445 protein-coding genes, 1 tRNA gene and 6 pseudogenes (1 of these 452 only partly in view) are annotated in these 454,274 nt (G+C 60.9%); 220 read left to right on the plus strand and 232 right to left on the minus strand.

Features of this window, described 5'->3' with window-relative positions:
• Together AB8A33_RS19290 and AB8A33_RS19295 are read left to right on the plus strand one after the other, a co-directional pair.
• Positions 1-223 carry the 3' portion of an ABC transporter permease gene (locus AB8A33_RS19290; protein ID WP_439094192.1) on the plus strand. It extends 608 nt beyond the left edge of the window, so 223 of the gene's 831 nt are visible here — the last part of the coding sequence; its start codon lies beyond the left edge, outside the window; it ends in the stop codon at positions 221-223.
• Entirely contained in the window at positions 220-1,854 is a 1,635-nt protein-coding gene (locus AB8A33_RS19295) for an ABC transporter ATP-binding protein (RefSeq protein ID WP_439094193.1), read from the plus strand. The genes AB8A33_RS19290 and AB8A33_RS19295 overlap by 4 nt, the downstream gene beginning before the upstream one ends.
• Here the strand turns inward: AB8A33_RS19295 and AB8A33_RS19300 are convergent.
• Positions 1,851-3,155, minus strand: a complete 1,305-nt coding sequence (locus AB8A33_RS19300; RefSeq protein WP_439095982.1) for an NAD(P)/FAD-dependent oxidoreductase — start codon at positions 3,153-3,155, stop codon at positions 1,851-1,853. The genes AB8A33_RS19295 and AB8A33_RS19300 overlap by 4 nt on opposite strands.
• A gap of 123 nt (positions 3,156-3,278) precedes the next feature.
• Between AB8A33_RS19300 and AB8A33_RS19305 the strand changes: the two genes are divergently transcribed.
• On the plus strand, positions 3,279-4,136 hold the full coding sequence (locus AB8A33_RS19305; protein WP_439094194.1) for a VOC family protein: 858 nt from the start codon (positions 3,279-3,281) through the stop codon (positions 4,134-4,136).
• Positions 4,137-4,290: 154 nt separating this feature from the next.
• Here AB8A33_RS19305 and AB8A33_RS19310 read toward each other — a convergent pair whose 3' ends face one another.
• The 5 genes from AB8A33_RS19310 to AB8A33_RS19330 all read right to left on the minus strand — a co-directional run bounded on the left by AB8A33_RS19310 (position 4,291) and on the right by AB8A33_RS19330 (position 9,206).
• Entirely contained in the window at positions 4,291-5,670 is a 1,380-nt protein-coding gene (locus tag AB8A33_RS19310) for a M20 family metallopeptidase (protein ID WP_439094195.1), read from the minus strand.
• Position 5,671: 1 nt separating this feature from the next.
• Entirely contained in the window at positions 5,672-7,015 is a 1,344-nt protein-coding gene (locus tag AB8A33_RS19315; protein ID WP_439094196.1) for an aspartate aminotransferase family protein, read from the minus strand.
• 41 nt (positions 7,016-7,056) lie between these two features.
• Positions 7,057-8,055, minus strand: a complete 999-nt coding sequence (locus AB8A33_RS19320; protein WP_439094197.1) for a phosphotransferase — start codon at positions 8,053-8,055, stop codon at positions 7,057-7,059.
• Positions 8,056-8,401: 346 nt separating this feature from the next.
• Positions 8,402-8,638 carry a DUF6719 family protein gene (locus AB8A33_RS19325; protein ID WP_439094198.1) on the minus strand — a complete coding sequence of 79 codons (237 nt, stop codon included), beginning with the start codon at positions 8,636-8,638 and terminating at the stop codon, positions 8,402-8,404.
• Between the two features lie 307 nt (positions 8,639-8,945).
• Positions 8,946-9,206, minus strand: coding sequence for a hypothetical protein (locus tag AB8A33_RS19330; RefSeq protein ID WP_141137206.1), 261 nt, complete (start codon positions 9,204-9,206; stop codon positions 8,946-8,948).
• Between the two features lie 257 nt (positions 9,207-9,463).
• Here AB8A33_RS19330 and AB8A33_RS19335 point away from each other — a divergent pair, with 257 nt between their 5' ends.
• Positions 9,464-9,925: a hypothetical protein gene (locus AB8A33_RS19335; protein ID WP_439094199.1), complete on the plus strand. Its 462-nt coding sequence runs from the start codon at positions 9,464-9,466 to the stop codon at positions 9,923-9,925.
• A 39-nt stretch (positions 9,926-9,964) separates the two neighbouring features.
• On the opposite strand, the gene AB8A33_RS19340 is transcribed toward AB8A33_RS19335, so the two are convergent.
• The 3 genes from AB8A33_RS19340 to AB8A33_RS19350 form a co-directional block, all read right to left on the minus strand.
• Positions 9,965-11,284 (minus strand): UDP-glucose dehydrogenase family protein, encoded by a 1,320-nt coding sequence (locus AB8A33_RS19340; protein WP_439094200.1) that lies wholly within the window; start codon positions 11,282-11,284, stop codon positions 9,965-9,967.
• Positions 11,285-11,355: 71 nt separating this feature from the next.
• Entirely contained in the window at positions 11,356-12,147 is a 792-nt protein-coding gene (locus AB8A33_RS19345) for an FkbM family methyltransferase (protein WP_439094201.1), read from the minus strand.
• 126 nt (positions 12,148-12,273) lie between these two features.
• Entirely contained in the window at positions 12,274-13,041 is a 768-nt protein-coding gene (locus AB8A33_RS19350) for a sugar transferase (protein WP_439094202.1), read from the minus strand.
• Positions 13,042-13,573: 532 nt separating this feature from the next.
• Between AB8A33_RS19350 and AB8A33_RS19355 the strand changes: the two genes are divergently transcribed.
• From AB8A33_RS19355 to AB8A33_RS19400, 10 genes are all read left to right on the plus strand, one after another.
• Positions 13,574-13,765 carry a hypothetical protein gene (locus AB8A33_RS19355; protein WP_439094203.1) on the plus strand — a complete coding sequence of 64 codons (192 nt, stop codon included), beginning with the start codon at positions 13,574-13,576 and terminating at the stop codon, positions 13,763-13,765.
• 94 nt (positions 13,766-13,859) lie between these two features.
• A complete protein-coding gene (locus AB8A33_RS19360) occupies positions 13,860-14,588 on the plus strand; it encodes a metallophosphoesterase (protein ID WP_439095983.1) in 729 nt (242 codons plus the stop codon).
• Between the two features lie 110 nt (positions 14,589-14,698).
• Positions 14,699-15,319, plus strand: coding sequence for a polysaccharide biosynthesis/export family protein (locus AB8A33_RS19365; protein ID WP_439094204.1), 621 nt, complete (start codon positions 14,699-14,701; stop codon positions 15,317-15,319).
• Positions 15,320-15,627: 308 nt separating this feature from the next.
• Complete coding sequence (locus AB8A33_RS19370; protein ID WP_439094205.1) at positions 15,628-17,052, plus strand: outer membrane beta-barrel protein; 1,425 nt, start codon at positions 15,628-15,630, stop codon at positions 17,050-17,052.
• Complete coding sequence (locus AB8A33_RS19375) at positions 17,033-19,345, plus strand: GumC family protein (RefSeq protein ID WP_439094206.1); 2,313 nt, start codon at positions 17,033-17,035, stop codon at positions 19,343-19,345. The genes AB8A33_RS19370 and AB8A33_RS19375 overlap by 20 nt, the downstream gene beginning before the upstream one ends.
• A complete protein-coding gene (locus tag AB8A33_RS19380) occupies positions 19,342-20,763 on the plus strand; it encodes a VpsF family polysaccharide biosynthesis protein (protein ID WP_439094207.1) in 1,422 nt (473 codons plus the stop codon). The genes AB8A33_RS19375 and AB8A33_RS19380 overlap by 4 nt, the downstream gene beginning before the upstream one ends.
• A complete protein-coding gene (locus AB8A33_RS19385; RefSeq protein WP_439094208.1) occupies positions 20,760-21,842 on the plus strand; it encodes a glycosyltransferase family 4 protein in 1,083 nt (360 codons plus the stop codon). Before AB8A33_RS19380 ends, AB8A33_RS19385 begins: the two co-directional genes overlap by 4 nt.
• Before the next feature lie 67 nt (positions 21,843-21,909).
• Positions 21,910-23,016: an acyltransferase family protein gene (locus AB8A33_RS19390; protein ID WP_439094209.1), complete on the plus strand. Its 1,107-nt coding sequence runs from the start codon at positions 21,910-21,912 to the stop codon at positions 23,014-23,016.
• A 76-nt stretch (positions 23,017-23,092) separates the two neighbouring features.
• Positions 23,093-24,073 carry an acyltransferase family protein gene (locus AB8A33_RS19395; RefSeq protein ID WP_439094210.1) on the plus strand — a complete coding sequence of 327 codons (981 nt, stop codon included), beginning with the start codon at positions 23,093-23,095 and terminating at the stop codon, positions 24,071-24,073.
• Positions 24,074-24,075: 2 nt separating this feature from the next.
• The gene (locus AB8A33_RS19400) at positions 24,076-25,515 is read left to right on the plus strand and encodes an oligosaccharide flippase family protein (protein ID WP_439094211.1); all 1,440 of its coding nucleotides are present in this window, start codon (positions 24,076-24,078) and stop codon (positions 25,513-25,515) included.
• 13 nt (positions 25,516-25,528) lie between these two features.
• Here the strand turns inward: AB8A33_RS19400 and AB8A33_RS19405 are convergent, their stop codons facing one another.
• Positions 25,529-26,572 carry an endo-1,4-beta-xylanase gene (locus AB8A33_RS19405; RefSeq protein WP_439094212.1) on the minus strand — a complete coding sequence of 348 codons (1,044 nt, stop codon included), beginning with the start codon at positions 26,570-26,572 and terminating at the stop codon, positions 25,529-25,531.
• Positions 26,573-26,837: 265 nt separating this feature from the next.
• Here AB8A33_RS19405 and AB8A33_RS19410 point away from each other — a divergent pair, with 265 nt between their 5' ends.
• From AB8A33_RS19410 to AB8A33_RS19430, 5 genes are read left to right on the plus strand one after another with little or no spacing between them, the layout of a single operon-like run.
• Entirely contained in the window at positions 26,838-27,632 is a 795-nt protein-coding gene (locus AB8A33_RS19410; RefSeq protein ID WP_439094213.1) for a WecB/TagA/CpsF family glycosyltransferase, read from the plus strand.
• Positions 27,629-28,909: a glycosyltransferase gene (locus tag AB8A33_RS19415; RefSeq protein WP_439094214.1), complete on the plus strand. Its 1,281-nt coding sequence runs from the start codon at positions 27,629-27,631 to the stop codon at positions 28,907-28,909. The genes AB8A33_RS19410 and AB8A33_RS19415 overlap by 4 nt, the downstream gene beginning before the upstream one ends.
• Positions 28,910-28,917: 8 nt before the next feature.
• A complete protein-coding gene (locus AB8A33_RS19420; RefSeq protein ID WP_439094215.1) occupies positions 28,918-30,108 on the plus strand; it encodes a glycosyltransferase family 4 protein in 1,191 nt (396 codons plus the stop codon).
• Positions 30,105-30,512 carry a hypothetical protein gene (locus tag AB8A33_RS19425; protein ID WP_207780024.1) on the plus strand — a complete coding sequence of 136 codons (408 nt, stop codon included), beginning with the start codon at positions 30,105-30,107 and terminating at the stop codon, positions 30,510-30,512. The genes AB8A33_RS19420 and AB8A33_RS19425 overlap by 4 nt, the downstream gene beginning before the upstream one ends.
• 19 nt (positions 30,513-30,531) lie before the next feature.
• The gene (locus tag AB8A33_RS19430; RefSeq protein WP_439094216.1) at positions 30,532-30,927 is read left to right on the plus strand and encodes a hypothetical protein; all 396 of its coding nucleotides are present in this window, start codon (positions 30,532-30,534) and stop codon (positions 30,925-30,927) included.
• Positions 30,928-30,941: 14 nt separating this feature from the next.
• Here the strand turns inward: AB8A33_RS19430 and AB8A33_RS19435 are convergent, their stop codons facing one another.
• Positions 30,942-31,148, minus strand: a complete 207-nt coding sequence (locus AB8A33_RS19435; protein ID WP_439094217.1) for a hypothetical protein — start codon at positions 31,146-31,148, stop codon at positions 30,942-30,944.
• Between the two features lie 26 nt (positions 31,149-31,174).
• Between AB8A33_RS19435 and AB8A33_RS19440 the strand changes: the two genes are divergently transcribed.
• The 8 genes from AB8A33_RS19440 to AB8A33_RS19475 all read left to right on the plus strand — a co-directional run bounded on the left by AB8A33_RS19440 (position 31,175) and on the right by AB8A33_RS19475 (position 39,837).
• Positions 31,175-32,335 (plus strand): acyl-CoA dehydrogenase family protein, encoded by a 1,161-nt coding sequence (locus AB8A33_RS19440; RefSeq protein WP_439094218.1) that lies wholly within the window; start codon positions 31,175-31,177, stop codon positions 32,333-32,335.
• A 365-nt stretch (positions 32,336-32,700) separates the two neighbouring features.
• Entirely contained in the window at positions 32,701-33,708 is a 1,008-nt protein-coding gene (locus AB8A33_RS19445; protein WP_439094219.1) for an ABC transporter substrate-binding protein, read from the plus strand.
• Between the two features lies 1 nt (position 33,709).
• Positions 33,710-34,525, plus strand: coding sequence for an ABC transporter ATP-binding protein (locus AB8A33_RS19450; RefSeq protein ID WP_439094220.1), 816 nt, complete (start codon positions 33,710-33,712; stop codon positions 34,523-34,525).
• Positions 34,518-35,342 (plus strand): ABC transporter permease, encoded by an 825-nt coding sequence (locus tag AB8A33_RS19455; RefSeq protein ID WP_439094221.1) that lies wholly within the window; start codon positions 34,518-34,520, stop codon positions 35,340-35,342. The genes AB8A33_RS19450 and AB8A33_RS19455 overlap by 8 nt, the downstream gene beginning before the upstream one ends.
• A gap of 248 nt (positions 35,343-35,590) precedes the next feature.
• Positions 35,591-36,562, plus strand: a complete 972-nt coding sequence (locus AB8A33_RS19460; protein WP_439094222.1) for a sulfonate ABC transporter substrate-binding protein — start codon at positions 35,591-35,593, stop codon at positions 36,560-36,562.
• Positions 36,559-37,719: an FMNH2-dependent alkanesulfonate monooxygenase gene (gene ssuD / locus AB8A33_RS19465; protein ID WP_439094223.1), complete on the plus strand. Its 1,161-nt coding sequence runs from the start codon at positions 36,559-36,561 to the stop codon at positions 37,717-37,719. The genes AB8A33_RS19460 and ssuD overlap by 4 nt, the downstream gene beginning before the upstream one ends.
• A 58-nt stretch (positions 37,720-37,777) precedes the next feature.
• On the plus strand, positions 37,778-39,169 hold the full coding sequence (locus AB8A33_RS19470) for an LLM class flavin-dependent oxidoreductase (RefSeq protein WP_439094224.1): 1,392 nt from the start codon (positions 37,778-37,780) through the stop codon (positions 39,167-39,169).
• 65 nt (positions 39,170-39,234) lie between these two features.
• Entirely contained in the window at positions 39,235-39,837 is a 603-nt protein-coding gene (locus tag AB8A33_RS19475) for an RBBP9/YdeN family alpha/beta hydrolase (protein ID WP_439094225.1), read from the plus strand.
• A 28-nt stretch (positions 39,838-39,865) separates the two neighbouring features.
• Here the strand turns inward: AB8A33_RS19475 and AB8A33_RS19480 are convergent, their stop codons facing one another.
• Genes AB8A33_RS19480 through AB8A33_RS19495 form a run of 4 tightly spaced genes read right to left on the minus strand, consistent with a single transcriptional unit; the run spans position 39,866 to position 45,088 of the window.
• On the minus strand, positions 39,866-41,635 hold the full coding sequence (locus AB8A33_RS19480; protein ID WP_439094226.1) for a dipeptide ABC transporter ATP-binding protein: 1,770 nt from the start codon (positions 41,633-41,635) through the stop codon (positions 39,866-39,868).
• A complete protein-coding gene (locus tag AB8A33_RS19485; RefSeq protein WP_439094227.1) occupies positions 41,632-42,546 on the minus strand; it encodes an ABC transporter permease in 915 nt (304 codons plus the stop codon). Before AB8A33_RS19485 ends, AB8A33_RS19480 begins: the two co-directional genes overlap by 4 nt.
• Complete coding sequence (locus AB8A33_RS19490; protein ID WP_439094228.1) at positions 42,543-43,460, minus strand: ABC transporter permease; 918 nt, start codon at positions 43,458-43,460, stop codon at positions 42,543-42,545. Before AB8A33_RS19490 ends, AB8A33_RS19485 begins: the two co-directional genes overlap by 4 nt.
• 8 nt (positions 43,461-43,468) lie before the next feature.
• Entirely contained in the window at positions 43,469-45,088 is a 1,620-nt protein-coding gene (locus tag AB8A33_RS19495; RefSeq protein ID WP_439094229.1) for an ABC transporter substrate-binding protein, read from the minus strand.
• Between the two features lie 296 nt (positions 45,089-45,384).
• Here AB8A33_RS19495 and AB8A33_RS19500 point away from each other — a divergent pair, with 296 nt between their 5' ends.
• Positions 45,385-46,722 (plus strand): LLM class flavin-dependent oxidoreductase, encoded by a 1,338-nt coding sequence (locus AB8A33_RS19500; protein ID WP_439094230.1) that lies wholly within the window; start codon positions 45,385-45,387, stop codon positions 46,720-46,722.
• A 64-nt stretch (positions 46,723-46,786) separates the two neighbouring features.
• Here AB8A33_RS19500 and AB8A33_RS19505 read toward each other — a convergent pair whose 3' ends face one another.
• Positions 46,787-47,629: a CmcJ/NvfI family oxidoreductase gene (locus tag AB8A33_RS19505; protein ID WP_439094231.1), complete on the minus strand. Its 843-nt coding sequence runs from the start codon at positions 47,627-47,629 to the stop codon at positions 46,787-46,789.
• Positions 47,630-47,997: 368 nt separating this feature from the next.
• Between AB8A33_RS19505 and AB8A33_RS19510 the strand changes: the two genes are divergently transcribed.
• The gene (locus AB8A33_RS19510) at positions 47,998-48,201 is read left to right on the plus strand and encodes a hypothetical protein (protein ID WP_439094232.1); all 204 of its coding nucleotides are present in this window, start codon (positions 47,998-48,000) and stop codon (positions 48,199-48,201) included.
• A gap of 140 nt (positions 48,202-48,341) precedes the next feature.
• Here the strand turns inward: AB8A33_RS19510 and AB8A33_RS19515 are convergent, their stop codons facing one another.
• Complete coding sequence (locus AB8A33_RS19515) at positions 48,342-49,415, minus strand: LLM class flavin-dependent oxidoreductase (protein ID WP_439094233.1); 1,074 nt, start codon at positions 49,413-49,415, stop codon at positions 48,342-48,344.
• A 449-nt stretch (positions 49,416-49,864) separates the two neighbouring features.
• Between AB8A33_RS19515 and AB8A33_RS19520 the strand changes: the two genes are divergently transcribed.
• The 5 genes from AB8A33_RS19520 (at position 49,865) to AB8A33_RS19540 (ending at position 54,547) form a co-directional block, all read left to right on the plus strand.
• Positions 49,865-50,653 (plus strand): ABC transporter permease subunit, encoded by a 789-nt coding sequence (locus AB8A33_RS19520; RefSeq protein ID WP_439095984.1) that lies wholly within the window; start codon positions 49,865-49,867, stop codon positions 50,651-50,653.
• Positions 50,650-51,363, plus strand: coding sequence for an ABC transporter ATP-binding protein (locus AB8A33_RS19525; protein WP_439094234.1), 714 nt, complete (start codon positions 50,650-50,652; stop codon positions 51,361-51,363). The genes AB8A33_RS19520 and AB8A33_RS19525 overlap by 4 nt, the downstream gene beginning before the upstream one ends.
• Positions 51,364-51,387: 24 nt before the next feature.
• A complete protein-coding gene (locus AB8A33_RS19530) occupies positions 51,388-52,398 on the plus strand; it encodes an NrtA/SsuA/CpmA family ABC transporter substrate-binding protein (RefSeq protein WP_439094235.1) in 1,011 nt (336 codons plus the stop codon).
• 50 nt (positions 52,399-52,448) lie between these two features.
• Positions 52,449-53,669: an acyl-CoA dehydrogenase gene (locus AB8A33_RS19535; RefSeq protein ID WP_439094236.1), complete on the plus strand. Its 1,221-nt coding sequence runs from the start codon at positions 52,449-52,451 to the stop codon at positions 53,667-53,669.
• Between the two features lie 68 nt (positions 53,670-53,737).
• Complete coding sequence (locus AB8A33_RS19540) at positions 53,738-54,547, plus strand: MetQ/NlpA family ABC transporter substrate-binding protein (protein ID WP_439094237.1); 810 nt, start codon at positions 53,738-53,740, stop codon at positions 54,545-54,547.
• A gap of 111 nt (positions 54,548-54,658) precedes the next feature.
• Here the strand turns inward: AB8A33_RS19540 and epsC are convergent, their stop codons facing one another.
• Positions 54,659-55,603 carry a serine O-acetyltransferase EpsC gene (epsC, locus tag AB8A33_RS19545; protein WP_439094238.1) on the minus strand — a complete coding sequence of 315 codons (945 nt, stop codon included), beginning with the start codon at positions 55,601-55,603 and terminating at the stop codon, positions 54,659-54,661.
• A gap of 557 nt (positions 55,604-56,160) precedes the next feature.
• On the opposite strand from epsC, the gene AB8A33_RS19550 reads away from it, so the two are divergent.
• From AB8A33_RS19550 to AB8A33_RS19565, 4 genes are all read left to right on the plus strand, one after another.
• Positions 56,161-56,376 (plus strand): hypothetical protein, encoded by a 216-nt coding sequence (locus AB8A33_RS19550; RefSeq protein ID WP_439094239.1) that lies wholly within the window; start codon positions 56,161-56,163, stop codon positions 56,374-56,376.
• A gap of 192 nt (positions 56,377-56,568) precedes the next feature.
• Complete coding sequence (locus AB8A33_RS19555; protein WP_086937164.1) at positions 56,569-56,721, plus strand: hypothetical protein; 153 nt, start codon at positions 56,569-56,571, stop codon at positions 56,719-56,721.
• A 58-nt stretch (positions 56,722-56,779) separates the two neighbouring features.
• Positions 56,780-57,850: an LLM class flavin-dependent oxidoreductase gene (locus AB8A33_RS19560; protein ID WP_439094240.1), complete on the plus strand. Its 1,071-nt coding sequence runs from the start codon at positions 56,780-56,782 to the stop codon at positions 57,848-57,850.
• A 658-nt stretch (positions 57,851-58,508) separates the two neighbouring features.
• The gene (locus tag AB8A33_RS19565) at positions 58,509-60,101 is read left to right on the plus strand and encodes a CYTH and CHAD domain-containing protein (protein ID WP_439094241.1); all 1,593 of its coding nucleotides are present in this window, start codon (positions 58,509-58,511) and stop codon (positions 60,099-60,101) included.
• Between the two features lie 50 nt (positions 60,102-60,151).
• On the opposite strand, the gene AB8A33_RS19570 is transcribed toward AB8A33_RS19565, so the two are convergent.
• Positions 60,152-60,325: a hypothetical protein gene (locus AB8A33_RS19570; protein WP_439094242.1), complete on the minus strand. Its 174-nt coding sequence runs from the start codon at positions 60,323-60,325 to the stop codon at positions 60,152-60,154.
• 422 nt (positions 60,326-60,747) lie between these two features.
• On the opposite strand from AB8A33_RS19570, the gene AB8A33_RS19575 reads away from it, so the two are divergent.
• From AB8A33_RS19575 to AB8A33_RS19600, 6 genes are all read left to right on the plus strand, one after another.
• Positions 60,748-61,179 (plus strand): hypothetical protein, encoded by a 432-nt coding sequence (locus tag AB8A33_RS19575; protein ID WP_439094243.1) that lies wholly within the window; start codon positions 60,748-60,750, stop codon positions 61,177-61,179.
• Positions 61,180-61,516: 337 nt separating this feature from the next.
• Positions 61,517-63,787 carry a formate C-acetyltransferase gene (gene pflB / locus AB8A33_RS19580; RefSeq protein ID WP_439094244.1) on the plus strand — a complete coding sequence of 757 codons (2,271 nt, stop codon included), beginning with the start codon at positions 61,517-61,519 and terminating at the stop codon, positions 63,785-63,787.
• 12 nt (positions 63,788-63,799) lie between these two features.
• Positions 63,800-64,627, plus strand: coding sequence for a pyruvate formate-lyase-activating protein (gene pflA, locus AB8A33_RS19585; protein ID WP_439094245.1), 828 nt, complete (start codon positions 63,800-63,802; stop codon positions 64,625-64,627).
• Positions 64,628-64,707: 80 nt separating this feature from the next.
• Positions 64,708-66,267, plus strand: coding sequence for an aspartate:alanine exchanger family transporter (locus AB8A33_RS19590; RefSeq protein ID WP_439094246.1), 1,560 nt, complete (start codon positions 64,708-64,710; stop codon positions 66,265-66,267).
• On the plus strand, positions 66,251-67,171 hold the full coding sequence (locus tag AB8A33_RS19595) for a formate/nitrite transporter family protein (protein WP_439094247.1): 921 nt from the start codon (positions 66,251-66,253) through the stop codon (positions 67,169-67,171). Before AB8A33_RS19590 ends, AB8A33_RS19595 begins: the two co-directional genes overlap by 17 nt.
• A gap of 36 nt (positions 67,172-67,207) precedes the next feature.
• Complete coding sequence (locus tag AB8A33_RS19600) at positions 67,208-68,101, plus strand: DUF4344 domain-containing metallopeptidase (RefSeq protein WP_439094248.1); 894 nt, start codon at positions 67,208-67,210, stop codon at positions 68,099-68,101.
• Between the two features lie 492 nt (positions 68,102-68,593).
• On the opposite strand, the gene AB8A33_RS19605 is transcribed toward AB8A33_RS19600, so the two are convergent.
• The 9 genes from AB8A33_RS19605 to AB8A33_RS19645 all read right to left on the minus strand — a co-directional run bounded on the left by AB8A33_RS19605 (position 68,594) and on the right by AB8A33_RS19645 (position 76,996).
• Positions 68,594-69,064 carry a hypothetical protein gene (locus tag AB8A33_RS19605; RefSeq protein WP_439094249.1) on the minus strand — a complete coding sequence of 157 codons (471 nt, stop codon included), beginning with the start codon at positions 69,062-69,064 and terminating at the stop codon, positions 68,594-68,596.
• Positions 69,048-69,971 carry a DUF2950 domain-containing protein gene (locus AB8A33_RS19610; protein ID WP_439094250.1) on the minus strand — a complete coding sequence of 308 codons (924 nt, stop codon included), beginning with the start codon at positions 69,969-69,971 and terminating at the stop codon, positions 69,048-69,050. The genes AB8A33_RS19605 and AB8A33_RS19610 overlap by 17 nt, the downstream gene beginning before the upstream one ends.
• Positions 69,968-71,605 (minus strand): DUF3300 domain-containing protein, encoded by a 1,638-nt coding sequence (locus tag AB8A33_RS19615; RefSeq protein ID WP_439094251.1) that lies wholly within the window; start codon positions 71,603-71,605, stop codon positions 69,968-69,970. The genes AB8A33_RS19610 and AB8A33_RS19615 overlap by 4 nt, the downstream gene beginning before the upstream one ends.
• 115 nt (positions 71,606-71,720) lie before the next feature.
• Complete coding sequence (locus AB8A33_RS19620) at positions 71,721-73,622, minus strand: ATP-binding protein (protein ID WP_439094252.1); 1,902 nt, start codon at positions 73,620-73,622, stop codon at positions 71,721-71,723.
• Between the two features lie 96 nt (positions 73,623-73,718).
• Positions 73,719-73,958: a hypothetical protein gene (locus tag AB8A33_RS19625; protein WP_439095986.1), complete on the minus strand. Its 240-nt coding sequence runs from the start codon at positions 73,956-73,958 to the stop codon at positions 73,719-73,721.
• 38 nt (positions 73,959-73,996) lie between these two features.
• Positions 73,997-74,800 carry a DUF2092 domain-containing protein gene (locus AB8A33_RS19630; RefSeq protein WP_439094253.1) on the minus strand — a complete coding sequence of 268 codons (804 nt, stop codon included), beginning with the start codon at positions 74,798-74,800 and terminating at the stop codon, positions 73,997-73,999.
• A 96-nt stretch (positions 74,801-74,896) separates the two neighbouring features.
• Positions 74,897-75,316, minus strand: coding sequence for a hypothetical protein (locus tag AB8A33_RS19635; protein WP_439094254.1), 420 nt, complete (start codon positions 75,314-75,316; stop codon positions 74,897-74,899).
• A gap of 11 nt (positions 75,317-75,327) precedes the next feature.
• Positions 75,328-76,560, minus strand: coding sequence for an HlyD family secretion protein (locus AB8A33_RS19640; RefSeq protein ID WP_439094255.1), 1,233 nt, complete (start codon positions 76,558-76,560; stop codon positions 75,328-75,330).
• Entirely contained in the window at positions 76,553-76,996 is a 444-nt protein-coding gene (locus tag AB8A33_RS19645; RefSeq protein WP_439094256.1) for a hypothetical protein, read from the minus strand. The genes AB8A33_RS19640 and AB8A33_RS19645 overlap by 8 nt, the downstream gene beginning before the upstream one ends.
• A 158-nt stretch (positions 76,997-77,154) precedes the next feature.
• On the opposite strand from AB8A33_RS19645, the gene AB8A33_RS19650 reads away from it, so the two are divergent.
• Entirely contained in the window at positions 77,155-77,610 is a 456-nt protein-coding gene (locus AB8A33_RS19650; RefSeq protein WP_439094257.1) for a hypothetical protein, read from the plus strand.
• Between the two features lie 37 nt (positions 77,611-77,647).
• The gene (gene ppk2 / locus AB8A33_RS19655; protein WP_439094258.1) at positions 77,648-78,448 is read left to right on the plus strand and encodes a polyphosphate kinase 2; all 801 of its coding nucleotides are present in this window, start codon (positions 77,648-77,650) and stop codon (positions 78,446-78,448) included.
• A gap of 42 nt (positions 78,449-78,490) precedes the next feature.
• On the opposite strand, the gene AB8A33_RS19660 is transcribed toward ppk2, so the two are convergent.
• The 3 genes from AB8A33_RS19660 to AB8A33_RS19670 form a co-directional block, all read right to left on the minus strand.
• Positions 78,491-78,934, minus strand: coding sequence for a hypothetical protein (locus tag AB8A33_RS19660; RefSeq protein WP_439094259.1), 444 nt, complete (start codon positions 78,932-78,934; stop codon positions 78,491-78,493).
• 231 nt (positions 78,935-79,165) lie between these two features.
• Positions 79,166-80,830 (minus strand): SulP family inorganic anion transporter, encoded by a 1,665-nt coding sequence (locus AB8A33_RS19665; protein ID WP_439094260.1) that lies wholly within the window; start codon positions 80,828-80,830, stop codon positions 79,166-79,168.
• Between the two features lie 21 nt (positions 80,831-80,851).
• Positions 80,852-81,532 (minus strand): YoaK family protein, encoded by a 681-nt coding sequence (locus AB8A33_RS19670; RefSeq protein ID WP_439094261.1) that lies wholly within the window; start codon positions 81,530-81,532, stop codon positions 80,852-80,854.
• Positions 81,533-81,651: 119 nt separating this feature from the next.
• On the opposite strand from AB8A33_RS19670, the gene AB8A33_RS19675 reads away from it, so the two are divergent.
• Together AB8A33_RS19675 and AB8A33_RS19680 are read left to right on the plus strand one after the other, a co-directional pair.
• Complete coding sequence (locus AB8A33_RS19675) at positions 81,652-82,536, plus strand: alpha/beta hydrolase family protein (protein ID WP_439094262.1); 885 nt, start codon at positions 81,652-81,654, stop codon at positions 82,534-82,536.
• 22 nt (positions 82,537-82,558) lie between these two features.
• Positions 82,559-83,176, plus strand: a complete 618-nt coding sequence (locus AB8A33_RS19680; protein ID WP_439094263.1) for an invasion associated locus B family protein — start codon at positions 82,559-82,561, stop codon at positions 83,174-83,176.
• A 41-nt stretch (positions 83,177-83,217) separates the two neighbouring features.
• Here AB8A33_RS19680 and AB8A33_RS19685 read toward each other — a convergent pair whose 3' ends face one another.
• The gene (locus AB8A33_RS19685) at positions 83,218-83,829 is read right to left on the minus strand and encodes a response regulator transcription factor (RefSeq protein WP_439094264.1); all 612 of its coding nucleotides are present in this window, start codon (positions 83,827-83,829) and stop codon (positions 83,218-83,220) included.
• A gap of 355 nt (positions 83,830-84,184) precedes the next feature.
• Between AB8A33_RS19685 and AB8A33_RS19690 the strand changes: the two genes are divergently transcribed.
• On the plus strand, positions 84,185-84,868 hold the full coding sequence (locus tag AB8A33_RS19690) for a helix-turn-helix domain-containing protein (protein ID WP_439094265.1): 684 nt from the start codon (positions 84,185-84,187) through the stop codon (positions 84,866-84,868).
• Here the strand turns inward: AB8A33_RS19690 and AB8A33_RS19695 are convergent.
• Genes AB8A33_RS19695 through AB8A33_RS19705 form a run of 3 tightly spaced genes read right to left on the minus strand, consistent with a single transcriptional unit; the run spans position 84,846 to position 88,711 of the window.
• Positions 84,846-85,304, minus strand: a complete 459-nt coding sequence (locus AB8A33_RS19695; protein WP_439094266.1) for a potassium channel family protein — start codon at positions 85,302-85,304, stop codon at positions 84,846-84,848. The two genes, AB8A33_RS19690 and AB8A33_RS19695, sit on opposite strands and share 23 nt — an antisense overlap.
• A gap of 29 nt (positions 85,305-85,333) precedes the next feature.
• Positions 85,334-86,194, minus strand: coding sequence for an alpha/beta fold hydrolase (locus tag AB8A33_RS19700; RefSeq protein WP_439094267.1), 861 nt, complete (start codon positions 86,192-86,194; stop codon positions 85,334-85,336).
• Between the two features lie 9 nt (positions 86,195-86,203).
• Positions 86,204-88,711: an alpha/beta hydrolase gene (locus tag AB8A33_RS19705; protein ID WP_439094268.1), complete on the minus strand. Its 2,508-nt coding sequence runs from the start codon at positions 88,709-88,711 to the stop codon at positions 86,204-86,206.
• A gap of 131 nt (positions 88,712-88,842) precedes the next feature.
• Here AB8A33_RS19705 and AB8A33_RS19710 point away from each other — a divergent pair, with 131 nt between their 5' ends.
• From AB8A33_RS19710 to AB8A33_RS19730, 5 genes are all read left to right on the plus strand, one after another.
• Positions 88,843-89,769 (plus strand): alpha/beta fold hydrolase, encoded by a 927-nt coding sequence (locus tag AB8A33_RS19710; RefSeq protein WP_439094269.1) that lies wholly within the window; start codon positions 88,843-88,845, stop codon positions 89,767-89,769.
• Positions 89,766-90,380 carry a hypothetical protein gene (locus AB8A33_RS19715; protein ID WP_439094270.1) on the plus strand — a complete coding sequence of 205 codons (615 nt, stop codon included), beginning with the start codon at positions 89,766-89,768 and terminating at the stop codon, positions 90,378-90,380. Before AB8A33_RS19710 ends, AB8A33_RS19715 begins: the two co-directional genes overlap by 4 nt.
• A gap of 85 nt (positions 90,381-90,465) precedes the next feature.
• Complete coding sequence (locus AB8A33_RS19720) at positions 90,466-91,113, plus strand: CoA transferase subunit A (RefSeq protein WP_439094271.1); 648 nt, start codon at positions 90,466-90,468, stop codon at positions 91,111-91,113.
• Positions 91,114-91,116: 3 nt separating this feature from the next.
• On the plus strand, positions 91,117-91,767 hold the full coding sequence (locus AB8A33_RS19725; protein ID WP_439094272.1) for a 3-oxoacid CoA-transferase subunit B: 651 nt from the start codon (positions 91,117-91,119) through the stop codon (positions 91,765-91,767).
• Between the two features lie 22 nt (positions 91,768-91,789).
• The gene (locus tag AB8A33_RS19730) at positions 91,790-92,248 is read left to right on the plus strand and encodes a MaoC family dehydratase (protein WP_315840251.1); all 459 of its coding nucleotides are present in this window, start codon (positions 91,790-91,792) and stop codon (positions 92,246-92,248) included.
• A 15-nt stretch (positions 92,249-92,263) separates the two neighbouring features.
• Here AB8A33_RS19730 and fabI read toward each other — a convergent pair whose 3' ends face one another.
• From fabI to AB8A33_RS19755, 5 genes are all read right to left on the minus strand, one after another.
• Positions 92,264-93,055 (minus strand): enoyl-ACP reductase FabI, encoded by a 792-nt coding sequence (gene fabI / locus AB8A33_RS19735; RefSeq protein ID WP_439094273.1) that lies wholly within the window; start codon positions 93,053-93,055, stop codon positions 92,264-92,266.
• Entirely contained in the window at positions 93,052-94,266 is a 1,215-nt protein-coding gene (locus tag AB8A33_RS19740; protein WP_439094274.1) for an acetate/propionate family kinase, read from the minus strand. The genes fabI and AB8A33_RS19740 overlap by 4 nt, the downstream gene beginning before the upstream one ends.
• A gap of 5 nt (positions 94,267-94,271) precedes the next feature.
• On the minus strand, positions 94,272-95,234 hold the full coding sequence (locus tag AB8A33_RS19745; protein WP_439094275.1) for a phosphate acetyltransferase: 963 nt from the start codon (positions 95,232-95,234) through the stop codon (positions 94,272-94,274).
• 35 nt (positions 95,235-95,269) lie between these two features.
• Entirely contained in the window at positions 95,270-97,492 is a 2,223-nt protein-coding gene (locus tag AB8A33_RS19750) for a DUF3141 domain-containing protein (RefSeq protein ID WP_439094276.1), read from the minus strand.
• 64 nt (positions 97,493-97,556) lie between these two features.
• Positions 97,557-98,654 carry an AI-2E family transporter gene (locus AB8A33_RS19755; protein ID WP_439094277.1) on the minus strand — a complete coding sequence of 366 codons (1,098 nt, stop codon included), beginning with the start codon at positions 98,652-98,654 and terminating at the stop codon, positions 97,557-97,559.
• Between the two features lie 139 nt (positions 98,655-98,793).
• On the opposite strand from AB8A33_RS19755, the gene AB8A33_RS19760 reads away from it, so the two are divergent.
• From AB8A33_RS19760 to AB8A33_RS19790, 7 genes are all read left to right on the plus strand, one after another.
• Complete coding sequence (locus AB8A33_RS19760) at positions 98,794-99,315, plus strand: GNAT family N-acetyltransferase (protein ID WP_439094278.1); 522 nt, start codon at positions 98,794-98,796, stop codon at positions 99,313-99,315.
• 79 nt (positions 99,316-99,394) lie between these two features.
• Positions 99,395-99,652, plus strand: coding sequence for a cysteine rich repeat-containing protein (locus AB8A33_RS19765; protein ID WP_439094279.1), 258 nt, complete (start codon positions 99,395-99,397; stop codon positions 99,650-99,652).
• A 276-nt stretch (positions 99,653-99,928) separates the two neighbouring features.
• Positions 99,929-101,029: a calcium/proton exchanger gene (gene cax, locus AB8A33_RS19770; RefSeq protein WP_439094280.1), complete on the plus strand. Its 1,101-nt coding sequence runs from the start codon at positions 99,929-99,931 to the stop codon at positions 101,027-101,029.
• A 235-nt stretch (positions 101,030-101,264) separates the two neighbouring features.
• Positions 101,265-102,119: a metal-dependent phosphohydrolase gene (locus AB8A33_RS19775; protein WP_439094281.1), complete on the plus strand. Its 855-nt coding sequence runs from the start codon at positions 101,265-101,267 to the stop codon at positions 102,117-102,119.
• Positions 102,120-103,333: 1,214 nt separating this feature from the next.
• Positions 103,334-103,756: a hypothetical protein gene (locus tag AB8A33_RS19780; RefSeq protein WP_439094282.1), complete on the plus strand. Its 423-nt coding sequence runs from the start codon at positions 103,334-103,336 to the stop codon at positions 103,754-103,756.
• Entirely contained in the window at positions 103,756-104,205 is a 450-nt protein-coding gene (locus tag AB8A33_RS19785) for a hypothetical protein (RefSeq protein WP_439094283.1), read from the plus strand. Before AB8A33_RS19780 ends, AB8A33_RS19785 begins: the two co-directional genes overlap by 1 nt.
• Before the next feature lie 70 nt (positions 104,206-104,275).
• Positions 104,276-104,620: a hypothetical protein gene (locus AB8A33_RS19790; RefSeq protein WP_439079679.1), complete on the plus strand. Its 345-nt coding sequence runs from the start codon at positions 104,276-104,278 to the stop codon at positions 104,618-104,620.
• A 114-nt stretch (positions 104,621-104,734) separates the two neighbouring features.
• On the opposite strand, the gene AB8A33_RS19795 is transcribed toward AB8A33_RS19790, so the two are convergent.
• Positions 104,735-105,028: an HdeA/HdeB family chaperone gene (locus tag AB8A33_RS19795; protein WP_439094284.1), complete on the minus strand. Its 294-nt coding sequence runs from the start codon at positions 105,026-105,028 to the stop codon at positions 104,735-104,737.
• 25 nt (positions 105,029-105,053) lie between these two features.
• The gene (locus AB8A33_RS19800) at positions 105,054-105,344 is read right to left on the minus strand and encodes an HdeA/HdeB family chaperone (protein ID WP_439094285.1); all 291 of its coding nucleotides are present in this window, start codon (positions 105,342-105,344) and stop codon (positions 105,054-105,056) included.
• 657 nt (positions 105,345-106,001) lie between these two features.
• On the opposite strand from AB8A33_RS19800, the gene AB8A33_RS19805 reads away from it, so the two are divergent.
• Both AB8A33_RS19805 and AB8A33_RS19810 read left to right on the plus strand, forming a co-directional pair.
• Entirely contained in the window at positions 106,002-106,268 is a 267-nt protein-coding gene (locus AB8A33_RS19805) for a hypothetical protein (protein WP_439094286.1), read from the plus strand.
• Positions 106,269-106,529: 261 nt separating this feature from the next.
• Positions 106,530-107,279: an outer membrane protein gene (locus AB8A33_RS19810; RefSeq protein ID WP_439095987.1), complete on the plus strand. Its 750-nt coding sequence runs from the start codon at positions 106,530-106,532 to the stop codon at positions 107,277-107,279.
• Between the two features lie 191 nt (positions 107,280-107,470).
• On the opposite strand, the gene AB8A33_RS19815 is transcribed toward AB8A33_RS19810, so the two are convergent.
• The gene (locus AB8A33_RS19815) at positions 107,471-108,793 is read right to left on the minus strand and encodes a TAXI family TRAP transporter solute-binding subunit (RefSeq protein ID WP_439094287.1); all 1,323 of its coding nucleotides are present in this window, start codon (positions 108,791-108,793) and stop codon (positions 107,471-107,473) included.
• A 386-nt stretch (positions 108,794-109,179) separates the two neighbouring features.
• Between AB8A33_RS19815 and AB8A33_RS19820 the strand changes: the two genes are divergently transcribed.
• Positions 109,180-109,371 carry a hypothetical protein gene (locus AB8A33_RS19820; protein ID WP_439094288.1) on the plus strand — a complete coding sequence of 64 codons (192 nt, stop codon included), beginning with the start codon at positions 109,180-109,182 and terminating at the stop codon, positions 109,369-109,371.
• 356 nt (positions 109,372-109,727) lie between these two features.
• Here AB8A33_RS19820 and AB8A33_RS19825 read toward each other — a convergent pair whose 3' ends face one another.
• Positions 109,728-109,982, minus strand: coding sequence for a hypothetical protein (locus tag AB8A33_RS19825; protein ID WP_439079673.1), 255 nt, complete (start codon positions 109,980-109,982; stop codon positions 109,728-109,730).
• Positions 109,983-110,385: 403 nt separating this feature from the next.
• Here AB8A33_RS19825 and AB8A33_RS19830 point away from each other — a divergent pair.
• The 3 genes and pseudogenes from AB8A33_RS19830 to AB8A33_RS19840 all read left to right on the plus strand — a co-directional run.
• Positions 110,386-110,481, plus strand: a pseudogene (locus AB8A33_RS19830) (IS5/IS1182 family transposase); the annotation flags it as partial.
• A 752-nt stretch (positions 110,482-111,233) separates the two neighbouring features.
• Complete coding sequence (locus AB8A33_RS19835) at positions 111,234-112,928, plus strand: arylsulfatase (RefSeq protein ID WP_439094289.1); 1,695 nt, start codon at positions 111,234-111,236, stop codon at positions 112,926-112,928.
• 27 nt (positions 112,929-112,955) lie between these two features.
• Positions 112,956-113,273, plus strand: coding sequence for a hypothetical protein (locus tag AB8A33_RS19840; protein ID WP_439094290.1), 318 nt, complete (start codon positions 112,956-112,958; stop codon positions 113,271-113,273).
• Between the two features lie 41 nt (positions 113,274-113,314).
• Here AB8A33_RS19840 and AB8A33_RS19845 read toward each other — a convergent pair whose 3' ends face one another.
• The 5 genes from AB8A33_RS19845 to AB8A33_RS19865 all read right to left on the minus strand — a co-directional run bounded on the left by AB8A33_RS19845 (position 113,315) and on the right by AB8A33_RS19865 (position 116,276).
• On the minus strand, positions 113,315-113,647 hold the full coding sequence (locus AB8A33_RS19845) for a CHAP domain-containing protein (RefSeq protein WP_439094291.1): 333 nt from the start codon (positions 113,645-113,647) through the stop codon (positions 113,315-113,317).
• Positions 113,648-113,741: 94 nt separating this feature from the next.
• Complete coding sequence (locus AB8A33_RS19850; RefSeq protein WP_439094292.1) at positions 113,742-113,996, minus strand: hypothetical protein; 255 nt, start codon at positions 113,994-113,996, stop codon at positions 113,742-113,744.
• On the minus strand, positions 113,993-114,610 hold the full coding sequence (locus tag AB8A33_RS19855) for a hypothetical protein (protein ID WP_439094293.1): 618 nt from the start codon (positions 114,608-114,610) through the stop codon (positions 113,993-113,995). The genes AB8A33_RS19850 and AB8A33_RS19855 overlap by 4 nt, the downstream gene beginning before the upstream one ends.
• Positions 114,611-114,689: 79 nt before the next feature.
• On the minus strand, positions 114,690-116,072 hold the full coding sequence (locus AB8A33_RS19860) for a helix-turn-helix domain-containing protein (protein WP_439094294.1): 1,383 nt from the start codon (positions 116,070-116,072) through the stop codon (positions 114,690-114,692).
• Positions 116,073-116,096: 24 nt separating this feature from the next.
• Positions 116,097-116,276: a hypothetical protein gene (locus AB8A33_RS19865; protein ID WP_439094295.1), complete on the minus strand. Its 180-nt coding sequence runs from the start codon at positions 116,274-116,276 to the stop codon at positions 116,097-116,099.
• Positions 116,277-116,368: 92 nt separating this feature from the next.
• On the opposite strand from AB8A33_RS19865, the gene AB8A33_RS19870 reads away from it, so the two are divergent.
• From AB8A33_RS19870 to AB8A33_RS19885, 4 genes are all read left to right on the plus strand, one after another.
• Positions 116,369-116,683: a hypothetical protein gene (locus AB8A33_RS19870; protein WP_439094296.1), complete on the plus strand. Its 315-nt coding sequence runs from the start codon at positions 116,369-116,371 to the stop codon at positions 116,681-116,683.
• A gap of 336 nt (positions 116,684-117,019) precedes the next feature.
• Positions 117,020-117,652 (plus strand): S24 family peptidase, encoded by a 633-nt coding sequence (locus AB8A33_RS19875; protein ID WP_439094297.1) that lies wholly within the window; start codon positions 117,020-117,022, stop codon positions 117,650-117,652.
• Between the two features lie 538 nt (positions 117,653-118,190).
• Positions 118,191-118,907 (plus strand): hypothetical protein, encoded by a 717-nt coding sequence (locus AB8A33_RS19880; RefSeq protein ID WP_439094298.1) that lies wholly within the window; start codon positions 118,191-118,193, stop codon positions 118,905-118,907.
• Between the two features lies 1 nt (position 118,908).
• Complete coding sequence (locus AB8A33_RS19885) at positions 118,909-119,127, plus strand: hypothetical protein (RefSeq protein ID WP_439094299.1); 219 nt, start codon at positions 118,909-118,911, stop codon at positions 119,125-119,127.
• Positions 119,128-119,227: 100 nt separating this feature from the next.
• Here AB8A33_RS19885 and AB8A33_RS19890 read toward each other — a convergent pair whose 3' ends face one another.
• The 4 genes from AB8A33_RS19890 to AB8A33_RS19905 all read right to left on the minus strand — a co-directional run bounded on the left by AB8A33_RS19890 (position 119,228) and on the right by AB8A33_RS19905 (position 121,820).
• The gene (locus tag AB8A33_RS19890) at positions 119,228-119,929 is read right to left on the minus strand and encodes a hypothetical protein (RefSeq protein WP_439094300.1); all 702 of its coding nucleotides are present in this window, start codon (positions 119,927-119,929) and stop codon (positions 119,228-119,230) included.
• A gap of 44 nt (positions 119,930-119,973) precedes the next feature.
• Positions 119,974-120,249 carry a hypothetical protein gene (locus AB8A33_RS19895; protein WP_439094301.1) on the minus strand — a complete coding sequence of 92 codons (276 nt, stop codon included), beginning with the start codon at positions 120,247-120,249 and terminating at the stop codon, positions 119,974-119,976.
• A 262-nt stretch (positions 120,250-120,511) separates the two neighbouring features.
• A complete protein-coding gene (locus AB8A33_RS19900) occupies positions 120,512-120,943 on the minus strand; it encodes a hypothetical protein (protein ID WP_439094302.1) in 432 nt (143 codons plus the stop codon).
• 298 nt (positions 120,944-121,241) lie between these two features.
• Positions 121,242-121,820 (minus strand): hypothetical protein, encoded by a 579-nt coding sequence (locus AB8A33_RS19905; RefSeq protein WP_439094303.1) that lies wholly within the window; start codon positions 121,818-121,820, stop codon positions 121,242-121,244.
• A 665-nt stretch (positions 121,821-122,485) separates the two neighbouring features.
• Here AB8A33_RS19905 and AB8A33_RS19910 point away from each other — a divergent pair.
• Together AB8A33_RS19910 and AB8A33_RS19915 are read left to right on the plus strand one after the other, a co-directional pair.
• A complete protein-coding gene (locus AB8A33_RS19910) occupies positions 122,486-123,349 on the plus strand; it encodes a CBASS oligonucleotide cyclase (protein WP_439094304.1) in 864 nt (287 codons plus the stop codon).
• On the plus strand, positions 123,342-123,980 hold the full coding sequence (locus AB8A33_RS19915; protein WP_439094305.1) for an SLATT domain-containing protein: 639 nt from the start codon (positions 123,342-123,344) through the stop codon (positions 123,978-123,980). Before AB8A33_RS19910 ends, AB8A33_RS19915 begins: the two co-directional genes overlap by 8 nt.
• A gap of 439 nt (positions 123,981-124,419) precedes the next feature.
• Here AB8A33_RS19915 and AB8A33_RS19920 read toward each other — a convergent pair whose 3' ends face one another.
• Complete coding sequence (locus tag AB8A33_RS19920; RefSeq protein ID WP_439094306.1) at positions 124,420-124,653, minus strand: hypothetical protein; 234 nt, start codon at positions 124,651-124,653, stop codon at positions 124,420-124,422.
• Between the two features lie 3 nt (positions 124,654-124,656).
• On the minus strand, positions 124,657-124,938 hold the full coding sequence (locus AB8A33_RS19925; RefSeq protein WP_439094307.1) for a hypothetical protein: 282 nt from the start codon (positions 124,936-124,938) through the stop codon (positions 124,657-124,659).
• 226 nt (positions 124,939-125,164) lie between these two features.
• On the opposite strand from AB8A33_RS19925, the gene AB8A33_RS19930 reads away from it, so the two are divergent.
• Positions 125,165-125,422 (plus strand): BrnT family toxin, encoded by a 258-nt coding sequence (locus AB8A33_RS19930; RefSeq protein ID WP_439094308.1) that lies wholly within the window; start codon positions 125,165-125,167, stop codon positions 125,420-125,422.
• Positions 125,412-125,759 carry a BrnA antitoxin family protein gene (locus AB8A33_RS19935; RefSeq protein WP_439094309.1) on the plus strand — a complete coding sequence of 116 codons (348 nt, stop codon included), beginning with the start codon at positions 125,412-125,414 and terminating at the stop codon, positions 125,757-125,759. The genes AB8A33_RS19930 and AB8A33_RS19935 overlap by 11 nt, the downstream gene beginning before the upstream one ends.
• 146 nt (positions 125,760-125,905) lie before the next feature.
• Here the strand turns inward: AB8A33_RS19935 and AB8A33_RS19940 are convergent, their stop codons facing one another.
• Both AB8A33_RS19940 and AB8A33_RS19945 read right to left on the minus strand, forming a co-directional pair.
• Positions 125,906-127,120 carry a helix-turn-helix domain-containing protein gene (locus tag AB8A33_RS19940; RefSeq protein WP_439094310.1) on the minus strand — a complete coding sequence of 405 codons (1,215 nt, stop codon included), beginning with the start codon at positions 127,118-127,120 and terminating at the stop codon, positions 125,906-125,908.
• Positions 127,121-127,810 carry a hypothetical protein gene (locus tag AB8A33_RS19945; protein WP_439094311.1) on the minus strand — a complete coding sequence of 230 codons (690 nt, stop codon included), beginning with the start codon at positions 127,808-127,810 and terminating at the stop codon, positions 127,121-127,123.
• Positions 127,811-128,021: 211 nt separating this feature from the next.
• Between AB8A33_RS19945 and AB8A33_RS19950 the strand changes: the two genes are divergently transcribed.
• Together AB8A33_RS19950 and AB8A33_RS19955 are read left to right on the plus strand one after the other, a co-directional pair.
• A complete protein-coding gene (locus tag AB8A33_RS19950) occupies positions 128,022-128,342 on the plus strand; it encodes a PadR family transcriptional regulator (protein WP_439094312.1) in 321 nt (106 codons plus the stop codon).
• Positions 128,330-128,812 carry a hypothetical protein gene (locus AB8A33_RS19955; RefSeq protein WP_439094313.1) on the plus strand — a complete coding sequence of 161 codons (483 nt, stop codon included), beginning with the start codon at positions 128,330-128,332 and terminating at the stop codon, positions 128,810-128,812. Before AB8A33_RS19950 ends, AB8A33_RS19955 begins: the two co-directional genes overlap by 13 nt.
• Before the next feature lie 74 nt (positions 128,813-128,886).
• Here the strand turns inward: AB8A33_RS19955 and AB8A33_RS19960 are convergent, their stop codons facing one another.
• The 3 genes from AB8A33_RS19960 to AB8A33_RS19970 all read right to left on the minus strand — a co-directional run bounded on the left by AB8A33_RS19960 (position 128,887) and on the right by AB8A33_RS19970 (position 133,100).
• Positions 128,887-130,218, minus strand: a complete 1,332-nt coding sequence (locus AB8A33_RS19960) for a molecular chaperone (protein WP_439094314.1) — start codon at positions 130,216-130,218, stop codon at positions 128,887-128,889.
• A 330-nt stretch (positions 130,219-130,548) separates the two neighbouring features.
• Complete coding sequence (locus AB8A33_RS19965; RefSeq protein WP_439094315.1) at positions 130,549-132,234, minus strand: DUF262 domain-containing protein; 1,686 nt, start codon at positions 132,232-132,234, stop codon at positions 130,549-130,551.
• Positions 132,231-133,100: a type II restriction endonuclease gene (locus AB8A33_RS19970; protein WP_439094316.1), complete on the minus strand. Its 870-nt coding sequence runs from the start codon at positions 133,098-133,100 to the stop codon at positions 132,231-132,233. Before AB8A33_RS19970 ends, AB8A33_RS19965 begins: the two co-directional genes overlap by 4 nt.
• A 103-nt stretch (positions 133,101-133,203) precedes the next feature.
• Between AB8A33_RS19970 and AB8A33_RS19975 the strand changes: the two genes are divergently transcribed.
• The 8 genes from AB8A33_RS19975 to AB8A33_RS20010 all read left to right on the plus strand — a co-directional run bounded on the left by AB8A33_RS19975 (position 133,204) and on the right by AB8A33_RS20010 (position 140,315).
• Positions 133,204-134,433, plus strand: a complete 1,230-nt coding sequence (locus tag AB8A33_RS19975) for a DNA cytosine methyltransferase (RefSeq protein ID WP_439094317.1) — start codon at positions 133,204-133,206, stop codon at positions 134,431-134,433.
• A gap of 156 nt (positions 134,434-134,589) precedes the next feature.
• On the plus strand, positions 134,590-135,726 hold the full coding sequence (locus AB8A33_RS19980) for a DGQHR domain-containing protein (protein WP_439094318.1): 1,137 nt from the start codon (positions 134,590-134,592) through the stop codon (positions 135,724-135,726).
• Positions 135,723-136,061, plus strand: a complete 339-nt coding sequence (locus tag AB8A33_RS19985) for a GIY-YIG nuclease family protein (protein ID WP_439094319.1) — start codon at positions 135,723-135,725, stop codon at positions 136,059-136,061. Before AB8A33_RS19980 ends, AB8A33_RS19985 begins: the two co-directional genes overlap by 4 nt.
• Before the next feature lie 111 nt (positions 136,062-136,172).
• Complete coding sequence (locus AB8A33_RS19990; RefSeq protein ID WP_439094320.1) at positions 136,173-136,844, plus strand: recombinase family protein; 672 nt, start codon at positions 136,173-136,175, stop codon at positions 136,842-136,844.
• Positions 136,845-136,855: 11 nt separating this feature from the next.
• Entirely contained in the window at positions 136,856-136,978 is a 123-nt protein-coding gene (locus tag AB8A33_RS19995; protein WP_283804896.1) for a hypothetical protein, read from the plus strand.
• A 242-nt stretch (positions 136,979-137,220) separates the two neighbouring features.
• The gene (locus AB8A33_RS20000) at positions 137,221-137,985 is read left to right on the plus strand and encodes a hypothetical protein (RefSeq protein ID WP_439094321.1); all 765 of its coding nucleotides are present in this window, start codon (positions 137,221-137,223) and stop codon (positions 137,983-137,985) included.
• A 453-nt stretch (positions 137,986-138,438) separates the two neighbouring features.
• Positions 138,439-139,380, plus strand: coding sequence for a hypothetical protein (locus AB8A33_RS20005; protein WP_439094322.1), 942 nt, complete (start codon positions 138,439-138,441; stop codon positions 139,378-139,380).
• 323 nt (positions 139,381-139,703) lie between these two features.
• Positions 139,704-140,315 carry a hypothetical protein gene (locus AB8A33_RS20010; protein WP_439094323.1) on the plus strand — a complete coding sequence of 204 codons (612 nt, stop codon included), beginning with the start codon at positions 139,704-139,706 and terminating at the stop codon, positions 140,313-140,315.
• Positions 140,316-141,484: 1,169 nt separating this feature from the next.
• Here the strand turns inward: AB8A33_RS20010 and AB8A33_RS20015 are convergent.
• The 7 genes and pseudogenes from AB8A33_RS20015 to AB8A33_RS20045 form a co-directional block, all read right to left on the minus strand.
• Positions 141,485-141,628: pseudogene (locus tag AB8A33_RS20015) on the minus strand (IS5/IS1182 family transposase); the annotation flags it as partial.
• Positions 141,629-141,642: 14 nt separating this feature from the next.
• Positions 141,643-141,753: pseudogene (locus tag AB8A33_RS20020) on the minus strand (IS5/IS1182 family transposase); the annotation flags it as partial.
• 58 nt (positions 141,754-141,811) lie between these two features.
• Positions 141,812-142,069, minus strand: coding sequence for a DUF7336 domain-containing protein (locus tag AB8A33_RS20025; RefSeq protein WP_439094324.1), 258 nt, complete (start codon positions 142,067-142,069; stop codon positions 141,812-141,814).
• Positions 142,070-143,180: 1,111 nt separating this feature from the next.
• Complete coding sequence (locus AB8A33_RS20030; protein WP_439094325.1) at positions 143,181-144,599, minus strand: hypothetical protein; 1,419 nt, start codon at positions 144,597-144,599, stop codon at positions 143,181-143,183.
• 395 nt (positions 144,600-144,994) lie between these two features.
• The gene (locus tag AB8A33_RS20035; RefSeq protein ID WP_439094326.1) at positions 144,995-146,836 is read right to left on the minus strand and encodes a DUF6538 domain-containing protein; all 1,842 of its coding nucleotides are present in this window, start codon (positions 146,834-146,836) and stop codon (positions 144,995-144,997) included.
• 88 nt (positions 146,837-146,924) lie between these two features.
• A tRNA-Glu gene (locus AB8A33_RS20040) sits at positions 146,925-146,999 on the minus strand.
• Positions 147,000-147,108: 109 nt separating this feature from the next.
• Positions 147,109-147,450 (minus strand): hypothetical protein, encoded by a 342-nt coding sequence (locus tag AB8A33_RS20045; protein WP_439094327.1) that lies wholly within the window; start codon positions 147,448-147,450, stop codon positions 147,109-147,111.
• Positions 147,451-147,517: 67 nt separating this feature from the next.
• Between AB8A33_RS20045 and AB8A33_RS20050 the strand changes: the two genes are divergently transcribed.
• Complete coding sequence (locus AB8A33_RS20050; protein ID WP_439094328.1) at positions 147,518-148,528, plus strand: RluA family pseudouridine synthase; 1,011 nt, start codon at positions 147,518-147,520, stop codon at positions 148,526-148,528.
• Between the two features lie 213 nt (positions 148,529-148,741).
• On the plus strand, positions 148,742-149,641 hold the full coding sequence (gene rpoH, locus AB8A33_RS20055) for an RNA polymerase sigma factor RpoH (protein ID WP_439094329.1): 900 nt from the start codon (positions 148,742-148,744) through the stop codon (positions 149,639-149,641).
• 67 nt (positions 149,642-149,708) lie between these two features.
• On the opposite strand, the gene AB8A33_RS20060 is transcribed toward rpoH, so the two are convergent.
• From AB8A33_RS20060 to AB8A33_RS20090, 7 genes are all read right to left on the minus strand, one after another.
• Entirely contained in the window at positions 149,709-151,358 is a 1,650-nt protein-coding gene (locus AB8A33_RS20060; protein ID WP_439094330.1) for a CHASE domain-containing protein, read from the minus strand.
• Positions 151,359-151,619: 261 nt separating this feature from the next.
• Complete coding sequence (ureG, locus tag AB8A33_RS20065; RefSeq protein ID WP_439094331.1) at positions 151,620-152,249, minus strand: urease accessory protein UreG; 630 nt, start codon at positions 152,247-152,249, stop codon at positions 151,620-151,622.
• Between the two features lie 36 nt (positions 152,250-152,285).
• Positions 152,286-153,032, minus strand: a complete 747-nt coding sequence (locus tag AB8A33_RS20070) for an urease accessory protein UreF (protein ID WP_439095988.1) — start codon at positions 153,030-153,032, stop codon at positions 152,286-152,288.
• Complete coding sequence (ureE, locus tag AB8A33_RS20075) at positions 153,013-153,711, minus strand: urease accessory protein UreE (RefSeq protein WP_439094332.1); 699 nt, start codon at positions 153,709-153,711, stop codon at positions 153,013-153,015. The genes AB8A33_RS20070 and ureE overlap by 20 nt, the downstream gene beginning before the upstream one ends.
• Before the next feature lie 96 nt (positions 153,712-153,807).
• Positions 153,808-154,107, minus strand: coding sequence for a putative quinol monooxygenase (locus AB8A33_RS20080; RefSeq protein WP_068733944.1), 300 nt, complete (start codon positions 154,105-154,107; stop codon positions 153,808-153,810).
• Between the two features lie 290 nt (positions 154,108-154,397).
• Positions 154,398-156,110 (minus strand): urease subunit alpha, encoded by a 1,713-nt coding sequence (ureC, locus tag AB8A33_RS20085; protein WP_439094333.1) that lies wholly within the window; start codon positions 156,108-156,110, stop codon positions 154,398-154,400.
• A complete protein-coding gene (locus AB8A33_RS20090) occupies positions 156,101-156,535 on the minus strand; it encodes an endonuclease domain-containing protein (protein WP_439094334.1) in 435 nt (144 codons plus the stop codon). The genes ureC and AB8A33_RS20090 overlap by 10 nt, the downstream gene beginning before the upstream one ends.
• 214 nt (positions 156,536-156,749) lie before the next feature.
• Between AB8A33_RS20090 and AB8A33_RS20095 the strand changes: the two genes are divergently transcribed.
• A complete protein-coding gene (locus AB8A33_RS20095; RefSeq protein WP_439094335.1) occupies positions 156,750-157,079 on the plus strand; it encodes a hypothetical protein in 330 nt (109 codons plus the stop codon).
• 4 nt (positions 157,080-157,083) lie between these two features.
• Here the strand turns inward: AB8A33_RS20095 and AB8A33_RS20100 are convergent, their stop codons facing one another.
• From AB8A33_RS20100 to urtA, 8 genes are all read right to left on the minus strand, one after another.
• Positions 157,084-157,389, minus strand: coding sequence for an urease subunit beta (locus AB8A33_RS20100; RefSeq protein WP_120288704.1), 306 nt, complete (start codon positions 157,387-157,389; stop codon positions 157,084-157,086).
• 8 nt (positions 157,390-157,397) lie between these two features.
• Complete coding sequence (locus tag AB8A33_RS20105) at positions 157,398-157,700, minus strand: urease subunit gamma (protein WP_068733936.1); 303 nt, start codon at positions 157,698-157,700, stop codon at positions 157,398-157,400.
• Positions 157,701-157,718: 18 nt separating this feature from the next.
• Positions 157,719-158,555, minus strand: coding sequence for an urease accessory protein UreD (locus AB8A33_RS20110; protein ID WP_439094336.1), 837 nt, complete (start codon positions 158,553-158,555; stop codon positions 157,719-157,721).
• 25 nt (positions 158,556-158,580) lie between these two features.
• Entirely contained in the window at positions 158,581-159,276 is a 696-nt protein-coding gene (gene urtE / locus AB8A33_RS20115; protein ID WP_068733931.1) for an urea ABC transporter ATP-binding subunit UrtE, read from the minus strand.
• 142 nt (positions 159,277-159,418) lie between these two features.
• Complete coding sequence (gene urtD, locus AB8A33_RS20120) at positions 159,419-160,267, minus strand: urea ABC transporter ATP-binding protein UrtD (protein WP_439094337.1); 849 nt, start codon at positions 160,265-160,267, stop codon at positions 159,419-159,421.
• A complete protein-coding gene (gene urtC / locus AB8A33_RS20125; RefSeq protein WP_439094338.1) occupies positions 160,267-161,439 on the minus strand; it encodes an urea ABC transporter permease subunit UrtC in 1,173 nt (390 codons plus the stop codon). Before urtC ends, urtD begins: the two co-directional genes overlap by 1 nt.
• Positions 161,440-161,647: 208 nt before the next feature.
• Positions 161,648-163,258: an urea ABC transporter permease subunit UrtB gene (gene urtB / locus AB8A33_RS20130; RefSeq protein ID WP_439094339.1), complete on the minus strand. Its 1,611-nt coding sequence runs from the start codon at positions 163,256-163,258 to the stop codon at positions 161,648-161,650.
• A 145-nt stretch (positions 163,259-163,403) separates the two neighbouring features.
• Positions 163,404-164,726, minus strand: coding sequence for an urea ABC transporter substrate-binding protein (gene urtA, locus AB8A33_RS20135; protein WP_439094340.1), 1,323 nt, complete (start codon positions 164,724-164,726; stop codon positions 163,404-163,406).
• Between the two features lie 490 nt (positions 164,727-165,216).
• Here urtA and AB8A33_RS20140 point away from each other — a divergent pair, with 490 nt between their 5' ends.
• The 3 genes from AB8A33_RS20140 to AB8A33_RS20150 all read left to right on the plus strand — a co-directional run bounded on the left by AB8A33_RS20140 (position 165,217) and on the right by AB8A33_RS20150 (position 167,555).
• Positions 165,217-166,734, plus strand: coding sequence for a DEAD/DEAH box helicase (locus tag AB8A33_RS20140; protein WP_439094341.1), 1,518 nt, complete (start codon positions 165,217-165,219; stop codon positions 166,732-166,734).
• Positions 166,735-166,758: 24 nt separating this feature from the next.
• On the plus strand, positions 166,759-167,037 hold the full coding sequence (gene infA / locus AB8A33_RS20145; protein ID WP_068733922.1) for a translation initiation factor IF-1: 279 nt from the start codon (positions 166,759-166,761) through the stop codon (positions 167,035-167,037).
• 305 nt (positions 167,038-167,342) lie between these two features.
• A complete protein-coding gene (locus AB8A33_RS20150; protein WP_011474122.1) occupies positions 167,343-167,555 on the plus strand; it encodes a cold-shock protein in 213 nt (70 codons plus the stop codon).
• Between the two features lie 152 nt (positions 167,556-167,707).
• Here the strand turns inward: AB8A33_RS20150 and AB8A33_RS20155 are convergent, their stop codons facing one another.
• The 4 genes from AB8A33_RS20155 to AB8A33_RS20170 form a co-directional block, all read right to left on the minus strand.
• The gene (locus AB8A33_RS20155) at positions 167,708-168,301 is read right to left on the minus strand and encodes a TadE/TadG family type IV pilus assembly protein (RefSeq protein ID WP_439094342.1); all 594 of its coding nucleotides are present in this window, start codon (positions 168,299-168,301) and stop codon (positions 167,708-167,710) included.
• Between the two features lie 17 nt (positions 168,302-168,318).
• The gene (locus AB8A33_RS20160; RefSeq protein WP_439094343.1) at positions 168,319-168,861 is read right to left on the minus strand and encodes a TadE/TadG family type IV pilus assembly protein; all 543 of its coding nucleotides are present in this window, start codon (positions 168,859-168,861) and stop codon (positions 168,319-168,321) included.
• A gap of 178 nt (positions 168,862-169,039) precedes the next feature.
• A complete protein-coding gene (locus AB8A33_RS20165) occupies positions 169,040-169,546 on the minus strand; it encodes a pilus assembly protein N-terminal domain-containing protein (RefSeq protein WP_439094344.1) in 507 nt (168 codons plus the stop codon).
• Between the two features lie 1,052 nt (positions 169,547-170,598).
• The gene (locus tag AB8A33_RS20170; protein ID WP_439094345.1) at positions 170,599-171,426 is read right to left on the minus strand and encodes a sterol desaturase family protein; all 828 of its coding nucleotides are present in this window, start codon (positions 171,424-171,426) and stop codon (positions 170,599-170,601) included.
• 285 nt (positions 171,427-171,711) lie between these two features.
• Here AB8A33_RS20170 and AB8A33_RS20175 point away from each other — a divergent pair, with 285 nt between their 5' ends.
• From AB8A33_RS20175 to AB8A33_RS20215, 9 genes are all read left to right on the plus strand, one after another.
• Positions 171,712-171,876 (plus strand): Flp family type IVb pilin, encoded by a 165-nt coding sequence (locus tag AB8A33_RS20175; protein WP_439094346.1) that lies wholly within the window; start codon positions 171,712-171,714, stop codon positions 171,874-171,876.
• Positions 171,877-172,179: 303 nt separating this feature from the next.
• Positions 172,180-172,704, plus strand: a complete 525-nt coding sequence (locus AB8A33_RS20180) for an A24 family peptidase (protein ID WP_439094347.1) — start codon at positions 172,180-172,182, stop codon at positions 172,702-172,704.
• Positions 172,705-172,824: 120 nt separating this feature from the next.
• Complete coding sequence (cpaB, locus tag AB8A33_RS20185; protein WP_439094348.1) at positions 172,825-173,610, plus strand: Flp pilus assembly protein CpaB; 786 nt, start codon at positions 172,825-172,827, stop codon at positions 173,608-173,610.
• Between the two features lie 17 nt (positions 173,611-173,627).
• On the plus strand, positions 173,628-175,082 hold the full coding sequence (locus tag AB8A33_RS20190; protein ID WP_439094349.1) for a type II and III secretion system protein family protein: 1,455 nt from the start codon (positions 173,628-173,630) through the stop codon (positions 175,080-175,082).
• Between the two features lie 17 nt (positions 175,083-175,099).
• Positions 175,100-175,840 carry a CpaD family pilus assembly protein gene (locus AB8A33_RS20195; protein ID WP_439094350.1) on the plus strand — a complete coding sequence of 247 codons (741 nt, stop codon included), beginning with the start codon at positions 175,100-175,102 and terminating at the stop codon, positions 175,838-175,840.
• On the plus strand, positions 175,837-177,105 hold the full coding sequence (locus AB8A33_RS20200; RefSeq protein WP_439094351.1) for an AAA family ATPase: 1,269 nt from the start codon (positions 175,837-175,839) through the stop codon (positions 177,103-177,105). Before AB8A33_RS20195 ends, AB8A33_RS20200 begins: the two co-directional genes overlap by 4 nt.
• Before the next feature lie 21 nt (positions 177,106-177,126).
• Positions 177,127-178,581: a CpaF family protein gene (locus AB8A33_RS20205; RefSeq protein WP_439094352.1), complete on the plus strand. Its 1,455-nt coding sequence runs from the start codon at positions 177,127-177,129 to the stop codon at positions 178,579-178,581.
• Positions 178,582-178,591: 10 nt separating this feature from the next.
• The gene (locus tag AB8A33_RS20210; RefSeq protein WP_439094353.1) at positions 178,592-179,566 is read left to right on the plus strand and encodes a type II secretion system F family protein; all 975 of its coding nucleotides are present in this window, start codon (positions 178,592-178,594) and stop codon (positions 179,564-179,566) included.
• A gap of 10 nt (positions 179,567-179,576) precedes the next feature.
• Positions 179,577-180,551, plus strand: coding sequence for a type II secretion system F family protein (locus tag AB8A33_RS20215; RefSeq protein ID WP_439094354.1), 975 nt, complete (start codon positions 179,577-179,579; stop codon positions 180,549-180,551).
• Positions 180,552-180,605: 54 nt separating this feature from the next.
• Here the strand turns inward: AB8A33_RS20215 and AB8A33_RS20220 are convergent, their stop codons facing one another.
• Positions 180,606-181,409: a tetratricopeptide repeat protein gene (locus AB8A33_RS20220; RefSeq protein ID WP_439094355.1), complete on the minus strand. Its 804-nt coding sequence runs from the start codon at positions 181,407-181,409 to the stop codon at positions 180,606-180,608.
• A gap of 172 nt (positions 181,410-181,581) precedes the next feature.
• Here AB8A33_RS20220 and AB8A33_RS20225 point away from each other — a divergent pair, with 172 nt between their 5' ends.
• Positions 181,582-182,961, plus strand: coding sequence for a leucyl aminopeptidase family protein (locus AB8A33_RS20225; RefSeq protein WP_439094356.1), 1,380 nt, complete (start codon positions 181,582-181,584; stop codon positions 182,959-182,961).
• Positions 182,954-183,805: a C40 family peptidase gene (locus AB8A33_RS20230; RefSeq protein ID WP_439094357.1), complete on the plus strand. Its 852-nt coding sequence runs from the start codon at positions 182,954-182,956 to the stop codon at positions 183,803-183,805. Before AB8A33_RS20225 ends, AB8A33_RS20230 begins: the two co-directional genes overlap by 8 nt.
• On the opposite strand, the gene AB8A33_RS20235 is transcribed toward AB8A33_RS20230, so the two are convergent.
• The 7 genes from AB8A33_RS20235 to AB8A33_RS20265 form a co-directional block, all read right to left on the minus strand.
• A complete protein-coding gene (locus AB8A33_RS20235; protein WP_439094358.1) occupies positions 183,789-184,445 on the minus strand; it encodes an NUDIX domain-containing protein in 657 nt (218 codons plus the stop codon). The genes AB8A33_RS20230 and AB8A33_RS20235 overlap by 17 nt on opposite strands.
• A 6-nt stretch (positions 184,446-184,451) precedes the next feature.
• Positions 184,452-186,089 carry an ABC transporter ATP-binding protein gene (locus tag AB8A33_RS20240; RefSeq protein WP_439094359.1) on the minus strand — a complete coding sequence of 546 codons (1,638 nt, stop codon included), beginning with the start codon at positions 186,087-186,089 and terminating at the stop codon, positions 184,452-184,454.
• Between the two features lie 9 nt (positions 186,090-186,098).
• Positions 186,099-187,277: an ABC transporter permease gene (locus AB8A33_RS20245; RefSeq protein ID WP_439094360.1), complete on the minus strand. Its 1,179-nt coding sequence runs from the start codon at positions 187,275-187,277 to the stop codon at positions 186,099-186,101.
• Positions 187,277-188,383, minus strand: coding sequence for a microcin C ABC transporter permease YejB (locus AB8A33_RS20250; RefSeq protein ID WP_439094361.1), 1,107 nt, complete (start codon positions 188,381-188,383; stop codon positions 187,277-187,279). Before AB8A33_RS20250 ends, AB8A33_RS20245 begins: the two co-directional genes overlap by 1 nt.
• A gap of 1 nt (position 188,384) precedes the next feature.
• Positions 188,385-190,241, minus strand: coding sequence for an extracellular solute-binding protein (locus tag AB8A33_RS20255; RefSeq protein WP_439094362.1), 1,857 nt, complete (start codon positions 190,239-190,241; stop codon positions 188,385-188,387).
• A 14-nt stretch (positions 190,242-190,255) separates the two neighbouring features.
• On the minus strand, positions 190,256-192,157 hold the full coding sequence (locus tag AB8A33_RS20260) for an extracellular solute-binding protein (RefSeq protein WP_439094363.1): 1,902 nt from the start codon (positions 192,155-192,157) through the stop codon (positions 190,256-190,258).
• Positions 192,158-192,391: 234 nt separating this feature from the next.
• On the minus strand, positions 192,392-192,940 hold the full coding sequence (locus AB8A33_RS20265) for a c-type cytochrome (protein WP_068736206.1): 549 nt from the start codon (positions 192,938-192,940) through the stop codon (positions 192,392-192,394).
• Positions 192,941-193,148: 208 nt separating this feature from the next.
• Between AB8A33_RS20265 and AB8A33_RS20270 the strand changes: the two genes are divergently transcribed.
• Together AB8A33_RS20270 and AB8A33_RS20275 are read left to right on the plus strand one after the other, a co-directional pair.
• Complete coding sequence (locus tag AB8A33_RS20270; protein ID WP_439094364.1) at positions 193,149-193,889, plus strand: 3-deoxy-manno-octulosonate cytidylyltransferase; 741 nt, start codon at positions 193,149-193,151, stop codon at positions 193,887-193,889.
• A 45-nt stretch (positions 193,890-193,934) separates the two neighbouring features.
• Positions 193,935-194,783, plus strand: coding sequence for a prephenate dehydratase (locus AB8A33_RS20275; protein WP_439095990.1), 849 nt, complete (start codon positions 193,935-193,937; stop codon positions 194,781-194,783).
• A gap of 10 nt (positions 194,784-194,793) precedes the next feature.
• Here AB8A33_RS20275 and AB8A33_RS20280 read toward each other — a convergent pair whose 3' ends face one another.
• The 3 genes from AB8A33_RS20280 to AB8A33_RS20290 all read right to left on the minus strand — a co-directional run bounded on the left by AB8A33_RS20280 (position 194,794) and on the right by AB8A33_RS20290 (position 196,785).
• On the minus strand, positions 194,794-195,204 hold the full coding sequence (locus tag AB8A33_RS20280) for a YciI family protein (protein ID WP_439094365.1): 411 nt from the start codon (positions 195,202-195,204) through the stop codon (positions 194,794-194,796).
• A 78-nt stretch (positions 195,205-195,282) separates the two neighbouring features.
• Positions 195,283-195,726, minus strand: a complete 444-nt coding sequence (locus AB8A33_RS20285; RefSeq protein WP_439094366.1) for a VOC family protein — start codon at positions 195,724-195,726, stop codon at positions 195,283-195,285.
• Between the two features lie 42 nt (positions 195,727-195,768).
• The gene (locus AB8A33_RS20290; protein WP_439094367.1) at positions 195,769-196,785 is read right to left on the minus strand and encodes an LLM class flavin-dependent oxidoreductase; all 1,017 of its coding nucleotides are present in this window, start codon (positions 196,783-196,785) and stop codon (positions 195,769-195,771) included.
• A 427-nt stretch (positions 196,786-197,212) separates the two neighbouring features.
• Between AB8A33_RS20290 and metF the strand changes: the two genes are divergently transcribed.
• The 3 genes from metF to AB8A33_RS20305 all read left to right on the plus strand — a co-directional run bounded on the left by metF (position 197,213) and on the right by AB8A33_RS20305 (position 202,468).
• Positions 197,213-198,112: a methylenetetrahydrofolate reductase [NAD(P)H] gene (gene metF, locus AB8A33_RS20295; protein WP_439095992.1), complete on the plus strand. Its 900-nt coding sequence runs from the start codon at positions 197,213-197,215 to the stop codon at positions 198,110-198,112.
• 4 nt (positions 198,113-198,116) lie between these two features.
• Positions 198,117-201,956, plus strand: coding sequence for a methionine synthase (metH, locus tag AB8A33_RS20300; RefSeq protein ID WP_439094368.1), 3,840 nt, complete (start codon positions 198,117-198,119; stop codon positions 201,954-201,956).
• Positions 201,957-202,216: 260 nt separating this feature from the next.
• Positions 202,217-202,468 (plus strand): hypothetical protein, encoded by a 252-nt coding sequence (locus AB8A33_RS20305; RefSeq protein WP_439094369.1) that lies wholly within the window; start codon positions 202,217-202,219, stop codon positions 202,466-202,468.
• A gap of 87 nt (positions 202,469-202,555) precedes the next feature.
• Here the strand turns inward: AB8A33_RS20305 and glpK are convergent, their stop codons facing one another.
• From glpK to AB8A33_RS20345, 8 genes are all read right to left on the minus strand, one after another.
• The gene (glpK, locus tag AB8A33_RS20310; RefSeq protein ID WP_439094370.1) at positions 202,556-204,055 is read right to left on the minus strand and encodes a glycerol kinase GlpK; all 1,500 of its coding nucleotides are present in this window, start codon (positions 204,053-204,055) and stop codon (positions 202,556-202,558) included.
• A 91-nt stretch (positions 204,056-204,146) separates the two neighbouring features.
• Positions 204,147-205,349: an FAD-dependent monooxygenase gene (locus AB8A33_RS20315; protein ID WP_439094372.1), complete on the minus strand. Its 1,203-nt coding sequence runs from the start codon at positions 205,347-205,349 to the stop codon at positions 204,147-204,149.
• 297 nt (positions 205,350-205,646) lie between these two features.
• The gene (locus tag AB8A33_RS20320; RefSeq protein WP_439094373.1) at positions 205,647-206,459 is read right to left on the minus strand and encodes an SDR family NAD(P)-dependent oxidoreductase; all 813 of its coding nucleotides are present in this window, start codon (positions 206,457-206,459) and stop codon (positions 205,647-205,649) included.
• 135 nt (positions 206,460-206,594) lie between these two features.
• Positions 206,595-207,737, minus strand: a complete 1,143-nt coding sequence (locus tag AB8A33_RS20325; RefSeq protein WP_439094375.1) for an acyl-CoA dehydrogenase family protein — start codon at positions 207,735-207,737, stop codon at positions 206,595-206,597.
• A gap of 110 nt (positions 207,738-207,847) precedes the next feature.
• Positions 207,848-209,035, minus strand: coding sequence for a pimeloyl-CoA dehydrogenase large subunit (gene pimC / locus AB8A33_RS20330; protein WP_116663737.1), 1,188 nt, complete (start codon positions 209,033-209,035; stop codon positions 207,848-207,850).
• Between the two features lie 25 nt (positions 209,036-209,060).
• Positions 209,061-210,248 (minus strand): acetyl-CoA C-acyltransferase, encoded by a 1,188-nt coding sequence (locus AB8A33_RS20335; RefSeq protein WP_439094377.1) that lies wholly within the window; start codon positions 210,246-210,248, stop codon positions 209,061-209,063.
• The gene (gene pimA, locus AB8A33_RS20340; RefSeq protein WP_439094379.1) at positions 210,245-211,933 is read right to left on the minus strand and encodes a dicarboxylate--CoA ligase PimA; all 1,689 of its coding nucleotides are present in this window, start codon (positions 211,931-211,933) and stop codon (positions 210,245-210,247) included. The genes AB8A33_RS20335 and pimA overlap by 4 nt, the downstream gene beginning before the upstream one ends.
• Positions 211,934-212,126: 193 nt before the next feature.
• Positions 212,127-214,211 (minus strand): 3-hydroxyacyl-CoA dehydrogenase NAD-binding domain-containing protein, encoded by a 2,085-nt coding sequence (locus AB8A33_RS20345; RefSeq protein ID WP_439094380.1) that lies wholly within the window; start codon positions 214,209-214,211, stop codon positions 212,127-212,129.
• A 161-nt stretch (positions 214,212-214,372) separates the two neighbouring features.
• On the opposite strand from AB8A33_RS20345, the gene AB8A33_RS20350 reads away from it, so the two are divergent.
• The 7 genes from AB8A33_RS20350 to AB8A33_RS20380 all read left to right on the plus strand — a co-directional run bounded on the left by AB8A33_RS20350 (position 214,373) and on the right by AB8A33_RS20380 (position 221,453).
• Positions 214,373-215,239, plus strand: coding sequence for an IclR family transcriptional regulator (locus AB8A33_RS20350; protein WP_439094381.1), 867 nt, complete (start codon positions 214,373-214,375; stop codon positions 215,237-215,239).
• A gap of 63 nt (positions 215,240-215,302) precedes the next feature.
• Positions 215,303-216,115, plus strand: coding sequence for an ABC transporter ATP-binding protein (locus AB8A33_RS20355; RefSeq protein ID WP_439094383.1), 813 nt, complete (start codon positions 215,303-215,305; stop codon positions 216,113-216,115).
• On the plus strand, positions 216,112-216,825 hold the full coding sequence (locus AB8A33_RS20360; protein WP_439094385.1) for an ABC transporter ATP-binding protein: 714 nt from the start codon (positions 216,112-216,114) through the stop codon (positions 216,823-216,825). The genes AB8A33_RS20355 and AB8A33_RS20360 overlap by 4 nt, the downstream gene beginning before the upstream one ends.
• Before the next feature lie 10 nt (positions 216,826-216,835).
• A complete protein-coding gene (locus tag AB8A33_RS20365; protein ID WP_439094386.1) occupies positions 216,836-217,714 on the plus strand; it encodes a branched-chain amino acid ABC transporter permease in 879 nt (292 codons plus the stop codon).
• Positions 217,715-217,716: 2 nt separating this feature from the next.
• On the plus strand, positions 217,717-218,745 hold the full coding sequence (locus tag AB8A33_RS20370) for a branched-chain amino acid ABC transporter permease (protein ID WP_439094387.1): 1,029 nt from the start codon (positions 217,717-217,719) through the stop codon (positions 218,743-218,745).
• Between the two features lie 6 nt (positions 218,746-218,751).
• Positions 218,752-219,981: an ABC transporter substrate-binding protein gene (locus AB8A33_RS20375; RefSeq protein WP_439094389.1), complete on the plus strand. Its 1,230-nt coding sequence runs from the start codon at positions 218,752-218,754 to the stop codon at positions 219,979-219,981.
• Between the two features lie 266 nt (positions 219,982-220,247).
• Entirely contained in the window at positions 220,248-221,453 is a 1,206-nt protein-coding gene (locus AB8A33_RS20380; protein ID WP_439095993.1) for an ABC transporter substrate-binding protein, read from the plus strand.
• A gap of 59 nt (positions 221,454-221,512) precedes the next feature.
• On the opposite strand, the gene AB8A33_RS20385 is transcribed toward AB8A33_RS20380, so the two are convergent.
• The 4 genes from AB8A33_RS20385 to AB8A33_RS20400 all read right to left on the minus strand — a co-directional run bounded on the left by AB8A33_RS20385 (position 221,513) and on the right by AB8A33_RS20400 (position 225,256).
• Positions 221,513-221,974 carry a hypothetical protein gene (locus tag AB8A33_RS20385; protein WP_439094390.1) on the minus strand — a complete coding sequence of 154 codons (462 nt, stop codon included), beginning with the start codon at positions 221,972-221,974 and terminating at the stop codon, positions 221,513-221,515.
• Between the two features lie 138 nt (positions 221,975-222,112).
• Positions 222,113-222,430, minus strand: a complete 318-nt coding sequence (locus AB8A33_RS20390; protein ID WP_439094391.1) for a hypothetical protein — start codon at positions 222,428-222,430, stop codon at positions 222,113-222,115.
• Positions 222,431-223,050: 620 nt separating this feature from the next.
• A complete protein-coding gene (locus AB8A33_RS20395; protein ID WP_439094392.1) occupies positions 223,051-224,112 on the minus strand; it encodes a class I SAM-dependent methyltransferase in 1,062 nt (353 codons plus the stop codon).
• 505 nt (positions 224,113-224,617) lie between these two features.
• Positions 224,618-225,256: an IS5 family transposase gene (locus AB8A33_RS20400; protein ID WP_439094394.1), complete on the minus strand. Its 639-nt coding sequence runs from the start codon at positions 225,254-225,256 to the stop codon at positions 224,618-224,620.
• Positions 225,257-225,536: 280 nt separating this feature from the next.
• Here AB8A33_RS20400 and AB8A33_RS20405 point away from each other — a divergent pair, with 280 nt between their 5' ends.
• Both AB8A33_RS20405 and AB8A33_RS20410 read left to right on the plus strand, forming a co-directional pair.
• On the plus strand, positions 225,537-226,196 hold the full coding sequence (locus AB8A33_RS20405; protein ID WP_439094395.1) for a hypothetical protein: 660 nt from the start codon (positions 225,537-225,539) through the stop codon (positions 226,194-226,196).
• A 201-nt stretch (positions 226,197-226,397) separates the two neighbouring features.
• A complete protein-coding gene (locus AB8A33_RS20410; protein ID WP_439094397.1) occupies positions 226,398-227,297 on the plus strand; it encodes an alpha/beta hydrolase in 900 nt (299 codons plus the stop codon).
• A 286-nt stretch (positions 227,298-227,583) separates the two neighbouring features.
• Here AB8A33_RS20410 and AB8A33_RS20415 read toward each other — a convergent pair whose 3' ends face one another.
• A complete protein-coding gene (locus AB8A33_RS20415) occupies positions 227,584-228,165 on the minus strand; it encodes a TetR/AcrR family transcriptional regulator (RefSeq protein ID WP_439094399.1) in 582 nt (193 codons plus the stop codon).
• 261 nt (positions 228,166-228,426) lie between these two features.
• Here AB8A33_RS20415 and AB8A33_RS20420 point away from each other — a divergent pair, with 261 nt between their 5' ends.
• Positions 228,427-229,407, plus strand: coding sequence for an alpha/beta fold hydrolase (locus tag AB8A33_RS20420; RefSeq protein ID WP_439094401.1), 981 nt, complete (start codon positions 228,427-228,429; stop codon positions 229,405-229,407).
• 154 nt (positions 229,408-229,561) lie between these two features.
• On the opposite strand, the gene AB8A33_RS20425 is transcribed toward AB8A33_RS20420, so the two are convergent.
• The 4 genes from AB8A33_RS20425 to AB8A33_RS20440 form a co-directional block, all read right to left on the minus strand.
• Positions 229,562-230,089, minus strand: a complete 528-nt coding sequence (locus AB8A33_RS20425) for a hypothetical protein (RefSeq protein ID WP_439094403.1) — start codon at positions 230,087-230,089, stop codon at positions 229,562-229,564.
• Positions 230,090-230,214: 125 nt separating this feature from the next.
• Positions 230,215-230,709 (minus strand): DUF302 domain-containing protein, encoded by a 495-nt coding sequence (locus AB8A33_RS20430; RefSeq protein WP_439094404.1) that lies wholly within the window; start codon positions 230,707-230,709, stop codon positions 230,215-230,217.
• Between the two features lie 79 nt (positions 230,710-230,788).
• Positions 230,789-231,646 (minus strand): alpha/beta fold hydrolase, encoded by an 858-nt coding sequence (locus tag AB8A33_RS20435; RefSeq protein ID WP_439094406.1) that lies wholly within the window; start codon positions 231,644-231,646, stop codon positions 230,789-230,791.
• 85 nt (positions 231,647-231,731) lie between these two features.
• Positions 231,732-232,502, minus strand: coding sequence for an alpha/beta hydrolase (locus tag AB8A33_RS20440; protein WP_439095995.1), 771 nt, complete (start codon positions 232,500-232,502; stop codon positions 231,732-231,734).
• 212 nt (positions 232,503-232,714) lie between these two features.
• Here AB8A33_RS20440 and AB8A33_RS20445 point away from each other — a divergent pair, with 212 nt between their 5' ends.
• Complete coding sequence (locus tag AB8A33_RS20445) at positions 232,715-233,680, plus strand: cupin domain-containing protein (protein ID WP_439094408.1); 966 nt, start codon at positions 232,715-232,717, stop codon at positions 233,678-233,680.
• A gap of 144 nt (positions 233,681-233,824) precedes the next feature.
• Here AB8A33_RS20445 and AB8A33_RS20450 read toward each other — a convergent pair.
• A pseudogene (locus AB8A33_RS20450) lies at positions 233,825-234,088 on the minus strand (IS30 family transposase); the annotation flags it as partial.
• A gap of 374 nt (positions 234,089-234,462) precedes the next feature.
• Positions 234,463-238,428, minus strand: a complete 3,966-nt coding sequence (locus AB8A33_RS20455; RefSeq protein ID WP_439094410.1) for a BTAD domain-containing putative transcriptional regulator — start codon at positions 238,426-238,428, stop codon at positions 234,463-234,465.
• Positions 238,429-238,924: 496 nt separating this feature from the next.
• Between AB8A33_RS20455 and AB8A33_RS20460 the strand changes: the two genes are divergently transcribed.
• Together AB8A33_RS20460 and AB8A33_RS20465 are read left to right on the plus strand one after the other, a co-directional pair.
• Positions 238,925-239,716, plus strand: coding sequence for a helix-turn-helix transcriptional regulator (locus AB8A33_RS20460; RefSeq protein ID WP_439094411.1), 792 nt, complete (start codon positions 238,925-238,927; stop codon positions 239,714-239,716).
• Between the two features lie 579 nt (positions 239,717-240,295).
• The gene (locus tag AB8A33_RS20465) at positions 240,296-243,694 is read left to right on the plus strand and encodes an autotransporter outer membrane beta-barrel domain-containing protein (protein WP_439094413.1); all 3,399 of its coding nucleotides are present in this window, start codon (positions 240,296-240,298) and stop codon (positions 243,692-243,694) included.
• Between the two features lie 64 nt (positions 243,695-243,758).
• Here the strand turns inward: AB8A33_RS20465 and AB8A33_RS20470 are convergent, their stop codons facing one another.
• Together AB8A33_RS20470 and AB8A33_RS20475 are read right to left on the minus strand one after the other, a co-directional pair.
• Positions 243,759-243,971: a hypothetical protein gene (locus AB8A33_RS20470; protein ID WP_439094414.1), complete on the minus strand. Its 213-nt coding sequence runs from the start codon at positions 243,969-243,971 to the stop codon at positions 243,759-243,761.
• Positions 243,972-244,037: 66 nt separating this feature from the next.
• Complete coding sequence (locus AB8A33_RS20475) at positions 244,038-244,301, minus strand: hypothetical protein (RefSeq protein ID WP_439094416.1); 264 nt, start codon at positions 244,299-244,301, stop codon at positions 244,038-244,040.
• Between the two features lie 203 nt (positions 244,302-244,504).
• Here AB8A33_RS20475 and AB8A33_RS20480 point away from each other — a divergent pair, with 203 nt between their 5' ends.
• Both AB8A33_RS20480 and AB8A33_RS20485 read left to right on the plus strand, forming a co-directional pair.
• The gene (locus AB8A33_RS20480; protein ID WP_439094417.1) at positions 244,505-244,843 is read left to right on the plus strand and encodes a hypothetical protein; all 339 of its coding nucleotides are present in this window, start codon (positions 244,505-244,507) and stop codon (positions 244,841-244,843) included.
• The gene (locus tag AB8A33_RS20485; RefSeq protein ID WP_439094419.1) at positions 244,840-245,049 is read left to right on the plus strand and encodes a hypothetical protein; all 210 of its coding nucleotides are present in this window, start codon (positions 244,840-244,842) and stop codon (positions 245,047-245,049) included. Before AB8A33_RS20480 ends, AB8A33_RS20485 begins: the two co-directional genes overlap by 4 nt.
• A 28-nt stretch (positions 245,050-245,077) precedes the next feature.
• On the opposite strand, the gene AB8A33_RS20490 is transcribed toward AB8A33_RS20485, so the two are convergent.
• From AB8A33_RS20490 to AB8A33_RS20500, 3 genes are all read right to left on the minus strand, one after another.
• Positions 245,078-245,266: a TenA/THI-4 family protein gene (locus tag AB8A33_RS20490; RefSeq protein ID WP_439094421.1), complete on the minus strand. Its 189-nt coding sequence runs from the start codon at positions 245,264-245,266 to the stop codon at positions 245,078-245,080.
• A 46-nt stretch (positions 245,267-245,312) separates the two neighbouring features.
• Positions 245,313-246,581, minus strand: coding sequence for a glycoside hydrolase family 130 protein (locus tag AB8A33_RS20495; protein WP_439094423.1), 1,269 nt, complete (start codon positions 246,579-246,581; stop codon positions 245,313-245,315).
• Between the two features lie 69 nt (positions 246,582-246,650).
• Positions 246,651-248,927: a glycosyltransferase family 4 protein gene (locus AB8A33_RS20500; RefSeq protein ID WP_439094425.1), complete on the minus strand. Its 2,277-nt coding sequence runs from the start codon at positions 248,925-248,927 to the stop codon at positions 246,651-246,653.
• A gap of 285 nt (positions 248,928-249,212) precedes the next feature.
• Here AB8A33_RS20500 and AB8A33_RS20505 point away from each other — a divergent pair, with 285 nt between their 5' ends.
• Together AB8A33_RS20505 and AB8A33_RS20510 are read left to right on the plus strand one after the other, a co-directional pair.
• On the plus strand, positions 249,213-249,341 hold the full coding sequence (locus AB8A33_RS20505) for a hypothetical protein (RefSeq protein WP_439094427.1): 129 nt from the start codon (positions 249,213-249,215) through the stop codon (positions 249,339-249,341).
• Positions 249,342-249,778: 437 nt separating this feature from the next.
• Entirely contained in the window at positions 249,779-249,961 is a 183-nt protein-coding gene (locus AB8A33_RS20510) for a hypothetical protein (RefSeq protein ID WP_439094429.1), read from the plus strand.
• Between the two features lie 403 nt (positions 249,962-250,364).
• Here the strand turns inward: AB8A33_RS20510 and AB8A33_RS20515 are convergent, their stop codons facing one another.
• Positions 250,365-251,519: a sensor histidine kinase gene (locus AB8A33_RS20515; protein ID WP_439094431.1), complete on the minus strand. Its 1,155-nt coding sequence runs from the start codon at positions 251,517-251,519 to the stop codon at positions 250,365-250,367.
• 217 nt (positions 251,520-251,736) lie between these two features.
• On the opposite strand from AB8A33_RS20515, the gene AB8A33_RS20520 reads away from it, so the two are divergent.
• A complete protein-coding gene (locus tag AB8A33_RS20520; RefSeq protein WP_439094433.1) occupies positions 251,737-251,901 on the plus strand; it encodes a hypothetical protein in 165 nt (54 codons plus the stop codon).
• Positions 251,902-251,992: 91 nt separating this feature from the next.
• On the opposite strand, the gene AB8A33_RS20525 is transcribed toward AB8A33_RS20520, so the two are convergent.
• A complete protein-coding gene (locus tag AB8A33_RS20525; RefSeq protein WP_439073929.1) occupies positions 251,993-252,178 on the minus strand; it encodes a hypothetical protein in 186 nt (61 codons plus the stop codon).
• 269 nt (positions 252,179-252,447) lie between these two features.
• Between AB8A33_RS20525 and AB8A33_RS20530 the strand changes: the two genes are divergently transcribed.
• From AB8A33_RS20530 to AB8A33_RS20565, 8 genes are all read left to right on the plus strand, one after another.
• Complete coding sequence (locus AB8A33_RS20530; RefSeq protein ID WP_244528344.1) at positions 252,448-253,248, plus strand: FadR/GntR family transcriptional regulator; 801 nt, start codon at positions 252,448-252,450, stop codon at positions 253,246-253,248.
• A complete protein-coding gene (locus AB8A33_RS20535; RefSeq protein WP_231077871.1) occupies positions 253,238-253,735 on the plus strand; it encodes a 2,4'-dihydroxyacetophenone dioxygenase family protein in 498 nt (165 codons plus the stop codon). Before AB8A33_RS20530 ends, AB8A33_RS20535 begins: the two co-directional genes overlap by 11 nt.
• Entirely contained in the window at positions 253,735-254,511 is a 777-nt protein-coding gene (locus AB8A33_RS20540; RefSeq protein WP_439094435.1) for an SDR family NAD(P)-dependent oxidoreductase, read from the plus strand. The genes AB8A33_RS20535 and AB8A33_RS20540 overlap by 1 nt, the downstream gene beginning before the upstream one ends.
• A gap of 116 nt (positions 254,512-254,627) precedes the next feature.
• Positions 254,628-255,449: an ABC transporter permease gene (locus tag AB8A33_RS20545; protein WP_439094436.1), complete on the plus strand. Its 822-nt coding sequence runs from the start codon at positions 254,628-254,630 to the stop codon at positions 255,447-255,449.
• Positions 255,446-256,252 (plus strand): ABC transporter permease, encoded by an 807-nt coding sequence (locus tag AB8A33_RS20550; protein WP_120288669.1) that lies wholly within the window; start codon positions 255,446-255,448, stop codon positions 256,250-256,252. The genes AB8A33_RS20545 and AB8A33_RS20550 overlap by 4 nt, the downstream gene beginning before the upstream one ends.
• Positions 256,249-257,007 (plus strand): ABC transporter ATP-binding protein, encoded by a 759-nt coding sequence (locus AB8A33_RS20555; protein ID WP_092138834.1) that lies wholly within the window; start codon positions 256,249-256,251, stop codon positions 257,005-257,007. Before AB8A33_RS20550 ends, AB8A33_RS20555 begins: the two co-directional genes overlap by 4 nt.
• Complete coding sequence (locus AB8A33_RS20560; protein WP_092138836.1) at positions 257,004-257,336, plus strand: hypothetical protein; 333 nt, start codon at positions 257,004-257,006, stop codon at positions 257,334-257,336. The genes AB8A33_RS20555 and AB8A33_RS20560 overlap by 4 nt, the downstream gene beginning before the upstream one ends.
• Before the next feature lie 2 nt (positions 257,337-257,338).
• A complete protein-coding gene (locus AB8A33_RS20565; RefSeq protein WP_439086222.1) occupies positions 257,339-258,394 on the plus strand; it encodes an ABC transporter substrate-binding protein in 1,056 nt (351 codons plus the stop codon).
• A gap of 67 nt (positions 258,395-258,461) precedes the next feature.
• Here the strand turns inward: AB8A33_RS20565 and AB8A33_RS20570 are convergent, their stop codons facing one another.
• From AB8A33_RS20570 to AB8A33_RS20585, 4 genes are all read right to left on the minus strand, one after another.
• Complete coding sequence (locus tag AB8A33_RS20570; protein ID WP_439094438.1) at positions 258,462-259,442, minus strand: MBL fold metallo-hydrolase; 981 nt, start codon at positions 259,440-259,442, stop codon at positions 258,462-258,464.
• A gap of 76 nt (positions 259,443-259,518) precedes the next feature.
• Positions 259,519-260,724 carry an NAD(P)/FAD-dependent oxidoreductase gene (locus tag AB8A33_RS20575; protein ID WP_439094440.1) on the minus strand — a complete coding sequence of 402 codons (1,206 nt, stop codon included), beginning with the start codon at positions 260,722-260,724 and terminating at the stop codon, positions 259,519-259,521.
• 55 nt (positions 260,725-260,779) lie between these two features.
• Entirely contained in the window at positions 260,780-261,610 is an 831-nt protein-coding gene (locus AB8A33_RS20580; protein WP_439094442.1) for an alpha/beta fold hydrolase, read from the minus strand.
• A 257-nt stretch (positions 261,611-261,867) separates the two neighbouring features.
• Positions 261,868-262,812: a helix-turn-helix transcriptional regulator gene (locus AB8A33_RS20585; protein WP_439094444.1), complete on the minus strand. Its 945-nt coding sequence runs from the start codon at positions 262,810-262,812 to the stop codon at positions 261,868-261,870.
• Positions 262,813-263,212: 400 nt separating this feature from the next.
• Here AB8A33_RS20585 and AB8A33_RS20590 point away from each other — a divergent pair, with 400 nt between their 5' ends.
• Positions 263,213-263,446, plus strand: a complete 234-nt coding sequence (locus AB8A33_RS20590) for a hypothetical protein (RefSeq protein ID WP_439094446.1) — start codon at positions 263,213-263,215, stop codon at positions 263,444-263,446.
• Here the strand turns inward: AB8A33_RS20590 and AB8A33_RS20595 are convergent.
• The gene (locus AB8A33_RS20595; RefSeq protein WP_439094447.1) at positions 263,439-264,485 is read right to left on the minus strand and encodes a hypothetical protein; all 1,047 of its coding nucleotides are present in this window, start codon (positions 264,483-264,485) and stop codon (positions 263,439-263,441) included. The two genes, AB8A33_RS20590 and AB8A33_RS20595, sit on opposite strands and share 8 nt — an antisense overlap.
• Positions 264,486-264,635: 150 nt before the next feature.
• Between AB8A33_RS20595 and AB8A33_RS20600 the strand changes: the two genes are divergently transcribed.
• The 3 genes from AB8A33_RS20600 to AB8A33_RS20610 all read left to right on the plus strand — a co-directional run bounded on the left by AB8A33_RS20600 (position 264,636) and on the right by AB8A33_RS20610 (position 265,993).
• Positions 264,636-265,073 carry a hypothetical protein gene (locus tag AB8A33_RS20600; RefSeq protein ID WP_439094449.1) on the plus strand — a complete coding sequence of 146 codons (438 nt, stop codon included), beginning with the start codon at positions 264,636-264,638 and terminating at the stop codon, positions 265,071-265,073.
• A gap of 390 nt (positions 265,074-265,463) precedes the next feature.
• Positions 265,464-265,682, plus strand: a complete 219-nt coding sequence (locus AB8A33_RS20605; RefSeq protein WP_068731389.1) for a hypothetical protein — start codon at positions 265,464-265,466, stop codon at positions 265,680-265,682.
• Between the two features lie 122 nt (positions 265,683-265,804).
• Positions 265,805-265,993 (plus strand): hypothetical protein, encoded by a 189-nt coding sequence (locus tag AB8A33_RS20610; RefSeq protein ID WP_439094450.1) that lies wholly within the window; start codon positions 265,805-265,807, stop codon positions 265,991-265,993.
• A gap of 143 nt (positions 265,994-266,136) precedes the next feature.
• Here the strand turns inward: AB8A33_RS20610 and AB8A33_RS20615 are convergent, their stop codons facing one another.
• A complete protein-coding gene (locus AB8A33_RS20615) occupies positions 266,137-267,111 on the minus strand; it encodes a VOC family protein (protein WP_439094452.1) in 975 nt (324 codons plus the stop codon).
• Positions 267,112-267,319: 208 nt separating this feature from the next.
• Between AB8A33_RS20615 and AB8A33_RS20620 the strand changes: the two genes are divergently transcribed.
• Positions 267,320-269,182 (plus strand): tannase/feruloyl esterase family alpha/beta hydrolase, encoded by a 1,863-nt coding sequence (locus AB8A33_RS20620; RefSeq protein ID WP_439094454.1) that lies wholly within the window; start codon positions 267,320-267,322, stop codon positions 269,180-269,182.
• A 322-nt stretch (positions 269,183-269,504) separates the two neighbouring features.
• Positions 269,505-271,700, plus strand: coding sequence for a TonB-dependent siderophore receptor (locus AB8A33_RS20625; RefSeq protein WP_439094456.1), 2,196 nt, complete (start codon positions 269,505-269,507; stop codon positions 271,698-271,700).
• A gap of 268 nt (positions 271,701-271,968) precedes the next feature.
• Here AB8A33_RS20625 and AB8A33_RS20630 read toward each other — a convergent pair whose 3' ends face one another.
• Both AB8A33_RS20630 and AB8A33_RS20635 read right to left on the minus strand, forming a co-directional pair.
• Positions 271,969-273,558 (minus strand): hypothetical protein, encoded by a 1,590-nt coding sequence (locus AB8A33_RS20630; RefSeq protein ID WP_439094458.1) that lies wholly within the window; start codon positions 273,556-273,558, stop codon positions 271,969-271,971.
• Between the two features lie 53 nt (positions 273,559-273,611).
• On the minus strand, positions 273,612-274,904 hold the full coding sequence (locus AB8A33_RS20635) for an adenylosuccinate synthase (protein WP_089261652.1): 1,293 nt from the start codon (positions 274,902-274,904) through the stop codon (positions 273,612-273,614).
• 475 nt (positions 274,905-275,379) lie between these two features.
• Here AB8A33_RS20635 and AB8A33_RS20640 point away from each other — a divergent pair, with 475 nt between their 5' ends.
• From AB8A33_RS20640 to AB8A33_RS20655, 4 genes are all read left to right on the plus strand, one after another.
• On the plus strand, positions 275,380-275,901 hold the full coding sequence (locus tag AB8A33_RS20640) for a FecR domain-containing protein (protein ID WP_439094460.1): 522 nt from the start codon (positions 275,380-275,382) through the stop codon (positions 275,899-275,901).
• Positions 275,902-275,954: 53 nt separating this feature from the next.
• Positions 275,955-277,844, plus strand: a complete 1,890-nt coding sequence (locus AB8A33_RS20645) for a CHASE2 domain-containing protein (protein WP_439094462.1) — start codon at positions 275,955-275,957, stop codon at positions 277,842-277,844.
• Between the two features lie 199 nt (positions 277,845-278,043).
• On the plus strand, positions 278,044-279,408 hold the full coding sequence (locus AB8A33_RS20650; protein WP_439094463.1) for an HWE histidine kinase domain-containing protein: 1,365 nt from the start codon (positions 278,044-278,046) through the stop codon (positions 279,406-279,408).
• Positions 279,408-279,800 carry a response regulator gene (locus AB8A33_RS20655; protein ID WP_320447070.1) on the plus strand — a complete coding sequence of 131 codons (393 nt, stop codon included), beginning with the start codon at positions 279,408-279,410 and terminating at the stop codon, positions 279,798-279,800. The genes AB8A33_RS20650 and AB8A33_RS20655 overlap by 1 nt, the downstream gene beginning before the upstream one ends.
• An 8-nt stretch (positions 279,801-279,808) precedes the next feature.
• On the opposite strand, the gene AB8A33_RS20660 is transcribed toward AB8A33_RS20655, so the two are convergent.
• Both AB8A33_RS20660 and AB8A33_RS20665 read right to left on the minus strand, forming a co-directional pair.
• Positions 279,809-280,000 carry a hypothetical protein gene (locus AB8A33_RS20660; protein WP_439094465.1) on the minus strand — a complete coding sequence of 64 codons (192 nt, stop codon included), beginning with the start codon at positions 279,998-280,000 and terminating at the stop codon, positions 279,809-279,811.
• Between the two features lie 164 nt (positions 280,001-280,164).
• Positions 280,165-280,374 carry a cold-shock protein gene (locus tag AB8A33_RS20665; protein ID WP_092138872.1) on the minus strand — a complete coding sequence of 70 codons (210 nt, stop codon included), beginning with the start codon at positions 280,372-280,374 and terminating at the stop codon, positions 280,165-280,167.
• A gap of 222 nt (positions 280,375-280,596) precedes the next feature.
• On the opposite strand from AB8A33_RS20665, the gene AB8A33_RS20670 reads away from it, so the two are divergent.
• Together AB8A33_RS20670 and AB8A33_RS20675 are read left to right on the plus strand one after the other, a co-directional pair.
• Positions 280,597-281,298 carry a class I SAM-dependent methyltransferase gene (locus tag AB8A33_RS20670; RefSeq protein ID WP_439094467.1) on the plus strand — a complete coding sequence of 234 codons (702 nt, stop codon included), beginning with the start codon at positions 280,597-280,599 and terminating at the stop codon, positions 281,296-281,298.
• Positions 281,299-281,327: 29 nt separating this feature from the next.
• Entirely contained in the window at positions 281,328-281,729 is a 402-nt protein-coding gene (locus AB8A33_RS20675) for a hypothetical protein (protein WP_439094468.1), read from the plus strand.
• Between the two features lie 12 nt (positions 281,730-281,741).
• Here the strand turns inward: AB8A33_RS20675 and AB8A33_RS20680 are convergent, their stop codons facing one another.
• Positions 281,742-282,653, minus strand: coding sequence for a PhzF family phenazine biosynthesis protein (locus tag AB8A33_RS20680; RefSeq protein WP_439094470.1), 912 nt, complete (start codon positions 282,651-282,653; stop codon positions 281,742-281,744).
• Between the two features lie 264 nt (positions 282,654-282,917).
• Between AB8A33_RS20680 and AB8A33_RS20685 the strand changes: the two genes are divergently transcribed.
• Both AB8A33_RS20685 and AB8A33_RS20690 read left to right on the plus strand, forming a co-directional pair.
• Positions 282,918-283,703 carry an alpha/beta fold hydrolase gene (locus AB8A33_RS20685; RefSeq protein ID WP_439094471.1) on the plus strand — a complete coding sequence of 262 codons (786 nt, stop codon included), beginning with the start codon at positions 282,918-282,920 and terminating at the stop codon, positions 283,701-283,703.
• A 108-nt stretch (positions 283,704-283,811) separates the two neighbouring features.
• Positions 283,812-285,059: a cupin domain-containing protein gene (locus AB8A33_RS20690; protein WP_439094473.1), complete on the plus strand. Its 1,248-nt coding sequence runs from the start codon at positions 283,812-283,814 to the stop codon at positions 285,057-285,059.
• Between the two features lie 49 nt (positions 285,060-285,108).
• On the opposite strand, the gene AB8A33_RS20695 is transcribed toward AB8A33_RS20690, so the two are convergent.
• Both AB8A33_RS20695 and AB8A33_RS20700 read right to left on the minus strand, forming a co-directional pair.
• Positions 285,109-286,668 (minus strand): serine hydrolase domain-containing protein, encoded by a 1,560-nt coding sequence (locus tag AB8A33_RS20695; RefSeq protein WP_439094474.1) that lies wholly within the window; start codon positions 286,666-286,668, stop codon positions 285,109-285,111.
• Between the two features lie 110 nt (positions 286,669-286,778).
• The gene (locus AB8A33_RS20700) at positions 286,779-287,900 is read right to left on the minus strand and encodes an HPP family protein (protein ID WP_439094476.1); all 1,122 of its coding nucleotides are present in this window, start codon (positions 287,898-287,900) and stop codon (positions 286,779-286,781) included.
• Positions 287,901-288,104: 204 nt separating this feature from the next.
• Here AB8A33_RS20700 and AB8A33_RS20705 point away from each other — a divergent pair, with 204 nt between their 5' ends.
• The 3 genes from AB8A33_RS20705 to AB8A33_RS20715 all read left to right on the plus strand — a co-directional run bounded on the left by AB8A33_RS20705 (position 288,105) and on the right by AB8A33_RS20715 (position 289,568).
• Positions 288,105-288,629: a carboxymuconolactone decarboxylase family protein gene (locus AB8A33_RS20705; RefSeq protein ID WP_439094477.1), complete on the plus strand. Its 525-nt coding sequence runs from the start codon at positions 288,105-288,107 to the stop codon at positions 288,627-288,629.
• A 42-nt stretch (positions 288,630-288,671) separates the two neighbouring features.
• Positions 288,672-289,145 carry a Cys-tRNA(Pro) deacylase gene (ybaK, locus tag AB8A33_RS20710; protein WP_439094479.1) on the plus strand — a complete coding sequence of 158 codons (474 nt, stop codon included), beginning with the start codon at positions 288,672-288,674 and terminating at the stop codon, positions 289,143-289,145.
• A gap of 123 nt (positions 289,146-289,268) precedes the next feature.
• Positions 289,269-289,568 carry a DUF3551 domain-containing protein gene (locus AB8A33_RS20715; RefSeq protein WP_439094481.1) on the plus strand — a complete coding sequence of 100 codons (300 nt, stop codon included), beginning with the start codon at positions 289,269-289,271 and terminating at the stop codon, positions 289,566-289,568.
• A 106-nt stretch (positions 289,569-289,674) separates the two neighbouring features.
• Here AB8A33_RS20715 and AB8A33_RS20720 read toward each other — a convergent pair whose 3' ends face one another.
• From AB8A33_RS20720 to AB8A33_RS20735, 4 genes are all read right to left on the minus strand, one after another.
• Positions 289,675-289,860, minus strand: coding sequence for a hypothetical protein (locus AB8A33_RS20720; protein WP_439094483.1), 186 nt, complete (start codon positions 289,858-289,860; stop codon positions 289,675-289,677).
• The gene (locus tag AB8A33_RS20725; protein WP_439095996.1) at positions 289,857-291,002 is read right to left on the minus strand and encodes a PepSY-associated TM helix domain-containing protein; all 1,146 of its coding nucleotides are present in this window, start codon (positions 291,000-291,002) and stop codon (positions 289,857-289,859) included. The genes AB8A33_RS20720 and AB8A33_RS20725 overlap by 4 nt, the downstream gene beginning before the upstream one ends.
• A 153-nt stretch (positions 291,003-291,155) precedes the next feature.
• Positions 291,156-293,480, minus strand: coding sequence for a TonB-dependent siderophore receptor (locus tag AB8A33_RS20730; RefSeq protein WP_439094485.1), 2,325 nt, complete (start codon positions 293,478-293,480; stop codon positions 291,156-291,158).
• A gap of 218 nt (positions 293,481-293,698) precedes the next feature.
• The gene (locus AB8A33_RS20735) at positions 293,699-295,408 is read right to left on the minus strand and encodes a methyl-accepting chemotaxis protein (RefSeq protein ID WP_439094487.1); all 1,710 of its coding nucleotides are present in this window, start codon (positions 295,406-295,408) and stop codon (positions 293,699-293,701) included.
• A gap of 365 nt (positions 295,409-295,773) precedes the next feature.
• On the opposite strand from AB8A33_RS20735, the gene AB8A33_RS20740 reads away from it, so the two are divergent.
• Together AB8A33_RS20740 and AB8A33_RS20745 are read left to right on the plus strand one after the other, a co-directional pair.
• Positions 295,774-296,688: a DMT family transporter gene (locus AB8A33_RS20740; protein WP_089263581.1), complete on the plus strand. Its 915-nt coding sequence runs from the start codon at positions 295,774-295,776 to the stop codon at positions 296,686-296,688.
• Positions 296,689-296,736: 48 nt separating this feature from the next.
• Positions 296,737-297,540 carry a sugar phosphate isomerase/epimerase family protein gene (locus tag AB8A33_RS20745; RefSeq protein WP_439094488.1) on the plus strand — a complete coding sequence of 268 codons (804 nt, stop codon included), beginning with the start codon at positions 296,737-296,739 and terminating at the stop codon, positions 297,538-297,540.
• Between the two features lie 62 nt (positions 297,541-297,602).
• On the opposite strand, the gene AB8A33_RS20750 is transcribed toward AB8A33_RS20745, so the two are convergent.
• On the minus strand, positions 297,603-297,896 hold the full coding sequence (locus AB8A33_RS20750) for an antibiotic biosynthesis monooxygenase (RefSeq protein WP_089263582.1): 294 nt from the start codon (positions 297,894-297,896) through the stop codon (positions 297,603-297,605).
• Positions 297,897-298,049: 153 nt separating this feature from the next.
• A complete protein-coding gene (gene mbfA, locus AB8A33_RS20755) occupies positions 298,050-299,021 on the minus strand; it encodes an iron exporter MbfA (protein WP_439094490.1) in 972 nt (323 codons plus the stop codon).
• A 372-nt stretch (positions 299,022-299,393) separates the two neighbouring features.
• Here mbfA and AB8A33_RS20760 point away from each other — a divergent pair, with 372 nt between their 5' ends.
• Both AB8A33_RS20760 and AB8A33_RS20765 read left to right on the plus strand, forming a co-directional pair.
• Positions 299,394-300,380: a Bug family tripartite tricarboxylate transporter substrate binding protein gene (locus AB8A33_RS20760; protein ID WP_439094492.1), complete on the plus strand. Its 987-nt coding sequence runs from the start codon at positions 299,394-299,396 to the stop codon at positions 300,378-300,380.
• Between the two features lie 212 nt (positions 300,381-300,592).
• A complete protein-coding gene (locus AB8A33_RS20765; RefSeq protein WP_439094494.1) occupies positions 300,593-301,948 on the plus strand; it encodes an esterase-like activity of phytase family protein in 1,356 nt (451 codons plus the stop codon).
• Positions 301,949-302,063: 115 nt separating this feature from the next.
• Here AB8A33_RS20765 and AB8A33_RS20770 read toward each other — a convergent pair whose 3' ends face one another.
• The 12 genes from AB8A33_RS20770 to AB8A33_RS20825 form a co-directional block, all read right to left on the minus strand.
• Complete coding sequence (locus AB8A33_RS20770; RefSeq protein WP_439094496.1) at positions 302,064-303,749, minus strand: methyl-accepting chemotaxis protein; 1,686 nt, start codon at positions 303,747-303,749, stop codon at positions 302,064-302,066.
• Positions 303,750-303,928: 179 nt separating this feature from the next.
• Entirely contained in the window at positions 303,929-305,617 is a 1,689-nt protein-coding gene (locus tag AB8A33_RS20775) for a cache domain-containing protein (RefSeq protein WP_439094498.1), read from the minus strand.
• Positions 305,618-305,910: 293 nt separating this feature from the next.
• Positions 305,911-307,590, minus strand: coding sequence for a methyl-accepting chemotaxis protein (locus tag AB8A33_RS20780; protein WP_439094500.1), 1,680 nt, complete (start codon positions 307,588-307,590; stop codon positions 305,911-305,913).
• Positions 307,591-307,788: 198 nt separating this feature from the next.
• On the minus strand, positions 307,789-309,378 hold the full coding sequence (serA, locus tag AB8A33_RS20785; protein WP_439094502.1) for a phosphoglycerate dehydrogenase: 1,590 nt from the start codon (positions 309,376-309,378) through the stop codon (positions 307,789-307,791).
• 7 nt (positions 309,379-309,385) lie between these two features.
• Positions 309,386-310,162, minus strand: a complete 777-nt coding sequence (locus AB8A33_RS20790) for an enhanced serine sensitivity protein SseB C-terminal domain-containing protein (RefSeq protein WP_439094504.1) — start codon at positions 310,160-310,162, stop codon at positions 309,386-309,388.
• Positions 310,163-310,255: 93 nt separating this feature from the next.
• The gene (locus AB8A33_RS20795) at positions 310,256-311,428 is read right to left on the minus strand and encodes a phosphoserine transaminase (protein WP_439094506.1); all 1,173 of its coding nucleotides are present in this window, start codon (positions 311,426-311,428) and stop codon (positions 310,256-310,258) included.
• Positions 311,429-311,644: 216 nt separating this feature from the next.
• Positions 311,645-312,049 (minus strand): GNAT family N-acetyltransferase, encoded by a 405-nt coding sequence (locus tag AB8A33_RS20800; protein WP_439095997.1) that lies wholly within the window; start codon positions 312,047-312,049, stop codon positions 311,645-311,647.
• Between the two features lie 56 nt (positions 312,050-312,105).
• Entirely contained in the window at positions 312,106-312,687 is a 582-nt protein-coding gene (locus AB8A33_RS20805; protein WP_439094508.1) for a glutathione S-transferase family protein, read from the minus strand.
• A gap of 72 nt (positions 312,688-312,759) precedes the next feature.
• On the minus strand, positions 312,760-313,596 hold the full coding sequence (locus AB8A33_RS20810; protein ID WP_439094510.1) for an outer membrane protein: 837 nt from the start codon (positions 313,594-313,596) through the stop codon (positions 312,760-312,762).
• A gap of 153 nt (positions 313,597-313,749) precedes the next feature.
• On the minus strand, positions 313,750-314,622 hold the full coding sequence (locus AB8A33_RS20815) for an outer membrane protein (RefSeq protein WP_439094512.1): 873 nt from the start codon (positions 314,620-314,622) through the stop codon (positions 313,750-313,752).
• Positions 314,623-315,097: 475 nt separating this feature from the next.
• On the minus strand, positions 315,098-316,444 hold the full coding sequence (gene glmM, locus AB8A33_RS20820; protein WP_439094514.1) for a phosphoglucosamine mutase: 1,347 nt from the start codon (positions 316,442-316,444) through the stop codon (positions 315,098-315,100).
• Between the two features lie 246 nt (positions 316,445-316,690).
• Complete coding sequence (locus AB8A33_RS20825) at positions 316,691-316,888, minus strand: hypothetical protein (protein WP_439094516.1); 198 nt, start codon at positions 316,886-316,888, stop codon at positions 316,691-316,693.
• Positions 316,889-317,011: 123 nt separating this feature from the next.
• On the opposite strand from AB8A33_RS20825, the gene AB8A33_RS20830 reads away from it, so the two are divergent.
• A complete protein-coding gene (locus AB8A33_RS20830; RefSeq protein ID WP_439094518.1) occupies positions 317,012-318,151 on the plus strand; it encodes an alpha-hydroxy acid oxidase in 1,140 nt (379 codons plus the stop codon).
• Between the two features lie 7 nt (positions 318,152-318,158).
• On the opposite strand, the gene AB8A33_RS20835 is transcribed toward AB8A33_RS20830, so the two are convergent.
• The 10 genes from AB8A33_RS20835 to AB8A33_RS20880 form a co-directional block, all read right to left on the minus strand.
• Positions 318,159-318,959, minus strand: a complete 801-nt coding sequence (locus AB8A33_RS20835; protein WP_439094520.1) for an alpha/beta hydrolase — start codon at positions 318,957-318,959, stop codon at positions 318,159-318,161.
• Positions 318,960-318,984: 25 nt separating this feature from the next.
• A complete protein-coding gene (locus tag AB8A33_RS20840; RefSeq protein WP_315840871.1) occupies positions 318,985-319,614 on the minus strand; it encodes a hypothetical protein in 630 nt (209 codons plus the stop codon).
• 72 nt (positions 319,615-319,686) lie between these two features.
• Positions 319,687-320,532: a shikimate dehydrogenase gene (locus AB8A33_RS20845; protein ID WP_439094522.1), complete on the minus strand. Its 846-nt coding sequence runs from the start codon at positions 320,530-320,532 to the stop codon at positions 319,687-319,689.
• 141 nt (positions 320,533-320,673) lie between these two features.
• Positions 320,674-322,419, minus strand: coding sequence for a SulP family inorganic anion transporter (locus AB8A33_RS20850; protein ID WP_439094524.1), 1,746 nt, complete (start codon positions 322,417-322,419; stop codon positions 320,674-320,676).
• A 55-nt stretch (positions 322,420-322,474) separates the two neighbouring features.
• Entirely contained in the window at positions 322,475-322,762 is a 288-nt protein-coding gene (locus tag AB8A33_RS20855) for a helix-turn-helix domain-containing protein (protein ID WP_439094526.1), read from the minus strand.
• Positions 322,763-322,869: 107 nt separating this feature from the next.
• Positions 322,870-323,376: a hypothetical protein gene (locus AB8A33_RS20860; RefSeq protein ID WP_439094527.1), complete on the minus strand. Its 507-nt coding sequence runs from the start codon at positions 323,374-323,376 to the stop codon at positions 322,870-322,872.
• A gap of 11 nt (positions 323,377-323,387) precedes the next feature.
• Positions 323,388-325,451: an elongation factor G gene (locus tag AB8A33_RS20865; RefSeq protein WP_439094528.1), complete on the minus strand. Its 2,064-nt coding sequence runs from the start codon at positions 325,449-325,451 to the stop codon at positions 323,388-323,390.
• Between the two features lie 196 nt (positions 325,452-325,647).
• The gene (locus AB8A33_RS20870) at positions 325,648-326,118 is read right to left on the minus strand and encodes a DUF992 domain-containing protein (protein ID WP_439094529.1); all 471 of its coding nucleotides are present in this window, start codon (positions 326,116-326,118) and stop codon (positions 325,648-325,650) included.
• A 201-nt stretch (positions 326,119-326,319) separates the two neighbouring features.
• Entirely contained in the window at positions 326,320-326,847 is a 528-nt protein-coding gene (locus AB8A33_RS20875; protein ID WP_439094530.1) for a DUF992 domain-containing protein, read from the minus strand.
• A gap of 119 nt (positions 326,848-326,966) precedes the next feature.
• Positions 326,967-328,169: a pyridoxal phosphate-dependent aminotransferase gene (locus AB8A33_RS20880; protein ID WP_068731379.1), complete on the minus strand. Its 1,203-nt coding sequence runs from the start codon at positions 328,167-328,169 to the stop codon at positions 326,967-326,969.
• Positions 328,170-328,386: 217 nt separating this feature from the next.
• On the opposite strand from AB8A33_RS20880, the gene AB8A33_RS20885 reads away from it, so the two are divergent.
• The 4 genes from AB8A33_RS20885 to AB8A33_RS20900 all read left to right on the plus strand — a co-directional run bounded on the left by AB8A33_RS20885 (position 328,387) and on the right by AB8A33_RS20900 (position 332,032).
• Positions 328,387-329,637: a glycosyltransferase family 87 protein gene (locus tag AB8A33_RS20885; RefSeq protein ID WP_439094531.1), complete on the plus strand. Its 1,251-nt coding sequence runs from the start codon at positions 328,387-328,389 to the stop codon at positions 329,635-329,637.
• Positions 329,638-329,818: 181 nt separating this feature from the next.
• Positions 329,819-330,472 (plus strand): glutathione S-transferase family protein, encoded by a 654-nt coding sequence (locus AB8A33_RS20890; protein ID WP_439094532.1) that lies wholly within the window; start codon positions 329,819-329,821, stop codon positions 330,470-330,472.
• A gap of 140 nt (positions 330,473-330,612) precedes the next feature.
• Positions 330,613-330,786 carry a hypothetical protein gene (locus AB8A33_RS20895; protein ID WP_175367576.1) on the plus strand — a complete coding sequence of 58 codons (174 nt, stop codon included), beginning with the start codon at positions 330,613-330,615 and terminating at the stop codon, positions 330,784-330,786.
• 82 nt (positions 330,787-330,868) lie between these two features.
• Positions 330,869-332,032 carry a PQQ-dependent sugar dehydrogenase gene (locus AB8A33_RS20900; RefSeq protein ID WP_439094533.1) on the plus strand — a complete coding sequence of 388 codons (1,164 nt, stop codon included), beginning with the start codon at positions 330,869-330,871 and terminating at the stop codon, positions 332,030-332,032.
• Positions 332,033-332,184: 152 nt separating this feature from the next.
• Here the strand turns inward: AB8A33_RS20900 and AB8A33_RS20905 are convergent, their stop codons facing one another.
• Entirely contained in the window at positions 332,185-332,538 is a 354-nt protein-coding gene (locus tag AB8A33_RS20905) for a DMT family protein (protein ID WP_439094534.1), read from the minus strand.
• A 244-nt stretch (positions 332,539-332,782) separates the two neighbouring features.
• On the opposite strand from AB8A33_RS20905, the pseudogene AB8A33_RS20910 reads away from it, so the two are divergent.
• The 3 genes and pseudogenes from AB8A33_RS20910 to AB8A33_RS20920 all read left to right on the plus strand — a co-directional run.
• Positions 332,783-333,343 (plus strand): annotated as a pseudogene (locus AB8A33_RS20910) (PAS-domain containing protein); the annotation flags it as partial.
• Positions 333,344-333,549: 206 nt separating this feature from the next.
• The gene (locus tag AB8A33_RS20915) at positions 333,550-334,404 is read left to right on the plus strand and encodes a lysophospholipid acyltransferase family protein (protein WP_439094535.1); all 855 of its coding nucleotides are present in this window, start codon (positions 333,550-333,552) and stop codon (positions 334,402-334,404) included.
• A gap of 96 nt (positions 334,405-334,500) precedes the next feature.
• Positions 334,501-335,442 carry an aldo/keto reductase gene (locus AB8A33_RS20920; protein ID WP_439094536.1) on the plus strand — a complete coding sequence of 314 codons (942 nt, stop codon included), beginning with the start codon at positions 334,501-334,503 and terminating at the stop codon, positions 335,440-335,442.
• 193 nt (positions 335,443-335,635) lie between these two features.
• On the opposite strand, the gene AB8A33_RS20925 is transcribed toward AB8A33_RS20920, so the two are convergent.
• Together AB8A33_RS20925 and AB8A33_RS20930 are read right to left on the minus strand one after the other, a co-directional pair.
• A complete protein-coding gene (locus AB8A33_RS20925) occupies positions 335,636-336,865 on the minus strand; it encodes a DUF1501 domain-containing protein (protein WP_439094537.1) in 1,230 nt (409 codons plus the stop codon).
• The gene (locus AB8A33_RS20930) at positions 336,862-338,370 is read right to left on the minus strand and encodes a DUF1800 domain-containing protein (RefSeq protein ID WP_439094538.1); all 1,509 of its coding nucleotides are present in this window, start codon (positions 338,368-338,370) and stop codon (positions 336,862-336,864) included. Before AB8A33_RS20930 ends, AB8A33_RS20925 begins: the two co-directional genes overlap by 4 nt.
• 122 nt (positions 338,371-338,492) lie before the next feature.
• Here AB8A33_RS20930 and AB8A33_RS20935 point away from each other — a divergent pair, with 122 nt between their 5' ends.
• The 3 genes from AB8A33_RS20935 to AB8A33_RS20945 all read left to right on the plus strand — a co-directional run bounded on the left by AB8A33_RS20935 (position 338,493) and on the right by AB8A33_RS20945 (position 339,894).
• A complete protein-coding gene (locus AB8A33_RS20935; RefSeq protein WP_439094539.1) occupies positions 338,493-338,699 on the plus strand; it encodes a cysteine-rich CWC family protein in 207 nt (68 codons plus the stop codon).
• A gap of 152 nt (positions 338,700-338,851) precedes the next feature.
• Entirely contained in the window at positions 338,852-339,424 is a 573-nt protein-coding gene (locus tag AB8A33_RS20940; protein WP_439094540.1) for a hypothetical protein, read from the plus strand.
• Positions 339,421-339,894, plus strand: coding sequence for a hypothetical protein (locus AB8A33_RS20945; protein WP_439094541.1), 474 nt, complete (start codon positions 339,421-339,423; stop codon positions 339,892-339,894). Before AB8A33_RS20940 ends, AB8A33_RS20945 begins: the two co-directional genes overlap by 4 nt.
• Positions 339,895-340,003: 109 nt before the next feature.
• On the opposite strand, the gene AB8A33_RS20950 is transcribed toward AB8A33_RS20945, so the two are convergent.
• From AB8A33_RS20950 to AB8A33_RS20965, 4 genes are all read right to left on the minus strand, one after another.
• The gene (locus AB8A33_RS20950; RefSeq protein ID WP_439094542.1) at positions 340,004-341,476 is read right to left on the minus strand and encodes a sensor domain-containing diguanylate cyclase; all 1,473 of its coding nucleotides are present in this window, start codon (positions 341,474-341,476) and stop codon (positions 340,004-340,006) included.
• A 172-nt stretch (positions 341,477-341,648) separates the two neighbouring features.
• On the minus strand, positions 341,649-342,344 hold the full coding sequence (locus AB8A33_RS20955; protein ID WP_439094543.1) for a glutathione S-transferase family protein: 696 nt from the start codon (positions 342,342-342,344) through the stop codon (positions 341,649-341,651).
• A gap of 22 nt (positions 342,345-342,366) precedes the next feature.
• Positions 342,367-343,077, minus strand: a complete 711-nt coding sequence (locus AB8A33_RS20960; protein ID WP_439094544.1) for a glutathione binding-like protein — start codon at positions 343,075-343,077, stop codon at positions 342,367-342,369.
• Positions 343,078-343,280: 203 nt separating this feature from the next.
• The gene (locus AB8A33_RS20965; RefSeq protein WP_439094545.1) at positions 343,281-344,057 is read right to left on the minus strand and encodes a DUF4394 domain-containing protein; all 777 of its coding nucleotides are present in this window, start codon (positions 344,055-344,057) and stop codon (positions 343,281-343,283) included.
• A gap of 151 nt (positions 344,058-344,208) precedes the next feature.
• Between AB8A33_RS20965 and AB8A33_RS20970 the strand changes: the two genes are divergently transcribed.
• Positions 344,209-344,787: a sigma-70 family RNA polymerase sigma factor gene (locus AB8A33_RS20970; protein WP_439094546.1), complete on the plus strand. Its 579-nt coding sequence runs from the start codon at positions 344,209-344,211 to the stop codon at positions 344,785-344,787.
• Entirely contained in the window at positions 344,784-345,548 is a 765-nt protein-coding gene (locus AB8A33_RS20975) for an anti-sigma factor (RefSeq protein WP_439094547.1), read from the plus strand. The genes AB8A33_RS20970 and AB8A33_RS20975 overlap by 4 nt, the downstream gene beginning before the upstream one ends.
• A 90-nt stretch (positions 345,549-345,638) precedes the next feature.
• Here AB8A33_RS20975 and AB8A33_RS20980 read toward each other — a convergent pair whose 3' ends face one another.
• Positions 345,639-346,829, minus strand: coding sequence for a hypothetical protein (locus AB8A33_RS20980; RefSeq protein WP_439094548.1), 1,191 nt, complete (start codon positions 346,827-346,829; stop codon positions 345,639-345,641).
• Entirely contained in the window at positions 346,790-347,116 is a 327-nt protein-coding gene (locus AB8A33_RS20985; protein WP_439094549.1) for a hypothetical protein, read from the minus strand. The genes AB8A33_RS20980 and AB8A33_RS20985 overlap by 40 nt, the downstream gene beginning before the upstream one ends.
• A 190-nt stretch (positions 347,117-347,306) precedes the next feature.
• Here AB8A33_RS20985 and AB8A33_RS20990 point away from each other — a divergent pair, with 190 nt between their 5' ends.
• From AB8A33_RS20990 to uvrB, 3 genes are all read left to right on the plus strand, one after another.
• Positions 347,307-348,371 (plus strand): hypothetical protein, encoded by a 1,065-nt coding sequence (locus AB8A33_RS20990; protein WP_439094550.1) that lies wholly within the window; start codon positions 347,307-347,309, stop codon positions 348,369-348,371.
• Positions 348,372-348,479: 108 nt separating this feature from the next.
• Complete coding sequence (locus AB8A33_RS20995; RefSeq protein ID WP_439094551.1) at positions 348,480-348,872, plus strand: EF-hand domain-containing protein; 393 nt, start codon at positions 348,480-348,482, stop codon at positions 348,870-348,872.
• 40 nt (positions 348,873-348,912) lie between these two features.
• Entirely contained in the window at positions 348,913-351,942 is a 3,030-nt protein-coding gene (uvrB, locus tag AB8A33_RS21000; protein WP_439094552.1) for an excinuclease ABC subunit UvrB, read from the plus strand.
• A 103-nt stretch (positions 351,943-352,045) separates the two neighbouring features.
• On the opposite strand, the gene AB8A33_RS21005 is transcribed toward uvrB, so the two are convergent.
• Positions 352,046-353,419 carry a hypothetical protein gene (locus AB8A33_RS21005; RefSeq protein WP_439094553.1) on the minus strand — a complete coding sequence of 458 codons (1,374 nt, stop codon included), beginning with the start codon at positions 353,417-353,419 and terminating at the stop codon, positions 352,046-352,048.
• Positions 353,420-353,977: 558 nt separating this feature from the next.
• A complete protein-coding gene (locus tag AB8A33_RS21010) occupies positions 353,978-354,787 on the minus strand; it encodes a transporter substrate-binding domain-containing protein (RefSeq protein ID WP_439094554.1) in 810 nt (269 codons plus the stop codon).
• 213 nt (positions 354,788-355,000) lie between these two features.
• Between AB8A33_RS21010 and AB8A33_RS21015 the strand changes: the two genes are divergently transcribed.
• Entirely contained in the window at positions 355,001-355,705 is a 705-nt protein-coding gene (locus AB8A33_RS21015; RefSeq protein WP_439094555.1) for a GrlR family regulatory protein, read from the plus strand.
• 108 nt (positions 355,706-355,813) lie between these two features.
• Here the strand turns inward: AB8A33_RS21015 and AB8A33_RS21020 are convergent, their stop codons facing one another.
• Complete coding sequence (locus tag AB8A33_RS21020) at positions 355,814-356,836, minus strand: S1C family serine protease (RefSeq protein WP_439094556.1); 1,023 nt, start codon at positions 356,834-356,836, stop codon at positions 355,814-355,816.
• Between the two features lie 198 nt (positions 356,837-357,034).
• Here AB8A33_RS21020 and AB8A33_RS21025 point away from each other — a divergent pair, with 198 nt between their 5' ends.
• A complete protein-coding gene (locus tag AB8A33_RS21025) occupies positions 357,035-358,354 on the plus strand; it encodes a dicarboxylate/amino acid:cation symporter (protein ID WP_092141565.1) in 1,320 nt (439 codons plus the stop codon).
• A gap of 9 nt (positions 358,355-358,363) precedes the next feature.
• Here AB8A33_RS21025 and AB8A33_RS21030 read toward each other — a convergent pair whose 3' ends face one another.
• Both AB8A33_RS21030 and AB8A33_RS21035 read right to left on the minus strand, forming a co-directional pair.
• On the minus strand, positions 358,364-358,678 hold the full coding sequence (locus tag AB8A33_RS21030; protein ID WP_439094557.1) for a (2Fe-2S) ferredoxin domain-containing protein: 315 nt from the start codon (positions 358,676-358,678) through the stop codon (positions 358,364-358,366).
• A gap of 34 nt (positions 358,679-358,712) precedes the next feature.
• Positions 358,713-358,892 carry a hypothetical protein gene (locus AB8A33_RS21035; RefSeq protein ID WP_089261775.1) on the minus strand — a complete coding sequence of 60 codons (180 nt, stop codon included), beginning with the start codon at positions 358,890-358,892 and terminating at the stop codon, positions 358,713-358,715.
• Between the two features lie 144 nt (positions 358,893-359,036).
• Between AB8A33_RS21035 and AB8A33_RS21040 the strand changes: the two genes are divergently transcribed.
• From AB8A33_RS21040 to AB8A33_RS21055, 4 genes are all read left to right on the plus strand, one after another.
• Positions 359,037-359,312, plus strand: a complete 276-nt coding sequence (locus tag AB8A33_RS21040; RefSeq protein WP_309947258.1) for a hypothetical protein — start codon at positions 359,037-359,039, stop codon at positions 359,310-359,312.
• Between the two features lie 194 nt (positions 359,313-359,506).
• On the plus strand, positions 359,507-359,938 hold the full coding sequence (locus AB8A33_RS21045; RefSeq protein WP_371421185.1) for a nuclear transport factor 2 family protein: 432 nt from the start codon (positions 359,507-359,509) through the stop codon (positions 359,936-359,938).
• A gap of 311 nt (positions 359,939-360,249) precedes the next feature.
• Positions 360,250-360,957 (plus strand): hypothetical protein, encoded by a 708-nt coding sequence (locus tag AB8A33_RS21050; protein ID WP_439094558.1) that lies wholly within the window; start codon positions 360,250-360,252, stop codon positions 360,955-360,957.
• Positions 360,958-361,128: 171 nt separating this feature from the next.
• On the plus strand, positions 361,129-361,572 hold the full coding sequence (locus AB8A33_RS21055) for a hypothetical protein (RefSeq protein WP_439094559.1): 444 nt from the start codon (positions 361,129-361,131) through the stop codon (positions 361,570-361,572).
• A gap of 355 nt (positions 361,573-361,927) precedes the next feature.
• Here AB8A33_RS21055 and AB8A33_RS21060 read toward each other — a convergent pair whose 3' ends face one another.
• The 3 genes from AB8A33_RS21060 to AB8A33_RS21070 all read right to left on the minus strand — a co-directional run bounded on the left by AB8A33_RS21060 (position 361,928) and on the right by AB8A33_RS21070 (position 363,147).
• Positions 361,928-362,071, minus strand: coding sequence for a hypothetical protein (locus AB8A33_RS21060; protein ID WP_172980332.1), 144 nt, complete (start codon positions 362,069-362,071; stop codon positions 361,928-361,930).
• A 125-nt stretch (positions 362,072-362,196) separates the two neighbouring features.
• A complete protein-coding gene (locus tag AB8A33_RS21065; RefSeq protein WP_320447013.1) occupies positions 362,197-362,679 on the minus strand; it encodes a MaoC family dehydratase in 483 nt (160 codons plus the stop codon).
• Between the two features lie 9 nt (positions 362,680-362,688).
• On the minus strand, positions 362,689-363,147 hold the full coding sequence (locus tag AB8A33_RS21070; protein ID WP_439094560.1) for a MaoC family dehydratase: 459 nt from the start codon (positions 363,145-363,147) through the stop codon (positions 362,689-362,691).
• A gap of 178 nt (positions 363,148-363,325) precedes the next feature.
• Here AB8A33_RS21070 and AB8A33_RS21075 point away from each other — a divergent pair, with 178 nt between their 5' ends.
• Entirely contained in the window at positions 363,326-363,649 is a 324-nt protein-coding gene (locus tag AB8A33_RS21075; RefSeq protein WP_439094561.1) for a DUF4282 domain-containing protein, read from the plus strand.
• Positions 363,650-363,721: 72 nt separating this feature from the next.
• Here AB8A33_RS21075 and ychF read toward each other — a convergent pair whose 3' ends face one another.
• From ychF to AB8A33_RS21095, 4 genes are all read right to left on the minus strand, one after another.
• The gene (gene ychF / locus AB8A33_RS21080) at positions 363,722-364,819 is read right to left on the minus strand and encodes a redox-regulated ATPase YchF (protein ID WP_231077932.1); all 1,098 of its coding nucleotides are present in this window, start codon (positions 364,817-364,819) and stop codon (positions 363,722-363,724) included.
• Positions 364,820-364,828: 9 nt separating this feature from the next.
• Positions 364,829-365,452, minus strand: coding sequence for an aminoacyl-tRNA hydrolase (pth, locus tag AB8A33_RS21085; protein WP_439094562.1), 624 nt, complete (start codon positions 365,450-365,452; stop codon positions 364,829-364,831).
• A 21-nt stretch (positions 365,453-365,473) separates the two neighbouring features.
• Positions 365,474-366,187 (minus strand): 50S ribosomal protein L25/general stress protein Ctc, encoded by a 714-nt coding sequence (locus AB8A33_RS21090; RefSeq protein WP_439094563.1) that lies wholly within the window; start codon positions 366,185-366,187, stop codon positions 365,474-365,476.
• 241 nt (positions 366,188-366,428) lie between these two features.
• Positions 366,429-366,680 carry an accessory factor UbiK family protein gene (locus AB8A33_RS21095; protein ID WP_089261793.1) on the minus strand — a complete coding sequence of 84 codons (252 nt, stop codon included), beginning with the start codon at positions 366,678-366,680 and terminating at the stop codon, positions 366,429-366,431.
• 198 nt (positions 366,681-366,878) lie between these two features.
• Between AB8A33_RS21095 and lgt the strand changes: the two genes are divergently transcribed.
• From lgt to AB8A33_RS21120, 5 genes are all read left to right on the plus strand, one after another.
• A complete protein-coding gene (lgt, locus tag AB8A33_RS21100; RefSeq protein ID WP_439094564.1) occupies positions 366,879-367,730 on the plus strand; it encodes a prolipoprotein diacylglyceryl transferase in 852 nt (283 codons plus the stop codon).
• A 1-nt stretch (position 367,731) separates the two neighbouring features.
• The gene (locus AB8A33_RS21105; RefSeq protein WP_439094565.1) at positions 367,732-368,856 is read left to right on the plus strand and encodes a class I SAM-dependent methyltransferase; all 1,125 of its coding nucleotides are present in this window, start codon (positions 367,732-367,734) and stop codon (positions 368,854-368,856) included.
• Positions 368,853-369,617, plus strand: a complete 765-nt coding sequence (gene pgeF / locus AB8A33_RS21110; RefSeq protein WP_439094566.1) for a peptidoglycan editing factor PgeF — start codon at positions 368,853-368,855, stop codon at positions 369,615-369,617. Before AB8A33_RS21105 ends, pgeF begins: the two co-directional genes overlap by 4 nt.
• Positions 369,618-369,815: 198 nt before the next feature.
• Positions 369,816-370,424, plus strand: a complete 609-nt coding sequence (locus AB8A33_RS21115) for a hypothetical protein (RefSeq protein ID WP_439094567.1) — start codon at positions 369,816-369,818, stop codon at positions 370,422-370,424.
• A 165-nt stretch (positions 370,425-370,589) separates the two neighbouring features.
• Complete coding sequence (locus AB8A33_RS21120; protein WP_439094568.1) at positions 370,590-371,543, plus strand: ribose-phosphate pyrophosphokinase; 954 nt, start codon at positions 370,590-370,592, stop codon at positions 371,541-371,543.
• An 11-nt stretch (positions 371,544-371,554) separates the two neighbouring features.
• On the opposite strand, the gene AB8A33_RS21125 is transcribed toward AB8A33_RS21120, so the two are convergent.
• Entirely contained in the window at positions 371,555-372,067 is a 513-nt protein-coding gene (locus tag AB8A33_RS21125) for a 6,7-dimethyl-8-ribityllumazine synthase (RefSeq protein ID WP_439094569.1), read from the minus strand.
• A 422-nt stretch (positions 372,068-372,489) separates the two neighbouring features.
• Here AB8A33_RS21125 and AB8A33_RS21130 point away from each other — a divergent pair, with 422 nt between their 5' ends.
• The 3 genes from AB8A33_RS21130 to proC all read left to right on the plus strand — a co-directional run bounded on the left by AB8A33_RS21130 (position 372,490) and on the right by proC (position 374,322).
• Entirely contained in the window at positions 372,490-372,990 is a 501-nt protein-coding gene (locus AB8A33_RS21130) for a YbjN domain-containing protein (protein ID WP_089261805.1), read from the plus strand.
• A complete protein-coding gene (locus tag AB8A33_RS21135; protein WP_439094570.1) occupies positions 372,987-373,418 on the plus strand; it encodes a GNAT family N-acetyltransferase in 432 nt (143 codons plus the stop codon). Before AB8A33_RS21130 ends, AB8A33_RS21135 begins: the two co-directional genes overlap by 4 nt.
• Positions 373,419-373,488: 70 nt before the next feature.
• Positions 373,489-374,322, plus strand: coding sequence for a pyrroline-5-carboxylate reductase (gene proC, locus AB8A33_RS21140; protein WP_439094571.1), 834 nt, complete (start codon positions 373,489-373,491; stop codon positions 374,320-374,322).
• On the opposite strand, the gene AB8A33_RS21145 is transcribed toward proC, so the two are convergent.
• Genes AB8A33_RS21145 through AB8A33_RS21155 form a run of 3 tightly spaced genes read right to left on the minus strand, consistent with a single transcriptional unit; the run spans position 374,323 to position 377,017 of the window.
• On the minus strand, positions 374,323-375,711 hold the full coding sequence (locus AB8A33_RS21145; RefSeq protein ID WP_320447006.1) for an ATP-binding protein: 1,389 nt from the start codon (positions 375,709-375,711) through the stop codon (positions 374,323-374,325).
• A gap of 17 nt (positions 375,712-375,728) precedes the next feature.
• Positions 375,729-376,454 carry a response regulator gene (locus tag AB8A33_RS21150; RefSeq protein WP_439094572.1) on the minus strand — a complete coding sequence of 242 codons (726 nt, stop codon included), beginning with the start codon at positions 376,452-376,454 and terminating at the stop codon, positions 375,729-375,731.
• Positions 376,451-377,017, minus strand: coding sequence for a MarR family winged helix-turn-helix transcriptional regulator (locus AB8A33_RS21155; protein ID WP_439094573.1), 567 nt, complete (start codon positions 377,015-377,017; stop codon positions 376,451-376,453). The genes AB8A33_RS21150 and AB8A33_RS21155 overlap by 4 nt, the downstream gene beginning before the upstream one ends.
• Positions 377,018-377,251: 234 nt before the next feature.
• On the opposite strand from AB8A33_RS21155, the gene AB8A33_RS21160 reads away from it, so the two are divergent.
• Positions 377,252-378,364 (plus strand): branched-chain amino acid aminotransferase, encoded by a 1,113-nt coding sequence (locus tag AB8A33_RS21160; RefSeq protein WP_439094574.1) that lies wholly within the window; start codon positions 377,252-377,254, stop codon positions 378,362-378,364.
• Between the two features lie 60 nt (positions 378,365-378,424).
• Here the strand turns inward: AB8A33_RS21160 and AB8A33_RS21165 are convergent, their stop codons facing one another.
• The 6 genes from AB8A33_RS21165 to uvrC form a co-directional block, all read right to left on the minus strand.
• Complete coding sequence (locus AB8A33_RS21165; RefSeq protein WP_439094575.1) at positions 378,425-379,822, minus strand: MATE family efflux transporter; 1,398 nt, start codon at positions 379,820-379,822, stop codon at positions 378,425-378,427.
• 145 nt (positions 379,823-379,967) lie between these two features.
• Positions 379,968-381,041: a 50S ribosomal protein L3 N(5)-glutamine methyltransferase gene (prmB, locus tag AB8A33_RS21170; protein WP_439094576.1), complete on the minus strand. Its 1,074-nt coding sequence runs from the start codon at positions 381,039-381,041 to the stop codon at positions 379,968-379,970.
• Positions 381,041-381,511: a molybdenum cofactor biosynthesis protein MoaE gene (locus AB8A33_RS21175; RefSeq protein ID WP_439094577.1), complete on the minus strand. Its 471-nt coding sequence runs from the start codon at positions 381,509-381,511 to the stop codon at positions 381,041-381,043. Before AB8A33_RS21175 ends, prmB begins: the two co-directional genes overlap by 1 nt.
• Before the next feature lie 25 nt (positions 381,512-381,536).
• Positions 381,537-381,788, minus strand: coding sequence for a molybdopterin converting factor subunit 1 (moaD, locus tag AB8A33_RS21180; protein ID WP_068731149.1), 252 nt, complete (start codon positions 381,786-381,788; stop codon positions 381,537-381,539).
• Positions 381,785-382,396: a CDP-diacylglycerol--glycerol-3-phosphate 3-phosphatidyltransferase gene (gene pgsA, locus AB8A33_RS21185; protein ID WP_439094578.1), complete on the minus strand. Its 612-nt coding sequence runs from the start codon at positions 382,394-382,396 to the stop codon at positions 381,785-381,787. The genes moaD and pgsA overlap by 4 nt, the downstream gene beginning before the upstream one ends.
• Before the next feature lie 122 nt (positions 382,397-382,518).
• The gene (gene uvrC, locus AB8A33_RS21190) at positions 382,519-384,612 is read right to left on the minus strand and encodes an excinuclease ABC subunit UvrC (RefSeq protein ID WP_439094579.1); all 2,094 of its coding nucleotides are present in this window, start codon (positions 384,610-384,612) and stop codon (positions 382,519-382,521) included.
• A gap of 317 nt (positions 384,613-384,929) precedes the next feature.
• Between uvrC and AB8A33_RS21195 the strand changes: the two genes are divergently transcribed.
• Positions 384,930-385,550 carry an outer membrane protein gene (locus tag AB8A33_RS21195; protein WP_439094580.1) on the plus strand — a complete coding sequence of 207 codons (621 nt, stop codon included), beginning with the start codon at positions 384,930-384,932 and terminating at the stop codon, positions 385,548-385,550.
• A 136-nt stretch (positions 385,551-385,686) separates the two neighbouring features.
• Here the strand turns inward: AB8A33_RS21195 and AB8A33_RS21200 are convergent, their stop codons facing one another.
• From AB8A33_RS21200 to AB8A33_RS21215, 4 genes are all read right to left on the minus strand, one after another.
• Positions 385,687-385,902 (minus strand): cold-shock protein, encoded by a 216-nt coding sequence (locus AB8A33_RS21200; RefSeq protein ID WP_068731145.1) that lies wholly within the window; start codon positions 385,900-385,902, stop codon positions 385,687-385,689.
• Between the two features lie 252 nt (positions 385,903-386,154).
• Complete coding sequence (locus tag AB8A33_RS21205) at positions 386,155-387,015, minus strand: 23S rRNA (adenine(2030)-N(6))-methyltransferase RlmJ (RefSeq protein WP_439094581.1); 861 nt, start codon at positions 387,013-387,015, stop codon at positions 386,155-386,157.
• A 32-nt stretch (positions 387,016-387,047) separates the two neighbouring features.
• Positions 387,048-387,749, minus strand: coding sequence for a ribonuclease T2 family protein (locus tag AB8A33_RS21210; protein ID WP_439094582.1), 702 nt, complete (start codon positions 387,747-387,749; stop codon positions 387,048-387,050).
• Between the two features lie 86 nt (positions 387,750-387,835).
• Positions 387,836-388,306: a hypothetical protein gene (locus AB8A33_RS21215; RefSeq protein ID WP_439094583.1), complete on the minus strand. Its 471-nt coding sequence runs from the start codon at positions 388,304-388,306 to the stop codon at positions 387,836-387,838.
• 167 nt (positions 388,307-388,473) lie between these two features.
• Here AB8A33_RS21215 and AB8A33_RS21220 point away from each other — a divergent pair, with 167 nt between their 5' ends.
• From AB8A33_RS21220 to AB8A33_RS21230, 3 genes are all read left to right on the plus strand, one after another.
• Positions 388,474-388,767: a hypothetical protein gene (locus tag AB8A33_RS21220; protein ID WP_439094584.1), complete on the plus strand. Its 294-nt coding sequence runs from the start codon at positions 388,474-388,476 to the stop codon at positions 388,765-388,767.
• 101 nt (positions 388,768-388,868) lie between these two features.
• Complete coding sequence (locus AB8A33_RS21225; protein WP_439095999.1) at positions 388,869-389,360, plus strand: DUF3617 domain-containing protein; 492 nt, start codon at positions 388,869-388,871, stop codon at positions 389,358-389,360.
• A gap of 115 nt (positions 389,361-389,475) precedes the next feature.
• A complete protein-coding gene (locus AB8A33_RS21230; RefSeq protein WP_439094585.1) occupies positions 389,476-390,267 on the plus strand; it encodes a thioesterase family protein in 792 nt (263 codons plus the stop codon).
• 3 nt (positions 390,268-390,270) lie between these two features.
• Here AB8A33_RS21230 and AB8A33_RS21235 read toward each other — a convergent pair whose 3' ends face one another.
• On the minus strand, positions 390,271-390,474 hold the full coding sequence (locus tag AB8A33_RS21235; RefSeq protein WP_068731140.1) for a tautomerase family protein: 204 nt from the start codon (positions 390,472-390,474) through the stop codon (positions 390,271-390,273).
• A 39-nt stretch (positions 390,475-390,513) separates the two neighbouring features.
• Positions 390,514-392,019 carry a histidine--tRNA ligase gene (gene hisS / locus AB8A33_RS21240; protein WP_439094586.1) on the minus strand — a complete coding sequence of 502 codons (1,506 nt, stop codon included), beginning with the start codon at positions 392,017-392,019 and terminating at the stop codon, positions 390,514-390,516.
• Positions 392,020-392,204: 185 nt separating this feature from the next.
• Here hisS and AB8A33_RS21245 point away from each other — a divergent pair, with 185 nt between their 5' ends.
• The 4 genes from AB8A33_RS21245 (at position 392,205) to AB8A33_RS21260 (ending at position 396,424) form a co-directional block, all read left to right on the plus strand.
• Positions 392,205-392,798, plus strand: a complete 594-nt coding sequence (locus AB8A33_RS21245) for a phage holin family protein (protein WP_439094587.1) — start codon at positions 392,205-392,207, stop codon at positions 392,796-392,798.
• Positions 392,798-393,925 carry a YihY/virulence factor BrkB family protein gene (locus tag AB8A33_RS21250; protein WP_439094588.1) on the plus strand — a complete coding sequence of 376 codons (1,128 nt, stop codon included), beginning with the start codon at positions 392,798-392,800 and terminating at the stop codon, positions 393,923-393,925. Before AB8A33_RS21245 ends, AB8A33_RS21250 begins: the two co-directional genes overlap by 1 nt.
• A 153-nt stretch (positions 393,926-394,078) precedes the next feature.
• Complete coding sequence (locus AB8A33_RS21255; protein ID WP_439094589.1) at positions 394,079-395,554, plus strand: EAL domain-containing protein; 1,476 nt, start codon at positions 394,079-394,081, stop codon at positions 395,552-395,554.
• 15 nt (positions 395,555-395,569) lie between these two features.
• Positions 395,570-396,424 carry a TIGR01459 family HAD-type hydrolase gene (locus AB8A33_RS21260; protein ID WP_439094590.1) on the plus strand — a complete coding sequence of 285 codons (855 nt, stop codon included), beginning with the start codon at positions 395,570-395,572 and terminating at the stop codon, positions 396,422-396,424.
• A 1,057-nt stretch (positions 396,425-397,481) separates the two neighbouring features.
• On the opposite strand, the gene AB8A33_RS21265 is transcribed toward AB8A33_RS21260, so the two are convergent.
• Positions 397,482-397,877: a response regulator gene (locus AB8A33_RS21265; RefSeq protein ID WP_089263591.1), complete on the minus strand. Its 396-nt coding sequence runs from the start codon at positions 397,875-397,877 to the stop codon at positions 397,482-397,484.
• A 260-nt stretch (positions 397,878-398,137) separates the two neighbouring features.
• On the opposite strand from AB8A33_RS21265, the gene AB8A33_RS21270 reads away from it, so the two are divergent.
• The 8 genes from AB8A33_RS21270 (at position 398,138) to AB8A33_RS21305 (ending at position 407,970) form a co-directional block, all read left to right on the plus strand.
• Complete coding sequence (locus AB8A33_RS21270; RefSeq protein ID WP_439094591.1) at positions 398,138-399,109, plus strand: bifunctional riboflavin kinase/FAD synthetase; 972 nt, start codon at positions 398,138-398,140, stop codon at positions 399,107-399,109.
• A gap of 20 nt (positions 399,110-399,129) precedes the next feature.
• Positions 399,130-399,666, plus strand: coding sequence for a sugar O-acetyltransferase (locus tag AB8A33_RS21275; RefSeq protein ID WP_439094592.1), 537 nt, complete (start codon positions 399,130-399,132; stop codon positions 399,664-399,666).
• Positions 399,667-399,863: 197 nt separating this feature from the next.
• On the plus strand, positions 399,864-402,860 hold the full coding sequence (gene ileS, locus AB8A33_RS21280) for an isoleucine--tRNA ligase (protein WP_439094593.1): 2,997 nt from the start codon (positions 399,864-399,866) through the stop codon (positions 402,858-402,860).
• Positions 402,857-403,354 (plus strand): signal peptidase II, encoded by a 498-nt coding sequence (gene lspA / locus AB8A33_RS21285; RefSeq protein WP_439094594.1) that lies wholly within the window; start codon positions 402,857-402,859, stop codon positions 403,352-403,354. Before ileS ends, lspA begins: the two co-directional genes overlap by 4 nt.
• Before the next feature lie 99 nt (positions 403,355-403,453).
• Positions 403,454-404,167: a hypothetical protein gene (locus AB8A33_RS21290; protein WP_439094595.1), complete on the plus strand. Its 714-nt coding sequence runs from the start codon at positions 403,454-403,456 to the stop codon at positions 404,165-404,167.
• Positions 404,168-404,296: 129 nt separating this feature from the next.
• Positions 404,297-405,694 carry a M16 family metallopeptidase gene (locus AB8A33_RS21295; protein WP_439094596.1) on the plus strand — a complete coding sequence of 466 codons (1,398 nt, stop codon included), beginning with the start codon at positions 404,297-404,299 and terminating at the stop codon, positions 405,692-405,694.
• A gap of 29 nt (positions 405,695-405,723) precedes the next feature.
• Positions 405,724-407,058, plus strand: coding sequence for a M16 family metallopeptidase (locus tag AB8A33_RS21300; RefSeq protein WP_439096000.1), 1,335 nt, complete (start codon positions 405,724-405,726; stop codon positions 407,056-407,058).
• A gap of 9 nt (positions 407,059-407,067) precedes the next feature.
• Complete coding sequence (locus AB8A33_RS21305) at positions 407,068-407,970, plus strand: ketopantoate reductase family protein (protein WP_439094597.1); 903 nt, start codon at positions 407,068-407,070, stop codon at positions 407,968-407,970.
• Here AB8A33_RS21305 and AB8A33_RS21310 read toward each other — a convergent pair.
• Positions 407,967-408,650 carry an ROK family protein gene (locus tag AB8A33_RS21310; protein ID WP_439094598.1) on the minus strand — a complete coding sequence of 228 codons (684 nt, stop codon included), beginning with the start codon at positions 408,648-408,650 and terminating at the stop codon, positions 407,967-407,969. The two genes, AB8A33_RS21305 and AB8A33_RS21310, sit on opposite strands and share 4 nt — an antisense overlap.
• Before the next feature lie 155 nt (positions 408,651-408,805).
• On the opposite strand from AB8A33_RS21310, the gene arfB reads away from it, so the two are divergent.
• From arfB to mutL, 3 genes are all read left to right on the plus strand, one after another.
• On the plus strand, positions 408,806-409,222 hold the full coding sequence (gene arfB, locus AB8A33_RS21315) for an alternative ribosome rescue aminoacyl-tRNA hydrolase ArfB (RefSeq protein WP_439096001.1): 417 nt from the start codon (positions 408,806-408,808) through the stop codon (positions 409,220-409,222).
• Positions 409,223-409,270: 48 nt separating this feature from the next.
• Positions 409,271-409,666 (plus strand): VOC family protein, encoded by a 396-nt coding sequence (locus AB8A33_RS21320; protein ID WP_439094599.1) that lies wholly within the window; start codon positions 409,271-409,273, stop codon positions 409,664-409,666.
• 169 nt (positions 409,667-409,835) lie between these two features.
• Entirely contained in the window at positions 409,836-411,656 is a 1,821-nt protein-coding gene (mutL, locus tag AB8A33_RS21325) for a DNA mismatch repair endonuclease MutL (protein WP_439094600.1), read from the plus strand.
• 172 nt (positions 411,657-411,828) lie between these two features.
• Here mutL and AB8A33_RS21330 read toward each other — a convergent pair whose 3' ends face one another.
• The 3 genes from AB8A33_RS21330 to AB8A33_RS21340 all read right to left on the minus strand — a co-directional run bounded on the left by AB8A33_RS21330 (position 411,829) and on the right by AB8A33_RS21340 (position 415,372).
• Positions 411,829-412,218: a VOC family protein gene (locus AB8A33_RS21330; RefSeq protein ID WP_439094601.1), complete on the minus strand. Its 390-nt coding sequence runs from the start codon at positions 412,216-412,218 to the stop codon at positions 411,829-411,831.
• Positions 412,219-412,241: 23 nt separating this feature from the next.
• Positions 412,242-412,796 carry a 16S rRNA (guanine(966)-N(2))-methyltransferase RsmD gene (gene rsmD, locus AB8A33_RS21335; RefSeq protein WP_439094602.1) on the minus strand — a complete coding sequence of 185 codons (555 nt, stop codon included), beginning with the start codon at positions 412,794-412,796 and terminating at the stop codon, positions 412,242-412,244.
• A gap of 209 nt (positions 412,797-413,005) precedes the next feature.
• Positions 413,006-415,372, minus strand: a complete 2,367-nt coding sequence (locus AB8A33_RS21340; protein ID WP_439094603.1) for a pseudouridine synthase — start codon at positions 415,370-415,372, stop codon at positions 413,006-413,008.
• A 160-nt stretch (positions 415,373-415,532) separates the two neighbouring features.
• Here AB8A33_RS21340 and AB8A33_RS21345 point away from each other — a divergent pair, with 160 nt between their 5' ends.
• Positions 415,533-415,979 carry a nucleoside deaminase gene (locus AB8A33_RS21345; RefSeq protein ID WP_175500269.1) on the plus strand — a complete coding sequence of 149 codons (447 nt, stop codon included), beginning with the start codon at positions 415,533-415,535 and terminating at the stop codon, positions 415,977-415,979.
• Here AB8A33_RS21345 and AB8A33_RS21350 read toward each other — a convergent pair.
• From AB8A33_RS21350 to AB8A33_RS21375, 6 genes are all read right to left on the minus strand, one after another.
• Complete coding sequence (locus AB8A33_RS21350; RefSeq protein ID WP_439094604.1) at positions 415,950-416,204, minus strand: DUF6894 family protein; 255 nt, start codon at positions 416,202-416,204, stop codon at positions 415,950-415,952. The genes AB8A33_RS21345 and AB8A33_RS21350 overlap by 30 nt on opposite strands.
• 68 nt (positions 416,205-416,272) lie before the next feature.
• On the minus strand, positions 416,273-417,556 hold the full coding sequence (gene purD / locus AB8A33_RS21355; RefSeq protein WP_439094605.1) for a phosphoribosylamine--glycine ligase: 1,284 nt from the start codon (positions 417,554-417,556) through the stop codon (positions 416,273-416,275).
• A 104-nt stretch (positions 417,557-417,660) separates the two neighbouring features.
• A complete protein-coding gene (locus tag AB8A33_RS21360; RefSeq protein ID WP_439094606.1) occupies positions 417,661-418,164 on the minus strand; it encodes a DUF6622 family protein in 504 nt (167 codons plus the stop codon).
• A gap of 35 nt (positions 418,165-418,199) precedes the next feature.
• Positions 418,200-418,502: a winged helix-turn-helix domain-containing protein gene (locus AB8A33_RS21365; RefSeq protein WP_439094607.1), complete on the minus strand. Its 303-nt coding sequence runs from the start codon at positions 418,500-418,502 to the stop codon at positions 418,200-418,202.
• A 1-nt stretch (position 418,503) separates the two neighbouring features.
• On the minus strand, positions 418,504-419,055 hold the full coding sequence (locus AB8A33_RS21370) for a hypothetical protein (protein WP_439094608.1): 552 nt from the start codon (positions 419,053-419,055) through the stop codon (positions 418,504-418,506).
• Between the two features lie 4 nt (positions 419,056-419,059).
• Entirely contained in the window at positions 419,060-420,046 is a 987-nt protein-coding gene (locus AB8A33_RS21375; RefSeq protein WP_439094609.1) for an alpha/beta hydrolase, read from the minus strand.
• 122 nt (positions 420,047-420,168) lie between these two features.
• Here AB8A33_RS21375 and xseA point away from each other — a divergent pair, with 122 nt between their 5' ends.
• Both xseA and AB8A33_RS21385 read left to right on the plus strand, forming a co-directional pair.
• Positions 420,169-421,770, plus strand: coding sequence for an exodeoxyribonuclease VII large subunit (xseA, locus tag AB8A33_RS21380; protein WP_439094610.1), 1,602 nt, complete (start codon positions 420,169-420,171; stop codon positions 421,768-421,770).
• A 121-nt stretch (positions 421,771-421,891) separates the two neighbouring features.
• Positions 421,892-422,119 carry a DUF2093 domain-containing protein gene (locus AB8A33_RS21385; protein WP_092141595.1) on the plus strand — a complete coding sequence of 76 codons (228 nt, stop codon included), beginning with the start codon at positions 421,892-421,894 and terminating at the stop codon, positions 422,117-422,119.
• Positions 422,120-422,167: 48 nt separating this feature from the next.
• Here AB8A33_RS21385 and lpxK read toward each other — a convergent pair whose 3' ends face one another.
• From lpxK to AB8A33_RS21415, 6 genes are all read right to left on the minus strand, one after another.
• Positions 422,168-423,178 carry a tetraacyldisaccharide 4'-kinase gene (gene lpxK / locus AB8A33_RS21390; RefSeq protein ID WP_439094611.1) on the minus strand — a complete coding sequence of 337 codons (1,011 nt, stop codon included), beginning with the start codon at positions 423,176-423,178 and terminating at the stop codon, positions 422,168-422,170.
• Positions 423,171-424,475 carry a 3-deoxy-D-manno-octulosonic acid transferase gene (locus AB8A33_RS21395; RefSeq protein WP_439094612.1) on the minus strand — a complete coding sequence of 435 codons (1,305 nt, stop codon included), beginning with the start codon at positions 424,473-424,475 and terminating at the stop codon, positions 423,171-423,173. The genes lpxK and AB8A33_RS21395 overlap by 8 nt, the downstream gene beginning before the upstream one ends.
• A complete protein-coding gene (locus AB8A33_RS21400; RefSeq protein WP_439094613.1) occupies positions 424,468-425,181 on the minus strand; it encodes a lysophospholipid acyltransferase family protein in 714 nt (237 codons plus the stop codon). Before AB8A33_RS21400 ends, AB8A33_RS21395 begins: the two co-directional genes overlap by 8 nt.
• Entirely contained in the window at positions 425,178-425,423 is a 246-nt protein-coding gene (locus AB8A33_RS21405; protein ID WP_439094614.1) for a DUF4170 domain-containing protein, read from the minus strand. The genes AB8A33_RS21400 and AB8A33_RS21405 overlap by 4 nt, the downstream gene beginning before the upstream one ends.
• A gap of 61 nt (positions 425,424-425,484) precedes the next feature.
• A complete protein-coding gene (locus AB8A33_RS21410; protein WP_315840786.1) occupies positions 425,485-426,294 on the minus strand; it encodes a 3'(2'),5'-bisphosphate nucleotidase CysQ in 810 nt (269 codons plus the stop codon).
• The gene (locus AB8A33_RS21415) at positions 426,281-427,681 is read right to left on the minus strand and encodes a TldD/PmbA family protein (RefSeq protein WP_439094615.1); all 1,401 of its coding nucleotides are present in this window, start codon (positions 427,679-427,681) and stop codon (positions 426,281-426,283) included. The genes AB8A33_RS21410 and AB8A33_RS21415 overlap by 14 nt, the downstream gene beginning before the upstream one ends.
• 285 nt (positions 427,682-427,966) lie before the next feature.
• On the opposite strand from AB8A33_RS21415, the gene AB8A33_RS21420 reads away from it, so the two are divergent.
• The gene (locus AB8A33_RS21420) at positions 427,967-428,491 is read left to right on the plus strand and encodes a DUF6101 family protein (protein WP_439094616.1); all 525 of its coding nucleotides are present in this window, start codon (positions 427,967-427,969) and stop codon (positions 428,489-428,491) included.
• Between the two features lie 54 nt (positions 428,492-428,545).
• Here AB8A33_RS21420 and AB8A33_RS21425 read toward each other — a convergent pair whose 3' ends face one another.
• The 9 genes from AB8A33_RS21425 to AB8A33_RS21465 form a co-directional block, all read right to left on the minus strand.
• Positions 428,546-430,072, minus strand: coding sequence for a tetratricopeptide repeat protein (locus tag AB8A33_RS21425; protein ID WP_439094617.1), 1,527 nt, complete (start codon positions 430,070-430,072; stop codon positions 428,546-428,548).
• A complete protein-coding gene (locus AB8A33_RS21430; protein ID WP_439094618.1) occupies positions 429,970-430,479 on the minus strand; it encodes an SGNH/GDSL hydrolase family protein in 510 nt (169 codons plus the stop codon). Before AB8A33_RS21430 ends, AB8A33_RS21425 begins: the two co-directional genes overlap by 103 nt.
• 375 nt (positions 430,480-430,854) lie before the next feature.
• Complete coding sequence (locus tag AB8A33_RS21435) at positions 430,855-432,291, minus strand: FAD-binding oxidoreductase (RefSeq protein ID WP_439094619.1); 1,437 nt, start codon at positions 432,289-432,291, stop codon at positions 430,855-430,857.
• 20 nt (positions 432,292-432,311) lie between these two features.
• Positions 432,312-433,307 (minus strand): Bug family tripartite tricarboxylate transporter substrate binding protein, encoded by a 996-nt coding sequence (locus AB8A33_RS21440; protein WP_439094620.1) that lies wholly within the window; start codon positions 433,305-433,307, stop codon positions 432,312-432,314.
• A 115-nt stretch (positions 433,308-433,422) separates the two neighbouring features.
• Entirely contained in the window at positions 433,423-434,019 is a 597-nt protein-coding gene (locus AB8A33_RS21445; protein WP_439094621.1) for a thiamine pyrophosphate-dependent enzyme, read from the minus strand.
• Positions 434,007-434,549, minus strand: coding sequence for a thiamine pyrophosphate-binding protein (locus AB8A33_RS21450; RefSeq protein ID WP_439094622.1), 543 nt, complete (start codon positions 434,547-434,549; stop codon positions 434,007-434,009). The genes AB8A33_RS21445 and AB8A33_RS21450 overlap by 13 nt, the downstream gene beginning before the upstream one ends.
• A 147-nt stretch (positions 434,550-434,696) precedes the next feature.
• Positions 434,697-435,635 (minus strand): LysR substrate-binding domain-containing protein, encoded by a 939-nt coding sequence (locus AB8A33_RS21455; protein ID WP_439094623.1) that lies wholly within the window; start codon positions 435,633-435,635, stop codon positions 434,697-434,699.
• A gap of 33 nt (positions 435,636-435,668) precedes the next feature.
• Positions 435,669-436,601, minus strand: a complete 933-nt coding sequence (gene ubiA, locus AB8A33_RS21460) for a 4-hydroxybenzoate octaprenyltransferase (protein WP_439094624.1) — start codon at positions 436,599-436,601, stop codon at positions 435,669-435,671.
• Positions 436,602-436,626: 25 nt separating this feature from the next.
• Positions 436,627-437,331 carry a hypothetical protein gene (locus AB8A33_RS21465; RefSeq protein WP_439096002.1) on the minus strand — a complete coding sequence of 235 codons (705 nt, stop codon included), beginning with the start codon at positions 437,329-437,331 and terminating at the stop codon, positions 436,627-436,629.
• A 205-nt stretch (positions 437,332-437,536) separates the two neighbouring features.
• Between AB8A33_RS21465 and AB8A33_RS21470 the strand changes: the two genes are divergently transcribed.
• The 5 genes from AB8A33_RS21470 to AB8A33_RS21490 all read left to right on the plus strand — a co-directional run bounded on the left by AB8A33_RS21470 (position 437,537) and on the right by AB8A33_RS21490 (position 442,534).
• Entirely contained in the window at positions 437,537-438,301 is a 765-nt protein-coding gene (locus AB8A33_RS21470; protein WP_439094625.1) for a 16S rRNA (uracil(1498)-N(3))-methyltransferase, read from the plus strand.
• A gap of 113 nt (positions 438,302-438,414) precedes the next feature.
• Positions 438,415-439,581 (plus strand): ATP phosphoribosyltransferase regulatory subunit, encoded by a 1,167-nt coding sequence (locus AB8A33_RS21475; protein ID WP_439094626.1) that lies wholly within the window; start codon positions 438,415-438,417, stop codon positions 439,579-439,581.
• On the plus strand, positions 439,578-440,555 hold the full coding sequence (gene hisG / locus AB8A33_RS21480) for an ATP phosphoribosyltransferase (protein ID WP_439094627.1): 978 nt from the start codon (positions 439,578-439,580) through the stop codon (positions 440,553-440,555). The genes AB8A33_RS21475 and hisG overlap by 4 nt, the downstream gene beginning before the upstream one ends.
• 90 nt (positions 440,556-440,645) lie before the next feature.
• Complete coding sequence (locus tag AB8A33_RS21485; RefSeq protein ID WP_315840774.1) at positions 440,646-441,692, plus strand: glycosyltransferase family 2 protein; 1,047 nt, start codon at positions 440,646-440,648, stop codon at positions 441,690-441,692.
• Complete coding sequence (locus AB8A33_RS21490; RefSeq protein ID WP_439094628.1) at positions 441,689-442,534, plus strand: ChbG/HpnK family deacetylase; 846 nt, start codon at positions 441,689-441,691, stop codon at positions 442,532-442,534. The genes AB8A33_RS21485 and AB8A33_RS21490 overlap by 4 nt, the downstream gene beginning before the upstream one ends.
• Here the strand turns inward: AB8A33_RS21490 and AB8A33_RS21495 are convergent.
• Both AB8A33_RS21495 and AB8A33_RS21500 read right to left on the minus strand, forming a co-directional pair.
• Positions 442,531-443,499, minus strand: coding sequence for a tripartite tricarboxylate transporter substrate-binding protein (locus tag AB8A33_RS21495; protein WP_439094629.1), 969 nt, complete (start codon positions 443,497-443,499; stop codon positions 442,531-442,533). The two genes, AB8A33_RS21490 and AB8A33_RS21495, sit on opposite strands and share 4 nt — an antisense overlap.
• 75 nt (positions 443,500-443,574) lie before the next feature.
• Positions 443,575-444,648: a tartrate dehydrogenase gene (locus AB8A33_RS21500; RefSeq protein WP_439094630.1), complete on the minus strand. Its 1,074-nt coding sequence runs from the start codon at positions 444,646-444,648 to the stop codon at positions 443,575-443,577.
• 139 nt (positions 444,649-444,787) lie between these two features.
• On the opposite strand from AB8A33_RS21500, the gene AB8A33_RS21505 reads away from it, so the two are divergent.
• Together AB8A33_RS21505 and AB8A33_RS21510 are read left to right on the plus strand one after the other, a co-directional pair.
• Positions 444,788-445,693 carry a LysR family transcriptional regulator gene (locus AB8A33_RS21505; RefSeq protein ID WP_439094631.1) on the plus strand — a complete coding sequence of 302 codons (906 nt, stop codon included), beginning with the start codon at positions 444,788-444,790 and terminating at the stop codon, positions 445,691-445,693.
• A 136-nt stretch (positions 445,694-445,829) separates the two neighbouring features.
• Positions 445,830-446,633, plus strand: coding sequence for a DUF2076 domain-containing protein (locus tag AB8A33_RS21510; protein WP_439094632.1), 804 nt, complete (start codon positions 445,830-445,832; stop codon positions 446,631-446,633).
• 68 nt (positions 446,634-446,701) lie between these two features.
• Here the strand turns inward: AB8A33_RS21510 and AB8A33_RS21515 are convergent, their stop codons facing one another.
• Positions 446,702-447,493, minus strand: coding sequence for a L,D-transpeptidase (locus tag AB8A33_RS21515; protein WP_439094633.1), 792 nt, complete (start codon positions 447,491-447,493; stop codon positions 446,702-446,704).
• 296 nt (positions 447,494-447,789) lie between these two features.
• On the opposite strand from AB8A33_RS21515, the gene AB8A33_RS21520 reads away from it, so the two are divergent.
• Positions 447,790-448,563, plus strand: coding sequence for a protein phosphatase CheZ (locus AB8A33_RS21520; RefSeq protein ID WP_439062889.1), 774 nt, complete (start codon positions 447,790-447,792; stop codon positions 448,561-448,563).
• Between the two features lie 32 nt (positions 448,564-448,595).
• Here the strand turns inward: AB8A33_RS21520 and AB8A33_RS21525 are convergent.
• Positions 448,596-449,805 (minus strand): annotated as a pseudogene (locus tag AB8A33_RS21525) (MFS transporter).
• Positions 449,806-449,867: 62 nt separating this feature from the next.
• Positions 449,868-450,395 carry a hypothetical protein gene (locus tag AB8A33_RS21530; RefSeq protein WP_439094634.1) on the minus strand — a complete coding sequence of 176 codons (528 nt, stop codon included), beginning with the start codon at positions 450,393-450,395 and terminating at the stop codon, positions 449,868-449,870.
• Positions 450,396-450,706: 311 nt separating this feature from the next.
• Between AB8A33_RS21530 and AB8A33_RS21535 the strand changes: the two genes are divergently transcribed.
• From AB8A33_RS21535 to AB8A33_RS21545, 3 genes are all read left to right on the plus strand, one after another.
• Entirely contained in the window at positions 450,707-451,003 is a 297-nt protein-coding gene (locus AB8A33_RS21535) for a co-chaperone GroES (RefSeq protein WP_089261928.1), read from the plus strand.
• A gap of 140 nt (positions 451,004-451,143) precedes the next feature.
• The gene (gene groL, locus AB8A33_RS21540) at positions 451,144-452,799 is read left to right on the plus strand and encodes a chaperonin GroEL (RefSeq protein WP_439094635.1); all 1,656 of its coding nucleotides are present in this window, start codon (positions 451,144-451,146) and stop codon (positions 452,797-452,799) included.
• A gap of 202 nt (positions 452,800-453,001) precedes the next feature.
• Positions 453,002-454,210: a hypothetical protein gene (locus tag AB8A33_RS21545; RefSeq protein ID WP_439094636.1), complete on the plus strand. Its 1,209-nt coding sequence runs from the start codon at positions 453,002-453,004 to the stop codon at positions 454,208-454,210.
• The last annotated feature ends 64 nt before the right edge of the window (positions 454,211-454,274 follow it).

Raw genomic sequence — 454,274 nt, forward strand, 5'->3', positions numbered from 1 at the left:
GGCCGTCTCGATCCTGCTGGAAAGCGCGCTGGCTTTCCTGCGGCTGTCCGATCCCAATGTCGCGTCATGGGGCAATCTGATCGGCCTCGGCCGCGACGTGCTGCGCGTACAGTGGTACGTCTCCGCGATCCCCGGCATCGCCATCCTGCTCACCGTGCTCGCGGTGTCGCTGGTTGGCCAGGGCCTCAATGACGCGCTCAATCCGAGACTGAAGAGCCGATGAGCGCCGTGGACAATCCGATCCTCACCGTCGACGGCCTCCGCGTAAAGCTGCCGAAAGGCGCCGACCGCTCGCACGCGCTGAACGGCGTCTCAATGGCGATCGCTGCTAACGAAATCGTCTGCGTGGTCGGCGAGAGCGGCTCCGGCAAGTCTGTCATGGCCAATGCCATCATGCGGCTATTGCCCGGCGAAGTCGCCATCGATGGCGGCCGTGTGCTGTTCGAGGGCAAGGACCTCGCCAGCGCCAGCAATACCGAGATGCGCAAGGTGCGCGGCGCCGGGATCGCGATGATCTTCCAGGAGCCGATGACGGCACTTAATCCGCTGCGCACCATCGGCGACCAGATCGGCGAGATGTTCGAGATCCATACCGAGCTCTCGAAGGCCGACATCAAGGCACGCGTGCTGGCTTTGCTGCAGGATGTGCACATTCCCGATCCCGCGCAAGCCGCGCGTGCCTATCCGCACGAACTCTCCGGCGGCCAGCGCCAGCGCGCGATGATCGCCATGGCGCTGGCGCTCGATCCGCGTCTGCTGATCGCCGACGAGCCGACCACCGCGCTCGACGTCACCACGCAGGCGCAGATCCTCAAGCTGATCAAGGAACTGCAGAGCCGCAGGAACACCGCGGTGCTGTTCATCACTCACGATTTCGGCGTGGTTGCAGAGATTGCCGACAGGGTCGTGGTGATGCAGCACGGCAATGTGGTCGAACAGGGCGCGGTGAAGGACGTGCTGACCAATCCGCAGCATCCCTATACGCAGCAACTGATTGCCGCGGTGCCACCGCTGACGGCGCCGCCGCCACGCAGCCTGTCCGACGACATCATCCTGACGCTCGACAACGTCTCGAAGACCTATCGCAACGGCGGCTTTCTCGGACGCGGCGTGCGCGTGACCCATGCGGTGAAGTCCGTCTCCCTGAAACTGCCGCGTGGTGCGACGCTGGGCATTGTCGGCGAGTCAGGTTCGGGCAAATCGACACTGGCCCGCTGTATCATCAGGCTGATCGATCCCGATGGAGGATCCATCGTGCTGGAAGGCAAGGACTGGGCGAAGCTCTCCCGTGACGAGGTCCGCCGCGAGACCAGACATATCCAGATGGTGTTTCAGGACCCGTTCGCCTCGCTGAACCCGCGCCGCAAGGCCGGCGATCTCGTGGCGCAAGGTCCCATCGTCCATGGCATGCCACGCGCCGAGGCGATGGCGCAAGCGAAGGAACTGTTCAGGCTGGTAGGCCTAGATCCCTCGGCCATCGATCGTTTCCCGCACGAATTTTCCGGCGGCCAGCGCCAGCGCATCGGCCTTGCGCGTGCACTGGCGTTGAAGCCGGACGTGCTGGTGGCGGATGAAGCTGTCTCCGCGCTCGACGTCTCCGTGCAGGCGCAGGTGCTGAAGATGCTGCACGAGTTGCGCGAGCGGCTCGGGCTCTCCATCGTCTTCATCACGCATGATCTGCGCGTTGCCGCGCAAATCTGCGATCTCGTGGCCGTGATGAAGGACGGCGAAGTCGTCGAGCACGGGCTGGCCGGCGAGGTGTTCGGTAATCCGCAGCACGCCTATACGCAGGCGCTGCTGGCCTCGATCCCCGGCGGCGATTTTGCGCGGAGCAGAACGCCGGTGACGGCTTAAGCCATCTCCTTCGCATCGCGCCGCCGATAGACCAGCAGCATGAAGGGGGCGAGCAGGCGCATCAGCCCGTGCGCTGCGATCGGGACCGGTTCGGAAAACGGCAGCGCCAGCTCGCTCTCTGGCACGCCGCGCACCACCTTCGAGAATTCATCGCCGAGCGCCACCGACAGCGCGACGCCGCGGCCGTTGCAGCCGGTCCAGCCATAGGCATTGGGCCCGAGTCTGTGCATACGCGGCAGGAAATCCGTGGTCATGCCGACATAACCGTTCCAGACATAGTCGAACTGGACATCGCCGATCTGCGGCCACAGCCGTTTCAACCGCTCGGCGACCATGACTTTCAGCCGCTCCGTCTTGTCGCCGAGCCCGACCACATTGCCGCCGGTGACCAGACGATTGCGCGCGTCGTAACGCGCGAAATACAGCTCGCCATGGGTATCGGACATGGACTGACGACCGGGGATGATGGTCTTGCGTGCCTCGTCCGACAGCGGCTGTGTCGCCATCTGCCATGACAGCACCGGCATCACTTCACTCGCGATGCCGGGCGAGAGTTGTTTGGAGAACTCCCCGGTATAGGCATTGGTGGCAACGATCAGGCTGCGCGCGCTGACCTGCCCGTTCTTCGTCTTGACGATCCAGCGATCGCCCTTGCGCTCATAACTCTCTACCGGCGAGCGCGCATAGATGCGACCGCGCTGCTCCAGCACCACGCGCGCAAGACCGCGCGCCAGTGCCAGCGGATTGATATGGCCGCCGGTCTTGTTCCAGAAGCCGCCGAACCACGCATCCGATCCGAGCAGCCCGCGCATCTGCTCGCGCGACAGCAACTCCACCGGCGCGCCGTGTTTGGACCATTGCCGCACGCGGCGCTCGGCGATCTTGATGCGGCCCGGCGAATGCACCGGCTGGATCCAGCCGTTCTGCTCGGCCTCGGCCTGGATCTGATAGCGGCGCGTGAGATCGAACAGGATCGAGGCGCTGTCACGGATCAGACCGACGAGACGTTCGCCGGCCGCGCCATAACGCTTAATGATATCTTCGGGATCAGGCCGCGACAGCGTCGGGATCACCTGACCGTTGTTGCGCCCCGACGCGCCCCAGCCCGGCTCCATCGCCTCGACAACCGCAACATCCACGCCAGCCTCGCGCAGATGTAGCGCCGTTGAGAGCCCCGTGAAACCGCCACCGATCACGACCACATCAGCTTCGACAGGACCTTTCAGCTCGGGCAGGTCTGGCCCCGGAGGCGTGACGCCGGCCCAGAGCGACTTCGGCCAGGGCACATTTGCGGTATCCATCATCACGCCTTTCTGCAGCATCAATCATGCCTTGCGCCGCGCAACCGAACATAACCGTTCTCTTGCGGCACCCCTGTATTCTGCATAGTTTACGCGCCTGATCCATTGCAAGGTAATGAGCACGTGACGCTGAAAAACATCGTTGGAATCGACCACGCCGTGGTCGTCGTCAAGGACCTCGACGCTGCCGCCGCGAACTGGAAGTCGCTCGGCTTTACGGTGTCGCCGCGCGGCACCCACAGCGCCAAGATGGGCTCCGGCAATTACACCATGATGCTCGGCCCGGATTATGTGGAGCTGCTCGGCGTACTCAACGAGACCGAGCACAATGCGCCGACGCGGGCGTTTCTCGCCAGGCGCGGCGACGGCATCGAGCGCATCGCCTTCACCACCACCGACGCGACCGTCGGCGCCGAGGAAATCCGCGCACGCGGCTACACGCCGATCGGCCCGACCGATTTCGAACGTCCGGTGACGATGCCGGACGGCACGCTGAGCGCGGCGAAATTCGCCACCTATCAGTGGCCTTATGAGGAAGCCCCCGGCGGCCTCCGCATCTTCGCCTGCCAGCACAAGACCCGCGAGACCGTGTGGATTCCCGAGCTGCAGGTGCATGCCAACACGGCCAAGCGCCTGAAGAAGGTGTTCATCGTCACGCCGGAGCCGGAGAAGGACGCTCAGCATATGGCGAAGCTGATCGACGGCGCGGTGAAGACAGAGACCGACGGTGCCGTGACCGTGCCATCGGGCGGTGACCGCGCGGACTTCGTGTTCGTCACCAAGGACGTGCTTGCGAAACACTTCCCTGGCACATCGCTCGCCGGCATTCCCGACCGCGGCGGCATTTCGCTGGTGTTCGGCGTGGCGGACATTGCAGCAGCCGAGAAAGCTGTGGGTTCAGCCGGCGGCCGCAGCGACGTCGGCGTCGTCGTGCCGCCGAGCAAGGGCAACGGCGTGCTGCTGACGTTTGTGAAGGATTGATCTCCACTCGTCATTCCGGGGCGCGAGCGCCACTTAGCGGTCGCGAACCCGGAATCTCGTAGTGCTAAGTCACCTATAGCACCAAGCCATATCGGGATTCCGGGTTCGCGTTCGGAAGACCGAACGCGCCCCGGAATGACAGTGAGGGTGGCTACTACGCCTTCCCCTTCTCACCCAGATCCCAGAACAGCCCCGCCATGATGTTCAGCGCTTCTTCCGTCACCGGCAGGAGAATGTGTTCATCGGGTGCGTGCTGCGAGCAGCCGGGATAGGAATGCGGCACCCACACGGTGGGAAGCCCCAGAATATCCGTGAACACGTCATTCGGCAGCGAGCCGCCGAAATTCGGCAGCAGCGCCGGCGCGCTACCCGTGGTCTTGCGAACGGATTCGACGGCCCAGCCCACCCATGGATTGTCGATATCGGTGCGCGAAGCCGAGAAATATTGCGACTGGCTCACCTTGATATCAGCGAAGCCGTTTTCAGCGAGATGCTTCTGAATGGCGGGTACGACATTCTCGATATCGGTGCCGACGACGAAGCGCAGCTGCAGCACCGCGCTTGCCTTGCCGGGAATGGCATTGGCGGGATTGTTGATATTGCCGGCATTGATCGCCAGCACTTCCAGCGTGTTCCAGGCATAGAGCCGTTCCGCCGGCGACAATCCGTCTTCGCCCCAGTTCTCGGACAAAGCGGGTTCATCGGCGGATGGCGCGACGATCACATCCGCCAGCGCCGCGCGCACCTGATTGGAAATGCGCGGCGGCTTCAGTGCATCGAGCAGGATACGGCCGTTCCTGTCGACCAGCGTCGCGATCGCCGACGCGAGGATCGTCGCTGAATTCGCGAGTAGCCCACCCCAATTGCCAGAATGATGCGCGCCGTCACGCAGTTCGATATCGAGATGGATGCGGCGGCCGCCACGGCAGCCGAGAAAAATCGTCGGCCGCTCGGCCGAGAGACGGGGGCCGTCGGAGGCGAGAAACAGGTCGGCCTTCAGCTCGTCGCGATGCGCATCACAGATTGTCGGAAGATCGGGCGAGCCGATCTCTTCCCCCATCTCGATGATGAACTTCACATTAAAACCAAGCTTGCCGCCACGCGCCTCATGCACCGCGCGGAGAGCCGCGATGTTGATCGCGTGCTGCCCTTTGTTGTCAGCGGTGCCGCGGCCATAGACGCGCTGGCCAACCGTCGTGCAGCACCATGGATCGAGACCGTCGCGCCACTCGCCTTCCATACCGCCGACCACATCGCCGTGGCCATACATCAGCACGGTCGGCAGATCCGCGCTCTCGCGATAGTCGGCGAACAGACACGGTCCCTTGCCGCTCGGTGACCGGACCAGCTTGGTCTTGAAGCCGAGCGCCGTGAAGGTCGGCGTCAATTCCTGTTCGAGATAGGCGCGCAGATCATCGGCGCGCTTGTCGCTTTGGCTCTCGGTCTTATAGCCCACCATACGATCGAGCGTGGCAAGGAAGTCACCCGAGGTGAATTGCGCGTTGACCCGCGCGATGGCATCCGCCCGCGTCATATCAGAGCGACGCCATCACAGCTTCGGCCTCGGTGAGGAGGCGATCTGCGTTCGCTTCGGTAAACACCAGCGGCGGGCGGACCTTGAGCACGTTCGCATGAGGGCCGGTGGCCGAGATGAGCACGCGGCGCGCGCGGAGACCATTGACCACAGCCGACGCGGCGGCGGCATCCGGCTCCTTGGTGCTGCGATCCTTCACGAGTTCAACGCCCACATAGAGGCCCGAACCACGGACGTCGCCGATCTGCTCATATTTCTTTGCCAGCGCATGGAAGCCGTCCCGCAGGATCTTGCCGACACGGAGCGAATTCTCGACGAGCTTCTCGTCGCGAATGACATTCAGCACAGCCTGTGCGGCCGCCATCGCGACGGTGTTGCCGCCGAACGTATTGAAATAGCGGTTATCGCGGCCGAATTTCTCGACGATCTCCGGCAGCATCACGGCAGCAGCAACGGGGTAGCCGTTGCCCATCGGCTTGCCCATGGTGATGATATCCGGCGTGACGCCGTGACGCTGATAACCCCAGAGCTTTTCACCGCTGCGGCCGAAGCCGGACTGCACTTCATCGGCGATGAACACGCCGCCGGCCTTGTGCACGACATCGAGCACCGGCTTCAGCACGTCGGTCGGGTGCGAGAAGATGCCATCTGACGAGAACATCGAATCCGCGATGAAGGCAGCAACGCCGGCACCGCGGCGCTGCAGGTCGACGATCTGCTCGGAAACCTTCTCGGCCATCCATGCGCCGATCTTCTCAGGCGCAATGCGATAGGAATCCGGCGCGGGGACGCGGCGCACGAAGGTGCCGAGCGGCGAATACGGCCCGAGCGACGGCGAGAAGCCGGCGGTCAGCTCCGAATTGCCGTGATAGGCCTCCTCGGTGATGATGATGCCCTGATTGCCGGTGTGATGCTTGGCCATGCGGACAGCGAGATCATTGGCTTCCGAGCCGGTGCAGGTGAACATCGCATGGCGCTTCGGCCCATCGAACGTGCCGAGCAGGTCCTCGGCGTAATCGAGAATGCCCTTCTGGATGTAACGCGTATGGGTGCAGATGGTCTGCGCCTGCTGCGTGATCGCATCGACGACGCGCGGATGGCAGTGGCCGACCGACACCACATTATTATAGGCGTCGAGATACTCGTTGCCCTCTGAATCATAGAGCAGCACGCCCTTGGCGCGCGCGACCTCGACGGGGTCGCTGTAAAACAGACGATAGGCCGGGCCGAGCAGATCGCTGCGTCGCGCGACGAGCTTGCGGCTCTCTTCGGTGAGGCCGGTTGCCGTGGCGGGGTCGAAGCCGTTGACCATCTTGCCGCGCGGGGCGCTGGTGACTGCGGTCATGTTCTTGTTTCCTCTGGAAGCAGGGTCGGATGTGGCGAAGATTATCTGGCGAAGTCGATCAACTGATCGGAGATCTCGTCCATCGAGCGGGCGATGAACCAGTCCATCTGCACCCAGGTCTGCTCATTGTTGCGCAGGACATAGGCGGCGACGGACGGCACCCGGTTGGCCATGGCCGTGGACAGCAGCAGGCGCGTCGCCAAACGGGAGAAGATCAGATGCGGAATGAGGCTGAGTTCTTCCGCGGTCAGATCGGCGATGGAGAGATAGCCTTTGAGGAGATCGCGACCATCGGCAAAGACATCGCCGTTCATCGCGACGGGGAGCTGGTTGAGCATCGCCGTCGAGGCATCGATGGCGATCGCCGTGCGCACCGTATCGCCAAAATCGATGATGCCGCTGACGAAACCCGGCAGCGACGCATCGACGACAATGTTGGAGCGGGTGAAATCATTGTGCAGCACCTGCATTCGGCACTGTTTGAGCCGGGTTTCGATGGCGGCGAAGCGCTCCAGTGCAGCCTCGACCTTGTGGCGCTGTGCGGCATCGGTGATTTCCGCCAGCAGATCGCGCAGCGTCAGCAGGTTCTTCACGTCCCATGCGACAACCCGGGAATCCGACGGATGGCTGAAATCGGCCAGTGCGAGGCGGAGTCGCGCCAGCAGCTTGCCGATTTCCGCCCGACCGGAGGCCGTGGATGGCACCTCGCTCAAAGGCTGGCCTTCGAGATAGGACATCATCCGCACCTGCCGGCGCTGGCCGGCGCGGTCGAGATAGTTGAAATGCCGCTCGCCCTTGTCGTTCAGAATGACGCGCGGCACCGGCAGATCGGGCGCACGCGCCGCGACGTGATCAAGCACCTGCACCTGCAGATCAATCTCGGGAATATCTTCGATGGGGTTCGCAACCTTCAGGATAAAGCGCGGCCCGCTTGTCGGCGCGATCCGGAACGTATCGTCCTTCTCGGTGGCAAAGCGTGTCGGCCGGCCTTCGATGCCAAAACGCTCGCGGGCGAGGTCGACGGCCTCATCATCCGTCATATTTATATACGATGCCGCGAGTCCGCCCTGCATTGCACCCGGACGCGCGGAAGGCTCAAATGTCACCTGAACTGATCCATCTCGATTCGGAACCCGGCATATCACAGCCGGTACGCGCGACCATAGCAACGCTGTTCCCGCTTGTCAGGGCGTCCGCGCGGATGTGGGCATTTTCGACGAATTAAGCCCGTATTTTCTGCCTTTGCTGCCCATTTGGGCACGGATTCCGCAGAAGCCACTTCGCATACGCGCCGCATCGATCCGTGCGACGCCATCTACGCCTATGGCGCTGGCTGGCCGGCGATACAGCGGACAACGGCGTAAGCGCCGTTGGGCGTGGCCTTGGCTATTTGCCCTTGACGGCACCAGGCCGCACATCGCTGATCGGCACACAGCTCTTCTTGCGACGCTGGTTGTTGGGCGCACCTTGCACCTTCAGCACCTTGCCCGTCGAACACGAACCGTTGTCGACGAACACGGTCGCATACGGATCCATCATCAGAGGTTCGAAGGAGAGAAATTTCTGCGCGAAACACGGCTGGGCGACGGCCGTCAGGAACAGTCCAAGTAGAATAGTACGCACGACGATTATCTCACATAGATGACGAGACCGCCGATTATCACCAGGGCCGCGATCGCAAGAATATGGGCGCATGCAATCGAAACCGCTTCGACGGCGGAACCGACCTTTTGCCTGAGCTTCGACTCCTTGAATCGGAGCATAGGCATGCGAGACGCCACTTGCGCCTTGAAACGAGAGTCAGTCAATGAGCAGTCCCCAAATGCCGGCGCAAGATGTGTCCCACTTTGCCAGCAAGCAAAGACTTGCGGTCAAATGAGGCGACAGTGAGTCAGGGCAACAGCCGACAATGATCGCCGGGATTCGCCGGTCAGTTGGATTCCATGATCCATGCCCTGCCCGCTTGCGCGACGGACGGCGCCACGTCGCGGCCGCAGAACTCCGCAGCGCGCTCGAATTGCTCCTGAATTTCCGATGTTACCACCCCATTGGCGGCATCGAGTTCCCGCAGCGAGATGGTCGATGTAAAGGTTCCGGCAAAACAGCTGCAGAACTTTTTGGAATCGCTCGAAGGTTTGTTCGGCCGCTTGCGAAAGTGGTTCGAACAGCTTGTTTCCAGATTGTTCGCCATCTGATCGATTTCGTTCGCATAGATCGGCGACGCGATCACGGTGGCAAGCGCCAGTATAAATGTAGTTTGTCTCATAGTGCGATCATAACCTCGGTACTCCAGCAACGCATCGTCACTCTCGCGTCATCCTCAGGTTCCACGGGAGAAAGCTCGTGCTCACGCGCCTGTGTTCGGTATTCCGACATTCTGGCTTGAATTGTTGCAATTGTGACGGTTGAACGAATGAGCCGCATTGGCGATGTTCGCAAATGGGGCGGATGCCGAAAGTGATTGTGATTCTGGCGATCTGCGGTCTGAGCGCCGCATTATTCGCTTATTCAATCGGTTCTCTGCTACTCGACGATCTCGGCATTTCCAGCAGACATGTCAGGTCGATAACGCTACACTGTCCGGGATTGATTGCGCTGTTGCTTGCGCTCGAATTCCTGAGCACCAACTGGACCACGCCGTTGCAGGATAGCGGCATGCCCCATAGGGACGCCTTCATGGACAAGATCGCTCCGCATAAAGTCACGAAGGCCGATATCGTCTTCTCAGTCGGCCGCGGCCTCGTGATGGCCGCAGCCATCATCGGCGCCACATATTTCCTTGGAAGCTGGTATCTCGGCGGCAGCGACCTGGAATCGATCTATCAGACTGAAAGCTATAACGACACCTCCACGACACCGCGAAGCGAACATGCGACTGCGCCCGGTACGACGGAGGAAGCGACACAGTAAGACACTGCGCGCCTCCCCGTATCTGCGCAGATGCGCGAGCTAGTAAGCCACTGCTTGCGGCCGCCCGATGCCGCTATAAAGAAAGCCGTTCCGCGTCACTTCATCCGGCGAATAGATGTTGCGGAGATCGATGATCACCGGACAGGCCATGATGGCCGCCATCTCCTTGAGATCGAGCGCGCGGAACTGCTCCCATTCGGTGACGATGACCATGGCATGGCAGCCGCGGGCGCATTCATATGGCCCCTCACAAAAGGTGACGTTTTCAAACACCTTCTTCGCCTGCTCCATGCCCACGGGATCGTAGACCCGCACCTCTGCGCCCATATCCTGTAATGCCGTGATCAGCGGGATCGATGGCGCGTCGCGCATGTCATCGGTGTTGGGCTTGAAGGTCACGCCGAGAATGGCGATGGACTTGCCGCGCAGATTGCCGCCGAAGGCGTGGGCGACCTTGCGCGCCATGGCGCGCTTGCGCTGGTCGTTGACGGCGACCACGGTCTCAACGATGCGCAGCGGCGCTTCGTAATCCTGTCCCGTCTTGATCAGTGCCAGCGTGTCCTTCGGAAAACACGAGCCGCCATAGCCCGGTCCAGCGTGCAGGAATTTCAGGCCGATCCGGTTGTCGAGGCCGATGCCCCGCGCGACTTCCTGCACATTGGCACCGACTTTTTCCGCGAGATCGGCGATCTCGTTGATGAAGGCGACCTTGGTCGCCAGGAACGAGTTAGCGGCGTATTTGGTCAGTTCGGCCGTGCGGCGATCCGTATACATGATCGGCGACGAGTTGAGATGCAGCGGCCGGTAGACTTCCGCCATGACGTCCTTGGCACGCTGGTCGCTGGAACCGATGACGATACGGTCGGGATGTTTGAAGTCTCTGATAGCAGCGCCTTCGCGCAGGAACTCCGGATTCGAGACCACGGCGAATTCGGCGTCCGGGTTCTCCTCGCGAATGATGCGCTCGACCTCGTCGCCGGAACCGACCGGCACCGTCGACTTGTTGACCACCACGGTGAACTTCTTGATGGCCTTCGCGATCTCGCGCGCCGCTGCATAGACATAGGACAGGTCCGCATGGCCGTCACCGCGCCGCGATGGCGTGCCGACGGCGATGAACACCACCTCGGCCGCACCGACAGCAGATGCGACGTCGGTAACGAATTTCAGCCGCCCCTGCTTGGCATTGCTCGCGACCAGCGCATCGAGACCGGGCTCATGGATCGGAATCTCACCGTTGTTCAGCGCATCGATCTTTCCCTGATCCGTATCGACGCAGGTGACGTGATGGCCGAAGTCCGAAAAGCACGCCCCCGACACGAGCCCCACATAGCCAGCGCCAATCATGGCAATTCGCATTGCATGTCCTGTCTTGTAAACAGTCCGCGGTCAGAACGACCCGGACATCCCCCGAGAATTCCGCATGCGCCTCAGCTGTTGAGGATCAACTCGCCGTCGAGATGCTGCGGAAAGAAAAAGAAGTTGTTGACGTAAGCTTGCCCGGGTTTGCGGCCACCATTGGGCAGCAGCGCATCGCTGTCCTGCATTTCCCCGGCGTTGAAATGATCGATGGAGATCACCTCGTCGTCCTGGAGGAAGAAGCCGCGATACGATTTATCGCGAAAGAAATCGAACACCGAGCGGGTCGCCTCGGCGCGGTGGCGATCCTCTGCCTCGACAAGGAAGACTGGCTGGCACCGGTCGATCAGGCCGACGGCCCCCTGCAAGACACTCAATTCGTGCCCCTCGACGTCCACCTTCACGAAGGACACGTCCTCGCGTACGACACCATCGAGACGCGCCAATGGAACATGCGTCGTGATCAGTTGCTTCACCGACGGCTCATATTGCTGTTCGAGCGATGCCCGCCCGTAAACAAGACCATCCTCGCCTTGCGGTGTGTAGAGCTCGGCATCGCCTTCATGATCCGAAAGAGCCACTTCATGAATGCGGACATTAGACGCCGAGGTACGCCGCAGCAGATCGGCCATCTCATGCGACGGCTCGAACGCATGGACCTGACCGGACAGCCGCGCCAGCTGCTGGGTGTAGAGACCGCAATTGGCGCCGACATCCACCGTGACAGCACCCTGCGGCACGATCTTGTCGAGATAGGCCAGTTCACGCTCCGCCGATTTGGGACGCTTCATGAAGCGCCAGCGCAGATACATCGACGGGAAGGCATCTTTCAGGAGCTGCTTGGTCCGTTGCGTCGCAGTCATGGCTGTCACCCTTCGTTCGAGGCTGGTTTCAAGGCAAAACAATTCCGGGCGCCGGACGGGGGTCCGCCAGCGCAATGTCTGCAATGTGTGGTGTGATCGATGCCGCCGCTCAATCAGTCGTGGGCATCAGAAGGCATTACCGGAGAGGAATTCGCGCCGGACGGTCTGCACGATGATCATGATGTCCATACGCATCGACCATTTCTCGATATATTCGAGGTCGTAATCGATGCGCGAGATCGCCCGTGGCGCCTCCACGGTGCTGCCGCGGCAGCCGCTCACCTGGGCTAGGCCGGTGATGCCGGGCCGTGCGCTGTGACGCGTAAAGTAATACGGCACGAGATCTTCGTAGAGCACGTTGGCGGCCAGCATGCCCGGTACATGGGGCCGCGGCCCAACCAGAGACATATCGCCCTTGAGCACGTTGATAAGTTGCGGAATTTCGTCAAGGCTGGTCTTGCGCAGCAGCTTGCCGATCCGCGTCACCCGGGCGTCGCCTTCGACCGTCTGCTGAATGCCGCGCTTGTCGCCGGCATCAGTGCGCATCGAGCGGAACTTGTAGATCTTGAAGAACCGGTTGCGGTAGCCGTAGCGATACTGGGTGAAGAACACCGGCCCCGGCGAGGTCGCCTTGATGATGATTGCGATGGTGATCAGCAGCGGCGCAAGAAACAGCAGGGCCGAGCCTGCGGCCGCAATGTCGAACAATCGCTTGGCAATCGACTCCGACGGCTCACACCGGGCAACCCGGTTCGTCCGGCGGCTGCGATAGGCGCTGTTGCGATAGGACCCGTGGCCGGCAAACTCGACCGGCCGCACTGAAATGAACTGCCGCTCCTTCCAGAGCGGCGTCACCTTGTTGCGATCAAAACCAACTGAAACTGTAGAGGCCATGCTCTCGCTCCCTGCTGGAACTTTGGTGCGCGATAATCAAACAGAAACATGCCTATGTGGCAGGCATGCGAATTCAGAACCCTTCCCTTCGACGAACATTCGCAATTGCGAAACCATCTTCGTCGATCAGCAAGAACCTTCATCCCTGAAGATTTCTTAACTGTGCGAACGAATTAGGGCGGCAAAACGGTATTGGCGTGTAACATTACGCAGTCGCAATATTGATATAATTGTGCGGCGCGCAAAATTCTTTGTGCACGGAAGCGCTTAGATCGTTTTGTACGTCTATTGCGCTGCATCTCGCTCACAGCAGCCATGCAAAATAATTACACGGCGCAGATCGATGAATTGCATCGCGTCGCTGCGAGATCGGGTGCATGATCTCCGCAATTAACAAATCGCCACCAAGCGGCAATCGATTCGAGCTTGATTTTTCACTCGATACTAAAGCGCGCCCATTATGTTGCGCACTGAGACTGCTCACTCCGCCAGATATTTCGGCATCGCCATGGTCGCTCGACGAACACCTCAGATGACTACAGGGGACATTTCATTTCCCCCGCGTGCGATCGCCGTGGATAAGGCGGCGATCTCCAACCCTGTGGATATTTCTGCCAGCGATGTGCGTAACGCATCTGGCCGCAAACTGCGAAACAGACTTCTTCTTATCAACGCGGCCGTCTGGGTCGTTGTGATCGTCGCCGTTCGCATCATTTTCTTCTGAGCTCATCGCTATCCCCAAAGCTTTATGAGTCCCAAGGCGTTGCGCGACCGATTGAAATTGACCGCGACGGTTCCCTGATCGTAGCTTGCGCGAAATGCCGCGCTCCCTCTCCAGGTCAGTTTCGAACAAGGCGGCGCTGCCGCCCGATACGCGTATCTATGCCATCGGTGACATTCACGGACGCGCCGACCTGCTGCAGGAAACCATCGCGCGTATCGATGAGGACATTCAGCGTCGCCCGATCGCCTATGCGGCGGAGGTCTATATCGGCGATTACATTGATCGTGGCGCGGATTCGAAAGGCGTGATTGATTTGCTGGCAGTCCGCATGGTTCACAACCATGCAATCTGCCTACGTGGCAATCACGAAGCCATCATGGAAGACTTCCTAGAGGATGCCAGCGTGCTTGAGCACTGGCGCCAACTGGGCGGACTTCAGACTCTCGCGTCTTATGGCGTTTCACCATCGCGCACGGCAACGGCGAGCGACGTGCAGAACGCCTTTCACGCCGCATTCCCTCCGGCGCATGACGCTTTCTTGCGTTGCCTACGGAACAATATCAGATGCGGCGACTTTCTGTTCGTTCATGCGGGCATTCGCCCGAATGTGCCGCTGTCGTCTCAAGATCCGCATGATCTGATGTGGATCAGGGACGAGTTTCTGGATTCGAAGCGCGATCATGGCGTCTATGTGGTGCACGGACACACGCCGGTTCCCCATGCGGATATTAGAGATAACCGTGTGAATATTGACACAGGTGCGTGGCGCAGCGGCATCCTCACGTGCATCGCCATCGAAGGCACAGAGATTCTGGTTCTCTAAGAAGACATTAGTACGCAATCTGCGCACTCTCTGAGTGCGCCACATTCTTTCGCCGCTTTTTGCCGGACACTCTCGCGCAATTGTCGTCTGCATCAATTGTCATCGAATTGATGCAGATGATCACAATTGTATTGTGTTGGGGGTCTAACATGTTGCGAACGAACCGATGCGCCGGCATTTTGATAGTACCGGTGCTTTCATTCTTTCTTGCTAGCGTCGCTCCGTCGATCGCGCTCGCGCAGGACCAGCGGGTTTCTGCAGCCTCACCGTCAGGCACCTATCTTCTTGGGCCGACTGATCGCGTTCGTCTGAAGGTTTATGGCGAAGCTGATATCACTGGCGAATATGAGGTCGACAGCAACGGGTTTGTATCGATTCCACTTGCGGGCCACGTGAAGGCCGCTGGCCTGACCACACGGCAACTGGAAAAGGGCATCGCGTCCGCGCTCGCCAAGGGAATCGTGCGAGACCCACGTGTAAATGTGGAAATCGCGCTGTATCGCCCCTTCTATATCCTCGGCGAAGTGAAGAAGAGCGGCGAATATCCTTATCGCATGGGTCTCACCGTGATGGATGCGGTCGCGACCGCGGGTGGATTCACCTATCGCGCCAATGAGAACAAAGTATATTTGCGGCGGTCAGGCGCAACGGTCGAAGAGATCTATGCTCTCGATTCACCCGTGCTGATATTTCCCGGCGACAATGTTCGTGTCCCGGAACGATACTTCTGAACTCATCATTTTGATTTTGTCTGATGTGTAGTGACCGACGCGCGCCTTCATGTCGCGCGTCGCCATAGTCTCGACTTTTTGCAATGCGTATTCTTGTGCAGTGCGACGAACTTTACTTCGTACTTCGCATTGTGGGCAGCAAAGAGAAACACGTTTCATCAGACGAGTGTTGAGTGCGCTGGTGGGGGCGCGACATTCATCACGGACTTGCTGAGTTTGTAAGCTCCGGGATGAATTTCTAAGCGGCAATCAAGTCTCGACGACAATTCGATAGCGGAGGAATGCAAATCCTTCGCAAGGGATGAGTGATGAAATGTACGTTTGCATCAGCAGGATCGGATGCGATCAGCGAAGGATCGGAAGGGCTGCGGCCGATTCCCGTCACGCGCCGCGCTCTCCGTATCGCGCCCTGGCCGGTCACGGCGATTCTGCTCGGTATTGCATCACCCGCCAATGCCCAGGCTATCCCGGCAACCAGCGACGAACTCGCGCCGCCCTGGAATTCGCAACGCATCTTCGAACCGACCGCGCTGCCCGATCTGGTCGACCGGGATAATCGCGAAGAAGTAGCGCCCGAGGATATGCCAGTGAAAAAACGACAGCAACCTGGCTATGAACCCGTCGGCATCCGCCAGGGATCCTGGATGTTCAATCCGTCGCTGATGACGGGCGCGCTCTATGACAGCAATGTGTTTGCCTCGAACACCCAGAAGCGCGGCGACGTCGCGGCGGTGATCGAACCGAGCCTGCGTGCCCACACGCTGTGGGAACGACACGGCATCGACATCAAGCTCAATTCACGAACCACGGCCTATAATGAAAACTCGAGTCTCGACCAGACCGATGTGAGCCTGAAGGGCGCCGGCTGGATCGATATCGCCAACGATATGGTCGTACTGGGCAGTTTCCAGATCGCGCATCTCAACGAGGGTGTCGGCTCGCTGAGCTCGCCCTCCAATGCCGTGACGCCGACTCCTTATAATTTGATGTCTGGCGACCTGACCGTCCGCAAGGAGTTCAACCGGCTGGCGACATCGATCGGCGCACGCGTCGACTCCTACGATTACGGCACGGCACGTGCGCAGGATGGCAGTCTGATCGACCAGAGCAGCCGCGACGGCCAGATCTATGCGCTTCATGGGCGTGTCGATTATGCATTCTCGCCTGTGCTCGGCTGGTTCGGCGGCGTCGAAGGCAACCAGCGCAACATCCGCGGCGTGCCCGGCCAGACGCTGGACTCCACCGGCTATCGCGCTTTGTCCGGCTTGACCGTCGGTTTCGGCAATCTGCTCCGCGGCGAATTTGGCGGCGGCTATGTCGAGCAGCGCTTCGACAATCCTCTGATCGGCACCGTCGACGGGCCATCCTATCGCGCCAAGCTCACATGGAGCCCGACGCGATTGATGGACATCCACGTCAAGGCCGAACAGCTGGTCACGCAGACATCCGATACCAGCTCGACCGGCGTGCTGGCCAATGCCGTGCAGGTCGGCGTCGACTACGAACTGCGTCGCAACATCATCCTGTCGCTGGCAGGCGCCTATGAGATCGATCGCTTCTTCGGCCAGGCGCGCAAGGATCGCGTGACCACGACCAATGCCAGCGTGAAGTATCTGATGAACCGCTTCAGCGCGATCTCGGCCTATCACCGCTACACATCGCGCGACAGCGATATACCCACCTTCAGTTACGACAAACATCAGGTAGGGCTCAATGTTACAGCGCAATTTTGACCAGCCTTATCCGGCGGCACCGGAACCGGTTCCGACCGCCGTTGCCGGTTGGCAGGCGCCGACCGTCGACCTGCGGGAAATGGCGCGCATCCTGCGCCGGCGCTGGCGCGCGGTCGTGCTGCCCGCCGCCGTACTGGCCGGGATCGCCCTGGCCTATGTGGTGACAGCCACTACACTCTATACTGCGAACTCCACCGTACTGGTCGATCCCCGGCGCGCCAATGTGGTCGAAACCAATCAGTCGGTGCTGACCAATTTCGGCACAGACGATGCGACCATCGAGAGCCAGACGCTGCTGATCCAGTCGCTCACGATCCTGCAGCGCGTGGTCGACAAGTTGAAGCTGACGCAGGATCTCGAGTTCATGCCGAAGCCCGGCCTGCTCGATCCGATCCGCAATCTGTTCCGCAGCAGCAGCCCGGTCGATGGCGTGAGCCCCGAAGACGCCGCGCGTGCATACTCTATATATCTGCTCCAGCGCCGCATGAAGGTGACACGACAAGGCACGACATTCCTGGTCGATATCGCCGTCAGCTCGGAATCGCCGCAGAAAGCCGCGACCATCGCCAATGCGGTGGCTGACGCCTATTTCGAGGAACAGGTCCGCGCCAAATTCGACGCGACGCGCATCGCAGCCAAATGGCTCGGCGGCCAGATCGATGCGTTGAAGAACCGCGTCGTCACCTCCGAACAGGCCGTCGCGGACTATCGTTCCGCCAATAACCTCGCGGTCTCGCAGGGCGTGACGGTCAACGACCAGCAGATCACCGATCTCAACAGCAAGCTGATTGCTGCCCGGGTGCAGACCGCCGAGGCGCGTGCCAAGTTCGATCAGGTGCAGCAATTGGCGAAAACCGGCGGCGATGCCGGCGGGCTCAATGCCGCCGTCTCCTCGGAGATGGTGACCAAGCTGCGCGCGCAATATGCCGATATCGCCAAGAACGAAGCCGACCTGACCAGCAAATATGGTCCGCGGCATCCGCAGGTCGCCAATGTGCGGGCGCAGCTCAAGGACACGCAGCGGCTGATCAACGAGGAAATCGGGCGAATCGTGCAGGGCACGGCGCATGATTATGACGTTGCGAAATCGCGCGAGGCGTCGCTACAGGACAGTTTCGACAAGCTGCAGGGCGTCTCCAGCACGTCCGGTCAGGCCGTGGTCCGGTTGCATGAGCTGCAGCGCGAGGCCGAGGCCAATCGCACGCTCTATGAGTCATATCTGGCGCGCTCGAAGGAGACGACGGCGCAGGAAAGCCTGGAGATGCCGGACTCCCGCATCGTCAGCTTTGCCAGCATCCCGCTCAAGCCCTCCGCGCCGAAGACGATGCTTATTCTCGGCTTTGCCATACTGCTCGGCCTCGGCGGAGGCACGGTGCTGGCATTCCTGACCGACTATCTCGACGGGCGTATCAAGACCCTCGAACAGGCCGAAGAGATTTCGGGCGTTCCTGCGCTGGCCGCTCTACCCTCGATCAGCAGTCGCGAACTCGCCGGGCGTGCCAAACGCGGCCGCACCGAACTCGGAAATTACGATCCGCGCACCATGCGACTGCTGCCGGCTGCATTGCAGCCACCACTGATGCGCTATGCCATCGAGGAGCCCGGCACATTCTTCGCCGAAGCGATTCGTGCCGTGCGTCTGGCGATCCAGCGTGCGCGCAAGATCGACACGGTCAAGGTCGTGCTGGTGACGTCGGGCCTCGAAAGTGAAGGCAAGACAACCTTCGCCGGCAATCTCGCTTTGTCCTTCGCCACGCTCGGCATCAAGACGCTACTAATCGACGGCGATCTGCGCAATCCCGGCCTGACCCGCGCCGTCAGCCCCAATGCCGATGCCGGCCTCCTGCAGGTGGCAACCGGCGAAGTGACGCTGGAGCGCGCCATCCTGCTCGATCGCAGCACCGGCCTCTCGATCCTGCCCTCGCCTGCCATCAAGGACGTCGATGCCATCACCGAGCTGATGTTCTCCGAGCAGATCGTCGACATCCTCGAGCGCCTGAAGTCGCATTATGAACTGATCATCATCGACTCGCCGCCGCTGATTCCGCTGGTCGACGGCCGCGCGCTGGCCGAACTCGCCGACCGCATCCTGCTGGCCATGGCCTGGAATCAGACACCGCGCGAAGTCGTCGCCCACACGATGGAGCTGCTGGCTCCGGTGCATGATCGCATTCTCGGCACCGTGCTGACCCAGGTCGATCTCAGCAAGATCCGCTTCTATGACTATTATCGCAGCTCGGCCTATCTGAAGCCCTATGGCGTCGCCGCCGCCAGTGCGGGGGCTGCGCGTTGACATTGACCCGGACCGCGCCGCTCAGGCTGCACCGCAACGGCGCCCATGCCGCGGCGGGCTCGCGTGCACGCGTTCCGCAACGACGTCAGATCGTCAATACGGCCCAGCTCATCAATTTCATGATCATGTGCGTCCTGCTGGGCACCGTCGTCGCGATCTTCACGCTATCCGGCGGCGTTCTGACCAATCTCAAGATTCACTATCTGACACCCGGCGGCAATTTTCTCGAGAAGCTCCACCCCGGCACCTATGCGACATTCATCGCGACGCTCTTGCTGCTGATGCGCGACGGTGATCCGATCGGCGAGATCAACCGCGCCTTCACGGACGCCAAGCTTTTGCTGGTGCACCTGTTCTGCTGGTTTGTCCTGTTGATCCAGATGTTCGTGCTGGAACGCCCGTTCACGGTCATCATCGACACGTTCCTGCTGCCGGTCCTGCTGTGCCTGCTGATCTGGCGGCTGACACCGGCGCAGCGGCGGCCGCTGGTCTGGGCCATCCATGCGACACTGCTGCTCAACATCCTGATTGGCTATTACGAATATTTTTCCGGCCATCGCATCATTCCGCTGACGCTCGGCAGCGTGCTGGTGGTCGGTGAATGGCGCTCGGCTGCGCTCCTCGGCCATCCGCTGACGGCTTCGGGCATCGTCGGCGCCTATATCATGGCGCTGGTGCTGCGACCGGCCATCTGCCCGCCGATCATGATCCGCGTGCCATTGATCGCCTTCAGTCTGGGCTCGCTGATGGCCTTCGGCGGCCGTACCGCACTGATGACCGTATTGTTCGTGCTGGCTTGCCTCGGTCTGCTTGAGACGATCCGGCTGATCCGCGGCAAGCGCGTGCCGCTGCTGTTCGCTGTCGGCGCAATCTGCTTTCTTTTTGCGGCGGCAGGCGTCGTGTTTGCTGCACTCTATCTCGGCATCTTCGACAAGATGCTGCTGCGCTTCTCGTCGGACAAAGGCAGCGCCCTGGCGCGCTTTGCGACCTTCGACATGCTCAATCATTTCCAGTGGAGCGAACTGATCCTCGGACCCAATCCGGTTCGCGTGAACGCGCTGCAGTCGCAGCTCGGTTTGAATTATGGCATCGAGAATTTCTGGGTGTCCTGCATCGTGCAATTCGGCCTGGTCCACACCATCCTGATCACGCTCGGCCTGACCTGCTTCTTCATCGAACTACTGCGCCGGTCGGACCGCTCAGCCTTCGCCATCTTGCTGCTGATCCTGATGATTGCGGCAAGTTCGGTGAGCTTCTCGTCGAAGAACATCCAGCTCGCGCAGCTCGTTCTACTTATCGCGCTGCTGTTGCCGCGCGAACGCGCGCCGGCCGTGGCGACACCCCGCCATGTCCATCAGCGACCGCCGATGGCGGCCCCGCATGTCCGCGCCGTCCCCCGGGATCAGGAGTTTGCATGACCATCTATGTCGATCATACCCATCTCGGACGCCATGTGACCGGGCTCGAACGGATCACACTGGAGCTGTTCTCGGAACAGGCGCTGGCGCCGCTCGATGTCGTGCCCATCACATCGCGTGGCACCGGCCAGATGGTGGCGACGCAGACTTTCGGTCTACCGATGCGCCTGGCGTCTCCCTCATCGTTCCTGCTGTGCCCCGGCTTTCCGCCAAGCCCGCTGCTGCGGATGTTTTCATCACGCGTGCTGCCCTATATGCACGACGACTTCCTGCTGACGCGACAGGCCGATCTCAATGCCCGCGCGCGACTCTATATGGCGACGCCTTTCAAGATCGCGCTCAAGAACTATCCGCGCTTCCTGACAAATTCGCGCGACACCCAGCGCAAGCTCGCCGAGCATTGTCGCCCGGACGCCGAGATCACGCTGTATCGCCCGCCGGTGCGCAACGTATTCAAGCTGGAATCCGCCGAGCGCGCCGAGCGCGAGCCCGAGACGTCGCCGCTGCGCGTCGTGGCGCTCGGCACCGTGGAGCCACGCAAGAACTTCATCGCCGCGGCCAATATCGTCCGTGAATTGCGCCAGCACGGCTTTCCCGGCGCCACCCTCGACATCGTTGGTCGCAAAGGCTGGGGCGATGACTGGAAGACACTGGAACGCATGTCCTGCGTGACCTTGCACGGCTATCAGTCATCCGAGAACGTGACGCGCATTCTCAATGAAGCCGATATTTTCCTTTGCACCTCGCATGACGAAGGCCTCGGCCTTCCGCTGCTCGAAGCCCAATATGCCGGCCTGCCGATCGTGGCGCCGAATGCGCCCGTCTTCCATGAAGTACTGGGCACATCCGGTATCTTCATCGATCCGTCGGACCACGGCACCGCAGCGTCACAGATCGGCGGGGCCATCGCGGCTTCGCAGTGGCGCAGGCAGTATGTTGCGGCAGCTACCGAGAACCTCGCGCGCTGGAACGCGCTGGCAGCGAGCGACCACGACATCGTCATCGACCTGATCACCGAACTCGCCGGCCGGCAGTTGGCCGGCCGTCGTTCGGCGGCGAAGCCCAACGTCGCGCATTAGGATCGTGACGCCGGCGTCCATGCCGGATCGGGGCCACGCTTGCTCCGTTCAACAGAGGACACTCTTCTTGCAGGATATCGACACCAGCACACGGCATCTGGACGGGCTGCGCATTGTTGCGGCCAGCGCCGTCGTGATCCTGCATTATTCCGATTACATCAAGGACCTGCCAATTGGCCGCTTCATGGTGGACCACACCTGGCACTTCAATCTGTTCGTCGACCTGTTCTTCGTCATCTCCGGCTTCGTCATTGCCAGCCAGTATCTGGCGAAAGTTGGCTCACCCGCCGCGGTCGGCCGCTTCCTGTGGCGGCGCCTCGCGCGGATCTATCCGCTGCATCTGGCAACGCTGGCTTTCTATATCGTGATCGCACTGGCGCTTCATGCCGGCATCGCCAAGACCGACAACCCGGCACGCTATCCATTCTCCGATCTGCCAGCGCAGTTCCTGCTGCTGCACGCCATCGATGGCGACCGGCTGACCTTTAATTTTCCGAGCTGGTCGCTGTCGGCAGAGTTCTTCTGCTATGTGCTGTTTCCGCTGATGGTGCTGACGATCGCTCGGAGCAGGACGGTGATTGTGGCCCTCGTCGTGCTGCCGCTGCTGGCCAACAGCATCTATGCCGTTGCCATGGGCACCGAGCCCTGGCCGGACTGGATCAACAAGGGGGGTGCCTTCCGTGCCCTACCCGCCTTCAATCTCGGCATCGCCTGCTGGCTGTTTCGCGACCGGATTGCGCGGCTTCCGGCGATACCGGGCCTCCTGACCACGGCCCTCATCCTGTTCCTGATCTTCGGCGCGCAGCTTCCGATCATGGCAGCCCTGGCTGTGATCTATTTCATCGCCGCGCTCGCCATCCATCACGACCTCTCCGGCCAGAGCACCCTGTTCTCGCGCCTTGGCTTTGAGCGCTGGTCGTCGCTGACCTATTCCTCCTACATGCTGCATATTCCGGTCGCGACCGTCGTCCTCACTCTGGCCGCGCGTTTCCTTGCCCCCGTCATTCCCGGCGGCAAGCTCGCTCTGGTGCCGCTGGCCATCGCCGTTCTTGCCGCCGCGAGTATTCTGTCCCTGCGCTATTTCGAGACGCCCATGCGGCGCGCTCTCAATGAGGCTTATGATCGCCATTTCAGCACGCGAATTGCCGCGGCGACGGTGCCAAGACAGACGTGACCTGATGGTGGATGCAACACAGACAATGTCCGGGACGGCGCGGCCGCTGACTCAAACGAGGACGGCCAGCCGGGATGTGGCGATCGACAGCATGCGCGGCCTCGCCATTCTAATGGTGATCGGCATCCATTCGCTGCAGCAACCGCTCGATGCATCGTGGAAGACCATGCTCGATGCGGCGCTGCGCCCCTGTGTGCCGATCTTCCTGTTCGCATCCGGCTATCTGACCGCACTGTCGGGCCGTGTCCCGCTCGGCAAGCGCGTCATCGCCGCATTGATCCCCTACGCAATTGCTTTCGCTGCGGCCTATCTCTACATGGCGCTGCAGAATCCGGCGATGGATCACCGCCCGACGACAACGGCTGCCCGCTTCGTGCTCGCTTACGTGTTCGTGTATTATTATGTCTTCGTCTATCTCGGCTGTTCGCTCATGCTCTGGCTGACCCTGTGGTTCGCCCATCGTGTGCCTGCGCAAGTCAACGAGCGGCTGCACATTACTCTGATGTCTACGCTCGTCTTCGGCCTGATCATCAGCAGCTATCTCGATCCCCTGCTGATCCAGCGCGGGCTGTCCGAAGGGCTGGTCGAGGAAATCCGCATGCGCGATATCCCGTTCTGGTTCAGCTTCGTGGCGCTGGGGATGCTCGTTGGCGGATCTTCGGTGAGGCCGGTCCTTCGCCAGATGCGCCTGACACTGACCGCCGCGGCGCTGCTGGCATATGTGATCTATGCGGCAGCGAGACTACTCAAGATCGGCGACGCCGCGGATTATGATTCGATGGCGTTCTTCGGCTATGCCGCAGCGCTCTGCGTCCTATTGCTCGCACTCAGCATCCGTGCGCCGGTCCTGGCCACGCTCGGGTCCGGCAGCTACTTCATCTATCTCTGGCATATTTTCATTGTCATGGCCCTGCGCGATCATGGCGGACTGCGCCAGTTCGGCCCGGTTGCGGGGACATTTCTGATGTATGCGATCACCGCCACCTTGAGTGTTGTCGCACTGCTCGCCGTGCAGCGATGGGCGCCGCCGCGCACAGCCCGTTGGCTGGGAGCCTGACCATGCTGCTGAAGCGCACGATTCTTTATCTTCCCGCCCAGATCGTCGGACCGATGTTCCAGCTTGTCGCGATGATCGTGTGGACCCATGTGGTCAACGAGCATACGCTGGGTGTGATCACGCTGATCACGGCGACGCACGAGTTACTGCAGATCGCATTCCTCGCCTGGTGGTCGCAATATGCACTGCGTTTCTTTGGTCGCTATCAGGACGGCGAACAGGCCGAACGATTCTATCGCACCGAGAATGTCGTCATTCTTGTTTCACTGGTGCTGCAGAGCGCCGCCGTGATCGGTGTGCTCTATACGGTGATCGCGACTGACACCAACCCTGCGCTGCTCGGCGCCACCGTCGCTTATGTCATCAGTCGTTCTCTCAATCTCTATATCGCCGAACGCGCCCGGGTCCGGCATCACATCGGCGTCTACTCGATCCAGCAGATCGTCGGGCCTTCGATCGGCTTCATTCTCGGCCTGATACTCATCAAGCTGATCGGCCCGTCGCCGGAATGGCCGCTGCTGGGCTATGCCGCTGCGCAGCTCTTTGCCGCTTTGGTCGTTCTGCCCCATATCGGTTACAGCCGTTGCCTGTGGCCGATCGATCGTGAGATCATTCGCCATGCGGTGAGCTACGGCATTCCGCTGATCATCGGCGGTGCGCTGGGCTGGGTCGGCCTCAATGCCTCGCGCTTCATCGTCAATGACATGCTCGGCGTCGCCGCCGCCGGTCTCTTTGCCGTTGGTTACGGTCTGGGCCAGCGCGCCGCGGCAGTGGCTGCGATGCTGGTGACGGCCGCGGCTTTCCCGCTGGCGGTCAAGAGCATGGAGCAAGGCGGCAGCAAGGCTGCAATGCGCCAGCTCGCCGACAACAGCGCGCTACTCATCGGCATTCTGGCGCCGAGCATTGCAGGCATCTTCCTGCTACGGGCCGAGATCGTGCACCTGCTGATCGCCACACCGTTCCAGCAGGTGACGCTGGCGATTCTGCCTCTTTCGGCCCTGGCCGGTTCGATCCGCAACGTCCGCGCCCATTTCGGTGATCAGGTGTTTCTCCTGCACAGCAAGACCCAGCTCATGATCGTCGTCTCAAGCATCGACGCACTTGTGACGATTGTGGCGAGCTTCATCTGTATCCACTATTGGGGACTCGTCGGCGCGGCCGGCGCAACAGTGCTGTCCGCCATTGCCGCAGCGCTGGTCAGTTTCGTCATCGGCTTTTCGAAATTCGGCCTAACGCTGCCCTGGGCGCATCTCGCCCGCATCATTCTCGCAACCGGGGCCATGGCGGCGTTGCTGACGCAACTACCGGAAGCGCCGAACCATGTCCTGCTGGCGGCACATGTCGCCGCAGGCGCGGCGATCTATGTGTTGGTCCTTGCCATCCTTTATGGGCCGACATTGCTTCGAATGCTGCGCCGGCAGCCGCAACTTTCGGAGCTCTAATGTCGTGAAATCGTCACGACCGTTTGGCGGTCTCCAGTGCACGGGCCATTGCGTACCACAGCGGCTTTTTCTGCATGTTCTCATCAAACGGCAGTGGTCGGGGCAGTCGTTCAGCGAGAGGATTCTTCTTTCTCGCGGCGTCTGTATAGAATGAATAGTGATCGGACAGCTGCCATGCGATCACGGCCTTGACCGCCGGAACCTGCAGCACCGTTTCAAGGAATTTCCCGCCGGTCTCCGCGATCATCTTGTCGCGCGTGGCCACATCATCCGGGAATGTGTCGTCACGGACATCGAATTCCGTAATGTAGATGTCGACCTTGCGTTCGGCGAGCGCGTGGACGAATTCCAGGAATCGCTGGGGATCATGTGGATAGCGCGGCTGCAAGTGGCCCTGCAGGCCGACCACGTCGAGCCGGACGCCGGCGTGCTGCAACTCGTCGATGAGACGCAACAATCCGGCGCGCACCGCGAGACCGACATCGTCATCGCGTTCCGCCTGTGCCTCATTGAGCACAAGTTTGGTCTTCTTATCCACGACAGCACCGGCCCGCGCGAAGGCGCGCCTGACATAATCGGTGCCAAAGGCATCGTACCATGGGCCGAGGCGATAGCCACCGGGTGCCTTGTGACCGGGCCAGAACGGCTCATTCACGACGTCCCATGACTGCAATTGGCCGGCATAACGTCCCGCGACTTCATCGATATAACTATCGAAGAAGGCCTGCCGCTCCGCATTGCTCATGGACTTGATCCATTGCGGAACCCATTCGTTCCAGATCAGACAATGACCGCGCATCGGAATGCGATTGCTCGCACAAAATTGTAGCAATCGATCGGCGCTCTCGAATCGCTTCGGGCCGGCCATCGGAGCAAGCGTGCCCATTTTGAGAGCGATGTCCGTCGTTATAATTTTCGTCTGTGTTGTGTAAAGCTCACGATATCCGACATCCTTGTCGATCACCGGCCCCGCAGCAGCGCCGAACATCAAACCATTTTTCGCCGCAATTGTACCAAGGCTCTGCGTTTGCGTCGCGCCGAGTGCATGCTGTTGCATAGCGACTGTCGCGCCGGCGATGACTGCGAGCGACTTTCTCCTTGAACATTCGAACATATCCACTCTCCATCGATTCAAAATCGTGACTGCTATCTTTTCGATATTGCGCGACAGCATCGCCATCGTTGCGTCGCAATAGTTCGTTTTGATGTCCATCACGTCGAGGGGATGATTTTCGACTCACTTTTCTTCGCTGCATCTGTAGCAAGCAAGTTGTGCACTTCGTTCAAGCGTAACTCGGCCACATTGTCATCAGGGGAGCGACATGTTGCAGACGCCGGCGCCACAGGCCCGAAATCTCACCGTTGACGGTGTCACCGTCAATATTTCGTCACTCGACGAAGCCGTTTCATCGATCGTGGAAGCGGCCGAACGCGGCGATAACTTCAGTGTATGCACGCTCAATCTCGATCATGTCGTCCATCTGCAGAATAAGCCCGAGTTTCGCGCGGCCTATCGCCGCGCTCGCTTCGTGACTGCGGATGGCTTTCCGATCGTCGTGCTCAGCCATCTGCTTGGCAGGCCTATTTCACGAACAACCGGCGCTGATCTTGCCGCTCCCTTGTGCGAAGCTGCAGGCAGGAAGGGACTTCCCATCTTTCTGTTCGGTTCCGACAGGCCAACGCTAGACAAGACTGTAGCCGAATTGCGCAAACGATATCAGGGCTTGCAGATCGTCGGCACGTTCGCGCCTGGTCGCAACTTCGACGCTTTTTCGGCGGAGGCCGATACAGCGATTGCACAGATCCGCGCATCCGGTGCAAAGCTCTGCTTCCTCGCACTCGGCGCGCCGCGACAGGAAGTGTTTGCGTCACGCTGTATCGATGAGCTGGACGGCACGGGCTGCCTGTGTTTCGGCGCGGCGTTGGACTTCATCGCAGGTACGCAGATTCGTGCACCGATGTTCACTCAGCGTACCGGTCTCGAATGGGCCTGGCGCATGTTGCGGGATCCGCGTCGCCTTGCGCCCCGTTACGCACGCTGCGCGGCCGCCGTGCCACGTTTGATCGCCGGCACGCTTCCACAAATCCTGAATGCCCGCATGAGGAAAGCCGCATGACCTCGACACTGACTCTGGGGCTTCGCGCCCGGAACGCCGCACCGGCCAAGCAACGCTATCAGATCTGTCTCATCCACCCGTTCGATCCGCGCGGCCAGAAGGTGGGTGGGCTCGAAACCTATCTCCGCGACTTCATCACGTTCCATCCCACCGACACAGACATCCTGTTCGTTGGCGTGGATTCGATCGGCGACCTCAAGCTCGGCGAAGTGCGACGTCTGACTTTCCGCGGGCGCGACTTCGACTTTCTCCCGATCCTGCACTATTCCGACCAGCAGGCCCGAGAGGCCGCGCGCACCATCCGCTCGTCGCTGACCGGCCAGTTCTTCATGGCCTTGCTGCGCTATTTCGGCCCGGTCTCGCGGCTGATCCGGGAACGCGGCTGCACAGTCGATCTTCGCCGTGTTGAATTCTCCTGGCTGCCGACGCTGCTGCGCCGCCCCTTCATCCAGATGCTGCATGGCGAGGGCGCCCCGAAGCTGCAAATGGATTCGCTCCTGAAGAAATATTCGTTCGTGCATAATATCGGCGAGCGTTTCGCGGTCACGACCAGCGCAAAATTTCTGTGCGTGAACCCGTTCATCACCGAGCGGCTGCAAAAGACCTATCCCGGCCAGAGTGGCAAGATCGATACGCTATGGACCTGGGTCAACACCGACATCTTCAAGCCACAGCCGTTTCCGGCGATGACCGAGCCGTTCCGAATCATCTTCGCGGGGCGCCTTGACGAGTTCAAGGATCCGCCGTTGATGTTCAGCACCATCGCCCGCCTGCGCGAGCGGCTGCAGGGTCATCTCGAATTCCATTATATAGGGACCAGCGATCCGCATCGCTTTGCCGAATTCGCTGCTATCGAAGACATTACGATCCGGCACGGCTTCAAGGACGCTGTCGGCATGGCCGCAACACTGGCCAATGCCCATGCAGGCATCCTGACGTCGGAATTCGAGGGCATGCCACGCTGCGTGCTCGAGACGCTTGCGGTCGGCCGCCCGGTCGTCGCCGTGCACCTGCCGCAGCTGGAATCGGTGATCCATGATGGCGAGAGCGGCTACCTGATTTCCCGCAGCTCATCCCGCGACGAGATGATCGAGAGCTTGGCCCAACGTTTTCTCGATACCCGCGATGCGATCGGCACCGGCGAGATCAATCCGGCGCAGGTTGCCAGCGCGATCGATAATTTCACACCAGCGACACAGCTGGCGCGCGTCTTTACCTATCACCAGGACATCCAGAATGCGCGCAACATGACGATGACGCCCTCCGCGGCACACTGAGGTTATTTGTGAATATCCTGTTGCTATCGAGCGAATATGCTCCCGCACGCGGCGGGATAGGCACCTACGCCCACGAGATCGCATTGGCCGCAACGCAGCTCGGCGCGCGGGTGACGCTGGTCGCTCCCGATTACGCACAGGATATGTCAGCCGACGATCGCGCCATGCCCTTTGCAATCCACCGCTTCAGCGGCGGATTGCATTCGGCGCGCGATCTGCCCGCCAAGATCATGCTGGCGCGCAGCCGCATCGGTACGGCTCCGTTCGATGTGGTGCATGCCGCCGACTGGCCCTTCTTCATTCCGGTCGCACTCGCACGCGGCCGCACGCCGGCCCGAATGCTGATGACGGTGCACGGTACAGAGATCAATGAGACACAGACGCCGCTGAAGCGACTGGCGATCCGCTTCAGTGGCGTGTTCGGGCCACGCACCGAGGTCGCTGCCAACAGCAACTTTACACGCGAGCTGTTCCGCAAAAGATTCACGATCGACGAACGCCGCATCCATGCCATTCGCCTCGGCGTCTCCGGTTTCTGGTCCGGACGGCGCAGCGATCGCGCTGCCACACGCGCGATCTATGACATTGCGCCAGACCGGATCGTCATGGTCACTGTGGCACGGCTCACGCGGCGCAAGGGACATCACCTCACGCTCGCCGCCCTCGCGCAGCTTCCTGACGAATTACGTCAGCGCATCACCTGGCTGGTCATCGGTCCCCAGGGAGAGGCTGACTATGTCGATGAGCTTCGCGGCATGATCACGGCGTCGGACTGCGACATCAGGCTGCTCGGCGCGCTATCGAATGAAGAAATTCGCGACATCTACGGTGCGGCGGACTTCTTTTGCCTGACCGGTGTGCCGGATTCGTCCGGCCGCGTCGAAGGCTTTGGTCTCGTCTATCTCGAGGCCGGCGCCACGGGCCTGCCGAGCGTCGCGAGCAACATCGGTGGTGTGCCCGATGCGGTGTTGGCCGGCCAGTCTGGCCTTCTGGTCGCTCCGCGCGTCGACATGATCACCCATGTGATCCGGCAATTGGCCGAAGACGATGAGTTGCGGGCGCGCCTCGGCGCTGGCGCCGCCGCACATGCGCGAGATCTGTCCTGGGAACGCTGTGCCGCAGAAACCTATGGTTTGAAGCGGCCATCACCGTCGGAGGATGCCTTGCAGACCGGATCGGAGCTGAGGGCATCGGCATGAAACAGCTCGCTGCCATCATCACACTGCTTGTGCTCACCGCAGGTGCTGCGCAGGCCGACAATTGCAACAAGAGCCGGGAGTATCTGCTCGGCGGTCTTGCAGGCGATCTCACCATGCCGCCCCAGGCCTATGAAGGCCTGTTCAGGGTCTGCACCGCGACGGCGACGATGCCGAACGTCAAAGATGCCTACATCCTGAAGGATGGTGGCATCGCGGTGATTCCGAAACAGGACACGGTGGCCGCCACCGCCGCGACGCTGTCGCGATTCTGCGACGCCAACCCCAGAGCCACGCTACGCTTCATCTCCGCCAAGGAGCTCGTGCTAACGAAATCGACATCGGGCATTGTGCAGATGTCGTCTGGCTCCGCGACATCGTGCAAGAAGATCAAGGGTCTCACCTGAACCAGAGGGGAATGCCGCCATGCTGAAGCGCATCTTTCGCTCCTCGTCCGAGACATTCCGGACACGCTCCCCGGAACGCGATCGCATCACCGATGAACGGCTGGTTCTTGCCATTGCGGCGACCATCGACTCCGGCCTGCGCAGTGCAGAATACGAGCATGACGGCCTGAAGCGTCGGCTGGAAGAAGTCATCTCCATCGCGGCAATTGTCGGCGGTAACGAGATCGAGGACGTCAACAGCCAGTCGGACCCGCGGGCGGAACTTCTGCAAAAATCAGACGACGAGATCCGCATCGGCGAAGCACGACTGCGGACGCTCGAAAACAATATCGAGCATTTCAAATCGCTGAAGCGAGACTTGAGACGGCGTTTCCCGGGCATCAATCTCGATGCCGCCGAGCCGGCGCCGAAATAGCGGTTTTCCACCGATCAAAGCTGATCAAGATTCGGCCAATCAGCACGCCATGCGCGGGCCAGTGACGCCACGACACTCTTCAGGGTGATCGATGCCTCGTAGCCGAGTTCGATACGATCGGGCATACTGATCGTATAAATGCTATCCCTCACCTCGTCGCTGGCCGCCACCCATACCGTGATCGGCCGCGCATGACTGAATCCCGCCCAAGGCTTCGCCAAGGGGATCGACCGGAGTATCTGCATCCATGACTGACCGCGCCGACGCCATTGCCGCCAGGATCGAGACCTTCATCCGCGCCGAAGTCATCCCCTATGAAAAGGATCCGCGGACAGGTGCTCACGGCCCGAGCGACGAACTGGTGCAGGAGCTGCGCGACAAGGCCCGCAAGGCCGGCGTTTTGACCCCGCATATTCTTGCGGATGGATCGCATCTGACGCAGCGCGAAACGGCAAAAGCCCTGATCAAGTCCGGTCTTTCGCCGCTGGGCCCGCTTGCCTGCAACACGATGGCGCCCGATGAGGGCAATATGTACCTGCTCGGCAAGGTCGGTACTGCCGAACAGAAGACGCGCTTTCTCGAACCGCTGGTGTCGGGCAAAGCACGCTCGGCATTCTTCATGACCGAGCCGGCAGGCGAAGGCGGCGCAGGCTCCGATCCGTCGATGATGCAGACCACCTGCAGGCTCGATGGCAATCATTGGGTGATCAACGGGCAGAAGAAGTTCATCACCGGTGCGGAAGGCGCCAAGGTCGGCATCGTCATGGCGAAGTCCGAGGACGGCGCCTGCATGTTCCTCGTCGATCTGCCCGATCCTGCGATCCGCACCCTGCGCGTGCTGGATACGATCGACAACTCGATGCCCGGTGGCCATGCAGAGATCGAGATCGATAACCTGCGTGTGCCTGCAGACCAGATGCTTGGCGCGTCAGGCGATGGTTTCAAATACGCGCAAATCCGCCTCAGCCCGGCGCGCCTGTCGCATTGCATGCGTTGGCTGGGTCTTGCGATCCGCGCCAACGAGATCGCGACCGACTATGCCTGTCGTCGCCATGCATTCGGAAAGGCCCTGATCGATCACGAAGGCGTCGGCTTCATGCTGGCGGAAAACCTGATCGATCTTAAACAGTCGGAACTGATGATCGATTGGTGCGCAGGCGTGCTCGACACCGGCTCGCTCGGCACGGCGGAAAGTTCGATGGCCAAGGTCGCCGTGTCGGAAGCGCTGATGCGGATCGCCGACCGCTGCGTGCAAGTGATGGGCGGCACGGGCGTGTCCGGCGAAACCATCGTCGAGCAGGCCTTCCGCGAGATCCGCGCGTTCCGTATCTATGACGGCCCGACCGAAGTCCACAAATGGTCGCTCGCCAAGAAGATCAAGCGCGACTGGAAGACCGATCAGCAATGACGCGCACGGCGAAAGCCGTTGCTGTTTGATCGAGTGCTGCGACCATTCAGGGATGGCGTCAGGAGGTCGATGGCCATCCCGAGGCGGCGCGCGGGCGCCGAAATTGCCAGACGTCTCGCTTGAGACAGCCCTCCCAATCAGCAACCCCGCCCTGAAACTGCTGACCGACAGGTCAATGACGTTCTCTCGTACAAGCAATTCCGAGAAAAACTCTCCTACATTCACCGCCGTGCCAGCAGGCTTCTTCCGAACATGATGGCGATGCATCTGCGTGCTGGACCATTTTGCCGATTTCCTGAAGTGTAATGCGAATTGTTGAAACCGCGACACTTGGCTCGCACAAGCCGGCATTGAAGAAACACACCATGAAGACAGCGAAACTTCTGCACGTCGGCGCGCTCGCATTGGGCTTTGTCGCGGCGACTATGCAAGGCGTTCGGGCTGAAACAGCCCAACTCCGCATCGCGCAGCAGTTTGGCATCGCCTATCTCCCGCTCATCGTCGCCAGCGAACGAGGCTTGATCGAGGACGAAGCCAAGGCGCTTGGCATCACGCCGCCGAAGATCGAATGGCTACGGCTCTCGGGCGCAGCATCGATGAATGAAGCGCTGATTTCCGGCGGGCTGGATTTCGCGACCGCTGGCATCACACCGATGATCCTGACCTGGGACAAGACGCGGACTACCGCCAAGATCATAGGCGTCGCCGCCTTGGGATCGATGGCCAATATCCTGACCACCAACAACCCGAACATCAAGACACTCGCTGACTTCACCGAGAAGGACCGCATAGCGCTGCCGTCAGTTAAGGTCGGCTTCCAGCCGATCGTGCTGCAGATGGCCGCGGACAAGGCGTTCGGAAAATACGACAAGCTCGACGAACTCACCGTCAGCATGCCGCATCCGGACGCAACGGCGCAGATCCTGTCGGGACGTTCCGAGATCACCGCGCACTTCACCTCGCCACCATTCTCGCAACAGCAACTCGCCAGCGGAAAAGTGCACGAGGTGCTGAACAGCTACGACGTGCTCGGCGGCCCGCACACTTTCAACGTGGTCTATGCCACCACCAAATTCGTCAATGACAATCCGAAGACGATCCAGGCCTTCGTGCGCGGCCTCGACCGCGCCAATGACTGGATCAAAGCCAATCCGAAAGAAGCCACCGCGCTTTACATCAAGGCGGAAAACTCGAAGCTTGCGCCGGATTTCGTCGAGAGCATCATCCGCGACAAGAACATCAACTTCACGACAATTCCAGAAGGCGCGCAGAAATTCGCCGACTTCGAAGCCAAGGTCGGCCTCATCAAACAGGCCCCGGCGTCGTGGCGGGATCTGTTCTGGTCCGGCCTCGGGGAAAAGCCGGGAAGCTGACGTGAACGTCGCGCCGCGATCGGCTGACTTCGTCGGCGACGCCGTAACGGCGCCGCTGCTGGCGCTCGACCATGTCAGCATCAGCTATCCCACCCGCGACGGCATCCTCACCGCCGTCGAGGATGTCAGCTTCACACTGTCGGCCGGCGAGCGGCTGTTGCTGCTCGGCCCGTCCGGCTGCGGCAAGTCCACGCTGCTGCGTACGGTGGGCGGTTTCCTGAAGCCGAGCAGCGGCGAGATCCAGCTACACGGACGGCGCATCGACGCGCCCGGCCCTGACCGCATGACGGTGTTTCAGGAATTCGACCAGTTGCTGCCGTGGCGCACGGTGCTCGGCAATGTTCGCTACGCGCTGCAACGCGGCAAGTCGCTGCCGCGCCCGCAGGCGGAAGAGGCGGCGCGCCACTGGCTCAGCCGCGTCGGGCTGAAGAATTTCGTCGACGCCTATCCGCATACGCTGTCCGGCGGCATGAAGCAGCGCGTCGCCATCGCCCGTGCCTTCGCGCTCGAGCCGGCATTGCTGCTGATGGACGAGCCGTTTGCGGCACTGGATGCGCTGACGCGCCGGCAAATGCAGGACGAACTGCTGAAGCTGTGCGAGGAGACCGGCAGCACGACCCTGTTCGTCACCCATGGCATCGACGAGGCAATCCGCGTCGGCACCCGCATCCTCGCACTAACGCCGCATCCCGGCCGGCTGGCCGCGACATTCGACGTGCCGCCCGACACCCGCATCCGCGGCACCGCGCGCTTCGCCGAGCTGGAACGACAGATCCAGCAGAGCGTTTTCGCCGATCCGGAAACCGAACATGTCTGATATCGCTGCGCCGAAACTGGTGCGCGCGCCCGCTTTGCGGCGCGTGTTCGATGGTACGCCGTGGCACCGTGCCGTGATCCTGCTGGGCTTCGCGCTGATCTGGGAGCTTTATGCGCGCTGGCTCGACAATGCGCTCCTGCTGCCGACCATGGGCGCGACTTTGTCGGCGCTGTGGGCGGCGATCGTCTCCGGTGAACTGCCGGATCGTACGCTGACGTCGCTGCGGGTCCTGATCACCGGCTATGCGCTGGGCGTCGCCGTCGCCGCGATCCTCACCACCCTCGCCGCGCTGTCACGTTGGGGCAACGAGGCGCTCGGCCTGCTCACGTCGATGTTCAATCCGCTTCCCGCCATCGCGCTGCTGCCGGTTGCGCTACTGTGGTTCGGCATCGGCACGCCGAGCCTGATCTTCGTCATCGTCCATTCGGTGCTATGGCCGGTGGCGCTGGCCTGCTACGGGGGCTTCCTCGCTGTGCCGCCGACGCTGCGGATGGCTGGCCGCAATCTCGGCCTGTCCGGCGGCCGCTTTGTCGTGGAGATTCTGGTGCCCGCGGCGTTTCCGCAAATCCTGTCGGGCCTGCGGATCGGCTGGGCCTTTGCCTGGCGGACGCTGATCGCGGCCGAACTGGTGTTCGGCGTCAGTGCCCGTTCTGGCGGCCTCGGCTGGTTCATCTACACCAGCCGTGCGCAGCTGGAGACGGCTAGCGTGTTCGCGGGACTGCTGACGGTGATCCTGATCGGCCTCGTCGTCGAAGGGGTCATCTTTCGCACATTGACGCGGATCACGGTGCAGCGCTGGGGCCAGGAGCAGGCGTGATCGTCCGGACTATGCTTGGCAGTCAGATCCGTAGCAGGCGGCTCAGGATCACGTCCGTGGAACTATGCGATTGACCAATTGAAAAGTCAGATCCGCATCCGAGGCACAACGTTCTCCATATGGCGGCATTGTGCAGAGCGATCAACCCATGATCGTCCTGGTTTTTGGAATTCCCCAGATCGCCTGCTTGGGACTCTAATGCGTCATCAGTGATGGTGCCTTTCACGCCCCAATGCAGGACAACGACAATGCATGCCAGACGAATGATCTTGAAAGTCGCCATCGCCATGGGTCTCGGCGTGGCTATCGTCTCCGCTCCCACGCTGATCGGTTCCGGATCAGCACACGCGCAGGAGAAGACCGTCCGGATTGGCTTCCAGAAATACGGCAAGCTGGTTCTGCTGAAGAGCAAAGGCAGCCTTGAGCCACGCCTGAAGGCACTTGGCTGGAACATCAAGTGGACGGAGTTTTCGGCAGGCCCCGCGCTGCTGGAAGCGATCAATGTCGGTGCGCTCGATTTCGGCAACACCGGCGAGGCGCCACCGATCTTCGCGCAAGCCGCTGGCGCACCGATCCGCTATGTCGCCTACGAGCCGCCAGCGCCCAAGGGCGAAGCAATCCTGGTGCCGAAAGGCAGTCCGATCAAATCGGTCGCCGAGCTGAAGGGCAAGAAGGTCGCGCTCAACAAGGGCTCCAACGTTCACTATCTGCTCGTCAAGGCGCTGGAGAAAGCGAACATCAAGTATTCCGACATCACACCGGTGTTCCTGGCGCCGGCCGACGCGCGGGCGGCGTTCGAGCGCGGAGCCGTGGATGCCTGGGTGATCTGGGACCCGTTCCAGGCGGCCGCTGAAGCCGCGATCGAGGCGACGGTTCTCGCCGACGGCACCGATACCGTGTCGAACTACCAGTTCTATCTGTCATCGCAGAAATTCCTGGAATCCGATCCCAAGGTGGTCGATGCGATTCTCGAAGGCCTGCGGGAAGTCGACGACTGGGCCAAGACAGACATCAAGGCCGTGGCCGAGCAGTTGAGCCCGTCGGTCGGCCTGCCGATTCCTGTCCTGGAGGTCGCGCTCAAGCGGCAGGCCTACGGGATCAAGCCGATTGATCGCAAGGTCATCACCGAGCAGCAGCAACTGGCCGATACGTTTCTCGCGCTCGGACTGATCCCGAAAGCCATTGCCGTAGCCGACGCCGCGGGGACACCCGCACCATGATCGCTGTCGATGACGCTCTCAAGATTCTCTGGTTCCTGCCGACCAGCGGCGATGGCCACTATCTCGGAACCACGGCCGGTGCGCGCGAGGTCGATTTCGACTATCTGCGGCAGATCGCGCGTGCCGCGGACAAGCTCGGCTATTACGGAGCCCTGCTCCCGACCGGCCGCAATTGCGAGGACTCCTGGGTCATCGCATCGGCCATCGCGCCGTGGACGGAACGATTGCGCTATCTCGTCGCCGTGCGACCCGGACTGCAGTCGCCCACAGTAGCAGCGCGCATGACTGCCACGCTGGATCGCCTGACCAACGGACGGTTGCTCATCAACATCGTGACGGGCGGCGATGCCGTCGAGAACAAGGGCGATGGCGTCTTCCTCGATCACGACGAACGCTATGAAGTCACCCGTGAGTTTCTGAATGTTTACGCGCGGGAGCTCGCCGGCGAAGCCGTTACTGTCGCCGGCAAGCACATCACGGTCGAAGACGGCCGTATCCTCTACCCGCCGATCCAGACGCCTCATCCGCCGTTCTATTTTGGCGGCTCGTCGGATGCCGGCATCGATGTCGCCGTCGATACCGTCGACAAATACCTGACCTGGGGCGAGCCCCCGGCGCAGGTCGCGGAAAAGATCGCACGCGTGCGCGGGATCGCCGAGCAGCGCGGCCGCAAGATCACGTTCGGCATTCGGCTGCATGTCATCGTCCGCCATACCAACGAGGCGGCATGGAAGGCGGCCGACGAACTGATCGAGCATCTCACCGACGACACGATCGCATCCGCGCAGCAAATTCTCGGGCGAATGGATTCTGTCGGCCAGCAGCGCATGTCCCAATTGCACGGCGGACGGCGCGACCGGCTCGAGGTCAGCCCGAATCTGTGGGCCGGCGTCGGCTTGGTGCGTGGCGGTGCCGGCACGGCGCTCGTTGGCGATCCCGCCACCGTCGCCGCACGCATCCGCGAATATCAGGACCTCGGCATCGATACGTTCATCCTGTCCGGCTATCCGCATCTCGAAGAAGCCTATCGGTTTGCCGAACTGGTATTCCCTTTGTTGTCGCTGCAACGGACCGACAATGTCCGGCAGTTCCGCGCCAATACCGGGCCGTTCGGAGAGCCAATCGCCGATCATCGCCGGACGACCGCAAAAGCCTGATGCGTCGCCGGTCTTGCCCCCGCGGCGCAACGACGCCGCGGCATCTGGAGGACACAACGTGACCAAGCAGATTCGCCTCAACGCATTCGCCATGAACTGCGTGGCGCACCAGTCGCCCGGCCTGTGGACGCATCCCGACGACCGCTCAAGTGACTATAACCGCCTGCCCTACTGGCTCGATCTGGCCAAAACTCTGGAGCGCGGGCGTTTCGACGGACTCTTCCTTGCAGATGTGCTCGGCGTCTACGACGTGTTCGGCGGCAATCCGGACGCGGCATTGCGCAATGCCGCGCAGGTGCCGGTCAACGACCCCCTACTGCTGGTATCGGCGATGGCCGCAGTCACCCAGAATCTCGGTTTCGGCGTGACCTGTACGCTGTCTTACGAGCCGCCCTATCCATTCGCGCGCCGGATGTCGACCCTCGATCACCTCACCGATGGCCGTATCGGCTGGAACATCGTCACCGGCTATCTCGACAGCGCCGCCAAGGGCATGGGCAAGGCCAGCCAGAACGCCCATGACGACCGCTACAACGTGGCCGAAGAATATATGGAGGTCGTCTACAAGCTGTGGGAAGGCAGCTGGGAAGACGACGCCGTGCAGCGCGACAAGGCGCGCGGCATTTTCACCGAGCCGTCGCGTGTTCACCGCGTCCAGCATTATGGCGAGAACTACACGCTCGACGCCATCCATCTCTCCGAGCCGTCACCGCAACGAACGCCGGTGCTGTATCAGGCCGGAACGTCGCTGCGCGGAAAGCTGTTCGCCGCGCAACACGCCGAATGCGTGTTCATGTCCGGTCCGTCCGCAAAAGTGATCGCGCCGCGCGTCGCTGCGATCCGCGCGTTGACGGCAGAGACCGGGCGCGATCCGTCGGAAATCCTGATGTTCAGCATGATGACGGTGATCCTCGGCCGCACCGAGGAGGAAGCCGCCGCGAAACATGCGGAGTATCGTCGCTACATCAACCATGAGGGCGCCCTGACGCTGATGTCCGGCTGGACTGGCGTCGATTTCTCGACCTATGACCTCGACCAGAAGGTGCAGCACGTCCACAACGAGGCCGGCCGCACGGCGATGGACAATATCACCCGCGCCGATCCCGATCGCACCTGGACGGTACGCGAAGTCGCCGAGCATGTCGGCATCGGCGGTATCGGGCCAATCGTGGTCGGAACGCCAGAGCAGGTGGCGGACGCTATCGAGGACTGGGTCGCGCAGACCGACGTCGATGGCCTGAACCTCGCCTTCACGATCTCGCCGGGAAGCTTCGAGGACATCGTCGATCTCCTGGTTCCGGAACTGACCCGGCGCGGCATCTACAAGAGTGCCTACGCGTCCGGCACGCTTCGCGAAAAACTGTTCGGCGCCGGCCGCGCACGGCTGCAGTCGCCGCATCCAGCCTCCTCGTTCCGCCCCGCGCTGCCATCCGCTATCGCCGCGGAGTAACGATCCGAACGACGCGACGTCGGCCTTCCGCCCGGGTTGGCACCAAACAGCAGAGGGATCGACGCATGCGAGGCGCTCTGATCATCCCGGGCCTTCACGGATCACCGGACGGCCACTGGCAGACTCTGTTGCAGAGCCATACGCCGTTTGCGCGCCGCGTCGAGCAGGACGACTGGGACGCACCTGTGCTCGATCGCTGGGTGGAGCGACTCCTGTCGAGCGCGGATGCCAATCCCGGCGCGATCGCAGTCGCCCACAGCCTCGGCTGTATCCTCATTGCCCACGCAGCACTGCGGGTGCCGGACATCAAAATCGGCGGCGCACTTCTGGTCGCACCGGCTGATGTGGAAACGAACACCGACGCATTCCCGCAACTGCGCAACTTTGCACCGATGCCGACGACATCCCTGCCGTTTCCGAGCATCGTCGTCGCCAGCAGCAACGATCCCTTCATGTCGCTGCAGCGGGCGCGCATGCTGGCCGAGAGCTGGGGCTCGGACTTCGTCAACATGGGCGATGCCGGCCACATCAATATCGCGTCGGGCTATGGCGCGTGGCCGGCCGCGCATCACCTGGTCGACGCACTGGCAGCGAAAGCCGAGACGGCACAGCGCCCACCACGGCCATTCCGAAACCGCACGACCGGCAAACGGCTGCCGGCGTCGTAGAGTGTTTCAAGCCGTCTTATCGTTCCCTTCAAACCGATCGTGCCGTCGAAAGGCCAGCCGTCGCCGCATTGGCAGACGAACGCACGAAGGCACTCTCGATGGCGGGGATCGATGACAACAAGGCCCTGGTGTAGTCATCGGCCGGGTTGGAAAACACCTGATCGACCGGTCCGGATTCGACGATCCGCCCGCGGTGAAACACCAGCACACGATCGGCGATATGCTGGACGACGCCGAGATCGTGCGAGATAAAAAGCAGCGCCGTGCCGAGGCGCGCCTGCAGTTCGCTCAGCAGGTCCAGCACCTGCGCCTGGATCGAAACATCCAGCGCCGACACCGGTTCGTCGCAGACGATGATGTCCGGCTCCGCCGCCAGCGCACGTGCAATGGAGACACGCTGCCGCTGGCCGCCGGACAAAGAGCGCGGATAGCGCCTGAGATGACCGGCGTTCAGACCGACCTGCTCAAGCAGCGCGACGATGCGGTCGCGCTTTGTGCGCGCATCGCCGGTCAGGTTTTCGGCAATTAGATCGGCAACCCGGTAACGCGGATCGAAACTGCTGAGCGCATCCTGCGAGATATATTGCAGCCTTGCGCGCAACGCGCGCCGCTCTGATTCCGTGATGCCGGACCACGGCCGTCCAAGCAGACGCACCTCGCCCTCATCCGGCGCGAGCAGTCCGAGCACGATCTTGGCGCATGTCGACTTGCCCGAACCGGACTCGCCGACAATACCGACCACCTCGCCGGCCTTTACAGCAAAGCTGACCTGGTCCAGCGCCGGAAGCAGTGGCTCGCGGCCCGCCGTCCGCCGCTGGGCATAACGCTTGGAAATGCCGTCCACCTGCAGCACCACCGCATCATCCGATGGCTTGCGAAGCGGAAGCGGCTCGCGGACGATGATAGACCCGTTAGCGCTGCCGCCTTCGGCGCCGGCGACATCAAATCGCGCAGACGCGAGCAGGTGTCCCTTTGAATCTGCAGAGGGGATCGCCGCGAGAAGCTGCCTCGTATAGGGATGGCGCGGACGGCGCAAGACATCCGCCGTGGCGCCGCTGTCCACGATGCGGCCATCGCGCATCACGATCACTCGATCGGCGATACCGGCCACGACTGCGAGATCGTGGCTGATCAGCAGCAGCCCGGCGCCTTCCCGCACGCGCTCGGCCAATACGGCCAGCACCTGCGCCTGGACGGTGACGTCCAGCGATGTGGTCGGCTCGTCCGCGATAATGAGATCCGGGTCGGCCGCAATGGCCGAGGCGATCAGCGCGCGCTGGCGGAAACCGCCCGAGAGCTGGTGCGCATATTGCGTAGCCCGATGTTCGGGATCGGGAATACCGACCTTGCGCAGCACATCACTGACGCGCGCGGCAACCGTATGCTGCCCACGTACCGTACGGTGCGCGGAGAGCACCTCGCCGACTTCCTGGCCGATGGTGCGTAGCGGATCCAGCGACACCAGCGCGTCCTGCATGACGAGACCGGTGACCGTGCCGCGCAGCCTGCGCCAGTCGGTTTCGCGAAATTTCAGCGCATTGCGGCCCTTGATCTGGAAACGGTCGGCGTCGATCTCGGCCCCGTCACCAGACAGGTTCAGCAGACTGCGCGCGGTAATGCTTTTGCCCGATCCGGACTCGCCGACCAAGGCCACGCATTCGCCGCGGCGGATCGTCAGGTCGAAATTACGGACGATCGGCGCGCCACCATTGGCGCCGGAAAAGCCGATCGAGAGGCCCTCGATATCGATCAGCAAATCATCGGGTTGTGGAACGACCAGATATGGCTTGTCGGTCATGCTAGCCGTCCTTCAAACCGTTTCTGGATGGCATTGCCGACCAGCGTGAAGGCGATCACCGTCAGTGTGATGGCGAGGCCGGGAAACACGCCGGGCCACCACGCCACGCGCAGCACATCGCGACTCTCCGCCAGCATCACGCCCCATTCCGGTGTCGGCGGCTGCGGGCCGAGGCCCAGAAAGCTGAGGCCGGACACCGCGAGGATCGTGTTGCCGATATAGACTGTCGCGATCACCGGCACCGCGACGAGCACATTCGGCAGCACATGGCGAATGAAGATCTGCCAGCGGCTGAGGCCGTAGACGACGGCATGCGTCACATAATCGGCATCGCGCACCAGCTGCGTTTGGGCACGAATGACGCGACCGAACTTCGGGATGCCGGCAATGCCGACCGCAATGGCGATGTTGAGCATACCCTGCCCCAGAAACGTGACCACCAGCATCGCCAGCAGCACGCCGGGGAATGACGACAGCACGTCGAACACGCGCGACGTCGCCTCGTCGAGGAAACGGTTGCGCTGTCCGGCGAGAATGCCAAGCACGATGCCGAAGGCCAGACTGATCGCCATGCCGCCGAGCCCGATCAACAATGAATAGCGCGTGCCGTAGATGGTCCGCGCAAACACGTCGCGGCCGAGCCGGTCGGTGCCGAACAGATGCTCCCAGCTCGGCGGCTTCAGCCCCAGCGCATAATCGCCGATCAGCGGATTGAACTGGGTGAAGGCGCGAGGGAATGCCGCGGCCAGAAGCAGCACGAACAGAAACGCCAGAGAGATCGCAAGGCCCGGCGACAGCAATCGCGGCGCGATCACGGCCGCCGTCGTCACCGGCTCCACCGCACCGGGCGGGTTAACCTGTGAGTCAAGCGCGATGGACAGGTCCGCGAGCGGACGCGTTTGAATGTTCATTGCGCTCTCAGCCTCGGATCGATCAGCAGATACAGGATGTCGAGCACGGTCGACGCGGCGACATGGATGAACGCCGCCAGCAGCACCACGGCCAGCACCACCGGCACGTCATGGGTCAGTACGGCGCCGAGCGTCACGGTGCCGAGACCGGGACGCCCGAAGACTTTCTCCGTGATCACGGCGCCGCCGAGCAGCCCGCCGATCAGCCAGCCACCCAGCGTCACCGCCGGCAGCAAGGCATGCCGCAGCACATGGCGCGCGCGGATCACGAGCTCGCCAACGCCCCGCGAACGCACCGTGGTGACGAAGGGCTGATCGAGCGTCTTCTCCATCGCCTCGCGGAGCACCTGCGCAAGAAGGCCCGCCGTCGGCAATGCCAGTGTCAAGGACGGCAGCACGATCGATTTCCATCCGCTCGCCCCGGACACCGGAAACCAGCGCAGCGTAAACGAGAACGCCATCAGCAGCAGAATGCCGAGCCAGAACACCGGCGTCGATGCGAATACCAGTTCCAGAAAGGATGCGATCTGGCGCGAGATGCGCCCACGTCCTGCGGTCAGCAGCGCGAGCGCGACCGCGATCACGATGGCCAGAAGTCCGCCGAGCAGCGCCAGCTGCACGGTCGGCATTAGTTGCGACCCCACCACCTCGGTGACGGGCTGACGCAGCACATAGGACGTGCCGAAATCGCCCTGCAGGATGCGCAGAAGAAAATCCAGGTACTGCGCGGGCAGACTGCGGTCGAGCCCCCACTCCGCCGCAATCGCCTCGCGCAGCCCTGGATATTCCAGATCGCCCGCCAGGATATCCTGGATGCGTCCGGGCAAAGCGTGCAGCGCGAGGAAGGACGCCGTCACACTTGCCCAGGCCACCACGAGACTGGTGAGCAATCTGGAAATGATACGAGACCACATGATCTCGTCTACTTCGCCAGCCAGAAGTCATAGGCGCTCGATGGCGAGTCCAGACCCGCCTCGAAGCTCAACCCGTTGACGTTGTTCTTCGCCGCCAGGAACCAGCTCGGAGCGAACATCGGCACGATGAAGGCCTGATCGACGCCGAGCTTCTGGATTTCATCGGTGAGGGCACGCTTCTTCGCCACATCGGTCGAGCGCAGTGCTTCATCAATCAGACCCGTGATCTGCGGATCCGGATTGGCGATGTTGGAGTACAGAAAGCCCTTGGAGCCGAGCATGTCCCACAATTCCCGCGCGGGATCCGATGGATTGTCGGTGTTCGGATAGATCGTCCAGGTGCCATTGGCGTTGTTCTTGGCATATTCGCCGGCGGTGATGATGCGCAGGTTGAGATCGAATCCGATATTCTTGCGCAACGCGGCCTGGATGCCCTGGATCAGCACCTCGCGATTGTCGCGGACGTAAGGCTGCGGATAGCCGACGTCGATCTTCAGGCGCACGCCGTTCTTGGTGCGGAAGCCTTCCGCGTCGCGGCCGGTCCAGCCGGCTTCGTCAAGCAGCTTGTTGGCGCCCGCGATATTATTGCCCCATGCACCGGCCAGCGCCTTGTTATAGGCCGGATTGGCCGGACCGATGATGGACCACGCACGCGGTACGGTACCGAGATAGACCTGCTTGACCAGCGGCTCGAGATCGAATCCGTCACGCAGCGCACGCCGGACCCGCACGTCGTCCGCAGGCGGAATCGTGTAGTTGATGTTGAATGTGAACGACGTGCTGGCACCGGACGGGCCCGTCAGCAATTTGAACTCGGCCTGATCCGCGAACAGCGCGACGTCGGTCGGCTGCACGCCTTCGATCAGATCGACCTGCCCCGACGTCAACGCACCGGCCCGAACTGCAGCTTCCGGCAGGAAGCGCAGCGTCATGCGATCGAGAAAGGCCGGCCCGGTATGTGCCGCATAACCCGGGCCCCACTTGTAACCCTTGTTGCGGACGAACACCGCCGACTGGCCGCGGCTGTAGCGCTCGAACACGAAAGGTCCGCTGCCAGCCAGCAGTGGCCCACCGCCGCAGAGGTCGCCCTTGGCGAGAGCATTCGGCGAGATGATGCCCAGCTTGACGTTGGACGTGGACTCCAGGAACGTCGAATCCGGCTGCGTCAGGATGAGTTTGACGACATAGGGCGACACCACCTCGGCGCGATCGAAATACTGCAGCAGCGCCACAGCATTGGTGGCATTTTCCGGCTTCTTGACGAAATCGTAATTCGCCTTCACCGCCGCCGCGTCGAATTTCTCGCCGTCGTGAAAGACGACGTCCTCGCGCAGCTTGTATGTATATTCCTTGCCGTCCGACGAGATCGACCACTCAGTCGCCAGCCATGGCGCGAAAGTGCCATCGATCTTCTTGCCGACCAGCGAGTCGATATAGTTGCGCGCCACGAAAAACGCGGCCTGCTGCGATGAGCGATGCGGATCGAAGCAGCTCGGCTCGGTCGCAACGCCCCATGTGATGGCGCCGCCGGAAACCGGCTTACCCTCCTGCGCTTGCGCAAGCTGCCCGCCGAGCACGACCGACGCAATGGCGATCGACGCACGTGCCGAAATACTAATCTTCCTCATTGGGGACCGTCCGTTGGTGTTTTTCACTACCAACCGCAGCAGCAACGTCTCGCATTTTCTGAAGTGATCAATGACATGGAGTTGCCACTTCATCTGAGCGCTGCAACGCGGTAGCAATTTGTAGCGCGATCTAAATCTGCAATCCGCGCAAAGACAATGCACTTCACGCGATCTCACCGTCGCGACACCAAGTTTGAAAGATCATTCGCGATGCGATGCGATCAGTGGGCGAATGTCATACGCGCGAGCCCGAAGACAACTGGATCGCTCTCCGCCTCGCCCATCAGGAATGCTCCATGAGTGAACGCAAACTGCATCTCAACGTGAACCTGCTTCATTCCGGCGTCTATGCATCGGCATGGCGGTTACCCGACAGCGATCCCGGCGCATTCTACGACGTGCAGCATTATGTGAATGTCGCGAAGATCGCCGAACGCGGAAAGTTCGACGCGATCTTTCTCGCCGACACACCGGCCATCACCGACCGCATCGACCTGCGGCCGTTTCAATCCATGGAGCCGACCATCGTTCTGGCTAGCGTGGCTGCCGCGACCACGCATATCGGCCTGATCGCCACCGCATCCACGACCTATAACGAGCCGTATAATATCGCGCGGCGCTTCGCGACGCTCGACCATGCGAGCGGTGGCCGCGTCGGCTGGAATGCGGTGACCACGGCGGACGCGTCTGCGAGCCGCAATTTCGGTCTGTCGAACGTGCTCGAACACGGCTTGCGCTATGAACGCGCGAAGGAATTCGCCGAGGTCGTGCACGCGCTGTGGGACAGCTGGGAAGACGATGCCTTTGTCGGCGACAAGGCGACGGCGCGCTTCGTCGATACGTCGAAGGTTCACGCCATCGATCATCGCGGCACGCATTACACCGTTGCCGGTGCGTTGACCGTGCCGCGCTCGCCACAGGGCCGGCCAATCACCGTGCAAGCTGGCGGTTCAAGCGATGGCCGCGACCTCGCCGCGGCGCAGGCTGATGCGGTATTCACGCTGTCGCAATCGATCGAGGATGGCGTCGCCTATGCGCGCGATCTGCGGGCGCGCGCAGCCGCCTATGGCCGCCCGTCGGATTCCATCGTGATCCTGCCGGGCCTCGCGACCATCATCGGCAGCACCGAGGCCGAGGCGCAGCGACGACAGGACGAGCTGTGGGACCTGGTGCCGATCCAGTACAGCCTGTCACGACTCGCAGGAACATTGCATGTCTCGCCCGACATCCTCGAACTCGACAAGCCGCTGCCGGAGATTCCACTGCCCGCCAATGCCAACCAGACGATGTTTAAGGGTACTGTCGCCATAGCCCGCAAGGATAATCTGACGGTGCGGCAATTGCTCAAGGCGCTGGGTGGCGGCGTCGGCCATCGCATCATCGTCGGAACGCCCGAGGCGATCGCGGACGATATCGAGGCCTGGTTCAGGGCCGGTGCCGCCGATGGCTTCAACCTGATGCCTGACGTCTTGCCGACCGGGCTCGCCGTGTTCGTCGACGAAGTCGTCCCGCTGCTGCAAAAGCGCGGCATCTTCCGCCGCGACTACGAGGGTACAACGCTGCGCGATCACTTCGGACTCGAACGCCCACCCAGCCGCTATGCAAAGCGGGCCCCCACGGCCGTCACGGCGTGATGTCGCCATAGATGCCTGCTCCCGTCGCGATCGACGGGAGCGGTCATGGTCGCGCTAACCCGCCCTAGAGCGCGTGGAACACCAGCGCGCGCAGCTCGATGCTCTCGCGGGGCGGCGCATCCGCAGGCGCGGTCGGATCGGCAAAGGCCGTATGCGGAGCGAAACGTGCGACACCGTCTTTGGTCGAATCATAGCACTTCAGCAGCAATATCTCGTCAGGCGTCATATCCGGTACGTAGTACCAGCGATGCTGCGGATTGAATTTCACCGCGTAGGTCTCACCGACCCGGTGCTGATAGACCAGATCCGATCCGACGAGTTCGTCGAAGCGAACGGTCCGCGCATCGGCGACCGCCAGCGGTGAATCCTTCAACGGGCCACGAATCGGACGCCACAGATTGATGATCTGCACCCGACCCTTGAGCAATTCTTCTGCGTCCTCCGGGATCAGATCACGGACACGTTGCGGACCCGATTTATCCGTGTGATCGACATGCACCCGGGCGACAGGCTGGCGCGGGCCGTCGCCGCGGTCATTAACGCCGTCGACGCGCTTGCGCACCGTATGATCGAAGATGAAGACGCGGTTCGCGCCGGTGATGTCTTTCAGCAGTTTCTCGGCTTCGGGATAGTAGACGGCCTTGACGTTCTCGTCGTCGTAGAAATCGGAGACCGCGCTGTGCTGGTGCGCCACCGCAAAGCCGTGTTCATCGAGCGACCACTGATCGATGCTCGGCCGCACATCATGGATCGCAACCGCATGCGGCTCCGGCTCCGCGGTGGAACGCGGCTCCCCGACGGGAGGATCGAATGTATAGGTGCGAGGGCGGCCATTGATCGGCGCCAGGTAGTTCAGATCCGCCGTGACGAATGCACCGGCCGTGATCTTCTCGTTGAGCAGTCCCATGATGGTTCTCCCGATTGACATGGGCTCATCACACATTTCATGCGGCCCATTTGGTTCAATCTGATCCCGGAGGCCCGCCGCGCCAATGGGGCGTTTCAAATAAGAACGTCATTTCCCGACAGCGTGAAAACGGATGATGCGATTTCAGCATCGGTATCGATTGAAGATGTTTAGTGTTGTGATCACGACCATCGTGAACAACGTTCGGCGTCGGTGCTTCTGCGCACGCGGAACATGGCGCGCATCCGCAAGCATTTACGCCTCGTGACCGACGCTCCGAAAGAAGGATTCGAAGCCGTTCGGCCCAACTTTGGAATTCCCAAGCGCGCTGTGTGGAGCGTTAATGGGCGCCTTCAGGAGTCGAATTGATGCCACATCCGCCACTTCTCGCCGTTGCCATCGCAGGCGCTCTCGCGCTTGCGACGGCCGTCGAGACCTATCACGCTGCCCATCAGCCCAAAGCTGACATGTCCCGGAATGTTGCAGTCACAGTGACGCCAGCCCAGCAACTCGATCGCGCGCTGCAGGCACTCCGCCTCGATGCTGCCCGGGACAACGCGTCAGCCATGTAGACAGGAGAAAGGACCAAGGCATGTATCTCGGAAAGATGATCGCTTTGGTACTGGGACACGCGACGTTCCTCAGCCTGTTCGTGTGGTGGTTTCGCTAAGCGGGACTCACGCCCTCCGGCAAGACCACCTGCGATAGCAACCTAACCGCGCGAGGCCTTCAACAAAGCTGCCTCCCCCTTCACCCTTGGAAAGATGTGCTCGGCGAAACGCTGTATCTCGCTTTCCAACGGCTGGAATTGCAGCATGAACAACTCTATCCCGGCAGCATGGAACTCGCGGATGCGGGCGGCGACCGTATCGTAGCTTCCCACCAGACCGGCAGCGGTGCCGCCATTGGTGCCCACCCGCGGCGACTTCTGCATCGTCTGCATCATCACAACCTTGGGATCGGTGTTGGCACGCTGAATGGCTTTCATCGGCGCGTCCTGCGCGGCGAGCGCCAGCAGACGCTGATGTGCCTGCTCGGCCTCTGCGTCTGTCTCGCGCGCGATCACGAAGGCCGACAGACCGAAACGCAACGGCGCGCCGGCCCGCGGTCGTGCCGCGACATTGGCGATCAGTGCCGCGACATCGGCCAATGGCTGGCCGTTGATGAACCAGACATCGCCGTGGGCCGCGATCAGATCGCGCGCTGGCTCCGACTCGCCGCCGACATAGATTACAGGCCGCGCGCGGTACAGATCCTTCGGCCGCAACGCATAGTCCCGGACATCGAAATTTTCGCCCTTATGCGTCAGCCGTTCCCCGCTCGACAGTCGCGTAACGATCGAGATCCATTCCTTGCCATAGGCATAGCGATCGTCATGCTCGGCAAAGCCGATACCGGCCTTCTCCAGCTCGGGCTTGTTCCAGGCATTGACCAGATTGAGCGCAAAGCGGCCGCGGCTGATATTCTCGATCTGCAGCGCCATCTTGGCGAGTACAACCGGATGGAAGAGATAGGGCTTGATCGCCGCGATGATTTCGATCCGGCTGGTCAGCGCGGCCAATGCCGCTGCAGAACTCCAGGTCTCGAGTTGATCGAGATCTTCCTGATGCGGATTGATGGTGTGCTGCGCGATCAGGGTGGAATCGTAGCCCAGTGCCTCGGCCTGCAGGACCAACGCCTTGTTGCGCTCCCACGACGCATCATACGGCTCTTCGGGATCCTGATGCGCCGCCCGTGGCCCATGCACCGGTGCCCAGACGCCAAATCGAAGAGGATTCGTGCTCATTGTCTGCCTCATATTCACGTCGCTCTCGCTATAAGACGATCCGCACACGACAGTGCAAGCACCGCCATGCGCTCATGACATCGGCGGCAAAATAGCGCGGATCGAACGAGAAACTTTTTCTTCGCATGACTTGCAGCACACAAGAAAATTCCACCGCGCTTCGAGCCGATTGAATTTCAAGGCAACACGCAGCTTCATTTTCCAAAAACAAGCGCTGCAAAAGATCGTTCGCCTCCCAATCGCGTCGCGCGGATATCAAACTGATCTAATATCGCACGGAGAATGGTTTCGCCGAAGAAACTGAAGACGCTGCGCTTTTCGTTGCTCTATCATCGCCACTGAATTTCAGAACTGCAGCAATGGATGGCAGGGTGAGCAACGTCGACTTCGTCATTCAACAGGAGTATCGCGCGCCCGCAACGCCGACACCCGCGCGCCACGCTTCCGCCATTGCCAAACCCGGCCTGAAGCCAAATCTGATCGTCCTGTCCTGGATCGCGCCCGTTATTCTCATCGTCGTTTGGGAGGCATTGGCGCAGGCTGGTTGGCTGTCACCACAAGTGCTTCCTGCACCCTCGAAGGTGCTGCGCACGGCGTGGAAGCTGACTTTATCCGGCTCGCTGCTGAACGACCTTGGCGTCAGCCTGCTGCGTGCGGCCGCGGGCTTTGCAATCGGCGGCAGCATCGGCTTCATCCTCGGCACGCTGGTGGGCTTCTCGCGCATCGCCGAAGCATTGATCGATCGTGGCGTGCAGATGATCCGCGCGATCCCGTTCCTCGCCCTCGTACCACTCGTCATCGTCTGGTTCGGCGTCGGTGAAGGACAGAAGATCTTTCTGGTCTCGCTCGGCGTCGCCTTTCCGATCTATATCAACACCACGCTCGGCATTCGCCAGATCGATCCGAAGCTGGTCGAGCTCGGCCGCGTGCAAGGATTGTCCACGCTGCAATTGATCCGGCGCATCATCCTGCCCGGCGCGCTGCCATCGATCCTCACCGGTGTCCGCTATTCGCTGGCGACGGCATGGCTGGCGCTTGTGGTGGCCGAAACCGTCGGCGCGCAATCGGGCCTCGGGTTCCTCGCCATGGACGCCCGCGAATTCCTGCGCACCGACGTCATCGTGCTGACCATCGTGATCTATGCGCTGATCGGCGTTGCCGCCGATTCCATCGCCCGACTGCTCGAACGCAGGCTGCTCGCCTGGCATCCGAACTATGGCAAGGGCACGCGATCATGAGCCCGACATCCGTGACATCAAGCGAAACCGCGGTAACCGTGAGCAGTCTGACGCGCGCCTATGGCCCGCGGGTGGTGATCGACAGGCTGGATCTCCGCATCGGACGCGGCGAATTCGTCGCACTTCTCGGCGAAAGCGGCTGTGGCAAGACAACCTTGCTGCGCGCCCTCGCCGGCCTCGATCCGATCCAAGGCGGACATATCGATGCGCCTGGGCGACCTGCCGTGGTGTTTCAGGAACATCGCCTGCTGCCCTGGGACACGCTCTGGCAGAATGTCTCGCTCGGCCTTCCCGGCGCGGATCCGCGCAAGCGTGCCGCCGCTGCCCTGGTTGAGGTCGGACTCGGCGACCGGCTGGACGACTGGCCGCGTAATCTGTCTGGCGGACAGGCGCAGCGCGTCGCCCTCGCCCGCGCACTGGTGCAGGAGCCCCGGCTGCTGTTGCTCGACGAACCCTTCGCGGCACTGGACGCGCTGACGCGAATTCGCATGCATGTGCTGGTCAAGGAGCTTGTCGCCCGCCACCAGCCCGGCGTCCTTCTCGTTACACATGACGTCGATGAGGCAATTGCTCTGGCCGACCGAATTCTGGTGATGCGCAACGGCGTGATCGCGTCCGAGCATCGCGCCAGTACTCATGGCGAGCCGGCTGCATCCCGCGATCAACTGCTTCGCGAACTCGGCGTCGCCACCAATCTCCAGGTCGCCTGATTCCACCTCACAGGAAGTTTTCTCATGTCAAAACCGTTCTTCACATCGTCACGCCGGGATTTTCTCAGTCTCGCGATGGCTGGGGTCAGCGCCTATGCCGGCATTCATTTCGCCAGCCCTGACGACGCCATCGCGCAAAACACCGGGCGAAAGACCGACAAGGTCCGTCTCACCTGGGGCTATCACGGCCTCACGCTGATCGCCAAAGAACGCGGCGAGTTCGAGAAGGCACTCGCCAAAGACGATATCAAGGTGGAATGGCTCGGCCCGTTCCCGAACCACGCGCCGACCTTGCAGGCCGTGACCGGCGACAGTGCTGATTTCGGCTTTGGCGGCAGCACCACGCCTGCGCTGGCAGCCATCATCGCCGGCTCGCCGCTCGTCTTCACCCAATTCGTGCTCTACGAGCCGCGCACGACGGCGATCATCGCCAAGGATGATTCCGGCCTCAACAAGGTCGAGGACCTTGTCGGCAAATCGGTCGCGGTCAACCGGTCGGGGCTTGGCGAGTTCCTGCTCATCGCAGCGCTCGAGAAGCATAAGGTCGACCGCTCTAAGGTGAAATTCGTCTATCTCAATCCGCCGGACGCCGCGCCGGCGCTCGCATCCGGCAAGGTGGATGCCTGGTCGATGTGGTCGCCGGGCGTCGATATCGCGCGGCTGGACTACAAGGCTCACGACGTTTTCCTTGAGGGACGCGACCTGCCGTTCCAGATCGACTTCTCCTCTTACGTGACGTCACGCAAGTTCGCGAAGGACAATCCGGCCATCGTGCGGGCGCTCAACGCGGCCTACGAGAAGGAAGCGCAGTGGGTCAACAAGAACACCACCGAGGCCGAACATCTCATCCAGAAGGTTGCGAAGTACGACGACCGAATTCGCGACCAGTTCATTGAACGCAAGCGCAACTACACGCTCATTCCGGTTTCCGACAAGAAATTCGTCGGAGAGCTGCAAACCGCCGCGAACTGGCTGACCGAGCGAAAGGTCCTGCCCGAGTCCGTCACCGTCTCGGATCATCTGGCCAGTCTTTAAGCGTCAATCCCCGTTCGATCCTCCCACCGGAATCGCCGAGAAGGAATCCCATGAACAAGCCCGCACCGCACCACGCGTTCGACGTGTCGCAGCCGATCCAGATCGGCTCGTCCAGTCTGCAGCAGCTGCTTGATCACATCGCGCAGGGCGAGGCAGAGCGCGAGCACGACCGTGTTCTGCCTTACGACATCATCGAGTTGATCCGTCGATCGCGGATCGGCGCGCTCCGCATTCCCAAGGCCGAGAGCGGCGGCGGCAGTACGGTGCGTGAACTGCTCGCTGCGGTCATCAAGCTGGCGGAGGCCGACGCCAATGTCGCGCATATCCTGCGCAATCACTATAGCGTGGTCGAGCGCCTGCTGGCCTCGCCGCCAAGCGCGCAGAACCGCAAGTGGCGCGACGACGTCGCGGCCGGCGCCATCATTGGCCTCGCCACCACGGAGCTTGGCAGTTCGCAGGTGGGAGACATTGCTCCCGCGACCACTGTCACGCCGGATGGCGATGGCTACCGCCTTAACGGCACCAAATATTACAGCACCGGCACGCTCTATGCGGACTACGTGCTGGTGCGCGTCGCTGATGGCAACCAAGCGCTCGCGACGACGATCATTCCGGTCAAACGCGAAGGCATCGAGCTGGTCGATGACTGGGACGGTTCGGGCCAGCGCCTGACCGGAAGCGGCACCACGCATTTCCGCAACGTCCGGGTCGAAGCAGCCGAACTGATCTTCGATCAGCCGAATATCGGTTATGGGGCCGCCTATCAGAACACGTTCGCGCAACTCTACCTGACTGCCATCAATGCCGGCATCGCCGCCGCTGTCCTGCGTGATGCCAGCGACCTGGTCAGGCGGCGCGCGCGTAGCTTCTATTACGCGCCCACTCTTCGTCCGCGCGAGGACCCTATCCTGCAGCAGACTGTTGGCCAGATCGCAAGCAACGCGTTCGCGGCAGAAGCCACCGTGCTGGCCGCGGCCGACGCGCTCGACGTATCGAGCAATGCTCCAAATCGCGAAGACACCAGGCCGGCGCTGGATGCCGCCCTCGCATCCTCCAAGGCCAAGATCGTGGTCGACGAACTGGCCATCCGCAGTGGCAGCCTGCTGTTCGATGCCGGCGGCGCATCGGCGACCAAGAAGTCCGACAACCTCGACCGCCACTGGCGCAATGCGCGAACGCTGTCGTCGCACAACCCGGTGACCTACAAGGCACAGGCGATCGGCGCATACGAGGTCAACGGCACGCCGTTGCCGGCCAAGGGCTTCTTCTAGGCAATCCCGAACGCTGCGGGATCGCAGCGAGCGCGATACATTCACTTCATTCCCAACCTGGACACATCATGAAAGCTGCATCTCGATTTCTCATTCTCTCCCTGTCAGCGCTTGCACTGTCACTACCCGCCCTGCAGGCCAACGCCGCCGACAAGCCGCTCAAGGTCGGCGTTTCGGCAGGGCCCTATGGTGACATTCTTCGCGAGGCTGCGCGGCTGTCCGAGAAAGAGGGACTGAAGGCGGAGATCATCGAGTTCAACGACTGGAACCAGCCCAATGCAGCGCTGCAGGCAGGCGACATCGACCTCAACAACTTCCAGCACCGCTTCTATCTCGCCAATCAATCGAAGGCTCGCGGTTACAAGCTCTCCGCCCTCGATGAATCGATCCTGGTGCCGGCCGGCGTCTTCTCCAAGAAATACACCAAGGCCTCCGACATTCCGGACGGGGCCAAGATCGCCATCCCCAACGATCCGACCAATGCAGCGCGCGCATTGTTGCTGTTTCAGACCGCTGGACTGCTCAAGTTGAAGACCGATGCCGGCCTCTCGGCGAGTATTCTCGATGTGACTGAAAATCCGAAGAAGCTGCAGATCGTTGAAATCGACGCGGCCCAGCTGCCGCGGTCTCTCGACGACGTCGCAGCGGCCTTTGTGTCATCCAACTACGCCTATCTCGCTGGCCTGGACCTCAACAAGGCGCTTGCGGCCGAGACCAGCGTCGTCGAAGCCAAGCCATATTATACCCTCGTCTTCGCCGCGCGTGACGATCGCAAAGACGATCCGCAGATCAAGAAGTTCATCTCGATCTATCGTTCGCAGTCGGTGAAGGATTTCATCCGTACCAAGTTCAACGGCTCAATCCTCGCCGCCTGGTAACCCAACGGGAGGGCAGCTCGCCTGTCCTCCCTGACGCGATGTGGCATGGCCCGACCACGGGCCGCGCCTGTCGCGACAGCGGCAGGGTACCAGCGCAGCGGCTATCCACCATCATCGCGGGCTGATCTTGCTGCGCACCGATGCCTGCGTCACGAAACTGTTGGGCGGTACGTCTTCGGTCAACCAGACATTGCCACCGATGGTGGAGCCGATTCCGACCACGATGCGTCCCAGGATGGTCGCGCCTGCATAGATGATGACATCATCCTCGATGATCGGATGGCGCGCATTGCCCTTGATGGCCTTGCCCTCGTGATCGGTGGGGAAGTGCCGGGCTCCGAGCGTGACCGCCTGATAGATTCGGACGCGATCGCCGACGATGGCGGTTTCGCCAATCACGACGCCGGTGCCATGGTCGATGAAGATGCTGGCGCCAAGACGCGCGCCCGGGTGGATGTCGATTCCTGTTGCGCTATGCGCCAGCTCGGCAATCAACCGCGCCACCATCGTCGCCCCGAGATTGTAAAGCAGGTGCGCGACGCGGTGATGGATGATCGCCACCATGCCTGGATAGCCAATCAGGATTTCGGGAAAGCTCGTCGCAGCAGGATCTCCCACGAAGGCGGCCCTGAGATCGCTGACCAGCCTGCCTCGGATCTCCGGCAGCCGGGCGGCGAAGTCGCGCGTCGACGCAACGGCATCCTCGAAATGTCGCTCGGTCGGCGCGCCGTCGGAAACGAAAGTCTGCCCGCGATAGACTTGCTCGAGCAAGCCATCCAGCGCAGCGCCCAGTTTGCCTTCGACAAACGCATCGATGCTTTCGGTGCCGAAATCGGAGCGGCCGTAATGCCGGGGAAACAATGCCTCGGTGAGGCTCTTGAGCACCTCCGCGAGGACTTCGCGCGACGGCGCCCGTCTGCTCGGCCCACGCTGCCAGATATTATGGGAAACGTCGCGGGACTCGCGCAGCCCCGCAACGATCGCACCCAAGTCCCAAAGTGGCGCCGGACCGTCCCGACCTGTGTCTTGTTTGACGTCGTCGGCAACCCTCGACATCGCTGCTCCCCTGTTGCGATCTCACGCAGCTGCAACTGTGACTCATGAGCCGAGGACAAGGAATTCCAAAAGTGCAGCATTTTCGATACGTCCATGCTTCCTTCTCACGCGCCGACCTCACGTCACGTGCCTTCGCTTCCGATACGACCGTTATCAAGCACCAGAACCGGCATATGCGCAGCTCCCAAGCCCGTGCACGTTACGCAGCGCGATGATCTCGTCGTGGTCGGATGGCTGCTACCGTCGCCAAACAGTGGTTCATTCGCCGCACATGCCTGCGCACAGCATCGTCGTCGTTGCGGTGCCACTAAATTTGGATGGCCATTTCATTGACGAACGACCGTCGCCGTCGGATATTCGCGACATAGATTATGCACTTCGGAATGCCTGCATGACCGCATATGAGACAACAGTAGTGAGCCAGTTGCGCAAGCGCGTAACCCGCCGCTGCGTGTCCGCGGCCACCGGCGCGTGTTGTTGATTCCGGCGTAAAGCTCACACCGAACATCCCATCACTCACGGATAGGATCGCTGCCTCGGCGGCGAACAGAACGCGCATGTCCAATGCCTATGTCATCGAAGTCTTCAATCGCACTGCCGGAATCGTCGTCGCCGAAGAGCGCGGATTTCGCTTCTTTTCATCAGAGCCTGCCTTCGACACGCTCGAAGGCGATCATTTCGGATCGGCCCGTGCAGCGGAACGCGCAGCGAAGGCACTTATGGACCAGCGAAGTCACAAGGCTAGCCAATCCCGTATCGTCACGGCCCGCTGAGGTCGAGACTGTCCTCGCCCGACCAGAATGACAATCAGCGTCGAACGAACAAAATTGCCCGGCGCAGACGGCATGGAGAATATTACTCCACGCCGGAACGCCCCGACGTGCTGATCATCATTATTTCTGGCGCGCGCTTGCGTAGACCGGATTTATCGCTTTGTTACCTGCAAATGGCGTTGGAGAAAGATGATGCGTGAACTATCGGCGGAAGCCCGGTTGCATAACCGTGCGCGCGCGTCGTCGAACCGCACAGCGGTGCGCCTGCACACGGCCGCCGTTTACGGCGCATTTGCGCTGATCGCAGCCATCGTGTTCGGCGCGACATCGGTGCGCCCATTTTGACAACGGCACGGGACGGTGAGCCGCATGCAAACATGCGATCCCATCGTCAGGGGACATCATGAGCGATCGTTCGGAGTTTCTTTGGTACATCCCGAATGACGTGAAGGCAGGTCACCGCGGCGACGTCGTCGATCCAAACCACAACAGCGTCGAGACGCTTGCCGACCAGGCACAAGCGCTGGAGCGTCATGGGTGGAAAGGCGCGTTGATCGGAACCGGCTGGGGAAGACCGGACACGTTCACCGTCGCGTCAGTGCTGGCGGCCCGAACAACGCGTTTCGAGCCGCTTATAGCCATCCGTCCGGGCTATTGGCAGCCGGCGCATTTTGCATCTGCCGCAGCCACACTGGATCAATTGAGCGGTGGTCGGGTTCGCATCAATATCGTCTCCGGCAAGGACAATCTGGCGGCTTACGGGGATGACGAAGCCGACTCGTCGCAGCGATATGCGCGGACCAAGGAATTCATGCGCATCGTCCGGCGGCTGTGGACGGAAGAGAACGTCACCTATTCCGGCGCACATTTCCGTGTCTCTGACTCGACTGCGGCGCCGCGCATCATCCAGCGCGGCAATCGCCGACATCCGAAGCTGTATTTCGGCGGGGCGTCGGACGCGGCCGAGCATGTCGCCGCAACCGAAGCCGATGTCCAGCTGTTCTGGGGCGAACCGCTCGGCGACGTAAAGCAGCGTATCGAGCGGCTCAAGAGCTTGAGTCAGCGCCTTGATCGGGATCTCCCGCCTTTGGAGTTTGGTCTCAGGATCACGACGCTTGTCCGCGAGAGCTCCGCCGAGGCCTGGGCTGCGGCGGAAGCCAAGGTTGCCGACATGGCGAAAAAAGCAGGCGCAGGCTGGAACGACCACGGCCCCGCAATCGCCATCGGCCAACGGCGACTGCTCGACCTGCAGGCGCGCGGCGATGTTCTCGACGACAACCTCTATACGGCACCAGGAAAATTCGGCGCAGCCGGCGCCGGCACTACCTGGCTGGTCGGTTCGGCATCCGAAGTGGCCAGCTCGCTGCAGAAATACCGCGATCTCGGAATTAAGTATTTTATCCTGTCCGACACGCCCTATCTGGCGGAGATCGAGCGGCAAGGCAAAATACTCCTGCCTTTGCTTCGAGATTGATTCACAGAAGCTGAAATCTGATAGCCACTATATATTTGAAATTATTATATAATTTCTTGGAGCGTCTTCAGGCTTCATCGTACCGAAGTCCCCGCTTTGCGGCCATTCGCGCTTCCAGACAGACGATATAACCCGTCCGGAATGCAGCGCCAGCTTCCGTCGGATCGCTTTCGTTCAGACGAGGTAAACCAGGCGGATATCGCTGCCCCGCTCGCGATACTCTGGCGCGTGAATTTAATTGCGGCGACCTGCCGTAAGTGATTGAATTTTCAATAACTCGACTCAAGTAATGATGGAGATACTTCGCCAGCGAGGTTACTGCCATGCTTGCCGAGAAGTTTTTTCTGGTGCTCGAGACAATCAGAAGTCACGCCTCCGATGATAAGCCATCCGAAGGTAGATCATCCCCAGTCGTGACCGATCCCGTAGCGCAGATCCCGATCAAACCGCCAAGCGAAAAGCAAATTAAGACCGCCAACTGAGGCAGCTTTTTGCTTTTCACGGACGTGGGCGTTCGCACCATTCGAACAGCCCTGAGTCCCGCTCGTCCCAGTCGATCCAGAATTACCATTGCAGTTTGCAGCGTCATCCCATCGCCATCTTGGGCATGTCTTGCTATTGTCATAAAATATTATGCGCGCTTCCGATGGAGTTCCCGTTGAACGCCCAGCAGCCAATCGTGCCCGATCCTGCTGGCGCAGCAATTGCTGTACGACCGGGCGAACAGGCGGAAATCGAACTTAAGCTGCTGGCGCCGCAAGCTATCCTGGAAAAGCTGCGCGAGATGCCCCTCATCGTACAGCATGCGCGCAATCGCGGCGTGGTTCGCCGGCTGGAGACAGTTTATTACGACACACCGGAGAGAGCTCTGTTTCAACGCGGCATGTCGCTGCGCGTGCGGCGCAGCGGCAAGCACTTCATTCAGACGCTGAAACTGCTGCCCGACATCGGGCGACCGTTGGCGCGACGGCAGTGGGAAACGTCGGTTGACGGCATGACTCCCGATCTGGCGCAGCTTCCTGTCACCGAGATCGGCGATCCGCTGACGACGCTTACGCCCGATGCGCTTGTGCCAGCGTTTGCGACGAGAGTTCGCCGGCATGCACGGCAGCTCGATCTGCCTGACGCGTCAGTTGAAATCGCCTTCGACGTGGGGACTATCGAAGCCGGTACGCGTCAAGAAATCCTGTCCGAGATCGAGCTCGAATTGAAAAGCGGCAACGCCGGCGCGCTGTTTGATCTCGGAACGCAGTTGCTCGACGCGGCGCCACTGCAGGTCGGCACACAGAGCAAGGCAGAACGCGGCTATGCGCTGGCGTTCGATGTCGTGCAGCCGGCGGCGAAAGCCGAACCCATCAACATCACTGCCGAGCACGCGGTTGACGACGTCATTGCGCTGCTGGGGGGCGCTTGCTGGCATCATCTCTTGCGCAACCACCCGGTGGCAAAGGAGAGATCCGATCCCGAAGGCGTGCACCAGATGCGCATCGCTCTGCGCCGTCTGCGCACGATCTGTGCGCTGTTCCGGCGCGAGATCCCGTCGCCCTCGTTCGAGGCGATCAACAGCGAAGCGAGGTGGCTGATGCGACAGCTCGGCCAGACCCGTGATTGGGACGTTTTCGCGACCACGATCGTTTCTCGCGTGGCGACGACAACACCGGAGATCGACTTCAGCGGCTTGCGCGAGGCAATCGAGCGGCAGCGCAAGTCGAGCTACGGTAGCCTGCAGGCGGTTCTCGACGATCCGCGCTACAGCCGTTTTCTGCTTTCGCTCGGGCACTGGGTCGAGCGCCGCAGCTGGCGCAACGATATCGACAGCGATGCGCTGGCTGTCCTGTCGCAGCCGATGCCGGCGCTCGCCGACAAAATTCTGGCGCGACAGCAGCGGAAGGTGCGCAAGCGCGGCGCGCACTTCCGGCAGCTCGACACCGCTGCACGGCACAGTCTCAGGATCCAGCTCAAGAGGCTGCGCTATGCGGCCGAATTCTTCTTGCCACTTTACACCGGCCATGGGCCCGCCAAGCGCTACGTGGCCCGGCTCGCCAGGCTCCAGAAGAGTCTGGGACGCGTGTGCGACATCGCAAGTATCCACGGATTGCTCGGTTCTATTGGGCAAGACGATCAGGCCGCGCTTCATCTCGCCATCGGCACGGTGACCGGCTGGCAGGCCCGCGACGAGATTGCAGCGGCGAAAACGCTGCGCAAGAAATGGCGACGCTTCAAGGCGACGCAAGCATTCTGGGGCCGGTAAAGGACTTGCGAAACTCCCGCGCTGAAGATTCTGGACGCCTTATCTGAGGCCTAGTCGCGCTTGGGCGGCTTCCGTTCCAGTCGCAGACGCTGCGCTCTCATGCGCTTTATTTCTTCATCCAGCGCATCGATCTTTGAGGCGCGCGATGCGCTATCCGATTTAGCGTCGCTTTCACGCAATTTCTGCAGGGCCTTCTCTACGGAGAGTCTAGGTGTTTCAGCCATCTTGAACCCTCTTTCAGTTTGCACAGCTGCGAATGGCTCATGCAATCCGACAAGATCGACAAATCCGTTGGGCCAGACGGACGCGCAATGGTCAGCACGCAGCGTAAACGGTTCTTGCAACGACCTTACATTCGAACGGCAGTACAGCTCAGCCGATCCGCCAGCCAACCGCCAATTGGCTCGCGACAGAGAGATCTATACAGAATTACGCTGGCCGGATCGCAACTACAGCGAACCAGTCGAAGTCGACCGACTCACGCCTTCCTGGCCCAATAGTGACCGGTCAGAAGTGGCTACGTTGATCTAGGTCAAGGTCCTGCTCTTGGGTGCAGGAACCATCGTGTCACCCTTGAGCTGCTTTCAACGAAAGATGGAGCATCGCTCGGCTCAATTCGTTCCGTCTCAACCATGGGGAGGACGTTATGAACTGCATCAAGGCAACGGTTGTTGCTGCATCTGCCATCACCGTCGTCGGTATCGCTGCCTCAACTACCAAGGCCGCGCCACTGCCGACCAATGTCGCCGCGATGAAGATCGCGATAGACACGCCCGTGCTGCAAGTGCGCTACGGCCGCTGGTACGGTGGCGGGGGTTACCGAGGTTGGGGCGGCTATCGCGGCTGGGGATATCGGGGCTACCGGGGCTGGGGCGCAGCCGCCACCGGCGCGGTCGTGGGCGGCGCGATCGCACGTTCGGCCTATTACGGCGACGGTTACTCCTATTACAGCGGCGGATCCCCTTATGGCAGCAGCTACGCATATAGCGGTGCGTATGCTTCTGACTACTGCGCTCCCTATGGGTCCGGTGGCTATTATCCTCGCTATGGCATCAGGCGCGGTTATTACGGGTGGTAATCCTTGCCCGTAACGCCCGTTAAGCTACGCACGCAGTGCACAACGTTCGCTGCGAAGCGAGAATGACGATTCGGTCGAATCGCACTCCCCGAGAATAACGCCTGCATTACAGACCCTCCTCCGCGCGCGGCCGACAAAGGGCGTTGTCAGAATCAACGACAGCCCGGATCGGCAAAAGCGTTGATAGGCACGGCGTGTGTCGATGCAGCGATGTCTGCATCAGCTTGATCCAGATCAAACGTCAGCACCTCGGCCAGACCAAGATACGTCACCGTTGCTCGTATGGATCAGCTCCATCGGGCCCACCAATCAAGAATGCATCGGACGGAGACGTACCATGAAAGCAAGTGCCGCTCTCAGGAAGGAAGCCGACACTGGGGATTGCTGGAAGGGATTTCGGCCAGGAGACTGGCAGACCTCGATCAACGTTCGCGATTTCATTGTCCGCAACGTCACGCCTTACACCGGCAACGAGGACTTCCTGGCTGGACCCTCACAGCGCACAAAGGCGGTCTGGGCGAAGCTGCAGCCCTACTTTGCGGATGAGAGAAAGAAGGGCGTGCTAGCGGTCGATGCCGCCTCGCCTTCAACCATGCTGGCGCACGATGCCGGTTATATCGACAAGGATAACGAAGTCGTCGTCGGCCTGCAGACAGATAAACCCTTCAAGCGCGCGATCTTTCCCTTCGGCGGCCTCAGGATGGTCGAGAACGGCCTGGAAGCTGCGGGCTTCAAACCTGACGCGCGCGTGCACGAAGCATTCACGAAATATCGCAAATCGCACAATGACGGCGTGTTCGACGTCTACACACCCGAGATCATGAACTGTCGCCGATCGGGGATCGTCACCGGCCTGCCCGACTCTTACGGGCGTGGCCGCATTATCGGCGACTATCGCCGGGTGGCTCTGTATGGAACCGACCGCCTTCTTGAGGTGAAGCGGGCAGAGCGCGCGCAGATCAACGATATGTGGCCCACCGATGAAATCATCCGGACGCGCGAAGAGCTGTCGGAGCAGATGCGCGCGCTGACTGATCTTGCATCCATGGCGAAGCTCTACGGTCACGATATATCCAAGCCCGCAGCGAATGCACAGGAAGCATTTCAGTGGACCTATTTCGCTTATCTGGGCGCCATCAAGGAAGCCAACGGCGCAGCGATGTCGATCGGCCGTATATCGAGCTTCCTCGATATTTATATCGACCGGGACCTGAAAGCCGGCGTTCTGGACGAAACCCACGCGCAAGAGCTTTGGGACCAGCTTGTCCAGAAACTCCGTATCGTGCGCTTCCTCCGCACGCCTGATTACGATGCACTGTTCAGTGGCGACCCCTATTGGGCGACCGAATGTGTTGGCGGAATGGATCTGGATGGCCGGGCACTGGTGACCCGAAGCAGCTATCGGATGCTGCACACACTTAACAATCTCGGCCCGGCGCCCGAACCAAACATTACAGTGCTTTGGTCGACGAAAATGCCGGCCCCCTTCAAGCGCTATTGCGTGAAGGTGAGCAAGGATACCTCCTCGCTTCAGTACGAGAATGACGATCTGATGCGGCCATTCTGGGGAGACGATTACGGAATCGCCTGTTGCGTTTCGGCGATGCGCCTTGGAAAGCAGATGCAATTCTTCGGCGCTCGGGTCAACCTGGCGAAGGCGCTGCTTTACGCCATCAATGGCGGTCGAGACGAAGTATCTGGCGAACAGATTGCCCCGAAATCGCAGCCCGTGGTCGGTGAATTCCTCGATTTCGACGACGTCATGGCCAAGTTCGATACCACGATGGAGTGGCTCGCCAAGATTTACGTCCACGCGATGAATTGCATCCACTACATGCACGACAAGTATTTTTATGAGCGTCTGGAGATGGCGCTCCATGATCGCGACATCCTGCGCACGATGGCGTTCGGGATCGCAGGTCTTTCGGTGGTTGCCGATAGTCTCAGCGCTATCAAATACGGAAAGATCCGCGTTACGCGGGACGCAACAGGACTTATCGTCGATTTCCAGAACGAGGGTAACAAGTCGACGCCGCAGTTTGGCAATAACGACGACCGGGTCGATCAAATCGCATCAGCCCTCGTGACCAGCTTTATGGAGAAGATCCGCAAGCATCCGACCTACCGCAACGCAACGCATACCCAGAGCGTGCTCACGATCACCTCCAACGTCGTCTACGGCAAGGCCACGGGAAATACCCCCGACGGACGGCGAAAAGGTGAGCCGTTCGGACCTGGCGCCAATCCAATGCACGGTCGCGATAGCCATGGCTGGCTCGCTTCCTGTCTCTCGGTCGCAAAACTTCCCTACAAGGATGCGCAGGACGGCATCAGCTACACGGTTTCGGTCGCTCCCCAAAAGGCTCATCTGTCGGATGATCAACTCGTCGATGAGGCCGTCAAAGCCTTCGACGTCTATTTCGATCGCGGCGGATTCCACATGAACCTGAACGTGATCGACAGGGAGACGCTCGAGGACGCGATGAAGACCCCGGACAAGTATCCGCAACTCACAATCCGGGTTTCAGGTTACGCCGTGAATTTCGTCCGGCTGACGCCGGAGCAGCAGCGTGATGTAATCAGCCGCACCTTCCACGGCCAGATCTGAGCGAGGTGCACCATGTCGACGGTGCAGACACTGGAGCCTGGAAGTCGTCATGACCTCCGGGTCGGGATTTCACCCGACGCGCCCGACGACGACCAGGTCAAGGACCAGGAGGGCGCGTTCGGATATTGCCACTCCTATGAGACGTCCTCCCGTTATGACGGTCCCGGCTTGCGCGCCGTGCTGTTCGTCTCGGGTTGCCTGCTGCGATGCACGTATTGTCACAACCCGGACACCTGGCATCTCAAAGACGGGACTTACGTTTCGGCCGATCAGGTGCTCAGCCGTCTCGCCGATTTCGCCCCTTCTCTTCGGGCCCTCGGTGGCGGGCTGACCATCTCGGGTGGCGAGCCGATGGTCCAGCGTGCATTCACCCAGCGAATATTCGCTGGTGCCAGGAAGATGGGCCTGCACACAGCCATTCAGACCTCGGGCTTTCTGGGTGATCGCGCGGACGATGCCTACCTGTCCGAGATCGACCTCGTTCTTCTGGACATCAAGAGTTCGGATCCCGAAACCTATCGCCGGACGACCGGCCGCGACATCGCGCCAACGCTTCGCTTCGCCGAACGCCTGGCTTCGATGTCGAAGCCGGTCTGGGTTCGGTTCACGCTCGTCCCGGGCGAGAATGACGATCCGGCAAACGTCGACGGAATCGCGAAATTCGTCGCACCGATGAAGAACGTCGCGTGGGTGGAAGTGCAGCCTTTCCACCAGATGGGCGCGTTCAAGTGGAAGGCGATGGGTCTCGAATACAAGCTTGCTGACACGCTGCCACCCAGCCGGGATCTGGTGAACCGGGTGCTCGGACAATTCCGCGCCGCGGGGTGTCAGGCACGCTGATCAATCGACTATTCGGCGAATTCGGGGAGTTTGGAAATATGTTGGATCTTGCACGCGATATCATTGGAAGCCAGCCAATCTTGACAGCGTTTCTGGCGATTGGAGTGGGCTACCTCGTCGGGCAGATCAACATCTTCGGATTTTCGCTCGGGGTCGGCGCGGTCCTGTTCGTCGGTCTTGCGATCGGCGCGTTCGCGCCCAAGGCCCAGATCATCGGGCCCATCGGCCTCACCGGCCTCATCATGTTCCTGTACGGCATCGGCATCCTTTACGGCCGCCAGTTCTTCGAGGGTATGTTTGGCGTAGGGCAGAAGTACAACCTGCTGGCCCTCGTCGCGTGCCTTGCTGGCCTCGCGGTTGCGCTGGTGCTGGGGCACATCTTCGGCATCAAAATCGGACACACGCTTGGCCTCTATGCCGGATCGATGACGAGCACCGCAACGCTTCAGGCGGCGCTCGACGTCATGAAGAACAAGGATCCGTCGATCGGCTATTCGATCGCATATCCTTTTGGGGTCATCGGGCCGATTCTCTGCATCTACTTCATGACACGGATCGTGAAGCCCAAATTCCCTGCAAAAGCACAGCGCTTTCACATGGGCGAGATCTCGATAGGCCAGGCCTTTGCAGGGAAGAGGCTTGACGTACTGACCGGCAACGCCCTCACCGACATCCAGGTCACGATGGTTCGAAAGGACGGGCGCAATCTCGTTCCGGCACCCGATACGGTTTTATCGGCAGGCGACGCGCTGATGGTCATCGCGGAAAGCGAGGAAGCAATCGCCAGCGCGGCTGCGCAACTCGGGAAACTGGAGCCCGGCAAGCTGGCAAGCGATCGCGCCGATCTCGACTACATCCGGGTCTTCGTCGGAAAAGCCAATGTGGTTGGCGTACCGCTTGCCAGCCTCCCGATGCCGGCCGGCTATCCGACCCATCTGCTGCACGTTCGGCGATACGATGCCGATCTCGTGCCCTCACCCGGCCTCATGCTGGAATTCGGCGACCGGGTCGGTGTGCTGACGCCTCCGGACCGTAAGGAAGAGATCCGGCGTCACTTTGGCGACACGGTGAAGGCGGCTGCCGAATTCAGTTATGTGTCGCTCGGCCTCGGGATGGTGCTCGGAGTCTTGCTCGGACTTATTCCGATCCCGATTCCGGGCATCGGAATCGTCACGCTCGGCATCGGAGGCGGGCCCCTGATCGTCGCGCTCATTCTCGGCAAGCTGCGTCGGACCGGCCCCTTGCTCTGGACCATGCCATTACCGGCCAACATCGTTCTTCGCAATTTCGGCCTGGCGATGTTTCTCGCCACCGTCGGCGTCAATGCCGGACAGCCCTTTGTCCGCACCGTCGCGGAATCCGGCTTCACAATGTTGTTCATCGGCGTAGCCGTTCTTCTGACGACGGTGGCCATCGTTCTGCTGGTCGGCCATTACGTCCTGAGAATCCCCTATGACGACTTGGTCGGCGTCGCCTCCGGTGCGACCGGAAATCCCGCCATTCTGGTCTATTCGACGAAAATGGCACCGACCGAGCGTCCGGATATCGGCTACGCGATGATCTTCCCGTCGATGACACTCGTGAAGGTGATCGCAGCGCAGATCGTCGGACTTCTGGCGACGAGTGGCGCCGGTGGATAGCCCCGCGAAGGGACATCAAGAGCAAGGTATTGGAACGGCCGAGGGTGCGTCCGTGTCGCAACCGCCGATCTTCAATCTGCAGGCTTACAGTCCAGCCGAAATCAAGGAGGCAGTCGAAAAGGTCGGCGTGAAAAAGGCCAACCTGCCGCTTCTGGCGTCTTTCATGCTAGCGATCGTGGCAGGCGGCGGTGTTGGCTTCGGCGCGCTCTACTTTACGATCGTCGCCAGCGATGCGTCGTTAAGCTTCGCGACCATACGCGTCGTCGGTGGACTCGTCTTCTCTCTGGGGCTAGCCCTCGTCCTTGTGGGAGGAGCCGAGCTGTTTACCGGCAACAACCTGATCGTCATGGCATGGGCCAGCGGAAACGTGTCCACGCGGACGATGCTGCGCAACTGGACCATCGTCTGGTTCGGGAATCTGTTTGGAGCGCTCGGCCTCATTGTTCTGGTCTTCTTCTCTCATCATCTCGAGATGAATGATGGCCGCATCGGTCTATCGGTGTTGAATACAGCAGCCGGCAAAATCCGTCCCGATCTGGTGACGCTGTTCTTTAAGGGCGTTTTGTGCAACGTCCTCGTATGCGCCGCTGTCTGGCTCGCTTATGCAGGCAGATCGGTCACCGACAAGATGATTGCCGTCGTGTTGCCGGTCTCCGCGTTCATTGCGGCCGGCTTCGAGCACTGCGTCGCAAACATGTATTTCCTGCCATTGGCGTGGCTGATCACCCAGACCGGTCACGCTCCGGCGAATGTCGATGTATCGTCGATCACCATGGCCGGTATCATTCACAACCTCGTACCGGTGACGCTTGGCAACATCGTGGGAGGCGCCGGCTTTGTCGGCATCGTCTACTGGGCGATTTACCGCGCGGCGTTCGGTGCAGCCTATCGAGATCAGAAATAGCAGGTTCAATTTTATTGCTTGAATTGGCTGAGCAGAATGTCGCCCCAGATCGAACACCACCAACCCGCTGTAAGCGCCACAATTGCGGCTGCCATGTTCTTCGCAGCTGTGGCCGCCACCAGCAATGTGGATGCGGCACCACGTTCCAGGCCCAACCAGATCAAATACGAATATGTTCGCCCAAAGGATCCGTCACACCAGGCGATCTACGATCAGATGAAACAGGGCCAGGCTCTGGAGCACCTGCAGCAATTGCTAAGCCCGCTCCGCCTTCCCTATCCGCTGACACTCAAGGTCGCGAGTTGTGACGGTGTAGCCGACGCATGGTACGAGAACGAAGTCGTGACGCTGTGCTACGAACTTCTGGCGGAGATTCTGAAGACTGCGACGACGCGAGATCTCCCTGCCGGTGTCTCCAAGGCCGATACTATCCTGGGTCCCGCGCTCGATGTATTCCTGCACGAAACCGGACACGCGGTTTTCGACATGCTGCAAATCCCGGTGCTTGGCCGGGAGGAAGACGCAGCCGATCAGTTCTCCGCATACATCATGCTTCGCCTGAGTAAAGACGAGGCCCGCAGAATGATCTTGGGCGCGGCCTACCGTCGCGCAACCGACATTCCGCCACTGGAGACCGAATCTGCCCGTGATAAATTCTCTGATGAACATTCGCTGCCTGCCCAGCGAGCGTTCAATGTCTTGTGTATCGCTTACGGCGCAGACAAGAAGCTGTTCTCCGATATCGTCGAAAAGGATCTCCTGCCCAAACAGCGAGCCGAGACCTGCGAGATAGACTACGACGATGTTACCTTCGCCATGACAACATTGATCGGCCCGCACATCGACAAGACTGCGGCCAAGAAATTTCATGAGGTATGGACGAGAACTGTCAGCGCCCGACGTGCGCGTTTGAATCGCGAACAGCAGTAGACTTTGATTTTTGCGCTGTCGCCAGCTTAACAGACGGAGAGCCCGCCTCATCTCACCCCGAGTAGCGAATGCCGAAAGCCGCTATCGCTCGCTTCTTTCCGACAAACGAAACTTCCCGTCGCGCCTCGCCCATACTTCTTCTGTCGCTTGAGGTAGTAGAACTCCTTGCGGAAATCGAGCCAAACAACAGCATCATCAGGACAATGCGCTCGCGCCTGCGTTTCATATCGAAACGTAGTGAGCGGCTGAGCAGTAACGGCAGTCGGAGAGACAGCGAACGTCACGATTATCAGGAACGCGCATACACAAAGATGCCATCTTGACGTCGCACTACCGCAAACGGCGGAAGACTGATCTGACATCGCCTGCACTGCAACCGTGTTCACGGGAAACTCCAAATCGTCGTGCAGTGCGCCCCGGAAATTTCGGGTGCCCTCGTCCTGAGCGCTTCCTGCGCAATGACAGGGAGCATCACCGCAAACCATCCACGTCTCACTCCTTCAGGGTAATCGTGATCTGGCCGAGGTTGCCGGCAAGCTCCACTCCCGCTCGGGGTCCGCTCAAAGAAATTCTTACACCCTTCCCGTTTGTAAGCTGAATGCCGCCGATCCCGCCAACGAGTGCGCCACCGCTTCCAACGGAGCTATAGGTACCGGCGAAGTCGCTGATCTGCCTTATTCCCCAGGCCCATCCCTTGAGCCGAATAAGGGACGCTCCTGCTGTAAATCCGAGACTTAGGCCCGACACCCTGAACGGATAGTCGCGACCGCGATATGTCACGATGCCGCTGCCGCCGCCGGCGCCCAGGATCAGTCCCGCCTTCAGCAACTTTACCCGAACATAGCCTGGCGCCTGAGCCCGGGACGGCGTCACCGGAACAGTCAATGTGAGCAGTGCAACCGCCGTCAGGTGCATCACGAGCAGACGCAACGCAGATATCCCGTGCTCAGGGCTTTTCTGCATTGACTTTCTTCCACGTCTGGTCCGGATCGAACAGGGACATGCGCCTCACGATCCGGTCTGTCTGCGGTCCGAGATCCTTTTCGTAAACGGTCCCGGCATGGTTGACCATGAACGTCTTGACGCCGGAATTTCCGTATTCGGCAGGCCAGGCGATTAACCCATAGCCGCCGATCATCTTGCCTTTCACCAAATAGATGTGTGCGCCGCCAGGGGCATTGGACCCCTGTCCTTTCAGTATGCGGAAATAGTAACCGTGATACGGCTGCGGCTTTTCACCGACCTGGTAGCCTTCGGTTGAAGCTTCTGCGACCAATGCACCCAATGGGCTCGGATCGCTATCATCACGCCAGAACAGCCCGTCTTTCTTACCCGGCGTCGATACAATCCGCTGCGCATAAACGCCTGCGCCCTCGCCGCGGTCCTTGTCGGCATATTCATTCTGGGCGTCGACATAGGCGAGACTGGTCTGGATCGCATCGAGCTCGTTACGGCCGATACGACGATACAGGACCTCGATGCGGCCCTCTTCAGCATCGAATTCCCAACCCGTCTTGGTGTTGATGAGCGGGATCGGGAACGGAAAGTCGTCCGTGCCGAGCATCAAGGTGGCTCTCTTGTTGCCCTCCGTCTTGATCGCATGCTTGGCGTCATACATGGACGTGAAGCGCAGACGCGTGTCAGCGTCGGCCACCTCGTCACCCGACGAGACGATGTCATCGGCCGCCTTGCCGAGGACCTTTAGAATATCGCTCGCGCCGCTCTTCACCGCGACGGCGAGCGCCGCCGCAGCAGCCTCCGGTGTTGGAAAGGATTGCTGCGCCTCGGACACCGAGTTCATAAGAACCAGCGCCACGACAGCCGCCGCAGTTGTCGTTGCAGCGCGATGGATTGACCTCCAAACAGTCATGGCGACACCTCCGAAGGGATTCCTGCGCCGTTTGCAAGCCAATCACGGTAGGTGCGGAATGTCAGCCCGAGCGTCTCATAATTCACCCGCAGGTAGCCGTCGCTACCCCGCCTCACGGCATCGGGCACCACGTTTTCGACTTCCTGCGCGATCACGCCGACATAGGCCTTCTGGCCGCCAAGATAGCTAAAGCGATAATATCCGAGACCGTTGGCGAGATGGCCGAGCAGGACGACGTCATGCTTCAGGGCGATGTCAGACCGCCGCCCACCGCCTCCGCCACCTCGGAAACCACCTCCGCCGCCGCCACGAAAACCACCTCCGCCACCGCCATGGAAGCCGCCGCCTCCGCGCGCACCAGCGAAGCTCGCCCCGCCGCCACCACGCGGCATGCTCGCCATGCTCGCCCGCCCACGTGCGGACGCCGCCGCCGCCGCGCGGCCGGACGACACATTCATTGCGCCGCCACGATTTCCTCCGCCAGCGCTACGCCCGGCCGCGCCGGCCCCGCCACGGCTAGCCGCCTTCGCACGATCACCGCCGCCTTTGGCGCGATTGCCAGCCTTTGCGCGATCGGCGCCGCCTTTGGCTCGGTCCGCAACGCCGGCGCGATCTCCACCGCCCGGCCGATCTCGCGTGCCAGCGCCAGCGCCGCCTCGATCTCCCGCGCGATCGCCAGCGCCCTGGTTCGGACGCAGCACCTGCTGCCCGTCGCGACCACGGAAGTCCATCCGGTTGGAGGCGCCGGCCTTCAGATTGTTGTTGCTGAAGCGCTGCTGAACATTGGCGTTGTTATAGCGCACGCCCTGGCGATGCGCCGGATTGTGCTGCCAACCGTTTCCAATGTTGGTCGTGCGATGGTTGACGTAAACGTTGCGGTTACCCCAGTTGACGCCACCGCCCCAATAGTTCCCCCAACGCCCGATCGCCCATGCGGTGCCGAAGGCGACCCCCGCCGCGACAACCCCCGCGCCGATATAGGACGGGTACCCGAAGTAATACGGTGGATAGTCCGCATAAGGCCAGGCCCCGTACACCGTTGCCGGATCGTAATACGGCACGTAGACCGCGGCAGGATCCGCCTGCTCGATCACGACCACCTGCTTGCTCTCCTGGGTCTTGACGCTCACCTTTTGCTGCTTGGTGGTGACGAGCTTTTTGTTGTCGTAGGCTTTCGCCCGCAGCCGCTGGATCGCATCCATGATATCCGGCTGTTGAGCGAGCACCGCATCGCCAAGGCTCTTTGTCCAGTCGACCTTGTCGCTCATCATCGCCAGGACGTCCGGAGTGCTGACCAGAGCCTTGACGCTGTCGTCCCACGCCTGCTTATCGACCGCTTCCTTCAGCGCGTCCCCCTTAAGCGACTTGCGTTCCTTCGCCCAACGATCTGCCTGCACTACCTCCAGCGGGTAGGTCGATGCTGCCAGGACATTAGCGAGCAGTTCGTCGGGATAAAGCGCAATGGGTGCGACCAAGGCCTCAAGTTGCTCAGGCTTCAGCAACTCTACGCTGGGCGTTGATTGGCCCACCGGGGCGCCTGAAGCCGGCGCCTTGTCAGCCGTTTGAGCCGAGGCAGCAACAGGGATAGTCATCATCAATGCAAGCGTGATCAGGATCTTGCGCCAGCAGAACATCTCACCCTCCTCCGGGCTTCACTCCGGAAAGCATCGGTCGAAGCGAGGTGGGTCCTTTGATCAAGATCAAGGAAAGGTAGCGTTGCGCAGTGCTGCGATGCGGGAATTTCGGGCTTTATAGTGGCGTGAGCCGCCCGCGAGCAATTGGGATCGTGATGATAAAAAGCGCGCCGCCCGATTCTTGATTCACTGCAGAGATTTGCCCGTTGTGCGCCTCGACAATGGTGCGAGCGATGGCGAGCCCCATTCCCAAGCCTTGCGGTTTGGTGGTGAAGAAGGGATCGAAAATTTTCTTCATATCGCCCGTCACGATTCCAGGGCCGGTGTCGCCAATTCTGATTTCGGCATGCTGATCCAGTCGCGCCGTCGATACGTTGACTGCACCAGCTCGCGCATCCGCCTCCGAGATTGCATCCATTCCGTTAATGATCAGGTTGAGAATGACCTGTTGCAGCTGAACGGGATCACCCTTGACGTTCAATCGGCCCGAGACGCCAGCAAACTTCAGTACGACGCCGCGTCGATCGGCCAACGCCGCCACAAACCCGATCGCCTCCCGCACCGTGTCGTTCAGATCAATGTCCCTGATCTCGAACGGCGTTTTCTTCAATACGCTACGAAGCCGTCGGATCACCTCGCTGGCCCGTTGATCGTCACGCCTGATGTCGGCCAGAATCTCCCTGACCTCGGCTAGATCTGGCGAGCTTTCCTTGAGCAAGAGTTCCGCCGTCTCTGTGTTGGTGAGAATGGAGCCGAGTGGCTGGTTCAGCTCATGCGCAATAGAGGTAGTCAACTCTCCGGCGGCCGAATAGCGGTTGACATGCGCGAGTTCTGCCAGTCGCTGCCGCGCTTCAACCTCAGCAAGACGCCGCCGACGACGTTGGTGCAACAAGCTGCTGATCAACCCCGTCTGGACCAAAATCACGGACGCGATCAGCAAAATCTGCCAGCGATACTGGACCCAAATATCGGGCTCACGGAACAGGATTGTACTGCCCGGCGGCAGATTTCTCTCACTGATGCCCCAGCGCTGCATTTTCCGCCAATCGTATTTCGGTGCGGCAAACTCAATCGGTTCGAACTTGATGTCCCCGGGCTTTTCACCGCCAAGGATTCGGATCGCAGCATTGACGGTTTTGTTGCTGGTCTCGGCGATCGAATGCATCGGACCACCAACGGTTTCTCCGCTAAAAAACGGCTCCTGGTAGGAAAAGATCGGGGCATTGGCCACGGCATGAAGGCTGCGCAGGGCCAGGTCGCCTTCGTGAACAACACCAGCACGGTCGACTGACATTAGGCCCCAGAACAGGACGGTATGCGGCGTAAGCACAGATGCTCTTTTGAGGATTTCCGCGAACGAAAGATCGGCGTAGTAGACAAAGTTGACTCGATCTTCCAAGGGCTTCAATTCCCGCTTCAGCTCTTCGAGCCAGAATTTCTCCAAAGCAGAGGCGCCTATCACAACGGCGATGGTCTGCGTCTCCGGCAAGACCTGAAGGATGTTTCTGAAAGCGGCCAGAAAATCATTCCGAACCGAAATGACGGTGTCATTTTCCGTGAGGTTCACGCGGTTCACAAGCCGCTGCTCCACCACAGTCAGAACCATCGGAGTCCCGGGAAAGAGACGCTCGCGATACTTCTGAACGAACCTTGCCGCGGGCGCCCCGATGCTCAACACGATATCGGCGGGATGGCTCTGGTAAAGCGAGTTCAAATAATCGACGAATGGAGCTTCCGGGCCTGGACTGTTGAACCTCGCCGTTAATAACCCATGTTCCTGGATGTCCAGCGGCCATGGCGATTGCTGCTGAAGCTCGGCCTTGATACTCGCGGCGTATTCACTCCAGGGACGAAATTCCCGACCAAACGAATGCAGCAGCAGCACGCGTTTTACTTCGCTGCGCTCGGCGGCGCCAGCAGATCCGGTTGGGACGGACATCCAGACCAGAATGCAGACACAGAGACGCGCGGCAAAACGTGATAGATCTACGGCAGCAACGGAGACCCGTCGTCTCATCCTCTTCACCAACCGTCTGAGACTCGCGAACGACTACCATCGCACAGTGTCAGCGCGTGTGCATTTCTGCAACAGTTGACCTCGGCAGCACCGGCCTCAACAGACCGTCGTGACACGTCCGTAGGCATCCACGACTTGCCTGCATGTCGAACCATAGTAAGCACCCGCCGCCCCGGCCGCAGCTCCTACCGCGACGGCCCGGCGCGTGGTTCGGCGCGCTACCCCCGCATAGCTCATCGGTGTCAGCGGTCGCCCTACTCTCGCTTCAGCTACTGAGAATAGTCCATGCTCTATGATGTTTTTGCCACTCCATGACAATCCCGCTGCAGAGGACATCAGTACGGCTGTGACCATGATCACTCTTCGCATCAGTTTCATTTCCTTGCTCCCGACGGTGTCCCTGGGGGAATCTCATCAAATTCTGCCATAGCGCCAGAATTCAGATCGACTTTGGTCACGCCGGCAGGCGGCTTGAATACAAATGTGTCGGCGTCAGCGACGGCGTCGGTCTTCCAGTCCCTGATCCGGAGCGTGTATTGCGGTGCTCCAGTCACCGCTTTGCTCGTGATCACGTATTTTCGAGGCAGAGGCCGCGCTCCACTCTCGATCCATATTTGCCAATCCGTATCCACGCCTCGGAACGCCAGATGCTCGCATTCAACGCCATCGATCATGCCCTGACCGATATGTTGCGCCTGGAGGACATTGGACATCAACTCGTCATAAGCGTTTGTCAGCAACAGGTCCGTGCCCGGCATCGCCGCGCCTGTTTTTGCCTGGATCAGATCAATGAGCTGGTCGACCGTGCCCACAAGATCGGCTTGAATATACGCCTTGGCATTGTTGCCATAGATCGACGCGGTCTTCCCGTCGTAGATGAAGTCAACGTCGGTATAGCCGCCCGTTCGGCTGATGCGAAGCTTGTCCGGTCGCGAGAGCTGAATCTTTCCAGAGCTGGTAAACTGGATCTTCTCCAGCTCCGGCGTCACGACCTCGACATCACTATCGAATGTCGCGGAGATCGACTTCTGCGCCGCCGTGTAGTCGGCCATCGCCTTAAGCAATTTCGTCGGATCATCCGCGCTCGCCAGCTGCGTCGTCAATGCGATGAAGGCGGCAACTAGTGTCATACCGGCAACGCGCTTTGTATTATTACCAGCTTGTCTTCTCTTGTTCATGGCATTTCTCCACTGATCCGATCCATCCTTCAGCACGGATTTTTTTTTGATGCAGGTTTGGCCCGCCTGAAGCCCATCGAATGGGCGCCAACTCCGCTAGATCTGGCAACGGTGGTATTCCACTTTCATATCCACCATTCCCGGAAACTCACGAGAGAGCGTGTTTTCATCAATCACGTTCAGGATGAATTGGACGTGAGAAAGCATAATGCTGGACGCACAAGCAGCGACCAGGTTGATGGTCTTATCGCTTTCCTTCTTCGACCTGATCTTGCAGTTCTCGTGCTTGCCCCGAAGTCGATCGGCTTCCGCGATGAAGCCGCCGCCATACACTCCGGAAAAATTTGTAAACGAGATCTGTTTCGCGCGTCCTTTACGGGTGAATACCTTGTTGCACTGATCTGCGCTTGTCGCCCAGGCTCCAGCAAGCTCGATCGCCTTTGCACCCGGCGACGACAACAACGTTGCGGAAAACAAAGCCGTCGCAACCACGACCAGTTTTTGAAGCATAGTCATTTGATCCCCTCTCAGTGACCACTCAGAACAAGCGTCTTGATTGGCAACAACAACGCCTGGATTCGAAGCAGCAATGCATGCACCAGCCCGGTTGCATCGACTGCATGCAGTGCAAACCCCTTCAACGCGCCGGTGTTCGGGTTGGCAATTTCGTCGTGGTTGCTGGTGTAGGCATTGACGACGCAGGCACTGCCCGGGGTAACTCCCTCAAGACCACCTTTGAAGAGCGGCTCCAGGAAGACGAGAATCGAACCAGGTCTTTGCAAGTTCTGCGGATCAATCAAAAGCTCGCCGCTCCGGAACTGACCGGCGGCGATGAAATCCTGTACGCTTGTGACGACCAACGGAATGATGGTCCAGGGTTTCGAGATACATGTCGCCTCCGCCACCATACCGGGCTTCATGACCTGAGCCTCGATTTGACCGAATCCCGCCTGCAAGCTGCGTCGGCCCGCGCCCTCCGGTATCAGGACGCCAGCCGGCCGCATCAGCTGGTTGACGACATCCCCTGGGCGAACGAGAAATTGCTCGACGCGGCCATCTATACCTGCACGCACATAGGTCTTATCGACATCCACCTGCGCTTGCGCCTGCGCGGCCTCGGCGCTCGCTTTCTCGGCCGGCAGAAGTGTGGACACGCGCAGCAGCGACGATTCCTTGACGGCTATCGCGGCATCGATACCGGACTGCCGCTGATCGACAAGCACCTGCAGCTTTTCGATATCGCGCTGCGGCACGATACCGGGATTCCGACGTTGCAACTCGGTCTTGACGTCCAGCTCATCCTTGGCCTGCTGGTAGGACGCCTTCGCTTCGCCGAGCTGGGCATCCGCCTTGGCAACGTCGGCTCGCGCCGAAATAAGCGACGCGTCGACCTCGACGATCTTTCGCCTTGCGGTCTCCAGTGCCGCGTCCTGCTTCGAACTGTCCAGCCTGAACAGAACGTCGCCTTTCTTGACGTCGGCGGTGAAGTCGACATTCACCTCGACGACACGGCCGGAGCCTTCGGGGAGAATTGGCACCGTCCGGAAGTAGATCGCCGCTGACGTTGTCGAAGGATGAAAATAGAAGATCATCGTGATCAGCCCTATCGTCAACATCAGGCAGCCGGTGATCCCCCACCTCAGCTCGTACCAGATAGAGAAGAACGTGATCTCCTTGCCGAACCGCTTCCCCTGCCGATAACGGCGATAGAGATAATCGGGCAGGATCGTCACCAGCGAGCAGATCATGAGTTCAAGCATGGTCGTGCACCTCTTCCTTCAAGGAGGACTGACTACCAGCTTTGCCGCCGGGCACAGGCTCGACATCTGATTCAGCGGAAGGCGCACCAGCTGTGGCATTCGCGATGCGCTCGACGGAGTCGGCAATGCTGCGCATCGGCGTACCAAAATCCGGCAGGTCGATCATCGCAAGCAGCAGGCCGGCAATCCAGAAGATATGCATGTGAGTGAAGAGCGAGATCAGGCCAAGAACGCCGACAATCTCGAACTGCATCTTGTGCGACTTGTGCGCCATGCGTTCGGGCAGGCTGTGCAGCTTCCAATACAGCGTCCCCACCCATAACAGGGTCGCGACGAGAAAAACCCCCATTACCACCATGAGGGTATCCGCTCCGTCAGCGCCGGGAACGAAAAATGGCACGTGATGAGGAGCTGCCGGGTGCATCTCTCCGCTCAAATCTTCTCTCCCTGCCGCGCGCCCAAACGTTCCGCAGCCACGCTCTGCACCGTGCCTTCCCAAGGTGCGGTCTGCTTGATTTGGATCAACAAAATGCGGCCGGCTGCACCTAACCTTGTGGCAGCCTTGAAGCCGATAGCCACCAGGAGCTCTCAATCATGTCTCGCAGCATCGACGATCTCATCCCAACTGCCACGCAGATCCGCAAGGAGGCTGCGCTCAAAGAGGCCGAAGCGGCGGACCAATATGCTCGCATCGCCGCAGCGGCCGACGCCGAGAAGCGGGCGCTGATCGAACGGCTCAGCCAGCCGTCCGGGAAGAGCGAAGCCGAGAAAGTCCAGCTGGCCTCAACCATCATCCAGCGGGCTGTGCGAAACGGCTTGACGGAAGTTCAAGTCTACCGCTTTCCCAACTCGCTGTGTACCGACAAGGGTCGCGCCATCAATCAGCAAGAAAAGGGGTGGGAAAAAACGCTAACGGGAATTCCTGCTGAAATCTTCCAGCTCTGGAGCGACTATTTGCAACCGCGCGGCTATCGCATCGGTTACCAGACCATCGACTATCCCGGCGGCATACCCGGCGACATCGGCATCACCATTTCCTGGGGAGATTGAGCGTCTGTTGGTTCCAGACTGATCATGGAGTCATGACATGTCAGCTATCGTCCCGACGGAGCGGCTGAAGCGCAAGGATTATGAGAAGCAACTGGAAAAGCTTCAGGTCGAACTTTGTCATTTGCAGGAATGGGTGAAGGCGAAGAACCTGAAGGTTATCGTGATTTTTGAGGGACGCGACGCCGCCGGCAAGGGCGGCTCGATCAAGGCCCTGACAGAAAAAGTGAGCCCGCGGGTTTTCCGCGTGTGCGCCCTGCCCGCCCCGTCTGACCGGCAAAAAACCCAGTTGTTTCTTCAGCGCTACATCGAGCAATTCCCGGCAGGCGGTGAAATCGTGATCTTCGACCGTAGCTGGTACAATCGCGCCGGCGTCGAATATGTCATGGGCTTCTGCAGCCCGGCCCAACACAAACGCTTCCTGGAATTGTGCCCACTGGTTGAGAAATTTGCAGTCGATGCTGGCATCATCCTGATCAAGCTATGGCTTGAGGTCGGAATGGAGGAGCAGGAACAACGGTTCAAGGCACGCATCGATGACCCCCTGCGGCAATGGAAGCTAAGCCCGATGGACACCGAGTCGTTTGATCGCTGGTACGACTACTCCCGCGCGCGCGACATGATGTTCAACGCAACCGATACTAAGCATGCGCCATGGCGGCTGGTCCGATCAGACGACAAGCGGCGGGCTCGGCTCAATATCATCTGGCATATCCTCAAGACGATCCCTTACAAGAAGATCGCGCGAAAGAAGATCAAGCTGGCAAAGCGATCCAACAAGGGTCGCTACAACGATCAGACCGGCTTGCGCCGCATGAAATTCGTCGAGAATCGGTACTGAAACAAACGGAGCCGCGCGCTGCGCGGCCCGTTCGCATCCTGCTTACTTCAGCCGTATCGTAACCCCGCCGACAGCAGCGGATATTTCGGCGCCAACTTTGGGACCGCTGAGCTGCAGGATCACGCCATTGCCATTCTGCAGTTGCACACCTCCGGCGCCGGCCGCCACCGCACCGCCCGCTCCAACCACTGCATAAGTGCCTTCGATCGACGTAGGCCCCTTCAAATTGATCGCACGGCCGATAAGCTTGGTGGTAGAGGCGCCAATGGTGAAGCCGATGCTCATGCCTGAGACCGTGAATGGATATGTTTTGCCGCGATACCTCAGTACACCCTCACCGCCGCCAACCCCGACGATGAAGCCGCCCTTGGTGAATATCACGGCAACCTGGCCCATATCGGCGCGCGATGACGTACTGGCTCCCGTGACCGCGGCAAGCACAGTGACCACTGTAACCACAATTGCATGGACGTTGAATTTTCGCATGACTTTCATTTCCCTCTGTTGTGAGACTGAACTATTGAGCCCGGATCATCGCGAACTATCCGATCGTCCAGACGATAAAAGACGGTATGGCGCGGTCACTTGTGGAGATGTCATACTTCCGGAATGTCGAAGAATTCGGCCGATCCTCGTGCCATTCCGACAAACGTCTGTTGATCCAGGTCAACGCAATCCGCCCCTATGAGCAACGATCCGCGTCGCAGCGCAACAAGGTCACTCTCGCCTCAGATCGCCAAGCACACTATCCATCCTTCGGGTCCAGTTGGCGCTGTTGGTCTTTTCCGCGAAGCCATCGGCTTGCAAGACATCGCGGACCTGGCCACGAGCGCCGACGATCTGGAAGTCGATCCGGCAAGAGACAAGCTGGCCATGGAGGTCGTGAAGCATCTTTACGCCCGCGAGATCGATGAAGGGCGACGATGAGAGGCCGCAGACAACAATCTTGGTGTTCGGCAATGACCGAACCTTTGCCAGCACGTTCTCCATCACCGTTTCCGCATTGATGTAGAGTAAAGAGGCCTCAGGGCGGAAAGCGAGCACACCTGCAATCGGCTCCACGTCAGGGTGCCGCGCGCTATCGGCATATCGGCCTGTTCCTGGCAGGCGCCCGAGAATTGCGACGTTCGGCTGAGAGGCGCGCGCCAGTAATAGGAAAATTGAGGCCAGCGCAGCCAGCAGGATACCCTGAAGGATTCCTAGCATCAGCACAGACACGAGAGCGATCGCCGCCGCATAAAAGTCGATCCGGCTGATGCGCCACATTCGCATGAGGGCAGCGATATCAATCAGTCTGTAAACTGCTGTGCACACGATCGCAGCGAGCACCGCCTTGGGTAAATTGGTCAGGAAATCCGTGAGAAACAGCAGGCAGATGGCCAACGTGCCCGAACAGATAACGAGAGCGAGTGGGGTCTTCGCGCCGGCCTGATCATTGACGGCGGATTGGGATAGTCCTCCCGCAACAGGGTAGCCGTGGCCGAACGCTACCGCAATATTTGCCGCGCCTAGCCCCAAGAACTCCTGTCGTACATCGATGACGTAACCGTGCTTCGCCGCAAAACTGCGAGCGGCTGCTACGCCTTCGACATAGGCGAGCAACATGATGCCGGCAGCGAGAGGAAATAGTTCGTCGAACTCCAGCAACCCAAAGGTTGGCACGGCGATGCTTGGCAATCCCTTCGGAACTTCGCCGGTGACGGGAATGCCGAGCGCCGGCAAGCCGAGCACCGTTGCGACAATGACCGAGAGGATCACGACTGCAAGTCCTACCGGCCTGCCGGGCCATAGACGTTCGCCTTGAAGCAGCAGGATCGCAATAAGCCCGATCACAAGCACGATCCACTGCACGCCGCCGAGTTGCCAAACGAGTGTAGCAACGCGATCAAAGAAATTCCGCCCGCCGCCAGCAACACCAAACAGGCTTGGTAACTGCGTCATGATGATGGTCAGGCCGGCGCCAGCCTTGAAACCGACCAGAATGCTGTCGCTGATCAGGCGCACCAGCATGCTTAGCCGGAAAACCCAGGCAATCACGCAGAGGCACGCAACGGCCAGAGCCGCGATACTCGCAATCTGCACATAGCGAAGCGCGTCACCTGCAGCGAGCGCTCCGACCGTGGCAGCGACCATCAGCGAGATCGCCGAGGTGGGGCCGACGGCGAGTTGCCGCGAGGACCCCAGCAACGCATAGCCAATGCCGCCCAGCATGTAACCGTAGATACCGACCTGTGGCGGCATACCGGCAAGCGCGGCATAGGCCAGCGACACCGGGATCGCATAGGCGGCAAGCGTGACGCCCGCGATCGTGTCGTGGCGAAGCCAGTCAACCCGGTATCCGACAAGCCACTGCGCCGGCGGAAATATCCATCGCGCATTCATGCCAGCCTCCTTCGATCAACGCTAACCAGCATCAGCTGTGCGGATTCGGCCGCAACGCAAAAGAACAAGCAACAACGCAGCGACAGGAACGGTCAATGTGAGCGCTGGCGTCCTCTCTGTAATGAAGGCACCCACAGCCGCCCCCGTACCGAATGTGGCGCAAACCCCGATAAAGATGCAGGACTTCCGTAACAGACCGACCTGCGAATCCCCGGCCACCAAGGCAAATACGCCGTCAATTGCCTGGCGAAGATTTCCCGTTATCATCACCGAACTGTAGTTTGCGCCTTCGACCTTTGTGAAAACCGAGGTCTGCATTGCGGCCACCATCGAGACGCCCAGCGTGCCGGCGACATCCGGCACTCGATTGTGCAACACCCCGACGAGGACAAGAACCGCAATCTCGACGAGGATGCTGATTGGTCCAGCTCGATTACCGGCAACACGACGCAGCCACGCGGCGAGCACTACACCGACCATGAATGCAAAAAGTGATGGTATGAAGTGGAACGCCTCCTGCCACTTCCCGACCATCGCGTTCACCCACAAGAATACCAGATTGGCGGTTTGCGCATTCGCCAGAACGCCATGGGTGATCCAGGTATAGGCGTCGAGACAACCACCGGCGAAGCCCAGCAGCAGCGCGACCAGCAGGCTCTCTTCGCGGCGCATCGGCGGATTGCCGACATGCGCCACAGACATATTGAACCACATCGAGCCAACAAACGCCGGCTCCCCAACGGTTTAGGTTGATCTGAATCAACTGTTTCCGAATTTTCTGCGGTCAGCTCGCAATACGAAAATGCAGGGCTAAGGCGAGCATGCATATCATCCAGCGGATCATCGCGATGGCGGTTCTTGTGTTCGTCGCCTCCGCGGAGTCGACGCAAGCCGAAGAAACGTCTGATGCTGCGCGGATTCAGGAAGAACTCTGGGTTCTGCCGTTACCATTACCGATGTTTGCTTACCTGGTCCGCCCGGTAGGCACCGGCCCGTTTCCGCTCGTTATCATGAACCACGGCGTCGCTCTCAATCCAACTGACCGCGGCTTTTTTCCACTCGTCGAATTTCGCGATGCAGCCAAATGGTTTGCAAGGCGAGGTTACCTTGTGGTGGCACCAGTCGGAAGCGGATATGGCGCGTCGGCCATCGACATTCCCGAGCATGGGATCTTCGGTCCATTCTTCTCCAAGGTCGGCAAATGCACGAATCCCAATTTCCGCGATGCCGGCCTTGCGGTCGCCAAAGTAGATCTCTGGATTATCGATTATCTGACCGCCGAAAAACAGATCGTGCCGAATGATGTCATCGTCGTTGGGCAATCCGCCGGCGGCTGGGCCTCTATCGCTCTATCGAGTGTCAATCCATCGCAAGTCAAAGCGATTATCACCTTTGCAGCCGGCCGCGGTGGCCGTGTTGACGGCAAGCCAAACAACAACTGTGCACCGGACAAGCTCGTCGAGGCTACGGCAGATTTCGGTCGAACCTCACGGATCCCGATGCTGTGGATCTATATCGAGAATGATACGTTCTTCGGTCCGGCGTTATCCAAGAACATGCATGCGGCCTTCACCGCAGCCGGTGGCCGAGCCGAATATCATCTGATGCCGCCGTTCGGAAACGACGGACATTTCTTCATAGGCTCACCGGAAGCTATCCCGATCTGGTCGCCGCTGGTGGCGAAGTTCCTGGATAGCCAGAAATAAGGACCGACGCCGGAGGACAGCTGTGACAGGATCCCACCGCAACGAGCGGCATCGCAGCCATGAAGGGCATCGAATCGCGGCACTGCTTTTCGCTGCATCGGCGAGCATTGTATTCAGCCAATCCGCAGTGTCTCAACAGAGCTCGGCGCCCGCCCTGACAGGGGCAGAAATACGCCCCCGCGGTCAGCGCGACATAAAAGACGTTACTTTTGGGGACTGGAAAAAAGTCTGCTTCAAGCCTGGTGGGGCAAAGGTGCTTTGCCGCACATCGATCACCGGAACCTTTTCGACTGGTCAAATGGCTGTACGGCTCGACATCACCGAGCGCGAAGGCGATACCGCCAGGCGGATACAGATATTCTCTCCAGTAGGAATGTACCTACCGAATCCGGTCGAACTCGTAATCGACCAAGGCAAGCCTTACCGTTTTCCCTACACTTGGTGCCTGACAAACGCCTGTATCGCTGGCGCCAAGGCCGCCTCCCCACTGATCAAAGAGATGAATCAGGGGCGGATCCTGCGGCTGCAATTCGTGGATTCGAGCCTCTTGTCACTCACGACATCGGTACCCCTCAGCCCGTTTTCTGCCGTTTACAACGGCGCTCCGGCACAAACGTTTGAACAAGCTATCGACGAATGAACACACTGGAATCCGCAATCAAACAGAGATTAGAAATTATTTCATCCCCGCATACCAAGTCTTTCGGCGAGAGAAACGAGCTCTGCAAAGGAAACGACCTGCATCTTCTCCATGACCTGGTGACGATGCGCCTTTATCGTGCGCTCGGTTGTTCCTAGCTCATAGGCGATCTGCTTGTTGATTTTACCCCGTACCATCAAGTCGAACACCTGCCATTCCCGCGGCGTGAGGGACGACAAGAGCCCGCGAAATGAAGCGAGCTCGCTACGTTGCCCGTTTTCCGCCTCCAGGCGCAGCAACGCACGCTCGATCGCATCGATCAGCTGCTGCGACGTCACTGGCTTCGTCAGAAAGTCTTCCGCACCAGCCTTGATAGCCTGCACAATCGTTGCCGCATCGACGTGCGCGGTGACGAACACGATCGGCATGTTGAACCCCAGCTCAATCAATTGGCTTTGTAACTCCGGACCGCTCAACCCGGGCATCTGTATATCCAGCAGAATGCACCCTGGCCTCACGGTGAACGGCAGTTGATCCAGCAATTCTGTCGCTGATGCGTATACGGCTACTTCGTACCCGGCCACTTTCAGCCGCCGCTCGATCGCGGTTCGGTATGAAACATCGTCGTCTACGACGTGAACGAGGCCCGGCATTTTACTCGAACTCCGATCAATATGGCAGAAAAGCGCTGCTAAGGCATCGATTCCGGCCGAACGTCTTACGCAGCGCGCCAGACCTTCTCATCGACGCGTCATTGTTCATACGATATCGAAGATGAACCGAACGCATTCTGAGATCGAAATATGCAGTCGTGATGAGGCGCCACCTTCCATCCTCGGCACTGTATTACGCACCGTTATGTTGTTCTTTGGTGCAATGAACCTTGAGACAATGGTCGCAGGTTCAAGCTTATTCTTAAATCTACTTCAGCGCGAGCGGTAAAAACATGTTGTTTTTATCGCAGTGCAGAATTGATGAAAAACCGTTGAGTAAAGTGGGGAGTGGACCATGTTTGCTCGCACGACAATGAACCCGACGCCTCGCCCAAACTCTCTCCGTGAACTCGGCATGGATAGCGATTCAAATCCCATCGTCAGCCTGAACGAATTCACGTATAAAAAACGCTCTGAAATCTACGGCGAGAAAGAGCCTGCAGAATACGTCTACCAGGTAAAATCTGGCGCAGTACGAAGCTACAAGCTTCTCTCCGATGGCCGCCGACAGATCGGCGCATTTCACCTCGCCGGTGATATTTTCGGACTGGAGAACGGCGGCGAACATCGGTTCACAGCGGAAGCGATTGTCGACACCACCGTTCGCCTCATCAAACGGCAGAGTTTAGAGATGGTCGCTGAGAGCGATGCCATAGTGGCCCGCAATCTGCTCAGCATGACCACAAGCAACCTGCAACATGCGGAAGACCATATGCTTCTGCTCGGCCGCAAGACTTCGCTGGAACGGGTCGCCGCCTTCCTGCTTGAAATGGATAAACGGTTGACAGCCGCTGGCATTATGGCACTCCCGATGTCGCGCCGCGATATCGCCGACTATCTCGGCCTGACGCTGGAAACTGTTTCACGCGTATTGTCTCGGCTGCATGAACTCGGCACCCTCGGCTTTGTCGGCAACACGCAACGCCAGATCGTACTCATGGACCGAAATCGACTCGCTAGCCTCGATCTTCAGAGCTGAAGCCACGGGCACCGATTTTGGCGAGATGATCCAGTGTCCTTTGCAGCACCTCGAACAGGACTGCCGCTGACCAACCAAACATCAGTATGCCGTTCATGGCGGTCATTGGCCCTATCAGCCGCCAGGCCTGCACCGGTATGATGTCGCCGTAGCCAAGAGTAGTGTAGTTCACGAAGGCGAAATAGAGTAGATCGCTACCTTCCGGAGCTGCACCCACTATTGCATAGGCCAACGCCCAGGCAAGCATTTCCAGCGTGTGCGCAATCATTAGCACCGCTGCTACCTCGACCATCACGACCATCAGGTGAAATTTCGGCCGCACAGTGTGCCGTAACCCGGCTTTGCGCGCAATGTCCACGGCGCCAACAGTCACCAGCGCGTGGATCATGATCGTGACCACGGTTACGATCGAGCCAACAAAAAACTGAATCGCCATAACTCTACCAATCTGCGATAAGCCCGCCGCTATTGGAGAGCACCGAACCAGGCGCCGAAGTAACCGGCATATTGCGCCGGCACCTCCAGATTCATCGAATGTCCGACGCCGGGCACGATGACGAGCCGGCAATCCGGCATTGCTGCTGCCATGGTCCGTAAATCGGGCAATGGAATCCACCCGTCGCGCTCTCCCCAGAGCACCAGATGCGCATGCCGGATTTCCGGCATGCGACGTTCCAACTCTCCGCTTTCCTTCTCGCGGTTGAGGTTGACGGGCGTCCCGATCCAGATGCCTTCGGACACGCCAAATGTCTGCTCGACGATCCGGTCGAACAGCGCCTGGATTTCGCCGAGCCCCTCGCGGAAACGTGGGATCGCGTTGGGCGCCATGCTTTCCGGCAAGAATAGCGAGGACGCCGCACTGGCCATCACCGTCCGCGTGAGTTGCTTGCTTGCCATCATGGCCCGGAAAAGTTCGATCTGATCGGCGTTGAAGGCCAGTCCCAGCGGCGTCACCGGATCAAGGGCCAATATCCGCCCGAAGCGCTGCGGTTGCATCAACAACATTCGCGCGGCAATGATGCCGCCAGTCGAATGCGTTGCAAGATGGCAGAACTTGATGCCCAGCATATCGAGCGCAGCGAGCATATCCTCGGCGTGTTGCTGCATGGAGTAATTACTGTAATCGGTTACAGGTTCCGGCCGATCGCTGTCGCCGCAACCGCGCCAGTCGATTCCGATCACACGCAGCCCTGACGGAAACAGAGGCGCGGCCAGTTCGATCCAGTCCTTGCTGGCAAGATTGCCATGGATAAAGACCACGGTTACGTCGCCCGCTCCCCATTCGCGCCAGCCCAGTGAAACCTCGCCCGCCTGCACCCTCGGCATGAGGCGGACCTATTTGTTCAGACCGGCGGTCGGGGCTGCACCGGGCGGTGTCGGCGCCACCGGGAGCACCGATGCAACGGCGCCCCTGATCATTCGATCGGTCCCGAGCGGCGAACTGGTATCGACCTTCCCCTTCGTCACGAAATCCACCACGTCGGCGGAATATTCAACGGGGTTATCCGTGTGGATGAAATGTCCGGTCTCCGGATAGATCTTGAGCATCGGCCGGTTGCCAGCATTGGTCATACGCGACATGAACGGTGTAATGACATCGCGTCCGAGGTCGGTCAGCCCGTTGAAGGCAGGCGTCGGGATAAACGGCTCCTTGTCGCCGAACGCCAGGAAGATCGGCGCCTTGATCTCGGTCACCCGTTCGTAGAGGTTCTTCGGGTCATCCTGCTGCAGCTCAGCCCCGATGGTGTAAATGTCGAAGATGAAGACGTTGCACCATTGCTCGAGCTCCTTCGAGTTACCCTTGGTGAGCCCGACCCGCTGCTCGGTATGCAAGCGGGCATATTCACTGTCGCTGAAGAAGTAACCGCTCTTCGCAGCTGACACGGCCCCGGTCTCCGGGTCACGCTTCTTGAAGTAGAAGAAATCGCGGATGCCCTCCTCTGGCCGGGCGATCTCTGCGGCCAGGATCCCGGTCTGATCCCATGTCTGCTTCCACTTGGCGAAGTCACGGCCGAAGGATTCGTCGAACAGACGCGCCTTCTTGTCTTTGGCGATCGCGATATCGCGCGGATATTCCTCAAGACCGGAAGGTGCTTCGAGCGCAAGACCCTGCACCGCATCCGGCCAGGTCAGGGCGTAGCCCATTACGAACTGACCGCCGAGAGAGTGGCCAAGGTAGTGCGCCTTCTTGACGTTGAGCTGGTTGACGACGAGATCATAGATCACCTCGCGCATATCCTGCATGGTGCGCGCCGGGCTCTTGTCGAGATTGCCGGGCCCGGACATGCCATAATGAGGCAGATCGGGAACGATCACGCGCACGCCGCTGCGCAAGGCATACTGCATGACATTGCCGTAGTGCCCGCCAAAAGCGCCCTTGCCATGAATGATGACAAGGACCTTTGGATCCTTGTCGGTGCCGGCATATTCGTCCATGTAGCCGATCTGCCAAGACGTCCCACGCTTATCCTTCGCGGTGGCATATTTGACCGGATAGGGATAGGTCACGTAGTCCTTCCAGAACGATTTTGTTTTGTCGATATTTTCGGCAACCCGAGGGATACGGTAGTTCTTGTCGACAAACTGCTGCGCCCGATCGAGGCTCGCCACGTCGTCCATGAAGGCGACGAACTTCGGATCGTTCTTGCGATTGTTGATGATCGGAAACACACCGTAGTGAGCAACCGGGCTCTCCTCGGAGACAAGGTCTGCGCCGGGAACGCGATCGACGGCGCGCTGGGCAAGCTTGAAATTCAGCCAGAGATCATTAGTGATGTGCATCACCAGCGTGCGCGCCTGTATTCGGCCGAGGTGCTCATTGATATTGTAGGTTTCGCCAACGCGATTGCGCCAGACCAGATCCACCGCATCATATAGTTTAGAGCGATTATTCACATTGAGACCGGCTTTCTCATTCGGCGGGTCCCAGTAGAAAACCTCGGGCTGAACCGACGCGAAACTCTGGTTCGTCCTGTAGCCAAAATCATAACCGGTCAGGCCTAGCACCGACCAGCCGAAGGCCATGCCCGGTAGTGGGTGCTTCTCCTTCGGCAGCTTGTAGTAGTCACCCTTGGTCGATTGCCAGACCGGGTCGGACTGGATAGCGGCCGTCATAAGCTGGAACGTCCAGTTGCCGACAGGATCCCCAGCGTCGGACTGCGTCGTCCCGCCAATCGGCATCAGCGCACCGATATATTCGGGATGTAGCACACCCCAAACATAAGTCTGCGTGCCACCCATCGAGACGCCGGCGACCAGCGCCACGCGTGCGACCTTCAAATGGTCGCGCAACATTCGATAGTTGGCCTGCACCATATCAAAGTAGCTGTACTGCGGAAATTTGATGCCAAGACCGTCCGAAGGCTTGCTGGCGCCCCAGGTGCCCAACGGATCGACCATAATGACATAGTAGCGGTCGGTATCGATCGGTCGTCCGGGACCAATGATAGGCACGCCGCCTGATAGCGCAGCGCCCTTGACCCATTGCTCATACATGTCGGTGGAGTCGCCGGAATAGTAGGAATTTATGACCACCGCATTGATAATCTCACCGGCGGCATTGCGGCGAGCGTTTCCAACTGCGACGTAGGCCGTGCGTAGCTTGCCACCACCGAGTGACTCCAGCGTGACGCCGCCCTCGCCGCCGTCTTCCCACTTGGAGGGGTCATTGAGGTCATACTTACCACCAAGCCGGAAGTTTGATATCTCGTAATATTTCTTCAATCCATCATGCTGGATTTGCGACGATCGACGCGTGAAGGGCTGTGCAGTCGCAATCGCTGTGCCCACCAGCAAGATGATCAGGCTGAAAGCACAACGTTTCACGGCGTCTGCCCCGGTCATGACCGCGTCCTCCCAATGGCGTTTCGTAAAAGTGTTCGGCGAGACTTCCCGGAAAGGCTTGATCTAGCTCAATGGAATCGACTTTCGGGAGTTGAGTATCGCAGCAATCAAATCGCCAACCGGTCAGCGCAATGCCGTTCCTGAAGTATGGTTCGTATCGGATACGTTATGAACTCGACGGCCCGGAGGACGCGCCCGCCTACGTTTTGGTCAACGGACTGACCCAATACGCTGAACTGTGGACTGCCTATCGCGACGCGCTGGTCGCAAGGCGCTTCCGCGTTGCAACGTTCGATCTGCTTGGTCAAGGTGCCTCCGATAAGCCCGCGCTTTTCATCCGTCAGGACGATCACGTCGCTGCACTCCACCTTCTGATCGAAGAACTGGGTAAAGGCCCCGTTTTTCTCGGAGGTATCAGCTTCGGTGGTCTCATCGCACTACGTTATGCCATCGAACACAGCCAGCGGCTCACCGGCCTCGTGCCAATGAGCTGCTTTGCGGAGCTTCCGCCTCAACTCTATCTACTTGGCAATGCCCTGCGTACCGGATTGATTCTTGGCGGCACGAGCTATCTTCAGGACCTGCTGCTGCCCATGAATGTCAGCGATCAATGGCTGCAGCCCATTCTCGAAACGCTCGACAAGGTCAAGCGGCAGGGCTGGCTGATCAATGACGTCTACGCACTGCAGAATCTCATGGAGTCCTTCCTCGATTTCCAGCCGCTGACGTCGCAATTACCTCAGATCGGCGTGCCGACGATGATCCTGAATGGAGAGTTCGACTTTCTGACGCCACGCGCGCTTCATGAAACCCTGCGTATCCACATTCCCGATAGCTCGCTCGTCATCATTCCGCGCGCCTATCACGCCTTCACGCTCGAGAAGCCAGCACTCACCGCCGACCTGCTCGCACGCTTTGCGGAGGATGTGCTGGCAGGCCGCTGGCAAGGCAAAAAGGCTGTCCATGTTGCACCGGAGGAAGCCGGTGGCGAGATTGTGCCGTTTCCCGCCGGCTATGACCATCTGCGTGCGATTCCGGTACAGGGCATGATGCGATGAGCGGGTTCTTCGGGCCACTCGATACCAATGGTCGCGTGCCCGCGCATCAGCAGACGCGCGTGGCTGCATTCCTGGTCTCGGCCCATGGCGCGCTGGCGCGGCAGTTCGCGTTTGCCTTGCCGCTCAAGCTGGACTCCGCATGGCAAACTGAACTGAATGCGCAGTTCTATCGTGAGACCGAGATCGTCTCCCTGTTGCTGCGTGCGACATCATGGATGCCCGATCTTGCCCTGAGCTATCTGATGGGTTCCTGGGAAGCAACATGGCTGCCAAAGCCGATCGAAGGCATTGCTGATCAATCCCTGGCGCTGGCGGGTGATCTCGCCGCCCGCGCACATGCCATACATGCTGGCATCCGCCCGGCCGCCCTCTTGCCGGTCGACGCCAACGCGCATGATCCGTTCGTCACGGCGCTGCGCCGTATTGAATTTGAAAGCGGCCGCCTGCTACAGGCCCAGATTCTTCTTTTGAAGGGCCCGAACCTTGCGCCCTTCCGCGATTCCGTGAGCGTCGCCCTCGAACAGCGACATGCCCAGGTTCGCGAGCTCTGGGCGAACGCCCTCGAGGGCGTTGGCATTTCCATTCGCGAAGGAAATGATCAGAAGTCTTGACGCAGATCAAAGGAGCGCCGGGGTCATGGACCAACACTTCATCATGGTCGCCTTCTCTTGATCGCCTGTCGACCGGAGCCTCCTCATGAAGGCCGTTTCCCTGGAAGAAGCCATTGCGATGATCCCGGCCGGTGCAAGCATCATGGTCGGCGGGTTCATGGGTGTCGGCACGCCGGAGCGCCTTCTCGACGAGCTGGTACGGCAGAGGAAATCGAGTCTTTCTCTCATCAGCAATGACGCGGCCACACCTGGAAAAGGCGTTGGAAAGCTGTTTGACGGCGCACAGGTGACCCACATGATCGGCACCCATATTGGGCTCAATCCGAAAGCCCAACAACAAATGTTGGGCAAGCAGATCACCGTCGATCTCATCCCGCAGGGCACTTTCGTCGAGCGCATTCGCGCTGGCGGCTGTGGGCTTGGCGGCGTACTCACGCCAACCGGCGTCGGTACGCTCGTCGAGGAAGGCAAGCAGAGGATCGATGTCGATGGGAAGACATACTTGCTGGAAACCGCTCTGCGCGCGGATTTTGCGCTGGTGCAGGCATTTCTCGCCGACTACGCCGGCAACCTTTCCTACGCCCTCACGGCACGTAACTTCAATCCGGTCATGGCGATGGCTGCGGATACCGTGATCGTCACCGCCGAACATATCGTTCCGGTTGGCGTGATCGCGCCTGACCATGTCATGACTCCCGGCCCCCTGGTCGATTATCTCGTTGCGAACGGGTGATCCATGGATGCGCAAACCATCATCGCCCGCCGCGTGGCGCAGGAGCTTCGCCCCGGCAACCTCGTCAATCTCGGCATCGGCATTCCGACACTGGTGGCGAATTACGTGCCAGCGGGCCTGCACGTTTACTTTCAGTCCGAGAACGGCCTAATCGGCACCGGTCCCATTCCGGAGCAAGGCATGGCCCATCCGCTGCTGACCGACGCTGGCGGCAAGCCGATCAGCGCCCTGCCCGGTGCCGCAACCTTCGATAGCGCAATGTCGTTCGGCCTGATCCGAGGCGGCCATGTCGATCTCACTGTGCTCGGCGGTTTGCAGGTCGATGCTGGCGGGCACCTCGCCAACTGGATGATCCCCGGCAAGATGGTGCCGGGCATGGGCGGCGCGATGGATCTCGTCAGCGGCGCCAAGCGCGTCATCGTCGCCATGCAGCATGCAGCCAAAGGAAAGTCCAAGATCGTCGGCAGATGCAACCTGCCGCTAACATCGGCGCGGCCGATCGATCTCGTCGTCACCGATATGGCGGTCATCGCGTTTCCCGGCGGCAATGCAACCTTGCTGGAGACGGCGCCCGGCGTCAGCATCGCCGAGGTGCTGGCGGTGACCGAGGCCGAGATCGCTGTTCCAGACGATGTCCCGGAAATGAAACTGTAACCGTGCGCAGGAACGAATCGCGATGCGAATTTTCAACGGGTTCGACGAGCTGAAAGCCGCCGTAGGTACGGAGATCGGCGTTAGCGACTGGATCGAAGTGACACAGGATCGGATCAACACATTCGCGGAAGCAACCTGCGACGAGCAATGGATTCATGTCGACCAGGAGCGCGCGGAGGCTGAGATGCCGGGCGGCAAGACCATCGCTCACGGCCTGCTGTCATTGAGCTTGACGCCGATGTTCATCCGGTCAGTGATGGGTTTGAAGGGGTTAAAGAACACGCTGAACTATGGCGCGGATCGCGTTCGCTATCTCTCCCCAGTGCCGGCCGGTTCAAGGTTGCGTGGACGCGTCAGCATTGCAGAAGCCGAGGAAGTGCCACCCAACGGCTTGCGCACCCACTATCGCGTGACCATCGAGATCGAGGGCGGCAAGCGTCCAGCCTGCGTCGCCGAAGTGATCGGCCTGCACTTCAGTTGAAGCAAGGTCCGCAGGTCAATCGATGATGTGATAGCCGCCATCGATATACATTACGCTCCCAGTGATCAGCTTGGCGCCGTCGAGCGCGAGGAACGCCGTCGCCCGCCCCACGTCGTCAATGCTGACAAGACTGCGCGCCGGAGCCTGCGACTGGGCCTTGTCCATCAATTCATCGAACTCCGGAATGCCTGATGCCGCGCGCGTCGCCAGCGGTCCAGGCGAAATGGCATGCACACGAATGCCCTTCGGGCCAAGCTCGGCTGCGATATAGCGCACCGCAGCTTCAAGGGCCGCCTTCGCAACGCCCATGACGTTGTAGTTCTTCACCACCATCTGACTGCCGTAATAAGTCATGGTGAACATCGTTCCGCCATTCTTCATCAAGGGCTCAGCCAGATGCGCCATGCGCATGAACGACCAGCAAGACACGTCCATGGTCTTCTGAAAGCCCTCGCGGTCCACGTCGACGACACGGCCGTGCAATGCACCTTTGGGTGAAAAGGCGATGGAATGCAGCAGAAAATCGAGATGACCCCATTCCTTCTCAATTCGCTCAAACACTTTTTCGGTTTCGCCCTCAACCATCACATCGAGCGGCATGAAGATCGGAGACTCCAATGCCTCGGCAAGGGGCTCGACATGCTTCCTGGCCTTCTCGTTCAGATAGGTGACGGCAATCTCAGCGCCAAGCGCTCGAAATGCCTTGGCGCAGCCCCACGCGATGGACTGATCGTTGGCAATACCGACGACGAGACCCTTCTTGCCTTTCAACGCGACGCTGGTCTCGGGAAATACCGGAATCGTCATGATACTCTCTCGCGTCTCTGATCTTGCGTTTTCGGATTCATCAGCAGCGTCAGCGTGTGCTGCGCAATCATCAACTCTTCGTCGGTGGGAATGACAAAGACCGGAACACGGCTGTCTGCCCCTGAAATCTCGCTGGCATTTGCCGCATTCGCGGCCGGATCGAGCGTGACCCCAAGCCAGGCCAGTCTCTCGGCGATGCGGGCCCGGACCGTGGCCGAATTCTCGCCGATCCCGGCGGTGAATACGAAGGCGTCGAGGCCCTGCAGCGCGGCCGCCAGCATGCCGGCGTGGAGACCGACCCGATAGACGAAATAGTCGACCGCAAATGCTGCGCGCGGATCTGCGCTGGTCTGGAGCTCTCGCATGTCATTGCTGACCCCGGACAGGCCTTTCAGACCGCAATCCCGATAGAGGAAATCCTGCACTTTGGAGACGGACATTCCTTTTTCTGCGATCAGATAGAGCACGACGCCCGGATCGAGCTGGCCGGCACGCGTTCCCATCGCGAGACCATCGAGGGCTGTAAAGCCCATCGTGCTCTCGACACTCTTTCCGTTCTTGATCGCACACATCGAGGCACCGCTACCGAGATGGGCGACGATCACGCGCCCACCCGCGACGTTTGATGCAACTTGCGGCAGGCGCTTGGCGATATATTCGTAGGATAGGCCGTGGAAGCCGTAGCGCCTGATGCCTTCGGCATGAAGCTGATGCGGGATCGCATAGTAGTCCGCCAGCGCATCATGATCGCGATGGAAGGCGGTGTCGAAACAGGCGACCTGCGGCAGCGTTGGGAAGTTGTTTAGAATCGTCCTGATCGGTGCCAGATTATGTGGCTGATGCAGGGGAGCCAGCGAGACATACCGTTCCAGCCGCCCCACAACTCCATGATCGATTAAGACCGGATTTGCATAATCCGGTCCGCCATGAACGACGCGATGGCCGACGGCGATAGGATTGATATTCAGCTCGTCGCGCAGCCAGGCGCCCGCGACAGACATCGCTGCTGGCACATCTGCCACAGCCTCGATTGGATAAGCACGATCGGCCATCGGATCGCCGTTCTGGCCATTCGCACGCAGCCGCGGACGGCTGCCGATTCCATCTATCTGGCCCTTGATTCGCCTTTGTAAGTTCCCCTCTCCCTCAACCGAGAAAATCTGAAACTTGACGCTTGAGGAGCCTGCATTGACGACAAGAATTGTATCCATGGCTATCACCCGGAAACTGTTGGTGCATGCTGACGCCTCGCATGCGCGTACAGCGACGCTATGGCGCACGACGCCATCCGGGCGCGCGCCGTGTCCGCACGCGATGTCAACACGACGGGCACTCTGGCTCCCAATACGATACCCGCGCCATCGGCCTTGGCGAAGTAAGCGAGATTCTTTGCCAGCATGTTGCCGGCCTCAAGATCAGGAACCACCAGGATCTGCGCGCGTCCTGCGACCTCGGACTTGATGCCCTTGATCCGCGCCGCCTCGACGTCGATGGCGTTGTCGAAGGCCAATGGGCCGTCGAGCACCCCCCCGGTGATCTGGCCGCGGTCGGCCATTTTGCAAAGCGCCGCCGCCTCGATCGTCGAGGGAATCATGGCAGTGACGGTTTCCACCGCCGAGAGGATCGCCACGCGTGGAGACTGGCCGAACCCCGCTTGATTGTAGAGATCGATGGCATTCTGGATGATGTCCCGCTTGGCTGCGAGATCCGGAAAGATGTTGATCGCCGCATCCGTGACAAAAATGGTCTCGGCATAGGCTGGAACGTCCATCACGAACACATGGCTGACGCGCCGATTGGTGCGCAAGCCGCCGACCTTTGCCGTCACGGCTCGCATGAGCTCGTCGGTATGCAGGCTGCCTTTCATCAGCATCTCGCCTTTGGCTTCGTGAATCAGTTCGACGCCCTTGGCGGCAGCGTCGTCGCTATGCGCAGCGTCGACGATCTCGAAGCCCGCGATGTCGAGGCCGCTTTTCTTCGCGGTGTCCTTGATCTTCTGAGCGGGACCGACCAGGACTGGCCGAATGATGCCGGCTTGCGCACTATCGACAGCACCGCGCAGCGAGGTCTCGTCGCAAGGATGCACCACAACGGTCGCAACAGGCGGAACGGCCTTTGCCGCCGTGATCAGGCGATCATATTTACTGGGAGATCGTGCTTGGATTGCGTCAGCTGACATTATGTTGCTCCCACTCCCCGTTGACTGAACCTGCCCTACGACGCTCTGGCCTCAGGATCGAAAGGGGTAACGTTTGACGCCCCCATCCCACCTGCTTCGACACCGAACAACCCGGCCATCCGCTTGAGCCTGACTGCGCGCTCGCCGGTGATTTCGCCGCTCGCGGACAACACCTCACGCATCGCCGCGAAAATTGCCTGCTTTTGATCGTGATCCGCAGGCAGCAACGCCGGAATAGCGGCCAGCGCCCCTTCCGGATCGAGCAACAACATGAAGAACTGCTCGCGCACCAAGGTCTTGAATTCGGGCAGCGTTAATCGTGCTTCGACCTGATCGCGCCGAACCTGACGCAGCGCCTCGATACTTCGCTCATCGACCATTCCCCGCGCAGAGCCCACGTAAAGCAACGAACGCAAGGTCGCTTCGCGCAGGCCTCCTTCCGCAATCTTGGACTTGAGTTCAGCGATCCTCTTGTCGAGCATGGCTCGGTGTTCAGCCGACATCTCCCGGCGGCGCGACGGCTCGGACTTAGGGTCGATGCCGACGGCCGCCTGCAATGCAGGCGAACCATAGATGTTGAGGAACATGGCCTCGCTGAGCGCCTCCTGAGAGTCCCGCCAGCTATCCAGCATATGAACGATTTGCTTTCCCATCTGCTCCTGGAATGCGAGGAAGGGATTGTCCTTCGAAACCGGCTTGCGGTTACCCTCGACGTCTTCTGCGGCCGACTCCACCCAGTTCATCCAGGGATTTTTGCTGCTGAAAGCTTCATATTGCAGCCGCAACGGATGCAGATTGCGCATCATTTCCGCCATTTGCGGCGTCACTGCATTCTTAAGCCAGGGTTGAATATACTTCTGGTAAGCTGCGAGATTCATCTCAGAGACGCGCTTGGCGGCAGCGAAACGCCGCTCGTCCTCCGGCGAATTACCGCCCATGGCCCTGATGTCATCAAGCGTCCGCGCCTCGCAGCGCATCACCCATTGACCAACGACGAGGTCGGCACTCGCGGTCGCCTCCCCCTTGGCTTCAAAGGTTGCTTCATAGAGACCCGGCGGCAATACATCGATGAGATCGATGTTGCTGGAAAACTCCGTGTGTTCCTTCTTGGCGACACCGCCGGACACGAAAATGCCCAGATGACCGATGCTTTGGTGAACCGTATAGACAATCGTCTGCCCATACGCCCTGATCTCATCTACATCAGCATAGCAATCGAGGATCCAGTTCAGCGCTTGCTGCGGCGGCGTAACGTTGTCGCCCTCCGAGCAGAACACCAGGATCGGCGACCTGATATTGCGCAAGTCGACCTTCCGGCCGTCAGACATCTCGACCTTGCCGGCAGCGAGGTTGTTGCCGATGAAAAGCTCGTCGACGATAAACTGGATTTCTTCGGCATTCAGATTGACGTGACCGCCCCACCAGCGCTCGAATTCAAGATATCGATCCGCCTCGGTATCGATATTGGAATAGACATTGTATTGCTTGCTCCACAGCGTGTTGGAGGGGTTCTGGTTCTCAAAATTTTGCACCAGCCACGCGCCGTCAAACTTGCCGGCACCGAGATCACTGGTCATCGCGGTAAGCCAACTGCCTCCCATCAGGCCGCCCGAATAGCGCATCGGGTATTTGCCGTGCACTCCTTCCCAATAAGCAAGCGGAGCGCCTGCGATAATCAGCGGCCCGAACAGCTCGGGCCGCAGAGACGCCAGGATCATGACGGCCCAACCGGCCTGGCAATTACCGATGACGCATGGCTTGCCGTCAGCCTTGGGATGCAGAGCGATGACCTTCTCGATGAACTGTGCCTCGGCCCATGCAATGCGCTCGATAGTCTGTCCCGGCATCGGTTCCGGCAGGAAGCCAATGAAGTAGCAGGGGTGACCCGCTTTCATCGCGACGCCTATTTCACTGTCGGCCTTGAAACCGCCAATCCCCGGACCGTGACCTGCACGGGGATCGACCACAATAAACGGCCGCCGCTCGAGATCGATCTCAACGCCCTCGGGCGGAACGATCCGGACCAGCGCGTAGTTCACGGGTTCATTCAGCGCGCGACCATCGATAATCAATTCGGCTGAATACTGAAGGACATGCGGTGCGGTCTGCGCGACATGCTCGCGGTACTGATCGCCACGCTGACGCATGACATCCAGGAACAGCATGCTCCGCTGTCCAGCATCGACCATGTATTCCACCGCCGAGGCAACGAGCCCGGACATCGGACCGCCCGGCAAGTTTGACGCTTCCTTCGACATGTTCCGACCTCATCGTCGCGCCAACTCATTCAGGGCGCGTTGCACAAGGCATCGTTGATCTAGGTCAAGGGTCCACAGGCAGCCTAGGCGCCGGTCTGGATTGATCCTCGCGCATCCATGCCGCCATCAACTCCCAGGCGACCGAAAGAACAATCGGCCCGATAAAGAGGCCGACAATTCCGTGCGCAAGAGTTCCTCCGATGACGCCGATGAAGATGACAAGTGTCGGAGTCGTAAGTCCGCGCCCCATCACAAGCGGTTTCAATATGTTGTCGAGCACGCCGACGAGGCCAAGGAACACCGTCAACAGCAGTGCCGTGGTGAAATCCTTGTCCATCCAGATCCAGATCACCACAGGAAGAATGACGATTGCTGCGCCGATCTGAATGATGGTCAGCAGCATAACCGCAAAGGCCAGGAGGCCAGCACTGGGAATGCCGGCCATTTTGAATCCTATGCCGGCCAGCAGGGCCTGCAAAACCGCGACGCCGATCACGCCCTGAGAGACGGCGCGGATTGTCGCCCCAGCCAGATCCAGCAAATGTTCGCTCTGCTCGGGAACGATGAGGGACAGAAGGCGCCTTCCGCCCGCGGCCAGTTGGGGACCGTAGGGAAAGAGAAAACCGGCTATAAGCACGGACAGCAGAAACTTGAGCGTACCGACGCCGGCGCTCCCCGCAAGCGTGAGCATCGTCCCCGCCAAAGGTTTCAAATACGGCGCCACCTCGCGTAGCACCGCCTTGATATTGCTGAACGCCCGGCTCCAGATTTCATACAGTTGGGATCCGACGAAACGCCATTCCTTGATGTGTTCGGGCGGTGACGGAATGACCAGATTGCCGGCACTCAGGTCATCGGCGAGTTGTCTTACACCGTCCAACGCACTCAGACCCAGCCATGTCGCCGGCCCGATCACAATTCCAAGATTGACAATCGTGAGGATCGTCGCAGCCGTTCTGGGACGGCCACCGAGCAGTTTGGCCAGCCAGTTGAAAACCGGATAGAAGGCGACGGCAAGGACACCGCTCCAGGCCAGAATTGGCACGAAGGAGCGGATCACGATGAACGTCCAAATCACCAGCAACGCCAGCAATCCCAACCGGACCACAAGTCGGATGACATCGTCCCCGGATAAAACGCGGCGCAGTGTTCTCACGGACACGCCTTGATCTGTTCAGGTACGCAAGCGTTGCTGCTCCGGTCATCCGATAGTCTTGATCCAGATCAAGCCTCCGTCCGCCGGCCGACGTTTGCTTGATGCTGGGCTGAACAGATTTCCCGACCATGCCAGCGGAGCTCCCATGTCCGACGCTGCCACCTACGCCGCGCATGAGCAGTTACGCGACGGCAGCCTTGTGAGTATTCTGGCGCTTCGGCCGGAAGACGAGCCCGACATGCTCGCCGCGCTGGCGCAGGCCAGCGTACAATCGCTGCAGCGCCGTTTTTTCGTCATGAAACGCCATTTCTCTGACAAGGAACGCACTTTCTTCATGGACATTGATTTCGAAAATCATGTCGCGCTGGTTGCGCGCGCTGAGGAAGCTGGCCGGAATGTCCTGGTGGGTGGTTGCCGATATATCGTTTCCGAGCCAGCCCGCGCCGAGATGGCGTTTATGGTAGTCGATGGGTGGCAGGGACGCGGCGTGGGCTCGATCCTCATGCGGCATCTCATCAAACTCGGGCGCGATGCCGGGCTGAAAGAACTGACCGCAGAAGTTCTTCCGGAAAACACCGCGATGCGAAAGATCTTCACCAGGTTCGGCTTCAAGGCAGCCCCGCGAAAAGACCCCCAGATTGTTAGCCTGGTGCTTGAACTCACTTAGGATCGAAACATGTTGGTGCTGGCAACATGAGATGACTTTGATCCAGATCTGGGTCGCGGGTTGTTGCAAGGGAAGTCCGATGTCGGCTCTCATGATGGGCATTCAGAAAGTCAAATTGATCATTTTTCTGGGCATTGCGGTCTGCCTTGCGGATCAGACTGCAATCGCAAAGAGCGAATTGACTGATCCCCTGAAGATCGCGCGTGATTGCAAGAGCGAACTTAAGCGTCTGTGCGCGGGAGTGCGCCCGGGGCGTGGGCGCATCACGAGCTGCCTCAAGGAAAAGTCCGCCGAATTATCCTCCACTTGTTTGGATGCACTCAAGGCCGCTGAATGAGATCGACAAGTTTCGTGGAGATTGAGAGTGACATCTTATTCATCGCGGCTCAAAGCGAAGAAGTCGCCCATGAATATGAGGAATCCCGGTAGGTAGACTTTCTCAGCGACGGAACCCGCTCTGGTTGAGATCCGATTTGCGCCAGATAAATCTGGCCCTCCCGACGGATTCTGACGTGACACCAACATTTGGCGTGAGCTCTTGTTGAGCCAGATCAATACCGTTCCGGGACAGGAACGGATTCTCCGCCATCGCATTCGGTAGGAGACCGCCGTCATGACCCCCCTGCTCAGGCAGATCCAGCATACACCGCTGCTTTGGATGTTGATCTTCGTGCCTGCCGTGCTAGTCGCGGAAGCAATAGCGCCGCATTCCCATACCCTGCTGTTCATGCTTTCGGTTCTCGCTATCGTACCGCTGGCCGCCCTGCTCAGCCACGCGACCGAAGCGGTTGCCGCCAAGACCGGTGATGCCGTCGGCGGATTGCTCAATGCGACGCTGGGAAACTTAACGGAACTGATCATTGCGATCACCGCGTTACATGCGGGCCAGTACATGCTGGTGAAGGCGTCAATTGCCGGTGCGATTGTCACCAACGCCCTCTTCATGCTCGGTGCCTGTCTGCTCCTCGGCGGCCTGCGCTACCACGTCCAAGAATATAACCGTTCCGGCGCCCGACTCTACTCCGGTCTCTTACTGATGGCGACGGTCGCTCTGCTTGCTCCATCGGCAGTCGCCGACCTTGATCTTGTGCAGGGTGAGACCATCATGCAGAAGCTCAGCATCGGCCTCGCCATCCTGCTCATCATTGCTTACGCACTCGGCCTGCTGTTCTCGCTGAAGACCCACAAGGAATTGTTCGCAAGCGCCGCGCATGACGAAGGCGAGGAACATTGGCCGATTGTCCTTGCGGTGGGCACACTGCTTGTTGTCACTGTACTGGTTGCACTTGTGAGTGAGATTTTTGTCGAGTCGGTGCAGAAGGCCGCAGCAACGTTTGGAATGAGCCCGGCCTTCGTTGGCTTCATCATCGTCTCAATGGTCGGGGCCGCCGCCGAGTTTGCCGTTGCCTTTTCCGCGGCACGCAAGGACCGCCTCGACATGAGCGTCAGCATCGCGCTTGGCAGCGCCTCCCAGATAGCGCTGTTCGTAGCGCCCGCCCTGGTGCTGCTCAGCTATGTCGTCGGACCATCGCCGATGAGCCTGCAGTTCTGGCCCGGCGCCGTCACCATGGTCATGATTGCGACCGTGACGGCGAGCTTCATTACGAGCAGCGGTCGCTCGGCCTGGTTCGTCGGCGCCCTGCTCATCTTCATTTACGCAGTCTTTGCGTTGACGCTGTATGTAGTTCCGCCGACGGGCCAGGGGATGGAATGAAGCCCGCGCTCGGTGAGGCAGCACACCGCTGGCGCTCAGCTCTATTCGACGTCGAACGCTTCGAGGATCCGGCTTTCGGAGCGTTGATTCAGATCAACTCTTAGGGAGCTCTCGCCAGTAGATTCCACCGAAATCCTTAGGCACTCACGGCGTTCCGCGATGCCCAAGCTGAAGGACACCGCTGAGGACCCGGCGATCATGGCGCAACCAACGACTGGGCAAGACAGGTGCCGAGATGATCACAATTCCTCAACTGACAGCGCAAGCTCTTGGCTCGTTTCTGGCGCAGGAAACCGAAGGCCGCTTCCGCTCCTCGCATTCCGATTTGATAAAATTGCTGCCCTTTGCCGCCAGGCTGGCATTGGAGTGCATCGGGAACAGTGATGCACTCTATCATAATATAGAGCACACCATGCTGGTTACGCTGGTCGGGAACGATATTCTGGCGGGCCGCGCGCTGCAACGGACCACCACCGCAGCCGACTATGCGAACTTCATTATGGCCTGCCTAACCCATGACATTGGATATGTGCGGGGCATTCTCCAGGGCGATGAAGACGGCGCTTACGTTGCGGACCTTACTGGGCGCAAAATTGAATTGCCGGTTGGATCCTCCGATGCAGCGCTCGCACCATACCATGTCGACCGCTCAAAGCTCTTCGTGATTGAGCGGCTCCATGCCGTAGAGGAAGTCGACGCCGCCCGGATTGCCCGGGCCATCGAATACACGCGCTTTCCCTACGTCGATGCAGCAAACGGAGAAGGTGATGACCTCGACGAGGAAGAAGGATTGCTGTTGCGTGCCGCTGATCTGATTGGCCAGCTCGGCGATCCTAATTACATAAGGAAATCAAATGCTCTGTTCCATGAATTCGAGGAGATCGGACTGAACAAAGCACTCGGTTATGCAACGCCGGCTGACATCGTCTATAAATTTCCTCAGTTCTACTGGACCAACGTTGCACCACAGATCCAGCTCGCGATCCGCTATCTCAATGTTACCTCTAGCGGCCGGCAGTGGATCGCCAGCCTGCACAGCAATATTTTTCGGGCTGAGCGCGAGGTGAACCTATCGGGGCCGCAGAGATAGGCGCTCACGTACTCCCCCGGTAATGGACCCGCTCTCGACCTCCATTTTTTGCGTTTCCTATGTATCCGCAAATCAGCGACCTTGGTTGAACTCAGGCGATAGACCCGATCCGACGTCGTCTGATTATCAGTACACGACTTGGAAAGAGATTATAGGAGCGGAACAAACTTCACTGTCGATACCTTTCACGGCATTTCTAGCCCGCATCAGGAAGCTCATCATCGCCGATGATTCAGAGCACTGCACCGCCATTGAGCGCGGCTTCCGCGACGGATCTTTGCGCCAGCCCGTAAGCCCCATGTCGGACGCCGAATTGGGCGAAGCCATAGCGGAGCAACGGGCGCCCTACTAACGGGAATATGAAAATATTGGATGGCCGCTTCAACCCAAAGAAGTAAGGCGGCCTATTTGGTTTTTGGCACAAAGTGCACAGGACTTTCCCGAAGGCGGGTCATAAAATGCTCCCTCATCTGAGGGAGCTGCCGTGTCAAAAGAACACCTTTATAGCGCCTTCGTCATCGTGGCTGGGCTAATCCCTGTCGTGATAGTCGCAGCCGTCGTGTTCATAAAGTAAAGCCGCCTCAGTAGGCGGCCTCTTTCATTTTGCCCGCCTCGACTTCGTTCATCCCGCGTCCATTAGCGCCACGATATCTCATAGTGATTTTTGCAGATAAGGACCTGAGGGGGCCTCGGTCTCCAAGCATATCTTCCCAATCGGCATCGCTTATTCTGGGGAATTTTCGTCTCAAGCAATTATCAAGATCTCGTTCAACCATGACCAATTACGGCTTTGCTTCATCGTTGCGCAGCGCTGCGCCGTGCCCATGCAAAGGAGATGAAACGAAATGTCCGTTAAAAAGAAAACACCACCAAACACCGGCAGCAGTTCGCCGTAGGCGTGCACGCCGCTGCATATAACTCAAAGCCGCCATTGTGGACCACCTTTGTGGGCTACGTTTGTGTAGCAAGGTGGCCTCTCTAAGCTCATGATTGCTTAGAGTTTTCAGCTTTTCAATGGTTTAGATGAGGATGGCGCTCCGTAAGGGATACGGCTGACCGGCAAAAAACCAAATTCACCAACGAAATCAATAGGCGAAACTCCGGAATGGTGGGCATGTAGGACATCATGTAGGACGCCGCAAAAACCGGTTTGTTCTCGTCTCGTTCACGGTCTATCGTGGGCGCATCATGTCCCCGAAACACACCCGACGCTGTTGTCCGGCGGCGACCGCAAGGCTCTGAATAAAGAGCTGACGAAGGCGCGCGGCGTGACACTGATGCTTGCCCGCCAGTCGGACGAGTTGCGTGCGAAGGGTGAGGCCCTGATCCGTGAAGCCGACAAGCTGTCCTGCGAAAGCTGGAACGAGCGAATGTGGGCGGACGGCGAGCCGATCGACCCGTCACCAACCGTCGACCAAGCGTTGAACGGCGGCTTCCCATGGCTCGAAATCGAATGTTCAAGATGTCGGATCAAGCGCGACGTCAGCCTGGCTGAACTCCCGCATGTCGACACGACGTGCATCCACGATCTAGCCACCCGCCTGCGCTGCGAGCGCTGCGCGAAAGCAAAAAAGCGCCCTCTGGCGACATTGCTGCAGTTGGCGCCTGGACGACGGCACGCCCCGGAGGCGCCGTGATGCCGGAGCTGACGCGGCGACGCACCGACGATCGTTTGGAGACTTGGGAAATCTGGTGCCGCGACGTGCACGTCGGCACCATCGCCCGGCAGGATTGGGATCCGAACCCCGAACGGTCGGAAATCTGGAAGTGGTCCTGCGGCTTCTATCCGCTCCATCGTGAAGAATGCTTCAGGGGTGACGCACCAGACTTCGAGACGGCCCGCGCCGAATTCGATGCAGCATGGAAGGTGTTCCTGCCGAAGCGCACCGAAGCGGAGTTCGAGGCGTGGCGCCGGCAGAAACAGTGGGCCGCCAACAAATACGCGCTATGGGATGCCGGATATCGCAACAAGCTGGGTCGAGGCCCGATCCGGTGCGCATGTGGCGCGATGTTCAACCCGGGCATCCACAAAGAAACCATGGCCCATATCCAACACATCACCTCCCTCGCCTGGAAAATTGCTTGATCTAGGTCAACGTAATCTCCGCTGCCAAATTAAAGATGAGAGATGGGGATGGGCAACGGAGGAAGTAGGCATGAGGACGACTACTCTGCGAACAACGATAATTGCTGCGGCAAGCCTGGCATCTGCGACGCTGCTGTCGCCGGGCTGGACTGAGCAAGGTGGTCTATCGCTGACAGTCAGTCAGGCGGAGGCACAGACCCGCGTCTACATCAGGAGAGGTTATCTCGGGAGTGACTACTACACTGCGACTGGCCTTCCTTGGTACGCTGTGAGGGCCCACTATTATAATGGGCCATGGAGCGGCGCCGGATTCAGCTACGCAGGCTGGAGCGACTACGCTGCGCGCAATGGTATCGGCTGCACGCCCGGCACCGCGATCAAGGGCGGCGATGGCATCATGTATAACTGTCAGTAAGTCGAGGGTGTTGGACTGGGTGAGATTATCCACTCAGTCCAGCAAACTTCCGCTAATGGGACGGTCTGCTTCCGCCCCACCCCGGCGGTCCTCGGCGTTAATTCGTAACAGTGCTTATCGCCAGTTTTTTTGCATCGCGTTCATAACGGTGTAGGTCTTATTTTTTTTGCAGTACTCTGTGACTACCTTAACGTTCCGTTTGACGTACCGCAGATCCAGCTCGTTGAGGTTTTTGGTCGCGCTGAAATAGCCGCTCATCCACCAGCCGATCAGAGCTTGGCGTTCAGTATCCGTCTTCAGGAATTGCCCGCAAGTGATCTGCGAAAGATCAATCACGACTTGCGCGTTGACCGGCGATATCGGCGTGCCGATCAGCACAAGGCAGCATGACGCGATGTATCTGTTCATACCTTCCCCATTTCTCTTGTGACACCTATCGGCTTGTCGCCCGCTGAAGTCCCGACATAACCGTTTGCGTTGGATTGGAAGCGCACCAGGACTTTAAGTTGGCGACGTTCCGGGCATACGCATCCAGATCCACATAGACATAGCCGGACTTCTGATTGAACCAACCACTCATCCATGCCGAGAAAACGGCAGAGTCCGACGCAGACAGAGCCAGGTACTGCGCGCAACTGACCCGCGCCATGTCCAAGGACACTTGAGCTTGTGCCACCGATGTGAAGACCAGGCCAATGAGCGAGAGGTAGGACAGCTTCTTCATGATGCACTCCTTATGCGAAACACCTTCTTGATGTCGCCGGAGCAAACGTTGATCTATCTCAAGAGTAGGCCCCACATTTCGTAGGCAACAGTGACGGAGGTTTTGACTGCACCGCCCGTGGAGAGGAAAAATGTTCAGATCAACCGCACTGGCCTTGCTAGGGCTATCAATGGCATCTTCGGCGTATGGTATGACGCTGCCCCCCCTTCCTGGACCAAACGCCATGGTCATCGAAATCGCAATCGGATGCGGCCCCGGCAGAACCCGAATAGACGGTGTATGCGTCGCGCGAACGACCGTTCGACAAACTCGCCGCGCGGTTCGCAGGTGTGTGCGATGGCAGGCCGGCGTCTGCGCTTTATACCAGTGACAGCTCAGTTCCGAGCCTGATCGCGGCAGTGGTGCGATTCACTTCGTCAGCAAACGGAGGACGCAGACATCGCCACGACTGAAGGGCGTTCGTCGAGTAGAGGTCAGCCGCTGGCACGTCGCGCGTGGAAAACCGTTTCATTGACTTGGGTCAACGAGCCATCGCGGATGCTGTGGCCGATGACTTCGTAAGAAAATATCCGTTGACCGCGTTCGACTTGGCCGGAGAGCCCCTTAGCGAAAATCCCGGTTATTCGAGCAAATCTCGTCGTACCGTCTGGACTAAACATGACTTGCGTCTGGTATGTCACCTTTGAAGTACCTAGAAGCGGTACGTTGTTACAACGGCGAAATCCCCGACTGAGCAAGATCTTTGAAACCGAGGCGGAAGCGAAGGCGTTTGCGCGACGGAAGTTCGACGCAGGTCTGATCGTGACCGCGGGCACTATCAATCCCTATCGTCCGAGAGTGGCAATTCCGTCGGAGAAGATTCTTGCATGGTTTGAAGCGCGCGACACGGTCGATCAATCAGACGAGAACGGCTCGCCGACTTAGAACGGCGGTGGAATACGCCGCACTATCTCGCTCGATGCGGACCCTTCATTCCTGCAACCGATAGCCATTCCAGGTCCGTCGCACTGTGCTCTGGTAGGCGTTCAGAACGTTCGGCTCTAATAGCAGGACGAGCAGCAATTCAAAATCACCCGCCGGAATAATAGTCTTGAGTGTTGCCATTCTGGCACGGGTCATCCAGCCCGCGACGCCTATGTTGCGCGAACAATGACCCGTTCTTCTGAAGAAGTAAGGATGCAGATCATGAAAAGGCACTTACTAGCTACGATCGGTCTTGTTGCGATGTCAGCACCTGCTATGGCCGCTGATCTTCCTGCGCGTGCGTACAAAGCACCACCGGTTCTCGTTGCCACCGTTTATGACTGGACCGGTTTTTATATAGGCATCAATGGCGGCTGGGGATCCAGTCGTAATTGCTGGGGTATCGTCCCATTGACCGGTGCAACGATCGCAGACGGCTGTGCCGATCGCTCGGGAGGCGTTTTTGGTGGTCAGGTTGGCTATCGTTGGCAGTCCGGCCAGTTTGTCTTCGGCCTGGAAGGTCAGGGCGACTGGGCAGATCTCACCGGCTCCAGCGTGAGTACGCTCAATCCTGTCTATTCAACCGGCGTCAAAGTGGATGCCCTCGGGCTCATTACAGGCCAGATCGGTTATGCTTGGAATGCCTCCCTCTTCTACCTGAAGGGCGGCGCTGCGACCGCAAGGAGCAGACTGGACGTATGGAATACGGCGAGCGGCATCAACGTGGCGTCGGCTAGCGCAACTCGATGGGGCGGCGTCGTTGGCGTCGGATGGGAATATGGCTTCGCACCGAACTGGTCGTTCGGTATCGAATACGATCGTCTCTTCATGGGGGATGCAAATAACTCCTTCTCCGTTCCCAATCCCATTCTCGCCGGTGCAGCCAACCGAATCGGACAAGATATCGATCTGGTTACGCTCCGTATAAATTATCGCTTTGGCGGCCCGGGTAGTGTGGTTGCCAAATACTGAACAATCGACACACGGATGCGCGGAGGGCCGGCCACACTCCGGCCCTCCATAACGTCAGCGTTAGACCGACGTATTCACGGCGGTGAGTTACCCAGTTCTTCTTTGCCACAGAGCTGTGCCCATCTTTCAGATCATAGGCTCTTGCGATTGGCCGATACGTTGGGAAGAAGGCTCGGCCCGGCTCCGGTTCGTTACTTTGGTGTGGCAGTTAGCTGCGATCCAAACATCAGCCGACGATCGTGAATCAGGTTTTCCAAACGATGCGCTGCCACGTTTAGCGCAATGACATCGCGGGCCTCTTCATCGCCCGACACTCGCTTCAGTTGTTGAGACTCAAGCACGCGGTCAATTTCGCGTTCAATTTCGTCGAGTTCAGCGTCGCTTTTGCTACTGCGGATACGCCGCCCAAGCGCATAGAGGACATCCAGTGCTTCCTCGCGGGTCAGCGGGGGCCCGGCCCACAAGAACTTCCATGATGCAGCGAGTATGGACGCGAGTGCGCCCGCAACCATCGGCACCAGGAAGATAATATTACCCCATTTGTCCAAAAAACTTACTTGTGTACCATTGTAGAACGCAGCAGCACCTGGGTGTACCGGTAGATAGGCGGAAGCTTCTGTGTCGGGCGCCGAGACCTGAGCAAGAATCGGAAATTCCGCAATGAGATCGCGCCGTGCTTTCATCAGGGATTCTGTGAGATCTGCAACGAGCTCGCTACTCAACTTCTTTTGGGCAACCAGATAGAACGAGGTGCGCAGCGTCGTGATGTCCTCAGTCGGATTGGGCGGCGAGCCTCGCAGCGTGCCTTTTGGAAGATCGAAAGACTCATACGCTCGCTCCCTCTGGGCGATAGCGGGAGCTGACTCGATAGGAATCAGCGTTGGCCCGGATTTTCCGATCTGCGGGAACAGGCTACGCAGGAGTGACAAATACTTTTCCGAAAGCGGCATCACGGTCAGGATCGCGCGCACTTCCTTGGAGTCGATCATGCGCCGCACGTCGGCCACCCCGATATTCTTGAAGACGACACCCGATCGGGTGAGGTCATACTCGTCGGTCAAGACTTTCACGAGCCGATGGTTGATGTCGCCGCCAACTACTCCGATGGCGACGCGCTTCAAACCCGTGATGTCAGCGATAGCAGAACCCGGCGGCACCACAAGCAGAAGCACCGTGTGAGTCACAACGACAACCGCTTGTGCCTGTGAGAGGTCGCCGACATCGCCCCTCACCACGGCAAGATCAACCTTGCCGGAAGAAAATACTTCGGCCGCATCGGCAGCACCTGCCGTCTCCACCATGCTGAGTCGTACCGGTGCCTTCTGCTGCGCAAGCTTACTGGCCAGTGCTGACACTAACCTGCTCGCCTCGCCATCCAACGAACCCACTGCAATGGTGAGGGTTTCAGGCCGGGTTTGCCAGTGCCAGGCGAACAAGCCAGCGCTCGCAATAAGAACGGCAGCACCTGAGACCAAGATCGTTCGCAACCAGATGGGCAGCCTAATCGCGTCCATGCTGCGTGTCTCGCGCCAAGAGATCTTCCGCTGCGGCGGAACAGAGAAATTGATAGTCTGCGAGTAGGGAACGACCAACTTTATTGGCCCGTTGACTAGGCGAGTTGATTCAGATCAAGCTTAGAGCAACCAGTATTGGATCACCCCCTTCTCGACTGGGGCTGCTCGGCTAGTCCCATGTTATATTTTACGAACGCCGCGCCGCCCGCCGAAACTAATCTGGCAGATTGCGATCAGACGCAGTCTCGCGGTCTTGAGAAAACAATTCACGAGTTGCGGACTTGCTCGATCGCAACGACGTTATCGAGGCCGTCGATCGCTTGCAGGAGAGCGCGGGCCTGCGCCTAGCCGAGTGGCCGCCCAATTATAGGGTTTGAGGTGCCCTGATGCGCGACATCGAGATTGTTACCAAGGCGATGGAAGCCGCTCAACTCATCCTGCGAGATTATGCTCAGCTTGGACCGCGTGAAAAGCACGCCGTTCTGCAGCGTATGCTTGAGATAATGGAACACGAGCATGTCGTCGCGGCTCAGGCGAGGCTTCTGAAAGGCTACGGCCGGCTGAAGGCCGTTAGTTGACACTTGATGAGCTGCCCTCGCGTTACTCTCGACTAGAAAGCTCTGCGTCTAGCATCGGCGCGCTCGATAAATTCGCCAGCAGAGCCGACCTTACTTTAAGAAAACGAGAGCTAAAACTATTGCGACTGGGACTAGCCCCCCCACGATGACGAAGGCAGTATGAAGGTGTTCTTTTGACATGGTGGTCCCGCCAGCTGAGACAGCATTTTATATGCCTGCCCACCGGGGAAGTCCTGTGCACTTTGTGCCAAAAATGAATCAGGCCATGCTGCTTTCAAACCGGGCCACTAGGGGTTAACAGCCGGTACCAAATCTTACGGACCTCGCCATAATAGGAACGAGGCTAATGTCAGGGGCTATCGACGCACGCCTACGCGATTAACGCCGCCATTTAAATTGCCGCCGGCGTTATGACGGACTGCAGCGCGCGCCACCGGACGAGGCCTGAGCGCGACGCCGGCCCTCGCAACGCAGCTCGGCGGATAGCCAACGTACTGACAATACACGACCGCGGTGGCCGGCGCCGGACTAAGAGCGACACCAGCAAGCCCTAAAAAGGCACTGGCAGCAAACCCGGTAACGGTTGCAGACTTGATCGAAAGACCCTGCATGTCAGACTCCTCTTCGTGCTTGCGGACTGAAAGATGGCCGGAGCCGCCTTAGACGCGGCCGAGACCAACATGAGCGCGAAAGGATCAATTCCGTTGACCCACATCAACGGAATGTCTCCAAGCGACAAGCCGAGGGCCGTACGTCACCCTCGTCCCCTACCGGCCCGTTTCCAGCCTCAGAGGGTTATATTGAGAACGGCATTGGCTATGAATTATGTCGACTCCCGTACATGGGCTGGATTACGTTATGACCATCGCCGGCCATTCCTGGGCTCTTCCGGTGCCTGAGAGTGACGCTCCCGCCGCTAAGGGGGCCATGCCATGACAAAAGAGCACGTTTATAGCGCGTTCGTTATCCGCCATAAGCGGAACTAAATCCAGAGATTTAGCGGGTTCGCAATCAGCGACCCGATACGACAAACTCGCAGCTACCTATCTGGCGTTCATCAAACTCGCATCAGTCCGGATTTGGATGCGTGCTAATGAGTCCGCACCCTAGCCTTCATCAATCTGGGAGAAGTCGCGTGTTGCTCTGTACTAACGAGTCTACGCCCTAGACACATCGTCGCAGCTCATTTGCAGCAGGAGCAAAAGCTCCTGACTATGTCAACTATCAGGGCCTTCATTTCAACTGTCGGTCATCACCGCCAACGCGCAACACGCCGACGCATCGCGCTCCGCACGAACGATGGAATTTTCGTTCGCGAAATAAAATATAAAGCGCTGGCATTCGCTCACGCAGAGCGCGAAAGTTCACAGCTGAAAAACTACAAGAGAATCACAGGTAAGACTTGATGAACTCTCTCGAACAGGCATCGTTACTTCGAACCGACGCTCGCATTATCGCTGAAGATGAAACGCACGCAGTGGTGGCACTACGCACCAACAAAAAATGGATCGGTCGAAATCTACCGTTCTTAGCGGCGATCGCTGATCTAAGCACCGTACTTAGACAGAAAACGAAGCTCTGAGATGTAACGAAAAAGCCCGCGACCAACCTACCGGTCGCGGGCTCTATGTAAGCAACGACATCAATCCGAGACACTCGAACCGCTTAAAGTTTTTGTCAAAGCGACTACACTTTCGCGGTCGGACCACCCTTGGCATTTTGGGGCTTCGCAGGTCGTAACATTTTGCGTTACAACCTGATCAAGTCCATTTAAGTCTAGTCCAATGGACGCCGCCCCGTACTAGGGAAGTGCTGCTGACCTTTGTTAGGTTCGCTGAGACTCTGCGCAGAAGGAGCCCAAGATGCCCTGCGACACCAAGGAGAGAGACGGACACGAAGCGCCATTAAACACGAGCAGAGACCGTCCCACGCGCCGAGGCATCTTGCTTGGCTCGTCGGCCCTGGTGGCAACTGCGGCGATGACCTCCGGCGCATTGGCTCAAGCGCCAAAGGCGCAGCCGACAGCGCCGGTTTCATCGAGCAGCCGCAAGCCGAATATCCTCATGATCATGGCTGACGACATCGGTTGGTTCAACGTGAGCGCCTATAACCTGGGCGTCATGGGCTACCGCACGCCCAACATCGATCGCATCGCGAAGGAAGGTGCGCTGTTTACCGATTGGTATGGCGAGCAGAGTTGCACGGCGGGCCGCGCTGCCTTCATCACTGGGCAATCCCCTATCAGGACGGGCCTGACCAAGGTGGGCCTGCCCGGCGCGGACATCGGATTGCATGCCGAAGACATGAGCGTCGCGGAAGCTTTGAAGCCCCTCGGCTACGCCACGGGGCAATTTGGCAAGAACCATCTTGGCGACCGCAACGAATATCTGCCCACCGTGCACGGCTTCGACGAATTCTTTGGCAACCTGTACCATCTGAACGCCGAGGAAGAACCACAAAATCCGGATTACCCCAAGGACGCTAAGTTTCGGGCCAGGTTCGGGCCGCGCGGCGTGCTCAAATGCAAGGCCAGTGAGAGCGACGATGCGACCATCGATCCTGCCTATGGGCGGGTCGGCAAGCAGGTGATCGAGAACACCGGCCCTCTCGACACCAAGCGGATGGAGACGGTCGATGAGGAGTTTATCGGCGCGGCCATGGATTTTATCGATCGTAAGCATAAGGCGAACGCGCCTTGGTTCTGCTATTTCAACCCGACCCGTATGCATGTGTGGACGCATCTGAAGCCTGCTTCAGACGGAAAGACGGGCCTCGGAGTCTACCCGGACGGTATGGTTGAACTGGACGGCTTGGTCGGCCAGTTGTTAAAGAAACTCGACGACCTCGGCGTGGCCGACAACACCATCGTCCTCTTCACCAGTGACAACGGCGCCGAGGTCATGTCCTGGCCGGACGGCGGCACAACGCCATTTCGCGGCGAGAAGGCAACCAATTGGGAAGGAGCCTTTCGCGTGCCGATGGTGATCCGCTGGCCTGGCACGATCAAGGCTGGCAGCGTCTACAATGAGATGTGCTCCCATTACGATTTGATTCCGACCTTTGCTGCGGCCGGCGGCGATCCGGATATTGTCGGCAAATGCATGCGAGGCGCGCAGCTCGGCAACAAGACCTTCAAGGTCCATCTCGATGGTTTTAATCTTGCCCCCTTTTTCAAGGGTGAGGCGAAGGAACCGCCGCGCAAGGAGTTCGTCTACTGGAACGATGACGGCCAGCTGGTTGCGATCCGAGTGCTCGACTGGAAGTCGGTATTCCTGGAGCAAAACAACAAGGGCATCGGCGTGTGGTCCGGGCAATTCACCGAATTGCGTATTCCAAAGCTTTTCAACTTACGCTCCGACCCTTTCGAGCGCGGCGACGAGTCGATCCTTTACAACAAATGGATGGCGGAGCGCGCATTCGTCCAGGTGCCGATGCAGGCGCTCGCCACACAATGGCTGGAAAGTTTCAAGGAGTATCCGGTGCGTCAGAAGCCGGCGAGCTTCAACTTAGACTCGGTGATCGCGAAACTGGAGAAGACCGGCGCGAGTGCCAACTGACACCCAACCAATCTCAGGAGCAATTGAATGCATAGGCTGATGCTTGCTGCTGTTATATGCCTTGCCTCTTCTGCCGCGACGGCAGAGGAGGACTCGAAAGTCGCGATTAAGAAATGGCGGATCTGTGCTGACGCCACAGCCACGCGATTCGCCAAGAGCACCGAGAGCGCTCAGGTGGTCTCACGCTTGGCCATATTGTCTTGCCGTGCAGAGAAACAAGCAGCTTGGCAAGCGCTGTCACAGGAAAACGGCGCCCACTTTGCGGACGATTGGGTTGAAACCGTCGAACGTCGTTACACCGATTTGCTTGCAATCGACGTCGTAGAAATGCGGCTACGAAAATGAGCTGAACGCAAGAATAACAGCCTTTTGGGCGCCGCTTCGAGTTACTCTTTGCCGGACATCCGGAAGCTAATCGCCCGGTGTCGATAGGCCTGCTCTTGCCATCCCTCCCCCTGCGGCGATGGATTCCAAACATAGATGCGGCCTCGCTCGACGCGGCTGACGATGGCCACATGTCCGCCGCGACGACCACGCGATGAGACAGCAACGGCGCCCGGCACTGGCGCGGACGCGACGCCCCAATTCAGGAACGATTTCGCGCGCGCGGACCCCGTGCCGACGATGCCCCGTTCCGCGAGTGTTGAATTGACGTTGATCGCGCAGGTGAGACGACCAGCGATATACCGCATCGGACGGGCGATGCTGCCGAGATCCATCGGCGGCAAACCCGCGAGTGTGGCTGGCTCGACGGCCCGAGATGCTCGACGCTCACGCGTCATCGTTACCCGGATCAATAATACACGTCGACCATCAGTCGTTGTCCACAGGCGGCGGGACGGCGCGGATGTGTCGCAGACCGGCGCCATAACGGTACGGCACGCGATCCGTGCGAAAATCGCCGGGCCAGGGCGATCCCGATTCCGGCGACACCTTACGGTACCGGTCGGACCATTCGCTGATCGTAAGATCTTCAGTCGGTCGCGACGCCGCGGCCAGTGCGCCAAAGACGACCTTCGCGCCGGACGGCAGCAGCGGAAACCGCAGCCGTGGATCATGGAAACTCACTGCAGTGCCGTCTCTACCGGGCGATCGTCGCCATGTTCAGCCGCCATCGCCACGCGCTTGATGGCATCGAGCTGCTTCAGCATCTCGCCGTGGAAGACATCGGTGCCCTTGCGGATAAAGTTCTTGAGCACCAAGCGCGCGATCCGTTCATCCCACCCATACTTCACCGAGGCCGAAGCGGCTTCCGTATCGATGGCCCTGTCGAACGCGCTAAGCATCAACGCGAATGCGTCGCGCGCACCTTTGTCGATTTCAGCGACCGGCGTCAGCGTGCCGATGCGCTCGGCGACGTCCATCTCGCGCCAAAGGGCGTCGGCTTGCGCCTTGCGCGCCGTTCCCTCGGATTGCGACCCCCTGAAGCGAGTGCCCTGCTCTCGGGTTCCGCCGGGGGCGGCATCTTCGGCGACAGCCGAACTGCGGATGCGCACGTTCTCGGAGCGATGCATCTGCAGCGCGCCGAACTCAACAAGGTTCGACTTGCCCTGACGCTGCACCGGCAGTGCTTCCGAATGCTGCTTCAGGTATCGGGACAGCGACGACCGATCAATGGCGTCGCCGGCCTTGGACAGACGCGCCGCCGCATCCGTGATTGAGATCCATTCGTCGTCGGCCATCGCGTGCTGGTCCGTGCATCCTCACGTGCGAAACACGCGTTTGCGTGTACCGCTTTTCAATTGATCTACTGCTCAGATTTCAGGGGCTGCGACCCCGTGTAAGGCGAAAAACCTGGTTTACGGTCCCTAGACCGGGGGGGCGCTGCGGACCAATAGGTCGACCATGCGGACATGGTCGCCGATCTTGTAGCCACTCACCATCACTCTGAGTCCCCTCGTCTGCTGTCCAGGTGCCGTCACGCCGCGGCGGCCAAGGCGCGGGCACGCGCAAGACCTGTTTCCACTTGCGGAATGCGAAATTCGGACTGATCGCGGGGATGTCATGGCGCAACGGATCATGCGGCTCGGTCCAGACACGCTGCCCCTTGACCTCATCGCCGCCGAACACTTGCTGCAACCAGCCGCTCCACGCGGCGAACTGCGCCGATCCCTGCTCGACCTCGATCCATTCGCTCGCCCGCTGCCCTTGGAACGCAGCCAGCGCGACGAGGTCCGCCCGATGAGCCATCTGTGTCCAGAAGCCCGCGCCGCGTTCGGGGTCGATCGGAAATCTGCCCCGGCGATCCGCCATCACGCCGGCTACTTCCATGCCGACCAGTTCGTCACCGCACAGCCATCGTCGTACTGGCGGCGCCTGCGACTCGACGATCTTGGCAGTCGGGAATTCATCGAAACCGCGCCGCCGAATCCACAAATGGAAATTCTCGCGGTGCTTGGTGCGTTGGCTTTTTTCGAGCGCGGTCTGATACGGAAAGATCGCTGCCCGGCAGAGACGCTGATCGCTGGCGGCCAATCGTCGGAACTCGTGAAGGGCGAGATCTCGCCGCATGACCTCATGGCCTCGCCACGCTGCCCAGGCGGGCGCAAAGTGCTCCGGTTCGCTTTCGACCCGATCAACTTCGCTGCTCTCTCGCCCCCTGGAAGGGGGTAAGGGGGAAGATTCAGGTTCAGGTTCAGAGATTAGGCCCTTGCTACAGTGCGAGGGCTGGCCGAGTCCTGGCCGAGGGCTAACGGTCTCTGGCTCCGAATTTAGCCCTTGTTGGCAGCTAGGGCTAAATGCCGTTGCTTCTGCTGCAGTGTCATCGTCGAAATCGCCCACAGCGCGGGCTTCAATGATGGCCGTGTCTGCCTCGTATAGCAGCCGGATCAGGTCCGTCGTCCGCTTGCCTTTGCCGAGACTGTTGCGGTTGCCGTTCTCGTCAATCCACTGCCCGGTGCGCGATATAGCGCCGATCTGTTCGAGCCACGCCAGACGCTTGCGGACCGTGTCCGGCGACATCTCACAGTCTTCAGCGAGCGAGGGAATACTAACGAAGCAAACGCCCTCTACGTCGACATATAGCGTCACCATGCTCAGGATGAGCTTGGCGTGGATGTTGCCGAGTTTCAGGTTACGCGCCCACGAATGGGCCTCGTCTGCAGCGATGCGTCGCGGCCGCGGTCTGCGGTCGGGTTTTGACATTGTCGATCTCTTGATGTCGGAATTTCAAAGGCACGCGGAACGCAACGAAACGCAGATCATTCCGCGGCGGAGGGCCGGCAGCGGCTCGGCGATCACCCCGACGGACATGGTTTCGAAGGCGCCACGATAGACAGCATCAGCAAGACGCGTGAACCATTCGCCCGGCAGCGTCAGCGACTTGCGCGTCTTGCCGTTATCGATCACCTCGCGCTCGACCAGGGCACCGAGCGGTGTCGTTATTGAGCACGTCGACGATCACACGCCCGCCGGCTTGCACCCGCTGGCGCATCATGGCCATGAGCGCTTCGAAGCGGGTTGCCTGTTTCGGCGGTGCGCTGCGCCCGCGAGGACAGTTTGCAATCGATGCCGGCATCCTCAAGCTTGCTCGGGAAAACCTGTTCTTCATCGGCACAGGTTTTATCGCTCGGCCGACCACCCTTGTGCAGGCCGATAGTGTCCTTTTGCGCCTCAATGAGCTGGCCAAGCCGCCGCTCGGACCGAGACCGGATCTGTGCACAATGAATCTCGAAGTGGATAATTCTCGCCTGACGAGCGTAGCCGGCAGTGCTAGCGTTGCCGCTATCATCGCTGCACCTTCGATATCTCGGTGACCATGTCCTGAGGCCGAGACACAGAATCCGGCCAGACAGCAGCCGGCGGCCAGTTTAGATGGAACCAGCGCATCACCTCGTCATACTTTCGGGCGGTAAACGTCTTCGTATCCTTGCTCAAGTGGTCGAAGAATCGCCAGTCTCCTGCCGCGAGCCGCCCCAGGGTGGCGAAGCCAAGACTCCGCCGCTCGACGAAAGCCGAGGCGCACAGGATCAAGTTTTGCCGGAGTTGCTCTTCCATGAATCGACGAATAGTCGGAAATTTCCGATTTGTCGATAATCTTCGTCGGAAAAATCCCATTGGCGCCGCAGAATTAAAAGTCGGATAATTCCGTCATGAAGAAGGATGAGCTACGGCAAAGAGTTAAGGACAGATTGGGACAATTGCAGCTTGGCGCAGTTGAAGCGGCTGTGCGGGTGCCAGGTCTAGAGCGCAACTATATCAACGATTTAGTCAGCGGAAAAAAGGGATCTTTCAATCAGTCTAAGCTGCCGCTTGTCGCTGAGGCGCTCGACATGACGGTAGCCGAATTAATTGGCCCGACCCGTCTGATCATCAGTGAGCGTCCGGGCTCAAAGGTCACACTAGTGCCATTGATCGATTTTGTTACTGCCAGCCAACTCCGGACGCCAAGCAGCAAAATACCAACAGAAGATGTTCCGCTGCTCGCGTTCGCAGATCTGGGGCGGGGCGAGTTTTTTGCTCTGCGCGTTCAGGGCGACTCAATGGACCGCTACTCGCCCGAGGGTGCAATAATTGTGACCAATAAAGCGGACCGCACTCTCATTGGTGGAAAGTGCTACATTTTCTCGGTGAAAGGACAGACAACTTTCAAGATGTGGCAGAGCGGCGACATGCCGTATCTTGCCCCCCACTCCACAAATCCAGCGAATAAACCCACCCTCCTGCGGAAGAAAGCCGACATCGAAGTCATTGGGCGAGTGGTTCGCTCCATGATCAATTTGTAGGAAGTCGGATTTTTCCGACGAACTCGATTGACAGTCGGATTTTTCCGACTAGATTCATCTCCCTAATTAACCCATGGGAGATTTGATTTGCACAACCTGCCAACCCCTTCCACGATCAACTCTGTCTCCGCCGCGGCCCACCGTATCGGCCAGACGGACCCATGCGAGATCCGTAGGTGCATGGCTGACGATTTTTGCGAGTTGCTGGCCGGCCATGGCGCGTCACCGAGGAACACCTGCAGGTGAAGGGTTGGTCCCCAGCAGATCACCCTGCACCGCACCGAGACCCGCGAATTCCGGCACCTTGCATCGACCAAGCGAGCTTCTTGGTGTTATCCGCGTTGGCAAATGCAGCCGGCGCCGCCGTCTACCAGCGCTGGCGGAAATCCGGCCTCTCTCACGCGGAAGCGATGGAGCATCATCCGTTTTCGAGTGCTGGTTCGTGCGCGTGCGCGACCACACGCCGAAGCCCGTACACTACACGGCCGCGGCGGGTCCTGGATGCGTTCCTCGAAAGCATCGCGACGGCGAACGGCTGATGCGCGTCTTGATCGACTGCGAAACCTGTGGCGTTGTCCGTCAGGCATTCACCGCCCGCGGGCACGACGCATGGTCGTGCGATCTCCTGCCGGCTGAGGACAGAAGCAATCGACACATCGTCGGCGACATCCGCGATCTCCTGAACGACGGCTGGGATCTGCTGGCCGTCATGCATCCGCCCTGCACGCGCCTTTGCAACAGCGGCGTACGCTGGCTGCGCGAGCCGCCGACCAAGCTCAGCAGCGACGTCTATGCGCCCGACATCGTCGCGGCCTATGCGACGTGGGATCCCGAGCGCCGCCTCGCATTCATGTGGCAATGCCTCGACGAAGGCGCCGCTCTGTTCTCGGCTTGCTGGAATGCGCCGATCGAGCGGATCGCCGTCGAGAATCCGGTGATGCACGGCCATGCGAAATCGCGCATCGTCAATTTCGCGCGCGCCGCGCAGACCGTACAGCCGCACTGGTTTGGCGAGCGCGCCTTCAAGGCGACGGGGCTCTATCTCAAGAACCTGCCGCCGCTCACCAAGACCAACCCACTGACGCCGCCGCGTCCCGGCACGGCCGAGCACAAGGCATGGTCGGCCGTGCATCGCGCGTCGCCAGGCCGAAACAGGTGGAAAGTGCGCAGCCGCGCGTTCGACGGCATCGCGGACGCCATGGCCGACCAGTGGGGACGCGTCGAACAGACAGCGGTCGCACGGAACGCCGTCTGAGATGGCACGCACGGCGCCGGGCGAATTCACGGAGGAATGGCTACTCAAGGCCATCGACACCGTGTCGTTCTGCATTGTGGAAGACGGCGCGGTCTACGCACCAATTTTGGAGCGGCTCGAACACGAGTTGGAATTGGTCCGCCGCAAGGACGACGTCGTCGCTCGCGCGCGGCGGAACGTCGAGTTGCGGAACCAGCGCCTTGCCGAAGCACAGCTCTAGCGGCAGCATCACGCCACTATTTCATCGAGGGAAGAATGAAACCGCTAACTAACTAAAAGCGGCCGGAGGGTGAGCGGTGATTTCGGGTCAGCTCTGGCGCTTACTCGCCGAAATATTGCTCAAGCTCGCGCCTGAATTTCGGCAACTGAAGCTCGTATCGCGCGATGCGTGCTTCGATAAGGGACTGGAAATCGGACAATTGAGCAATGGCAGTACGAAATTCAGCCAATCCCCGATCATAGGCGGCTTTCTGTTGCAATGTTTTGTTCAGGTCTCCTCGCAACGCCACTTGGGCCACCCACGAACTAGTTCCCATCGCGCGCAGAATGTCTGCAAAGTAACGTCGATGACGATCATCGACCCGTGGGAGTTTGCTGCGGATCAAATCGATTGGCGCCGTGAAACCATCGTCACGATATCCTTGGTCCGTAAGTATTTTTATCACAAGGTCGGGCTCATTGCCGACAAGTTCAAGAAGGTAGTTCAGATTTTCAAGCGCCGCAGCGAGATCTTGAAGACCAGGAAGGTCACGCTCAATACGATCCTCCTCGCGGCTTATCATAGAAGCACGCATCTGCCTTTTGATTCCTTGCCAACCAAAATAGATGGCTATCGCGGCTACGAACGCCGTCACCAGATTTCCGATAAGTCCGCCTGCAAAGCCGAGCCAATCTGTGCGCGGGCCGCCGTTTACCCAGCCAATCAGAGCAACTATCCAAATAGGCAAGGTAAAGAAGGAAACTGTGCTGCCGGCTGCAAAGGCGAGCAACGCGATCCCGCCCGTGGTCAGTCCACGTTTCATGCGATCATCCAAGTGTCAGTTGCTCGGGGAGGTCGATGGCGGCTCTAGACCTCAGAGGCCCATCGCGCGATGCGGCGCTTTTCGACATCGAACTCCGTGATGCCGGTCCAATCGATCTTGGGATACTGGCGGCAAAGTTCGGTCGTCGCACTGTCGTAGCGCGACAGAGCATCGAGTGGCATGACGTCGACCGCCGATCGCCAGTTTGTGCCATCGACGCGGCGCGGTTCACGCTCGGTGATCGAAATTGCGCAGCCCTGCGGAGGCTGCACATAGCGAACGAGATCTTCAATGAATTCCTGAGCGCCCTTCAATGGCATGTCACGGCTCCGTTTGCGCTGCGTCGACGTGTTGCCGCGCGGGATTTCAAGGTCTGGTTGTCTTAACATGACCGACGAAAGCCGACAATCGCGGTCGAAATCCGTGTCGCATGCGACAGGCCAAAGCGTGGACGAGCGGCTGAAGATAATTTCGGCCTCACCGCGGCGGGTCTCGATGATGGCGACAACGAGTGCCCTTAACGTCGCAACTGATTTGCGTTTGTAACACGCCTTTGTAGCGAGGCTGCGGCTTCTAGTATCATCAATACCGGAAAGACTGGATAGCCGTGGGATCATTCTCCATCAGCTGCCAGTTGAAGTCGTACCTGTCGTCTGAGGGCCAATCGTCGGGAAACCTAACAAGAAAATAGCCGCCCATCGCGAAGCCAAAGCCATCGGTGGGTTCATCACCCGCGCTTAAGACTGCTGGGCTTCCGTCCTCATCTAAAAACTGAGCGGATAGCAAAACTACGAGGGCACAGGCGGCGCTAATAAGGTTGTCGAAGCTTGCATGGCTAAAATTATGATGCCTTGAGTGCTTGACGCTATTGTACGCTTGGTACCAAGGCAGCTGCCCGCCCCCAACCCAAGTCGCAAATGGCTGTCTACGACTTGCAGATCCTTCCCAGACCGGCAGCTTAATCTCGTACGAAGATAAGCGATGTGAAGTATTGATTTTTGCGTAGTCGGCCATCGTCCAATAACCTTGCCGCGCAGCGTAACCGTTCTCAGACAGTATAGCTTTGCAGTTCGATTCCACCTCGAAACAACACCGTGCGTGAAGCTCAAGAATGCGATGAGAGTAACAGGGAAGATTGGTATCCGACGGCTCAACGTAATCGAATAACTGAAGGAGGTCCTTTTGAATTATCTGGAATGCTCGCACATAGTGCATCATACCTGACGCAAATTGCGGATGCCTCACATAGCGCCCGTTTCCGCTTCGTTGATAGCTGCCGTCCGCTAGCTGCCGTACGGTTCGTTTGAAGGGCCTATTTACTGGCATCTCGCAGCTCCGCCGCCTGAATCCCTTTAGTTAAGCCGTCAGAGTCATCGACCCCAATAGTGGGAGCGCCGTGGAAAAGAGGTAGCGCTGTTTGCATGAGGCTCTGCCAAGCCGCCGTGCATTCTGAAGCAAACACCTCGATTTCATTCAATGTGACACACCGGAAGTTGTCATAGGAGCTGTTAGACCACTCTTGTATTCCAACTGCAGCCTCCTCAGCCGAACTGACGCGCCCCCACATGGAGTGAAAAAAGGCCTTACGCGCGGAGTATAGTAGTTCGGCTCTATTCAAATCGTCCATCAGCGACTGGTCGGCACACCGTTTCCCTGCGACCGCCCTCAATTGCTGAAATATATTCTTGACTTTGAAGCCATTCGGACCCCGCAGGTCCGCTACAGCATCAAACCAGATCGGGCCCTGGATAGACGCAGCCAGAGTACAGACTGTTGCTTCGAGCTGCGACCACCGATACAGCGCGCGGCCAATTGCTGCATAGTATTCTCTGGGAAGCTCTGCGCCATCAGAGCTGAAATGTGTAAAAGTGGGCGCCACGTTGTCAGGCATATGTCTGCTATCACTGTCTCAGCCGACAGCACCATCCGCCAATCGCCCGCCGAGAGCAACAGCGATCACTTAGGGCGAAACACATGCGGCTGAATGACTTGGTCCGCCCAAGCACAGGTGTCACCGCCACAGTACTTTCGCAGGACTCCCGGTTCGGGGTAGGTCACCCGCCAATTGAACTTGTGGGACGAGGGGGATCGGCCACGGTCGTTCAGAAAGCCCCTTACAATCGTCAATGGGGCGTTATCTTCAAATTTCATGACTAAAGCCTGGAGGAGATACCTCAATGAATTCTCGGATAGGCGATGTTGCGGGACGTGAATATGGTAAGCTCGACTCACGCTACCTTGAGCGTACTGCTCTACAACGAGACAAATTTCCTTCGGCTGCAGCTCGTCGCAAAGCTTATAATGCTCGTACATTATCGGCTCCAAAAATTGCTCCAATCACACCACCATCACGCGACTTCTGATCATGATCAAGGATAACCTCGATCCCATTGCTGGAGACCAATTGCTCCTAATCGGGCGTCCTTCAATACCTGCTAGCCTCTAGCGGGCCATGCATGGCTTGCAACGAAAGAGACGAGGGATAACCAATTCAGCGGCATAGACGACTCTCCGAAGCGCGATATACAGATTGTATCGGCATTCGAGCACCATCTCATGGTTACATCGATTCAAGAGGGCTTCGAGGGATTACGCTCAAGCCTGGAAATCACTGGCCTTCAAAGCACCCTCGTTTCTGTTCGGCAGCAGAACGTGCGCAAGGTCATTCAAGCTTCTATGGAGGTGCTGGAGGATTTCCAGACTGGCTCCTACGCTCGCTCCACCATGATCGCCCCGTTGAAAGAGGCGGACATCGATATCCTCATTATCTTCGACGTGAAGTATTACGCGATGGGCCCAGCGGGTTTGCTCGACGCCACCAAGCGCGCATTGAAGAAGACCTATACCAGCACGCCGGATATCAGCAGGAATGGCCAGGCTGTCACCATCCGTTTCACTGATTTCGTTGTCGATGTCGTCGCCGGCTTCTACCGAACGACCGGCGGCTACCTTATCGCAAACTCCATCACCAACTCGTGGCTTGAGACTGATCCCAAGGCCCACGTCAAGATTATGAGCGACGCCAACAAAGCGCACAGCGGGAAATTGGTGCCACTCATTAAAATGCTCAAGGGCTGGAATAAGAGCCATGGGTCGTTCTTCCGCTCATTCCATATCGAAGTCCTCGCCCTGGAGATTTTGAACAACGTCCGCATCACGGACTACCCATCAGGCGTTCGTTTTTTCTTCGATAAAGCGCGCAGCATCGTTAAAGGCAAGAACCTCGATCCCGCGGGATACGGCGACGACATCGGAAGTTACATCAACACCCCCGCAAAGGTTGAAGAGGCTGTCCGTCGTATGCAGACAGCCCACGACATCTGCCTACGGGCGGAGCAGTTTGCGATAAGAGGTCAAATCCGCGATTCCGTGGATGCCTGGCGAAGGTTGTTCTCGGACTATTTCCCCGCATATGGCTGACATCACAACGGGCGAGAAGCCCGCCTCCCAATCGCGAGCTAAAATCATCGTCGAGGCTCAGCGCCTTGAGGAGAGCACGCTTCATTCTTTGAAGGGCCACCATGAGGCGTGCAGTGGCTGGTCCAGGAGGCATCTTTATCTTGGCCTGCCTATCGTCATCATCTCCGCCATCGTCGGCGCGGCCGCATTCTCACAAGCAGCCAAAACCGAACCATGGATAGGTGTGGTTGCCGGTCTCTTTTCCATCGCCATCGCTGTCTTATCCGGCATCAGCACGTTCCTAAATCCCAATGAAAAACAGAGCGCTCACCTCATCGCGGCACACGCTTTCGACAAGCTCAACAATGACACCCGGATTTTCTGGTCTATCGAGGCCTGGCAGGAAGAGTCCGAAGAGGTGATAACCTCGCAGCTCCGCGAGTTAGTCGAGCGAAAGAACGAACTCAACAGCAAAAGCCCGCAGATTCCGAAGTGGGCATACAAGCGGGCGAAGAAGGGCATTGACGAGGGCCAGGCGGACTTCAAGGTCGATAAACCCGCTGAGCCAAACCAATTGCCAGCAAGCAGTCCCGAGCAGGCACCTGTGCGTCGCCTGAATTTGGCGAAGCGGTTTCCGAGGAAGCCTGACTGAGATAAGGGGCAGTAATCGCGCGGCGGAATATTGAGTTGCGTATGCACGTTGCTTCTATGCCACTGCGCGCACGCGCTGTGGTGTCAGCTCCGACGCCGTCAAGTCATGCGCGATCTAGCTTGCATCCTGAGCAACTATCGACCTGTCAGGGGCATCGCGACGCGGTCCCTCGCGATGAGCGCGGCGCACCACGAACAGGTTCGAGCGCGGCCGGAACGTTGTTATTCAACCAGACTTCCAGCGCGTAAATGTATCGAACGGCTCGATCAGCTTGCCGATGAGAGCCGCGGGCAACCATCCGATCAAGGTAATCACTTGCCAAGCGCGCGCTTTCGGCACGTCCGTTGAACTTCGCTGCGGTCATCCTCTATTTCCCTTGCCAAACACGGTGCTCCATTTCTTTCGTTAGTTGAGCACCTTCGGCCCAAATGAAGCGTCTTCAGATATCCTCGAACTCAACGACAATCGGGTCATCACCGCGCGCGGCCTTTCCGTTGGCCGCTGCTTCAATTCTAACTCGATGTGTGGAAAGCACATCTTCGTAGGTCGCGTCTGTGATCTCGTCCAAAACCTGCAGGTTTCCGAGCACTCTGAGCGCGTTCAGCGAGATGGCACGAATAGGTCCAGTCTTGTCTTTGTGAAAGACCATCACATTGCCTTGGCGAACAGCCATTCCTCAGCCCTCGACTTCGGAAAGCCAGCGGGCGATGCGGCGGCGCTTGCCGTCCATCTCCGTAATCCCTTCCCAATCGATCGTAGGATGTTGACGGCGCATCTCGGCGACAGTGCTGTCGTAGCGGACCATGACGTCGGGCGACATATTGCCAATGCCCGCGATCCAATTGGTATCGTCTGCATTTTTTTGCTGCCGCTCGGTGACAGAGATCGCTTGGCCGCGAGCCGGGCGAACAGCCCGCACCATCTCTTCAATAAATTCCTGCGCTCCCTTAAGGGGCATGTAAAACCTCCTTTTTTTTCAATACCTCCGTAGGTAGTTTGTCACCGCGCACCCTTCAAGGGGTTGAGCTGGCGAGGCCATGCTGTCGACCGACGAAACCCGATATCTCATCGAGCACGATGGCGAATAAGCGATGACCGGCGGAAGCCGCCCCCTGACTCCGCACTATTTTTTGTACACCCGATAATGTTTGACGTCCCCGATTATTGGGTGTACGTTTATATTTATGAGCAAGCCATACGACGAAGCGAAAGATGCCATCAACATCGCCAACCACGGCATTTCGCTGGCACGCGCGACCGACATGGTGATCGCCCGCTTCATCGTTGATGACCGTTTTGAGTACGGCGAAACGCGCTATCGCGCTTGGGGCCACATCGACGGCCAGCCTTACTTCCTTGCCTTCACAATCCGTGAAGGCAAGGTGCGCCCCATCAGCCTGCGTCGCGCCCATGCAAAGGAGATGAAACGAAATGTCCGCTAGGAAGAAAACACCACCAGCCACCCACGACGACAACCCGGAATGGACGGCGGCCGACTTCGCCGCGTCGCGCCCGGCCGAAGAACTGCCGCCGGATATTCTTGCCCAATTCAAGAATAAGCCCGGTCGGCCGCGCACGGAAAATCCTAAGATACCGGTGAAGCTCCGGCTCGACGATGACGTGGTGACGGCGCTGCGAGCGACTGGCCCAGGTTGGCAGACGCGCATCAATGACATGCTGAAGTCGCGGATCAAGCGCGGTAAGATTGAGTTTGTTGCGTTCGGCGACAAGCCGAAGCCGCGCACGGCGAGCGGTGCCGCAAAGCGCAAACGCGCGTGAATGGCCGGCGGGACGGCGCCAGGCGAGTTACAGCGGGGTAACACTGATGTCGGCGCTGCATGGATTCAACGCGTTTGACTCCGGTGACAGCGCCGCTGCTCGCGAGATGGCGCCGATCTCAAGAAGAGGCGCGAGACAGCATAAGTTCAGAAATTTTTCTTTGCCTGCGAAAACTCGATTACTTGTCCGCTCTCAATATCTGTCGCACGAAGAGGCGACTTTCTTGGAGACGCTAAATGGTGGATTTCTGCTGGGGTGAAAAAGCCACGTTCCAATCCAGCGATTTCCTCGATTTCTTTCTCTGGTAAATTCAGAGCCGCCTTAATCGCGGATCGGCTCGTTCCTTCATTGACCAAGACGCCAATACCACGTCGAAGCATTCTGGGCCGCTCGATTGGCATTTCTTCAGGACTATCAAACGGCTCTTGCAGAACGCCGCGCCATCCCCGCCGGGTCAGGTTGCGATACAAGATACTTTTCTCTTGGTCATCAATCATCCCCAGATTGAATGCCCTATAGATCATCGCGCCAATTGACATTCCCCAGCGTTTTTTAAGCGCACAAAAATAGTCCAGAGTCGGAGCCAAAACCTCAGCCCGAAATGCTTCACGGGGAAACAGAAATGCTCCGGCGAAAAGGTGAGCTTGCTGTTCAATCTGCTTGTTTAGGAGAGGATCCCTTAGCTGTTGCAACGTCACATCGCGATGTAAAACGGTGTGCCCCAACTCATGAGCGACGTCATACCTCGCTCGGGCGCAGCTAATGTTATGAGTATTGATCCCGACGAAAGGCCTCTCCAGCGTAGGCGAGTAGAAATGGAATCCGTCCTGTTTGTCGGAAGTGATCTCAAGATTGACAACCGGAATGCCGGCATTTTCTAAGGCCAAACAAGCATCCTGAATGGGGATATCTCGCAGCTTCCAATGTTTCCTTACATCCTCCGCGGCACGTTCAATAGCATCCGGAGTAAGGGCCCGGAAATCTGGTAGCTTCATTCCAGGCAAATTGACGACGGGGAAATTCACGTCCCGCTCGAGAAACGAAAAGATTTCGCAAAGCCAACTCATGCGCTGTTCGGTCATCTCTCGCGCATATTTTGATTCAGCCGCCCGGGATCGCCAATGAACCACCCGCGGTTCCTCCGACCACTCCGGTTGAAAAAAGAAATCTACGGGAAAGTTAAGATGTCGCGCGATAAGATCCACACGATCGGACTGCGGCTTATCGATACCATCTTCGTATCGCGAGACAGCCGTCCCGGTAATTCCAAGCATGTCGCCAAGGGCATTCATATACAGCCCGCGTGCAAGCCTTGCTTGCCGAAGTCTTTTCCCGCGAAAAGCTTGCATTCCAACTTTCATTTAACCGTAGTCCGCTTCTGAGTTTCTCTTCTTGGACGTCACAACAACGTTGTCATCTTGCTCGGGTTCGCTCTGGATGTCGTCCTCCACCGGCAGATTCCGCCCGTTCATTGCTACCGTCTGCAGATCCAAGCGAAGGACCCACTTCGAATACGCCGCGTCTGGAACAGCCAGCATCACGGCGCCGAGCGATTTCTGTTCGCGATCGAACCTGCGACCCGACGGTCCGTGCAATAGGACCCCTAGAATAGTACCCGACCAATCCTTGATGCGATTTGGTAGATCGCCGAGTTCAAGTTCGAGCTGACGAACAAAGCCGTGAGTATCTGCGAGTTGGACCTTGTAGTCTGCGGTGGACGGATGATCCGCCAGAGTTGAGATCGGCTCCAAAATCAACACTACCCTGCCGGCCTTAACCAAAATTTTCCGCTGCCCGTTGCAGTTCAAGCGGTGGAACTCATACGGCACGCCGTGCTGTTTCGCGGCGCGGGCCAGAGATCGGACAGCACAGTCACCGCGCTGCCGACTGAACTCTTCATCCCTGTAAAAATCATCGAGAGCGGCGTCGTCCGCCAAGCGATCATAAAGAGCGCTATACTCCCAAGCTAAATCGACCGCGAAGGATTCGAGGAAATCTGGATCAATGTCCCGCAGCAATATTTGGCGGGCCTGCTCAACAAACGGCTTCACGACTCATCCTTGAGTAATTGGACCACTCAAGCCATACGTCGTTTTTGTCAAAAAAGTCAAGTTTTCGTCCTCCAAGCGCCCGCCATCGCTCGCGACGGGGTCGCTCGGCCATCTCCCCGCCACCAAGCTCGAAAAATGTCTCGCTGCGATCTTGAACCCTATGTCGCCGTACCGATATAAGAGGTATCGCTACGGCGACATAGGATCGGATATGGCAGAAGATGACACAAAACTGACCCTTACAGGGCTGAAATTACTAGGTTTCTTCGCGAAAGACCCTTCCAAAAAGTGGTCAGGTGCGGAGATCACACGTGAGATCGGGATCGGCTCCGGAAGCCTATATCCGCTGCTGGCCAAGTTCGAAAATTCCGGCTGGCTCGATCCTGAATGGGAGGTACTCGATCCCACCGAAGCGGGACGCCCCCGGCGCCGCTATTACTCACTGACAGCCATCGGTGCCCGGGCCGCGCAGCGCGAACTTTCTCAGTTCCAGCTTGCTCCCGCGATCGGGAGCCTCGCATGGGTATCTTGAATGACCTGATAATTGGCATCGTCGGCGGCGTGCTGTCTGCTGACCTGGTCGTGTATCACAAGCGCTGGTGTCGCTGGATTATCGGGGCCGCCGTTCGCCGGATTCCTGACAACGCAACGCGCGAAATTAAGCACGAAGAGTGGCTGGCCGCGTTGGACGAAACTGACGGTGTCATTGCGTCGTTCTGGCATGCGGCAGGATGTTTCGTTGGCGCGCCAAAGACGATACCTAAGGAGCGCCGGGCGCTTGTTGGCAAAGTTCGCATTCTAATCAAGGCATCTAAGTGGCAGGACAAGAGTGACATCGCCGAATACTTCAACTCGCCAATCTTCACGGCGATTCAAAAGCTAAGTGAGCAATTGGGCGGGAAGCTTGCCTACGGAATGGTGGGCTCGTTCGTGGCTTGGCTTTTTAGCGCGGGCGCCAGTGTCTTTGCTCTCTACACGTGGTTGAGGAAGCTGTTTTTTTAACTGACCATATTTGCCAGGACTGATAGGCAATAGCACTCAACATTGTTACGGTCTGCGGGTCTAAATGAGCCCAGCTACGCGACGTGCCGGCAAGCCACATCCGCGTCGGCCGGCGCCAACGCGATCATCTGCAAATATTTAAGTTTTAGCTTCAGGCCATGGCCGTCACCGTATTTAGGCTTGCCGCTGGCGTGCCCCATCAGCTCGTCGGTGAGTTCGTCCGGACACTCAACGCTGCGCAGCCGATCCTTGAGACTATGTCGCAGCGAATAGAGCGTGTGCATCTTCGACAGCCACATGCCGTTCTCTTCGAAATACTTGTTCACCGTCGCGGATAGCGTGTCGCCGTTGTCGGCATATTGCGCAAAGCCACTGGGGAATTCGCGCATCGCATCCAGCGAGATGCCGACCAGCGGCACGTCGCGCTCTGAGGCCTGCGATTTCAGCACGCGGCCGAACGGCTTCACCCGCACATGCGGGATCTCCGCATCGAGCAGGATGAAGCCGGGAGTGAGGTTGATGATCTCGACTGGCCGCATCCCGGTATTGACCATGATGCGCACCACGGCCCGCGCCTGGTCGTTGAGGTCATCGAGCGCACCAGGCCGCAAGATCACGCCGGTGATGAACGGAATCGGATAGGGACTGCGGCTGCCATCCTTGCCGCCGCGTAGCCGCAGGCCGGCGACGATGACTTCTTTGTCGAGATTATGCCGCATGCTCACCTCGCGCACCATCCGCGTGATGTGGCTGATGTTCTTATTGGCGGTCCGCACCTGAATGCCCTGATCCTTCACGCGCTTCGACCAGTGGTCGCGCAGCTTCAGCATCTTCTCGCGCGTCAGATCGTTCACCGTGCCGTCGCCCGCGACTTCGATCAGGATTTCGATAGCCCGCTTTTTTGCGGCCTTGAACTTCGTCAACTGCCGCGGCGAATAGCCGAGTCGCTCCGTCGCCGTCGCCAGATCAAATTCCTCATAGAGTGCGGAGAGCTTCACGGTCGGCGCCGCGATCGCGCCCAGCACGGCCGCGCGGGTTTCGAGATCGTGCACCCGATCGCCGGTGCCCAGCGCATCGATGCGGCGAATGAGATCGGCCGGCGCTTCCTTGGCGATCGCAGCCGCCGGCAGATATGGAAGGTCGAGGATCAACGAACGTTTGACGGCCGCGTCGTAATCGAGCTTCGCCTGCTCCGCCTTGCCGCCAGCGCACATGCGCCAGTACGCCTCGGTGTCGAGGTTAAGCCGTCCGGCGATATCAATTGCCTTGCGTCCGCGCTTGTCGTCCGCGACCTTGATGCCGGTCGTCAGCCTGACGGGGACCCGTGTGTCGAAGGCAGCATATTCCTCCGGCACGCGCCGCTGATAGTGCCAAACCCCGTTCCGCTTCGTCAGATACTCACTCACCCTGCCCCCATGTAGGACGCTATGTAGGACGAAATCGTCGCAACAAGGGTTTGAAGAGTCAACGGAATTGCGAAAAAGGCTTGTTTATAAGGGTTTTCCGCGAAAGGCGTGGCGCTCCGTAAGGGAATCGAAGGCCGCCGTAAAAAACTCAATTAAAACATAGGCAAATCAACTTGTCTGCGGAGCCATTGCTACCACCAACTGATACGACCGAACAAGTGGCCACCAACGCTGACTTATATGGTCATTATTGGCGCTCGGACATAACCGGTTGGACGCACCGTGCAAAAGCGCAATTTAGCTCCGACACATCAGGGCCGCCCAGCAAGGTCACGACGAATGCAAAAGCGTCGCCATCGCCTCGGACCGTTCCGTGATCTGAGCGTTCCCCCAGATAACGGCAGCTTTGGTCAGCACTGCGTCCATCGGAAGTTTCGAGTGGACGAGAATTTTTTTCTTTTCTGCAAATACCTTGTTCTTGAGTTTTCCATTCAAGCCGTCTGAAACCAGGATCAAGTTTCCGACTGCAGCGTAGAGCGAATTCGGCTTGTTGCTGTCAGAAGGATTTTGAGGCGCAATATGCTCAATCGTCATTTTGGAATAATCTGCGGCGGCATCCTTTCGAAGTGAAGCGTCAACTTGCTCCAGAACGTAGCGAACAAGCGGTCGATCCCGTGTGTCGGATGCCGAAAATCTCAGTTCGCGCAAACCAGCCAAGAAAGCGCTCTTCTCCGGCAGCTTGTCACGAAGCTTCGTTCTAAAGTCCTGCAAATGTTTGGCGCGGCGCTGCTCGTTTGTTTCAATGGTTAAGTCTCGCGCTGCCGCAGCGTACATTTTTGACACACCACCCGACGATGACTGTCCGGCTATAGCCGTGTACATGAAATGAAACTTTTCAATCGCCGCAATCGTATCACGTGCCTGCTTAAACGAGATTTTCTTGGAATTAAGCGCTCGTAATATTGAAAGGACCATAGGCGTTGGTTGCCGAACCTTGAATATTTTTAGCGCGAGCAAAGAGCGGCGGATTGGGTCGCGCTCCTTTGTCCAATTGAAGTTTTCCGGCTCAAATATGCGCCGATAAGCGTTTACATCGCCAGTAAGGTCATTCAGGTAATCGGCAGCGTTTGCCTTCTTCACATGGGCTTTCACCGCCTTAAACAGAGTCCGCGCCGGCGTATAATCAAATTTCGAAAGCCAGTGATGATGCAGGTAAGTGGAAGTGTCGAGATCAGCGGCGGATTCCGAGAGAGACTTCAGCATGACGTCCCACTTATGCCTTGTCTGATCGACTTCAGATTTCTTAGGCAGAAGCTTTGTAAGCAGGTTTTTAATAAGATCCTTCGGCTCCAGGTCTCGGCCGCGGGTGTTGAGCGTCTCAAAGACAATATAAGCGGCGTCCTCTGTATCGAGTTCAATGATAATAACGTCCAAATCCAGTAGGAAGTTACGATACTTCTCTAACGCCTTTCGAACTGCTCCCGTTTTGGTCGCCTTCGAGCCGTTCCCAGCTCGAATTTCCTCGACCCTCGAGGCAAACCCTGCTTTAGCGAAATCATAAGCGCTTTGTATTCCCCGCTCCTCATCGGACGGCTTGTCGTCAATTTCTGCAGAACCAAACTTGAGGACGTGCTCTTGAAAATAGGGGTACGAAGTCTCGCTTCGCAGCACATATCGCATTTCGGCAGTTATATCTTGTCTCTCGATAATGCCCTGTACACCCTTGGCCAGCTGAGCTTCACCTTCCTCTTCAAGGGTGTCACGTAGCGCAGCCATGAATATTACGATTGTAGTAAGACGTTGTTGACCGTCTACCACAAACTTCTCTTGGTTCTGGCCCGAATAGACGACCATCGAGCCGATGAAATGATCGGCCTTCTCTGAAGTGATCACGTCGCTCCAGAAATCCTCGACATTACCCTTGTCCCAAGAATATGGTCGTTGAAAGCGAGGGATTTTATAAAAAGCGGAACTGAAGAGTGTTCCAATTTTGCTGTCGTATGGCTTAATGTTCATTCGTTGCCCTTCGACTTTGCGAGCGCTCTTTTATTCTTTTGTTGTTCTTGCACCTGTGAAGCTCCTGGAACACTAGCGGCATGAGCCGCGAGAAGCGCCTTGTCGAGCTGCTGCTGAACTACCCGACCTATCTTGAACGGAAATTTTCGCCAGAAGGTGTAAAACTCAGCTTGATTAGAAAACTCACCTCTGCCGTCTCGCAAATCTTGCAGACGAGTAACAGCACCAAGATATTCACGAGTTGTCGAGGAGCGCTGCTTGGATGCGATACGCCACGGTTCCTGCACGATTAGTTCAAGATCATCTACGCGGCCGTTCTTACTCTCATTGAGAGTGTAGATAGCAAGGACATCCAAGTGAGAAGCGTATTGATCAAAGGGACGAAAGGTGCCCGGCCACTTGAGCTGCGGATATCGAAAGTATGTGTTGCCAGTGTAAAGAGTGATGCGGCTATCGGTCTGATTGCCAGACTTAGCCCGCCTCGCCACTTTTACATCAATTGCATGAAATCCGCCGCCAAAGGCGCTTCCCCCAATCTCCATATCTGGATAACCGCGCTCGGTACCCCGTTGGATCGTCGCGTGCTCAAGAGAAGAGATACTTCGGATTAAAAAATCGACAATCGCAACTTCAAGGACGTTCGCCAATGCCGCGGGCTCTTTTGGCAATGGTAGAAAATGGCCACCAGATTGCAGCTTGGCTTGCAGCTCAGCCTCAGACTTCGCGCGGATCGGAAACTTCTGCACCGCGCCGGATCGGTAAATTGCCACGGGTTCTAAGACGTAATCGGAAAGCGTCGCACGCAGCCACTCTAGGGGACCCGCGGGGTAGGTCGCCTCAGGAACAATCTTCTTGTGATCCGACACCTCTTGCACCTTCCCAAAATCAAGCAAATCATGATTATCAACATGCGAAGCGCGCGCGGAGAGGTTGTCTTCTGCCGGCTATTATCCTTTCTGGAGTGATTCGGTGACTCGACTCAAGGCAATCAGCCTTTACACAGGCGTCGGAGGCCTAGACTTTGGCTTTGAAGCGGCAGGGTTTGAGACAGCCGTCGCAGTCGAAATGGACCCAACAGCGTGCCGCGCACTTGCGGCAAACCGGCGCTGGCCAATCTTAGGCGAAGATATCCACAGGCTCACTGCGGGTCAGATTCTGAGTGCCGGCCAGCTATCGCGGGGCGAAGCGGATGTCCTCATCGGAGGTCCCCCATGTCAGCCTTTTTCGAAATCCGGTTATTGGGTCCGAGGGGACGCCAAACGGCTGGATGACCCTCGAGCGACAACGCTTGAGGCATATCTCCACATCCTTGAGAAGGCTCAACCGCGGGCTTTTCTCCTTGAGAACGTGCACGGACTCGCCTTCCGGGGAAAAGACGAAGGGCTAGAGCAAATTCTTCGCGGCATCGAGGCTGTCAATCGGCGCTGTAAGACGTCTTACAGACCAGCGGTCGCTGTACTGAATGCTGCCGACTACGGCGTTCCTCAGCTTCGGCAGCGCGTTTTTATTGTAGGATCACGCGACGGCACACCGTTTAGCTTCCCTGCTCCAACACATGGGGCATTGAGTGAAAACACCGAAAGCGAGCTTCAGCCTTTTCGAACCACTTGGGACGCTTTGGGCGATTTGCCGTCACTTATGAACGATCCGTCGCTGAAAATGTCGGGAAAATGGGCTGACCTATTACCGACCATTCCTGAAGGTGAAAACTATCTGTGGCACACCAAGCGCGGGGGTGGATCTGCGTTATTCGGTTGGCGAACCCGGTATTGGAATTTTCTCTTGAAGATTGCGAAGGACCGCCCTTCTTGGACCATCCAAGCTCAACCTGGATCTGCAACTGGGCCCTTCCATTGGGCAAATCGCAAGTTTTCCGCTGTTGAGCTGTCTCGTCTTCAGACTTTTCCAGAAGGCCTAGTGCTCCCTTTCAGCCGGAATGAAATTCAGCGCCTTCTCGGCAACGCGGTGCCTTCGCTAATGGCAGAGATATTGGCCCGAGAAATCCGTCGTCAATTGCTGGGACGACGTCGGCAAACCTCCGATCTACTGCTTATGCCGGTGCGACGTGGGCCTGCTCCCCCGCCACAAAAATTAGCTCCGTTGCCGAAGAAATTTAGAGAACTCATTGGAAATCACTCGGACCATCCAGGTGAGGGATTAGGCAACGCTGCGCGGATGAGGCTTACAGTCGCTGCGTGATGCCTCTTTCGAAATAGTCGAGCGGCTGGATATTTCCCCGCGACCGATAGTCAACGCCAACGGTTAGACTGAAGTGACGCCTCTCCATGACCTTGACGACAACCAAATTCGTAGGTTGTAGTCTCATCCAGTCCCAACCTAAAACTGGATAGGCTCATGGCAGAACTTGAACGACCGGCGGCGCGCATCAGACAAGGAAATCTGGTGTTATACGCCACGTCGCTAAAGGTACGGGATCTTCGGCAGCCCAATTTCTATAAAATCGACACGCTCGATTCTGATGAGGGTACAGGCTACCAACGCATATTAAATGAAGCTCGGGCAAAACGCTTGGCTGACTACCTTCTCGATGGGCACAAGGCGTTAGAGGCCTTCCTGCCCACTTCTATTTTTCTTGCGACCGACAAACTTCTCCCATTTGAAGCCGAAAGTAATTCAGTCCGTATTGATTCGGAGAAGGTAGGACCTTTCAATGTTGTCGACGGCCAGCACCGTATTCGGGGACTTGTGTTAGCCGCGGAAAAAGACCCGTCTTTGGACGAGTTCGAAATTCCCGTGAACATTGCGGTGAATCTCGACCCTATTAGTCAAATGGCACATTTTCTGATCGTCAACACAACGCAACGCTCAGTCGACAGAGCCATTGAACAACAAATTGTGGCTCGTCTGACCGACTTAATTGAGTTTCAGAAGACCCCTGTGCTTCCAAAATGGATACAGCGACAAGTAGACAAGGGGGAGGATGCGAGGGCTTTACAAATTGTGCAGTTTCTCAACGCGGAAAAAGAGTCTCCGTGGTTCGGCAAAATTCGGATGGCGAACGATGATGACACCGCGGGCGATGCAACAATCAATCAGAAGAGCTTTGTAACATCGCTCAAGAAGTACGTTTTGACCCCATCAAACCCGGTTTCAGGTGAACAATGGACAGCTGATAGGCAGAAGAAAGTACTAGCTAACTACTGGCGTGCCATTAGCGGGTTGCTCGTCGAATCTGACGATGAAACTTCAGTTATCTTCAAGACTAACGGCCTTCACATGTTTCATTCTGCCAGCCCGGCAATCTTCCTACACCTTGCTAATCTGAAGGACTTCAAGACTGAAACGGTGTCAAAGTTGCTGAAGCAAGCTTTTGAGAACCTACCAGTGGAATATATCGGTGTTTCGACGCCAGCTTTTTGGAAACGAGGCAGCACGGCATCTGGACTAAACCAAGCGGCAATCCGCAAGTATGCAACAGCCCTCTCCACAGCAATGCATAGCCAACCCGGTAGTGACGGTTTCTCGATGTGAACGTCATCGATATTCATCCAGCGGCGGAGCACAGCGCTCCGTTTGAACTATACGCACTAAATCGATTAGCTGACTGTAGCGGCTGTTACTGCTTAACGAACGCAGCCGGAGACATTCTATATGCAGGGCAGGCTATATCGGTTCAACAACGCCTCATTCAACATTTCAATAGTGCGAAAAAGGAAGCATTGACGAATTACGGGCGAGTGTCGCGGGCTTGGTGGCGAGCTGAACCTACCGTCTCTCTTAATGCGCTAGAGCGAGGTTGGCTGGAATCAATCCGTTTGAGAGATGGAAGCTTGCCACCTCTCAACCGCGCGGGTGGACCGATCTAACCGGTGCGTTCAGCTATGCAAAATGGAATCCCTTCGATTCCAAAGTGTACGTTGTGTCAATCCTAAACGGACGTATAGATTTTACACAGAACGCCTTTGGAGGCTCCCGCTGTGTCCGACCGTCCCGTTATCACCTACGTCCGCGTCTCCACTTCTCAGCAAGGGCGCTCCGGTCTGGGCATTGAGGCTCAGCGGCAAACCCTTGCTCACTTTGCGCACTCCGAGGGTCTCACGGTGGCCCGGGAGTTCGTCGAGGTGGAGACTGGCAAAGGATCGGACGCGCTGGACCGCCGCCCGCAACTCAAAGCCGCCCTAGCTGCCGCTAAGAAGCTCAGGTGTCACGTGGCCGTGGCGAAGCTGGACCGTTTGAGCCGCGACGTTCACTTCGTAAGCGGCCTTATGGCCCACAAGGTGCCTTTCCTGGTCGCAGAGCTTGGCCCCGACGTGGACCCTTTCGTGCTTCACCTCTATGCCGCCCTCGCGGAAAAAGAACGTGCCCTCATCTCAACACGCACCCGGCAAGCCCTTGCTGCCGCTAAAGCCCGGGGTGTGACCTTGGGTAACCCAAAGCTCCACGTAGCCCGCAAGAGTGCCGTGGAAGCCGTCAACAGCGAGGCAGATAGATTTGCGGCCAACGTGATCCCTATCATCCGAGAAGCACAGAAGGCGGGAGCGGCAACGCTTAGGGACATCGCAGCAGCTCTCAACGCCCGTGGCGTCGCAACGGCTCGTGGCGGCCAATGGCACGCGAAGTCGGTGAGCAACGTACTTGAGCGGGCCTAGGGGGGGCTACGATGCTGACAATCACGGGCGGACTGATCGGTGGCGTAGCGGTCATCGCGGTGGCACTTGAGGCAACCGGCGTAGCCATTGTGCTTGGCGGAATTGCCTTTTGGCTGGTGTCGCACGGCAGCTAGGCCATGCCAATTTAGTTTGGGTCCCATATCGGCCCATGGGACCCTTTTTGGATCGCATCGGCGACCCGACTTCAAAGAACTCGGAGTAAAGCCGCAGCCGCCGCCCGGGTGACAACTGCACCGCGTTGCGGAGAACCCCTTGGGCCTATCTTGAACCTTTGAGTAATTTTCTGTTCCATGCTCAAAAGATTGGCGATTACGCAACTACTTGCACGGGCGGCAAGTTTTAGAGGAAGGCGCATATGCTGAATATCCGCGCTCTTTTTTGTCTCGGGTTACTCTGGTGTTCGGCATTGTCGGCCGCAGAAATTGACTATTCTAAGATTGACTACAGTCAATATGCCCGGCCTGAAAGGCTTCGCCTCGCGAAGTGCTTCGGAGACATGCTCGAAGTTGTTGAGCGACACCGGTTGCGGACCGAGTTACTCTATTTTCTTGAAGCAGGTTGCTCCGCTGAAATGCGGGCGGTGGAAAATGCGCTTTCTAAAAATCCACCTCCGGGCCTTGAAGGTCTTGACGGGCGAATTTTGGCGCCTTCCTTCATCGGACCAATGGAGCAAAGGGCCGAAGAGCGCTACGCAAGCAAAAAAGTATCATTCTGCAGCGGCGAGACATGCGTACTAGAAAGATATCGGGAATGCGCCGCCGTCGAAGCTCAGAGTACGTTGAGGAAACGTCTTAAGCCCGCTGATTTTGAGGCCTCGGCCAGGAAGCAATGCGGCTCTAAAGAAGCAATTGCACGCGCCGCTCTAGTGAGTGATTTCACTGCCGCGCAACAACTTCAACAAAGCATAGAGTTATCATCTAAGACACGCGAGTTGATTGAACGAGTTATTGCCCAGCTGCGACAGCAAGCGGTCGCGGATTATGCAGAAGCGCTTACAAAAATTGATCCAGCTAGAAAGTCTTGCAAAATACCAGTGCAAATGTGCGGCAATTCTGAGTGCTTTTCGTTAGACGATGTGTCACCCGCGCAACGAGAATATGAATGCGCAGTTCAACGATGAAACACCCATAACTCGCCATTGCTAATTCTTCCCTGCGCTATCAAGGGTGGCTCGAATATCTCGCAAGATTTGCAAGAGGGGCACCCCGAACAGCTCGGAGGTCATCCACACTGTGTCTGGGAACGTAGGCTTTGCATCGTTCATCCAGTCTAGACGCTCATTGATAATCAACCACATGATGGCTTCGCCGTAGTCTGGTTTCCGTGACATCACATAAACCCTTCGGCGTGCACGCTTCCACGCGGAAACCGTTATAATCTTCGGGTCAATCGCGACTATTTTGGGTCCCATATGGGTCCATGGGGCCCTTTTGGTCTCAGTTGGCCACCCTGCTTCAAAAACTTCGGAGTAAAGCCGCAGCCGCCGCCCGGGTGATAGCTGCACTGCGCACTGTGGATCTTGAGGTATGCAGAAGAATCATTCTTCTCCTGTACGTAAACCTTGGAGATTCGCGTGAAGTCCTACTCACTAGCAGCCGTGCTGATTTGCGCTGTGCTGTCGTTCCCCGCGACCGCTCAATATGTGGCGCCTTCTGTACCTACTGGCCGTGCAAAGATTTGCATCACAACAGACGCCCGATTGCGTTCCGGCCAAAAGCTAATCTTGCCGCCGATGACTGCATTTTCGGATGCGGGGGTATCCGCCAACGACCTGCGCAAACCTTGGTCTCTAAGCGACACGGAAGCGAAAGCAACGGACGCTTCGTTCGTCACAAGCGAGGAGGTATCCTTCAGCAAAGAGCGCCCGTGCTCCGAAGCATCAGTGCGAATGCTCATCGGTCCCTTGTCAAAGGTCAAGGAGGCCAAGGCCGCCGACCGGCACATCTGGCACATGGATGACGTTCTTGATTACACTCTAGTCAAGGTACGTCCGCCGATTGAGCTAGGCGAACTCATCGACAACATATGGGTTCGTGCTGTCCTAGTGTCTGACGCCGCCCATCCTTACGAGAGGCCTGCACGCTCCTTGAGTGATGCGGATCGGATGGCACGATGCCTAAAGGTTGCTAACGGTGTCATCTCGGTTGTAGGCGGCACCATCAAGCGTCAGACCAACTCAGTAGTGATGATCACGCACGCTGCGGCCAGCGAGATGTCAATCGGGTGTTCATTGCGCGACCCCGACTTGTTTGTTTCTTGGGATGGCGCGCTTCCGACCAAGCCCACGTTGGCGCTGGTGGTTGAGGCGAGCCAGTATGTGACGGGTGCGTCCCCCGAGAACCTTAAGGACGGCACTGTGAAATGCATACGGGAGGCTCTGAAGCCAAGCTCCCAGGAAACCGCAGCAGTCCACCTGACCGGATCAAAATTTGAATGTCAGGCGTTTCAACGAGACGGCGGCGGCGGTTCGATAACGATTTTGCGTAGATTTGGCGATTACCCAAATCGCGATTGAACACGGCATTCCGCCAGCGTGTCAGGAGTGAGAGAAAGTCACTGGCACTTGCGGGTTTTCTTGGGTCCCATATCGCCCCACGGGACCCTTTTGGCCTCACGTCGGCATCCCAACTTCAAAGCATTGGGAGTAAAGCCGCAGCCGCCGCCCGGGCGACAACTGCACTGGGCGCTGGCCCACCTTTGGGGAAGCAGAAAACGTCCTGCTCACGTACAAGTGCTGACGCATCAAATACTTACCGACCAAACACCCTGACCTATAGAGGAAGAGGGGGCGCCTTCGTAACTCCCACCCACCACGGACTATCAACCAGCAACGGAAACATGAACCCACGACCATCACCGAAGACCCTGCCACCAGACTTCAACGATATCCGCCGCTATCTCAGCTCCATCGACCAACGACAAAACTTAGGCCGCTTCATCAAGGCCAAGTGGACCCCCGCCGAACTCGCAGAGTGCGCGCGTGATATCTACCTAGCCCCAGGCAGAACCTATCCAACCAAGGTCTCCTATCAGCTCGCTATGACCTTCGGCCCCACGACCCCTCACGCAAAGGCCCTCCTCGCCATCCTGCGAGCCCCCGGCTTCAAGATGCCTCCATTCAACCGCCCTGTGCCCAAGCGCTACGAGTGGGACGACATTGACAACCCAGACCACACACCAGAGATACGAAGCGACGTGGACGTCATCGCGCGGCTCTATCGTGATCGGCAATCGGATCGCCTTGAGATGCCCCGGGCTGCTCGTGATGAGCCTGTGCCCAAATGGCTATGGCGGCGTGCCTATCGCCTTCGTAATCGCTACCACTCGCTAGAGGACACCTTGGACATCCAAGGCCTCCGTGAGCCCGAGCCACCTGACGAAGAGCTATCTGTCCCGACGTTGCCAACCGACGCTCAAAGCACAATGCAGGCAGGCCTAGTCACCGAATAAGAGAAAACGGCGCTGAAGCACGTCCCTCGATGGACACCAAAGCTTCCGCAGTAAAGCGCTAGGCGGCTTGATCCGCCCATTTCGCTCTCTCGCCCCACCTCCGACTTCCAACTAAAGAAACCGTTCTTATGACAGGCGCAGACAGGTTCACACCGTGAATTTTACACGCTGGATAGAAGACTACTACACCGAATACTGGCACTCGTTAGGAGGCCCTTCCCTAGCACCTTACGTAGATTCACGCTTCGGCGGATTCTTAGGACTGTCCTTTGCGTTGCTCTACGCCGGGCTCTTAGTCCGAGGATTTGTCACAGATCGTCGCAGTTGGTTGGCCGCGTGGCATCAGTTCTGGCTGCCCGGCTTTTACGTTGCGTGGTTGTTCCGATATGTGAGCGGCTTTGTGTCGGCATGCAGGAAAGCCTACATGATTTTACGACCACGCCCTCAATTCCGCCCCGCAGGTACCATGCCTGCTGTTCTCATGGTCCACGGTCAGCCTGTGTTTCTAACTGGGCTTCCAGCGGCGCTGAAGAGGGCGTCTGCTTGTACAACAGGCGGCCACCAGAATGGATAGGACCCGAACAGACTTCTAAATTCTGTTGAAGATATCTGCCAATTGGCGCGCTTAGGGCCGCCTCGAAGTATAGCTGTGCTTCTGTTCCTCGTTCAGCATGAGGAGGAATTATGGAAGACGCACCCGAGCAACGAGAGCACCTCGGACCTGTAACACCGGAGATGCGCTCCTACGTACTAGCGCTGAAAGCAACCTTGGCGCCTTGGGTTTCCTGTCATCCGACATCCCCGATACAGCTGGTCAGGACATTTGTACAAATTAGCCTCTCCGAGGGCTGCACTGTTGGGGAGCTGGCCGCTAAGTGCGACACTGATCCCGGCGTTATGTCCCGCCATGTAAGCTTGCTGGGCCTCAAAGGCAGGCTTGGTACAAACGGGCTAGGGTTCGTCGCGCTTTCCCAGAGAGTGCACGGTGATCGCCGGGAGCGCAGAGTGGTGCTTACGGATCGGGGAGCGGCGATGGCTCGCGAAATGGCTGACACGTTGCGTCTATTCCATCCCCTTCGGAAGCGGCACAGGGGGCGACGTAAGAGCGTTCAGAGGCCTAGCGATTCACTGGTCGCCAGCCACGTTGGCCACATGCAACACGGAAGGTCTTAGGCCGTAGACTCATAAGCACGGAGCCATAGGCGCATTGAGGCGAGCTGGACCATGGCAAGGAAGTTTGCGGCCAGCTTGTCATAGCGGGTGGCGACACGGCGGAAGTGCTTGAGCTTCGAGAAGAACCGCTCGATCAGGTTGACCGCAGCACGAAGATGCCATTCAGCACACGGCGATCATCGACGCGCGGCACGCCTCGCGGCTTGTTGGGCAGCAGCGGTTCGATCACGCGCCACTCGAAGTCGGTCAGATCATATCGGCTCATGCCGATGCTGAATCAGAACCCGTCGCGATATGAAAGCCGCCAGTCGTCAGATGGGCGATTATGCTGGGCGATCGGTCGCATCGAGCTCTTTTGCCGGAACAAACTCGGTCACAAATCCTCCCTGCCACCCGGTCACTCCGAGTGTGACAGGATAGATATTGAACCCGTCGGGAAAGTCTCGAAATCCTGGTTGATCGCGCAAACGAGCTATTGCTTCCGCCGCATCGGCATTGGTCGGGTAGATACCAATGTGCAGCTCTGTATCCTCACGATCCGGATACTCGCGCTCGAACCAAAGATCATAAACGACCGTCATGGCACCTATCTATCCTAGGCCCTCGCTAACGGCAACGATAACGGCGCCGACCAGCACGCCTAGCCGCCATCCCTGTTTATGGGTTCACAGCCTAGGAATCCCGCTGCGCTCAAATGAATCTGCAAGCTCCTCTGGGGCGCTCAAAGGTTGCACGCAGAGGTCACTCGGGCCGTTATCGCAGCTCTAGACGGGACAACGCCAACAGCGGCTACGCGGCTCACTAGTCCGCTATAGACGCCAATATTCTTGTGAAAGATGCTGACCGATTGTGTTGCATTGGGTCTAACCGCCGTTCCACGTGTTTCACTGAGGTTCTTTATTGCCCTTGGAGAACCACGTGGACCGCTCAGCAAGAACTTCGTCACTATCCCCACAAGACCGCACGGCCTGCGGTCGGGTTTTCTACATGTTGGAGGTTCTTACAGAACTCCACCCGACGATGACCGCGCTCCTCGCAAAGGTATTTCTTCGGATAGCAATTGAAGATGGTCTTACGGGTACCGATATCGCCGCTCGGACACACGTGAACCCGTCCGTGACGACACGCCACCTAAAGGCCTTAGGGGCTCACGGGGGCGGTCTTGGCTTGGTTCGGTTCGTTCAAGGACCTCTTGGTGATCGTCGCCAAAAGCACGTCGCGCTAACACCGAAAGGAAGGGAAGTGATCAGGGACATGTTTCAGGCGTTCAAAATGGGCGCTCGGGCTCGTGGGGAACGTATGGCTAGAGCCATGCAAGCCGAAAGAGCCAAGGACGGCTTGGGCGTCCCCGCGAAAACCGCTGGTCCCTCGTGAGATACGCCATTGAGGGGCACCAAAAGCCTACGGAGTCCACTGGCGAGCTTTGGAAGCGGCGAGTCCCTTCGGTGATCCTGAAGGATCAAATGAGTCTACGGGCTCCTCTGGGCGACTGTGGGACTTCCCAGCCTGCGGACCGGCACCACAGACAATTACACCGCCCGCTCATAAACTTTTTTGAGCCCAAACATTCGTTCCACGTTATGGCCGTGGTAATACGCAGTGATGGAGAGGGGTATATACCATGAATATTATACCCCTATTCCCTATGGTCCCCTAAGTACCCCATAGCTAACCCTAGCGCCGGTGACATTATTAGAAATCCCAAGGATCGCTCACGTCCAACCTTGGCAGCATTCCAGTCGTCCGGCGGTACTGCTCAGTGAGCACGTTCATGGCCAGTTTCACCTTGGTCCTTGGAACGATCAGACTATCGTGGACCGGCAGACTTGGAACACCATGCTCACGCATCAGCGCCTGCATAGAGCCGATGATGATCTCGCTTTCGGCGAACATAAGGTCCCCGTAGTCACGCACCCGGCCTCTGATCGGGCCACCCCAGCGTTCGAGCAATGGGTGTCGCTTCAGGACCTTCTCCCGGACAACCTTCAGCGGGTAGGCTTGAGGATCGAACGGCAACGCGACTGGCCCCTCAACGAGCTTATTTTCCAGCTGCTGCTTTAGGTTCTTTGACCATTTCTTGATTAGGCCGCTGTTGCCGAACGAGGCATTGATCCAAAACTTTGCAACGTCCCTATCCAACTTCGTCGGACCGAGGATGTCGGCGTAAGCATCATCGTCCAAATCGAGCTGCTGATCGTTCCAAGCATAAAAGATGCTGAGATACGAAGACCCGAGGTCAATCTCGGCCACACGTGCTCCGTCAATGCGCATGTCAAGCCGCGTTGCCTCAGGAACGCTCTGATAGTTGACCTTCCTCGCCGTGGGCTGAGCGTACAACCGGCCCCCTTTGTTCCACTTGAAGTCCGGGTGATTGCTGAGATGAAACTTCCGTACCCAACCGATATGCCTGATGGTTGGGTGTGAAATTGGGTGTTGCGCAATGAAGGCGTTCAATTCAGCCACCTCCTCTCGGAGCTTATTGGCTTTGGCATTCTTGGGTGTTGGCTCGAACGGCGACGTCAGTTGCACCAATTCTGAAGGCATCTGATAATCGACATGGAAGTGCGCAGTGACATTGTCCGGTGTCACACCATGACATGCGCAGAGGTCAATGAGCCGCACTGTCGCTTTATATCTGGTCATCCTGCCGTGTGAGGGGCCGGGATTGCCGAAAGCGAGCTTGCCGGGATAGCCCTTAACAGTTTCCACGAGCCCCGCAGCGAGCCACGTATCACGGACATTTTGAAATTGCCGCTGCGTCACAGGCTTGCCGGTGAATTCAGCCTTCTTAAGAGAGCACCTGATCCAGCCTCCCCGGATGTCATCGCCGTAGGCCTGTAGCAGCTCAGCAAGGAAGGCGGCGATAGCGGTCTCAAACCCCGATTTGCGCTTGATCTGCGGGTAGCCCTTCGCCGTCTTGGCTTCTCCAGTATGCCGGGGGTACTTGTCCGCTAGATGGGTAACGAGCGCCTGCGCTGCATCGGTCTCGGCGCGCCCGCTTAAGCTGGCTTGAGGAGCATTATTGAGTTCATCTTTATCGCCGGAGGTCAGCTCTGCTGCCTCAAAGGTCGCATCAGCGACGCTGTCGTCATCGAACGTGTCGTCATTCACGAAGTAAATTCCATCTCACCGTTCACATAAGCGGGTGCACAGAGAGGCACAGGGGCCACTAAGAAATAGAAAACCAAGCGTCCTTGTGTCTCTCTGCCCTTGTTTGTCTTGCGTCAGCGCGCTGGCCCGTACACTGCATCTACGACTGGGGTGATCATTTGGCTGTGATCTAGGCCTGCGTTCTGTGCCCTTTTATCAACCCAATCGGTGAGGTCTGTGCCCCACCCAATGACGCGCTCACCAAAGCTCATCAGCCACCATCCGAAACGAATACCAGCGCGTGCCATTGCGTACTTCATTTGCAGCCCCTTCGATGTGATGTGGACCCCGCAGGGTCGGTTGATATTGATTACGCAACGCAACGCTTACTGAAATCAAAAGGCGGACAGAGGCGCTCAGCGCTTCTTGCGATCCGAAGCAACGAACGGGCGCACCTTGGAAAGGTCGAGACCCGGATATGAAATGCGATTGATCGCCCCTGCTAACACCTTGGCGCCGAACCGCGAGAGCATAGCGTTCGCGCCGTATCCCGAGCCAACGGACGAATCCTGCGCGTGCCCAACGAGCGCCTCCCGAGCCTCGGGATCAGCCTCGCCGCGCCGCAGTGCGTCCTTAACTGTATGACGGAAGCTGTGAAACACTTTCGCCTGATCTTTGACACCAGCCCCTCTGAGATAGCGTCCGAACCACTTAGAGAAGGCTGGCACTCCCGCTTTGCCCTTGTCCGGCGAAACCAATGGGAAAAGCCACGCGTCAGGACCTTCTGCACGCCGCCTGCGCTCAACGTAATCCATGAAGCCGAGCGCGAGCACCTTAGGATGTACAGGCACGACCCGCTCGGATGTTTCGGTCTTTAGGCGCTTTCCGCGCGCCCGGTCCGTCACGAAATAAAGGAGCGGTGTTGAAGTCTCAGCGTCCACGCGCACGTTCGCTACGGCTAGACTCCCTAGTTCTGCCTGCCGCGCTCCTGAGAACAGCGCGAGAATGGGCAACCAGAAGCCTGCGTCTCCATGAGCACCGACAGGATACTTGTGCTGTGTGAAGACAGGCGTGTTGAACAAAAGCTGAAGCTCGGCGGTCTCAAACGAAGTGCGCTCAGAGCGGTCCTCCGGGAGACGTAGAGCACCGAATGGGTCCGTCCATTGAGCGTCATCAGGCACGAGCCCCTTGTTGTTTGCCCAACGTGCTATCGCTTGCACCGCGCCAAGCTGCTTATTCACGGTACGTGGGGAAACCTTGGCAGCGTTAGGGTGCTTGCGACCGTATTCAGCCAAGTCCGGTAATGGTGCTGCCTTCAATTTACCAGTGCGCAGACTTGCGATAGGCACCAGCTGGAGTGCTTCGCGAAACTCCCGTGCATGGCTCTTCTTGATGTCGGCCACGAGCAGATCACCGTGAAGCTGAATAAACATATCAACTGCACGGCGATACTCGTGAACGGTGCCTGCTGATTTGGCTCGTTCTTTTTCCCAGCCAGAGAATGCATCTTTAAGTGTGCCGCCTGTCACGGTGTTGAGGCTCTGGGGACCTCGGGTGAACGCTGGTGTCTCGATCGGTTCACCGGCATTGCGCTGCTCTATGGCCTGCAGTGCCCTCACGTAGGCCCGCAAGGCGTGCATTCCTAGCTCGCGGTAGGCCGGGCTTTTGCGGTCTAGCTCGATTTCGAACTCTGCCAACAACAGGTCAAGGTCATCTTCAACAGCCGCGATGTCACCCAAAGCGAGGGCTTCGCGCATTGTCGCCAGCTCATGGACCATGTGCTCTCGCTGGCGCGCAAGCTGCTCCGGTTGCCAACCATGTTCACGGAGGCTTTCGAGCGGATACGGCAATTGGAAGCTCGGGTCTTCGTTGTGGCGTACCCAATCAGCCGCTTCAGCAACACGCGCCCTGCCTCCGAACCGGAAGGCTTCGTCGTCAGCCAAAAGCTTGCCATAGAGCGCCTCCGACATCCGCGCGATTTCAGCCGCATTGAGATTACTGCGGACAGGCGGCTTGACCTTTGGCGCCGCTAAGGCAGCGGCCTCACGAAGGACCCTGTCGAACTCCATCTGGACCGGCTTCGCGCGCACATTGGCCGCTCGGAGGTCTTTGGTCCCGAGGGACTTCTTGAGGTAGGCCTGCTTAGGTTTGCCACCACCCAGCACACGCGCAACGGCCACTTGGAGGCGCTCTGGCACCTTCTGCTGAGCGTAATAGGTGCCGTGTCTGTCTTTGATCAAACCCATCAACGCACGCATCAAAATGACCACTTTCTGCTACCACCTGAAAGCAGAGAAAGCCAATGATTGCGCTATGTTCTTGAGTTTTCGACGCTTCTTAAAGCGATGGCGCTCCGTAAGGGAATCGAACCCTTATTTTAGCCTTGAGAGGGCCATGTCCTAACCGTTAGACGAACGGAGCGTGCGCGGGAGGGGATAGCCGGGAATGGCGGCGGCTGCAAGATGCTGGCGGCCCTGCTCCCCATCATGGTTATGGTCCCCCAACCGAACTCAGTGGTCGCAGGCGAAATCTAGGGCTCGCTAGCGAATTTCAGCGTGCCCGCGGGTTTCAGGCTCTTGGCGTCGAAAGTGCGGATTTCGGTGCTGCCACCGACGTCCAGTGTCAGCACGATCCGGTCGCCGGCTACCCCCGTGGAGAGGATTTTGGCGCCTTTCGGCAGGGTCGCGGTCGTCGCCGACGTCACGGTGCTTCCATCCGTGCGGAAAAGGCGGTAGCCGATCACAACGAGCAGCGCGCCGACGCCCAAGGCGGTGGTCAGGCCCGCGATCAGCATCATGCGGCGGACGCGCGCGATCGTGGCGGCCTGTTCAAGGGTCGGTTCGGGCGCGCTATCGGCGGCGGGCTGGGTCATGCAAACACTCGTCTCTGAATTCACGGCTCTCGAAGCAACACGCTTCTGTCAGGTAAGGCTTTACGGAATGAACGATCAACGGCTGGATGTCACGGTGCAGGGCGACGAAGGCTCCACCCGGCTCGATCGCGTGCTCGCCGTGCGCAGCCCGGCTTTGTCGCGGTCGCGGCTGAAAGCGCTGATCCTCGCCGGCCAAGTGACGATCACCCGGTCGTCACAGGACCCCACCCCCGTGCGCGACCCCGCTTATCATGTCGCTGCCGGCGATACGATCACAATCGACGTCCCGCCGGCCATCGCGCCGGAGCCTGAAGGCGAGGATATCGCCCTCGATATCGTGTTCGAGGACGAGGACATCATCGTCATCAACAAGCCGAAGGGCCTGGTCGTGCACCCCGCCGCCGGCCATGAAACCGGCACGCTGGTGAATGCGCTGATCGCCCATTGCGGAGCCAGCCTATCGGGGATCGGCGGCGTCAAGCGGCCGGGCATCGTGCACCGGCTGGACAAGGACACCACCGGGCTGATGGTGGTCGCCAAGAACGACGCCGCGCATCAGTCTTTGACCGCGCAATTCGCCGATCACGGCCGCACCAACGAGATGCGGCGCGGCTATATGGCCTTTGCCTGGGGCATTCCGAACCGGCCGCGCGGCACGGTGGAAGCGCCGATCGACCGCCATCCCCATGCCCGCGAGAAAATGGCCGTCCGCGAAGGCGGCCGTGATGCCGTCACCCATTGGGAAGTGCTGCAGGAATTCCCCGATCGCCACGGCAAGCCGATCGCGACCCTCTTGGCCTGCCAGCTCGAGACCGGCCGGACCCACCAGATCCGCGTGCATCTCGCCCATATCCAGCATCCGCTGATGGGGGATTCGGTTTATGGCTCGCACTTCAAGACCAAGGCGTCGTCGCTGGGCGTAAAGAGCCGCGCGGCGCTGGAAGCGCTCGACCGGCAGGCGCTTCACGCCTATTTGCTCGCTCTGGAGCACCCTCGCACGGGCGAGATTCTGGAGTGGACCAGCGAGCTTCCTCACGATTTGGCGATTCTGCGGGCCTATATGGCCGTGCCAGAATGACGCAGATGCATATAAAAAAGTAATGTTTTTCAAACGCTTATATGAGCCCCACGGGAACGTGACAGGGAATTCACTTTCAATACGCTTGTAGTAGGGTGTATGTTGCACTTGCGTCAAATGAGACGCGGAACATCGCAGCCAGGGCGGCTTTAACAAAGCGCTCGCTGCCTGGCCCGCCGCTATCGGGGGTCTGAACCACTGGAGGGCATCATAATGGCCCGTACAGCTACCCTTCCGGTTCTCAATGGAGAATCCGGCCTCTCGCATTACCTCGCCGAGATCCGCAAGTTTCCGATGCTGGAACCTCAGCAGGAATATATGTTTGCCAAGCGTTGGCGCGAGCACGACGATCGCGACGCGGCACATCACCTCGTGACCAGCCATCTGCGTCTCGTTGCCAAGATTGCCATGGGCTATCGCGGCTACGGTCTGCCGATCTCCGAAGTTGTCTCGGAAGGCAACGTCGGTTTGATGCAGGCTGTGAAGCGCTTCGAGCCCGAAAAAGGCTTCCGCCTGGCCACCTACGCCATGTGGTGGATCAAGGCGTCGATTCAAGAGTACATCCTGCGTTCGTGGTCGCTCGTGAAGATGGGCACCACCGCGAACCAGAAGAAGCTGTTCTTCAACCTGCGCAAGGCGAAGAGCAAGATCTCCGCCCTGGACGAAGGCGATTTGCGCCCCGACCAGGTCAAGATCATCGCTACGCGTCTCGGCGTGACGGAACAGGACGTGATCGACATGAACCGCCGCCTCGGTGGCGACGCGTCGCTCAACGCACCGATTCGTGACGACGGCGAAGCCGGCGAATGGCAGGACTGGTTGGTCGATAACTCGCCCAACCAGGAAGCCGTTCTGGCGGAACACGAGGAGTTCGATCATCGCCGTCAGGCGCTGAGCGGCGCCATCGGTGTGCTCAACCCGCGCGAACGGCGCATCTTTGAGGCACGCCGCCTCGCCGATGAACCGATGACGCTGGAAGATCTCGCCTCCGAGTTCGGCGTCTCGCGCGAGCGTGTCCGCCAGATCGAAGTCCGCGCTTTTGAAAAGGTGCAGACCGCGGTCAAGGGCACCATCGCCCGGCAGGAAGCTGCGGCTCTGGAAGCCGCGCACTAACGAGCGCGGTTGAGCGTACAAGAAATGGAAAAGCCGGCGGAAACGCCGGCTTTTTTTGTGGGATCAATTATCTGATCGGCTTCGCCAGCGCTTCTGTCCGGTCGCGCTCGGTCATGTCGATCACCGTCTCGACCGGTGCCGTCAGTTCATAGACGTAGGACACATCGGTGAAGTAGCGCTTCGCCGTACCACCCAACGCTTCCGGCGCCACGCGATCGAGCAGCACCAGACCGAAATCGCTGTCCGGCCGCCGCGTTGCTTGACTGGTGTTGAACTCTTCCCAACGGAAATTGAACTGTCCATCCGGCTCGCTACCCGTAATCTCCCAATGCGCAACGATATGCGGATGTTTGCCCACCAGCGACAGGCCCTCATCGGAATGCGAGGCCAGTTCAAAGAACAGCAGCGACAGGCTCTGCGCGGCGCGCGCGCTGACAACGATGTCCGGACCTTCCAGTGCGATACGGTCGGCATGCGGGATCGCACGCGCCTCGAACAGGCCCTTGAGCTGCACGCCCTGCCACTGGCTCTCACTCAGCAGCGAGACCACATTCGACATCGCATGAATGCGGCCGATCAGGAGATCGCGCGCGCTGTCCACATCGGAGCCGTGACGCAGCGTGCGCGTCACGATGGACTGGATCACCGCCAGGATGTTCTTCACGCGATGATTGAGCTCGTCGATGACGGCGGTCAGGCGACGTTCGAAGCCGATGCGGATCTCCACCTCGCGCCGCAGCCGCAGATTGGCGTAGGAGACATAGCCAAACAGCCCGCAAACGATGGCCGTCAGCGCGAGGCCGAACCCGCCGACGATGATCGCAGTGCGCTGCGCGCGCAGCTCGGTATTGACCTTCGGATAATAGCCCAGCGACCAGTCACGCCCGCCGAACGAAACCGTGCGCAGGACTGCCAGCGCAGGACCATTCCCCACCAACGGGCGCGCCGTTACCCTGCCGTCGTCGTCGGCGACGATTTCGCCATCAGCGACACGCGGATCTTTCAGCGCCACCGAGAACAATGACAGCTCGTCATTGGCCAGCATCAGCGGTCCGAGTTCATAGGAGAACGACACGAAGCCAGCCGGCGCGGGATTGCCCTCGGACAGAACTGGCGTCACCAGTACCAATCCCAGCTGTCCATCGGGCTGCTGCAGCGGCGTGGGATTGGAGGCGACCGGCTTGCCTTCGTTCAGGGCGCGCGCCAGCGTTGGCCCTGTAACGGGGGAGAAATTCAGGACGCGACCGACAAAGCCTTCGGTGACGGAATTGCGCGGCTCGACATCCATCAGCACGTCCAGCGGCTGCTCCAGCGCTTTGGTATCGAGACGATCATCGTTGTAGTTGCGGATCGTGGGATTGCGGTAGCCGGCACTGGCGAGCTCCGTGCTGGCGGCCGGCAATTCATTCGGCTGCAGGCGAGCGATCCATCCGGCGATGGCGAAATCGGTCTTGAAGGCGTAGATCGAGGCCCGCAACGGCTGCAGCATATTGGCCTTCATCACCGTGGGCGAACGAAACAGCCCGGCTGCGACGCGCGCAAGCAATTCGCGCTCGGTCAAACGCTCCTGCACCAGACTGGCATGGATATCCACGGCCCGGCCCAGCGCGATATTCTCGATCGCCAGTTCCTGGTCATGCACGCGATAGGCCGCAAGGCCGGAGAGCAGAGCTCCGACCAGTGCCAGTAATGCGATGATGAAGCCAAGCCGGACCACACGGATACTCGGGAAATAGGAGACGTTGCTGCCGGGTCAGCGGCTCAGGAGTATGCCAATCACGCCGGAAGAAATTGGTTCCAGCCTTCTGGAAAAAATTCTGGACCGGGACAAATCTAGAGAAACAGGCTTAACGAAATGACTGAACGCGCAATGCCCCGCCGGGGTGGCAGGTGGTCCGCCGTTATAGCCAATGAGATATGCAGGGCTCAAGTCCAGGCCTCAGATCCAAGTCTCAAACTCCGATGCTCAACTCCAGCGTTAAGCCACCGCTTTCGCCTTGAGCCCACCCTTCGTCTCAATGAATGAGATAATCCGGTCCAGGCCGTCCTGGGTCTTCATATTCGTCATTACAAACGGCCGGGTGCCGCGCATCCGCCTGGCATCCACGTCCATCTTTTCCAACGAGGCCCCGACATAAGGCGCAAGGTCGATCTTGTTGATCACCAGCAGGTCGGAGCGCGTGATGCCCGGCCCACCCTTGGAGGGGATCTTGTCGCCAGCAGCAACGTCGATGACGTAGATGGTGATATCGGCCAGTTCCGGCGAGAAGGTCGCGGCGAGATTGTCGCCGCCGGATTCGATCAGCACCATGTCGAGATCGGGAAACTTGACGCGCATGTCGGCAACGGCGGCGAGGTTCATCGAGGCGTCCTCGCGGATCGCCGTATGCGGACATCCGCCAGTCTCGACGCCAGCAATGCGATCCGCTGTCAGCGAGCCCGAACGCACCAGATATTCGGCGTCCCACTTCGTGTAGATGTCATTGGTGATCGCCGCGATGTCGTAGCGCTCGCGCATGGTCTTGCACAGCAGGTCCATCAGCGCGGTCTTGCCGGAGCCGACGGGACCACCAATGCCGACGCGGAGCGGACCGTGAAAACTGGACATGTCAAATGCTCTCTGGGTTGAGGGTGGTGTTGCAAATCATGACCTGAACAGCCGCGTATACTGAGTCTCGTGACGCATGCTGGCGATGTCAGAGCGGAATGTCGCGCCGCCGAGATCCTCAAGGGACGCGGCCATGGCGCGATGGCCTGTGGTCACGACAACTGGCTCCAGCGCTGCAAGCACGCGCTGGCTGTCGGTCTGACCGAGCGGCACCAGCCGCGCACCGGCGGAAATCCAGTTCGAGACCACAGCATGGAAAAAGCCATGCATTGTTGCCGACAACGGAACGCCATGGGCGGCGCTCACGAGTCCGACGGCAACGGGATAGACGATCGGGCTGTCGCATATCGCGATCAGCCGCTCCATCCCCTCATGCGACCAAGCGTTGCGCGCGATCTCGATGAAGGCCCTGCCCTGCGTGGTCGTCTCGAGCTGGCGTTCCCTTGATGGCACGAAGGCGCTGGCGAGCTCGGCAACCTCGCGCAATGCCTTGTCGTCGCCGTCAGATGCCGCGCGGTGCACATGCGCGAGAAACACGCCATCGCAAAACCCAGCGCCATCGGACAGCATCGCCGACAACCAGTCCCGCAGGCTGGCAGCATCGGTGATGTCGCCCGCTTCCACCGCCCATTCGATACCGCTGGAATAGGAAAACGCGCCGACAGGAAAGGCCGGCGACAGCCAGGTCATCAGCCGGTACAGCGCAGCGCCTTCGTCGGCAGACAAGGCGGGAGAGTCGTTCAGCGAACTATCGTCCGCCGGTCTATTTGTGGTCATGAGCATGAGAGTGACGATGGTGGTCGTGCTTGCTGTCGTGATCATGATGATGATCGTGATCATGGTGATCGTGACCGCAATGCTCGTCATGGACATGCTGGTCATGGCCATGACCGGCATGACCGTGCGCGTCATGGCTGTGCGCGTCATGGCTGTGACCATGGTGGTCGTGCCCATGATCGTCGTGACTGTGTCCATGATCGTGATGGGCATGATCATGATGACCGTGATGCCCATGTGCCGCCGGCTCATGCGCAGCGGCATAGGCGCCGCCTTCGGGATCGAACGGCGCTTCGATCTCGATCACGCGCGCGCCCAGACCCTTGACCATTTCCTCGATCACATGGTCGCTGCGGATGCGCAGCCCCTTGGCCATGATCTGCGTCGGCAGATGGCGGTTACCGAGATGCCAGGCGAGCCGCACCAGATGGCCGGGATCGGTACCACGGATCTCGATCAAAGGCTCCGGCGCTGCGACCACCTCGATAAGGCGGCCGTCTTCCAGCACCAGCGCATCGCCGCCGCGCAAGGCGACGGCGTTTTCGAGATCGAGCAGGAATTCCAGTCCGCGCGTCCCCGTCATCGCCATGCGGCGACGATGACGATCGTCGAAGTCGAGGACGACGGTGTCCACCGCTGCCTCTTTCCAGTTGTATTGGCCTTTGACCTCAGTCGCGCGGATCATGGAATCTCTCGTTCAGCTTTTTTGTTTGAGCATAATCTCTCGACAAACGATCTCGTTTGTCGGTGAAAACCGGTGCCCCCCTTTCGGGATCATGCTCTAGCGCACCACGACGTCAGCCGGGGTGATGATTTCGATCTTCGGAGGCGCGCTGAAGCATTTCACCGCGACGCGGCCGAAGGTCTTCATATGTTCCTGTGTCCGGTGCGGCACCAGCGCCTCGGCATTCTCCCATTGCTCGACGAACACCATGCGGGTCGGATCGGTGACGCTCTCGTGCAGATCATAGGCAATGTTACCCGCTTCCTTGCGGGTCTCGGCGATGCAGGCCTTGGCAGCTTCGATCAGTTCGGCGCGGGCTTCGGGTTTCACGGACAAAGTGGCAACGACGTAGATCAAGGGGAGTCCTCCCGGTTTGTTGTTATGGCTAAGGATGCCGGGACGGACATTAGGGCGTTATGATGCGAGATTGAAGGGCTCTTTCTTCTCCCTCCCCGGAGCGAAGCGACTGGGGAGGGTGGCACAACTGCGAGCGTTCAGCGAGCATCGTGACGGGTGGGGTAGTGCCACAAACGCTGTCCTCACGTGGGGCACCCCACCCCCGCCTATCGGCGGACCCATGGCGGACGAATTCGTCCGCCAGACCCCACTGCGCAGCTACGCTGCTTGGGGGAGGGAGACCATTCACCTCAATACATGAAGTACCTCTGCGCCATCGGTAGCACTTCCGCCGGCTCGCAGGTCAAAAGCTCGCCATCCGCCCTCACCTCATAGGTCTCTGAATCCACCTCGATCTTCGGCGTCGCGCCGTTGTGGATCATGCTCTTCTTCGAGATGCCGTCGCGGACATTCTCAACCGCATAGAGCGATTTCTGGATGCCGAGCTTCTTGGCGAGACCGCCGGCCACCGCCGCCCCCGATGTGAACACCACCGACGACTGCGTCAGCGCGCGACCGAAGGCGCCGAACATCGGCTGGTAGTGCACAGGCTGCGGCGTGGGAATGGACGCGTTGGGATCGCCCATCGGCGCCGCCACGATCGAGCCGCCCTTGATGACGAGATCAGGTTTGACGCCAAAGAACGCCGGCGACCACAACACCAGGTCCGCCATCTTACCTTTCTCCACCGAGCCGATCAGCTTCGAGACGCCATGAGCGATGGCGGGGTTGATGGTGTATTTCGCGATGTAGCGCTTGACGCGGAAATTGTCGTTGTTGCCCTTGTCTTCCTTCAGCGAGCCGCGCTGCTTCTTCATCTTGTCGGCGGTCTGCCATGTCCGGATGATCACTTCGCCGAGCCGGCCCATGGCCTGACTGTCCGACGACATCATCGAGAGCGCGCCGAGATCGTGCAGGATGTCTTCGGCGGCGATCGTCTCCTTGCGGATGCGGCTTTCGGCAAACGCAAGATCTTCCGCAATCGACGGATCGAGATGGTGGCACACCATCAGCATGTCCAGATGCTCATCTATGGTATTGCGCGTGAACGGCCGGGTCGGATTGGTCGACGACGGCAGCACGTTCTTGAGGCCTGCGACCTTGATGATATCAGGTGCGTGACCGCCACCGGCACCTTCGGTGTGGAAGGCGTGGATGGTGCGGCCCTTGAAGGCCTTGATCGTGTCCTCGACAAAACCCGACTCGTTCAGCGTGTCGGAATGCAGCATCACCTGCACGTCGTAGTCATCGGCGACGCTGAGGCAGTTGTCGATCGCGGCGGGCGTGGTGCCCCAGTCCTCGTGCAGCTTCAGCGCACAGGCGCCGGCATTGATCATTTCCACCAGCGGCGCGGGCTTCGAGGCATTGCCCTTGCCGGAAATGCCGAGATTGACCGGGAACGCATCGAAGGACTGGATCATCCGCGCGATGTGCCATGGGCCTGGCGTACAGGTCGTCGCAAAGGTGCCGTGCGACGGCCCCGTGCCGCCCCCGAGCATCGAGGTGACGCCTGACATCAGCGCGTGCTCGATCTGCTGCGGGCAGATGAAATGGATATGGCTGTCGAAGCCGCCGGCGGTGAGGATTTTTCCTTCACCCGCGATGACATCGGTGCCCGGACCGACATTGATGGTCACGCCCGGCTGGATATCGGGATTACCGGCCTTGCCGATGGCATGGACCATGCCGCCCTTGAGCGCGACGTCGGCCTTCACGATGCCCCAGTGATCGACGATCAGCACGTTGGTGATGACGGTGTCGACGGCGCCCTGCGCGCGTGTCGCCTGCGACTGCCCCATGCCGTCGCGGATCACCTTGCCACCGCCAAACTTCACCTCCTCGCCATAGACGGTGAAATCCTTCTCCACCTCGATGATCAGATCGGTGTCGGCGAGCCGCACGCGATCGCCGATGGTCGGGCCGAACATGTCGGCATAGACGGAGCGTTTGATTTTCACGGACATGTTTTCGCTCCATTGGCCGGAGTGTTCCCTCCCCCCTTGCGGGGGAGGGTCAGGGAGGGGGGTGTGCCACAAGTCGCGGCCTCGCCGATCACGAGGGCAACACCTTCGAGATTCTTGATGACGTCGTCATTGCTGAAACGAAGGACGCGATAGCCGCGCGCGGCAAACCAAGCATCGCGGCGCGCGTCGTGCGCAATGCGCTCCACAAAATCATGGCTTTCACCATCGACTTCGACAATGAGCTTGCTCGCATGGGAAACGAAATCAGCAATGTAAACACCCATCGGGGCTTGTCGACGAAAACCCAAATTTGCCAGACGATGTGCCTTTAGCTGTCGCCACAGCAAGGTCTCGGCGCGAGTCATTACGCGCCGCAGTTCCTTGGCGCGACCGCGCTGAAACTCGCCGACCTCGTTGTGTGGCATACCCCCCTCCCCGACCCTCCCCCGCAAGGGGGGAGGGAGCACTACGGCCGTCACATTCCCAACAATCACAACTTCACCATTACGTCGCTGCGGAATCCATAGACGGTACGCTTGCCTGCGCCTTCGTTCATTGACGGCGTGGCCCGCGACTTCCATAGCTTCGCGCACCCCAACAAGGCGCGCGGCGTCGGGATCTGAGACGGAGACCGATATCGTGAGATGGAAGAACGTCTATCCATTTGCTGCGGCGTGCCTGCTGTTCGCGCTGACGTTCTGGCTATACCTGACCCGCGTCATGTGGCTCGGATTTCCGGATGGCTTCATTGCCGAACTGGACGCTGCCGAGGCGATCCTTGTCACCTGGTTCAACTGGTTCAGCATCGCTCTGGGCATCTGGTTCGTGATCCTTGGCGTCCGATCGTTCCGCAGCGATATCGGACGTTGGTCATTGTATAGCTGTCTTCTGTTCGTCTCGGTCGTCCTGATATCGCTGGCCATCGATCGATACTTCCGCTCGTTCATGATGGACAGCGCCGGCGGCTAGGCGCTCAGAGCTTCCCCATCACGTCGCCGCGGAAACCATAGATCGTGCGTTTGCCGGCGAGTTCGACCAGCTGCACATCGCGGCTCTGGCCGGGCTCGAAGCGGACCGCCGTGCCGGCAGCGATATCGAGCCGCATGCCGCGGGCCTTCTTGCGGTCGAATTTCAGCGCCGGATTGGTTTCAAAAAAGTGGTAGTGCGAACCGACCTGGATCGGCCGGTCGCCGGAATTCGCCACAGTCAATGTCACGGTCTTGCGGCCGGCATTGAGCTCGATCTCGCCGTCCTGGATGAAGAGTTCGCCGGGGATCATGTGAGGCCTCAACGAATGGGTTCATGGACAGTGACAAGCTTGGTCCCGTCGGGGAACGTCGCTTCCACCTGAATGTCGTGGATCATCTCGGCGATGCCGTCCATGCATTGCGCGCGGGTGATGACCTCGGCGCCGGATTTCATCAGCTCGGCAACGGTACGGCCGTCGCGCGCGCCCTCGACGATGAAATCGGAGATGATGGCGATGGCCTCGGGATGGTTGAGCTTGACGCCGCGCTCCAGCCGGCGGCGCGCCACGATGGCGGCCATCGAGATCAGGAGCTTGTCTTTTTCGCGGGGGGAGAGATTCATCGGCAGGTCTCTGTAAGTTTAGTTCAACCACATGCGCGGCAGCATCGCGCCCGATCGTCCAAGCACTGCCATCATATCGGCGCGCAGCTTCGCCGCATCTTGTGCACAGAAGCGGGCCATTGCAAAGCCGTTCCAGCAGGAGATACCAACTTCGCCGCCGGCACCATCCGTGGCTTCGCGTAGCCGCTCAATGAGCGCCTCGTCGCCGGGCACGATCAGCGCCGTACCAATGGCCACGGCGCCATGTCCGATGGCCGGTCTGGCTAGTTTCGCGGCGATATCGCCATCCAGCCGCACGTTCTCCGCGAACACCAGCCTGCCGCCGCGACGCAGGCGCCAGCGGTCGACGAAAGACCCCGTCTGCATCACCTCGCCCATCGCTGCACGACCGAACACGACGATCTCGCAGAGCAGCAGCGTCGCGCGATCGGCCAGATCGATATCGATGTGCCTGACGGTTCGGGCCTGATCGAACAGGATGGTTTCCTGCGGCAGCCAGGACAGATGCGCGCCGGCCTCGGCCTTCAGCGCGATGTTGATTTCGGCGGCGGGACCATGCGAGCGGTAGACCTTCTCGGCGGCTGCCGTGGTCACAGTCAGGCTGGTGCCCTCGCCTGCCGCGATATCGATATCGAAACGGTCGCCGCCTGCCGCACCGCCGGCAGTGTTGACGAACATCGCGGAGAGGCCGCCGTCTTCGGGAGACGGGAAGCGCACGCGCAGCGAGCCGGATTCATGCAGCTGGCGGCGGCGCGTCTTGCCCTCCACCAGATGCACGTCGAACGCCACCGCGCCGCGGGCACGATTAGCGGCGAAGATCGCCGATGGCGACAATGTCGTCTTGTCAGCCTGCATGCGCTCCCCGACTTTGAACCCAGCCCTACAGCGCCATCTGGCGGCTGATCTCGGCGGGATCGAGCGTGCTGCGGTCGCAGGTGTATTTCACCGCGCCGCGGTCCATCACGGCGAAGTTGTCGCCGAGTTCGCAGGCAAAGTCGAGATACTGTTCCACCAGCACGATGGCGATATTGCCGAGCGAGCGCAGATAGGAAATCGCGCGGCCGATATCCTTGATGATCGAGGGCTGGATGCCTTCGGTTGGCTCATCCAGCAGCAGGAGTTTCGGTCGCATCACCAGCGCGCGACCGATGGCGAGCTGCTGCTGCTGCCCACCGGACAGATCGCCGCCGCGCCGGCCGAGCATCGAATTCAGCACCGGAAACAGCGAGAACACATCGTCAGGAATATTGCGGTCGGCGCGCTTCAGCGGCGCATAGCCGGTCTTGAGGTTTTCCTCCACCGTGAGCAGCGGAAAGATCTCACGGCCCTGCGGTACGAAAGAGATGCCGCGCCGCGCCCGCTCGAACGGCTTCAGCGTCGAGATGTCCTGCCCGTCAAACGTAATCGAACCTGACGAGATCGCCTGCTGACCGACCATGGCGCGCAGCAGCGAGGTCTTGCCGACACCATTACGGCCGAGGACACAGGTCACCTTGCCGGGCTCCGCCGAGACAGTGACGCCGCGCAGCGCCTGGGCTGCGCCGTAATAGAGGCTGATATTATCGACTTTCAGCATGATGATGCCTCGGATACTTGCATTCCAGCTCCGTCATGGCCGGGCCTGTCCCGGCCATCCACGCCTTGGCTACAAGAAAGAAAGACGTGGATGCCCGGGACAAGCCCGGGCATGACGGCGTGTGTGGAAAGGCCAAATATCATCACCGCCCCAGATATACTTCGACCACGCGGTCATTGGTCGACACATCGTCGATGGTGCCTTCGGCCAGCACGGTGCCTTCATGCAGACATGTCACCTTGACGCCAAGCTCGCGTACGAAGGTCATGTCGTGCTCGACCACCATGACGGTCTTGTTATCGCGGTTGATCGCCTTCAGCAGTTCGGCGGTCTGGTGCGTTTCCACATCGGTCATGCCCGCCACCGGCTCGTCGACCAGCAGCAGCTTCGGATCCTGCGCCAGCAACATACCGATTTCGAGCCACTGCTTCTGGCCATGCGAGAGATTGCCGGCGAGGCGATCGCGGGAGTCCGTGAGGCGAATAGTCTCAAGCACCTTGTCGATGCTCTCGGCTTCGGCACGATTGCTGCGCCAGAACAGCGTACCGCGCACGGAGTGATCGACATTCAGCGCCAGCAGGAGATTGTCGTAAATCGTCTGGCTCTCGAACACTGTCGGCTTCTGGAATTTGCGGCCGATGCCGAGCTCGGCGATCTTGGTCTCGTCCAGCAGCGTGAGATCATGGGTGCCGTCAAAATAGACATCGCCCTCATCCGGCTTGGTCTTGCCGGTGATGATGTCCATCATCGTGGTCTTGCCGGCGCCGTTCGGGCCGATGATGGCGCGCATCTCGCCGGGCGCCAGCACCATCGACAGATTGTTGATGGCATGGAAGCCGTCGAACGAGACGTGGACGCCGTCGAGATAGAGCTGCGCCGAGGTGATGCGCTTCTGCCGGGCTTCCGCCTCGCGTGCCGCGACCACTGGATCAATAATAGCGGGCGCGTGGGAGGCCGGCGTTGCCGGGGCTGGCGTTTCGATCACAGTCATCACGCCTTCTCCGCCAGATGGGGTTTGGTGACGCCATCTTCCGCTGCGGCGCTATCGGCATTCGCGCTATTGTTGGCTTTGCGACTTTCCGACCATGCATTGAAGGTGCCGATGATGCCCTTGGGCAGCAACAGCGTCACGAGAATGAACAGCGCACCGAGCATGAACAGCCAGTAGGGAGCAAGGGCGCCCGATGTGAACACCGTCTTGGCGTAGTTGACCACGACCGCGCCGAGCGCCGCACCGACCAGCGTGCCACGACCGCCGACCGCGACCCAGATAACTGCTTCAATGGAGTTCGCCGGGGCGAATTCACCGGGATTGATGATGCCGACTTGCGGCACATAGAGCGCACCCGCAACGCCGGCCATGCAGGCCGACAGGGTGAACACGAACAGCTTGTAGGATTCGACACGATAGCCCAAAAATCTTGTGCGGGATTCCGCGTCGCGTATGGCGATCAGCACCTTGCCGAGCTTCGAGGTAACGATAGCACGGCAGACGAGGAAGCCGATGATCAGCGCCAGACAGCTCAGCGCGAACAGCGCCGCGCGAGTGCCGTCGGCCTGCACATTGAATCCGAGGATGTCCTTGAAATCGGTCAGGCCGTTATTGCCGCCGAAGCCGAAATCATTGCGGAAGAACGCTAGCAGCAGCGCATAGGTCATGGCCTGGGTGATGATCGACAGATACACGCCTGACACGCGCGAGCGGAAGGTGAGCCAGCCGAACACGAAAGCCAGGATGCCCGGCGCGATCAGCACCATCGCCGCCGCGAACCAGAACATGTCGAAGCCGTACCAGTACCATGGCAGCGCCTTGTAGTTCAGGAATACCATGAAGTCCGGCAGTAGCGGATTGCCATAGACGCCGCGCGAGCCGATCTGGCGCATCAGATACATGCCCATGGCATAACCGCCGAGCGCGAAGAAGGCACCGTGACCGAGCGAGAGAATGCCGCAATAGCCCCAGATCAGATCGATGGAGAGCGCGAGAATGGCGTAGCAGACATATTTGCCGAAGAGCGCCATCAGATAGGTCGGCACCTGCAGCGGCGAGTCCGCCGGCAGCAGCAGGTTCGACAGTGGAATGAGGATGCCGACAGCGGCGACGATCAGCAGGAAGACGGTCGCGCTGCGGTCCAGCGTGCGGGTAAGGAAATGCGGGGTCATGCAAGGGCTCCGCAATACGCGAGACCACGGCTGGCACCGACGCCAATGGTCCCCTCCCCCCTTGCGGGGGAGGGTGGCGCGTAGCGCCGGGAGGGGGGTAAGCCGCAAACGCCGGAGCCTGGGGTTACCCCCCTCCCCGACCCTCCCCCGCAAGGGGGGAGGGAGCGAGAGGCTGGTGCGTCGAAGCGAAGTATCGTTGCAATCGTCATCATGCTTCGATCGCCCTGCCCTTGAGCGCGAACAGGCCGCGCGGCCGTTTCTGGATGAACAGGATGATCAGCACCAGGATGGCGATCTTGCCGAGCACGGCCCCTGCGACCGGCTCGAGGAACTTGTTGGCGATCCCGAGCGAGAACGCACCGACCAGCGTGCCCCACAGATTGCCGACGCCGCCGAACACCACGACCATGAAACTGTCGATAATGTAGCTCTGGCCCAGATTGGGCGAGACGTTGTCGATCTGCGAGAGCGCCACGCCGGCAATGCCCGCAATGCCGGAGCCGAGACCGAAGGTCAGCGCATCGACACGCGAGGTTGCGATGCCCATAGAGGCTGCCATGCGACGGTTCTGGGTCACGGCGCGCATCTCAAGCCCGATGCTGGTGTAGCGCAACATCGCCAGCAGGATCGCGAACACGGCCAACGTGAAGCACAGAATCCAGAGCCGGTTGTATGTGATCGTGAGCTGACCCAGCTCGAATGCGCCGGACATCCAGGAGGGATTGCCGACCTCACGATTGGTCGGGCCGAACATGGTGCGCACCGCCTGCTGAAGCACCAGCGACAGGCCCCAGGTCGCCAGCAGCGTTTCCAGCGGGCGGCCATAGAGGAAGCGGATGATGGTGCGCTCGATCACGATGCCGAGCAGACCGGCGACGATGAAGGCCAGCGGCACCGCCATCAGCAGTGAGTAGTCGAACAGGCCGGGATAGCTGGTGCGGATCACGTCCTGCACCACGAAGGTGACATAGGCGCCGATCATCACCATCTCGCCATGCGCCATGTTGATGACGCCCATCACCCCGAAGGTGATGGCGAGGCCGATGGCGGCGAGCAAGAGAACCGAGCCGAGCGACAGGCCATACCAAGCGTTCTGGCCGATCGACCACAGCGTCTGCCGGCTGTTGATCGCGGTCACGGCGCTGGCCGCGCTGCGCGCGACGCCAACGGTCTGGTCAGCCGGCAGGCTGGTGAGCAGCGCCAGCGCGTCCTGATCGCCGCGGCCCTTGATGATCGCGATGGATTCGATCTTCTCGGCCTCGGTCGAATCTTCCTTGTAGAGCAGGATCGCAGCACGGGCCTCGGTGAAGGCCTGCTTGGCCGCCTTGTTGGTTTCCTTTTCCAGCGCAGTCTCGATGACCGGTAGCATCGCGGTCTCGTGGCTCTTGAACACCGACTGCGCGGAGGCGATGCGCTTGGCGGGATCCGGCGACATCAGCGTGAGCCCGCCGAGTGCGGATTCGATATTGCGGCGAAGACGATTGTTGAGGCGCACCGCGGCGGCGCTGGCTGGCACTTCAGTGACGGCTTCACCGGTCGCAGCATCGGTCACCTTGCCGTCCGCGCCGGTGAGATAAACCTTCTTGCTGTCGGGATCGGCGGAGAGCCGGCCTTCCTGTAGCGCGGTGATGATGGCGAAAGCCTGCGGATTGCCCGAGGTCGCGATGATGCCGACGGCTTCGTCGCTGTCGGAGAAATCATCATTGGCGAATTTGGCGAGGGCATCCTCGAAAGGACCCGCAAAGGCCGGAATGGCGGTCGCGGCGATCAGCAGACAGGCAATTGCGAGCGCGCGAAAACGATGGAGAACATCAGTCACTGGAAAACCCCGGCCGAAGAAAAAAGAGAAGGCGGCGGATTCACCGCCTTCTCCAGTTTTGGGAGTCTCGGGAAGAAACTAGTAAGTCGTCATTGCGGACGCTGCGCGCCCGCAATGACTGACAACACGAAGCCTCAGAGCGAGATCAGGAACCCTGACCGCCGCACTTGTTGGTCTTGGTGTTGAAGTTGCCGCACTTCTTGCCGACCCAGTCGCCGATCAGGTCCTTGGAGCCGTCGAGCTCCTTCGACCATGCATCGCCAGCCACCAGCGCCGGGGTCTTCCAGACCACGTCGAACTGGCCATTGGCTTTGATTTCGCCAATGAACACCGGCTTGGTGATGTGGTGGTTCGGCAGCATCTTCGAGGTACCGCCGGTCAGGTTCTTGGCTTCGATGCCCGGCAGTGCGTCGATGACCTTGTCGGCTTCGACCGACTTGGCCTTCTCGACTGCCTTCACCCACATGTTGAAGCCGATCACGGTGGCTTCCATCGGGTCGTTGGTCACGCGCTTCGGATTCTTGGTGAAGGCCTGCCATTCCTTGATGAACTTCTCGTTCTCAGGGCTCTTGATCGACTGGAAGTAGTTCCAGGCCGCGAGATGGCCGAGCAGCGGCTTGGTGTCGATGCCGGCGAGTTCTTCTTCACCCACCGAGAACGCAACAACCGGAATGTCGGTCGCCTTGATGCCCTGGTTGCCGAGTTCCTTGTAGAACGGAACGTTGGCATCGCCGTTGATGGTCGAAACCACGGCGGTCTTCTTGCCAGTCGAGCCGAACTTCTTGATGTCGGCGACGATCGTCTGCCAGTCACTATGACCAAACGGCGTGTAGTTGATCATGATGTCTTCCTGCTTGACGCCCTTCGACTTCAAGTAGGCTTCGAGAATCTTGTTCGTGGTACGCGGATAGACGTAGTCGGTGCCGGCCAGCACCCAGCGCTTCACCTTCTCGTCCTTCATCAGGTAATCAACCGCGGGGATCGCCTGCTGGTTCGGAGCGGCGCCGGTGTAGAACACGTTACGCTCGGACTCTTCGCCCTCATACTGCACGGGGTAGAACAGGATGCTGTTCAGTTCCTTGAACACCGGGAGAACCGACTTGCGCGACACCGAGGTCCAGCAGCCGAACACGACGGCAACCTTGTCCTTGGTGATCAGCTCGCGCGCCTTCTCGGCGAACAGCGGCCAGTTAGAGGCGGGATCGACCACGACGGCTTCGAGCTTCTTGCCGTTCACGCCGCCCTTCTTGTTCTGCTGATCGATCATGAACAGCACGGTGTCTTTCAGCGTGGTCTCGGAAATTGCCATGGTGCCCGACAGCGAATGCAGGACGCCGACCTTGATGGTGTCGTCTGCGGCTTTGGCCGGCGAAAATGCCGACAGGCCCAGAGCCAGACCCGTTGCCGCGGCCATCAGGCTGCGCCGTGAGATCGGCTTGGCTATAGCGTGAGTCAAATTGGTAATCATGTGCGGTCTCTCCCTGACGCAGACGAAATCAATGCGGAACGGCCCCACGGCCGGCGCGTTAAGGAGATCGCAAGAAGTGTGCCAGCCCCGGAACACACGTTAAGTGATTGGGATTGTTCGCGTGTTTCCGATTTTCGGAAAGCGCCGAGGCTTTCCTGTTTATTTCTTGTGCAGAAAAATTGATCATGCACACGGCAAACAGCTTAAATAATCGCCAAAAATCGCCTCATGTCTAAATTTCATGCAGCGGTATTTTGTCGCTGGTTTTAACCCTCGCGCCGATTGACCTTGAATCCGCCGCCTTGCTGTTCCATATCAATCGAACGACCTAGAGAATCATCAGGTCCTTGCGAGCCGCGTGTTCTGATCCCGTCTTTACTCTGATCTTCTCAGGGCAGTTCGACGGTTTCTGGCTTGCCCCTTCAGCTAACCAGAACTGACGCCCCAAACACGCGGGTGTCCCAGACACACTCGCGCGCTCCCTGGCCCCATGGTCTCCACATCATGGCCGGGCGCCTGCTTTCACTTTGGAAAGACCAATCTTTTGACCACCTTTCAGGAATTCGGCCTCGCCGATCCCATCACCCGTGCGCTTAAAGAAGAAAACTACACCACCCCGACCCCGATCCAGGCCCAGACCATCCCGATTGCCATCACCGGCAAGGACGTGATCGGCATCGCCCAGACCGGCACTGGCAAGACCGCTTCCTTCGCGCTCCCCATCCTTCACCGCCTGCTCGAGAACCGCATCAAGCCGCAGCCCAAGACCTGCCGCGTGCTGGTGCTGAGCCCGACCCGCGAACTCTCCGGCCAGATCCTCGACAGTTTCAATGCCTATGGCCGCCACATGCAGCTCGCCTCGACGCTGGCCATCGGCGGCGTGCCGATGGGTCGTCAGGTCCGTTCGCTGATGCAGGGCGTCGACGTCCTCGTCGCCACCCCAGGCCGCCTGCTTGACCTCGTGCAGAGCAACGGCCTCAAGCTCAACATGGTTGAGTTCCTGGTGCTCGACGAAGCCGACCGCATGCTCGACATGGGCTTCATCAACGACATCCGCAAAGTCGTCGCCAAGCTCCCGATCAAGCGCCAGACGCTGTTCTTCTCGGCCACCATGCCGAAGGACATCGCCGATCTTGCCGAAGCCATGCTCAAGGATCCGGCCCGCGTCGCGGTGACCCCGGTCGCCTCCACCGTGGAGCGTATCAGCCAGCGGATCATGCTGGTGGATCACTCCGCCAAGCCGGCGATCCTGTCGCAGATCCTTAAGACCGAGACGGTCAACCGCGCACTGGTGTTTACCCGCACCAAGCACGGCGCCGACAAGGTCGTGAAGGGCCTTGAGCGCGCCGGTATCGCTGCCGCCGCGATCCATGGCAACAAGTCGCAGAACCATCGCGAGCGCACCCTCGCCCAGTTCCGTACCGGCGAAATCCGCACTTTGGTCGCCACCGACATCGCCGCCCGTGGCATCGACGTCGACGGCATCACCCATGTGGTGAATTTCGACCTGCCGAACATCCCGGAAACCTATGTCCACCGCATCGGTCGTACGGCCCGCGCGGGCCGTGAAGGCATTGCAATCTCGCTTTGCGCCGGCGAGGAAATGGCGTATCTGCGCGATATTGAAAAACTGATCCGCATTTCGCTTCCGAAGGAAGACCGCCGCACCCCCGGCAAGAATGACGTGGGGCCGTCGCCTTCCCAGAACCGTGGCGGTCAGCGCAACGGCCGCTCCGCCCCGCACGCATCACGCAGCAATGATGGAGCGCCCGGCAAGAACGCGCGCAATCGTCGTCGCCCGCATGGCGGCAATGGCGGCGCGTCGCAACCGAACCGCGATCATGCGCGGAACGAGAATGGACGTCACGAGAATGCACGGCATGAGCCGATCTCACGTCCGGCCAATCAGGCCGGGACTACGACCAAAGAAGGGATGCAGGGCGTTGCCTTCCTGCACCGCGAAAGCCGACCGAACACAACCCCGAACCGCACCCAGCGGCCACGCTAACAGCCGATCGATCTGGAGCTAACAATGGCCAAAGAAGAGCTGATCCAGTTCGAAGGACTGGTGACCGAAATCCTCCCCGATGCACGCTATCGCGTGCAATTGGACGCAGGACACGAAATCGTCGCCTACACCGCCGGCAAGATGAAGAAGAACCGCATCAAGACGCTGGCCGGCGATCGCGTGACCATCGAGATGTCGCCTTACGATCTCGAAAAAGGTCGCCTGATTTTCCGCCACAAGGACGAGCGTCCCGGCGGTCCTCCGCGTGGTGCACCGCCGCGCGGTCAGTTCCGTCGCCGCTAGGCGCATCCAGCGTTTAAACTGTCGACAGTTTACATCGCAAGACAACCCATCCGCGCATCGGATCACTCGCGATGCGCGGATGGGTAAGCGTTCCTGACCGTTCGTGCGCAATCAAAAAATCGTGCGCGTCAGGATTGTTTTGAGGGGAGGCTTCCCCTAATATGAGTTAATCGATTTTCGGCCGGACGACATTATCTATCCCCCGGTGCAGCCGGTCTAGACTGACGACCCTTCCAAAAATTCGATGTCACCAGCCCACATTTGTTTCGTGGGCTACACTATATCTTTGAGAAGGGACTACCCCCATGAGCATGGGAACAGTGAAGTGGTTTAACGCGACCAAGGGCTTCGGCTTCATTCAGCCGGACGATGGTGGCAACGACGTGTTCGTTCACATCAGCGCCGTTGAGCGTGCCGGTCTCGGCACCCTGCGTGAAGGCCAGAAGATCAGCTACGAAATCGTCGCTGACCGTCGTTCCGGCAAGTCGTCGGCCGACAATCTCCGCGCCGCAGGCTAAACGATCACTCGCAAGCTTGATGCTTGCGAACTGATCGACTGAATACGAAAAGGCCGCGCTCTTGAGCGCGGCCTTTTTGCTGAAGCATGATCCGGAACAGTGGATCGGCGTTCGTTCGCTGCAACTACAAACACGCAGCGCATGATCGCAAATTACGGCGTGCAGCTCGTCACCATCACGACGCATGACGTTTGCCGTGGTCGCGTGTACATCGCATCCGTCAATGTGAGCCCGCCCTTCGGCACGACCCAGCCGATCGTCGGCACGTAAGTATAGTTGGCCTCGCCGAGGATCAGATACTGGTTCGCCAGATAGTTCCCGTTGGCGTCCTTGACGATCAGATTGGTGGGAACCGTTACGACCGTACCCACGACCTTCTTTTGATCGCCGCGGCTCCATACGACCTTGGCAACCTTGGTCGATGGATCGATATAGACTTGGCTGATAGTCGTCTTGAGCTGCGTCTTGTCATAAGGCGTCAGCATCGCACCGGCGATGATGAAGAAATTCGAGACATCGGTTTCCGCCAGCGTCGTGTAGCGTGACGCCAGGTCGGCCATGCCCTGTGAGATCTGGCTGACCTTGCGATCGACGGCAAAGCCGTTGGAAACGTCCAGCATGCCGAAGAACATCAGGAACATCAGCGGCATGATCATCGCGAACTCGACCGCGGATACGCCTCTCGTGTCGTCTCGCAACAGCAAGGCCTGTCGCCAGGCTGCCAGTGCCGCCATACGCGCGCGCATTGTCCCGATCCTTGCCATCACTGCGGCCCGGTAGCCGCTGTCGCGGCCAGCAGGCGCTTGCTGCTCGTCGTTCCGCGACCGATATTGGCGATGTTGTAGCCGAGGCCCGTGACGAACAGAGGCCATTGATAAAACCCGCGGGTCACGACGGTCTGGTTGGTGGTCGTCGGCGGCTGCCAGGTGAGCGTGGTGCCAGCATAATTTCCGCCGCTGTCGATCGGATCCGCAATGGTGATCGCCGTGCCCGGATTGTAGGAACGCACGTCGGTGCCGATCTTGGTGCAATCCATCAGTACGGAAGCGCGCGCGCAGATGACGGCATTGAAGTCTGCCTGGCTCGGTGCCTGGCTCGTATAGAAAAGTCGGGAGCCATCCTGTACGGCGGTCTCCAACACCTGACCGGCGAGGAACACCATGCCGGTTTCCATGATGGCAAAAATCAGCGCGAAGAAGACCGGCGCGATCATCGCGAATTCGACCGCGGCCGAGCCGCCGCTGTCGTGGCCGAAGCGGCGCAGCCGCTTGGCGAGCATCGCCATCGAGATCAGCGGTAACAGCATCTGCAAGTGCCTCGGTGATAGGAAATAGCTACCGCCGAGATGTATCGGAAACAGATTGTTGAAGTGTTTCGCCGGATCGAGACAAGACGGCTCGATGGGTTAACCCGCTGTTGACCATGTCTCCGCCGAACGACACCGCATGGAATGCGGCGCCATTTGCGCGTTTATGAATTACAGGTCAGTTGCTGAGCTTGGCGGCATTTCCTGCCGTTGTGGCCTGAGTACTGAGCGTCCCGGCCTGCCCGATCGCGGCTCTGAAGAAGGTCTCACCGTCACCCAGCCTCACACGTCGCTGACATTCCGGCGTACAGGTGTAAGTCTCGCGATCAACGCCACGGTAGACGGTGACGAGTTTGTCGGTCGGACCTTCAACCTGAACCAATCGATCCATCAGGACGGCGCCCGTACGATCCATCGCGATCACATTGGTGGCGCCATAGCCTTTGCCGGTCACCACGACCATGCCGCCGGGCTGCAGCGTCACATCTGCAATCAGGGGGTTGCCGACCACGATGGTGGCGATCTTCTCGGGAAATTTGACGAGCTTGGCCTGATCGACGCTGACCGCGATCAGATCATCTGCAGGGGCCGCAAGACCGCCCACCGGCAACAGCATGGTCCCTGCCGCCAGAGCACGAGCCACAAACACCGCACGCATCCGCGCGCGCTTCGACTGAAACGACATCCTGTACTCCGGGACGATACAAGCCGACAAAAGCAGATACGCAGCGGTGCCGGCGCCCGACATGGCAAATGTGCCGTTAATTGATGAAGGAACTGGAAACGGCGGTGGCGTGGTGGACGCGGGGGACGCTCACTGCCGGCCCCAGGGGGCGTCTTGGCTCCTCATTCCGGGCGCTGACCTTCCGACTGTCATTCCGGGGCGCACGAAGGCAGCGAAGCCGCTAAAATGTGAACCCGGAATCCCAGTGTGTTTTGCGCGATCGAAAACTCCCATGTCGAGATTCCCCGCCACTCCAATTGGAGTGGCTGAGGTTCGCGTCCGGCAAGTGCCGGCCGCGCCCCGGAATGACGAGTGTGGGGCGGTGCAGTCGCCTAAACATATTTTCCTATCCTCCGTTGACAACATCCCAGACCTGATTATATTCCCCTCCGTCCTGCCCCACCGAGAGGGGCGATCGCGATCGTCACGTTCGCGGGGTGGGATGCGGTGGACGCCGGAGATGCGGCGTTACGCGGTTTGGGGGTGACGTCTGTCTTCGGGCAGGACGGATCTGCGCCAGCACTGCCACTGGCAAGGAGACGGCCGACCTTGCGATGGAAAGTTACCCTGGACAGTGTGACGGACGACCAAAGTCAAAACGTGTCCGGCCTATTCGCTTGAGGCTCCCTTCCCATCGCCTTGGGACTTTAATTCGGTGATCGGATCGTTCGCTGAGGCAAAGTGCAAGCAACCGAAAAAACACCGCATGCGGAACGTCGGGCACTTGCTCGGCGCCTCCGAAAGTCCTGATGCATTACCCTTGCGGAAGACCGCATTCGCATCAGGCCCAAGGGTGCAACGGGCACCCGGCGTTCCGCACGCCCTCTCACAAGGGGGCGGGAATGCAAGAGACGACGGCGCCCCCGCGCCGCAAACAATGGGGGCGATGACGCATGTCTGAAGAGCAGTGGCTGTTTGACATTCACATCAGCAACGACGCACAGGCGTCAGAGGCATCCCTCCCTCAAGCATTGCTTAGCAATGCGCAGTGGGGAGGGAGAAGGAAGAGCCCCCTACTGCTTGAACGGATAGATCAGCTGGCCGGTGAATTCGGTCGGCAACGGCTCGCCATCGACACCGTAATTGTCCGGCAACTCCCCCGCCGGCATGCGGAAGGTCCCAAACATAATGTCCCAGATCGGAAACGTGCCGGCGAAGTTGGTGTTACCGCCGCGCTCCAGCGACGTGTGGTGCCAGCGGTGGAACACCGGCGTCGCCAGCACATATTTGAACGGCCCGAGGGTCCAGTTCAGATTGGCGTGCACGAAAGCCGAGTGGAAGGTCGTGAACGGTCCGACCCATAGCATGATGTTCGGCGAGATACCGGCCATCAATAGCAGCACGTCGACCGCGACGGTGCCGAGAAACAGATTGACCGGATGAAACCGTGCCGCGGAGATCCAGTCCACCTCTTCCGACGAGTGATGGATCGCGTGGTATTTCCAGAAACCGCCGCCATGATACATCCGGTGCAGCCAGTACAGCATGAAGTCGGATACCACGAGGAAGAAAATCGCCTGTACCCAGAGCGGCATCTGCGCCAGCGGCCCGTGGCCGTTGTCGTAGAAAGCGATCAGTTCATCGGCATCGTGAATATTGAAGACGACGGCAGCGCCGACCACGAGGAGCCCGATACGCACAACGCGGGTGATCAGCGGCACGAAGAACCAGTAGACCACGTCGGTCACGATCTCCGTCTTGCGCCACCAGTGCTTGCCGGGATTGCAGGCCCAGAAATGCGTCAGCACCGTAAAGATCGCCGCAAGAACCAGCGTGATCGGGACCACCTTCATGATGGTCTCGCCGAACATATTCAGGATGTCGAAGGGGAGTGTCGTCATCGCGGCCTCGCGGTATTCGGAAGCCAAGAGTTACCGCGGTATGCTTAAGGAGCGATGAAGCGAAAAGGACACGCGTGGTGTCATCACACCCAAGTCATTCTAAAACCGCCTTAAGTAGGTATTTACCGTGCAAAAGAAGAGACAAATGCGACCGACTTTCATCAATCGAATTAACCGCACTGCAATTCCCCACTCCTAGTGTTCCCTCATGGTCACGGTGCTGAGAACGCCGGGGAGACCAGGCATCACGATCGACAGCCACGTGCACATATGGAGTTTTATATTATGAAGAACCTCGTTTCGCGTTTCATGAAGGACGAGTCCGGCGCCACCGCTATCGAATACGGCCTGATTGCTGCCGGCATCTCGCTGGCCATCATCGCAGTCGTTAACGGCCTCGGCACCAACCTGAACGCCAAGTTCAGCTCGATCAACACCTCGCTCAAGTAAGCGACTGTTACGAGTGCATCAAAGGCTCCGGTGTCCGGAGCCTTTTTTGTTTCTGAATGCTGCTGACCGTCGGCCTCCAGGATTGTTCTGCGTATGAGATACCCGGGCACACCCCGCTCCGTTCTGGAAGGACTGCAGCTTTCGCTGCGCGACCCCGCCGGCCTGGTCTGCGCTGCATTGACCCTCGCCCTGGTCACCGTCGCGATTCGGATCGCCACCGTTTGGTAAATTCTTTCTTGTTGTCCGATTGTTCATTTCTGCTGGCTAGGTTTTCCGTCGTCGCCGCAACGGGCCTTTGAAGCCATGATCCTTGATTTGACGCGCCTTCTGCTATTCCCGGGCCTGATGGTCTATGCGGCGATCAGCGACCTTTTCACGATGACCATTTCGAACCGTATCTCGCTGCTGCTGGTAGCGGGCTTCGCCGTACTGGTGATCTTCGGCGGGATGGATCTTCACGATGTGCTGTCGCATCTCGGCGCGGGGGCGAGTGTGCTGGTGGTCGCTTTCACCTGTTTCGCGTTCGGCTGGATCGGTGGCGGCGATGCCAAGCTCGCCGCAGCTGCGGGACTGTGGTTCGGCTTCGACCATCTCCTGAACTACCTCGTTTACGCCTCGCTGTTCGGCGGCGCGCTCACGCTACTGCTGCTCCAGTTCCGGCAGTGGCCACTGCCCTATGCGCTCGGCGGCCAGGCGTGGCTGATGCGTCTGCATCACAAGGAAACCGGCATCCCCTACGGTATTGCCCTCGCCCTCGGCGCACTGCTCGTCTACCCCGACACCGGGTGGGTGGAGACGATCGACCTGGCGCGTTTCGCGCTTCACTAAAATCGGAACTTTCTATTAACGCGATTTAGATACCGCTCATTAACCATGCTTTGACGAATAACTGGTCAACTCCCGTTACAGCGGCGGCAGCGTCGCGGCGTAATGTGGAAAGTGAAGCGTATGAATACCGCACGCATTGTGGTCCTCGCCATTGCACTCGGCGCTGGCAGCGTGGCGCTATATCTTGCGAGCACATCGGACGCACCGCCGCCCCCTCAGGTCGCCGAAGCCCCGACAACTGACGTTCTCGTTGCCAAGGCCGATATCGCGCTCGGTCAGGCGCTCGGTCCCGATGATGTCCAGTGGCAGTCCTGGCCCGCATCAGCGGCGAGCACCAATGTCATCAGCCGTAACAGCCGCCCGGACGCCGCGGCGCAAATCGCCGGCTCCATCGCGCGTTCGGCCTTCATTGCCGGCGAACCGATCCGTGAACCGAAACTGGTGCGCGCCAATGGCGCTGGCTTCATGGCTGCCGTTCTGCCGACCGGCATGCGTGCCGTCTCCACCGAAATTTCCCCGGAAACCGGCGCCGGCGGCTTCATTCTGCCCAACGACCGCGTCGACGTGATCCTGTCGAAGCGCGAACGCGGCAATGATCGCGGCGGCACGGAGGTCATAAACTCCGAGATCATCCTGAACAATATCCGCGTTCTCGCCATCGATCAGGCGCCCAAGGAAAAGGACGGTCAGAATTCAGTCGTCGGCAAGACCGCAACGCTCGAATTAAGGCCCGAACAGGCCGAGTTGCTTGCCCGCGCGCGGCAGAGCGGCACGATCTCGCTGGCGTTGCGCGCCCTTGTCGACGCTAACGCGCCTGCGCCGGTTGAAGATCCCAATGGCGGCAAGCGCGACAGCATTAATATCGTGCGTTACGGCATCCCGTCGACCGCGACCATGACGAAGTGATCAAGAGGACGCAGGCGATGAAGCGCATCACAACAGGCGGATCGATGCGGGCTCTCGCGGCCCGCGCGCTTTCGCTCACCGCCATCACGGCGCTGACGATCAATCCCGTATTGACGCCAGTTTTCGCGGCCGATTCGGCGTCCATGCAAGCCGGCAGCGCCGGCGCCTTGAACGCGAAATTCCTGCCGCTCGGCATCGGCAAGTCGGTCGTCATCGACCTGCCGCGTGACATCAAGGATGTGCTGGTGGCCGATCCCAAGATCGCCAACGCCGTCGTGCGTTCGGCGCAGCGCGCCTACATCATCGGTGCGACCGTGGGCCAGACCAACATCGTATTCTTCGACGTCAACGGCCAGCAGATTGCCGCCTATGATATCGCCGTCACGCGCGACCTGAACGGTATTCGGGCCGCGCTCAAGCAGACCATGCCCAATGCCGATATTCGCATCGAAGGTCTCGGCGATAGCGTGATGCTGTCGGGTACGGCACCGAGCCAGGTCGAAGCGCAGCAGGCCACGGACCTCGCGGCGCGCCTCGCCGGCGGCATGGACAAGGTCGTGAACAGCATCTCGGTGCGCGGGCGTGATCAGGTCATGCTCAAGGTCACTGTTGCGGAAGTCCAGCGGAACATCGTCAAGCAGCTCGGCGTCGATCTGTCGGCATCGATGAGCTATGGCACGTCCGTCGTCACCTTCAACAATAGCAACCCGTTCACGGCGCGCGGCAGCAGCCTGGTCGGCGATAATCTCCTCAAGGGATCCTTCGGATCGACACCATCCGTCACGGCGACGCTGAAAGCGATGGAAAACGCCGGCGTCATCCGGACGCTCGCCGAGCCCACGCTGACCGCCATCTCCGGCGAAACCGCCAATTTCCTTGCAGGTGGTGAATTCCCGGTCCCCGGCGGCAATACCTGCGATCCCACGACGCGGATCTGTACGACGCAGATCACCTTCAAGAAATTCGGTATTTCGCTGGGCTTTACGCCGGTGGTACTGAGCGAAGGTCGTATCAGCCTACGTGTCGGCACCGAAGTCTCCGAGCTGTCGCAGGAAAATTCCGTCACGATCAGCGGAACGTCGATCCCGGCGATCAAGGTCAACCGTGCGGACACTACGCTCGAGATTCCGTCTGGCGGTTCGATGGTGATGGCCGGCCTTATCAAGCAGCAGACCAAAGCGGCCATCAGCGGCCTGCCGGGCATGTCGCAATTGCCTGTGCTGGGCACGCTGTTCCGCAGCCGGGATTACGTCAACAACAACACCGAGCTGATGGTCCTGGTCACGCCCTATGTGGTCCGCGCCGTCGCGCAGAAGGATCTCTCGCGTCCGGATGACGGCTTCGTGGATGCATCCGATCCGCAGGCCGATCTGCTCGGCAACGTCAACCGCATCTATGGCGCGCCGAACCGTGCCGAGCCGGCGCCGACAACGCGCAGCTATCGCGGCGTTTTCGGCTTCATCACGGATTGAGACGGGACAAGTATCCGATGACCATGATCAATCACACAGCGATACACTCTTCGCGCACGCGGACGGCTACTGGCGCGCTGCTATTCCTGACGCTCGCGCTCGGCGGCTGCAAGACCGTTGCGCAAGATGTCACGTCGAGCATACCGGACGATTACCGGCTGCGGCATCCCATCGTTGTCGAAGAACGGGCCAAGACCACCGAGGTCTTCGTCGGCAGCCAGCGCGGCGGCCTGTCTGCCACACAGCGCGCGGATGTCATATCGCTCGGTCAGAACTGGTTACGCGAAGGCACCGGCGTCATCACCGCGGAGGTGCCGGTCAATACACCGAATGCACGCGCTGCCAAAGAGTCTTATCGTGAGGTTCATTCACTCCTGATGGCAATCGGCGTGCCGCAGAACGGCGTCCTGATGCGCAGCTATCAGCCGAGCGATCCGCGTATGTTGCCGACCATTCGCGTAAGCTACCCGCTGATCGCGGCTTCGGCCGGTCCGTGCGGCACCTGGCCCGACGACCTTGCGTCGTCGATCAAGAACAAGGGCTATCTCGCGAACAAGCCGTATTACAATCTCGGCTGCGCCCAGCAACGCAATCTCGCCGCCATGGTCGCCAATCCTTCGGATCTGGTTCAGCCGCGCGCCGAATCTCCTGTCTATGCCGGCCGACGTACCGTGGTGCTGGACAAGTATCGCAAGGGTGAGAGCACCGCGACGACCTATCCCGAAGACAAGACCAAAATCAGCAATGTGGGCCAATGATTAGCTACGCGCAGAAAACCGCAGACGAAGAGCCCACTGCCGCAACACCCGCGGCAGAGGAGCATATTGCGCCGGCACCGCGGGTGTCGGTGCAGGCGTTCTGCGAGACCGTGGAAACCGCTGCCGCCGTGCAGGCCGCCGCCGAAGACAGGCGTCTGGGCAAGGCTCACATCAAGATCCAGATGGGCGGCATGCCTGCGGCCATCGAGGCCTATCGGTCGGCACCGACGCCGAACGTCATTGTTCTCGAGACCGAACCGCGTGGCGACATTCTCGCTGGTCTTGATCAACTGGCGACGGTTTGCGATGCCGGTACCCGCGTCGTGGTGATCGGCAAGGTCAACGATGTCACGTTGTACCGCGAGCTCGTTCGTCGCGGCGTCAGCGACTACGTGATCGCGCCTGTTGTGACGATCGACGTCGTTCGTTCGATCTGCGGACTGTTCTCGGCGCCGGAAGCCAAGGCAGTCGGCCGCATCATTGCCGTGGTCGGCGCCAAGGGCGGCGTCGGCGCGTCCACCATCGCCCACAACGTCGCCTGGGCGATCGCACGCGATCTGGCACTGGACTCCGTTGTCGCCGATCTCGATCTCGCCTTTGGAACTGCCGGGCTGGACTACAACCAGGACCCGCCGCAGGGCATCGCCGACGCGGTGTTCTCGCCGGATCGTGTCGACACTGCCTTCATCGACCGGCTGCTGTCGAAATGCACCGATCATCTCAGTCTACTGGCTGCCCCCGCCACGCTGGACCGTGTCTACGACTTTGGCGCCGAGGCCTTCGACTCGATCTTTGACACGCTGCGGTCGACGATGCCCTGCATCGTGCTCGACGTTCCGCATCAATGGTCGGGCTGGACCAAGCGGGCACTGATCGGCGCAGATGACATCCTGATCGTCGCAGCGCCGGATCTCGCCAACCTGCGCAATACCAAGAATATGTACGATCTGATCAAGGCTTCACGCCCCAATGATCGTGCACCGCTGTACTGCCTCAATCAGGTCGGCGTTCCAAAGCGGCCCGAAATCAGCGCCAGCGAATTCGCCAAGGCGATCGAGACACCGCCGATCGTCACGATCCCGTTCGATCCGCAGATGTTCGGCTCAGCCGCCAATAATGGTCAGATGATTGCCGAGATTGCGGCCAGCCATCGCACCACCGAACTCTTTCTGCAAATTGCGCAGCGGCTGACGGGCCGCGGCGAGACCAAGAAGCCACGAGGATCCTTCCTGGGTCCGTTCCTGGAGAAATTGCGGTCGAAGTAATCCACCGCATGGAGTGTTGTCGTGTTTGGTAAGCGTAGCGGAACAGATACCGATGTCCGGGCCGTGAAGCCCGCCAACGTGCCGGAGTCCTCTCCCGGCGCGATGACTGCGTCTGCGCCGCCGGCTATGTCGTCGCCGCCGCTGTCGCCAGCCCGCGCGGCGCCAGCCCCGGTCGTCGCAGAGCGCCGCTCTGACAATTACTATCAGGTCAAGGCGACGATTTTCGGTGCACTGATCGAGGCGATCGACCTCGCGCAGCTCGCCAAGCTCGACGGCGAATCCGCGCGTGAGGAAATCCGCGACATCGTCAACGAGATCATCGCGATCAAGAACATCGTGATGTCCATTGCCGAGCAGGAAGAGCTGCTCGACGATATCTGCAACGACGTGCTCGGTTACGGCCCGCTGGAGCCACTGCTGGCGCGCGACGACATCGCCGACATCATGGTCAACGGCGCCGGCACGGTATTCATCGAAGTCGCTGGCAAGATCCAGAAGACCGGCATCCGATTCCGGGACAATCAGCAGTTGCTGAATATCTGCCAGCGCATCGTCAGCCAGGTCGGCCGCCGAGTCGACGAATCCTCACCTATCTGCGACGCCCGTCTCGCGGACGGCTCCCGCGTCAACGCCATCGTGCCGCCGCTGGCCATCGATGGTCCTGCGCTGACGATTCGTAAGTTCAAGAAGGACAAGCTGACGCTCGAGCAGTTGGTCAAATTCGGCGCGATCTCGCCGGACGGCGCTCAGATCCTTCAGATCATTGGCCGATGCCGCGCCAACGTGCTGATCTCCGGCGGTACCGGTTCAGGCAAGACCACACTGCTGAACTGCCTCACCAACTATATCGACGACGACGAGCGCATCATCACTTGCGAGGACGCCGCTGAACTTCAGCTGCAACAACCCCATGTGGTGCGGCTCGAAACCCGGCCGCCGAACATCGAGGGCGAAGGCCAGGTCACGATGCGCGAACTAGTGCGCAACTGTCTGCGTATGCGTCCGGAGCGGATCATCGTCGGCGAAGTCCGCGGACCCGAAGCATTCGACCTGTTACAGGCGATGAATACCGGCCATGACGGCTCGATGGGCACCCTCCACGCCAACAATCCGCGTGAAGCGCTGTCGCGCTGCGAATCCATGATCACCATGGGCGGCTTCTCGCTGCCCTCACGCACCATTCGCGAAATGATCTGCGCGTCGATCGACGTCATCGTGCAGGCCGCCCGTCTGCGCGACGGTTCGCGCCGCATCACGCACATCACCGAGGTGATGGGCATGGAAGGCGATACCATCATTACGCAGGACCTATTCGTCTACGACATGGTCGGCGAGGACGCCAACGGCAACATCATCGGACGACACCGCTCGACTGGCATTGGCCGGCCGCGGTTCTGGGATCGTGCCCGCTATTATGGCGAGGAGAAGCGGCTCGCGGCGGCGCTCGATGCTGCCGAAGTCATAGCGCCGAACTGAGGAGCGAATGATGAACATGCAGGCGCTCGCATTGGCATTCATGGCCAGCATCGCTGTCGGCGGTCTGGCCTGGGTATTTCTCTATCCGCTGTTGTCCGGCGAGAAAAAGGCCGAAACCCGCCGCGCATCGGTCGCGCGGGCGGAGCCCGTGGCGCGCCAGGTCGACAGAAACCAACGCTCCCGGCGCGAGCAGGTCGAGGGATCTCTCAAAGAGGTCGAAGCACGTCTTCAGAAAGAAAAGAAGATCCCTCTCGGAATCCGGATCGCACAAGCCGGTCTCGACTGGAGCGACCAGAAATTCATGGTGATCTCCGGCATTCTGGGGGGCGGAAGCTTCCTGATGACCATGATATTTGGCGGCGGTCTGCTCGCGGCCGCCGGTCTCGGATTCGCCGCCGGCTTCGGCCTGCCGCGCTGGATTCTCAGCTTTCTCAAGAAGCGGCGCGAAGCCGCCTTCCTCAAGGCGCTGCCGGATGCCGTCGACGTCATCGTTCGCGGTATCAAGGCCGGCCTGCCGCTGTTCGATTCGATCAAGGTTGTCGCCGCCGACGCGTCGGAACCCCTGCGCGGCGAATTTCTTGCCATCATCGAAACTCAGACGATCGGTATGCCGCTCGGCGAAGCCTGTGCGCGGCTCTATGAGCGCATGCCGCTTCCGGAAGCCAACTTCTTCGGCATCGTCATCGCGATTCAGCAGAAGTCGGGTGGCAACCTCTCGGAAGCTCTTGGCAATCTCTCCAAGGTGTTGCGCGACCGCAAGAAGATGGCCGAGAAAATCCAGGCCATGTCGATGGAAGCCAAGGCGTCCGCCGGCATCATCGGCTCGCTGCCGCCGATCGTGATGCTGCTCGTCTATCTCAGCACGCCTGAATATATTTCGCTGCTGTGGACCCATCCGACGGGCCGGCTGATGCTGGCGGCCTGCGTGGTCTGGATGTCCTGCGGCATCTTCGTCATGAAGCGCATGATCAACTTCGACTTCTGATGGTGCTGACATGGTCGATATCCTGATAGCAAAGCTCCACGACGTCCGCTTCATGACGATGATGCTGGCCGCGATCGCGGTTGCAGCGACGGCTTACAGCCTGCTTACGCCGCTGTTCGCCGGCGATGGCCTCGCCAAGCGCATGAAGGCGGTCGCAAGCGAACGGGAGCGGCTGCGGCAACGCGAGCGGGACCGCATGGCGAAAGGCGAGAGAGTGTCGTTGCGCCAGACGCCCAAGCAACTCGTCTCCAAGGTCGTGACCGACTTCAACCTCGGCAAGTGGCTGGCGCAGGAAGCCGCGCTCGACAAGCTGGTCATGGCCGGCTATCGCGGCCAGGCGCCCTATATCACCTTCCTATTCTTCCGCGCGGTGACACCGATCGTGTTCCTCGTCTTCGCGATCCTCTACGTGTTCGTGATCTCGCGGATGGAGCAATCGATGCCCATCAAGATCGGCATGTGCCTCGGTGCCGCCTATCTTGGCCTGCAGGCGCCGATGATCTTTCTCAAGAATGCGATCTCCAAGCGCCAGCTGTCGATCCGCCGCGCATTTCCGGACGCGCTCGATCTGCTGCTGATCTGCATCGAGTCTGGCATGTCCATCGAAGTCGCATTTCGCCGCGTGTCCATCGAGATCGGATCGCAGTCGGTGGCGTTGGCCGAGGAATTCACGCTGACCACGGCCGAACTGTCTTATCTGCAGGATCGCAAGGTTGCATATGAGAACCTTGCGAAGCGCACCGGACTTGAAGGTGTCAAATCGGTCTGTCTGGCGCTGATGCAGTCAGAACGCTACGGCACCCCGCTCGGTCAGAGCCTTCGCGTGATGGCGCAGGAAAACCGCGACATGCGCATGAACGAAGCCGAGAAGAAGGCCGCTGCGCTGCCGCCGAAGCTGACGGTGCCAATGATCCTGTTCTTCCTGCCGGTTCTGTTCGTCGTCATTCTCGGCCCGACCGGCATCAAGGTCGCAGCGATGCAGTGAGGCCGGTGAGCTTGGCCTTGCTAAACGTCATTACGAAATTTGACCTGCGAGAAATTACGACCGACGCGGTGCGTCGTCGTCCTGGGCGCCCAGACGCGGCGTACCCTTGCTGCTCAGCATCTGCTTGAGATAGGCGACATTCGCCGCCGCCTCTTCTGGCGGCAGGTCAGCCCTCACGATGGATTCCGCTTCACCGAACCGGCCCTGCAGGCCAACCACGAGACCGAGATTCTGGCGGACGCGCGGATCGACATTGCCGCGGCCCTGCGCACGGCGCAGCGTCGCCTCAGCCTGCTGTAGATCCTTCGAGAGCATATAGGACAGACCGAGATTGGAGAGCACCGACGGCTCTTCCGGCCGGATCTTCAGCGCGCTGCCGTAGTAACGGCGGGCTTCGTCATGTTTGCCCATCTGGTCAAGGACGGCACCTTGTGCCGACAGGATACGCCAGTCCGGATTGGCCGGGCTATGCGCGGTGGTCAGCACGTCGAAGGCCCGCTGGAAGCTGCCGGCGTCAGCCAGCGCGCGGCCGTAGCCTGCCAGCAGCGGCCTGTTGCCGGGATTCGTCAGGGTCGCTTGTTCGAACACGGATACGGCCTGGGCGCGCTGGCCATTGGCGCGCAGCGCTTGGCCGTAACGCAGAGCAGCGTCAACATCCTTGGGATTGGCGCGATAGCGCTCGCCATAGACTTCAACGGCGCGGGCAGGATCTGCATCGGCCGTTGCTTCTGCGCGAGCGCCAAGGGAACCGGTGATATCGGACATGCCCGCCGTCTTGCAGCCGGCAAGGCCGGTAGCCAGAATTGCCGTCACGGCCGCAGTCGTCAAAAGCCGGGCAAGACAAGGGGGCTGACGCATGCAGTTTGACTCAACAATGGAGTGAGCGGGCGGGCCGGAGGACTTCAGCAATAGAGTGTTAACCCTAATGGCTGGTTAATCGGCGCAGACTGCGCCATATCCTCCCATACCGTCGCTTGACGCCCTTTGCGCTTCAGGTGTCATTGCCGCTCCCCTTCGCGAGATTCTGCATATGTATTCCGCCTTTGAGACGACCGCCGCATCAGCCATACCGATCACCTTCGCGACCAAGACTACCTGGCCCGAGATCAGCGCGGCACTGCCGGCGCGGGCAAAGACTTTCGCCGCGGCCAACGGTTTTGCAGCGAAGCCCGGCGCCTGGCTGGCGCTGCCGGCAGAGGACGGTGCAATCGCCCAGGTGATCTTCGGACTGGAAGACGACGGCGCGACCCACCGTGACCTGTTCCGCCCCGGACAGTTACCCGGCCTGCTGCCGCCGGGCACCTACCGTTTCGCCAACGCCCCCCACGACACCCGCCTCGCCGTGCTCGCTTTCGCCCTCGGCAGCTATCGTTTCGGCCGTTATCGCAAGAATGATGCGCCCAAGGTGAAGCTGATGCCGCCGGATGGCGTCGATATCGCCGAGATCAGCCGTATCGCCGAAGCCGCAGCACTGGCGCGCGATCTCATCAATACGCCGTCGAACGATATGGGGCCGGAAGAGCTCGCCGCGGCCGCCAGGGATCTCGCCACGCGTTTTGGTGCAGACTTCAAATGCATTGTGGGCGATGACCTCGTGCAGCAGAATTTCCCGTTGATCCACGCTGTGGGTATGGCCTCGACGCGCGCGCCACGACTGATCGATTTCTCCTGGGGTGATCCGTCGCATCCGAAGGTGACGCTGGTCGGCAAAGGCGTCTGCTTCGATACCGGTGGTCTCGACCTCAAGCCATCGAGCGGCATGTTGATCATGAAGAAGGATATGGGCGGCGCCGCCAATGTCCTGGCGCTGGCGCTGATGGTGATGGATGCCAGACTGAAAGTGCGATTGCGCGTGCTGATCCCCGCCGTTGAAAACGCCGTCGCCGGCAATGCCTTCCGTCCGCTCGATATCTTCAAGTCGCGCAAGGGCCCGACCGTCGAAATCGGCAACACCGACGCCGAAGGCCGCCTGGTGCTGGCCGATGCGCTGGCCTATGCCGACGAGGAGAAGCCGGACCTGCTGGTCGATCTGGGTACACTGACGGGCGCCGCACGCGTGGCGCTCGGACCCGATCTGCCGCCCTACTACACCAATGACGAGACGCTGGCGATCGACGTCGCGCGCTGTGCGAAGGAGCAGAATGATCCGCTCTGGCGACTGCCGCTCTGGGCTCCTTACGATGCCTGGCTGGACTCCAAGGTCGCCAATATCAACAATGCCCCGTCTGGCGGCTTTGCCGGCTCGATCACCTGTGCGCTGTTTCTGCAGCGCTTTGTTGAAGCCGCAAAGAGCTGGCTTCACGTAGATATCTATGGCTGGACGCCATCGGCGAAACCGGCGCGCCCCGAAGGTGGCGAATGTCAGGCTGCGCGCGCAATCTATCAGCTATTGAGCCAACGCTATGGATAAGCGCGACCCTAGGCTCACGCCCGCACGGCCAGATGTAGCCGCGCGCTATCTTGAAGGTCAGGTTGAGGCCGCACGTTTCGTCGACGGCGAAGAATTCGAGGTTGCCGATGGCGTCACCTCCATGCGGCTCCAGCCATTCTCCGGCGCCGAAATGAATACGCAAGCCTTGAAGGGCGAGCGCTTCACCATCTACGACCGCAACGAAGAAGGCTGGGCCTGGGGCCAACTCAATGGCGACGGCTATGTCGGCTGGCTCTCGGATCTCGCACTCTATCCACCCGGGCCAACACCGACACACAAGGTGATCGCGCTCCGGACCTTCCTCTTTCCCGGCCCCTCCATCAAGCTGCCGCCGACAGATACGCTGCCGCTGGGCGCGCGCCTGGCCATCGTCAAGATGACCGACGCATTTGCCATGACGAGCGCCGGACATTGCGTGCCAAAGCAGCATATCGCGGAGATCGATGCGTTCGAGGCCGACTTCGTTGCCGTGGCCGAGCGCTTCGTCGGCACACCCTATCTCTGGGGCGGCAAGAGCAGCCTCGGTATAGATTGCTCGGGGCTGGTGCAAATCGCACTGACCGCCGCGGGAACCGGATGCCCTCGTGACAGCGACATGCAGGAGAGCGGCCTCGGCCGCGCCTTGTCAGACTCCGAGATGCAGCATCTGCAGCGCGGCGACCTGATTTTCTGGAAGGGTCACGTCGCGATCGTCCGCGACGCCGATACGATCGTGCATGCCAATGCGCATCACATGGCAACGGCTATTGAAGACACGAAGGGCGCCATCGCACGGATCAAGGCGACTGGCAGCGTCGTGACGAGCATCAGACGGCTGGACTAGATGCCGCGCGCTCGTAGCACTCCCGCAGTCGCTCCCGATTCAGCGCCAACCACTGCAGTGCGCTGACCATCAGACCATTGTGAACCGCGCCGTTATCCAACGCAGCGATTGCCTCATCGATGGAAACGACGAAGGGCCGGGTATCCTCCGTCTCGCCAACCAGGCCGCCACGTGTCGGCACCTTGCTGCTGTCGATGAAGCCGAGAAAGAATGTGACATACTCGTCGGTGAAACCTGGCGTCGGCAGCACGCTATAGAGTTCAAGCAAACGCTGCGGCGTTACGCCGATCTCTTCCGCGCATTCTCGCGCAGCGGCAGCGAGCGGCGATTCGTCCCCGTCGACCCGTCCGGCGACGATCTCGACCATCTCGCCACGCCCCGTGGCCAGATGCGCCGGTAAACGAAACTGGTGAATAAGCACGACTTCGCCGCGCGCAAGATCGACCGGAAGAACTGCGGCCACCTTGCTGGCACGCAATATGTCACGCTGCTGCCGCAGTGTCTCATCGTCCGCACGAATAATCGCGATATCGTACCGCTCGTAGGTCATGAAGCCGCGTCCGACCACCGTCGGAGCCGAGACAGCGACATCGGCAGCACGGTCTGTAATGGTGGGACGGTAATCGTTGTCTTTCGTCATCGTATCCTACTGCGCAGCATCCCCGCCCGGTGCTGTTTCGATCCTGAACGCTGCGGCAAACAGCGCGCGGGTGTAGTCGCTCTTCGGATTCTTGAACAGCTCAGCCGCCGGGCCTTCTTCGACCACCTTGCCGTGCCGCATCACGATGAGGTGGCTGGCCAGTGACGCGACCACACGCAGGTCATGCGAGATGAACATATAAGTGAGATCGCGCTTGCGTTGCAGCTCGCGCAGAAGGTCCACCATCTGCGCCTGGAACAGCATGTCGAGCGCGCTGGTCGGCTCGTCCAGAACGACGAAGCTCGGCTCCAGCACAGCAGCGCGCGCGATCGAAATGCGCTGGCGTTGGCCGCCCGAGAATTCATGCGGGTAACGGAACCGGGTCTTGGGATCGAGGCCGACATCCTGCAGTGCCTTGACGACGCGCGTCTCACGATCCTCCGGCGAAAGAAAAGGCTGATGCACGCTGAGCCCCTCGGCGACGATATCGCCGACTGACATACGCGGCGACAGCGCCCCGAACGGATCCTGGAACACAATCTGCATGTCGCGCCGAATCGGCCTGAGATCCTTGAATTGCAGGCCCTGGATATCCTTGCTCAGGAACACGATCGGCCCCTGCGAGGAAATCAAGCGCAGTAGCGCAAGACCGAGCGTCGTCTTGCCGGAGCCGGATTCACCGACGACGCCGAGCGTCTCGCCTTGCCGCACCTTCAGGCTGACACCGTCCACTGCCTTTACGTGGCCCACCGTCTTGCGGAGTAATCCCCGCTTGATCGGAAACCAGACCTTGAGATCGTCCGCGGACATCACCACCGGCGCTTCGGGCCGTGGGGGTGCCGGATCCGGCTTCGGCTCGGCAGCAAGCAGATCGCGTGTGTAGGGATGCTGCGGCGACGTAAACACCTGCTCCACCGGACCCTGCTCGACAATCTTGCCATTGTTCATGACGCAGACGGTGTCTGCGATGCGGCGGACGATGCCGAGATCGTGGGTAATGAAGAGAAGGCTCATGCCGAGCCGCTGACGAATATCGGCCAGCAGAGCGAGGATCTGCGCCTGCACCGTGACGTCCAGCGCGGTGGTCGGCTCATCGGCGATCAGGAGATCAGGTTCATTGGCGAGCGCCATCGCAATCATCACGCGCTGGCGCTGACCACCCGACAATTGATGCGGATAGCTGGCGAGGCGCGTTTCCGGGTCGGGAATGCCGACTTGCGTCAGCAATTCCAGCGTTCGTTCGCGCGCCTTGCTGCCGCGGATGCCGTTATGGAGTTGCAGTATCTCGCCGATCTGCGCACCGATCGTGTGCAGCGGGTTCAGCGAGGTCATCGGCTCCTGGAAGATGATCGAGATATCGTTGCCGCGGATGCCGCGGATCTCGCGCTCCGACATGCTCAGGAGTTCATGGCCCTTGAAACGGATATGGCCGGACGGGTGCGACGCCGTCGGATATGGCAAAAGCCGCAGGATCGACATTGCGCTGACGGATTTGCCCGAGCCGGACTCGCCCACAAGCGCAACGCACTCGCCCCGTTTGATCTCGAACGACACCCTGTCGACCGCGACCGATGTATTGCCGCCATGGTGGAACGCGACCGAGAGATCGCGCACATCGAGCAGCGGCTGGTTGATGGCATCCATGCGGCGGCCCTACCTGAACGTCTTGCGCGGATCGAAGGCATCGCGCACGCCCTCGCCGATGAATATCAACAGCGACAGCATGATCGCCACCGCGAAGAAACCGGTGAAACCGAGCCATGGCGCCTGCACATTGGCCTTGCCCTGCGACAGCAGCTCGCCGAGCGACGGCGAGCCCGGCGGCAGGCCGAAGCCGAGGAAATCCAGCGCAGTCAGCGTCATCACCGAGGACGAGACGATGAACGGCAGGAAAGTCATGGTCGCGACCATCGCGTTCGGCAGCAGATGCCGGATCATGATCTTGGCGTTGGACACACCAAGCGCTCGCGCCGCCATGATGTATTCGAAGTTACGGCCGCGCAGGAATTCGGCGCGCACGAGACCGACAAGCGACACCCATGAGAACAGCAGCAGGATGCCGAGCAGCACGAAGAAGCCGGGCACTAATACCGAAGACAGGATCAGCAGCAGATAAAGCGACGGGATCGCGCTCCAGATCTCGATGAAGCGCTGGAAGGCCAGATCGACCCAGCCGCCGAAATAGCCCTGCACGCCGCCGGCCGCGATGCCGATGATCGACGAGACAATGGTGAGCGCGAGGCCGAACAGCACCGAGATCCGGAAGCCGTAGATCAGTCGCGCAACGACATCGCGCCCCTGGTCGTCAGTACCAAGCCAGTTATATTCGAGATCGCGGCAACTCTTGAGGCCCTTCTTCTCGACTACCGGCTTGCACTGTTCTTCAGTGAGCATCCAGGTCGGCTTCGAAGGCGCAGGCGTCGGCAGATCGAGATTGTGCGTGTCGTAGGAATAGCGGATCAGCGGCCAGAGGATCGTGCCGTTCTTCTCGGCGATCAGCTTCTGCAGGAAGGGGTCACGATAATCCGCGGCCGTCTCGAAGTCTCCGCCGAAGGTCGTCTCCGAATAGGTGACGAAGGCCGGGAAATACATCTTGCCATCGAACTTGATGAAGAACGGCCGGTCATTGGCGATCACCTCGGCGAACAGCGAGATGAAGAACAGGAACATGAAAAGCCAGAACGACCAGTAGCCACGGCGATTGGACTTGAAGTTCTGCCAGCGACGCTGGTTGAGCGGGGAGATGCCAAGCGGGTGACGCGATGGCGGCACCGCTTCGCCGAGCGGCGACAGCGTGGTGGTTTCGACAGGCACGGGCGCGGTGATGGTCATCAGACTTCTCGCGCCTCAAAGTCGATCCGCGGATCAATCCACATATAGGCCAGATCGGACAGAAGGTTCACGACGAGACCAACCAGCGAGAAGATGAACAGCGTGCCGAACACCACGGGATAATCGCGATTCAGCACGCTTTCGAAGCCAAGGAGGCCGAGCCCGTCGAGCGAGAAGATCGTCTCGATCAGCAACGAGCCGGAGAAGAAGGCGTGGATGAATGCGCCGGGGAAACCGGCGATGACGATCAGCATGGCATTGCGGAAGATGTGATTGTAGAGCACCTGCCGCTCGTTGCAGCCCTTGGCGCGCGCGGTCATCACATATTGTTTGCGGATTTCATCGAGAAACGAGTTCTTGGTCAGCAGCGTCATGGTGGCGAAGGCGCCGAGCACCATCGACACTAACGGCAGTGTCATGTGCCAGAAATAGTCGATGATCTTCCAGTACCACGGGAACTGGCTCCAGCCATCGGAGGTCAGTCCGCGCAACGGGAAGATGCTCCAGAACGATCCGCCCGAGAACAGGATGATCAGCAGGATCGCGAACAGAAAGCCTGGAATGGCAAAACCGACAATGATGACTGCCGAGGTCCATGTGTCGAAGCGCGAGCCGTCCTGTACAGCCTTGCGGATGCCGAGTGGAATAGAGATCAGATAAGTAATCAGCATCATCCAGATGCCCAGCGACATTGACACCGGCAGCTTCTCCTTGATCAGCTGCAGCACCGTGGTGTCGCGGAAATAGCTCTTGCCGAAATCGAAGCGGGCGAAATTCCACAACATCAGCGCAAACCGCTCAGGCGCAGGCTTGTCGAAGCCGAACTGCTTTTCCAGGCTCTTGACGAAATCCGGATCGAGCCCCTGCGCGCCGCGATATTTCGAGTTCACCGCGTCGCCTGCCGCGCCGGGCTGCGCACGGTTGCCGAAGTCGCCGCCGGACGAGCCGGAGACACGCGACGCGCCGGTGTCGGCGCCGCTGAGCTGCGCGATCACGCGCTCGACAGGACCACCGGGCGCGAACTGCACCACGACGAAGGAGACGAACAGGATTCCCAGCAGTGTGGGAAACATCAGCAGCACACGCCGTGCGATATATGCGCCCATGCTATTTGGCCTGCTCGCTTGAAGGTTTTACGGACGCCCACCACAGATCGGGAGCACCGACGCCGATATATTTCGGCAGATTGGCGGGATGGCCGAACACATCCCAATAGGCCACGCGATGCGACGCCGAATACCATTGCGGCACCCAGTAACGGCCGGCGCGGATGACGCGGTCTAGCGCGCGTGCCGCGAAGACCAGCTTGGGCCGCGTATCGGCCGCGATGACGTCGTTCATCAGGGCATCGACCACAGGATCGGAAATGCCGGCCAGATTGTTCGACCCCTTGGTGGCGGCCGACTGCATCGAGAAGAACGAACGCAGCGAATCGCCGGGAATGGTGGAAAAGCTGAAACGCTCAATGGCGGCATCGAAGTCGAAATCGTCGCGGCGTGCGCGGAATTGCACGGGATCGACAAGGCGCACACTGGCCTCGATGCCGAGCGTGCCGAGATTCTTGATATAGGGCATGTGATGCGCCTGGAAAGCAGGCTCATCGAGCAAAAACTCGACCTTGAACGGCTCGCCCTGCGCCGTCATGCGCTTGCCGTCCTTCATCACGCAGCCGGCGTCGTTCAGGAGCTGGACGGCCTTGCGCAGCAGCGCACGGTCCTGACCTGATCCATCCGATGTCGGTGGCAGATAAGGCGTTCCGAAAACCTCGACCGGCACCTTGTCGCGGAACGACTCCAACAGTGCGATCTCTTCCGGCGACGGCACGCCGGTCGCCATCAGGTCAGAGTTCTGGAACGGCGACACCGTGCGCACATAGGCGCCATACATGATGGTCTTGTTGGTCCATTCGAAATCGAATGCGTTACCGAGCGCCTCGCGCACGCGCGGATCCTTGAACTTGGCGCGGCGTGTGTTGAGGAACCAGCCCTGCGCACCGGACGGTGTGTCGTCGGGCAGCATCTCCTGCTTGACCCGGCCATCCTTCACCGCCGGGAAATCGTAGCGCGTGTTCCAGATGCGCGACGTGAACTCCTCGCGATACAGATAATTGCGGCCGGTGAAACCTTCGAAAGCCACGTCGCGGTCGCGATAAAAATCGAACCGCACCGTATCGAAATTGTAGCTGCCCCGGTTGACCGGAAGGTCTGCGGCCCACCAGTCCTTCACGCGGTCGAATTCGATGTAACGCCCGACCTCGAAGCGCCCGACCTTGTAAGGCCCGCTACCGAGCGGCGTCTCCAGCGACGTCTCATCGAATGCGCGCTTATCGTAATAGGCCTGCGAGAAAATCGGCATGCCTGCAACGAACAGCGGCACGTCGCGGCCGCGCTTCTCGGCGAATGTCACCACCAGCGTCAGGTCGTCTACGGCCTCGGCCTTCACCATGTCGCGCATCTGCTGCGTGATGATGGGATGGCCCTTGGTCTTGAGGACCGTCAATGAGAATGCCGCATCGCGCGCGGTCAGTTTGCTGCCGTCATGGAAGCGCGCCTCCGGCCGAAGCGTAAAACGATAGGTCAGGCCATCGGCGGAAATTTGGACGGTCTTTGCCACCAGACCATACATCGCATCGGGCTCGTCGCCGGCGCGCACCATCAGCGGCGCGAACGTCATGCCCATGCCCTGCGCGCCGTCGCCCTTCAGAACATAGGCGTTCAGCGAATTGAAGGTCTGGAACGACTGGTTGAATGCACGGCTCGACGGCACCGTCGAGAAGGCGCCGCCCTTCGGCGCCTTGACGTTGACGTAGTCGAAATTCGGAAAATCGGCCGGATATTTCAGATCGCCAAAGGCGGAGATGCCGTGGGCCTCGCTCGGCGCTTGCGCCAAAGCGGGGCTGAAGCGTGAGGCCGCGATGGCGCCGATCCCGAGACCCAGCACGTGCCGACGATTGAGCTGCGCCATGCGCGATGTGCTCCTCAAGAGCGCTTGCCGATCTTGGCGGCCTTGTCGGCGTCGTACCACCAGATGGCGGGGAAACCCGACTGCCCGTATTTCGGTGGCTCAGGCGGACGACCGAAGCGATCCCAGCGCGCGGTGCGGACCTTGTTGTAGGTCCATTGCGGCACCACGAAGTTGTTCCACAGCAGCACACGATCCAGCGCCTTGGTCGCAGCGACGAGATCGTTGCGGTCCTTGGTGAAGATCACGCGATCGATCAGCTTGTCGATGGCAGGATTCTTGATGCCGATGATGTTGCGCGAGCCGGCCATATCGGCAGCCTGCGAGCCCCAGAATTCACGCTGCTCATTGCCGGGCGACAGCGACTCCGGCCAGGACGACACGACGACGTCGAAATCCCAGGTCCGCAGCCGGTTCTCATATTGCGTAGCGTCGATGGTGCGAACGGACACGCCAATGCCGAGACGTTCCAGCGACGGCTTGAAGAACAGCATCACGCGCTCGAAAGAGGGATCCTCGCCGAGCAATTCGAGTTCGAACGGCGCACCAGTCTTGGCATTGACCAGTTTGCGGTCACGGACTTCGTAACCCGCTTCCTTGAACAGTTGCAGCGCTTCGCGCAGATTGCCGCGCACATTTTCAGCACTGCCGCCGACCGGATTCGTATACGGCTTGGTGAACACTCCCGGCGGCACCTCGGCGCGCACCGTCTCCAGAATCTCCAGCTCCTTGCCTTCCGGCAGACCGGACGACGCGAGTTCGGTGCCATCGAAATAGCTGGAGATGCGCTTGTACTGACCAAAGAAGATCTGCTTGTTCATCTCCTCGAAATCGAACGCAAAATTCAGCGCGCGGCGAACACGCGCATCCTTGAACTTGTCGCGGCGAATGTTGAGCGCAAAGCCCTGCATGATGCCGGACGAACGATTCAGAAATTCCTCGAGCAGCACCTTCTTCTCGGCCACTGCGGGGAAGTCATAGGCCGTCGCCCAGTTCTTCGCGCTGTTCTCGGTGCGCCAGTCGACCTGATCGCCCTTGAAAGCTTCGAGCGCGACGGTGCCGTCGCGGAAATATTCGTAGCGCAACTCATCGAAGTTGTAACGGCCGACATTCACGTTGAGGTCGCGGCCCCAATAGTCCTTCACGCGCTCCACCGACACCGAACGGCCCGGCACGAACTCCTTGATGCGATAAGCGGCACTACCAAGCGGCGTCTCAAGCGTGGTGCTGCCGATGTCGCGCTTGGCGCCGGAAGCATTGGTGCCTTCCCACCAATGCTTGGGCAGCACGGTGAGCTGGCCGACGATCTGCGGCAGTTCACGGTTGCCGGGCGCATCGAAGGTGAATTTGATCTCGCGCTCGCCGACCTTCTCGGCCTTCACCACATGGCGGTAATATGCGGAATATTGCGGGTGATACTTCTTGAAGGACTCCAGCGAGAAGATCACATCCTCTGGAGTCACCGGCTTGCCATCATGCCACCTGGCATTCGCACGCAACCGATAGGACACCCAGGAGTAATCCTCGGGATGGCTGACGGCTTCCGCGAGCAGACCATATTCGGTCGAGACCTCGTCCAGCGATCCTGTCGTAAGGGACTCGTAGATCAGCCCGACGGCGCCGGCGATGTTGCCCTTCACGCCAGCCACCGCGATGTTGAAATTGTCGAAGGTGCCGATCGCGATCTGGCGGACGGTGCCGCCCTTGGGCGCTTCCGGATTGACGTAGTCGAAGCGCTTGAACTCCGCCGGATACTTGATCTCCCCGAACAGCGACAGCGCATGGCGCCATTCTGCACCTTTAGCCGTAGACTGGGCACTTGCTGCGTCGATGACGGAGAGGCTGCCCGCACCACCGATGACAGGGGCAAGTGCGGCGAAGGCGCTGGTCTGGAGAAGGCGGCGTCGGGAAATCGTCAATGTGCTGAATCCTGTGAACCGAAGCAGTCTATTAGAACGGTCATATAAGGCGAGGGTTCGACCGATTATGCCGGCTTTTCCGCAGGATACCACCCGTCATGCCGGTTGCATCCTAACGCGTTGCGGCCAAACGTCCCGCTTAAGCTTTGGTAATGCAGATACGAAAACGGCCAGGCTGAGCCTGGCCGTTTAATCGATGATAAATTACCAAGGAACAGCGTTACAACACCGTCCTCATTTCGCTGCAGTGGGCAGCGGCACCGGCTTATCGGCGAGAGTTGCCAGATAGGCGATCACGTCGGCGCGCTCGCTATCCTTTTGAATGCCGGCGAAGCCCATGGCCGTGCCCGGCACGGTGCCCTTCGGATTGGCGATAAACTTGTTCAGCTCCTCGAAGGTCCAGGTGCCGCCCTTGGCCTTCATGCCCGCCGAGAAGTTGAACCCGGCCTTACCTTCGCCCACCTTCTCATTGACGACGCCGAACAGGTTCGGGCCAACGCGGTTCGGGCCGCCCTTTTCGAACGTATGGCAGGCGGCGCACTTCTTGGCTGCGGTTGAGCCCTTCTCGACCGAAGCGGTCTGCAGCAGCTTCTCGATCGGTTCGGACGGCGCGGCAGCAGCCTTGGCACCACCGGCAGCCTCTTCCTTCACGGCGATATCAAAGCCGGGCTTTTCCATATGCTTCGGTGAAAACACGGCCTGTGCGGTGAAATTCGTCACCATCAGAACCAGGCAGGTGCCGAGAATGGCACCCATAATCTTGTTGAGTTCGAAGGAGTCCATAGTCGAAAAGCCCCACGCCGTTTTAGGTCATTGGAAGGCCGCTCCAACGGCCTCGACACACTCAGGAATCACGTTCCTGCGGCCCTTGGGCCTGCCGTTTTGAGATAACGGTTTGCCCATCCTCTGGCAACCCGTATAAACGCCGCGCCCTTTGATGTGCATCATACTTTTCGGGGGGAAGATCACTGGAATCCAAGCCGATTTTGACATGACAGACACACGCACCCTGGTGCTCATTCCCGCCCGGATGGCGGCCACCCGCCTGCCCGGCAAGCCGCTGCTCGATATTGGCGGGCTGCCGATGATCGTGCATGTGGCGCGACGCGCCAAAGAGGCCGATCTGGGCCGTGTTGCCATCGCTACCGATACGGCCGACATTGCGGATGCCGTTAAAGCCCACGGTTTCGAGGCGGTCATGACCTCCCCGGACCACCCGTCGGGGTCCGACCGGATTTTTGAGGCCCTGTGCAAGCTCGATCCGGCCGGACAAGTCCAGACCATCGTCAATGTCCAGGGCGACCTGCCCACCATTCCGCCCGGCGACATTAGCGCCGCGGTGCGCCTGCTCGACGACCCCGCGGTCGATATCGCGACCCTGGCGACCGAGATCCACAAGGATGACGAACATACCAATCCGAGCGTGGTGAAGCTGGTCGGCTCGCCGGCCGGACCCGACCGGCTGCGTGCGCTGTATTTCACCCGGGCCACGGCGCCCTATGGCGACGGGCCCCGCTACCATCACATCGGGCTTTATGCCTATCGGCGCGCCGCGCTCGAGGCCTTCGTCAAACTCGCGCCGTCGACGCTGGAGCTCCGCGAAAAGCTCGAACAGTTGCGCGCACTTGAGGCCGGCATGCGGATCGACGCCGCCATCGTCGATAGCGTCCCGCTCGGCGTCGATACACCGGCGGATCTCGAAACTGCCCGCCGACTGCTGGCAAATAACTGAGTGACTGATACAAGACCCGCCATGACCATTCCCAAAAATCAGATCATGAAGATAGCATTCCAGGGCGAGCCCGGCGCCAATTCCCATATCGCCATCGTCGAGGCGTTTCCGAATGCCGAGCCGCTGCCCTGCGCCACCTTCGAGGATGCGCTGGCAGCTATCGCTTCGGGCGAGGCCGATCTCGGTATGATCCCGATCGAGAACTCGATCGCCGGCCGCGTCGCCGACATCCATCATTTGCTGCCGCAGTCGGGCCTACATATCGTCGGCGAGTGGTTTCTGCCCATTCACCACCAAATGATGGCGCTGCCCGGCGCGAAGCTCACCGACATCAAGACGGTGGAGAGCCATGTCCACGCGCTCGGCCAATGCCGCCGCATCATTCGCAAGCTCGGCATCAAGGCCATCGTCGCGGCCGACACCGCAGGTTCGGCACGCACCGTTGCCGAGCGCGGCGATAAGAGCTGCGCCTCATTGGCCTCCCGCCTAGCTGCCGATATCTACGGGCTCGAAATTCTTGCCGAGGACGTCGAGGACGAGGATCACAACACGACGCGCTTCGTGATCCTGTCGAAGGACGCCAAATGGGCGCTGCAGGGCTCCGATCCGCTGGTCACCAGTTTTGTTTTCCGCGTCCGCAACCTTCCTGCGGCGCTCTACAAGGCCCTCGGCGGCTTCGCCACCAACGGCGTCAACATGACCAAGCTGGAAAGCTACATGGTCGATGGTGAGTTCTTCGCCACGCAGTTCTATGCCGATGTCGACGGTCATCCGGATGACCGTAGCCTCGCTTTCGCGCTCGAAGAGCTGAAGTTCTTCTCACGCGAATTCAGGATCGTCGGCGTCTATCCGGCTCATCCATTCCGCGCGACCTTCGGCGAACCGACCTCGTAACCGGTCAGTTTCAGGACGACGCCGGCCGGACGTGATCGGTCAGCGCATGCGTCGCTGCCATGGGCGATCCGGGCAGGAATAGCTGAACCGGACGGATTTCATAGACTGCAGTCGGATTGACGCGGCGCAGATCGCGCGCGGTCGCGATGGCGTCTTCACGGGTCGCACGATCGACCACATAGAAACCGAGCAATTGCTCCTTGGTCTCGGCAAAGGGCCCGTCGATGACCACGCCAGAGCCGGGTCCGCGCAGGGTGAACGCGCCCTTGGTGCCGCCCAGCCGCGCAGCCGGCCCCATCTGACCATCGGCTGTCAGCTTCTCATGAAGCCCGTGAAGATTGGCCATCACGGCAGTGTCTTCATCGGCCGTCCAGGACGTGACAACATCTTCGACGTGATAGGCGAGAATTGCATAGAGCATGGATTTTACCTCGTGTGGTGACGGCGCCGATCCAAGGACGTTTCGGTAATCCCTATCCCGACATTGCCTCTCGAAACTTTACGATGCCTCGCAGATTGACGAATCCACCGCAACCAACTCGACGATATTGCCGTCTGGATCGGTGATATAAATGGAGCGCCAGCCGGTCCATCGGTGTTCGTAGGTGTTCGGCTTGAAACCCGCTTTCGTCAGGGCATCGAGAGCAGGCTGATAGTCCGATAACGCAATCTCCAGCGCAAAGTGATGCAGCGTGGGCGCCCGCAAATCGGGAGCCAACCAGTCCGTGTTGTCACGATTGGATGGCTGATCGACCCTGAAAAGACCGATGATGCGGTGATGGCCTTCAAAGCCATCCTCTACTTTGAGAAATACAATCCGATCGTCGAAGGCGCGCAGCAGACTAAGGCCTAGAACATCTCGATAGAAACTGATCGCGCGCGGCATATCGCTGACACGCAAAACGACTTCGCCAAGGCCACGCGGCCTCACCAGAGGTGCCATCATCCCCTCCCATTGTCGCGGCGCTCGCTGACCTCGCTGCGCCTAGGCTGCTGCTCTCTGCAATTGAAATACATCCGCCAACAGACCATAGGACCGCTTCCGCGCCTCATGATCGTACATCGCGGTGATCACCATCAGCTCATCGGCCTGACATTGGTTGATAAGCGGCCGCAGTTTTTCCATCACCGTCGCCGGACTGCCGACGAACAATCGCGAACGATTGCGCGCGATCTTGATCTTTTCGCTGTCGCTATAGGGATAGGCCAGTGCCTCCTCGACGCTCGGCAGCGGCGCATATTCGCCGCGGTCGCGGCGAAGGCGATTGAGGTCGGCTGACGAGGCCAGCCGCTCGGCCTCGGCATCCGTCTCCGCACAAATCACCGCGACGGCGAGAATCGCGTGCGGCACCTGCCGCCAGCCGGAGGACTTGAAGCGCGCGCGGTAGTGCACCATCGCGTCGGCGGCGGCGTGGGACGCAAAATGGTGGGCGAAGGCGAAGCCCATGCCGACCTGCGCAGCCAGATCCGAACTGTAGTCGCTGGAGCCGAGCAGCCAGAGCGGCGGTAGCGGCACGTCATTGGGCATCGCCACGACGTTGTTATAAGGATGACCTTCCGGAAATTGCCGTGTCTCCCACAGCACCAGCTCGCTCAGTCGCTCGAGGAAATCATCAACCTCGCGGCCGGCGAGACGGTTACGCAACGCATAGGCCGTCGCGCCATCGGTGCCCGGCGCACGGCCGAGGCCGAGATCGATCCGGCCGGGAAACAGCGCCTCCAGCATCTTGAAGCGCTCGGCCACCATCAGCGGCGCATGGTTTGGCAGCATCACGCCGCCGGAGCCGACGCGGATATGCTGCGTCACCGCTGCGATCTGCCCGATCATGATCTCCGGCGCCGGGCTCGCGACCGACGCCAGATTGTGGTGCTCGGCCAGCCAGTAACGGACATAGCCGAGACCATCAGCATGTTTGGCCAGATCGATGCTGTTGCGGAGGGCCGCCGCGGGCGGCGTGCCTGACGTGACGACCGAGAGGTCGAGAATGGAGAGCGGGATCATGGCACCAAGCTAGTGCGTCCGCACGAGAGGGCAAAGAACGTTATGGGCGACACACTCTTCCCCTCAAGCTAGCGCCAAAAGGGGGTACCAACCGTGGGACATATTGAGCAATAATTTCAAATCGAGACTACCTGCCCACATTTAGAAAACATCGTCCAAGCAGCAATCGAGAGCTAAAATAAGCAGAAATATACTCATTTTTTGTCAGATACGATGGCGCGCGCCCTCTGCCCACACATCGAGAAAAGCTTGATAATATCTGGGTCGTAAAACTGATGTTGGGCCAATTCCCACCCCAAAACTACTCTGGATGGGCTATTTCACTCCTCGGCCATAGCCTATCTTTGTGCAGCGCAGCCAAGGTCCAGGACCGGGGCGGCGCCAGATGACACCCGATACCGCCTTTGAGGCGGTGGAGTTCGACGCGATGACCGAGATCAACCCGGCCACACCCACCAAGCTTCCTAATATCTCCTTCGAGTTCTTCCCGCCGAAGACCGAGGAGATGGAACGCACCCTGTGGGACACCATCGAGCGCCTGGCGCCCCTCACCCCGTCCTTCGTCTCGGTGACCTATGGCGCCGGCGGATCGACCCGAGAGCGGACCCACGCCACCATCGTCCGCCTGCTAAAGGAAACAAACCTGACGCCTGCTGCGCATCTGACCTGCGTCGGCGCGCCGAAAAGCGAAATCGACGATGTCGTGACCCGCTATCATGAGGCCGGCGTCCGCCACATCGTGGCGCTGCGCGGCGATCCGACCACCGGCATCGGCACGGAATATATACCGCATCCGGATGGTTACAAGACTTCTGCTGATCTGGTCGCCAGCATCCGCAACCGTTATCCCGATATCGACGTCACCGTCTCCGCCTATCCGGAGAAGCATCCGGAGAGCACCGACTTCGATGCCGACATCGATACGCTAGAGGCGAAAGTCGATGCCGGCGCGACTCGCGCTATCACCCAGGTGTTCTTCGATAACGATCTCTACTTCCGCTACCTCGACAAGGTCCGCGCCCGCGGCATCGATATCCCGGTGCTGCCCGGCATCATGCCGATGCATAATTTCAAGCAGGCAAGAGCCTTCGTCACCCGCGCCGGCACCACCGTGCCGTCCTGGCTCGCCGACAAGTTCGACGGCCTCGATAACGACGCCGAGACCCGCAAGCTGGTCGCCGCCACCGTGGCCGCCGGCCAGGTGCAGAAGCTCGCCAAGCAGGGCGTCTCCGATTTCCATTTTTACACGATGAACCGCGCCGATCTCGTTTTCGCCATTAGTCACCTGTTGGGCTTCCGGCCGAACGGCGCGCAGAAAGCTGCCTGATCACATGACCGTATCCGTTTCGCCGAAGCGTACCGAACTGCTTGCCGCCGCTGCCGAGCGCATCCTCGTGCTCGACGGCGCGATGGGCACCATGATCCAGGGCCTGCAATTCGACGAGGCCGCGTTCCGCGGTGAGCGCTACAAGGATTTCCATCGCGATCTGCGCGGCAACAACGACCTGCTGATCCTGACCCAGGCCGACGCCATCGAGGATATCCACGCGCAATATCTGCGCGCCGGCGCCGATATCGTTGCGACCAACACCTTCTCGTCGACCTCGATCGCACAGGCCGATTATGACCTGCAGGACATCGCCTATGAGATGAGCCGCGAAGGCGCGCGCCTCGCCAAGAACGCTGCCATCACCGTCGCTGCCGAGGACGGCAAGCCGCGCTTTGTCGCCGGCGCCATCGGCCCGACCAACCGCACCGCCTCGATCTCGCCTGATGTCGCCAATCCCGGCTATCGTGCGGTGACCTTCGACGATCTCCGCATCGCCTATAGCGAGCAGATCAACGGACTGCTCGACGGCGGTGCTGATCTCTTGCTGGTCGAGACCATCTTCGACACGCTGAATGCCAAGGCCGCGCTCTATGCCATCGCCGAAATCTGCGAGGCGCGCGGCATCGACGTTCCCGTGATGATCTCCGGAACTATCACCGACAAGTCAGGTCGCCTGCTGTCCGGCCAGATGCCGGAAGCGTTCTGGAATTCGGTGAAGCACGCCAGGCCCGCCACCATCGGCTTCAACTGCGCGCTCGGCGCCGAAGACCTGCGCGGACATATCGCCGATATCGGCCGCGTCGCTGATACCCTCGTGTGTGCCTATCCGAATGCCGGCCTGCCCAATGAATTCGGCCAGTATGACGAGAGCCCCGAATTCATGGCGGGGCTGATCGGCGAATTCGCCGCCAGCGGTCTGGTCAATGTGGTCGGCGGCTGCTGCGGCACCACGCCGGACCATATCGCGGCCATCGCCAAGGCCGTCGCGCCGCACAAGCCGCGCGTCGTGCCGGAGATCGCACCGCTCCTGCGCCTGTCAGGTCTGGAGCCGTTCGAACTGACCTCGGCCATTCCCTTCGTCAATGTCGGCGAGCGCACCAATGTCACCGGCTCGGCGAAATTCCGCAAGCTGATCACGGCCGGCGATTACACCGCCGCATTGCAGGTGGCGCGCGACCAGGTCGAGAACGGCGCGCAGGTCATCGACATCAATATGGACGAAGGCCTGCTCGATTCCGAAGCGGCGATGGTCGAATTCCTCCATCTCGTCGCCTCCGAGCCGGACATCGCCCGCGTGCCTGTCATGGTCGACTCGTCGAAATTCAACGTCATCGAAGCCGGCCTGAAATGCGTTCAGGGCAAGCCGATCGTCAATTCGATCTCGATGAAGGAAGGCGTGGAGAAATTCATCCACGAAGCCAAGATCGCGCAGCGCCATGGCGCCGCCGTGGTCGTGATGGCGTTCGACGAGGTCGGCCAGGCCGACACGTTCGCGCGCAAGACCGAGATCTGCAAGCGCGCTTACGACATCCTGGTCGGTGAGCTGAACTTCCCACCGGAAGACATCATCTTCGATCCGAATATCTTTGCGATCGCCACCGGCCTCGAAGAGCACAACAATTACGGCGTCGACTTCATCGAGGCGACGCGCTGGATCCGCCAGAACCTGCCGCATGCGCATATTTCCGGCGGCGTTTCCAACCTCTCCTTCTCGTTCCGCGGCAATGAGCCCGTGCGCGAAGCGATGCATTCGGTGTTCCTGTATCACGCCATCAAGGCGGGCATGGACATGGGCATCGTCAATGCCGGCCAGATGATCGTCTATGACGACATCGATCCCGAACTGCGCCAGGTCTGCGAGGACGTCATCCTCAACCGCGATCCCGGCGCCTCCGAACGGCTGCTCGAACTCGCCGAGAAATTCCGCGGCCAGACCAAGCAGGCGAAGGAACAGGATCTCTCCTGGCGTGAATGGCCAGTGGAGAAGCGGCTGAGCCACGCGCTTGTGCACGGCATCACCCAATATATCGACGAGGACACCGAAGCCGCGCGCCTTACCGTGGCGCGCCCGCTGCATGTCATCGAAGGCCCGCTGATGGCCGGCATGAATATCGTCGGCGATCTCTTCGGCGACGGAAAGATGTTCCTGCCGCAGGTGGTGAAGTCGGCCCGCGTGATGAAGCAGGCGGTGGCTTACCTGATGCCATTCATGGAGCAGGAGAAGGCCGACAATCTCGCCGCAGGGATCACCGGCGATGGCCGCAAGAATGCCGGCAAGATCGTGCTCGCGACCGTGAAGGGCGACGTTCACGACATCGGCAAGAACATCGTCGGCATTGTGCTCCAGTGCAACAATTTCGAGGTCATCGATCTCGGCGTCATGGTGCCGGCATCGAAGATCATCGACACCGCCAAGGCCGAAGGCGCCGACATCATCGGACTTTCAGGCCTGATCACGCCTTCATTGGACGAAATGACTTTCCTCGCCGGGGAGATGGAACGGCAGGGTCTGAAGATGCCGCTGCTGATCGGCGGCGCGACGACCAGCCGCGTGCATACGGCGGTAAAGATTGATCCGAACTATCGCGCCGGCGCTGTGGTGCATGTCAACGATGCCAGCCGCGCCGTCGGTGTTGCCTCGTCGCTGCTGTCACCTGAGAAGAGCGTCGCTTATGCGGCCGAAGTGCGCGCTGATTATGCGAAGATCTCGGCCGCGCATTTCCGCGCGCAGCAGGACAAGAAGCGGCTGTCGCTCGTCAAGGCGCGCGCCAACGCTCATGTCGCGGACTTCGGCAAGACGGTGCGCAAGCCGACTTTTCTCGGCATCAAGACTTTCACCGATTATTCGCTCGAAGAGCTTGCTGCCTATATCGACTGGACGCCGTTCTTCCAGACCTGGGAACTGTCCGGCCGCTTCCCCGGCATCCTCACCGACAGCGTCGTCGGCGAGGTCGCATCCTCGCTCTATGCGGATGCGCAGAAGATGCTGAAGCAGATCGTTGAGGAGAAGTGGTTCACGGCCAAGGCAACCATCGGCTTCTGGCCGGCCGATGCCGTAGGCGATGACATCCGCCTCTATGCCGATGACAGCCGCAACACCGAGATCGCCACGCTGCACACGCTGCGTCAGCAGCTCGAGAAGCGCGAAGGCCGCTTCAACGCGGCGCTCTCCGACTTCATTGCGCCGAAGATCTCGAATGTGCCGGACTATATCGGCGGCTTCGTCGTTACCGCCGGCATTGGCGAGGATATCATCGCCGACCGCTTCAAGAATGCGAATGACGACTATTCGTCGATCCTGTGCAAGGCGCTGGCCGACCGCCTCGCCGAAGCCTTCGCCGAGCGTATGCATGAGCGCGTGCGCAAGGAGTTCTGGGCCTATGCGCCGGACGAGGATATCTCGACCGATGACCTGATCCTGGAAAAATATCAGGGCATCCGCCCTGCTCCCGGCTATCCCGCGCAACCCGATCACACCGAGAAGGCGACGATCTTTAAACTGCTCGATGCCGAGAACACCGCGGGCGTAACGCTCACCGAAAGCTACGCCATGTGGCCGGGCTCGTCGGTGTCCGGGCTCTATTTCAGCCATCCGGAAAGCTATTATTTCGGCGTCGGCAAGATCGAGCGCGATCAGGTGGAAGAATATGCCGCGCGCAAGGACATGAGCGTAGCTGAAGTGGAACGCTGGCTGGCGCCGGTGCTGAATTACATTCCCGGTGCCGAGCCTGCGCCGGTCGCTGTACCCGCGCCTGCCAATGACGAACTCGCGACCCATCCGCCGGGATGTAACTGCGCGGTGCATCTGATGTATCGCGGCAAGAAGGTCGGAGCGAAGTAACCCTTCCTTATCCCTCCCCAACGCGACGCTGTCGAGCGCCTCGCATTCTCGCGGCGCTTGCGCGTCCGAGGTGTGAACAATCCCCTCAAACGATGAGGCGTGGCCGCGCGCCTGACCGCGCAAAGGGTGGTAATTTTCGCGATCCGCTTCACCGCGAATTTCCGGTCCCGGCAAAGTTATCGTTTCAATCGTGCGGCGGCGGAACAATCAGGATGACCGCAGCTTGTTGCATGCGCAATGTTTGCGTTTGGAGGGTTGAAATGAAACGTACCATGATCGCGACGGCAGCCGCGGCACTCCTGGGTCTGGGCCTGATGCTTCCAGCGAACGCGATGCCGGTCGGTGGGCTTGCACCTGCGAGCACCGCCAGCGACATCATCCAGGTTCGTGGTGGCCATGGCGGCGGACATCACGGTATGCATCGCGGCGGGCGTGGACATCACTATGGCTGGGGACGCGGACGCGGCCATCACTACGGCTGGTCGCGCGGACGGCATCGCGGCTGGCGCTGACGACCAACAGCAGGCGCGATCAGCCTGACATGAACATCATGAAGAGCCGCCCGCACAGGCGGCTCTTTCTATTTGGCGAGCAAGCTTTCAATCCTTCCCCGGATCGCTCGCCAGCACGCCCTTCACCGCCTGCGCCCAGCCCTTGAGCTTGCGCGTGCGCGTGGCTTCGCTCATCATCGGCTTGAATCGGTGTTCGAGACGCCAGTTGTCGGCGAACTTTGCGGGCTCGGGAAACACCCCGGCCTTGAGACCGGCGAGATAGGCGGCGCCCAGTGCGGTGGTTTCCTGGATCATCGGGCGATCTACAGGGGCATTCAGCAGATCTGCAAGGCGCTGCATGGTCCAGTCCGAAGCGGTCATGCCGCCGTCGACGCGGAGCACGACGGTGGCCGCCGAGACATCCGGCCAGTCCGCGCGCATCGCCGCATAAAGATCCCTTGTCTGATAGCAGACGCTTTCCAGCGCGGCGTGCGCGAGTTCGGCCGGGCCGGTGTTGCGCGTGAGGCCGAACAGCGCACCGCGCACATCGGGATTCCAGTAGGGGGCGCCGAGGCCGACAAAGGCCGGTACCAGATAGACCGACTGCAATGAATCGTTTTGATCGGCGAGCGGCCCGCTTTCGGCGGCGCTCTTGATGATCCCGAGACCATCGCGCAGCCATTGCACGGCAGAGCCGGCGACAAAGATCGACCCTTCCAGCGCATAGGTGCGCACGCCGTTGAGCTGATAGGCCACGGTGGTGAGCAACTTGTGCTTCGACACCACTGGCGTCGTACCGGTATTGAGCAGCGCAAAACAGCCGGTACCGTAAGTGGACTTGATCATGCCGGGCGCGAAACAGGCCTGGCCGATGGTTGCAGCCTGCTGATCCCCCGCAATGCCACCGATCATGATCGTGCCGCCAAACAGATCGGTACTGCCGAAATCCGACGAGGAGTCCTGCACCTTCGGCAACATCGCCTTGGGCACGCGGAGTAACTGCAGCAGTTCATCATCCCACTCACCGGTGTGGATGTTGAAGAGCTGCGTGCGCGAGGCATTGGTGGCGTCGGTCGCATGTACCTTCCCCGCCGCCAGCCGCCACAGCAGATAGCAATCGACGGTGCCGAACAGCAATTCGCCGCGCTCGGCGCGGTCGCGCGCGCCGGGCACGTGATCGAGAATCCAGGCCACTTTGGTGCCGGAGAAATACGGATCGACGATCAGGCCGGTCTTTTGCGTGATTAACGGCTCATAACCATCGGCCTTCATCTGCGCGCAGATCTCTGCGGTACGGCGGTCCTGCCAGACGATGGCGCGGTGCACGGCCTGGCCGGTGACGCGATCCCACACCACCACCGTCTCGCGCTGATTGGTGATGCCGATGGCGGCAATATCCTTCGCGGTCACGCCAGCCTTCGTCATCGCCTCGCGGCAAACGGCCAGCGTCGAGGTCCAGATATCTTCCGGCTCATGCTCGACCCAGCCGGAGGCCGGGAAATGCTGCGGGAATTCCTGCTGCGCACTGGCCGCGATCGAGATGTCAGCGCGGAAGATCATCGCGCGCGAGGATGTGGTGCCCTGATCGATGGCCATCACGAAAGACATGGCGTTTCTTCCCGAAAGATTGTGGTCGCGTTGTGTTGGGAGGCGCAGGCAACCGGATTAGCGCGGGCGCGTCAAGCGGCAGCGCCGGCGGTCAGGTCGCCGAGTCGACCATCATGACCAGAGCGGACGTGATCATCGCCAGTTCGCGCGGCAGCGTCTCGCGGGCCCGTCGCACGATGCCCTCGCCGAGCCGGCCGAAGAAACGTGCCCAGCGCTGTGCGCGCCAATACAGCGAATTCTCGACAGTGACTGAGCGCAGCTTGAACGCCTTGCCGGTGGCCCAGGCGTCGCATTCCAGCTTCAGCGGATCGGCGTAATATTGCGCGATCTTGTCGGCGCCCATGCCTGAAGTCGCAAGCCAGTTCGGGATGTGCACGCTGCAGAGTTGCGCCACATCCGTGAACACCTTGTCGGTGCCGGTACCGCTGCCCGGACAAGGCGAGGCAAAAGCATCGCCGACCAGCACTACGCCGGGCTGGACCACATTGTCACTCTCATAGAGATCAATCGGGCGGATCCTGATATCGCCGGATATCTTGTAGTCGCCGATCAGCGCACGCAGTTTCGGCAGGCAGGCATCCAATGCTGCTTCCGGCGTGCGCCGCATCTGGCGAATCCAGGGATCGTCGGTCTCGCGATAGACGAACAGGTTGCCACGCATCGTGTCGCCGATCGGGAACAGCGTGACATAGGCGGTGCGATGAACCGTCGTTTCGGCAAAATAGGTCAGCGCGGGAAATGCAAAACGATCACGGCCGACGGGCGCGATATCGAAGCCGACCGAGATCGAATGATTGGCCGAGATGACCGGGCGGCCGATATTGAGCTGATTGCGCAGACTGACGCTGGCGCCGTTGGCGAGGACAACGAGACGCGCGGAAATCTCCTCGCCATTGGACAGGCCGATGGTCTGGCGATCATCGGATGTGGCGATCGACGTCGCCTTGGCGTGAATGGTCTCGACGGTGGATGGGATCTGGCCACGCACGGTGTTGACCAGCGTGTCGTAGAGAAAACCGTGCTGCTGGCTTGGGCGTTTGTCGATCACGCGCCCGAAGCGCGCGATCCAGATCTCGTCGTCATGGGTCGCGGCGCCGAGCACCGCATCGACGAGACCTGTCTTGCGCAGCCGCTCGAGCTGAACGCCGCCACTGATCTTCTCGCAGCGGAGTTCGGGCGGATGGACCTGATGCGGCTCGATCAGAATCGCAGACACACCGGCGCGACCGAGCATCGCCGCAGCCGTCGACCCGGCGAGGCCGCCACCAATGATCGCGATATCCGTCTGCCGCACGGGAACTCTCCAGCTGCGGCTATCCGTGCGCCCGAAATGTTAAAAAACGGGAAAGGATTGAGGCATGCGGTAGTTGATTACCGCGGGAGGTTTGTTTCGGGGGACTTCACGTACCGTAGCCCGGACGGAGCGCAGCATTCACGTCCGTCATTCCGGGGCGCGGCCGGCGCGAGCCGGACGCGAACCCGGAATCCCTGAGTGGCCTGGCTCGACGGAGACTCCGATGTCGAGATTCCGGATTCGCGATCACCTGACGGCGCTCACGCCCCGGAATGACGAGCGTGGGTCGGGCAATACTTACACCGACGCCGTCGTTACGCCGCCGTCGATGACGATGGTTTGGCCGGTCATGAAGGTGGAGGAATCCGAGCCGAGATAGGCGACGGCGCCGGCGATCTCGTGGGGCTCGCCGATCCGACGCAGCGGCGTGGTCGCGGTGCGGCGCTTGAGATTGGCCTCGTCTTCCCACAGCGCTTTCGCGAAGTCGGTCTTCACCAGCCCCGGCGCGATGCAATTGACGCGCACGCCCTTGGGTCCCCATTCGCCGGCGAGACTGCGGCACAGGGCGAAGTCGGCCGCTTTCGAAATACCATAGGCGCCGATCACCGTGGAGCCGCGCAGACCGCCGATGGAGGAGATAATGACCACGGAGCCCTTGCCGCGTTCGGCCATCGCCGGGATCGCCTTGGCGCAGAGCCAGATATTGCTCTTGACGTTGGAGCCCATGATCTTGTCGAAGGCCTCGTCGGCGATATCGAGCAGCGGACCGTAATAAGGATTTACGGCGGCGTTGCAAACCAGGATGTCGATCGGGCCGTAATGCTTCACGGTGCCGTCGACCAGCGCGTCGATCTCGTCGCGACGGGAGATGTTGCAGGGAATGACATGGGCATCGCCGCCATTGGCCTTGATGCCATCGACAACAGCCTGACAGGCATCGGCCTTGCGGCTGGACACAACGACCTTGGCACCGAGTTGCGCCAGCAGTTCCGCGGAGGCCTTGCCGATGCCGCGGCTGGAGCCGGTGATGACGGCGACCTTACCAGTGAGATCGAAGGGATTGTTCACGGGCGGTCTCCTTGGTTTTTGATTGCGTTTCTTCGTTGTCATTCCGGGGCGCATTGCAGCGGCGAAGCCGCGAAAGTGCGAACCTCAACCACTCCAATTGGAGTGGCTGAGGTTCGTGCGAGCTTTGCTCGCGCGCCCCGGAATGACGGGCGTGTGGTTGGAACGACGAGTCTGTCGTTACTCCGTGATCCCGCCCGCAGCCGCCACGCGACGCAGGTGATAGTCGGCATCGCCGAACTGCTGCTCGATCATGGTCAGCCGCTTGAAGTAGTGGCCGATGCGATATTCCATGGTGACGCCGACGCCGCCATGCAATTGCACGCCGCCCTGTCCGACGAAGCGCGCGGACCGGCCGATCTGCACCTTGGCAGCGGCGACTGTCTTTGCGCGGTCGTCGAGATCCGTATAGCTCGATGCCATCGAGGCCAGGAACGACATGCTGCGCGCGGTCTCCAGCGCGGTGAACATGTCGGCTGCGCGATGCTGCAACGCCTGGAAGGAGCCGATGGCGACGCCGAACTGCTTACGTTCCTTGATGTACTCCACCGAAACCTTCAGTGCTTCTTCCATCGCACCGACTGCTTCGGCGCAGAGCGCGATACGGGCGTCGTCGGCGACCTGATTGACGATCGACAGACCGTTGTCGGCATCGCCGATCAGGGCATCCGCACCGACTTCAACATTGTTGAGCTTGATGTCGGCGGCGCGACTGCCGTCCTGGGTCTCATAGCCGTGAATGTCGACGCCCTTGGCATTCGCCGGCACCAGGAACACGTTGACGCCCTTGGCATCGCGCTGGCCACCGGCGCTGCGCGCGGTGACGATCAACGTGTCAGCCGTATCGCCATGGCCGACGACGAACTTCTCGCCCGACAACGTATAGCCCGAACCACTCTTCTTGGCCGACGTCTTGATGTCACCGAGGTCATAGCGCGAGTCCCTCTCGACCTGTGCGAAAGCCATGGTCTTGGAGCCATCGATGATCCCCGGCAGATGGGCAGCACGCTGTTCCGCCGAAGCGCGGCGCAGGAAGCCGCCGCCGAGCACGACCGTGTCGAGATAGGGTTCGACCACCAGATTGCGACCGAGCGCTTCCATCACGATCATGGTCTCGATCGGACCGGCGCCGAAGCCGCCATCATCCTCGGAGAACGGCAGGCCAAGCAGACCCTGTTCTGCAAACTTGCCCCAGATCGCCTTGCTGTATCCGCCCTTTTCAGCGCGATATTTCTTGCGGCTCTCAAAATCGTAGGACCCCTTCAGGAGGCCGTCGACACTGTCCTTGAGAAGCCGCTGCTCCTCCGACAAATCAAAATCCATGTTCCATTTCCTCAGATCGCGCGTGTCGCGCGCTTAAATTGATCTCGTTCACAACCGTTCGGCCGCAGGATGGGCTGGCGTGCCAACCCATCCGCAGACCGATATTTGGATCAAAGCCCCAGCACCGCTTTCGCGATGATGTTGCGCTGGATCTCGTTGGAGCCGCCATAGATCGACACCTTGCGGTAGTTGAAATAGCCGGGCGCGATCGGCGAAGCCCAGTCGCCCTCCTCGTTGCGTCCGTCACCTTCCGGCGCGAACGGCAATGCGAAGGGACCAGTCACTTCGAGCAGCAGCTCGGTCAGCGTCTGCTGGATTTCCGAACCCTTGATCTTGAGGATCGAGGATGCCGGATCCGGCTTGCCCTTGCCGTGCTTGCCTTCAGCCGCGACGACGCGCATCTGCGTGAGTTCGAGCGCCTTGAGCTCGATCTCGGTGGCGGCGAGCTTCTGGCGGAACTGCGGGTCCTCGATCAGCGGCTTGTCGCCCGACATCACCATGCCGGCGAGTTCCTTGATGCGACGGATGCGTTCCTTCGACATGCCGACGCGGGCGATGTTGACGCGTTCGTTGCCGAGCAGGAATTTGGCGTAATCCCAGCCCTTGTTTTCCTCGCCGACGAGATTCTCGGCCGGCACCACGACTTCATCGAAGAACACTTCGTTGACTTCGACCCCGCCATCGATGGTCTGGATCGGGCGGACGGTGATGCCCTTCGACTTCATGTCGATCAGGATGAACGAGATGCCCGACTGCTTTTTCGCATCGGGGTCGGTACGGCAGAGGCAGAAGATCCAGTCGGCATGCTGCGCCAGTGTGGTCCAGGTCTTCTGGCCATTGACGATATAGGTATCGCCCTTCTTCTTGGCGGTGGTCTTCAGCGAGGCGAGGTCCGAACCCGAGCCCGGCTCCGAGAAGCCCTGGCACCACCAGTCGTCCATGTTGGCAATGCGCGGCAGATAGTGCTTCTTCTGCGCCTCGTTGCCGAAGGTGTAGATGACAGGGCCGACCATGTTGACGCCAAACGGCAGCGGCGGTGGCGCCGGGGTCTTCTGCAGCTCTTCCAGGAAGATGTACTGCTTGGCAGCGCTCCAGCCGGTGCCACCATATTCGGTCGGCCAATGCGGAACGGCCCAGCCCTTCTTGTTGAGCGTGCGCTGCCAGTTCACCAGATCGTCCTTGCTGGTGTGATGGCCTTCCTGCAGCTTCTTGCGCACGACCGGGTCGAGGCTCTCACGGAAGAAAGTCCGCACCTCTTCGCGGAATGCCACTTCTTCCTTGCTAAAACTCAGATCCATCGGATCCTCCTTGAATGACGGTTAATTACTGGATGATTTCGAGCAGGCCAGCGGAGCCCATGCCGCCGCCGACGCACATGGTGACGACGGCATACTTCGCCTTGCGGCGACGGCCTTCGATCAGTGCGTGACCGGCGAGACGTGCGCCCGACATGCCATAGGGATGGCCGACCGATATCGCGCCACCATTGACATTGAGCTTCTCGGGATCGATGCCGAGCTTGTCGCGGCAATACAGAACCTGCACGGCGAAGGCTTCATTGAGCTCCCAGAGATCGATGTCCTCGATCTTGAGGCCGTGACGCTTCAGGAGGCGCGGCACGGCAAACACCGGACCGATGCCCATTTCGTCCGGCTCGCAGCCGGCGGAGACGAAGCCACGGAAGATGCCGAGCGGCTTGAGGCCCTTCTGCGCTGCAAGCTTGTCGCTCATGATCACGGTGGCGCTGGCGCCGTCCGAGAGCTGCGAGGCATTGCCGGCAGTGATAGTGAAGCCGTCGCCGCGCACAGCCTTCAGGCCGGCGAGACCTTCCGCGGTGGTTTCCGGACGCGGACCTTCATCCTTGGACAGCGTGATGTCCTTGAACGAGACTTCGCCGGTCGCCTTGTCGACGACGCCCATCTTGGTCGCGATCGGCGCCAGTTCGTCGTTGAACTTGCCGCCCTGCTGCGCGGCTGCAGTGCGGCGCTGGCTCTCCAGCGAATACTCGTCCTGGCGTTCGCGCGAGATGTTGTAGCGCTTGGCCACCGTCTCTGCGGTGTCGAGCATCGGCATATAGACGTCGCCCTTGATCTTCATCAGTTCGGGATCGACGGTGTGGAACTTGTTGGCGTGCTCGTTCTGCACCAGTGAGATCGACTCGCCGCCGCCGCCAACCGCGATCTCGACGCCGTCGAAGATCACCGAACGTGCGGCCAGCGCAATCGCCTGTAGGCCCGAGGCGCACTGGCGATCGATGGTGGTACCGCCAACCGTGACCGGCAGGCCGGCGCGGAGCAGCGCCTTGCGCGCGATATTGCCGCCGGTCGAGCCCTGCTGCAGGGCGGCGCCCATCACCACGTCTTCGACTTCCTTGGGATCGATGCCGGCGCGCTTCACAGCGTGCTCGATGGCGTGACCGAGCAAGGTTGCGCCTTCGGTGGCGTTAAGGGCGCCGCGATAGGCCTTGCCGATCGGCGTACGGGCGGTGGAAACGATAACGGCTTCGGTCATGGGCGAGATCCTCCGGAGGCAGTTTGTTGTTGACTGATGATGGGCGTGGGTTGCAGACCACGCAAGGCGTGGCGCGAGAGTTTTCCGACCGCGGTGCGCGGCAAATCGTCGACGAATTCGACCATCGCCGGCAGTTCATGCTTGCCGAGCTTGCCGGCGAGAAATGCGCGCAGCTCGTCGATGGTAAACGGTGGTGCGCCATTGCGCAGCTTGATGAAGGCCTTGGCCGCTTCACCGCGATATTGATCGACGACGCCGATCACGATCACTTCCTGTACGGAGGGGTGTTCGTAAATCGCCTGCTCGATCATCTGCGGATAGACGTTGAAGCCGCCGGAGATGATCATGTCCTTCTTGCGATCGACCAGATAGAAGAATCCATCTTCATCCATGTAGCCGATATCGCCGGTGAGGAAGCGATCGCCGACGAATGACTCGGCACTCTCCTGCGCGCGGTTCCAATAGCCTTTGGTGACGTTCGGCCCCTTGATGCGGATTTCGCCGGTTTCGTTGACGGCGAGCACCCTGGTCGGGTCATCGAGTGACACCACGTCAATTTCGATCCCCGGCAGCATCAGACCGACCGAGCCCGGCTTGTCGAGGCCGCCGGGCGGATGGCTGGTACCGGGCGAGCAGGTTTCGGTCATGCCCCAGCCGCTCTTCAGCGACAGGCCGGTCTTGCGTTCGAACAGACGTGCCACCTCGTCCGGCAGCGGTGCGCCGCCGGAGGCCGCCGACACCAGCGACGACAGATCGCGCATTTCCAGCGACGGATCGGCGGCGATGGCGATCCACATGGTGGGCACGCCGGGAAATACGGTGGCTTTCTTCTTCTCAATATCGTCGAGCACGCGGCTGACGTCGAAGCGCTGATGCAGCGAGATGGTGTCCCCGAGGCTGATGCGGCTCAGCAGGATCACGGTCAGCGCATAGATATGAAACAGCGGCAGCACGCAGATGACGCGCTCGATCCGATTGCGCGCGGCTCGCGCCGGCGCACCCCACATATTATAGATCGAGACCGCCGAGGTGAGATTGCCGTGGCTGAGCATCGCGCCTTTCGGCAAGCCGGTGGTGCCGCCGGTATATTGCAGCAGCGCGACGTCATCCGGCGAAATCGCCGGCCACTGCGCCGGCGGTATTACGCCCGCCGTGAAATTGCGGAAAGTGACAATGACGGGATTTTCCGGCAGCGGCAGCTGCGGATTGTTCACCGCGCCCCAGTCGTCGTCCTCGCAGACGATCAGTCTGTCGAGCAGGCCCTTGTCGAGAAATTTCAGCGCCATCGGCAGCAGCGCGGCGAGGTTGCTCGTCACCAGCACGCGCGTGCCGGAATCCTTGAGCTTGTGCGACAGCGCGATCTCGCCATCGAGCGGCGACAGATGCACGAGCCGTGCGCCGGCCTTGAGCCCGCCGAAGAAGTGGACCGGGTGATCCGGCGTATTACCAAGGAAGATGCCGATGGAGGAGCCTTTGCCGTAGCCGGCGCGCATCAGCGCGGCGGCTATAACATCGACGCGTGCCTGTAGGTCGTTGAATGAGATCGGCTGATCTCGAAATTCAATGGCCGTGCGATCGCCGAATTTTTGCACCGACTCCGCCAGCAACCCGGGCAGACTGCCGCGCGCGATCGGCGCGTCCCAGGTGACGCCCGGTGGGTAGTGCTGCTCGCCGGGATGAGTCATGGGCAATGCACCTAATGCTTCTTCGACACGAGCGCTGCGCTCTCGTTCCCTCCCCCCTTGCGGGGGAGGGACAGGGAGGGGGGTGAGCCACAAGCGACGTCGCCTGGGGACCCCCACCTCCGGCTCCTCCCCGCCTGGCGCAGCTTCGCTGCGCTTGGGGGGAGGAGTGCAGGCAGAGCCCGCATCATCACTTTCAGCCCTTCGCCAGCGACGCGAAGGTCTTGCCTTCATCCGCAAGCTTCTTCAGCAGCGCGGCCGGCTCCAGCGACGGATCGTTGGTCTGCTTGGCGTAGAACTGCAGGCGTTCGACGATCTGCTTGAGGCCGACCTGATCGGCATAGAACATCGGGCCGCCGCGATAGATCGGCCAGCCATAGCCATAAAGCCAGATCACATCGATATCGCTCGGACGCGAAGCGACCTTCTCCTCGAGGATGCGGGCACCCTCGTTGATCATCGGATACATCATGCGTTCCAGGATTTCCTGATCGCTGACGGCGCGACGAGTCAGGCCAAGGCTTCTGCAGGTGTCGTCGATGAGCTTCTCGACTTCCGGATCCGGGATCGGCGCGCGGGAGCCGGCTTCATACTTGTAGTAGCCCTTGCCGGTCTTCTGGCCAAAGCGCCCGGCTTCGCAGAGCGCGTCGGCGATCGGCGAGGTAATGCCGCGATCCTTGCGCGAGCGCCAGCCGATATCGAGGCCGGCGAGATCGCCCATGGCGAACGGGCCCATCGGCATGCCGAACTTGGTGACGACGGCATCGACCTGCTGCGGCAGCGCGCCTTCGAACAGCAGCTTCTCGGACTGCTTGGAGCGGGCGGCCAGCATGCGGTTACCGACGAAGCCGTCGGACACGCCGACCACGGCCGGGACCTTGGCGATCTTGCGGGCAACGGCGACGGCGGTGACGAGTGCGTCCGGCGCGGTCTTGTCGGCGCGGACGATTTCGCACAGCTTCATGACATTGGCCGGCGAGAAGAAGTGCATGCCCAGCACGTCCTGCGGACGCTTGGTCACGGTCGCGATCTCGTCGATGTTGAGATAGGACGTGTTGCTGGCGAGAATGGCGCCCGGCTTGGCGTATTTATCCAGCGCGGTGAACACTTCCTTCTTGATGGCCATGGTTTCGAACACGGCTTCGATCACCAGATCGACATCCTTGACGTTCTCAAGACCGACGACGCCGTTGATCAGCGCCATGCGCTTGGCCGGTGCATCGGCAGGAATGCCGCCACGGGCTGCTGTGGCTTCATAGTTCTTCTGCATGATGCCGAGGCCGCGCTTGAGCTGCTCCTCGCCGGTCTCGATCAACGTCACGGGAATACCGGCATTGGCGAAGGACATCGCGATGCCGCCGCCCATGGTGCCGGCGCCGATGATGGCGACGCGCTCGACCGGACGCGGCTTAACGCCTTCCGGCACGTTCTGGACCTTGGCGGCTTCGCGCTCGGAGAAGAAGGCATAACGCTGCGCCTTCGACTGGTCGTCGGCGACCAGCTTGAGGAACATCTCACGCTCCTTCTTGAGCGCCTCGTCGAACGGCACGTCGAGCGTCCAGCTCACGGCTTCAGCGCAAGCCAGCGGCGCGTTCATGCCACGGTTCTTCTTGTTGGCGGCTGCAGCGGCATTGGTGAAGATGGTGCGATCAGCGCGGGCGGCGGCAAGCTTGGAATCGTCATTGCGCAGCAGGCGCAGTGGACGCTTCTCGGCAATGACCTTGCGCGCGAAAGCCTCGGCGCCTGACGCCGGACCTTCGACGATCTCTTCGATCAGACCGTTCTTCAAAGCTTCGGATGCGCCGATCGGATCACCGGTGACGACCATCTTGACACCGAGCTCAGGACCCACCGCGCGCGGCAAGCGTTGCGTACCGCCAGCACCAGGCAGCAGGCCGAGCTTCACCTCGGGCAGGCCGAGCTTGGCGTCTTTTGTCGCCACGCGGAAATGACAACCGAGCGTGAGCTCGAGGCCGCCGCCGAGCGCGGTGCCGTGGATCGCGGCGATCACCGGTTTGGAACAATTCTCGATTTCCGCAATGACTTCGCCCAATCCGGGCGACTGCGGCGGCTTGCCGAATTCGGTGATGTCGGCGCCGGCAACGAAAGTACGGCCTGCGCATGCGATGACGATCGCCTTCACGGCAGGATCGGCAGCGGCCGTTTTGACGTTCTCAAAAATGCCGCGGCGAACCGCCGCACTCAGCGCATTTACAGGGGGAGAGTTGATCGTGACGATGGCGACTTCATCATGACGTTCAAGCTTTACGACATCGCTCACGGCATTCTCCTTGGCTACGTTTACCGGTCTGATTTTCTTAGTTTCGCACTGCGAAATTTAATTCCACATCTTGACACGGAGGGTTATTTTGAAGAGCGTCCCTTGTCAACGAGGGCCGTGGTGCAATCGTATGAAACTGACAAAACCAAATTTTGGGAAGCATGAAACGTCCTGCGAAGAATGTGGCGACAGATCGCAATTTCGTCGTCGCGCTGGCTCGCGGCCTGGATGTCTTGCGTGCATTTCGCCCCAATGACGGACTTCTCGGCAATCAGGAGATTGCTGCCCGCACCAAACTGCCAAAGCCAACCATCTCGCGATTGACTTATACACTCACGAAGTTGGGCTACCTTACACCTGTGCCGCGCTTCGAGAAGTATCAGCTCGCACCAGCAGCTATGGCCTTGGGGTATGCTGCACTTGCGAACTTGGGCGTCAGGCATCTCTCGGAATCGTTTCGCGACGAATTGATGCGGCAGACCGGCGGTGCCTGCGCAGTAGGCGCGCGCGATCGGTTGAGCATGATCTATTTCGGACAGAGCAGATCGAGTCTCACCGTCGGCGTTCAACTCGACGTCGGATCGCGCATTCCCATTGCAACCACGGCGATGGGCCGCGCCTATTTCTGGGCGCTGCCGCCGGAAGAACGTGCCCAATTATTGCGCGAATTCCGCGAGCACTACGGACATCGCTGGTCAAAAATGCGCGACGGCCTCGAACGCGCAGGCGAAATGGTCGCGCGCCACGGCTTCGTCATCTCGGCTGGCGAGTGGCAGGACGATGTGCACGCTGCCGGTGTTGCAATGACATTGAATGACGGCACCGGTCCTTATGCCTTTAATTGCGGCGCGCCCGCGTTTCGTTTCACGGAAGAGCGCTTGCTCAACGATATTGGACCTCGGCTTTTGACGATGGTAAGGAATATCGAAGCGGCGCTCGGGGGAGCAGCCGCACCACAATCCAAAAAACTCGACAGCAAAAAAATCAAATCAGGAGGGAAAGTTGCACGCATTGTTGAAGGGCTCTGACAACCTTCATCGTCGTGACCTGCGCAAAATTTCGCCGCAGCAGACGATCGAGGGTCGCCGCAAATGACGCAGGCACAACTCGCAGAGCGCGCGCCCGTTACATCGGTGGCGCCGCTGCTTTCGGTTCGCGACGTCAGCGTCGTGTTCGGCGGCATCATCGCGTTGAACGGCGTCTCGTTCGACATGCAGAAGGGTCATATCCTCGGCCTCATCGGACCGAACGGCGCAGGCAAGACCACGCTGTTCAATTGCCTCAGCCGGCTCTATCAGCCGAGCAAGGGCGACATCCTGATGGAAGGCCAGACGATCCTGAATCGCCCGGCACACAAGATTTCCGAAATCGGCATCGGCCGCACCTTCCAGAACGTCGCGCTGTTCCCGAACCTGACCGTGCGTGACAACGTCCGCGTCGGCAAACATGCGCGCACCAATAGCGACATCGTCAGCGACTCCCTGAAGCTGCCATGGGTGCGATCAGGCGAAGCTGCGATCAACAAGGACGTCAACGACATCCTTGATTATCTCGATCTGCACAGCGTCGCTGATACAATTGTCAGCGGATTGCCGTTCGGCACGCAGAAGCGCGTCGAACTCGCGCGTGCGCTCGCCGCCGAACCGAAGATCCTGCTGCTCGACGAGCCTGCAGGCGGCCTCAACCATGAAGAAGTCTACATCCTCGGCGACCTGATCCGCCGCATCCGCGACGATCGCGGCGTGACAGTTCTGCTGGTCGAACATCACATGGGTCTCGTGATGTCGATCGCCGACCACGTGGTCGCGCTGAATTTCGGCAAGAAGCTCGCTGAAGGCACACCCGCCGCCGTCCAGAAAGACCCTGCTGTGATCAAGGCCTATCTGGGAGACAAAGACTCATGACCGCGATGCTTCACGTAAAAGACCTGCGTGCGTATTACGGCCAGGTCCAGGCGCTGCACGGCCTAGAATTCGAATTGCAGGAAGGCAGCCTCACTACCCTGCTCGGCGCCAACGGTGCCGGCAAGACCACCACGCTACGCTCGATCTGCAACATGATCCGCTCCACGGGCTCGATCGAGTTCGAGGGCAAGAAGCTCGACAACAAGTCGACCGAAAGCATCGTGCGGCTGGGCATCGCCCATGTGCCGCAGGGCCGCGGCACATTCACCACCATGACGGTGGAGGAGAACCTGCAACTCGGCGCGATCAGCCGCAAGGACACCAAAGTGATCTCGTCAGACATCGAGCGGATGTATGACCACTTCCCGGTGCTCAAGCAGCGCCACACCCAGCAGGCCGGCACGTTGTCCGGCGGTGAACAGCAGATGCTCGCGGTCGCCCGCGCACTGATGCTGCGTCCTCGCCTGATGCTGCTGGACGAGCCGTCCTTCGGCCTTGCGCCGCTGATCGTGCGGGATCTGTTCAAGATCCTTGGCAAGATCAACCGCGAGGACAAGGTCTCCATCCTGGTCGTCGAACAGAACGCACAGCTCGCGCTCGAACTCGCCGACAAGGCCTATGTCATCGAAACAGGACGCATCGTGATGTCCGGCACTGCCGACGAGATCGCGAACAATGAAGACGTCCGTAAATCGTATCTGGGATATTGAGGGGGCGGCCATGGAACTCTTTACCAACCAAGTCCTGGCTGGCATCGCCACCGGCGCGATCTACGCCTGTATGGCGCTCGCGGTCGTGATGATCTACCAGGCGATCGACCACCTGAACTTCGCCCAGGGCGAAATGGCGATGTTTTCGACCTTCATCGCCTGGCAGCTGATGCAGTGGGGCATTCCCTATTGGGGCGCCTTCGCGCTGACGCTGATCTTTTCCTTTGTCGGCGGCATCGTCATCGAACGGGCTTTGTTCCAGCCACTCGCCAAGGCACCCGTGCTGACCCACGTCGCGGGTTTCATCGCGCTGTTCGCCATCATCAACAGCGTTGCGGGCCTGACCTGGGACTTCACCATCAAACAGTTCCCGTCGCCGTTCGGCTCGTCGCCGTTCCTCGGCAGCCAGCTGATCTCGACGCATCAGGCCGGCATGATCGGCGTGACGCTGATCCTGTTGGTCCTGCTGTTCATCTTCTTCCGCTACACCCGCGTCGGTCTCGCCATGCGTGCGGCTGCCACCTTGCCTGAATCGGCACGGCTGGTCGGCATCAACACGTCGTGGATGATCGCACTCGGCTGGGGCATGGCTGCCGCGATCGGTTCGATCGCCGGCATGCTGATCGCTCCGGTGGTGTTTCTTGAGCCCAACATGATGGGCGGCGTCCTGATCTACGGATTTGCCGCAGCCGTCGTCGGCGGTCTGACGAGCCCGCTCGGCGCCGTCATTGGCGGGTTCCTTGTCGGCGTCTTCGAGAACCTCGTCGGCACCTATATCCCGGGTGTCGGTAACGAGCTGAAGCTGCCCATCGCACTGGCGCTGATCATCACCGTGCTGGTCGTCAAGCCCAATGGCCTGTTCGGCCGCACCATCGTGAAGCGAGTTTGATCATGAGCACCGTTCAAGACGTCTCCGCAGCTCCCGTGGTCGCCGCCGTTCCCAAGAAGGCAATGGCGCTCGGTCCACTGGCATCGCTGATCATCCTGGCGCTGCTCATCGTCACTCCGTTGTTCGTGAAGAACTTCATCATCTTCCAGATGACGATGTGGCTGATCTACGCCATCGCGGTTCTCGCACTGAACATCCTGACCGGCGCCAGCGGCCAGTTCTCGCTCGGCCAGAGCGCGTTCTACGCCCTCGGCGCCTATACGTCGGCAATCCTGATGGAACATGTCGGCGTCAACTACGCACTGACGCTCCCTGTGGCCGGTCTGGTCTGCTTCATCGCCGGCTTCCTGTTCGGCCTGCCCGCACTGCGGCTGTCCGGCATCTATCTCGCGCTGGCGACCTTCGCCCTCGCCGTGGCAATGCCGCAATTGCTGAAGCTCGGCGTGTTCGAACACTGGACCGGCGGCGTGCAGGGCCTCGTCGTCACCAAGCCCGACGCACCGGAAATCCTGGCTTCGCTGGGTCTGAAGGTATCGCAGGACATGTGGCTGTACTTCTTCACCCTCGCGGTCATGATCGTGATCTACATCTTTTCCGTCAACCTGCTGAAGTCGCGGTCGGGCCGGGCCATGATGGCGATCCGTGACAACGAAATCGCCGCCTCGGCGATGGGCGTGGACGTCTCGCTCTACAAGACGCTGGCCTTCGGTGTCTCGGCCGGCATCACTGGCGTTGCCGGCGGTCTCGGCGCCATCGCCGTGCAGTTCGTGGCACCGGATGGTTACACCATCCAGCTCGCCATTGCGCTGTTTCTCGGCATGGTGGTCGGCGGCGTCGGCTGGCTTCCCGGCTCGCTCGCCGGCGCGGCCTTCATCGTCTTCGTTCCGAATATTGCGGAACACATTTCGAAGGGTCTGTCTGGCGCCGTGTTCGGCGTCATCCTGATCATCATCATATTCCTGCTCCCTAACGGGGCCAGGCAACTCGCCTATGGGGCACAAAGCCTGATCGGCAAACTACGTAAACACTGAGGACCTATGAACTGCAGAAACTTTCTGCGCACCGCCGCGCTTTCGAGCGCGGCGTTTGCGTTTCTCACCTTCTCAACTTCCGCGAATGCCCAGAAGAAGTACGACACCGGGGCGAGCGATACCGAGATCAAGATCGGCAACATCATTCCCTACAGCGGACCCGCATCCGCGTACGGCATCATCGGGAAGATGGAAGAAGCCTACTTCAAGATGATCAACGATCAGGGCGGCATCAACGGCCGCAAGATCTCGTTCGTCAGCTATGACGATGCCTACAGCCCGGCCAAGGCCGTTGAACAGACCCGCAAGCTCGTCGAATCCGACGAAGTACTGTTCGTATTCGGTCCGCTCGGCACACCGTCGAACACCGCGATCATGAAGTATCTGAACGCCAAGAAGATCCCGCAGCTGTTCGTCGCCACCGGCGCGACCAAGTTCGGCGAGTACAAGACTGCGCCATGGACGATGGGCTGGCAGCCGGCCTATCAGAGCGAAGGCCGCATCTTCGCGCAATACGCCATCACCGAGAAGCCAAACGGCAAGATCGCCGTGTTCTATCAGAACGACGACCTCGGCAAGGACATGCTGAAGGGCTTCAAGGATGGCCTCGGCGACAAGGCCTCGATGATCGTGGCCGAAGACAGCTACGAAGTGTCGGAGCCAACTATCGACAGCCACATCGTCAAGCTGAAGGCCTCGGGCGCAGACATCTTCATCTCGATCTCGACGCCGAAGTTCGCCGCACAGGCGATCAAGAAGGTGGCCGAGATCGGCTGGAAGCCGATGTTCTTCCAGAGCAATGTCGGCTCCTCGGTCGGCGCTGTGATGCGTCCCGCCGGGATCGAGAACTCCCAGGGCGTGTTGTCGCTGGCTTACGCCAAGGACGCGCTCGACCCGCAGTGGGACAATGACGAAGGCATGAAGAAGTATCTGGACTTCCTGACCAAATACGCTCCCTTCGCCAACAAGGCCGAAAGCTCGGCACTCTATGGCTATGGTCAGGCACAGACCGTGGTGCAGGTTCTCAAGCAGGCCGGCGACGACCTGACCCGCGCCAACATCATGAAGCAGGCCGCCAGCCTGAAGGACTTCACGACCGACACACTGCTGCCGGGCGTCAAGATCAACACCTCGGCGACCGATTTCTATCCGATCGAGCAGCTGCGCATGATGCGCTTCACCGGCGAGAAGTGGGACGTGTTCGGCCCGCCGATCGACAGCAAGCTCGGCGGTTAAAATCAAATCGATTCTCCGCAGGGCGACGCCTCTTTTTCGCACTGCGGAGAATGGTACCTAACCGCCGCATTTCCGAACGGTGGAACATTAAAACTGCTTAATAAAACAGCCCCTTACGACGAAAGTCGTGAGGGGCTTTTTCTTGCTAGTTGCAGCGGAAAAGTATTCAATCCGACGCGCCGCAGCATTCAATAAAAGCAAGAATACGCGCGGTTTTATCCAAATGATCAGGGAGATCAGAAATGCCTTCGTTCAGCTCGCGTGCAATGACGTTCACGGTTGCCGCAGCCCTCAGTGCGGCCCTTGGCGGTACTGCCTTCGCCCAGAAAAAATACGACACCGGCGCCAGCGATACCGAAATCAAGATCGGCAACATCATGCCCTATAGTGGGCCCGCCTCCGCCTATGGCGTGATCGGCAAGATGGAAGAAGCCTATTTCAAGATGATCAATGATCAGGGCGGCATCAACGGCCGCAAGATCAATTACATCACCTATGACGACGGCTACTCCCCGCCGAAGGCTGTGGAGCAGGCGCGCAAGCTCGTCGAGTCGGACGAAGTACTGTTCATCGCCAGCTCGCTCGGAACCCCGTCGAACTCCGCCATTCAGAAATACATGAATGCGAAGAAAGTCCCGCAACTGTTCGTGGCCACCGGCGCGACCAAGTTCGGCGACTACAAGGACTTCCCCTGGACCATGGGCTGGCAGCCTGCCTATCAGAGCGAGTCCAGGATCTATGCGTCCTATCTGCTGAGGGAAAAGCCCGACGCCAAGATCGCGGTCATGTATCAGAACGACGACTTCGGTAAGGACATGCTGAAGGGTCTGAAGGATGGTCTCGGCGCCAAGGCGGCATCGATGATCGTCGCCGAGGAAAGCTATGAAGTGTCGGAGCCGACCATCGAGTCCCACATCGTCAAGCTGAAGTCGACCAATGCCGACACTTTTGTCAGCTTCACGACGCCGAAATTCGCTGCGCAGGCGATCAAGAAAGTGGCGGAGCTCAGCTGGAAACCAACCTTCATCCAGAGCAATGTCGGCTCTTCGGTCGGCGGCGTGATGAAGCCGGCGGGTTACGAGATCGCCCAGGGCATCCTGTCGGCGAACTACGCCAAGGACGGCGCCGATTCCAGCTGGGACAATGACGAGGGCATGAAGAAATTCTACGCTTTCCTCGCCAAATATGCGCCCACCATGGACAGGAGCGACGGCTCGGTCGTCTATGGCTATGGCCAGGCGCAGACTATCGTTCAGGTGCTCAAGCAGGCCGGTGACAACCTGACCCGCGCGAACATCATGAAGGAAGCAGCCAACCTCAAGGAATTCGCGCCCGACACATTGCTGCCCGGCGTGACGATCTCGACTTCGGCCACCGACTTCTACCCGATCGAGCAGTTGCAGATGCAGCGCTTCAAGGGCGAGAAGTGGGAGCTGTTCGGCCCGATCATCGCGGGCAAGATCGACGGCTGATTTTCTGATCTCTCCCCGCCGGTCGAAGCCAAGCTTCGCCAGGCGGGGAAAGATCGCGATCAGTAATAATCCCGGAACGCATCCGCGAGACTGTCGGGCTGCCAGTCGATCTGGTCCGACGCGATCGGATCGTCCGAGAGCAGCGCACTCGCCTGCGTCTTGTAGTCCGGCGCCACGTAATCCGCCTGCGGCAGGCCACGGCGCACGATATCCTGATAGTTGAGATAATTGTCGCGATTGCCGACGAAGGTGCACATGCATTTGGCGGGATCGGCATAGAGATAGCGCGGACCCTTCGGCGTATTGTGCACGACGAAGCGATAGGCCGGCAATTTGCTTAAGGCCATCTTCCCTGCGGCATCGTTGGCGAAGCGCGCCTTGAAGCCGGCGGACTCCATGTCGAAGCCGACCTTCTGCAGCACCGGTACGCTCGGCAGTTCGCGCGCCACCAGCAGCGTGACATCGAGCACCGCCATGGCGGCAAGCGCAATACCGCGCGGGTGCGAAGTGGAAAACGTCATCATCGTCACTGCACGCATGTCGCGGAACCCCGGCTATGAGCGCGCATCGCCGCGCTCTGTTGCGCTCGACAATACCGGCCCGCACGAGCGGTGTCACGGCAGCGCCGCCGCAGGAAGCAAGGCCGGTTAACGAATTCATCACGCCACCTCGCTGGCGACGAGCGCCTCCAGGATGCGCCAATACATCTCGTCCAGCATCGCTTGCTGCTGCTCTGCATTCAGAACGCGCCGTCGTTGAAACAGCAGACAGATCGGCCGACTGCCAGTGCAATGGTGCGCACGACGACAGGCCTTGATGAAGCAAGTGCGATGCGTGCGCAGGATGTTCGCATTGCCGCGCTCGATCTCCTCGATGCAGGCGGCGACAATCATGTCCGACAACCGCTTGGCCGCCAGTTCGTTCTTGTCCCTGGCGCGCTGCGCGAGACACCAAGCGTCATGTTGCGAGATGATCATGTGAACTCCCGTTGTGACGATGATGATTGGATATGGGTGACTTGGGTGACGGTCACGCGCCGTCCTTGCCCGCGCCTCAAGCGCGTGAGTGGCAGTCCCGGTGGTCTCCCTCAAGAATGAGGGAGATGAAGCGCCGAAAGGCGCGACTTGGGTACAGTGCCGCAGCATAGTGTCCGGATCGCCGGACAGCAGAGGCCGCGGAAACGCCTTTCGACGCTCCATCGTGGCGATTTCTGTCCCCGGGACCGTTCTTCCGGGCAAAGGCGCAGACCTCCGCAGTCCGCTTATCCCGACGGTTTCCCGCCGTTCGCCAGTGCCACGTCCAGCCAGCATGAGTGGCAGACCCCCGTAGTGGGGCCGGACGGTGACCCAAGGCCTCCCGAGTGCGTGAGGGAACGTCTCCCTCCCGCCCGCAGGCGCCACATCCCGCCCCGCGCTAACAAGCGTCCCTGGCAACGCCCCTCAAAGTGGGACGGGATGCAATAGAATATAATCCATATCAAAATGGCGTCAAGGATTATTTTCAGGAATCTTCGGAGGCACCCGCCAGACTTCAGCGACATATTCAATGTGGCAGCCGGCGCGGCATCCGGGTCGCTCCACACCGTTGGTCTGAGAGATCAAGCGCGTACTTCGAAGATCATATTGAAAGGCGTCTCAGTCGCGCGGCGGAAGCGCTTGAATCCTGCCTCAGTCGCGACCTGACGCAATTTGCTTTCACCTGCCTGGGCACCGAGCCCCAAGCCCACCTCCTGTGAGAGCGACGCAGGTGTACAAATGAATGTCGAGGCGTGATAGAAAATGGACCCGATCGGGTTGAGATTATCCTTGAGATTGTCATGAGAAAATGGCTCGACGATCATCCACGACCCGTCTTTGGCCAGTGTTTCCTTGACATGCTTGCCCGCACCAACGGGGTCGCCCATGTCATGCAGGCAATCGAAGAAAGCGACGAGATCGTAGTCTTTTGCCGGAAAATCCTTGGCACTGGCCTGCGCGAATTCAATTCGGTCTCCGACCCCCGCTTCCTGGGCCAGGACCTTCGCGCGATCGATCGAAGGTTTGTGGTAATCAAACCCGAAGAACCTGGATTTGGGGTACGCCTGCGCCATCACGATGGTAGAGGCGCCGTGGCCGCATCCGACATCGGCCACCTTGGCGCCAGCTTTCAGTTTGGCTTCGACACCTTCGAGCGTCGGAATCCAGTTCGAAACCAGATTGGCATTGTAGCCCGGCCTGAAGAAGCGTTCGGTGCCCGAGAAAAGGCACTTCGAATGCTCATGCCAACCAACGCCCTTCCCTGTTCGAAATGCTTCGGCGACCTTGGGTTCGTCGAGATAGGTGGACTGTACGACATCGAATGCACCGGCGAAGAAAGCTGGCGACCCCTCCTCGGCGAACGCCATCGCTTGTTCGGCCGAGAGCGAGAACGCGTTCTTTTCAGGGTGATAATCGATGTAACCAGAGGCGGCTTGGCCGGAGAGCCACTCGCGGACATAACGCTCATGCAGGCCGGTCTTCTTGGCAAGCTGCGACGGCGTGAAGATATCTCCGTCCGCCATTGCCTTGTAGAGGCCGAGACGATCGCCGAGCAGTATACTGGCACCGCCAAGTGAAATACCGAGGTCGTTGACCAGCTTTCCTACGAGTGCGTTCAGCTTTTCAGGATTTGGTTCACGCATTGCAGCATCCTCCACTCCGTGAAGAACAGCCCTCGTTCTAGTTAAGCACGACTGGCGAATTACAAGTGGGAGCCGAGCGCCACTCGATGTCAGATTCAGGATTATGCGGGATTGTCCGCTCCTGGCGCAAAGCGGACCTCTGCGCGGCGTCGTTGTGAACGTGTTATGTCATCCCGTCGACGCCGTACGGAACCGAGTTCTTCGGCGTTGGCGCACGCTGCCAACAAACTAAGGTTCCGGACGGTGGGCGCGTCGCTCCAGAATTTAAGCTGAGCTGTCGGCGTCGTCGCCATGTAGCCCTCATGTGGACTGCGCTTTCAGACTGTCGTCAACTCGAGTTGCAAACTCTTGAAATAGTTAGTGTCGTGACGAAAAGATCAAGCGGTTGACTATCAGTTGGCGGCGAGGCGCCTGATGTTCATCGCACGGACGAGCAATGTGACCGTCAAACTTCATCTTAATTTGTCTCGCAATGTCCGCTGCTGGCGCAATACCCGCGTTCCCTCTAGGGCGTGGACTCAAAAGCGCGCAGCCAAATCCGAATGGCTGCGAGCTTTATGAAGGCGAGGTAATTTGCGGCGAGTTTGTTATATCGGGTGGCGACGCGCCGGCATTGCTTTATCCTATTGAAGGAACGCTCCACCAAATTGCGTGCCCGATACAGATATGGGCTAAAACAGATTGGGTCTCTGCGATTTCGCTTCAGAGGAATGTTAGCCCACGCACCTCGGTCACCGGCGAATGCCCTAATCCAGTCTGCATCGTACCCTCGATCAGCCAACAACATCGCGCCTGATTTTAGATCAGACAGCAGCTCGGTGACGAGCCGGTTGTCGTGGGCCTCACCGGTCAGTTCAAGGCGAACCGGCATTCCGTTGCTATCGACGCAAGCGTGTATTTTGGTCGTCAGCCCACCTCTTGACCTGCCCATCAGCCTTGTTTCGGCCCCTCCCGCGCAGCCGCCGTGCTGATGTATGCGGACAATGGAGGTGTCGATCATCTGGACAGAGCCATCATGGGTTTCCGCGAGGGCCTCCATGATCGAGTCCCAGATTCCAGCCATCCGCCAACGAACAAACCGCGGCTTGTTCGGAAGGAACGGCCTGATGGCAGTCCACTCAAAGTCCGTGAGTTCATATCTCATGATTCGAGGCCCCGGTTCGGAAGCTTGAATCATGTCTATCTGAGTGTTTCGCAACACCGACCGGCAGGTCCGAGATGGGTCGGATAGCGGACATGCTGCCGACATGTCAAAAGCGACGCGAATGCCCCCGGGCCGACATGCTTGCCACCCCCGATACTCGCCCGCATGAACCAAACCGCAGGACCGGGCCACTAATGCACAGCGGTTTGGCCGGTTTTCATTGCCATAGCTTTCGGCTGGGGCACGGTTCGGACGTCACCTTGGCGGATTGGAATCGTCAATGCCCCTTCTCGATTTGCTCTACCTCGTTGTCGTCGCGCCGCTATTGCCGCTGCTGGCCGGCGCCGGCCTGTTCATGTTGACCCGTTCCCACTTGATCGCGGCAGGCCTGTCCGCCCTCGGCTTCGGCGCCTGGGGAGCCTTGTACTTCTCTCGTTTGTCATTGAACGGCCCTTTGTCGGGCGCGCTCTACGGAATAGGAATCGACGGCGTCGCCAGCGGGTTAGTGGCGTTGGCCGGCAGTGGCTATGTGCGCCTGATCGGAGCGGAGGCGCGACGCCTCGGCACGCAGCGCACGGCAATCGTGCACGCCGTCGGCATCGCCTTCGCAGCGACGGCATTTGTTCTGCTCTTCGTGACGCATGGCTCAGACCAGGTCGGGATCGCGCTCTATCTCTTCATGCTCGCGTGGTCGCTCGGGGCCGCGGCTGCAACCGGCAGCTTCGGCGGTGTCGTCGCCACGATGGCGTTGGTGATGGTCGCCATGGTGCATGGCATCTGGGGCGCCGCAATCGCCAGTGGTGTCCGCGATGCCGGCCAAGCCTATATCGCGATCTTCATCGTGCCGCCGTTGCTGGTGCCTGTTCTCGCGATCGCCGCCTTTGGCAGGTGGCTCGGCGGCGCCCTCCGAGTGCGCGGAAGCCACAGTCGACCAGGATAGGTGGGCCGCGCGGATTAATGTCGCCTGTTGGCACAAAAGGGACCTGAGGCGATGTAGAGCTTGAGTCTGCAATGTGCCGAATAGCGGAAACGGGTTGAGCTTGCTTGCGAACCTCAATTTATGAGTACACGCTCTAGACTTGCTTCTGCGAAGTTTTGAAATTGCCGCTCAATTTTCACCAATGTTCGGGGGAGATCATCCTTGGCCGAAAGTGAGATTGCGAATATTCGCGCAGTACTGTTGTCAAAGCCCCGCCCGGTCGGGTGGGAGCAGCGCCGGCAGCGACTTGATGAAGTCGGGTCGATCTGGCCGGTGGCCGACGATATCGAGTTGCGGACTGTCGATTGCGGCAATGTCGCGGGGGAATGGTCCTTCTCACCGGGGGCAGATACGACGCGCGTGCTTCTGTATTTTCATGGCGGCGGGTTTTGTTCGGGATCAATCCTCAGTCATCGACGCCTCGTGACAGAGGCGGGGCGGGCTGCTGGCATAAGCACCCTGGCAATTGACTATCGGCTCGCGCCGGAAAATCCGTTTCCTGCCGCTCACGACGACGCGATGAGCGCTTGGCGATATCTGCGCCAGCAGGGCATAGACGCCGGCAATATAGTAGTTGGCGGTGACAGCGCTGGCGGCAATCTCACAATTGCCCTGATAAATGCCTTGCGCAGCGCCAATGAAGAGTCGCCGGCATGCGCTTGGCTTATTTCGCCCTGGACTGATCTTTCAATGTCCGGGACGACGCTACAAGGCAAGGATCAGATCGATCCGATCATCCACCGTGGCTACCTCGAGGAACTGGCTGACGCCTTTGCTCCGGCATCGCTCGACCGCAGGAGCCCGTTTCTGTCTCCGCTGTTCTCGAACCTCATCGGATTTCCACCAACACTCATTCAGGTCGGGTCAGCCGAAACTTTGCTCGCAGACGCAACACGTTTCGCGGAGGCTGCCGCGATAGCCGACGTCGCGACGACGTTGGAGGTATGGCCCGACATGATCCATGCATGGCCTTTGTGGAATGGCGGTCTTACAGACGCAAGGTTGGCGCTCAGGTCAGCTGGACAATTCATCAAGCATCAATTGTCTGATCTGGTTCCGTAGGGGCTGCGCAAGGATTGCGCCCCAGTCGTCTGCGTTCGTAAATATCGGGGTACGATAACGACCGGCAGCAAAGCCGTCCGCCTTTGGTGCAAAGCGGTCGATCGATCATATTGACATCGCGTTGCGGACGAGATCGCGTCCCGCCGAATTCGTCTGAAATGACCCGAAGCTGACATCGTCGCTATCGAGAGGAGGCGTTACGGGCGGCCGGTGGCAGCAATTGCAGCGCCAAGACGGTCGAGGATCGCAGCTACTATCCGCGCCGCCGGGCGCTAACACTGATAGATCACCCTGTGGGGGAAGCCCACCCCTGGACACTAACATCCGCCAGAGCCTTGAATATCGCCGGCGTGCGTTCCAGGCGAGCGATCGTTCGCGCGCCTTCGACGGCAGCTACCAATGCCGCTGCGGTAGAATATGCGCGCGCGGATGTGAAACCGCACCCCCTAAAATGCTCCGCAACTATCTCGGTTGAATCAACAAATCCGCGCGCTACCCGTTTGGTCAGATCAGCGTCGAGTGCGGGAAGCTCATTCGCCAGATTTTGCATGAGGCATCCGTACTGGAAATCGGAGGCGACCATTTCGGCGGCGAACGTGCCGAAAATCTGATGAACAAAATTCTGAGCATCGCCCTCCGTATTCGCCGAGATCTTCCGCAATACGGCGATTCTGCTCGCAACGTAATGATCGATTGCTTCTTCGGCGAGCTGTGCCTTGCCGCGCGGAAAGTGAAAGTAGAACGATCCTTTAGGCGAGCCGCTTTCTTGAATGATCTGGTTCAATCCGGTCGCAGTGTAGCCTTGGATGCGAAACAGTCGCTCGGCAGTGGCAATCGCGCGATCGCGCGCGTCGGTCTTACGGGGCATCCGTCAGCATACCACGCCTCGCTTGACACATCTATGGTGATCGCCATACTATGGCGATCACCATAGTAAATGTGCCCGGCTGTATCCCCATATCAAATCACGATCCAGAAGTTGCACGCGGGGCACATGCAACTCTCCCAGATTGCTGCGCAGGAAATACTCAAATGAGTTCGAGGAACTTCGATTTCGGCAACTGTTCTAGCGAACGGGATCACTGAGATGGCCTCCAGAACCTGCTCAATAATGCTTTTAGGAGCCGCCATGTTCACTGCGATGTCCACTCACGTTGCTTCCGCGGAAAATACAGACGATGCCGTCTGGCACAATAAAATCCCGGCCTCGTTGAGCGAGCCTGCCGTTGATATCGATAAGGATCCGAACCTTCTGCACAAGTATGCAGACAATGCGGGAACGAAAATCCACTACGTCACAATGGGATCCAATCAAAAACCGCTGATGGTGTTCGTGCACGGATTTCCGGACTTTTGGTATTCTTGGCGAAATCAGATCCAGGCATTTTCAGCAAGTTATCAGGTGGTCGCTCTTGATCTGCGCGGGTACGATTTGAGCGATCGGCCGGAAGGCGTCGAGAACTACAAGTTTCCGGTTCTCCTTGATGACATCCGCACCGTAATCAACGCAGAGAGAAACGGCCGCAAGGTCATCCTGATCGGGCACGACTGGGGCGCCGCTTTGTCATGGCTATTCACCGGGCAACATCCAGATCTGGTCGAAAGACTTGTCGTCCTCAGCGTTCCTCATCCTGGCGCCATCACCAAGGAATTGCTCCCCTGGAATCATCCTGTTGCGCAGACGAAGGCCAGCGCTTACGCCACACGGTTCTTCGCTCGAGGCAAGGGCGACAATCTGACTGCGGAAGATTTGGCATACTGGGTTGTAAATCCAGAGGTTAAGCATCGTTATATTGAGGCTTTCGCAAAATCGTCCGTCTTGTCCATAATGGCTTATTACAAAGCCAACTACAGTCTCTCTCAGTTTGCGCTCAACCTCTTCGATCCGACCATGAAGAAAATCTACGGTGCCGTTATCAAATGCCCAGTCTTGCATGTGCACGGAATCGAGGAGAGCCATGCTTTGTTGAGCACTCTTGATCTTGAAAAGTCATGGATGGAAAATCCCGATAATCTCACGGTCAAAATCGTGCCTGGAGTTGGCCACTTCATTCAGCACGAAGTACCGGACTATCTTAATGAGACGATTTCCTCCTGGTTAAAAGATTGAGGACATTAAGCCCGGCATCGCGGTGGTGGATGGTCGATGGCCGCTCCCGGCGCAAAGCTGACACTCAACCTCCAGGATGTTTGCCGCAAATATCCGAAGGCTGGCTCCCGACCTGAGCTCCTCGGCGAGATGTCGCTTAACAGGTGCCTGGGCCCTAGCCCTTCGCAGCGGGTGTCGGTGGCACCGGCAGAATGATTTCAGAAGCGACCTTCCAGTCCTTCCCGACGCGAAGCCAATTGATGATCATCAGAAACGGCCTTGCTGTCCCATCCTGTCCCGCATATGAGACCGTGATGTTCATCGGCACATAGGACTCTGCTACGTCGCGCGTTAGGCCGACAATCTTGAGCTTCGCATAATCTGGCTCAAGCACGACCGGACCGGAGCTACCGATGTCATGCAGCTTTTGATCGATAGCTTCGTTGCCCCAAAAGCCGGCCCAGTTCCCCTCGGATGGGATCGCGCTCTTCGCCACCAACAGGGTCGAGGGCGATTGCCAAAACATCTCATGCAAAGCCTTGAAATCGTGTTGGTTGGCCAATTCCATCAGTCTGCCGAACTGCGATTTAATAGTGTTAAGGGTCGTGGCATCCAGCGGCTCAGCACTGACGGCGGGAGCAGCGGTGACAGCCATTGTCGAAAGAGCCGTCGCGATGAGGAGGGCAAGATGTTTCTTGTACATGTCGGAATGCTCTTCCAGGTTTAATGGCCATTCGTCTCGCTCGGATCACCAGGTTGCGCTCTCCCATTGCGTTATTGCCGCTTTGAGACCCTCACTTCCACCGACCGAAACGTCATCGGGAAGTTTTAGCTTGCACATTCGCGCAGCAAGGTCGTGATTTTCGCATCGAGGTTGCGGGCGACGGCGAGTGCTTCTGCGCTGCCATATGGCATGAGATAGCTCTCCATCCTGTCATAGGAGAGATGCACGCCATCGGAACGTTCATCAATGAGGATTGTCACTGGAGCGTAAGATCCAGCATCGGGTACGTGTTTGACCATTTCTTTCATGATGAGTGGATTGCCCACCACAAAACGCATACTGCTGGGCGTCTTTGAACTAGATTCGAGACGGAGAACGGCGCCCAAGTCGAATTCCGCAAAGAGCATAAAACCCGTACGGCCGAGCGCGCCCTGCACAACGCGCTCCAATTCCGGGAAGGAATCTGCCGCCCTCGACGCCTTGAAGAATTCGACTATATCAGGCTGCCCGATCGCCGACTTGAATGCGGCCACAACGGCATCGAATGGCTTTGCGCTCGTAAGGCTTAAACGTTCGACTTCGACTTTCTCTATTTTCATTTTATCCTCCGAAATAACTCTCATGGATAGAGTGCGTATGATCGCGTCGACCTCTCGCCGGGGATCATGCGGCTGCCGGTTACGCGTTCAGGAAAGTCCGGACGTGGCTGACGAAGATCTCGTGGTGCTGAAACAGGGCGCCGTGGCCTGAATCGGGATAGAGGACCAGCTGCGCGTTGCTGAGTTCTTTGAACATTGCGTAGGCATTGTTTGCTGGAAGCATGGTGTCGTGGCTACCGCTGACCACAAGAGTGGGCTGACGAATCGCGTGCAGAATGGCGTGCTCGGGATCAGGTGTGGCGCACCAAGTGATCAGCGCCTTGGCCTGCGGATCGGTTACCGCGCTGCCGTTGTCGGTGTCCCTATCGTCCTTACGCACCTGCGTCCGCTTCAGGAACGCCAGGCCGGACGATTGGCTGGCGGACGACGTCGTGAAGAACAGCGGCAGGCGGGGGTCCGGTGCATCGGTTTGGGAAAACGCGTCTTGTAGAACCGCTAGCAGGTGTTCCTCTCCACCTTTGGGCGCGGTCCCAACGAGGATGAGCTTGCGGACCAGACGTCCGTGCTCGGCAGCGATCTGCTGGGCGACGCATCCGCCGAGGGAAAAGCCCAGCAGGTCGACTTCGGAGATGCCAAGCGCGTTGATGAAGGCGACCGCGTCGCGTGCCATCGCCGCGACATTGTCGGGCGTCTGACCGGTCGAGCGACCGACTCCGGCGTTGTCGAAGGCGATCACAGGGCGATCGGCGGCGAGGACGTTGACGACGGCGGGATCCCACGCATCGATGTTGCCCGAGAAGTGCTGCAGAAGCACCAGCGGCGTTCCGGTCGATGGGCCGAGGCGGCGATAGGCGAAGCGGATTCCGCGGCCTTCGACGTAGCGGGTGGGTGCCGTTTCAAGCGTGGCGTCCTCGCTCGTGATGTCGAGTGCAGTCATGTCATCCTCCGGATGCTTGGCATGAAGTAATCAAGTGGGGGACCAGTGCAGCGCTCCCGGCACGCATGCGCCGGGAGCGGTCTTGTCACTTCACCAGCGCGGCCTTTTCAATCACCGCCGCGACTTCCTTCGCATGAACGACGAGCGAAGCATGGCTGCCGGCGACTTCCGTCGTCTGAGCCTTCATCCTACCGGCGAAAAACTTCTGAGCCTCGGGTGCGATCACCTTGTCCTTCGTGCTGATGACATAGAATGTCGGCTTGTCGCGCCAGGCTGCAATGTCGACGGGCGCCTCGAATGCAACGTGATTCAACGGAAGCTGCGAGTTAGCCAGGTGCGCGGCGATCTCCGGAGGAAGGTCGGCTGCAACGGCCGACGGAAATACCTTGGGATCGATGTAGAGGTTGCCCTTGTCGTCCGGATGAATCGCCGCACCACCTTCGGTCGCGGGACCGCTCTTGGCGAGGTCCGCCAGAGATTGTCCCACGTCGGGCGCGAAAGCGGAGACGTAGACGAGCGCCGAGATCTTGGGGTCGTTGCCGGCTTCCGTGATGACCACGCCGCCCCAGGAATGGCCGACGAGAACGGTCTTGCCGTTCTGCTTCGCCAGGGCCTGTTTGGTGGCATCGACGTCAGCGGCAAGGGAGGTGAGCGGATTTTCGACGAGTGTGACGTTGTAGCCCTTCTTGGTGAGGATATCGGCAACGGGCTGCCAACTCGTCTGGTCGACGAAAGCGCCATGGACGAGCACGATGTTGCGAGCGGCTCCCCTGGGCAGTTCGGCCGACTGGGCGGAGGCGGCAAATGCCGCTCCGGCCAGGAGGACGGCGGCGGTTGAAAGCAGAAGATTTCGCATGAATGGCTCCTGTTGGATGACGAACGACGCGAGGTCGGGGATGGGCAGGCGATCCAGCAAAGTCACGGGTCTTCCATCTGCCGCTTCGGAAATGGATGACTGCACGATGCGTCCGCGCGCTTCGGCAGGACCTAATATGAAGATGTCTCGGACGGTAGAGCCCAATCGTCCAAGTATTGCGTCGGATCGTCCGCGAGATTAGCATTGCCACTATGGACATCCTCGCCGAAGTACTCGACCGCGTGCGCCTCGGGGGGACTTTGCTGTTCCACTTCGAGCTCGGCCATCCCTGGAATCTGGCGTTGCCACAACGCCCCTACGCCATGTTTCATTATATCAGCCGTGGCTCAGCGACCCTCGCGCTTGAACAGGGATCAGAACTCCGCATGAACGCGGGCGACTGTGTCGTCATCTCGCGGGGCGAGCCCCATGTGATTTATTCGGATCGCCGGACGGCGCCATTTTCGGTTCTCGACTTCGATCGATCGGCCGCGGATCGTGGCGTTGTTCGTCACGGCGGCAACGCGCAGCCGCATGCGACGATGATCTGCGGCAAGTTCACCGTGGCGCGGCCCTCACGCGGCAGCGTGCTGGACTTGCTCCCGCCGGTGCTTCTCCTGAAGCCCACGGAGGACGGCGCGTGGCTCGAGGCGATTCTGCGACGCATGGTGAGCGAGTCGGCGTGTGAGCGTCCCGGCCAGGGCGTCGCGCTGTCACGACTAACAGAAGTGCTCTTCGTCGAGGTTCTGCGAAACTGGATCAAGTCGCTTGGTCCCGGAGAAGGCGGGTGGCTGGGCGCGATGGCGGACCCGCACATCGGACCAGCACTTCGGTTGATCCACGAGCGACCGGATCGGCCCTGGACCCTCGATGACCTCGGGCAACGCGTGGGGCTAGGCCGCTCGGCGTTTTCGGCGCGCTTCACCAAGCTCGTCGGTCAGTCCATGTACAGTTATCTGATCGCGCGCCGGATGTCGGAGGCCGCATTCTTGCTTGAAACAAGCGACGAAGCGATCGCACGGATCGCGACCTCTGTCGGCTATGAGACCACTGCCGCGTTTTCGAAGCTCTTCCATCGACATCACGGCCTATCGCCTGGTCGTTACCGGGCAACGCGGCGCTCTGACGGCGACCGAAGGCAAGAGGACGTCGTCCTGGAAGCAGAAGTCACCGATTGACCCGCAAGCTCTACAACGGGGTTCGCGCGGTGTTTAGCTTGTCCATCGCAGGACTCCCAACTTCCTTCGTTATCGCAGCTTGCCGAGCCAGAGCGCAGAGAGCGACGGGCGATTGCGCACGCCGAACTTGGCGTAGATCGATTTGACGTGACGCGCGATCGACCGCAAGGAACGGCGCATGCTGAGCCAACGAGAAATCTCCTCCCGTTCAGACAGACTAAGCGCTCGCTTGGCACGGCACCGATCAGGCGGTCGGATACCGCCAGTCGGCGATATGATCGAGAATACCAATGAGGAATCGCGGTCAAACCGACGTCCGATCGAACTCATCGGTTCGCCTGCTTGCCAACGATCCCAGATCTCGGATCGTTGCGCCGCCGAATAGTTAATGCGTTGTCGCCGTTTCATGTCCGCACTCCATCTTTGCTAAAAGATTAGAGTGTTGCACCGACCAATTGAGCCCACCGTGCAAAGCGGACGGTGCCGCAACGTCAGTCGCACGCGCAACGTCAGGCGACTGCTGCGCCGATTGAACAAAGACCTTTCTGACAGGAGTTTTGTGTGACCCGATGGACCACCGACAGTAGGTCCTGTCGTCGCACCGGTCCGCGCTACGTCGGGTCAGTACCGTCGATTGTGCCCGCCTCAACCGATGCATGAGGCGGTTCATCTTTGCCGAAGAATGCTCGTTTCAACAGCTCACTGACGGCGCTGTCGATCACACCACTCGGCCATTTGACTTATTGCTATGAAATCGCCGTCATCGACGAAGAGCTGAGGCTTTAAGAGGCGCTGCGACGAATGTCGCTTTGCATCTCGGCCTCGGTCTCCTGAAGCCAGAACGGCATGTCCATCGTGCGGTACAGTGCGGCCGCGCTGGTGAAATACTTCTGCGCGTGCGCGTGGGGGCCCCTACGCCGGTAAAGCTTGCCGAGGCCGAACTTGCAGTGGGCGACCAACGGACGCATGCCGCGCGTTTCGGCGAGTACCAGCGCCCGGCGAAAATGAGTCTCGCCGCGCTCGGCATCGAACCGGTCGGGGTGGGTCGCAACCTCGCCGAGAAGATGCAGCGCATGAGCCGCGAACCCGGCCTGGTGCAGAGAGGCTTTCAGTGCGTGGGTGCCGAGCCGCTGCGCGTCGTCGAGACGCCCCAGCAACAGCGCTGTCCGACCTAGCCACGGATAGAGCCATCCGAGATTCCCGACATATCCGGTCGCGACCTGACGCTCGACGAGTTGCTCACCTTCCTGAAGCCGGCTCAGTGCCTCGCTGGCGTCGCCAAGCTGCGCCATGTTCCAGGCGGAGAAGGCGACCGACAGGGAAAGCAGGAGAGGGAGATTTCCCGCCCTGATCACCGCCATTGCACGCTCAAAACCTGGCCGCGCCTGTGCCCACTCGCCCCGCAGCAGGTGGACCGTCCCATCGGTAAGGTGAGCCCATCCGACGGCGTAGGCATCCAGCAGCGGTGCGACGAGCCGGATCGCTTCGGCTGCAGGCCCGGCCGCTTCGGCGAAGCGGCCTAGTTCCGCCAGGCTCATGATCAGGTAGCCACGGTCGTGAACCGATGGCGGAGCAGCGATTCCAAAATTCTCCAAGGCCCAACCGGTAGGCAGAGCGGAAAGATTGTCGGTGGTCAGGTCCACCACCCGGGCATGGTCGCCGCGGAAGAAGCGTACCTGCGAGAGAAAACTTGTGGCAAGGATGCGAAGCCTGAGGTCCCCGAGGCGCCCCGCGATCTCCAGCGCGCGAGCGCCGGACGCAAGCCCGTCGTCCAGCTCGCCGAGCCCGCCGTGCATACTTGTCATGACGGCGCAGACTCGGCCGCGCCGGCCGTCGTCGTTCATCCGCTCGGCGAGCGTCCCCGCTTCACGCAGGCGTTCCAGCGCCCGCCCGACTTCGCCGAGCCGGACTAGCAACTGACGCAAGTCGAGTCGGATATCGAAGCCTTGCTCCAGCGTCGACCGACTCTCCGGCAGTGTCGCGAGAACCTCCAGCGCCCGTTCGAAGAATTCGACAGCTTCGCGGAGCGCCCATCGTACATGGGCAAGCCGACCCGCCTTGAGCCAAAAGTCGATCGCCTCACTAGCAAGCCCGGCCTCGGTGAAATGGTGGGCGACCACCTCGGGCAGGCGTTCTACCGTCGCCGCAAGCCGCTCGACCAGAACATTGGCGATGTCTGCATGCAACTGTCGCCGCCGGCTCCTGAGCATCGTGATATAGGCGGCGTCCTGGACCAGCGCATGTTTGAACGCGTAAGTCGCGTCCGCCGACGTTCCGCGTCGGGAGATGAGGCCGGACGCCGTCAGCCGTTCCAGTGCCGCGTGGAGGTCCATCGGGGGCATGGCGGACACCGCGGCAATCAGCTCGTGGGAGAACTCCCGTCCGATCGCGGCGCCGATCTGCGCCACATGCTTGACCGTGCCAAGCCGGTCGAGGCGGGCGACCAACGAAGCTTGCAGCGTGGTCGGGATCGCGAGTGGCGGCAGCGGTCCATCGAGCACGTAGCGGTCCGTCGTCTCGCGCAACAATCTGCTATCGAGCAGCGTGCGCGTCAATTCCTCGATGAACAGTGGTACGCCATCCGTATGCGCAAGGATCTGATCGGTGACGACGTCAGGCAGCGGCTTGTCCTTGGTGACGCCACCAATGATGGCGGCGCTGTCATGACGTCCAAGTCGGCTCAAGAGCAGCATCGTAACATGCGGCTGGCCGACCCAGGTTGGTTCGAGTTCCGGCCGGAACGTGACGGCCAGCAACACCGGCAGGTTAGCGGCGCGCGCGACCAGTCGATCGAGCAGGTCGAGTGAAGTTGGATCGATCCAGTGGACATCCTCGAACACGACCAGGATGGGGCTCTTCGCTGCCAGGCCGTCGAGCTGGTCGAGCAGTGCCGCGAGTGTCATCTCTCGCTTCTGCTGCGGACTGACCGCCAATGCCGGATAGCGTCCATCCGTCGGCAGCGTCAGCAACTCGGCGATCAGCGCCATGTCGCGCGGCAGATTTTTCGCCGTCGGCTTTAGCAGGGCCTCCAATTTCTCGAGCTTCGCGCTGAAGTCGCTGCTCGGTTCGAATCCCGCGGCTTGCTCGAGCTGCGCGATGAACGGATGGAGCGCGCTCTGCGCGTGGTGGGGCGAGCAAAAATAGCGAATGCGGGTATGCGGCTCGCCGTCGAGCCTGCGCAGCAGGCTTTCGGCAATGCGCGATTTGCCGATACCAGGCTCGCCGGAGAGCAGGACGACCCGACCCTCGCCGAGCTTGGCCTGATCCCAGCGGCGCAACAGGCGCTCGATCTCTTCCTGCCGTCCAACGAGCGGGGTCAGCTTACCCGCGCGTCGGGCCTCGAACCGGCTGACGCCGGCCGTCTCGCCGCGTACCCGCCACGCTTCCACCGGTTGCGGCAGTCCCTTCACCTCGATGGGATCGCGTGCGCGGCAGTCGAACATCTGCCCCACCAGCCGCCGCGTGCTGGCGGCAATCAACGCTTCACCGGGCACTGCCGCGGCTTGCAGCCGCGTCGCCATGTCCGACGTATCTCCGATCGCAACCCGCTGCTGCATATTGCCGGCCCCCCGCCATTTGCCCACAACTACGAGCCCGGAAGCAATTCCGGCACTGGCCTGAAGCGCGGTGCCGAAGGAGGTTTTTAAGGTGCCAACGGCATCTAGAAGGGCACGACCAGCGCGAACCGCTTGCTCGGCGTCATGCTCACGCGCAGCGGGATACCCGAAATAGATGAGTGCGCCGCTGCTTTCATAATGCGCGGCGAATCCGTCGAACTGCGCGACTATTTCTGCGATCATCCTGTGGAATGCCGTGATCAGATCATGGACATCTTCCGCATCGAGCCGATCGGAAAGCGAGCCGACCAATTTGCAGACAAGTATCGTCAACTGGCGTTGTTCGAGATCATCGACGTTCGCCGCAGTTGCCGCGTACGTAGACGTGGGAAATGCTTCAGCGACGGCAGGCTTGGCATGCTGCGGCTCGAAGCCGTGCGCCTCTGGCGTGTTGGCCGCTCCACCGCTTCGGATTTCTGAGGCGAGCGCCCGCGTTGCAGCATCTGGCTCGGTGCTGAGCTCGCGCTTCAACATCGAAACGATATCTAGATAATACGTCAGCGCTTCGGTTCTACGGCCCTTGGCGACGAGCGCCTGCATGATTAAACGGTGGACGTCTTCCCGCATGTTGTTGAGAGCATGGGCTCGTTGGCCAGCCTGCAAGGCTTGGTCGATACGGCCGGCGGTCAACTCTTGCCCGCCGATGCTGACCAGTGCGTTCAAAGCTAGTTCCTGGAGCCGCTCGCGTTCGCCGGCTAGCCACTCGCTCCAGCTCTCTTCGCTGACACCGATAATGTCATCCACAAATGGACCCCGGTAGAGATTTGCCGCCGTATGCATCGCATCGTGGCTACCATCCCGGATGAGTGCCTCGAACCGGCCGACATCGCACGACACCACGGTTGGATTCAGGCATACGAACTCGCCATCGTTGTTGATGGCGTCCGAGCCAATAACCTGACGAAGCTTGAAAAGGGCCTGCCGCAGGTTCTGCCGGGCCTGGGCGTCGAAGTGGGAGCCCCATAGGAGCGTCGAAAGCCGCTCGCGCGGCTGGGGCGCAGGCCCCATACAGCCCAGATAACTCAGCAGTGCAGCGAGCTTTTTGTTCGGCAGGCTTATTACGCCATCGGGCCCGGTCAGGACGAAGCGGCCCAGAAGTGAAAGATTGATCCTTGGGCTAACTGCTTCCACTGCTCGGCTTCCAGCTTTTCTCCAAGCTATAGCAGTTTTGGATGAAATCGATCTTGCCTCGCTCTCGTGGCTGCACGAGATGATCGGCGAGGTCACCGACCGTTTTGGACGACTGCAACACATTGTCATTTGCGATCCTCACACTGGAAAAGCCCGACACTGAGGTCCAATCCATCCGCTAGCGACAGCAGCCATACCAGCAGGACGGCGCCAAGGAGCAGCCCGATCTGCCGAAGAAATAATGTGCGCAGTGATGCCTTCGGAAACGCTCTAAAGAAAGCGCTTGCGACGATGTCGGTCGAGCGAGCTCGCATGAAGGCCTCCTTGTCCCAATGGCGGGACGGCGGCTCGCGCCGCTCCTCGTCCGATGTGTCCGGCGCAGCCCGCCGCCGCAATAACGCTCATCCATGGACTTGGGAACTACCTAGAAAGGTGGTCCAATGTCCTTTATGTACGCGCGATGGTTTATGAGCTGCACGCTTTTGGGTAATCGGACATGAAGCCAACCACAAACTCCACCGATCTTCAGAACGTCTACGCTCTCTGGGATCATCTGGCCGACTACTCTGCCGGCGACAGCGATGCCGCATTGACACACCTGCTAGGTGCATTGGCTACGATGCTATCGGCGAGCAATGTCCTATGGTCCGTGGTCGTGCGCCTGCCTACGCCCAAACGTGACGATCCCCTGCTGGGCTGGCGTCCCCGCCTCGTCCGACTGCTGGACCCGAAACCCGCAGTGGCAGCATCTGTACAGCAGCAGTTCGATGCGCTGTGGTCGACTAAGCTCGACCTTTCCCAGATACTCTCCGCATCGGGAGACGAGCCGTTCCGGGTCCGCCTGCTGTTCGACGCGCTGCCGCCGGAGTGGTTCGAGGGCGAGCACTATCAGCGACACTATCTGGACGTCGGCCACGCCGACAGCATCTCAGTGCGCATTGCACTCAATGATGATGTGAGAATTCGCCTGTTCGTCTTCCGCGATGCGCAGTCGCGCCGCTTCTCGGCCCAGGACGGCGAGCATCTGGGCTTTGTGATGCGTGGCTTGAGATGGTTCCACCGACAACAACTGCTCGGCCACGGTCTGCTCATCGCCGACGCACCGCTAACCCCGGCGGAACGCAGGGTATTGCTCGCGCTCCTCGACGGGCAGATGGAAAGGCAGATCGCGCAGAAGCTTGATCAGAGCCCTAACACCACCCACTTTCACGTGAAGTCCATCTACGCCAAATTCGGCGTGCGCAACCGCGCGGCGCTCGCGGCGCTGTGGCTCGGCAAGCTTCGATGAGCAGGGCCAGAGCTGTAACCTGTCGACTGCACTACCACCCGCCCGAAGGCCAGTCTTCGCTTAGGCAGGTCGATGGCCTGCGCGGGCATACATAAGCACAGCGAACCACCTTTCTAGGTAGTTCTCAGACGCATCAGGTAGCGCGATATTCAGCACGGGTGCTGGGAAGACGGATTCTCTCACCGCGCGATATGGGAGTTATAACGATGCGCACACGGGCGCGAGCCGGCGAGAAATGCCAGGCGACGACCGGACGAAGAGGCGATGGCCTCCCGGCTCTTTCATCGTCCTGTCATGCGCTGTTCTGACTGCAGTCAACCTCTCCTGACGAGCCGTTTGAGCAACTTGCACGAAATCACTCCCACACGAGAAATACTAACGCTGAAATGACGGTCCACTGACGGCGTAGACGTACCGGAATGCCCTTATGCGCGTTCGTCACCGTCGCCGGTCAGCTCTGTAGCGCTGCGTTCTCTGGCTATTCGTAAAGCTGGGTTAGCCGTCTTGCCGCCGCTCTTTCGAGGCGACTGACGGGACTTCTTGTCGAAGCAAATGCGCTTGGCGTTTTGGAGTTAAGTTATGAAGTGCAGGCTCGGTTCGAAGACGTTGCTGCAGACGGCGCTATTGCTTACCGGGAAGCACGTAACCAATTGCCCTGAGTCTTACGGCGAAAGGTCGAGCCCCCGGGCCGCGTCCGCCGCATCAAAAACTATTCGCCCCGTCACCTGGCTTGGTTCAACCGCGCTGCTGGCGTCGCTGGCCGGGACGGTCGTGCCATCGGAGGCGCTCGCGGCCTGTGTCGGCGAGAACACCGGCAGCGTGACCTGCGATGCGGCCAACCCGGCGACCGGCGGCATGCTGATCACGAGTTTTGCCGGCACAACGGTCGTCACCGTCAATCCGGGCGCGCAGATCGACACCGGCCCCGCCAGCGTGACAGTGACCGCTCCCGGCAGCCTGACCTTCACCCACAGCGACACGATCTTCGGCATCCCCCAGATTGTGACCCTCAGCAACGATTTCGGGGACATCAGCTATGTCGGCAATGCCGCGACGAACGCGGTCAATGCGCAAGGCACCACTGGCACGATCGACATTCTCAATACTGCGGCGATCGGCACCGGAGGCCTCGCGGCGCTGACGACAGGCAACGGCAAGATCCAGATCAATTCCAACGCCACCGTGAACGGTACCATCTTCGGACAGTCCAGCGGCGGCGACGTCTTCATCACTGGATCCGGCAGCGTCACATCCACAACCGCCGGCATCAGCGCCACGACCGTCGGCGTGGGCAACGCGACCATCACTTACAGCGGGCCTATCACATCGGTGGATGCCGCCCTCTTTGCGTCGACTTTCGACGGAAACGCCACCGTGACCGGGTCCGGCAGCGTGACAAGCGCCGACACTGCCGGCGCCATCAAGGCGTGGGTGGCCGGCAACGGCCCCGGCAATGCGCTGATTGCCTGGAACGGCGCCGTCAACAACACCGCCGGCGGCGCGGGCCTCTCTGCGAGCGCTGATGCGGGATCGGCCACGGTGAACGTCCTGGGGAACGTCACATCGACCAACGCCGCGGCTGTGCGGGCTTCCAGCGGAACTGGGACTGCCACCGTGACCGTTGCCAACGATGTAACGCTCAAGGGTGGCTTTCAGAACGCCATCGATGTTGGTTCACCCTTCGGCAATGTAAATCTCGTTGTCGGCGATGGAGCGTCCATCAGCGCAGGCATTGACGCTATCTTTGCCCATACGATCACCGGCAACACCACGGCCACGATCGGTGCCGGAACCGTTGTCAGCGCCGCAATAGGAGGAGGACTCGTCCTCCAGGCGCCGGGTGGCAACACCACGGCGACGATCGGCGCCGGAGCCATTATCAGCGGCGAAGGAGGCATCGGCATCGACACAGGCAGCGGCTCGCTGACGATCGGAAACGGCGCGAGCGTCACAGGAACGGGCGGAGTTGGTGTCATCGTGCAGAGCAAAGGCGGCTTCACGCTGTTCAATGCTGGCATCATCAGCGGTCAAACGGCTGCGATACACCTCGCACACTTTACACCGATCGGCGATCCCACGACGCTGACGCTGGCGCCGACGTCGGTCATCGTAGGCCAGGTGATTGGCGGCGCCAGCCCGTTTCAGATCGCTCTGGGTTACGTGCCGGGTGTTGCCGACATCTTGCAGCTCGGCGGCACCGGAACGGGCAGCTTCGACATCTCGCAGGTCAGCGACGCCGGGCAATATTCCGGCTTCGGCACCTTCAACAAGGTCGACTCGTCGAACTGGATCCTGACCGGCACCAGCAGCTTCGCCGGTCCGATCGCCGTTAACGGCGGCACGCTGTCAGTCAACGGCGACATCACCTCGGCCGGCGGCCTGACGGTGAATCCCGGCGGCACGCTCGGCGGCAACGGCATCGTCGGCAACACGCTGATCAACGGCGGCACGCTGGCGCCCGGCAACTCGATCGGCACGCTCACCGTCAGCGGCAGCCTGACGATGACGGCGGCATCGACCTATCTGGTGCAGATTTCCGGAGCGGCCTCGGACAAGACCAACATCACGGGCGTTGCCATGATCGGCGGCAAGGTGACGGTCGATCCGCTGCGCCCACTCGGCGTCACCACGACCTACACGATCCTGAATGCCGGCACGCTGACCGGCACGTTCGATAGCGTCAGCATTGACAACTTCTTTGCTCGCAATGCCCGGCTCAGCTATGTCGGCAACGAGGTGCTGCTGACGCTCGATCCCGGATTACTCAGTTCAATCCTGCCCGGCAATGCCAGCACCAATCAGCGTAACGTCGCCGGCGCGATCGACAATGCGATCATCGGCGGCGCAGCGTTGCCGAGCGGCTTCAACGCGCTGTACCTGCTGTCCGGCAACGAGCTGCTAGCTAGACTGACGCAGGCATCCGGCGAAACAGCCACCGGCACCCAGCAGACCAGTTTCGACGCCATGACCCAGTTCATGGGCGTGATGACCGATCCGTTCACCGCAGGCCGCGGCACGTCGGAAGCCGCTGCGATGGGCTACGCCGACGAGACGCTGGCCTATGCCGCAAAGCGCAGCCCGAGTGATGCGCTGGCGGCGATCTATCGCAAAGCTTCGCCAATGGCACCTGCGTTTCGGGAACGCTGGAACGTGTGGGCAGCGGCCTTCGGCGGCTCGCGCAACACCGACGGCAATACGGTGGTCGGTTCGAACGATACCCGGTCGAGCATCGGCGGCGTCGCGGTCGGCGCCGACTACTGGTTCTCGCCCAATACGCTGGCGGGCTTCTCGCTGGCTGGCGGCGGCACCAACTTCTCGGTGGCCAATAGCGGCTCGGGCCGCAGCGACCTGTTTCAGGCGGGTGCGTTCGTGCGCCATACAGTCGGATCAGCTTACATCACAGCAGCGGCAGCCTATGCGTGGCAGGATATCACCACCGATCGTGTCGTCGGCGGCGATCGGCTGCGCGCGCAGTTCAATGCCAACAGCTATTCGGGTCGCATCGAAGGCGGCAATCGTTACCTGATGTCGTGGCTGGGCGGCATCGGCCTTACGCCTTATGCCGCGGCGCAGGTTACAGCGCTCGATTTGCCGTCCTATGCAGAGACTGCCGGCGGCGGCGCCAACACCTTCGCGCTGGCCTATGCTGGCAAGACGGTGACCAGCACCCGCAGCGAACTCGGCTTCCGCACCGACAAGTCGTTTGCCGTGACTGACGCGATCCTGACGCTGCGCGGCCGCGTCGCATGGGCGCACGACTTCAATAGCGACCGTTCGGCTTCGGCGACGTTCCAGACGCTGCCCGGTGCGAGTTTCGTCGTCAACGGCGCGGCGCAGGCGCGCGATGCCGCGTTGACGACCGCATCCGCGGAGATGAAGTGGATGAACGGTTGGGCCGTCGCCGGCACCTTTGAAGGCGAGTTCTCCGATGTCACGCGCAGCTACGCCGGCAAGGGCGTGGTGCGGTACGCATGGTGAAATGCCGAGGCGTCCGCCGATCCTCGCTTCTGGCGCAAGGCGGTCTCGGCGACCTGCGTCGTGGCTACCCGACGCGTAAGCTATATTTCTTATCGACGATTGGTGGCGCTGCGACGAGCCGAACGGTCCATTTGGTCGCAGACGCATCCATTACGATTGACTTGACCGATCCCGTGAGCGTCTGGCCATTGAGCTGAAGCGCGCGCGGTAACCCATGGTACTGGGCCAGCCGAGCTCGTCTGGCTTCGACGAAGTCGGTGATTTCGATGACCTGCATATGCGCTCCAGATTGGATGCGGTACTCCAGACAAGGTCCGCAGCTAACAGAGGTAGCATTGCATGGTTAACGAAACATCGTGCCTGCAAGCAACTCTGACGCCGGCGGCAGCTCAACGGGCGGAATTGACATCCAGACTTTAGGGCCGCGGATGAGCGCCCTTGGTCCTTCATTGTCGCAAATCAGCCACTCGGTCTCGTCCCAGATCACGAGGCAAGGGAATTCCTGAGGCAGCTTTTCCTTGTTGCCCCTTATCCAAGTCCCGCCGGCAACGATGATCCGCTCATCATTCTTCGGTGCGGTGCTGATCGGCTGCCAACCTTCGCTCATTCTGTAGATCCTTCGACAAAGTCCGTGCGAATCAAGCGCGCGGTGACTCAGTTAGAGGGAGGGAGACCGGAGCGCCACAAGGAACTCGCGGTGAATGCAGCAGATATCCACGGCAATGGTGACAATCATCCCTTTCGCGTGCCGGAATACGGCGGGTTCGCGAATTTGATTGACCGCGGCAGCGATGAGCGCATGGTTGAACGATGCCTTTCAAACTCATCCCGGACGTCAAGTCGAAGCAAAGAGATTGCTGGTTGATCCTCGAATTTAGTGGAGAGCCGATTTCCCTGTCGTTCGACGATGCAATCGAGTTCAAGATTCAGATCAACCACATTCAGGAAACGGCAAGACCTAATGATCGCAAGATTGTGAGCGAAGTCGCGAACTGGTCGGCTCAAGTCGTTCCGAACTCGGGCGGCTTCGGGATCGTCTTTGAACATTCGCCGACGTCGACAACCAAGCTTTGGCTCAATGTGGATCAAGCGATTCGCTTTTCTGCAGAACTCCAGAAATTCATCGATATCGCCGGGAGCCGAAGTTGAAGGGATTTTGGCTGGGTCACGTCGAACTGGTGCTGGCTGGTGTGAAGTACGAAGCCCGGTATGAAATCGTAGATGAAATGATCCATCTTTCGGTCGTTGACGAGCTTATGGTGGTCGCGGAACCGCTGCCGGGAGCGACGTATGAAGAGAGTGCTCTCCATGCACTCGAGCAATTTGCTACCGGCAACACCGTTGCGCGATACTGACGTCGAGACGCTGCTTGCCGGAGTCGCATCACTCGGCAGCGAATTTGCCCGCGTCGGTCGCTTCGTAGGCGATATCCGTTTTGTTCATGATCACGGGCGATAGCCAGCCAAGATCGACGAGGCGCTGATACCTGGTCCGATCAATATTGCCGGCGGTGTACTTTGCGCCTCCATGCGAGACGATTTCCCGGATCAGTTCGAGGTCTTCGTGATTCATGATTCTTGACTCTGAAATCGGAGGGAGTTCGTGCCATCGCAGGACATCAAGGCTCCATTGCCGCCAGCAGGCTTTTTATATCGATCGTTGCGATATTCGAGTAGCTGTCCGAGATCGCATAGGGAAAGATGATCCTGTCGCCATGGCGCATTGCGCCGCATGTGTAGACCACATTCGGGACGTAGCCTTCGCGCTCGGATGGTGCAGGCCGGAGCAGAGGCTCGCGCAGGCGCCCTAATATCTTCGTCGGGTCGTTCTTGTCGAGAAGTGCTGCTCCGATCGAGTATTTGCGGACTGGACCAACCCCGTGTGTCAGCAGCAGCCATCCCTCATCCAGTTCTATGGGCGATCCACAATTGCCGATTTGCACGAATTCCCAGGGGGCGGCAGGCGTCAAGATCGCTGTGCCGCCATCCCATGTGTACAGATCGTCCGAATAGATCAAATAGAGGTTCTCGTTGTCCTGTCGCGCGATCATCGCGAACCGGCCGTCGATCTTCCGGGGAAAGAGCGCCATTCCCTTGTTCTGGGCTGCGGTGCCGCGAAGGGCAGAGAAGCGAAACGAGACGAAGTCGCTCGTCTCGATGATTTCCGATCGGATCGCACGCCCGCTATATGCGGTGTAGGTCGCGTAGTATGTGTCTTTTTCGGCGTCGCTGAATTTGACGAAGCGCGCATCCTCAATGCCGTTCGATTGCGAGGCTGTGATCGGAAAGATGACCCGTTCGCTGATATCCTCGCCGCGGTCGAATATGACGTCGATATCCTCGCCGTTCGGACCAGAGCCAAGGCGGCGCACCATTGGGTTTGATGCGAGACGGGCCGTCGGATCGATGCTGACCATGCCATCGTCTGCTATAAGGCCCGTCCGGAATGTCAGCGACGAGATATGGCCTTCACCGACCGCGCGCAGGCTGAGAATGAAGCGAAGAGCACCACTGGCCAATCCGGACTGATCAGGGTGAGGTACGATGCTGGGATTGAACAGCGCCGACGCCTCGAACGAATATTCGCTCAGGAAGTAAGCCCCGACGAGCTGACGCTGGACCGCGTTGAACTGGGTGTGGTCCCGAAGCGCGTCCTCCATATCATCCGCACGGGCTTCGAAGGTCTGAAGCAGATTGCGGTGACGGCCCAGAAAATTCTCCAACACATCCGCCAACTGCGCCTCTGCCGTCGGCGCGTCCAGCGCGAGGATCCGATCGACAATGTGATTGGCGCGGGTTTTATCCGTCGGTTTGAGATCGCGCGGCTCTGTGGCGGGCTTGAAAGGGCGGACGATGACGCGTGATGCGTCCGGCCGGAGGTACAGCATCTGGCGATCAAGTAAGGGAGATTTGGCGGACACAGGAATCTCGATCAGTGAAAAGGTAAGGGATGGTCGTCAGGCCACGCGCGGGGCTGACCTTGATTGGTCCTCGGCGATACGGGCCATATGCCGAATTTCGGAAAGCCCCAGCAGGTACGAAACGACGGATTCGCCGCCCCGATTTTCATTGGCGCGGTCGGGATGCAGCCCATCACGGCAGCTTCCAGTTTCCAGGTCGACGAGTGGAATCGACAGGTCGTTGCTTCCCAGAAACCAGGCGAATGCCTTGGCGGCTTCTGCCTTCCATTCGGGATCCCGGTCGGCTCGCCACGCCGCGAGAGAAGCCGCGATCGTCGCGGCCGCCTCGACCGGCTGTTGGTCGAAATTGCGGGGTTGCCGTCGGACGTCGTGAAATCCTTCGGTTCCGACTGGCCTGAATTGCCCGCTGGCAGAGGTCTGCTGTGCCAGCAGCCAGCGCAGGCTTCTCAGCCCGGCGTCCAGGTAATCCTGTCTCCGCAATGCTGTCCCGGTGATGATGAGGGCCTGGGAGAGCCTTGCATTATCATAGGAAAGCCCTTCCTCGAACCACACCCAATCGGCGGTCCCGGCCTTCTGGAAAAGGGCGAGAAGCTTGTCAGCGAGCAACGCCCGGATTGTCTCGGCGCGGTCATCGTCGGCGACGGCCGCGCAATACGCATCCAGTCCCAAGAGCGTGAATGCCCAGGCGCGCGGGGAAAGAAATTCTTCGACTGCCGGCAGCGCTTCAGAGAATAGTGATGCCGCCCAGGTGCGCCGGGACCTGTTGGCGTCTGAAAGGACACAAACGCCAAGGGCCCAGAGCGTACGGCCGTGGCTGTCCTCGGATCCGCTGTCTTCCAACCAGCCGCGATCGAAGGCCATGAAGTTCCGAAATCGATGCGTCTGCGGGTTCCAGGCATGTTGGACGAATGCAGCGAAACGCGATGTCAGCACCTCCGACAGGCGCAACTCGCCCGGAGTGTTCAACGCGCATGCCAGCAGCAAGGCGCGCGCATTATCGTCGATGCAGTAGCCGTGCGAGCGGTCAGGCACTGAATGGACCGCATGCTGGAACAGCCCGGTGTCGTCGCACATCGACAGAAAATGACCAACCTGCATTTCCGGCGGCGCACGACTGTCACGCAGTAGCGTGGTCGTGTCCGACTTTGCGATGGTCCTGAGCCTGTGACGGCGACCAGCATTCTCGAAAACCGAAATATATCGTTCGGCTGTGCGCTCCCACGTCATCGAGCGGCTGCTGGCATAGGCACGCTTGCGCATCGCCTGGCGCAGGGGCGCATTCGTCAAGATCTTCTCGATCTCGAAGCCGATCGCGTCAGCGTCTGAAAACGGGACGATGATGCCCCGACCGTCTGCAAGAAGCTCACGCGCATGCCAATAGGGCGTCGAAACCACGGCCTTTCCCAGCCCGAAACTGTAGGCCAGAGTGCCTGACGTCATCTGGACTTCATTCAGGTATGGCGTGACGTAGACATCGCACATGGAGATGAAGTCGAGCAGTGTGTCCTGGTCGACAAAGCGATCGAGGAATTGAACGTGATCGGCAACGCCTATGTCGCGCGCCCTTGCAATGAGGCTCTCGCGATAGGCCTCCCCCTCATCCCGCACCAGATTCGGATGGGTGGCGCCAAGCACGACATAAACCGCATTGGGGCAGGCATTCAGGATGGAAGGCATCGCATCGATCATGAATTCGATGCCTTTGTTGGGCGACAGCAGTCCGAACGTCAGAATGACGGACTTGTCGGCGAATCCCAGTTTATTCTTGGCGTTGTCGGGCTCGACGAATGCGAAGTCGGGTATTCCATGGGGAATAACCTCGATCTTCTCTTCAGCGATCTGATAGACGGTCCGCAGCAGCTCCCTGCCCTTCTCCGCCATGACCACAACCTTCGAAGACAACTCGATGATCCTGGTGAAGACGTCCCTTTGAATCGTGCTTGGCTCCGCAAGAACCGTATGGAGGGTCGTCACGATCGGCATCTTGAGCAGCGAGAGCAACGGGACGATGTCGCCTCCTGCTTCACCGCCGAAAATGCCGAATTCATGCTGTAGTGACACGACGTCGAAGCGGCCTGCATTGAGGAACTCGGCGGCGCGGATGTAATCGTTGATCAGACCATCATTGATCTGAATTCCGACGCTCGTCGGATAGTCATAAAAGTGACCATGATCGGTCATCGCCACAATGACCGTTTTGTAATCCGCTCGCGAAGCTGCGACTGCGCTCTGCAAGTCGGTGGTGAAGGTCGCAATTCCGCATCGGCGTGGGAGCGAATTTCCAATAAATGCGATACGGTTGAACACCGTCAATCTGCAGCCTCGTTATGTGATGGGACAGATGCCGAAACGACGAAATGCGCGACGCGGCATAGGCCGCGGCACTTGACGCTATTTCGTTCGGATCATTGAATTAAGGCACGGCCAAGCACGGCCGCTAACGCTTATGATCAAGCGTGCGCCCTTTATTTGGGAATAGCCATCATTATCTTTGACCGAGGCGCGATGTGCCGCAGCAACAGCGAACAGGTTGAGATAATAAAACCCTTCATCAGGCCGCAGCGTGCTACTGCTCCTGTACACACACGGGAGCACGAAATGGCCAAAGGTAATCGCGAGACCAAGAAGCCGAAGAAGGTTGCGGTAAAGACGATTGCTGCTGCTGAAAGCATCAAGAGCGGTGGCCCGAAGATGATGCCGGCGCTCGGTGTCGCCAAGAAGAAGTAGCAGGAGCATATTGCGAGATAGTCGCTGGTTTTCGTGCAGCGACTTCGCATCTTCCCGACGACGTTCGTTATTCGCAAAATCGCGAGATGAAAAATCTTGAGGATCAAGGGAAGTCGATGTCCAACAAAGCTACGATTCGAGACGCTTATGGCATTCCGGCTATCTTTGCAGGATCCAAAACCGGTCAAGAGGACGCGCCCTTCGTTTTCATCAATGTCGGTGGCGAGGAACGTCGAATGAGAGCCGCCGAGTGGGACGCTCTACCAGCTTGGCTCGGAGATCGCCCGTCCTGGGCGATGAAGAGTTGATCTGATCAAGGCGTTTGCAGCGCCGAATTTCTGAAGCAGATTTGAATCGCTTGGACGCTTCTGAGCAGAGATGGACCGCGCGTGATAGCAATCTCTAAATCGAATCCGATCGATGGTGGTCATCAGCGAGTGGCGTTCGACATCCGTTACGGAACACGACGTATCTCATGCTCGCTCACCACCAATTTCCAGACCAAAGAACTGGCGAAGCGGTACTTTTACGCCAATAGGCCCCTGATCGAGCAAATGGCGCGCAATCAGGTCGAGCAGCGTGGCGCTCTCAACGGCGAGGTCAATCTTGAAATCGCATGACGATCAGGACGCGTCTTGAAAACGCTCCTTTCCCGACACGACCTCGAACACGCAGCGCTTCTGCAGATCCGTAGTTGTTACGGCTGCGCAGACGTGACGTCCGTTCTCGTCGATGAAATCGCCGACCCTCGTTTTGAAACAAACTGGTCAATTCTATCGATTAAACGGGCAAGCGATGTTCAACTGCGGCTTACAGCAGAGTTGCATACCGTGCGGGCAATTGACGGGACGCAACAAAGGCTTCGTAAGCTCTACAACCTTCGGATTGACTGATTTTCAACGTCCGTACATACGTCATCAAACTTGCTTGTCAGCCTCCGATGCAAAGCGAACGGTCCACTTTGAGGGGGCTCGCGTGAAAGGGCTTGGCCATTCTCGCGATCTAGCGAGGCGCCCCAAGCGGTTACTTGTTCAGCGAACCGACTGGTATATCCAGAGTGTAAGTAAATCCCGAGGGGGGATAGGCCAGGCGCACGGTGCCGCTGAGTTGCTGTCCCAACGATTCCATCATGCGGGTGCCAAAGCTGCGGCGGCTGGGCGGATTGACGAGCGGACCGCCGGTCTCGATCCAGCTGAGAGACAGTTTTTCCGACGCCTGGTCGATCTTCCATTCGATCTTCACAAAACCGCCCGGATCCGACAGAGCTCCGAACTTGGTGGCATTGGTGCAGAGTTCGTTCAGGGTCATCGCCAGGGCGATCACCGCGCCGGATGCGAGCTCAATTTCCGGCCCCGAGATGGCGAAGCGGCCCACCCCCTTGTTGTCGTATGGCTCAGTGGCATTGCGAATGATCATCGCAAGACCAGCACCCGCCCAACTGACCTGCATCAGCAGGTCATGCGCTCGGCCGAGAGCAAGAAGTCGCCCCTCGATGGCCTGCTGGGCGTGCCGCACGCTGGTGGCGGTCCGCAGGCTTTGCGACGCGATCGCACTCACGGTTGCGAGGGTGTTCTTGATGCGGTGATGCAATTCGCCCAACACAAGCTTTTGTAACTTGTCAGCCGCCTCGCGCTCCTTGGCGTCGATGCCCGCCTGCGCGAGCAGGAGCTTCGCATCTATCCCGGCTTGCTCGAGTAACAGTCGCAGACTGTCGTTCTCCGCCACCAGATTTTCCTCGACAATCGACTGGCCTGCCCGCGTCGGATGAGCAGCCGGGCCAGCCTCTCCAGAGACGACCTTGAGGGCGCCTGTGCCGATCATGTCCTGCAGTTCGGCGATCATCTGTTCGCTGTCGATGGGTTTGCCGAAGAAGCGGCTGTCTTTCGGCTTCTCATCGATCGACGGATTTATCTGACCCGAGACGAGAATGATCTTGATGTCGGGCCATCGCTCATGAACCGCGTGAGCCAGTTTCAATCCATCGATGCTACCGGGCATCTGGATGTCCGAAAACAGCAGCGAGATGTCGGATCGCGCTTCAAGCACGCTGATGGCTTGGTCGGCATTTGTCGCTTCGATAGCCGTGAAGCCTGCGTCCTCGACAATGTCGACGGCGCGCATACGCAGCACCATCTCGTCTTCGACGACAAGCACGTTGGTTTTGTTCTGGGATGGCACCAAGGCTGCTCCGGTCAAGGCGGGAGCATTACGGGGCTCTCAGTCACCGAGCGCCTGTTCGTAGGGCGGTGATCTCGCGAGAGTACCGGTTTCGGTATCTGCTGTCGAACTAATCCGCCGATCTAATCCGCAGCGTCAGGCGTTACCGCGGGGAACTTACTATCAATTGGCGAATTGGCCTGGGTCCCCCCGCAGTTGCGCCGGTGACGAGGTAACCATGAAACTCATCATTTGCGAGACATCGCTGCAAGAACTGCAGCGATTGACTGCGCTTGCCCGTGCGACGAACGATGTTGTCATACGTGCCGACTACTATCGGCTGGCGGAGCGTTGCCGGGAGCATATCAAGGACGGGCTAGCGCCGTTGCGCTTGTCCAGGTAATCGTCAGGCATCGCCTTATCCTTCATTGTTCATTGCGCAGTGCCGACACTACGGACAGCACTGCGAGCATTCGCAAGGCGGCATCGCAACCTCAGCTCTGATGCGGGCCTTGCATGATCTTCATGGCATCCTTCACGTGGCGCCACTCGTTGGCTTCTTCCAGCTGACCTTTTTGCTCGCATGTCAGTGCATTCTGAGCGGCATGAGCGATGGCCACGGCGCCGTGCCGATCAAGCATCTGCCGGGCGATGGTGTGGACTTGAGTCTCGGACATCATTTGCTTTCTCCTGATTTTTCCCAGCCAAGGAGAACCAATCCGGCTGGAACCGAACCGGCCGATATCTTTGAAAACGGTGGAACAGCCCATCTCGTTCCCGGAAAACCAACCGGCCAAACGAGAAAGGGACATGATGAAGTTGCCAGTCCGCGATCAAGCAAAGCATTGTGCACCGCAAATCAATCATCCGATGTTAAACATCGGATGATTGCATTCATTCCAAAAACGTGAGATAGGCCACTGAGCAAACAAGCGGGGAAAGAACACTCGTGGCACGAAGTCCTACGAAATCGCTGGAGCGGGGAAGCAAGCCAGGCCGCATCAATTCGGTCTTGACCACGCTCGGCTGCGAAATCGCGCAGGATATTATCCCGATTGGCGCGACCCTCCCCCCCGAGCCGGAATTGGAGGCGCGCTTCGGTGTCGGGCGCGGCGTCATCCGGGAAGCGATCAAAACCCTCGCTGCGAAAGGAATGGTCAGCGTCCGTCCGCGTTACGGTACGCACGTTTTGCCGCGCCGCGACTGGAGCCTGCTCGATCGCGATGTGCTGGGATGGCTGGTCGGCGGCGGCGAACCGGACCGCGATCTTCTGATGGCGATTCAGGAAGTCCGACTGATCATCGAGCCGGCAGCAGCAGCGCTCGCGGCAACGCGGAGCACCAAGCAGGACAGGTTGCGCATCGAAGCCGCGCTGGTCGGCATGGAAACCTCGCACGATCAGGAAAGCGCCATCAAGGCGGACAAAGCATTCCACCTCGCCATTCTGGATGCGACGCATAACCCTGTGTTGCAGGGTTTTCGCGGCGCCATCGATACCATTCTGAGCGCGGTGTTTCTTGTCGCGGTCGGCAGCCCCGGCTGGTTCGAAGACAATCTGCCAAATCACGCGGCCGCGGCGCGCGCGATTTCCGCGGGCGACGCAAAGAAGGCCAAGACCGCCATGGAACAGGTGCTTGGCTACACGCAATTCAAGCTCTCGAAGCGTCGCGCGACTGCGACGCCTGAAGGCATAACGCGGGTCTCAACCGCGACGGCGAAAAAAAGAAAGAGGAAGCCCCATGTATCGTGACATGATTGGATCGACGCACGTCCTTGCATCGCCGGAAATCGCCGTCGTCGCTATTCCAGAGGATGAGCGCGTCTGGGTGCCGCAGGCGCCGGATGTCTGGTTTCGTCCGCTGATGCTGAACACACGACAGGGGCAGTGGTGCAATCTGCTGCGCGTGCGACGCGCCGGCGTATTATCGCGGCATCTGCATCCCAATCCGGTGCATGGCTTCGTGTTGCGCGGCAAATGGTTCTACCGCGAACACCAGTGGGTGGCGACGGAAGGTTCCTACGTGTTCGAGCCTCCGGGTGAGATCCACACGCTGGTCGTCCCAGAGGACGTTTCCGAGATGATCACCTTCTTCAACATCCAGGGATCGATGCTGTATCTCGATGAGAACAACAAGCACGTCGGCTATGAGGACGTCTTCACCAAGATCGATATGTGCCGCGCCCACTACGAGTCCGTCGGCCTTGGCCGTGACTACGTCGACCAGTTTGTGCGCTGATGGCAGACGGTGCCAACATGATCGAGGAGATTCCGTCGGCCGCATGGGCGTCGATCTGGTATGCGGGAAAACGCGTGCTGGTGACGGGCGGAACGTCAGGGATCGGCGCGGGCCTCGCGCGCGGCTTCGTTGAGGCCGGCGCGGAGGTCATCGCGACTGGCGTGAATGCTGCGGAGATCGAGCGGGCGCGTTCGGATTCGGTGCTGCGCGAGGCTCAGGCGCATCAGCTCGACGTTCGCGACGACAGCGCGATCAAGTCCCTTGTCGGCTCGCTCGGCGAACTCGACGTGATCGTCAATTGCGCCGGCGTCATTCGTCGCAGCGAAGAACTCGACCCCGCGGTTTTCCAGTCGGTGGTCGATATCAATCTCAACGGCACCATGCGGATGTGCACCGCCGCGCGGCCGCTGCTGGCACGCTCCAAAGGCGCGATCGTCAATCTGGCATCCATGCTGTCGTTCTTCGGCGGCGGTCTCGTTCCCGGTTATGCCGCCAGCAAAGGCGGTATTGCACAACTGACGAAATCGCTGGCGATCGCCTATGCGAATGACGGTATTCGCGTCAACGCGATCGCGCCTGGCTGGATCGCCACGCCGCTGACGACCGATCTGCAGGCCAGCCCGGAACGCAGCCAGGTCATTTTGGGGCGTACGCCCTTGGGCCGTTGGGGCAAACCATCGGACCTCTTGGGCGGCGTGCTCTATCTGTGCTCGCCGACGGCATCTTTCGTGACGGGGACGATCCTCGTCATCGACGGCGGATATGCCGTGACGTGACCAGGACGGCGGCGAAGTGCCGCCGTTCGCAGGCGAGATTTGAGTACCAAACTGCGGAGCCGAGAGCCTCGCAGAAAAAAACAAAGCGGCCAGAACGCTGGTCAAAGGGAGGTCGCGTGCTCGTTGCGCCCGGTCAAAAAGTGCGATCCCGCGTCGCCTGGCGCGGCATGAACTCGCTGGTGGGCGCAGCCTTGTTCGTGGCGCCCTTGCTGGTGCTCGTCGCCATCTGGGCGATCGTGGTCCCGCTGTTCAATGTCAATCCGCGGATTTTTCCGTCGGTCGGCTCGGTGGCCGAAGCAGCGGTTGCCGCGATCGGCGATGGCTCGCTCATCCGCCATATCGGCGCGAGCATGCTGCGTGTCGGACTGGGCACGTTTCTCGGCGTGCTCGTCGCTGTTCCGCTTGGCATCGCCATGGGCGTGAGCCCTGCGGTCTCGGCGTTCCTGACACCGCTGTTTCGCTTCTTCTCCGTGCTTGCCGGCATCGCCTGGATACCGATCGCAACGTTGTGGTTCGGCTACGGCTTCGGCGCCATCATCTTCGTGATCTTCAACGCGGTCTTCTTTGTGGTCGCCTACAACACGCTGCTCGGTGTCTCCACCATTCCGATGACGATCCGCAATGCGGCCGCCTCGCTCGGTGCCGGACGATGGGCGTTGCTCACCGAAGTGCTGCTGCCGGGTGCGCTACCCAATATCGTGACAGGCGTGCGGACCGGGCTCGGCTTCGCGTGGCGCGGCCTGATCGCGGCGGAGATGATCGCGACCAATGTCGGGCTTGGCTACATGCTGTTCGTCGCCCGTGATTTCTATCGCACCGAAGTGATCGTGCTCGGCATGATCGTCATCGGCGTGTTGTGGCTGCTGATCGACCGGTTGCTGCTCGCTCCCCTGGAACGCGCGACCATCGAGCGATGGGGACTGGTGAGGCGCACATGAATATTGCACTGAAATTCTGGAGCGGTTACGTGCGCGCGACGCATCGGTGGCCCATTATCGCGACCATCGTGCCGTTTATTCCCGTGGTGGCGATCTGGAGCATTGTCGCCAATTCAGGCATGTTTCCGCGCGCCTTCTTCCCGGCGCCGGTGGATGTGATGCGGTCGTTCATCTCGCTCACCTACAAGGGAATTCTGCCGGACTATCTGCAGGACAGCCTGATCCGGCTGCTGTTCGGCGCATCCATCGGCGTCGCGCTGGGTATTCCGCTCGGCATCCTGATCGGTTCCAGCCGTCTCGCCCATCGCATCTGCTGGCCGGTGTTGCTGTTCTTTCAAGCCATCGGCGATATTGCGTGGCTGCCGATCCTGCTGATCTGGTTCGGCTTCGGCCTCACCACCATGACGTTCGTCATCGTCTACACCGTGCTGTTCCCGATCGTGCTGAGCACCGTGCTCGGCGTGCAGTCTGTACATCGCGATCTGGCCCGTGCGGCGCAGAGCCTCGGCGCTTCGCCGATGCGGGTGCTGTGGGAAGTGACGCTGCCCGGCGCCTTGCCGAACATCATTACCGGCCTGCGCAATGGCCTCGGCTACGGCTGGCGCGCGCTGATCGCGGTCGAGATCATCGTCGGCACCAGCGGCATCGGATTCATGATGTTCGATGCACGTCGTGCCGGCTCAACGGTCGAGATCCTGCTCGGCATGATCGTTCTCGGCACTCTTTGGTACATCGTCGATGCTTGGATCCTTGCGCCGATCGAGCGCGCAACGGGCCAGCGGTGGGGATTGGTTACGTCATGAAAACGCTGTCGCTCAAAAATCTTCGCAAGACCTATTTCGATCCCTATGCGGGATCGCAGGTCACCGCTGTCCAGGACGTCTCGCTCGACGTCGAGCAGGGCGAATTCGTCTCCGTCGTTGGTCCCTCCGGCTGCGGCAAAACAACGATCCTGAACATGATCGCGGGCTTCATCCCCTATACGGGTGGTGAAATCCTGATCGACGGCAATCTGGTCAAGGGACCGGGACCGGATCGCGGCGTCGTCTTCCAGTCGTTCGCCCTCTTCCCGTGGAAGACCGTGCTGGAAAATGTCGGCTTCGGCCCGAAGATGCGTGGCGTGCCAAAGGACGAGCGCGACCGCACCGCGCGGGAATATCTCGCGCTCGCCGGCCTCTCGCATGCCGCGGATCGCTACCCGAACGAACTATCCGGCGGCATGCAGCAGCGCGTCGGTGTCGTCCGTGCGCTGGCCAACAATCCGGCCGTGCTGCTGATGGACGAGCCGTTCGCCAGCGTCGATGCGCAGACCCGCATGACACTCCAGGAGGAGCTGACGCGTATCTGGCAGGAGCGCAAGCCGACCGTCATCTTCATCACACACGATGTTGCCGAAGCCGTGTTTCTTGCGAACCGCGTCGTCGTGCTGTCCAAGGGCCGCGTGCTCGATCAGATCAAGGTCGATCTTCCACGTCCGCGTGTCTGGGATCAACTGATCGAGGATGAAACGTTCAAGCGCCTATCGGCGCAGGTGCTGCAAATGGTGCGGGCCGCATGAGTATCGCGCGAGATGTCATTCGTTCGACACGCGGGCGTGTGGTGCTCGCTGTCATTGCCGTGTGGGCCGCGTTTCAGGGCTGGTTGAGCATCGAGGCGCCGGGCAAGATCTCCAAAGAGCTCGCCGGTGCATCCGACAAGGTCAATATCCAGATCGATATGCCGTTTACGCCCGAGCGTTTTCACGTTCTGGCGTTTCAGAAGTATGGGCGGATCGCCGGAGCCGACGATCATTCCATCGGACTAAGGGGTGTGAAACGAACGGACCTCAACGCGGTTGCCCGGCCTTACTGGGTCACGAGCGTGGGGCCAATCAAGGAGGAGGACTGATTTTGAAACGCATATTATGGGCTTTAACTGCCGTGATGCTGGCTTGCGTGCCCGCACAATCGCAGACATTGACGAAACTGAACGTCGGCATGGTTAGCGCCATCGACATGCTGGCGATCCCGGTGGCACTCGAGCGCGGTTACTTCGAAAAGCAGGGTCTCGATGTCACCATCGCACGACCTTACGCGACCGGCGTTGATGCGCTGAACGCGCTGCAGGCCGGCGAGACCGAGATCCTGCAGGTCGGCGTTCCGATGATCGGCGCCGTGCTGCGCGGCATGGATCTCGTGGCGCTCGGCAATTACAGCGGCAGCGCCACCAAGTCCGGTTCCGATGCGACCATGGCGATCATTGCCCGTGAGGGATCGGGCATCGTCAAGGGCGACCTCAAGAGCCTCAAGGGCAAGAAGATTGCGACCTCCTTCGGCACCATCAACCATCTCTATATCCTGGCGCTGCTGGAGAAGGCCGGACTCAAGCCCGACGACGTTCAGCTGGTCAACACGCCGCCGCCGGATATGACGGTCGCGCTGCTCGCCAAGGGCATCGATGCGTTTTCCGGCTGGGATCCGTGGCCGATCATCGCGCAGAAAGACGTCCCCGGTGCCTTCGAAGTGATCCGCGGGGGCGATGTCATCGCCTATCTCGGCTATGTCGTCTCGCTTCGGTCCTGGGTCGAGAAGAATCCGGAGACGACGGAGAAATTCCTGGCCGCGACCTCACAGGCCGACCAGTGGATGCGCAAGAATCCCAAGGCCGCCGCGCAGATCGGCACCCGCTGGATTCCCGGCCTGAAGCCGGAGATCGCCGAAGCCGCCATGGAATTCAATGTCCAGCAGCTCGACCGGCGTCTGTCGGCCAACAGCTACAAGGCGATGTGGAGCGCACAGGACCGGCTTCAGCGCCTCGGCGTGCTCAAGGCAACCTTTGACGTCAACAAGAATATCGACGCCAAGCCGATCCTGAATGTCATGAAGAAGCATCCGGAACTCTTCGCCGATTTGCCGCCCATTCCGGCTGAGGTGGCTATCGGACCGGATTTCACTTTCAAGCCATAAATCTTTTCGATCGGGGCGCGCACTCATTAGCGAAGAGGGCGCGCCCCGGTCCTAACCCGGCAAACGATCAGTAGTCCCAGGAGATCGGAACCCAGCGAAACGCGTCGCCATCGATCGCCACGTGGCCGGCGGACGGAAATGGCAGATGGGTCGCGACCAACAATTCGCCGCTGGCCGCAAGCTCCCGCAACAGACGGATCCGCACGCGCGCTGCTTCTTCGGGGTCGTGCTCGAAACCGTTGTGCCAATCCGGTTGGTCAAACCCGACCGTGAACACAGCGTCGCCGGCGAAGGTCAGCGCGTCGCCGCCGGATGCCAGCCGGACGACACTGTGTCCTGGCGTGTGGCCGCCCGTCCGACGCACGGTGACTCCCGGCGCCAGTTCGTGCTCGTCCGTGAATGTCCGAAAATGCTTTCCATATTCGGCCATGAACCGCTTGGCGGTCGCCCGGAGCGCGTCCGGGAATCCCGGCGGCATCATGGTGTGAGAGAAATCGGGCGCTTTCCAGAATTCGACCTCGGCGGCAGCCACGTGGATCCGCAGGTCCGAACGCAATTGATCCTTCACCCCTTCGACGAGAAGTCCGCCGATATGGTCCATATGCAAGTGCGTCAGCACGATATCGGTGACGCATGCCAGATCGATCTGGGCAGCTGCCAATCGCTGGATCAGTTGTCCGGCCCGCGGCAAATGTAGATCCGGGTCCAATCCCAGCCCGGCGTCGACAAGAATGGTCTGCTCGCCACTCTGCACGACGACCACGTTCAGCGGCCAGTCGAAAGCGTCCGGCGGCAGGAACATGTCGCGCATCCAAGCGGCCCGCACGGCGGGGTCTGCGTTATGTCCCAACATGGAGGTTGGGAGTGGCAGCACGCCATCGCTGACCACCAGCACGTCGATGTCGCCGATCTTCACTGCATAGCGCGACGGAACCAGTTCGTTGCGTCCCGACTTGGCGGGGGCTGATGTCGTATCAAGGTTCATGTGTTTCTCCTTCTGGGTATTTTGCGGGGTGTTTTTCCGAGTGGCTTGAATCGTCTGTGTCATCTGTGGGTCCTCCTGGTTGATCGTGAGAGCTGGCCGCGCTCCTGCATGGAGCGCGGTTCTTTCTTGTGTGGGGTGGCTAGACTTCGGTCACATGCTCCGGATCGGCCGAGGCGAGAGCGGCGGCACGCTCGGGCTTCGGCGGATAAATCCAGACGGTGTTGATTTCCTGCTTGGTTTTCTTGGCGACGTCGCCAACCATCTCGACCTTGCGATCCCAGCCGCGCGTGAACAGTGCGCCGGCTTCGCCGAGGTCGAGACAGGTGACGTAGGCCTTCTGGTGGTACGGCCTGGGCGCCATGCGCAATAATTCAGCGGCGGCATTGTTGCCGGCAAAGGCGCCCATCCGCGTCGCATGCTGGCACGACATCAGCGCGTAGTTGCCGACATCGTCGCTGGCCGCTCTGGCGGCATCGCCAGTGGCAAAGACGCCAGGCACCGAGGGTACGCGCAAATCGCGGTCGACCAGCAGCCGGCCGAAACTGTCACGCTCGGCGGCGATCTGCGTGGTCAGCGGAGCGGCACGAATGCCCGCCGCCCAGATCACGGTCTCGGTTTCGATGCGTTCGCCGTTGGAGAGCGTGATGCCGGAGTTATCCAGCGAGGCAACGCCCGCACCGAGCCTTGTCTCCACACCGAGTTTGCGCAGCGCTTCCTCGATGATAGGACGCGGACCCTCTCCCATGTCGGGGGCGATCGCACTGTTTCGCTCGACAATGATCACGCGCGGCCTGGCGTCCTTGCCGAGGATCGCGCGAAGCCGCGCCGGCATCTCGGTCGCCGCTTCGATTCCCGTGAAGCCACCGCCGGCCACGACGATGGTGTCGCGCCCGTTCGATGCCGGACGATCGGCCAGGCCGTGCAGATGCTTGTCGAGCTTGATCGCATCGTCGAGATTGTCGACGCTGAAACCATGTTCCGCGAGGCCGGGAATATTCGGGCGGAACAGCCGGCTTCCGGTTGCGACGATCAGCCGATCATAGGAGAGCGACTGTCGCTTATTGTTGGCGGTCGCGACCTGCACCGTGCGGGACGTTGTGTCGATCGCCTCGGCGCTGCCTTGCACATAGACGACATCGACGGCCTTGAGGACATCCAGCAGAGGTGCCGTCAAAGTTTCGGGCTTCGGCTCGTAGAGTCGCGGGCGAATGACCAGTGTCGGCTCGGGTGCGACCAGCGCGATCTCGAGCTCTTCGGGCGAAACGCCCTTGATGTCGCGCAGGCGGGCTGCGGAAAGTGCGGCGTACATGCCGGCGAAGCCGGCGCCTATGATGACTATTCGCATGTGATTTTCTCCTTGGGTTTGAGTTCTTCTGATGCAAAGGCACAAAGCAGAGACGCTAGGCCGCTACGAACGCGAGCAGTTCGGCGTTCACGAGATCGGCGTTGGTCGTGCACATTCCGTGCGGCAGCCTCTCGTAGATTTTGAGGGTGCTGTGCTTCAGCAGTTTTGCCGATAGAGGGGCGGAGTCGGCGACGGGTACGATCTGGTCGTCATCACCGTGCATGACGAGTGTGGGCACCATGATGCGCCGCAAGTCGTCACTGAAGTCTGTCTCCGAGAACGCTTTGATGCCTTCGTAATGCGCCTTGGCGCTCCCCATCATGCCTTGGCGCCACCAATTCCAGATGACCGCCTGGGATGGCTTGGTGCCTGGGCGGTTGTAGCCGTAGAACGGACCGCTCGCGAAATCGAGATAGAATTGCGATCTATTGGCGGCGAGCTGCTTGCGCAGGCCGTCGAACACTTCAATCGGCAAGCCGTCGGGATTGGCTTCCGTCTTCAGCATCACCGGCGGCACGGCACTGATCAACACGAGCTTGGCCACGCGATTCTCGCCATAACTCGCGACGTAGCGCGCGGCCTCGCCGCCGCCAGTTGAATGGCCGACATGAACGGCATTGCGGAGATCGAGGTGCTGGACGACCGCCGCAACATCGGCTGCGTAGTGATCCATGTCGTGTCCGTCGCTCACCTGGCTCGAGCGACCGTGACCGCGGCGATCATGGGCGATGACGCGATAACCCTTGCCAACAAGGAAGAGCATCTGGGTCTCCCAGTCGTCGGAGCTCAGCGGCCAGCCGTGGTGAAAGACGATCGGCTGGCCGGACTTCGGCCCCCAGTCTTTGTAGAAAATCTGTGCGCCATCTTTGGTGGTGACGAAGGTCATGGGATCGTTCCTTTGAGCGGGGTACGGGGGAAGGCTTGTTTCTTTGCCGGTCGCCGACGTGGAACGAAGGGTTAGTGACATCGCGTACATGAGCGTGGTCGCGAGTACTTTCCGCCGCGAGGCGTTCGGGAGCCGGTTGATGTGGCTGTTCCAGTCCATCGTTTATCTCCGTGCAGTTTGGCTTGGCAGGACGATTTCTAGCGAACCACCTGTGGCGCTGCGCCAGAGCGATTGACGTACCTGTCGAGAGATTGCTGCTAACGTGACCGTCGTCGCCAATCGCTTGGGCTTTCGCCGGTCAGCTTCCTGAACGCCGCTGCGAAGGCTGTCTGCGACGCATAGCCAAGCGCCGCTGCCACCGACACGACCGATGCGTCGGTGTCGCGCAGCATGTTCATAGCCTGCTCGAGCCGGTGTTGGCGCAGCCAGGCGTGTGGCGAGAGCCCGGTGCTTTCCTTGAAAGCGCGGCAGAAGTGAAAGCGCGACAGACCGGCATCCGAAGCCAGAGCGGAGAGCGAGACGTCCGTATCGCTGTCCGAACGCAAACGTTCGATGGCGCGTAGCAGCGTCTTCGGCGCCAAGCCACCCATGGTCGGCTGAAACGTGGCTGGCGCGCCTGTGTGCGCAGACAGGAGGCGTGTCGCCAGAAGATCCGTCAGTTGTTGTCTGAACAGCGTGTCCAGCGCCGCATTCCCCTCCAGGACATCAGCCGCGCTGAGCAAAAGGCGCGATGTGACGGGATCGGGATGTGCTGTTCGTTCCAGGAGATCGGCGGGTGCGGTCGTGTCAGCTTCGTCCGCAACGCGCGTCAGCGTTCGGTGCGGGAGATAGAGCTGGACGACGCTGACAAGCCCGGGAATATCCCATCGTGCGCTTGAGCCGGCTGGAATGATCGTCACCACGCCGGAACGCGCAGTTCCGATGGCAGTCGACTTGCCCGAGCGCCGCTCCAGTCGCTGCATCGCGCCGGTGTAAGTCATGACGACGTGATCGGCCATGGGTTCGACGACGTCGTGCAGGGCTCCGTGTTTCCAATGGGCGATCGTGCCGCTGGACGAGTCTGAAGCCATGCGCAGCGGTGCAGTCTTCAACACGCGCGCCATCTCCACATCGGCAGGACGCCGCTCGGCATGGCGCGGCGTTTCGTGAGACGCCTCGGATGTGGCTGCCGGGTCATCCCCGGAATCGCGGAGCTTGGTCATGGACGTGCACCCGCGCCACGCGTTCGTACGCATCCGATGAGACCCGTATCGCCTATGACGACAATCCTCATGGCTTTCCCCCGATTGTTCAGGCCATCCGTGGCCTTGCTTCTGAAAGCGCTGCCAGAATGCGCGCGTGCGGGCGGGAAAGCCTTGTAGGCATCTTGAATTGCCGTTGAGTTTTCCTTGGCTTCTTGTGCAATCGATGCGTGGACGTGCAGTTTTCATCCGAAAATGATTGCCTAGACGCCCATCGGCGCGCGTTCAAGCGACGCGCCGGGCGCGTCGCTGCTGGACCGAAGCCGTTCGATCTGGTGCTCTTTCTGGCCCAGAGCGGGCACAGGCCATCATTGAACCCGCCATGCTGGTGCCGCGTCTCATTGGACGAGGAGCCATGTCGATGTCCGAGCCAAGTCCCCTTCTTGAATTCATCATGCAGGCGCTGGCAGCGAAGCCGGAAGAACGCCGCATTCTGTTTTACGTCATACTGACATTCACCGTCGGCATCGCCATTGTTGCTGTATGGCCGTTCGGCGGCACACCGGGTGACGTCCTGACCGGCTACGGGATCGTTGTGGTGGCAGTCGGCAGCGGCGTATTACTGGTGAAGTGGTTCTTTCACAGCATCAATTGACGCGGTCTTCGCAATTCGCAGGCGTTGGCCTTACGCGACGCACGCTCGGCGCAAACGGATCGACCGCCCACGCCTCGCCGGATTTGAGCCACGCTCTGCTGATCTCAAGCCAATCCGCCAGCGGCAGCAGCCGGAGACCATAAGGTTCTGCCCAGCCCTGCGATTCCGTCACGAACGGCGCATCGTCATGAGGGCGGCGCACGACCTGAACCACATGGGTAATCTCGCGCGGGCGCGGATGATTTGCGGCCCATGCTCCGCCACCCTGTCGCAAGCCGATCATGGCAAAGCGCGGCAGGTTTTCGAGATCAATCCGATCGCCCTCGAGAATAAAACCGGTGCGGGTCTCGATGACCTCGATCATGCGATCGGACCAGGTCGAAATCCCAGCAATCTCGCGGGCGCTGAAGACGCCGCTTCTGGATGCATCATTCATCGCCTGCATCGCACTGGACAGCAGCAACGCGGCCCAGCCGGAGCAATCGATGACCGGCGGATCCCATGCAAGTCCTTCGGACTTGACGCCGCCTTTGTAGCCGACGTGCCCCACATAGCGCTCGACGAGTTGCCACATGGCGGGAGCGATCAGGCTCGCATGGGGAGGTTCACCCAGCTCACGCACCAGACGCTCGACATGCGCTTTCAGCTCGCCCAGCGCGACGTCGGGAGGCGCCACGTCGATGTCATGCACGTGCCAATAGGTCACGCGATCTTCCCAGCCCGGAAAGCGCGCCACCAGCAAGGTGCGGTGCTCGGCCTCCTTCACGGCCACGACCATATCGGACGCTGCAAGCGCTTCATGCGTGCAGGGTGCCGGCATGCGCGATACGCCGAGGGGCGAGATGCCATCGACGATCAACGCGTCGATGGTCTGCCGCGCCATCGGGCCGACATTGTCCTTGCCCCGCTCGATTGCCAGGGCATGGGACGTCGCCTCCCAGTCCAGACCGGCGCGGCGCGCCAGGTGATTGAAGAGTTCTTCCGCATAGCGGCTGCGATAGTAGTTACCGGTGCAGAGGAAGAGGACGGTCCTGGCCATGGCCGAGTGTGTTTGGTCGGGCCTGCATTTGTCAATTGCAGCGCCCTCGCCGCCCGCGCGGCGCCGAAGGCCCATGGACCCCGCGGCCATTTTGCTGGATTGTGCCGTCCTTGCCTTGCGCCCAACGAATCATTTGTCAGAGGACACCCCATGTCGCGCTCGCTTTTCCGCACCACCCTCGTCGCCGCCCTCGCTTTGATCGGCGCAAGCGTTTCCTCTGCGGCTTTCGCCGATAGCGGCACGATCCGCATCAATGTGCTGAAGGGTGGCTGGTTCATCGGCGCATCGGGCGGTTCGGGCACGCTGACCTTTCGCGGGCGGACCTATCCGCTGTCGATCGGCGGATTGAGCGCGGGCCTCGTCTTCGGCGCGTCGCAGAGCTATCTGTCCGGCCGCGTCAGCCGCATCAACAGCCCCGGCGATGTGGCCGGCGTCTATGGCGCTGGCGGCGCAGGTGCTGCGGTCGGCCGCGGCGTCAGCGCCATCGTGCTCACCAACGAGAAGGGCGCGCTGCTGGAACTCAGCGGTCGCCAGACCGGATTGATGGTCAATGCCGATCTCTCGGGCCTCGCCATCTCGCTGAGGTAAGCGGCGAGCCCTTAAGCGGAGCACGGAGGCCTTGTTGCAAGACGCCCGTGTAAACACATATCCGCGAAACGGACGTCCCGGCGCGCGGCAGCGCGCGCGAGGATGCAGCTTGATCAAGCTCGCATGCAGCGAATGGCAGGGGTCATCGATCGCGCGAATGTGCACGCGACGTCATCACGGCTTCACACTTGCTAAAGATTTTATCGATCTTTTTTGCGCGCTGGTGTGCCGCGCAATGCGCGTGACGCGATGTCGCGCAACACCGCATGAAGGTTCAAGGCTTATCTTCAAAACAATGTCATTAGCCGTCATCGACGTTTCATCGCGCGGACCAAGATACGCCCCAATGCGTCAGCATGGTCTGCGCAGCTCGAGACGACGGAGTGTAGCATGACAACCGACCCGACACCGAAGTTCGACGCAAACTATGTGGCCACGCTGCGCCAGGTGCTGGATATCGCTGTGCAGCAGATCGCCGTGCAGCATCGCACGCCGGCGACGAAAGCGATGATGGCGGAGACCATCGTGCGCCACGCGGCCGGCGGCATCACCGATGCCCATGCGCTGGTGTCGCACGCCGTGACCGCAGGCGCGAACGGCGCGCCGTAAGGTCGCTGCGCAATCTTTCGCAACGCGAAAAGCGGAACCTGCCACGTATTTGATGGCATGCCGCCACGTCTTCGCCAAACCGGGCAGCGAAGTTCCATCGAAGCTGATGGAAAACGATACCGATGATTATGTCAGAAAATTACTTCAGAGACCGCGCGGACGATTGCAACCGCCTCGCCCGCGAGGAGAGCGATCTGGAGATGCGCGGCATGCTCTGCGATCTCGAATTGGATTACCGCGCCAAGGCGCTCCATGCGGCAGCGCAGGGCTGGCGCGACGCGCCGCGGTATTTCGAATTGGCTGAGGCGTAGGCCGCCTGTCGCGTTTGAAGCTGTCATTCCGGGGCGCGAAACGGCGCCGTCAGGCGACGTTCGCGAACCCGGAATCTCCGAATGTTCATCACATCGGGATTCCGGGTTCGCGCAAGAGCGCGCCCCGGAATGACGGTTTGCAGTTAACCCTTCACCAGCCGTACCTGAGTGCCCCAGGGATCGGCAACCGCAACGCCATCCGCGATCGACTCGCCTGACAGGCCAGCAGCCGCAAGGCGGCGCTTGCGGTCGGCCATCACGGCATCATCGGCAATCCGGAGCGAGAACCAGGCGAGCCCCGTTTCCTGCGCATTGCGCGGACCGCTGCCGGCGCTCTGCCAGGTGTTGATGCCGATGTGATGGTGATAGCGACCTGACGACAGGAAGGCGACACCCGGTCGGCCTAGCCGCGTCGGCTCCATGCCGATTAGCCCCTCATAAAAATTGCGGCCGCGCGCGACGTCGCCGACACGCAGATGCATGTGACCGATACGCAGCGGCTTCGGCGCGGTGTGATACTGATCGCGCGTGGTGTCCGTCTGCGCCACGATATTGTCGATATCGAGCTGGTCGGTTCCCATGGTGACCATGTCGCCGGTCCATTTCCACGCCGACGGCGGCCGGTCCGAATAGACCTCGATGCCGTTACCCTCGGGATCGGTGAGATAGGATGCCTCGCTGACATGATGATCGGCAAAGCCATCAAACGGCGTACGCGCCAACGCGGCATGGACCAGCCAGCGCGCGAAATCTGCGCGGCTCGGCATCAGGAAGGCGGTGTGAAACAGCCCGGCCGTGGTCTGCGCTTCCAGCGGCGCATCGGGCCGATGGATCAGGTGCAACAGCGCGACGCCATCGACGCCGAGCACGACCTCGGCCTTGCTGTCGCTGATGGTGCCGAGCTTGAGCAAATCCGTGTAGTAGCTGCGCATCTTGCCAAGGTCGCGGACGCGAAGCGCGGCGGCACCGATCCGCATCGGCGTCTGCTGCGCGAAGGGCAACGGCGCAGATGCCATCGCACCAAGATCGACACCGCCCTCGGCACGCACCGCCCCCATCAGCGCGGTCTGGCTGGCAGCAAAGGCGGCGAGCTTCATCACCTGTCGGCGCGTGGTCATGCGGGGGTCCATGGCAGAAGAGTGGATTCAAGAATGGATCATTGTGGATAGCAGGCGACCATACGGGGTCAAATCACATCGCTGTAGGTCCAATCCACGGGGGCTTTTTAACATAATGTTACGTTCAAGCCTCGTTTTGGTAGTTGATCGCAGGAGCGAAGTGAGGAGAACTCACCCCAACTCAAAAATAAAACAGACGGGAAACGCCATGTCGACAGCCCCCCACATCATCCGTGATGACAGCCGTGCGCGTGCCGTCGTGACGGCAATGGCCTTGTTTGCCGCGCTATGCGGCACCACGGCCCCGGCTTCCGCACAGCAGCTCGCCTGTGATGACGGTATCAAGACCGCATTTCATCCCGATGAGGCCACCACCGTTGTGGCCGTGCGGGCGATCAAGAAGGGCGAGGAACTGGTCGCGCAGGATTCGCCTCGCCCGATCACCATGGCGGCGGACATGTGCCTTGTGAAGCTTCTGGTGGGCCCAGGCTTCACGGCGGAAAAGGACAGAGCTGCGCGCTCCTGGTCCGAGGGCATCGGCATCGAGGTGTGGCTGCCGACACCGGCGAACTGGAATACGCGCATCCGCAATTACGGCGGCGGCGGCTGGGTCGGCGGTGGCCATCGCACTGCCGACAAGATCGGCAGCAAGGTGCCCGCCCTCGTCAACGCCAATATGGGTTATGCCTCGGGCACCACCGATGCAGGACAACCCTGGTATCAGGACGGCTCCTTCACCTTTCTCTCCGACGGCAAGGTCAATGCCGAAGGATTTCGCGACTTCTCGGTCCGCGCCATGGTGGAGCAGGCCGTCAAGACCAAGGCGCTCGCCACGCTCTATTACGGCAAGGCGCCGGCTTACGCTTATTACGATGGTCACTCGCAGGGTGGCCGGCAGGGCATGAAGATCGCCCAGGACTATCCCGAGCTCTATGACGGCTACATGATCGCGCAGCCGGCGCTGAACATCCCGCAATTCGGCACGACCGCGCTATATCCGCAGATCGTGATGAAGACCGAGCTCGGCTTCACCGCACTCGACAAACCGAAAGCCAGCGCCTTCGCCGCCAAGATCGACGCCGCCAACAAACGTGCCCTCGCCTCCTGCGACAAGGCCGGGCTCGGCTTCCTGCTCGATCCGTTCGCCTGCGACTACGATCCCGCACGCGATGCCGCGGCCCTCTGCAGCGGCGAGGCCGGCCAGGGCGTCACCGGCAGCAATGCCGATGCGGCAACCTGCATGAGCCTGAAGGAAGCGATGGCGCTCGACAGGATCTGGTTCGGCGCAACGCCCGACGGCAGCTACGACGCCGCGCAGAGCTCCGACAGCCGCAGCGGCAAGGTGCTCGGAACGAGGCAGGTGTGGTGGGCCTTCACCAGGACCACGGCGATCGGCAGCCAGATCACCGGTACAGCCGCCGGCAGCGTGGCTTTGGCACTACAGGACGTCCGCTACGCCGCCGATGCCAGCGCCACCAACCCATCGGACATTCCGTTCAACAACGGCTCGACCACCGAACGCAACAAGTGGCAGGAGCTCAGCTATGCCGGTCTGGCCGATGCGGTGAACAAGAACCTCGCTTTGCAGCCCACTTTGTTCAGCAATCTCGGCACCGACAAGGCGGATCTCGGCAAGTTGCGCGATCTCGGCCGCAAGATCATCGTCTATAGCGGCCTCGTCGATGACGCGATCCCGCCCGCCGGCAACGTCAACTATCACGAGCGCGTCGCGGCGCAGATGGGCGGCCACGCCGAGGTGCAGAAGTTCATGCGGATGTATCTGCTGCCCGGCTCGGCGCACAGCTCGCAGGGCCGCGCCTATACGGTCAGCGGCCAGAACGATTCCGTGCCGCTGCCGAAGCTTCCCGGTAATGCGAACCAGACGCCGATGCGTGAGCAGGATCAGTTCTTCACCGCGCTGACGGACTGGGTCGAAAAGGGTGTGGCTCCCGGCGAGATCGCACTGACGTCGCGTGACAGCAAGTTGAGCTATCCGGCTTGCGTCTATCCGCTGCGCACGGTGTGGAATGGTGGAGCAGTAACGCAGGCGGCGAATTTCGGCTGCAAGTAGCTGGCATTCCGGCGGCGCGAGAGCGAAAGCTCTCGCCTCTCGTTTGTCATGGCCGGATTTGATCCGGCCTCCACAAGTTTCCGCTCCGCACACTCCTGCGATTTTAACGGTTCTAGTGTGTAGAGGTTCTAACTTGGCAGGTAATGCCATGCGCGATTTGATGTCCTAGAGACCACGCAGGAATCGGGCTCAGTCAGTCCGAACGACATGCGGGGCGTTATCGGTGGGGATCGTCGAAAGAAAAGTCACCAAGGCAATGTGTCTTGGTGCAGCAAGTTCTATTGTCTTGTTGATGGGCCTGTCAGCGCAGGCAAGCGCACAAATGTCAGCGCAAGCCACCGGCACGGAGCCGCCTTCAGCGCGCGCCACGCAGCTGGATCCCGTCATCGTTCAAGGCAGCGCCGACCGGCGCGCCAAATCCAAGAACACTGCGCGCAGCAGCGCGTCGCGCACCGCCGCACGGGCGGCGCGCACAGCCACGCGTCAGGGAACAGTCACGCCAAGCAACGTGCCGGGCGCCAGCGCAACGGAATCCGCATGGGGCCCCGTTCAGGGCTATGTGGCCACGCGAAGTGCCACGGGCACCAAAACGGATACGCCTCTGATCGAGACGCCGCAGTCGATTTCGGTGGTGACACCGGAGCAGATGCGCGACCAGGGCGCGCGAACCGTCGGTGAGGCGCTGGCCTATACGGCGGGCGTGCAAACCCAACCCTATGGCTACGATGCCCGCTACGACCAGTTCCTGATCCGCGGATTTGCGGCCAACCAATACGGCAATTACCGCGACGGTCTGCGGCAGGGCAACGGTTCCTTCGCCTATTTCCGCAACGAACCATACGGCGCCGAACGCATCGAGGTCATGCGCGGGCCGTCCTCCGTGCTCTATGGCGCCAACGAAGCCGGCGGCATGGTGAACTATGTCAGCAAGATGCCGCTCGAGAAGCGGCTCAACGAAGCCGGGCTCGATATCGGCAATTTCAATCGCTATCAGGGCCGTTTCGATTTCAGCGGGCCGACGCTCGACAACGACAAGCTGCTCTATCGCTTCACCGGCCTGGTGCGTGACAGCGGCACGCAGATTCCCGGCACCTGGGACGATCGCGTGTTTCTCGCACCGAGCTTTACCGCAAAGCTGGGCGAAGACACGACGCTCACGGTGCTGGCCGAATACGAGCGCAGCAAGACGTCGATGTGGCCGTATTATCTGCGCAACCCGGCGACGGGCGTGGTGACGAATATTCGTCTCGGCGATCCGTCATTCGATGCGCTCACACAGTCGCAGGCCTCTGTCGGTTACAGGCTCGAACATCGCTTCAACGAGGCCGTGACGTTCCGGCAGAACGTCCGGCTCGGGCATGTGTCGTTCGAAGGCAACATGGTCGATGCACTCAGTCTCTCTCCCGACGGCCGCACGTTGAACCGCTACGCGTCGACCTACAAGGAAAGCCTGAACACCTTCAATATCGACAATCAGATCGAAGCCAGATTGGCAACCGGCCCGATCAAGCATACGGTCCTAGCCGGAGTCGATTACTTCCGGCAGGGAACGACTTTTGGCTACTATGCGGGCGCCGGTCCGTCGCTCGACCTGACAAATCCTGTTTATGGCACTTCGGTGCCGACATTGCCTTTGTCGATTATGAGCGCCAACAGCCAGACGCTCGGCCAGCTCGGACTTTACGCACAGGACCAGATGGCACTGGGCGGCTGGCGGCTGACCATCGGTGGCCGGCAGGACTTTGCCGAACTCTCGAACCACGACGACCTGTCAGGCGTGACGACCACGAGCGACCCAAGCAAGTTCACAGGCCGCGCGGGATTGCTGTATCTGTTCGACAACGGGCTCGCGCCTTACGTCAACTACGCGACGTCATTTCTGCCGCAGAGTGGCACGACGGCACCCGGGCGCGGCGCTACACCCTTCGCGCCGACGACCGGTGAATCGTTCGAAGCCGGTATCAAGTATCAGCCGCTTGGCTGGAACAGCTACTTCACGGCGACCTGGTTCAACCTGACCAAGGACAACGTGCTGACAACCGATCCGGTCTTCGGCTCGCTGTACTCGGTACAGACCGGCCAGATACGCTCACGGGGCACCGAACTGGAAGCGGTGCTGTCTCTGGCAGAGGGCCTCAAGGGTGTCGCGTCCTATAGCTATACTGACGCTACTGTGACTCGCAGCAACGGGGCCGACCTCGGCAAGGTACCGCTCGGCGTGCCAACGCAGCAGGCGGCGATTTTCCTCGACTATACTTGGCAGACCGGTTCGCTCGCGGGATTCGGTGTCGGTGCCGGTGCACGCTGGATCGGACAGACCTGGGCTGACGACATCAATACGATCAGAAACCCTGCGATCACGGCGTTCGATGCGGGTGTGCATTACGATTATCGCGGCATGCGCCTGGCCGTGAATGCGCGCAATCTGTCGGACGAGCGTGTTCCGATCTGCAACGGTGGGACCTGTACCTTCACGCAGGGGCGCACCGTTCTCGGCAGCGTGACAGCGCGATGGTGAGAAGCGCGGCTGCGAAACCTCTGGTGAAGCAGTTCTGGCTGCAGGAATGACGTGAAACGACGGAGCGGTGGCGCAGGCGGGTAGCTTTAGCTGCCGCTAGCTCGTCATTCGCTAGCAAACCAATCGGTTTGCCGGAGGGCACGCCCTTGCGCGACCCCGGAATCTCGATGTGATGAACATTTCCAGATTCCCCGCCACTCCAATTGGAGTGGCTGAGGTTCGCGTGCGCAAGGACGCGCCCGCGCCCCGGAATGACAACGCTTGTTGCTTACTCGCCCCAGGCCGCGAACGCGTCGTTGAACGCGCGCTCGCCGGGCGAGCCCTTCTCGATGGCGATGATAGCGCGGCGCTGGTTGGCATAGACCAGCGGGATATCGAACCATGACCGCTCCTTCAGGAGCTGCAGGTTGCGCGCGCGATCGCTTTCGACATTGCTGAGACCGACCAGGAAGAAGCCGTCGGTGACCTTGACCGCGAGGCCCGCCAGCGGCGTGCCGCGCGCCTGCTCGTTCGACTTCATCAGCACGCCAGGGACATTGGCGATACCGCCGCCGGCGAAATCGGGCGGCAGCACGAAAGTGAGTTCGGCTGTATGGCTGGCGGGCAGCGACGTGTCGGTGTTGCGGCGGAACGACATGGTCATCTTGAACTTGCGTTCCGGAATCTCGATGTCCGCGCGTACGGCGATGTCGCCAGGCTTGCCGCCGGTGCCCTTGATCTGCTCGGTGCGCCAGACCACCGTGCCGACATATTGCCGGCCCTTCGGCTCGGCCGGATCCTCGTCATACAGAACGACGCGCTGCGCGACCGGCGCGATCTGATCCGACGACGACGGCTGACCGACGCGATCGGCGATTTTCGGCCGCGGCGCCAGCGGCGCATCCTTGTTGTCGGTGACGACGGGCGCCGAACCGCCGGCGAAACCGCGCACCATCTTGTTGATCGTCGGCCAGCCCAGAATCACGGCGCCGATCAGGATCATCACGATGCCGATGAGAAGCGCGGTCTTGAACGGGAAACCGCCGCTGACGCGCTTCGGCTTCGGAGGCTTGGGCGGCTTCGCCTTCTTGCCCTTGGAATCCTTGATGCGCGACGGCGGCACCTGCGACTCGTCGCCGGCCTGCTCGTCGTAAGCTGTCTCGTCGTAGCCGAAAGCCTCGCTACGCGCTTCCATGCTGGGTTCGAGACGATCGAATTCCGGCGTCGGCGACGGCACGTTGGCGTAGGTCTTGCGCGCCGCGCGGTTGGCCTGCGCAGCGGCGCGGCCGAGATCGTCGACATCGGCGGTGACGTCGCGGAAACCGCGCATCGCGGCATCGCCCTGGTCGCCGCGATCATTGCGGGCCGGCGGCGGCGTGTTGTTATCGGAGCGGCGCGGCGTGCCTGATCGTTCGCGGGTTGGCGGGCCGTTCGGATCCTGCGCGCCGGCATTGGGCGACTGCTGCTTTGGAATCGGCGGCGGATCGACGCGCAAGGTGCGCGGCGGACGCGGCTCTTCCGGGGCGCGCGGAGACGGCGTGATCGGCTGGCGGCCGCGCGGCGACGGTTCGGCCGGCGTGGCACCGGCACGCGGCCCGGCATTGCGGAAAGCATCGCCGGCGCGCGGCTTGCCGTCCGACGCAGGACGCGAAGCGTCGCGGGCACGCTGGGCGGCCTCGGACTCAACCTTGCGGACGGCCTCTTCGAGCGACAGCCGCTCGCGGGTGATCTCTGACTCGCTGAGCGGCGGCTCGACACTGCGCAACTGGGCAATCAGAGCCGTGCGGGCGCGCTCATAGAGCGCGCGCCGCTGCTCACCGGGAGCACTGGGGTCCAGTCCGGCGATGGCACGGGCGATCAACGGGTAGTAATCAGCCATCTCGACTCAATGTTGCGGGTGCATCAATTTGGAGGCTATCCGGTAACAGTCCGTTAAGCCTCGAACGGGTTTTGCACCAGAATAGTATCTTCGCGTTCCGGGCTCGTGGAAAGCAAAGCAATCGGGCAGCCCACCAGTTCCTCGATCCGGCGCACGTATTTGATCGCCTGCGCCGGCAGATCGGCCCAGGAACGGGCATTGGCGGTCGGCTCTTTCCAGCCTTCGATGGTCTCGTAGATCGGCTCGATCCGGGCCTGAGCACCCTCGCCGGCCGGCAGATAGTCGATCTCCTTGCCGTCCAGCTTGTAGCCGACGCAGACCTCGATGGTGTCGAAGCCGTCGAGAATATCGAGCTTGGTCAATGCCAGGCCGTTGATGCCGCAGGTGCGGACAGTCTGTCGCACCAGCACCGCATCGAACCAGCCGCAGCGGCGCTTGCGCCCGGTGTTGACGCCGAATTCCTTGCCGCGACGGCCGATCTCTTCGCCGATCTCGTTGAGCAATTCGGTCGGGAACGGACCTTGACCCACGCGCGTGGTGTAGGCCTTGCAGATGCCGAGCACATAGCCGACCGCGCCCGGGCCCATGCCGGTGCCGGTCGCTGCCTGTGCGGCCACGGTGTTGGACGAGGTGACATAGGGATAGGTGCCGTGATCGACATCGAGCAGCGCGCCCTGCGCACCCTCGAACAGGATCCGCTTGCCTTCGCGGCGCTTGCTGTCGAGCAGCCGCCAGACGGCCTCAGCATAGGGCAGCAGCACCGGCGCGAATGCGGAGAGCTCCTTCACGATGTCAGCCGTGTTGAATTCCGCGAGGCCGAGACCGCGGCGCAGCGCATTGTGATGCGTCAGCAGGCGATCGACCTTGTGCGGCAAGGTGGCGAGATCGGCGAGATCCATCAGACGGATGGCGCGACGGCCGACCTTGTCTTCATAGGCCGGGCCGATGCCGCGCTGGGTGGTGCCGATGGCGGTGGCCTTGTTGGCATTCTCTCTGAGCGCATCGAGCTCGCGGTGCAGCGGCAGGATCAGCGTGACGTTTTCGGCAACGCGCAGATTGTGCGGGCCGACATCGACGCCTTGGCCTCGGAGCTTGGCGACTTCATCGACGAAGGCCTGCGGGTCGAACACCACGCCATTGCCGATCACGGAGAGCTTGGACTGGCGCACAACGCCCGACGGCAGCAGCGCCAGCTTGTAGGTCTGGCCATTGATGACCAGCGTATGACCGGCATTGTGGCCGCCCTGATAGCGGGCGACGACATCCGCCTGGTCCGACAACCAGTCAACGATCTTGCCCTTACCCTCGTCGCCCCACTGGGCGCCGACGACGACAACATTGGCCATTTGGCGCTAGTCCTCTGAAAAATACACGCGTCGAGGCGTGATCAGCGCGGAAAACGGTCTGCCGTTTGCCGGATCACGCCCAGGCATCTGCCTAAACGCGGCCAATGATCTTGGTTACCCAAGTCTTCTAGGACGCTGTCTGCGATGCAAAACGGGAATAAAGGAAGCGCGGGGGGAAAACAAGCACGAACGCCCCGAAAATGGCCTCGTCGGCTCTATGCAAACCTTTGATATCCCCTGAAAATCCGGGGCGATGTGGCGAGATTGCGGCAGCGCTCGCAGCCCGATTGCTGAGAATGCCTCTCAATCTCACATGGTCGTGAGATGGGCCGTACCGACCGAAATCTGCCCTCGTTGTGCCGCTGCGTCGCCCTATATGGGTACCTCCGAGCGTTAATTACGCCGCTCGCCCGCAAACGTTGAACGGAATCGCCCGCCGCCCGCCTTACCGATGGGGCGTTCAGGAGTAACCAACATGACCCATTCAATCAGGCTGGCGGCAGCCATGGTTGCTGCGGCTTGCCTCTATGGAAGTGCTGCATCGGCGCAGCAGGCCGGCCCCGGCTGTACATCGAGCCAGTCGGCCGGTGGGCCGCAAAACCTGCGCTGCGGCGGCGTGACGATCATTGCTGAAAACGGCGCGCGCTTCACGCTGCTCGATCGCGACCGCAATGGCCGTGTCGACGGCGTCGACCTGCAAAGCAAGGCCGTTTTCATCGAGGCCTCCAAACAGAAAGCCGGCAAAACCTTCGAGGTGATGACACCGCAAGCGATTGCCGCGGTGCGTGGCACCAGATGGGCGGTGGACGCCGAGGGCAGCAAGACATCCGTCTTCGTCGAGACCGGTCGCGTCGGCGTCAGGCGCGTGACCGGCCCCGGCAGCGTGACCCTCGGCCCCGGTGAAGGTGTTGATGTCGATGCATCGGCGACGCCGCTCGAGATCAAGCGCTGGCCCGCGCCGCGTGTCGCCGCATTGATGGCAAGGCTTGGACGTTAACAAGGCTTGGGCGCTAACAAGGCCCGGATGTTGCCCGGCCCGGATACACAACGATGATGAAGGCCAGCAGATTGCAGACACCGCTCGCCATAGTCCTGGCGGGCGTGTGGGCGGCAGCGCTGGCCTTTGGTCACAACCGCGGCGACGTCGGCTTTCTCGACAGGTTAGAGGCGACACTGACCGACCTGCGCATCCAGATCCGCGGCGTGAAGAAGCCGCCCGATCTCGTCACCATCATCGCGATCGACGATCGGGTCGCGCGCGAACAAGGCAGCTATCCGCTGCCCCGCGCCACGCTGACCAAGATCATCGAGGAAATCGCACGCTACAAACCGAAAGTGCTCGCACTCGATCTGCTGCTGGTCGATGCCGGCGCCGCGGACACCGATGCCGCACTGGCACAGGCGCTTGGCAAAACCAATACCGTCATCGCCGCGGCGGCGCTGTTCAGCGAGTCCAAACAGACCGTGGCCACCAAGGAGGCCGGGCCTCTCGCCGACCTGCCAGTGGCGTCGGGATTTCTGCTGCCGCTGAAAGTCTTCGCCGATCAGGCCACGGTCGGCGTGGTCAATCTCAACACCGACAGCAGCGGCGTGCCGCGCTCGATGCCAATGCTGATGCGCTCGGCCGACCGCGTGATGGTGTCGATGCCACTGCGTGTCGCATCCGCTGCCTCGCGCGACGACACCCAGATTGGCGAGTATAATTTCTCCCTCGCCGGCACCCATGTCCCGACCGATGTCGGCCATTTGTTGCCGATGTCTTTCTATGGGCCACGCGGCACGATCCGGACGATCAGCGCATCGGAGGTTCTGGCGGGCAAACTTCGCCGCGCCGATGTCGAGGACCGCGTCGTAGCCATCGGCGTCACCGTCAGCGGCGGCGGCGATTTCTTCTCCACGCCGTTCGATCCGGTGATGCCCGGCGTCGAGGTCGTGTCCACCGCAATCACGCATCTGCTCGCCAAGGACACCTTGCTGCGCAATACATCCATACGGCTGTTCGATGCCGGCTTTGCGATCGTCCTGGCGATGCTCTGCATCGCCCTGCTCGCATGGCGGCGCAATGCCGTCGGCCTCATTGCGATCGTCGCCGTCGTCGCGCTGTGGGCCGTGATCAACACCGTTGCCTATGGCCATGGCATCTGGATGAGCGCTGCATTGCCACTGGCGGCGGCCGTGCCGCCAGCGATGGCGTTCGGCGCGCTGCAGATCTGGAGCAGCCGACGCAGCGTGCAGCATTTCGCCGCCCGCAGCGATCTGCTGCGCCAGTTCCAGGCGCCGGGCCTGCGCGACTGGCTGATCAAGAATCCGGACTACCTGTTGCAGCCGGTGCACCAGCATGCCGCCGTCGTCTTCATCGATCTCTCGCACTTTACGCGGCTCAGCGAGACGCTCGGCGCAGACGTGGTGCGCGACCTACTTAAGTCCTTCCATGCGCTGATCGATCAGGTGACCCTCGCCCATGGCGGCGTGGTGACAACCTTCATGGGCGACGGCGCGATGATCCTGTTCGGACTGCCTGTCGTGGCCGATGACGATGCCGCCCGTGCCGCGCGCTGCTGTATAGAACTCACGGCGCGCACAGGCGCATGGATGGCCGGTCTTCCGCCCGAGATCGCCAGCCAGATCGGATTCAAGATCGGCGCGCATTTCGGCGATATCGTCGCATCGCGTCTCGGCGGCGCCAGCTACCAGCACATCACCGCGACCGGCGATACCGTCAATGTCGCCAGCCGGCTCATGGAGGTCGCCGCAGGCCACGGCGCTGAAGTGGCCGTCAGCGACGAGCTGTTGCGTCGCGCCGGAGACGACTGCCCGATGCTGACCACCGGCACCCTGTCCGGCCCGACCGAGGTGCAGATCCGTGGCCGCAGTGGCGCGGTCAGCGCCTGGCTGTGGTGCGACGGAAGTGCCGCGCAAGCGGTGTCGACCTCCGCGTAAATCGAGCACGCGGCATCGCCGCGATTGAGCCGGAACCTGGTCTGGTCTGGCACGTTTGCTCGAAGACCTGTTACCGTACATCCGAACCGTATCTCCTTGCGGCCGTATTTCGTTGCAGCGTATTTTTGCGATCGGAGCCGCAGCTCCCGAGGTATTTGTGGATCAATCGTTAGGACCTATTCAGGACGCCAATTCGTTCTTGCGAAGTTTGCTCGCCGCATCGAGCGACTGCATCAAGGTTCTCGATTTCGACGGCAACCTCATCTTCATGACCGACGGTGGCCAGCGCATCATGGAGGTCACGGATTTCGGTGCGATCAAGGGCTGCCCATGGCCAGACTTTTGGCAGGGTCAGGGCAATATCGACGCCAAGGCGGCTGTAAGGGCCGCTCAGCTTGGGCGTACTGGACACTTCCAGGGTTACGCCAGCACGATGGCCGGCACGCCGAAATGGTGGGATGTCACCGTCACCGCCATTCCCGGCCCCGATGGAAAACCGCATCAACTGCTTTCGGTGTCGCGCGATATCACTGCATCGCGTGCCGTGGATGTGGCGCTGCAGGCAAGCGAAAGCCAGCTACGACTCGCCCTCGACGCCGCCGACACTGGAACCTGGGATCTGGACCCGCGCACCGGTGTGCTGCAATGGGATCGGCGCTGCTACGAATTGTTCGGCCTTGCCTTCGGCAAGCCGATCTCGTTCGACGTCTTCCTGCAAGGGCTTCATCCCGACGATCGCGACGTCACGGAGAAGGCGTGCCTAAACGCCATGATGGTGGACGGGCCGCAGGCCTATGACATCGAATACCGTACCATCGGTCTCGATGACGGCATCGAGCGCTGGTGTTCTGCCAAAGGCAGGGCTGAATTCGAGAATGGCGTCGTTACGCGCTTCATCGGCACCATTCGCGACATCGGTAAACTGAAACGTGCCGAGACACAGCAGCAATTGCTGACGCGCGAACTCGAACATCGCATGAAGAACACCATGGCCATGGTCGGCGCCATCGCCAGTCAGACATTCCGTACCGCAGCGACCAAGGAAGAGGCTCGGACCATTTTCGATGCGCGCCTCTCGGCACTTAACCAGGCGCATGATATCCTGACGGCATCGAACTGGACCAGCGCGTCGATGCCCACTGTGATCGATGGCGCGCTGGCGCCGCATCGAACGGGCCAAAAGCGCATTCGCATCTCGGGCCCCGAGGTGGAACTGACGGCCAAGCAGGCACTGTCGCTGGCGCTCGCCCTGCATGAACTCGCAACCAATGCCGCAAAGTATGGTGCATTGTCCGTTCCGGACGGAACGATCGATATCGACTGGGCTTGTCACACCGGCAGCGACGGGCCGGCGTTAGGTTTCGCATGGCGCGAATCCGGCGGCCCCGTCGTCGCCCCTCCGACGCGACGTGGATTTGGCTCACGACTGATCGAAGGCACGCTGTCAGCCGACTTCGGCAGTTCCGTCAAAATCGAATTCTTGCCCGAAGGACTCACATGTCGGTTCGAAACCAGATTGAGCGAGCTGGCTTCGGTACCCGACGAAAGGTGGCACCAATTTTGATGGCAGCACTCCCAGATCCCAACGCGCGTGACATGCAGCGGCCTGCCGTCCTCATCGTCGAGGACGAGCCTCTGCTCCGCATTCACGCCGCCGACATCGTCGAGGAAGCCGGCTTCATCGCTATCGAGGCCAACAATGCCGACGAAGCCGTGCGAATTCTCGAGAGCCGCAACGATATCGTGCTGCTGTTCACCGACGTACAGATGCCCGGCAGCATGGACGGGTTGAAGCTTGCGCATGCGGTGCGCAACCGCTGGCCACCGATCAAGATCGTCATCGTGTCCGGCCATTTGCAGGTCGCGCAGAACGATCTACCTCACGATAGTCGCTTTTTCGGCAAGCCGTTCGAGACGACGAAGATGATTGCGGAACTGCGCGCGTTGATCGGCTAGAGCCGGCGCTATTGGACGGGTTGCTCGCCCAAGATGGCGCGATCGATGGCGTCGATCACGTTCTGAATCTCGACAAACTTCATGCGAGCCCGTTCCGCATTGTCGCGATTGAAAGGTGCGGCAAGAACTTTCGCATGCGCATCGCGGTCATCCACCATGCGCAAGCGAGCTGCCTTGAGCGTATCCAGACGTTCACTCATCGTGGGTTCATCTCTTGGTCGGACGCCGAAACACGGCAAAAACAACGAAGCCCGCCGGTGAGGATCACCAACGGGCTTCATCTACTCCAAATATCATGCGCTTGAGCGCAATATGTCGATCAGCAGATCCCAGTACATCCGTGGTAATCGGCCGATCTTCAATCTCAGATGGCGCGCAGATCTTCCGCGCTGGTCTTGCCGCGCATCTTGTCAGCCTTGGCTTCGAAAGAAACCTTCTGGCCTTCATTGAGCGAACCCAATCCGGCCCGTTCGACTGCACTGATGTGAACGAACACATCCTGGCCGCCGTCATCAGGCTGAATGAAACCGAAACCCTTGGTCGCGTTGAACCACTTAACTGTACCGACTGTCATAACTATTCTCCAAGATGCGCGAATGCGCGAGACCTACGCGACATCGCGTGAGCCCGATCCGATATCAACGATGTCTTGGGGAATGGAGCCGATACCGGCGCGGTCAACAAGGCAGAGCATATATTCGAATAGGCACAATATAGGTGATACTCATCTAATTAGCAAGGCCAATGATCACCAGGCTGATTTCACACGTCTTTGACGCAGTGAAGGGGCACGCGCGTGAACACACCAAAGCCACGATTGCCGGTTCTGGCCGAACTCCGCTTCGCCGAGCGACGGCGAGAATTCGACGGCCTCGACCTCGCGGAACGTTTCGCGCTGATCTACCGCACCAACCTGTGGGGTGCAGAAACCTCCCAATCCGGTCTCGGCTCTGAATTGGACGCGACATCATGGCTGCGACGAGAGCTGTCGCAGCTTCTGAAGCGCCTCGAGATAACAACACTCCTGGACCTGCCCTGCGGCGACTTCACCTGGATGGCGCAGATGGGTCTCGGCAGCATCGCCTATCTCGGCGCCGACATCGTGCCCGATATCGTTGCAACCAACGCCGCCCGTTACGGGCGTCCGGGCCATATCGAGTTCCGCCAGCTCGATCTCGTCAGCGACCCCCTCCCCGCTGTCGACCTGGTGCTGTGCCGCGACTGCCTAGTGCATTTGTCATTCGCCAACATCAACCGCGCCATCGCCAACCTGAAACGCTCCGGTGCCCGCTGGCTGCTGACCACGACATTCCCCGACGCATCAGCCAATCGCGACATCGATGACGGCGACTGGCGCGTGCTGAACATGCAGCAGGCGCCATTCCTGTTTCCTACGCCTGAGGCGGTGATCAACGAAGGCTGTACGGAAGCCGGCGGCGACTATGCCGACAAGTCGCTGGGGCTGTGGCGTGTGGAAGATCTGCCCGGAGAGGCGTGAAGTTGTACCAACAGAAGAGCGAGGGACGCATGGATAACAACAGTTCCGATGAAACAGGAAAGACACTGGTCGAACAATTGGACGGACGCAGCTTTGTCACGACGGACAACGCACACGGCCTGTCGACCGCCGCAACGACGTTCCAATACGCAAGCGATGGCGCGACCGTGACCGGCAGTTACCATGGCGGCCACATTTCTGTCGGGCAGATCGTGGGGAAAAGCACCAGCCCGGACACAATCGAATTACTGTTTCAATGTTTAACCACGGATGGCCAGCTTCTCAGCGGCCAATCGTCCGGACGGGTAGCCCGCAATCATGACGGCCTTCTGACCATCGACTTCGATTGGTCCTGGCTGACGGGCGATCGATCCGGTGGCACGTCGCACTACATCCAAGTCAACGGTAACGACACAGACAATATGCCGTAGCGCCTCTCACAGCTAAACGGCGATGCGGCCCTGCGATACCGGCACACAACGGCCGGAAATGCGAACGCTCTCGACATGCCCGTCGCGCTTTCGCACCTCGACCTCAATGAGGCTGCGGCGCCCCATCTCGACACCCTGCTCGATGGTGATGCCACAGGTCGCATCGCGGCGCGGATCCAGAGTAACAAGATAGGCCGCGAGCGCCGCAGAGGCGCTCCCGGTGGCGGGATCTTCGGGGACGTTGTCGAGCGGCGCGAACATCCGCGCACGCAAGTGATCGAAACCATCGCCGATGCGGACATAGATGAAGGCCGAGAAACGATCGTCGGGAGACCGATGCTTCTGCTCGGCCTCCTCGAAAGCCGTTGTGTTCGGCCGCGCGGACGCCAGCGCATCGAGACTGCCCAGTTCGGCCACCGCGAAAGGCAGACCAACGGACACCATGCGCGGCCCGTGCGTTGACGTGACGATGGCATCGGACGCGAGTGATATGCAGGCGGCCATCATGTCACGATTAATCTCACCCTGCATCGTGAGTGACTGCGGCGCGACGAAGCCGGTGCCGACAATCGCGCCACCATCGCGCAAGAGATCGAGATGGACGAGGCCCGCCTTCTCTTCGAACACCATGTGATCGCCGACAGGCTTGCCGAAGGCCGTGCCCTGGCGGCCAAGCACGAAGGCGGTGCCGACATTGGGATGACCGGCAAACGGAATCTCATCGGTCGGCGTGAAGATGCGAACACGTGCGGTATGTGCGGGATCATCCGGCGGAAACACGAAGGTCGTTTCCGAATAGTTGAACTCGGTGGCGATCTTCTGCAGCAGCGCATCGTCGATGCCGCGCGCGTCCGGAACGACCGCCAGCGGATTGCCGCCGAAACGCTGGTCCGTGAACACATCCACGGTGACATAGTCGATCATCCTGTAGCCCTCACCATTCCGTTACCGCCGGTATCGCCGACGTAACAGTCGGCGCCAAGCCCACGTATTCATAGCCATAAACCTAGGTATGCCAGTTGCACACCACCGTCCGATTCACCCCTGCCTCGCCATCCCGTAAATCGGATAATGTCATGCCGATCCGCTCCCGTTCGAGCTGACCGGCGCGAGCCCGTCAAGTGCAACATCCATGCTTCCCTTGTCCCTCCGGCCGAAACAATCGCCGGGCAACCGAATGGTGATATCATGCTGATGAACTCCCTCTCCAAGACAACGCTGCGTGCGGTGCTGATGGCGACCATGTGCCTGCTGACGGCACCGATGGCGCAAGCTGCGACCGCAGCGCCCGTTAAAGCCAAGAACGTGGTGCTCGTGCACGGCGCCTGGGCCGACGGATCGAGCTGGGCCGGCGTCATTCCGCTGTTGCAGAAGGCAGGCCTGCATGTGACTGCCGTGCAAAATCCGCTGAGCTCGCTGGACGACTCCAATGCTGCGACGCGCCGCGCTCTGGCCCTGCAGGACGGTCCGACCGTCCTCGTCGCGCATTCCTGGGGCGGCACCGTGATCAGTGACGTCGGCACCGACCCGAAGGTCTCGGCGCTGGTCTATGTCGCCGCCCGCGCGCCGGACGCCAATGAGGACTTCGTTGCGCTGTCGGGCAAATTCCCGACGGGCGAGGTTCGCGCCGGCATCCAGACCAATGACGGCTACACGCAGCTCTCCGAAGACGCCTTCCTGAAATATTTCGCCAATGGCGTTCCGCGCAAACAGGCCGAAGTGCTCTATGCCGTGCAGGGCTCGACCGCGGCGTCGATCTTTGCAGGACGCACCAAAGCAGCGGCCTGGCACGACAAGCCATCATTCTATGCAGTCTCGAAGCAGGACAAGACCATCAATCCCGATCTTGAACGCTTCCTCGCCAAGCGCATGAATGCGACGACGATCGAGCTCAATGCAGGCCATCTCTCGCTGGTCTCGCATCCCAAGGAAGTCGCCGACCTGATCCTCGCAGCCGCAGGCGTCAAGAAGTAAAGCTGTCCCTTCCCCTTTACTGCGCGCGCCGGGTGTTATCCGGCGCGCATCGCTTCCATCGATTCTACAATCATGACGCAGATCCGCGTCGCAACAGGAGGACGTCCCATGTTCTCACGGAGAGATCTCATGGCAGCAACAGCATCGGGTATCGTGATGACCGCCGCAGCGTCCGCACAGGCCGCGACATTCGGCAATCCGGATCTGCCGCCGCAGGGCGCGATCAACGCCAAGGGACCGAACAATCTGAGCGATCCCGGCCCGCAGAATCCCATCATCGCCGGCCAGTTTCCATCATCGCAATTGCCGCCAGCGACCGATGTCGGCGGCATGGCGCTGCCCTGGGCCACGTTCAACAATGCGCCGCGCCGCATCCAGAACGGCGGCTGGGCACGGCAGGTGACGCAAGCAGACTTTGCGATCTCGACCACGATCTCGGGCGTCAATATGCGGCTCACCGCCGGTGGCATCCGCGAGATGCATTGGCACCAGGCCGGCGAATGGGCGATCATGACTTACGGCTCGTGCCGGGTGACCGTGCTCGACAATCAGGGCCGGCCTTACGTCGCCGATGTCAACGCGGGGGACCTCTGGTATTTCCCGTCCGGCGCGCCGCATTCGTTGCAGGGCCTCGGCCCCGATGGCTGTGAATTCGTGATCTGCTTCGATGACGGCCAGGCCAACGAGTTCAATACCCTACTGCTGTCGGACTGGATCGCACACACACCGCCGGAAATCCTCGCCAAGAATTTCGGTGTGCCGGTCGAAAGCTTCGCGAAAATCCCGCTGCAAAATCTCTGGATCTTCCAGGGCACGGTGCCCGGTTCACTCGCGGCCGATCAGGCCTCGTCCTATCGCGATGCGGATGTCGCGCTCTATCCGTTCACCTATTCGCTGGGATCGTCCAAGCCGGTCAAATCGACACGCAACGGCGAGATCCGGATTGCCGACACCAGCAACTTCACTGCTTCGGCCACGATCGCGGTGGCACTCGTGACGGTCAAGCCCGGCGGCATGCGCGAGATGCACTGGCATCCGAATGCCGACGAGTGGCAGTATTATCTCGCGGGCCGCGCGCGAATGACCCTGTTCAATTCCGGACCGAACGCCACCACCATCGACTTCACAGCGGGCGATGTCGGCTACGTCAAACGCAACTTCGGCCACTATATCGAGAACACTGGCGACACCGACCTGCAATTCATCGAGGTGTTCCGCACGGCACATTACGAGGAAGTGTCGCTCTCCGACTGGCTGACGCACACGCCGCCGGCTCTCGTCGCACAGCACCTCAACGTGGCGCCGGAGGTCATCGCCAAATGGCCACGCCGGGCGCCAGGCATCATGCCGGCCTGACGCTGCAAGACCGCACGGGAGTCTCAGGACTTCCCGTGCCTTTCGGCGATCAACCGCCCGACTGTCCGTCGATTTCGACATCGACACCTTCATAGTTCTTGCCGCGAAGACTGACCTTGTCGCCATCGAATGACAGTGTCCATTTCCGCGACAGTTCGCTCGCGCCGATATTGATCCGCTCGACTTCGAACGCGTGATCATCCAGCCACCGTCCCTTCACGGCAAGCGGCCCATAGGGTGTGTCCTTTCCCTTGCGATACAATCCGTCGAGCCCGATAGGGCCGCTGATCATCTCGGGCGGCCGCGCCGAATTGCGGCTGTAGAGTTCGAAATCATAATGCGGGTTCGGGCCGACCAGTGTCAGCGTCAGCGATTTCACGCCCAGCGGATTGCGGGCGAACGCATAGGTCTTGCCCGAGACCGTCGATGCGATCTCTGGCGTCGGTCCGACCTCTGACGGCTTCTCTGTCGATATGGCGCGGATGGCGCTCGCCAGTAGTTCTGTGCCGGCCGTGTCCGGCTGTATTGCAGTCTCGGATTTGATAGATGCCGCGATGGACGGCAGGAGAGCCGTCACGGCGCAGCCGTTTCTGCCTGTTGTCACCGCCACGAGATCCAGCGCTGGATAGACCACGATCAGCTGACAATGATAGCCACTCGCCCAATAGACGTTGCTGTCGGGAAGAGCCCAGAAGAAATTCGAATAGCGCCAGGCCGGAGCAAATGAGAGGTGCATGTCCACCGTGGCGTGGTTCACCTTGTCGATCCAGCCCCGCGGCACCAGCGGTTTACCCTCCCACTCGCCATTGCGCAGATAGAGATAGCCGAACTTCGCCATATCGCGCGGGTGCAGCGCCAGACCGTATCCGCCGGTCGAGACGCCCTGCGGATCGCGCCGCCATTTCCATGCCGTGATACCCAGCGGGCCGAACAGCCTCGCCTTGGCGTAATCCTCCGCGCTCATCCCCGTTACCTTGGTAAGGATCGCGGAGAGCAGATGTGGATTGCCGCTATCGTAATTGAAGCCGTCTCCGGGCATCGCGGCCATCTGTCGATTGAGGATGAACTCGATCCAGTTCCGGCTTCGCTCCATGTCGATCACCGACAGCGGCGGCCCTTCGCCGAGCCCCTCCTCCCACGTCAGTCCGGAGGTCATATCCAGCAGACCTTGAAGCGTGATTGCTTTCTTTCTGTCATCGAGGTTGAGGATACTGCGCTCGCCGAAGAATGGCAGCGCCGGCTGATCGGTGCCCGTCAGCAGACCATCCTTCAAGGCGAATGACGTCAGCGTGCCGATCACGGCCTTGGTGACGGAGTTGACCACGTGAGGCATGTCCGCGCTGTACGGCGCGTAATACGCATCCAGTACGATCTTGCCGTGGCGCACGATCAGAATGCTGTCCATGCTCTGACGAGCACCGGACTCAACCAGCCTGGCGAGCGCTGCCGGGTCCACGCCCTGCTCTTCCGGCGTGGATGTCTGCCAGCCCTGGGTCGGCCACACGACGGCCCGTCCCTCCTCTGCGATGACGCCCGCACTGCAAAACGCGACGGCGAACATGCCCAGGCCGAGCACATGCTTCAGAACGGGAATTCGTGAAGATCGCATGACAGCCTCGCTGTGAGTTTTAACGCTGCGCGAGGACCATATCTCCAGCTACAGATTGTTCAACCGAATTGCAGCTTCATTCCGTCCGCGGCCTACAGGTGCGCCATCGCCTACACGGCAACAGGAACAAGCTTCGCGACGGCGCTGAGCAAATCGGTCTGGGTGATCAGCCCCTGAATCATGCGGTCCTGATCGACGATGATGACGGCGTGCGTTCGTCCATCGGTCAGCGTCGGCAGCAAGGTCACAGCGGGCGTCTGCATCGTTGCCGTAGCTGCGGGCGACATGGATTTTCCGACATCGCCCGATTCTTTCATCAGCTCGCGGAGGCCGACCGTTCCGACGAGCTGTCCCTGCATGCCCAGGACAGGGAGCGTGCGGACACTGTGCAAGAGCAGTCGCGAGCGGGCCAGTTCGGCACTATCCCGCAATCCGACCGTGACGACATCGCGCGACATGATGTCTCCGCACAGGATCGTGCCGTGCGAGCGCAACATGGCTTGCAGTTCGACCTGTCGCAGCAACGTCTCAAGATCGTCGGGGCTGATATCGAAGGTCTCGCTGAGCGCTTCCAGCGCCTTGTCGATATCCTCGGCGCGAAAGCCGACCCGCAATTCCGGGCTGATATCAGATGTCTGATGCGGATTTGCTGATGGCACCGGCGCCCTGTGAGGATAGGTCCGCCGCGAGATCTTGTGGAACAGATAGCCCAGCCCGACCAGAAGCACCGAGTTCAGGCCGACGGGCACGAATGGAAACAGATAGCCCGACGCGGTCACGATCGGCCCGCCGATGATGGCCGTCAGCGCCGTCGCGCCGCCGGGCGGATGCAGGCAGCGCGCAAAGGACATCGCCGCGATGGCCAGCGATACGCCGAAGCCGATCGCCAGGATCTGATCGGGAATGAGATGCGCGACAGCAACGCCGATCAGAGCCGAGATGGTATTGCCGCCGACGATCGCCCATGGCTGCGCCAGCGGGCTGGTGGGAACCGCAAAGAGCAGAACAGCGGAAGCGCCCAGCGGCGCCACGATCAGCGGCAGGCTGGAGCTGTTGCCCAACACAGATCGGCAGATCAATCCCGTGAGCACAATGCCCAGCAGTGCGCCCAGGCAAGCGATCATGCGCTCGCCAAGCCGTGCGCCCGCCAGGATGGGGACGAACAGCCGAATACCTGACCTGCGAGGAGAAACGTCGCTCGAAACGTCCTTTGGGTCTTTTCTTTTTGTCATTGAATCGGGACCAACGCGCGGCTCTGCCAGAATGGCGGACGCCCCCTTTGATCACCATGTGCAGGCGCCTGCAATGTTGAATACGACACGCGGGCCTGACGATCCCGATCTGGCAGAGCTATCCTTGCTCGGCTACAACGGCACGGCCATTCGCCCGAACGCGCCCCATCAGGAGGGCGCGACGGCGATCTCAAGGGAGGACCCATGGCCCGCATCGACTACAGCGATCCCGCCACAGCCAGCGAACGCACCCGCGAGATCCTCGGCAAGAACCGCAATGCCAACATCTTCCGCATGATGGCGCATTCGCCGAGCTACCTCGAACAATATTGCCGGCTCGGCGGCGCCATCCGCAACAAGGGCGAGCTCGATCCCGTCATCCGCGAACTGGCGATCACCCGCACCGGCATTCTCTGCGAGGCGCCTTATGAAGTCGCCGCACACAAGCGCATCGGCGGCTATGTCGGCGTATCAGACGAACAGAATGCCGCGCTGCATGACTGGCAGGCGGCGAGCTGTTTCACCGACGTGCAGCGCGCGGCGCTGGCTTTCACCGACGAGATCGTTGCACTGCATCGCCCGACCGACGCGACGTTCAAGGCCATCGCGGCACATCTGACACCCGGCGGGCTGGTGGAATTACAGCTCTCGGTCGGCTTCTACATCATGACCTCGAAATTCCTCGAAAGTTTTGCTATCGACATGCAGCTCGTGTCCGAGGTCGTCTGACTTCACCACCCTCTTGAGCGTTCCAATTCCCTTGAGTCTGACATGTCGAAAACCACCCGCGCCACGCAGACGCTGAGCAAGCTCGGCACCGCGTTCACCCTGCATACCTACGACTACGATCCGCATGCCGAGAGTATCGGCCTGCAGGCAGCGGAAGCGCTTGGCATTGCGCCGCAACGCATGCTGAAGACGCTGATGGCCGAGGTGGATGGCAAGCCGGTCTGCGTCGTGGTGCCCTCCGACAAGGAGGTCAGCATGAAGAAGCTCGCCGGAGCGTTTCACGGTAAGAGCGCAAAGATGATGCGCCCGGCCGATGCCGAACGCATGACCGGTTATCACGTCGGCGGTATCAGCCCGTTCGGACAGAAGAAGCGCGTGCCCGTCGCCATAGAACAGGCGGCATTGTCGGAAAATACGGTCTATCTCAATGGCGGCCAGCGCGGGCTGCAGATCGAGATTGCCCCGGAGGCCGCGCGTGCAGCGCTGGATGCGATGGCAGCCACACTGACGGACTGATGCGCATCACCGCTGTTTGAAGCTCGGGTATGCCGGTGTGATCACGATCCACTGTCACAGGCGGGAACAGCAATGTAGGCTGCGCATTATCGACGTCGTACTTTTTGCAAAGGGAGAATCGACATGCGCTCAATCCTGGCAGCAGCTGCATTTCTGGTCGTGATGGGCGCCACGCCCTCCATGGCCCGCGAATATCCATGGTGCTCGCGCACCTCGGCCACCGGCTTCAATCCGAGCTGTACGTTCACCTCCTATAACCAGTGCATGGCCACCGTGAGCGGCCAGCGCGGCGACTGCATGCAGAACCCGATGCTGGCCTATGGCGACCAGCGCCGCGGCAGCCGCGCGATGCGTGGCCAGCAGGACGGTTGGGACAATGGATGGAATAACGGCTGGAACAACAACTGGGATCGGCGCTGGTAGCCTCATAGGCCAACGACGGATGAGCCGAAGGCGTAATCCGTCGCTGGCGTTGCGGTGCCGGAGACGTGGCGGATTGCGCTTCGCTCATCCGCCACACTTTCTCATGTCACTTCCGGCAATAAACCCATGCCGCAATCGCGATCGGCAGCCCGACGCCGAACCACGCAAAATAGCGGCCGGGATCGCCGGCGAGCAGCGCCGACAACAAGCCTGCCAGCGATAAGACGCCGATGACGATCGGCGCGCCGAACACGCGCCACCAGCTCGCTCTATGCTGCGGCACCTCGCTCATGGCGGCCGTCCGAGCGCTGCCGCGGCACCCGCAGAGAGCCGCGCCCCGCGCCTGACTTTGCTGCGCTTGACTGCCCACAGATACAGCCCGCTACCCAGCACGATGACGGTGAAGACAGTGAGCAGCGCCCAGATGATCTTCAGCGGCATGCCGCCATAGTCGCCGAAATGCAGCGGCTGCGAGACGAGCACGGCCTTCAGATAGGTCGGCAGCTCGCTGGTGTCGGACACCTCGCCGGTCTCGCCATCGAGCAGCACAGGTTTCACCAGCCGCGAGGTCAACGGCGTATCGCCGCGCAGAAAGACGGCAAAGTGATGCGTCGACGTGAACGGCGTGCCGGGGAATGCGATGAAGGCTGGATCCATGCCGGGCGTCGTCTTCATGGCATTGCCGAGCACCTTGTCCAGCGACGCGAGCTGCGTCGGCGTCGGCTTGCCGGCATAGGGCGCGGCCATGGCCGCCAGTTCATTACGCTGCCAGATGCCGAGCATGACTTCGGCATAGGCGTTGATAACACCGGTGCCGCCGACCACCAGCGCCCACACAATGGTGACCACGCCGAGCAGGTTGTGCCAGTCGAGCCACAAAACCCGGCGCGATTTCTGTTTGCGGATCGCTGCGAAATTCAGCCGGCGGGTAAACGGCCAATACAGTACCACGCCGGAGATGATGGCGATCATGAAGAGGAAGCCCATGACGCCCATGAACCACTTGCCGGGAAGACCGAGATACATGTCGGTATGCAGCCGCAGCATCACCAGCATCGGGCCGGTGCCGAGCAAACCCACCGACTTCGCCGTATAGGCATCGAACGCTTTCACCACCGTGGTCTGCGGATCGGAGGTCACCGACGTGTTGGTGAAGGTCGAGACCATGCCGGGCTCGTCCTTGTCCCAGGCCATATAAAGCAACACACTGCCGGGATGATCCGCGATCGCCGCGCGGCCGATGGCATCCAGGCCGAGCTGCGCCGCACCGGGCGCATGCACATCCATCTTCGGCGCATAGCCGAGCGCCTCGTCGATCTCGTGATGAAAGATCAACGGCAGGCCGGTGAGGCACAGCAGAAGCAGGAAGACAGTGGAGACAAGGCTGGTCCATTTGTGGACCAGCGACCATATGCGAGCCGTACGCGCTTTCAGGGGATCGCTCCTTCTTCATTCGCCAGGCCGAAATAGCCAATGTCGTCCCCGGCAAGCCGGAGACGACATTGGCCGATCATTTTGACGTGGCGACCGTGCGGCGAGCGCTACGGGCATCGACCTATTGTCGTGCCGGCTTGCTCGCCCCTACCGTTACCACTTGTAGCCGATGCTGCCCGTGATGCGGCGGCGATCACCGTAGAAGCAGGCATTCGCGGTCGAGCAGTTCGCGACATAGATCTCGTCGGTCACGTTGTTGGCGTTCACCGCGAAGCGCCAGTTCTGCCAGTCGTAGTGCACAGCGAGATCACCCAAAATTCGCGACGGCACTCCCAACGTATTTGCCTGATCGGCGAAAGACGAACCGATATAACGCACGCCACCGCCGAAGCCGAAGCCGCGCAGCCAGCCATCCTGGAACGTATAGTCGGCCCAGCCGGATGCCACCTGCTGTGGCGTATTCGTCGGCGTCTTGCCGATCAGCGTTGGATCGAAGTCCTTGCTGACGAACAGATGGTAGTGGGTGAACGATCCGAGCACCTTGAAGCCTGGCGCCAGATTGGCCACAGCCTCGAGTTCGATACCGCGCGACGTCACTTCGCCGCTCTGGGTCGGAATCAGCACGCTGGTGGGATCGGTCGTGAGCGCATTCTGCCGCTTCAGGTCGAAATAGGCGAAGCCGAAATGACCGTCGAAGCCGACCGGTTGAAACTTCACACCGACCTCGGTCTGTTGACCCGTCTCCGGCAGCAGTAGCTGTCCCGAACCATTGACCCCGATCACCGGATTGAAGCTGGTTGCATAGGAGATATAGGGCGCAAGGCCGTTGTCGAAATTGTAGATCAGGCCGGCGCGCCCACTGAACTTGCCGGTATCGCGGCTCAGCGAAGGGGTGCCGGCAATACGGCTGATGTCGCTGGTATCGACCCAGTCGTTGCGGCCGGACAACACCAAGGTGAAGCGGTCGAGCTTGATCTGGTCCTGCAAATAGACGCCCAGCTGCTGCTGAGTAAGCTGACTGTCGCGATAGGGAGCAGCCGTCAACGGCGCAGCACCGGTATAGACGGGATTGAGTACGTTGATCGGCGGTACGCCACCCGCGAAAGCTTGGGTGTCGCTAATCGAGTAGTATTTCAGGTCAAGACCGAACAGCGTGGTGTGGCTGAGGATGCCGGTGTTGAATCGGTACTCGACCTGGCTGTCCATCTGCGCCTGGTTGGCGATGCCGCGTGTGCCGAACGGAAAACGGGCGAGATCGCCGGTTGTCGGGTTGGCATAGCCGCTACCGGTGACGCCGGTGTAGTTGACGTCGACATGGGCGAAGCGCGCGTTCTGACGGAAGGTCACGCTATCCGACAGCTTGCGCTCGAACTGGTAGCCGAGCATTTCCTGCTCGCGCTTGAACTTGTCGAAGTTCGGTTCGCCGCCGAAGAAGCTGGTGGGGATACGGCCGAACGGGCCATTGGTGACCGTGCCGACATAGGGCAGGAACTGGGCGGCGCGGGTTTCGTTATACGACGCCGAAGCGAGGATCGTCAGCGTGGTATCGACGTCCGGCTTCCAGGTCACCGACGGCGCGATGAAGTAGTTGTTGTTCGGCGTGAAGTCGGTCTGCGTTCCGCCGTTCTGCACCTGGCCAACGACGCGCGTGTAGAGTTCGCCATTGCCCGCCGCCAACTTGATCGGCGTGTTGATGTCGAAACCAATATAGGCGTTGCCAAAATTGTCGACACCGGTCTCGATGTAGCGGATCGGCTCGGCCTGCGGCGTCTTGCTGATGACGTTTACAATGCCGCTCGGGCTGGAGCCGCCATACAGGATCGCCGACGGGCCGCGCAGGATTTCGACGCGCTCCATGTTGGAGGGCTGCAGCTTCCAGCTAGCATAAGACGTGTAGAACAGCTGCATGCCGTCGAGAAACACGCTGTTGTCGTCGGACTTGAAACCGCGGATCAGAAACCAGTCGTTGCGGAAGTCGGAGCCGAAGGTGCCGGCCAGCACGCCCGGCGCATAGCGCAGGACGTCGTCGAAGCTGCGAGGCTTCTGATCACGGATCTGCTCCGCACCGATGACCGAGATCGCCTGCGGCGTCTCGTTGATCGCCGTGTTGGTCTTCGTACCGGTGGAGCTGCGATTGGCGACATAGCCCTGAATCGGACCGCGCGGACTTTCGACGAATACGTTACTGCGCGGGGGCTGCGCCACCGGACGCGGCGCGACGGCCGTGCGGGCGCGCGGCGTCCGGCTCGGAGCGGCCGTCGCACGGCGACGCTGCTGCGGTTGATTGACGACCACGGGTGGCAGCGGCTGCGCGCCGGTCTGCGTGGAACTTGACTGCGCCAGCGACGTATCGAGCGTGACGACGCTGAGCGCGCAGACCGACGACAAAAGTGCGAAACGCGACAGACGAATATTGTTGTTCAAGGTGATCCCCGAAATCTCATCCGCATCGACATATTCGATAGCGGACGCCCGCATGTGATGGATCGGGGTTAAAGGGACGGCGGCGTCACCGCCAATAGAAGCGTTCCAAACAACAAGCATTCTGCGGCAGTGTGACAACACTGCCGCAGAATGAAATGGTTCTAAATTCAGCGGGTATTTTTCTCAGCGAGATGCGAGCAAGGCGCGACGATTATTTCTGCCCGGAAATAATCGGGACGCCTTCGCGCATGCGATTCTTTCGCGGTGGATAGTTACGCCGCGCGCACCGAGCGCAGGAAGTTCCCGACCTCATGCTTCAGTCGCGTGCTTTCGCTCGACAGTGACTGCGCTGCGGACAGAACCTGCGACGAGGCGGAGCCTGCTTCTTCGACACCGCGCTGCACGTCGGTGATGTTCGAACTCACCTGCATCGTGCCTGCTGCGGCCTGCTGCACGTTGCGCGAAATCTCCTGCGTGGTGGCGCCCTGCTCTTCAACGGCCGATGCGATGGCGGACGCGATCTCCGACATCTGGCCGATGGTGGTCGAGATTTCCCTGATGGCCGAGACCGAATCCTCGGTCGCCTTCTGGATGCCGCTGACCTGCTGGCTGATTTCACCGGTGGCTTTCGCGGTCTGCTCGGCCAGCGCTTTCACTTCCGCGGCAACCACCGCAAAGCCGCGACCGGCCTCGCCAGCGCGCGCGGCCTCGATGGTCGCGTTGAGCGCGAGCAGATTGGTCTGGCCCGCGATATTGTTGATCAGCTCGACGACATCGCCAATGCGTGCCGCGGCCGTCGCCAGTTCGCCGACGCGGTTGTTGGTGTTGTCAGCCTGCGCAACGGCCTCGCTCGCAATGCGCGCAGCGCCCTGCACCTGGCGGCTGATCTCGTGCACCGACGACGACATCTCCTCGGTGGCGGATGCAACCGACTGCACATTGGTCGCGGCTTCTTCCGATGCCGCCGACACAGCGACCGCCAAAGCCTGCGAGCGATCCGATGTTGCCGTCAATGTGGTAGCCGAACCTTCCAGTTCCTTCGAGGCAGCCGACACGGTCTCGACGATCTGGCCGACGGCACCCTCAAAATCCGCGGCGAGCTTCATCATATCCGCCTTGCGCTGTTCAGCCGTGCGGCTCTCCGTGGCGATCTGCTCGGTCTTCATGCGTTCGACTTCGAGGCTCCCAGCCTTGAACACGCCGAGCGCCGTCATGATCTCGCCGATCTCGTCGCGGCGCGCTGTCGCCGGAATATCGACGGACAGATCGCCCTTCGCCAAACGGTTCATGGTAGCGATGCTTGCCTTCAACGGACGCACCACGCTGCTACGCGCCACAACATAGCTGACAACGATGGCGAGCAGCATCACACCGAGCGTCGCATAGATAATGGTCCAGAGCGTGTCGTTGGCGGTTTCGAGAAACTCGACCTTCTTGATGCCCACATAGAGAATGCCGATCACATTGCGGCTGGCGTCGAAGATCGGATCATAGACGGTCATATACGGCTCGCCGAGGATGGCCACTTCACCACGGAACGCGGTCTTGCCGGTGAAGACGGCGTCATAGGCCGGCCCTTTCGCCAGCTGCGTGCCGATGGCACGCGTGCCATCGGGCTTCATCACATTGGTCGAGATGCGGGTATCATTCATGAAGATCGTGGCGGTGCCCCCGACCAGCGTCTTGATCTTGTCGACCGCTGCGAAATTGCCGTTCAGCGGCTTGCCGTCCGCAAGCAGCTTGCCATCCGCGATGCTGTACTTGTCACCGCTCTCGCGCAGCACGTTCCAGGCGACGCGCATGTTGGTCTCAACCCGCTCCGTCGCGGATTTGGCGGCGCCCTGTTCGAGCACATATTTGGCGACCAATGTGACGCAGACGCCGAGGATGAGAATGCCGGAGACCGTCATCAACATGATGCGCGGGCCAAGACCGAGACCCCGGCGACGGCCGGATTTGGGTTGGGAGTCGGACAACGACATTGCAATCTCCTGTCGGGCACCGACCCCTCGGTCGTGCGCTCAAAGCCGAACGGTTCCAGTCCCCTCACTGCACAACGTCGATGAGGTATCCGGCCCGCAATTCAGAGAACAAGTTCCATTATTGAGATTCACTTCTACCCGGAAGCCATTGGGAAGCCGTTAATGTTCGCCTGGCGGAATGGTATAATTGTCTGATTTTGTGTGCTTTTCGGCATCTGAGTACCTGAATCGAGGCTCATTTACTGCGCCCATTCGACACATGTACCGATGCTCGCTCCCTGCCGCGCATGGACGCCGCGCGCCAGCGTGCCTTGTGCCACCCGGCGAACTGCCGCCTATGGAAGGCTGCATTGACCATCGAGCCGATGACCCCTTCCGCACCGCCGCGACAAACGATCGTCGGCTGGTTTGCCAACCAGCCTTATCTCCTGCTCAGCCTCACCTCGCTGTTCTGGGCCGGGAATATCGTGCTCGGCCGCTATGTCGCCGGCCACGTCCCGCCAGTGACGCTGGCCTGCGTGCGCTGGATCGGGGCCTTTTTCCTGTTGCTGCCCTTCGCCTGGACGCATCTGCGCACGGATTGGCCGGTCCTCCGCGCGCAGCTTTCTCTCATGACGATGCTGGCGCTGACCGGCTTCGCCGCCAATACGGTGCTGGCCTATTGGGGCCTGAAATACACGCAGGCCCTGAACGCGCTGCTGATCCAGTCGTCGGGCCCGCTCTGCGTCGCGCTGTGGACGCTAATCCTGTTCGGCGTGAGGCTGACGCTGGCGCAACTGCTCGGCATCGTGGTCTCCATGGCCGGCGTGCTGATCATCATCCTGCGCGGCGATCTGACCGCACTGGCCAGTATCCAGATCAACAAGGGCGATGCGATGCTGTTCGCAGCGCTGCTGGTGTTCGGTGTCTATTCGGCGCTCATGCTGCGGCGACCGGTGACCCACCCGATGTCGCTGATCGCCTTCACCACCGCGGGCGGCGCGATCCTGACCCTGCCGGTCAGCATCTGGGAACTTAACTCGGGCTCGCCGCTGATCTTCGACACCGTGACGCTGCTGACGCTCGCCTATGCCATGATCTTTCCGTCGGCGCTGGCCTATCTGTTCTTCAATCGCGGCATCGCGCTGATTGGCCCTAATCGCGCGGCACCATTTCTGCATCTGATGCCGGTGTTCGGCTCCGTATTGGCCATCGCGTTTCTCGGCGAACAGCCGCAACTGTTTCACCTCATCGGCTACGTGCTGGTGCTGTCGGGCGTATTCATCGCATCACGGCGATAGACCGCACATCCGGTCCGGCCAGCCTGACATCGGGAGTAGAAACATCTCATGACCGTTTTCTCGCTCGCCCACCTCACCGTGCTATCGCTGGCGCCGCCAGAGATGATCGACGTTGCCGCGGGCTGCGGCTACCGGAGTGTCGGACTGAGACTGATCGCCGTGACCGCGGAAAGCCCCGGCTACCCGCTGATGAACGACAAGGCGATGATGCGGCAAACCAAGGCGCGTCTCGCCGACACCGGACTGCACGTGCTCGATATTGAACTCGTCAAGATCACGCCCGGGATCGACGTCGTGGCGCTTGAGCCGATGCTCACCGCCGGCGCGGAGCTCGGAGCCCGCCATGTCATCGTCGCGCCCTATGATCCCGACTTGTCCCGCCTCGCCAACCGACTGGCGGCCATCGCCGATCTTGCGGCGCGATACGGCATCATGCCGGTGATGGAGTTCTTTCCCTGGACCAATGTGTCGAACCTGCACAAGGCGCGCGCCATCGTCGAGACCGCAGGCCGCGCCAATGCGGGTATCCTTGTCGATACGCTGCATTTCGACCGCTCCGACAGCAGCCTCGCCGAACTCGACGACATGCCATCGCGCTTGCTGCCGTTTTTCCATTTTTGCGATGCTCCGGCGGAGAAGCCTGGCACGGTGGAAGGATTGCTGCACACCGCGCGCGCTGAACGGCTGCCACCCGGCGACGGCGGCATCGACCTCTGCGCCATCGTCGCGCACCTGCCGAAGCATATTCCGGTCGCGCTCGAAGTGCCGATGGATGCACTGACCCGGGAGCGCGGCCCCGAAGAAGTCGCGCGCCGCGCAATCGCCGGCGCGAAGCGCCTGCTGGGAGATTGAGAATCCAGCGAGTAATCTACGCGCACATGCCACCGCCCGGCATAGCACCTGTCCCGCGCGCGTTATGCCAACGTATGAACGATAACCGGCCCGGCTATCGCTGTGGCTGGTCCAATCAGCAAGGGCGCCAGATTCTGTTCGCTCCACGCGAGCCCGCGTCGGTTCGACTCCTCCGCGCCCGCGAAATTGTTGAAGATGCTGATCGCCGTCACCGTATCGTCGGACGCATAGACCACATAATAGGCCATGAAACCTTCGACATCACTGATGATCGGAATGGCACCTTCCTTGATCCTGCGCGTCAGTTCCTCAGCCATGCCGGTCTTTGCCTTGCTCTGACGAATGGCAGCATACATGGGACGCTCCTTCACCCGTAAGCTGCCCGCGATCGCACCTGCCGCGATCATGCATCGCACACACTCATGATCGGCGGGACGAGCAGCAGGGTTTCCCGCGCATAGAACCTACGCGATCCCGCACAACGACGCCATCTGACGCCTCCCCACCCGCTACGCGCCTCCGATCAATATTCCCACCGCCAGAACGATGACGCCGCCAAGCACCACCTGAAAGACGGCCTGCAGGAACGGCGTATCCATGTAGCGCGCCCTGATATAGGCGATGGCCCAGAGCTCGAAAAAAACGACAACACCCGCGATGGCCGTCGCGATCCAGAATGCGTTCGGCCAACTGTCCGGCACGAGATAAGGCAGAGTATGACCGAGACCGCCCAGCGTCGTCATCAGCCCGCAGATGCCGCCACGCAACCACGGCGAGCCACGTCCGGTCATGGAGCCATCGTCCGATAGTGCTTCGGCGAAACCCATGCTGATACCGGCGCCGATCGATGCGGCGAGGCCAACAAGGAATGTCTGCCAATTGTGCTGTGTTGCAAACGCGGCCGCAAACAGCGGCGCCAGCGTCGATACAGAGCCGTCCATCAAGCCCGCAAGACCTGGCTGGACATATTGCAGGACGAACATCCGGTGGCGGGTGTTGTCCTCCATCGTGCGAACGTCGGACGTCAGGATGGCGTCCGATAATTTGGCTGCGAGATGCTCGTGTCCTTTTTCCAGCTCGGCCAGATCGCCCAGCAACTTGCGAACGCCGACATCCGTCGCCTGCTCGGCCGCCCTGGCGTAAAAGCGCTCCGCCTCGAACTCCATCCTCTCGGCTTCCTTGCGGATGGTTTCGAGTGACAGGTTACGCGTGAGCCAGATTGGTCGGCGGCGGATGAAGCCCTTGACGTCTTCGCGCCGGATCGGCGGAAGGTTCGGTCCGAAGCGCTCCTCATACATCTGCAACAGCAGATGCCGATGGCCTTTTTCCTCTTCGGCCATCTCGCTGAAGACTTTCGCGGAATCGGGATAGCGCTCTGCCAGATCCTCGGCGAAGCTGAGATAGATCCGGCTGTCCTCTTCCTCGCTGGAGATCGCAACCGCCAGCACCTCGCGTTCGGTGAGCTCCGAAAACGCCTTCATATCAACGCCTTACTTAATTTAGAATTATTCTAATATATACAGGAACTGCTTTGCGTTTGTCAAAGAGCTTTGCACCTGCGCAGCGCTGCACTGCGACCGCGACGAAACGACCGTGCGTGCTCCGGAGGTCGCCCCCGGCATTCGCACTGTGCCAGACGCGGAGATGCTGCGGATCAGCGGCCGACTGCAAGTGCTGCCGCGAACGAACGCGACAAGATCGGCCCCGTGCTGCAGAAGTCGATGCAGGGCCTGCACCATCGACCGCACGCGAACCTGAACCGCATACCTTTCCGCTTCCGCGCGTCACCGACCTCCGCTAGTTTGCGCGCAATAAATGCGGGCTACCAAGGCCGATTCAGGGAGAAAAGCGGAATGCACGGACTTTCAATTCTTCGTGGCGTGGCGAGCGCATCGTTTATCGGAGCGCTGCTGTTGGCGACCCCGGAGGCCATCGCACAAACCGCGAACTATCCGAACCGGGCGATCACGCTGGTGCTCCCCTTCGCCGCCGGCAGCGGCACCGACACCACGACTCGCCTGATCGCCAAGGAGCTTGGCACTGCACTGAACGCCAACACCGTGATCGACAACAAGGCCGGCGCCAATGGCTCGATCGCCGCCAGCTTCGTCGCACGTGCCCCCGCCGACGGCTACACGCTGTTCGTGACAACCAACACGACGCATTCGGCCAATCCCTATCTGCTCAAGACCATGAGCTATGATCCGGTCAAGGATTTCACCCCGATCGCGCGCACCGGCGACCTGCCCTTCATGCTGGTGATCAATCCCGAGATTCCTGCCAACTCGGTCGAGGAGCTGGTCGCACTGGCCAAGAAGGAGCCGGGCAAGTACTCCTACGCATCAGGCAGTTCGTCGGCGATTGTCTCCGGCGCAACCTTTGCCCGTCTCGCCGGGCTCGATCTCCTGCACGTGCCCTACAAGAGCTCGCCGCCGGCTTTGACCGACGTCATCGCCGGCCGCGTCAGCATGATGTTCGTCGACGTCCCGACCGGCCTACCGCATGTCAACGCCAAGGCGCTGAAGTCGCTCGCGGTGACCACGAAATATCGCTCCAAACTGCTGCCGGATCTGCCGACCATGGACGAGGCCGGCGTGAAAGGCTTCGACATCACCTCGTGGCAGGGTTATCTCGGCCCGGCCAACATGCCGAAGGACATCGTCGTCAAGCTCAACGCCGAAATCCGCAAGATCGTCGAGCGACCCGAGATCCAGAAAGACCTCGCCAACCGCGGCATGGAAGCCTTCTCCGGTACGCCGGAAGAATTCGACGCCTTCCTGAAGGATCAGCTCAAGGTGTGGGAAAAGCTGATCACGGATGCGGGGATCGAGAAGCAGTAGAGAAGCAGCACCGTTCGTCGTCTCCGCCCCACGCCTGCCTTTGGCGTGCGAGGCGGAGACGATGGCGGAGAGGCTGTGACCTAACCCGCAGCCGCGGCGACCCCATGCCGCAGCTCTTTCCCCCGCTGTCACCCAGTCGTCACGAAACTGTCAGCGCAGCGTAACGCCTGCCCCCCAGAACACCGCGCATGGTCACCACAAAGGAGACAACCATGCGCAGCACATTCCTCTGCTCCGTCGCTTCCCTCGTCATGCTTTCTTCCGCTGCCTTTGCGCAGTCGGAAGGCGAATTCCCTGCCAAGCTCGCCGGCCATGCCGTGCTGCCGGCGACGTCGACCATCGACGCGCCCGCCGACGCACCGAATGACCTGAAGACCTCGGGCAAATACACCACCGGAAAGCGCGTCGACGCCCTCGGGACTGTCATGGGCAAATCCTATGAGCGCGCCACCGGCATCTCGCTGCCGATGAAGGGCCAGCCGCTGCAGGGACACTCCGGCATCAAGGTGATGCCCGATGGTTCGTTCTGGGTGCTGACCGACAACGGCGCCGGCTCGCGCTACAATTCGGCCGACTACATGATCTATCTCAATCATCACAAGATCGACTGGAAGAACGGCAAGGTCGAGCGTCAGGCCACCGTGTTCCTGCACGATCCCGACAAGAAGGTGCCGTTCCGCATCGTCCATGAAGACACCGCCAAGCGCTACCTGACCGGCGCCGATGTCGACACCGAAGGCTTCCAGATCGTCGGCGACAATTTCTGGATCGGCGAGGAATTCGGCCCCTACATCATCAAGGCCGACAAGACCGGCAAGGTTCTGGCTGTGTTCGACACCGTCGCCGACGGCAAGCCGGTGCGTTCGCCGGATCATTGGTCGGTGCAGTCGCCGGGCGCGCCGGGCGCCACCTACACCACCGTCAACCTGCGCCGCTCCAAGGGCTATGAAGGCTTCGCCTCCTCCAAGGATGGCAAGTTCCTCTACGGCCTGCTCGAAGGCCCGATCTGGGACGCCGAGAAGAAGGACTGGGAAAAGGTCGACGGCAAGGAAGCTTCGCGCATCCTCGAATTCGACGTCGCCAACGAGAAGTTCACCGGTCGCTACTGGCAGTATGTGTTTGAACAGAACGGCAATGCCATCGGCGACTTCAACATGATCACCGCCGACAATGGCCTGATCATCGAGCGCGACAATGGCGAAGGCACCAAGGACAAGGCCTGCGCCGACGGCAAGCGCGGTGAAGACTGCTTCCCAGATCTCGCCAAGTTCAAGCGCGTCTACAAGATCGAACTGAACGATGCCAATGTCGGCAAACCCGTCCGCAAGGTCGGTTTCATCGACCTGATGAAGATCCAGGATCCGAACAAGCTGGCCCGCAAGCCGCTGAATGATGGCGTGCTGACCTTCCCGTTCTTCACCATCGAGAACGTCGACCAGGTTGACGCCACCCACATCATCGTCGGCAACGACAACAACCTGCCGTTCTCGTCGAGCCGCGAGCCAAACAAGGCCGATGACAACGAGTTCGTGCTGCTCGAAGTCGCCGACTTCCTGAAAGCGAAGTAAGCAACGCGAGCAGGCATCAGCCTCAACGACGAAAGCCCTCCCGCAAGGGAGGGCTTTTTACGTTGAGGCGCTCGCTTTCTTGTTCCTCCCACATGGGGGAGGGACAAGACGAGGGTTACGCAGCACGCACCTTGGTCAGGAACTCGTCTACCGCCGTCCGCAACATGCCGGACTGGGTGTCGAGCTCCCTGGCATTCGACAGAACCTGCGAGGCCGCCGTCCCGGTCGCTTCCGCTGCGCTGCTGACGCCCCCGATATGCTCGCTGATTTCACTGGAGCCCGCCGCGACCGACTGAATGTTGCGCGCGATTTCCCGCGTGGCCTCGCCCTGCTCCTGGACTGCCGTGGAGATGCTGGTGGTGATCTCGCTCATCTGCGCGATGGTCCCGGTAATGGCGCTGATCGAGAGCACGGCTTCGCTGGTCGACGCCTGCATGGCTGCGACCTGCGCGGAGATCTCTTCGGTGGCCTTGGCGGTCTGGCTGGCCAGCGCCTTCACTTCAGAGGCGACCACCGCAAAGCCGCGGCCGGACTCGCCGGCACGTGCGGCCTCGATGGTCGCGTTCAGCGCCAGCAGATTGGTCTGCGAAGCAATGCTGTGGATCAACTGAACCACTTCGCCGATCTTCTCCGCGCCGCTGGACAACAGTTGAACAGTCGCATTGGTACGCTCTGCATCGCCGACTGCCTTGCTGGCAATTTGGCTCGACTGCGATACCTGCCGCAACACTTCGCTGACCGACGCCGACAATTCCTCGGCGGCGGCTGCAACCGTGCTGACATTGTCCGATGACCGCTCCGACGCGGCGCCGACCGTCGATGCACGCGAACTGGCATCGCTGGCGGTCGCCGTCATGGATTGCGCGGTGGTCTGCATCCCTGCCGCCGCGGTCGATACCGAGCGGACAATGCCGTTGACGCTGCGTTCGAAATCATCGGCGATGCTCTCCATGGTCGAACGCCGCTCAGCAGACGCGCGCGCCTGCGTCTCGGCTTCGATCTTGTCGAGCCTGCGAATCCGGACCGCATTGTCCTTAAACACCTGGACGGTCGATGCCATCGCGCCGATCTCATCGCCGCGCCCGGTCCCGGGAATGTCGTCCTCAAGCGCGCCATCGGCCAGCGTGCGCATCCGCGCGCCGAGCTGACCGAGCGGGCGGCTGATGCTGCGACCGATCATCCAGGCGATGCCGCCCGCGACCGCACCAATAGCAAAGATCGCCAAACCGAGCGCCCAGATGATCGGCTTCAACCTGGCATCGAGGTCTTCCAGATAGGCCCCGGCGCCCACATACATGTTCCATCCCGGGATCGCGGCAGCATAGGCAACCTTGCGCAGCGGCGCCGTCTGGCCCGGTTTGACGTAGTCATAGAACATCGTGTGCTCGCCTTTGGCAGCAACACTGTCGCGCCATTCGCGACCGATCGCCTTGCCATTGGTCACCACATCGAGACGGTTCTGACCGATCTGTTTGGCATCCGGCGACAGCACCGTCACGCCGTCCATCATGGAGCCAAACAGGTAGCCCGCGCCGTTGTCGTAGGTCATCGTATTTGCACGACGACCGAATTCAGCCATCGCGGCTTCCTTGGTGAGCTGGCCAGCGTCGACTTGCTTCTGCAATCCGATCGCCACGCTGCGCGCGGCATCGACGAAGTGGCGAAGCTCCTCGACCCTTGAGGTCATCATCTCGCGCTGAACGAAATATCCCGCAAGAACGCCAGACGCGCACAGACCAAGCAGCATGACACCCACCAGAATACCGAGCTTGGGTGTGATCGTCAGATTACTTATCTTCACAATGAGTTCTCCAAAAAAGGGCGCGGGTGCAAATACCAATTGAGGAGAAGAATACCGAACAGACCTTTTTTTGTTCTTTACAAACCATCCCCGCAGATCATCGAGCCTGTGATACCTGATGCCGAGCAACGATTGCAGCGCTACAAGAGTTCGCTCTCCGCGAGAGAAGAGGAAAGGCCCTACGCTGCTCGAACCTTCGCGAGGAATTCATCCACCGCCTTGCGCAGGATGCTCGACTGGCCGTCCAGCTCTTTCGCATTCGACAGCACCATGCCTGCCGCCTGCCCCGTTGCTTCCGCCGCTGCGCTGACACCGCCGATATGAGCGCTGACCTCGCTCGAGCCTGCGGCAACCGACTGGATGTTGCGCGCGATCTCCTGCGTGGCCGAACCCTGCTCTTCCACGGCCGACGAGATCGTCATAGTGATCTGGCTCATCTGCGCGATCGTTCCGGTGATGGCGTTGATCGAGCTCACAACCTCCTGCGTCGAGGCCTGCATCGCCGCGACCTGCGCGGAGATTTCCTCGGTCGCCTTCGCCGTCTGACTCGCCAGCGCCTTCACTTCCGATGCAACGACTGCAAAGCCACGACCGGATTCACCGGCGCGTGCCGCTTCGATGGTGGCGTTGAGCGCAAGCAGATTGGTCTGCGATGCGATGTTGTGGATCAGTTGCACGACCTCGCCAATCTTCTCGGCACCGCTGGAGAGCTGCTGCACCGTCGCATTGGTGCGCTCCGCATCGCCCACGGCCTTGCTGGCGATATCGCTGGAGGCCGCGACCTGACGCAACACTTCGCTGACCGAAGCCGATAGTTCTTCGGCCGCTGCCGCAACCGTGCTCACATTGTCAGATGAGCGCGCCGATGCCGCACCGACCGTCGATGCGCGCGAGCTCGCGTCGCTGGCTGTCGCCGTCATCGACTGCGCGGTGCTCTGCATACCGGCCGCAGCGGTGGAGACGGAACGCACGATCCCGTTGACGCTGCGCTCAAAATCGTCGGCGAGGCTCTCCATCGCCGCACGGCGTTCGGCAGCAACACGGGCCTGCGATTCCGCTTCGATCTTGTCGAGCCCGCGAATGCGTACCGCATTGTCCTTGAACACCTGAACCGTTGTGGCCATGGCGCCGATCTCGTCGCCGCGGTCGACGTCGGGGATCGCTTCATCCAGCGCGCCATCGGCGAGACCGCGCATGCGCGCGCCGAGCCGGCGAAGCGGAATGGTGATGCTGCGGCCAATCATCCAGGCAAGCGCGCCGAGAATGACAATGACCGCGAGTGCCGCGATCATCACCGTGCGCGCACTCTCCCAGAGCTGGACCTGCAAGTCGTCGATATAGACGCCGGTGCCGATGACCCAGCCCCAGGGCTCGAAACCGACGACATAAGAGAGCTTCGGCTGCGGTGCGTCCTTGCCGGGCTTGGGCCACAGATAGTCGACGAAGCCCGCCTTCTGCTTCTTCACGACATCGGCGAATTCGACAAACAGCCGCTTGCCGTTCGGATCCTTGTTGCCAGAGAGGTCGCTGCCGTTCATCTCGGGCTTAATCGGATGCATCACCATGCGCGGCTGCAGGTCGTTGATCCAGAAGTAATCGCCATTGCCGTAGCGCAGTTTGCCGATACGCGCCGCTGCGGTCTTGCGAGCGGCCTCGTCCGACACACCGCTACGCTGGACCGTTGCGTATTCTTCCTGCGCGATGCCGAGCGCCAGCTCCGTGAGATGGGTCAATTCGCTCTGGCGCTGCTGCTTGAGGGAGTCGCCGAGGGTATTCAGCTGCATCCAGGCCAGCCCGGCGAGGCCAAGAAAGCTCAAGCCAATGATGCTGTAGAGGCGAAGGCCGATCGAAATTTTCAAACGATGCATGGGAAGTATCCCTGTAAGGCGCGCTGAAATGAGCGATTCACCATTGCAGGGTGTGGTTTCGAGTTCGTGAAGCGGTGTGTAGTTCCGTTTCTGCAACCGCGGTTATTGGTTACCTCGAACACGCCAAAAGGCGCGCTACAGGTAGCTGCGCACCTATATGAACTATCATTATGCAGATTTAAATTTGGTGGTGCAGCGATACGACGCAGCGACTGAAGCTCAATAGTTTAGGCAAGTCTTGGCCTGGTAGCTCCCCGAGCGCAGCAAAGCCGCGCTCGGGGAAGGATTTTGACTCAGGCCGCTCTTACCTTGGCGAGGAATTCATCCACGGCGGTGCGCAGCATGCCGGACTGGCTCTCCAGCTCCTTTGCATTAGACAGCACCTGTGACGCCGCGGAGCCGGTGGCCTCGGCTGCGCTGCTGACGCCGCCGATATGATTGCTGATCTCATTCGCGCCGGCCGACACCGATTGAATGTTGCGCGCGATTTCCTGCGTCGCCGAGCCCTGCTGCTCCACCGCCACAGAGATCGTGTTGGTGATCTGGCTCATCTGGGCGATGGTGCCGGTGATGGCGCCGATCGATGCAACGGCCTCGCTGGTCGATGCCTGCATGGCGGCGACCTGCGCCGAGATTTCCTCGGTGGCCTTGGCGGTCTGGCTGGCCAGCGCCTTCACTTCGGACGCCACCACGGCAAAGCCTCGGCCAGACTCGCCGGCACGTGCGGCCTCGATGGTCGCGTTCAGCGCCAGCAGATTGGTCTGCGAGGCAATGCTGTGGATCAGCTGTACTACTTCGCCGATCTTCTCAGCGCCGCTCGACAGGATCTGGACGGTCGCATTGGTACGTTCGGCATCACTTACCGCCTTGTTGGCTATCTCGCTGGAGGCGGACACCTGACGCAGCACTTCGCTGACCGATGCCGACAATTCCTCCGCAGCCGCCGCGACCGTGCTGACATTATCGGACGAGCGCGTCGAAGCTGCACTGACCGTCGCGGCGCGCGAGCTTGCATCACTCGCCGTCGCCGTCATCGATTGCGCGGTGCTCTGCATGCCGACCGCCGCGGTCGAGACCGAGCGGACGATACCCGTCACGCTGCGCTCGAAATCCGTGGCCATCGCCTCCATGGCGGCGCGGCGCTCCGCGGCGATACGGCCCTGCGCATCCGCCTCGACCTGTTCGAGCGAGCGGATACGCAGCGCATTGTCCTTGAACACCTGAACCGTCTTGGCCATTGCGCCGACTTCATCGCCGCGGCCGACGCCGGGAATTTCCTCATCCAGCGCACCATTGGCGAGCGACTCCATGCGCGATCCCAGCATGCCGAGCGGCTTGGTGATGCTACGGCCGATCAGCCACGCGATCGCACCCGCCACCGCGGCAATGGCCAGCATGGCCAGGCCGAGCGCCCAGATGATCGGCTTCAGATGCTCATCGAGATCGTCGAGATAAGCGCCGGTGGCGATGAACATGTTCCAACCCGGAAGAGCTGCTGCATATCCCATCTTCCTCGACGGTACTGTCGTATTCGGCTTCTGGAATTCGTAGGTCAGAATCTTCGTGCCGTTGGCTGCGACGCCGTCGCGGAATTCACGCGTAATGGCAACGCCACTGACCTTGACGTCGAGCCGGTTGGATCCCGCCTTGAAGCCCGGCAGATGAACCACCTCACCGTCCATCGTGTAGATGAACAGATAGTTGCCGTTGTCATAGGTCATCGGCTCGATGCGGCGGACCAGCTCGGCGGTCGCGGCTTCCTTGGTGAGCTTGCCTGTAGCGACATCCTTCTGGATGCTGGCGGCTACGTTGGTCCCGATTTCGACGATCGACTTCAGCTGCTCGGTGCGCGCGGAGAGCATCTCGCTCTTGACCATATAGGCGGCCAAAATGCCCGCGGCGCAGAGGCCGATCATGGTGACCGCCACCAGAACGACGAGCTTGTACGTAATACGGATATTGGCGAGCTTCACGACTATATTCCCCCGAGCGTGCGATTTTCGATCGCTGATTCCTCGCGGTAAACCTACCGGGGTAGTGTTCCCAAATCCTTACACCTGCGGGCGGGGCAAGCCTGCCGCGTCGACCTGAATGTGAAATTTTCCCTAAAACGAAAAAATCCCCGCCTTTCGGGCGGGGATTTTGGCAATATCAGTTCAGGAGCGAGACACTCAGAATGTCAGCGCCTTGGCCTGTTTCACCTGCGGCAGCGCCTGCACCTTGCTCAGCACATCGGCCGGCACAGCGCCGTCGATCTCCACCAGCGCGATGGCATCACCGCCCTGTTCGTTGCGGCCGAGATGGAAGGTTGCGATGTTGACCTTGGCGTCGCCGAGCAGCGAGGCGAACTTTCCGATGAAGCCCGGCTTGTCCTCGTTGGTGATGTAGATCATCGACTTCCCGAACTCGGCATCGACGCGGATACCCTTGATATCGACCAGCCGCGGCTTGCCGTCATGATAGACGGTGCCGGACACCGAGCGTTCCTGTCGTTCGGTGATAACATTGACGGTGATCAGGCTTTCGTAATCGCTCTGCGCCGCGCGCACCACTTCATCGACCACCATGCCGCGCTCCTTGGCAACGGCCGGCGCGGAGACGACGTTGACGTCGCCGAGCATCGGCCGCAGCAACCCGCTCAATGCAGCAGACGTCAGGGCCTTGATCTTCATTTCGGCCACCGCACCTTCATAGGTGATCTGCACCTTGGCAATGCCGGTCTCGGTGAGCTGGCCCGCGAACGAGCCAAGCTTCTCGGCGAGTTCGATGAACGGCTTCAGCTTCGGCGCTTCTTCCGCGGTGATCGACGGGAAGTTGACCGCGTTGGAGATCGCGCCCGACAGCAGATAATCCGACATCTGCTCGGCGACCTGCAGCGCGACATTCTCCTGCGCTTCGGTCGTCGATGCGCCCAAATGCGGCGTGCAGATCACATTGGGATGGCCGAACAGCACGTTCTTGGTGGCCGGCTCCTCGACGAACACGTCGAAGGCAGCGCCGGCGACCTGTTTGGAGTTCAGCGCATCGACCAGCGCCTGCTCATCGACCAGACCGCCGCGGGCGCAGTTGATAATACGCACGCCGGGCTTCATTTTGGCGATCGCTGCAGCATCGATGATGTTCTTCGTCTTCTCCGTCAGCGGCGTGTGCAGCGTGATGAAATCGGCACGCTTGAGGAGGTCGTCGAGTTCGACTTTCTCGACGCCGATATCCTTGGCCCGCTCCGGGGACAGGAACGGGTCGAAAGCGATGACCTTCATGCGCAGGCCGAGCGCACGGTCGGCCGCGATAGCGCCAATATTGCCGCAACCGATCACACCCAGCGTCTTGCCGGTGATCTCGACGCCCATGAAACGGTTCTTCTCCCACTTGCCGGCCTGGGTCGACGCATCGGCCTGCGGGATTTCGCGGGCGAGCGAGAGCATCAGCGTGATCGCATGTTCGGCGGTCGTGATCGAATTGCCGAACGGCGTGTTCATCACGATGATGCCCTTGGCGGTGGCCGCGGGAATTTCGACATTGTCGACGCCGATGCCAGCGCGGCCGATCACTTTCAGGCGCGTCGCCTTTTCGAGGATCTTCGCGGTCGCCTTGGTGGCCGAGCGGATCGCAAGGCCGTCGTAGTTGCCGATGATCTCGGCAAGCTTGTCCTTGTCCTTGCCGAGGTTCGGCTGGAAGTCGACATCGATGCCGCGGTCACGAAAGATCTGCACGGCGGCGGGAGAGAGAGCGTCGGAAATGAGAACCTTGGGAGCGGACATGATGGACCTATCTGAACAGTTTGCTGAAGAAGCCGCGTTTGGCGGCAATGACAGGAATCCCTGCCCGGAGATCCGGGCCGAGAGAATTTTCGTTGATAGGCACCGCATCCAGGAAGCGGCCCCTGAGAACGTCGCCACGCACCGCACGCTTGAGGGCCTCCTGGACGTCCCTCCATTCGCCCTTATGGTCGACGCCGAGCATCCAGCTTTCATTGGTTTCGCCAGCGTGTTTCGCCAGCATCAGCCACGCGCCTAGCACCGTCTTGAGTGCGCCGAGCTCGTGTCCGAGCGCTGCGATCAAGGCATCAGGAATTTGCTTCGGCATGCCAAGCAGAACGTTCGCGGGCTCTTCGATGACGACGGTTTGCCCGTCTTCACCGAAATTACCTGCCAGCAAGCGCGATGCCTCGCTGCGAGAGAATTCCTTGCCGTAATCCGATCCTGGATTGAGCAAGAAAGCCCTGTCAGGATTCCGCTTGAAGAAGTCGCGTGTGACATCCGGCGCGACAATGTGATCGCCGTGGAAGATGGCACGCGCGCGAGATGCCGCCGTAAAGAACGGCAACACCTCTTCGTCTCCATGTCTGACCGATGCCAAGGTCAATTTGGAACCCTCTGGAATACCTGCCTTGCCGTTTTCGTCGGGCACCAGCGCACCAGCTTCGGGAAGTAGTACGACGAAGATATCTGCGTCGATGATATCGCGGGCAAAACCCGGCCGCTCGGCCGGATCTGCCGATGCACGCATCAATGCACGCTCGATGTCGTTCTCTGGCTGAAACATGGATGCCTCTGGAAATCGGGTTGATCGGGAGACGATGTGTCGTCCAGATCAACCCGCAGGTTCGCTTCGGCAGTCTTAGTTTGGGCAGTAAGATCAGGCCGCCTTGGCGAGCGAGGCCTTGGTCTCGGCAAAGGCCCAGTCGATCCACTGCGTGAGGATCTCGACGTCCTTGGCTTCAACCGTGGCACCACACCAGATGCGCAGACCGGCCGGCGCATCGCGATAATGCGCGAAATCGAAACCGGCATTTTCCTTCTCGACAGCCGCGACCAGCTTCTTGGCGAAGTCGGCCTGTGCGTCCGGCGATAGCTCGGTGATCGCGGGATCGATCACCTTCATGCACACCGACGTGTTGGAGCGGATCGCGGGATCGGCCGCGAGGAAGTCGATCCACGGCGTCTTCGCCTTCCAGTCGGCAAGCGCCTTGGTGTTGGCGTCCGCACGCGCGATCAGCGCCTTGAGGCCTCCGACCGACTTGGCCCATCCGAGCGCATCGAGATAATCCTCGACGCACAGCATCGACGGCGTGTTGATGGTCTCGCCAACGAAGATGCCTTCGTTGAGCTTGCCGCCCTTAGTCATGCGGAAGATCTTCGGCAGCGGCCACGGCGGCGTATAGCTCTCCAGACGCGCCACGGCGCGCGGCGACAGCACCAGCATGCCATGTGCGGCTTCGCCGCCCAGCGCCTTCTGCCAGGAGAAGGTGACGACATCGAGCTTCGCCCAGTCGAGCGGCTGCGCGAAAGCGGCCGAGGTCGCGTCGCAAATGGTCAGGCCTTCGCGGTCAGCCTTGATCCAGTCGGCATTCGGCACGCGCACGCCGGAGGTGGTGCCGTTCCAGGTGAAGACGATGTCCGAGTTCGGATCGGCCTTCGACAGATCGGGAAGCTCGCCATAGCCGGCATGCAGCTTCGTGACGTCCTTGAGCTTGAGCTCCTTGACGATGTCGGAGACCCAGCCTTCGCCGAAGGATTCCCAGGCGATGGTGGTGACGGGACGGGGCCCGAGCAGCGACCACAGCGCCATCTCGACGGCGCCCGTATCCGATGCCGGCACGATACCAATGCGGTAATCTGCGGGCACTTCAAGCACTTCGCGCGTCAGATCGATCGCGAGCTTGAGCTTATTCTTGCCGATCTTCGCACGGTGCGAACGGCCAAGCGCGGCGTCGGTGAGTTTTTCGGGGGTCCAGCCGGGGCGCTTGGCGCAGGGGCCGGAGGAGAAATGCGGCACATTGGGCCGCGAAGCGGGCTTCGCTGCAGTCATATTCTATCCTTCCAGATAGCTAGCCTCCCGTTGGGGGGAGGTGTCCCGCTGGCGTGGATATGGGAACCAATCCGGAGCGTCAAGCGACTTCCGGGCTATCACGCGTGATTGATGGCCGGATGACGTCGCCCGTCCCGGCGTACCACCACCGGTTTTGCTGATGCCTTGCAATGAACGGCGCGGCGTCCGCCGCACGGCATGGTGATCGCGCGTGGCCTAGAACCGCAACGTCATGCCCACATGGCTGTCAGCGAAACCGAGCCGCTTGTAGAATCGCTGGGCATCGACCCGGGTCTGATGGGTCAGCAGCTCGACGAGTTTGCATCCCCTCGCCTGTGCCTCACCAATGGCCCATCGCACCAATTGTTCGCCGATGCCCTGGCTGCGCAGCGTTGTCGAAACACGAACATCCTCGATGAGCGCTCGCGACGCGCCCTGCGAACTCAAGCCCGGCAGGATGCAGAGCTGCAGGCATCCGACCACGCTGCCGTCGCCGCCTTCTGCAACCATCAACTGGATATTTGGGTCATGCGCGAGTTTATCGAAGGCCTCGTAATAAGATTGCGGCAGCGGATCCTCGATACGCTCGCGGCCACGGCCGAGCGCATCATCGGCCAGCATTACCACGATCGCGACGACGTCCTCGCGGCGCGCAGGCCGTAGCTTGATCTGCGTATTCACGAAATACCCAATGCCTTCTCGCTATCGGCGATCCAGCGCCTGATCGACGCGTAACCGTCGAGATGGAAGCCGCCCTCATGGGCGACGCGCGTATAGGCCAGCAACGACGCGTCGGCCAGCGAGACGCGATCTCCGACAAGGAAACGCGACGTCGTCAGGTGATGCTCCATGCGAGCGAGCGCGAAATAACCGCGCTTGAGTTTCTCAGGATCGAGATCCGAAATTGTCTTGCCGAGATAGACGATCTGATAGCGGCACACCGCGATATAGGGCTCGTGGCTGTATTGTTCCCAGAAAAGCCATTCATCCATCTTGGCGGCATCAAAGGCATCGGTCGGGATCAGATCGCTGCCACGCGCGAGATAGCGGATGATGGCGTTGGATTGCGCGAGTGGGCGGCCGTCGTCGAGCACGACGGTCGGCACCTGGCCGGCGCTGTTGAGGGCGAGGAATTCCGGCGTCCGACTCTCGCCCTTGCTGGTGTCGACATCGATCCACGCATAGGGAAGCTTGAGGCGATCGCTCACCCACTTCACCTTCAGGCAATTGCCAGAATTGAGATCGCCGTAGATCTTCATTGCTGCTCCCCTGTGCGGAAGTAAAAGAGCAGCAGCCGCGCTACACTTTGTCAAGCGAACGCGGGGCGGATGTCAGAACTTGTAGCCGATACCGGCGCGGACGGTATTGATCGAGGTGTCTACCTGGGACGTGAAACGGATGTACTCCCATTCACCGCGCAGGAACAGGCCGCCAACGATCGCCATGTCGAAGCCCAGACCAGCGGTGTAGCCGTAGATCAGGTGGCTATACTTGCCATCCTCGATGGAGTTATTGAGTTGCCGCCCTAGCAGATTGGATGGCGTCGTCGATCCCGGCCCCGCGGTGACGAAATCGCTGACAAAGGCCGTCCGAACGATGTCAGCCTGGCCAAGCGCCAGTCCACCGAAGGCGTAAGGTAGGAAGTTGCCAAAAGCATAACCGGCGCGAGCACGGAATGTGCCGATATCGCTGATGCTAATCGAACTCGACGCGAGCGACGTCACCGTATGATAATTATTATCTGACAGTAAGCTGTATCGCGACATATCGCCGGAGGAGGCGCCGCCGAACTTGCCGTGAACGTAACTCATCTCGAGTCCGATTACGACGTCGTCCCATTGTGAATTGTAACCCGCGAAACCGCCATACACCTCGGAATGGCCCGACTGGTTGGTGAAACTGAGCGGCCATGATGCGACACCCGTTTCCCTGCCGACCAAAGTGTTGGCCACCAGGCTCCCCGTCATGTCGGAGTTCGAGCCTTTGAATTTGGTATCGCCTGATCCGTAGCCGACCTGTCCGCCGACATAGAAGCCGTCCCAGATCGGCCGCGGGCCGATCGGTCCGTCCTGGAATGAACCACGCAATACCGGAAGGTCCGGCATGTCGGCTGCTTGAGCGGTTTGCACGGCACCCAGCAGTGCTGCAGCGATCAGAAGTCTACGCATCACGACAATTCCTCAACTCACCGAACTGTCCCGATCATCCGCTGTTAACCTTAATCATTGGTTGCAATCATACCGTCCGCGCAAAACAAAACGGCGCGGGAAGCTCCCGCGCCGTTAAGATGTCTTAAGATAGTTGAGGCGATGAGCGCCCGCTTAGCCCTTGCGGATCAACGGCGGCGGCGGCGCGTAGGCCGGCGGGCTGTCGAGGTTCCAGCGCACGCCGAGCTTCAGGTCATGCGAGGTGATATCCTTGAACTGCATCGCCACGCCACGGGTGAAGCCGTCATAGGTCGAGACCGGTCCGGTCTGGCCATCGCCGAGATTCATGTAGCTGTAGCCGAGTTCGACGGTCATTGCCGGATTGACCTTGTAAGCCAGGCCCGTGTGCAAGGCCCATGCGAAGTTCCACTTCGATGCTGCCGGCGCGCTGGCATAGCTCGGGAACGGGCCGCCGATGAAGGGCACGCCGCCGGCGGAACCGACATTGATCGCACCGTTATCCGTGTAGTTCCCGATGTTGACGCGCGCCATGCCAACGCCGGCGCCGACGAACGGGGTCACGCACCACCAGGTGCCGAGATCGACGTAGCCGTTGGCCATCACGACCCATTCGGACTTCGTCGCATTGTAGTTGTTGACGCCCGTGCCGACGAGGCCGCTCGCCGGGAAGGTCACGCGGTCGGTGCCCTTGAAATTCGAATTGCCGCGATACTGGCCGGTGACGTCACCGCGGAACCAGTTGTTGAACTGATAACCGACACCGAGCTGGAAGATGCCAGCCGTATCGAAGGCAGTGGTCTGCTGAAGCGAGAGGAGATTGGCGTTGCGACCGTCACCCATCTCGATGTTCTTGACGCGCTGGTTGCTGAAACCGATATCGCCGCGCAGGTACCAGCCACCAAAGTCTTCGACCGGCGGCGCCGCATACATCTGAGGCGGTGGAGCAATGGGCATGTCGGCGGCGAAAACGGCGGTCGACATCAGGGAAGCCGCGCCAGCGGCCAGAATGAATTTAACGCTACGCATTGGCTTCGTCCTTTTGGGCCAAAGAGGCAACTAATGGAGGCCTCACACTCGGAAACTCACAGTCGGACGATGACACCAACTCCTTAAGCGGCGCTTAACCCTAACTTTTAAGGTTGATATTTGGTGACGAAAATGCACGCAAATTTCATCGCGCCGCTGCGTCGCCACAGTTACTAACAATGTCTTGCTATCAAAACGCGCTGCAATGCGCCGCGGCATCGCCAGGTGTTAACGAGGACTTACCTGCCCGGAGCCTTCGGCTCTGATAGGATCAGAACCGAGGCTCCAGCTTTTTGTTGAGACGCGTTTTCTTGATGCGAACCGGTGCTCGCTTCGCTCGAAAACGCTCTAACGCGAACTATCAAAACGCGGAAGAGCCGCCTCATCCGATAAATATTCGGACAAGACGGCTCTCCATGTCAGTTCGACAGTCATTGCGCGCTGGCGCCTTGGCCAGAGCGAACGAACAGGAATCTTACGCCGCGGCAGCGTGGCCCAGCGCGTCAACGATGGCATCCACCACTTCCTCGACCATCACGCGGTCATCGCCCTCTCCCATCACGCGGATGACCGGCTCCGTGCCCGACGGGCGGATCAGGAGACGACCATGACCGTTGAGGCGCTGTTCACCGGCAGCGATGGTGGACTTCACTTCCGCATCATCGAGCGGCTTGCCGCTGCGATAACGCACATTCTTCAGGATCTGCGGCAGCGGATCGAACAGGTGGCAAACCTCTGACACTGGCCGACCGAGCTTGGTCACCACGGCCAGCACCTGCAGCGCGGCCACGAAACCGTCGCCTGTCGTCGCATGGTCCGACATGATGATATGGCCGGACGGTTCGCCGCCGACATTATAGCCATGCTGCAGCATCTGCTCGAGCACATAGCGATCACCCACCGCGGTGCGGATGAGGTCGATGCCCTGCGCCTTCAGGAAGCGCTCCAGACCGAGATTCGACATCACGGTGGAGACAATGCCCGGCTTGGCGAGCCGCCCGTCTTCCTTCCAGCTCTGCGCGATAACGGCAAGCAACTGGTCGCCATCGACCAGATGGCCACGCTCGTCGACCATGATCAGCCGATCGGCGTCGCCATCCAGCGCAATGCCGATATCGGCACGCATCTCGCGCACCTTGCGGCTCAGCGCTTCCGGTGCGGTCGATCCGCATTCCTTGTTGATGTTGAAACCATCCGGCTCGACTCCGATGGAGATGACGTCCGCGCCGAGTTCCCAGAGCGCCTCCGGCGCCACCTTGTAGGCGGCGCCATGGGCGCAATCGATGACGACGCGCAAACCATCGAGGCTGAGATTTCGCGGCAGTGTGCGTTTGGCAAATTCGATGTAACGATCATGCACGCCGTCGATGCGGCGCGCCCGACCGAGGCTTGCGCTCTGCGACAGTCTCTTGTCGAGATTCTCGTCGAGCAATTCCTCGATCTGCTTCTCGACATCGTCCGACAGCTTGTAGCCGAGCGGTCCGAACAGCTTGATGCCGTTGTCCTCGAACAGATTGTGCGATGCGGAAATCATCACGCCGAGATCGGCGCGCATCGACTTGGTCAGCATCGCCACAGCGGGCGTCGGCATCGGCCCGACCAACAGCACGTCCATGCCTACCGACGTGAAGCCTGCCACCAGGGCATTTTCGATCATGTAGCCGGACAACCGGGTGTCCTTGCCGATCACGACACGATGACGATGTTCGCCGCGCTGAAACACAAGACCTGCCGCCTGCCCGACCTTCAATGCCAGTTCCGGCGTGATCAAACCATTGGCGCGGCCGCGAATGCCGTCTGTCCCGAAATATTTACGGCTCATGGTAACCCCCAATGCCCTCGCGCTTTGCGCGAAGGCTTAAAACCCTGTCTCAGGCGACTGACCCATTGGCAGCGCCATATATGTGACGGACTTATAAGGCTACGGCCCCTAAAATCGCTTCAAAAAATATGATGAATCATTACCAAGCCCAGAGCGCGAAATCAACCTCAATCCATTGATATTACTTATATATCACCTTCGAGGTAACACCTTCGATGGAGCGCCGGCTGATGGAACTTGGCCGGCTCAGCCCTTTCGCTTGATATGCGCGTCCGCCTTTGAATGGGCAGGCTGGGTCACACTGACCGGATCGGAGCCCGGAAAAGTCTCCTCCAACCCTTCGTCCAGCGCAACTTCCAGCTGTCGCTTTTCTTCGTCCGCGGCTGCCTTGCCGGCCCCGTGGCCTGCTGGATTTGTCGCTGGATTTGTCTTGGAGCCGGACATTCTGCCCTCCTTCAATTTCGACGACATCCCGATGACAAGGAAGATATGGCGGACCGCCTAACCATGCTAGATGACACCGAAACAAGCAAATACAAGCAAAGACAAGAACGGCTGGGACATCTCATGAAGCATATCACCTGCATCGAAGATCTTCGCCTCGAGCATAAGCGCAACGTGCCGAAGGCGTTCTTCGATTACGTCGACCATGGCTCCTATAGCGAAGACACGTTCCGCGCGAATTGCGAGGATCTGCAGAAGCTAAAGTTCCGCCAGCGTATTCTGGTCGATATCGCCAATCGCGACACCTCGACAACCATCCTCGGCGAAAAGGCCACCATGCCGCTGATCTGCGCGCCGGTCGGCTCAACCGGCTTGCAATATGGCGACGGCGAAATTCACGCCTGCCGGGCGGCGCAGGCGGCGGGCATTCCCTATACACTCTCGACGATGTCGATCAATTCGATCGAAGACGTCGCCGAAAATGTCGAGAAACCGTTCTGGTTTCAGCTCTATGTCATGAAGGATCGCGGCTTCATCAAGGAATTGATCGAGCGTGCCATCAAGGCGAAGTGCAGCGCGCTGGTGCTGACCGTCGATCTGCAGGTGATCGGCCAGCGTCATGCCGACATCAAGAATGGCCTGTCGGTGCCGCCTCAGATCTTGAATGTGAAGAACCTGATCGATTTCATGAGCAAGCCCGGCTGGCTGGTGCGCACGCTGAAAGCCAAGCGGCGCAACTTCGGCAACATCGCAGGCTTCGTGAAGAACACCGACGATCTCGGCTCCGTCGCGCAGTGGACAGCATCGCAATTCGATGCGTCGTTGAACTGGAAGGATCTCGACTGGATCCGCAGCATCTGGCCCGGCAAGATCGTGATCAAAGGCATTCACGATATCGAGGATGCCCGCGAGGCCGTGAAGGTCGGGGCGCAGGCGATGGTCGTGTCCAACCATGGCGGACGTCAGCTCGACGGTGCGCCGTCGTCGATCTCGGTACTGCCGGGGATCGCCGATGCCGTCGGCTCGGATATCGAAGTGATGTTCGACAGCGGCATCCGCTCGGGGCAGGACGTGATGCGCGCGATCGCGCTCGGCGCGAAATCCTGCATGATCGGCCGCGCCTATATCTACGGTCTCGGTGCCTATGGCGGCCCCGGCGTGACCAAGGCGCTGGACATCCTGCGCAACGAACTCAGCGTCACCATGGGCCTGTGCGGCGTGAATTCGATCGCCGAGATCGATAGGCACGTTTTGGTGCAGTGAGGCCTCGTCAGATCGCCGCGTCGATCCACGCGGCGATCGTATCGACGACTTTTTGCTCGATGCCGTAATAGCCGTGCGGCGACAGCGATCCGCAATTCGTGGACGAGCGCTGATCTCCGCCACTGACCCTGAGGACCTTGACGCGCGGCGCGCCAGTCATCGCTGCTGCGATCTTGTCGGCGTCTTCCGGCGGTGCGACATTGCAGCGATCGTCTGAATTGGCGACGACGAGTGCGGGCACATTGACTCGTTCAGTATGCGCGTCGAACACCGTCTCGTGGCTGCCACCAAGGCGCGACACCGACTCAGTGAGCATGATACCCGCGATCTGACCGTCACGCAGATTCGCTGCGCCGTTCATCGCCGCAATCGAGCCTTGGCTGGTCCCGAGCAGAAAGACCGGTCCCGGCGCCTGCGCATGAGCCGCAGCAACGAGATCACCAACGCGTGCTGCATATTGCGGCGAGCTGCGCAGCCCGCGCAAATTTTGACCATCGACAGTGTCGGGGATCAGCACCGCGAAACCCGCAGCATTCCAGAGCGCGCGCGAGCGAACGACGAAATTGTTGCCGTGGGCGATATCGCCATCCCAGACGATGCCTATATCGCCCGCTCCGCCGGGCAGCATCACGAGGGTCGCGCGTGGACGAGGCGGACTGACGTAGAGCGCGCGCTGATGATCGCCGCCGGGAAGTGGCAAGTTCAGCACGCGCTCTGTCGGGGCAAGTGTCTGCGCATCAACGAATTGCGGAGCAGACAACAAAAGAGATACGAGGATCAGGCACGGCCTCAGGAATGGTCTGCGCACGAGTGTCTCCGCAGTTTCAACCCTGTCACATTGGCGGCGTCAGCCCATCCAGCCCGACATTGACCCGCGCCGTCTCGAAAGTGCCGTCATCCTTCTTGGTAGCGCCCATGATGATGATCTTGGCGCCAGGCTTGAGTTCATCCTTGTTGCCCGGCACGAATGTCACGATCGGCGTGTCAGGCGTCACGGTCACTTTCTTTTCCCCGTCCTTGTACTTCACTGTCACCGTCTGGCCATCGGAGGCCTGGACCTTCTGATCTACGGTGGCATTGGTCATGCTGCTGTTGGGGCGCAGATCCCAGGGGCGCGAGCCTTCGCCGGTGCCGCGCATCGCTTCCGGAAAGATATGGATCGCGATGGCTTTCTGCGACCCATCGGCCTGCGGCATACCGGTCACGCCGATATAGGAGCCGGGCTTCACCTCGGCCATTGTCGTTCTGGCAATGCCGGTCACGGTGACATTGTCCGTCATCTTCACTTTGCGCTCATCGCCTTCGCGCGTCTTGATCGTCAGCACCGCGCCATCGACGGCTTCGATGGCACCACGGATGCGCAGGGGTTGCGGCTGCTGCGCTGATGCAGCGGAGATCAGCAATGAACCAGCGAGAAGTGAGCCCGCGAACAAGCGAGCCGAAGTCGATAAGATCTGAACCATAGGGGAATTTCCTTTGAAGGCAGCGCCCACCGCTGCAGATGGAAACCCCAAGGCCAAATAGCTATTCCCCGCTCACGCCACTGTGAGATCGGCCTCGACGAGGCGACGCAGTTCCGGCGTCACGTCGGGGCGCTGCCCGAACCACAGCTCGAAGCCACGCACGGCCTGATACAGCAACATGCCGAGTCCGTCCGCCGTGCGGAGGCCCCGCGCACGGGCAGCGGCGAGCAGCGGCGTATCGAGCGGCACGTAAACGAGATCGGCGACGACTGCCTGGTCAGGCAGCAGATCGAGGTCAATGATCAATGGCGGCTGGCCGCCCATCCCGAGCGAGGTGGTGTTCACCAGCAAGGATGCGCGCGGCAACATGCTGGCGACATTCTCCCACGCCAGCGGCACGACCCGCGAGCCGAATTGTGCTGCCATCGCCTCAGCGCGATCGAAACTGCGATTGGCGACATAGACATGTTTGATTCCGCGCTCGAGCAATCCGAACACCACTGCACGCGACGAGCCGCCCGCGCCGAGCACCAGCGCGTCATCGGCATGGTCCCAGTCCTGCGCGCAATGATCGAGATTATCGATGAAGCCCTCGATATCCGTATTGGTCGCGCGCAACGTGCCATGGTCGTACCATAGCGTGTTGGCGGCCCCGACGGCGCGCGCGCGGCGATCCGGCGCGGTGAGTTTCAGCACGCGCTCCTTATGCGGGATCGTCACATTGGCGCCGATGTAACCATGCTTGGACAGGTTCATCACGAATTCGGCCACGCCTTCCGGCGGAATCGACTCGATACTGTAGCCGCCCGGAATATCCATGCTGCGCAGCCAGTGATGGTGGATCAGTGGCGAGCGCGAATGTGCGGCAGGCCAGCCGATCAAACAGGCGGCGCGGGGCGAGGTCTCGTTCGGCATCATCCATCCTTCGCTTCAAGCGGAAGCGTGCGTAGCATAAAAATCATGCAGGGGCTCTTAATCATCCGACAGTTTTGCGGCGCACAGCAAGTCCGACAACGATGCAAACGATCAATATCGCAGCTGCGAGCAATTGCCGATGCCTCAGTGCAAGCTCGACGCCTCCTGGATCGCTGCAGCACGTCGGGTCTTGATCTCGCTGACGGCCGCTGCAACATCAGCACGGTATTTGACCAGCGGCGGTCGCGCGCCGTGGGTCAGCAGCGCCCGGCGCACGCCCTGCGAGGTGCCGGTGAGAATCACGCGGACGCCTTGTCGCTTTGCCTTCTCGGCAATGCCCTTGATCGCATTCGCAGCAGTGGAATCCAGGAAGGGCACCGCGGCAAAATCGATCACGAAAGCCTTGTGGCGATCCGAGAAGCCGTCGAGCACCGAACCAATGGTCGAGGCAGCGCCGAAGAAGAACGCGCCAGTGATGCGATAGACCAGCACGTCCGGATCGCTCGCCAACTTCGCATCGTACGGTGCGCGATCGCCATTGGCATCATCCGCGCGATCGGCAGCGACCAGCGGCCCATCAGCCTCTATCCCCGTGATCTCCGCCATGCGGTTGATGAATAGCACGGCGCCAAGCGCGAAGCCGACGAGAATGCCCTCCGTGAGATCGCGAAAAATGGTCAGCAAGAACGTCGCCAGCAGGACCAGCGCATCGCCCCATGACGAACGCAGCAGCATGATGAACTCATGCTTCTCCGCCATATTCCACGCCACCACCGCCAGCACGGCGGCCAGCGACGCGAGCGGAATGTAGCTCGCCAGCGGCGCTGCGATCAGAATGAACGCCAGCAGGAACACAGAATGCAGCATGCCCGAGACCGGCCCATGCGCGCCGGCCCGGACATTGGTCGCGGTCCGCGCGATGGTGCCGGTCACGCAGATTCCTCCAAACAAGGCTGAGCCGATGTTGGCAACGCCTTGCGCCACCAACTCGCAGTTCGACCGGTGCCGCCGCCCTGTCATGCCATCGGCGACAACCGCCGACAAAAGCGATTCGATGGCGCCGAGCAGCGCGAAGGCAATGGCATCGGGCAGGATGGCCTGCAATTTGGCGAAGGACATCGCGGGCAGCGTCGGCAACGGAAACGATTGCGGAATGCCCCCGAAGCGAGTGCCGATGGTTTCCACGGGCAGCGCCAACGAAGCTGCCGCGACGGCGCTCGCGACCACCGCGATCAGAATGCCGGGCCATGATGGCCGCAGCATCCGAAGCCCGACAATGATCGCGAGCGAGACGATGGTAACGGCAACGGCCGCAGCGTTCACCGTCGGCAACGCGGAACCCAGAGCCTCGAGCTTGGGAATGAGATCTCCTGGCTCCTTGCCAGTCAACGTCAACCCCAACAGATCCCTGATCTGGCTGGCGAAGATGATGACGGCGATGCCGGCTGTGAAACCGACCGTGACCGGATAGGGAATGAACTTGATGTAGGTGCCGAGCCGGAGATAGCCCGCCGCCATCAGAAAAACGCCTGACATCATGGTGGCGAGGATCAGTCCGTCGATCCCATGGCGGCTCACGGTAGCAGCCACCAGCACGATGAAGGCGCCGGCTGGGCCGCCGATCTGAAAGCGGCTTCCGCCCAGTGCAGACACAAGGAAGCCGCCGATCACAGCAGTTATGAGACCACGATCCGGCGACGTCCCCGAGGCAATGGCGATCGCCATCGACAACGGAAGCGCGACGATCGCCACCGTCAAACCGGACAAGATGTCGGCGCGCAGATCGGCGATGCCGTAGCCTTCGCGCAGCACCGTGATCAGTTTCGGCATGAACAGTTCGGCGAAGGTCGGCTGATGCGCCCTCCACACGCGATTTCTGGAAATCTCCATTCCCGACTCGCCCCTGTCACCCGCCGCGGATCACGATCGAGGCCGCGGCCCGTTCTCAATCCGTCAGCTTTGGCTCTTCAAGTTTCGGTGGTGGACCGGGCTGTTTCAGCCTCACCCCTCGTCCGCCGGCATCGCTGCGAACGTTCTCGCCGATCAGATCGACGCCTGAGCGATCCAGGGCATCGACAACCTTGATCAACGAATCCACCACGCCTCTGACGTTGCCATCACTCGCTTCCATGCGCTGAATCGTCGGCAGCGAGACGCCGGCCAGTTCCGCCAGCCGCTTTTGATCGATCCCCAACAACGCCCGCGCTGCGCGCATCTGAAACGACGTGATCAAGCTAATCTTCCTGTTTATAGAGTCTTATATCAAATATAAAACGGCTTCAATGATGTTTAAAACATCATTGAAGCCGTTTGAAATTGGTATAGCCGGAAAACGTGCAGCTACGGACCGATCCCGGCCAGGTTCGCCACAAAATCATCGACGGCTGCTCGGCCACCGAACCTGATCTTCGCGTTCGGGAATTGCGCGAACAATGCCTGATGTCCGGCAAAGGATGTGGACGTCGTTCGCTGCCAGTAGTCCTCCGCCCATCCAAGAAAGTCGGCATGCTCCTCGGCTGTCGCGCCGCGCCAGGGGCCACGCGCACCAAGACTGTCGCGGCAGACCTGCGGACTCATATCGAGCCAGATCAGCGTCGTCGCACGCGCGAACGCGGCTTCGGCCAGCCAGCCATAGACGCCTTCGATGATCCAGCTCGGCTTGGCAGCAAGGGCGGCAACCCGCTCCCTTGCTTCCTCCTCGTCGCGCTTCACTCCGACCCTGTCCAGCCAATGGATATGATCAAGATCCGTGCGTTCGCCACCGACGCGGCTTTCAAGCTGCCGCGCCAGCGTGCTTTTGCCCGAGCCGCTATTGCCGATGATCACAACCCGCGGTCCAAGCGTCATGGGCCACTGTACTAAGCCGCCACCCGATGCGCCGCAACGATCTGGTCGGCGGTGCGGCCCGAGACTTCGGCCATGTGGTCGAAGCTGCGGGTGAAGCTGCCGGCACCGGCGGTGGCCGATCGCAGCTCGACGATCAGGTCGCCGATCTCCGCTTCCGGCAACAGCGCGCGCACCGTGTCCCAGCCCGGCCAGTTGTCACGGGTATCGAAGCCGAGGATCTGGCCGCGCCGTCCTGACAGGATGGCGTTGACCTTGGCCGTGGCCTCGGTTGGACAGACGATCTCCACCGTATGGATCGGCTCCAGCAGCACTGGCTGGCATTGCGGCAGCGCCTCGGTGAAACCGATGCGGGCAGCCGTCCGGAACGCCTGATCGGAAGAATCGACGCTGTGATAGGACCCGTCGGTGAGCGTCACCTGCACGTCGATGACAGGAAAACCGAGCGGACCACGCTGCAGCCCGTCGACGACGCCTTCCTGCACCGCGGGAATGTAGTTGCGCGGCACCGCGCCGCCGACCACCTTTTCCTGGAATGCAAAGCCTTCGCCGCGCGGCAACGGGCCTATCTCCAGCACAACGTCGCCAAACTGGCCGTGACCGCCGGACTGTTTCTTGTGCCTGCCGCGCTGGGTAATCGGTTTACGGATGGTCTCCTGATAGCCGATCACCGGCGCATGCGATTTGACGTTGATGCCGAAGCGGTCGTGCAGGCGCTCCATCGCCACGCGCAGATGCATCTCGCCCTGCCCCCACAACACCACGTCATGGGTCTGCGCGTTATTGACCACCGCAAGCGACGGATCTTCCTCGGTCAACCGCAACAGCGCCTGGCCGAGCTTGACGTCGTCCTTGCGATCGGCGGACGCCAGCGCCATGGCCAGCACGGGCGACGCGGCCACGACATTCACCAGAGACGCCGGCACGGTCTTGCCGGTCGAGATCGTGTCGCCGGTCCTGACATGATCGAGCTTGCCGAGCGCGACGGTCTCGCCCGCATCGGCCGATGCGCGCTTGCTGTCATGTCCGCCGCTCGCCGCAAGAATGCCGGAGACACGCCCGCTTTCGCCAGACGAGGACAGCAATGTTGCGCCATCATCGAGATGACCACTCAGCACGCGCGCGTAAGACAGCTTGCCGCCATGCTGCAGATGGCTGCTCTTGAACACGTAACCGATCGCATCCTTGCTATCGGGCACGCCGAGGCGCTTCGCCGTCTCGGCCACGCCGGGTGCCTCGTGGCGTAGCGCCTTCATCAGCCGCAGCACACCGTTCTCGCGCATCGCCGAGCCCAGCAGCACCGGACAGATCACCCCCTCGCGCAATTCGCGTGCGAGATCGTCGAACACGGCATCGGCCGGCGGCGCGATGTCGTCAAGCAACTGCTCCATCAGCGCGTCGTCATGATCCGCAAGCTTCTCCAGCATAGAGAAACGCGCTTCCTTCTCGCGGTCGAGATCGCCGCCTTCGAGCTTGATGACCTCGGACGCCTTGTGCTCGCGATAGACGAAAGCGCGCTCCAGCGCGAGATCGACGAAGCCGGCGACCAGGTCGCCGTTCCAGATCGGGATCTGCCGCAGCACCAGCGGCACGCGCGAGGCCGGCTGCAATGTGGCTAGCGTCTCGCGCACGCGCTTGTGGGCGCGGTCGATCTTGTTGAGAAACAGAAATCTGGGAATGCCGAGGTCTTCGAGTTCGCGCAGGATCAATTGCAGCTGCGGCAATTTTCGCGCATCTGCCTCGCAAACCACGATGGCTGCGTCGACGGCGGGCAATGCCGCGCGCATGTCATGTGCGAACTCCACCGAGCCCGGACAGTCGATGAATGTGTAGCTGTCGCCCATGAAAGTGGTAGTGGCCGCGGTGAGGCCGACGCCCATCTTGTGGGCTCTGGCTTCCGCATTGGCATCGCCGATACTCGTACCGTTATCGACGCTGCCGGCCCGCGGGATCGCCCCGGTGCGGGCCATGATCGCTTCAAGCAGTGTGGTTTTTCCGCTCTGGAAGGGGCCCACCAGCGCAATGCACTTTGCGGCATTGCCTTGTGGACCTTGGGGACTTCTCAGGTCTTGTCCCATTGCCGCCTCCTTGTCTGGAGCTCGGCCCGTGATTGGGTCGGCCATCAATGCTCGACCCGGTCCGGACATTTGGCAAGACGGAAACGTCGCTGCGATGCGGAAGGCACAATCAAATGTGGTGGGATCACGATACGAAAAATCCGGCTCCGCATATGGCGAAGCCGGATTAGACGCGTTCAAGCGACCGTTGTAGCGATCAGCGGCCCGGGCGCAGTTCCAGGCTTTCGAGACCGGCGGCAACATTGAGGCCGGTCGAGCCCTGCAGACTGAGCGGCTGTAGCGCGATCGAATTCTGCGAACCGCCAACCAGCACATTGGCGCCGAGGCCGACACCGAACGAGGCCGAACCCTGTGCCCCGGCATAGTTGCCGGACAGATCGCCCTGACCCGGATAGTTCACAGGTGCGAACACGGCCCATGACAGTGCGGTTTCCTGGGTGATGCCAAGGTCGATGCCCACCTTGCGGATGGTTGCGACATAAGGCTGGTCCGGACGACCCGTGCCGGTGAGCACGCAGCCGAGATTGGTCACCGACCCGACGACGAAGCCGACGCTGGCGCCGCCGCGGCAATTGAGAACGCCGAGTTGAACGGGCTGCTGGGCCTGCGCGCTGAAGGCAACGAAGGTCGAGGCGGCAAGGCCGAGAAGGAGCGAAAGGCGGCTCATCGAGTGATCTCCGGGTGAACGGTGTGATGCATGGATCCTTGACGCGGAGGCTTCAATCACTTCCGCGTCAACTGAACTATCCATAGCCAATGATACCGCTCAATGACAGCGCCACGCATGTGGCGCGCGCAACAAAAAAGGCCCGCTCACGCGGGCCTTTTCGTTAACCTTGCCGATCGCTTACACGATCGCAGCGATCACTTAGCGGTGGCTACGATGACCACGCTTGTGGCGACGATGACCGCTGACGGGACCGGTCGATTCCAGTTCGAGCTGAACGATGCCGCTGGCGACGTTCAGACCGGTCTGGCCCTGCACCGAGATCGGCTGCAGCGAATAGGTGTTGCCCGGACCGCCAACGAGGAAGTTGCCGCCGAAACCGAGGCCAACCGACGCGTTGGTGCCGACGCCGCCGTAGCTGCCGGCGAGCGCACCGCGGGGAACGCGGGTGGTCGGAGCGAAGGCAGCCCACTGCACGGTGGTGTTTTCGGTGAAGCCGAGATCAAGGCCGAAACGGCGGATGTTGGCGACGTAACCTTCGGCGCGGCCACCGGCGCTCTGGAAGACGCAGTTGAGGTGCGCATTCGAACCGACCACGTAGCCGACGTTCTGGCCGCCACGGCACTCCAGCACGCCAACCTGAACGCTGCCAGGCTGCTGTGCATTTGCGGTCGCAACCGACGCCGCAAAGGCCACGGCCGTCAGGCCGAACATCTTGGAAAGTCGCATAGTGTTACTCCACCTTGGGGATTTTAATAGCGAGGGGACAAGAAGGAAGCGCCGTGTCGAAAACAAGGCGCTTCCCGGAATAAGCCCCGAAATCGTCAAAAGTTTCGGGGCAGGTTTTGTTACCGAAGATTTCCGCAGAAGCGCTGGATGCGCTTACAGGCATCTTCGAGATCGGACGTTTTCGTCGCGTAGGAGATGCGGAATGCCGGGCCAAGGCCGAAGGCCGAACCCTGCACCACCGCCACGCCTTCGGTTTCCAACAGTTCTGTGACGAAGTCTTCGTCATTGGCGATAACCTTGCCCGAAGGCGCAGTCTTGCCGATGGTGCCGGCGCAGGACGGATAGACGTAGAATGCGCCTTCCGGACGCGGGCAGTTGATGCCCGAGGCCTGATTCAGCATTGCCACCACGAGATCGCGGCGCTCCTTGAACACGGCATTGTTCTTCGGGATGAAGTCCTGCGGACCGTTGAGCGCTTCGACGGCTGCCCACTGCGCGATCGACGACGGGTTCGAGGTCGACTGCGACTGGATGGTCGCCATTGCCTTGATGAGCTCGGCGGGACCACCGGCGTAACCGATGCGCCAGCCGGTCATGCAGTAAGCCTTGGAGACGCCGTTCACGGTCAGCGTGCGATTGAACAGAGACGGTTCGATCTGTGCCGGCGTGGTGAACTCGAAGTCGTCATAGACGAGGTGCTCATACATATCGTCGGTCATCACCCAAACGTGAGGATGCTTCACGAGGACATCGGTGAGCGCCTTGAGCTCCGACTTCTTGTAGGCGGCGCCCGTCGGGTTGGACGGCGAGCACAGGATGATCCACTTGGTCTTCGGCGTGATCGCCGCTTCCAGCGCGGACGCCTGCAGCTTGAAGCCGAACTCCGCGGTGCAGACCACGGACACAGGCGTGCCGCCGGCCAGCGCCACCATTTCCGGATAGCTCACCCAATACGGTGCCGGGATTATGACTTCGTCACCCGGGTTCAGCGTCGCCATCAGCGCGTTGTAGAGCACCTGCTTGCCGCCGGTGCCAACGATGATCTGGTTCGGCTTGTAGGTCAGGCCGTTCTCGCGCTGAAACTTGCCGATAATGGCTTCCTTCAGTTCGGGAATACCGTCCACGGCGGTGTACTTGGTCTTGCCGGCCTCGATGGCGTGAATCGCTGCCAGCTTGATATTCGCCGGGGTGTCGAAATCGGGCTCGCCCGAACCAAGACCGATGACGTTGCGGCCGGCTGCTTTCAGCGCACGTGCTTTATCCGTCACCGCGATCGTCGCGGACGGCTTCACACGGTCGAGCGCAGCGGACAAAAACGACATCATCTTCTCCTGAGAAAGGTCGCGGACCCGCGGTCGGCGACGTCAAAATGGCTGATCCTGCTGGGATCGGCGCACCCTAGTGCGTGTAATCCTGCATCGCAAGAAGGTTGGGCAAAAACACATCTGGAAGTGATGCAATTCAGCAAGCGTTAAACGGGGGACGATAGCGTCATCCGTACGCTGCAATCGACGATTTGAGCCAAAATGCACCCTTAGAATGATCCGGATCTGGCAGCACATTGAAAGCGGCGCATGGCTGACCCTCGAACGCGTGCGGGCTTACAGCCTGATCGTGCTCGCTCTGGGCATGTTGGCCTTCGCCGGCTGGATTGCGGTCTCGGATGGCGTGATCGACCGCAACGGCAAGCCGATCGGGACCGATTTCTCAAGCTTCTATACCGCGGGAGCGCTCGCCCTCGAGGGCAAAGCCCTCGATAGTTATACGGTAGCGGCGCACTACGCGCGCCAGCAGCAACTTTTCGGCAGCGATACCCCTTATTACGCCTGGTTCTATCCGCCGATTTTTCTGCTGGTCGCAACTCCGCTGGCAATGCTCCCTTACCCGCTCGCGCTTGCTATCTGGCAGGGCGGCAGCTTCGTATTCTACCTGCTCGTGATCTCGGCGATCCTGAAACGAGCCGCCCTGCCTGATGCGATGCATCGCCTGTGGCTCCCGGTAGCGATGGCGTTCCCAGCGGCATTCATCAATCTCGGTCATGGTCAGAACGGCTTTTTGACCGCGGGCCTGTTCGGCAGCGCCCTGCTCGCACTTCCGCAGCGCCCTTATCTTGCAGGCATCCTGTTTGCGCTGATGGCCTACAAGCCGCAATTTGCCATCGTCATTCCGCTGGCGTTATTCGCGGCGGGCCAGTGGCGATGCATCGCTGCAGCAACCATCACCGTCATCGCTCTCACGGGTATCACGAGCGCCTTGTTCGGCATCGACTGCTGGATCGCTTTCGCATCTGTTACCGAGACATCGCGTCAGCTCCTGCTCGAACAGGGACAGGTCGGATTCGAGAAACTGCAGAGCGCATTCGCGGCAATACGGATGTGGAGGGGAAATATCGCATCCGCGTATCTCGTCCAGGGCATCGTCTCGATCGCCGTGATTGCCAGCGCAGTCTGGGCGTCGCGCGTGGCACGTGACACAAATCTCAAGGCCGCAATCCTGTTGATCGCAACCCTTCTCGCTTCGCCGCACGTGCTCGACTACGATCTGATGCTTCTCGGTCCAGCCATTGCATTCATGGTCGTAACCGGCTTCCGCAGAGGATTTCGCAACTATGAGATCACACTGCTGGCATTGACATGGATCATGCCGCTGCTGACGCGCAGCATTGCCGGGGCCATCGAACTGCCGCTCGGCTTTCTGGTGATGATCGCTTTCTATATCATCGTGCTGCGGCGCGCCCTCGCTGATAACAGCACATCGCCGCACCTTCACACACGGATCGCGGCAGCGTGATCTTCCATTGCGGAATGCTGCCGGACATACATTTTTCTCAATCCAGACTGCTGCAGCCGTTTTCGACTTTTTCCAGTCCTTGGGCCTTGCGACAGGCTCGCATCAGCATCATTGTCTAACCGCGATCTGCGCTGGCCAATCGCGCAGTTGCCTTGACCTGAAATGAATCGAACACCTGCGAATGTACAAACTCTATTCGATGCAGCGCTCTGGCAATAGCTACAAGGTTCGCCTCGCGCTGGCGCTCTTGAGCGCGCCTTATCGCGCCATCGAAGTGGACATTCTGCGCGGCGAGAGCCGTACCCCGGAATTTCTGGCCAAGAATCCCAGCGGCCAGGTGCCGTTGCTCGAGATCGCCGAAGGCCGCTATCTCGCCGAGTCCAACGCCATTCTCTGGTATGTCGCAATCGGCACGTCTCTGGCGCCGGAATCGCGCATGGACCGCGCCGAAGCCATGCAGTGGATGTTCTTCGAACAGCACGCCCTGGAGCCGAATCTCGGCGCCGCCTATTTCTGGCTGTGCCTGGTGCGCGGTGGCCGCGACCTGCAGACCCACGCGCTGGAAGACTGGATGGAGCGTGGCTATGCCGCACTGCAGGTGATGGAGAATCACCTCAAGATCCATGACTTCTTCGCCGCGGGCCAGCTGACCATCGCCGACATCGCGCTATACGGTTACACCCACGTCGCCGAGAAGTGCGATTTCGACCTGTCGAGCTTCCCGTCGATCCGCCGCTGGCTGCGTCTGGTGGAAACCCAGCCGGGCTTTATCTCCATGGACTGGCACCCGACCTCCTCGGAATACGATACTTTGGACGTAGTGGCCGACGCATAAGCCCGGAAATAGCGGGCATAAGTGCTGTGAATGCCATTTTCCCGCCATAGTTACGGCCAATCCCGCCCAAATCTCGCCTGCCGCAGCTGCGAATTTGTAGCACGCGGGTGATTCGCCCGCGATTTGAAGGATTTACGGCCATGATACGGTCGCTTCGCGTGGGTGCAGGATTTCAGGCGCGCCCCACGTCCATCGCATCCACCCGGTTGACCCACGCCGTCGCGGCGTCGCTCGCGGTTGGCTGTCTATCGCTCTGCGTCATCCTCGCCCTGACCGTGATGTCGATCCCGGTGGCGAGTGCGATGCCGCTCTGACGGTCCCCACAATTCATAAACACTCAGCCGCGATGCCGCGCATCGCTTATGCAACTTGCGACTCCGCGATGGAGCCATACCGATGAAAAGGCCCGTGATCTGGGTCACCGTCACGTTGACGGCGGCTATCGTCGTGACCGCGAGCCTTCTGATCGCCACGACCACCCGTGGCGAAAACACCTCATTCGGCTCGTCGGCCGGCAGGCTCGAAGTGCAGACCGTCGCCTCCGGCCTCGCTCATCCATGGGCGCTGGCGTTTCTGCCCGAGGGCCGCATGCTGGTCACCGAACGGCCCGGCCGCATCCGTATCGTCTCACCGCAGGGACAGTTGTCGCCTGCAGTGAAAGGCGTGCCCGAGGTTATGGTCGTCGGCCAGGGCGGTTTGCTCGACGTCATCACCGACAAGAACTACGAGCAGAACACCACGATCTACTTCTGCTACTCGGAACGTTCGGGCAGCGGCGCTCGCACGGCGATCGCGCGCGGCAAGCTTGTCGAGGGCCCTGCGCCGCGGCTTGATGACATGAAGGTGATCTTTCGCCAGGACGGCCCGCTGTCGTCGGGCAATCACCACGGCTGCCGTATTGTGCAGGCGCCTGACAACAACCTGTTTGTTACGCTCGGCGAACACTATAGCGGCCGCGATCAGGCGCAGAGTCTTGATAATCATCTCGGCAAGCTGATCCGCATCGCGCCGGATGGCTCGGTACCGAAGGACAATCCGTTTGTCGGCCGCGACGGCGCCAGGCCAGAGATCTGGAGCTACGGTCATCGCAACCAGCAAGGCCTCGCCATCAATCCGGCAACAGGCGACTTGTGGGAGACCGAGCACGGGCCGCGCGGCGGCGATGAAGTGAACATCATCGGCAAGGGCAAGAATTACGGCTGGCCGGTGATCGGCTATGGCATCGACTATTCCGGCGCGAAGATCCACGAAACCACGTCGAAGCCCGGCATGGAGCAGCCGGTGAAATACTGGGTGCCGTCGATCGCACCATCGGGCATGACTTTCTACACCGGCGATCTCTTCCCGCGCTGGCGCGGCAGCCTGTTCACCGGCGCGCTGGCCGGCCAGATGCTGGTGCGGCTGCAGCTCAACGGCAATACTGTCACCTCCGAAGAGCGCATCCTACAGAATCTCAACGAACGCATCCGCGACGTCCGGCAGGGACCGGACGGCGCGCTGTGGCTGCTTACGGATAGTTCGGCGGGGCGGATTTTGCGCGTTACGCCGGCAAGCCGATAAGGCCTTTCCAAACTCGGTTGCCCACCCGCGAAAACGGGTGATCCAGTAAACGCAGACGCCTGTGTTGAGCATCAATGCCTGTGTTTACTGGATCGCCCGATCCGAGCGCCCAATCGCGCGCCAGGTCGGGCGATGACAGGTGAGTGATGACCTCACCACTTGTGGAAAATAAAGAACGCCCCGAGCGCGATGAAGGCAAAGCCCAGCGCGTGATTCCAGCCGAGCGGCTCCTTCAGATACAGCACCGAAAATACAGCAAACACGACCAGCGTGATAACTTCCTGCATCGTCTTGAGCTGGGCGGCATTGTAGACCTCGCTACCCCAGCGGTTGGCGGGCACAGCAAGCCAATACTCGAAGAAGGCAATGCCCCAGCTCACCATGATGACCAGGGACAGCGAATGGTCCTTGAATTTCAGATGGCCATACCAGGCAAAGGTCATGAAGATATTCGAGGCCAGCAGCATCAAAATCGGCAACAGCAGGGGCGGAATGGTGAAGGGCATTCGATCGGGATCCTTTTCAAATCGCGGCGCTAACATTCAGAGGCCGGTGCCGGTTCCGGTGGCATCGATAGCATTTGAAACGAACAAAGGGAAAATGATGCCGCGGCTCTCCACGCGCCCTTAGCGATACCGCCGGGAAATTGTGGGCCTTTTTGCAACCAGCGGCCAACCTGCGTTAATTACCTTTGTACGCACACAGGTACAGCCGATGCAGTACGATTGGCGACTGATTCTCGATCCGGGAATTGAAACGGCGATCATCGTGATCGCAGCCGTCGGGATCACTTTGGCAATCCGCCTCTTTCGGCTGCGACGCGCGGCCCGGGCCCGCGAGAACGAGCAGCACGCCACTGCCCAGCGCCTCTCCGCCGCGCTCGACCAGATCGATATCGGTGTCGTGCTTCTCAATGCCGACACCCGCGCCGAATTCATCAACCGCGCCTTCCGCGACTACTTCATGCTCCCCGACGAGAAGGCCGACAGCAAGCCGCCGCTGATCGCGCTGATGTATCACGCACGCGATACCCACGCTTACGCCCTCCCCGACGACGAGGTCGACAGCTTCATCGCCAGGCGCGTCGAGATGATCCGCGCCGGCAATTCCACGCCGACGACGTTGCGCCTCGCCAATGGCTGGGTGCTGCGGCTGAGTTGTGCTGTGCTGCCCGATGGCGGGCGGATGCTGAGCTACACTCCGGTGACCGACCTCATTCGCCACACTGACGAACTCTCGGAGCGCGACTATTATCTGGCGCTGCGTGAAGGCGACGTGTTCGGCCCACACCGGCTGGACGCAGCCGAATAGGGCGCAAAGCCACCTGTGGATATCCCGGGTTGTCATGGCGATGTCACTCGCCCCGGCTAGGCTCCCCATGCAGCCGGTTGCTTCCCCCCGTCGCCAATCGGGTGCTTCCCCAGCGGTCTCCGTCAGTTGCCGCGCTGACCGGGACCGCTTCTTTTTGCCTGCGCAACCACTTTGCCTGCGGAAGCCGGCCCCGGTATAATAAACCCATGATCCGTTTCGCCGCCGTCCTGCTCTCCTTGACCATGCTGACGCTGCTGCTGGCGCCGTTTCAGCTGATCGCACTGGCCTTCGGCCTGCGCTGGCAGCAGAGCATTCCGCATCTGTTTCACCGCATCCTTTGCGCGCTGATCGGCGTGCGCATTCACGAGGTCGGCAAGCGGACATCAGACACGCCGGTACTGATCCTCTCCAATCACGTCTCATGGCTCGACATCATCATCATCGGTGCCCGGGCGCCCGTGGTATTCGTCGCCAAGAGCGAAGTTGCCAAATGGCCGGTGTTCGGCTGGCTTGCCAAATTGCAGCGCACGATTTTTGTCGAGCGCGAGCGCCGGCAAAAGACCGGCGCGACGGCGCAAGAAATCGGCGACCGCATGTTGTCCGGCGATGCCGTGGTGCTGTTCGCCGAGGGCACTTCCAGCGACGGCATGCGCGTGCTGCCGTTCCGCTCGGCGCTGATTGGCTCGGTGCATCATGCGCTCGGCGAGTCCACGCATCATGACAAGATCACCGTGCAGCCGATGTCGATTGCCTATGTCGGGTTCGGCGGGTTGCCGGTCGGCCGCGCCTTTCGCGAGAACGTGGCGTGGTATGGCGACCTCGACCTGATCCCGCATTTCATCGGCATTCTGTCGTCGGGCGCCATCGACGTCGTCGTAAGCTGGGGCGAAGCCGTCGCCTATGACATGTCCACTGATCGCAAGACCATCACGCGCGACGCGGAAAACGCCGTGCGACGCATGACATCCGCAGCGCTGCGCGCCGGCCCGCCGCGGAAGACCCCGGCCGCCCTGCCCGCGCCCGAAGCTCAAACGCCCGAGTCCGCTTCCGCCATCGCCTGAGCGCCCGCGCGACTGCCATGATGCAGAGTGTCTTGCTGCACGACGAGGCGCGCGCCATAACCTTCGTCCGCGCTTCCCTCACAAGGCACACTCATCATGGAAATCCGTAATCTCGGCCGCTCCGGCCTTCGCGTCTCCGCCGTCGGTCTCGGCTGCAACAATTTCGGCCAGCGCACCGATCTGGAGACCTCGCGCAAGGTCATCCACAAGGCGATCGATCTCGGCATCACACTGTTCGACACCGCCGACATCTATGCCGGCATGGGCGGCTCCGAGACGGTGCTGGGTGAAGTGCTCGGCGATCGCCGCAAGGACATCGTGCTGGCGACGAAGTACTGCAAGCCGATGAGCAATGACGGCAGCAAGCAGGGCGCCTCGCGCCGCTACATCATGAGCGCCGTCGAAGCCAGCCTGAAGCGGCTGAAGACCGACTATATCGATCTGTATCAGCAGCACGATTACGATGCGCTGACGCCCATCGAAGAAACGCTGCGCACGCTCGACGACCTCGTGCGCCAGGGCAAGGTGCGCTACATCGGCAATTCCAACTTCCCGGCCTGGCGCATCGCCGAAGCCGAGATGGCCGCACGCCAGATGGGCGTTGCGCCTTTCGTGTCGTGCCAGGACGAATACAGTCTCGTGGTCCGCGACATCGAGAAGGACCTGCTGCCGGCCGCGCAGCATTTCAACCTCGGCCTGCTGCCGTTCTTCCCGCTCGCCAACGGCCTCCTGACCGGCAAATACAAGCCCGGCGCCGAGCCGCCGGCCGACTCACGCTTCGCCAAGGCCCCCGCTTTGCGCGAACGCTCTGGCACGGCGCGCAATCAGGCGATCGTCGAGAAGCTCGACGCCTTCGTGAAGGCCCGCGGCCACACGCTGCTCGAACTCGCCTTCTCCTGGCTTGCCGCCCGCCCGCAAGTCTCCAGCGTCATCGCCGGCGCCACGCGCGTCGAGCAGATCGAGCAGAATGTGAAGGCTGCCGAGTGGAAGCTGACGGCGGAGGAGATGAAGGAGATCGACGGGATTACGCTGGGGTAGCGCTTTCTTTCCCTCCCCCAAGCGCGGCGTAGCCGCGCGCAGTGGGGAGGGTGGCGCGTTGCGAGCGCAGCGAGCAAACGAGACGGGTGGGGTGCCACGCACTCTGCAGCGCGTGTGGCACCCCACCCGTCTCGAACCGCTTCGCGGTCGATCCACCCTCCCCACTGCGCGGCTTCGCCGCTTGAGGGAGGGATTAAGCAGCCACCAATCCCTTCGCCGGCTTCACCAGCGCACTGTCAGGAAACACTTGCTCGGCCAGTGCACGCTCGCGGATGCCGAGGTGATCGTGCAGCACGCCCTTGAAGATCGCGCGCAGGTCCGTGGTCGGGGCGAGATCGCGGGCTTCATAGAGCTTGCCATTCGCAAGGCCCGGCCAGTCCGCAATCACCCGGCCGCCTTTGATCGCGCCGCCGGCAAGCAGCGCGATCGTGCCGGTACCGTGATCGGTGCCGGCCGTGCCGTTGATCTTGGCGGTGCGACCGAACTCCGTAGCGACAACGACGATCGTGTCCTTCCAATGCGCGCCCAACCCGCTCTCGAATTCCGCCAGCGCGCCATCGAGACCGCCGAGCAATTGCGCAAGGCGCCCGACCGGGCCGCCTTCCTGCGCATGGGTATCCCAGCCGTCGAAAGCCAGCGCCGCGATGCGCGGGCCGTCATCGGCCGCCATCAGCTTCGCTGCACCGCGCGCGACCTGGCGCATCGCCTCATTGGGATTGCCGCCGCCTTTCGGCTTCATCGCATCGCCGACCGCAATCTTGTCGAGATTCAGACCCTGCGACAGCGCCGTCGCCAGAGCGGGATCGCGATCCTGATACAATTGCATCAGCCGCATCGCCGTATCATCGGCCGCATTGGGCAGATTGACCGGCGCCCAGCCCACCGTCGGCGCGGCGCCGCGTAGCACCAGCGGCGTGGTCGGTCCGATCGCTAGACCGGACGAGACGCGTTCGCCGCGCGGCAGCGATTCAATGGCGCGGTTGAGCCAGCCGGACTGCACGCGCCCGGGGCCGGCATAGCCGCTCTCCAGCACGTCCTGTCCGTCGAAATGCGAACGCTCGCGATAGGACGTCGCCACCGCATGGACCACAGCCGCCTTCTTGTCGCGATACATCCGCGCGAATTCCGGCATTGCCGGATGCATGCCGAAGAACGAGTCGAGCGCGATAGCCGCGTTCGGGCCATCTTTCGCCAACGCGATCGAGCCGTGCAGGCCGGCGTAATCGGGATCGCCGAGCGGCGCGACAGTGGCGAGGCCGTCGAGCGCACCGCGCAGAATCACGACGATCAGGCGCGGATCGCGCGCGTCGGCGGCGCGGGCAAATTTCGGCAGATAGGCCCAGGCCGCAAAGGCTGCGCCTGATAGCAAGAGCGATCGGCGTGTGGGGCCGAGCATGCGGCTTTCACAGCAGTCCATCGTCATCTCCTCTGGAATTCCGGCGACATCAGCAGCAGCGTCAAGGCCTGTTGCCGCGTCTCCGCGCGCGCGATCGTCTGTCGTGTTTCGGATGACGCCGCCTCGCCGGCGACCACGTCCAACATCTCGCGCGGATCGATACTGTCGGGCAGCCGCGTGGAAATCTGAGCCGCGAGATCGAGCCGCAACTTCATGCCTTCGGGCACCGCCCAAGCGGCATTGCCGTCCGGAAAGCCGTTCGGCCCCGGCGGCGTCCAGAGCGACTGGCCGAGCGTCTGTAGGCCCGCGAAGTAGCGGCCGGGATCTTCGGGAATGCGCGCCAGCAGGCGGCCGGTCGAGATCAGATATTCGTAGGGCGTGCGCAGCGTGGCCATCGGCATCTGCCACGCTTCATTGGAGTCGAGCAGCGCGAGCGCCAGCGCCTTCAGATCGCCATCAGTCTTTCTGAACACGCCTTCGAGGCGCGCCAGCAGTGCCGGTGGCGGCGCGTCCGCCACGAAATGCTGCGCGAATTTCCTGGCGATGAATTTCGCCGTCGACGGATGCCGCGCGAGATCGGCGAGCGCGGCTTCGCCCTGCGTTACGCCGGCGTCGTCATAGGTCTTGTCCAGCAATTGCTGCGGCCCGGGCTCATGCGCATTGGCGTTGAAAGCGAAGCTGCCGGGGGTGCCGATCTTTCCTTCGCGGCCGGCAAAGGTCCAGCCGGTGATGATGCGCGCCAGCGATGTCACGTCGGCTTGCGTGTAACCGCCGCCGACGCCGAGCGTGTGCAGCTCCATGATCTCGCGCGCGAGATTTTCGTTGAGGCCGCGCTTGCCCCTCTCGCCGGCTTTCGAGTTCGGGCCGATCGACTGCTGGTTGTCGAGAAAGAACAGCATCGCCGGATGCTGTTCGACGGCTTTCAGCATGTCGGCAAATTTACCGAGCACATAAGGGCGGATCGCCTCGCGTTCGAAGGAGCCAGCCCACATCCGCGCCGGGTCGCCCTTGCTGGCCGAGATGCAGAAATGGTTCGACCAGAACACCACCAGGCGCTCGACGAAGCCACCCTCGGTAATGGTCGCGCGCTGGATCCGCGCCAGCGCTTCTGCGCGATAGGTCTTCTGCACCACATTGGGCGGCAGCGCGACGGCCGGCGGCGGCTTCGCCGCATCGGGCTGCACTGTCATGGTGGTGTTGCCGGTCATGGCATTATTCATATTGGCCGGTGCGTCCGGCTTCTTGTCCATCGCGGCCGGGCTCGCTTCCACCGGCACCAGCGCCGGCGTCTTCAGCGCCGCCTCGCGCGCCGTCTTCACCTCGAGCTGATAGGCGAACATCGCCAGCCCCAGCTCCGTCGTCGATTGCAGGCCGGGCAATTCCAGCAGCGCGGCATTGGGACGCGCGAGCTCGGCTTTCACGAAGCCGCGGGGATCGGAGGCCGCATTGATGATATCGCCGGAGGCGCCCCCCCGCGCGCCGAAGCCGAATCGGTTCAGCGCAATCAGCGCGCCTTGCGGGTCGCGGGCCATCGGATTTCCCTCATTCTGCCTTCGTCCTATGATGCATCTGGCCATCACAGGCGCCACACCCGATATACGGGTGGAACAGATGAACCCGGCATGAAAATCGCGCTGAAATTTGGGCTGCTTTCATGAATTATCGGACAGAAACTGCACAGCCGCTCAGCCGCCGCCTCACCTGTTCGGACTGCGGGACTGAATTCGGCTGCGACCTGTCCGGCAATTGCTGGTGCGCCGAGGAGACCGCGAAACTGCCGATGCCAACCACAGGCGGCGACTGCCTGTGTCGCGACTGCCTGCGCGCCAAGGCGGCAGCGGCGGCGCACGCCACGACCTGACGGACGTGCTGCCGGCACCACCCGTTCGTTCAAACTTGAGCGAAACGGTCACGAGACGATTAAGCCTGAGAACATCGCAAGGCACGTAGTTACCTCACATTAAAGCCGCCTCGGTTTATGCAATTTCCGATTGAAACCCGTGCGGGATTGCCATGAACCGTATTGCCCTTTTCGTGAGCGTCGCCGTCAGCACCTTCGTCATCGGCGTCTGGGCCGCGCGCGGATTTCCGACGCGCTCGCCGTTCACGTCGCCTGCCAAACCCATGGCGGCGACGGTCGATGCAACATTCGGCAACGACAAGACCGAGCAGGTGCGTGAGCGGCGGACCCAGGAAGCGATTAACGATCCGGACAACGCCAAACGCAATCCGTTGCGTATGGAAGCGCTGCAGGCCGCCACCGGCTATGCGCTGTCGCCCTGTGATGCCAGCATGAAGGCCAATCTCGTGGCAGCAACCACGGCCTATGCAGCGGGCTATGCCTGGCGGGACAAATGCAATCCCATGTTCGGCAATTGCGAGGCCGTACTGGAGCGCGCCAATGTCATGTACTCCTCGCCGCTCGATCAGCGCGTACGCGCCGCCCTGAACGAGGCCTTCGAGAAGGGTGGAATCAGCAAAGACGACTTCCCGCCGAAACTGCAAATGGAGGTGATGACGCTGGCAAACAGCCAGGGCAATCCGGTCTCCGCCTGTACACGGCCGACCGAACGGCCGCGCCGATGAAACTCCTTTACGTCATAGCGGCCATTGTCCTCTGGCAGATCGCCGGCTGGGCCTTTACGCCCGCTCCACCGCCGAAGCAGTTGCCGAACAGCGACCGTGCTTACGGCTCCGACGAGAAATACCTTGTCGAGGGCCGCGAGAAACAACGGCAGAGCGCTTTCCGGGCCCTCGCGCGGCCGACCGGCAGCCTGTGCACCGAAGAAGGCCGCAAGGAGTTCATCAGTGGTCTCGGCGAATACTACTATCACCGGCAGAACCAGATGGAGCGTTATCCGGAGAATTTCGGGAAACTCGGCGCCGACTACATCGCCAAGCAATGGGCCAGCACAGATGACAAGCGCATCGATCGCCTGACCCAGGAAGCCTATAGCAAGGGCTATTTAAAGCCGGACGAGTTCCAGGCCGTTGCCCGTAAGATGATCCAGACCGTGGTGAAGGGCGAGCGCGTTATCGCCAAAGGCTGCGCCTGAGATCACCGACCGAGGTAACGCGAACGCAGTGGCGTCTGCGTGGTGCACGACGAAATCATCGTTCCAGCCGCGATGTCACCGACATAAGCGTGCCGATTGCCGCGCTTGCCTACACCATGCCCGCGCTGCGCCGGTCACGATCGGGTTGCGCATAGTAGCTGCGTTTGGCTTGCAGCATTTCCATATCGGCGCGCTTGACTACGGCTTCGAGCCGCTCGCCGGTCCGGCCGGTGGCAATCCCGGTGGAGAGACTCAGCACCAGATCGGGATAGTACTGATTGTTGACTTCAATCAGCCCGGCTAACGACGCGAGCACGGCTTCGCCTCCGATGGCATCGGTCCCGGGCAACACAACGGCGAATTCGTCGCCGCCGATCCGCGAGACGGTGGCCGGCTTCTCGACCAGTTCGCCAAACACCTCGCCGGCACGGCGCAGCAATGCGTCGCCTGCGGCATGGCCAAGTTCGTCATTGGCCGTTTTCAAGCCGTTGAGATCGGCAACGATCACGGTGACCGATTGCGATCCCTTGCGTTCGAGCCGGTTGAGTTCGTCCACGAAGAACGAGCGGTTCGTGGTGCGCGTCAATACGTCGTGGGTGCCGAGATATTCCAGATAGGCTTCCGCCTTCTTGCGCGCGGTGATGTCGGTCAGCGCGACCTGCACCTGTGACCAGTCGCGCTCATGCCCGGGCAAGACCGAGAACTGCAGCAGCAGATGAAGCTTGGTGCCGTCGAGCGCGTAGTTGACGACCTCGCGCTGCTGGAACAGCTTGCCCTCCCAGAGGTCGATCAGTTGTTCGCGGAAATGTGGCTCCATCTCGTCGCGAAACACATCCGACAATTGACGGAGTAGTGTCTCCTTGTCGGGTGCACCGAACAGTTCCAGCGTACGGCTGTTGACATCAAGCACGCGGATTTCGCTCATGCAGCGCAGGACGAATTCCTCATGCACATCCGTGAACACGCGAAAATCCTCGATGCCCCGCGCGCGGACGTCGTCCACCAGGCGCTTGACGCCACTGAAATCCTCGACCCACAGCGACACCGGCGAATGCGCGAACAGGCCGAACGCATAATTCTCGCTCTCCGCAAGGCGACGACGCGCGCCTTCGCGTTCGGTCACATCCTCGATGGCGATCATCACGCGATCCCAACGCTCTTCATGTCCGGGCAGAACAATGCCGTGCAGCTGGATATCGAGGCGCTCGCCCTTCAGCGTGTAGTTGACCGTATGGCTGGAAAAATGATTCCGGCCGCTCCAGAGCTGGGCCAGTTCCGACACATGACTCTTGAACGTATCGTCGCGCATCACCAGACCGAGGCTGAGCGTCAGGTGAGACAGGTCGCGCGCGCCGAACAGTGACAGCGTCTTGCGATTGACCTTGAGAATGCGGATGTGCTGCGAGCACTCACGGACCCGTTCGGGATTGGCGAGCAGGAACGTCTCGATATCGTCGACCCCCTGCGCCTGCCACTGCTCGAACAGCGCCTTCACATCGCTGTAGTCCTCGATCCAGAGCGAGACCGGAGCAAGGTCGAACATCACGGCATCGTCGGCGAGATTGATAGGCGGAACGGACATAGAGACCTTGGCGCGTGGGACAATGTGAATCGTTGAGGTATTCCCTTATAGCGGGAGTTACAGGGAATATCCTCGGATTTTCACAAAGGCACCAAGCACCACCGAGAACAACGCTGGTATGCGGACATGAATACCAGCGTTTACTCAATTCATCGCCCGTAGATAGTGGAACTCAAACCGGATAGCCGGTCGAGTTCCGTGCCATGCCGTTAAAAGCATCAAGCATTCTTTCGCGCCACACATAGATCGCGTCGTCTTCCGCCAGCAGCTTGAACGGCGAGATCGCGCGCGCCCACTGGAACGGACCGAACACGATGTAGTCGGCATAGTTTGGCGCGGCGCCGCCAAGGAACGGCTGCGTCTTCAGGGTGAGGCGCATCGGATCAAGCGACTTGCGGAAGGCATCGACGCCCGTGTCGCGATTGGATGCGACCTCTTCCAGCGACTTCTTGAACCGCGCTTCGCGGCTCTCGCGGAAATAGACCTGATCGACCGGACGCAGATGACCATGAATATCCGCGACGATGAACGGAAACATGCCGGCGACCACGACCGTGTCGCCCCACCAGTTCAGCATCCGCCCCATGGCACGGCCGCCCTCGCCGCCGAACAGTGACGGGCGATCCGGATAGGTGTCTTCGAGATAATTGGCGATCGCCCAGGAGTCGCTGACCGCGCGTTCACCATCGAGCAGCACCGGCACCTTTTCAGATTTGTGCGGCTTGATCGCGTCCTTTTCGGTGAAACGCCAGGGTACCGACGTCGCTTCGAGGCCCTTATGCGCCAGCGCCATCCGGATGCGCCAGCAGAACGGGCTGAAGGGACGATCTTCTTCGGTACCGACCAGTTCGAACAGTTGCAGCGCCATGATTGCTTCTCGTCATTCTGAGCTAATTCTTCACCACAGCCGACGTCTGACCGAACAGCAGCTTGCGCTCTTCCTCAGTGCGGATCGGCGGCTGGCCGAAATTGGGATTGACCTCTTTGGCGATCTCATAAGCGCGCTTGACCGCCGGCCGCTCGGCGATGGTTTCGAGCCAGCGCTTGAGATGCGGGAAGTCGTTGATGTCCTGGCTCTGGTTCTTGTAGGGCACGATCCAGGGATAGCTCGCCATATCGGCGATCGAATAGTCGCCGGCGATGAATTTGCGATCTGCGAGACGCTTGTTGAGCACGCCATAGAGACGATTGGTCTCGTTCACATAACGGTCGATGGCGTAAGTGATCTTTTCCTGCGCGTAATTGCTAAAGTGATGGTTTTGTCCGGCCATCGGTCCGAGGCCGCCCATCTGCCAGAATACCCACTGGATCGCATCATAGCGCACAGCGAGATCGCCCGACAGGAACTTCCCGGTCTTCTCGGCGAGATACATCAACATCGCGCCGGACTCGAACACCGAGATCGGCTTGCCGCCGCTCTTGGGTTCATGATCGACCAGCGCAGGAATGCGGTTGTTCGGCGCAATCGCCAGAAAGTCGTCCTTGAACTGGTCGCCCTTGCCGATATTCACCGGGATGATCTTGTAGGGCAGCCCCGCCTCCTCAAGAAAGATCGTGATCTTGTGGCCGTTTGGCGTGCTCCAGTAATAAAGGTCGATCATCAGGTATTCCTGCGCGTGTTGGATGGCATGCATCCGAACTGAATGCGGTTGCATCAAGTTCGCCAGAACGACCCCATGAAGTCAATGGCGCGGCCACGCCGGGATGCAGATCCGTCCTGCAAAACGTGAATGCCGCGTTCCCATGGAGCGCGGCATTCGTTGGCGGTGTATGTGAACGCGCAAGTAAAATCGCAGAGCGCGATTTACATCCCCATGATCGCGATATCGGTCACCTTGCCGGTGACGCCAGAAATCTTGGCAGCTTCAGTGGCCTTCCCGGTGGCGAGATCGACCGAATAGAGCATGCCGTCGGCCATCAGCCAGGCTTCGTTCCTGGTGCCATCCGACCAGATGTCGAAAGCAACAGTCGCCGGCTTGATGCCGAGTTTGCCGACGGCGCCGAGGATGCCGTCATTCGGCGGCGCCTGCTTGACCAGCGCGCCGATGGTGCCGTCGATGTTGAACAGCGCCGTCTCCTTGGTGCCCTTCACCGAATTGGTATAGGCACCGGCGATGACGTTGGGCTTCTCGCCCTTGTGCATGTCGGTCTCGGCATATTTGTGGTCGCCGTCCTTCGTCACCTTGCCGTCATCGACATTGGCGCGCAGGCTCATGCCGTCCGAGCCCATCACGCGCAGACGGTCGGCCACCGGGTTGAAGTCGACAGTGGCAGTGACGCCCTTGGCGAGCATCGCGTCGAGCTTGGACTTCACCGTCGCCTTGCCGTCTGCGGCGATAGTGACCACGGTGCCATCATCGACCAGGCCATAGAGCATGCCGTCGGCCGGCCGGACGTCGATGCCAACCAGCGCGCCGGAAATACCAGTGACCTTGACGGACCCGGTCGCCTTCTTCTGCGCAGTATCGACCGTCGCAATGGTGTCGCCACCGACCAGGGCTGCGACCTGGGCGGCATTGGCGACGGCCACGGGGATCAGCAGCAGCGCGGCGGAGGCGGCGAAAAGTGAACGAAATGACATAAGTAGCTCCCTGTGTTCCGCGATCCCCTCGGGACCGACACAGGGACTACCGGCGGGCCTCCCGACTGGATGCACGCCCCTGAAAATAAATTCATTTGGGTGCATCCAATTGCGCGCGGCAAAGGTAGACTGACCATGCAAGGGCATGAACATGACTGGGAATGGCACCATCACCGAGACCCGGCGCGACGAGGCGGGCCTCGGCCACGCGCGCGAGGCGCAGCTGTCGGCTGCGCTGGCGCGCTGCGCGGCCGGCGATCGTGCAGCCCTGCAGATGATCTACAACAGCGAAGCCCCGAAGATGATCGGCGTCGCCCGCCGCATCCTGTTCCGGCAGGATCTGGCGGAGGAAGCCGTGCACGATGCCTTCGTGCGGATCTGGAGTGCCGCCGCCTCGTTCGATCCGCATCGCGGCTCGGCGCGTGGCTGGCTCTATGCTGTCGTGCGCAACCGCGCGCTCAGCATTCATCGCAACGAGCATCGCTATGATGCGTCCGACGACAGTGCGCTCGATATCGACTGCGAGGCGACTATGACGCGGATGCCCGAAACATCCGCGCTGCGCAAATGCCTGGAGCGTATCGACCGGCCGCGCCGCGATGTCGTGGTGCTGGCCTATGTCCATGGCATGAGCCATGGCGAACTGGCCGGGCGGCTGAAGGTGCCCTTGGGCACCGTGAAGAGCTGGGTTCGCCGCAGTCTGTTCGCACTGCAGGAGTGCATGGGATGAGCATGCACGACGACAATACGCATCCCACCGATGATCTCGCGGCCGACTATGTGATGGGCCTGCTGGAAGGCGCGGAGCTCGACGCTGCCGAAGCGCGCATGACCGACGATGCCGATTTCGCCAGGGCCGTCAGCACCTGGCGGGAGCGATTGGCCGATCTCGACGCCACGGCCGAAGCACTCGCCCCCAGTGCCGCACTGTGGGACCGCATCGCCGACTCCACCAGGGTGAAACCGGCGATCCCGCTGCCCGGCGCCCGCGCCGCGCTGCGCGGCGCAACGCTGTGGGACAATATCGGCTTCTGGCGCAGCGCCGGGATCGGCGGGGTGTTCGCGGCCTTGATGCTTGTGGTGATCCTGATCGGCGCGCTCGCGACGTCGCGCCAACTCCGCCGCGAACTGATCGCGCTGGCGCAGCGCAAGCCGATCTATGTCGCCGTGCTGGTCAACGATGCCACCAGGGAAACCGGTGCCATCGTCAACACCTTCTCCGACGGCCGCGTCGAACTGATCCCGCTGCGCCCGATCGACGTGCCCGCCGGCCGCACGCTGCAGGTCTGGACCCTGTGGGATCGCGACATCGGCCCGAAGTCCATCGGTCTCACCGGACAGTCGCGGACATTGCAGCTCGATCTGGAAGCACTGCCGGATACCGTGGCAGATCAGTTGTTCGAGATCACGCTGGAGCCCGAAGGCGGCTCGCCGATCGGAAGACCGACGGGGCCGATTTTGTTCAAGGGGAATGCAGCAAGGGCGTTGTAAGGGCCTCTCGCCAAGAACTAGCGGGACGAAATGTTTAACAATGCTGACAGTTCGTCCTGCTTGACGTCATCCGTTGGCGCAAGGCGATATCTATTGCTTCTTAGGTTCACCGAGTGCCCCTGTGGCATCAGGCTCTCGGCCCTGAGGAACAACGTCTTTCGGCGAGCTTGTACCGATTAACGGCGACAGCACAGGTTGACGGGCAAGCCGGGAAGAGGTCGGCACTTCGGCGCTATAGGTTCTCTTTAGCTGTTTGGTGTTCCAATTCACAATCAGAGATTGTTTGGCCGCCAACTCGAACGAACTTGTCATGACATTACTGCAGTTCGCGAGCAGATTCTCGCACGACCGCCAGATCAGACGCGAAACAAGAAGGAAATGCGGCTGATAGGCCTCGATTGAACCAACAGAATAATTCATGCGCCACACGAAATCTCGCCAGAGCGCTAGGTTTCCGTTGCCATTGCTCAATATCGACTTCGCGTAGGCTTTCGTGGTGCAGTCCATCGGATAGCCGGTTTCCACCGGTCGGTAGTTGATGGGCATCGCTTCGGCGGATCCCTCAACATCGCCACAGATCTTTGTAAGATTATCCGTAATGACCCACATATTCATCTCAAGCGCGTCACGGTACAACGGGAGCAACGTCAGGACGGGACCTGCACTTGAAAAACTCAAATTGAGCAGATCGTCGACAATGGTGGTGGCCTGACTGACGGCTTTATTGGCAAAAATAGCTGCTTTTGCAGACGCTGAGATCACCGGAAGCTCACCTATGAGCTTGTCACGAATGCTTGCGAGTTGAGCGTTACTTCTTTCATTGAACAATGAACTCAATGCGAGCCTGTACAATGCATAATCGAGGCGAGCCATCTTCTCATCGAAGAATTGGCACACCGCCGGTTCGGGAAATGACGTCGCTTCATAGCTGCCTATCTTTGTAACGGCAGCCTCTATCCAGTTTTCGTTCTTTGAATTGGTGTAAAGACACGCATAGCTTTCATAAGCTATTGCCAGAGCAGATTGCAGATTCCCGGCTATTGCAGACTTGTCGATCTCATTGTGGCTACCCTGTCGGGCAGCAGCCAATAGAACGCCGATCAGCATGTATGATCGAAACAAGCGATGACTTTTAGTATGTGCGACGAAGAGGACATAATCCTCGACATCTGCAATGACACCGCCTCGTCGATTGATCTCCGCACACCCCGTCAGCATCGACGCCACCAGAACAAGCGCCGTCATTCGCGCAGTAAAGCGCGTCGCGAATCCTGAAAACATGATCGCCCCCAAGCAAATCTTCGATTTGTAATGAGGCAAAGCTCGCCAGATTCGCGGCACATCCAGTAGTTGATATTTATCAGGTCATCTCCTTTGATTGATTTATCCACATCAATCGCTTTTGGGTTGAGTGTCCATTCGCGCGCCTGGCGCAGCACGGCGGCGCCCGTCGCTTCGTCGAGGTCCCGGCTGTCGCCGGAAATCGTCGCCGACCGGCTGTTCGAGATCACCCTTGAGCCCGAAGACGGCTCGCCGATCAGGCAAACGACCGGGCCGATCCTGTTCAAGGGCAATGCGGTGCGGCGGCTATAGCAGTCACATTCGCCCTCCGATCCTTCGCCTGCTTATTGAACGTATCAGCCACTGCACTCGACAAAGGCGTGGCATCGCGGCAGGACATATAGTCTCCTGAAGCTGGTCCCGTTGACCCGATTGATCCATCTTGCGGCGTCGAATGGCGCATTGCGGAGAGAGTGCATGCGATATTCGACCGATGATCTGCGCGCGGCTGTCACAGCCGGCGTGCTTCCTTCCACGCAGCTCGACGCCCTGCTGGCTTTCCTCACGGCGCGTGTGCCGGAGCAGCCGGCGGCCGGGCCCAAATTCGATGTCGTGCATTTGCTCTGGTATGCGGGCGCGCTGGTGGTGATATCAGCGATGGGACTGTTCTCGACGCTCGCCTTCTCGCAAATGGGCGGACCGGCGCTGACTGCCACTGCCCTTGTCTATGCCGGCCTGTTCACCGCCGCCGGGCACTATCTCTGGACCGTCAAGAAACTGCGCACACCGGGTGGTCTGCTCATCGCGGTCGCCGTGGCGATGACGCCGCTCGCCGTGTTCGGCATACAGGATGCCTACGGCGCCTGGACCGAGTTCGGCAAGCCGGCGGCGATGCGCGACTTCTATGTCTGGATCAAGGGCAGCTTCGTCTTCATGGAGCTTGCAACCATCGCTGCAGCCATCGTGGCACTGCAATTCTATCGCTTTCCCTTCATCGTCTTCATCATGGCGGTCGCACTGTGGTTCCTGTCGATGGACGTCGTGCCCTGGATCACCGGTGCGGGCTACGGCAACTGGGAAATGTCGCGCAAGATTTCGGTCTGGTTCGGCCTCGGCATTCTGGTTGCTGCGGTGATCGTCAACCTGCGCCAGCGCAGCGGCGATTTCGCATTCTGGCTTTATCTGTTCGGCGTTCTGACATTCTGGGGCGGCATCACCGCCACGTCGAACGGCACCAATCTCGACAAGGCGCTATACTGCCTGCTGAATGTCGGCTTCCTGCTGATCTCGGTCGCCTTGTCGCGGCGCGTGTTCGCGGTGTTCGGCACCATCGGCATTGCCATCTATCTCGGCGACCTCGCCGAGAAGATCTTCAAGGATTCAATGCTGTTCCCGTTCGCGCTGTCGCTGATCGGCATCGGCATCATTGCGCTGGGGCTGTATGTCCATCGCCACCAGCGCGACATCGGCACCTGGGTCGATGCGCGCCTGCCTGAATCGCTCAAGCGCCTGCGGGCGGAACCGGTCGCCGGACAGGCTTGACGAGGCCGGCCCTGCAGACGGGAAGCAGGACGGCAAGCCTCGTCCCTTGAATCGACTATTCCGTTCAGGCATCCTTGCAATCAAGAATAGTATTCAAGGGAGGTTGCCATGGCGTTGTCGCGTCGGACCGTTCTGTTGTCGCTGGCCCTGTCGCTCGCCGTCGTGCTGCCAGCCAGCGCTGCCAGCTTCCTCGTCAGGCTCGATCCCGACAAGGATGGCACCGTCGACATGGCCGAGGCCAAGGCCGCCGCCGGCAAATTGTTCGACCTGCTCGACCGCGACAAGGACGGCACGCTGGACGCCAGGGAGCTACGCGGCCGCATGAGCAAGAGCGAATTTGCGGCCGCCAATCCGGACAATGACGGCACACTCGACAAGGCGGAATATCTCGCCGTGGTGGAAACCCGGTTCCGTACGGCAAACCCCGACAATGACGGCACCATCGATGCCAGGGAATTCGCCACGCCCGCGGGCAAGAAGCTGTTGAAGCTGCTCAAGTAGGGCCCTTTTATCGCCACCGGACTCGCCCCATATTCCGCCCATGGCGAAGAAACCCGACTCTCCGAAAAAGCCCACAAAATCAATCAAGACACCCGCCGCCAAGCCTGGCGCCGGCCGTCCCGACGTCAAGCCGATCGGGCCGGCGCTGGCGGAGCTGCTGAATCCCGCGATCAATCGCGGCGATGCCGGCATGGGCTCGGGCACCGGGTTGCAGCCGCCGCCAAGTAATTCCTTCGAGCGCCGCTCCGGCGGCGAGGCCGCGGTGCATCGCGCACGCAAATCGACGCCGAAGAAGTTCGAGGGCGACGATTTAGCAAGATCTTCGGGCATGCGCCCGACGCCATTGCAGCCGTTTCCCCAGCCGGTGGTCGCGCCCTATGCGCCGCGGCTGAGCGAGCAGAAGGGTCTCGAGGAAGCGCCGCAGGCCAATTACAACACCTCGGCCTCGATCCCGACGCTGGATCCGGAACTGGCCAAACAGCTCGGCTTCGCCACCGAGGAAGACGACGCCGCCGCCATGGCGCGGCCGCCGCGCAACAAGATGGAAGCCCTCGGCGTGCAGGCCACGGCCGATGCGCTGGAAGCGCTGGTGCGCGACGGCCGCCCGGAATTCAAGGACCAGAAAGTGTGGACGCCGCACCGTCCGCCGCGCCCGGAGAAATCCGAAGGCGGCGTACGCTTCGAGCTGAAGTCCGAATATGAGCCCAAGGGCGACCAGCCCACCGCGATCAAGGAACTGGTGGAGGGCATCGACCGCAACGACCGGACTCAGGTGCTGCTCGGCGTCACCGGCTCCGGCAAGACCTACACCATGGCCAAGGTGATCGAAGCCACGCAGCGCCCGGCGATCATTCTCGCGCCGAACAAGACGCTGGCCGCGCAGCTCTATGGCGAGTTCAAGAACTTCTTCCCCGACAACGCGGTCGAATATTTCGTCAGCTATTACGACTACTATCAGCCGGAAGCCTACGTCCCGCGCACCGACACCTATATCGAGAAAGACTCGTCGATCAACGAGCAGATCGACCGCATGCGCCATTCGGCGACGCGCGCACTGCTGGAGCGCGACGACGTCATCATCGTGGCCTCGGTGTCGTGCATCTACGGTATCGGCTCGGTGGAAACCTACACCGCGATGACCTTCGCGCTGAAGAAGGACGAGCGCATCGACCAGCGCCAGCTGATCGCCGACCTCGTGGCGCTGCAATACAAGCGCACCCAGCACGATTTCACCCGCGGCACGTTTCGCGTCCGCGGCGACGTCATCGACATCTTCCCGGCCCACTATGAAGACCGCGCCTGGCGCGTGAACCTGTTCGGCGACACCGTCGAGAGTATCGAGGAGTTCGACCCGCTCACCGGCCACAAGCAGGACGAGCTCGAATTCATCAAGATCTACGCCAACTCGCATTATGTGACGCCGCGGCCGACGCTGATCCAGGCGATGAAGTCGATCAAGGAAGAGCTGAAGTGGCGCCTCGACCAGCTCCACAATCAGGGCCGGCTGCTCGAAGCCCAGCGCCTCGAACAGCGCACCACCTTCGATCTCGAAATGATGGAAGCGACGGGGTCGTGTGCCGGCATCGAGAACTATTCGCGCTATCTCACCGGCCGCCGGCCGGGCGAGCCGCCGCCGACCCTGTTCGAATATGTCCCGGACAATGCGCTGGTGTTCGCCGACGAGAGCCATGTCACGGTGCCGCAGATCGGCGGCATGTTCAAAGGCGACTTCCGCCGCAAGGCGACGCTGGCGGAATACGGCTTCCGCCTGCCCTCCTGCATGGACAACCGGCCACTGCGCTTCGAGGAGTGGGACATGATGCGCCCGCAATCCGTCGCGGTGTCGGCGACGCCGTCCGGCTGGGAGCTGCAGGAATCCGGCGGCGTGTTCGTCGAGCAGGTCATTCGCCCCACAGGCCTGATCGATCCGCCGATCAATATCCGCCCGGCGCGCACCCAGGTCGACGATCTCTTGGGCGAGGTCCGCGCCACCGCGCAGGCCGGCTATCGCTCGCTGATCACCGTGCTGACCAAGCGCATGGCGGAAGACCTGACAGAGTTTTTGCATGAGCAGGGCATTCGCGTGCGCTACATGCACAGCGACATCGACACCATCGAGCGCATCGAGATCATCCGGGACCTCCGTCTCGGCGCCTTCGACGCGCTGGTCGGCATCAATCTCCTCCGCGAAGGCCTCGACATTCCCGAATGCGCGCTGGTCGCCGTGCTCGACGCCGACAAGGAAGGCTTCCTGCGCTCGGAGACGTCGCTGATCCAGACCATCGGCCGCGCCGCGCGTAACGTCGACGGCCGCGTCATTCTCTATGCCGATCAGATGACCGGCTCGATGACGCGCGCCATCGCCGAGACCGATCGCCGCCGCGAGAAGCAGGTGGAATACAACACGCTGCACGGCATCACGCCGGAAAGCGTGAAGAAGTCGATCGGCGACATCATGAACTCGGTCTATGAAGGCGACCGCGTGCTGGTGGATATCGGCGGCGGCATGGCCGAAGACGCCATCACCATCGGGCACAATTTCGAAGCCGTGCTGGCCGATCTGGAAGTGCGGATGCGCGAGGCCGCAGCCGACCTGAACTTCGAAGAAGCCGCCCGCCTGCGCGACGAGGTCAAGCGCCTCCGCGCCACCGAACTCGCCGTGGTCGACGACCCCACCGTCAAGCAGCGCGGCGTCGCCGCGCGGGGCGGCGCCTATAAGGGCGAGAAGAAATATGGCGATGCCGCCAACCTGCCCGCGCGTCTCGACAAGGCCGCGCAGGGCAAGGCGCGCGGCAAATACGGCAAGAGTTCGTCAGCGGGCGGCGCATCGTCGAAGGTGCACAAGCCCGGGCTCGACGAGATGGGCATCGCGAACTGGCATGAAGTGAAGCCCGCCCGCGGCAAAGAGGTCGAACGTCCGCGCAAGCCGACACTCGACGAGATGGGACCGGGCACCGAGAGCAAGATCTTCCAGCCGAAGAACAGCCGCGAGTCCGGGCCGGAGTTTGGCCCCGCGCCAAGATCAACCGGCGGCGCGCCGGGGCATCGGGGCGGGTGGAAGAAGCGGTAAGCGACGCGGTAAAGCCGTTGCTGACGTCGTGGAGCGTGGGGTACGGGGAGTGAAATGCTATAAGAGTTAATTGACTAAGGATGAACGAGAGAGCGGGCGCTATTTAAGTTCCATTCAGGGACGAACTACCCGCGCCCTCGGCAAGAGCATCATCGCGCGCCTTCACCGGAGCATTCAAGCACTGGACAATAAAATCCGACAACCAATCCCACAACGCACGGAGGTGATCTGAGGATGGTGCAAAATTGGGAGAGTGGACATAGCGATTTAGAGTGTCTGCCGACAACAGCACATCGTTCTGCGGAAACTTACTGAGAAGCTCAAAGTACTTTTGATCAATCTTTGCCCCGCGTCTCAGATCCTCTGCCACCCTCAGAACGCGACGCGCCAAATTATCATTGCTGCTAACGGTCGCCAACTTGGTTTGAGAAATATAATTCTCGACAGCTAGCTCAACGAGCACCCTAAACAAGACAGAGATTGCGTTGGCATGGTCATCCAAATTCAGATGAAACTGTAACTCCTCCCAGATCGCTTTGTGGCGATGAAGACGTCCCGCCCAAGCAATCGAGTAATTTACGTTCGGGATTAGGCCAGTTCTTTTTTGGGGTCGAGAGACCTTTGTGGGAACCGGTCGCCTGGCTGCGGGAGCTTCCTCATTCTGATCTGTCGCCTTACTAGCGAGCGAATTTGCCGCAGTAGGCAGCACTCCTTCGCTCTCAAGTCCGTCGAGATAAGAACGCTTCCCGTCGATATCCCAAATGTCGCCAAGAACGAAATTTCTATTCGCGAAATCATCCGCGATTCGACGAAGCGCTCGAAGAACCACAGGCTCATCGTGCGTAAATTCGAATTTTCCTTTAGCGCCCGTGAAACCGACCCGGTTTCGAAACGACTCGCCCGATAACAAACGATTTATGTTCGAACGCGGCAGCTTCTTCGCGGGCAGCATGCCCGCTACTGCCAAACGCCTCTCGATTTCATCGGCAGCGTTAAATCCGTTTCCCCTGCCTGTACGGTTGATGAAGTTTGACTTCATCCTATCGTCCCAAGTCGATTGACCAACGCCGCCTTGCGAACCCGTATGTCTGCGAAACAGAATATCGTCTATGCGATCTCGATCATGTTCGACTTGGCACTGAACGGTAGTTGGGAAATCTCCCTTCCATTTTGATCGTTGTTCCGTGAAAAAACCTTGCAATTCTGTCGTTGGCGCTCTTCTCGGCTGAAGTAGGAGCTTCAAGCAGGTCATCCGACGATTGCCGTCGAACAAAATGAAATTCTCTCCTTCCGGAAAAACCAGGGGAGGTTCAAAAACTTGACCGCTGGAAACCAGATCCTTGGTGAGGTTGCGCATATGCGTTTCAAAGTTATGGCAGAGCCATGCAATCGCGGCGGTCTCATTCTCAAGCTCACCATGCCTATCGTTGGCCCGATTGACGAGCAGAGCGTCTAACCTAATCGGTCTGTAACTCATTGCTAATCTCCCCGGTCGAAGCATAGCTCAAATCTACCCCTAGCTGTAAACGTCACCTCCGGTTGTTGACACTGTTCCTATAAGACTATATACCCCATTTGTCCTGTTCGCGAGGGGCGCTTCTCGAGGGCGTCTTGAGAGTGGAACACGGATACGGCGCCCGCGGACGTGCCTCGCAAGCACGGACTCGGGAGGTCCGGGGTAGCCGTCCGGGCCCACTACGGGGCTCTGCCGCTTGCGGCTGGACGGGTGCGGGCAAAGGCGGCGAAAGCTGCCGGATCAGCGAGCCGAGGCTCGTGCCCAGTACCCGGAAGCACGGCCCCTGGAACAGAAAAGCCGTGATGGAGCGCCGCAAGGCGTCGCGCTGTGGACGGAACGGTGTCGCAACCGGACTGGACGCAGCGACTGACTATCAAGGTGCGCCTTGCGGCGCTCCATTCCCCTCACTCTTCGAGGGGAGAACGACAGCTCACCTCGGGGCTCTCGCCCGCGAGAACGATGTCACGTGGCTGTTTGACAATCACATCCGATCGAAGACCGCAGGCCACAGCCGCGACACTACTTCGCCGCTGGCGGCGCGACGTCGGCGACCTGGCCACTGCGCTTCAGGGCTTCGGCGACGAAGCCCGACGCCTTCATCTCCTCGACGAAGGCGGCAAGATAGGCGACACCAGCCGTGCGCGGTCTGTCGGCGATGCGCGGCATGGCCATCGCCTGCTGGATCTCCTGAAAATGCCCGGACATCACGCGCATTTCCGGATGGTCCTTGGCATAGGCATCGAGCTGCTGGCGGACGCCGGCGGCGGCATCGAGCTTCTCGTCGAGAAATTTGCGGATCATCGCGCTGCCGCCGCCGGCATCGGCGCGCAGCACGGTGGCGTGCTTGATGGTGCGGGTGAGATAGAGGTCGTAGGCCGAGCCGAGGCCAACCGACATTCTGACGCCGTCCTTGTCGACGCCGCCGACGGACTTCAGCGGCGAATTCACTGACACCATATAGGTGCCCTCGATGATCACATAGGGCGCGGTGAAGATGATCTCCTGCGCGCGCACCGGCTCGATGGCGATGAAGCCGACATCCCAGGCGCCGGCCTTGGCGCCCTCGAACACCTTGCCCGCGGCCTCGTAAGGCACATAGTCCACGGCCATGCCGAGGCGTTTGGCGAGTTCGGCGGCAAGATCCGCCGAGACGCCGCGCGGCGCGCCGGCCGGCCCCTTCTGGGCCAGGACACTATTCCCGTAATTGATCGCGGCGCGGAGTTTGCCGGTGGGGGCGAGATCGCGCAGCACCTCGGACGACGGCGCGGACTGGGCGAAAGCCGGGAGTGCAACTGTCATGAACAGCACCATCCATCGTAAAACACGCATCATAGGCCTCCCCGATTTCGGCGCGACCATGCCCGCAAACCCGCCGCGCGACAATCGGCGACCAGGGGCTTCGACGAGGGCGTGATCGGCCCGGCGCGACCAACCTCCGTTCGTCACGCGGACGGGATGGCTGATATGCCCGGCCGGGAATGCCTGTTATCGCAGTGCGCGAGCGTCTACACTCATGCCCGTTGGCGCAGTGGGGCTCGATCGGTGTTCGACGGTTTTTACAAATGTGACTACCGGGCGGGCGACGTGGTCGGCCGCAGCGTCATGTATTGCAAGGACGGCCGCATGCTGGGCGGCAACACCGCCTTCGCCCATATCGGCACCTATGAGGAAGCCAACGACGGCATCCATGCGGAGATCCACGGCCAGCGCCATCATATCGGCTCGCAGTTTCGTACGCTCTATGGCGACGACGACGGCGCGATCCGCGTCCGCGGCATCCACGACGGCAAGAACTACAGGTTCACCGGCGGCGACGCGCAGGGCAAGGGGCCGGCCTTCGAGTCCGTGATGACACGGCTCGACGAAGAGGACTTCCCGGACACCGGCACGGTGGGCGATGGCGGCATCGCCAACGGGCTATATTCGCTGCACATGAAAACCCTCGACGGCGTCGAGGACGGGCTGACCGGCGTGATGCTGCTGTTCGACGGCCGCATTCTGGGCGGCGACGCCCGCTTCTATTATCTCGGCGCCTATGGCTCGGCCGGCGGCCGCTGGAAGGGCGAGATCGTCAATCAGGAGCACACGCCCGCTGCCGGCGGGAGTTCGCTGTTCGCCGGCTATGAAGTGGGCATCGGCTTTTCCGGGAGTTGCAGCGACGGCTGCGCGGCATTCGAAGCCACCGCGCTTGCCGGCAAACGCAGCCTGCGCCTGAAGGCCGAGCTGTCGCTGCTGCACAAAGCGTGAGGCGTCGGAGTTTTTCCGTTCCGATTGAATCGGAACGGGGCTCCTGATTTTTGTTTTGCGCGTTTTCTTAACGCGAACCGGCAACCACTTCGCTCGAAAACGCTTTGGTTACGCGCGCGCCAGCACCTTGCGTTCGACGGGATGAATGTCGATGGCGCGCAAGCGGCCCATCCGCAGCACGTCGATCTCGATCGTCCGATCGATACGGTCGCGATCAAGAATGCGGATCAGATCATCGACGCCATTCACCGGCACGTGATCGAGACTGACGACGACATCGCCAGGCAACAGACCAGCCTTGAACGCCGGACCGTCGGGATCGATCTGGTCGAGTAGCGCGCCCATGGTGTTCTCGATGCCGGCGAGCACCGCATGGCGACGCGGGATCGGCGCGGTCTGGCCCGACACGCCGATGAAGGCACGGCGGACATAGCCGTGACGAATGATCTCCGACAGCACGAATTGCGCGGTGTTGCTGGCGACCGCAAAGCAGATGCCCTGCGCCCCCTGGATGATCGCAGTGTTGATGCCGATCACCTCGCCGCGCGACGACACCAGCGCGCCACCGGAATTGCCGGGATTGAGCGCAGCATCGGTCTGGATCACGTCCTCGATATTGCGTCCGTTCACCGAGCGGATCGAACGGCCGAGCGCCGAAACAACACCGGCGGTGACGGTGGATTCGAAGCCGAGCGGATTGCCGATAGCCACGACAAGCTGGCCGCGCTTCAGGTTCTTGGAATTGCCGAGGCCCGCATAGCGCAACTCGCGCGCACCATCAGCCCGCAGCAAAGCGAGATCGGTATCGGGATCGGCGCCGAGCACGCGGGCATCGGTGACGACGCCTTCGGTGTCGCGCAGGCGAATATGCCTGGAATCGCCGACGACATGGCTATTGGTCAGCACGAGGCCGTCGGGTGAGATGACGATGCCAGAGCCCAGCCCGCCGCGTTCGCGGGCATTCGGCGTCCTCGCTCCGGTCTCGACCCGCACGACCGCGGGGCCGACGCGTTCGGTGACATCGATGACGGCGTTCGAATAGGCATCAAGCAGCGCAGCATCGTTCGGCACTGCGGCAACGGCGGGTGTCGCGGGATCGTCATCTAAGGGATGCGCGGTGATATCAAGCATGGCGATGCTTCCTTTGTCATTTAAATGGCCCCGGCGCGCACCACTGCAAGTGCAGCATGCGCGGTGGACATGGCGGGGCTGCGCCGCGGTTTAACCGTAGCTCTGTTCAAACCGTGACTTTACGCCGCAGCTCAGCGCACCTATGTTTTCCGCGCGGCTGTCGATGGTGATGAGCGCTTTTCAAGGGACGAAACCACGATGGCCAAGCAACCCTGGTATCGCATTCTCTATATCCAGGTGCTGATCGCGATCGCGATCGGCGTCACCGTCGGCTACTTCTACCCGGATGCCGGCAAGGCCCTGAAACCGCTCGGCGACGGCTTCATCGCACTGATCAAGATGATGATCGCGCCGGCGATATTCTGCACCGTGGTGCACGGCATCGCCTCGATCGGCGACATGAGCAAGGTCGGCCGCATCGGCGGCAAGACGCTGCTGTATTTCGAGACGGTTTCCACCCTGGCGCTGCTGATTGGCCTGCTGGTCGGTCACTTCCTGCAACCCGGCGCCGGCTTCAATATCGATCCCTCCACATTGGACGCGAAATCCGTCGCCAGCTACGTCAGCCGCGCCAAGGAGGAAAGCTTCGTCACCCATCTGATGGGAATCATTCCGACATCCTATTTCGACTCGCTGGCCAAAGGCGATCTGCTGCAGGTGCTGCTGGTGGCGATCCTGTCCGGCTTCGCGATCTCGCATATGGGAAAACCCGGCGAAAAGATTGCTGAAGGCGTTGATCTCGCCGGCAAGATGTTCTTCCGCATCATCGGCATGATCGTGCAGCTCGCGCCCATCGGCGCCTTTGGCGCGATGGCTTTCACCATCGGCTCGTTCGGCCTCGGCGCCCTCGTCAATCTCGGCTATCTCATCTTCACCTTCTATCTGGCGTCGCTGCTGTTCGTGCTGCTGGTCCTCGGCGGCATCGCGCGTGCCTTCGGTTTCTCGATCCTGCGCTTCATCGGCTATATCAAGGACGAGCTGCTGATCGTGCTCGGCACTTCGTCGTCCGAGACCGTGCTGCCGCGCATGATCACCAAGATGGAAGCCCTCGGCGCATCGAAGCCGGTGGTCGGCCTCGTCATCCCGACCGGCTATAGCTTCAATCTCGACGGCACCAATATCTATATGACGCTGGCCACGCTGTTTCTGGCACAGGCCACCAACACGCATCTCACCTTCGGCCAGATGGCCGCGGTGCTCGGCGTGGCGATGCTGACATCGAAGGGCGCGTCGGGCGTCACCGGTGCGGGCTTCGTGACGCTGGCCGCGACGCTGTCGATCATCCCCGATATTCCGATCACCGCACTGGCCATCATCGTCGGCATCGACAAGTTCATGAGCGAATGCCGCGCGCTCACCAATCTGATCGGTAACGGCGTCGCCACCATCGTCATCAGCCGCTGGGAAGGCGAACTCGATCGCCATCAGCTCCACGAAGCGCTGCTGCATCCGATCGATTTCGGCGAAGAGATGGAGCGCCGGCCGCTGGAAGAACTGCCGGCAAAATCGGCAGCCTGATCGCCCTGTCTAGGGCACGTGATCCGGCATCAGCGTCGCCGCCGCTTCTGCGCTGGCGTCCGCACCTGACAGCAACAGATACTCCCCGCATTGTAACGTCGCGGCGCTCGCCACGACGACGGCACGCTTCGGGCAGATGCCAAGGCAACTCGTCAGCACCACGCGTGGACTTTTCATGTCCTGCTTGGCGCTGCGGCGTTTCAAGTCCGACTTGAGTGATTTGCGCAACGCCTTCCCATCATCAATGCGACCAAGGCATTTCTTGCAGACGAGAACGGGTGACGCGCGGCGCAAGCGCGCGGTGACGACGGGTTTACTGGCCATTCCTCTTATATAGACACCGCCCGCTGCATTGCGATCACCCCGACCGGCGGTTGCTGGTATTCTGCGTGAGATTGCCGTGCGCCGCCTGCTCGCGAATATTGTGCTTCTCGTCGTCGCGATGACCCTTGGTGTTATCGAGCGTAACCTTCGGCGCGCTGCCGGGTCCTTTGTCGCTACAGTTATCCTCAGGTACGGGCTGGATGTGCTTGGTCATCGGGAATCTCCCCTTGCAGGTCGAGAGCAACGCAGCCGCTCAAACTGCGTTCCTTAACCAGGCCCCAGCGCATGAAATCCCCGCCCGCCGTTGAACCTTCTGGCGCCGTTGTTTGACGCATAAAATGTTGAGTGGGGGCGCTGCATGAAAATCGCGTTGCTGATCTTGCTGGGTCTGGTTCTGGGGTTGCTCGGTGGAGCGGCCGTGGGGATCGGAGCCGGCGTCGCCTGGGTCGAATTGTTCAAGACCAGCAATTTCGAGGGCTATAGCGCCATGCTGGTGTTTTTCACCTTCATGCCCATTGGCGCACTCCTTGGCGCCGTCGGCGGGGCCCTTCTGTTTGGCATCATGGCTGCCCGCAATGGCGATGTCGCCATGGAACCGCTCCCCGTGCAGGACCACGAGCAGACGTACCGGTAAGGTTATGCCGACGCCGCAATGCAGCTTAACGTTTTGGTGAGCAGCTCCTCACCACGAACATTTGTGCAATGCAAAATAATCCATTGAATTTTAGCGAAATTATATTACTTCAGGTCTCAAGCAATTTGTGCAGACCGCCCGGGCGACGTTGCCCCGGCGCGCAAGTGTTTTCAGCCATTTTCAGGACAATCCCAATGACAGAGCACAGCCTCTGGCGTTTTTCGCGCGCGTTGCATCGCGCCATCAATGAACGCCAACTCGACCACCTCGCTGACATCATCGACGACAATATCGAATGGGCGGTCTACGGCCCGATCGACATGTTTCCGTTTCTCGGCGCACGCCACGGCAAAGCTGCCGTGCTCGATGTCTGCAAGCAGATCGCCGACAATGTGCGGGTGCATCGCTTCGAGCGGGAGTCGATGATCCTTGGTGATGAGTCAGGCTCCGCAATGATGCGCTTCTCGCTGACCGCGCTGGATTCGAACCGCCCGATTAGCCTGCGGCTGGCGCAATTCGCGCAGTTCAAGGCCGGGCGTCTGACCAGCATGCGCGTGGTCGTGGATACGTTCGACCTGGTCGAACAGGCATTGGGCCGGCCTATCCATCTGCCGAAGATCGCCTGAGCAGCACGGCGATTGCCAATCGCCAACATCCATCCCCAGCGAAATGTTGCGACGCCACAATTCCGCCGGGCCTGATGGTATTATGTGCCAATCGATCCGCGATCTTGCTGGGCAGTGGCACGATGGCTTCAATCAGACCGACATATTGGGCGCTCATCGCAGCACTCGGCGGAGCCGCGTTGGCCTTTCCGGCTCACGCGCAAAATCCGTGGCGCGGCCTCGTCGACGTTGCACCACCTCCCGGCGAAATAGAGCAAGTCGACACGGTAGCCACTCCTTCTGCTGACACCACGGAACCCGACTGGAGCCTCTTGAACACTGACGATTCGCCGACGGCGAAGGCATCGCTCCGCGAGAAGCGCTCGTCGCTGATCGTCGGCAGCCCGTCGTCCAGCTGGACTTCCAACGACAGCAACGGCACCTCCGCCCTCTCGGTCAAGCAGTCGGTTACGCCGTTCTGGGATACCCGCGTCGGCGCCGACATCAATGTCGCGCGGCAGACCGCACCACGCAGCGCAGCCGATGCCTATCGCAATCAGTTCGGCGACGGCACGGCGCAGGCCCAATCAGGCGGCGCCGCCTGGGCGGCAGCGACTGCTCCCGGCGTGGGTTCGATCTGGGACAAGACGGCGATCGAAGCGCGCGTCGATCCGGGCGCGGATCAAACCAAACTTGGCACTTCGCTCAGCAAGTCGGTACCCATTGCCGGCGATCAGTATTCGCTGACGCTGCAGAGCGGGTACAACGTGATCCAGCAAGGCAATATTCCGGCCATTGGCTACAACGGTCGCCCGACGCGCAGCTATGAGACCGACCAGCTCGCGCGCTTCAACATCACTGATACCGGCACCAGCTTCATCGCCGGACAATCGCTCGCAACCACCGACGACAAATGGCTGCGCAAGTTCGGCGCCGAGCAGAAGCTGTTTGGCGGCGTCAACGTCTCCGGATCGATCAGCGAGACCGTTCAGGGCGTAACCAACAAGACGTTCTCGGCCGGCTTCAAGCATAGTTGGTAAAGTAAGTTTTAATACACTTTGCCAGATGATTGCCGGCAAAGATCGGCGCCCTGCCGCATATTCGCCGCGATCTCGTCAAAATCCACTGCGCAGATGTACACGTAAATTTGTCATGCGGGGGACCGCGCTCGCTCACTGTGAAGTTCACTTCACACAAACAAGGAAGAGCTGATGAGTGCCATTCGTTCAGAACAGACAGAAGCCAAAGATGACGACAGCAACCTCGCCGCTGTGTCTGAAGTCGAAGCGGGCATCCGCGACTTCGTGCGCAACGATATCGCTTACCTCCGTCGTCCGGTGCCTGGCATGGTGAACAATTCAAGCGAAACCACCACGAGCGGCGCCGATGCGCCGCTGGAAACAACCACCGAAGCGACCGTCAACAGCGTCAATTCGCTGATCCAGCGTGTCGCCGGCACCTCGCTCGGCGAGATCGAGAAACTGGTTTCCGAACTGGAGAGTCTGCGCGACCTGCTCCACGCCGAAGGCCAGCGGGTTCAGCGCGAGATCTCCGGCTATGCCCAGCTCAGCCAGGCCGCAATGAAGTCGACCCGCCTGATCGCCGACAATGTCGCTCAGTGGAAGCGTACCGCTGACGGTCTGCGTCACGACTGATCGGCACCAGACCGCCCGAATCAAAAGCCGCCGCCCGAAAGGGCGGCGGTTTTTTCGTGAGCCCATTCAATTGAACTTTATTCGTTTTGTTCCCGACCAACGGTTACGCAGCACCTGTGGACTGCTTTTGGGGGAATCGATCCGTGGAGACCATTCGGCCGAACAAAACCGATCCGATTCCGGCGCGCAGCAACGCGCCCAGGATGGGGACCATTATCTTGCGTTTTGTCGGATTACTGTTGGTGGCCGTGGCACTGCTCGCCTGGGCCTGGAGTCGCTGAGGTCGCCATCATCGACCCCACTCACGAAAAAACCCGCGCAGTTCGGCGCGGGTCTGGTTAGCAAATCGTAAAAATTACTGGCTGACGACTGCGCTGCTCTCGAGCGTATAGGCGCCATCGGCATAACCCTTGACCACCATGCAAGTGGCCAGCATCACCGCAAGCGTCACGCTTGCAAAGATGAAGCCCACAAATTTCAATCCGGTGCGGTCAGCCATTGTCGTCCCCAAAATCGTCCTGCGAAGTGTCGTCTCAGTCGTCATACCCGTGAGTCGCAGATCACGCTCACAAGGTTCAGAACCCCTTAACACCGCCAGGGTTCCATCGATAAAGTTTGAAATGGTTAAGCCGCGTCGCCCCGTTGCGGCAGGAAGACTGAACCGAGGAAGCTGTAGACCTCCTCGCCGCGCTGATTAACGGCAACGTTCTTCGACTGCAAGATGCCCCAGCCCGGACGCGTCGCGGTCGCGCGCACGGACACGACCTCGCTGCTATAGGTCAGGGTGTCGCCCGCAAGAACAGGCCGGGTCCAGCGCAAATCACGAAAGCCGGGCGATGGCCCACCGACTGGAGGCTCTTCGCCACGCGCCTCTGCCTCCGCCTTCGCGCGCTGGCCATCGGCGACCAGCAACTTCATGCAGACCGACGCCACGTGCCAGCCCGACGCGGCAAGACCGCCAAACAACGATTTGCGGCCAGCCTCTTCATCGAGATGGAACGGTTGCGGATCGAATTGCCTGGCAAACGCCTTAATCGACTCCGCCGTGAACGTGAACGAGCCGAGCTCACGGCGCATACCGATTTGGATGTCTTCCAGATAGCGCATGCTGCGACCCTAGTTCCCGGAGGCGGGTTCACGCACCCCGATCATGATCGGGGTGATCATCTCGGAAATCGTCTGCCCCTTGGCATTGCGTGTGCTGAACTTGAATTTGACGATGCCCAAGTTTGGCCGGCTTTGCGATGCGCGTACCTCTATCACTTCGACATCCAGCGTCAGATCGTCGCCCGGGCGAAACGGCGCAAGCCATCGCATCTGATCCACGCCCGGCGAGCCCATCGATGCGGTCTTGTGCAGAAACCCGTCATAGATCATCCGCATCATCAGCGAGCACATGTGCCAGCCTGAGCCGGATAATCCTTTGAGCATCGACGCGCTTGCCGCAACTTCATCGAGATGCATCGGCTGCGGATCGTATTCTTGGGCATAGGCGATAATCTCGTCGCGCGTAATATGGCGCGGCCCGAAGGTCCCGAAGTGGCCGGGCTTAAAATCTTCAAATGTCAGGGTCATAATGGGGAATGCCGTCGAGGAAGCCTGATTGTGGCCGTTATTTGCAGCAATCTCAACCCGGTCGCTTGCATGGCTTTCCCGCGATCCTGCCCGTCAATCTGGTCGGGCCGGGATATTTGAAGCCGTTTCTCAATGCAATTGAATTTGTCACTCATCTACACGGCGGGGGATTTCACCGATGTTCGAATTTCGGGATCTGTTTCAGTGGGACCGTTTCATCACACCCACAATCATCAAGACGTTCTACTGGCTGGTAATCGCACTGATCATTCTGTTCGGCATTTCCGGGATCTTTTCCGGTCTCGCCGCAATGGCCATCAGCCCGTTCGGCGGTTTCGTCCTCGTGATGTCGAGCCTCGCCAGCGTGATCGTCGGCATCATCTTCGCACGTATTGCGGCTGAGTTCGTTTTGATCGTGTTCCGCATCAACGAACATCTCGGCGCGATACGAGACCAGGGGCAAAACCTCGGACAGGATCACGGCCACAGCCAGCAGTACTGAGTACAGAAAAATACGCCGTCATCCTGAGGTGCGCGCCTCGAAGGATGACGGCGTGGATTTCAAGCGCCCTACTTACGTATTGAACCGGAAATGCAGCACGTCGCCGTCAGCGACGACATATTCCTTGCCTTCCAGCCGCAGCTTGCCGCCATCGCGCGCGCCGGCTTCGCCACCGAGCCTGACATAGTCTTCATAGCCGATGGTTTCCGCGCGGATGAAGCCCTTCTCGAAATCCGTGTGGATCACGGCTGCAGCCTGCGGTGCCTTGGTGCCCTGGGTGATGGTCCAGGCACGGGCTTCCTTGGGGCCGACGGTGAAGTAGGTGATGAGGTGCAGCAGCGAATAGCCCGCGCGGATCAGGCGATCGAGGCCCGCTTCTTCGAGCCCGAGCGTATCGAGGAATTCCGCACGTTCGGCACGTGACAGCGTAGCGATTTCGGATTCGATCTTGGCGGAGATGGCGACCGCAACAGCGCCCTCCTTCTCAGCATGTTCTGCAACCCGCTTCGAATACTCGTTGCCTTCGCCCGCTGCGCCTTCTTCGACGTTGCAGACATAGAGAACAGGCTTGGAGGTCAGCAGGCCGAGCATTCCGAAAGCGCGCTCTTCCTCGGGCTTGCGCTCGAGAAAACGCGTCGGTTTGCCGTCGCGCAGCAGCACCAAAGCGCGCTGGACCAGATCGAGCTGTTCCTTGGCGTCCTTATCGTTGCCCTTGGCCTTCTTGGTCAGGTTGTCGATGCGCTTCTCACAGGAATCCAGATCCGCGAGCATCAGCTCGGTCTCGATGATCTCGATGTCGGCGAGCGGATCGATCTTGCCTTCGACATGGGTGATGTCGTCATCGATGAAGCAACGCACCACATGCGCGACGGCATCGACTTCGCGGATGGTGGCGAGGAACTGGTTGCCGAGACCTTCGCCCTTCGACGCGCCCTTCACCAGGCCCGCGATGTCCACAAAGGTCAGGCGCGTCGGAATGATCTGCTGGGACTTGCCGATCTCGGAGAGCTTGTCGAGGCGTTTGTCCGGAACCGCGACTTCACCGACATTCGGCTCGATGGTGCAGAACGGATAGTTCGCAGCCTGCGCGGCAGCGGTTTCGGTGAGCGCATTGAACAGCGTCGATTTGCCGACATTCGGCAGTCCGACGATCCCGCATTTGAATCCCATGATCCTGTCCTAATTCTTCGACGGCTTCTCAGCGGAGCCGTTGTCGTCCTTCGACGTGAAACCCTTGGCCTGCATCGTCAGATGCACCTTGTTCTGAAACGACGAGTCCTGACCACCGACCAGCAGGCCTACATGGTCGGACACGGCATCGTTGAACGCTTCGAGCTGAGGCCGTTCGGCCTTGGCGAAATCGCTCAGCACGTGATTATGCACCAGCTCCTTGGCGCCGGGATGTCCGATGCCGAGGCGAACGCGCCGATAGTCGTTGCCGACATGCGCGGAGATCGAGCGCAAACCGTTATGTCCGGCGATGCCGCCGCCGACCTTCACGCGCACTTTCGCGAATGGTAGTTCGAGTTCGTCGTGAAACGCGGCGATGTCGCCGAGAGAAATCTTCAAATAGGCGGACGCTTCCTGCACGGAGCGGCCGGACTCGTTCATGAAGGTCATCGGCTTCAGCAGGATGACGCGCTCACCAGCCAGCGTGCCTTCCGAGGTCTCGCCCTGAAAGCGACGGCGCCACGGTCCAAAACCGTGACGCCGCGCGATATCGTCGAGAACCATGAACCCGATATTGTGCCGGTTGCCCTGGTATTTGGCACCAGGGTTTCCGAGTCCAACAAAGAGAAGCATGACGCGGAGCTCCGCGCCAGATTACTTCTTCTTCGCCGGAGCGGCGGCAGCAGCCGGAGCCTTCGCGCCAGCGGCGGGGGCCTTGGCACCGGCAGCCGGAGCCTTGGCGCCAGCAGCAGCCGGGGCGGCCGCAGCAGCAGCCGCAGGGGTCGCAGCTTCTTCACCGTAACCCGACGGCGGCACGATGGTGACCAGCGTCAGGTCGGCATCGCGAGCCAGCGTCTTCACGCCCTTCGGCAGAACAACGTCGGTGATGTGCAGCGACGTGCCGATATCAAGCTGGCCGACATCGACTTCGAGGAACTGCGGAATGCTCTCGGCTTCGGCTTCCAGTTCGATCGTGTGGGTCACGATGTTGATGGTGCCGCCACGTTTCACGCCCGGAGCGCCTTCAGCACCCTTGATGTGCAGCGGAACGCTGACGCGGATGGTCGCGCCTTCGCCGAGGCGCAGGAAGTCGACGTGGAGCGGGAAGTCCTTGACCGGGTCGAGGTGGAAGTCGCGCGGAATCACGCGGTGCTTCTTGCCCTCGAGTTCGATGTCACAGATCGTGGTGAGGAACCGGCCGGCCTGAATGCGCAGGCGGAGTTCCTTGTCATCCAACGAAATCGCCACTGGGGGCTTGTTGTCACCATAGATCACAGCCGGAACCCGGCCGGCGCGACGCTCTGCCCGTGCGGCCCCCTTGCCGCTCACCGGACGTGCGGTCGCCTTCAATTCCTTGACGGTCGCCATCGTATAAGTCCTTGTTTTCTAAAAGTTAAAGGCCGCAATGCGGCCCGTTTTCACGTTGCAGCAAGCCTCCAGGGGTGCGGGGGCTGCGGACGTGAGCGGCTTCTACCGCCGAAATGCCAAAAAGACAAGGAAATGACAGGCTTTTTCTGCGCCTGCCGGACCGCCCATGAGCCCTTTTAACCGTCATGTGCAGGCCGGGTGTTAACCGGCGGGCCGCCTGAGCCACTCGCAGGAACTCCGCTTACCCGCCCAGCTTGGCTTCCAGCGCTGCGATCCGGGCCTTCAGCGCCTCGTTCTCCTCGCGGGCGAGCCGGGCCATATCCTTGACCGCCTCGAACTCCTCACGCTTCACGATATCGAGGTCGCGCAGGATCTTCTCAGCCTGGTTACGCACCACCGTATCGACCTCGCGCTTGACGCCCTGAGCCGCGCCGGCGGCATCATTCATCAGACGGCCGATCTCGTCGAAGAACCGATTGTTGGTCTGGGTCATGGCAAGAACTCCGGTCGGATGAACAAACACGCTGGATCGATATGTGGATCGATAATAGCGATCCCCGGGATCGACAATGGCGATCCCGGCCGCGCAGTTCAAGTATCGCCTGCGTTTCGCGTTCACAACTGCGGAAGTCCCTTAATTCGTCACAAGCCAATGCTTTACTGGCGGCATCGGGAGCCGTAAGCCCACCACATGCCATTCCTGACCATCGCCTTCCCCGTTTTCGATCCAGTCGCCATCGCGATTGGCCCGATTGTCATTCGCTGGTACGCGCTGGCCTATATCGGCGGCATCGTGCTCGGCTGGATTTATGCCCGCGCGCTGATCAAAAGCACGAGACTGTGGGGCGGCCCTTCGCCAATCTCCCTACTGGATTTCGACGACTTCATCCTGTGGGTGACGATCGGCATCATTGTCGGCGGCCGCACCGGCTATGTGCTGTTCTACAATCTGGATTTCTTCGTTGCCCATCCCGCCGAGATCTTCGAGCTATGGAAGGGCGGCATGTCGTTCCATGGCGGCTTCATGGGCTGCGTCTTTGCCGTGTTTCTGTTCTGCTGGAAGCGCGGATTGTCGGTCCTGTCGCTCGGCGATATCACCTGCGCGGTCGGCCCGATCGGACTCTTGCTCGGGCGCCTCGCCAATTTCATCAACAGCGAATTATGGGGCCGCCACGCCGACGCCAGCGTGCCTTGGGCGATGGTGTTCCCCAATGGCGGGCCGCTTCCACGCCATCCCAGCCAGCTCTATGAAGCCGGCCTCGAAGGCATCGGGCTGTTTCTCATTCTGGCCCTGATGATCCGGGCCGGTGCGTTGAAGCGGCCGGGCCTGATCCTCGGCGCCTTCATCTTTTTTTATGCGGTCGCGCGCATTATCGGCGAATTCTTCCGCGAGCCGGACCCGCAACTCGGATTTCTGTGGGGTGGGCTCACCATGGGCATGCTGCTCTCCGTGCCGATGATATTTGTGGGACTCGTTTTGATGGTGCGCGCCTGGCGAAAGCCGCAGGCATCGCTCGAATTGAGTCCGGGCAAGAAGGCCTGATGTGACCGACCAATCGCCGCTGCAGGATGAAATCAAGCGCCTGATCAAGTCCACCGGACCGATGCCGGTGTGGCGCTACATGCAGCTGTGCCTCACCCATCCGCAACACGGCTACTATATTTCGCGCGATCCGCTCGGTCGCGAGGGCGACTTCACCACGTCGCCCGAAGTCAGCCAGATGTTCGGCGAGCTGCTCGGCCTGTGGTCGGCTTCGGTCTGGCGGGCTATGGGCGCGCCGCCTTTTGTGCACCTGATCGAGCTTGGTCCCGGACGCGGCACCATGATGGCCGACGCGTTACGTGCGCTACGCGTGCTGCCGCCGCTGTATCAGGCGCTCAACGTGCATCTCGTCGAAATCAATCCGGTGCTGCGCGAGAAGCAAAAGGCGACGCTGTCCGGCGCCCGCAACATCACTTGGCACGACAGTATCGAAACCGTCCCCGCGGGTCCGTCGATCATCCTTGCCAATGAATATTTCGACGTCCTCCCGATCCATCAGGCCGTGAAGCGCGAAGGCGGCTGGCACGAGCGCATGGTGGATATCGACAGCAACGGCCAGCTGATGTTCAGCGCGTCAACCGATCCGCTACCGCGTTTCGACGTGCTGCTGCCGCCCCTGGTGCGCGCAGCCCCTGTCGGCGCGGTGTTCGAATGGCGCCCCGATACCGAGATGATGAAGATTGCCAGCCGCGTCCGCGACGAAGGCGGCGCGGCTTTGATCATCGATTACGGCCATGTCCGCAGCGATGCCGGCGACACCCTGCAGGCTATCGCACAGCACAGCTATGCCGATCCGCTGAAGAATCCTGGTCAGGCCGATATCACCGCGCATGTGGATTTCCAGGCGCTCGGCCGCGCGGCAGAGGATGTTGGCGCACGCTTGCACGGGCCGGTGACGCAGGGCGAGTTCCTCAAGCGCCTCGGCATCGAAACGCGCGCGCTCACCCTGATGGCCAAAGCCACGCCGGAAGTTTCCGAAACCGTCTCCGGCGCACTGAGACGCTTGATTGACAGCGGCCGCGGCGGCATGGGCTCGATGTTCAAGGTGGTCGGCATCTCCGATCCCAATATCGACACGCTGGTGGCGCTGAGCGACGACACCGGCATCGAGACCCCGCCATCATGACTTTCACATCGCCTTTGCTGTCAGCCATTCCCGGCCTGCGCCACGCGTTCTTCACGCGCGACGGCGGCGTCTCTGAAGGCATCTATGCCGGCCTCAATGGCGGACTCGGATCGAACGACGATCCCGCGCATGTGGCGGAGAACCGTCGGCGCATGGCGGCGGAGATGGGCGTTGCCCCTCTGCACTTCCTCACCGCCTATCAGGTCCATTCACCTGACGTCGCCGTCGCCAACGCGCCGTGGGACGGCGCATCACGGCCGCAGGTCGATGCGATGGTAACAAAGGTCGAGGGCCTGGCGCTCGGCGTCACGACGGCCGACTGCGGACCGGTGCTGTTTGCCGATCCCAAGGCGCGCGTCATCGGTGCCGCCCATGCCGGCTGGAAGGGCGCCTTCACCGGCGTGCTCGAGGCCACAATCGCAGAGATGGAAAAACTCGGCGCCAACCGCTCCGACATCGTGGTCGCGATCGGTCCGCTGATCCGCCAGCCGAGCTATGAGGTTGGCGCCGAATTCGTCGAGCGCTTCACCCAGGCCGACGCTGGCTTCGCCCGGTTCTTCATTCCCTCGACCCGCGCCGACCATGCTATGTTCGACCTCGGCGGCTTCATCCGGATGCGGCTGGAGCGCGCCGGCATTGCCATTATCGATGACACCGGCATCGACACCTATCCCGACGACAACCTGTTCAGCTATCGCCGGTCCGTGCATCGGAACGAGCCGGATTATGGCCGCCAGATCCACGCCATCGTGCTTGAGTAACTCGCGCGTTGACGCGCCGTTATCCTTAATGCGGCCGAACTGCCTCAAACTGAGCGCGAATTGTCGGGGAGCGGTGACCGTTTCGGTCACCCTGGAAAGACCTGTGGCCGCGCTGCCCTAGACCTTAACGCATTTTAACGATATCGCTCGACCTGTCCGGCGCCGCTTGCGGCAAACGGACGGAAGTCGGGACGCCCTATGCGATTTTCTGCCCTTACGACCGATCGAGCCAGACCGCGCCTGATCCAGGCTGCGCTGTTGCTGACCGTAGCGTTCGGGCTTGCCGGCTGCGCCAATGTCCCCAATGCGGGCGGCGCCATGAACGCGCAGGCCAGTCTTTCCACCGCCTCCGGTCCAACGGTCGCATTTGAGTCCATCGACGGACCGCCGCCGCAGGTCTTCGACCGCATGGTCAACCTGTTGGATAGTGAAGCGCGCCTGCGCAACCTTGCGGTTGTATCGCGCAAGGACAGCGCGGCTTTCCGGGTCCGCAGCTACCTCTCGGCCCAGGTTCGCGGCGGCCAGACCTCGATCGCCTGGGTGTGGGATGTCTATGACCGCGACCAGAATCGCGCTTTACGCCTGTCGGGCGAGGAGCAGGCCGGCAAAGGCGGCCGTGACGCCTGGGCCACGGCCGACGACCTTGTCTTGCGGCGAATTGCGCAGGCGGGGCTCACCGGCCTCAATGGCATGATCAATGGCACCACGCCCGGCGAGCAGCCGCCCCCGCCGCGCGGCAACGGACCCGCCATCGCCAGCACCGATGAATTGCCCGTGCAGGCTACCGCATTTGCCGAGACGCGCTGACTTCAGTTCACGTTAAGCAGAGGCCGGTTTTACGCAGGAAAACGGCGGCCCACGGGTTGCCAGCGGACCGCGGACCTTGATATCACCTCGCTCAGCTAGACGAGTTCTTGTGGGTAATCCGATATGCTGAACGTTGTATCCACCAAGCCGCGGGGAGACGCGTCGATGTCGGCCAAGAACGGTTCGATCAAACTGGTCGCCGGTAATTCCAATCCTGCCCTCGCGCAGGAAATCGCCACCTGGCTGAACATTCCGCTGACCAAGGCCAGTGTCCGGCGCTTCGCCGACATGGAGATCTTTGTCGAGATCCAGGAAAACGTCCGCGGCTCCGACGTCTTCATTCTGCAGTCCACGTCGTTCCCGACCAACGACCATCTGATGGAATTGCTGATCATCACCGATGCGCTGCGCCGCGCTTCCGCGCGCCGCATCACCGCCGTGATCCCCTATTTCGGATATGCCCGCCAGGACCGTAAGGCCGGCCCGCGTACGCCGATCTCAGCGAAGCTCGTCGCCAACCTGATTACCCATGCCGGCGCCGATCGCGTCATGACGCTCGATCTCCATGCCGGGCAGATCCAGGGCTTCTTCGATATTCCCACCGACAATCTCTATGCCTCGCCTGTGATGGTGCGCGACATCAAGGAGAAGTTCGACCTCGGCAACGTGATGGTCGTGTCGCCCGACGTCGGCGGCGTCGTTCGCGCCCGTGGCCTCGCCAAACGTATCAACGCCCCGCTGGCGATCATCGACAAGCGCCGCGAACGCGCCGGTGAATCCGAAGTGATGAACGTGATCGGTGACGTTGCCGGCTACACCTGTATCCTGATCGACGACATCGTCGACTCCGGCGGCACGCTGGTGAATGCGGCAGATGCCTTGCTCGCCAACGGCGCCAAGGACGTCTACGCCTACATCACCCACGGCGTGCTGTCTGGCGGCGCTGCTGCGCGCATCACCAATTCGAAGCTCAAGGAACTGGTGATCACGGACTCGATCCAGCCCACTGAAGCCGTGATCAAGTCGCCGAACATCCGCACGCTGTCGATTGCCGCCTTGATCGCTGATGCGATCGGCCGCACGGCATCGGAAGAGTCGGTATCGAGCCTGTTCGACTAAGGCTCGCGCTTCTACACGATCCCCGCCGCTACCTGACCGCGCAGACGTTCCAGACTGAGGAGGGTCTCGGCGCAGGCGGCGGCAACCTTGAGGCCGCTCTCCGCAAAGTGCTTGCGGAAGAATGCCGCTCGCTCTTCCGTCTCGTGAAAATCCTCCGGCGCCGTCACGGCCGAAAACACCGGGATCTCGGTGCGTAGCTGCACATCCATCAGCGCACGGATGACGGTGTCGGCCACGAAACCGCGAGTTCCGCTGTCGACCACAAGGCCGGCCGCGACGATGGCCGTATAGCGCCGCGTCTTGGCCAGCACCTGGACATGCAGCGGGATCTCGAACGAGCCTGGCACTTCGAACAGATCGACCTGCGACGGGCTGATATGGCGCGCCTCGATCTCACTTAGAAACGACGCCCAACAGGGCGCAACGATGTCGCGATGCCAGGATGACTGCACGAAGGCGACGCGTTGCGGCTTGGCGAAGTGCGGGTGCTGGATTACGGAGGACTCGGACGTCGTGTCGTTCATGGCCTGATACTTTCGTTGCGCCCGAACTATGCCGAAACCGAACCAGCGCAGCAAGGTCATCCACAGGCTGTATCGGGACCAAACGGGGCTCCTGCGAGGCGGGGGAAGCTTGCAGGCCGCGCGGAAGAATCAATAGTTACCACCCCAACCGGACTCGCGGTGCGCGAGGACGCGCCGCACAGACTCGCAATCCGGGAATCCGATTCCGGTTTGTTCTCATTGCGGCGAGATGACCTGTGGATGAGGTGCTGTTTGGTTGTGGATGGATTCGTGGTGCCGTTGCGCAGATTCCGCAAATCACATCACTTCAAACTCGCAAGGTCTGGACGAATAGAACTTGCAGCCTGCAGCGACGCTCCGACATTTTCGCGTACCGGCCAGCTGTTTGCATCATCACATTTCAAGAGCAAGGTCGCGACGGCATGTCACTCCTCGAAGGTACTATCGATTCACGGCTCAACCCGCTCGCCGTTGTCGAGGATATTGCCGCCGATCATAACTGGGCGTTCGAGCGCTCCGGCGAAGACGAAGTCACAATTGTTTCCAAAGGTGACTGGATCGATTACCAGCTCTCCTTCACTTGGATGAACGAGATCGAGGCGCTGCATCTGGCCTGCGCCTTCGACATGAAGATTCCACCCGCACGCCGCGCCGAAGTGCAGCGCCTGATCGCCGCGATCAACGAACAGATGTGGGTCGGTCATTTCGATATCTGGACTCACTCAGGCATGGTGATGTACCGGCAGGCGCTGGTGCTGCCCGATGGCCTCACCGCGACGACCGCGCAGTGCGAAGCGATGCTCGTCTCGGCGATCCATTCCTGCGAGCGCTACTATCCGGCATTGCAGTTCGTGGTGTGGGCCGGCAAGACCGCAGCCGAAGCGATGTCTGCTGCGATGTTCGACACCGCCGGCGAAGCATGACCAACGCGCCGACTATCACCGTTCCGGATGCGCCCGGCGAGGCCGAACGGCTGGTAGTCGCAAATGCGCTGCTGGCCTACAATACCAAGACCGTTGGCCCCAACAACCACCAGCCGCTCTCGATCCTGATCCATGATCCAGCGACCGGCGAGCCGATCGGCGGCATCTGGGGCAAGACCGCGTTTAACTGGTGTTTCGTCGAGCTGTTCGTCGTGCCCGAGCAGTTCCGCGGCCAGGACATCGGCTCGAAGGTCCTCGCCAAGGCGGAAGAGATCGCACGGGAGCGCGGCTGCATCGGTCTGTGGCTCGATACCTACTGGTTTCAGGCGCGGAGCTTTTACGAGAAGCAGGGCTATGAAGTGTTTGGCGAAATCCCGGACTACCCACGCGGCGGCCCGCGCTACTTCCTGAAAAAGAGCTTCGTCTAGACCGCTTCAGGCTGTGCACCCTGCTCCGCAATGATATGGTCCCGGCCATTCTGACAGCCGGGATTTTGCGATGACCTCCTCCACGACCTCACGCGCGCTCAACACCATCGACGGCCACATCGTGCTGGCCGGCGCTGGCAAGATGGGCGGCGCGATGCTGACGGGCTGGATCGCCGGCGGCCTCGATCCCAAACGCGCCATCGTGATCGATCCGTATGTCTCCGACGAGATCAAGGCGCTCGGGGCGAAGGGCGCCCGTCTCAATCCGGACGTGAGGAACATCGGCGCTGTCGCCGCACTTGTCCTCGCTGTGAAGCCGCAGATGTTCGCCGAAGTCGGGCCGACGCTGCGCACAATCGCCGGATCATCCCTCGTGGTCTCGATCATGGCTGGCACGACCATCTCCGGCATCGCCAAGACCTGCGGCGGCAAGGTGGTGCGCGCGATGCCGAACACGCCGGCCGCCATCGGCCGCGGCATCACCGTGGCGGTTGCCGCGAGCGACGTATCGCTGGAGCAACGCGGCCTGACCGACGCGCTCTTGCGCGCCACCGGATCAGTCGAGTGGGTCGAGGACGAGAGCCTGATCGACGCCGTCACCGCCGTCTCCGGCTCGGGGCCTGCTTATGTGTTCCTGCTGGCCGAAGAAATGGCTCGTGCCGGCATTGCTGCCGGCTTGCCGCCCGAACTCGCGATGAAGCTTGCTCGCGAGACGGTGTCCGGCTCGGGCGAGCTCCTCCGTCAATCCGATCTCGACGCGGCGACGCTGCGCAAGAACGTCACGTCGCCCGGCGGCACCACTGCTGCTGCACTGAATGTGCTGATGGCCGATGATGGTTTCGAGCCGTTGCTGACGCGCGCAATTGCTGCGGCAACCGCCCGGTCGAAGGAATTGGCGAAGTAACTAGACCGGCACCCGCACCACCGCCCGCAAACCACCCATCGGACTATCCATCAGCGTGATATCGCCGCCATGGGAGCGCGCGATATCGCGGGCGATGGCGAGGCCAAGACCCGTGCCGCCTTCGTCCTGATTGCGCGCGTCGTCGAGCCGCAGGAACGGCTTGAACACTTCCTCGCGCATGTCGGCGGGAATACCGGGGCCGTCGTCGTCCACCGTGACCGTGAGATAGCGATGATCGCGATGGCCGGTGATGGCGATGTCGTTGGCATGGCGCGCGGCGTTCGAGACGAGATTGCCGAGGCAACGCTTGAATGACGCGGGCTTCACCGTGACAATCGGCAGGCCGTGGAACGTGACCGTCGCCTTGTGGCCGTTGCGCTCGGCATCGCTGCGGAGTTCTTCCAGCGCCGCAGCCATGTCGGTCGGCTGCGCCTGCTCGCCGCTGTCGCCGCGCGCAAAGGCGAGATAGGCCTCAAGCATGCCCGACATCTCGTCGATATCCTTGCGCATGCCGTCGACTTCCGGACCGTCCTCGATCAGCGCCAGTTCCAACTTGAAGCGGGTCAGGATGGTGCGCAGGTCATGCGAGACGCCGGCGAGCATCGCGGTGCGCTGCTCCATCGCGCGTTCGATACGCGCCTTCATCTCGATAAAGGCATTGGCGGCACGACGGACCTCGCGTGCGCCGCGCGGCCGGAAATTCGGCGCTTCGCGGCCCTTGCCGAAACTCTCCGCGGCGTCAGCGAGCTTGAGGATCGGGCGGATCTGGTTGCGCAGGAACAGAATCGCGACGATCAGCAGGATCGAGGACGTCCCCACCATCCAGAACAGGAAGATTTCGGAATTCGATGCGTAGGCCGCGCTGCGCTGGGCGAAGATGCGCATCACAGCATCATCGAGCTGGATGCGAATTTCTACGAGATTGGAGCGGCCAACGGTGTCGATCCAGAACGGCCGCGTAATCTGCCGACCTATCTGGACCGACAGCGCCTGATCGAGCAGCGAGAAGAACGGCTTCGGACCGGGCGGCGGCATGTCGCCGAGCGGCAGGAAATCCACCACGAGGCCAAGGCGCTGCTGTGCGATGGCCTTGATCTGCGTGCGGTCCTTATCCTGCGGATAGACCTTGTACACGTCGATCAGCGTCGCGATGTCCTGTACCACGGCCTGCGACAGGCGGCGCGTCACCGTGTTCCAGTGCCGCTCCATGAAGACGAAGGCGACCACCGACTGCAGCAACACCATCGGCACGATCATGATCAGCAGCGTACGGGCATAGAGGCCCGTCGGCATCACACTCTTGAAGCGCCGGCCCATCAGACTGTGCGCCGCGGAGACTCGGCCCGCCGCAGAGCGGAGGATGGTGATGCCGGTGTCGAGTGTGGTCATCGTGCAAACTTCATCGACTATGGCGACGCGACGAGGCGATAGCCGATGCCACGCACGGCCTGCAGGAACAGCGGATTGGCCGGATCGGTCTCGATCTTGCGACGGAGACGATTGATCTGCACGTCCACCGCACGCTCGTTCACGGTGCCACCGCCGCCCGTGAGTTCACCGCGCGGCACGGTCTCGCCGGGCGCCGCAGCCAGCACGCGCAGCATGTCACGCTCGCGGTCGGTGAGATGGATGATCTCGTCGCCCTGGCGTAGTTCGCCGCGCACGAGGTGATACACATAAGGCCCGAACTGTAGAGACTCCGCGCGCTCGACCGGCACCGGCGCGCTGCGCTTCAGGATATTTGCGATGCGCAGCACCAGTTCGCGCGGCTCGAACGGCTTGGCAACATAGTCGTCGGCGCCGATTTGCAATCCCTCGATCCGGCTTTCCGCCTCGTGCCGCGCCGTCAGCATGATGATCGGCACGGCCGAGGACGTCCGAATGAAACGCGCAAGCTCGAAGCCGGTCTCGCCTGGCATCATCACATCGAGGATCAGGAGATCGAAATGCAGACCGAGCAGCTTGGCGCGCGCTTCCTTGGCGCTCGGCGCCGTGGTGACGCGGTAGCCTTCGCCAGAGAGAAAGCGCGAGAGGAGATCGCGAATACGGCGGTCGTCATCGACCAGGAGCAGATGCGGCGCATCGTCGGCCAATGGCACCGGCATTCGTTTGGCAGCCTGAGCTAACATCATGTCTTGTTCGTCCTGCCGTCAGTTTTGGCGGATGCGTGGCCCAAGATGACCTGCAGCACCTTGTCGGGATCATTGCGGTCGATCATCGCCGAGAGAAACCTGCCGATCGCTTCAACTTCGACCGACGTAAAATCCTTGAGCGCGCGGTTGATGCGATCGGTCTGCAAACCCGCGAGCTGCGCAACGAGAGCTTCACCCTTGGCCGTGGCGAAAAGAAGCCGTTGCCGCCGATCGGCTTCGCCGGATTTCTGAACGATATACCCTTCATCGAGCAATTGCTTGAGGACACGGCCCAGCGACTGCTTCGTGATGCGCAGGACATCGAGCAGATCGGCGACCTTCAGGCCGGGATAGCGATGCACGAAGTGCACGACGCGGTGATGGGCGCGCCCGAAACCGAACTGGTCGAGCACGTCGTCGGGATCGCCGACGAAGTCGCGATAGGCAAAGAACAACAGCTCGATGATGTCCCAACGAGGCGGTTTCGCAGGATCGCCGCTGGATTGCCGCTGGATCGTCTCAAGCGATCGTGACGCCGTGTCCTTGGAATTTACGTCAACCATATTGACATATCTTGGGTTCAATCTTACAAAACTGACCATCGCGACGAAATATTAGAACTCGCGCCGCATGGTCCAAATAGGGCCGATCTGAGAACCATACCGGACTTCGGCATGGCGCTAAAGCCTGTCCTCGGTCATCAACCGGGGCCGCAAACGCTTTTGCCGTGGGTCCGGACTTGACGTAGAACATCGACGACGCCACTAGCCGCCGCGTCGCAAGCTAGGAGTAAGGTCATGGGAATTTCGTTCGATAAAGTCGATGGCGCGACCTGGCTGAAGTTCGACGTGCAACCCGCGGCGAATGCCGTGTCCGATGCGGACCGGGCGACGAAGCTCAAGGATCCGGGCTTCGGCCGGGTTTTCACCGATCACATGGCCATCGTCCGCTACAACCAGACGGATGGCTGGCATGGCGCGCGCGTCGAATCCCGCGCGAATTTCCCGCTCGATCCGGCCGCGGCCGTCCTGCATTATGCGCAGGAGATTTTCGAAGGCCTCAAGGCCTATGTCCGCGAAGACGGCGGCGTGAATCTGTTCCGTCCCGATGCCAATGCCAAGCGCTTCCGGAATTCGGCCGATCGCATGGCCATGGCCCCGCTGCCCGAGGCCGTGTTCATCGAAGCGGTCGAGCAACTCGTGCGCATCGACCGCGCCTGGATTCCATCAGGCGAAGGCAGCCTCTACCTGCGCCCCTTCATGGTCGCGAGCGAGATCTTCCTCGGCGTGAAGCCGTCCGCGGAATACATCTTCGCTGTCATCGCCTCGCCGGTCGGCTCCTATTTCAAGGGGGGACCCGCCCCAGTGTCGATCTGGGTGTCAGAGAACTACACGCGCGCTGCGATCGGCGGCACCGGCGCCGTCAAATGCGGCGGCAATTACGCCGCAAGTCTGCGTGCGCAGGCCGAAGCCATCGGTCACGGCTGCGATCAGGTCGTTTTCCTCGATGCGGTCGAGCGCCGTTACATCGAGGAACTTGGCGGCATGAACATCTTCTTCGTGTTCGAGGACGGTTCGCTGCTGACACCGCCGCTCGGCACGATCCTGCCAGGCATCACACGCGATTCGATCATCGCGCTGGCGAAGGATAAGGGCACGCAGGTGCGCGAAGAGCCCTATACGCTCGACCAGTGGCGTGCTGACGCTGCCAGCGGCAAGCTGAAGGAGGCTTTTGCTTGCGGCACGGCGGCAGTCATCTCGCCGATTGGCCAGGTGCGCTCTGCGAGCGGTGATTTTACCATCAATGGCGGCACCGCAGGCCCCGTTGCGATGGGGCTGCGCAAACAGCTGGTCGACATTCAGTACGGCCGCGCGCCAGACCCGCACAACTGGATCCGCAAGGTTCTGTAGGCGCGAGCGCTTCAAGGCGACAAATGCCGCGGCCTTTCGAGGCTGCGGCATTTTTGTTTGTTACGTCGCCAATACGAGGCCGAGTTGCTCGCGCCGGGTCCAACGCCAGAGCATGACCGGTGCAACAACCGCCAGACCCGCTGCCAGCCCAATCCAGATACCGACGCCGCCGAAGCCCAGCTTGAATGCGAACAGCAGGCTGAGACCCATGCCGAAGCCCCAATAGCCCAATGCGGCAAAGATCATCGGCACGCGCGTATCCTGCAATCCGCGCAGCATCCCTGCAGCGACCGACTGCGCGCCATCCGCAATCTGGAACACCGCCGCGCAAAACAGAAACGACATTGCCGTGTCGATGACGACGGCATTGGCGGGATTGCTCAGATCGATAAAGGCGCCAATCAGGACACGCGGCGCAACCAGCAACAGCATGCTCATCGACGCCATGAATGCCACCGCAAGGCCAAATGCAGTCCATCCTGCTCGCGTGATGCCATCGCGATCCACGGCGCCTTTGGCCAATCCAACGCGGACAGTTGCCGCCTGGCTCAGTCCCATTGGCACCATGAAGGAGATCGATGCGATCTGGATTGCAATCGCATGCGCCGCGATGGCGGCCGTTCCAAACTGCCCCATCAGGAACACCGCCGCATTAAAGACAGTAATTTCGAATGCGAGCGTCGCGCCGATCGGCAGACCGATGCGCCATAGCTTTGCGAGGCGCGGCCAGTCGGCGCGCCACCAGTTGCCGAACAAATGATAACGCCGAAACTTCGGATGCCATGCGAAGACGAACGCAAAGACTGCGAACAGAAAGATGTTCGACAGCGTGGTCGCAAGGCCGGAACCGCGCAGACCCATCTCCGGAAATCCGAGATGGCCGAACACCAGAACCCAGTTGGCAGCAGCATTGAACAAAATGGTGACGCCCGTCACTACCAGCGCCCAGAGCGGGCGTTGCACGGCGGCAACGAATGAGCGCAGCACGATGAAGCCCAGCGCGGGCAAGAAGCCCCATTGCAGCATATGCACGAAGCTCTGGGCGTCGGCGGCGGCCTGCGCCTCCTGACCGAACAGCAACAAGATCCGCTCGGCATGCCAGAGAGCGATCCATGCCGGCACTGAGACGATCAGGGCTGTCCACAAACCCTGCCGGAATGTTCGCCTGACGTCGCGCACCGCATGCAACTTGCGACCAATCGCTTCCGCCATCATCGGCGATGTCGCCGTGACGAGGCCGATGGCGAATATCAGAAGCGCGAAATAGAGATTCACGCCCAGCGCCGACGCAGCCAAAGCCTCCGCGCTCACGCGGCCGAGAATGATTACGTCGGTCGTGGTGAGTGCGATCTGCGCCAGATTGGTCAGCACCAGCGGCCAGCCGAGCGCCAGCATCGCCCGCAACTCGGCGAGCCACAGATCGCGCGTCAAAGCCTTCTGACCGACAGCCAGCAGCATGGAATCCTTCACTCGATTTGAGTGACGCGGCTGCAAGGGCTGTCGCGTCAAAATCCGTCCGACAACGATGCCGGACATTCACACATCAAAATTCGCGTGAAGATGCCGTGATAAACGCTACGGGCGTGTTTGGCCAGATGTCGGACTAGCCGGCGCCGCGACCCTGCAGCGCAGCAGCGGATACCCAGAACACCTCGCCTTCGGAGTCTTCGGTGTCCAGCCAGATCAGCGGCAGATCGGGAAAGGCTTCATCGACATTGGCGCGGCCGCGACCGATTTCACACAACAAACCGCCATGCGGGTTCAGGTGATCGCCAGCCTGTTCAATGATCTTCCTGACGATGTCGAGTCCGTCATCGCCGCCATCGAAAGCCATGGCCGGTTCGGCCAGGCATTCATCCGGCAAATCCGCCATGCCCTGCGCATCGACATAAGGCGGATTGGTGATGATGAGATCGTAGCGGGTATCGCCGAGCGGTTCGAACAGATCGCCCTTGTAAAGCGTCAGTCGCTCGTCGAGACCATAATCGATGACGTTGCGCATGGCGACAGCGAGTGCTGCCGGAGACAGATCAACAGCATCGACTTGCGCATTGGGGAACGACTGGCTGGCCAGGATCGCGATGCAACCTGAGCCGGTGCAGAGATCCAGCACGCTTTCAACATCCATGGGATCGTCGATCAGTGAGCCGCCTTCACCGTCATCGCCGCTGAAATGAGAATCCAGCAATTCGCCGATGAAAGACCGCGGCACAATGGTGCGCTCGTCCACATAGAACGGCAGGCCGCGCATATAGATCTTGTTGACCAGATAGGCCGCCGGTTTGCGTGTGGTCACGCGGCGATGAATGATGTCGAGGATCTGCTTGCCTTCAGCCGCAGTTATCCGCGCCATGGCAAAATTCTCGAACTGGTCGGGATGCAGATGCAGCACTGCGCAGACGATAAAGGCGGCTTCAGCTACGGGGTCGGTGGTGCCATGCGCAAAAGAAAGCCGGGCCTCGATGAAACGGCTGGTGGCGTAGCGCACGTAATCCAACAACGTCGCGAGCTCGCCGGGCTCGACTTTCGGCACACTCGCAGTCGCGATCTTCTTCACGGAAGTTTTGCTCTTCGAAGAAGTCACTGCTTTTTTAGAAGTCTTGACCTTTGCAGGAGCCTTCGTCGCAGACTTCCTGACCGCCTTCTTGGCGGTCGTCTTCACGGTCTTCTTGGCCATCAGTTGTTATCCCAGCGCGCCGCAGCGTCGTCATCGTCGGTCTTCGCAGCAATCCAGTTGCTGCCACCGGCGGTTTCCTCGCGCTTCCAGAACGGAGCATGCGCCTTGAGGTAATCCATCAGAAATTCGGCGGCCTGAAACGCCGCTTGGCGATGTGCCGACGCGGTCAGCACCACCATGATATTCTCGCCGGGCAGGATGCGGCCGACGCGGTGAACGATCGTCAATCCGGTCAGCGGCCAGCGGGTCAGCGCTTCCTCAGTATGACGCGCTATCTCTGCTTCGGCCATGCCGGGATAATGCTCGAGCGTCAGCGCCGTGGTGGCGTCGCCGCTGCCCTCGCTGCCACGGCAGATACCACTGAACGTAACGACTGCGCCGATGTCCGTACGGCTTGCCGTCAGCGCCGCGATTTCGCTGGAAACGTCGAAATCGGCATCCTGGATGCGAATGGTCACGTTGGAGGTCATGAGGTCAACGCAGTCGTTGCTAGAATCAGCCGCCGGTCATCGGCGGGAAGAATGCAATCTCGCGGGCGCCAGCGATGACGGTGTCGGGCCGCACATGGGTATGGTCGATGGCGGCGCGGATCACTTTCGGTGTTTCGAACGCATAGGCATATTCGTCGCCGCGCGTGCTCAGCCATCCGATCAGATCGCCGACGGTGCGCACGGCTGCTGGCGGCTCGACCGTCTCTTCGGCCTTGCCGATGCGCTCGCGCACCCAGGCGAAGTAGACAACCTTCATGCATCCTCCGCGATGAGGTGATGAATGCCGGAACGGAAATAGTCGTAGCCCGTATAGATGGTGACGAGCGCGGAAATCCACAACAACAGCAAGCCGAGCTGCGTGGTGATCGGGATCACCTGATCGCCGGCCTCGCCGGCCAGCAGGAAGCCGATCGCGATCAGCTGGGCCGTCGTTTTCCACTTCGCCACCTTGGTGACCGGGACGCTGACACGGAGCGCGGCGAGATATTCGCGCAGGCCCGAAACCAGAATCTCGCGGCACAGGATCACGATGGCAGCCCACAGGGTCCAGCCATGGATGATGCCATCGGCCGCCAGCATCAGCAGGCAGGAGGCCACCAGCAGCTTGTCGGCGATCGGATCGAGCATCCGGCCAAAAGCCGATTGCTGATTCCATATCCGGGCGTAATAGCCATCGAGAAAATCCGTGACCGCAGCGCCGATGAAGACGGCCAGTGCGACCCAGCGCAGCCATAGCGGGCCATCCATGATCGACTGCGAATAGATGCAGCCGACCACCACCGGAATGGCGGCGATGCGGGTCATGGTCAGGATATTTGGCAGGGACATCGCGGAATTCGCGGCCCGTCTCGTGGTCACTGTCATCCGTCTTACCAATACTGCCAGAGCGCAGAGGTCAACCGCCAGAGAAGCTGGAGCGGCTTAGTTTACCGCAAAACTGCCCTGGGGCATGCGACAGCCAGATTACGTCTCGTTCATATTGGCGGTCATCTGGCCCCCGGCTGGGGGTGAAAAAAGTCGAAAATCTTGCGGGCGCTCTCGGCCGAGATGCCGGGAACCTTGCCAAGGTCGCCCACCGAGGCCCGCTCGATCTCCTTCAGCGTTCCGAAATGGTGCAGGAGTGCCCGCTTGCGGGTCGGGCCGATCCCCGGGATTTCTTGCAATCCGGCCTCACGGATGTCCTTCTTGCGCAGTGTGCGGTGCGATCCGATGACGAACCGATGCGCCTCGTCGCGCAGCCGCTGGATGAAATACAGCACCGGGTCCCGCGGCTCGAGCTTGATGGCATCGCGGCCGGGAATGAACATGGTTTCGCGGCCCGCGTCGCGGTCCGGCCCCTTGGCCACCGCCATGAGGGTCACATCGGTCAGTTTCAGCTCGTCGAAGATCTCTTTCACTGCATTGAGCTGGCCGCGGCCGCCATCGATGATGACCAGATCGGGCCAGAGCGGCACGTCATCGTCCTTCGGCTTGGCCGCTTCCCCTTCGACCGGCGGCGCCAGCAGCCGCTTGAAACGGCGCTGCAGCACCTCCTTCATCATCCCGTAGTCGTCACCGGGCGTGAGCCCTTCCGATTTGATGTTGAACTTGCGGTACTGATTCTTGATGAAGCCGTCCGGCCCCGCCACGATCATGGCGCCAACCGCGTTGGTGCCCTGGATATGGCTGTTGTCATAGACCTCGATGCGCTTCGGCACGGTGGACATGCCCGCCATTTTCGACATGCCTTCCAGGAGACGCGTCTGCGTCGCCGTGTCGGCGAGCTTGCGGCCGAGCGCCTCGCGGGCATTGGTCAGCGCGTGAAGGACCAGCTCTTTCTTTTCGCCGCGCTGCGGTGTCAGCACCTCGACCTTGAAACCTGCCTTGACGCCAAGCGCGCTGGCCAGCAATTCGCTTTCCTCGATGGCATGCGACAGCAGCACCATCTTCGGCGGCGGCTTGTCCTCGTAGAACTGCGCCAGGAACGAGCCCAGTACTTCCTCCGGCGTGTATGACTTCTCCGCCTTCGGGAAGTAAGCGCGGTTGCCCCAGTTCTGGCCTGTGCGGAAGAAGAATACCTCGACACAAGAATAGCCGCCCTCCTGATGGATGGCGAACACGTCGGCCTCTTCGACAGTGCGCGGATTGATGCCCTGCTGCGACTGGATGGCAGACAAGGCTGCAAGGCGGTCGCGATACAGCGCGGCGCGCTCGAAGGCAAGCTCCTCCGAGGCCTTCTCCATTTCGCCGGCAAGCAGCTGCTTCACCGCGCGGCTACGCCCGGACAGGAAGTCCTTCGCCTCACGCACCAGTTCGGTATAGCCGGGAAAATCGATCTCGCCGGTGCATGGGCCAGAGCAGCGGCGGATTTGATACAGAAGACACGGACGCGTGCGGCTTTCGAAAAAGGAATCCGTGCACGACCGCACCAGGAACGCACGCTGCAGTGCCGTGATGGTGCGGTTGACCGCGCCGACCGACGCGAATGGACCGAAATAGCGGCCGGGCCGCGACTGTGCGCCGCGATGCTTCAGAATTTGCGGCGCCCAGTGATCGCCCGAGATCAGAATATATGGAAAGGACTTGTCGTCGCGGAGCTGCACGTTGAAGCGCGGACGCAGCTGCTTGATGAGATTGGCCTCGAGCAGCAGCGCCTCGGTCTCGGTCGCGGTCGAGATGATCTCAACCACCACCGTAGCCGCGATCATGCGGGCGATGCGCATCACCTGCCCGGTTGGCCTTGCATAGGACGACAGCCGCTTCTTCACGTTCTTGGCCTTGCCGACATACAGCACGTCATTGGCCGCATTCAGCATCCGGTAGACGCCCGGCGATGTCGGCGCATGGCGCACGGCATGTTCGATGGCCGCGCGGCCGATCGCCAGCGGGCCCTCGGCGACCACGTCGCCGAAATCGTCATCGCCAGCATCCGGGAGCGCGCCGTCTTCCTCGTCGTCGGCCGCCGCGGGTTCCGGTTCGAGATCGGGTGGCGCCTGCAAGGTGGACTGGATGCCCTGTCCGGAACTAGGGCTGTCGGAACCTGGCTCTGCCGCGGGCTCGGATGATGTCTCGTGCAGCGGCTCGGTGGGGTCTTGAATCATGAGCCCAATTTAGGCGCTGCGGCGGGTCATCGCCAGCATCCGACCGACCCAAATGCCCGTGCAACAACCGGTTTCCCGGGTGCTCGCAGCAAGCCACAGGATTTTGGCTGTCCGCCCGGGAAATTCGCGGATTGTCAAAAGTAAGACTCTTTTAACGCCAATACGGCGCCGCTGAGGGCCGTTAACGACCGCTTAATCTAAAACTCTCGATAAATCGTCTCGATCAATGATGGAATTCCGTAACCCTAAGGCTTCGTTCGGCAGATCCCGAGCGCGCGCCCATGGGCCGGCAGTAACGCGTATTTTGGAGAGTTGAGATGAGTAAGTTTGCGTTCGCGGCAGTCGCCCTCGTGGCTGCAGGTGCGACCACAGCACATGCGGCGGACATGCCTTACCGGTCGCGCGCGCCCTATACCGTCGCGCAGCCGCTCAACGCCTATAGCTGGGCCGGCCCGTATCTCGGCGCCAATCTCGGCTACGAATGGGGCAGCGTCTCCAACACCGGCGCGAAGCCCTCGGGCATCGCCGGCGGCGTCACGGGCGGCTACAACTGGCAGAGTGGCAACATCGTGTTCGGTCTCGAAGGCGATCTGCAGGGCACTGGCGCGGATGACCGCTTCGCCACCTACAAGTTCTCGAACCCCTGGTTCGGCACCGCGCGCGGCCGCATCGGCTACGCCTTCAACAACGTGCTGCTCTACGGCACCGCCGGTCTCTCCTTCGGCAGCCTGCAGGCTGAGCTGAACGGTCTGCAGCAGTCGCAGACTTCGGTCGGCTGGACCGCGGGTGTCGGCGCCGAAGTCGGCATCTACCAGAACTGGACCGCCAAGATCGAATATCTCTATGTCGATCTGTCCAAGAACACCTACACGCTCACCGGCACCGACAGCGCGCTCAGCTTCGGCACCGTGCGCATCGGCGTGAACTATCACTTCTAAGTCCGGCTCCGGACGCCTCGCGTCCGGACTTCGTCTTCAAGTACTTCATCTCCAAGTACAAGAAACCATCGCCATCCACTCCCGGCCGCGCTGCGGCCGGGATTTTTTTATGCCCACTCCCAAGCTGGATCCGTCGCTATCCTGTGATGACCAGATTGACCGCTTTGGGGCCCTTGCCCTTCTTGTCGGGCTCGACCTCGAAGGTGATCCGCTGTCCTTCGATCAAGTCCTTCAGCCCGGCGCGTTCGACTGCGGTGATGTGCACAAACACGTCCCGACCGCCATCGTCTGGCTTGATGAAGCCGTAGCCACGCTCGCCATTGAAAAACTTGACCGTACCGCTCATGCCCATCGGGTCCCTCCCCGCAATGCTCCGCCGCGGCGCTTTCGCGCTGCGACCGACCGGACATTCACTCCACGGAAGCTAGGCCTTGTTTCAATATCGATTTGGGCCACGTCACTCCGCCGCAACCATTCGCGGAAGCGGAACGTAAAGCCAGTCATAATGACAGCAGCTTAATACGGTTCCGCCGGGATTGACTACCGTTTTTGGGGCGCCGTTTGGTAGTTGGAGTTTGCGTAGTTCAGCACAGGCCGTGCGACGTCAGGGCTTCGCCGTCTCGAGCCGGAAGCGTCCGGCGCCGCCAAGACCAAGCGGTTTCTCCAGCTGCGGCAGGATTTCCTTGAGCTCGGCAGCAAGCTTCCACGGCGGATTGACGATCAAAAGTCCGGTCGAGGTCAGCGGACCATCCGCCGTTTGCGGTGCAACGCTGAATTCGAGGCGCAGGCATTTACCAGGTGTAGCGGATGCAGCGGCCGTCGCGGCGACGTGCTGCGCCAGCTCATCGGTGGCGCGACGGCTTTTGGCGGGATACCACAGCACGTAAATGCCGGTCGCCCATTTGGCATAGACCTGCTCGAACACTGCAGCCATCCGCGCGAACTCGTTCTTGTCTTCATAGGGCGGATCGATCAGCACCACACCGCGACGTTCCTTCGGCGGCACATAGGCCGGCAGACCCACCCAGCCGTCGATATCGACGACGCGCGCCTGCTCGTCCCTGCGTAGCGCAGAGACCAGCTTCTTGCGCGCCTGCGGCTCGACCTCGCAGCACACCATGCTGTCCTGCGGCCGCATCAAGGCGCGCGCGATCAGCGGCGAGCCGGGATAGGCTTTGAGTTCGCGCGGCGCATTGAATGACCGGACGATGTCGAGATAGGGCGCGACCAGCGGCGCACTGGCTTCGCTGAACCGCGCCTGCAAGGCGCGCGCGATGCCGGTGGTCCATTCGCCGGAGCGCGTGGCTTCATCGCCGGTCAGGTCATAGAGCCCGGCGCCGGCATGACTGTCGATGACGCGGAACGGCGCCGGCTTCTCCTGCAGATGGGTCAGGATGCGGACCAGCACGATATGCTTGATGACATCGGCAAAGTTGCCGGCGTGAAAGGCGTGTCGATAATTCATTCGCCAGCAGTACGCTAGGAATGCCGGTTGAGCTAGCCGCCTCGCATCGGCGGCATCACCACCTGGTCGCGGCGGCAGGCGCGGCGGTCAATCTCCTCGCAGGCGCGGAACTGGAGATCCTTGCTCATGCAGACCCGGACCTCGGTCAGGCGGTTACGATCGCAGGTCACGGCGATGGCCGAATTGCTGAGGCCCGGATTGACCTTGATGAAGGCTTCCTCGATCGCGTCCGGCGCAATCGTCTTGGCCTGCTGCAGATCGAGAAATTCGTCGGGAATTTTGACGCCGGCGCGCGCCTTGCGGATGGCTTCGAAATAGCCGCGCTGGCCGAGGCCGGAGCAGGTGCCGTGCTTGTCCCACTCATTGAAGATCAGGCCGGGCGCCGGCATCAGATCGAGCATGGACGTCATGATATTGCGCGCGAGCCGGGGCGATGGCCGCTCGCAATAGTTCGGGAAGCCGCGGTCATATTGCGGCCAGAGGCCATGAACCACGAAAGAATAGGGACGGCCGCCGCATTGGATCTGGGCCGAGCGGTTGTTGCCACCGCGCTCCTGTGCCGCCTCGCAGAAACTCGGCGACCATGACAGCGACAATACGTAGAAGTCGAACTCGCCCGGCGCATTTTGTCGGCGGTCCTGTGCCGAGGCCGGATAGGCAGTCAGCGCCGCAAGCGAGAGAAACGCGAGCGACAAAAACTTTCGCGAAATGACAAGTCGAAATGCCTCAAACATGACGCGCCCCACCCCTGAGAAGGGCAAGCCTAGTCAGGCATCAAGAACAATTCAAGAACAAAATAGATTGGATCCGCAAACGAAGCTTAGTGCTTCGCCGCCCGGCAGCGCGGGTTATAGGCCCAGTCGCGGTCGAGACCGACGACGCACCATTCCACGCCCTGGCCGTAACCGGCAAAGCCGCCATCCTCGATGATCGAGTAGTGCACCTGGCGCGTCTTGCCGTCGGTCAGCATCGCGTCGGCGGTGCAGTAGCGGCGCGGCATGTTGTCGGAGGTCCAGGGGCGGAAGGCCGTCTCATGGACGCGGCTGAAGCCGGTGATCTGCAATGCAGAATTCCAGAAGGTGCTTTCCTTGTCCTGGAACTGCGACGAAATCGTCGAGAGACCAGCTTCGCAATCGGCCAGACGGCCCTCGTAGTTCGGCCCGGACAGCCAGAAGTTCAGCTCAAGCAGGTTCGCAGCCTGTGCGCCCGGAGCCAGGGTCATAAGCCCGAGAACGGCGCCCGTAACGGCAGCCAGGACGGCTTTCTTCCAGGATGAAATGAGGTCGCGCATGGGGAATCCGCCGTCTGATGATTGTTCCCGGAACGTGCCGCGAAGCCCGTGCAGGGTCAAGTGCATCGCGGCCACACCCAGCGCACAACTCTGTCAGAACCTGGACGGCGTTCTTTTCAGCGTCGCCGATGCCCTCTAAGGTGCCCATAACGACGATGGAGACGGTGATGCGAATGATTCGGTTGGCGATTTTGGCTGCAGGTGTGAGCAGTGCGATCATGAGCAGCGCGGCCCAGGCCGACTGGGTGCCGCCATTCAAGGGCAACGACACCGGCGGCATCATCTCCACATCCCTGATCAGCCAGACCGATATTCGCGCCCTCGCGATCGATCATTGCGCGCGTTACGGCAAGGTCGTGAAATTCCTGAGCGCACCGCAGGAATATGGCGCCTACGTCTCGTTCGCCTGCCGCTGGGTGCCCTATGGCGCCTCGGATCGGCCGCTCCGCGTTCGCTACTGAACCTTTTTACGCGACACAGCGTCTCATCGGCTTGGGGAGAACCAAGCATGATGCGACGCTATGTTTCACGGTTGAACATTTCCGTTTTGAGCGCGACTGCGATGTTGTGGGCAATCCCCTCCATCGCCGATCCCATCGAGTTGCCGGCACGCAAGGCCGGGCTCTGGGAAATGAAGATGCAGGGCAGCGCCGGGATGCCCGGCATGACGATGCAGCACTGCACCGACGAGACCACCGACAAGTCCATGAACACCACCTTCTCGCCAATGGCGAAGGACATGTGTTCGAAGAACGAGATGAAGAAGACCGCGACGGGCTATGTCACGGATTCGGTCTGTAATATCGGCGGCACCACCAGCACGTCGCATGCCGAGATCACCGGCGATTTCAATTCTGCCTATACGATGAAGATCACGTCGCAGAGCACGGGCGGCGCCAAGGCCAATGCGGGCGACAGCACCACACAGCTGGAAGCCAAATGGCTCGGCGCCTGCAAGTCGGACCAGAAGCCCGGCGACATCATGATGCCCGGCGGCATGAAGATAAATGTCAAGGACATGGAGAAGATGAAGGGCATGCACCGGCCGCAATAGAGCCGCGCGCCCGCTGACGCGATGTTTCCCGCTGCTGCGTTCCCCGCTATAGATGATGCTAATCATCCCAATGGCGCGCTACGACGCCGGCGACAGGAAACATCAGGAACACGCAATGACCGAATTTACCGCATTGATGGCCGGCATGGCCAAGTCCGGCGACGGCTGGACGGCGAATGTCAGCGACGACTGGCTGCAGGGCCGCACTGTCTATGGCGGGCTGGCCTCTGCGCTGTGCATGCAGGCCGCACTGAATGAGTTCGGCGATGTGCCGCCGCTGCGCTCCGCACAAATCGCCTTCATCGGCCCGGCATCGGGGCAGTTGCGGTTGAAGGCGAGCATGCTGCGCAAGGGCAAGTCGACGCTGTTCGCCAATGTCGATCTGATCGGCGAAGCGGGTCTCGCGACACGGGCGATGTTCTGTTTCGGTGCTGCCAGAGAATCCGCTTTCTCGCATGTCGCCATCGGAACGCCGGAACTCAAGGCGCCGGAGACTTGCCCTGACTTTTTCAAGAGCGCCCCACCAACCTTGCGCTTCGTGCAGCATATCGAAGGGCGTTACGTCAGCGGCTCGCCGCCGTTCAGCGGCAGCGAAGATCCACAGATGACGCTGTGGCTGCGGCACCGCGAGCCAGCGATAAAGCCTTCGCTGGTCGCCCTGCTTGCTCTGGCCGATGCGCCGCCACCGGCAGCCTCGGCACGCTCGAAGGCGCCCTCGCCGATCTCGACCATGACCTGGTCGATCGACATGCTGACCGACAAGATCACGACCGATGACGGCTGGTGGCTGATCCACAATGTCGCCGAGCAGATCGCCGGCGGTTATTCCAGCCAGGCAATGACCCTGTGGAATCGAAACGGCCAGCCAATCATGGCCAGCCGTCAGAATGTTGCAGTGTTCGGGTAGAACTTACTTCTTCGCAGCGGCTGCGCGCTCGACGAAGGTCTGGCCACCCTTCATCTTGTTGTTGAGCGGCGCTTCGTTGATCTGGATGACGACGGCATCGGCGGTGACGCCGAGGTTCTTCACGAGCGCCTGGGTGATGTCGAGCATCATGCCCTTCTTCTGCTCGTCGGTGCGGCCGGCGGCCAGGTTGATCGTGATCTCAGGCATTGATGTCTCCCATTGCTCTACCAATTATTGGCGCGTGGATTAATTCCACTTCACGCCGTGCTTGTCGAGAATCTTGCGGACCGCGCTCACGAGATCGTTTTCCGCGATCTTGGTCTGTGCATCTGCCTGCTTCTGCAGATAGGCCTCGCGATCGCCTTCCAGATCCGACAGTCCGGCACCGAGGATCAGATCCTTCAGCATCACTTCGCCGGTCGCCTTTTCGTCGGAGCCTTGAATGATCACGCAGGGTGAATTGCGCCGATCGGCATATTTCAGCTGATTGCCCATGCTCTTGGGATTGCCGAGATAGAGCTCGGCGCGGATGCCGGCATTGCGCAGGCTTGCGACCATCTTCTGATAATCGGCGACGCGCTCGCGATCGAACACGGTCACAACCACCGGGCCAAAGGCCGGCGTGGCGTCGATCTTGCCAAGCAACGTCAGCGCCGCCTGCAGGCGCGACACGCCGATGGAGAATCCTGTGGCCGGCACGGGCTCGCCGCGGAAACGAGATACGAGACCGTCGTAACGGCCACCGCCACCAACCGAGCCGAAGCGCACCGGGCGGCCCTTCTCGTCTTTAGTTTCGAGTGTGAGCTCAACTTCGTAGACCGGGCCGGTGTAGTATTCGAGGCCGCGGACGACGGAGGGATCGATCTTGATACGATCTTCGCCATAGCCGGCTGCAGTGATCAATTTCGCGATCTCATCGAGTTCGGCGCGACCCTGCTTGTAGGCTTCCGAGCCGTCGAGCTTCGGCGTTGCTTCGCTTGCAGCATCGAGGCTGCGCAGCACGGTTTCGGAATCTTCCGCTGAAAGACCGGCGCCCTTGGTAAAATCGCCCTTGCCTTCCTCGCCGCCATCCCAACGTCCGGGACCGAGCAGCTTCTTGATCTCGTCGGGCGGAAACTTGTCCATCTTGTCGATGGCGCGCAGCACGGTGAGCCGGCGTCCGGCGTTCTCGGCGCCGCCGAGGCCGATGCTCTCCATCACGCCGTCGAGCACTTTGCGATTATTGACGCGCACCACATAGCTGCCACGCGGAATACCAAGCGCTTCCATGGCGTCCGCCGCCATCATGCACATCTCGGCATCGGCCGCTGGCGAACCCGAACCGACTGTGTCGGCATCGAACTGCATGAACTGGCGGAAACGGCCGGGACCCGGCTTCTCGTTGCGATAGACGTAACCGGCGCGATAGCTGCGATACGGCTTCGGCAGCGCATCCCAATGTTCGGCAACATAGCGCGCCAGCGGCGCGGTCAGGTCGTAGCGCAGCGAGATCCACTGCTCGTCGTCGTCCTGAAACGAGAACACGCCTTCATTGGGCCGGTCCTGATCGGGCAGGAATTTGCCGAGCGCGTCGGTGAATTCCATGGTCGGGGTCTCGACCGGCTCGAAGCCGTAGCGCTCATAGACCTCGCGGATGGTGTCGGTCATGCGCCGGGTCGCGGCGATATCGGCCGGTCCGCGGTCGCCAAGGCCACGCGGCAGACGCGCGCGCAGTTTCTGGGGTTTTTTGGGCTTTTCAGACTTTTCGCTCATGGCGGCGTGGTACCAGCGCAGGCAGGAACCGGCAAGCGCAGCGCTGGCAGCTAAGCGGATTCGGGCCGTCTATCGCCCCCTAGGATAACGCCACGGCGGAACCTTCGTCATGCCTCCCCGTTCAATTTCAAATGCCGGTCGCCGCAACATTCATAATTTGGCCGGCGCAGAACGAGGCTTTCCATATGCCACCGCTCGCAAGCGCCCTGGTGCGAACAGGGCTCGCGCTCAAGCTCAATCAGGTCAAGCGCGCCACGTCGTCCTATATCCGTGACCGCAGTGAGCAGACCCAGGGCATCGCGGTGTCCTATGCGGTCGCTGCGGGACTTTATGCGGCCGCAGGCGTCTTTCTGATCGCCACCTTGCTCGTCGGCGTCGCCGCCCTGTTTCGCTGGATCGAACTGCACTACGGGCTGTTTCAGGCCTTTGGCGCAATCGGCGGATTGCTGCTGATACTCGCGGCCCTCTTCGCGGTCCTTGCGGCGAGCCGTTTGAAACGCCCGATGAAACAGTTTCCCAGCCTCGGCAGCCGGCTCCGCGTCGCGATCAATGCGAGCCCCGGCAAGCATGAGCAGGTCACATCGGCCGCACCGCATCGCGCGGCCGCGCCCAATGAATTCAGGCCGAGTACGCGCTCCGCACAGCCCGTGCCAAACAGTGGCCCCGTCAAAGCCGGCCTCGTTCTAGCCGCGACGCTTGCCGGCTGGGCTTTCGCCCGCCGCCGCAGCCTTGCGCAGCCAGCCCCTGCCCGCAGACCAGCGAGCAAAGCGCACGCCTGATGGCCGTCCGCCGATCCGACACGGACAGTCTGCTGCTGGTGGCAGCGACGACCTTTGCCGTGCTCGCGTTGCAGAGCTTTTTCTCGGCGCGCACGGTAGAGAGGTCCGTTGTCGATGAGCCGCAACCGATCGGCGACACCGACATCCCGCCGCTGGCGACATTCACCCGCGAACTCGCTCAGTCCGGCCGCGGGCGGCAATCGTCCAGTCCCCTGCAGATTCCATGGAAGGGCTGGAAGGACGTGCTGTGGCGTACCTATGAGCAGATCAATGAGGACCGGTTGCTGGCCATTGCGGCCGGCGTCGTATTCTTCGGCCTGCTCGCCGTGTTTCCGGCGATCACTGCGCTGGTCTCTTGCTACGGGCTGTTCGCCGATGCCTCGACGATCTCCGACAATCTGCAGACGCTGGCGCTGATGCTGCCGGATGGCTCGTTCCAGATCGTGCAGGACCAGATCGCGCGCGTGCTCGCCAATGGGCAAGCCAAACTCGGCCTCACCTTCCTGTTCGGCCTTGCGCTGGCGCTGTGGAGCGCCAATGCCGGCGTGAAGGCCGTGATCGATGCACTCAATGTCGTCTATGGCGAGCGCGAGAAGCGCAGCTTCATCAAGCTCAATATGCTCTCGCTCGCTTTCACCACCGGCGCCATTGCCGCCCTGCTGCTGATGGTCAGCGCCGTCGTCGCGCTACCTCTGACGCTGGACCGGATAGGTCTCGCGACCGACAGCAAGATGATCATCAGCCTCGCCCGCTGGCCGCTCTTGCTGCTCATTGTGGTGCTGGCGCTCGGCATCCTCTACCGGTTCGGCCCGAGCCGCCCCGGCGCGCGCTGGGAATGGCTCAGCATCGGCACCCTCGCTGCGGCCCTGCTCTGGCTCGCCGGCTCGGCGCTGTTGTCCTGGTACCTGTCGAATTTCGGCAATTACAGCGTCACTTACGGCTCGCTCGGTGCCGCCATCGGCCTGATGATGTGGATGTGGATGTCCGCCATCATCGTTCTGTGCGGGGCCGAACTGAATTCCGAGATCGAGCACCAGACCGCCGTGGATACCACCGTCGGACCGGGACGACCGATGGGCGCGCGCGGCGCGGCCATGGCTGATACGCTCGGCCGCGCCAGCGCCTGAGGTGCAAAAGCACCGGTGGGCAAGTTCTCCCAGCCCTGCTTTCCGAATCAACAATAATGCTAAGGTTGGCCGGGTACTTAGCGCCGGGAGCGCTCGCGGCCGGACCTTTGTCGTGCCGTGCAGGAGTTTGGATTTGAGGATGTTGCGCGCGTTATGATCCGCATCTCCACGATTTTTGTCGGCGTATGCATGGTGCTGGTCTCAGCTTCGCTTGGCCTGGTGCTGTATGCGATCGCCGGCATCAGCGGCTATGAGTCGGCCATCGTCGCACTGACAGCGCTGACCGTAATGATCCTCTACAACGCGGTGTCGATGCGCATCAAAGACCGCGCCGAGTCCACCGGCCAGATCACCGACCTGTCGCGTGGCACCGCCGACCTTGCCCGGCAGGTCGCCGAATTCGGCCGCCGGCTCGCGGTGGTCGAGAGCAAGATTGCATCCGCCGGCACTGCCAATCAGGACCGTATCCAGACCGTCGCCGGCGAGATCGGCGAATTGGGCGCGCTGGTGAAGCAACTCGCCACATCGGTCGCCACCCACGAAGACATGCTGACCGCTATGCCTGCGCCGGCGACTGTTTCGGCGGCGATCGCGCCGCCATCGCCGCCGGTCAAAGCCGTGACCGCTGCCCATGTGCCGCCCGCCGTCGAGGTTGCCGAAGACACCGTGACGCCGACGGCACCTGCGATCATCGTCAGGCCGGAGCCAGTGCCTGCGCGCGATAATGCGCAGTTCACCGCCATGGTGAAGAATGCCATCGCCGACAACCGCATCGACATCTATCTGCAGCCGATGGTCACACTGCCGCAGCGCAAGGTGCGCTTCTACGAGGCGATGACGCGGCTGCGCGACGACAAGGATCAGGTGATCGCCGCCGACGATTTCATCGGTCCCGCAGAAGCCGCGGGCCTGATGGGCCAGATCGATCACATCGTGCTGCTGCGCTGCATGCAGGTGCTGCGCCGCCTGATGGTGCGCAACAAGGATGTCGGCGTATTCTGCAACATGGCTGGCGCGACCCTGTCGAATGCCGAGACCTTCGCGCAATGCATCGACTTCCTCGAGGCCAATCGTGCGCTGGCGCCGTCTTTCGTGCTGGAATTCAAGCAGAGCGTGCTGCGCAATCTTGGCCCGATCGAGAGCGAGCACCTCGCCGCACTCGCGCAGCGCGGCTACCGGTTCTCGATCGATCACGTTACGGATCTGCGGATCGAGCCGCGCGACCTCGCCGATCGCGGCGTTCGCTTTATCAAGGTACCGGCGTCGCTGTTGCTGGACCCCAAACATAGCTCGAATTCCGACATTCACCCCGCCGATCTGTCCGATCTGCTCGGCCGCTTCGGAATCGACCTGATCGCCGAGCGAATCGAGGGCGAACGGGCCGTGGTCGACCTGCTCGACTTCGACGTCCGGTTCGGGCAAGGCTTCCTTTTCGCGGCGCCCCGTCCGCTCCGGCCGGAAACTCCGGCCAATGGCGGTGCGCCAAATCCTGCTATCAAGGAACTCGCCAAGGCACCCACGGACCCCAATGGCCCAGTGAGATCTGCCCCAACCACGCCTCCGCGGCCTGAGCCGCCGCGCTCCACCGGCAATGCCGCGCTGGCGCGCCGCGCCACCGGCCCGAACTGAACGGCTCTCAATCCAATGACCACACTACGTTTCGCCGAGCGCTTGCGCGATCTCACGGGCAATGTCGACGTCGTCCTCAGCGACATCTGGGGCGTCGTCCATAACGGCCTCGAGTCGTTCCCCGAGGCCTGCGCGGCGCTGCATACGTTTCGCGCCAAGGGCGGTACGGTGGTCCTGATCACCAATGCGCCGCGGCCGGCAGACTCTGTGCAGCGGCAGCTCCGCAAGCTCGGCGTCGCCGACGACGTCTATGATGCGATCGTCTCGTCCGGCGACCTCACGCGCAATTTCGTCGCAGGCCGGCCGGGTCAGGCGATGTATCTGATCGGACCGGACCGCGATAGTTCGATCCATCGCGGCCTCGATGTGAAGCTCACCCAGCTCGAACAGGCCGATTACATCGTGTGCAGCGGATTGTTCGACGACGAGACCGAATCCGCCGACGACTATCGCGACATGATGAACGAGGCGCTGGCGCGCAAGCTGACGCTCGTATGCGCCAATCCCGACATCATCGTCGAGCGCGGCGATCGCCTGATCTATTGCGCCGGCGCGGTCGCTGAACTCTATCGCGAGATGGGCGGCGAGGTGATTTTCTATGGCAAGCCGCATCGACCGATCTACGATCAGGCCATGGCGCTGGCCAAGGCGAAGCGCGGCAAGGACACGGCACTGGATCGTGTGCTGGCGATCGGCGATTCCGTGCGCACCGATCTCACCGGCGCGCATGCCTTTGGCATCGACCTGCTGTTCGTCACCCGTGGCATCCATGCCGGCGACTTCGAAGGCATCGAACAGATGGGCGCCGCGGAGGTGAAGGAACTGTTCGGCCATCCGCCGAAGGCGCTGATGCGTGAATTGAAGTGGTGAGTTGAGGCGACTTCTCCCTCCCCCGCACTTGCGTGGGGAGGGTGGCCGGCCAAGGGCCGGTCGGGTGGGGGTGGTGCCACACGCATCGAGTTCGCGGAGGCACCCCACCCCAGCCTCCACTTCGTCGATGCTGCGCATCGCCTCGCTCGGCCGACCCTCCCCACGGCGCATTGCTACGCAATGCTTGAGGGAGGGATTCCTCCGGCGCCAGAGCGCCATCGCAGATGTGAATGTCAAACAGCCACTGCTCTTCAGACATGCGTCATCGCCCCTGTTGTTTGCGGCGCGGGGGCGCCGTCGTGTTTCGCATTCCCACCCTCCTGAAAGAGGGCGTGCGGAACGCCGGGTGCCCGTTGCACCCTTGGGCCTGATGCGAATGCGGTCTTCCGCAATTGTGAGTGCATCAGAACTTTCGGAAGCGTCAGGCAAGTGCCCAGCGTTCCGCCTGCGGTGTTTTTTCGACTTGCTTGCACTTTGCCTCAGCGAACGATCCGATCACCGAATTAAAGTCCCAAGGCGATGGGAAGGGAGCCTCAAGCGAATAGGCCGAACGCGTTTTGACTTTGGTCGTCCGTCACACTGTCCAGGGGTCTTTCCATCCCAAGGCTAGCCGTCTCCTTGCCAGTGGCAGTGCTGGCGCAGATCCGTCCTGCCCGAAGACAGACGTCACCCCCAAACCGCGTAACGCCGCATCTCCGGCGTCCACCGCATCCCACCCCGCGAACGTGACGATCGCGATCGCCCCTCTCGGTGGGGCAGGACAAAGGGGAATATAATCAAGAAAGGGATATCGTCAACGAACAATAGGAATAAATGTTTTGGCACTGTCCTGCCGCCCCACACTCGTCATTCCGGGGCGCGGCCGGCACTTGCCGGACGCGAACCCGGAATCCCGGCGTGTTTTTGCGCTGAACATATCGAGATTCCGGGTTCGCACTGCAGCGGCTTCGCCGCCTTCGTGCGCCCCGGAATGACAGAGGGAGCCGAAACGCAAAATGCCCGGCACAAGGCCGGGCATTATGAAACTCAAAAGCTCCGAAGAACGAAGCTGCGCGGCTTACGCCGGCACGGTGTCCGGGAACACGGCTTCGATCTTGGTCTTCAGCGTCGCCGCGTTGAACGGCTTGACGATGTAGTTGTTCACGCCGGCCTTCTTGGCGGCAATCACGTTCTCGGTCTTGGATTCCGCCGTGATCATGATGAAAGGGGTCTGCGACAGGTTGGGGTCGGCGCGGACTTCCTTGAGCAGGTCGTAGCCCGTCATCGGCTCCATGTTCCAGTCGGAAATCACCAGGCCGTACTTCTTGGTACGCATCTTTTCCAGCGCCATCGAGCCATCGCTGGCATCGTCGATGTGTTCGAAACCAAGCTGCTTCAGAAGATTGCGAATGATGCGGATCATGGTGTTGTAATCGTCCACCACCAGCACCGTCATCGACAAATCAACCGCCATCTTCATTCCCCCTGAGGCACGATACGCAAATGCAAAAAATGATATTTGCCGTCAGGCAAACCGTTCCAACCGGGATTGGCGAGTATTGCTGTCCGCGGCCCGGAGCAAGAATTAGCAGGGTGGGTTAAATTTCCAGTTAACCGCCCCATGGCGCGAAATTCGTCAAATTCGAGAAGAAAGCCGATTTTACCTCCGCTTGACTTCGAGGCGGCCGGCGCGCCACGGTCCCTCACCTGCCAAAACCATCAACGAATCCAATCATGACGACTGCCTTCACCGTAATCCGCGACACAACGCCTGCGAATGCCATCCCGCGCGGATGCGTCGTGGCAATGGGTAATTTCGACGGCGTCCATCTCGGCCACCGCGCGGTCATCGGTGCTGCGTTACGCATGGCGAAACTGCATAAAACAAGCGCTTTGGCGGTGACCTTCGAGCCGCATCCGCGCAGTTTCTTCAGCCCGAACACGCCGCAGTTCCGGCTCTCTGACGAAGCCGCCAAGCTGCGCCTGCTGGCGGGAACCGGCCTCGCCGGCGCCGTCGTCATGACCTTCGACAAGGGACGCGCCAGCACCACGGCGCAAGACTTCATTCACCACGATCTCATTGAGCGTCTCGGCATCAGCGGCATCGCCGTCGGCTACGACTTTCATTTCGGCAAAGGCCGCGTCGGTTCGCCCAGCCTGCTGGCCAACGAAGCGCCGCGCCTCGGCATCGAAGTCGACATCCAGCCGCATATCGATATCGATGAGCGCCCGGTGTCTTCGACGGCCATCCGCATGGCCTTGGCTGAGGGCCAGGTCACCGAGGCCACGGAGATGCTGAACGGGCCGTGGTTCATTACTGGCGAAATCATCCACGGCAATAAGCTCGGCCGCGACCTCGGCTATCCCACCGCCAATATCCGCCTGAATACCAATTGCGGCCTCAAGCACGGCATCTACGCCGTGCGGGTTGGCCGCGGAAACGAGCGCTTCGACGGCGTTGCGTCGTTCGGCCGCCGCCCGACCTTCGACAACGGCGCGCCTCTGCTCGAAGTGTTCCTGTTCGACTTCAAGGGCGACCTTTACGGCCAGACACTGGACGTCGCCTTCATTGCCTTCATCCGCGATGAAATGAAATTCGAGGGCATCGAACCGCTGATCCGCCAGATGGACGACGACAGCACCAAAGCGCGGGCCGCGCTGGCAGCCGCACCGGATGCGTTTCCGAAGCTGGGAGACATCGACTGACCAGGACCGAAAAGCAGAAAATGCTGGCGGGCGAACTCTATCGCCCCGGCAGCCCCGAACTGGTCGCTGACGAGAAGGCCAACAAGGCCTGGCTCGCGAAATACAACGCGCAATTGGACCGGCCTGTCGCCGAACGACGGACACTGCTCGCCGAGCATTTCGGCAAAGTCGGCGCCGACTGCGTCATCCGGCCGCCGTTCTTCTGCGACTACGGCTACAACATTCATCTCGGCGACAACGTCTTCCTGAATTTCAATTGCGTGATCCTCGACATCGTCGCGGTCTCCATCGGCGACCGGACGCAAATCGGCCCGGCCGTGCAGATTTACGCTGCCGACCATCCCCGGGACGCCGAGACCCGCCGCAGCGGACTGGAATTCGGCCGGCCGGTCAAAATCGGCGCCGATGTCTGGATCGGCGGCGGGGCCATCATCGTGCCCGGCGTGACCATCGGTGACGGCGCCGTGATCGGGGCCGGCAGCGTGGTGACCCGGGATGTTGCCCCGAACCAGACCGTGGCAGGCAATCCCGCCCGGCCAATCGGCAAGCAGGCCTGATCGGCGTCAAAACCCCGTTAGGACGCTTTGCGATCCCTGTTCCGGCTGCTATTGAGTGCCGGATGTCTGCACGGCGCCCCATCATAAGCATTATCGGCCCGGCTTCCGCCTGAGCTTCGCTCGGCGCAAGACCGGGACCGTCCAGTTTCATCGCGTTTTCACGCGTTTCAGCGCCATTCGAGCAAGCCAGAGCCATTATGTCCGACAAGCCCGCCAAATCCGATACGCACGACTATTCCAAGACCCTCTACCTGCCGCAGACCGAGTTCCCGATGCGCGCAGGCCTGCCGACCAGCGAGCCGAAAATGCTGGCGCGCTGGAACGAGATCGACCTCTACGGCAAGCTCCGCGAGACCGCGAAGGGCAAGCCGAAATTCGTGCTGCATGACGGCCCGCCCTATGCCAATGGCAACATCCATATCGGGCATGCGCTCAACAAGATCCTCAAGGACGTGGTGACCAAGAGCCAGCAGATGCTGGGCTTCGACAGCAACTACGTGCCCGGCTGGGACTGTCACGGCCTGCCGATCGAATGGAAGATCGAGGAAGAGAACTACCGCTCCAAGGGCAAGACCAAGCCGAACTTCAAGGACGGCGCGGCGATGATCGCGTTCCGCCAGGAATGCCGCGCCTATGCCAACAAGTGGCTCGACATCCAGCGCGAGGAATTCAAGCGCCTCGGCATCATCGGCGACTGGGCCGGCCGCTATGCCACCATGGACTATTTCGCCGAGGCGCAGATTGCGCGCGAGCTGATGAAGTTCGCCGCCAACGGCACGCTGTATCGCGGATCGAAGCCTGTGATGTGGAGCGTGGTCGAGAAGACCGCGCTGGCCGAAGCCGAAGTCGAATACGAGGACTACACGTCGGATGCGGTGTGGGTGAAATTCCCCGTCGCCGCCGAATTCGGCCGGCTTGCCAAAGCCGCTGTGGTGATCTGGACCACCACACCGTGGACGCTGCCGGCCAACCGCGCCATCTCGTTCTCCAGCAAGATCGCCTATGGCCTCTATGAGGTCACCGAGGCGCCGGAGGACAACTGGCTGAAGACCGGCGATCTGCTGATCCTCGCAGACGCGCTGGCCGAGAGCGTGTTCAAGCAGGCGCGCGTGACGTCATGGAAGAAGAGCAGCGAGCTGTCCTCGGACATCCTCGAGGATCTGGAATGCCGTCATCCGCTCAAGGGTCTCGCCGGCGGCTATGACTTCATCGTGCCGCTGCTCGACGGCGATCACGTCACCGACGATACCGGCACCGGCTTCGTGCATACCGCGCCAAGCCACGGCCGCGACGACTTCGATATCTGGACATCGAATGGCCGCCAGCTCACCGAGCGCGGCATCGCCACCACGATCCCCTACACCGTCGACGAGAACGGCGCGCTGACCGAACAGGCGCCGGGCTTCGCCGGCACGCGCGTGATCAACGACAAGGGCGAGAAGGGCGACGCCAACGAGGCCGTCATCAAGGCGCTGGTCGAGCGCGGCATGCTGGTGGCGCGCGCGCGCCTGAAGCATCAATATCCGCATTCGTGGCGCTCCAAGAAGCCGGTGATCTATCGCAACACGCCGCAGTGGTTCATCGCGATGGACAAGGACATCGTGGACGACGGCAAGGCAAAGTCCGGCGACACGCTGCGTCACCGTGCCCTCGAAGCCATCAAGGTTACGCAATGGGTGCCGGCCACCGGCCAGAACCGCATCAACGGCATGATCAACACCAAGCCCGACTGGGTGATCTCGCGCCAGCGCGCCTGGGGCGTGCCGATCGCGGTGTTCGTGCGCGAGAAGGGCGACGGCTCCGCTGAGATCCTGCAGGACGAGGCCGTCAACAAGCGCATTTCCGACGCGTTCGAGAAGGAAGGCGCCGACGCCTGGTATGCCGAAGGCGCGCGCGAGCATTTCCTCGGCTCGCTTGCCAATGAAGAGTGGAAGAAGGTCGACGACATCTGCGACGTCTGGTTCGACTCAGGCTCCACACACGCCTTCGTGCTCGAAGACCCCGTGCACTTCCCCGGCCTTGCCGGCATCAAGCGCAAGGCCCAGGGCGGCGCGGACACCGTCATGTATCTGGAAGGCTCCGACCAGCACCGCGGCTGGTTCCAGTCGTCACTGCTGGAGAGCAGCGGCACCCGCGGCCGTGCGCCCTTCGACGTCGTACTGACTCACGGCTTCACGCTCGACGAAAACGGCCGCAAGATGTCGAAATCGATCGGCAATACCATCGAGCCGCAGAAGATCATCAAGGACTCCGGCGCCGACATCCTGCGGCTATGGGTCTGCGCCACCGATTATGCCGATGACCAGCGCATCGGTGCGGAGATCATCAAGAACACCATCGAGACCTATCGCAAGCTGCGCAACAGCGTGCGCTGGATGCTCGGCAGCCTCGCGCATTTCCACGACGAGGATCGCGTCAAGGCCGACGACATGCCGGAGCTCGAGCGGCTGATGCTGCATCGCCTCGCCGAAGTCGACGGTGTTGTGCGACAGGCTTATGCCGATTTCGACTACAAGACGGTGGTGGCCACGCTCGCCGCCTTCATGAACACCGAACTGTCGGCGTTCTATTTCGACATCCGCAAAGACACGCTGTATTGCGACGCGCCGTCGTCGGTGACACGCAAGGCGTCACTGACCGTGATCGACTACCTGTTCCGCTCGATCGTGACCTGGTTCGCACCCATTCTGAGCTTCACCGCCGAGGAAGCGTGGCTGTCGCGCTACGGCAGTGCGGCCGTATCGGTGCATCTCGAACCGTTCCAGAAGACGCTGCCGGCATGGCGCAACGACGCGCTCGCCGCGAAGTGGGAGACCATCCGCAATGTGCGCCGGGTCGTCACCGGCGCGCTGGAAGTCGAGCGTGCTGCCAAGAACATCGGCTCATCGCTGGAAGCCTCGCCGCTGATCCATGTCACCGACAAGGCGATCTTCGCCATTCTGGCCGACGTCGATCTCGCGGAGATCTGCATCACCTCGAATGCGATGCTGACCAATGCCGAAGCGCCCGCAGGCGCCTTCACGCTGAACGACGTGCCGGGCGTGGCCGTGGTGGTCGAAAAGGCCGTCGGCACCAAATGCGCCCGCTCCTGGAAGATCCTGCCCACGGTCGGCGAGGACAAAGACTATCCCGACGTCACCCCGCGCGATGCGCAGGCGCTGCGGGAGTGGAAGGCGCTGGGAGTGGCTGTTTGAAACCAGCCGTCCGCTCCGGGCTGATCGCAGCCATCGTCGTCCTGATCCTCGATCAGGCGACGAAGCTGTGGCTGCTCTATGGCTTCGATCTCGGCCATCGCGGCCTGGTCAGGATCACGCCGTTCTTCGATCTCGTCCTGGCCTGGAATACCGGCATCAGCTACGGCTGGTTCTCGGATTCCGGCCCGACCGGTCAGGTCGTGCTGGTGGCCATCAAGGCGATCGCGGTGGTGGCGCTGGCGATCTGGATGGCGAAATCGGAGACCAGACTGGCCACGATCGGGCTGGGGCTGATCATCGGGGGCGCGATCGGCAATGCCATCGACCGGTTCGCCTATGGCGCCGTGGTCGATTTCGCCCTCCTGCACGTCGAAATCGCCGGCAAGACCTACAACTGGTACGTGTTTAACCTTGCCGATGTCGCCATTGTTGCCGGTGTAGCGGCCCTGCTGTATGACTCTTTCTTCACGGTACCCGCCGCAAAAGCGCCCTGATCCCAGCCGATACGCAAGGCCAAGGGCGATACCAGCGGAACCGCACCAGAATTCTCGGATTCTTGCCGATCCGCCAGATATTTGAACAGGATGAACACGATGCGCGAGACCGAAACCGGTTGGGCTCTGCACACTTCATCGGGCGCCTGGATGCGCGCCCTGCGCCTTACCGCCGTTGCCCTTAGCGTTGGTCTCGTGATGTCGGCAGGCGCTGTACGCGCAGCCGACGACGATGACGATGACTCCACCGTCGAACAGAAAGTGATCAAGCAGATCATGACTGGCCTTGGTGGCACCAACATGGAAAACACCGGCATCGACTACCGCGAGCGCTCGCCGCTGGTGGTCCCGCCGAAGATCGACCTGCCGCCGCCGGATGCCAGGGGCCCCGCGCCTGTCGCGAACTGGCCGAAGGACCCCGATGTGCAGCAGCGCCGGGCGGCTGCCGTCGCTGCGCAGCGCGGGCGCCCCGAAGAAGTGCTGGAAGCTGCGCGTCCGTTGACCCCGCGCGAGATGGCGCCGAAGCGCGCACGTGGCGCGTCTGCTGCCGTGGACAATTCCTCGCCAGGCGACCCAAACAAGAACATCGTGCTGAGCCCGAAACAGCTCGGCTATGAAGGCGGCCTGTTCAAGAACATGTTCGGCAGCAACAAGGGTGAGACCGCCGAATTCAAGGGCGAGCCCACGCGCGATTCGCTGACCCAGCCGCCTGCCGGTTACCAGACGCCTGCCTCGGGCTATGCCTATGGCACCGGGCCGAAGGAAACCATGAAGAACGATTACAACCTGAACCCGATGACAGGTAAGTTCTGATCGCAGCGCTCCAGTTGCGCCGCCATTCCAAAGACGTCCTTTCACTGCGATCAGCCTGCACGCGCGGATGTATCCCGCGCGATGGCTTGGTCACGCCTTTCCCCATGCTTTGGAGCTGTTAGCCCCGCCATGACCTCATCATTCCGACTTGCCGCACGATCCGTCGCAGTCGTCGCTTTGCTGCTTGCTCCCGCCTTTGCGATATCGGGCGCCCGCGCACAGACGGTGACGGCGAAGCCGCCAACCACGTTCAAGCTCGATAACGGCATGCAGGTTGTCGTGATCGAGGATCACCGCACGCCCGTCGTGACGCAGATGATCTGGTACAAGGTCGGCTCGGCCGACGAGACGCCCGGCAAATCAGGCTTGGCGCATTTCCTCGAACATCTGATGTTCAAGGGCACCGCGAAACATCCGGTCGGTGAATTCTCCCAGACCGTGCAGCGCGTCGGCGGCGAGGAGAACGCTTTCACCTCGACCGACTATACCGGCTACTACCAGCGCATCAGCAAGGACCAGCTCGGCAAGATGATGGAATTCGAGGCCGATCGCATGACCGGCCTGGTGCTGAAGGACGAGAACGTGCTGCCCGAGCGCGACGTCGTGCTGGAAGAATACAACATGCGCGTCGCCAACAGCCCGGATGCAAGGCTGTCGGAGCAGATCATGGCCGCGCTCTATCTCAACCATCCCTATGGCCGCCCGATCATTGGCTGGCATCAGGAGATCGAGAAGCTGGACCGCGAGGACGCACTCGCCTTCTACAAGCGCTTCTACGCCCCCAACAATGCGACGCTGATCATCGCCGGCGATGTCGACCCGCAGGAGATCCGCCCGATGGTGGAGCGCACCTATGGCGTGGTCCCGGCACAGCCGGCGATCCCCGAACGCCGCATGCGCCCACAGGAGCCGACGCCCGCCGCGCCGCGCACGGTGACGCTCTCCGATCCGCGTGTCGAACAGGCAAGCCTGCGCCGCTACTATCTGGTGCCGTCGGCAACCACCGCTGCGGCCGGCGAGAGCCAGGCACTCGATGTGCTTGGCCAGTTGATTGGCGGCGGCGCGAACTCATATCTCTACCGCGCCCTCGTCATCGACAAACAGCTCGCGATCAATGCCGGTGCCAGCTACCAGGGCACGGCCCTCGACAGCGCACAGTTCCTGATCTCGGCCTCGCCGAAGCCGGGCGCCGAATTCGCCGACATCGAGAAGACCATCGACGCCGTGATCGCCGACCTCGCGACCAACCCGGTGCCGGCTGCCGACCTCGAACGCGTCAAGACGCAGCTCGTCGCCGAAGCCACTTATGCGCAGGACAGCCAGGCCTCGCTGGCGCGCTGGTACGGCGCGGCACTCACTACGGGCCTCAGCGTCGAGGACATCCGTAGCTGGCCCGACCGCATCAAGGCGGTCACCGCGGAACAGGTGCGCGCAGCCGCACAGACCTGGCTCGACAAGAAGCGCTCGGTCACCGGCTATCTGGTCAAGGATACATCTGCGCCGAAGCGCGAGGAGAAGCGGTCGTGAGCATCATCTTCAACGCCGGCCGCCTCGGCATTGCCGTCGCCACCGCCTTCTCACTCGTCACCCTGACGGTGACGCCGTCTTTCGCCGCAGCCAAAGTGCAGCGGCTCGTGACGCCAGGCGGCATCGAAGCCTGGTTCGTGCAGGATGCAACCGTTCCCCTGATCGCGATGGAATATGCGTTCGGTGGCGGTGCGGCACAGGATCCGAAGGATAAATCCGGCACCGCCAACATGGTGGCCAGCCTGATGGACGAAGGCGCGGGAGATCTCGATTCCTCGGCCTTCCGCGATCGCATGGAACGCCGCGCCATCGAGCTCAACTTCAACGCCCAGCGCGATTACCTGCGTGGCTCGCTGCGCATGCTGAAAGAGCATCGTGACGAGGCGTTCGACCTCGCCCGCCTCGCTTTGACGTCACCACGCTTCGACGCCCCCGATGTGGAGCGCATCCGCGCGCAGATCATGTCCGGCCTGCGCCGCGAAACCTCGAACCCGAATTCGCTGGCGACGCGCAAGTTTCTGCAGATGGCCTTCGGCGACCATCCCTACAGCCGGCCATCCAATGGTAGCCTGACCGATGTGCCGACCATCAATGTCGACGACATCAAGGCCTACAAGCAACGCATCGTCGCAAAGGACACGCTGAAGATTGCCGTGGTCGGCGACGTCGATCCCGACACGCTCGCGACATTGCTGGACAAGACCTTCGGTGGCCTGCCCGCCAAGGCCACGTTGACGCCGGTCCCGGAAGTCACAGCGGCCAAGCCGCCGCAGAAGGAATCCGTGACGCTGGACGTACCGCAGACGGTCATCACCTTCGGCAGCCCCGGCGTCAAACGCGACGATCCGAACTTCATGGCCGCCTATATCGTCAATCACATCCTCGGCGGCGGCACACTGTCGTCGCGACTGTATCACGAAGTGCGCGAGAAGCGCGGCCTGGTCTATTCCGTCAGTGGCTCGCTGCTGTGGATGCAGCATTCCGGCATCTATATCGGCAGCACCGCGACTCGCGCCGACCGCGCCACCGAGACGGTCGATACCGTGACCAGCGAAGTGAAACGCATGGCCGAGCAGGGCCCGACCCAGCGCGAGCTGGATGAAGCGAAGTCATATCTCAAGGGTTCGCAGATGCTGGCGCTCGACACCTCGTCGAAGCTGGCCAGCGCGCTGCTGCAATATCAGCTCGACAAGCTGCCTATCGATTACATCGAGAAGCGCAATGCCGTGGTCGATGCCGTGACGCTGGATCAGGCCAAGGCTGCGGCCAAGAAGCTGTGGGCAGACGGGCTGCTGACCGTCGTCGTCGGCCGCGCGCCTCAGGCAGCCGCAGCGCCGGTGGCCCCGGCACCGAAGGCAAACTGAGGCGCCGACGTGCAGATCGCGGTGATCGGCGCCGGCGCGGTTGGCTGCTACTACGGCGCCAAGCTGCTGCGCGCCGGCCATGACGTGACATTGGTCGGACGCCAGACCCATGTCGATGCCATCAATGCACGCGGCCTTCGGTTCGAGAGCGCCGAGTTCGACGGTTTCATTCCGGCGAAGGCGGTGACGCAGATCGCCGATCTCGCGCCGCCGGATCTCGTTCTGTTCGCCGTGAAGTCCGGCGATACGGACAGTTCAGCGGCCACGCTCAAACCTGTGCTCAAAGCCAATTCCATCGTGCTGAGCCTGCAGAACGGCGTCGACAATCCCGAGCGCCTGCGCGCCATCCTCAGCCAGCCGGTGATCGCTGCAGCCGTCTATGTGGCCGCCGAGATGCCGGGTGCCGGTCATGTGAAGCACAACGGACGCGGTGAGCTGATCATCGGAGCCTCGCCCGAGAGCGACGCGCTGGCGAAGCTGCTGTCTGACGCCGGCGTGCCGACCGCCGTCGCCGGCGATATCGACGCGGTGCAGTGGTCGAAGCTCATCAACAACTGCGCCTATAACGCGCTCTCGGCGGTGGCCGGCATTGCCTATGGCGAGATGTTCAAGGTCCAGGGCGTGCCTGACATCGTCACCAATGCCGTCGTGGAATGCATGGCAGTGGCGCGCGCCTGCGGCGTGTCGCTGCCCGCCGACCTCCTCGACAAGGCACTCGCCCTCGCCGCCAGCATGCCGCTTCAGCAATCCTCGACATCGCAGGATCTCGCCCGCGGCAAGCCATCGGAAATCGACTTCCTCAACGGCTTCATTGTCCGGAAAGGCGCCGAGCACGGCATTCCGACGCCGACCAACCATGCGCTGCAGGTGATGGTGAAGCTGGTCGAGCGCAGCGGATCGCGGCGCGCCTAGCGGCGCTTCACGGGCTTCGGTGGATCCCAGAGCCGGAAGCCGCCTTTGAACGCATTCGCGTTGTCGCCGCGCCGGGTCTTGCGCGGGAGTTTGTCGAGCATCCCCACATTGCCACCGCCGAGCACCGTATAATCGGGCTCAAGCGCAGCCGTCAGATCAGCAACGACATCAGCCACGCGCTGCCGCCACTTCTTCTTGCCCAATCGCTTGAGGCCGGCCGCGCCGACATAATCCTCAAATGTCTTGTGGCGATACGGCAGATGGCCCAGCTCCATCGGCTCAGACAGACCATCGATGATCATGGCCGCACCCAGTCCGGTGCCGAGGCCGAGAAACAGCATCCGGCCGCCATCATAGCTGCCGACCGCTTGCATCATGGCGTCGTTTACGAGTTTGATGGGCTTACGGAATGCCCGCTCGAAATCGAAACCTTTCCAGCCCGCACCGAGATTGTGTGGCTCCTTGAGCGGACGATTGCCGGCCACCGGACCGGGATAGCCGGCAGAGACGACGTCATAGCGCCAGTCTTTGGTCAGTGCCTTGACCTTGCGCACCATTTCCTTCGCGGACAGGTCTGGACCGGATTCGAATTCGCGTTTGATCCCTTCACGGCTGGTCATCACCTTCACATGGGTACCGCCGATATCGATGGTGAGAATATTGCGGGGGGTCTTGGTCATGAGACGTCCGGATTGACTGATGGTGCAACGATAAGCCTCGGCAGGGCGCCAGTTCCAGCATTGCCGCTATGTCCCGGGCATATCTTTGCGATCTGCGATCAAGCGCACGGGGGCACCAAGCAAAACGCGGTATCCTGTGCTACGGAGACAGAATGCTGCTCCGGATCACCCGCTCCATCGCCATCGACGAAGACGACATCGAGATCGTCTTCGTGCGCGCGTCCGGACCTGGCGGGCAGAACGTCAACAAGGTCTCCACCGCCGCGCAATTGCGCTTCGACAGCCGCAAGCTGACGCTGCCGGAGGACACCGCGATCCGGCTGCGGACCCTCGCCGGCCAGCGCATGACCAAGGACGGCGTGATCGTGATCCACGCCCAGCGTTTCCGGACCCAGGAGCGCAACAAGGCCGACGCTATCGAACGGCTGGTGGAGCTGATGCAGGAAGCCGCCTTCCGGCAGGCGCCGCGGCGGGCCACGAAGCCCACGCTCGGCTCGAAGATGCGCCGCCTCGACGGCAAGAAGCGCCGCAGCGACGTCAAGGCCGGCCGCGGCGGGCGTTTCAACGACTGAGCGGCGCCCCACACAACAAGCCAGACCACTTTTTCCAGGAATTTCCCGATGGCCAAACCCGTTCATTCGATGATCCGCGTGTTGGACGAAGCGCGCGCGCTGGACTTCTACAAACGCGCCTTTGGCCTCGAGATTGCCGAGCGCATCGCATTTCCCGACTTTGCGCTGATCTATCTGCGCCACCCCTCCTCGCCCTTCGAACTCGAACTGACGGTGAATTTCGACCGTACCGAGCCCTATGTTCTGGGTGACGGTTACGGCCATCTCGCCGTCGTGGTGGACGACGTGGCGGCGGAACATGCCCGCTTCGAGCGCGAGAAGCTCGCGCCCGGGCCTCTGCGCGATTTCAAGCATGAGGGCCGCACACTGGCGCAATTCTTCTTCGTCACCGACCCCGATGGCTACAAGATCGAGGTGATCCAGAAGGGCGGCCGATTCGCTTAAAGCGTTTTCGAGCGAAGTAGATACCGGTTCGCGTCAAGAAAACGCGTCAAAACAGAAAGCCAGAACCGGGGAAAAGCGGGTTGCGGCGGGGACATCAGGCGCCCGGAGCCATAGAATGGCGCTTGAGGTTCCCTACATAATCCCGACCCATCACCACGCCCCGAGATCCATGCCCGTTCGCCAGCTCCCAGAAACCATCGTCAACCGCATCGCCGCCGGCGAGGTGGTGGAGCGGCCGGCCAGCGTGGTGAAGGAGCTGGTGGAGAATGCCATCGATGCCGGCGCCAGCCGTGTCGAGATCTTCACTGATGGCGGCGGACGGCGAAAGATCGCCATCACCGATGACGGCGGGGGCATGACCCATGGCGATCTAACCCTCGCGGTAGACCGCCACGCCACCTCGAAGCTCGATGACGAGGACCTGCTGCAGATCCGCACCCTCGGCTTTCGCGGCGAGGCGCTGCCCTCCATCGGGTCAGTCGCGCGGCTGAGCATCACCACGCGACATGCCTCGGAGCCGCATGCCTGGTCGCGCACGGTCGACGGCGGCGAGAAATCGCCGATCGCGCCGGCCGCACTGTCCCAGGGCACCCGCGTCGAGGTCAGCGATCTGTTCTACGCGACCCCTGCCCGGTTGAAATTTCTCAAGACCGACCGCACCGAGGCCGAAGCGATCCGCGAAGTGGTGCGCCGCCTTGCGATGGCGCGGCCGGACATCGCCTTCACCATCGCCGGCGAGGAACGCGCGCCCGTGACATGGGCCGCGGCCCTGCCCGGCCCGGCCGGACAGTTGACGCGGCTCGGCGACATTCTCGGGCCCGAGTTTCGTCTCAGCGCGATCGAAGTGCGCAGCGAGCGCGAAGGCGTGGTGGTCGAAGGTTTTGCCGCGGCGCCATCGCTGACCCGCGCGAATGCGCTCGGGCAGTATCTGTTCGTCAATGGCCGTCCGGTCCGCGACAAGCTGATCATCGGCGCGGTGCGCGCGGCCTATTCCGATTATCTGCCGCGCGACCGCCATCCGATCGTCGCGCTGTTCGTCACGCTCGATCCGCAGGAGGTCGATGCCAATGTGCATCCGGCCAAGACCGAAGTGCGTTTCCGCAATGCCGGACTGGTGCGCGGACTGATCGTGCATGCGCTGAAAGAAGGCCTAGCGCGCGAGGGACGCCGCACGGCGGCCAATAGCGACGGCGCCGTGCTGGACTCGTTCCGCCCCAACTTCGCACCCAATTTCGCGCCGCGCACGAATGCCAATTGGGACTGGAAGCGGTCACCTGCTTTTCCGGTCGGTGCCATGCCGGCATTCGATGGTTCGGCCGCGCTCGCCGAGCCCGGCCAGGCGGCCTTCGATGTCGGCACGCCATCGGCCGATGTGCGTTTCGAGGAAGCACCACAGACCGACCTGATCGACCGGCCGCTCGGCGCTGCGCGTGCGCAGGTGCATGAGAACTACATCATCGCGCAGACGCGCGACGGCATGATCGTGGTCGACCAGCACGCCGCACATGAGCGCATCGTCTATGAGCGGCTGAAGGCCTCGCTGGCCGCCAATGGCGTGCAGCGGCAGATCCTGCTGATTCCGGAAATCGTCGAACTCGACGAGGCCATCGTGGAGAAACTGTTCGACCGCGCCGAGGAACTCGCGAGCTACGGTCTCGCCATCGACAGTTTCGGCCCCGGCGCCATCGCCGTCCGCGAAACGCCGTCGCTACTCGGCAAGACCAATGCCGCGTCGCTGGTGCGCGATCTCGCCGAACACATGGCCGAATGGGACGAAGCGCTGCCGCTGGAGCGCCGACTGCTGCATGTGGCCGCGACCATGGCCTGCCACGGCTCGGTGCGCTCAGGCCGCCGCTTGCGGCCCGAGGAAATGAACGCACTGCTGCGCGAGATGGAAAACACGCCGAATTCCGGTCAGTGCAACCACGGCCGGCCGACTTATGTCGAGCTGAAGCTCAGCGATATCGAGAAGCTGTTCGGGCGACGGTGAGCTTGCTTGTCCCTCCCCAAGCAGCGTAGCTGCGCAGTGGGGAGGGTGGATTGAGGCGAGCGTTCAGCGAGCATCAAGACGGGTGGGGTGTCTCCACAGGCTCTACGTCACGCGGGACACCCCCACCCCGGCCTTCGGCCGACCCTCCCCACAAGGGGGAGGGTTGGAAGCCTCACGTATATTTCGGATCGCGTTCCAAAAGCTCGATCGACACGCCCTGCGGCGCGCGGATGAAGCAGATGCGCAGGCCGGGCTTGAGCGTATGCGGCTCCTTGGTGAACTCCACGCCCTTGGCCTTCAGCGACGCAGCCACCGCGTCGATGTCCTTCACCTTCAGGCCGAAATGGTCGAGGCCCTGATAGGGCGTGACCGGCGGCGGGTTGACGCCCATCTCCGGCGTCACCGGGGCGAGAAAGATCATGCCGCCGCCAAGCCTGATATCGATACGGCCGGGCGCGCGCAGGATTTCGGCGCCGAGCATGTCGGAAAACCACTGCGCAGTCGCTTCGGTGTCCGGCGTGCGGATATGGACGTGATCCCAAGTGTATTCGATCGTAGACATCGGCAGCTCCTTTTGAAGTCTTCTTACACAGATCGCAGAAACGTAAACTCGGTATCGTCATAGCCGCGGCGCTCGAGTTCTTCGAACCCTTCTGGTGCCGCGAACGCCGCATCCTTCGCTTCTTCAACCACCAGCAACGCGCCCGGCGTCAGCCAGCCGCCATCGCGCAGCGAGGCCAGCGCCTTTTCGGCAAGCTTCATGCGATAGGGCGGATCGAGGAACACCAGCGAGAACGGCTCGACCGGATGGGCGGGGCCGAGATCAGCCGCATCGCGGCGATACACTTTGGTGACACCGCCGAGACCCAGCGCCTCGACATTGTTGCGGAGCAAGGCGCGCGCCTCGGACCCGTTATCGACGAACAGCGTGAACTTGGCGCCGCGCGATACGGCCTCGATGCCGAGGGCACCGGTGCCGGCAAACAGATCGAGCACGCGCGCGTCCTCAATCGGACTTTCGTAAGCGTGGATCAGGATGTTGAACAACGACTCGCGCAGTCGATCCGCCGTGGGACGGATCGCCTGCGTCGTGGGCGACGCGATGTTGCGGCCCTTCAGCCGGCCACCGACGACACGCATCAGATGCCTCGTTTGAAAAGTGGCAAAGCCACAGCAGGTGTAGCGTGGTCCCCTCCCCCCTTGCGGGGGAGGGTGGCGCGAAGCGCCGGGAGAGGGGTGAGCCACAAACGCCGGAGCTCCGGGTTACCCCCCTCCCCGACCCTCCCCCGCAAGGGGGGAGGGAGCACAACTGCCGTCGCGATGCACATCGTATTTCTCTTTGACTTCTCTTACTCGTCCCGCGGCTTCAGATCGCGCTTGCCGTGATAGCCGCGCTTCGGCTTCTTCGGCGGGCCGCCGAAGGTGGCCGCGTCCTCGTTACGAGCACGCGACTCTTCCGAGCCGGCGCGCTGCACGAGAATGCGACGGCCCTTGCGGTCTTCCACCGTGGAACGCTTCAGCACCGGCTTTTTGACGATCACCGGATCGAGCGAGACGTCGCCCTTGCTCGGCAGTTGCCGACCGAAATCGGCGCCGGAGGCTTCGGCGATCTTTTCGCCGAGCTGCTCGCGCAGCACGCGGGTCTTCACCTCGTCGACCTGACCTTCCTCGATTTCGCCGAGCTGGAACGGACCGTAGGAGATGCGGATCAGGCGGTTCACCTCGAGGCCGAGATGCGCCAGCACGTTGCGTACTTCGCGGTTCTTGCCTTCGCGGATTGCAAAAACGATCCAGACATTGGCGCTCTTGTCGCGTTCCAGCGTCGCATCGATCGAGCCATATTTGACGCCGTCGACCTCGACGCCGTTCTTGAGCTCGTTGAGCTGCGCCTGCGTGACTTCGCCATGCGCACGCACGCGATAACGCCGCAGCCAGCCGGTTTCCGGCAGTTCCAGCGTCCGCGCGAGGCCGCCGTCATTGGTCAGCAGCAACAGGCCTTCGGTGTTGAAATCGAGACGGCCTATGGAGATCAGGCGCGGCAGGCCTTCGGGCAGATGATCGAACACCGTCGGCCGTCCCTCGGGATCGGCATGGGTCGTCATCAACCCGCGCGGCTTGTGGTACAGGAACAGACGCGTGCGCTCCGGCGCCGGCAACGGCTTGCCGTCGACGGTGATGACGTCGTTGGTCGAGACATCGAGCGCCGGTGAATTGATCACCCGGCCGTTGACGGCGACGCGTCCCTGCGTGACCCATTCCTCGGCATCACGGCGCGAACACAGGCCCGCGCGCGACACGACCTTGGCGATACGCTCACCGGCCTTCTTGGCCGCGGGAACGCGCGCCGGGCGGCGCTGCTCGGGATCGCGCTCGCGATATTCACCGCGACCACCGAAGGCGGGACGCTTCGCAAAGATCCTGCTGTCATCCTCGTTTTCACGACGCGGACGCTCATCACCGTCGCGAGCCTCGCTGCGACCATGCTCCTGCCAGTCGGTGCGGCCACGCGGCTCGCGCGGACGATCGAAGCTTGGACGGTCCTCACGCGGACGCGAGAAACGCGGTCGCTCGCTGTCGCTACGCTCGGGACGATCTTCACGCGGACGATCAAATTTGGGCCTGTCGAACTTCGGCCGATCGAAATTGCGCGCACCTTCACGCGGCGGACGCGCGCTGCGGCTGCCGCGATCATCCGACCCGCCTTCGCGCTTCTGCCAGGGTTTCTGCTCGCTGCGATCCGGGCCGCGTTCGAAATCGCGTCCACCCCGGTCGTTGCGATCTCCACGATCGCTGCGATCTCCACGATCGCTGAAGCTCTTGCGGGGACCGCCGCGATCCGGCGCACCACGGGAAAACTTCTTGTCGCCGCCAAATTTCTTCTCGGCGCTGAAGGGCCGGTCGCCACGCGGACGATCGCCGTCACGCGACGGGCGCGGGCTGAACGGACGATCGCCTTGCGGACGATCGTTGCGATCACCCCGCGGCCGATCGTTGCGATCGCCTTGCGGGCGATCAAAGCGCGGACGCGGACGATCGCCATCGCCGCCGCGGAAGCCTTCGCCGCGCGGCGTATAGGGGCGCTTCTCACCGCCGCCATCACGCGACGCATAGGGCTTCTTGTCGCCAAACTTCTTGTCGGAGAAACGTCCGGCCGGACGCGCATCGCCGCGGTCGCCCCGCGGGGCGCGGTCATCCCTGTTGAAATTCGGACGCTCGCCACGCGGTGCGTCTCCGCGCGGGCTGTAGGGACGCTTGTCGCCGCCACCAGCGCGCGGGGAATACGGACGCTTCTCGCGGTCACCGAAATCCTTGCGCGGCCCACGATCCGGACGATCGCCACCACCGCTGCGCGCAGGACGGTCGTCGCGGTTGAAGCGGGCCGGACGCGCATCGTCACGATCGTGACGCGGCGCATCGCCGTAGTCACGGCGCGGCGCGCGATCATCATCGCGCTTGCCGGCGTAAGGCTTCGATCCAAAAGACTTGGCACCAAAAGACTTGGCGCCGAACGACTTGCCGCCAGAAGGCTTGCCACCGAACGAGCGCTTCTCGCCGCCGCCAGCACCGGCCGGTTTCGGCGCATAGGTGCCGTCGCGCTTGGCGAATTTCTTCTCTGGTCCGCGGGCGGCGCCGGAGCGGCCTTTGCCTGCCCCGCTTTTGCCGCCGGGTGGCCGGCCGCGCGAGGGGCCGTTGTTTTTGTCGTTGTCGCGGGGCATGAAGGGTCTCACTGCAGCGGAAGCTGAATTGGGTTGAGCAGTGCGGACAGGGTTCGCGGGCCGAAAATGCGCGCTCATTGGGGCGCATTCTCACGCAAAACCAGTATCCACTTTTGCTGAATGCAACTCCGTAGCAGAGTTTTGCGCAGGAAACGAGCCGTTGACCGCACCTTCTTTCATGGATCTGGCGCTGAAAGCGGCCGAAAGTGCCGGAAATGCCGGCGAAGTCCCGATCGGCTGCGTCATCGTAGGGAATAACGAGGTGATCGCCACGGCCGGCAACCGCACCCTCCGGGACCGCGACCCGACCGCCCATGCCGAAGTCCTGGCGATCCGGGAGGCCGCCGCCAGGCTCGGCAGCGAGCGGCTGGTCGACTGCGACCTGTATGTGACCTTGGAGCCCTGCACCATGTGCGCCGGCGCGATCTCCTTCGCCCGGATCCGGCGGCTATATTACGGGGCCGCCGATCCCAAGGGCGGCGGGGTCGATTCCGGCGTGCGCTTCTTCGCTTCCCCGACCTGTCACCACGCGCCGGAGGTCTATCCGTCCGTGGGAGAAACCCAGTCTGCGACGCTGTTACGAGAATTTTTTAAAGCGCGGCGTTGAAGTCTTGCTGGCCGTCACGTCCACGGGAACGCGGGTTACTTCGTGCCCATCCTCGTGGATGACGCAAATATAGCGCTCATGACCCGGATGCGCCGCCGGGCGCGCGTTGATCTCGTCGACCATCACATAGGCCCGCGCAATTGCCTCGGCGTCGCTGCCGAGATCCAGACCGGCATGATCGCGCTGTGTCGTGCCGTTTTTGAGGTCGAAATAATAACGCGCCATGGCTGCCTCGCAGACCCATCAACGCATCACGCAACCTTAGGTTCCTCGAAAGGAACCCCAGGATACCGTTACTTGCCTTTGCGCTCCCGCGCCACAGCCTGCCAGCCGATATCGCGGCGACAAAAACCTTCCGGCCAGTTGATCAGGCCGATGGCTTCATAGGCACGGCGCTGGGCCTCGCCGACAGTCTTAGCGGAGGCCGTCACGTTGAGGACGCGGCCGCCATTGGCGAGAATCCAGTCGCCGGATGCCTTGGTCCCGGCGTGAAACACTTCGACGCCGTCGATCTTCTCGGCGCGGTCGAGGCCGGCAATCCGGGTGCCCTTTTCATAATCGCCGGGATAGCCCTTGGCGGCCATGACCACGGTGAGTGCGGGATCCGGGAACCAGCGCAGATCGAAATTCTTGAGCTGCCCGTCGCAGGACGCGATCAGGGCCGGCAGCAAATCCGACATCAGCCGAACCATCAGCACCTGAGTCTCGGGATCGCCGAAGCGGGCGTTGTATTCGATCAGCTTCGGGCCTTCGTCCGTGATCATCAGGCCGGCGAACAACACGCCCTTGTAGGGATTGCCCATCGCGCTCATGGCGCGCAGCGTTGGCAGGATGATCTCGTTCATGGTGCGATCGCGGATCGCATCGGTAAACACCGGCGCCGGCGAATAGGCGCCCATGCCGCCTGTGTTCGGTCCCTTGTCGCCGTCGAAGGCGCGCTTGTGATCCTGCGCCGCGACCAGCGGCAGCGCATGCTCGCCGTCGCACAGCACGAAGAACGAGGCTTCCTCGCCGGTCATGAATTCCTCGACCACGGCTTCCGCGCCGGCTGCGCCGAAGCCGCCGCCCAGCATCATGTCGATAGCGTCTTCCGCTTCCTTCAGCGTCATCGCGACGACGACGCCCTTGCCGGCGGCAAGACCATCGGCCTTGATCACGATCGGGGCGCCCTGCGCGCGAATATAGGCCTTGGCGGCATCCGCATCGCTGAAGCGCTCATAGGCCGCGGTCGGGATGTTGTTGGCCTTGCAGAGATCCTTGGTGAAGCCCTTGGAGCCTTCGAGCCGCGCGGCGGCCTTGCTTGGCCCGAACGACTTGATACCGGCAGCAGCCAGATCGTCGACGATCCCCGCTGCCAGCGGCGCCTCGGGGCCGACCACGACGAAATCGACCTTGTTGGTCTGGCAGAACGCAATCACGGCGGCATGGTCGGCGACATCGAGGGCCACGCATTCGGCCTCCCGGGCGATGCCGGCATTGCCGGGCGCGCACCAGAGTTTGGTCAGCAGCGGAGACGCGGCGAGTTTCCACGCCAGCGCGTGTTCGCGACCACCGGAACCGATGAGGAGAATGTTCATAACCAGCCAGACCAATTGCAATCAAACACGCCCACCGTTTAGCACGGCGCGTCGGGACAGCAATCAGTGGGTCTGAGTAATCAACCGGCCAGGCGTCCACCCCATCAAGCGACGGCGACACTTGTTTCCACGCGATAGCGGCGGATCAAGCCCACCGTCCAGCCAAGGAAATAGCCGGCGCACGCCCCCGACACCAATTGACCGATCAGCGGGACGGCAGCACCCGAACCCAGCTTCATCGCGGTTGCGACCGCCACGGCATATTGCAGGAGGAAGACCGACAGGTTGCGGATCAGGGGCAGCCAGCTCCCGGGGCGCTGAAGGGTGCCGTCCTGCCGATCGACCGTCATCTCGCCGGGACCGATCAACAGAGCGACGGCCGCCATCACGATTGCCGCTGCCAGCCACGCCCCGATCAGATGCAATTGGCCGCCGGCAAAGATCAGCCGCGACAGCCCCATCAGAAGAAACACCATCGGAACGATCAGCAAACGGCGCAGCTGTGTCTTTCGCGGCCGAAGCGACAGGCCTCCGAGCCAGATCAGCAGTGCGAGCAACGCGAACACCCAGATCGGTGTGTTGGTCAGAATGCGCCACGCGATGCCCATGACAATCTCCAGAGCTTTACGTTACTTGCTTTGCTCTATTTGCCTTCCGCAGTCGCGATAATCTCACGCAAGGTGGCGACGTGCCGCGCGAAGGCGCCACGCCCCGTCGCGGTGGCCGTCACCGTTGTCTGTGGCTTCTTGCCGACAAACGCCTTTTCGACGCCGACATAGCCGGCTTTCGCCAGTGTCTCGATATGAGCACCGAGATTGCCATCGGTGGCGCCCGTCAACTTCTTCAATCGCGGGAAATCCAGCCCCTGTGCCGGATGCAGCGCGTTCAGCGCGGCCATGATCTTGAGCCGCAGAGGCTGATGGATGATGTCGTCGAGTTCGGCCATGTCAGCTGCGCCGCATCCAGAGACCGCCGAGCAGCAGGCCGCCACCATTGACCACCGCCATCCAGAGCGTGAACCACGGTCCGGCCAGGAAGTAACCTAGCAGCGTCAGCGCGATCACACTTATGCCGATGACGACAAAGACGCGGCCGAACCAGAACCCTGTCATCACGTAAGGCAACATGAAATAAGTCGTCCAGAACGCCGGGATCTGCCGGATCGTCATCGTCCCGAACACCATGCTCCAGAGACAACCGAAAGCCACGAACGCGATGAACGCTGCCGTTGCGCGGGCATCGAAGGTGCTGACGCCTTCGCGCTTCTTGTTGAGCGCCCCGATGATGATCGCGCAGATGACACCCGCGACGACGACGACCGACCAGATGACGGGAGCCGCAGCAGGCGCGATGAACGAGAGCAGATAGCCGATAAAAGTCGCAACGCCCCATAGAATGAGCATCGTGCTGGCGTGCCGATAGAACACCGACTGCCGGACTAGCCGACTGAGGCTCTCGATCTCCATCAACGCAGCACTGGCTTCCTGGCTGTTGATCACGGTGTCACCTCGTTGCGAGATCGTCGGCGACGACGGCGACGAAACTTGCCGTGCTGACGACGTCCATGTGATTTGCATTGTCGAGGATGCGCACGTCGATATTGGCTTTCGACTGCATCGCCTCGCGATATTTGTCCGCGAACATCAGCTCGTCATCCCGCCCGGCGATGACAGAAATGGGTCCATTCGCCGGATCGAGATCCAGGCGGTAGTCGCGATGCGTGCCGAAATTCTGCAGCAGCCGAAACGAATATTCGGACGTCAGAATGCGCGTCATGCCCGGTTGCACGGCAAAGGCAACCACCGGGAGCTGCGAACAGCATGTCACCCCGACCGACTGCAGCATACTGAGCGCGATGATGCGCGGCACACTCGGACTGGCCCATCCGCCTGCGTTCTCGCGTGTGGATGGCGACTTCAGACCCAGATAGGGTGACAGCAGAACGGTGCGTGCGAACAGACCCTGATTGACGGACCCAGCCACGCGCAGTGCAAACCCGCCGCCCGACGAATGCCCGGCGAGCGTCAGTGGCAACGCCAGTCCCTGCCCGCGCAAATGGCCGACGAGATCTGCGAGATCATCGTCGAGCTGGCCGAGATAGGCGATATCGCCGCGGGTCCCCGACGCGCCATGGCCGCGCATGTCGGGAGCGATGCTTTCGACGCCCCGCGCGGCAAGCGCTTTTGCGAGAGCGTGCACCGCTATGCTCGATCCCGACGAGCCATGAATGAGGAGTGCGGCACGGTTCACAGACGGTCCGGATGGCGTGTAGCGCCTGTAGGCCAGATTCGAGCCGTCTCTTGCCTGGAAATACTGCAGCGGCGGCACGCCGCCGCGATCCGCACTGCGCGCGGTGTCCGCAATGGAGGCCAGCGCCTTGGGACGGGACACCGGTACCGCGATCATGCCGGCCAGCACCAGGGCGACCAGGCCCGCCGCAGCAAGGAGCCAAACGATGCCACGGACCGCGAAGGTCAATATCCACGCCATAATACCCGCCATTCTCTGATTACAGACAACTCTGTATAACAGAGTTATCTGTAATTCAACATCTGATTGGCGTTTTGCGACCGACATCCCTACTTTGCGACGATCCTGAAAGCCGAGATTCGATGCCCAAAGCCGCCGCCCCCCTCACCAATTCCCCCGAATTCACCGTCTCCGAGCTGTCCTCAGCCCTGAAACGGACGGTGGAAGACACTTACGGGAACGTGCGGGTGCGCGGCGAGATCTCCGGTTTTCGCGGGCCGCATTCCTCCGGCCACTGCTATTTCTCGCTCAAGGACGAGAGCGCCAAGATCGAGGCGGTGATCTGGAAGGGCGTCCATGGCCGGATGCGCTTCAAGCCGCAGGAAGGCCTCGAAGTCATCGCCACCGGCAAGCTGACCACCTATCCCGGCTCGTCGAAATACCAGATCGTCATCGAGGCCATCGAACCCGCCGGCGTGGGCGCGCTGATGGCGCTGATGGAAGAGCGCAAGCGCAAGCTTGGCGCCGAAGGCCTGTTCGACGAAGCACGCAAGCAGTTGCTGCCATGGCTGCCGGAAGTGATCGGCGTGGTGACATCGCCGACCGGCGCTGTGATCCGCGACATCCTGCATCGGCTGGAAGACCGCTTCCCGCGCCGCGTGCTGGTATGGCCGGTGAAAGTTCAGGGCGAAGGTTCGGCAGAACAGGTCGCCGCCGCGATCCACGGCTTCAACGCGCTGCCCGAAGGCGGCGCCATTCCTCGGCCGGATCTGCTCATCGTCGCGCGCGGCGGCGGCTCGCTGGAAGACCTGTGGTCGTTCAACGAGGAAATCGTGGTGCGTGCCGCGGCCGAGAGCATGATCCCGCTGATCTCGGCGGTCGGCCACGAGACCGACATCACCCTCATCGATTTCGCCGCCGACAAGCGCGCGCCGACGCCGACGGCGGCCGCCGAAATGGCGGTGCCCGTGCGCGCCGAACTGATGGTGGAGATATCCGGCTTCGAGCGCCGGATGATGCTGTGCTGGCAGCGCGGGCAGGAATCCCGCCGCAACGAGTTGCGCGCCGCAGCGCGTGCCTTGCCGGATCTCAGCGAATTGCTCGCCATTCCGCGCCAGCGTCTCGATGGCGCAACCGCATCGCTGCCGCGTGCGCTGAAGGCCAATACGCATGCGCATCATCGCCGCTTCACGCAGGCCAGCGCCGGGCTGACGCTGCGCGTGCTGCGCGCACAGATCGCCCACGCCACACAGCGGCTGACGGTATCGGGCGAACGCTTGAGCCTCTCCGCGCGTGCCCTGCTTCGGCAGCGCCGCGATCGCTTCACTGGCCTTGAAGCACGATTGAAGGCCTCGAAACTCGCCAATGCGCAGGCGCAGCGCAATGCCATCACGCGCGATCGGGAGCGCGCTCTGCGCCTCACTGAGCGCGCGCGCCGTGCACTGACGACACTGGTGCAGCGCCAGCAGGCACGTGTGCAGGCGTCGAGCCAGTTGCTCAGTGCCCTCTCCTATCGCAGCGTGCTGGCCCGCGGCTTCGCGCTGGTTCGGGATGAACAAGGTGCAGCGCTGCATGCCGCCGCCACTGTCGGAGCGGGCGCCCGCCTGAGCATCGAATTCGCCGATGGCCGCGTCGGCGTGACCGCCGATGGCGACCGCACGGCACCTGCTCCGCGCGAGACCAAGCCTACGGCACCGGCCGCGCCGAAAAAGGCGACGAAAATCGATCAGGGCAGCCTGTTCTAGAGGTTGCGCAGGCCGCCTTTATTGGGCGACGCCGCGGCCCTATTTATGCTACGAGATGACGACATTCAGGGCCGGTGACCAATCCGGCAAGACGACTTACTGACGATCCAGGAGACCAGCCGTGCTGAACAAATTTGGCCCCTCGGGCCACGGCGAAGCCCAGTTGCAATATCTCGACGGCGATTTCCGCGTGGTGTCGCCCGGCACCTATGTGACTTGCGCCATCACGGGCGAGCGCATTCCGCTGGACGAGTTGAAATACTGGAGCGTCGATCGGCAGGAAGCCTATGCGGTGCCGAATGCGGTGCTGGCGCGGCATTATCCGGACGCAGTCAAAACGCAGAAGTAAGCTCGTATCGGTCGTTCCGTAGGGTGAGCACGCTTCGCTTTGCCCACCTTACATTCTGAGCGTCTTCACTCTTGCCTGATTGAGCCGTTCGATCACGAAAGCCTGCAGCGCCGCCTTGTCTTCGAAGGCCAGCGTGACGGCGAATGGTACGATCTCCGCCGCAGCCGGCATGCTGCTGAGCTTGACGACATCCTTCTCCGTCGTCACCAGCGTGAGCCCATCACGCTTCGCTTGCGCAACCAGCGCGTCTATCTCACCGGACGCATACGGGTGGTGATCGGCGAAGGCTTTCTCCACCGCCACGTCCACACCTGCATGACGCAATGTCCGGAAGAAGCGTTGGGGATCGCCGATTCCCGCAAAGGCCAGCACGCGCTTGCCGCGCAGAGCCGCCACTGACGTCTCGTCTGGCACGAGGCGCGCCGTCAACACCGGACCACCTTTGCCCGCGACCAGCGCCGCCACGCCCGTCGCCGCAACACCATCGCCAATCACGACGAGCGCATCCGTGCGCGCAATCTGCAGATCGAGCGGCGCGCGCAAAGGTCCTGCGGGCAGCACACGGCCGTTGCCGAGACCGCGATTGCTATCGATCACAATGAACGACGCGTCCTTGGCGATGGCCGGATTCTGGAAACCGTCATCCATCACGATGACGCTGGCGCCGGTCGAGCGCGCCAGCGCTGCGCCCGCGACGCGATCGCCGGAGATCACCACCGGCACCTGACGCGCCATCATCAGCGGCTCGTCGCCGACATCGGCGGCCTGACGTCGCGACGGATCGACCTTCACCGGACCGCGCAGTCTGCCGCCATAGCCGCGGCTAAGCACTACCGGTGTCTCACCGAGATCGCGCAGCACCTGCACGAGCGCCAGCGTCGTCGGTGTCTTGCCGGCACCGCCGACGTGATAGTTGCCGACACAAAGAACGGGAATGCCGACATCGACGCCCTTGCGGGCCATGCGGCTACCTGCGACTTCGCCATAGATGGCGCCAAGCGGCATCAGCAGACGCGACAGCCATGTCGATGGCGGCCGCCAGAACGCGGGCTCACGCATCATAGGCTCCCGCTTCGAGCCGGAGCTGCATCAGATAAGGCTCGAGCGCATGCAGCGTGCGGTCGAGCGCACCGCCAAGCCGTTCAACCACACGATGCCCAGCCTCGATCGCCGCATCGCGTGCCGCCTCGTTGCCGAGCATCTGGCCGAGCTGTTTCACCATTTGCTCCGAGGAGTCGGCAAGCTTCGCGCCGCCGGCACCATCCAGCGCCTCATAGACGTCGGTGAAATTGAAGACATGCGGACCATGCACCACGGACGCACCGAGCTTCACGGCTTCAATCGGATTCTGCCCGCCATGCGGCACCAGCGAACCACCCATGAACACCACCGGTGACAGACGATAGAACAGTCCGAGCTCGCCCATGGTGTCGGCGACATAGAGATCGGTGCCTGCATGCGGCAATTCCTCGCGCGAGCGCAAGGCAACCTGCGCACCTGCCACCGTGATCATCTGCGCAATATCGGCGCCGCGATGGGCGTGGCGTGGCACGATGACCGTCAGCAATTTCGGGAAGAAACTGGTCAGCGTTTTGTGGGTCTCGAGGATGATTTCTTCTTCGCCGGGATGCGTCGACGATGCGACGATGATGGGGCGACCGCGCGTCACCGCCATGAGCTTGTCCAGCTTCACGGCGTCGCCCGGCGGCGCCTGCACATCGAGCTTCAGATTGCCTGTAACGACAACGCTGCGCGACCCCAATGCGCTGAAGCGCTCGGCGTCGGTTTCGGACTGCGCCAGGCAAATCTCGAAACGGCCGAGCAAGGCGCCGATGGTCGCCGAAAATTTCTGCCAGCGCGGGAACGAGCGCTGCGACATGCGTGCATTGATCAGCACCATCGGCAGACGGCGTTTGGCGGCGGAAATGATCAGGTTCGGCCAGAGATCACTCTCGATGAACAGCGCAAGACTCGGCTTCCAGTGATCGAGAAAGCGCGCCACGAAGCGCGGTGAATCATAGGGAATGTATTGATGGATGATGTCGGTCGGAAAGCGCTTGGCGATGATCTCGGCCGAAGTCACCGTGCCCGAGGTCAAGAGGATGCGCATGCCCAGCGCACGCAGCCGCTCGATCAAGGCCGCCGCCGCCAGCACCTCGCCGACGCTGGCGCCGTGAATCCAGACCAGCGGCCCAGCGGGGCGCTCGATCTGCGAGATGCCGCGGCGCTCGTCGAGGCGCGCAGGATCTTCCTTGTTGTTCTTCAACCGTTGCTTGATCAAGACGGGCGCAAGCGGCGTCAGTGCCGCCGACAATCTGCGATAGGCGCGCAGCGTGATCGGCAGCGCGTTAGGCACGACCCGCACCTTCCGGCCGACCTACCGCGTCATAGGCGCGCTGCGTGGCCTCGTTCAGCGTGGCCTCAAGCTGCAGGCGCAACGCCTCCATCGTGGCAGCGTCGGCATCGGCAGGAACGCTGAGCGGTTCACCGCCGACCAGCACGCCGCGACCGAAAGGCAGATTGATCGTGGTGCGGTCCCAGTTGTTGAGCTGGACGTAGCGGCTGGTGGCCATGGCAAACGGCATGATCGGTCGTCCGCTTTCGCGTGCCAGCATGATGATGCCCATGCCGGCGACACGCGAACGCTTCGGCACGTCGGCGGTCAGCGCCATGTTGATGCCGCGCTCCAGCACCCGCACCATTTCCTTGAACGCACCGACACCGCCCTTGCGATGAAACGCGCCGCCATGATCGCCGGAGCCGCGGACGGTGGCTATGCCAAGACGCTCAGCAGCCAGCGCATTGAACTCGCCGTCGCGATGCTTCGAGATCAGCACGGCGCCGCGATAGTCCTTTTGCTTGATGAACGGCGTCATGAAGTGCTGGCCATGCCAGAACGCCAGGATGACCGGCATCTGCGGTTCGACGATGTCATAGACATCAACGGGATCGAAGGTGAATTTGTTGGTCTTCCAGACCAGACGCAAAAATTCGGCCGCGAGAAAACCCGCGGCGCGCTGAACCCAGCTGCTGCGCAGCGTGTTTCGGAGCAGTCGTTTCAAGCGGCCGGCTTCGCGTCTTGGCCGGGATCGAGCAACCGATGAAGATGGACGATGAAGTAACGCATATGGGCGTTGTCGACGGTCTGCTGCGCCTTGGCCTTCCAGGCGACGAACGCCGACGCGTAATTCGGATAGACGCCGACGACTTCAACCTGGCTGAGATCCTTGAACGTCGTCTCTTTCAGGTTGGTCAGCTCGCCCCCGATGACCAGATGAAGCAGTTGCTGTGGTGTGTCCGACATGAATCCTGTTCCTGCAGCGACCGGCTGCGATCCGATAAGTCAAAGATAGTGGTGCAGCCGGTTAAACCCGGCGGTTCTGGAATTGCTCGACGATGTAAGCATGGCGATCGGCCCCCGCTGCCACCAGCAACCCGTGCGTGACTTCCCGGCGATTATAGAGGATGGGATCGCCCGAAAGCTCGGTCATCCTACCATTCGCTTCGTGGACGATCAAATCTGCGGCGGCCAGATCCCAGTCCCGGCTCTGCCCCCCGGCAAAGGCCGCATCCAGCCGGCCATTGGCGATCCAGCACAAGCGCAGCGCCAGCGAGCCGATTCGCGGATAGAGGGTAATGTCCTGCCGGGGATGGACCATCCGCTCGACCAGCGGCTTCGGGCCCGCCACGCGCGAAAAGTCCATTGCGGAACCGGTCGTGGCCCGAACCGGAACGCCATTGCAGGTGGTGCCCTGCCCGCGGATCGCCAGAAAAAATTCATCTGTGGATGGCGCAAATACCGCAGCCATCACCGGTCGGGCGTCCTCGACCAGCGCGACACAGACACACCAATCCTCGCGACCGGCGAGATAGCTGCGGGTGCCGTCGATCGGATCGATGATCCAGGTCAGGCGCTTGCCGAGACGAGATTCGTCATCGGCGCTCTCCTCCGAGAGCCAGCCATAATCGGGCGTCGCGGCGCGAAGCCGCTTCTCGATCAGATCGTTGAGGGCGATATCCGCTTCGGAGACGGGTGAGGATTCGCCCTTGGTCCATTTCCTGAGTTCTGTACCGAACATTGCGAGGCCGAGCTCGCCGGCCGCCCGCACTGTGTCCGCCATCAGGGCAACATCGTGCGCGAGCCGTTTGTCTGTATCGAGATCAGCGTCCGGCAATCGTCAGCCCCTCGACCCGCACGGTCGGCGCGTTGACGCCGTATTTGAAAGTGAGGTCGTTCGCAGGCGTCATCGACTTGAAGATCTCGAACAGATGACCGGCAATGGTGATCTCGCTGACGGCGTAAGTGAGCTTGCCGTTCTCGATCCAGAACCCGCCGGCACCGCGGCTGTAGTCGCCGGTCACGCCATTGACGCCCGAGCCAATCAGATCGGTGACGTAAAAGCCTTCCTTGATATCGGCGATCAGGTCTTCCGGGCTCACGTCGCCTGCTTCCATATGCAGGTTGTAGGCGCCGGGGGATGGTGACGACGAGACGTCGCGATGCGCGTGACCTGTGGTGGTCATGCCGAGTTCGCGCGCGGTCGCGCAATCCAGCAGCCAGGTGGTCAGCACGCCGCCATCAATGATGGCCTGCTGCTTCGTCGCAACGCCTTCGGCATCGAAGGACTGCGACCGCAGGCCGCGCACGCGGAGGGGATCGTCGATGATGCGGATATTGCTGCTGAACAGCTGCTTGCCGAGACTGTCCTTGAGGAACGTGGTCTTGCGCGCGACGGACGCGCCATTCGCGGCACCGATGACGTGACCGACCAGCGAGTTCGAGACGCGCGGATCGTACACCACCGGCACCTTGCAGGTCGGCACCTTGCGCGGGTTGGCCCGCGCCACCGTGCGCTCGCCCGCGAGTTTGCCAACACTCGATGGAGAGTCCAAATCGGACGCATGCAGCGCCGAGGTGAAGGCGTAGTCGCGCTCCATCTTGGTGCCGTCCCCAACGATGGCAGTCATCGAGACGCCCTGACTGGAGCGGAGATAGGAGCCGTGGAAACCAGTGGAGGTCACCAGCACCATGCCGCCGATGCCGGTCGAGGCTGATGCGCCGCCGGACTTGGTCACGCCGTTCACCGCGAGCGCCGCCGCTTCGGCTTCGACTGCGCGGCGTTCGAGCTCGCTCACCGACGGCACGACGGGATCGAGCAGATCGAGATTTGCAAAGTCGCGCGCAAGCAGAGTCGGGTCCGCAAGGCCCACATATTGATCATCGGGTGCGACGCGCGCCATCGCGACAGCACGTTCGGCCAGTTGCGCAACATTGTCGCCGGACATGTCATTGGTGGAGATCACCGCCTGACGTCGGCCAACGAACACGCGCAATCCCATGTCGTCGCCTTCCGAACGCTCGGAGGCTTCGACCTTGCCGTCACGCACTTCGACGCCATGCGACACCCCGCGCACCGCGACCGCATCCGCGGCATCCGCGCCGGCCTTCTTTGCGGCCTCGACGAAACGCTGCGCCAGCGTCGAAAGCACGGACTGGTCGAGCAGATCGGAATTGTCGGACTTCGTGGAGGCGGACGACGACGCGTTTGGTGAAGAATTCACGAACAAAATCCCAACATTGAGAGACGATTTTCGACCGGTCCGAAGCGGTGATGGCCGCTGCTAGAGATGTGCCTATTTCGCAGGGACTTCAAGCATTTGCCGTGCCGAAAAGGAAAGAATTTCAGGGCTTTCGCAAGGACTCGTCAATCATGCCTGCCAAGCTTCTGTCAATCATGAAGGGCGGTCGGATTCGATTAACCAGCCTTTTTAAGCCGATTCCGAACGCGCTCTGGCAAGGTCTCTCCATCGACCGGGAACATAATTCCGGCGGGGAGATAAAAAGCCGTGAGGCATCAAACAGCGACAGGTGGGGCTCATGCCCCGGGATCGAGCAGCGCATTGCGGCTCGATCCCCATTCACTTCCGGTTCGTTTCGAGGCGCATGATAACCGCGCCGACGGAGCGATCCGCCATATCGAACTGCATCGCACCCGCGTCGTCCTGCATCGTGCCGTCGGCGGCATGCGGATGGCCATCAATGTGCGCGTCAGCGATTTTCTCGGCGTCACCTTGCGCGGTCTCGACGACGGCAAGATGCTGATGCTCGCGCATCGCGATCCCTCACTGTCGATTCCATTGCTGGTCAGTTCCGATCGCGAGGAAATCGACATGGCCTGGCAGATGTGGAGCGAGATTTTCGCGCTTCCGCAATTGCCGGAAGAGAAGATCTACGAACCATCGCAACGCCGCCGCCGCCGCAATGCGATTCGCGAACGCCGCCCGAAATTTCTGGTGCGCCGTCGTCCCGGCGCACTGCTCGGCGAAGCCGGCATGTACCAGGGCGAGCGCGAGATCATCGCGCGACACTAGATCACGATCGGACCTGATGGATCCAACGCGCCTGTTGCGATAGATCAGGTCCGACTACGGCGCATTTCCGAGGCGTGAGATCAGTGCATCAGCTCGCTGCTTGAAGTTTTGCGCAACCTTCTCGCCGTTGTTGACGCGCATCTTGACGATGGAGGCCATCCGAAGCGCTTCGGCGTCATGACCTTCCCCCAGTTCAACTTCTGCCAGTCCAATGAGAAACATCAAATTATCGGGCTGCAGCCCGTAGGCTTTTCTCAAGGGTCCAATAGCGTCGTGCTGACGCCCATTCTTGCGTAAATTCTCTCCGTAATCGAATTGTAGAAACGCACTTCGTGGCACAGTCGCCACGCCAGTAAAAAGTGTGTCGCTTGCTTCCTTGGATTGGCCCAGGCTGCTGTAGATATTTGCCAGAGCGCGATACGCGAGGACGCTGGACCGGTCGAGGCGCAGGCCCTCCTTGAAAGCCTGGATCGATTCGTCATTCCGGTTGAGAGCCCGAAGTGCGAATCCAAGCGTGGTGAAGCTGTTGACGGAGCCCGGAGCGCGCTCCACACCCGCTTTGGCAGCCACCAGAGCTTCGTCAAATCGCCGTCCGGCAAGCAGGGCAAACGTTCGGGAGTACTCAGCCCCGACGAAAGCTGCATCCATTGCTCTTGCCTGATCCGACGCCTGCAGGGCTTCAGCGGCTTGACCACGGGATGCGAGAATGAATGATTTCAGATTGATCGCGTATTTTTCAGCGTCGGGATATCCTCCCGCAAGGGCTATCGCTATCAGCCGCAACGCATTTTCTTCGTCGCGATACTCCCGCCAATAAATCCCCGCCGCTATCTCAGGATCGATATGTTCAAGAAGGTTCAAGGCAGCCTTTCTGAAGAGACCGTCAGGGCCTTGCGATGTTTCGACATCGATCAGAGTCTCGCGACCGGGTGTCTGGCGCAAACGCAAACGCGTCAGCTCACGACCGTCTTCCTTGCGGGTCGTGATTTCTCCCGAGATCTGAATGAGAGTCTTGCCCAGCACACGTTGTATCAACGACTGAACCGACTTGATATCGAGGTTGCCGGTTGGCGTTTCGATCGAGGACAAAGCTTCCAGAAGGTGAGCGTCGCCTATTTGCGTTTTCGGTTTGGCCGCAGTTGAACTCTTATTCAGGATCGATATTTCATCAAGCAATTGCTGAGTGGCTGTTTCAGAAGAATAGCCGATCGCCTCGAACGACTGCGGTACGCGAAGGTATGACATCACGACGCCGGTATCACGTATCGCGTTCGATACGACAACTATCGCAAGCACCGCAGGAACGACCGTTATAAAAACGACCGCGATGGCCTTTACGGCGATCACCAGCTCGCCGAACGTGCGTTTCTCCAGTTGAGATTTCAGAAAGTTCTTTTTTGAAGCAGCGCTGCGCTGCCTCGGCGGCGCCGTTTTCGATGTCGCGGCTTTTACCGACCGGACGGGCGCCACAACGGCGATCAGCGTATCGACGGAAGCAATTGAGCGGCAACCCGTCGATGGCCCTCCACTGTCAAATGAGTGCCATCCGACTGTTTCAAGCCAGCCGCCAGCGCCGCCCATGCGAGACGATCAGAGTGAACGATCTTGATTCTCCGCGCGCGTAACTGCTGCTCTATGCTGGCCATATTCGCCTGACGCACAGCCGGATCGAAATTCGCTCGACGAAAATCGTTGGTGCCAAATTGCAAGATCACGATCTTTGTGCCCTCAGGCACTTCACTCGACAGACGAGCCAGCATTCCGGTCGTCGTGTCACCCGATATGCCGGCGTTCACAACGCGCATTCTGGAGCCCTTAGCCTCCAGCATTGTCTGGAGCTGCGCTGGATAAGACTCGGAAGAACTCACCCCGCGACCCTGAGTGTTACTTCCACCGATGGCGACGATCTGCGCCGATGCGGGACAAATCAAAGCTAAAAAGAAAAATGTCGCAATGTGCAAAGCGCACGCAATTTTCGAGAACGTCATGCCAATCCCCCAAAATCAAATACGAAAACTGGGAAGGATAGCTCAAATTTATAAGCAATTACAAAAGAGTAGTTACATTCCAAGGAGAGCGCAACTCTTCAGTCGGCCGATGCGCAGAGTGGCCAATGGCATTCGAATATTGCGGCATCGGACATGTTCGAGGTCCGCTCAGGCGCATGTACATCGGCTGAGCAACGCCGATCCTGCGCCTGCAGCAGCGGAAATGCAAACGCCTGCTTGGTTGTGACCTGACCGGTCGGGATCGGCCGCGAACTTGCGCGCGACTCTGGCGTCGATATCCCTATCGGTGACGTCGTTTTAGGTGCAGCAGGCGCCGCGTATGAAGAAGTCGGCAGGAGCCTCCTGCCGATTCACTCAAGGCAACCGCAACACCTTGACCGGATTCATGATCCGGTCGGGATCGAGCGCAAGCTTCACACGTCGCATCAGATCGAGTTCGACCTCCGACGTGTAGAGCGGAAGCCGATCGATATGCATACGGCCGATGCCATGCTCGGCGCTGATACTGCCGCCACAAGCCACGCTTTCCTGATGCACGATGGTGTTGGCCTCATGCGCCGCAACCTCGCGCACCTGCGCATCGCCGATGTCGTAGGGAAACACGACGATCACATGCACATTGCCGTCGCCGACATGACCGCAATGCGCGACCTGCGCATTCGGCAGCTCGCGCTGCAGCCGACGCGTGACGCGGGTGATGAATTCCGGCAGCGCCGAGATCGGTACCGACGTATCGTTCGATACCGTAAAGCCTTCGCGCTTGTTGGATTCCGAAATCGTGTGACGCAGGTTCCAGATCCGGTCGGCTTTGGCCTGATCGGTTGCGATCACCGCATCGCCGATGAGCCCGTCCTCCATCGCTGCTGCCAGTGCCGTCTCCAGGCTTTCCACGGCATTCCAGTCCGCGGCGCTGTCGGCCAGTTCGAGCAGCACATACCATGGCGCTTCGTCCGCCATCGGACTTCCACTCCCCAAACCATGACGCAGCACGATCTGCAATTGGTTCTGCGACATCAGTTCAAAGGCCTCGACACGACCGCCCGTGGTGCGCTGCAGATACTGCAAGAGCCCAATCGCCTGGCAGACCTCGTCCATCGACACCATTGCCGTCGCCGAGACGACAAGCTTCGGATACAGTTTCAGCACAGCGGCGGTGACGATGCCGAGCGTGCCCTCGGCACCGACGAACAGCTGCTTGAGATCGTAGCCGGTATTGTCCTTGCGCAGCGCCTTGAGGCCGTTCCAGACACGCCCGTCTGCCAGCACCACTTCCAGCCCGAGCACCTGTTCGCGCATATTGCCATAGCGCAGCACGCCGGTGCCGCCGGCATTGGTGGAGATCAGCCCGCCGACCTCGCAACTGCCGACGCTGCCGAGCAGCACAGGGAACTGGCGATCATGCTGGTCCGCCAGTGCACGCACATCGGCCAGGATACAGCCGGCTTCCAGCGTCACCGCATTGTTGAGCGGATCGACATTGCGCACGCGATTGAGCCGCGACACATTGACGATCAGCGCCGCCACGCCATCCGGAACGATGGCACCACCGGTCAAGCCAGTATTGCCGGCCTGCGGTACGATGGCGACGCCGCTTTCACCGCACAAGCGAACCACCGCCGATACCTCGTCGGTACTCGCAGGCAAGGCGACAGCCACGGCCTCGCCGCGATAGCGCGCACGCCAGTCCTGCTGATACGGTTCGGCATCCACGCCGGTTCGCACATATTTGTCGCCAATGATTGCCGTCAGCGCCTGCAGAAACGCGGCGCGTTCGCTATCCGTAAGAGGCAAGAGGCGATCCTTTCGACTGTCTATTCCGACTTGAGGCCCGCGGCCTGAATGATCGGGCCCCACTTCACGCCCTCGGCCTTGACCTGCGCCTCAAGCTCAGCGCCGGTCGAGCCCACCGGATCGCCGCTCAGTTCGCGCAGGCTCTTCGCCACTTCGGGATCGGCAACAGCCTTGCGGAACTCTGCGCTCAAACGTTCTGCAAGCGCCGGCGCCATGCCGGGCGGGCCGAACACCGCGTTCCACGTATAGGTCTCGTAATCAGGCAGGCCGGACTCCGCGATCGTCGGGATATCTGGGAACGACGGCGATCTCTTTTTAGTCGTAACCGCCAGCGTGCGGATCGAGCCTGCCTTGATGAACGGCGCCGCGCCGCTCAGCACGTCGAACAGAACCGGGATCTGTCCGCCCATCAGGTCGTTCATGGCCGGCGCGCCGCCGCGATAGGGCACATGCTCCATCTTCACGCCCGCCTGCACCTTGAACAGCTCACCCGACAGATTGGGCGGCGTGCCCACGCCGGACGATCCGTAGCTGTATTTGGTCGGGTCGGCTTTGAGCAGCGCGATGAGCTCCTTGACTGTGGTTGCCTGCACCTGCTTGGAGACCATCAGCACGTTGGGCACCGTGACCAGCATCGAGATCGCGGTGAAATCCTTGACCGGATCGTAAGGCGGCACCTTCGCCATCAGCGGATTGATCGTGTGGGTGGAGATGGTGCCCATCAGCAGCGTCAACCCGTCGGGCTTCGCGCGCGCGACCCGCGTGGCACCAACAACACCGCCTGCGCCGCCGACATTTTCAATGACGATCGATTGTCCGAGCTGATCGGAGACCTTCTTCGCGACATGCCGGCTGACGATGTCGGTGGCCCCGCCTGCGGCGAAAGGCACGACCAGCGTGATCGGGCTTTTCGGCAATTCGGCCTGCGCCCAGACACTGGTACCAGGAATCATCATGCTGGACGCCGCAACGGCTGCCGAGCGGCAGAACGTGCGGCGCGTGATCTTGCTCGCCATTGTTTCCCTACCCTTGATGATGTTTTTGTTTCCCACACTGGTTTTCCAGCATTGGGTCTCCCAACGATAGTCAGAAGGGCGCCGCATCCATGGGGATGAGCGCCCTTCCGTTGGTTCAGAGCGGCGCGTGTCCGAGCGCTGCGCGGAATCGGTTCTTCACATAGACACCATCACGCGGCGGCAGCACGCGCGGCGGGTTTTCCGCTTTCACTTTGATAGTCGCGAGCTTGACACCATCGCGCGACGACAGTCGGCTACGCAGATCGTCCACGCCGGCCATGTCGCGGATCTCGCGCGTCCAGCCGAAGCCGCAGGCCTGCGCCACGCGATCGAGATTGACGCCGAGCCCGGCGTGGCTGACCTGCATGCCGGTTTCGCCGAAATGCCCATTGTCGAGAATGGCAATCGTGAGATTGGCCGGTTTGCGCGTGGCGATGGTAGCAAGCCCGCCCATGCCCATCAGCATCTCGCCATCGCCGGTGATGACAAGCACCGAATGGTCGGGCTTCGCCGTGGCCAGCCCGAGGCCGACCATGGCCGCGCTGCCCATGGCCGCCCAAAGATAGTAGTTGTTGTCGTGATCACCGGCAGCCATCACGTCATAGGATGGTGAGCCGAGGCCAGTCACCACAAGAAGATCCTTGCGGCCGGTCAGCAGCTTCTGCACGACCTCGCGGCGATCGAGCGCGCCGCCTGCATTTACTTGACCCACTGCTTCTCTCCGATCAAACGCTGCCCCAGGAGCAATGCACAGGCTGCATCGCCATTGAATGCCATCGATGCCGCACCATGCAACAGCGGTGCTACATCCTGCGGCTCATCGGCGCGCCAAGTCAGCACGCCCATCAGGTTGAGCGCCTTTTCGGTCGCCTGCCCCATCGGGTTCTGCCACGCGTTGAATTCGGCCCAGTCGCCGCGCATGGTCACGACCATCAGAAGCGGGAAGCGTGTGCAGGTTTGCAGCGCCAGCGTGTTGATGCAATTGCCGACGCCGCTGGACTGCATCAGCAGTGCGCCGCGCTCGCCGCCGAGCCAGGCACCCGCGAGATAGCCGATGCCTTCCTCCTCGGTGGTCAGCACCACGGAATTGATCGCATTGTCTTCGTCGGCGAGACGGATCGCCGTGGAGTGGCCGGCATCGGGCACATAGACGATGTGCTTGACGTCGGCCTCCTTCAGGATGCGGAACACATCGTGCCGCCAATCCACCTGTGAACCGGGCGTGGGCCCTGCATCTGACATTCCAGTCTCCGTTGCTTGCGGCATAGCGCTGACTCACGCTTAGCCCAAAGCAGACCGCGCAACGCATACAGATTTGCTTGATGAGATATGCCGAGATTTGATCTCTGGCGTTGCAGCACTCGACAGCGCGCGAATGGTGCGACGCAGCTACGTTTTCTCGGGATCGATCATGTGGCCGACCCAGATATTCCGGGCCACGAGATCGGCGGCAATCTCCGTGAACGTATCGCCGACAAAGCGCGCCGCCGCGCTGACCGAACGATCCGCCGGATAGGCCAGCACCAGTTTCCGCGCCGGTGTCGGATCGACCAGCGGCGCCGCACAGAGCACGCCGCTCTCGACCAGCGCATGGATCGGCGCAAGTGGCAAAGCCGTTGAGCCGACGCCGTTACGCACCAGATCGATCATCGCGCCGAACGAATCCGCCTCGACGCTCCCGCGCAATTGAATGCCGGCCTGCCGCGCGCACTCTTCCATGATCCCGCGCAGGCCATGGCGCAGGCTCGGCAGAACCAGTTCTTCATGGGCCAGCGCCGCGAACGGAACGGGCCGATCCATCCGCAACCCCTTGCTGCCGGCACTGACGAACAACAGGTTCTCCATCATGACCGGCACGATGCGCAGTGAACGCAGCGGCTGCGGATCATAGGACACGGCGAGTTCGAGTTCGCCGCGCTGCAGCCAGTCGAGCAGATGGCCCGTGAAAGCCGATGACAGCCGGATCGAGAGCTGCGGATGCACCTCCTTGATCTTCTTGACCAAGGGAACGGTGACGATTTCGGCCACGGTCGGCGTCGTGCCGATGGAGACGAGCCCCTTGAACGATGCGCTCTCCTCCGACGTGACATTGCGGATGGCATCGAGCTCGGTCATCACGCGGGTGGCGTGGTTGAGAACCTCACGGCCCATCTCCGTGATGACCATGCCGCGCCCATGCCGCTCGAACAGCACCGCGCCGAGTTCTTTTTCCAGCAGTCTGATCTGCCGGCTCAAGGCAGGCTGCGCGATGCGAAGGCGATCGGCGGCCTTACTCAGACTACCCAGTTCGGCCACGTGGATGAGTGTCTTGAGCTGCGCGACGTCCATCTCTGTGGTCCACCAGTGCTTAGGAAGGCGCGATTACGCCGCCCGCATGATGGCATCCACAAGCAATCCTGCAAACAGCAACAGCCCCGCGTCGCGGTTGGACTTGAACAGCCGCAGACACAATGCGGAGTCGCTGATATCGGTGCGTGCGACTTGCCAGACCAGATGCAGGGCGAACGCCGCGAGGCCGAGCCATGCCGGCCAGCGCGCGCCAGCCAACAACAGTGCCGCTCCGATCAGCACCACGGCCAGTCCGTAGAACAGTGTCAGCGCGGCCTGCGTGCGTTCCCCAAACAGTAGCGCCGTCGACTTCACGCCTATCAGCGCGTCGTCCTCGGTGTCCTGATGAGCGTAGAGCGTGTCATAGGCAATCACCCAGCAGATCGACCCGGCATAAAGCAGCAGCGCCGTCGCATCGATGCGGCCGAACACCACGGCGAAGCCCATCAGCGCGCCCCACGAGAAGGCGAGGCCCAGCACGCTCTGCGGCCAGTAGGTGATGCGCTTCATGAAGGGATAGGCGGCAACGATGCCAAGCGAGGCGATGCCGGTCGCGATGGCGAAAGTGTTGAACTGCAGCAGCACCACGAGACCGATCAGTGCCTGCAGCACCAGAAATGCAAAAGCCTGTTTCGCCGTGACCTGCCCGGCCGGGATCGGCCGCGAGCGCGTGCGCTCCACCTTGGCGTCGAGGTCGCGATCGGTGATGTCGTTCCAGGTGCAGCCGGCACCGCGCATGACGAAGGCGCCGATGAAGAACAGCGCGATCATCTTGGGCAGTTGATGGATATCATGCGCCATGCCGGAGGCAAGCGCCGCCGACCACCAGCACGGCATCAGCAGCAGCCATGAGCCGATCGGACGATCGAAACGCGACAGCCGCAGATACGGCCGCGACCATAAAGGTGCAGAGCGATCGACCCAGTTGCCGGTCGCATCCGCTACGCGGGCGGCCGCGTCGCTCATTGGAACAGAATGATCTGCCACCCGATCATCGGGTGAGCACGTTGCCGTTCAGCGTATCGAAGGTGGTGCCGCCGCTCTTCTTGGCGTTGGCTTCGGGCAATGCTGCAGAGGATCCCAGCACGTCGCTCAAACGCGGCGCAGCCACCGGGCCGCCGCCACCACCACCGCGTTGCTGCTGCGCGACGCTGCAGACCTTCTGCCGCATGCCTTCGGTGTTCTTGTGGCCGGTCTTCATCTGTTCGCCGACATTGGGCGGGATGCCGCACTTCTGCGCATTCGCCTCGATGTATTTGATCATCTTCACTTCGGTCTGCGAGAAGGAGGTGATCAGCTTGCAGGCCTCGTCCGGAGGCGCGCGACGTTCGCTCGCAGCCTTGATGGCAGCCCCCTTCTTTTCGGCGTCCTGGCGCAGGGGCATGAAGCCCTTCATGCAATCTTCGCCGCCGGGCGGGCCCGCCTGCTGCGGCGGGGGGGCGCCGAAGCCGCCACCACCGATCGGCGCAGCGCCATTGGAGGGAAACGCACTGGGCGCAGCCGCTGCGCCATTAACCGGCGGAAATGGCGACGCGCTGGCAGGCGCGCCGTTCACCGGCGGAAACGGCGACGAACTCGCAGGTGCGGCCGAGCTGTTGCCCGGCAGCGGCGCGGGAAACGCGCCCTGGGCATGAACTTCGATAGCCTGCATGGCGAACACGGCCATCGACAACGGCACAATCAAACGACGGATGATCACAGATATTCCTCCGGCAGCTCAGTGCCCCGATTTATCGGGGGCGAAGCCCATCCTGATTCAGGACTTTCTACGATTCCTGCCAAGCCTTAACAACCCACCAACAGCACGCGGATTCGGGCGGCAGCGCGGCGCAAACCCACGTTCTCGCATGATAATTCGTCGCAGTTGGGCTAAAGCTCGCCCTCTGAATGGAACATGAACGATGCCGCAAGCCGATTTCCGCAGTCCCCGCCTGTTTGTTGATGCGCCTTTTGCAGCCGACGCAACCATTTCGCTCGACCGCAACCAGAGCAATTACCTCGGCAATGTGCTGCGGCTAGGCTCCGGCGCCTCGGTGCTGGTGTTCAACGGCAAGGACGGCGAATGGCAAGCGGCAATTTCCGGCGGCAAGCGGGCGGACCGCTTGACCCTGCTGACGCAGACCCGGCCGCAGGACCGCCTCCCGGACGTCACCTACGTGTTCGCACCACTGAAACATGCCCGGCTCGATTACATGGTGCAGAAGGCCATCGAAATGGGCTCCGCGGCGCTGCAGCCAGTCATGACGCGCTTTACCCAAGCCAGCCGGGTGAATACCGAGCGGATGCGCGCCAATGTGGTTGAGGCGGCCGAACAATGCGGAATCCTGAGCGTGGCCGCTGTCGCCGAGCCGCTGAACTTGCCCAAATATCTCGACCAGCGGGATGCCAAGCGGCTGCTGATCTTCTGCGACGAGGCCGCGGAAGTGGCAGATCCCATAGCCGCGCTGACCGGCGCCCGGGAGGCTGCCTCCGCCGGAATTGACGTGTTGATCGGCCCGGAGGGCGGGTTTGCCGAGGAAGAACGGGCTCTTCTGCTGAAACAGGCCAATATTCTCCGGCTGGCGCTCGGACCGCGGATCATGCGGGCCGATACGGCGGCGGTGGCGGCGCTGGCGCTGGTGCAGACCGCGCTTGGTGACTGGAATGGTAACCAAGTAGGCAAATAACCCGCTGCCATGACCCGACATTAAGGCCACCGGGCGATGGTGGTCGAAACGTCGCAACCGCCATGCTATGGGCTGCGCCAACGACCACTCTGTTGAGATTGCTGGACTTCGAGATGACCAAACCCGCCGCCCCTCGCGCGACCGGATCCGCCGCCTGGGCGGATGCACTGCTGTTGTCGTTTGCCGAGGCCGGCTACGCCCATGCCGAGCCGGCGATCCTGCAGCCGGCCGATCCATTCCTCGATATGTCCGGCGAAGACATCCGTAAGAGCCTGTATCTGACGACCGACGCGTCGGGCGAAGAGCTATGCCTGCGGCCGGATCTCACGATCCCCGTGGCGCGCGATTATCTCGCCTCACCGCAGGCCGGCCAGCCTTCGGGCTTCAGCTATCTCGGCCCGGTGTTCCGCTATCGGCAGGGCACGCCCAGCGAATTCCAGCAAGCCGGCATCGAATCCTTCGGCCGTCAGGACCGTGCAGCCGCCGACGCCGAAATGCTGGCGCTCGGCCTCGAGGCGACTGCGGCCTTCGGTCTCTCTGATATCGAAATCCGCACCGGCGACGTCGCGCTGTTCGCGGCGCTGATCGAGGCGCTCGACCTCTATCCGGTGTGGAAGCGCCGGCTGATGAAGGACTTCAACCGCAAGATCAGCCTGACCCACGACCTCGACCGGCTGACCCTCGCGGAGTCGCCCGTCCGCAACGAATATGAAGGCGTGCTCGCGGCTCTCGCGGGCTCCGACCGCAAGGCAGCGCTGGCACTGGTCACCGACCTGATGTCGATCGCCGGCGCCACCAATGTGGGCGGCCGTTCGGTGGCTGAGATCGCCGATCGCTTCCTCGAACAGTCGACGCTGAAAGGCGGCGCGCTGCCGAAGGATGCGCTGGTGCTGATCAAGCGTTTTCTCGCGATCTCAGGCGATCCCGACGATGCCCTGCAGCAACTGCGCAAGCTCGCCTCCGATGCCAAGCTCAACATCACGGCCGCCATCGATGAATTTGAAAGCCGCATCGGCTTCATGGCGGCGCGCGGCATCGATACCACCAAGACGCGTTTCTCGACGTCGTTCGGCCGCGGCGTCGACTACTACACCGGCTTCGAATTCGAACTGCACCGCAAGGGCAATGGCACCGAGCCGCTGGTAGCTGGCGGCCGTTATGACGGACTGCTGACGCAGCTCGGCTCCGCCACGCCAATCCCCGCGGTTGGTTTCTCGGTCTGGATCGAAACCTTGACCCAACAGGCCTCCTCGGCGCTCGTTTCCGGGAGCGCGTCATGACCGCACCATTCGTCCTCGCCGTTCCGTCCAAGGGCCGTTTGCAGGAAAACGCCGAAGCCTTCTTCACCCGCGCGGGCCTGACGCTGGCGAAGCCGGGCGGCGTGCGCGATTACCGCGGCACCATTGCCGGCTTCGACAATGTCGAAATCGCCTATCTCTCGGCCAGCGAGATCGCCTCGAATCTGGCGCGCGGCGCCGTGCATCTCGGTATCACCGGCGAAGATTTGTTGCGTGAAAGTATCCCGGATGCCGACAAGAAGGTTGCTTTGATCGAAGGCCTCGGCTTCGGCAGCGCCAATGTGGTCGTTGCCGTACCGCAGGCCTGGATCGACGTCCGCACCATGGCCGATCTCGACGACGTCACCACCGGCTTCCGCGCGCAGCACAATCGCCGCATGCGCGTCGCCACGAAGTATATCAACCTGACGCGCAACTTCTTCGCGTCTCATGGCGTGGTCGACTATCGCATCATCGAAAGCGCCGGCGCCACCGAAGGCGCGCCCGCCACCGGCACCGCCGAACTGATCGTCGACATCACCACCACCGGCGCGACCCTTGTCGCCAACGGCCTCAAGGTACTGGATGATGGCGTCATCCTGCGCAGCCAGGCCAATCTCGTCGCCTCGCGCGCTGCCGACTGGTCGCCGCAGTCTCTGGAAACCGCGCGCATCATTCTCGACCACATTGCCGCGCGCGCCCGCGCCAGCAAATACAAGGAAGTGCGCACCCGCTTCGCCGGCTGCAATCAGGCGCTCCTCACCGAAGCGCACAGCCGTTTCGGCGTGGTGTCGCCGTTCGGCGGCCCGACCTCGTCGGGCATGATCACGCTGCACTGCCCGCCGGCGCAGCTTTACGCGCTGAGCAGCTTCCTGCGTGCCAACGGCGCAGATACCGTCTCGGTCGCCTCGCTCGACTATGTGATGGATCGCGAGAATCCGCTGTTCGCCAAACTTGAGGCGTTCTTGCGGCAGTAACGCGCAGCACGGCGTTTCGCCTTGCTGGCGGACGCACCGGCTGATTACCATATGATTCATGAGCATATTTTGGATATCGGAATCTGATCGATGATGCTGGGCAGCGACGTATCGAGCCTATCGACCGATGCCGCGACCGCCGCGGCACAAGGCCTGTCGATCGTTGTGCCTGTTTACAACGAGGCGCCCGGCCTTGCTTTGTTTCACGAGCGGCTGGCCGAGCTTGCGACTACACTGAAAGAACGCCACGGCCTCGCCTGCGAAGTCGTCTATATCGACGACGGCAGCGCCGATGGCACGTTGGCGGTTGCGCGCAGCCTGCAAGCCACGTCGCTCGACGTTCAGGTCGTGTCGCTGTCGCGCAATTTCGGCAAGGAAGCCGCGCTGATGGCGGGGCTCGACCATGTCACCAAGGGCGCGGTGCTGTTCATGGACGGCGACGGCCAGCATCCGCCGTCGCTGGTCGAACAGCTGGTGCGCCACTGGATCGTCGAAGGCTATGACGTCGTCTATACCGCCAAGGCGCATCGCGACAACGAGTCCTTCCTGCGCCGCCAGGCCGTGCGCGGCTTCTATGCGCTGATCAACTGGGGCGCGCGGCAGAAAATTCCGGAAGATGCCGGTGATTTCCGTTTGCTGTCACCGCGTGCTGCGGCGGCGCTGCGCCAACTGCCGGAGCGCAACCGGTTCTTCAAAGGATTGGCGACCTGGATCGGCTTCCGCCAGCTCCGCGTCGACTATGAACCCGCGGCGCGCGAGCACGGCGTGACGTCGTTCAATCCCAAGCAACTGATCGGCCTGTCGATCGAAGGCCTGACCTCGTTCTCGGTGGCGCCTTTGCGGTTCGCCAGCCTGCTCGGTCTGCTGCTCGCCTTCGGCGCGTTTCTGTTCGGTCTGTCGATCCTGTGGGAGACATGGGTCTCCGGCAAGTCGGTGCCGGGCTATCCATCGCTGGTCGTCGGCCTGATGACCCTCGGCGGCGTGCAGTTGATCATGATCGGCGTGCTCGGCGAATATATCGGCAAGATCCTGTCTGAGCTGAAGGCGCGGCCGATTTATTTCGTCGCCGAGCACAGCGTGAAGCGCAACACTCCCGATAGCGTGGGGCAAACCACCGACCGGACCGCTGCCGAATGACCGGCGCAGCCCTGCGCCGCATCACACTCTGCGCCGACGATTACGGCATCAGCCCCGGCGTCAATCAGGGCATCCGCGAACTCATTGCGCTTGGACGCCTCAACGCCACATCCGTGATGGTGGTCGGTCCTGCGATTTCGCGCGATGACGTGAGTGCGTTGCAGGATGCCGTCGCCAAGAATCCGAACTGCGAGATCGGGCTACATGCGACACTGACCGCCCCGTTTCATCCGCTGACGATGCACTACCGGCCGCTGCTCGACGAACTGTTCCTGCCGCTTGGCAAGATGCTGCGCTTCAGCCTGTTGCGAAAACTCGATCGCGAGGCGATCGAAACCGAGTTGACGACGCAGATCGCGAAGTTTGCGACCCTGTTCGGGCGTGCACCTGACTATGTCGACGGGCACCAGCACGTGCAGACATTCCCGCAGGTGCGCGATGCGCTTCTCACCGCGGTGAAGAAAAATGCGCCGAAAGCCTGGGTCCGCCAATCGGGCCGCGTGCTGCCGCTAGGCCAACGCCTCGATAATCCGAAAGCGCTGTTGCTCGACGCGCTCAGTGCCACGTTCCGCCGACGTGCGACGCGCGCCGGCGTGACGTTCAATCCGGGATTCTCCGGCGCCTATGACTTCACCAAGCAAGCCGACTTCGGCACACTGATGGCCGGCTTCTTCAACGGCCTTCCGGATGGCGGACTGGTGATGTGCCACCCGGGTCATGTCGATGATATTCTGATCGACCTCGATCCGTTCACAGATCAGCGCGAGCGCGAATATCAGTATCTGGCAAACGATGCCTTCGCGCAGTTGCTGGCAACAAACAACGTGACGCTGGCGCGCTAGTCCGCGAACTGCCCGCTCGCCTTGATGATCGGCGCCCAGCGATCGACCTCGCTATCGAGCTGCTTCTTCAATGCCTGTGGCGTCGCCTGATCCTGTGGCACCGGATCGGTGTTAATGTCGTTGAAGCGCTTGATCAGCTCGGGATCGCGCAGCGATTCCTGCAGCACCTTCGCCAGTTTCTGCACGATATCGTCAGGCGTTCCCTTCGGCGCATAGATTCCGTGCCAGGCGCCGGCTTCGAAGCCCTTGAGGCCTGCCTCGTCGGCGGTGGGGAGATCCGGCATTGACGACAGGCGCGTCTTCGTCGTGATGGCGTAGGCCTTCACCAGCTTGGACCCGATCGGCCCGGTGGTGTTGGTGGTCTGATCGCAGGTGAGGTCGATCTGGCCGGCGATCAGGTCGTTCATGACGGGGCCGTTGCCCTTGTAGGGCACCGACAGGATCTGCTTGTCGACGGCATTCATGAACATCAGCCCGCACAGTTGCGACGCAGCGCCAAGGCCGGCATTGCCGAACGTCATCTTGTCGCCGTTGGCCTTGATATAGGTGATCAGCTCGGCAAGCGTGTTCGGCGGCAGATTTGGCCGCGCGATGATGGTCATCGGCGCATTGGTGACGAGACCGATCGGCGCGAAAGCGGTCTTGGTGTCGTAAGGCAGTTTGCGATACAGCGTCGCTGCCGTGGAAATTCCGATGTGATGGATCAGGATCGTGTAGCCGTCCGGCTCGGCGCGGGCCGCGCGTGCGGCGGCGATGGTGCCGCCAGCGCCTGTGGCGTTTTCGATAATGATGGTCTGGCCGAGGATCTTCGACATCGTCGCAGCGGTGACGCGCGCGACGGTGTCGGTGGCGCCGCCGGCCGCGAACGGCACCAGCATGGTGATCGGCCTGTTGGGATAGCCCTGCGCGAAGGCAGCGGAGCTTGCCAGCGTAATCGCAAACGCAAGTGTAGCTGTGGCTTTCATGAGATCCTCCCTAAATATTGTTTTGATTTATTGAGAGCGAACGCCCCGGTGAGGCCGGGGCGTTCGGAAATCGCGTCAGATGTTTGAACTATGGATCGCATCCACCACGGCGTCGGTCACTTCTTTCGTCGTGGCCTTGCCGCCGACATCCGGCGTGATGATGCCGGCTTCGCAGACCTTCTCCACCGCACGCATCAACCGCGCCGAGGCATCCGGTTCGCCGAGATGATCGAGCATCTGCGCAGCGGTCCAGAAGCTGGCGACGGGATTGGCGATGCCCTTGCCGGTGATATCGAAGGCCGAGCCGTGGATCGGCTCGAACATCGAGGGAAAACGGCGCTCCGGATCGATATTCGCCGTCGGCGCCACGCCGAGGCTGCCGGCCAGTGCGCCGGCGAGATCGGAGAGAATGTCGGCGTGAAGGTTCGTCGCGACGATGGTGTCGAGGCTCTGCGGCTTCAGCGTCATCCGCACGGTCATGGCGTCGACCAGCATCTTGTCCCAGGTGACATCCGGGAAATCCTTCGACACTTCGTCGGCGATCTCGTCCCACATCACCATGCCATGGCGCTGGGCATTCGACTTGGTGACCACGGTGAGCAGCTTGCGCGGGCGCGATTGCGCGAGCTTGAAGGCATAGCGCATGATGCGCTGTACGCCGACGCGGGTGAACACCGACACTTCGGTGCCGACTTCCTCCGGCAGCCCGCGATGCACGCGGCCGCCGCAGCCGGCATATTCGCCTTCGGAATTCTCGCGCACGATCACCCAGTCGAGATCGCCGGTATTCACGTTGCGCAGCGGCGAGGTGATGCCGGGCAGGATCTTGGTCGGGCGCACATTGGCGTATTGGTCGAAGCCCTGGCAGATCGGCAACCGTAGGCCCCATAGCGTAATGTGGTCGGGAACATCCGGTGCGCCCACAGCGCCGAAATAGATGGCGTCGAACTTCTTCAGCTTGGGCAGACCGTCGGCAGGCATCATCACGCCGTGCTTGCGGTAATAGGCCGAGCCCCAGTCGAAGGTCTCGACATTGAAAGTCACGTCGCCAACCCGCTTCTGCAGGGCTTCGAGCACGCGGATGCCGGCGGCGATGACTTCGGGACCGATCCCGTCGGCCGGAATGGCCGCGATGGAATATTCGCGCATGGTGAGGTCTCTGCTGGGTTGAACTGGCTCTCCCCACCCTGCAGGCGAGCCACGCCCGGCTCAATCGCGATTGTTTATATAAATAAATGGTATAATAACTTTCGAGGCGACCGAAGGAAGGGCGCCATCGGGAGGCTTGATGGATCTGCACCAGTTGCGCTGTTTCGTGACGGCAGCGGACGAACTGCATTTCGGCCGCGCGGCGCAGCGGCTCGAGATGATGCCGTCGGCACTCGGCCGCTACATCCGCCTCCTCGAGGACGATCTCGGCACACGCCTGCTGACGCGCACGACGCGCAGCGTCGCCCTGACCGATGACGGCGCCGAGTTCTTGAAACAGGCACGCGACCTGCTCGCCCGCGCAGATCAGATCGCGTCGTCCTTCCGCGCACGCGTACGAGCCCGTGCAGCCACGATCCGGGTCGGCGCAATCGACAGCGCCGCCGCCGGGCTTCTGCCGGCGCTGCTTCACGATCTTCGCGAGCGCGCCCCTGACGTTGCCATCAAGCTGGATGAGGACAAGACGATCCGGCTACTGCCGCGCCTGCTGTCGGGCCGGCTCGATCTCGCTTTCGTCCGGCCGCCCGAGAGTGCCGACAAGCGGCTGGAATTCATGTTTCTGTTTCACGAGACAGCCGTCGTGGCCGTCTCCGAACGGAATCCTCTCGCATCGCGCGCACATCTGACGATTGCCGACATCGCCGACGAGCCTCTGATCGTGCCGGAGCGACGGTCACGGCCGCACAGTCATGACCTGACGATGAAGCTGTTTGCGGAATCCGGGCTGCAGGCCAATGTCGTGCAGATCGCTGACGAGAAGCAGACCATCGTCAATCTCGTCGCCGCCGAAATCGGACTGGCGATCGTGCCGCGCTGGACCTCCCGCATGCCCGCACGCGGCGTTCGCTATATGCCGCTAGGCATGGCGGCCATGAACCGACTGCCACTCGCCGCAGCCTGGGTCAGAGGGACCCGCGATCCGGCGCGGGATCAGATTCTCGACATGCTGAAGGCCAATCTGGCGCGCTACGCGCAGGAAGCATGACAAGAGGAAGCACGACAAGGCCTGCCGGTCGTTTTGTCGCATAACTAAATTTAATCCGGGCGGCACTTATTGCGACACAAAGCGTCACTACATCTCCAGCGCGCAAAGCAAGCGCGCTTTGAAGACAGAGGACGCCATGACACCGCAAGAACGCCAACTGGTTGACGATCTCTTTGACCGGCTCAGCAAGGTCGAAGGCGCGCCACGCGATCCAGACGCGCTCGACGCCATTGCGCAGGGCCAGCGCCGCGCACCCAATGCGCTGTATGCGCTGGTGCAGACCGTATTGCTGCAGGACGAAGCGCTGAAGCGCGCCCATGAGCGCATCCAGCAACTGGAAGGCAACGGCGCCCCGGAACAGGCCGCTCAGGGCGGTTTCCTCGATTCGATGCGGGACGCCCTGTTCGGTCAGGGTCAGAACCCGAACCAGCCGCGCGGCTCTGTGCCGAGCGTTCGCCCGCCCGAGCCTAGCCGTGCTGCCTGGAACACCGGGCAGGTCATCGGCCAGCCACAGGGTGGCTATGGTCAGGGCGGCTATGGCCAAGGTCAGGCGCCGGGACAGTTCGGCCAGCAGCAGCCTCAGGCTGGCGGTGGCGGCGGTTCGTTTCTGGGTACCGCAGCGGCAGCCGCAGCCGGCGTCGTCGGCGGCTCACTATTGCTCGGCAGCATCCGTTCAATGATGGGTGGCAGCCATCAGCAAGGTTTCGGCGATGCCGCCAATGCCAGCGAGAGCAAGAGCCCATGGAGCTCCGGTTCGGATTCTTCCGGCGGCAGCCTCGGCAATCAGGCCGGCGTCAATGATATCGGTTCGTCCAGCGGCTCCCGCGCCGGATCGTTCGATCAGGCGCAGGCCGATGCCGATCAGGACCAAGATCAAGACCAGGACGACGGCGATTACGACGCCATGGACATGGATTCCGACGACAGCGATTTGGCCTGATCGTTTAGACCAGCAACACAAAAACGGCCGCTCTCACGAGCGGCCGTTTTCATGTGACGGAAGATCAATCAGATCACGACTACCCGGGCGCCAACACCGACGCGGCCATAGAGATCGATGACGTCCTCGTTGCGCATGCGGATGCAGCCTGAAGAAACGTTGGTGCCGATTGTCCATGGCTCGTTGGAGCCGTGAATACGGTACAGGGTCGAACCGAGATACATCGCGCGCGCACCCAGCGGATTTTCCGGACCGCCTTCCATATAACGCGGCAGATCAGGACGGCGCGCCAGCATTTCCTTCGGCGGCGTCCACGACGGCCATTCCTTCTTCGCCGTGATCGTCTTTACGCCGGACCAGGTGAAACCCGGACGGCCGACGCCGATGCCATAGCGCATTGCCCTACCGCCACCCTGCACCAGGAACAGAAATTTGTTCGGCGTATCGACGACGATGGTGCCGGCACTTTCGCTGCCCTGATATTCGACCATCTGCGGTTGATACTTAGGATCGAGCGCTGGGCGCGCGGCATCGGCCGTCTCCTCCTGCTGATAGACGCGCTGTTGCGGATCCATCGGCGGCAGCAGCGAACGTCGTTGCTCGTAAGAGTAGTCCTGCTGTTGCTGATAACGCTGGCCCTGCTGCGCCGGACCATCGCTGAACAGAAACTCGATGAAGCCGCCACCCATGCGCGAGCGTTCGGCATAGGCCGTGCGCTGCATCGGGCGCTGCGGCTGCTGCGCATACACCACCGGAGGCTCGGCGAATGGCGCCGCGGCTTCCACCGCTAGCGTCTGATGCGATCCAGCGGCGATGAAAGATGCGCTGGCAAGAAGCGTGAGAGAGAACTTTTTGAACATCGACGTACTCTGCACTGTTTCGTCGTGCGCGTTCTCACCTGAGAAGCGCTTTGCACACTCCGACTTAAGGTTAAAATCGCCTCGGTTTGGTAAACACAATCGCCGTTTGGATTCACCACGTCGTCAAACGGCGCAGTTCTATTTGGTAGCGTTTATTTTGAATGAACGCGAAAGCCCCATGGTTAACTAACAGTTTGCGCAACGATTATCGGCTATCGGTGCGATGTTCCCGCGTGAACTTCACGTTAAACTCATGGGTATACGAACGGGGGATTGATTGAACGTTGGGGGACCTGATGTCTGTTCGTCGCAAGCGATTTCGCATTGAAGAAGTTTTCGGTACCGCGCCTATGCCCAATGAAGTAGTGGGCAGCAGCGAGCCGATGCCAATGCATCGCGAAATCATGGCTGAGCTCCGCGCGATCCGCGCACAGATGGGAGCGCCGGCCCGCAACGCCGTGACAGATCAGGTCGGCGCCGCCGCCGATCAGCAGGTTGCGGAAGCACAGGCGCTGCTCGCCACCTACCGCGCTCAGATCGAGCAGTGCGAGAAGCTCAAGATCGAACTCGATCTGATCCACGACGCTATTACCCGCACCAAGATGGAAATCGCAGTTCTTCACGGCAAGAGCTTCGAAGGCGACGAAATGGCGAAGGTCAACGGTGAACTCGGCGCCGTTGTCGGCGGCACCGAAGAAGCCACGCAGCAGATTCTCGCCGCCGCCGAAGCCATCGATAATGCATCGACAGCGCTCGGCAAGGTGACTTCACCCGATCAGCAGAAGCAGATGCTGGAAGAGATCGGCGATAACGTCGTCGCGATCTTCGAAGCCTGTAACTTCCAGGACCTCACCGGTCAGCGCATCAGCAAGGTGATGACCACGATGAAGTTCATCGAAAATCGCATCACTGCGATGATGGACATCTGGGGTGGCGTCGATGAGATCAAGGCGCATGCGCCGGCCAAGGTCGATGACCGCAGCGAAGACGACAAGCTGCTCAACGGCCCGAAGCTGGACGGCGATATCGGCCACGCTTCGCAGGACGATATCGACGCGCTGTTCGGCTAACGCCGGAACCTGCGCGCAAGGTTAGAAACGACTTAACGCCGGGCCGCAACGCCCGGCGTTTTTATCATCACGAAGCAGACCAGTACGATCAACGCTCCCGCCGTCCCGAGCAGCAGTACAGTGCGGTCCGACAGCGTCTCGACCGCCGATGCCACCACGAACGGTGCAAAGGCCTGCACGAACAAGGCAGGCCGCGCGATACGGCCGATGACGCGGCCATACCCGACCGGACCGAACATCAGCAGCGGCAGCGCGCCGCGCGCGATGGTCATGACGCCATTGGCGGCGCCGAAAGCAACCGCAAACAGCGCCGCGAGCGGAAATGAAATCCCGGCCAATGCCAGCATCGCGAAGGCCGACACCACCAGCACCACCGCCCCGCGCGCGATCCACAGCGGATGGGTGCGCCCCGCCAGCATGAAGTCTGCCAGCCGTGATGCCACCTGCGCCGGACCGAACATCGCACCGATGGTCACCGCCGTTGCAGCACTGAGCCCGCCGCGCTCCAGCAGCGCCAGCAGGTTCGAGGTCACGCCCGACAGAATGAAGCTGTAAAGCGAGAAAGCTGCCGCCAGCAGGATGAACAGCCAGCCTTCCGGCCGCAGGGTTGCTTGCTGGGGAACGACAACGGCGTCCACCACGGGCAGAGGCGCGACGGCGACGTGGCGCGGCAATGCAAAGGCATGAAGCGGCGCAACGACAAAAGCGAAGATCGCTGCGAAGGTCAGATACGTCCCGCGCCAGCCGACAGCCTCAAGCAGAAGATGGGTCGCCGGCCAGCCGACCGTCGAGGCGAAACCGCCTGCAAAGGTCACGAAGGTGATCTGCCGCCGCGCCGATGCCCCGAATATCCGCGTTAGCGTGGCAAAGGCCGGATCGTAGAGCGACGCGGACATTGCAGCGCCGAGCAACAGCCAGCAGGCCAGATAGGTCGCGGGATGATCGGCTACTGAAAATAGAGCGAGACCCAAGGCACCCGCCAATGCGCCCGATGCCATGACGACATTGCCGCCGAGGCGGTCGATCAATCCACCAACCACCGGCGACAGCAGCCCCGATACAATCAGCCCCAGCGAAAAACCCGCCATGCCGAAAGGCCAGCGACCAGCCATGTGCCGCCGTGACATACGGCATGGTCAGCACCGGTGGATAGATCAGGATGCCCCAGGTCAGGATCTGGGTGAATGCCAGCACGAGGACCGCGCGGCCCGGTCCGAAAACAAGGTCGCGCAATCGGTGCATGGGCTCACGTCTTCAAGGGAATGGCGGGACCCGCCTTACACCTCAGGTCACGCCTTATCAGCTCACGCCTTGGGTGCGCAACGGACATAGACCATGTTGCCGTAGCGGACCGCAGCGTCCTTATCGATGAAGCGCGTGACGAGAATCCGGCCGTCGAAGGAGACGATCTCGCGATCCTTCTCGCCACCGGCGGGACCAGCCGGGCCGATATAGTTCTTGCCGCTCGGTGAGCCCTTGAGGCGCAATTCCTGCGGCGTCGCCTCGTCGGCGAGATGCATGATGACGCCGCCGGTAGCGCCCTGGCCGATGATATAGGGCTGCTTGCACTGGCCGCGCGCGGCATTCTCGGTGCGAACGCGATCGTTGGGATTCATATAGGATGCCAGACCCCAGCGGCCAACGAGTTCTTCCGAGCGGATCGAGGCTGGCAGTTCCGGCGCCGGCGGGGGCTCCGGCGGCGGTGTCGGCTGCGAGTTCCCAAAGCTGAACCCGCCCAATCCACCAGACGTGCCGCACCCGCCCAATGACAGCGCCAAAGTTGAAACGATCGCCAGATGGGCAACCGTGCGGGCGTAGCGTGACCTGATCATATTATCCCCTAGAGCAAATTCCCCGGCTGCCCGTCCCGGCAGCCAAGCGCAAAACACCTGACGGCGCAATGAGGTCGGCAGAATTACGCCGACTCTCCATTATGGTTTCCAGATCATCCTATATTGGCCTCACCAAGGCCTTAAGGCCTCGCTTGACTCAAAAAGCGTCTGGCCATATTTCCCGGACGCTCAATTAGCACTCCCGGAGCGCGATTGCTAAGGGAATGAGCCGGCCGCCCCGAGCGTTCCGGCTGGATTCCCGCCCGCCTCCGAGATGGCAACGAAATCGCAAACCCTAAAGGGACACTCCCATGGCCAAGACCAAATTCCGCCCGCTGCACGACCGCGTCGTCGTCAAGCGCATCGTTGCCGACGAGAAGACCAAGGGCGGCATCATCATCCCGGACAGCGCCAAGGAAAAGCCGTCTGAAGGCGAAGTTGTCGGCGTCGGCCCCGGCGGTCGCGACGAAGCCGGCAAGCTGATCCCGATCGACATCAAGGTCGGCGACAAGGTTCTGTTCGGCAAGTGGTCGGGCACCGAGATCAAACTCGACGGCGAAGAACTCCTCATCATGAAGGAGTCGGACATCATGGGCGTGATCGCCTAAGGCGTTCAGTCTCACACACGCTGTCATGGCCGGGCTTGTCCCGGCCATCCACGCCTTCTGCTCAGCAAGCAAGGCGTGGATCACCGGGACGAGCCCGGTGATGACGGAGTTTCAAATTCATCAGTTAGGAGTCATCTCACATGGCAGCCAAAGACGTTAAATTCTCCGGAGACGCACGCGATCGCATGCTGCGCGGCGTCGACATTCTCGCCAACGCCGTCAAGGTCACGCTCGGTCCGAAGGGCCGCAATGTCGTGATCGAGAAGTCGTTCGGCGCTCCGCGCATCACCAAGGACGGCGTCACCGTCGCCAAGGAGATCGAGCTCGAGGACAAGTTCGAGAACATGGGCGCGCAGATGCTGCGCGAAGTCGCCTCGAAGACCAACGACACCGCAGGCGACGGTACCACCACCGCTACCGTGCTGGCCCAGGCCATCGTCCGTGAAGGCGCCAAGTCGGTTGCAGCCGGCATGAACCCGATGGACCTCAAGCGCGGCATCGATATCGCCGTTGCCGCCGTCATCAAGGACATCACCAAGCGCGCCAAGCCGGTTGCGTCTTCGGCTGAAGTCGCTCAGGTCGGCACCATCTCCGCCAACGGCGACGCCGCCATCGGCAAGATGATCGCCCAGGCAATGCAGAAGGTCGGCAACGAAGGCGTCATCACGGTTGAAGAGAACAAGTCGCTCGAGACCGAAGTCGACATCGTCGAGGGCATGAAGTTCGATCGCGGCTACCTGTCGCCCTACTTCGTCACCAATGCCGAGAAGATGACGGCCGAGCTCGAGGACGTGTACGTCCTGCTCGTCGAGAAGAAGATCTCCAGCCTGCAGGCCATGCTGCCGGTGCTCGAAGCCGTGGTGCAGTCGGGCAAGCCGCTGCTGATCATTGCTGAAGACGTCGAAGGCGAAGCCCTCGCCACCCTCGTCGTCAACCGCCTGCGCGGTGGCCTCAAGGTTGCTGCCGTCAAGGCACCGGGTTTCGGCGATCGCCGCAAGGCGATGCTGGAAGACCTTGCGATCCTGACCGGCGGTCAGCTCGTCTCGGAAGATCTCGGCATGAAGCTGGAAAGCGTGACGCTCGCCATGCTCGGCCGCGCCAAGAAGGTCGTGATCGACAAGGAAAACACCACCGTCGTCAACGGCGCTGGCAAGAAGCCGGCGATCGAAGCCCGCGTCAATCAGATCAAGGCGCAGATCGAGGAAACCACCTCGGACTACGACCGTGAGAAGCTGCAGGAGCGTCTGGCCAAGCTGGCTGGCGGCGTCGCGGTGATCCGCGTCGGCGGCGCGACCGAAGTCGAAGTGAAGGAAAAGAAGGATCGCGTGGATGACGCGCTGAACGCGACCCGTGCGGCCGTTCAGGAAGGCATCGTCCCCGGCGGCGGTACCGCCCTTCTTCGCGCCAAGAAGGCCGTCGGCCGTCTCACCAATGACAACGCCGACGTTCAGGCCGGTATCAACATCGTGCTGAAGGCGCTGGAAGCTCCGATCCGCCAGATCGCCGAGAATGCCGGCGTTGAAGGTTCGATCGTGGTCGGCAAGATCCTGGACGAGAAGTCCGAGACCTTCGGCTTCGACGCGCAGACCGAAACCTATGTCGATATGGTCGCCAAGGGCATCATCGATCCGGCCAAGGTGGTGCGTACTGCACTGCAGGACGCCGCCTCGGTTGCCGGCCTGCTGGTGACCACCGAAGCCATGGTCGCCGAACTGCCGAAGGAAGCTGCACCAGCGATGCCGGGCGGTGGCGGCGGTATGGGTGGCATGGGCGGGATGGGAGGCATGGGCTTCTAAGCCCTGCTTTCACGCTCAACTGCATTGTGATCGAAGGCCGCCTCCGGGCGGCCTTCTTTTTTTGCCTGCCACGCGTCATGCCTGCGACTTATGGCCTTTCACCTCGGTCGCGGTTCTGATTCAATCCCGTGATTGATCTCACATGGGCGGAATCAGATAAATCCGCCCGGAGACACGTCGATAACCTCCAGGGACTTTTGAAATGCGCGCGCTTCATCTTTGTCTGCTCGGCCTTACGGTCACCGCCTCGGTTGCGACCGTCCACCACGCCTTCGCGCAGGTAAAAGCCGCGCCGAAGAGCCAGCCGGCAGGCCCCGAGACGCGCTATTTCACCTCGATCGACGGCGTCATGAACGGCAATGCCGACGTCATCCTGCGGGAGACGCGGCAGGGCAAGGCCGTCACGGCCGCGACGCTTGATGTCTGCTATCCCGCCGAGAAGGGCAGCGACCGCAAGGATCGCTTCGTCGCCAATCTCACGGTCAGTGGTTCGACGCTGACCGGCGCAACGCAGACCCAGGTCGACAAGCTGCCGGTGACCATCAAGCTGAACCGCCGGCCGACCGGCGACACGTTCGAATTCAAGGGACAGATCTCGGTCGGTCAGACCAGCAACAACGTGACCTCCTCGGACAATTCCGATCAGAGCGAGAAGGAATTCCAGGACAACCAGTCTACCGAGGACAATATCGCGCCCGCGCCGAAGGATTTCACCGAAGTCTCCCCCGAAGCGATCGCGGTCAAGATCAAGCTCGAAGCGGCGCTCGATTTCGTGCGCACGCTGCGTGGGCAAAGCGTCGAAGTCGCGCTCAATAGTCTTGCGGTGTCGTGCGATGCACTGCGCGCCGGCGAGCAGGTCATCAGCCTCGCCATCGATCCAGAACGCGCCGCGGCTTTCGTCGCCAAAACCAAGACCTATCCCGGCGTCGTTAATGTGGGCTGGACCACAGGCGCTATCGACATGGACCGTACCGTTCGCTTTGCAGCCGCCGACTGGCGCGATGGCGACAAGATCAATCGCGACAAGATTGCAATTGCGCTGGCGAATGTGCTCGCCAGGACCATGTCGGGCAAACCTGCGGCCAGCTCATGGGATGATGAGACCGGAAAGCTCAAGCTGACCTTCAAGCGCCCGAGTCAGGTTCTGCCGGCGCTCGAATTGACGGAGACGGTCGAAGTCAGCGCGATCATCGCCCCCGATAAGCCCGGCACGACGGATAAGCTCATCCTGTGGATCAGCACACCGTCAGTGACGACCGCGGATGAAACTTCGGGTGCGAAGCTGGCTCTCGCGGATTCGCCGACGGCCGATGAAGAAGGCGATCCGCGCGATGACAACGGCGCGGTTGCAGCCGTCGCGGCGGAGTTCAAGGCACAGCGTTGGGATGCAGATAATTCGAACTGGAAGTGAGCGCCGCTACTTCCCCTCTCCCGTCTCGAACGCACTTCCGTCTCGAACGCACTTCGTCCGTTCG

The organism is Tardiphaga sp. 813_E8_N1_3, assembly GCF_051811025.1.
Classification (GTDB): domain Bacteria; phylum Pseudomonadota; class Alphaproteobacteria; order Rhizobiales; family Xanthobacteraceae; genus Tardiphaga.

Bases quoted from the DNA above. Each gene is read 5' to 3' on its own strand.
- AB8A33_RS21310 (WP_439094598.1), bottom strand. From the start codon at position 408,650: ATGACCAAGACCCCCCGCAATATTCTCACCATCGATATCGGCGGTACC.
- AB8A33_RS20245 (WP_439094360.1), bottom strand. From the start codon at position 187,277: ATGACCATCACCGCGCCCGTGCCTGTCGAAACCACCACGCTGTCGCCG.
- proC (WP_439094571.1), top strand. From the start codon at position 373,489: ATGACCTCCTCCACGACCTCACGCGCGCTCAACACCATCGACGGCCAC.
- AB8A33_RS19810 (WP_439095987.1), top strand. From the start codon at position 106,530: ATGAAAAGGCACTTACTAGCTACGATCGGTCTTGTTGCGATGTCAGCA.
- AB8A33_RS21250 (WP_439094588.1), top strand. From the start codon at position 392,798: ATGGCCGTCCGCCGATCCGACACGGACAGTCTGCTGCTGGTGGCAGCG.
- AB8A33_RS21450 (WP_439094622.1), bottom strand. From the start codon at position 434,549: ATGTCAGATGCAGGGCCCACGCCCGGTTCACAGGTGGATTGGCGGCAC.
- AB8A33_RS21130 (WP_089261805.1), top strand. From the start codon at position 372,490: ATGTCACTCCTCGAAGGTACTATCGATTCACGGCTCAACCCGCTCGCC.
- AB8A33_RS21295 (WP_439094596.1), top strand. From the start codon at position 404,297: ATGACCTCATCATTCCGACTTGCCGCACGATCCGTCGCAGTCGTCGCT.
- AB8A33_RS21340 (WP_439094603.1), bottom strand. From the start codon at position 415,372: ATGCCCCGCGACAACGACAAAAACAACGGCCCCTCGCGCGGCCGGCCA.
- AB8A33_RS20535 (WP_231077871.1), top strand. From the start codon at position 253,238: ATGTATCGTGACATGATTGGATCGACGCACGTCCTTGCATCGCCGGAA.
- AB8A33_RS21195 (WP_439094580.1), top strand. From the start codon at position 384,930: ATGAGTAAGTTTGCGTTCGCGGCAGTCGCCCTCGTGGCTGCAGGTGCG.
- AB8A33_RS19610 (WP_439094250.1), bottom strand. From the start codon at position 69,971: ATGACTGTTTGGAGGTCAATCCATCGCGCTGCAACGACAACTGCGGCG.
- AB8A33_RS20240 (WP_439094359.1), bottom strand. From the start codon at position 186,089: ATGGATGCCATCAACCAGCCGCTGCTCGATGTGCGCGATCTCTCGGTC.
- AB8A33_RS19515 (WP_439094233.1), bottom strand. From the start codon at position 49,415: ATGAGCACGAATCCTCTTCGATTTGGCGTCTGGGCACCGGTGCATGGG.
- AB8A33_RS20440 (WP_439095995.1), bottom strand. From the start codon at position 232,502: ATGCGAAATCTTCTGCTTTCAACCGCCGCCGTCCTCCTGGCCGGAGCG.
- AB8A33_RS21505 (WP_439094631.1), top strand. From the start codon at position 444,788: ATGGATCTGCACCAGTTGCGCTGTTTCGTGACGGCAGCGGACGAACTG.
- AB8A33_RS19495 (WP_439094229.1), bottom strand. From the start codon at position 45,088: ATGAGGAAGATTAGTATTTCGGCACGTGCGTCGATCGCCATTGCGTCG.
- AB8A33_RS20640 (WP_439094460.1), top strand. From the start codon at position 275,380: ATGACCCATTCAATCAGGCTGGCGGCAGCCATGGTTGCTGCGGCTTGC.
- AB8A33_RS21145 (WP_320447006.1), bottom strand. From the start codon at position 375,711: ATGACCACACTCGACACCGGCATCACCATCCTCCGCTCTGCGGCGGGC.
- AB8A33_RS20850 (WP_439094524.1), bottom strand. From the start codon at position 322,419: ATGGAGATTTCCAGAAATCGCGTGTGGAGGGCGCATCAGCCGACCTTC.
- AB8A33_RS19445 (WP_439094219.1), top strand. From the start codon at position 32,701: ATGAAGACAGCGAAACTTCTGCACGTCGGCGCGCTCGCATTGGGCTTT.
- AB8A33_RS20595 (WP_439094447.1), bottom strand. From the start codon at position 264,485: ATGGCCAGGACCGTCCTCTTCCTCTGCACCGGTAACTACTATCGCAGC.
- ureE (WP_439094332.1), bottom strand. From the start codon at position 153,711: ATGATCCGCGCGACTGAGGTCAAAGGCCAATACAACTGGAAAGAGGCA.
- AB8A33_RS20675 (WP_439094468.1), top strand. From the start codon at position 281,328: ATGGATAACAACAGTTCCGATGAAACAGGAAAGACACTGGTCGAACAA.
- AB8A33_RS21470 (WP_439094625.1), top strand. From the start codon at position 437,537: ATGCCGCAAGCCGATTTCCGCAGTCCCCGCCTGTTTGTTGATGCGCCT.
- AB8A33_RS19715 (WP_439094270.1), top strand. From the start codon at position 89,766: ATGAGCGGGTTCTTCGGGCCACTCGATACCAATGGTCGCGTGCCCGCG.
- AB8A33_RS19400 (WP_439094211.1), top strand. From the start codon at position 24,076: ATGCTGCTGAAGCGCACGATTCTTTATCTTCCCGCCCAGATCGTCGGA.
- pflB (WP_439094244.1), top strand. From the start codon at position 61,517: ATGAAAGCAAGTGCCGCTCTCAGGAAGGAAGCCGACACTGGGGATTGC.
- AB8A33_RS20355 (WP_439094383.1), top strand. From the start codon at position 215,303: ATGACGCAGGCACAACTCGCAGAGCGCGCGCCCGTTACATCGGTGGCG.
- AB8A33_RS20890 (WP_439094532.1), top strand. From the start codon at position 329,819: ATGTACAAACTCTATTCGATGCAGCGCTCTGGCAATAGCTACAAGGTT.
- AB8A33_RS19370 (WP_439094205.1), top strand. From the start codon at position 15,628: ATGAAATGTACGTTTGCATCAGCAGGATCGGATGCGATCAGCGAAGGA.
- AB8A33_RS19415 (WP_439094214.1), top strand. From the start codon at position 27,629: ATGACCTCGACACTGACTCTGGGGCTTCGCGCCCGGAACGCCGCACCG.
- AB8A33_RS20050 (WP_439094328.1), top strand. From the start codon at position 147,518: ATGAACGATCAACGGCTGGATGTCACGGTGCAGGGCGACGAAGGCTCC.
- AB8A33_RS20740 (WP_089263581.1), top strand. From the start codon at position 295,774: ATGACCCCTTCCGCACCGCCGCGACAAACGATCGTCGGCTGGTTTGCC.
- AB8A33_RS21440 (WP_439094620.1), bottom strand. From the start codon at position 433,307: ATGGCGAGCAAGATCACGCGCCGCACGTTCTGCCGCTCGGCAGCCGTT.
- AB8A33_RS19385 (WP_439094208.1), top strand. From the start codon at position 20,760: ATGACCATCTATGTCGATCATACCCATCTCGGACGCCATGTGACCGGG.
- AB8A33_RS20965 (WP_439094545.1), bottom strand. From the start codon at position 344,057: ATGTCATTTCGTTCACTTTTCGCCGCCTCCGCCGCGCTGCTGCTGATC.
- AB8A33_RS21230 (WP_439094585.1), top strand. From the start codon at position 389,476: ATGACCGAATTTACCGCATTGATGGCCGGCATGGCCAAGTCCGGCGAC.
- AB8A33_RS21495 (WP_439094629.1), bottom strand. From the start codon at position 443,499: ATGAAAGCCACAGCTACACTTGCGTTTGCGATTACGCTGGCAAGCTCC.
- AB8A33_RS20685 (WP_439094471.1), top strand. From the start codon at position 282,918: ATGCTGATGAACTCCCTCTCCAAGACAACGCTGCGTGCGGTGCTGATG.
- AB8A33_RS19335 (WP_439094199.1), top strand. From the start codon at position 9,464: ATGCCGAAAGTGATTGTGATTCTGGCGATCTGCGGTCTGAGCGCCGCA.
- AB8A33_RS19635 (WP_439094254.1), bottom strand. From the start codon at position 75,316: ATGACTATGCTTCAAAAACTGGTCGTGGTTGCGACGGCTTTGTTTTCC.
- AB8A33_RS20775 (WP_439094498.1), bottom strand. From the start codon at position 305,617: ATGCATCGTTTGAAAATTTCGATCGGCCTTCGCCTCTACAGCATCATT.
- AB8A33_RS20070 (WP_439095988.1), bottom strand. From the start codon at position 153,032: ATGCTCATGACCACAAATAGACCGGCGGACGATAGTTCGCTGAACGAC.
- AB8A33_RS20025 (WP_439094324.1), bottom strand. From the start codon at position 142,069: ATGACGGTCGTTTATGATCTTTGGTTCGAGCGCGAGTATCCGGATCGT.
- AB8A33_RS20390 (WP_439094391.1), bottom strand. From the start codon at position 222,430: ATGATCATCTCGCAACATGACGCTTGGTGTCTCGCGCAGCGCGCCAGG.
- AB8A33_RS20335 (WP_439094377.1), bottom strand. From the start codon at position 210,248: ATGACCGAAGCCGTTATCGTTTCCACCGCCCGTACGCCGATCGGCAAG.
- AB8A33_RS20045 (WP_439094327.1), bottom strand. From the start codon at position 147,450: ATGACCCAGCCCGCCGCCGATAGCGCGCCCGAACCGACCCTTGAACAG.
- AB8A33_RS19615 (WP_439094251.1), bottom strand. From the start codon at position 71,605: ATGTTCTGCTGGCGCAAGATCCTGATCACGCTTGCATTGATGATGACT.
- AB8A33_RS20620 (WP_439094454.1), top strand. From the start codon at position 267,320: ATGTCGACAGCCCCCCACATCATCCGTGATGACAGCCGTGCGCGTGCC.
- AB8A33_RS21260 (WP_439094590.1), top strand. From the start codon at position 395,570: ATGACCACACTACGTTTCGCCGAGCGCTTGCGCGATCTCACGGGCAAT.
- AB8A33_RS20035 (WP_439094326.1), bottom strand. From the start codon at position 146,836: ATGCGTGCGTTGATGGGTTTGATCAAAGACAGACACGGCACCTATTAC.
- AB8A33_RS21360 (WP_439094606.1), bottom strand. From the start codon at position 418,164: ATGGGCATCGCGTGGCGCATTCTGACCAACACACCGATCTGGGTGTTC.
- AB8A33_RS20280 (WP_439094365.1), bottom strand. From the start codon at position 195,204: ATGCTCTATGCAATTCTCGCCTATCACGTCGAAGATGTTGTCACGTCC.
- AB8A33_RS21455 (WP_439094623.1), bottom strand. From the start codon at position 435,635: ATGGACGTCGCGCAGCTCAAGACACTCATCCACGTGGCCGAACTGGGT.
- AB8A33_RS19475 (WP_439094225.1), top strand. From the start codon at position 39,235: ATGCGAGGCGCTCTGATCATCCCGGGCCTTCACGGATCACCGGACGGC.
- AB8A33_RS21165 (WP_439094575.1), bottom strand. From the start codon at position 379,822: ATGCTGCTGGCTGTCGGTCAGAAGGCTTTGACGCGCGATCTGTGGCTC.
- AB8A33_RS21065 (WP_320447013.1), bottom strand. From the start codon at position 362,679: ATGCGCTATCTGGAAGACATCCAAATCGGTATGCGCCGTGAGCTCGGC.
- AB8A33_RS19730 (WP_315840251.1), top strand. From the start codon at position 91,790: ATGCGAATTTTCAACGGGTTCGACGAGCTGAAAGCCGCCGTAGGTACG.
- AB8A33_RS19345 (WP_439094201.1), bottom strand. From the start codon at position 12,147: ATGACTGCGACGCAACGGACCAAGCAGCTCCTGAAAGATGCCTTCCCG.
- AB8A33_RS20915 (WP_439094535.1), top strand. From the start codon at position 333,550: ATGATCCGTTTCGCCGCCGTCCTGCTCTCCTTGACCATGCTGACGCTG.
- AB8A33_RS19910 (WP_439094304.1), top strand. From the start codon at position 122,486: ATGGTTACATCGATTCAAGAGGGCTTCGAGGGATTACGCTCAAGCCTG.
- AB8A33_RS21120 (WP_439094568.1), top strand. From the start codon at position 370,590: ATGTCGGCCAAGAACGGTTCGATCAAACTGGTCGCCGGTAATTCCAAT.
- AB8A33_RS19750 (WP_439094276.1), bottom strand. From the start codon at position 97,492: ATGTCGAAGGAAGCGTCAAACTTGCCGGGCGGTCCGATGTCCGGGCTC.
- AB8A33_RS19790 (WP_439079679.1), top strand. From the start codon at position 104,276: ATGAGGACGACTACTCTGCGAACAACGATAATTGCTGCGGCAAGCCTG.
- AB8A33_RS20715 (WP_439094481.1), top strand. From the start codon at position 289,269: ATGCGCTCAATCCTGGCAGCAGCTGCATTTCTGGTCGTGATGGGCGCC.
- AB8A33_RS19695 (WP_439094266.1), bottom strand. From the start codon at position 85,304: ATGGCGATTCAGTTTTTTGTTGGCTCGATCGTAACCGTGGTCACGATC.
- AB8A33_RS20165 (WP_439094344.1), bottom strand. From the start codon at position 169,546: ATGTCGTTTCAGTCGAAGCGCGCGCGGATGCGTGCGGTGTTTGTGGCT.
- AB8A33_RS19940 (WP_439094310.1), bottom strand. From the start codon at position 127,120: ATGAAAGTTGGAATGCAAGCTTTTCGCGGGAAAAGACTTCGGCAAGCA.
- AB8A33_RS20420 (WP_439094401.1), top strand. From the start codon at position 228,427: ATGTTCACTGCGATGTCCACTCACGTTGCTTCCGCGGAAAATACAGAC.
- AB8A33_RS20980 (WP_439094548.1), bottom strand. From the start codon at position 346,829: ATGTTTTCAGGATTCGCGACGCGCTTTACTGCGCGAATGACGGCGCTT.
- AB8A33_RS20270 (WP_439094364.1), top strand. From the start codon at position 193,149: ATGACAGACACACGCACCCTGGTGCTCATTCCCGCCCGGATGGCGGCC.
- AB8A33_RS21530 (WP_439094634.1), bottom strand. From the start codon at position 450,395: ATGATCAGGTCACGCTACGCCCGCACGGTTGCCCATCTGGCGATCGTT.
- AB8A33_RS21150 (WP_439094572.1), bottom strand. From the start codon at position 376,454: ATGATGTTAGCTCAGGCTGCCAAACGAATGCCGGTGCCATTGGCCGAC.
- AB8A33_RS19455 (WP_439094221.1), top strand. From the start codon at position 34,518: ATGTCTGATATCGCTGCGCCGAAACTGGTGCGCGCGCCCGCTTTGCGG.
- AB8A33_RS19375 (WP_439094206.1), top strand. From the start codon at position 17,033: ATGTTACAGCGCAATTTTGACCAGCCTTATCCGGCGGCACCGGAACCG.
- AB8A33_RS20000 (WP_439094321.1), top strand. From the start codon at position 137,221: ATGCTGAATATCCGCGCTCTTTTTTGTCTCGGGTTACTCTGGTGTTCG.
- AB8A33_RS21075 (WP_439094561.1), top strand. From the start codon at position 363,326: ATGTTCGAATTTCGGGATCTGTTTCAGTGGGACCGTTTCATCACACCC.
- AB8A33_RS19500 (WP_439094230.1), top strand. From the start codon at position 45,385: ATGAGTGAACGCAAACTGCATCTCAACGTGAACCTGCTTCATTCCGGC.
- AB8A33_RS21225 (WP_439095999.1), top strand. From the start codon at position 388,869: ATGTTGTGGGCAATCCCCTCCATCGCCGATCCCATCGAGTTGCCGGCA.
- AB8A33_RS19875 (WP_439094297.1), top strand. From the start codon at position 117,020: ATGAAGAAGGATGAGCTACGGCAAAGAGTTAAGGACAGATTGGGACAA.
- AB8A33_RS21125 (WP_439094569.1), bottom strand. From the start codon at position 372,067: ATGAACGACACGACGTCCGAGTCCTCCGTAATCCAGCACCCGCACTTC.
- AB8A33_RS19835 (WP_439094289.1), top strand. From the start codon at position 111,234: ATGCCCTGCGACACCAAGGAGAGAGACGGACACGAAGCGCCATTAAAC.
- AB8A33_RS21205 (WP_439094581.1), bottom strand. From the start codon at position 387,015: ATGAATTATCGACACGCCTTTCACGCCGGCAACTTTGCCGATGTCATC.
- AB8A33_RS19890 (WP_439094300.1), bottom strand. From the start codon at position 119,929: ATGAAACGTGGACTGACCACGGGCGGGATCGCGTTGCTCGCCTTTGCA.
- AB8A33_RS19550 (WP_439094239.1), top strand. From the start codon at position 56,161: ATGTCCAATGCCTATGTCATCGAAGTCTTCAATCGCACTGCCGGAATC.
- metF (WP_439095992.1), top strand. From the start codon at position 197,213: ATGACCGAGATCAACCCGGCCACACCCACCAAGCTTCCTAATATCTCC.
- AB8A33_RS21160 (WP_439094574.1), top strand. From the start codon at position 377,252: ATGGGAATTTCGTTCGATAAAGTCGATGGCGCGACCTGGCTGAAGTTC.
- AB8A33_RS20810 (WP_439094510.1), bottom strand. From the start codon at position 313,596: ATGCGTAGACTTCTGATCGCTGCAGCACTGCTGGGTGCCGTGCAAACC.
- AB8A33_RS19295 (WP_439094193.1), top strand. From the start codon at position 220: ATGAGCGCCGTGGACAATCCGATCCTCACCGTCGACGGCCTCCGCGTA.
- cpaB (WP_439094348.1), top strand. From the start codon at position 172,825: ATGAATACCGCACGCATTGTGGTCCTCGCCATTGCACTCGGCGCTGGC.
- AB8A33_RS20760 (WP_439094492.1), top strand. From the start codon at position 299,394: ATGCACGGACTTTCAATTCTTCGTGGCGTGGCGAGCGCATCGTTTATC.
- AB8A33_RS19410 (WP_439094213.1), top strand. From the start codon at position 26,838: ATGTTGCAGACGCCGGCGCCACAGGCCCGAAATCTCACCGTTGACGGT.
- AB8A33_RS21155 (WP_439094573.1), bottom strand. From the start codon at position 377,017: ATGGTTGACGTAAATTCCAAGGACACGGCGTCACGATCGCTTGAGACG.
- AB8A33_RS21545 (WP_439094636.1), top strand. From the start codon at position 453,002: ATGCGCGCGCTTCATCTTTGTCTGCTCGGCCTTACGGTCACCGCCTCG.
- metH (WP_439094368.1), top strand. From the start codon at position 198,117: ATGACCGTATCCGTTTCGCCGAAGCGTACCGAACTGCTTGCCGCCGCT.
- fabI (WP_439094273.1), bottom strand. From the start codon at position 93,055: ATGACGATTCCGGTATTTCCCGAGACCAGCGTCGCGTTGAAAGGCAAG.
- pgeF (WP_439094566.1), top strand. From the start codon at position 368,853: ATGACTTTCACATCGCCTTTGCTGTCAGCCATTCCCGGCCTGCGCCAC.
- AB8A33_RS20990 (WP_439094550.1), top strand. From the start codon at position 347,307: ATGCGATATTCGACCGATGATCTGCGCGCGGCTGTCACAGCCGGCGTG.
- AB8A33_RS20175 (WP_439094346.1), top strand. From the start codon at position 171,712: ATGAAGAACCTCGTTTCGCGTTTCATGAAGGACGAGTCCGGCGCCACC.
- AB8A33_RS20470 (WP_439094414.1), bottom strand. From the start codon at position 243,971: ATGCAGGTCATCGAAATCACCGACTTCGTCGAAGCCAGACGAGCTCGG.
- lgt (WP_439094564.1), top strand. From the start codon at position 366,879: ATGCCATTCCTGACCATCGCCTTCCCCGTTTTCGATCCAGTCGCCATC.
- AB8A33_RS21255 (WP_439094589.1), top strand. From the start codon at position 394,079: ATGATCCGCATCTCCACGATTTTTGTCGGCGTATGCATGGTGCTGGTC.
- AB8A33_RS19480 (WP_439094226.1), bottom strand. From the start codon at position 41,635: ATGACCGACAAGCCATATCTGGTCGTTCCACAACCCGATGATTTGCTG.
- AB8A33_RS20230 (WP_439094357.1), top strand. From the start codon at position 182,954: ATGGATAAGCGCGACCCTAGGCTCACGCCCGCACGGCCAGATGTAGCC.
- AB8A33_RS21510 (WP_439094632.1), top strand. From the start codon at position 445,830: ATGACACCGCAAGAACGCCAACTGGTTGACGATCTCTTTGACCGGCTC.
- AB8A33_RS20235 (WP_439094358.1), bottom strand. From the start codon at position 184,445: ATGACGAAAGACAACGATTACCGTCCCACCATTACAGACCGTGCTGCC.
- AB8A33_RS20955 (WP_439094543.1), bottom strand. From the start codon at position 342,344: ATGGCGCTGCAACTGTTCGAACTGGTCGGTACCGAAGAAGATCGTCCC.
- AB8A33_RS20425 (WP_439094403.1), bottom strand. From the start codon at position 230,089: ATGTACAAGAAACATCTTGCCCTCCTCATCGCGACGGCTCTTTCGACA.
- epsC (WP_439094238.1), bottom strand. From the start codon at position 55,603: ATGTCGAGGGTTGCCGACGACGTCAAACAAGACACAGGTCGGGACGGT.
- AB8A33_RS20720 (WP_439094483.1), bottom strand. From the start codon at position 289,860: ATGAGCGAGGTGCCGCAGCATAGAGCGAGCTGGTGGCGCGTGTTCGGC.
- urtA (WP_439094340.1), bottom strand. From the start codon at position 164,726: ATGATTACCAATTTGACTCACGCTATAGCCAAGCCGATCTCACGGCGC.
- AB8A33_RS21320 (WP_439094599.1), top strand. From the start codon at position 409,271: ATGGCCAAACCCGTTCATTCGATGATCCGCGTGTTGGACGAAGCGCGC.
- AB8A33_RS20110 (WP_439094336.1), bottom strand. From the start codon at position 158,555: ATGCAGGCTGACAAGACGACATTGTCGCCATCGGCGATCTTCGCCGCT.
- AB8A33_RS19710 (WP_439094269.1), top strand. From the start codon at position 88,843: ATGCCGTTCCTGAAGTATGGTTCGTATCGGATACGTTATGAACTCGAC.
- AB8A33_RS20840 (WP_315840871.1), bottom strand. From the start codon at position 319,614: ATGGTTCAGATCTTATCGACTTCGGCTCGCTTGTTCGCGGGCTCACTT.
- AB8A33_RS20905 (WP_439094534.1), bottom strand. From the start codon at position 332,538: ATGCCCTTCACCATTCCGCCCCTGCTGTTGCCGATTTTGATGCTGCTG.
- AB8A33_RS20415 (WP_439094399.1), bottom strand. From the start codon at position 228,165: ATGCCCCGTAAGACCGACGCGCGCGATCGCGCGATTGCCACTGCCGAG.
- AB8A33_RS20225 (WP_439094356.1), top strand. From the start codon at position 181,582: ATGTATTCCGCCTTTGAGACGACCGCCGCATCAGCCATACCGATCACC.
- AB8A33_RS20285 (WP_439094366.1), bottom strand. From the start codon at position 195,726: ATGGCACCTCTGGTGAGGCCGCGTGGCCTTGGCGAAGTCGTTTTGCGT.
- urtE (WP_068733931.1), bottom strand. From the start codon at position 159,276: ATGCTGAAAGTCGATAATATCAGCCTCTATTACGGCGCAGCCCAGGCG.
- AB8A33_RS19905 (WP_439094303.1), bottom strand. From the start codon at position 121,820: ATGCCTGACAACGTGGCGCCCACTTTTACACATTTCAGCTCTGATGGC.
- AB8A33_RS19895 (WP_439094301.1), bottom strand. From the start codon at position 120,249: ATGCCATTGAAGGGCGCTCAGGAATTCATTGAAGATCTCGTTCGCTAT.
- AB8A33_RS19460 (WP_439094222.1), top strand. From the start codon at position 35,591: ATGCATGCCAGACGAATGATCTTGAAAGTCGCCATCGCCATGGGTCTC.
- AB8A33_RS21270 (WP_439094591.1), top strand. From the start codon at position 398,138: ATGACGACTGCCTTCACCGTAATCCGCGACACAACGCCTGCGAATGCC.
- AB8A33_RS19505 (WP_439094231.1), bottom strand. From the start codon at position 47,629: ATGGGACTGCTCAACGAGAAGATCACGGCCGGTGCATTCGTCACGGCG.
- AB8A33_RS20830 (WP_439094518.1), top strand. From the start codon at position 317,012: ATGAAGCATATCACCTGCATCGAAGATCTTCGCCTCGAGCATAAGCGC.
- AB8A33_RS19845 (WP_439094291.1), bottom strand. From the start codon at position 113,647: ATGGATCTCGGCAGCATCGCCCGTCCGATGCGGTATATCGCTGGTCGT.
- AB8A33_RS21040 (WP_309947258.1), top strand. From the start codon at position 359,037: ATGAAAATCGCGTTGCTGATCTTGCTGGGTCTGGTTCTGGGGTTGCTC.
- AB8A33_RS20895 (WP_175367576.1), top strand. From the start codon at position 330,613: ATGATACGGTCGCTTCGCGTGGGTGCAGGATTTCAGGCGCGCCCCACG.
- AB8A33_RS20495 (WP_439094423.1), bottom strand. From the start codon at position 246,581: ATGCTGTACCTCCGGCCGGACGCATCACGCGTCATCGTCCGCCCTTTC.
- AB8A33_RS19575 (WP_439094243.1), top strand. From the start codon at position 60,748: ATGAACTGCATCAAGGCAACGGTTGTTGCTGCATCTGCCATCACCGTC.
- AB8A33_RS20385 (WP_439094390.1), bottom strand. From the start codon at position 221,974: ATGACGTTTTCCACTTCGCACCCGCGCGGTATTGCGCTTGCCGCCATG.
- AB8A33_RS19995 (WP_283804896.1), top strand. From the start codon at position 136,856: ATGCTGACAATCACGGGCGGACTGATCGGTGGCGTAGCGGTCATCGCG.
- AB8A33_RS20505 (WP_439094427.1), top strand. From the start codon at position 249,213: ATGGCCAAAGGTAATCGCGAGACCAAGAAGCCGAAGAAGGTTGCGGTA.
- AB8A33_RS20665 (WP_092138872.1), bottom strand. From the start codon at position 280,374: ATGACAGTCGGTACAGTTAAGTGGTTCAACGCGACCAAGGGTTTCGGT.
- AB8A33_RS19560 (WP_439094240.1), top strand. From the start codon at position 56,780: ATGAGCGATCGTTCGGAGTTTCTTTGGTACATCCCGAATGACGTGAAG.
- rsmD (WP_439094602.1), bottom strand. From the start codon at position 412,796: ATGCGTGTCGTCGGTGGCCGGCTGAAGGGCCGCAACATCGCGTCGCCC.
- AB8A33_RS20155 (WP_439094342.1), bottom strand. From the start codon at position 168,301: ATGCGCGCGCGTATGGCGGCACTGGCAGCCTGGCGACAGGCCTTGCTG.
- AB8A33_RS20660 (WP_439094465.1), bottom strand. From the start codon at position 280,000: ATGAGTGAACGTCTGGATACGCTCAAGGCAGCTCGCTTGCGCATGGTG.
- serA (WP_439094502.1), bottom strand. From the start codon at position 309,378: ATGTCCGCTCCCAAGGTTCTCATTTCCGACGCTCTCTCTCCCGCCGCC.
- AB8A33_RS20265 (WP_068736206.1), bottom strand. From the start codon at position 192,940: ATGGACTCCTTCGAACTCAACAAGATTATGGGTGCCATTCTCGGCACC.
- AB8A33_RS19555 (WP_086937164.1), top strand. From the start codon at position 56,569: ATGCGTGAACTATCGGCGGAAGCCCGGTTGCATAACCGTGCGCGCGCG.
- AB8A33_RS21235 (WP_068731140.1), bottom strand. From the start codon at position 390,474: ATGCCTGAGATCACGATCAACCTGGCCGCCGGCCGCACCGACGAGCAG.
- ybaK (WP_439094479.1), top strand. From the start codon at position 288,672: ATGTCGAAAACCACCCGCGCCACGCAGACGCTGAGCAAGCTCGGCACC.
- AB8A33_RS20550 (WP_120288669.1), top strand. From the start codon at position 255,446: ATGAATATTGCACTGAAATTCTGGAGCGGTTACGTGCGCGCGACGCAT.
- AB8A33_RS19430 (WP_439094216.1), top strand. From the start codon at position 30,532: ATGCTGAAGCGCATCTTTCGCTCCTCGTCCGAGACATTCCGGACACGC.
- AB8A33_RS20615 (WP_439094452.1), bottom strand. From the start codon at position 267,111: ATGACCACGCGCCGACAGGTGATGAAGCTCGCCGCCTTTGCTGCCAGC.
- AB8A33_RS19350 (WP_439094202.1), bottom strand. From the start codon at position 13,041: ATGGCCTCTACAGTTTCAGTTGGTTTTGATCGCAACAAGGTGACGCCG.
- xseA (WP_439094610.1), top strand. From the start codon at position 420,169: ATGCCCAAAGCCGCCGCCCCCCTCACCAATTCCCCCGAATTCACCGTC.
- AB8A33_RS20160 (WP_439094343.1), bottom strand. From the start codon at position 168,861: ATGCTGTTACCGCTGATCTCGATGGCGATGCTCGCCAAGCGGCTGCGC.
- AB8A33_RS19365 (WP_439094204.1), top strand. From the start codon at position 14,699: ATGCAGATGATCACAATTGTATTGTGTTGGGGGTCTAACATGTTGCGA.
- AB8A33_RS19795 (WP_439094284.1), bottom strand. From the start codon at position 105,028: ATGAACAGATACATCGCGTCATGCTGCCTTGTGCTGATCGGCACGCCG.
- AB8A33_RS20445 (WP_439094408.1), top strand. From the start codon at position 232,715: ATGGACATCCTCGCCGAAGTACTCGACCGCGTGCGCCTCGGGGGGACT.
- AB8A33_RS21095 (WP_089261793.1), bottom strand. From the start codon at position 366,680: ATGACCCAGACCAACAATCGGTTCTTCGACGAGATCGGCCGTCTGATG.
- hisG (WP_439094627.1), top strand. From the start codon at position 439,578: ATGACCGCACCATTCGTCCTCGCCGTTCCGTCCAAGGGCCGTTTGCAG.
- AB8A33_RS20325 (WP_439094375.1), bottom strand. From the start codon at position 207,737: ATGGATTTTGATTTGTCGGAGGAGCAGCGGCTTCTCAAGGACAGTGTC.
- AB8A33_RS19760 (WP_439094278.1), top strand. From the start codon at position 98,794: ATGTCCGACGCTGCCACCTACGCCGCGCATGAGCAGTTACGCGACGGC.
- AB8A33_RS20360 (WP_439094385.1), top strand. From the start codon at position 216,112: ATGACCGCGATGCTTCACGTAAAAGACCTGCGTGCGTATTACGGCCAG.
- ppk2 (WP_439094258.1), top strand. From the start codon at position 77,648: ATGTCAGCTATCGTCCCGACGGAGCGGCTGAAGCGCAAGGATTATGAG.
- AB8A33_RS21515 (WP_439094633.1), bottom strand. From the start codon at position 447,493: ATGTTCAAAAAGTTCTCTCTCACGCTTCTTGCCAGCGCATCTTTCATC.
- AB8A33_RS20630 (WP_439094458.1), bottom strand. From the start codon at position 273,558: ATGGCTGATTACTACCCGTTGATCGCCCGTGCCATCGCCGGACTGGAC.
- AB8A33_RS21220 (WP_439094584.1), top strand. From the start codon at position 388,474: ATGCGAATGATTCGGTTGGCGATTTTGGCTGCAGGTGTGAGCAGTGCG.
- AB8A33_RS20900 (WP_439094533.1), top strand. From the start codon at position 330,869: ATGAAAAGGCCCGTGATCTGGGTCACCGTCACGTTGACGGCGGCTATC.
- AB8A33_RS21200 (WP_068731145.1), bottom strand. From the start codon at position 385,902: ATGGGCATGAGCGGTACGGTCAAGTTTTTCAATGGCGAGCGTGGCTAC.
- AB8A33_RS20210 (WP_439094353.1), top strand. From the start codon at position 178,592: ATGAACATGCAGGCGCTCGCATTGGCATTCATGGCCAGCATCGCTGTC.
- AB8A33_RS19570 (WP_439094242.1), bottom strand. From the start codon at position 60,325: ATGGCTGAAACACCTAGACTCTCCGTAGAGAAGGCCCTGCAGAAATTG.
- AB8A33_RS20570 (WP_439094438.1), bottom strand. From the start codon at position 259,442: ATGACACAGACGATTCAAGCCACTCGGAAAAACACCCCGCAAAATACC.
- urtD (WP_439094337.1), bottom strand. From the start codon at position 160,267: ATGACTGTGATCGAAACGCCAGCCCCGGCAACGCCGGCCTCCCACGCG.
- ssuD (WP_439094223.1), top strand. From the start codon at position 36,559: ATGATCGCTGTCGATGACGCTCTCAAGATTCTCTGGTTCCTGCCGACC.
- AB8A33_RS21005 (WP_439094553.1), bottom strand. From the start codon at position 353,419: ATGAGTTACAGACCGATTAGGTTAGACGCTCTGCTCGTCAATCGGGCC.
- AB8A33_RS20945 (WP_439094541.1), top strand. From the start codon at position 339,421: ATGAAACTCCTTTACGTCATAGCGGCCATTGTCCTCTGGCAGATCGCC.
- pimC (WP_116663737.1), bottom strand. From the start codon at position 209,035: ATGGATCTGAGTTTTAGCAAGGAAGAAGTGGCATTCCGCGAAGAGGTG.
- AB8A33_RS20610 (WP_439094450.1), top strand. From the start codon at position 265,805: ATGATTATGTCAGAAAATTACTTCAGAGACCGCGCGGACGATTGCAAC.
- AB8A33_RS21520 (WP_439062889.1), top strand. From the start codon at position 447,790: ATGTCTGTTCGTCGCAAGCGATTTCGCATTGAAGAAGTTTTCGGTACC.
- AB8A33_RS21115 (WP_439094567.1), top strand. From the start codon at position 369,816: ATGCGATTTTCTGCCCTTACGACCGATCGAGCCAGACCGCGCCTGATC.
- AB8A33_RS20395 (WP_439094392.1), bottom strand. From the start codon at position 224,112: ATGCGTGAACCAAATCCTGAAAAGCTGAACGCACTCGTAGGAAAGCTG.
- AB8A33_RS20370 (WP_439094387.1), top strand. From the start codon at position 217,717: ATGAGCACCGTTCAAGACGTCTCCGCAGCTCCCGTGGTCGCCGCCGTT.
- AB8A33_RS20010 (WP_439094323.1), top strand. From the start codon at position 139,704: ATGAACCCACGACCATCACCGAAGACCCTGCCACCAGACTTCAACGAT.
- AB8A33_RS20200 (WP_439094351.1), top strand. From the start codon at position 175,837: ATGATTAGCTACGCGCAGAAAACCGCAGACGAAGAGCCCACTGCCGCA.
- glmM (WP_439094514.1), bottom strand. From the start codon at position 316,444: ATGAGCCGTAAATATTTCGGGACAGACGGCATTCGCGGCCGCGCCAAT.
- AB8A33_RS20465 (WP_439094413.1), top strand. From the start codon at position 240,296: ATGAAGTGCAGGCTCGGTTCGAAGACGTTGCTGCAGACGGCGCTATTG.
- AB8A33_RS19490 (WP_439094228.1), bottom strand. From the start codon at position 43,460: ATGTGGTCTCGTATCATTTCCAGATTGCTCACCAGTCTCGTGGTGGCC.
- hisS (WP_439094586.1), bottom strand. From the start codon at position 392,019: ATGAGCGAAAAGTCTGAAAAGCCCAAAAAACCCCAGAAACTGCGCGCG.
- AB8A33_RS20885 (WP_439094531.1), top strand. From the start codon at position 328,387: ATGATCCGGATCTGGCAGCACATTGAAAGCGGCGCATGGCTGACCCTC.
- urtC (WP_439094338.1), bottom strand. From the start codon at position 161,439: ATGACCCCGCATTTCCTTACCCGCACGCTGGACCGCAGCGCGACCGTC.
- AB8A33_RS19405 (WP_439094212.1), bottom strand. From the start codon at position 26,572: ATGCAACAGCATGCACTCGGCGCGACGCAAACGCAGAGCCTTGGTACA.
- AB8A33_RS20680 (WP_439094470.1), bottom strand. From the start codon at position 282,653: ATGATCGACTATGTCACCGTGGATGTGTTCACGGACCAGCGTTTCGGC.
- AB8A33_RS20860 (WP_439094527.1), bottom strand. From the start codon at position 323,376: ATGACGCTTGGACCGCGGGTTGTGATCATCGGCAATAGCGGCTCGGGC.
- purD (WP_439094605.1), bottom strand. From the start codon at position 417,556: ATGAACATTCTCCTCATCGGTTCCGGTGGTCGCGAACACGCGCTGGCG.
- AB8A33_RS19955 (WP_439094313.1), top strand. From the start codon at position 128,330: ATGGGTATCTTGAATGACCTGATAATTGGCATCGTCGGCGGCGTGCTG.
- AB8A33_RS19360 (WP_439095983.1), top strand. From the start codon at position 13,860: ATGCCGCGCTCCCTCTCCAGGTCAGTTTCGAACAAGGCGGCGCTGCCG.
- AB8A33_RS20375 (WP_439094389.1), top strand. From the start codon at position 218,752: ATGAACTGCAGAAACTTTCTGCGCACCGCCGCGCTTTCGAGCGCGGCG.
- AB8A33_RS19930 (WP_439094308.1), top strand. From the start codon at position 125,165: ATGAGCAAGCCATACGACGAAGCGAAAGATGCCATCAACATCGCCAAC.
- AB8A33_RS19535 (WP_439094236.1), top strand. From the start codon at position 52,449: ATGAACAAGCCCGCACCGCACCACGCGTTCGACGTGTCGCAGCCGATC.
- AB8A33_RS20100 (WP_120288704.1), bottom strand. From the start codon at position 157,389: ATGATCCCCGGCGAACTCTTCATCCAGGACGGCGAGATCGAGCTCAAT.
- AB8A33_RS20655 (WP_320447070.1), top strand. From the start codon at position 279,408: ATGGCAGCACTCCCAGATCCCAACGCGCGTGACATGCAGCGGCCTGCC.
- AB8A33_RS20365 (WP_439094386.1), top strand. From the start codon at position 216,836: ATGGAACTCTTTACCAACCAAGTCCTGGCTGGCATCGCCACCGGCGCG.
- AB8A33_RS20600 (WP_439094449.1), top strand. From the start codon at position 264,636: ATGTCGCGCTCGCTTTTCCGCACCACCCTCGTCGCCGCCCTCGCTTTG.
- uvrB (WP_439094552.1), top strand. From the start codon at position 348,913: ATGGCGAAGAAACCCGACTCTCCGAAAAAGCCCACAAAATCAATCAAG.
- AB8A33_RS20805 (WP_439094508.1), bottom strand. From the start codon at position 312,687: ATGAAGATCTACGGCGATCTCAATTCTGGCAATTGCCTGAAGGTGAAG.
- AB8A33_RS19820 (WP_439094288.1), top strand. From the start codon at position 109,180: ATGCGCGACATCGAGATTGTTACCAAGGCGATGGAAGCCGCTCAACTC.
- AB8A33_RS19320 (WP_439094197.1), bottom strand. From the start codon at position 8,055: ATGACGGATGATGAGGCCGTCGACCTCGCCCGCGAGCGTTTTGGCATC.
- AB8A33_RS19800 (WP_439094285.1), bottom strand. From the start codon at position 105,344: ATGAAGAAGCTGTCCTACCTCTCGCTCATTGGCCTGGTCTTCACATCG.
- AB8A33_RS20150 (WP_011474122.1), top strand. From the start codon at position 167,343: ATGAGCATGGGAACAGTGAAGTGGTTTAACGCGACCAAGGGCTTCGGC.
- AB8A33_RS19745 (WP_439094275.1), bottom strand. From the start codon at position 95,234: ATGTCAGCTGACGCAATCCAAGCACGATCTCCCAGTAAATATGATCGC.
- rpoH (WP_439094329.1), top strand. From the start codon at position 148,742: ATGGCCCGTACAGCTACCCTTCCGGTTCTCAATGGAGAATCCGGCCTC.
- AB8A33_RS21025 (WP_092141565.1), top strand. From the start codon at position 357,035: ATGGCCAAGCAACCCTGGTATCGCATTCTCTATATCCAGGTGCTGATC.
- AB8A33_RS19600 (WP_439094248.1), top strand. From the start codon at position 67,208: ATGTCGCCCCAGATCGAACACCACCAACCCGCTGTAAGCGCCACAATT.
- AB8A33_RS19300 (WP_439095982.1), bottom strand. From the start codon at position 3,155: ATGGATACCGCAAATGTGCCCTGGCCGAAGTCGCTCTGGGCCGGCGTC.
- ureG (WP_439094331.1), bottom strand. From the start codon at position 152,249: ATGTCCAGTTTTCACGGTCCGCTCCGCGTCGGCATTGGTGGTCCCGTC.
- AB8A33_RS20880 (WP_068731379.1), bottom strand. From the start codon at position 328,169: ATGTCGTTTTTGTCCGCTGCGCTCGACCGTGTGAAGCCGTCCGCGACG.
- AB8A33_RS19530 (WP_439094235.1), top strand. From the start codon at position 51,388: ATGTCAAAACCGTTCTTCACATCGTCACGCCGGGATTTTCTCAGTCTC.
- AB8A33_RS20580 (WP_439094442.1), bottom strand. From the start codon at position 261,610: ATGACCTTCGTCACCACCAAAGATGGCGCACAGATTTTCTACAAAGAC.
- AB8A33_RS19685 (WP_439094264.1), bottom strand. From the start codon at position 83,829: ATGCCGGGCCTCGTTCACGTCGTAGACGACGATGTTTCATACCGAACC.
- AB8A33_RS20790 (WP_439094504.1), bottom strand. From the start codon at position 310,162: ATGTTTCAGCCAGAGAACGACATCGAGCGTGCATTGATGCGTGCATCG.
- AB8A33_RS20475 (WP_439094416.1), bottom strand. From the start codon at position 244,301: ATGAGCGAAGGTTGGCAGCCGATCAGCACCGCACCGAAGAATGATGAG.
- AB8A33_RS19540 (WP_439094237.1), top strand. From the start codon at position 53,738: ATGAAAGCTGCATCTCGATTTCTCATTCTCTCCCTGTCAGCGCTTGCA.
- AB8A33_RS19510 (WP_439094232.1), top strand. From the start codon at position 47,998: ATGCCACATCCGCCACTTCTCGCCGTTGCCATCGCAGGCGCTCTCGCG.
- AB8A33_RS19720 (WP_439094271.1), top strand. From the start codon at position 90,466: ATGAAGGCCGTTTCCCTGGAAGAAGCCATTGCGATGATCCCGGCCGGT.
- AB8A33_RS20745 (WP_439094488.1), top strand. From the start codon at position 296,737: ATGACCGTTTTCTCGCTCGCCCACCTCACCGTGCTATCGCTGGCGCCG.
- AB8A33_RS19690 (WP_439094265.1), top strand. From the start codon at position 84,185: ATGTTTGCTCGCACGACAATGAACCCGACGCCTCGCCCAAACTCTCTC.
- AB8A33_RS19855 (WP_439094293.1), bottom strand. From the start codon at position 114,610: ATGGCCGACGACGAATGGATCTCAATCACGGATGCGGCGGCGCGTCTG.
- AB8A33_RS19900 (WP_439094302.1), bottom strand. From the start codon at position 120,943: ATGGCCGACTACGCAAAAATCAATACTTCACATCGCTTATCTTCGTAC.
- mbfA (WP_439094490.1), bottom strand. From the start codon at position 299,021: ATGAAGGCGTTTTCGGAGCTCACCGAACGCGAGGTGCTGGCGGTTGCG.
- AB8A33_RS21045 (WP_371421185.1), top strand. From the start codon at position 359,507: ATGACAGAGCACAGCCTCTGGCGTTTTTCGCGCGCGTTGCATCGCGCC.
- AB8A33_RS19675 (WP_439094262.1), top strand. From the start codon at position 81,652: ATGCATATCATCCAGCGGATCATCGCGATGGCGGTTCTTGTGTTCGTC.
- AB8A33_RS19840 (WP_439094290.1), top strand. From the start codon at position 112,956: ATGCATAGGCTGATGCTTGCTGCTGTTATATGCCTTGCCTCTTCTGCC.
- AB8A33_RS20735 (WP_439094487.1), bottom strand. From the start codon at position 295,408: ATGTCGTTGTCCGACTCCCAACCCAAATCCGGCCGTCGCCGGGGTCTC.
- AB8A33_RS21060 (WP_172980332.1), bottom strand. From the start codon at position 362,071: ATGGCTGACCGCACCGGATTGAAATTTGTGGGCTTCATCTTTGCAAGC.
- moaD (WP_068731149.1), bottom strand. From the start codon at position 381,788: ATGAAGGTTGTCTACTTCGCCTGGGTGCGCGAGCGCATCGGCAAGGCC.
- AB8A33_RS19340 (WP_439094200.1), bottom strand. From the start codon at position 11,284: ATGCGAATTGCCATGATTGGCGCTGGCTATGTGGGGCTCGTGTCGGGG.
- AB8A33_RS20950 (WP_439094542.1), bottom strand. From the start codon at position 341,476: ATGTCCGTTCCGCCTATCAATCTCGCCGACGATGCCGTGATGTTCGAC.
- AB8A33_RS19950 (WP_439094312.1), top strand. From the start codon at position 128,022: ATGGCAGAAGATGACACAAAACTGACCCTTACAGGGCTGAAATTACTA.
- AB8A33_RS19485 (WP_439094227.1), bottom strand. From the start codon at position 42,546: ATGAACATTCAAACGCGTCCGCTCGCGGACCTGTCCATCGCGCTTGAC.
- glpK (WP_439094370.1), bottom strand. From the start codon at position 204,055: ATGTCTTTCGTGATGGCCATCGATCAGGGCACCACATCCTCGCGCGCG.
- AB8A33_RS19815 (WP_439094287.1), bottom strand. From the start codon at position 108,793: ATGGACGCGATTAGGCTGCCCATCTGGTTGCGAACGATCTTGGTCTCA.
- AB8A33_RS21290 (WP_439094595.1), top strand. From the start codon at position 403,454: ATGCGCGAGACCGAAACCGGTTGGGCTCTGCACACTTCATCGGGCGCC.
- AB8A33_RS20625 (WP_439094456.1), top strand. From the start codon at position 269,505: ATGTCAGCGCAAGCCACCGGCACGGAGCCGCCTTCAGCGCGCGCCACG.
- AB8A33_RS20995 (WP_439094551.1), top strand. From the start codon at position 348,480: ATGGCGTTGTCGCGTCGGACCGTTCTGTTGTCGCTGGCCCTGTCGCTC.
- AB8A33_RS20730 (WP_439094485.1), bottom strand. From the start codon at position 293,480: ATGCGGGCGTCCGCTATCGAATATGTCGATGCGGATGAGATTTCGGGG.
- AB8A33_RS20930 (WP_439094538.1), bottom strand. From the start codon at position 338,370: ATGGCCCGCGACCCGCAAGGCGCGCTGATTGCGCTGAACCGATTCGGC.
- AB8A33_RS21010 (WP_439094554.1), bottom strand. From the start codon at position 354,787: ATGCGTGTTTTACGATGGATGGTGCTGTTCATGACAGTTGCACTCCCG.
- AB8A33_RS20645 (WP_439094462.1), top strand. From the start codon at position 275,955: ATGATGAAGGCCAGCAGATTGCAGACACCGCTCGCCATAGTCCTGGCG.
- AB8A33_RS20555 (WP_092138834.1), top strand. From the start codon at position 256,249: ATGAAAACGCTGTCGCTCAAAAATCTTCGCAAGACCTATTTCGATCCC.
- AB8A33_RS20190 (WP_439094349.1), top strand. From the start codon at position 173,628: ATGAAGCGCATCACAACAGGCGGATCGATGCGGGCTCTCGCGGCCCGC.
- AB8A33_RS19915 (WP_439094305.1), top strand. From the start codon at position 123,342: ATGGCTGACATCACAACGGGCGAGAAGCCCGCCTCCCAATCGCGAGCT.
- ileS (WP_439094593.1), top strand. From the start codon at position 399,864: ATGTCCGACAAGCCCGCCAAATCCGATACGCACGACTATTCCAAGACC.
- AB8A33_RS20170 (WP_439094345.1), bottom strand. From the start codon at position 171,426: ATGACGACACTCCCCTTCGACATCCTGAATATGTTCGGCGAGACCATC.
- AB8A33_RS19660 (WP_439094259.1), bottom strand. From the start codon at position 78,934: ATGCGAAAATTCAACGTCCATGCAATTGTGGTTACAGTGGTCACTGTG.
- AB8A33_RS20700 (WP_439094476.1), bottom strand. From the start codon at position 287,900: ATGACAAAAAGAAAAGACCCAAAGGACGTTTCGAGCGACGTTTCTCCT.
- AB8A33_RS20520 (WP_439094433.1), top strand. From the start codon at position 251,737: ATGAAACTCATCATTTGCGAGACATCGCTGCAAGAACTGCAGCGATTG.
- mutL (WP_439094600.1), top strand. From the start codon at position 409,836: ATGCCCGTTCGCCAGCTCCCAGAAACCATCGTCAACCGCATCGCCGCC.
- AB8A33_RS20180 (WP_439094347.1), top strand. From the start codon at position 172,180: ATGATCCTTGATTTGACGCGCCTTCTGCTATTCCCGGGCCTGATGGTC.
- AB8A33_RS21265 (WP_089263591.1), bottom strand. From the start codon at position 397,877: ATGGCGGTTGATTTGTCGATGACGGTGCTGGTGGTGGACGATTACAAC.
- AB8A33_RS20490 (WP_439094421.1), bottom strand. From the start codon at position 245,266: ATGAATCACGAAGACCTCGAACTGATCCGGGAAATCGTCTCGCATGGA.
- infA (WP_068733922.1), top strand. From the start codon at position 166,759: ATGGCCAAAGAAGAGCTGATCCAGTTCGAAGGACTGGTGACCGAAATC.
- AB8A33_RS20605 (WP_068731389.1), top strand. From the start codon at position 265,464: ATGACAACCGACCCGACACCGAAGTTCGACGCAAACTATGTGGCCACG.
- AB8A33_RS21350 (WP_439094604.1), bottom strand. From the start codon at position 416,204: ATGGCGCGTTATTATTTCGACCTCAAAAACGGCACGACACAGCGCGAT.
- AB8A33_RS21030 (WP_439094557.1), bottom strand. From the start codon at position 358,678: ATGGCCAGTAAACCCGTCGTCACCGCGCGCTTGCGCCGCGCGTCACCC.
- AB8A33_RS20525 (WP_439073929.1), bottom strand. From the start codon at position 252,178: ATGATGTCCGAGACTCAAGTCCACACCATCGCCCGGCAGATGCTTGAT.
- AB8A33_RS19705 (WP_439094268.1), bottom strand. From the start codon at position 88,711: ATGACCGGGGCAGACGCCGTGAAACGTTGTGCTTTCAGCCTGATCATC.
- AB8A33_RS20105 (WP_068733936.1), bottom strand. From the start codon at position 157,700: ATGAATCTCTCCCCCCGCGAAAAAGACAAGCTCCTGATCTCGATGGCC.
- AB8A33_RS20140 (WP_439094341.1), top strand. From the start codon at position 165,217: ATGGTCTCCACATCATGGCCGGGCGCCTGCTTTCACTTTGGAAAGACC.
- AB8A33_RS20960 (WP_439094544.1), bottom strand. From the start codon at position 343,077: ATGATCGACCTTTATTACTGGAGCACGCCAAACGGCCACAAGATCACG.
- AB8A33_RS21475 (WP_439094626.1), top strand. From the start codon at position 438,415: ATGACCAAACCCGCCGCCCCTCGCGCGACCGGATCCGCCGCCTGGGCG.
- AB8A33_RS21135 (WP_439094570.1), top strand. From the start codon at position 372,987: ATGACCAACGCGCCGACTATCACCGTTCCGGATGCGCCCGGCGAGGCC.
- ubiA (WP_439094624.1), bottom strand. From the start codon at position 436,601: ATGAGCGACGCGGCCGCCCGCGTAGCGGATGCGACCGGCAACTGGGTC.
- AB8A33_RS20560 (WP_092138836.1), top strand. From the start codon at position 257,004: ATGAGTATCGCGCGAGATGTCATTCGTTCGACACGCGGGCGTGTGGTG.
- AB8A33_RS20255 (WP_439094362.1), bottom strand. From the start codon at position 190,241: ATGGCGCAGCTCAATCGTCGGCACGTGCTGGGTCTCGGGATCGGCGCC.
- AB8A33_RS19440 (WP_439094218.1), top strand. From the start codon at position 31,175: ATGACTGACCGCGCCGACGCCATTGCCGCCAGGATCGAGACCTTCATC.
- AB8A33_RS20920 (WP_439094536.1), top strand. From the start codon at position 334,501: ATGGAAATCCGTAATCTCGGCCGCTCCGGCCTTCGCGTCTCCGCCGTC.
- AB8A33_RS19625 (WP_439095986.1), bottom strand. From the start codon at position 73,958: ATGTCCTCTGCAGCGGGATTGTCATGGAGTGGCAAAAACATCATAGAG.
- AB8A33_RS19805 (WP_439094286.1), top strand. From the start codon at position 106,002: ATGACTTGCGTCTGGTATGTCACCTTTGAAGTACCTAGAAGCGGTACG.
- AB8A33_RS20705 (WP_439094477.1), top strand. From the start codon at position 288,105: ATGGCCCGCATCGACTACAGCGATCCCGCCACAGCCAGCGAACGCACC.
- AB8A33_RS21055 (WP_439094559.1), top strand. From the start codon at position 361,129: ATGAGTGCCATTCGTTCAGAACAGACAGAAGCCAAAGATGACGACAGC.
- AB8A33_RS19330 (WP_141137206.1), bottom strand. From the start codon at position 9,206: ATGGCGAACAATCTGGAAACAAGCTGTTCGAACCACTTTCGCAAGCGG.
- AB8A33_RS19640 (WP_439094255.1), bottom strand. From the start codon at position 76,560: ATGCTTGAACTCATGATCTGCTCGCTGGTGACGATCCTGCCCGATTAT.
- AB8A33_RS19310 (WP_439094195.1), bottom strand. From the start codon at position 5,670: ATGACGCGGGCGGATGCCATCGCGCGGGTCAACGCGCAATTCACCTCG.
- AB8A33_RS21035 (WP_089261775.1), bottom strand. From the start codon at position 358,892: ATGACCAAGCACATCCAGCCCGTACCTGAGGATAACTGTAGCGACAAA.
- AB8A33_RS20430 (WP_439094404.1), bottom strand. From the start codon at position 230,709: ATGAAAATAGAGAAAGTCGAAGTCGAACGTTTAAGCCTTACGAGCGCA.
- AB8A33_RS21215 (WP_439094583.1), bottom strand. From the start codon at position 388,306: ATGCGCGACCTCATTTCATCCTGGAAGAAAGCCGTCCTGGCTGCCGTT.
- AB8A33_RS20935 (WP_439094539.1), top strand. From the start codon at position 338,493: ATGAATTATCGGACAGAAACTGCACAGCCGCTCAGCCGCCGCCTCACC.
- ychF (WP_231077932.1), bottom strand. From the start codon at position 364,819: ATGGGATTCAAATGCGGGATCGTCGGACTGCCGAATGTCGGCAAATCG.
- AB8A33_RS19860 (WP_439094294.1), bottom strand. From the start codon at position 116,072: ATGTCAAAACCCGACCGCAGACCGCGGCCGCGACGCATCGCTGCAGAC.
- AB8A33_RS20870 (WP_439094529.1), bottom strand. From the start codon at position 326,118: ATGAGCCGCCTTTCGCTCCTTCTCGGCCTTGCCGCCTCGACCTTCGTT.
- AB8A33_RS20350 (WP_439094381.1), top strand. From the start codon at position 214,373: ATGAAACGTCCTGCGAAGAATGTGGCGACAGATCGCAATTTCGTCGTC.
- AB8A33_RS19885 (WP_439094299.1), top strand. From the start codon at position 118,909: ATGGCACGCACGGCGCCGGGCGAATTCACGGAGGAATGGCTACTCAAG.
- AB8A33_RS19785 (WP_439094283.1), top strand. From the start codon at position 103,756: ATGCCGGAGCTGACGCGGCGACGCACCGACGATCGTTTGGAGACTTGG.
- AB8A33_RS20435 (WP_439094406.1), bottom strand. From the start codon at position 231,646: ATGACTGCACTCGACATCACGAGCGAGGACGCCACGCTTGAAACGGCA.
- AB8A33_RS20800 (WP_439095997.1), bottom strand. From the start codon at position 312,049: ATGCTGGCCGATGATGCGCTCGGCCGTGGCCGCGAGCGTATCGAGGAT.
- AB8A33_RS20970 (WP_439094546.1), top strand. From the start codon at position 344,209: ATGACTGGGAATGGCACCATCACCGAGACCCGGCGCGACGAGGCGGGC.
- AB8A33_RS20220 (WP_439094355.1), bottom strand. From the start codon at position 181,409: ATGCGTCAGCCCCCTTGTCTTGCCCGGCTTTTGACGACTGCGGCCGTG.
- AB8A33_RS19650 (WP_439094257.1), top strand. From the start codon at position 77,155: ATGTCTCGCAGCATCGACGATCTCATCCCAACTGCCACGCAGATCCGC.
- AB8A33_RS21330 (WP_439094601.1), bottom strand. From the start codon at position 412,218: ATGTCTACGATCGAATACACTTGGGATCACGTCCATATCCGCACGCCG.
- AB8A33_RS20590 (WP_439094446.1), top strand. From the start codon at position 263,213: ATGTCCGAGCCAAGTCCCCTTCTTGAATTCATCATGCAGGCGCTGGCA.
- AB8A33_RS20275 (WP_439095990.1), top strand. From the start codon at position 193,935: ATGAAGATAGCATTCCAGGGCGAGCCCGGCGCCAATTCCCATATCGCC.
- AB8A33_RS20690 (WP_439094473.1), top strand. From the start codon at position 283,812: ATGTTCTCACGGAGAGATCTCATGGCAGCAACAGCATCGGGTATCGTG.
- pth (WP_439094562.1), bottom strand. From the start codon at position 365,452: ATGCTTCTCTTTGTTGGACTCGGAAACCCTGGTGCCAAATACCAGGGC.
- AB8A33_RS20090 (WP_439094334.1), bottom strand. From the start codon at position 156,535: ATGCCACACAACGAGGTCGGCGAGTTTCAGCGCGGTCGCGCCAAGGAA.
- pflA (WP_439094245.1), top strand. From the start codon at position 63,800: ATGTCGACGGTGCAGACACTGGAGCCTGGAAGTCGTCATGACCTCCGG.
- AB8A33_RS19355 (WP_439094203.1), top strand. From the start codon at position 13,574: ATGACTACAGGGGACATTTCATTTCCCCCGCGTGCGATCGCCGTGGAT.
- AB8A33_RS20400 (WP_439094394.1), bottom strand. From the start codon at position 225,256: ATGAGATATGAACTCACGGACTTTGAGTGGACTGCCATCAGGCCGTTC.
- pimA (WP_439094379.1), bottom strand. From the start codon at position 211,933: ATGACTCATCCCGGCGAGCAGCACTACCCACCGGGCGTCACCTGGGAC.
- AB8A33_RS19765 (WP_439094279.1), top strand. From the start codon at position 99,395: ATGTCGGCTCTCATGATGGGCATTCAGAAAGTCAAATTGATCATTTTT.
- AB8A33_RS20320 (WP_439094373.1), bottom strand. From the start codon at position 206,459: ATGACAACGAAGAAACGCAATCAAAAACCAAGGAGACCGCCCGTGAAC.
- AB8A33_RS19670 (WP_439094261.1), bottom strand. From the start codon at position 81,532: ATGTCTGTGGCGCATGTCGGCAATCCGCCGATGCGCCGCGAAGAGAGC.
- AB8A33_RS19525 (WP_439094234.1), top strand. From the start codon at position 50,650: ATGAGCCCGACATCCGTGACATCAAGCGAAACCGCGGTAACCGTGAGC.
- AB8A33_RS19825 (WP_439079673.1), bottom strand. From the start codon at position 109,982: ATGCAGGGTCTTTCGATCAAGTCTGCAACCGTTACCGGGTTTGCTGCC.
- AB8A33_RS21490 (WP_439094628.1), top strand. From the start codon at position 441,689: ATGACCGGCGCAGCCCTGCGCCGCATCACACTCTGCGCCGACGATTAC.
- AB8A33_RS21485 (WP_315840774.1), top strand. From the start codon at position 440,646: ATGATGCTGGGCAGCGACGTATCGAGCCTATCGACCGATGCCGCGACC.
- AB8A33_RS20940 (WP_439094540.1), top strand. From the start codon at position 338,852: ATGAACCGTATTGCCCTTTTCGTGAGCGTCGCCGTCAGCACCTTCGTC.
- AB8A33_RS20540 (WP_439094435.1), top strand. From the start codon at position 253,735: ATGGCAGACGGTGCCAACATGATCGAGGAGATTCCGTCGGCCGCATGG.
- AB8A33_RS19665 (WP_439094260.1), bottom strand. From the start codon at position 80,830: ATGAATGCGCGATGGATATTTCCGCCGGCGCAGTGGCTTGTCGGATAC.
- ureC (WP_439094333.1), bottom strand. From the start codon at position 156,110: ATGTCCGTGAAAATCAAACGCTCCGTCTATGCCGACATGTTCGGCCCG.
- AB8A33_RS20290 (WP_439094367.1), bottom strand. From the start codon at position 196,785: ATGATCCCGCTCTCCATTCTCGACCTCTCGGTCGTCACGTCAGGCACG.
- AB8A33_RS20695 (WP_439094474.1), bottom strand. From the start codon at position 286,668: ATGCGATCTTCACGAATTCCCGTTCTGAAGCATGTGCTCGGCCTGGGC.
- AB8A33_RS19965 (WP_439094315.1), bottom strand. From the start codon at position 132,234: ATGAACATTAAGCCATACGACAGCAAAATTGGAACACTCTTCAGTTCC.
- AB8A33_RS20585 (WP_439094444.1), bottom strand. From the start codon at position 262,812: ATGACCAAGCTCCGCGATTCCGGGGATGACCCGGCAGCCACATCCGAG.
- AB8A33_RS21275 (WP_439094592.1), top strand. From the start codon at position 399,130: ATGCTGGCGGGCGAACTCTATCGCCCCGGCAGCCCCGAACTGGTCGCT.
- AB8A33_RS20405 (WP_439094395.1), top strand. From the start codon at position 225,537: ATGCCCCTTCTCGATTTGCTCTACCTCGTTGTCGTCGCGCCGCTATTG.
- AB8A33_RS21500 (WP_439094630.1), bottom strand. From the start codon at position 444,648: ATGCGCGAATATTCCATCGCGGCCATTCCGGCCGACGGGATCGGTCCC.
- AB8A33_RS21090 (WP_439094563.1), bottom strand. From the start codon at position 366,187: ATGGCGACCGTCAAGGAATTGAAGGCGACCGCACGTCCGGTGAGCGGC.
- AB8A33_RS21405 (WP_439094614.1), bottom strand. From the start codon at position 425,423: ATGTCGGACACACCACAGCAACTGCTTCATCTGGTCATCGGGGGCGAG.
- AB8A33_RS20825 (WP_439094516.1), bottom strand. From the start codon at position 316,888: ATGTCCGGCTCCAAGACAAATCCAGCGACAAATCCAGCAGGCCACGGG.
- AB8A33_RS19880 (WP_439094298.1), top strand. From the start codon at position 118,191: ATGCGCGTCTTGATCGACTGCGAAACCTGTGGCGTTGTCCGTCAGGCA.
- AB8A33_RS19870 (WP_439094296.1), top strand. From the start codon at position 116,369: ATGAGCGCTTCGAAGCGGGTTGCCTGTTTCGGCGGTGCGCTGCGCCCG.
- AB8A33_RS19620 (WP_439094252.1), bottom strand. From the start codon at position 73,622: ATGAGACGACGGGTCTCCGTTGCTGCCGTAGATCTATCACGTTTTGCC.
- AB8A33_RS20480 (WP_439094417.1), top strand. From the start codon at position 244,505: ATGCCTTTCAAACTCATCCCGGACGTCAAGTCGAAGCAAAGAGATTGC.
- cax (WP_439094280.1), top strand. From the start codon at position 99,929: ATGACCCCCCTGCTCAGGCAGATCCAGCATACACCGCTGCTTTGGATG.
- AB8A33_RS19775 (WP_439094281.1), top strand. From the start codon at position 101,265: ATGATCACAATTCCTCAACTGACAGCGCAAGCTCTTGGCTCGTTTCTG.
- AB8A33_RS21430 (WP_439094618.1), bottom strand. From the start codon at position 430,479: ATGACGTTCTCGAAAATTGCGTGCGCTTTGCACATTGCGACATTTTTC.
- pgsA (WP_439094578.1), bottom strand. From the start codon at position 382,396: ATGACAGTGACCACGAGACGGGCCGCGAATTCCGCGATGTCCCTGCCA.
- AB8A33_RS19740 (WP_439094274.1), bottom strand. From the start codon at position 94,266: ATGGATACAATTCTTGTCGTCAATGCAGGCTCCTCAAGCGTCAAGTTT.
- AB8A33_RS21210 (WP_439094582.1), bottom strand. From the start codon at position 387,749: ATGTTTGAGGCATTTCGACTTGTCATTTCGCGAAAGTTTTTGTCGCTC.
- groL (WP_439094635.1), top strand. From the start codon at position 451,144: ATGGCAGCCAAAGACGTTAAATTCTCCGGAGACGCACGCGATCGCATG.
- AB8A33_RS21375 (WP_439094609.1), bottom strand. From the start codon at position 420,046: ATGGCGTGGATATTGACCTTCGCGGTCCGTGGCATCGTTTGGCTCCTT.
- AB8A33_RS20765 (WP_439094494.1), top strand. From the start codon at position 300,593: ATGCGCAGCACATTCCTCTGCTCCGTCGCTTCCCTCGTCATGCTTTCT.
- AB8A33_RS20750 (WP_089263582.1), bottom strand. From the start codon at position 297,896: ATGTATGCTGCCATTCGTCAGAGCAAGGCAAAGACCGGCATGGCTGAG.
- AB8A33_RS20845 (WP_439094522.1), bottom strand. From the start codon at position 320,532: ATGATGCCGAACGAGACCTCGCCCCGCGCCGCCTGTTTGATCGGCTGG.
- AB8A33_RS19980 (WP_439094318.1), top strand. From the start codon at position 134,590: ATGGCAGAACTTGAACGACCGGCGGCGCGCATCAGACAAGGAAATCTG.
- AB8A33_RS19630 (WP_439094253.1), bottom strand. From the start codon at position 74,800: ATGAACAAGAGAAGACAAGCTGGTAATAATACAAAGCGCGTTGCCGGT.
- AB8A33_RS21070 (WP_439094560.1), bottom strand. From the start codon at position 363,147: ATGACCCTGACATTTGAAGATTTTAAGCCCGGCCACTTCGGGACCTTC.
- AB8A33_RS19935 (WP_439094309.1), top strand. From the start codon at position 125,412: ATGTCCGCTAGGAAGAAAACACCACCAGCCACCCACGACGACAACCCG.
- AB8A33_RS21245 (WP_439094587.1), top strand. From the start codon at position 392,205: ATGCCACCGCTCGCAAGCGCCCTGGTGCGAACAGGGCTCGCGCTCAAG.
- AB8A33_RS19725 (WP_439094272.1), top strand. From the start codon at position 91,117: ATGGATGCGCAAACCATCATCGCCCGCCGCGTGGCGCAGGAGCTTCGC.
- AB8A33_RS20795 (WP_439094506.1), bottom strand. From the start codon at position 311,428: ATGACTGCAGCGAAGCCCGCTTCGCGGCCCAATGTGCCGCATTTCTCC.
- AB8A33_RS20975 (WP_439094547.1), top strand. From the start codon at position 344,784: ATGAGCATGCACGACGACAATACGCATCCCACCGATGATCTCGCGGCC.
- AB8A33_RS19425 (WP_207780024.1), top strand. From the start codon at position 30,105: ATGAAACAGCTCGCTGCCATCATCACACTGCTTGTGCTCACCGCAGGT.
- AB8A33_RS21175 (WP_439094577.1), bottom strand. From the start codon at position 381,511: ATGACCTCCAACGTGACCATTCGCATCCAGGATGCCGATTTCGACGTT.
- AB8A33_RS20875 (WP_439094530.1), bottom strand. From the start codon at position 326,847: ATGCGACTTTCCAAGATGTTCGGCCTGACGGCCGTGGCCTTTGCGGCG.
- AB8A33_RS20815 (WP_439094512.1), bottom strand. From the start codon at position 314,622: ATGCGTAGCGTTAAATTCATTCTGGCCGCTGGCGCGGCTTCCCTGATG.
- AB8A33_RS19920 (WP_439094306.1), bottom strand. From the start codon at position 124,653: ATGGCTGTTCGCCAAGGCAATGTGATGGTCTTTCACAAAGACAAGACT.
- AB8A33_RS20865 (WP_439094528.1), bottom strand. From the start codon at position 325,451: ATGGGACAAGACCTGAGAAGTCCCCAAGGTCCACAAGGCAATGCCGCA.
- AB8A33_RS20635 (WP_089261652.1), bottom strand. From the start codon at position 274,904: ATGGCCAATGTTGTCGTCGTCGGCGCCCAGTGGGGCGACGAGGGTAAG.
- AB8A33_RS21425 (WP_439094617.1), bottom strand. From the start codon at position 430,072: ATGGGCGGCGCTGGCGGCTGGCTTGAAACAGTCGGATGGCACTCATTT.
- AB8A33_RS21535 (WP_089261928.1), top strand. From the start codon at position 450,707: ATGGCCAAGACCAAATTCCGCCCGCTGCACGACCGCGTCGTCGTCAAG.
- AB8A33_RS20575 (WP_439094440.1), bottom strand. From the start codon at position 260,724: ATGCGAATAGTCATCATAGGCGCCGGCTTCGCCGGCATGTACGCCGCA.
- uvrC (WP_439094579.1), bottom strand. From the start codon at position 384,612: ATGATTCAAGACCCCACCGAGCCGCTGCACGAGACATCATCCGAGCCC.
- AB8A33_RS20250 (WP_439094361.1), bottom strand. From the start codon at position 188,383: ATGGGCGCATATATCGCACGGCGTGTGCTGCTGATGTTTCCCACACTG.
- AB8A33_RS19925 (WP_439094307.1), bottom strand. From the start codon at position 124,938: ATGCCCCTTAAGGGAGCGCAGGAATTTATTGAAGAGATGGTGCGGGCT.
- lpxK (WP_439094611.1), bottom strand. From the start codon at position 423,178: ATGCGTGAGCCCGCGTTCTGGCGGCCGCCATCGACATGGCTGTCGCGT.
- AB8A33_RS19315 (WP_439094196.1), bottom strand. From the start codon at position 7,015: ATGACCGCAGTCACCAGCGCCCCGCGCGGCAAGATGGTCAACGGCTTC.
- AB8A33_RS20460 (WP_439094411.1), top strand. From the start codon at position 238,925: ATGAAGCCAACCACAAACTCCACCGATCTTCAGAACGTCTACGCTCTC.
- AB8A33_RS20195 (WP_439094350.1), top strand. From the start codon at position 175,100: ATGACCATGATCAATCACACAGCGATACACTCTTCGCGCACGCGGACG.
- AB8A33_RS21020 (WP_439094556.1), bottom strand. From the start codon at position 356,836: ATGCTTGATATCACCGCGCATCCCTTAGATGACGATCCCGCGACACCC.
- AB8A33_RS19700 (WP_439094267.1), bottom strand. From the start codon at position 86,194: ATGCCGAGGGTGCAGGCGGGCGAGGTTTCACTGGGCTGGCGCGAATGG.
- AB8A33_RS21365 (WP_439094607.1), bottom strand. From the start codon at position 418,502: ATGGCCGAACTCGACGACATCATCCATCAGCCTCTGCGGCTCAAGATC.
- AB8A33_RS20925 (WP_439094537.1), bottom strand. From the start codon at position 336,865: ATGACGATGGACTGCTGTGAAAGCCGCATGCTCGGCCCCACACGCCGA.
- AB8A33_RS20380 (WP_439095993.1), top strand. From the start codon at position 220,248: ATGACGTTCACGGTTGCCGCAGCCCTCAGTGCGGCCCTTGGCGGTACT.
- AB8A33_RS20305 (WP_439094369.1), top strand. From the start codon at position 202,217: ATGAAACGTACCATGATCGCGACGGCAGCCGCGGCACTCCTGGGTCTG.
- AB8A33_RS19605 (WP_439094249.1), bottom strand. From the start codon at position 69,064: ATGCAGAAAAGCCCTGAGCACGGGATATCTGCGTTGCGTCTGCTCGTG.
- AB8A33_RS20215 (WP_439094354.1), top strand. From the start codon at position 179,577: ATGGTCGATATCCTGATAGCAAAGCTCCACGACGTCCGCTTCATGACG.
- prmB (WP_439094576.1), bottom strand. From the start codon at position 381,041: ATGGCCAAGAAGACCGTGAAGACGACCGCCAAGAAGGCGGTCAGGAAG.